We start from the raw sequence: 456,117 nt of genomic DNA, 5'->3' as shown, positions 1-456,117 counted from the left end.
TGGGTGATGCCGTTGCCGAGCAGGGCGATCACCGCGATGGCGAAGAGCAGGAACGGCAGGGCGACCAGGGTGTCGGCGATGCGCAGGGTGAACCACTCGAAGGCCCGGCCCAGGTAGACCGAGAGGATGCCGGGGACCGCGCCGACGACGAGGGCCACCAGGGCGACCTCCAGCGAGCCGAGCACACTGACGCGGGAGCCGTCGAGCAGTCGGCTGAGGACGTCGCGGCCCAGGTAGTCCGTACCCAGCCAGTGGCTGCCGGAGTAGGTCGCCAGCGCGTTGTCGCTGGTGGCCAGGGGGTCCTGGGGCGCGAGCCAGGGTCCGAGGAGCGCGAGGAGCGCGATCACGGCGAGGATGACGACGGCGATCCGTCCGGACGTGAGCGCGAGAACACGGCGCGGCATGGTCACACCCCCCGCTGGGAGGCCGGCATCACACGGGCCAGCACCAGGTTGATGACGAGGTTGAAGGAGACGACCAGCGCGATCGACACCACCAGGACGCCCTGCACGGCGGGTACGTCGCCGGCCTGGGCCGAGTCGTTGGCGAACCGGCCGAACCCCTGGAGGCCGAAGATCCACTCGGTGACGACGGACGCGCCGACCAGGGCGGGGAACTTCTGCCCGAGGGTGGCGAGCGTCGGCCCCAGGGCGTTGCGCAGGACGTGCCCGAAGAAGATCCGGCGCGGGCTCAGTCCTCGTACGACCGCGCCGGTCACGTAGTTCTCCTGATACGCGCCGATGAGGCTGGAGCGCAGTTGGCGTGCCACATCGGCGATGACGTCGAAGCTGAGCGCCAGCGCCGGCAGGGTGATGTGGGCGAGCCAGGGGCCGAAGCCCTGCTCCGCCGGGATGTATCCGGCGGAGGGGAACAGCCCGAACCCGACGGCGAGGACCGCGACCAGCACGATGCCGACGACGAACGCGGGCATCACCGAGATCACGGTGACGAAGCCGGTGATGGCCCGGTCGATCGCGGTGGTCCGCCTCAGCGCCGCGACCGTACCGAGGGAGAAGCCGGCCAGCACACCGATGACCAGGGCGAACGTGGCGACCGAGAGGCTCACTCCCAGGCCGAGGCCGATGAGGGTGGAGATGTCGGCCCCGTTGACCCAGCTGCTGCCGAGCTCACCGTGCAGGACCCCGGTGATCCAGTCCCAGTACTGGGCGATGAAGGGCTTGTCGAGCCCCCACTGGGCCTCGATCCGCGCGATGGCCTCGGGGGTTGCCTGCTCCCCCAGCTGGATGCGCGCGGGGCTGAGCCCGCTCAGCGAGCGCAGGGCGAAGGTCACGAAGGTCGCGACCAGGAAGACCGGGACGAAGATGGCCGCCGACCGGGCGAGGACGGCCAGGACACGGCCCGCCGCGTGCCTGGCCCTGGCCGCGGCGACCCCGCGTCGGCGGACGGACGTGGTGACCGGAGGCTCGGTCGTCGTCATGGCGCTACCTCCTCTCTGTGCGAGGGGCGATGGGTGGTGGGTGGTGGTGAAGCCGGCGGTGACGGTGACGGGTCAGCCGGTGGCGGAGATGGTCACTCCGGTCCAGTCGATGTGCCCGGGGTTCTTCGGAAGGCCGGACACGGACTTGGTCTTGGCGAAGAGGTTCGGCGAGACGTACGTGAACACCAGGGCCTTGCTCCGCAGCCCCGCCCGGGTCGCGGCCTGGAGGGTCTCGGCGTAGTCGGGCGCCTCCAGCGGGGTCTGGCGGACCTTGGCCACCGCCTCCTCGAAGCCGTCCGGCTCGTAGGGGGTGGAGAGGTTGAGCGGGCCGTTGGGGCCGAAGTGCGCGGTGAGGGTCTGGGCGGCGGAGTCGCGGCCGGTGGTCCCGTACAGCGAGAAGGTGAGGTCCTTGGCGAAGAACGGGGTGGCCCAGTTCTTGTCGATCTTGATCGTCACGGTGATGCCGACGGCGGCCAGCTGCGACTGGACGATCTCCGCCTGGGGGTCGTCCGACGGGATGACGAGGTTCAGCTTGATGTCGCCCGGCTTGTGGCCCGCCTCGGCCAGCAGCTTCTTCGCCTTCGCCGGGTCATAGGGGTAGGCGTTCTCGGACTTGGGGTCGTAGGCCACGTACCCCTTCGGGAACGGCTGGTCGGTCGGCTCGCCGTAGCCGAAGGTCAGCTTGTCGACGAACTCCTTGCGGTTGACCGCGTATCGGACGGCGTCGACCACCTTGTCGTCGTCGAAGGGCGCCTTGTTGATGTTGAGGCTGAGGTTGGCGGCGTTGAAGCCGGGCTGGACGAAGACGTCGAGGCCGGCCTTCTTCGCGGCGTCCGCCTGGCTGGGGTCGATGTCGGCGAAGTTGTAGACGCCGGTGCGCAGACCCGAGACGACCGTGGAGGCGTCGGGGGCGGAGACCACGTCGACGTCGTCGATGTGGATGTGGGCCGCGTCCCAGTAGTCGGGGTTCTTGGTCAGGACCGCCTTGGTGCCCGGGATCAGCTGCTTGACGACGAACGGCCCGGCCCCGACCGGGTTCTGGTCGAGCTTCGCGGGGTCCTTCGCCGCCTTGGGACTGGCGATCTGGAGCACCCGCTGACCGAGCAACTGAGGTATCTGGTAGTCGACCTGAGTGAGGTTCAGGGTCGCTTCGAGGCCCTTCGCCTCGACCTTTCCGATCGACGTCAGGTCGCCGAAGAGCGCGGAGTTCTTCTGCTTCTGGGCGCGTTCGATGGCGGCCTTCACGGCGGCGGCGTCGACCGGCTCGCCGTCGCTGAACTTCTGCCCGGCGCGCAGCTTGAAGGTGATGCGATCGCCCTTGTCGTTGTACTCCCAGCTCTCGGCGAGGTCGGGGACCGCCTTGCCGTTCTCGTCGGTACGGGTCAAGGAGGCGTACACCAGGGCCAGTTGACGGAACTGCGCACCGCTGCCCGAGACCACGGGGTCCCAGTGCGCCGGGAAGGAGGAGGTGGCCCACTTCAGCGTGGCGCTGCCGGTGGCGGAGGCGGCGTCGCCCCCGCAGGCGCTGAGGGCGGGGACCGCGAGGGCGGCGAGGACGGCTCCCAGCGCGGTCGTGCGCAGGGCGGCGGGCCGTGGACGGGAACCCGGGTCGAAGTGCGTCAGTCGTGCGGACATGTCGGTGTTCTCTCTGTGAGGGATCCCGGCCCGGGGCAGGACGCAGGGCGGCACGGACCGGGGCGGCCGGTGTCCGGTCCGGAGCCGTGCGCGGGCACCGGGGCAGGACGACGGGAGCCTCGGTGTGCCCGGGGGCAGGGAGCGTTCGGGACCGTCGGCGTCGACGGGGCGGCGAACGGGATCGGCGAGGGCCGTTGAGGGCGCGCGACAGGGCTCGGGAAAGACGCGCGGCAAGGGACGCGGAGCGAGCGGCGGGCGGTCAGCGGCGGCGGCGCTGCCGCCGGCCGGGAAACGCCGGTGGACCGTGGTGGCGGTCGGTCAGCGACAGAGGGCGCTGGAGGTGCGCCGCAGGTCCACGTAGCGGCACATCACGCCGGGGTGCGTCGTGAGCATGCGGCACATCCTGGCGGCAGTCGGCACCGGATGTCAATGGACACCTTTTGGTGTCTCATTCGCTGGAACGGCGCTCGGCCGCAGCTCAGGGCGTTGCGGGGCCGTCCGGCCGTACGGCGGGGTGGAGTTGGGCCTCGTCGGGGTGCAGCCACAGCGGACCCTGGCCGGTGTCCACGCGCACCGCGTCCGGCGGCGGCCAGGCGCCGTCGGCGAGCACCAGCCGCTCGGGCTCGGTCAGGCTCCGGTAGCGCTCCAGCGCCCCGGCCGGATCGAGCGGCGCGGGCTCGTCCAGCAGCCCCGGGCACAGCTCGTCGACGGCGGCCGCGTACGCCTCGAACGGCCGCCAGCCCGGCACCACCCGGTATCCGGCCGAGGTGCGGAACAGCAAGGTCGGCAGCGCATAACGGAGTTCGCCGCCGGGGGTCTCCTTGGCCGCACCGGGATGCGGCGACTCCTCGCGTACGGAGAGCACCTCGGGGACCGGCCGGCGCGCCTCAGCGCGGTCGGCGGCGACCCGTTCCCGCACGTCGCGGGAGGCGGCGTCCCGGGCCAGCCGGTCGGGGTCGAGACCGGGCACGCCCAGGGCGCACCGCAGGGCCAGTTCGGCGGTGTCCGCCGGCTCCCCGAGGACGAAGACGCTCTCGCGCAGGCGGCGCAGCACCCGCTCGGCGACCTCCGGGCCCTGGAGCTCGGCGGCCTTGGCGGTCAGCGAGGCGGGCCACGAACCGGCCGCCACCCGGTGCAGCGAGCGGGCCCGCGGGGCGAGCGTGTGGGTGCCGATGTCCGCCAGGTGGCGGGCGTACCACGCGGTCTCGGCCGCCGGGTCGGGCGGCGGGTCGTCGTCGTGGTCGAAGAGGATCGCGTACACCCGCCGCCAGCGGGCGCGCCCCGACAGTGCCGCGCGGAGCCTGCGGAAGGACGGCTCGGAGCCCCAGGCCCAGGGGCACAACGGATCGGTGTACTCGACCACTTCGAGCGGGGCCGGGCCGGCCGGCCGGTGCGGCGCGCCGGTCACGCGGCGCCGACCTCGGAGGGCTGTTCACGCGCGCCCGCAGGCAGCAGCGCGGCCAGTGTCAGGCCCCCCAGGACCGCGGCCGCGCCCGTCTCGATCTGCCGCCAGACCCCGGGCAGGGGCGCGGCGGGGCCGGGGTAGCCGAGGGCGTCGAGCGGCGCGCCGCGCAGGGTGAGCACGTCGCCGTCGACGGCGCGCACCACGTCCAGGAGGGTGACCTCGTCGGCCGGCCTGCCGAGCCAGTAGCCGCCCTCGCAGCCGCGCTGGCTGCGGACGAGTCCGGCTCTGCGCAACTCGCCCACCACGGACTTCAGGAACCGGAACGGAATCCCCTGGGAGGAGGCGATGACTTCGCAGGTGAGCGGACGGCCAGGTTCATGGGCGAGCTCCAGGAGGGCCCGCGTGGCGTAGTCCGCTTTCGCGGAGATATACATGCGCTCATCATGCCCGAACGCCCGCGCCGGGACCCGGCCTCCGCGAGCTTCCGTTCCCACATGTCAGCAGCATTGCCGCAGATGAAACGTAAAGGACACCTCTTGACATCCTTTCTGGCGCCGCTCTAGCGTCCTGGCCATGAGTGAACCCCTGACCACTGCCGGCGAGGGTTTCCACCCGCACCTGCACACCACCCCGCAGGACGGCCCGACCGCACCCCTGCACACCCGCCTGCACCACATCCGCGCGGACGCGCTGGACGGGGACACGGCGCAGACCGGGGGGATGCGCCGGTTCGCGGCCATCAGCGGGAAGACCACCGGCTCCGAGAAGCTGTGGATGGGCCAGACCCATGTGGCGCCCTCCACCGCCTCCTCCGACCACCACCACGGGGCGTCGGAGACCGCCATCCATGTGGTCAGCGGACACCCGGAGTTCGTCTTCCTGGACGACTCGGGCGACGAGCCGCAGGAGGTACGGCTGCGCACCTCGCCCGGCGACTACATCTTCGTGCCGCCGTTCGTGCCGCACCGCGAGGAGAACCCGGACCCCACCGAGGAGGCCGTGGTCGTCATCGCCCGGTCGACCCAGGAGGCGATCGTGGTGAACCTCCCCCGCCTGTACGCCCTTTCACCCACGGAGGGCTGACCGGGCCGGGTCCCCGTCCGCCCTCGGCGGGCCGCCCCCTGAAGCAGCGGGGCGGCCGTCACTCAAGAGGCGTTCCGGGGAACCGCCCTCGGGCGGTCGCCCTCCGGGAGGGCGGCGCGCACCAGTTCCGCCGAGCGGATCGTGCGGGTGGCGGGTGAGACCTTCAGCCGTACCTGCGCGCCGGTCGCGATGTCGCGGGAGGCCGCCGGGAGGGCCCAGGCCGTCGTCCGGTCCGTCCCGCCCTCGTCCAGGGCCAGGAAGCGGGCTGTCTGCCTGCCCCGGCGGGACTCCATCCGCAGCACCTCGCCGGTGACCGCGGCGGGTTCGCGCCGCTCCAGGCAGGCGAGCACCAGGTAGTACACGGCCAGCGCGCCGAAGAGCGCGACCGCCGCCAACTCGCCGGGCAGCGGGCCCTCGTGGGCCGCCGCGTCGTGGAAGAAGCCGTGGCTGCCGTCGGCGAAGTTGCCCGGCATCATCGCCAGGAACGCCACCAGCAGCGTCCAGCGGCTGAACTTGCCGGCCACCACCAGGCCGAGCAGCGCGCTGAGCACCCAGCCGGCGCTCAGGATCAGCCCCGGGCGGCGCAGCGAGCCGTCGCTCCCGGCGTCGACCGCCACCGACCAGTCGGGCTGGCGCAGGACCGCGAAGGCGCAGAGCCCCGCCGCCACGGCACCGGCTGCGGCCGCCCACCACAGCAGTTGGGGCGTCGTGCCGCCGAAGCCGGGGCGCAGGCGCGGGTAGCGGATCCGGACCGCGCGCCAGGTTCCTCCGTACAGGGACCAGACGCGCCGGCGGTCGCCGGCGTCGAAGCCGAGGAGCCGGCCGCTCAGGACGGTGACGCCGAGGGCGGTCCCGTACGCGAGATAGCGGTCCCAGACCGTGACGGCCGCGGGCGGCAGCTGGGCGAAGTCCTCGTGGGCGGTCAGCCAGGCGCGCAGTCCGGCCCAGTGCCCGGCGCGTTCGAGGCCCTTCGGGGTCGCCCGCTCGCGCATCGCCTTGCCGAGCAGGTAGGCCAGCGCGGCCCCCGGGGCCACCCCGACGAAGAGCGCGGCGCGGATGTTGTGCCCGCCCATGACCGCGGCCACGGTGAACAGCGAGCCCGGCACGAAGGCGCTGAACAGCAGAGCGCTGCCGAGCAGTGGGCCGAACCGGAAGCGGGACAGGCCGCGCAGCCGGGCCTCCGCGATGATCTCCCGGCGCAGCGCCGTGTTCCAGGCGGCGGCCCGCTTGTCCTCGCGGAAGGCGATGGCCCCGATGGGGGTCCCGCCGTTCACCGCGCGGGCGATGACGCGGTCCAGCACCCGCCGCTCATACGGCTTCAGCTCCCGCGCCGCCCGGCCGGCCTCGGTGATGTGCACCGTGGTGCGGATCGGGTCGTCGCCCGGCTGCCGCAGCTCGACGAGGCCGCGGGCCGCGAGGTCCAGCAGGGTGGCCGCGGCGGCGTGCTCCACGCCCCGCCACTGGTTGCCGAGAAGCGCGACGACGCCCGGCGGTTCGGGGTCGTCCCCGAGTTCCTGGGTCGCGGGCGCCGGGGTGACCACACCGTTGCGGGTGGCGGCCAGCGCGAGCACGAAGACGACGAGCCAGAGCACGATCAGGGCGGCGCCGCCCCAGTAGAGCTGTTCGGTGTGCGTCACGCGAATCTCACCTGGACCGGCTCCTGCGCCGCGCCGGCCGCCTCGAAGTACTCCCGCCGCGCGTGCGCGCCGCCCAGGCCCGCCACGACGTTGCCCGGGAAGCTCTCCAGAGCGGTGTGATAGCTCTGCACGGCGCTGTTGTAGAACTGCCGCGCGTACGCGATCTTGTCCTCCGCCGTCCTCAGCTCGGCCTGCACCGTGCTGAAGTGCTGGTCCGCCTTGAGGTCCGGGTAGTTCTCCGCGAGCGCGAACAGCTTCCCCAGCGTGGCGGTCAGCGCCTCCTCGGCGGCCGCCCGCTCCGTGACACCCAGCTCGCCGCTCACGGCCGCCCCGCGTGCGGCGGTGACCGCCTCGAAGGTGGAGCGCTCATGAGCGGCGTAGCCGCGCGCCCCCTCGACGAGATTCGGAATCAGCTCATGGCGCCGCTTCAACTGCACATCGATCTGCGCCCACGAGGCCTGCGTCTGATTCCGCAGCCGGACGAGCCGGTTGTAGGTCCGGACGACCCACCATCCTGCCGCGATGACACATACCGCAACAACTGCACCCACGATGACACCCACGGCGTCGCCCCCAGAGGCCCTAGAAAGATCCGCCCCCCTGGCCGATCGACGTGATCATATTCCGGTCGTCAAGGGCTTTTGCCGCACGGGGAGCGTTCACTCACCGCCTGCTTCCAGGGACGTTCGCGGGACGTTCCTGAAGAACAGCACGGGAGTGGCCGCCGTCACCACCGCGAAGACCCCGAACGCCAGCTGCATACCGCCCAGTTCGGCGATCAGCCCCGCCAACGCCGCCCCCAGCGGCAGGGCGCCGAAGTTGAAGAGGCGGGCCGCGGCGCCGTAGCGGCCGAGCATGGCGTCCGGCACCCTGCGCTGGGTCAGCGTGCGGGCGTTGACCGACCAGAGCGTGCCGCCCATGCCGCCGAGGAAGGCGCCGGCGGCCACCGCCCAGAGGCTGGTGGTCACGGCGGGCAGCGCCACCATCGCGGTCGTGCCGACCAGGTCGGCGAACATCGCCCGCCGCGCGCCGAGCACCCGGTTGACCCAGGTCACGGTCAGCGCGCCGGCCAGCCCGCCGACCCCGAGGGCGCTGAGCAGGATGCCGTACTCCCGCGAGCCGAGCTCCATGGTCCGCTGGGCGTAGAGCGGCATGAGCGCCAGCCAGGCGCCCCAGACGGCGGAGAGGACGGCGACGATCACCGACAGTGTGCGCAGCAGCCGGTCGTGCCAGAGGAAGCTCACGCCTTCGGCGATGCGGCTGTTGACCGAGACCGGTGCGGCGCCCGGTGCGGCGCCCGGTGCGGCGCCCGCCGGCCGGAAGCGGCCCACCAGCAGGAGCAGCGCGAGGGCGGCGACCGCGTAGGAGGCGCCGATCAGACCGAGCGCCAGGCTCGTGCCCGTGGCCAGCAGCAGCCCGCCGACGAACGGCCCGGCGAACTCCTGCCCCACCGTCTCGGCCCCCACCATCCAGGCGTTGGCGCGCTCCCGTCCCGCCGGCGGCACCGCGGCCGGGACCAGGGCGGAGGCCGAGGTCGAGGCCAGCACGTCGGCGACGCCGAGGACCGCCCCGGCGGTGAACAGCTCACCGAGCGCGATCCCGCCGGCCAGTGCGGAGGAGGTGAGCCAGCCCATCGCGGCCAGCCGCATCCCGTTCGCCACCCAGAGCAGCCCGCGCCGGTCGAAGCGGTCGACGAGCACACCGATGTGCAGGGCGACGAGCAGCCAGGGCAGCGTGAGCGTCAGCGAGACGGCCGTGACCAGCGCGGGCGAGCCGGTGAGCCGGGCGGCGAGCAGCGGGAGGGCCATCTTCATCACGCCGTCGGCGAGGTTGGTCGCGGCGGTGAAGCCGACCAGGACCGCGGTGTTGCGCCGCCCGGGGTCCCGTCGCGGGCCGCCCTCCGCCTTCGCCGTGCCCGGGTCCGTACCGGGTTCCGCCCGTTCGGGCACCGCTGTGGCCATGACCATCCCCTGACTGGCTCGGCGTCTCACCACCTAATGCCTTAGGCGGTGAGATCACTCTGCCGCACCCCCGCACCGCCACGCAACCGGTAAAACGGTTAGGCGGTAGAATCGCGGTGAAGGGGAGGTGCCGCGCATGCTGGAGCCGCCGGCCTCCGCCGTCCTGGTGGAGGCGTTCGTCAACACGGTCGACGTGGAGGAGGCGAGCGACGAGATCGCCACCCCGGCCGGGCTGTCCGCCTGGATGGGGAAGCGCGGTCTGCCCGGCGCCCCCGGTGGGATCACCGCCGGGGTCCACGCGGACTATCTGGCCCTGCGCGCGGGACTCCGCGAGGAGTTGGGCGCCCATGTCGGCGACACCCCCGACCCGGAGCTGCTCGCCGCGGCCGACCGGGTGCTGGCCGGGCACCCGCTGCTGGTCACGGCGCGCGGCACGCTGACGCCCGCGCCCGGACTGCCCCCGGAGCGCGCGTACCTGGCCGCGCTGGCCGTCGCCTGGAACGAGCTGGTCACCACCGGGGACGCCGCCCGGCTCAAGCGCTGCGCGGAGCACACCTGTGCCTGGGCGTTCTGGGACGTGTCGAAGAACCGCAGCCGCCGCTGGTGTTCGATGAAGGTGTGCGGCAACCGCAACAAGTCCCGCTCCTATGCCTCACGGAAGCGGCAGGCGGTCTAGGGCGTGTCGGCGGGCACCAGGCGTGTCGGCGGGCACCAAAGGAGCAGGCCCCGGGCGTCGCGCCCGGGGCCTGCTCCCGTACCACCGTCCCGCTGTGCCGCGCCCTGCTGTCAGGCGTCGGCTCCGGTGCCGCCGAAGCGTTCGCGGTAGGACTCCAGGTCCTCTTCCGTGATCTTCGCGAAGAGGACCGGTGGCACGGTGAAGGCCGTGCCGGCCGGGACCGCGTCCAGGGACGCGGCCTGCTCGGGGGTCACCCAGGTCGCGGTGTCGCCGTCCAGGGCGAACGCACCGCGCATGGCGGCGGCCGAGGCCGGGATGAAGGGCTCGGACACGATCGCGTAGAGGTGGATGAGGTTCATCGCCGTACGCAGGGTGAGGGCCGCACCCTCGGGGTCGGTCTTGATCTCCAGCCAGGGGGCCTTCTCCTCCAGGTAGGAGTTGCCCGCCGACCACAGGGCCCGCAGCGCCGCACCCGCCTTGCGGTACTGGAGGGCGTCCATGTGCTCCTCGTACTCGGCCAGCAGCCGTGCGATCTCCGCGCCGAGCTTCGTCTCGGCCTCGCCCGCCGCCGCGCCGGCCGGGACCTCGTCGCCGAAGCGCTTGCGGGAGAAGGACAGGACCCGGTTGACGAAGTTGCCGAGGGTGTCGGCCAGGTCCTTGTTGACCGTGGCGGCGAAGTGCTCCCAGGTGAACGAGGAGTCGTCCGACTCGGGGGCGTTGGCGATCAGGAAGTAGCGCCAGTAGTCGGCGGGCAGCAGCTCCAGCGCGGCGTCCGTGAAGATGCCGCGCCGCTGCGAGGTGGAGAACTTGCCCCCGTAGTACGTCAGCCAGTTGAAGCCCTTGACGACGTCGACCTTCTTCCACGGCTCGCGGACACCGAGCTCGGTGGCCGGGAACATCACCGTGTGGAAGGGGACGTTGTCCTTCGCCATGAACTGCGTGTAGCGGACGGTGTCGTCGGCCTCGTACCACCAGGACTTCCAGTCGCGGGACTCGCCGTCCGGGGCGGCGTCCGCCCACTCCTTCGTCGCGCCGATGTACTCGATCGGGGCGTCGAACCAGACGTAGAAGACCTTGCCCTCGGCCGCCAGCTCCGGCCAGGTGTCGGCCGGCACCGGCACACCCCAGTCCAGGTCACGGGTGATGGCCCGGTCGTGCAGGCCCTCGGTCAGCCACTTGCGGGCGATCGAGGACGACAGCTGCGGCCACTGCTCCTCGTGACGCCCGACCCACTCCTCGACCTCGTGCTGGAGCCGGGACTGGAGCAGGAACAGGTGCTTGGTCTCACGGACTTCGAGCTCGGTGGAGCCGCTGATCGCCGAGCGCGGGTCGATCAGGTCGGTCGGGTCCAGCACCCGGGTGCAGTTCTCGCACTGGTCGCCGCGGGCCTTGTCGTAGCCGCAGTGCGGGCAGGTCCCCTCGACATACCGGTCGGGCAGGAAGCGGCCGTCGGCCGGCGAGTACACCTGGCGGATCGCCCGCTCCTCGATGAAGCCGTTCTCGTACAGCTTCCGCGCGAAGTGCTGGGTGATCTCGACGTTCTGCCGCGAGGAGCTGCGGCCGAAGTAGTCGAAGGCCAGCCGGAAACCGTCGTACACGGCCTTCTGCGCCTCGTGCGCCTGCGCGCAGAACTCCGCGACCTCCAGCCCGGCCGCCTTGGCCGCCAGCTCGGCCGGCGTCCCGTGCTCGTCCGTCGCGCAGACGTAGAGGACGTCGTGACCGCGCCGGCGGAGGTACCGGGAGTACACATCCGCCGGAAGCATCGACCCGATCATGTTGCCCAGGTGCTTGATCCCGTTGATGTAGGGAAGCGCGCTGGTTACCAGGTGTCGAGCCATCCTCGGATGCTCCATTTCGTACGTACGGCGCCGGTGGCGTGCCACGGCGGACCCGGGTCGGGAGGGTGCAGGGGGAAACGACCTTGGGTCGCCCGGCCGCGTCACACGCGGTGACGGGCAGATCTGCAGACCTCGCAATCGTAGGCCACCGGGGTACCGACGCCGCGAGCCGTTTTGCCCTGCCCGGCCGCTCGTACGCACGGGCGGGCCGGGCCGGGACGGATGTGCACAGGGGGGCGCGGGAGGCAGACCGGACGGCTCAGGCCGGGGTGATCTCGGCCATCTCGAAGTCCGCCTTGGCCGCTCCGCAGTCGGGGCACGACCAGTCGTCGGGGATGTCCTCCCAGCGGGTGCCGGGTGCGAACCCCTCCTCCGGCCAGCCCTTCTCCTCCTCGTAGATCCAGCCGCACACCAGGCACTGCCACGTCTTCATCCGTGCTCCTCGGGCTCGAAGTCGATCTTTTCGCGTACACCGCAGTCGGGGCAGCACCAGTCGTCCGGTACCGCGCTCCAGGGGGTGCCGGCCGGGAAGCCCTCGCGGGGCGCCCCGGTCCGCTCGTCGTAGACATAGGCGCAGACCGGGCAGACGTACCGGCGCGCCGCCGCCCCGGCGGCCGGCTCCGCGGCGCTCATACGGCGCGTCCGTAGCGGGCGAGGAGGGCCTCGCGCTTGGACGGCTGGATGTTCGCCAGCGTGACGTCGCCGTCGTAGTGGGCGATCACCCGGTGGTCCATGACGCGGCGCCACAGGGGCGGGAAGTACGCCAGCACGATCATGCCCGCGTAGCCGGCGGGCAGTTCGGGGGCCTCCTCGAAATGCCGGAGCGCCTGGTAGCGACGGGTGGGGTTGGCGTGGTGGTCGCTGTGGCGCTGGAGGTGGTAGAGGAAGACGTTGGTGGTGACGTTGTCGCTGTTCCAGCTGTGCCGGGGCGCGCAGCGCTCGTACCGCCCCGACGCCGTGCGCCCGCGCAACAGCCCGTAGTGCTCGGTGTAGTTGATGACTTCGAGCAGACAGAATCCGAACACGGCCTGGAAGACGAGGTACGGCAGGATGCCGGGGCCGAAGGCGGCGGTGAGGGCGGCGAAGAGGACGAGCGACATCGCCCAGGCGCTGAGTACGTCGTTGCGCGGCGTCCACGGGCCCTTGCCGAGCCGGGCCAGCCGGGTCTTCTCCAGCCGCCAGGCCGAGGCCAGGCTGCCGGAGACGGTGCGGGGCAGGAAGCGCCAGAAGCTCTCGCCGAGGCGGGCGCTCGCCGGGTCCTCCGGGGTGGCCACCCGGACGTGGTGGCCGCGGTTGTGCTCGATGAAGAAGTGTCCGTACCAGGTCTGCGCGAGGGCGATCCTGGAGAGCCAGCGCTCGACGGACTCCTTCTTGTGGCCCAGCTCGTGCGCGGTGTTGATCCCGATGCCGGCCACACCGCCGAGCGTGAGCGTCAGGCCCAGCCGGTCGGCCACGGACAGGTCGCCCCGGGTGATCAGCCAGCAGCCGAGGACGAGCCCGGCGTACTGCGCGGGCAGGTACAGGAAGATGCACCAGCGGTAGTAGCGGTCCTGCTCCAGCCAGGCCAGCGCGCCGTCCGGCGGGTTCCCGGTGTCCTTGCCGAAGAGCTGGTCGACGACCGGAATGATCCCGTACAGCAGGACGAAACCGGTCCACCAGAAGGCACCGGACCCGGTCCCCGCCACGAGCCCCCAGCTGGCGAACGGGAGCAGGGGCACCACCAGTCCGATGAGCCACAGACAGCGCTTCGGGTCGTGCCAGGTCACCGCAGGCCGCGCGGCGTCGGATGTTGCTGCCATGTGCACACTCCTGACGCGGAGACAGTTATCGACCAAACGTCGAGCATTTAGACAGTTGGCCATCAGAGTGTCAACACTTTGGACAGGATGAAGGTGCGTGGATAGGGTGAAGCCACGATGACGAGGTTCCGCGAGAATGTCCGATCGCTGCTCAGGGACCAGGTCCTGGACGCGGCCTACGAACTCGTCGCCGCCGAGGGCTGGGGCAGGCTGCGGCTGGCAGCGGTCGCACGGATCGCGGGCATCAGCCGGCAGACCCTCTACAACGAGTTCGGTTCCAAGGACGTCATCGGGCAGGCCCTGATCGAACGCGAGGCGGAGCGCTTCCTGACCGGCATCCAGCAGGAGCTGGACGCCCACCGCGACGACCTGGAGGCGGCAGCGGCGGCCGGTGTCGGCTACACCCTGCGCCAGGCGACCGACAACGCGCTGATCAAGTCGGTCCTGACCAGCGCGCGCGGCGGCGAGGACGACCTCCTCGCCTATCTGACCACCCGGCCCGAGCCGGTCTTCAACACCGCCACCGCGATGCTCGACGCCTATGCCGCCGACGCCTGGCCGGAGGTGGACGCGGAGTCGCGCTCCCTGGCCGTGGAGACCATCGTCCGGCTGACGGTGAGCCATATCGTCCAGCCCGGGGCCTCCCCGGAGGAGTCCGCCCGCCGCATCGCCCTCATCACGGTCCGCACCGCCGGGTACCCGCGCCACTGACCCGCCGGGGCGTCCGGGGATACTGCGGACACGGCCCAGGCCCCGCGTCCCGTACCCGTGGCGGCCGTCCCCGACGAAGAGACGACGAGAGCGACAGCACTGTGCACCAGTACGAGAAGGACGGACCGGCCATCTATCGCCAGTCCTTCGCCACCATCCGGGCCGAGGCGGACCTGTCGGGCCTGCCCGCCGATGTCAGCCGGGTGGCGGTCCGGATGATCCACGCCTGCGGCATGGTCGACCTCGTACACGATCTCGCCTTCACCCCGGACGTGGTGAGCCGCGCCCGGGCGGCGCTGCGGGACGGCGCGCCCGTCCTGTGCGACGTGGCGATGGTAGCCAGCGGTATCACCCGGCGGCGGCTGCCCGCGGACAACGAGGTGGTGTGCACCCTGTCCGATCCGGCGGTGCCCGGACTCGCGGCGGAACTCGGTACGACCCGCAGCGCGGCGGCCGTGGAACTGTGGCGCGACCGGCTGGACGGAGCGGTCGTGGCCGTGGGAAACGCGCCCACCGCGCTGTTCCGGCTGCTCGAACTGATCGAGGAGGGGGCCCCGCGACCCGCCGCCGTGATCGGTGTGCCGGTCGGGTTCGTCGGCGCGGCCGAGTCCAAGGACGCGCTGGCCGCGCATCCGTCCGGGCTGCCCCACCTCATCGTGCGCGGGCGGCGCGGCGGCAGCGCGCTGGCCGCGTCCGCCGTCAACGCGCTGGCCAGCGAGGAGGAATGAACCGCACCCCGGGCCCGTGATCAGCGCATGGGGCCGAGGCGGGCGCGCAGCAGGGTGACGGCCTCTTCCGGTGTCCCGGCCACCGCCACCCCGTCCGGGACCGGCGGGCGGCGCACGACGACCACCGGGATCCGCGCCTCGCGGGCCGCGGCGAGCTTGGGCGCGGTGGCCGCCCCGCCGCTGTCCTTCGTGACGAGGACATCGAGGCGGTGCCGGCGGATCAGCGCGCGCTCCCCCTCAAGGGTGAACGGGCCCCGGTCGATGAGCACCTCCATCCTTACGGGGGACGGCGGCTGCGGTGGCTCCACCGACCGCACCAGGAACCACAGCGCGTCCAGCCCCGCGAACGCGGCGAGCCCCGTCCGGCCCGTGGTGAGGAAGACCCGGCCGCCGAGGCCGGAAAGCATCGCCGCCGCCTCCTCCAGCGAGGCCGCCGGATGCCAGTCGTCGCCCTCGCCGGGCACCCAGCCGGGGCGGCGCAGCGCGAGGAGGGGAACATGGGCGGCAGCGGCAGCGGCGGCCGCGTGGAAACTGATCGTCCCGGCGAAAGGATGGGTGGCGTCGATGAGCGCGTCCACCTGGTGCGTACGCAGCCATGCGGCCAGGCCGTCGGCTCCGCCGAACCCGCCGACGCGCACCTCACCGGGCAGCGGCGCGGGCCCGGCCACCCGGCCGGCCAGCGAACTCGTCACCCGGGCCCCCTCGGGCAGCTCCGCGACCAGCAGCCCGGCCAGCCGGCGGGCCTCGGCCGTCCCGCCGAGTACGAGCACATGCATCGGGGCGGCCCTCCATGGGTGAGGCGACGGGCGGACGCGGCGCCCAACTCAAGCACACCGGTCTGCGGCCGGGCTGGACCACCGGCGCCTGTGCCACCGCGGCCGCCACCGCCGCGTACACGGCCCTGCTGACCGGCGACTTCCCCGACCCGGTGACGATCACCCTGCCCGGGGACCGCACGCCCGCCTTCGCGCTCGCCGTGGAGGAGCTGGCCGGGGACCTGGCCACGGCCGGGATCGTCAAGGACGCGGGCGACGACCCCGACGTCACCCACGGCGCTCTCGTACGGGCCACCGTGCGGACGCTGCCGCCGGGCGCGGGCGTGGTCTTCCGGGCCGGTCCCGGCGTGGGGACGGTGACCCTGCCGGGGCTGCCGCTCGACGTCGGCGAGCCCGCGGTCAACCCCGTCCCGCGCCGCATGATGCGCGAGCACATCGGCCGGGTCGCGGCGGAGCACGGGGGCGCGGGGGACGTGGAGATCACGCTCTCGGTGGACGACGGCGAGGAGATCGCCCGCTCCACCTGGAACCCCCGGCTGGGCATCCTCGGCGGCCTCTCGATCCTCGGGACGACCGGGGTGGTCGTGCCGTACTCCTGCTCGGCCTGGATCGACTCGATCCGCCGGGGCGTGGACGTGGCCCTGGCCGCCGGCCGGACCCATGTGGCGGGCTGCACGGGGTCCACCTCCGAGAAGACCGTCGTCGCCGCGTACGGTCTTCCGGAGATCGCGCTCCTGGACATGGGCGACTTCGCGGGCGCGGTGCTCAAGTACATCCGCCGCCATCCGGTCGAACGGCTCACCGTCTGCGGCGGTTTCGCCAAGCTGTCCAAGCTCGCCGCCGGCCATCTCGACCTGCACTCCGGGCGCTCCCAGGTCGATCCCGGCTTCCTCGCCGAGCTGGCCCGGCGGGGCGGCGCCGACGAGGCGCTGGCCGCCGAGGTCGCCGCCGCGAACACCGGTCTCGCGGCGCTCCGCTCCTGTCTCGCGCGGGGTGTGCCGCTCGGCGATCTGGTGGCCGTGGCGGCGCGGGACGAGGCGCTGTCGGTCCTGCGGGGGGCGCCGGTCGCCGTCGACGTCATCTGCGTCGACCGGGCGGGCACGATCGTCGGACGCAGCGACGTCCGCTGAGGTCCGGCCTCTCCCCCACCCCCCTCCATTGGCTCAAAAAGCATGCTTTCCCCCTCGTACGGCCCTCGTTCGGCTTTCGTTCCGCTTCCTGTGAAGTGATGACCCGGTCGTCGTAAAAACCTTTGTTTCAGGGGGAGTTCAAGGTTTATCTACGCGCGGAGCTACGAGTCCCGAACGATCATTCGGGCAAATCCGACGGGTTCCCGCCTGGCTATTACCGACTGGTACCGGAAGCTGCTAGAACAGGTGACGCTCACTCAACCCCCCACCCACCCCCACACTTCGGAGGGCTGACAGCTATGTCAGTACGGAGATTCTGGGCGTCCGCATCCACTCTGATCCTCGCCGCCACGGCTGCTCTGGGCCTGGCCCAGCCCGCCTCGGCAACCTCGGCCGCCGCCGGCGGGTACGTCGCCCTCGGCGACTCGTACTCGTCCGGTGTCGGCGCGGGGAGCTATCTCTCCGACAGCGGTGACTGCCGCCGCAGCACCAACGCCTATCCCTACCTCTGGGCGGCGGCGAACTCCCCGTCCTCGTTCACCTTCGTCGCCTGTTCGGGCGCCACCACGAGCTCCGTGGCGAGCACCCAGCTCAGTGCGCTGAGCGCGTCCACCGCGCTGGTGAGCGTGACCGCCGGCGGCAATGACGTCGGCTTCGCCGATGTCATGCAGGACTGCGTGCTCTCCGGCGAGTCGGCCTGCCTCGCCGCCGTGGACACCGCCGTCGGGAAGATGAACAGCTCGCTTCCCTCCGGTCTGAGTTCGCTCTACTCCTCCATCCACTCCAAGGCCCCGCAGGCGCATGTCGTCGTCCTGGGCTACCCGCGCTTCTACAAGATCTCCGGCAGCTGCATCGCCGGTCTCTCGGAGGCCGAGCGCTCGGCGATCAACAACGCGTCCGACGTGATGAACGGCGTCATCGCCAAGCAGGCGGCCGATGCCGGATTCACCTTCTCCAGCGTCGTCGACGAATTCACCGGGCACGAGCTGTGCTCGGGCGACCCGTGGCTCCACAGCGTGTCGATCCCCGTCTACAACTCGTACCACCCGAAGGCCGAGGGCCAGTCGGGCGGCTATCTGCCCGCCTTCCGCTCGGTCGCGTAGCACGCCCGTACCGAGGCCGCCTGCACGGCGCCGCTCCGGAGTCCCCGCTCCTGGGCGTCGCCGCGCCGGCCGTCCTCAGTACCGCTCGACCAGGTGCTCCCGGCCGGCCGGGGGCTCGTACGGCTCGGGCCAGAAGTCGGTTATCGCGCTGATCAGCCCCTGCGCGTCGAACGTGAAGAAGTGCACCGCGGGCAGCTCCTGGTCGCCGGTCGTGAACAGCGTCCGGACGGCGGCCTGCCGCCCGTCCGGATCGGCCACGACCCGCTCGACGCGCACCCGCCAGTCCCCCGGATACTCCCGGTTGAACGTCAGATACCGCTCCTTGCCGCGGATGCGCTCGCGGGTCTGCGGCAGGTCGTACACCACCTCGTCGGCGAGGGTCGTCGCGAAGGTGGCCCAGTCGCGGTGGTCGGCCGCGGTCCAGTAGCGCTCGACCGCGATTCTCGGATCGGCATGCGTGGTCATGGGTCCGAGTCTGGACCCCGCCACTGACAATCGCCCCGGCACCCGCCCCGGCCTGCGACGACGCCCCGGCACACCGCCTGACCGGACTCCGGCTAACGGGACTCCGGCCGGGTCGCCTTGAGCGAGTACATCAGCGGGATGCGCGGCCGGTCCGCCGGGAAGCGGAAGAAGCCGTCCGCCCGGCGCTCCAGCACCGGGAAGCGGGCGAAGAGCGAGGCGTCGTGCTCGTGCAGGAACTCGATCCGCAGACCGGCCGCAGCCAGCGCGGAGACCACGCTGCCCACCGGGTGCTGCCACTCGACGCTGCGGTTGTGGACGGTCGGCGCGTCGAAGTCCGCGTACGTGCCCGGCGTCTCGTCCACCCACGCGTCGCGGCTGAAGTAGTCGTGCACGATCCGCGAACCCGTCGCGTCGTCGAGGCAGTCGGTGAGCGGGTGGAACTCCGCCAGGTAGAGGAAGCCCCCGGGCGCGACCAGCGAGGCCGCGGTCTCGGCCCAGCGGTCGATGTCGGGCAGCCAGTTCAGCGCGCCGACGCCGGTGTAGACGATGTCGTACGAGGAGTCCGGGACCGTCTGCGCCGCGTCGTAGACGTCCCCGGCGACGAAGGCCGCCCGGTCGGGGCCGAATCCCAGGTCGTGGGCGAGCGACCGGGCGGTCTCGACGGCGGGCTCGGAGAAGTCGAGGCCGACGACCTGGGCGGCGCCGTGCCGGGCCCAGGACAGGGTGTCGAGACCGATGTGGCACTGGAGGTGCAGCAGCGACCGCCCCTTCACGTCACCGACCTCGGCCAGCTCGAAGGGCCGCAGCGGGTCCTTGCCCGCGCGGAAGGAGTCGAGGTCGTAGAAATCGCTGCCTGCGTGAATGGGCACACGTTCATCCCACATCGCGCGGTTGGCATCGCGCCAGTCGGCGGGTATCGGAGCAGGCATGTCAGCGAGGTTATCCACAGGCTGCGGACGAAGCGAACGGTTTGCCGGCCGTCCGGCGCAGAATGGGGGCATGACTGAGACCACTGGTGCGACGCCCGGTTCAACACCCGGATCGCCGGCCGATCCTGCGGCCGATTCCGTCCCGGATTGGGAGCGACGGTTCCGCGCTCCCCGGGTGTCGCTGCCCGACTGGGCGGAGGACGCCCCCGACCGCTCGCTGTTCGTGTCCAACGCGACGGGGACCTACGAGCTGTACGCCTGGGACCGGGCGACGGGGAAGCAGCGCCAGGTCACCGACCGGCCGAACGGGACGACGGACGGGGTGCTGACGCCGGACGGCGAGGCCGTGTGGTGGTTCAGCGACACCGACGGCGACGAGTTCGGGGTGTGGATGCGCCAGCCGTTCCACGGCGGCGCGGACCCGGCGGACGAGCCCGCGGCCCCCGGGCTCGAACCCTCCTATCCGGCCGGACTCGCGATCGGCCGGGACGGCACGGCGGTGATCGGCCGTTCGACGGACGAGGACGGCACGACGGTCCATGTCGTGCGGCCCGGCGAGGCGCCCGTGGAGATCTACCGCCACCGCGAGTCGGCCGGGGTCGGCGACCTGTCCCACGACGGGACGCTGATCGCGCTGGAGCACACGGAGCACGGCGACGCGATGCACTCCGCGCTCCGGGTGGTGCGGCCCGACGGCACCGCGGTCGCGGAGCTGGACGACACCGAGGGGGGCACGAAGGAGCTGGGGCTCGCCGTCCTCGGCTTCGCGCCGGTGGCCGGGGACTCCCGGCTGCTGGTCGGGCACCAGCGGCGCGGCCGGTGGGAGCCGATGATCTGGGACCCGGTGGCGGGCACCGAGACCGACCTCGCCATCGACCTGCCGGGCGACGTGGGCGCCGAGTGGTATCCGGACGGCTCCGCGCTGCTGGTCGAGCACGGCTTCGAGGCCCGCAGCGAGCTGTGGCGGTACGAGCCGGCGGCGGCCGGCGGAGCCCTGGTGCGGGTGGAGACACCCGCAGGTTCGGTCTCGGGCGCCACGGCCCGGCCGGACGGCACGGTGGAGTACCTCTGGTCGTCGGCCGCCGAGCCGCCCGTCGTCCGCTCCACGACCGGTGCGGTGGTGCTCGACCCGCCGGGCGCGAAGGCCCCGGTGTCGGTCCCGGTCGAGGACGTGTGGGTGGAGGGGCCGGGCGGCCGTGTCCACGCACTCGTCCAGCGCCCCGCCGCCCCGGCCGACGGCCCCTTCCCGACCGTCTTCGAGATCCACGGCGGCCCCACCTGGCACGACAGCGACGCCTTCGCGGCCGGACCCGCCGCCTGGGTGGACCACGGCTACGCGGTCGTGAGGGTCAACTACCGCGGCTCGACCGGCTACGGGCGGGCCTGGACGGACGCGCTCAAGCACCGGGTCGGGCTGATCGAGCTGGAGGACATCGCGGCGGTGCGGGAGTGGGCCGTGAAGTCCGGCCTCGCGGACCCGGAGAAGCTGGTGCTCGCCGGCGGCTCCTGGGGCGGCTATCTCACCCTGCTCGGCCTCGGCACCCAGCCCGGTGACTGGGCCCTCGGCCTGGCCGCCGTCCCCGTCGCGGACTACGTCACGGCGTACCACGACGAGATGGAGGCCCTCAAGGCGATGGACCGCACCCTGCTGGGCGGGACCCCGGAGGAGGTGCCCGAGCGGTTCGAGGCCTCGTCGCCCCTGACCTACGTGGACGCCGTGCGGGCGCCGGTCTACATCTCGGCCGGCGTCAACGACCCCCGCTGCCCGATCCGACAGGTGGAGAACTACGTGGACCGGCTGAAGGCCCGCGACGCCGTGCACGAGGTCTACCGGTACGACGCGGGTCACGGCTCGCTCGTCGTGGAGGAGCGGATCAAGCAGGTCCGGCTGGAGCTGGACTTCGCCCGGCGCCATCTGGGAGCGGACGCGCCGGCGTAGGGCCCGGATAAAGGGCGGCTTTCCGGGTGCCCCCGCTCCGGCCGGGCGGAGCGGGGACCGTACCGTGGAGGGGTGTACCGGTTCCTGCTGACCCCGCGCTGGTGGGGGATCAACCTCTTCGTCGTACTGGCCATCCCGTTCTGCGTGTTCATGGGCACCTGGCAGCTCGGCCGCTTCGAGGACCGCGTGCAGTCGCACGAGGCCGCCGAGAAGCAGCCCGCGCCGGGCACGCTGGCGGCCGAGCCGCTCGACGAGCTGCTGCCCGTGGACACGGTGACCTCCGGCCGCCCGGCCACCGCGAGCGGCAGGTACGCGGACCAGTTCCTGGTGCCCGGCCGCGAGCTGGACGACAAGACCGGCTTCTACGTCCTCGGCATGCTGCGCACCGACAGCGGCAAGGCCCTGCCGGTGGTGCGCGGCTGGCTGCCGGGGAAGGCCGGGCACACCCCCGTGCCCGCCGCGCCGACGGGCCGGGTCACGGTGACCGGCGACCTCCAGGCCTCGGAGAACGCGGGAACCGCCGGGGCCGACACGGCGGGCGGGCTGCCCGCCGGCCAGGTGGGCATGATCAGCGCCGCGTCGCTGGTCAACCTCGTGCCGTACGACGTCTACGACGCCTGGGTGACGCTCCGCAAGAGCGACACGGCGGCGGCCTCAGGTGCAGGCGCCGAGGCCTCCGGTGGCGCCGCCCTGCGCCCCGTGCCCGCCGCCGCGCCGCAGGGCAGCGGGCTCGACCTGAAGGCGTTCCAGAACCTCGGCTACACGGGCGAGTGGTTCGTCTTCGCCGCGTTCGTGGTCTTCATGTGGTTCCGGCTGATCCGCCGCGAGGCCGAGGCCGCCCGGGACGTGGCGCTGGGCCTGGTCCCCGACGCCCCCGACAAGCACGCCCCCGACGAGCACGTCCCGGCGCGCACCTGACCCGGCAGGCCGCGCCGCCCTACGAGGTGGGTTCGAGGACGCCCGTGCGGTAGATGGTGCCCGCGCAGGCGTTGGAGATCTTCGTCGCGGCGACCGGCGCCCCCGGCTCCGGCGTGTGCTGGACGGAGATGCTGCCCTGGGCCGCCCCGTCCGAGGTGCCGAGCTGCGGCTCCGTACCCGCCTCGCTGTCGCCCGTACCGCCCGTGTTGGAACCGGCCGCGGCCCCGGTGGTGCTGCCCGTGGTGCCGTCCGTCGGCGTCGGGGAGGGGGAACCGCCGGTCGACGGACAGGTGTCCTTGGGTACCCAGGCGAACTGCACCTCGTAGACCATGTCCGGCTTCAGCAGGACCGTGGCCTCCTCCGTGGCGGGATCGGGCAGTCCGGACGCCGGGTCACCCTCGGTGTGCCGGACGACCACGATCTTGTCCGGGTCGGCCGCGCCCATCGCCTCGAAGCCCACCGTGCCGCTGCTGCTCACCGAGCAGTCCGTGCTGGACACGTTGGCGATGCGGAAGGTCCCGTACACCGTGCCGTCCGCACCGGCGGCGCCGGTCGTGGCCGACTCGACGCCGAGCTGGGCGGGGTCGCACGCGGGCATGGCGATCTCCGCGCTGATCGCCGGGTCGGCGGACGCGCCGGTCGCGTCGCCCTCCGTGCCCGTGCCGCTGCTGTCGGAGGGGCTGGCGCTGGTCTGCGGGAGCCCCTGGCCGGCGGTCTGCTGCCCGTCGCCGCCGCTGCCGCCGCTCCCGTTGCCCGAATCGGCGCCGGGCTCGTCGCCGTTGCCGCCCTGCGCCTGTTCGCCGTGGCCGGCGATGGCGGGGCTGGCGGTGCTCGAACCCTCCGAGTTGGCGACATGGACGAAGGCGGGGACCGCGGTGCCGATGAGCAGGGCCGCGGCGGCCGCGCCCACGAGGGCCTGGCGGCGCCGGGCGCGCCGGGCGGGCACCGCGCGGTACAGCTGGTCGAGGCTGCCCTCGCTGGGTTCGAGGCCCTGGACGGCGCCCCGCATCATCCGGCGCAGCGCGTCCTCGTCCACCGACGCACCGTCGAGGGAGTCCGCGCTCGTGCCGAACAGGTCCATGTGCGGGGTGTTCTCCGGCCCGTGGTTCACAGTTCCGTTTCCCTGGTCGTGTCCGTGGTCGTGGTCGTCGCGCCGGCTCATGCCTGCGCCTCCATCACTACGCGCAGCGCCGCGATGCCGCGGGAACCGTACGCCTTCACCGAACCCAGGGATATGCCCAGCGTCTCGGCGACCTGTGCCTCGGTCATGTCCGCGAAGTAGCGCAGCACCAGCACCTCGCGCTGGCGCCTCTGGAGCCCCCGCATGGCCTTGATCAGCGCGTCCCGCTCCAGCTGGTCGTACGCGCCCTCCTCCGCGCTCGCCATGTCCGGCATGGGCTTGGAGAGCAGCTTCAGCCCGAGGATGCGCCGGCGCAGGGCGGAGCGGGAGAGGTTGACGACGGTCTGGCGCAGATAGGCGAGCGTCTTCTCGGGCTCGCGCACCCGGTTGCGTGCCGAGTGGACGCGGATGAACGCCTCCTGCACGACGTCCTCGCAGGACGCCGTGTCGTCCAGCAGCAGGGCCGCGAGGCCGAGCAGCGAACGGTAGTGGGCGCGGTAGGTCTCGGTGAGATGGTCGACGGTGGTTCCGGCTGCCACGCTCTCCTCAGCGCCCCCGCGCTGGGACGGCAGCCCTGTCTGGCGTGCAGCGGGCATGGGCGCGATCACCGGCATGCCGCCGGACGCGCGGGGCCGTCTGAGCGGTCGCACCGAAGCGCCGCGCAAGGGGCCCACCACTGTGATATCGAGAACCTCTGCCACGCCAGTTGGACACGTTTCCCCCCATCAGGGTTGTACGCATCCGGCACCGCGTTTGAGTCCATGCGATATGCCTGCATACGTACCCGCTCTTCCCCGAATGCCCCGAACATGCGCCCCGCCGCGCAAGAAGTGACCGCTTAGACGCCTGCCGCCCGCCCGGCGGTTGCGACAGACCGAAAGGTCATCGTCGGACACCGTGACGTCCCAGCTCAAGAGGTTCAGACCAGCAACTTGCTCACAGGGTGTTCACAGAGCACACAAATCAGGTTCGATCAGGACCGGGGGATCTCGGCCGCGACCGATTCGGCGATCTGTGCCACATTGAGCGCCGCTCCCTTGCGGAGATTGTCGCCGCAGACGAAGAGTTCCAGCGCCCTCGGGTCGTCCAGCGCGCGCCGGACGCGGCCGACCCAGGTCGGATCCGTGCCCACGACGTCGGACGGGGTCGGGAAGTCCCCGGCGCCCGGGCTGTCGTACAGCACCACGCCGGGCGCGGTCGCCAGGATCTCGTGGGCCCGGTCGACCGCGACCTCGTTCTCGAAGCGGGCGTGCACGGACATCGAGTGGGTGGCGATCACGGGTACGTAGACGCAGGTCGCGGAGACCCGCAGGCCGGGCAGGTCGAGGATCTTGCGGCACTCCTCGCGGATCGCCAGTTCCTCGGACGACCAGCCGTCGCCGGCGTCCGTCCCGGCCCACGGCACGACGTTCAGGGCGACCGGGGCGGCGAACGGGCCGCCGTCGGTGTCCCCCACCACGCGGCGCACGTCGCCCGGCTTCGTACCGAGCTCGGTGCCGGCCACCATCGACAGCTGCTCGCGCAGCGCGGCGACGCCGTCGCGGCCGGCGCCGCTCACGGCCTGGTAGGACGAGACGACCAGCTCCCGCAGCCCGAACTCGGCGTGCAGGGCGCCGACCGCGACGATCAGCGACAGCGTGGTGCAGTTCGGGCTCGCGACGATGCCGCGCGGTCTGATCCGTACGGCATGGGGGTTGATCTCGGGCACGACCAGCGGGACGTCGCCGTCCCGGCGGAAGGCGTCGGAGTCGTCGATGACGACGGCGCCCTTGGACGCGGCGAGCGGCGCCCAGCGCGCGGAGACCTCGTCGGGCACCAGGAAGAGCGCCACGTCGACGCCGTCGAAGACGTCCTCGGTGAGTTCGAGGACCTCGCTCTCCTCGCCGCGCACGACCAGCTTGCGGCCGGCCGAGCGCGGCGAGGCGATCAGTCTCACCTCGCCCCAGACATCCGCGTGCTGGGAGAGGATCTGGAGCATGACGCCACCGATCGCCCCGGTCGCGCCGACGACCGCGAGCGAAGGGCGGCGTGCGGTCATCGGCCGGTGCCCCCGTACACGACTGCCTCGTCGGAGTCGCTGTCGAGGCCGAAGGCGGTGTGCACGGCGCGCACGGCCTCGATGACGTCGTCCGCGCGGGTGACCACCGAGATGCGGATCTCGGACGTCGAGATCAGCTCGATGTTCACACCCGCGTCGGAGAGCGCCTCGAAGAAGCCGGCGGTGACCCCGGGGTTGGTCTTCATACCCGCGCCGACCAGGGAGATCTTGGCGATCTGGTCGTCGTAGCGCAGCGACTCGAAGCCGATCGCGCCGCGGTTGCGCTCCAGCGCGTCGATGGCCTTGCGGCCCTCGGACTTCGGGAGCGTGAACGAGATGTCGGTCAGACCGGTCGACGCGGCGGAGACGTTCTGCACCACCATGTCGATGTTGACCTCGGCGTTCGCGATCGTACGGAAGATCGCGGCGGCCTCGCCCGGCTTGTCGGGCACGCCGACGACGGTGACCTTGGCCTCGGAGACGTCATGGGCGACTCCGGAGATGATCGCGTGCTCCACCTGCTGGTCCCCTTGCGGCTCGTTGCTGACCCAGGTCCCGCGCAGTCCGGAGAAGGACGAGCGGACGTGGATCGGGATGTTGTAACGGCGTGCGTACTCGACGCACCGGTGCAGCAGCACCTTGGAGCCGGACGCGGCCAGCTCCAGCATGTCCTCGAAGGAGATCCAGTCGATCTTCCGGGCCTTCTTCACGACCCTCGGGTCGGCGGTGAAGACACCGTCCACATCGGTGTAGATCTCACAGACCTCGGCGTCCAGCGCGGCCGCGAGCGCGACGGCGGTGGTGTCGGACCCGCCCCGGCCGAGGGTGGTGATGTCCTTCTTGTCCTGGGACACACCCTGGAACCCCGCGACGATCGCGATGTTCCCCTCGTCCAGCGCCGTACGGATACGGCCCGGCGTCACATCGATGATGCGCGCTTTGTTGTGGACCGAGTCGGTGATGACGCCTGCCTGGCTGCCGGTGAACGACTGGGCCTCGTGGCCCAGGTTCTTGATCGCCATGGCCAGCAGCGCCATGGAGATCCGCTCTCCCGCGGTCAGCAGCATGTCGAACTCACGCCCGGCCGGTATCGGGGATACCTGCTCGGCGAGATCGATCAGCTCGTCCGTCGTGTCGCCCATCGCTGACACCACGACAACCACCTGGTTGCCGTTCTTCTTGGCATCGACGATTCGCTTGGCGACGCGCTTGATGCCCTCGGCATCGGCTACGGAGGAGCCTCCGTACTTCTGCACGACAAGGCCCACGTGCGCTCCTCGCTCAATCCATTACTGCGGTCGGCTCAGTTTAACGAGCAGCCCGGAAACGCCTCGCCGATACCACATGCTGAGATGTCCCGCTCACCACGTGATCATCGACGAGCCGCTCCGAACTGCTCGTGAACCGCTGCTGCCCGCCGAACGCGCCCACACTCCCGTTTGTGTCCCAGCCCACACGAGGAGGGCCGGGCTCGGGGCCGGCGTCGGTGCGCCTACCTGACCGGCCGCACGCCCAGCGGACCCGCGATCTCCTCCGCCATCACGCGGCCCGCTTCCTCGGCGAGGTCGTCGTCGCCGGCGTCCTGGTCGGTGTCCAGGCCGTCGAGCTCCTGGAGCGGCTGGTTCAGCCGGATGTGGGCGATCAGGGACTGCAGGGCGCGCAGGGTGGCGGACGCGGTCGAGCCCCAGTTGGAGAAGTAGGAGAACTGCCACCACCACAGGGCCTCGGTGGTGCGGTCCTCCTCGTAGTGGGCCAGGCCGTGGCGCAGGTCCGTGACCAGGTCGGCGAGGTCGTCGGAGATGCGCGCGGGGACCGGGGCCTTGCGGGGCTCGTACGGGTCGAAGACCTCGGAGTAGACGTCGATCGGCTCCAGCAGCGCCGCGAAGCGCTCGCGCAGGCCGTCGGCGTCCGGCTCGGGGCCCAGGTCCGGTTCGTAGCGCTCGTCGGGGAGGATGTCCTCGTAGGCGCCGAGCCGGCCGCCGGCCAGCAGCAGCTGGGAGACCTGGAGCAGCAGGACGGGGACGGCCTCCTCCGGCTCCTCGACCTTGGACACCTCGGTGACCGCGACGATGAACGTCTTGATCTGGTCCGCGATCTGGACCGCGAAGTCGTCGGGGTCCTGCGTGACGGTGTTCAGCGTGGCGTCAGACATCGAGGAGACCTCCCGTGTGCACGGTCGGAGACGGTGAGTAGAACATAGCGTCGCTGAACATAAAGCCGCCGTGAGACCCCGGAAGTGGAACCGGAAGAGGCGCCGGGAGAGAGAGCCGGACCCGCTGCGGATCAGACATCGAGCAGGCGCCTCCCCTCGAAGGCGCGGCCGAGCGTGACCTCGTCCGCGTACTCCAGGTCGCCGCCCACCGGCAGGCCGCTGGCGAGGCGGGTGACGCGCAGGCCCATCGGCTTCACCATCCGCGCGAGGTACGTCGCGGTGGCCTCGCCCTCCAGGTTGGGGTCGGTCGCCAGGATCAGCTCGGTGATGGAGCCGTCGGCGAGGCGGGCCAGCAGCTCGCGGATGCGCAGATCGTCCGGGCCGACGCCCTCGATGGGGCTGATCGCCCCGCCCAGGACGTGGTAACGGCCCCGGAACTCGCGCGTCCGCTCGATCGCGACGACGTCCTTCGGCTCCTCGACCACGCAGATGACCGTCCGGTCGCGGCGCGGGTCGCGGCAGATGCCGCACTCCTCCTGCTGGGCCACGTTGCCGCAGACCGCGCAGAAGCGGACCTTGTCCTTGACCTCCAGCAGGGCATGGGCGAGCCGGCGCACGTCCGTGGGCTCGGCCTGCAGGATGTGGAAGGCAATCCGCTGCGCGCTCTTGGGACCGACGCCGGGCAGCCTGCCCAGTTCGTCGATGAGGTCCTGAACCACGCCTTCGTACAACGGAACGCCTTTCGTGCCGGGCCGGCCGGATCGTGGTACGTACCGTAGGGCGTACGTACGGTCTTGGGTATGCGCGCGGTCAGAAGGGCAGACCGGGCATGCCGCCCAGGCCCTGGGTGAGCGGTCCCAGCTTCTGCTGCTGGAGCTGCTGCGCGTTCTCGTTCGCCGCCTGGACGGCTGCGACGACGAGGTCCGCGAGCGTCTCGGTGTCCTCCGGGTCCACCGCCTTCGGGTCGATCACCAGGGCGCGCAGCTCCCCCGAGCCGTTGACCGTCGCCTTGACCAGGCCGCCGCCCGCCTGGCCGTCCACCTCGGTCCTCGCCAGCTCCTCCTGGGCCTCGGCGAGGTCCTGCTGCATCTTCTGGGCCTGCTGCAGCAGCTGCTGCATATTGGGCTGACCACCACCGGGAATCACGGTCACTCCAGGCATTTCGACGACAAAAGTTTCGGTATGCCGAGCCTACGTGGTCCCCGCGCGGCGCGCCCCACCCGCCGGCGAGCAACTCTTTCGAGTGAGACCGGGTCAGCGGTGCCGGGACTCCTATACCTGACCAGAGGCCGTAGGCACCCGGGAATACCGCGATTTCGACCCCACGGCCCACCATTCGGCGGTAGGAAGGGCATGCGTCCCGGTACACCCACGCACCTCCTCCGTCACGCAAGGTTACGTACGGGGCACTGCCGGTTGCGTCCCGGGGCGTCGGACAGCCAGAGCACGGAAAGCAGAGTCCCGCCCATCGTCGAGTACGCGGTCGAGCAACACGCGTCGCTATGCAGCATGCAGAGGAGTACCCCGGTGAGTCAGCCGGAGATGCAGCCCGAAGTGCCGCCCCGCAACGAATCCGGTGCGCCGGGTCCGGCCGGTGCGGCCGCTCCTTCCGGTAAGGGCTCCGGCGCCGCGGGCCGTGACGGGCGGGGCCGGGACCTGACCGGGACGCCCTTCCCGCTCGGCGACTGGGGCGAGCCCGCCCAGCGGCTCGACGAGCTGTACCGCTGGGTCGAGGCGGACGCGCTGCGCACCGCCGACTGGTATCTGAACGACCGGGTGTGGAAGCGGCTCGGGGCCCGGGTGCTGCGGATCGGGACCGCGGTCGGCGCGGTCGCGGGCGCCGCGCTGCCGCTGCTCGATCTGACGGGCGCGCTGCACGGCGCGGCCGGCTGGGGGTATCTCTCGCTGCTGCTGGGCGCCGCGTGCATGGCGTGCGACCGGTACTTCGGTCTGACCTCGGGCTGGATAAGGAATCTCGCCACGGCCCAGGCGGTGCAGCGGCGGCTCCAGGTGCTCCAGTTCGACTGGGCCTCGGAGTGCGTGCGCGAGGTGCTCGGCCCGGCCGAGGGGACGGCGAGCGAGGCGGCCGAGCGGTGTCTGGGGGTGCTGCGGCGCTTCTCGGAGGACATCACCGAGCTCGTACGGTCGGAGACCGCGGACTGGATGGTGGAGTTCCGGGCCGGGCCCGCGCCGATGGGGATGCAGGCGCTGGTCTCCGGCGGTTCGGGCGGCGGGCGCCCCGAGCCCGGGGCGGTGCCGGGGCGGTTCCCGCTGCAGTCGATGGGCCGGCCGAACATGCCGCGGCAGCGGCCCCCGGAGTCCCCGCGGTGACCTGCCGCGGGCGGGGGCGCCGGGCCGGCGTCAGCTGAAGATGATCATTGAGCCCTGGGCGAGGCTGCGGGTGACCGCGGCGTGCAGGCCGAGCCAGACGTGGCGCTCCCGGGCGAACGGGTTGTCGTCGTAGGGGATCGGGCTCGCCGGCTCCTCCAGCGAGGTGGGCGCGGCGGGCGGCAGCGGGGCGGCCGGCGGGTTGGCCGGGTCGATGCCGATGGACGGGGCGACGAACTCCAGCTCCCGCAGCAGTCCGTGCGCCGAGCCGAGCGGGCCGCCGCCCTCCAGGAGGTCGTCGGTGGCGAGCGGGTGCGGGAAGTCCAGGGGGACGTACGCGCCCGCGTGGTCGTAGTGCCAGACCAGATGGGACTGCCGGGCGGTCGGCTCGAACATCTCCAGCAGCTGTTCGTAGTCCCCGCCCAGGGCGTCGACCGGGGTGACGGCGAGACCGCTGAGCTGGAGCAGATAGGCGCGGCGCAGGAAGTGCAGCGCGTCGTAGTCGAAGCCCGCGACCGGGGCGACGTCGCCGGTCAGGCCCGGCATGTAGGCGTAGACGGGGACGGGCGGCAGGCCCGCCTCGCCCAGTGCCTTGTCGTAGACGGCTATCTCTTCGGCGAAGGGGTTGTCGGGGCTGTGGCACAGCACATCGACGAGGGGGACCAGCCACAGGTCACAGGCCACGAAGTCTCGCTCTCCAACGGGTTCGTGCGATGGTCGGGACAGCGTAATGCGGTCGGCCCGTCGCGGACAGTGCCCGGGGCGCGCCATCCGGCGCGGGCCCCCGCGCGGTCAGGCGTCCGGGGCTTCGGACGCGGCGGAATCCGCGTCCGCCAGCCGGTCCGCCCAGCTCAGCGCGTGGCGGTTGTAGTCGTCCAGCACCGCGCGCAGCGCCTCGCGGTCCCGGTGGGTGATCGCGGCGACGAGTTCGGCGTGCCCGTTCCAGAGCCAGTCCCGTACGTCGGCGTCGCCGCGCAGGTACGGCACGGCGAAGACCCACGCCTGGACGCGCAGCCGGTGGAGGAAGTCGCTGATGTAGCTGTTGCCGACGAGCCCGCCCAGTTCGCGCCAGAAGCGCAGGTCGTAGCCGATCAGTATGTCGAGGTCGCCGCCCCGGGCCGCGCGGGCGGCCTCGTCGGCCCGCCGGCGCACGGAGACGAGCGCGTCCCGGTAGGCCGCCTGCCGGGCGGGGGACGGGGAGGGGCCGCGGAAGACGTCCCGGACGACCCCGTCCATGACCAGGGTGCGGGCCTCCACCATCGCCCGGTAGTCCGCGACGGTGAACTCGTGGACCCGGAAGCCCCGGTGCTGGTCGGATTCGAGGAGGCCCTGCGCGGAGAGGTCGAAGAGGGCTTCGCGGACGGGCGTCGCGGAGACGCCGTACTGCTCGGCGATCTGCTTGACGGTGAACTCCCGGCCCGGCTGCAGCCGTCCGGCCAGCACCTCGTCACGCAGCGCGTCCGCGATCTGCTGCCGCAGCGTACTGCGGGTGACAGCTCCGCTCGCGCGCATGGCGCCCCTCCCCATCTCGGCCTCGGGTCACCTTAGACGAGGGGGGCGGAGAGGGGCGCGCCGCGCGGTTACACGGTGTGCTCGTCGGCCACCGAGAGCGCGGCGTCTAGGGCGGCCAGGCCCTCCTTGGCCTCGGCCTCTGTGACGTTGCAGGCGGGCACGGCGTGGGTGCGGTTCATGTTGACGAAGGGCCACAGGCCGTTCTTCTTCGCCGCCGCCGCGAACGCCGCCATCGGGGCGTTGGCCTCGCCCGTCGCGTTGTACGGGACCAGCGGCTCGCGGGTCTCCCTGTTGCGGACCAGGTCCAGTGCCCAGAAGGCGCCGAGGCCGCGGACCTCGCCGACCGACGGGTGGTTCTCGGCGAGCTCGCGCAGCCCGGGGCCGAGGACCGTCTCGCCGATGTGGGCGGCGTTCTCGATGACCTTCTCGTCCTCCATGACCCGGATGGTGGCGACGGCGGCGGCGCAGGCCAGCGGGTGACCGGAGTAGGTGAGTCCGCCCGGGTAGGGGCGGGTCTCGAAGGTCGCGGCGATCTCGGCGTTGATGGCGACGCCGCCGAGCGGTACGTAACCGGAGTTGACGCCCTTGGCGAAGGTCATCAGGTCCGGTGTGACGTCGAAGTGGTCGGCGGCGAACCACTTGCCGGTGCGCCCGAAGCCGGCCATGACCTCGTCGAGCACGAAGACGATCCCGTACCGGTCGCAGATCTCGCGGACCCCGGCGAGGTAGCCGGGCGGCGGCGTCATGATGCCGGCCGTGCCCGGGACGGTCTCCAGGATGATCGCGGCGATGGTCGAGGGGCCCTCGAAGGCGAGGGTGTCCTCCAGGTGCTGGAGCGCGCGGGCGCACTCCTCCGCCTCGGTCTCGGCGTAGAAGGGGGAGCGGTAGAGGAACGGCGCCCAGAACCGCACGACCCCGGCCGAGCCGTTGTCGGACGGCCAGCGGCGCGGGTCGCCGGTGAGGTTGATCGCGGTGGAGGTGGCACCGTGGTACGAGCGGTAGGCGGAGAGCACCTTCGTGCGGCCGGTGTGCAGCCGGGCCATCCGGACGGCGTTCTCGACGGCCTCGGCACCGCCGTTGGTGAAGAAGATCTTGTCCAGGGCGCCGGGGGTGCGCTCGGCGATGAGGCGTGCGGCCTCGGAGCGCGACTCGATGGCGAAGGCGGGCGCGAAGGTCGTCATCTTCGCCGCCTGCTCCTGGATCGCGGCGACGACGGCGGGGTGCTGGTAGCCGATGTTCGTGTAGACGAGGCCACTGGTGAAGTCGAGGTAGCGGTTGCCGTCGTAGTCCCAGAAGTACGCCCCCTCGGCGCCGGCGACGGCGAGCGGGTCGATCAGGCCCTGGGCGGACCAGGAGTGGAACACATGCGCACGGTCGGCGGCCTTCACGGCCGCCCCGGCGGCGGAGTCGACAGGGGGATGAGGGGTCATGCGGGGAGCGTAGGCGGCGGGAGGCGCCGCCCGGTATGGCCACCTTGTACGGCGTGGGCCGCCTGGTTCGGCAGGGTGTCGGGTCGGCACGGGACCCGAACGACATTGACAGCATGTTGTCGAAGTGACAACATGTTGCCATAAGCGTTCTTCCGTCGAGGAGGCCCGTCATGACCCGCAGGACCGCATACCTGGCCGTGTACGACACCTACGCCGACTGGGAGACCGGGCACACCACCGCGCACCTCGCCCAGAACGGCTTCACCGTTCGCTCGGTGGGCCCCACCACCGACCCCGTCACCAGCATGGGCGGGCTGACCGTCCGGCCCGATCTGGCCCTCCACGGTCTGCGTCCCGAGGACGCCGAGCTGCTGATCCTGCCGGGCGCCGCGCTCTGGGACTCCGGTGACGCGCTCGCCCCCTTCGCCCGCACCGCGCGCGCCTTCCTCGACGCGGGCGTGCCGGTCGCCGCGATCTGCGGGGCGACGGCGGGACTGGCCCGCGAGGGGCTGCTCGACGGGCGGAAGCACACGAGCGCGGTCTCCTTCTATCTGGCGGCGACCGGCTACGCGGGCGGCGAGCACTACGTCGACGCCGACGCCGTGACCGACGGCGACCTGATCACCGCCGGACCGACCGAACCCGTCGCGTTCGCCCGCGAGGTCTTCGCCCGGCTCGGGGTGTACGAGGGGAAGAAGCTCGACGCCTGGTACCAGCTCTTCCACGACTCGGACCCGAGCGCCTACGAGGTGCTGAACGGATGAGCCACGAGGAACAGGACCGGCTGAGCCGGACCGCCCTCACGGTCTTCCGGCTCAACGGCCAGTTCCTCTCCGTGGCGGAGGGGCTGGCCCGCCCGGCCGGGCTGACCGCCGCCTGGTGGCAGGTGCTCGGTGCCGTGGTGGGCGATCCGCTGCCGGTCTCCGGGATCGCCCGGGCCATGGGCATCTCCCGGCAGGCCGTGCAGCGCATCGCCGATCTACTGGTGGACAAGGGCCTCGCGGAGTACGCCGCCAACCCGGCGCACCGCCGCGCGAAACTGCTCCGGCCCACCCCGCGGGGGCGCGCGGCGATGGCCCGGATCAACCCGGGGCACGCGGAGTTCGCCGCCCGGCTGGCCTCGGAGCTGGGCCCGGAGGAGTCCGCCGAGACGGTCCGTGTCCTGGAACGCCTGTCCCGGGTACTGGATGCGATGGACCCACCCCGCGACCCCGGCGCCCCCACGCCGTCCGGCGGCTGAGGACGGAGCCCCGGCCCCGCACCGGCGGGCCGGGCCGCGCCGCTATTCTCGTCCCCGTCCGGCGTGTCGCCGTACGGGGGAGGACTGCACACCATGGAGAAGCTCGGGTCCGCCGATCCGCAGCGCATCGGCGCCTACCGTCTGCTGGGCCGGCTCGGCGCGGGCGGCATGGGCCAGGTGTATCTGGCCCGCTCCGACCGGGGACGCACGGTCGCGCTGAAGCTCGTACGGGAAGAGCTCGCCGTCCGGCAGGAGTTCCGCGACCGGTTCCGGCAGGAGGTGCGGGCCGCCCGCCGGGTCGGCTCCACCTGGACCGCCCCCGTGCTGGACGCCGACACCGAGGCCGATGTGCCCTGGGTCGCCACCGGGTACGTCGCGGGGCCCTCCCTCCACGCCACCGTCACGGGCCACGCGAGCGCCTCGGCCGAAGCGGCTCCGGGAGCGTACGGCCCCCTGCCTGAACGATCCGTCCGCATCCTGGGTGCCGGTCTCGCCCACGCCCTGAAGGCCATTCACACCGCCGGGCTGATCCACCGCGACCTCAAGCCGTCCAACATCCTGCTCACGATCGACGGCCCGCGCGTCATCGACTTCGGGATAGCCCGGGCCCTCGACACCGTCGCCGACAGCGGTCTCACCCGCACCGGCGCGCTGATCGGCTCGCCCGGCTTCATGGCGCCCGAGCAGGTGCGGGGCGAGCGGGTGACCGCCGCGTGCGACGTGTTCTGTCTGGGCGCGGTGCTGGCGTACGCCTCGACCGGACGGCTCCCGTTCGGCGCGGCGGCCAACGAGGTGCACGCCCTGCTGTTCCGGATCGCGCAGGAGGACCCCGACCTGTCCGGGGTGCCGACCGGGCTCGTCGATCTGGTCAGGACCTGCCTCCACAAGGAGCCGGCGGCCCGCCCGACGACGGACGACATCCTGGCCCTGCTGGACCGGGGCGACAGCGCCGAACCCTGGCTGCCGGGCGCGCTCCTCGCCCAGCTCGGCCGGCACGCGGTGGAACTGCTGGACTCCGAGGACCCGGAGGACGCGCCCCCGCCGGCGGAGCCCCAGGACGCGGTGCCGTCCGACGCCGTGCCCGAGGACGCGGTGCCGTCCGACGCGCCGCAGGACGCGGTGCCGGGCGGCGCGGCCCCGGGTGCGCCGGTCCCGAATGCCGAGGCCGCCGCGCCGACCACGCCCCTCGTCCCGCTGAAGAAGCCCGCGCCCGCCCTCCCGGCGCCCGGGCCGACGGTGGTCGGCCCGCCCCCGGCCGTGGCGGCGTCCCCGGCGACTCCGCCCCCGGCGACTCCGCCCCCCGCGACCCCGGCCCCTGCGACTCCGCCCCCCGCAGCCCCCACTCCCACGGCGCCCGCCCCCGGGTACGGCTACCCGCAGCAGCCCGCCCAGCCGTACCCGGTGCAGGGCTACGGCTACCCGCAGCAGCAGAACACCGCTCCCGGTTACGGCCATCCGCAGCAGCAGAACACTGCCCCCGGTTACGGCTATCCGCAGCAGCCCGGCCCCAACGCGGGCTATCCGTCCGGGTATTCGCAGCAGCCGGGTGCCAACCAGGGCGGGCCGTACGGCTATCCGCAGCCCGGTTTCGGGCCCACGCCCCCGTACGGCCCCGTCCCGCCGGGCGGCGCCCCGCAGCCCGCCCCCGCTCCCGCCCGCCGGAGCACGGGGTCGACCGTCGCGCTCGTAGTGATCGCCGTGCTGGTCGCCATCGGGGCCGGCGGCTCGGTCTACGCGCTGATGAACGAACACGGCGGCAAGCCCACGGCGTCCCCGACCCGTTCGAGCGGCCCGTCCCCCTCGGACGACGCCTCCGACTCGCCCTCCCCCGACGGCAGCCAGGACCCCTCGCCCAGCGACGACGCACAGAACGGCGACGAGAAGGGCGCGATCCCCAAGGACTACCTCGGCACCTGGTCCGGCAGCATCGACAACGCCAACGGCCACTCCACCCGCGAACTGGTCATCCGGCAGGGCCAGGTCGGTGACCCCGTCCTCACCCTGACCGCCGAAGGCCCGCTGGCCACGGGCGGCACCTACCGCTGCGTCTTCGAGGCGGACCTCGCCACCGAGCCGTCCGACGGAGGCCCGGTCAGCCTCGGGCCGTCCTCGGTGACGCTCGGCGAGCCCATGGCGTCCTGCACGCCCGGCAGTTCCACCTTGCTCACCCTTCTCCCGGACGGCACCCTCAGCCGCGAGAACACCACCACCGGCGAGAAGCTCACGTACACGAAGTCCGGCTGAGCGGGCCGGGCCGCCCGCCCCCCGTATATGTGCGCAACCTGTGAAGGACATGCCATACGCTGCACCCCTGGGCCGCGCCCCGGTGCTTCACTCCGGACGCCGTGCGGCCCTCTTTCACTGTGGGGGTAGACAGCACATGCGTACGCGCAGAATCTCCACCGCGACCTCGGTCGCGGTCCTGTTCAGCTCGGTCGTCCTGGTCGGCGGCGCGGCGAATCCCGCCGCCGCCGACTCCAGCAAAATCCTTTCCGCGAAGTCCGTCGGCGACGTCGTCGCGGACGGGGTGCACCAGCACGTCTTCATCAGCGACCCGGAGGGCGGCAAGGTCCTCGTCGCCGACTACAGCGGTGCGGTCGTCGCGACGCTGCCGTCGCTGCCCGGGGTGACCGGCCTCGATCTGTCCGCCGACTCCGGCACGCTCTACGCCGCCGTCCCGGGCGCCGACGCCATCGTCACGATCGACACGGCGGCGCTCAAGGAGTCCGCCCGGTACGCCACCGGCGAGGGCACCGACCCCAAGTACCCGGCCCTGGCGGGCGGCAAGCTCTGGTTCGGCTACGGCTCGGCCGGCGCGGGCCAGATAGGTTCGCTCGACCTGACCGGCCCGGAGCCGGTCGTGGCCCTCGGCCAGGAGACGGACGGCACCTGGTACGCGGCGCCGACGCTGGCCTCCACGCCCGGCGCACCCGATGTGCTGGCCGCCGGGATCCAGGGCCAGAGCCCGGTGCAGCTGGCGGTGTACGACGTCGGCTCGGGCACGGCCGACCGGACCGCCGCGACCAGCACGGACGGGAGCAACCTGTCCGACCTCGCGCTCAGCCCGGACGGCACCCAGCTGGTGGTGGCCAGCGGCTACCCGTACCACCACCAGTCCTACGGCACATCGGACCTGAAGCCCGGGATCGCCTATCCCTCCGACGCGTACCCCAACGCCGTCGCCATCGCGCCGAACGGCACGGTCGCCGCCGGCATCTCCGGCTGGTACGAGCCCGATGTCTACGTCTACAAGCAGGGCTCCACCGCGAAGCCGGTGCGGACCTACGACTTCCCCAACACCGGGAACAGCAGCGGCTCGGACACCCTCGACCCCGGCGGGCTGGCCTGGGCGCCGGACACCAGCCGGCTGTTCGCCGTGACGGTGAACAGCAACGGCGTCCGCTCGCTGCGGGTGCTCACCGACCCCGTCAGGTCCGTGACCTCGGTGACCGTCACCGCCCCGGCGAAGGCGACGCGCGGCAAGAAGCTCACGGTCACCGGCAAGGCGGCGTCCAACGCGGCGTTCCCGGCCGGGGCCAAGGCGACCGTGACACGGACCGACGTCGAGTCGCCCAAGGGCAGGGCGCTGCCCGCCGTGGCGCTGAAGTCCAACGGCACGTTCTCCTTCACCGACACCCCGCCCGCCGGCGGCACGGTCACCTACAAGGTGTCGTACGCCGGGGACGCCCTCCACTCCCCGGGCGCGGGCTCCGCCAAGGTCGCCGTCTCCCGCGCGACCCCCTCGCTGACCCTGAACCGCAACAAGGCGGTGTACGCGTACGGCACCGACGTGTCGTTCACCGCGCACCTCGGCTCGACGTACAAGAACCGCACCGTCGAGCTGTGGGCGGACCCGTACGGCACGGACAAGCCCAAGAAGCTGGTGAAGACCGGCAAGGTCAACTCCAAGGGCAATCTGTCCGCCACGGTCGACATGACCCGGGACACCACCGTCACCGCCGTCTTCAAGGGCGACGCCCGCTACGCGTCCCGGACGGTCAAGTCCACGGCCTACGCCAAGGTCAAGGTCTCGACCACCGTCGCCAAGCAGTACCGCACGGCCAAGATCGGCTCGCGGTCGTACGCGTACTTCCACAAGAAGACCAACCCCGTCTTCACCACGAAGATGAGCTACCACAAAAACCGCTCGTTCCGCCTGGCGATGCAGTTCTACTACCAGGGGACCTGGTACGACGCGGGCTCGCAGTACTTCAAGCTCGGCACCGGCGGCAAGACCGATGTGACGCTGACGGGCACCCATGACACCGGCTACCGCATGCGGATCCGCGCCTCCTATCTGGACGGCTCCTCCGGCGACAACGTGAACACGACCACGCACGGCGCCTGGAAGTACTTCATCTTCACCAAGTGACCCCTCTCCGGAGCTAGTAGACGAGCGGCTTCACCGACATCAGCAGGTGCTGGTGCGCCGGCTGTGCGGTGACGCCGCTCGTCCCCGCCAGCGCGTCCCCGTGGTCGGCGTGTCCGGTCACCATGGCGCGCTGCCCCGGTCCCATCAGCTGGAACCGGACGACCGGCGAGTCGAACGAGGCCAGCGCGTCCATCAGGTACGCCGGGTTGAAGGCGACCGTCATCCCGTCGGTCCCCGCCAGCACGGCGGGCAGGCGCTGCGACGCCACGTCGTCCTCGTAACCCGCCTGCAGCAGCACGGAGTCCGGGCCGAAGGCGAACTGCAGCGGGCTGTTGTTGTCCGCCACCACCGAGACCCGCTTCACCGCCTCGACCAGCGGCTCGCGGTCGGTCACCGCCGTCACCGGGTCGGCCAGCGCGAACAGCTTGTCGTGCCGGGGCAGCCGGCCGTCGAGCAGCCGGACCGTGGTGCGCATGCCCTCCCGCTCGAACCCCGCCGAACCGCCGTCGAGCGCGAGGCGCACACTGCCCGCGCCGCCGAAGGAGCGGGCGATCTCGGAGAGTCTGCGGGCGGCGACGACGACATCGGCCGAGACGCCCGCCGTCCCGGGCTTCCAGCCCAGGGTGCGCACGGCGAAGCGGTAGCGGTCGGTGGCCGCCAGGGTCATCCGGTCACCGTCGAGCCCCAGCCGGATCCCGGTCAGCGTCGGCAGGGTGTCGTCCCGGCCGGCCGCCACTGTCACATCGGCCACGGCCGCCGCGAACTCCTGCGCGTCCACCGACCCGAGCACGTCCGGCAGCGGTGGCAGGGACGGGTAGTCGTCGAGCGGGAGCACCGACAGGCCGAAGCCCGCGCCGCCGCCCGTCACCGTGAACCGGGAGCCCTCCACCGCGCACTCCACCGGCCCCTCGGGCAGCACCCGGCACACATCCAGCAGCCGCCGGCCCATGACCAGCACCCTGCCCGGCCGGACGGCCGTGGCCGCCACCTCGATGCGGGCGGACGCCTCGTAGTCGAGACCGGAGACGGCGAGCCGGCCGTCCGCCGCCTCCAGCAGCAGACCGCCCAGCACGGGGACGGGGGAGCGGGTCGGCAGCACACGGGCCGCCCAGGCCACGGCGTCCGCCAGTGCGCCGCGCTCGATACGGAACTCCATGGGGGTGACCTCTCCTTGTGCGCCGACGATCCCTACGGATACGACGCTAAGGGTCACCACTGACAACGCGCGGAGGGTGCGGTTGCGGCCGACGACAGCGGCCACCCCCGTGGGCCGATGCCGTCGTCCCCCGTGCCTCTCCCCCGAAAGGCCCGCAACCGCGTTCGGACTCTAGAGGGCTGGGTAGGCGCCGGGAAAGATTCGGTCCGCACGGTGTGGACCGCCTCGGGTATCAGTTCGCACAGCCGGGGCCGTTACGCTGCACTCCGGTCAGGGCGGGAGCGGGGGAGATGTGCACGCGCGGAGGCGGGCCGACGACGTCATCCGGATGAACGGACTGGCCAGGACCGGCGGTTCGAAGGAGCTGCTGCGCTGGGTGTCCGGCCGCGCCGAGGGCTGGGCGGGCCTGGTCGACGGCGACGGCTCGGTGCTGCACGGCGTCGCCCGGGTGCCGGAACGGACGAGCGCCGCCGCAGCCGCCCTCGCGTCCTCGGGGGCCAGGGAACTGACGGCGCTCGGCGCCCGTTCCCTCTCCGTAGACCAAGGACCGCACACCGCGCTGATGTTCTCCCTGGACGGACCGGCGGACGTCCCCCCGCCGGTCCTCGCGGTGGTCGCCCGGCGCCCGCTGCCGGCCGGGCTGGCCACCCTCCTCGCCGACGCGGCCCTGCCCCTGACGATGTGCTGGGCGGCCGAGAGCGTCGAGCGCAAGCGCCGCCGCGTCGATCTGGCGGAGTCGCGCGGCCGGGAGGCGGTCCTGCATCTGCTCATGACGGGCCAGTTGTCGATCGCGCACCAGGTGGCCGGGGCGCTCAGGCCCAGCCTGCCCGACCCCGTCCGGGTCTGCGTCGTCGAGTGCCCGGGCCGAGGCCGCGACGAGGTGGCCCGGGTCTGCGCGGACCTGTCCGGCGGCCGGTCCTGGATCGTGCGCTGCCCGGTCTACGCCCGCCATCTGATCCTCGTCGTACCGGCGGGCCCCGACCCGGCCGACGAGCGGCTGGGGCCCGAGGTCGCCTCGGTGGTGGACGACTGCGTCGTCGGGATCAGCGAGGACGTGCCGCTGGCCGACACCGCGACCGCGTACCGCCAGGCCTTCCACGCGCTGGCCGTGGCCCGGGGTCTCGCGGAGCGGCACGCCCGCTTCGGCGCCGCCCCGGAACCGGCGCTGGTGGCCGGTGCCGAGGGCGCCCGGTGGGCCGACGCGCTGCTGGCCCCGCTGCTGACGCATCTGCCGCGCCGCAGCCAGGACCCGGGGAGCCAGGAGCTCGCGGCCACCCTCGCCTCCTGGCTGGCCTTCTCCTCGCACGCCACCGAGCATCTGAAGATCCACCGCAACACCCTGGCCGCCCGGCTGCGGCTGATCGGCGAGGTGCTGGGCCTGGATCTGCACCGGGTCGCCGACCAGGCGGCGCTGGACCTCGCCCTGCGCGTCCGCGCCACGCCCGCCCTGCCCCGGCGGGCGGAGACGGCAGCGGCGGCCTCGCCCGCGCTGTCGCCGGACGCGCTCCTGCGGCTGCCGGCGATGCGTTCCTGGGCGGTCCAGCAACTGCGCCCGCTCGATCTCGCGGCGGCGGGCGGCGGCGGGGCCGACCCGCACACCACCCTGCGTACCTGGCTGGCGCACGAGGCGCAGATCGGGCCCGCCGCCGAGGCGCTGGACATTTCCGTGCCGGGGCTGCGCAAGCGGCTGACCCGGCTGGAGACGGTGCTCGGGCGCTCGCTGCTGCGGCCGCCGAGCGCGCGCTACGACCTGTGGCTGGCCTTCCGGTCACTGGACCTCACGGAGGGCGGACAGCCGTACGGGGGGCGCCCCCGGCCGTGAGGCCGGACGCACCCCCCGTACGACGGGAGTCCAGCCGGTCAGCAGCTGAGGTTGGAGCCGGGCGTGGTGCCGAGGATCGACACGAACGCCTGGTACTTGTCGATACGGCTCTGCACCTGGGCGGGGTTGCCGCCGTTGCACTCGATCGAGCCGTTGATGGAGCGGATCGTCTCACCGAATCCGGCGCCGTTCACGATGGCGTTGTGCGCGGTCATGGTGCCGGGGCCGTTCTGGGTGTTCCAGTACCAGAGGCCGGTCTTCCAGGCCACGGCCGCGTCCTGCTCGACCAGGTAGGGGTTGCCCAGCAGGTCGATGCCGAGCGCGTCGCCCGCGGCCTTGTAGTTGAAGTTCCAGCTGAGCTGGATCGGACCGCGTCCGTAGTACGCGGCCTGGCCGGCGGGGCAGCCGTAGGGCTGGCTGCTGTCGCAGTAGTGCGGGTAGTTGGCGGTGTTCTGCTCGACGATGTAGACCAGTCCGCCGGTCTCGTGGCTGACGTTGGCGAGGAAGGCGGCGGCCTCCTGCTTCTTCACCGTGTCGCTGCCGGTGTTGGCGAAGCCCGGGTAGGCGTCCAGGGCGGCGACGAGACCGCTGTAGGTGTAGAAGGAGTTCCGGCCCGGGAACATCTGGTTGAACTGCGCCTCGCTGACCACGAAGTCGGAGGACGAACCGGGGTCACCCGGGTCCGTGCCGCCGCCGCCACAACTGCCCTGATCGGCCCAGACGTCGGAGCTGCCGGGCGTCTCGTTCTGGGTCCACCACTTGGCGGTCCAGTTGTGCCCGTTGTACGAGGCGGCGCCGCCGCCCGTGTAGACGGACGAGGAGTTCCAGGGGGCCGCGCACTCGGCGGCCGATGCGGTGCTCGGGAGAATGACGACCATTGCGACGACCGCGCCCAGCGCGGCGAGCAGGCCCAGAATGCGTCGGATCATCTGAACACTCCTTCGGCGCGGCGCACCGACATGTCGGTGCGCCGCCATGGGGGGTGGACGTCACTCAAGCGGTGTTGGTCTGGACCTGTCAAGGTCTAGACCATCGCAAAAATACGGCCCCGCCGGACCGTTCCCGGCCGCCCCCGCACAGGGATGCGCGGCCGAGAGCGCTCTCAACAGCGGCAATTGCGGACGCCGGCAGTCCGGATCACCCCGGAACGCACGACGGGCCCGAAGGTAAAACCTTCGGGCCCGTCCAGCATGCGGGACGGCGGACTGTCCGGCCGTTCAGTCCCGTCGTTCCCGACTTGTCGTCAACAGGTCAGCCCCGAACCCGGGTCGACCCCGACGACTCCCGTGATCCGTTCGTACTTGGCCACGCGCGCCGCCACCGACTCCGGGTTGCCGCCGTCGCACTCCAGCGAGCCGTTGAGCGAGCGGATCGTCTCGCCGAAGCCCGCGCCGCCCACCATCGCGTCGTGCGAGGTCATCGTCCCGGGCCCGTTCTGGGTGTTCCAGTACCAGAGCGCGGTCTGCCAGGCGACCGACGGATCCCGCTCGACCAGCCAGGGATCGTTCAACAGGTCCAGGCCCAGCGCGTCCCCCGCCGCCTTGTAGTTGAAGTTCCAGCTGAACATGATCGGCCCGCGCCCGTAGTACGCGGACCGACCGGCCGGGCAGCCGAAGGGCTGGCTGTAGTCGCACTTGATCCAGTAGTTGGCCTCGTTGATCTCCTTCACGTACCGCAGACCGACCGACTCGAAGTCGGCGTGCGTCAGGAAGGCCGCCGCCTCCCGGCTCCGCGTCGCCTCGGTCCCGGTGTTCGCGAAGCGCGGATAGGCGTGCAGGGCGTCGATCAGGCCCTGGTACGTGTAGAAGGGGGCGCGCTCCGGGAAGATCTCGTCGAACTCCGCCTCGCTGATCACGAAGTCGGAGACGCCGCCGGTACAGGCGCCCCGGTCCTCCCAGACGGTGGTGGCGCCCGGATTCTCGTTCCGCGTCCACCACTTGGCCGTCCAGTTGCGGCCGTGGTGCGAGACGCTGCCACCGGCCGTGTAGGTGGTGGACGCGCTCCACAGGGGCGCGCACCGCTCTGCGGCGGCGGACACGGGGGCCGCGTGCGCGGCTCCGGGGAGGAAGGCCGCCATCGCGATGACGGCACTCAGGACGGTCGACATGCTCTTGAAGCGGTTCAGCGCTGCTCACTCCTTCGGCAGGACGGGGCATGGCGCGCCGCACCCCTCGGCGGGCGGGCCGTCCGGGCATCCCGACACCCAACCCCGATTGGTCTGGACCTGTCAAGGCGCGACCAACTGCGGTCTGAACGAAGCCCGTTGGCCACCCCGCAGCCATCTGCCCGCCCGCCGGCACCCCTACGGTGACCCGCACGCGAACCCGTACAGGTGTCCGACAGTCAGGGGGACCGGGCCATGGAATGGTTCAGCGCCGAGAACGTCGTGGCCGTGGCGACCGCCGTCCTGGGCGTCCTCGCCTCCATCGGTGTCCTCTGGTACGAACGCCGCGTACCCCGCCGCAAGCGCATCGGCTACCGGGTGCAGATGGACACCCCGATCGGCGGCGATGCCGGCCAGGGGCGGGCCAATGTGCGGCTCGGGCTCTTCGACGAGACCCCGGGCATGGCGGATGCCACCCTCGTCCTGCTCCGCGTCGAGAACGACGGCTCGCAGTCCATCGCACGCGGCGACTACACCGGCCCCGACGAGCAGCTGCACGGTCTGGTAGTCGAGTTCACCGACCGCCGGGTGCGCGGCATCGCCGTCACCCACTCCCCCGGCGCCGACCACCTCATGGACCACTTCACCCCGTCCGCCGGGCTGCGCGAGAGCGGCTCCCTCATCCGGCTGCCGCGCGTCCCGCTCAACCGGGGCGAGCACTTCAAACTCCTGGTCCTGCTCACCGGTTCGCGCGTGGGCAGCCCCATCCGGATCACCGGCGGCATCCGGGACGGCGAGGTGCGGACCAACACCGCGGCCCGCCCGGACGAGAAGCCCCCGCTGTTCGGCCGGGCCGCCCGGTTCATCACCGTGGCCCTGACCGTCTGCGTGATCACCCTGGCCACGATCATCCTGGTACGGGACGAGACCCGGCCCCCGATCGGCTGCGCCCGGGGCGAGCTGACCGTCACCGGCTCCACCTCCTTCAAGCCCGTCCTGGACGAACTGGCGCAGAAGTACGCGGCGGCGTGCGAGGGGGCCACCGTCACCGTGGACGCGCACGGCAGCACCGCCGGGATACGCGAACTGGCGGAACGGGGCGCCGCAGCCGGGAAGTCCGGCTCCCCCGCGCTGGTCGCCCTCTCCGACGGCCCGAAGCCGAGCGGCTTCCCGCAGCTGCGCGAGAGCCGCGTCGCCGTCTCGCTCTTCCGCCTCGTCGTCAACGACCGGGTGCCGCTGAGGAATCTGACCCTCGACACCGTCCGGGGCATCTACCGGGGCGACATCAGCAACTGGCGGCAGCTCGGCGGCCCCGACCTGCCCGTGCTGCTGGTCAGCAGGGACGCCAACTCCGGCACCCGCGAGGTCTTCCAGCGCCGGGTCCTGGGCCGCAACGAACCCGCCCAGTCCTCCCGCGACTGCACCACGAAGGACGACCCGCGGGCCCCGGTGATCCGCTGCGAACTCGACTCCACCGACCAGGTCCTGACCGAGGTCGGCCGGCTCCCCGGCGCGATCGGCTACAGCGAAATGCGCTCCGGCACCAAGCCGACCGGTGCGCACCAGCTCGCGATCGACGGGGCCACCCCGTCCGCCGACACGATCGCGACCAGCAGCTATCCGTACCGGGAGATCGAGTACGCGTACACCTACGGCAGCCCGCCCGCCGACTCGCTGGCCTCCAGCTTTCTCGCCTATCTCGGCCGGGGCAGCGGCCAGGACGTCGTACGGACCCACGGCCACCTGCCGTGCGCGACACCGGAGGGGCTGCGGATCTGCGGGGAGAACTGAGTCCGGGCAGTCCGGGCACAGGGAAGGGCCGGGGCGCACGCGCCCCGGCCCTTCCGGCTGCTCTTCGCTCTTCCCGGCCGCTCGCAGGCGGCTGCCCGCAAGCAGCGGCCTACAGGAAGGAGTTGATCTCGATGGTCTCGGTCCGGCCGGGGCCGACGCCGATAGCGGAGATCGGGGCGCCGGACATCTCCTCCAGCGCCTTCACGTACGCCTGCGCGTTCTTCGGCAGGTCGGAGAACGTCTTGGCCTTGGTGATGTCCTCGGACCAGCCCGGCAGGTTCTCGTAGATCGGCTTCGCGTGGTGGAAGTCGGTCTGGTTGTAGGGCAGCTCCTCGACGCGCTTCCCGTCGATCTCGTACGCCACGCAGACCGGGATCTGCTCCCAGCCGGTGAGGACGTCGAGCTTGGTGAGGAAGAAGTCGGTCAGGCCGTTGACCCGGGTCGCGTACCGCGCGATCGGGGCGTCGAACCAGCCGCAGCGGCGGTCACGGCCGGTGGTGACACCGCGCTCGCCACCGATCCGGCGCAGCGCCTCGCCGTCCTCGTCGAGCAGCTCCGTCGGGAACGGGCCGGCGCCGACGCGGGTGGTGTAGGCCTTGAGGATGCCGATGACCCGGCTGATCTTGGTCGGACCCACGCCGGCACCGGTGCAGGCGCCGCCCGCGGTCGGGTTCGACGAGGTGACGAAGGGGTACGTGCCGTGGTCGACGTCGAGCAGCGTGCCCTGACCGCCCTCGAAGAGGACGACCTTGCCCGCGTCGATGGCGTCGTTCAGGATCAGCGAGGTGTCGGCGACGAAGGGCTTGATCTGCTCCGCGTACTGGAGCATGTCCTCGACGACCTTGCCGGCCTCGATGGCCCGCCGGTTGAAGACCTTGGCCAGAAGCTGGTTCTTCTGCTCCAGGGCCGCCTCGACCTTCTGCTCCAGGATCGACTCGTCGTAGAGGTCCTGGACGCGGATGCCGACCCGGTTGATCTTGTCGGCGTACGTCGGGCCGATGCCGCGCCCGGTCGTGCCGATCTTGCGCTTCCCGAGGAAGCGTTCCGTCACCTTGTCGACGGTGACGTTGTACGGGGTGATCAAATGAGCGTTACCGCTGATCAGCAGCTTGGACGTGTCCACGCCGCGGTCGTTCAGCCCACTCAGCTCGGAGAGCAGGACCGCCGGGTCGACGACGACACCGTTACCGATGACCGGGGTACACCCCGGTGAAAGGATTCCGGAGGGGAGGAGATGCAGTGCGTACTTCTGGTCACCGACGACCACCGTGTGGCCGGCATTGTTGCCGCCCTGGTAGCGCACCACATAGTCCACGGATCCACCGAGGAGGTCGGTGGCCTTTCCCTTGCCCTCGTCACCCCACTGAGCACCGAGCAGCACAAGTGCGGGCACAGGCGTACACCCCTTCCGGGCGGGGCATGTCCAAGGTCAGGGGGCGTACGCAAACGTCGTACATGCCGTACGACGCTGTACGGCAAAGCCTGAACCGTCGAACCGGGTGCCCCGGAATAGACGAAGCCCCTGGCGCAATAGCGCAAGGGGCTCTTGCACCAAGATGCTACCCGAGGAAGGACCGAGGTGTCGGCTGCCCAGCCCCCCGGTAACGGTGCGCCCCATTTGCTGGTGGTGATCGATCCGGTCGCCCGCCGGACGGACGGCGAGTCCGTGCGGATCGCGAAAGACGTGCTCAGCGCTGGTTCGCACGCCAAAATCTGCCTCCCGGACAGCCCCGGGGAGTTCGCCCGCGCCCTGTCCCGGCGGGGCGGCCGGCGGCCGGTGGTGATCGGTGACGACCGGGCGCTGCGGCGCGCCGTGGCCCTGCTGCACCGGGAGCGGGAACCAGCCATGAGCGCGCTCTCGCTGATCCCGGTCGGCGCGGCGGCGGCCCTGGAGCTCGCCCACTCGTTCGGTGTGCCGGCGGGCGCGGTGGCGGCGGCGCGCACGGCCCTGGACGGTGCGGTGCGCCGGCTGGACCTGCTGGTGGACGACAGCGACGGCGTCGTCCTCGGCGCTCTGCGCATCCCGGCCCTGAGCGGCGCCCCGGGCACCCGTGCGGACCGCGCGGGCGTCACGGCGGTCTGGGACACCTGCCGCTCCCTGGTCCGCACCCTGGTCCGCCCGGCCCCCTCGGACCCGCCCGCCGCCCCGCACACCCACCGGCTGCGCGTCGAGGCCGACGGCATCGTCCTGAACGACCTGGACCGCCCGGTCGCCTCGGTGACGGTGACCTCCCGCTGCGGCGACGAGGGGCTGGCCGAGGTGACGATCCACGCCCCGGACGGCGCCCCGGTCACCACGGAGGCCAAGGCCGTCACGGTCTCCGGCGCTGACTTCCGCTACCGCGCGGACATACAGGTCGGCGGCCCGGTGCGGACCCGGACGTGGACGGTACGGGCGGGGGCGTGGGGGCTGGTGCTTCCGGTGACGGCCCAGGGGTAGCGCGGGCCGGGTCCGCCCGCACGCGGAGCGCCGCCGGGCGGAGCCGTCAGACCCCCCGCGACTCCTCGGCCACCGGCAGGTCGAGGGTCTTGCGGTGCTCCTCCCAGCGGCCCATCAGGGCGCCCAGCTCACTCTGCAGGAACTCGAAGAACGCCGCCGTCTCGGCCAGCCGGGCGCCGGCCGGGGTGTGTTCGCCCAGGGTGCGGGCGCCCTCCTTGAGGGTGCGCTCCCAGCGGGTGAGGACCTGGTCGCGGCTGGCGAAGGTGGTGTACCAGATCTCGTTGTGCAGGCGGTAGCGGTCCCGGCGCGAGCCCGGGTCCCGCTCGCGGCCGACCATGCTGACCTGCGTGAGGTAGTTGATCGCGCCGGACACGGCGGCCGGGCTGATCTGGAGGGCCAGGGCGAGCTCCGCCGAGGTCATCGAGGCGTCGTCGTCGGCGAGGAGCGCCGCGAAGACCCGGGACGCCATCCGCTGCATGCCCGCCTCGGTCATCTCGGACGCGAACCGCTCGACGAACCGCGAGACCGCCTCCGCGTCCCTTCCCGCGCTCCCCTGGACGGCGTCCTGCGGCTCGCGTGCGCCCTCTGCGGATTCGCTGCTCATCGGCCCCTCGTTCTTCCTGCGCACCTGGCCCGGGTCTGTCACTCATGCGAGTTTATACGCTTCCTTAATTTCACAAGTTTGTGAAAGTAGCGTACGTTCAGAATCATGACGAAGGCAATCACCGTGGCCGGACTGCACAAGTCGTTCGGCCGGACGCATGCGCTGGACGGGCTCGACCTGACCGTCGAGTCGGGTGAGGTCCACGGCTTTCTCGGGCCGAACGGATCGGGGAAGTCCACCACCATCCGGGTCCTGCTGGGCCTGCTGCGGGCCGACTCCGGCGCCGCCCAGCTACTCGGCCGCGACCCCTGGCGCGACGCGGTGGACCTGCACCGGCGCGTGGCCTACGTCCCCGGGGACGTCACGCTGTGGCGGAACCTCTCCGGCGGCGAGGTGATCGACCTGTACGGGCGGCTGCGCGGCGGCCTGGACGACACCCGCCGCGCCGACCTCGTGGAACGGTTCGAGCTCGACCCGACCAAGAAGGGGCGGACGTACTCGAAGGGCAACCGTCAGAAGGTGGCCCTGGTGGCCGCGTTCGCCTCCGATGTGGACCTGCTGATCCTCGACGAGCCGACCAGCGGGCTCGACCCGCTGATGGAGGAGGTCTTCCAGAGCTGCGTCGCCGAGGAGCGCGACCGGGGGCGCACGGTCCTGCTCTCCAGCCACATCCTCAGCGAGGTCGAGTCGCTCTGCGACCGCGTCAGCATCATCCGCCAGGGGCGGACCGTGGAGTCCGGCTCGCTCGCCGGCCTGCGCCATCTGACGCGGACGAACATCAGCGCCGAGCTGGTGGCCGATCCGGGCGGCCTGGCACAGCTGCCGGGGGTGCACGGCCTCGACATCCGGGGGCGGCGGGTCTCGCTCCAGGTCGACACGGACAAGCTGGACGCCGTCCTCAAGTCGCTCTCCGCGTCCGGGGTCCGGTCGCTGACCAGCACCCCGCCCACGCTGGAGGAGCTCTTCCTGCGGCACTACACGGCGGACGCCGGTCAGGAAGCGGGCCGGGACGCGGGGGTGGCGGCGCGATGACGGCCATGACGATGACGACCGCGGCCGGCGCGCGACGCAGGTCCGGGTCCGGGCAGCTGACGGGCACCTGGACCCTGCTGAGGCTCGCCCTGCGACGGGACCGGATCATCATGCCGGTCTGGGTGATCGTGCTCGGCGGATCCTTCTCCTCCGTCGGGAAGTCCATCTCCTCGCTGTACACGACGGCCGCGGACCGCGCCGAGCTCGCCGCGTCGATGAACGGCAACAGCTCGGTGCGCGCGATGTACGGCCCCGTGTTCGGCGACTCCGTCGGCGGACTCGTCAGCTGGCGCATGGTCGCCTTCGGCGCCGCACTGGCCGCGGTGATGAGCCTGATCGTCGTCGTGCGGCACACCAGGGAGGAAGAGGAGACGGGGCGTCAGGAGATGCTCTCCTCCGCCATGGTGGGGCGCCGCGCCCCGCTCACCGCCGCGCTGCTCGCCGCCCTCGTCGCCAACGCGGCGCTGGCCCTGGTGATCGTGGCCGGGATGACCGGGTCCGGTGCGGGCGGCGCCGGTGCCTGGGCGCTCGCGTCGGCCGTCGCCGGGGTCGGCGCGCTCTTCGCCTGCACCGCCGCGATCGCCGCGCAGTTCACCGAGAGCGCGCGGCTCGCGAAGGGGCTGACCTCGGCGGTGATCGGTGCCGCGTTCGTCCTGAAGGCGGCGGGCGACTCCGCGACGGACGACGGCTCGTCCGTCCTCACCTGGCTCTCCCCCCTCGGCTGGGCGGAGAACGTGCGGCCGTACGCCGCCGAGCGCTGGTGGGTGCTCCTCCTGGTCGCCGGCGCCGCGGCCGTGCAGTGCGCCGCGGCCTACGCGCTGGCCGGGCGCCGCGATGTCGGCATGAGCTTCCTGGCGACGCGGCCGGGGCCCGCCCGGGGCCGGATCTCCACCGCCTTCGGTCTCGCGGTGCGCCTCCAGCGCGGGGCGCTCCTGGGGTGGACGGTGTCGTTCGCCGTGGTCGGCTTCGTCTTCGGCGGACTGACCGGTGGGGCGGCCGATCTCGTCGGGGACAACGAGAAGACCAAGGAGATCTTCGAGCGGATGGGCGGGCAGTCCGGACTCACGGACGCGTTCCTCGCCTCGATGGTCTCCGTGCTCGGCACGGTGGCGGCGCTGTACATCGTCTCCTCGGTGCTGCGGCTGCACGGCGAGGAGACGGCCCAGCGCGCGGAGCCGGTGCTCGCGGCCGGAGTCGGCCGGACCGCCTGGGCGGCCGGCCATCTGCTCATGGCCTTCGGCGGCGCGACCCTGATCATGGCGGCCGGCGGCCTCGGCCTGGCGGCGGGGTACGGACACGGACTCCCCGCCGTGCTCGGCGCCTCCCTGGTGCAACTGCCCGCTGTCTGGCTCCTGGGCGGGACGACGGTCCTGCTGTACGGGGCACTGCCGAAGGCCGCCGCGGCCGGCTGGGGGCTGACCGGGCTCTGCCTGGCGCTCGGCTGGATCGGCCCCGTCCTGGATCTCCCGCAGCCCGTCATGGACCTGTCGCCGTTCACCCACCTCCCGAAGCTGCCGGGGGCGGGCATGGAGTGGGGGCCGGTGGTGCTCCTCACCGCGGTCGCGGCCGTACTGGTGGCAGGCGGCCTGGCGACGCTGCGGCGGCGCGACCTGCTGACCTGAGGGGGCCTCACGGGCTGAGGCCGTCCCGCAGGCCGAGGAGCGGGGCGGGCGGGCAGAGGGGGCCGCCCGCCCCGGTCCTCACACCTCCACGCGCAGCTCCTTCACGCCCCTGATGACATAGCCCGGCTTCCACTCCGGTTCGGCGGCCAGGCGCAGGGCGGGTGCCTTGCGCAGGAGTTCGCCGAAAGAGGTGGTCAGCTCGACCCGGGCCAGCGGCGCGCCCAGACAGAAGTGGATGCCGGCGCCGAAGGTGATGTGGGGGTTGTCCGCGCGGGCGAGGTCCAGGGTGTCCGGGGCGGTGAAGCGGGCCGGGTCGCGGTTGGCGGAGCCGAAGAGCAGGGCGACCTCCGAACCGCGCGGGATGACCGTGCCGTCGATCTCGATGTCGTCCAGGACCCAGCGCTCGAACATCTGGAGCGGGGTGTCGTAGCGCATCAGCTCCTCCACCGCGGTGGACAGCAGCCCGGGGTCGGCCCGCAGGGCGGCCAGCTGCTCGGGGTGGCGCAGCAGGGTCCACCAGCCGTTCGCGGTGGTGTTGACCGTCGCCTCGTGGCCCGCGTTCAGCAGCAGGACGCAGGTGGAGACCATCTCCTGCTCGGTCAGCCGCTCGCCCTCGTCGTGGGCGGCGACGAGCGCGGAGATCAGGTCCGTGCCCGGGTTCGCGCGCCGCTCGGCGATCAGTTCGCGCAGATAGGCGGAGAAGTCCAGGGAGGCGCGGACGGCGGCGCGGGCCGTCTCCTCGGACGGATTGAGCTCGAACATCCCGCAGATCGCGGCCGACCAGGGCCGCAGCGGGGCCCGGTCGGACTCCGGGATGCCGAGCATCTCGGCGATGACGGCGACGGGCAGCGGCTCGGCGACCGCCGTGAGCAGATCGCCGCCGCCCTCGGCGACGAAGTCGTCGACCAGTCCGGCGGCCAGCCGCCGCACGGCCGGGACGAGCTGCTCGACGGTGCGCGGGGTGAACGCCTTGGAGACCAGCCGTCGGATGCGGGTGTGGTCCGGCGGTTCGAGGTCCAGCAGCCCCTGCCCGTTGAGCGTCTCGAAGGGCTCGTGCTCGGGCGGCGGCGGCGTGCGGCCGAACTCCTCGTGTGTGAACCGGTGCAGATACGTCCGGCCCAGCCGCCGGTCGCGCAGCAGCGCCGAGACATCGGCGTAGTGCGGGACGAGCCACTGGCCGGTCGGCTCGAACCAGTGCGCCCGGCCGGTGGCCCGCAGCTCCTCGTAGGCGGGGTACGGATCGGCGACGAACGCCGCTGACCAGGGGTCGAACGGGGCGTCGGGTCCGGGGGCGGTACGCGTGGGCTGGTCCATGGAGCGACGCTAACCGGCCGCCCGCGCCCGGGCCAGCCCTGCCGGGGACCGGCCGTCTCAGGAGGGCGTGACCAGCCGGGCCTCGTAGGCGAACACCGCGGCCTGGGTGCGGTCGCGCAGACCGAGCTTGACCAGGATGCGGCTCACATGGGTCTTGATGGTCGACTCCGCGACCACCAGGTGCGAGGCGATCTCCGCGTTCGACAGGCCCTGGGCGATGAGGACCAGCACCTCCGTCTCGCGCTCGGTGAGGTCGCCGATCTGGGCGAGGGCGGGCGCGCGCGGGGCGGCCGCGAGCTTGGAGAACTCGGTGATCAGCCGTCTGGTGACGGTCGGGGCGAGCAGCGCCTCGCCGGAGGCCACCACCCGTACCCCGTCGGCCAGCTGGCGGGCCGACGCGTCCTTGAGGAGGAAGCCGGACGCCCCGGCGCGCAGCGCCTGGTACACGTACTCGTCGAGGTCGAAGGTGGTGAGCACGAGCACCTTGGCGTCCGCGTCGGCGGCCACGATCTCGCGGGTCGCCTCGATGCCGTTGAGCTCCGGCATGCGGATGTCCATCAGCACCACGTCGGGGCGGAGCGCGGCGACCTGCGCGATGGCCTGGCGGCCGTCGACGGCCTCGCCGACGACCTCGATGCCCGGCATCGCGTTGAGCAGCACCGAGAATCCCTCGCGGACCATCATCTGGTCGTCCACGATCAGGACCCGGATCGGTGCGGCGGCGGGGGTCGTCATACCTGCTCCACGGGGGTGCCGGAGGGGGCGTCGGAGGGGGGCGACTGGACGGGTATGAAGGCCGTGACCTCGTAGCCGCCCTCCGCCGTCGGCTCGGCGGTCATCTCGCCGTTCAGCATCGCGACCCGCTCCCGCATCCCCGTGATCCCGTGCCCGGCCCCGGGTGACGGCTTCACCGGACCGGTCGGCGGGCCGTTGACGACCCGCAGCCCGAGCCCGCCGAGCACATAGCCGATCTCGACCCTCGCGGTGGCGCCGGGCGCATGCCGCAGGGTGTTGCTCAGGGCCTCCTGGATGATCCGGTACGCCGACAGCTCGACGCCCTGCGGCAGCTCACGCACCGCACCGGTCACCGCCTTCTCCGCCGACAGGCCCGCCTCGCCGACGTTGGCGAGCAGCCCGTCCAGCTCGGCCAGCGTCGGCTGCGGGGCGTCCGGCGCCTCGTAGTCCTCGGCCCGTACGACGCCGAGCACCCGGCGCAGCTCGGTGAGGGCTGCAACAGCGTTCTCCCGGATCGTGACGAAGGCCTGCTCCAGCTCGGGCGGCGGGTTCTCCACCCGGTACGGGGCGGCCTCGGCCTGGATCGCGACGACCGACATGTGGTGGGCGACCACGTCGTGCAGCTCACGGGCGATGGTGGTGCGCTCCTCCAGCAGCGTGCGCCGGTCGCGCTCCACCGCCGTCACGGTGCGCTGCACGGTGACCTCGCGCTCCGCCTCCCGCCGGACCTGCACCAGGCTGACCAGGAGCAGGGCGAACGCGGAGGCCACCGCCATCGCCGCGGTGCTCCCCGCGCTGTCCCGGCCGGCGACGTTCTCCAGGAGCGTGCCGCCTACCAGGGTGAGCACCCACATCCAGGCGGCGGTACGGGGCCGGGTCCTGGCCGCGACGACCGACAGCACCACGAGATGCGCGAAGAAGGTGCTCGGTCCCCACGCCTCGTGGCCGTCGCCCAGGACCAGGCTCACCGGCATCAGCGCCATCGACATCCAGAACGCTCCGACCGGCCTGATCAGCGTCATCCCGACACAGGCGGCGGGGAGCAGCCCGGAGAGGAGCACCTCGGCGTTCCCGGTGGCGGCGAACCCCGTCATGAAGGTGATCAGCGCGGCCGCCAGCACCAGCGCGTGCGGAGTCCAGGCGGCCCGCCGCCGCAGCCGCGCCGGCAGCCGCCGGGTCAGCACCCCGTCGGTCCGCATCGGCCCCAGCGGGCGGTAGGCGAACGGGTCACGGAAGAGGTCCTGCCGCAGGTCGCCCATGGCCCCTGAGGCGAGCCGGAGCTCGGGGCTTCTCGTCTTGGTCTCGGTCACGCCTCCACGGTAGGCGGCGGCGCGCGCGGGGTCGTCAGCAGTGATACGGATCCTCGGCCGTCCGTCGCAAGTACTACGCGGGTCCGTCCGGCCCCCCGCGGTGGGGTTTCACCAGGCCAGCTGGGCGATCTCCTCGGCGACCACCGCGCACGCGCCGGCCGCCGGGTCGATCAGCGGGAAGTGCCCGACGTCCGGCAGCAGCGTCAGACCGACGGTCTCGCCCTCCTTGGCCGCCGCGTCCACGAACGCATCGGAGACGGCCTGCGGCACCGTGAGGTCGCTGGTCCCCTGCACCACGGCCGTCGCGATGCCGGTGGGCAGCAGCAGGGCCGGGTCGGCGTGCGCGCTGCGCCCGGCGAAGTCCTCCTCCCGCCCCAGGAACTGCCCGACCGCCCCGGAGCACACGTCCAGCGCGACCGCCGAGGCGAAGTCCGCGATCGGCGCGAGGGCCACCACGCCCCGCAGCGCGGGCGGCCGGGGCAGCCGCCACGGCGAGTCCTCCGGCAGGACGTGCCGGGCGGCGGCCCACAGCGCGAGCTGCCCGCCGGCGGAGTGCCCGGTGACGACGATCCGGCGGGCGTCCGCCGCGGGCAGCTCCCGGGCCAGCAGCTCCGGCAGCGCGTCCAGCGCGGCCGCGACGTCGTCGAAGGTCTCCGGCCAGCGGCCCGCGACCGGGCCCGAGCCGCGCTGCTGCGGGATCTCGCTGCCGCGCCGGTACTCGACGCTGGCGACGGCGAAGCCCCGCCGGGCCAGGAAGTCCGCGAACGGCGACACATGGGCCCGGTCGTAGGGCGCGCGCCACGCCCCGCCGTGCAGGACGACCACGACCGGGGCGCCGGCGCGCCCGTCGCGCGGGGCGTAGAAGTCGATCACCTGGTCGGGGTGGCTGCCGTAGGCCGCCGTCGCGTCGGGGGCGACGGCCGGATGCGAGAACGCCGACTCGGTCTCGGCGGCGTCCCGGTCACGCGCGGCAGAATCCGACATGCTGCTCCCGTCCTCCCCTGGCCCCAGGCCCCAACTGGCCTGACCTGCGGGGACGGTACCAGTACGGCGGCCCCGCGCGAACCGCCGCCGGCCGGCGGGGGCGCGCAGGGCGCACACGGGGCGCGCGACCCCGTCCGGCGACCGGGGCGAGCCGGTCGCCGGACGGATGCGGCAGCCTACGCCGCGGCGGAGGCCAGAACGTCCGCGAGCACCCGCGCCGCGCGTTCCGCGTCGGCGAACCCCACGTACAGCGGTGTGAATCCGAACCGCAGCACATCGGGCCGCCGCAGGTCCCCGACGACCCCGCGCGCGATCAGGGCGTCCATGACGGGCCCGGCGTCCGCGCACCGCAGCGCGACCTGGCTGCCGCGCTCCGCGTGCGCGGCCGGGGTGACCGAGGCGACCCGGCCCCCGGGGGCGTACGCCTCGACGCACTCCAGGAAGAAGTCCGTCAGCGCCAGCGACTTGGCCCGTACGTCCTCGACCGCGACCCCGTCCCAGACGTCGAGGGAGGCCTCCAGCGCCAGCATGGACAGGATGTCGGGCGTCCCGACCCGGCCCCGCACCGCGCCTTCGGCGGGGGTGTAGCCGGGGCTCATCGCGAACGGGTCGGCGTGCGACGTCCACCCCGGCAGGGGCGAGTCGAAGGCCGCCTGGTGCCGCTCGGCGACGTACAGGTACGCGGGCGAACCGGGGCCGCCGTTGAGGTACTTGTACGTGCAGCCGACCGCGAGGTCCACCCCGTGCGCGTCCAGGCCCACCGGCAGCGCGCCCGCGCTGTGGCAGAGGTCCCAGACGGCGAGCGCGCCCGCCGCGTGCACGGCGGCGGTGAGACCGGGCAGGTCGTGGAGCCGGCCCGAGCGGTAGTCGACGTGGTTGAGCAGAACGGCCGCGGTCCGGGGCCCGAGGGCGTCCGGTACGTCGGCGGGGGCGACCGGGACGATCCGGTGACCGGTCATCCGGGCCGCCGACGCGGCGATGTAGCCGTCGGTGGGGAACGTGGCGGCGTCGACCAGGATCTCGTCGCGCCCCTCGGGCGCCAGCCGGGTCGCGGCGACGACGGCCTTGAAGACGTTGACGCTGGTGGAGTCGCCGACGACGATCTGTCCGGCCGCCGCCCCCACGATCGGGGCGATGCGGTCGCCGATCCGCTCCGGCGCGGTCCACCAGCCGCTCTCGCCCCAGGACCGGATGCGCAGCTCGCCCCACTCGCGGGTGAGGACCTCCTGCACCCGGGCGGGCACATGGCGGGGCAGCGCGCCCAGCGAGTTGCCGTCCAGGTAGACGGTGTCGTCGAGGGTGAACAGCTCACGCAGCGGAGCCAGGGCGTCGGCGGTGTCGAGCGCCTGTGCGCGCTCCTGCAGATCAGACATGGCTGCGGGCCGTCCACAGCTCGGGGAAGACGTTCTTCGTGGCGCGCTTCTCCAGCCAGGCGACCCCGGCGGAGCCGCCGGTCCCGGTCTTGGAGCCCATGGCCCGCCGGGTGGCGACGAGATGGTCGTTGCGCCATCGCCACACGAGTTCACCGACATCGGTGAGCGCCTCGCCGAGGCGGACCAGTTCGTCGTTCTGGTCGGGGTTGGCGTAGATCTCCGCCCAGACGGCCTCGACCTCGGGCGACGGCTCGTACTTCTGGGTGAGGTCGCGGCCGAGCACCTCCTGGGGCACGGCGTGGCCGCGCCGGGCGAGCAGGGCGAGCGTCTCGTCGTACAGACCGGGCTCGCCGAGCGCCTTCTCCAGCTCGGCGTGGACGCGGGGCGCGCCCCGGTGCGGCACGAGCATGGACGCGGACTTGTCGCCGAGCAGGAACTCCATCCGCCGGTACATGGCCGACTGGAAGCCGGAGCCCTCGCCGAGCGCGGACCGGTAGGAGTTGAACTGGGCGGGGGTGAGCTGGGCGAGCGGCGTCCAGGACGCGTTCAGCGCCTCCAGCTCCCGCACGGACCGCTTCAGCGCGTCCCGCGCGACGGGGATCCGGTCCTCGCGCAGGGCGTGCGCGGCGGTCTCCCACTCATGGACGATGACGGTGAACCACAGCTCCATGACCTGGGTGGTGACCAGGAAGACCATCTCGCCGGGATCGTCCGAGCGCAGGTGCTGGAGGTGGGTCAGGACATCCGCCTGGACATAGTCCTCGTACGGAGTCGTTCCCGCGAAGTCGAGGTGCGGGGTCTGCGCACCGGTGGCTTCGGGGTCGGGGTGAATCGTCGACATCGCTGTCTCCTCGACACGAGCTTCCGGGTAGCGGTCCGCCCCTTCCGTGAGGTGGTGGAGCTCCGGTCCCCTGTCCGCATCCTAAACGGCACCCCGGGGAACGCGCAGGCCCCGCGGACGGGCATGCGTCCGCGGGGCCGGTGGGGCGGGTGTGCTCTAGCCGAGGGTCTCGGCGGCGGTCGGCGAGGAGTCGCGGAGGAAGGCCGAGCAGCGCTCGTACTCCTCCTGCTCACCGATCGACTGCGCGGCGCGCGCGAGGGCGTGCAGGGCGCGCAGGAAGCCGCGGTTCGGCTCGTGCTCGAACGGTACGGGGCCGTGGCCCTTCCAGCCGGCCCGGCGCAGCGCGTCCAGGCCGCGGTGGTAGCCGGTGCGGGCGTAGGCGTACGACTCGATGACCCGGCCGCCCTCGAACGCCTCGTCGGCGAGCTGTGCCCAGGCCAGCGAGGAGGTCGGGTACTTCGCGGCGACATCGGCGGGCGCGGTGCCCGCGGCGAGCAGCTCGCGCGGCTCCGGGTCGTCGGGCAGGTGGGTCGGGGGAGGGCCCCCGAGCAGGTTCTCGTGGATCGACATGGGTTCCAGTGTGCCTGGCGCCACACCCACCCGGACACCCGGCGGCCACAATGCCGCCCCGGGTTCAGCCCGGGTCCGCCGGGCGCGCGGCCTCCGGCGCGGGCTCCAGCGGCGGGCTGCTGACCCCGCAGTGCACCGCGCATTCGGGCCGCGCGGTCTCCTGCACGGCGGCCGACGGGGTGCGGACCGTCGCCCAGGCGATCAGGGCGCCCAGCACCAGCAGCCCGGCGCACATCGGCATGGCCCGCCGGAAGGTCGCGGCGAACTCACCGGCGTCCCGGTACGCCTCGGGGCCCATCCCCGCGAGCAGCGGCAGCGCGGCCACCGCGATCAGCCCGGCGGCGCGGGCGGCGGCGTTGTTGATCCCGCTGGCGAGCCCGGCCCTGCCGGTGTCCACGGAGGCCAGGACGGTCGCGGTGAGGGGCGCCACGACGGTCACCAGGCCGACGCCGAGAACGGCGACGGCGGGCAGCACCTCGGTCAGATACCCGGTGACGGAGTTCGAGCCCGGCCCCACGCGCAGCATCAGCAGCATGCCCGCAGCGGCGATCAGGGGCCCGGCGGTCAGCGGGATGCGAGGGCCGATGCGCTGGCCCAGTTCGCCCGACGAGGCCGAGAACAGCAGCATCAGGAGGGTCGTGGGCAGCAGCGCGGTGCCGGCGCCGAGCGCGGAGTACCCGGCCACGACCTGGAGCTGGATCGCGGAGAGGAAGAAGTAGCCGCCGAGCGCCGCGTACACGCAGAGGGTGACGACGTTGACGGCGGTGAACTGCCGGGACGCGAAGACCGAGGGCGGCAGCATCGGATCCGCCCGCCGCCGCTCCACCTGGACGAACACGGCACCCAGCACCACCCCGCCGACCGCCGACCCGATCACGGCCGGCGAGGCGCCCCGCCCCGGCGCCTCGATCAGCGCATACGTCACCAGCGCGAGGGAGAGGGCCCCGAGCACCGCCCCGAGGACGTCGAAACGGCCGTGCGCGTACGGGTCCCGGGACTCCGGTACGTGGCGCAGGGCGACGGGTACGCAGACGGCGGCGAGCGGCAGATTGAGCAGGAACACCCACCGCCAGCCGGGTCCGTCGACCAGCCAGCCGCCCACGAACGGTCCGACGGCGGCCCCGACCCCGCCGAACCCGGACCACAGCCCGACCGCACGGGCCCGGTCGTCCGGGTGGAAGCTCGCCTGGATCAGGGCCAGCGACCCGGGCGTGAGCAGGGCACCGCCGACACCCTGCAGCGCACGGGCGGCGATCAGCACCTCCGCGTTGGGCGCGATGCCGCAGACCAGCGAGGCGGCGGCGAACCACACGACCCCGACGACGAAGACCCGCCGCCGCCCGTAGCGGTCACCGAGCGCGCCCCCGAGCAGGATCAGCCCGGCGAGGGTCAGCATGTAGGCGTTGACGGTCCACTGGAGCGCGGCCAGATCGGTGCCGAGGTCCTCGCCGATACGGGGCAGGGCGACATTGATGACGGTGGAGTCCAGCATGGCCATGCTGGACCCGAGCACGGTGGTCAGCACCACCCAGCGCCCGGCGGACGAGGCGACACGGATGCCCCCGGGATCAGCAGCTCTCTCGGCCATGGCCCCAGCATCGACGCCACGGAACCGAAGGGCCACCCGGGCAGCACCCGGAAGAATCACACCGCCGCAGGCGCGTTCAAGCGGCGGCCGGCCACCCTCAAGCCCCTCCGGCGCTTGAGGAGCGGGGGCCCGGGGGCAGCGCTCCCGAACCCTCCCGTGCTCCGGAAACCTCCCGCATCCCCCGGATCAACGCCGACACCCCCGCCTCCACCTTGCTCCGCGCGCACCCCACATTCAGCCGCACGAACCCCTCCGCCCCGTACACCCCGCCCGGCATCACCGCGACCCGCTCCCGGTCGATCAGCACCCGCTGAAGCGCCTCGTCGTCCAGGACCCCCGCCCGCCGCACATCGATCCACGCCAGGTACCCCGCCTGGGGCGGCTCCCACCCCAGCTCCGGGAACGCCTCGTTCAGCCGTTCCGCGACCAGCTCCAGGTTCTCCGCGACATACGCCCGTACCGCGTCCAGCCACGCCGCGCCCTCCCGGTACGCCGCGATGTGCGCGGTCAGCGAGAGCACCGCCGGGGAGGCGAGCCCCTCCGCGGTCTCCATCCGGCGCAGGTACTCCGTCCGGTCCTCCGGCCGACCGATCAGCCCGTAGGACCCGGTCAGCGCGGGGAAGTTGAACGACTTCGAGGCCGAGGTGATGAGCGCCCAGCGCCCGTCCCCGCCGACCCGCGTCCACGGCACGTGCGGCCGCCCGCCGTGCACGAAGTCCGCGTGGATCTCGTCGCTGATCACGGCGACCCCGTGACGGGCGGCGAGCGCCGCCATCTCCGCGAGCTCGGCCTCCGTCCAGACCCTCCCGGACGGGTTGTGCGGCGAACACACCACGAGGACCGTGCTGTCCGGCCGCGCGAGCTCCCGCTCCAGCGCCGCCGTGTCCCCCAGCCCCACGCCCCGCAGCTCCCGCCCGAGCCCGGTGATCGCCTTGCGGAAACCGTCGTACGTCGGGGTGTGCAGGACGACTCCGTCGCCCTCGGCCGTCCACATCTGGAGCAGCTGGGAGAACTGGCTGAGCACGGACGGCCCGTACACCAGCCGGCCGGTGTCGATCGTCGTGTCGTACCGGCTCGCGAACCAGTGGGCGATCGCCGGGCCGAAGTCGTCGTTGCGCCAGTCCGTGTAGCCGAGCACGCCGTGGTCGAGCCGGGACCGCAGGGCGGCCAGCACCTCGGGGGCCGTCGCGAAGTCCATGTCGGAGATGGTGAACGGCAGCAGTCCGTCCACGCCGAAGCGGTCCGCGACCCCGTCCCACTGGACGCACCAGGTGCCGCGCCGGTCGATGACGGTGTCGAAGTCGTAGGACGTGCTCACAGCTGTTCCCTCACATCAGGCGTCGGGCACGGAGAGCAGGCATCGTGCTCAGGCGTGCCGGGCACGGACATGCCATGGGCCCGGCACCCCCAGGGGGACCGGGCCCACAAACGCATCCGTACGGAATTACTTCAGCTTGGTACCGGTGGACCGCAGGTTGGCGCAGGCCTCCGTGACGCGCTTGGCCATGCCGGCCTCGGCGGCCTTGCCCCAGGTGCGGGGGTCGTAGGTCTTCTTGTTGCCGACCTCGCCGTCGACCTTCAGGACACCGTCGTAGTTGCGGAACATGTGGTCCGCGACCGGGCGGGTGAAGGCGTACTGGGTGTCGGTGTCGAGGTTCATCTTCACGACGCCGTTCTCCAGCGCGGTGGCGATCTCCTCGGCGGTGGAGCCGGAGCCGCCGTGGAAGACGAAGTCGAAGGGCGACGCCTGGCCGAACTTGGCGGCGACACCCTCCTGGAGGTCCTTGAGCAGCTCGGGACGGAGCACGACGTTGCCCGGCTTGTAGACGCCGTGCACATTGCCGAAGGACGCGGCCAGCAGGTAACGGCCCTTCTCGCCCAGACCGAGCGCCTCGGCGGTACGCAGCGCGTCGTCGACGGTGGTGTAGAGCTCGTCGTTGATCTCGTGCGTGACGCCGTCCTCCTCGCCACCGGTCGGGGTGATCTCGACCTCAAGGATGATCTTGGCGGCGGCGGCCTTGGCCAGCAGCTCCTGGCCGATGGCCAGGTTGTCGGCCAGCGTCTCGGCCGAGCCGTCCCACATGTGCGACTGGAACAGCGGGTTACGGCCCTGGGCGACGCGCTCCGCGGAGATGTCGATCAGCGGACGCACATAGGTGTCCAGCTTGTCCTTGGGGCAGTGGTCCGTGTGCAGCGCGACGGTGACGTCGTACTTGGCGGCGACGATGTGCGCGAACTCGGCGAGGGCGACCGCGCCCGTGACCATGTCCTTGTTGTACTGGCCGCCCAGGAACTCCGCCCCGCCGGTCGAGATCTGGATGATGCCGTCGCTCTCGGCCTCCGCGAAGCCGCGCAGCGCGGCATGCAGGGTCTGGGTCGACGTCACATTGATGGCCGGGTAGGCGAACTTGCCTGCCTTCGCCCGGTCGAGCATCTCGGCGTAGACCTCGGGGGTTGCGATGGGCATCTGTCCGCTCCTTGGGATGTGCGGGTGTGCGTTGCTGGGTCCCTGACCTGGGGGCGACGTCATCGTCGCCCCCATCTTCCCAGACTCTCGCTCCGGCTCCACCCGGGCGTACGACAAAGGCGGCCGGTTTCACGTGAAACCGGCCGCCTCCGCAGAAAACCGCAGGTCAGGACAGGTCGAGGTCCGGGACCGAGTAGACGTGCACATACGGAAGGCCCGCCTCGGCGATGGCCGGGGCAGCGCCCCGCTCCACGATCACGGCGACGGCGACGACCTCACCGCCTGCCTCCCGCACGGCCTCGACGGCGGTCAGCGGCGATCCACCGGTCGTCGAGGTGTCCTCGACGACCAGGCAGCGACGGCCCTTGACGTCCGTGCCCTCGATCCGGCGCTGCATGCCGTGGGCCTTCTGCGCCTTGCGGACGACGAAGGCGTCCAGCTCCTGGCCCCGGGCGGCGGAGGCGTGCAGCATCGAGGTGGCCACCGGGTCGGCACCCAGGGTCAGACCGCCCACGCAGTCGTAGTCCAGCTCCGCCGTGGCGTCGAGCATGACCTGACCGACCATCGGAGCGGCCTTGCCGTCCAGCGTGATGCGGCGCAGATCGATGTACCAGTCGGCCTCCAGCCCGGAGGAGAGCGTCACCTTGCCGTGCACCACGGCCTTGTCCTTGATCTGCTGGAGCAGCTCAGCGCGTACGTCAGTCATGGCTAGAAGGATAGGCGCCCGTCGCGGGCCGGGGGCCGGCTCGCCCGCCGGACGGCCGCGCCCGGAGCTCAGAGCGTGCGCCAGCTCCAGGTCGTCGCGATCTCCAGCGGCTCGATCGGGGTGACGTAGCGGGGGTCGGTGTTCAGTCCGTTCGGCGGGCCCGACTGCGGCTCCACACAGACGGCCTCGGTCTGCTCGTCGTAGACCACGACCCACTCGGACCGGCTCTTCACGGTCAGCTCCAGCTGTCCGGGCCAGGTGAGCGTCACCTCCACGCCGTCGGGCATCCCGAAGCAGTCGTCCCACGGGCCGTCCTGCGGCGGGATGCGGCGGCCGGTCGGCAGATGGTCCTCGCCCCGCTCCTCCTGCCAGGCGGCGTCGAAGGCGACCCGGACGTCCTCGCCGCCGAGGTTGCGCCGGAACCACGGGTGCCAGCCCGCCTGCGCCGGGAAGGAGTCCCCGTACGTCTCGACGCCGAACGCCAACGTGAGGGATTCCTCGGCCAGTTCAAAGGTCTGGGTCACCCGGCCCGGGTACGGCCAGGGGTCCGCCAGGTCGTAGTAGAACGAGGCCTGGGTCCCGCTCTCCAGGGCGGTGTGCCAGGCCGTGTCACGGCCGGTGCCGTGAATGGCATGCGGCGGGGCGGTCAGAGGCAGCTGATGCAGCACACCGCCGTTGCGGAACTGCCCGTCCCCGGTCCGTCCGCACCACGGCACCATCGGGAAGCAGCCGTACCGCTCCCCCTGCCGCAGCAGTTCGTTCCCGCCGATCCGCAGGCTGCTGATACGGCAGCCGTTGGCGGGGTTCACGGTCACCTCTGTGTCGCCGACGGAGAGCCGGACGTCCTTCTCGCTGCTGCTCACGGAACGACCCTACTGGCGTCGCTACCTCCGGCGCCGCAAGGCCCGGCCCACCACCACGGCGGACGCGAGGGCGAGAGCGGCCGCCGGGGCCACCCAGCGCAGCGTCGCCCCGGCGCCGCCCGAATCGGGCGACGGCACGGGCGCGTACCGGCCGCGCGGCGGAGCGTGGTCGACCTCCTCGGCGCTGCGCCCGATCATGGTGCGCCGGGCATGGGCTGCCTCGGCGGGCGCGTCCGGGACCGTGAACTCGATCCCCGCCACCGGGTCCAGCGACGACGGCGGCACCGGGGCGTCGAAGAGGGAGTCCCCGTCCTGCTTCCGGTCCCCCGCCGGTGCCTCGTCGGCGGCGGCCTCGTGCGTGGGCGGGACCTCATCGCCGTCGGCCGGGGGCTCGGAGCCACTGACCGGGGAGCCGTTCGGCGGCCCGGTCTTGTCCGCCTCCTCGGCGGCCTCCTCCAGGGCCTTCTCCACCGCTTCCCCGACGGCCAGTTCGTCCGCGGCGATCCCGGTGACCGGCTCGACGGAACCGTCGTCCGCCCCGTGCTCCGCGAGCGTCTCGGTCACCAGCTGCTGGGCGAACCGGTCCAGCAGACGGTGGGCCGCCGACAGCGCGGCCGCCGGGTCGAGCTCCGCCAGCCGGCCGTCACCGCTCGCCGTGCCCTCGAACACGACCGCCGTACCCCCGTCGCGCTCCGTCAGCCGCAGGGTCAGGGCCAGCTTCGCCGACCCGCCGCCGCGGGCCTCGGTCCCCTCGCCCGCCACGGAGACCGCGTACACCGAGTCCACGTCCGGGTCGCCCGGCAGCGGGGTGAGGCGCAGCGCGCCCCGGTAGGTGATGGTGTGGCCGCCCGCCCGGAATCTCAGCCGGCCGGACAGCGGGCCCGCGGACGCGTCGGCGTCCTGCTGAAGCCCCGGCACGCAGCGCGCGACCCGGGCGGGGTCGCCCAGCGTCCGCCGAAGGGCCGGAACCGGAACCGGTACGCACACCTCATGCTCCATGGAAACCGAGCCTACTCAGCCCCGGCCACCACGTCAGCGCTTCGGCACCCCCGGAGCACCACCCGCCCCGGCCGCCGGCCGCCGCGCACCGCTCCTTCCGGCCCCGGCCGCCCCGGCCGTACGCCGTGCTCACCGCTCCTCCCAGTACCTCGGGTGCACCAGCGTGGACGGCTTCATCCCCCGCAGCCGCCCGGACTCCGCCCGCCGCCCCGCCTCCCGCAGGATCTCCCCCGACAGGGACCGCAGCTCCGGGGCCCCGGGTTCCAGCCCGAGCGCGGGACCGCCGCCGAGGGAGGCCAGCAGGAACCCCCAGCCGTGCGCCTCGGACTGCCGGGGCGGGGCCCGGTCGGGGCCCACCGCGAAGCCGGTGCGGCGGCCGGTGACCCGGTAGGCGCGCGGGTGCAGCCCCGCCGCCCGCATCGAGGCGTCCACCGTCCAGAACGTGCGCGGCCGGCCCACCGGCGGGCCGCCGTGCACCACCACCCGGCCGCCCGGGGCCAGGGCCTCGGTGATCAGCCCGTAGAACTCCGCCGAGTAGAGCTTGGTGCTCGCCGAGATCCCCGGGTCCGGAAGGTCGGAGATCACCACGTCGTAGGGGCCGCGCGGCGCCCGCAGCCAGGTGAACGCGTCGGCGGTCACGGCCGTCAGCCGAGGATCGCGGTAGGCGTGCGCGTTCAGTGCGGAGAGCGCGTGGTCGGTACGGGCCAACCGGGTGACGGCCGGGTCCAGCTCCACCAGCGTCACGCTGCGCACATCCGGATAGCGCAGCACCTCCCGGGCCGCCAGGCCGTCGCCGCCGCCCAGGATCAGCACCCGGCCGTGCGGCCCGTTCATCGCGGGGTGCACCAGCGCCTCGTGGTAGCGGTACTCGTCGCGCGAGCTGACCCGCAGCCGCCCGTCGAGGTAGAGGTCAAGGGAGCTGCGGCCCGCGCCGGTCAGCACGACCTCCTGGACGTCCGTCTGCACCGCGACCCGCACCTGGTCCCCGTACACCGCGCGCCGCGCCGCCCGTTCGAAGTCGTCGGCCAGCACCGCGGCCGAGGCCAGCACGGCGATCACCGTCACATTGGCGGCGATCAGCAGCCAGCGGGAGCGGGCCGTCAGATCGCGCCGGAACACCCACAGCACCAGCGCCCCGCCCGCCGCCGCGTTGACCGCGCCGGTCAGCAGCGCCCCGGTCAGCTGCCCGAGCATCGGCAGCAGCAGGAACGGGAAGGCCAGCCCGCCGACCAGCGCCCCCACGTAGTCCGCGGCGAACAGATCGGCCACGGCCCCGTCCGCGTCCTGCCGGTCCACCCGCTGGATCAGCGTCATCAGCAGGGGGATCTCGGCACCGATCAGGATGCCGATGGTCAGCGAGAACCCGACCAGCGCGTATCGCGACTCCCCGAACCAGGCGAACGTGGCGTACAGCACCAGCGCCGAGAAGCCCCCGACCAGGGCGAGCGCCGCCTCGATCAGTCCGAAGCCCACGGCTGCCCGGCTGCGTAAACGTTTCGCGAGAAGCGAGCCGATACCCATCGCGAACACCATCACGGAGAGCACCACGGACGCCTGGGTGACGGAGTCGCCGATCAGATAGGAGGCGAGCGCGACCAGTTCGAGTTCGTAGACCAGACCGCAGGCCGCGCAGACGAAGACAGCGGCCAGCACGAGATACCGACCGGTCCTCGGTCGCACGGGAAGCCGCGCCGCGCCCCCTCGCAGCGACACCTGCTGGTCGATCATGCCGCGAACGCTACGTCACAGACACGTCGCCGCTTGTCACCCACAAGGGTGTAACTGACGCACCCGCAACGGAGTTGACGCGCGTCACAGCACTGCGGCGGGCATCCGCACACCCACCCGGGTCCGGGTCACCACCAGCTGCCCCTCCTGCGGATACGCGTGCCAGGTGCGCCACTGCACCTGGCCCTCGGTGCGCTGGGCGAGCATCGCGGTGAAGGCGTGCGGGCTGCCGGGGAACGTCCCGGCCAGGCCGTGCGGATGGTCGGCGACGAGGGCCAGCAGCTCCTGGGCGCGCCCGGCGAAGGAGCCCGCGCCGAGCGTCTCCACGCGCGCCGCGAACTCGTACTCCCAGTCCCCGAGCCGCTTGGCGACACCGAGGGGAAGCGGCGTACTGCTGCCGGGCATACAGGCGACGGTCTCGGAACAGCTGCCGCGGTCCTCCTCCAGGAGCACCTGGTGGGAGGCGCCGAGCAGGCGCAACTGCAGTTGGGCACCCGCGAGACGGAGATCGAGGACGGCCAGCGCCGGGAGCGGTTCACGCCCCAGCGCCCAGGCCAGATCGGCGGCACGGGTGTCGGAATAGGACGTATGAAGGGTCGTGAGCATGGGTCGGCTCCGCAACACACACATGGACACATGGACAGGGGACGCCCCCGACGTCGTGCACGTGGGAGGTGGGAAGCGCCCGATCAGGTCCAACTGGGGTCCGAGGGCTGAATGTTCTCTCCACCGAGGGAATCACGAACTACGCCTCACTCACAGCGTTTTTGCCCAACTTGACGGGGTTTCCATCCCCTCGGGGGCCTTCCGCTCATCTGTTCACCGCAGACGCGCCGCAGAGCCCAACGAAAAGGTGCCCGGCGGGACTTGGAGTGTGCACTCGAAGCCCCTGCCGGGCACCTGTGGGCCGGACCAGCTGCCCCGTGTCAGCTGCCTCCGCCGCATCCGCCCCCGCCGCCGCACGACGAACCCCCGCCGCAGGAGGAGTGGCCCCCGCCGCACGAGTGGCCGCCCGAGTGGCCGCCGCCGCTGCCGCAGGACGAACCGCTGTCGCCGCCCCCGGCCCACCAGCTGCCGCCGGCCGCCGCCCCGCCGCCCGCGCGCCGCCGGGCCCGGGAGGACGACCTGCCCCGTCCGCCGGAGCCCGCGATCGCCGCCACGAGAAGCACGACCATCACCACCAGAACCACACCTACGAGCACAGCCTTCACGGACCTCACGTCCTTCCGTTCCCCCGAAGCGAGGCCCCCCGCTTCGCCACGATTCCTGCGTGGAGGGGGGATGCCCCCGCCGTCCCGGGGCCAAAGCAGACTTGAGCAACTCCAGAGCTTCCGCGCAGGATGGCCGTCATGACACAGGGACGACCGCTGCTCAACCGCCGCCTCGCCGAGTTCGGCACGACGATCTTCGCGGAGATGTCCGCGCTGGCCGTCCGCACCGGAGCCATCAACCTCGGCCAGGGCTTCCCGGACACCGACGGCCCCGAGGAGGTCCGTGAGGCCGCGGTCCGCGCGCTGCGCGCCGGGCACGGCAACCAGTACCCGCCCGGGCCCGGCGTCCCCGAGCTGCGCACCGCCGTCGCCGGGCACCAGCGGCGGCGCTACGGCCTCGGCTACGACCCCGACACCGACGTGCTGGTCACCGCCGGCGCCACCGAGGCCATCGCCGCCGCCCTGCTGGCGCTCCTGGAGCCCGGCGACGAGGTCATCGCGCTGGAGCCGTACTACGACTCGTACGCCGCCTGCATCGCCATGGCGGGCGCCGCCCGCGTCCCCGTCACCCTGCACCCGGAGCCCTCGGACGGCAGCTACCGGCTGGACCTCGACGAACTGCGCGCGGCCGTCACCCCGCGCACCCGGCTGCTGCTGCTCAACACCCCGCACAACCCCACCGGCACCGTCCTGACCCGCGAGGAACTCGCCGCGATCGCGGACCTGGCCTGCGAGCGGGATCTCCTCGTCGTCACGGACGAGGTCTACGAGCACCTGGTCTTCGAGGGGGAGCACGTACCGCTCGCCTCGTTCCCCGGGATGCGCGAGCGCACGGTCACCATCAGCTCGGCGGGCAAGACGTTCTCGTTCACCGGGTGGAAGGTCGGCTGGATCACCGCGAGCCCGGAGCTGGTGGCGGCGGTCCGCTCGGCCAAGCAGTTCCTGACCTACGTCTCCGCCGGACCGTTCCAGTACGCGGTCGCGGAGGCCCTGGCGCTGCCCGACAGCTACTTCGACACGCTGCGCGCGGAGCTGCGGGCCAAGCGGGACCTGCTGAGCAGCGGTCTCGCCGAGGCCGGCTTCGGGGTCTACCGCCCGGCCGGCACCTACTTCGTCACCACCGACATCCGGCCGCTGGGCGGCGACGGCGACGGCTTCGCGTTCTGCCGGGCGCTGCCGGAGCGCTGCGGTGTGGTGGCCGTCCCCAACGCGGTCTTCTACGACCACCGGGAGCAGGGGGCGCCCTTCGTGCGCTTCGCGTTCTGCAAGCGGAAGGGTGTATTGGAAGAGGCGGTTACCCGCCTCAAGCGATTGACAGTCTGACAGGGGGGCGCGAAAAGAGCGCCGCCGGTTCGCTTCGGGGTGCGGGACCTGCTCAAGCCCCGCTCCCGAAGCGATCACGGTTCACTCGGTGTCTTTGGGATGTCGCGGGGAGGCGTACACGAGGATCACGGTGGAAGTCTCCGCGCTGACCAGGTAGCGCACTCGACCACCGCTGGTGACCTCGTACTCCCACTGGTCCAGGTCGGAGCCCTTCCACACTTTGGTGGCATGCCTGCCGCGCAACTGATGCTGGCGATTCCAGTTGGAGCGGGTCAGGGGGTCACCTCGGAGAGCATCCAGGCAGCGGTGCGCGCTCGGCAGGGCCACACGACACAGTTCCTCCCAGCCCGTCACCGCCTCTGTGGTCCCGAAGACGACGTTCCACCCGTTGAGGGGCGGAACGCTCACTCGGTCTCCTTTCTTCGGACTCACCCACGCACCTCGACCTGACCGAGGTCATCACCGTCGAGCGGACGCAGCGACTCCGTGAGCTGCTCGGGATCGGCATTGATGCGTGCCGTGGCGCGCCAGGAGACGATCGCGCGGTGCACAGCCTCTCCCGCCCCCAGTTCTGCGGCGTCCGACAGCGCTTCAAGAAGCTCGACAGTGAAAGCCCGAACCTCTTCCGCGTTCAGGTGTCGCGCCCAGGGGAACACCTCGGGCAGTGCGAGGAGGAGCGCCCTGGCACCGTCGTCCTGCTTCATCAGTGCGAGGAAGAGCCGCGAAGCGGTGGTCAGGTTCTCCTCCGCGCCCTCCGCGCGTACAGCCGTGGTGAGCACCATGTCCGGCGCGTCCCGATGAGTGACCCGAAGCCGTCCCAGGGCAGCAGCTCTGGCGGCGACACCTTTGGGATTGCGGGAGAGATCGGTGAAGGAGACGGATTCCGGTTCTGCTTCCAGACGCACGGTAGACATAATCAGAGCTTACTCAGATCACGATCTGATTTCAAGGGGGACCGTCCGGCCTTCGATGCGCGCGCCTTCGCCTTCTGCAAGCGCACGGAGGTCCTCCAGGAGGCGGTCTCCCGGCTCAAGGGGCTGTGACATGAAACGGCCCGGCGCGGGGCGGTCCGAGGGGACCGCTCCCGCGCCGGGCCGTCACGGCCTGTCGCGGCTCAGGCGTCCGGGGCGGACTGCTCCGTGCCGTCGGTCCTCTCCTCGGCCGGCGCGAGGCCGAGGCGCTCCAGCAGCCACTTGTCGAACTCGATCGAGGCCCGCACCCAGCTGACCGTCGAGGAGACGAAGTGCTCCAGGCTGACGCCGGTGCCGATGAGCATCTGCGCCTCACCGATCAGGCGGACCGAGGTGGTGGTGTCCTCGGCGCCCTCCTCGGGCTCGTGGGTGTGCGTGTAGACCTTGGGCCACAGGGTGCGGCGGTTCCAGTCGTCGATCGCGTCGAGCAGGACCGGGCGCTGGTCCGTGTCGTGCGGGCGGTCGTAGAACGTGCGGACCGAGAAGACCTGCTGCTCGCCCTCGCCGCGGAACATGAAGTACGTGCGGAATTCCTCCCACGGCGCGGCGAGGTCGCCCTCGTCGTCGACGACGTACTTCAGCTCCATCTGCTCGAGCAGCTGCTTGACGAGGTCCTGGTCAGGGACGACGGGGCCCTCCGGTCCTGCCGCCTGCGGTTCGGGCTGGCCCCCGAAGTTAGGAATCGAGGACGGATCGATGCTCACCGTAATTTCCCTTCGTGCGGTTGGCTGCCATCCTCTCCCATGGCGGGCGGGGCATGGCAAGCGGGAACGGCCCCGATCCGCCACAAGCTGATATCCAGCCGGTGGGGACCGGGGCCGCGCGCGTTCCGGTTACGCCGTGCGGGCGCCGCTCAGGCCGCCGGGCCGACGATCAGGCCGTCGCCGACGCGGTCCACGCGGACCGTGTCGCCGTCGGTGATCCCGCCCGCGAGGATCTCCTTCGCGAGCCGGTCGCCGATCGCCGTCTGGATGAGGCGGCGCAGCGGCCGGGCACCGTAGGCCGGGTCGTTGCCCTCCTCGGCCAGCCAGGCCAGGGCGGCCGGGGTGACGTCGAGGGTGAGCTGCCGGTCGGCCAGGCGCCTGGCGAGCCGGCCGATCTGGAGCCCCGCGATATGGGCGAGCTCGTCGCCGGACAGCGCGGAGAAGACCACCAGGTCGTCGAGCCGGTTCAGGAACTCCGGCTTGAAGGAGGCCCGGACGACCTCCAGGACCTGGCGCCGCTTCTCCTCGGGCTTGGTCAGCGGGTCGGTCAGGTACTGGCTGCCGAGGTTGGACGTCAGGATCAGGATGGTGTTGCGGAAATCCACCGTCCGCCCCTGTCCGTCGGTGAGCCGGCCGTCGTCGAGGACCTGGAGCAGGATGTCGAAGACCTCGGGGTGGGCCTTCTCGACCTCGTCCAGCAGGACGACGCTGTACGGGCGGCGGCGGACCGCCTCCGTGAGCTGGCCGCCCTCCTCGTAGCCGACGTAGCCGGGCGGGGCGCCGACCAGCCGGGCGACGCTGTGCTTCTCGCTGTACTCGCTCATGTCGATGCGGACCATGGCCCGCTCGTCGTCGAAGAGGAAGTCCGCGAGGGCCTTGGCCAGCTCGGTCTTGCCGACACCGGTCGGGCCGAGGAACAGGAACGAGCCGGTGGGCCGGTCGGGGTCGGCGATCCCGGCCCGGGTGCGGCGTACCGCGTCCGAGACGGCCTGCACGGCCTCCGTCTGGCCGATCAGGCGCCGGCCGAGCTCCTCCTCCATGCGCAGCAGCTTCTGGGTCTCGCCCTCCAGCAGCCGTCCGGCCGGGATGCCGGTCCAGGCGCCCACCACATCGGCGATGTCGTCCGGCCCGACCTCCTCCTTGACCAGGGTCTCCTTGGGCTCGCGGGCGGCCTCCTGCTCGGCCTCGTCGGCCTCGGCCAGCTCGCGCTCCAGACCGGGGATCTCCCCGTACAGCAGCTTGGACGCGGTGTCGAAGTCGCCGTCTCGCTGGGCGCGTTCGGCCTGGCCGCGCAGGTCGTCGAGGCGCTCCTTGAGCTCACCGACGCGGTTGAGGCCCTGCTTCTCCTTCTCCCAGCGGGCGTTGAGGCCTCGCAGCTCCTCCTGCTTGTCGGCGAGGTCGCGGCGCAGCTTCTCCAGACGCTGCCGGGATGCGGGGTCGGTCTCGTTCTTGAGGGCCAGCTCCTCCATGAGCAACCGGTCGACGGAGCGCTGGAGTTCATCGATCTCGACGGGCGAGGAGTCGATCTCCATGCGCAGCCGGGAGGCCGCCTCGTCGACGAGGTCGATGGCCTTGTCGGGGAGGAAGCGGGAGGTGATGTAGCGGTCGGACAGGGTCGCGGCGGCGACCAGCGCGGAGTCCGCGATCTGCACCTTGTGGTGCGCCTCGTAGCGGCCCTTGAGCCCGCGCAGGATCGCGATGGTGTCCTCGACGGACGGCTCGGCCACCAGCACCTGCTGGAAGCGGCGCTCCAGGGCGGGGTCCTTCTCGATCCGCTCGCGGTACTCGTCGAGCGTGGTGGCACCGACCATCCGCAGCTCGCCGCGGGCCAGCATCGGCTTGAGCATGTTGCCCGCGTCCATGGCGGAGTCGCCGCCGGCGCCCGCGCCCACGACGGTGTGCAGCTCGTCGATGAAGGTGATGATCTGGCCGTCGCTCTCCTTGATCTCGGACAGGACGGTCTTCAGGCGCTCCTCGAACTCGCCGCGGTACTTCGCGCCCGCGACCATGGCGCCCAGGTCCAGCGAGACGAGCCGCTTGTTCTTCAGGGACTCCGGCACGTCGCCCTTGACGATGCGCTGGGCGAGCCCCTCGACGACGGCGGTCTTGCCGACGCCGGGCTCACCGATGAGCACCGGGTTGTTCTTGGTGCGCCGGGAGAGCACCTGGACGACGCGGCGGATCTCCTGGTCGCGCCCGATGACCGGGTCGAGCTTGCCCTCGCGTGCGGCTGCGGTGAAGTCCGTGCCGAATTTCTCCAGGGCCTTGTACTGGCCCTCCGGGTCTGCGGTGGTCACCCGGCGTCCTCCCCTGCTCTTCTCGAACGCGTCCAGCAGCTTCCTCGCACTCGCGCCCTGTCCGGCGAGGATCTCACCGGCGCGGCCGCCCTTGTCGGCGATGCCGATCAGCAGGTGCTCGGTGGAGATGTAGTCGTCGCCGAGGTCCTTGGCCCGCTGGGCGGCGTCGGCGATGACGGCGAGCAGCTCGCGGTTGGGCTGCGGCGGCGCGACGGTCGACCCGGTCACGCTCGGCTGGGAGCCCAGAAGCCGCTCGGTCTCGGTGCGTACGGCGATCTGGTCCGCGTCGACGGCGGCCAGCAGATCGACGAGGTTCTCGTTGTCCTCGCCCGAGAGCAGCGCCAGCAGCAGATGCCCCGGGGTCAGATCGGGGTGCCCGTCCTTCACGGCCCTGCTGGTGGCCGCGTTGATGGCGTCCCGGCTCCTGTTGGTCAGCTCGGCGTCCACGTGCGCTGTCTCCTCCTCGCGATGTCTGAATCCCTACCTCTGACACGAACAACGTGCACAAAGTTGAGTCTATTCCACTCAAGTCGAAAACGGGGCCACCGGAGCACCCGATTCTGGCCGGATCCCGCCCTTCCCCGTGCCCCGAGTGAACCGGCCGCCCCGCCCGCCCGCCACCGCGGCGCGCCGGCGCCTGCCTAGGCTGGCCCCATGGCAGTCGACGTACGCAACCCCGGGCCCGAGTACCTCGCGTTCTGGCGCGAACACCATCTGTGCACGCTCACCACGCACCGCCCCGACGGCACCCCGCACGTGGTACCGGTCTGCGTGACGTACGACCCCGGGGCGGGCCTCGCCCGCATCATCACCAACCGCCACAGCCGCAAGGTCGCCCACATCCTGGCGGCGGGCCCGGACGGCGCGCGCGTGGCGGCCTGCCAGGTGGACGGGCGCCGCTGGGCGACCCTGGAGGGCGTCGCGAGGATCCGCACGGAGCCGGACAGGGTCGAGGAGGCGGTGCGCCGCCACACGGAGCGCTACGGGCGCATGCCCGCGCCCAATCCGGACCGGGTCGCCGTCGAGATCACCCTGGACCGGGCGCTCGGCCGGGGCTGAACCCGGACAGCACAACGGCGCCACCGTGTTCAGGTCACGGTGGCGCCGTTGTGTGGGGGAGTGTCTGAGCGACGTGGAACGACGGGGGATCGCTCAGGCACTGCGGGGGGTGGCGGAGATGGCTTCAGGTTCGAACAGCTGGTGGTCACGCTGTGCGAGGTTCACAAAAATCATGTCGTACCGGATGGCGCAGCGCACGGGCTGCGGTGCTCCGCGCGGCTTGCGGAGGCAGCGGTAGGCGCGGACTTCGCCGTCGTCCTCCCGGGCGACGACGACCGGGTCGCCGAACAGAGTGACCATCAACGAGTCACCACGGTGGGGGAGTGCCGTGACGAGGTCGATGAAATGCCACCCTGAGCGGTAGGCGGTTGCCATCTCACGCCGGAAGGTCCGGTCGTCCGGCGGGGTGGTCATGGGGCCGCAACCCCACGCGCGGGCCGGATATCCCACGACACGTCACTGGTGTTGAGCTTGCCCGCCGATACGTTGGTCCAAGACACGTCCCCCCCGCCCGCGTTCGAGACGTCAGTCTGAACAGCCACGGCAAACGCCGCAGCGGCAAAGGCGACGGCAAGAACCGAGCGAAGCAATCTCTTGTGCATAGTCGGCTTCGTCCTCACTTGATAGGTCCTCTCCCCCGGCTCTCACAAGACCATGTCGCAACAGAGCACGTCGAAGCCACAGAAGCGATGCATCATGTTCCTGTACGTTCAGGACCCTGGGGGGCGGAGATTTGCTCACAACAAGCATCAAACCTACGCATCCTCACCTCATCACAGAGCTCTGCGACGAGGGAGCGCGGCTGTACGGCAGCGCCCTGGGCGCCGGCCGGATCGCCCGGTCGGAGATAGGCCCGGCGCCATGCCTACTGGAGTTCGGACTGCTGCATCCGGACCCGGACGACGCGAATTGGCTTCGCCCCGTCCCACCGTCGGCCGTACTCGCCCAGCGCCTGCACCCTCTGGAACGGGAGATCCGGGAGCGCCGACGCGTCACCATCGAATTGGCCGACGCATTCGAGCCGTTCATGGCCATCAGCGCGCAGCCTTCGGTGACCACCCACGCGATCACCGTTCTGGAGGGGCTGCAGACCATCAACGCGACATTGGACACCGCGACCGCCCAGTGCACCAAGGAAATACTCACGATCCAGCCCGGCGGTGTCCGGAATCTCGACGTCCTCACCCAGTCACTCGAACGCGTGGAAGGACCCCTCAGCCGCGGTGTCCGGCTGCGCACCCTCTACCAGCACACGGCCCGCCACGGAGCCGGCGTCTTCGCCTACCTGGAACGGCTCCACACGGGAAGCGTTGAGATCAGGACACTGGAAGAACTCATCGACCGCATGATCATCTTCGATCGGACCGTGGCCGTCATACCGGCGCGCCGCGACAGGCAGGTGGCGCTCGAACTGCGCCATCCCGGCCTCGTCGACTACCTGGTTTCCGTGTTCGACCAATTCTGGCAATTGGCGACCCCGCTCAGCGACGAGACCCCGTACACCCCGCCCAACGACGGCGTCACCGGCATTCAGCGTTCCATAGCAAAGCTCCTCATCGAGGGCTACGTCGACGAGGCTATCGCCCGCCGCCTCGGCATGAACGTACGGACCTGCCGCGCCCACGTCGCCAAGCTCAGCGCCGCGCTCGGCAGCAACAGCCGCGCCCAACTCGGCTATCTGATCGCCCGGTCAGGAATCCTGCAACAGGATTCCTGACCGGGCCGGCCCCGAACGGTTACCCGCCCCCCCGGGCCGGTCAGGCGCACCACGTGACGGGGGAGAAACATGGCCACGCCCTTGATCAGCCGGGGGAGTTCCCGGCTCCCCCAACACGTCCACAGTGGCCCGAGGACTACGCTTCCACCACCGTCATCTTGCTGCACTGCCAAAAGTGGGGGGTCACAAATGGGCAGGGACGAGGACATAGCACATCGCCCGCACGCCGATCTCGAACTGTGCGAGGCCGGCGTCAGGGTCTACACCGAGGCGCTCAGCGCGGGGCGAATACCCCGGACCGCCCTGGAACAGACCCCCTGCCTCACCGAGTTGGCGCTCGTCCACCCCGATCCCCAGGACAACGACTGGATTCGTCCGGTGCCGCCGTCCGCAGCCCTCTCCCATCTGCTGCAGCCCGTCATACGGGAGATCCACGAGCGCATCAGGCTCTCCGCCGCCCTCGCCGACTCCCTGGCCCCCCTGGCGTCCGTCGCCAGCACCGACCCCAATCTCGCGATCACCGTCCTCGAAGGCATCCCGCTGATAGACGCGGCCATCGAGAACGCCCTGGACAGCGCCCGGGAAGAGGTCCTGACCTTGCAACCCGGCGGCACCGGGCACGGGGAAAGGCTCAAGAAGGCGCTGGGACGCGCCCTGGTCATGGCCGAGCGGGGCGCGACGATGCGTCACATCTACCAGCACCCGGCCCGCTACAGCCCGGCCATCAAGGCCTATCTGGACGAGGTGCCGCCCGGCCACATCCAGGCCCGCACCATCGAGCAGACCGTCGAGCGGCTGATCGTCTTCGACCGCTCCGTCGCCTTCATCCCCGCCAGCGCGGACCGCGATGTCGCCCTGGAGATCCGCCACCCCGCGCTCGTGCGCTATCTGATCCAGGTGTACGAGGTGCTCTGGGCCCAGGCCACACCCCTCACAGAACCTCTCCAGGCGGCCCCGCCCAGCGCATCGGTCACCGCCGTCCAGCTGAGCATCGCCCGCCTCCTCGTCGACGGGAACGCCGACCAGGTGGTGGCCCGCAAGCTCGGCATCAGCGTCCGCACCTGCCGCGCCCACATCTCCAGACTCATGCAGACCCTCGGCGCCACCAGCCGCACCCACCTCGGCGCCCTGCTCGTCCAGTCCGACCTCGTGGAACCCGCCCGGTGATGTCTCTGCCACCCGCGCACGTCCACGGCGACCACGGTCTGTGCGACGAGGCCGTCAGCCTCTACACACAGGCCCTGTCCCAGGGCCGCATCGCCCGGTCCGCCACCGCCGGCGTGCCGTGCCTCGTCGACAACGCGCTGTTGATCACGGACCCCGGTGACGCCGGCTGGCTGCGGCCCGTACCGCCCTCCGCCGCCCTCGCACAGCTGCTCCACCCCCTGGCCCGGGGGATTCTGGACCAGGTTCGGACCGCCGACGTCCTGGCCAGGACCCTGGGTGCGCTCGGCGGGCTCACCGACGGGGCCCCGGATCTCGCCATCAGGGTCGTCGTCGGGCAGTCCGCCATCCAGGCAGCCATCAGTGCCGACCTGCGCGAGGCCAACGACGAGATCCTCACCGTCCAGCCCGGCAGCACCCGCCCGCCCGAGGTGCTGCGGGTGGCGTTGTCCAGCACCCTGCCGATGGTCGAGCGGAACGTCCGGCTGCGGCACATCTACCAGCACTCGGCGCGCTACGGCCCGGGGCTCAAGGCGTATGTGGGCCGACTGCCCAGCGACCTCCTCCAGGTCCGCACGATGGAGCAGGCGACCGACCGCCTCATGATCTTCGATCGCAAGGTCGCCTACCTCCCCGCCAACGCCGACCGCAGCGCCGCCCTGGAGATCCGCCACCCCGCGCTCGTCCACTACCTGGCGCAGATGTACGAGGTTCTCTGGGCCCGGGCCACCCCCTTCACACAACCGCTGCCCACCGCCGTACCCGGGACCCCCGTCACCGCGGTCCAGCAGAGCATCGCGCGACTCCTGATCGAAGGGAACCAGGACGAGGCGGTCGCCCGCACCCTCGGCATCAGCGTCCGCACCTGCCGCGCCCACATCTCCAGACTCATGCAGACCCTCGGCGCCACCAGCCGCACCCACCTCGGCGCCCTGCTCGTCCAGTCCGACCTCGTGGAACCCGCACAGCCCCGTACAACGAAGGAGCCCGTCACCCCGGAAGTTCCGGGGTGACGGGCTCCTCACACGGATGACCTGACCGGTCAGTCCTTGGGCCGCTTGGGCCGCCAGACCACCAGCGCGCTGGTCTGCTGGACGTCCTGGTACGGGACCAGGTCGCGGCGGTACGAGGCATGGACCTGCGCCTCGCGCTGCTGCATGGCCGCCGCCGCCCCGTCCACGGCCGCCGAGAGTTCGGCGACGCGCTGCTGAAGGGCCGCGACCTGGTTCTCCAGCTCGATGATGCGCTTGATGCCGGCGAGGTTGATGCCCTCGTCCTGCGACAGCTGCTGGACGGTGCGCAGCAGCTCGATGTCACGGGCCGAGTAGCGCCTGCCGCGGCCGGCCGTACGGTCGGGCGAGACCAGGCCGAGACGGTCGTACTGGCGCAGTGTCTGCGGATGCAGGCCCGAGAGCTGGGCCGCGATCGAGATCACGTACACCGGGGACTCATCGGTCAGTTCGTAAGGATTACGCCGTCGGCCGTCCACCTCAAGCTCCCTTCGCCGCCTGGAACAGCTCCGCCCGCGGGTCCTGGTCCGCGGTCGCCTTGCGGTAGGCCTCCAGTGCGTCCCTGGCCTCGGTGCCGAGGTCGGTGGGCACGGTCACCTCGACGGTGACCAGGAGGTCGCCCCGGGTGCCGTCCTTGCGGACCGCACCCTTGCCGCGGGCACGCATCGTACGCCCGTTCGGCGTGCCGGCCGGGAGTTTCAGCGTCACCGGCGGTCCGCCGAGCGTGGGTACCTTGACCTCGCCGCCGAGCGCCGCCTCCGTGAAGGTGACGGGCACCGTGACGGTGAGGTTGTCGCCCTTGCGGCCGAAGACCGGGTGGGCGTCGACATGGACGACGACATAGAGGTCGCCGGCCGGTCCGCCGCGCTCGCCCGGTGCGCCCTTGCCGCGCAGCCGGATCCGCTGGCCGTCCGAGACGCCCGCCGGGATCCGGACCTGCATGGTGCGCGAGGAGCGGGCCCGGCCGCTGCCCTTGCAGACGTCGCAGGGGTCCTGGGCGATCAGGCCCCGGCCCTTGCAGTCCACGCAGGGGTCGGTGAGCGAGAAGCCGCCGCCGCTGCCGCGCGAGACCTGTCCGGTGCCGACACAGGTCGGGCAGACCCTGGGGGTGCCGTTCTTGTCGCCGGTGCCGGAACACGCCTTGCAGGGCGCCTGGCTGGACATGCGCAACGGGACCGTGGCCCCGTCGACCGCCTCGGTGAAGCTGAGCGTCACCTCGGACTCGATGTCCTGGCCGCGGCGCGGCTGCACCCTCGTACCGGTGCCGCCGCCGCGGTTGAAGAGGCCGCCGAAGACATCGCTCAGGCCGCCGCCGCCGAACCCGCCGGCGCCGCCGCCCTGGCCCCCGCCCGGGGCACCTCCGAAGAGGTCCCCCAGGTCGAAGTTGAAGTTGCCCTGGGCCCCGCCGGGTCCGGCGCGGAAGCCGCCGTTGCCGAAGAGGGCGCGCGCCTCGTCGTACTCCTTGCGCTTCTTGGTGTCGCCGAGGACGTCATTCGCCTCGGAGATCTCCTTGAAGCGCTCCTCCGCCTTGTCGTCGCCCTTGTTGGCGTCCGGGTGGAACTCGCGGGCGAGCTTCCGGTACGCCTTCTTGATCTCGGCGTCCGTGGCGTCCTTGGGGACGCCGAGAACCTTGTAGTAGTCCTTCTCGACGAAGTCCTTCGTACTCATCGACGTCCCTCCTTCCGGACGACCGGCCGGGTGGCCGGGCGGTGTGCTGCCAGGTGGTCGGACAGAATGTCAGACCTCCTCGCCGCCACCGCTCTCCTCGTCGTCTGCCTTCTCTTCCTTCGCGGCCGCGGGGGCCGCACCCGGCTGGGGTTCGGCCACCGCCACCCGCGCGGGACGGATGGTGCGCTCGCCGATCCGGTACCCAGGCTGCAGGATCGCCACGCAGGTCGTCTCGGTGACGTCCGGCGCGTACGAGTGCATCAGGGCCTCGTGGATCGTCGGGTCGAAGGGCTCGCCCTCCTTGCCGAACTGCTGCAGACCGAGCTTGGCGACGACCGTCTCCAGCGATTCGGCCACCGACTTGAACCCGCCCACGAGCTCACCGTGCTCACGGGCCCGGCCGACGTCGTCGAGCACGGGCAGGAGCTCGGACAGCAGACCCGCGACAGCGATCTCCTTGACCGTGACCCGGTCCCGCTCCACACGGCGGCGGTAGTTCTGGTACTCGGCCTGGAGCCGCTGGAGGTCTGCCGTGCGCTCGGAGAGCGCGGTGCGGACCTGGTCCAGCTGGGCGGTCAGAGCCGTGATCTGGTTCGCGTCCCCCGCCGGGGCCGCCGCCTCCTCCGAAGAGGGGGTGGCGGCCTTCGGCTCGGCGTCCTCAGGGGTGGCGCCGGAGGGGACGTCGGGCTTCTCCTCGAAGCCCGGAGTCTCCTCGGTCACGCCGCACCGCCCTTGGTGTCCTTCTCGTCGTCGACGATCTCGGCGTCCACGACGTCGTCCTGGCCGTCGGCCTGGGCCTGCTCGGCGCCCGGCTGACCGTCGGCCTGCGGGCCGCCCTCGGCCTGGGCGTTGGCGTACATCGCCTGGCCCAGCTTCTGGGAGACGGCCGCGACCTTCTCGGTGGCCGTACGGATCTCGGCGGTGTCCTCGCCCTTGAGCTTCTCCTTCAGCTCGGTGAGCGCGGTCTCCACCTCCGTCTTGACGTCGCCGGGGACCTTGTCCTCGTTGTCCTTGAGGAACTTCTCCGTCTGGTAGACGAGCTGCTCGCCCTGGTTGCGCGACTCGGCGGCCTCGCGGCGGCGATGGTCCTCCTCCGCGTACTGCTCGGCCTCCTCACGCATCCGGTTGACCTCGTCCTTCGGCAGCGAGGAGCCGCCGGTGACGGTCATCTTCTGCTCCTTGCCGGTGCCGAGGTCCTTCGCGGCGACGTGCATGATGCCGTTGGCGTCGATGTCGAACGCGACCTCGATCTGCGGCACACCGCGCGGGGCCGGAGGCAGACCGGTCAGCTCGAACATCCCGAGCTTCTTGTTGTACGCCGCGATCTCGCGCTCGCCCTGGTAGACCTGGATCTGCACGGACGGCTGGTTGTCCTCGGCCGTCGTGAAGATCTCGGAGCGCTTGGTCGGGATCGTGGTGTTGCGCTCGATGAGCTTCGTCATGATGCCGCCCTTGGTCTCGATGCCAAGAGACAGCGGGGTGACGTCGAGGAGCAGGACGTCCTTGACCTCGCCCTTGAGGACACCGGCCTGGAGCGAGGCGCCGATGGCGACGACCTCGTCCGGGTTCACACCCTTGTTGGCCTCCTGGCCACCGGTCAGCTCCTTGACGAGCTCGGCGACGGCCGGCATACGGGTCGAGCCACCGACGAGAACGACGTGGTCGATCTCGGAGAGCTGGATGCCCGCGTCCTTGATGACGTTGTGGAACGGGTTCTTGCAGCGGTCCAGGAGGTCCGCGGTGAGCTGCTGGAACTGCGAGCGCGTGAGCTTCTCGTCCAGGTGCAGCGGGCCCTCGGCCGACGCCGTGATGTACGGCAGGTTGATCGAGGTCTCCGTCGAGGAGGACAGCTCGATCTTCGCCTTCTCCGCGGCCTCGCGCAGACGCTGGAGAGCCATCTTGTCCTTGGACAGGTCCACGCCGTGCCCGTTGGCGAACTGCTTCACCAGGTAGTCGACGACGCGCTGGTCCCAGTCGTCACCACCGAGGTGGTTGTCACCGTTGGTGGCCTTCACCTCGACGACGCCGTCACCGATCTCCAGGAGCGACACGTCGAAGGTGCCGCCACCGAGGTCGAAGACGAGGATCGTCTGATCGTCCTTGTCGAGCCCGTACGCCAGCGCGGCGGCGGTCGGCTCGTTGACGATGCGCAGGACGTTCAGGCCCGCGATCTCGCCGGCCTCCTTCGTCGCCTGACGCTCGGAGTCGTTGAAGTACGCCGGGACGGTGATCACCGCGTCGGTGACCTTCTCGCCCAGGTACGACTCGGCGTCGCGCTTCAGCTTCTGCAGGATGAAGGCGCTCATCTGCTGCGGGTTGAAGCTCTTGCCGTCCAGGTCGATCTTCCAGTCAGTGCCCATGTGGCGCTTGACGGAGCGGATGGTCCTGTCGACGTTGGTCACTGCCTGGCGCTTGGCGACCTCGCCGACCAGCACCTCGCCGTTCTTTGCGAAGGCGACGACGGACGGCGTGGTCCTGGCGCCCTCTGCGTTGGTGATGACGGTGGGCTCGCCGCCTTCGAGAACGCTGACGACGGAGTTAGTCGTGCCCAGGTCGATGCCGACCGCACGTGCCATTTCAATTCCTCCAACTGACTACTTGAGTGGATCTGACTCAAGGATGCATGACGTCCGTCCCAGAGTCAACAGACCTGAGTCGAGCAGACTCAACTATCGTGCACGCACCCTGCGCCACCGGCGACACCTGCCCACCCTGCGGCCGCGCAGCCCTCCCCCATCATCGTCGCGTGGGATCGTTCTGTCACAAAATGCCGTGAGACGCGCAAAACCGGCATCCGATCCGCCGACCCCAGGCAGCCGACCCAGGCAGGTGCGAACGATGCAGACGCAGAGAATGCAGTCGCAGAGGGTGCATACGCAGAGGCAGAGAAGGGGCGGACGCCCCTGGCAGCCGCCCCGCGAACCCCGCACCGCCGCCGCCCGGCGGACCCTGCGGGCGCTGCGGGAGGCGGCGCCGCGCCCCACCGCCAAGCGCGCCCTCGACCTCACCCTCGGCTCGGCCCTGCTGCTGCTCGCCTCGCCCCTGCTCGCCGGGGCCGCCCTGGCGCTCGCCGTACGGCGCCGCCCCGGAGGCGTCCTCACGCACTCGCCCCGCACCGGACTGCACGGCCGCCCCTTCGTCCTGCGGTCGCTGCGCACCCGCCGGCTGCGGCTCGATGTGATCTCCCGGCTGCACCACGTGGTCCGGGGCGACCTCTCCCTGGTCGGGCCCGTGCCGCTCGCGCCGGGGGACGTGCGGAGCAGTACGCCCGGTGCGAGAGACTGGCGGCAGGAACTGAAGCCCGGCCTGACCGGTCTGGCGCAGGTACGTCACCGCTCGACGATGCCCTGGGACGAGGCCGCGCTCCTCGACCAGTACTACGCCGAGCACCACGGGACACGGCTGGATCTCGCGATCCTCCTGGAGGCCGTCCGCACTCCCCTGTACGCGACAACCCGCGCCCTGACTCGTTTCGGCAAGGCAGACCTGAGCGACACAGATCACCGCCTGCCCGGCTACAGGACGGCGGAATAAGTGGATAGTGTCAGCACAGACTGATTAAGTTACTGCTTAGTAATCCCTCGTCAGTCATCCCAGTACTCATCAGCAGAGCTGGATCCCACCCCTCGCAGGCCCGAGGAGCCCCACATGCAACTCGCCGCGATCATCGTGTCGCTGGTGCTGACCGTGGTCGGCGTTGCGCTCGTCGCCCGAGCCGTCGCGCAGATCTACCGGTTCGTCACGCTCGGACAGCCGGTTCCGGCCGGCAGCCGCACCGACGCCGTGAAACAGCGCACGATCACCCTGGCCAAGGAGTTCGTCGGCCACACCAGGATGAACCGATGGGGCATCATCGGCATCGCCCACTGGTTCGTCGCCGTCGGCTTCCTGACTCTGGGCCTGACCATCGTCACGGCGTACGGTCAGCTGTTCAAGGCCGACTGGGTCCTCCCCGTCCTCGGCGGCTGGCTGCCGTACGAGGTGTACACGGAGTTCATCGCGCTCGCGACAACCGTGGGCATCCTGGTCCTCATCGCGATCCGCCAGCTCAGCCTTCCCTCCCGGGCCGGCCGCAAGTCGCGGTTCGCGGGATCGAAGATGGGCCAGGCGTACTTCGTCGAGGCCGTCATCCTCGTCATCGGTCTCGCGATCATGACGCTGAGGGGCCTTGAGGGCGCTCTGCACCACGTCGACGGCTACGAGGCCGCGTACTTCGCCTCGTACCCCCTGGTCGCGGCCTTCAAGGGGCTCGACCTCGGCACGCTCCAGAACCTCGTCTACCTCACCGCCATGATCAAGCTCGGCGTCACCATGACCTGGGCGATCACCGTCGGCCTCAACACCAACATGGGTGTCGCCTGGCACCGCTTCCTGGCCTTCCCGAACATCTGGTTCAAGCGGAACGCCGACGGCGAGGTCGCGCTCGGCGCGCTCCAGCCGATGACCTCCGGCGGCCAGGAGATCGACTGGGAGGACCCGGCCGAGGACGCCGTCTTCGGTGTCTCGCAGGTCGAGCAGTTCTCCTGGAAGGGCATCCTCGACTTCTCCACGTGCACCGAGTGCGGCCGCTGCCAGTCGCAGTGCCCCGCCTGGAACACGGGCAAGCCGCTCTCCCCGAAGCTCCTGATCATGTCCCTGCGCGACCACGCGCACGCCAAGGCCCCGTATCTGCTGGCCGGCGGCGGCAAGGACATGGAGGGCAACGAGAAGGCCACCGAGGAGCAGCTCAAGGACGTCCCGGCGGCCGCTCTCGCCGAGGCCGAGCGCCCGCTGATCGGCACGGTCGAGGAGAACGGCGTCATCGACCCGGACGTCCTCTGGTCCTGCACCACCTGCGGTGCGTGCGTCGAGCAGTGCCCGGTCGACATCGAGCACATCGACCACATCGTCGACATGCGCCGCTACCAGGTGATGATCGAGTCCGCGTTCCCGTCCGAGGCGGGCACGATGCTCAAGAACCTGGAGAAGAAGGGCAACCCCTGGGGGCTCGCCAAGAAGCAGCGCGTCGAGTGGACCAAGGAGGTCGACTTCGAGGTCCCGATCGTCGGCAAGGACGTCGAGGACCTCACCGAGGTCGACTACCTCTACTGGGTCGGCTGCGCCGGCGCCCTGGAGGACCGCGCCAAGAAGACCACCAAGGCCTTCGCGGAGCTGCTGCACATCGCGGGCGTCAAGTTCGCGATCATGGGCGGCGACGAGAAGTGCACGGGTGACTCGGCCCGCCGCCTGGGCAACGAGCCGCTGTTCCAGCAGCTCGGCCAGGAGAACGTGGCGATGCTGAACATGGCGTTCGGCGAGGACGACGAGGACGACTCGACCAAGAAGGCCAAGGCCTCCAAGAAGATCGTCGCGACCTGCCCGCACTGCTTCAACACGATCGCCAACGAGTACCCGCAGCTCGGCGGCGAGTACGAGGTCATCCACCACACGCAGCTGCTCCAGCACCTGGTGGACGAGGGCAAGCTGATCCCGGTGACGCCGGTCGAGGGTCTGATCACGTACCACGACCCCTGCTACCTGGGCCGGCACAACAAGATCTACACGCCCCCGCGCGAGATCATCGCCAAGGTCCCGGGCCTGCGGAACGAGGAGATGCACCGCCACAAGGAGCGCGGCTTCTGCTGCGGCGCCGGTGGTGCCCGGATGTGGATGGAGGAGCGGATCGGCAAGCGCATCAACAACGAGCGCGTCGACGAGGCCCTCTCCCTCAACCCGGACATCGTCTCCACGGCCTGCCCGTTCTGCCTGGTCATGCTGACCGACTCGGTCAACGGCAAGAAGAACGACGGCAAGGCGAAGGAGTCGGTCCAGGTGGTCGACGTGTCGCAGCTGCTGCTCGACTCCGTGAAGACCCCCGCCGACCCGGCGGGCGAGCCGGAACCGGCGGACGCACCCGAGCCGGAGCCGGTGAAGTAACCGGCAACGCCCCGCGGCGTTGCACAAGCGGCCGGACCTGCCTCGGGGGCAGGACCGGCCGCTTCTGCTTTCCCGCCCGGGTGACGCATCATGTGGGACGGCCGGGGGGACGCAAGCGACGGCCGGGACGGCCGAGACGTACGAGGTATTCCCGCAGGGATACACATCGGAGGAACCCGTGCGGATACGCACCAGCAGGGCACAGGCGGGAGCTCCGGCGCGCGCCGGCGCACCGGCCGCCGCGGCGGTGGCCGGCCTCTGCGCCCTGCTCCTGACGGCCTGCTCGGGCTCCCCCGCACCGGCCAAGAACGGCGACACCCCGCCCACCGCGCTCTCCGGCCTGGCGGGCGCGGAGCTCCGCCCCGTCCCGCGCGGCACCGGCAGCCGCGTCCCGGACGACTTCAACGGCGACGGCCACCGCGACCTGGTCATCGACGACCTGGTGAAGCCGGCCTCCGACCTGCACGGCGACGACCCCGGGATCGGCATCGTGTACGGCTCCGCGACCCGAGGTCTCGACCCGTCGGTACGCCAGCTGCTCAGCGCGCACGCGAACGCGGCCAAGATCGGGGACACCCTTCCGTCGGCGTTCGACGCCGAGACGTCGTGCGACCTGGACCGGGACGGCTTCACCGATCTGATCGTGGCCACCGACCCCCCGTACAACGGCATCGGCCGCCCGCCCGTGCCGCTGCAGATCCTGTTCGGCTCGCCCGAGGGCCTCACCGGCCGTGCGGTGGCGCTCCGCATCCCGGCCCCGGCCCGCTTCGGCAACGAGTGGCCCGACCACCCCGTCTGCGGCGACTTCGACGGCGACGGGAAGCCGGATCTGGCCGTGACGGCGAGCGAGGGCCGGTTCAGCTTCCTGCGGGGTCCGTTCACCCGCGACGGCCGCCCGCGTGCCGCCGGCGGCACGGTCCCGGGCGCTGGTCCCGCCCTGTCCGCGCCCGAGCCCCGGGCGGACACGAACGGCGACGGGTACGACGACCTCGTGTACACCGCCCGCCCCCACGCCCCGGGCACCGCTGCCAAGGGCGGGCTGCTGCTCGGGGGCCCCGGCGGACCGGGCCGGCCGGGCGGCACGTACCGCTTCGAGGCACCGGCGGCCCCGCTCCCGGCGGCGCCCCTGCGCAAGGGTCCGGGCGCCGCCCCGGCCCGCGCGGAAACGACTCTGCTCCAGCGGTACGCGGACTTCGACGGCGACAGGAAACCCGACACGGTGGTCCGTACGCACCGGGGCGAGACGGCGGACCTGATCGCGCTGTACCCGGCGGCGGCACCCGACCGTCCGCTGATCACGTTCACCAGCGCGCTGTTCCTGACGGGCGGGACGGCGGCTGAGGACGGCGGCTGAGGACAACCCCCCAGGGTTCCCTTAGGGGATGTCACAGCTGAGCGTCAAAGGCCGCCGAGTTCCCCCGCCCCTCCTGTCCGGCCCGTGCGGACCAGGTACGTTCGATGACGTGGCTGGATTCAGGATCGGACGCGGCCGGGACAACCGCACCCCGCAAGGGCAACAGCAACCGCGGCAGCAGCCGTACGGCAATCAGGCACCGCCGCCGCCGTACGGACAGCAGCCATGGCCGCCGACGGGAGGACACAGCGCCCCGCATGCCGCCCCGCAGCACGGCGGCGGATACCACCCCGGTTACCAGGGGGGCGGGCCCGACGAGCCGGAGTACTTCGCCGACCCGTACCCGTATCCGTACCCCCAGGGCCAGGGACCGCAGGGGCAGCAGGGTCCGCACCACGGTGATCCGTACGCGAACAACCCCGGCCACACGCAGGCCTTCAGCATCGACGAGGACGGGTACAACGACGGCAGCGCCTACCGCGCCGGCCAGGCACCCGCCCCTGCGGGCCCGCGCCTGCACTGGAAGCAGCTGCTGAGCGGCATCGTGACGCGCCCAGGACCGACGTTCTGGCAGATGCGCGACTACCCCGTCTGGGGCCCGGCGCTGATCGTCACGTTCCTGTACGGCCTGCTGGCGCTCTTCGGCTTCGACCAGGCCCGCGAGGACGCGATCCGCGCCCCCGTCTCCACCGCCGTGCCCTACGTCGTCCTCACGGCCGTCTGCTTCGTGATCGGCGGCCTGGTGCTCGGCGCGGTCACCCACACCCTGGCCCGCCAGCTCGGCGGCGACGGCGCCTGGCAGCCGACCGTGGGCCTCTCCATGCTGATCATGTCGCTGACGGACGCCCCGCGCCTGGTCTTCGCGCTCTTCCTCGGCGGCGAGAACTCCCTGGTGCAGATCCTCGGCTGGCTCACCTGGCTGGGAGCGGCGGCGCTGCTCACCTCGATGGTGAGCAAGTCCCACGACCTGCCGTGGCCGAAGGCGCTGGGCGCGTCGGCGATCCAGCTGCTGGCGCTGGTGTCGATCCTGAAGCTGGGCACGATCTGAGCCCACACGCAACGGCGAAACCCCCGGTCGGTCTCCGCCGAACCGGGGGTTTCGCCGTTCGCTCACGGCCTCAGGCGTCGAGAACCTGCCCGCTGCGCCGCACGACGGGCGGCTCCACGCTCCACGGGAAGTTGATCCAGTTGTCGGTCTTCTTCCACACGTACTCGCACTGCACGAGCGAGTGCGACTTCTCGTAGATGACCGCGGAACGCACCTCGGCGACATGGTCGATGCAGAAGTCGCGCACCAGCTTCAGGGTCTTGCCCGTATCGGCGACGTCGTCGGCGATGAGGACCTTCTTCTCGGTGAAGTCGATGGCGTTGGGGACGGGCGCCAGCATGACGGGCATCTCCAGCGTGGTGCCGACGCCCGTATAGAACTCCACATTGACCAGATGGATGTTCTTGCAGTCCAGCGCGTACGCCAGCCCGCCGGCGACGAAGACCCCGCCGCGGGCGATGCTCAGCACCACATCGGGCTCGTACCCGTCGTCGGCGACGGCCTGCGCCAGCTCCCGCACGGCCCGCCCGAACCCGTCGTACGTCAGGTTCTCCCGCACGTCACCGGTCACGTTCTCAGTCATCGCGCATCACACCTGGGTCCGGTGGAAATTCATGAACGAGCGGGAGGCGGTCGGTCCGCGCTGCCCCTGGTAGCGCGACCCGTACCGCTCGGAGCCGTACGGGAACTCCGACGGGGAGCTCAGCCGGAACATGCACAGCTGCCCGATCTTCATCCCGGGCCACAGCTTGATCGGCAGCGTCGCGAGGTTCGACAGCTCCAGGGTCACGTGCCCGGAGAACCCGGGGTCGATGAACCCGGCGGTCGAGTGCGTGACCAGCCCGAGCCGGCCGAGCGAGCTCTTGCCCTCCAGCCGCGAGGCGAGGTCGTCGGGCAGCGAGATGACCTCGTACGTCGAGGCGAGCACGAACTCACCGGGGTGCAGGATGAACGCCTCGTCCCCGTCCGGCTCGACAGTGCGGGTCAGGTCGACCTGCTCGACGGCGGGGTCGATATGGGGATAGCGGTGGTTCTCGAACACCCGGAAGTAGCGGTCGAGCCGCACATCGATGCTCGAGGGCTGCACCATCGACGCATCGAATGGATCAATACGTACGCGTCCGGCGTCGATCTCGGCCCGGATGTCCTTGTCTGAGAGAAGCACCCACCGAGGATACGCAGAACGCGCGGGCCCGCCCCCATCGGGCCGCCCGCGCGCCTGTCGCCTGCCGCTGCCTCCCGCCTACCGCTGCCCGGCCACGACGGGCACGGCATGCCGCAACCGCGCGCAACGAGGACAGCGGATGAGCCGCCCGGGGCCGATCCGCCCGGACCCGAGCTGCTGCATCGGGAACGAGGCGGTAGCGAAAACGTGCCCTTCGGCACAGCGGACGACGGTGCGCTCCATGGAGTCCATCAAGTCCCTTCCCCATCAAGCCGTGAACGAGAAAGCCACATTAGGGGATGAACGGGACGCCACTCGCCGCGGCACTCCGAGCCCCCACGCTACGCCCCAACTCCCGCCCCCGACACCCACATCCACACCCCGCCACCCCCACCCCCACCACGCCGCACATCCGGGCTCACGCCTCGGGGGGCCTGCGATGGGGTACAGTGTGGGACGATGCGTCGCTGGTCATCCAGCGCGTTGTGCGGGTGTAGTTTAATGGTAGAACATGAGCTTCCCAAGCTCAGAGCGCGAGTTCGATTCTCGTCACCCGCTCCATGCAATAGCCCCAGGTCGATGGCCTGGGGCTCTGTTGTTGTCCGGACCGGACTACTCGCGCCGCGCCCGCTGCGTGCCCGATCCTCTTCCCGCTGTGGCTGCTTTGTTCAGCGGACAGGCGTCAATGCCTCTCTCCCCCCATTACCTTTTTGGTGGTCCCGCAATGGGGCTCCCGGCCTTCGGGCCCGGCATGACTTCCCCCCCTTGTTAACCATGATCCGGGGGGTGGTGTCACCGGGCCCGGAGGCACTGACAGACCGCTGATTAGGGGCATGACCACCGACTCTTCGCAGGTCGGGAGGCTCTTCGTAATGTGGATGTGGCGATCGGTGCCGTGGGCGAGGCCGGGCGGAAGCACGACCGGAGGACGCACGTGATCGAAACCGGCGACATCGACGTCTTCCTCGGCCTGGACGTCGGCAAGAGCGAACACCACGCCACCGCCGTCACACCAGCCGGGAAGAAGGCGTCCGACAAGCGCCTGCCCAACACCGAACCCAAGCTCCGCGAGCTGTTCGCGAAACTCCAGGCCAAGCACGGGACGGTGCTGGTCGTGGTCGACCAGCCGGCCTCGATCGGAGCCCTGCCGCTCGCGGTCGCCAGAGACATGGGCTGCCCCGTCGCCTACCTGCCCGGCCTGACGATGCGGCGGATCGCCGACCTCTACCCCGGCGAGGCCAAGACCGACGCGAGGGACGCGTTCATCATCGCCGACGCCGCCCGCGCGATGCCCCACACCTTGCGCTCGGTCGACCTCGAAGACGAGACGATCGCCGAACTGGAGATGATCGTCGGCTTCGACGACGACCTGACCGGCGAGGCCACCCGCGTCGCGAACCGGCTCCACGGCCTGCTGACCCAGATCCACCCGTCCCTGGAACGGGTCCTGGGCCCGCGACCGCAGCACCCGGCCGTCCTGACCCTGCTGGAACGGTTCGGGTCCCCCACCCAGATCCGCAAGGCAGGCCGCCGACGGCTGATCACGCTGCTGCGGCCGAAGGCACCCCGTATGGCCGAGCGCCTGGTCGAGGACATCTTCACCGCGCTGGACGAACAGACCGTGGTGGTCCCCGGCACCGACGCGGCCGCGCTGATCATCCCGAGCCTGGCCGCCTCGCTCGCCGCCGTCCTCGACCAGCGCAAACTCCTCGCCGGCCGGATCGAGGAACTGCTGGAGACCCACCCTCTTTCCCAGGTCCTGATCTCGATACCGGGCATCGGGATCAGGACCGGAGCCAGGATCCTCATCGAGGTCGGCGACGGCAGCAGCTTCCCCTCCGCAGCCCACCTCGCCGCCTACGCCGGACTCGCCCCGGCGACCCGCAACTCAGGCTCCTCGATCCGAGGCGAACAACCATCCCGCAGAGGGAACAAGCAGCTCAAACGGGCCTTCTTCCTCTCCGCGTTCGCCGCCCTCGGCGACCCGGCATCCCGCGCCTACTACGACAAGAAGATCGCCCAGGGCAAACACCACACCCAAGCCCTCCTCTGCCTCGCAAGACGACGAGCCGACGTCCTCCTCGCGATGCTCCGCGACGGCACCTTCTACGAACCCCAACACGCCCAACCAGCTTGACCAAACCCATAGGAGCACCCCCCCGGACCGTTGTGACGGCAGACGCCGTGTCCCACGCAGGTCATGTCGCTTTACGCGAGGGTCGAGGGTCCTCGTCGTGTCGCGTTGCAGCGAGGCATGTTGTCTCTTTGTCCGGCACGGCTGCGTGACTGAGATCACGTTGGCGTGGGCGTGCTGTGTCAGCTGGAACGATAGGTGAAGGTATGGGTTCGACCACAGGGGTCTCTCGTGTAGGGGGCGTGGGTGGCCTCTCGCAGCGATTGAGCTTTGTCATCGGTTGAGAGGAGTCGGGTGGAGGCGGCATGCTGATCCGACATGCCGGGCCCGAGTCGCGGGCACGGCGGCAGGGCGGGGGAATCGCGTTGATCGTCTGGGTGAACGGTGCGTTCGGCAGCGGGAAGAGCACCCTGGTAGATGAGTTGCGTGCGTGCTGGCCCGAGGCACTGGTCTACGACCCGGAGATGGTCGGCTATGTGCTGCGAGAGATCGTGGAGGTGCCGACCGGCGACTTCCAGGACCTTCGGCTGTGGCGGCGTCAGGTCGCTGACCTGGCGGTGGGACTGATCGAGGAGTATCGCCGCACGGTCCTCATCCCGATGACCTTGGTTAATCCTGGTTATGTCGGTGAGATCTTCGGCGCGTTGAAGGATGCAGGCATCGAAGTCCACCACTTCTTCCTCAAGGTCTCCCGAGAGGTCCTGGAGCAGCGGATCGACGGCCGCAGTTTCACCCCGGACAGCCCTGAGCAGGATGAGAAGGTTCGGCGCTGGTGCAAGGAAAGGATCTCGCCGTGCATGGCCGCTGCCGATACCTTGCCCGGTGACACCGTGTTCCTGGATGGCGAGTTGACACCGCAGAAGTTGGCCAACCAGGTGCTGGTCCGGGTTCGAGCCGGTGGAACCTCCGAGGTGTGATCGCGGTGAAACGAGGGGGCACGGCGAGGGAGCACGCTAGGCGGTGTCGACGGGATCCCTCGCCGTGTCCGGGCTTGTGGGGAGACGCCAGCTCAGCTGCAAGATCCGTACGGGGCCGTTCCGGGGCGGGCGGTGGGCAGGCGGCGGACGTTGCCGGGTGTTGCGGCCACTTCCCGCAGACGGACGATCTCGTCGTGCTGTGCGGCCAGGCGCGAGACGGCGAGTTCCTTGAACGTGGTGAGCTCGGCTACGGTCTCGTCCCGCTGAGCCAGGCGTTCCTTGAGCTCGGCGACTTTGGTCTTGAGTCGTTCGATCTGCGCGATCCGCGGGTCGACGACGTCTCCGGCCTCTTGCAGGGTGCGAAGGCGTCGCTCGAATTCTTCGGCGAGGTGCTGGTAGGGGCCGGGGCGGGTGGTGCCGTCACGGTTCTTCTTGGGGTAGAACGCGGTGCGGGTCACGCCGGCTTCGGCGGCCAGTGTCTTCAAGTCGCAGCTGCCGCCGGGCGGGAGGTCGCCTTTGAGGAGCCGGTCCATCGCGGCCCGGACGGCCTGCTCGTTGCGGGCGCGGGTCTCTGCGCTGATGCGAGCCATGAGGTGGGGTTTCTCCTTACGCGGCGGCGTCGATCGAGGCCAGGACCTTCACGTCTCGGTCCAAGTCGGCTTGCAGTCGGGCCTTTTCGGCCTTGTGGTTGCGGCCGATCGATCCGATGAAGACCTGCTTGGTCCGCACACTCTCGGCCCACACCGGGCGGTGGCAGGGATGGTGGGTGGCCTGCGGACAGCGGGCGGAATCGCACATGCCAGCCAGCGGCTTCGTCGCGTTCGGGGTGCCGGCCAGCTTCAGGCACAACGCCTTGGAAGGGTCGATGAACCAGCAGTAGTTCGCCACACCCAGGTGCAGGACGCCGGCGATCTCGGCGAGGAGGGCTCGGACCTCCTGGTCGCTGCCGACGACCGTGGGGTCCTCGGCGGCGGCGCGGGCCAGCTTCCCGTCGACGCTGGCGAAGAAGCTGATCAGATCGCGGGCGCCGGGACCTGAGGGCATCTCGCCTTGCTGATAGCGCCGGTACTCGGCCTGCACGAGGTCCTTGTTACGCTCCGCCTCCTCGGCGTTGACCTCCGCGAGGAACTTAGCCTGGGCCCCGCCAGGACGGGCCGCATACCCTTCCGTGGTCACCACGGACAAGTGCTTGAGCTGCACCTTTGCGGCCAGCAGACCACCGGGACGATAGGCAATCTCCAAAGCGAGTGTGCGCCTGAGCATCCTCGTCGTCAGCTGTCCTTCCGGGATCGGAGCCAGCCCCAGGGCCTGCCCCGTGAGGCCGTTGACCCACTGACGGAACAGCTCGAAGCGGGCACCGTCGAGGGGCGAGGTGAGCAGGGGATCGCCGATCTCGGCGTCGGGGCCCAGGAGTTGCTCGGCGACCTCGGCTGCCTGGTACGCCTCCCAGATTACGACCCACTCATCGGGGACACCGCCGAGCGGTTTGCCCTTGATGACCCGGCTCGCCAGCTTGTACCTCTTCAGCCCCGGACCGGACTCGACGGGGGGAACGCGGCATCCCACGTTCATCTCCCGTAGTTCGCTCTGGCGCATGCCGGACAGGGCCACGATGACCACGTGCGCGGCGGTCTTCACCACGCCGGTGAGAGCCCGCAGGCCGCGCTCGGCCAGCGGACCCGACCAGGGCACCTCCCCTTGGCCGTCGGCTCGCTTCACCATGCTGGCGTCGCGGCAGAAGGGTTCCTCGATCCCCACGGCAGCTACCGCCGCTTCCAGCATGTCGCGCACCAACGACAGCTCGGAAGGGAGGATTTCCCTCCGCCCGGCTTCCGCGGCGAGCGCGTAGAGGTTGACCTGACTCAACGGGTCGTCGTTGCTCATCCACTTCCGGGCCTTGGCCCAGATGACGTTCCGGTCGAAGGGCCGCTGCTCTTCGATATGGCGGCGAATGACCGCCTCAAGGTCGCCCAGATCGACACGTGCTGCGGGCAGCGTTGCCCGATGGGCGGCATAGCGTCGCTTGGCGTCAAGTTCGCGGAGCAGGGGTGGGGCCAGGGTCTGGACGAGGTAGAGGGCTGCACTCAGGAGCGGCTGGAACGTCGGATCCGCAACCGGCGGCGTCTTGTTCGCGTTGCCACTGAGCTTGCTGTTGGCCTGTCCCGGGAACGGTCGCAAGTCGGGGTGGTAGCGGTCGGCGCTGAACAACTCGCCGTAGCGGGCCAGCCCGATGATCGTCAGCTCGACCGCTCTTCGGACGCTGGGGCGATCATGTGTCTTCTTGCCGTTGGGGCGGTGGGTGGCGCGGTACTGGGCGAAGGACGTGCAGTGGTGTTCGGTGACCTCGCCGAGTTCGGTGATCCCCTGGGCGGTCAGCCAGTTCAACCACCGGACCAGTTCGAGCAGTTCAGCGTAGAGACCGTTGACGACACGGGCCGTCCGGTTGGCGTACGGCAGCGTGCGGACCGCTTCGTGCCCGGGGGCCATCTGGGCGGCGATGTACTCCTTGGCGACCGTCTTCCACCGCTCGTTGATGATCCCCGAGAAGTCCAGGCGCCGTGCGCACTTCGCCACGTAGGCGGGAATCCCGATGACCTGGGTGAACACCCACACGTCGTCCTCGAAGACCGAGCGGGACGCCCCGATGGGCAGGACGAAGCCGGCCAGGCCGCAGATGTCCGCCCCGGCGAAGGGCGACGGTGCGGCTCCGTGCAGCGGTGCCTCGGTCAGGGATGTGGTGTTCACAGGGTGCTCTCCTCGGGCAGGAGCGGTATCTCGGCGTCAGTGTCGGTGACCTGAGTGGCAGCCGCGGCGAGCTGTGTGGGGTCGTACTTGATCAGGACGTCCTCGATGCGCTGGGCGTAGTGGCCGAAGACGGCCATGAACTGCGCGGCGGGCATCTGCTGCCACTGCCGGGCGAAGAACGCCTTCATGCGCAGGAGGTTCGCCGCGTGGCGCGGCGTGAACAGGGCGAGTGGACACAGCAGGCACACCCAGGGGCGGGCCGGGCACGGCTGTCCCTTCGGGCCGTGCACGCCGGCGGTCGGATCGGCGCAGGACGCCACGAACACATCGCGCTGGCCACCCACGAGTTCAGCGATCGCTCGATCGTCCAACTCCAGTTCGCTGACCAGCTGCGGGAACTGGCGTGCCAGGTCGGCGACCTGCTCGTCCGACAGCACCATGGGCGGTTGACCCCTGCGCAGTAGATCGCCCTGGGCCTGCTCGACAATGTCTTCCAGCGCGTTCTGCTGGGCCTCGGTCATGGAGGACAGGTAGTGGTCGCCTTCCACACCCGGGGTGTGGTTGGGGTCGATCGTCGAGCGCCGGCTGCCGATCCAGGAAGAGCGGTCCCGGTGTGACTCGAACGTCGTGCGGATCCGGTGACGGTGCACTGTCACCAGCGCCCCGTTGGCGTCGATCACTCCCGCATCCCGGGACCAGTCGACGACGGTGGACTTGTAGGGGCGCCCGTACCGCCACGGCCCAAGGTCCTCTTCGCCTGTGCGACGTGAGGTGTAGGCGAGCCATAGCCACAGCCCGTTGTGCAGCTGCGGTGGGCAGTGTGACCTCGCCAGTTCGGCATACTCGAGCCACCGTTCCAGCAGCCGTACCGCCTTGCTCGGCAGCGTGATGCTCTCCTCGGACGTACGGCCCTTGACGTAGCGGACCAGGACGGTGCTGTCGCCGGCCCAGTCAAGTCCGTCGACGCCCAGATCGGCGATGCCGTCCGGCACGATCCCGCTGTACACGCCGAACAGCACCTGGTAGGCGATGACGACGCGGGGGCTGGGGAAGAGCGCTTCGCGTGCTTCCACGAAGAAGCGCTGACGGTCACGGCCGATCCGAAAGCGCATCTGCTCGTGCGACACTCCGGCGCGCTCGCCCAACTCCCGTGTCGTCACCGGGCCGTGGTGCACCATCAACCAGAAGATGTTCTCCCGCGTCCAGCCATGCACGTAAGGATCCGCGCCGGACTCTGCCGTTGCTCTGGCCGCCCGGTATACGGCCCAGGACTCCTTGGCCATCATTCGGGCCGCACGGGTCAGCCCTGACCAGGCAACTTCGTCGTACGGCGGCAGCGGCTCACTGTTCGGGTGCCGGTTGTAAAGACGCCCCCGGACAAGCTCCCGCACATCCGGCGCCAGCACCGGCGCCTCGGCGTCCAGGGCGGCGAGCATGCGGCGGCTCTCCGACTCCCGCCGGTTTCCCGCCTCCCACCACAGGGCCGCGAGTCCCGTGCGGGTCAGCTCGGCGACCCCGCCCCGATGGCCCCGCTGGTCCAATTCGCCGACGAACCAGTCGATGGTCCCCTTGTACTTCTCCGCGGTCCGGTGCGAATCGCCCTGACCGTGGGGGTGCATGAGGTAGACCAGGCCCGCCAGCAACTCGCGGACCAGCACAGGGTTCACCGAGTCATCGACGTACAGGGTCGACGTGGTGCCGCGGGTGAACGTGCAGAACAGCCGCAGCGGGTTCTCCAGGATCTCCGCGGGCATCAGATATCGTCCTCATCGAAGCCGTCGAACTCGGCATCGACCTCGCGTTCGGCCTCGGCGAGCAGACCGTGGTCATGGCCCGCCCGCTCATATGCCTCGCGGTAGATCCGGGTCGTATCCAGGCGGCGGAGGTACACCTCCGTGGTAAGAGTGCTGGTATGACCGAGGAGGTCACGCAGGATCATCACCGGGTCGTTCTTGCGCAGGTAGAGCGCAAGGGCCGCGTCCGCGTCGGTGTCCTTGACGAGCTTCGCGAGCTGGGCGTAGTAGCCGCCGATCAACATCTCGAGCGTCCTGATCGCGAACGTATGACGGCACCGGTGCGGGGACGTATGCGGGAAACGCGGATCGAATCGATCCCTGATCCGCTCCGACGTTCGCTTGAAGACCGTCGGCCAGTCGCGAAACGGACTCCCGTCACTCTGCACGGCCAGCAGCATCGATCCGCCATCCGGCCGGACCAGACACCGACGTTCCCGCGGCGTCAACTCGGTCCACAGCACGCGCTCACCATCGACTCGGCCACCGATCTCGTCTGCCTCGGTCACCACCAGGGGCGACCCCCACTTGGCCGGCGGAATCCATGACGAGCGAGCCACCGCAACATCACGCTGCAACCGCAAGTACTGGTGCAGCCGGGCGAGCGGGTCGTATGTCGTCCACGTGGCGCGGAACTTCCGGCCCTTCGTGACCCCGGCCGGAACCGGCACCCAGATCGGCAGCTCGGTCCGGCGGGGCGGCAGCGGCGGAACCTCGCACTCCAACATGTACGTGAACTCCTGTCGCCGCAGCCCGCTGGACAACACATAGCCACCCACCGCCGCGTTGCGTGCCGTCGTCCGGCCCCGGTAGAGGGCGTCCTCAGCGCCGTCCGGGCGCAGACCGCCCAGCCCCTTCAGGAACGTGGCCTCGAAGTCCTTCTCGAAGTACTTGATCGTCACGTGCGGCTTCGGCGTCCGCAGCTTGGAGAGGTTCACCGACTGCAGGCGCACCTGGTCGCCGTACGCCGTGACGGCCTGCTTGTAGGTGAACGGCACCGCGGTTGTGAGCTCTTCGTCCTCGGCCCACCTATAGAACAGGGACAGGATGCTCATGTGCTGGTTCCAGGTGGATGCGGCGAACCGTTCCTTCAGTGGGCCGCACGCGCGGTGTACCGCGTATGCACTCAGACCGCGTCGCAACTCGCTTCGGTTGTCGAAGAGTTGGATGCCCCGGCTGGCCAGGAAGAGTGTCCAGTCCCGCACAACCCGAACGTAGGTCTCCCAGGAGTTCGAGGCCGGGCAGCCGTTTGCCGGGAGTTCCTGGGCCCACCGGTTGATCACGGTGGTGACGCGAGGGCCAGCCGAGTCTTCGAAGAGGAGGTCGTCGTCAAGCAGGATCGGCATCCGGTCCGGGATGACCGGTTGGCTCGATAGCCCCCAGGACTCCCAGGTGGCAGAGGAGAAGAACGTCATCAGCATGGCGGGGACCGTACCTATGCGACTCAAGCGACTGCAAAGCGCAAACGCACTGGTCACCAGGACGCGAGGCGGCAATGAGACGCTGCAGTTCTGCTCGCAGAAGCTTCCTGGAAAAGAACCTGGATAACAGGGAGTTGCGCGGCTAATCCCCGTCCGCCGCATGGTCGGCGCGGCCCGTCGCAGTGGCGGGCCCTACCCGCCTCGCAGGAGTGATGCCGCCGTGTCCGCGCTCTTCGACAACTTCCTGATTCCGATGGCAGTCGGTCTGGCTGTCACCTTCCTCGGCGCCGTGATCGGCCGGCTGTGCCGGCGCCGCTGGACCGCCCTGGCGCCTGCCCGTGTACTGCGCCGCTTCAGCCTGCTCGGAACCACCGGCGCCGACGGCTTCTTTCTTCACCACGAGACCACTCGGGCTCCCGGCAGCGTCGTCACCCTTCGGTTCGGCGACTCGTCTCAACGCTTCGAGCTCACCGATGCCCCGCTCGGCGACGGCACGTACGCGGCCGAACCCCTCGACCATCTGTGATACGCCCAGAACACGGAGTGTGTGGCCGCGAGCGCCCTCGGAATTGCGATGGGTACAGGTCAAGCGTGAGCAGGAACGGCTCGCCAGGGAATGTGGTTGACGACGGCTGCCGTACGGTGTCAGCGGGGCCTGATCAGGCACTGCCTGAGAGTGAAAGACGCGAAGCGTTTCTCGCCATCACCCGTCATGCGTACTTGTGTGCGCCCCTGTACCCGTTCCTACCGTCGTCCGGTCCGCGCGAACGGTACGCATCGACGAAGGGTCGCCGGTGAAAGAGGACGGAATCGAAGACGGGTCGAAGGCCACCACTCAGATCCTGGATGAGCTGGCTGTCGACGCTCATGTCCAGGTCCGCTCATCTCGCGAACTGACCGCGGAGGTGCACGGGGCAACGGCGGAGGAGGACGAGAAGCGCAGCGCCAAGAAGCACCGCCCGCTGCGCAGGCGCAGCGACTTCCGAACCGTCAGGAAGGCTCCGCGATCGCTGACCATCACCCCGTGGCAGCTTCTGCACGCCATGGGACTTGGCGCGGCGGTGTCGCGGCAGGGGGCCGGGCGAGGGCTCGCGGAGCACTGGGGAAGTCTGCGATACAGCCAGGCCCTGGAGCAGAACCACGGGCAGTACCTGAAACTGTCGTCCGAGGGCCGCGACCTTCTGCGCTTCTACAAGGCCACGCAGTCGGGGGAGATCGGTGCCGGATTCGCCTCGCTGTTGGCCGAGGCGATCGTCAGGTCCCGTTATCCCGGCCATCTCGTCTCCATCATCCCGGCGGACATAGCGCTGAAGGCCGGCTGGCCCAAGCTGGGGACCGGCGACGGGCCTCGCCCAGAAGCGCTGCAGCGTCGGCCGCATTTCTTCGTCGAAGCCTGGCGACCCGGGCAGCCGTCCAAGGTCCTCCTGCTGGCCTCCAAGGGCACCCACAGCAGTGTGCACCAGGTGTACAAACAGCTCAGCAACGCCAGTGCGCACGTCGAGTCGGTGCACATCGGGCCCTACGGGTCCGTGCCCTACCTGCTCATCGGCACGGAGATCCCCTCGAAGGAGAGCCTCGTCCTGCACGCTCTGGAGGCGCCCGGCACGACTGCGCTGAACCCGGCGGCGGGGAAACCGGGAGCCGACCTGGACCTCGTCCTGAACCGGGGAAACCTGATGGCCGACGCCGTCAGGTACGAGGATGGTTCTGCTGAGACCCTCCCGGGGTTTCATGTGGTCCCCGAAGACTTCACCTGGTTCAACATCGTTCTGGCGCGCACCGCAGCAGCGATGCTGACCGCTTTCACCGGCGGGGGAAAGCCGACCGGGCAGTACCTCACGACGGACCAGGGACGACGCCACTTCCATCACGACAGTCTTGCCCGCACGGGCAAGATACGAGATGCCGCTCACCGCATCCACGGCATTGACTTCGTCGGCACCGATCACATTTACCGCCTCAACGGCGTCCGGGTCGAAGCGTTCTCCGGGCTTCACGCCGGCCTCTACGACCACCTTCGCAAGGGGCACGTCAACGAGTACCGCCGTCACACGTACGACCTGCGAGACGAGTGGCCGCAGCACAGCACGGCGAAGGACTGGAACGCGGTCTCGATCCGGGCTGACGGAACCGCAATGGCCATCCGCCTCAGTGATACGTAGACGGCCGGCTGCCTCCTCCGCCACCTCCAGTGGGCGCGGGGCCATCGGCGTCAGGGCGGAGCCGATGAACGGCCTTCACGATCATCCAACTGGCTGGCCCGCAGGCCAGTGTGGGTTCGGCGTGCCGTCATCGCTCATGTGCGCCCGCTGCCAGATCCCGTTCCAGTTGAACGGGGTCTCCGGCACGCACCGGTGCCGCTGCCCGCACGGACATGGCGTCGGCACCCACGCGCACCCACGGCACAGCTCCACCCAGCCGTGCCCGGTCGAGTTCGACATCAGCGGTCTCGCGTCCCCGCAGGCTGGGCAGCCGGGGAGATCGGCGCCGTCCAGAATCGCGTTCTGTCGCCGGACGTACTCGGCCAGCCGCAGCGACGGATGGCGAAACGGGTCTTCGTACCAGGCTCGGTTCGGGGCCTCCCACCAGCTCCGCAGCCACCACGGTCGCGGGTTCGGTACAGCCCGCCGTCCCGCCTGCTTCTCCGCCCGGCGTTGCGCGGCGTACTCCTCCACTCGCGCGAGCCACAACACCCGGGCCTCATGCAGTTCCTCCACCGCCCGCAGCAGCGCGTCCGGGTCCGCCTCGAGCCGTCGGGGGATCGCGGCGCTGAGCGTGAGGTGGTGGTACGTCGCCCTGAAGCCGTACAGCGCAAAGAGGGTGAGGCAGGTCCGCAGCGCGCTGTGCCGGCGGCGGAGGGGGAGGTGGGTGTCGTGCACGTGCGCCCGGTGGGTCAGGAAGCTGGTCATTGTGCGGGCACCGTGTCCAGTGCCCGTGCCAGGGCGGCAGTGACGGCGGCGGCGTGTACCGGCAGGTGTTGTTCAGCCCACATTCCGGCAAGGCCGACGAAGTCCTGAACATCCTGCTGCGCGCCCGCGACGAGCCTGCGTACCTGGTCTACCGACAGCTCGATCACCGGGCTGCCGCCCGTCCCGTAGGCGTCGAATGTCAGCCGGACCATGTCGCCAACGCGTTCGGCCACCGACGACGGATCGTGGCCGAAGTAGGAGCAGCCGCTGCCGTCGAGCACCTCCAGCCAGTCCCGCCAGGTCTCCAGGCCGTTGCAGCAGCCCGGCTCGACGAAGACAGTTCCGGTAGTGGTGTCGGTCACCCGGAACCCTCCTGCGGCGAACAGATCAGGCATGGTGAGCAGCCCGTGCAGAAATGTGCCGAGCGGGTCGGTCGGGCACGGCCCGTGCTCCTCCTCCGGCTCGAAGCCGTTGCGGTCGGCGATCTGCATGCCCGCCGTGCCGACTTCCGCCGGAGTCAGCTCCTCGTTCAGCACGAGGTAGCCGTACGATTCCTGCTCGCCGACCGGCCAGAGCGCGAAGTCGTCGGCGGCGGAGATCTCCAGAACGGGTTGCATCACCATCACATGGGGATGGTGCCGAAGCCACTGCTACACCGCCACGGGCTTTCAGGTGCTGCGTCGGGCTCGATGCGTGCCTGTGCTCTGCGGCCGAGCAGGCCGTCGACACAAGATCCAAACGGCCGATGATTCCCACCACTGCGCCCAGCCGGCACCACAGGCCCCTCGGATCATGGAATCTAGACCGTTCGGGTCGGGCACAGAAACCCAGGCCATCCTGCGCATACTCCAGTATGCTTCCTGTATGTCCTCAACGACCCGCATCACCGTCACGCTGCCCAGCGACCAGGTGGCGGAGCTTCGCAAGCTCACGGACAACGTCTCCGGCTACGTGGCGGAAGCCGTGGCCCGCCAGATCCGGCACCAGCTATTGGGGGACGACCTCCGTCGGCACGAGGAGGAGAACGGCCCCTTCAGCGATGAGGAGCTCGCCGAGGCCCGCGCGAAGATCTTCGGCGCTGCCGGCCCGGCAAAGGACGCGGACGCCGCGTGAGCGAGCGCATCGAGACCGTCGTCCTGGACTCGGAAGGGCTCTCCGCATGGATCGCGCAGGATCGTAAGTTCCTCGCGATGCTTCAGGTCTTCCACGACATGGGAGCCGATCTGGTGATCGGGGCGAACACCATTGTGGAAGTCACCCACTCCCGCACCAACATGCCTCGCCTGAACTGGGCGCTCTCCCGTGTCAAAGTGGAGCCGGTCACCGAGCACGCGGCGAAAGCGGCAGCGGAGCTGCTCAAAGGCGCCGGACTGCACGGGCACAAGTACGCCATCGACGCCACGGTTGCCGAAGTCGCCCTACGCCAGCCGAAACCGGTCGCCCTCCTGACGTCCGACAGCGACGACATGACCAAGCTCTGCGGCAACCAGGTCCGCGTTGTTCCTCTCTGACCACCCGGCCGCCCGGAACATGCGCCCTCTCGGCGGGTTCGTGTTCGCGACCGATTGCGGTGACCGGTGGGCCTGGTGACGCCCCCGTACGAATGTCATGCGGATGCTCCCGCCACTGGCGGCCGGCTTCCGGGCCCGCCCCTTACTCCCAGGTCGCCGTGTCGGGGTCGACGCCGTGGGCGCGTGCGTTGGCGTCGATGATGTGACGGAGCCATGGGGCGAGGCCTGCGCGGATGGTGTCGTAGTGGGCGGCGAAGCCCGGGTCGGCTTCGAGCTTGCGGCCGAGGCAGACCTGCATCTGTCTGGTGAGGGGGAAGTACGGAGCGAAGACCTCGCGGTGGCGCTCGGCGAGCCGGTTCGCTTCGGGGCTGCCAGGGGTGACGCCGGCGTCCAGCGCATCCGCGAGGGTGCGGTCGAAGTCGTTGACGGCGTCGGCGATGTCCTGCCATGCCTCCGGGCTGCGAGAGGCCGAGCGTTCGGCGTACTGCAGCCATTGCTTCGTGGCTCCGTAGCGCTGACGGGCTTGGGCCGGCCAGTCCGGGTTCCACTGGGGGCCGAAGACCGTGGCCTGCTGCTCGATGGTCAGCAGCAGGCCGCGCTCGTGGGCGTCGATCATGCGGTCCAGTCCGGCGGTGAGCTGCTGGAGGCGGTCGATCCGTTCGGCAACCTGGGTGCGCTGTGCGCGCAAGGCGCCGGGCACGTCTGCGGTCGAGTCGTCCAGGAGGGCCCGAATCCTGTCCAGGCCGAGGCCGAGCTCGCAGTAGACGACGATGCGGTGCAGGCGTTCCAGATCGCCCGTGGTGTAGAGCCGATAGCCGGCAGCCGTGCGCAGCGACGGGCGCGCGAGGCCTTTCTCGTCCCAGTGGTGCAGCGCGCGGACTGTCACGTCCAGACGCGCCGAGACCTGCCCGACGGTCAGGCCGTCGGCGTCGATGGCATCAGGCATGCCCTCCATTGTCGCGGCCACCGTCGCCGGGTGGAGTGATCCCGATGGCTGCAAGGTTCCGCGCCTCCTGACTCGCCGGATCAAAGGGCTTCGCCGCGGTGAAGACGACCCGTGCGTTCTCGGGCGTGATCACCTCCACGTCGCGGGTGTTCCAAGGAGTGTCGTGCGGACCGTCGACCGAGTTCGGGCGCATCGCACGGCATGCCTCGGCAACGGGGGCGATCTGGCTGAGCACGCCCGAGAAGCTGAAGCTCATCGCCGGTGGCTGCTCCGGAACGCTCGCCGCCAAGACGAGGAGTACGTCCTGGAACGCCCACCGGCGCAGATGCACCAGCGTGCCGGGGACACTGAACAGCTCGAAGAAGCCGAGGCCTCGAATCCAGAAGTCCACCGACGCCGCCAGATCGCTCGTGGGGATCGTCACGAACGCGGGCATGCCATAGATGCCGCGGAACGGCTCCGGCGGAACCGCGTCCGGGCCGGGAGCAGGCACGGGACTCGTCTCGAACGCGTTGTAGTAGTCGCTCATGCACCCGACCCTCCGGCCTCACGCGGCGTGAGGGTCAAGTCCGGTCTCCGGGTCCCGCCCTGCCACCGTGCGACCAGCGATTGTCTGCGCGTCACATGCTGCGTAGTCGTCGTCCGGTTGCGCTGCGCGCAGCGTGATTCTCGTGATCTGCTTCCCGCTGGTGGCCGCAGGTGGTGATTTCGAGCGTCGCCAATGGGTGTCCGCCCGGCGCCATGGGCCTGCAGATGGTGCGTTACGGCGCCGACCCTGACCTCGCGCCGGAGACGTTCGTGTTCGCGGGGGCGTGCGGCTCATGCACCTCGCTCAGCTGCTCGCCACGATCACCTGCGCCGCCGCGAGCGGGTTCATGGCCGTCGCGGACCACGCCCGCGCATCGCTCGTGCTCGCCGACTCGGCCGAGGTGCGGGTCCCGCCGGCGACGCTGCCGTACCTCGCGACCCTCAAGCCGGCGGGCGCCCGCCGGTCTCGTCGTCGGGCTCCTCGGAGTTCCTCTGCTCGGACTGGCGGCAGGGGTGGGGCCGGCCGGCTTCTTCGCCGGAGCGGTCGTCGCCCACGTCCGTGTTCGCGTGCTCCACGACATCGCGTTTCCGGGCGTCTTCCTGCTGCTCGCTGTGGCCGCCACCGGCCTCTTCGCCGGCAGGATGTGGCCGACTCGGGGCGGGGACCGCCCGTCGGACGGTCCTCACCTGGGGGCCGTGTCCCCCAGGGTCTCCAGCACCTGGCGGAGTCCCTGGGCGGTCTTCTCGACCACGTCGCGGTCCACGTCGGCGAGCAGCTGTGCGTAGTTCGCCAGATGGTCGGCGAACGCGGCCCGGGTGACCTCGTGTCCGTGCTCGGTGAGGCGGATCTTGACCGTGCGCCGGTCGTCGCCTTCGCGTACCCGCTCGACCAGGCCCTTGGCCTCCATCCTGTCGATGCGGTTGGTGATCGCGCCGGAGGTCACCATGGACGCCTTGAGGAAGGCGCCGGCGGTGAGGGCGTAGGGCGGCCCGGAGCGCTGAAGCGTGGTGAGTACGTCGAACTCGCCGTGCTCCACCCCGTGCGCCGCGGCCGAGGCCCTGGCCGACTTGTCGACCACGCGCGCCAGCCGCTGGATCCGCGCGAAGAGCTCGACCGGCCAGAGGTCCTCCACCACGTCGGGGCGCTCCTTGGCCCACTGGCCGATGATCGCGTCCACGGTGTCGCCCATTGCCGCACTCCTCTCAACGGAGACCTTCTCAACGTTAAGAGACTTGACGCTGAAGAGGCCTGACTGCTTTTATCTCAACGTTAAGACTATCAAGGCTGAACTACATGGAGGCGACCACCATGTCCACGTCCAAGACCCCGCAGCCGGCGCTCCTGACCCGCCACGCGGACGCCGAGACCTGCGCCGATCCGAGCAGCGTGATGACGCTTCTGGCCGACTCGGACGGCACAGCAGGTGGCGTCACGAGCTACCGGTCCGCCTTCGCCAAGGACGCGCCAGGGGCACCGGCCCACTTCCACACCCGGGCGACGGAACTGTTCTTCGTGATCAGCGGGGCCCTCCAGGTCCTGGTGGGCGAGGAGGTCACCGTCCTCGAGGAGGGCGACTTCCTCGCGGTGCCTCCCCACACCCCGCACGCCTTCGCGGCCGCCCCGGGCTGCGAAGCGGATGTCCTCTTCGTCTTCACGCCCGGCATGGGCAGGTTCGACTACCTGCGCCTGCTCGGCCGGGTGATGCGCGGCGAGGCGGACCCGAAGGAGATCGCCGAGTCCTCGGAGCGCTTCGACAACCACTACGTCGACAGCCCCGTCTGGCGCGCGACACTGGAGCGTTCCGCGTGATCGACGCCGCGGCCGACGGCCCACGACCCCGGTCCGGCGGGCGGGACAAGGGCCTGGCGTGCGGGGCCGGCCGAACCGGGTAACGTCCTTGTGGTGTTCTTCCTGACGCCGATTTACGAGTGAGAGCGTGCCGGGCCCCGCTGACGTCCCCGACGCCGCCGCGCCCGTCCCCACCGGCGCATCCGTAGATCACTCCGCCTCATTCCATTCCGGGAGTCTCAATGACGAAGTCAAGCCGCCTGCGTGACCGGCGGGGCGGAGGTGAAGACTCGCCCGTCACGCAGCAGGGCCCACAGCACGCTCGCTCGTCGGCGGGCGAGAGCGATGACGGCCTGGACGTGCTTGCAGCCCTCGCCGCGCTTCTTGAGGTAGAAGTCCCGGTTCGGTCCCTCACGGATGATGCTGGTCTGCGCGGAGAGGTAGAACACCCGTCGCAGGCGTCGGCTGTAGCGCTTGGGCCGGTGAAGGTTGCCAGTGCGGCGTCCGGAGTCGCGGGGCACGGGCACCAGCCCCGCCGCCGAGGCCAGATGGCCGGCGTCGGCATAGGCTGCGAGGTCACCGGCGGCGACGACGAACTCGGCCCCGAGTATCGGGCCCATGCCGGGCATCGACTCGATGATCCCGGCTTGCGGATGGCTGCGGAAGGTGTCGCGGATCTGCCGGTCGATGTTCTTGAGCCGGTCGTCCAGGGCCAGGATCTGAGCGGCGAGATCGGCCACAATCTGGGCTGCGGCGTCCTCCCCGGGCAGCGCGGTCTGCTGGGCCTGGGCCGCCTCCAGAGCGGTGGCCGCGACCGCGTCGGCTCCACGAACACTGCGGTTGGCGAGCCAGGCCGTCAGCCGTGCCCGCCCACGTCGGCGGATCGCGGCCGGGGTCTGATATCCGGTCAGCAGCACCAGGGCACCCTTGTGGGCCGAGTAGTCGAAGGCCCGCTCCAGCGCGGGGAAGACGCCGGTCAGCACGTCGCGCAGGCGGTTGATCATCCGTACCCGGTCGGCAACCAGGTCCGAGCGGTGGGCAGTCAGCAGCGCGAGGTCGCCGGCAATCTGGGCGGGCACGTCGATCGTGGCGAAATCCCGGCGATGACGGGCGGTCTCGGCGATGACGTAGGCATCGCGGGCGTCCGTCTTCGCCTCGCCCCGGTAGGCGCCGGACATGCGGTTGACGGTGCGGCCGGGCACGTAGACGGCCCGCTGGCCCTGCGCCGCGAGCAGGGCCAGCAGCAGCGCGGAGGACGTGCCGGAGATATCCACCGCCCAGCGGACCTCATCCGCCAGGCCGAGGATCTCACCGAGCGCGGTCAGGATCGCCGACTCGTCGTTGTCGACCTTCTTCGACCACAGCGTCGCGCCGGTCTCGTCGACCACGGCCGCCCAGTGGTGGCCCTTGCCGGCATCGATACCGGCCCAGACCTGGGTCTTCCGCTCGCTCACGTGCCCCTCCTCGCATCCCACCACATGCCGTCGGCCCGAGGAACACCCCGCTGTCATCTCCGTAATCAGCGACCGCACACAGCGCGCACATCTCAATCAGCAGCCAGGGCGCCCCGGAGAGCCGGACGGCCACTCCAGGGAAGCCACTGACGGCAAGAACCCATAAGCCACATCCGGCCCTCCCGGGCCACCCAACAACTTACGGAGAACCCATGACCGACAGCAAGAACATCAACAACCCCGTGGGCATGGGCGGCGGCCAGCGCAAGAGGCTGTCCCGCGCCGAGCGCCAGAACAACGGCCCGCACCGCAACCTCGACCGCCGGAACGCCGCCGACCGCAAGGCCGAACTGGTACGCAAGATGCGCGAGAAGGCCGCCGCGGCGGCCGAGAACTCCGGACAGGCCGAGGACTCCGGACAGACGGATGCCGGACAGACTGACTCCGGACAGACGGATGCCGGCACCGCCCGGAACTGACACACCGCTGCGGCGGAGTGCCGGACACGGCCCACCCCGGCCTCGAGCCACACCCATACGCGTACCCCTTACCCACCGGAACCCCTGCGCCGCTCTACGTCACGGACCTAGGCTGTGGCGGGACACCGACTCGGGGAGTTCGGCATGGACGCGATCACAGCAGCGGCCCTCACAGCTCTCGCCGGCAGTGTCGGCAGTGATGCCGGCCGGCAGGCGTGGCAAGGTCTCACCGCGTTGGTGAGACGTCCGTTCCGGCGCGGTTCGGCGGAGGACGCGCGGCCCGAGGGGGAGCCCGTCATCAGCTCGGGCAAGCTGGAGGTCGCGGAGCTGGAGAACAACCCGGCCGACCCGCTGCGCGCCCAGGCGCTGGCGACAGCTCTCGGTGTACGGGCCGCCCTGGACGGGGAGTTCCGCGCACTGCTCGATGAGTGGTGGCAGGACGTGCGGAGCAGTGGGAGCAGCGAGGTGCACAACAGCATCAGCGGCGGCACCCAGAACAGCCCCGTGCTCCAGGGCCGGGACTTCTTCAGCCCTACCTTCAACTCGTCCTCGGAGAAGACCGCCGCGGACGGGCAGGGCGACACTCCGCCGGCATGACTCGGCGGCTGCCCGGCAGAACTCGGCAAGGTTCTCGCAAGGCTCCGTCGAGCCTTCCGTCCCCCCTGCCGGGCATCCCGGTGACACAAGCAGTTCGTGGCACTCGGAGAAGTCAACAGGGGGACGCCATGTCGGCGTTGAGTACGACCGAAACGAGTACAACCGGAACGGGTACAACCGGAACGGGTACGGCTGGAACGGGTACAGCCGGAACGCGTACGGCCGGAACGGGTACAGCCGGAACGCGTACGGCCGGAACGGGTACAGCCGGAACGGGTACGAACCCGGCGAGCAGGTTCGACACGCGCGCCGGAGAAGGAGACGTTGCCGAGTCACGGCAGTGGCTGACTCTGGTGGGCCGCAAGAAGGTGCTGGCGGTGATCCACACCGTGACGTACGGGAAGCGGCTGCTCGACGTCCTTTCCCTGCTGGAGGCCGACTTCCGGCTCCAGGTCGTCTTCACGGCGCCGCCGCACGCCTTCGGCGACGACGTGCCCGCCTTCCTCGCGCGGCTGGGAAGCGTGGTGCTGCCGTGGGAGCAGGCGACCCGCATGACCTTCGACCTAGCCCTCGCCGCCGGGCCGCGCGGCGTGGAGTACATAGACGCGCCGCTGATCACGTTGCCGCACGGGGCCAACTACCTGAAGCGGGTGGTCGAAGGAGCGGACGCGGGCGTGGCGGGGCTGCGCAGGCAGGATCTTGTGCCCGGTGGGAGGCTGCCGGCCGCCGTGGGCGTGCCGCACCACGCCGACCTGCGCGAGCTGGCGGACAACTGCCCGGAGGCGCTCCCGCTGGCCCACGTCATCGGCGATCCCGTGCACGACCGGATCACCGCCAGTCTGCCGCTGCGTGCCGCGTACCGCCGCGCGCTCGGGCTCACCGACGACCAGAAGCTCGTCGTCTCGGTCTCGACGTGGGGAGCCCAGTCCTCCTTCGGCCGGTTCGACGCGCTGCTGCCCCGGCTGATGGGCGAGCTGACGACGGACCGCTACCGTACGGCGCTGCTCGTCCACCCCAATGTGTGGGCCGGGCACGGCGCCTACCAGGTGAGGTCGTGGCTGGCCCGGTGCGAGCAGCGGGGCATCGGGATCGTGCCGCCGGAGGCGGACTGGCGCAGCACCCTGATCGCGGCGGACTGGATCATCGGTGACCACGGCTCGGTGACCCTCTACGGGACGCTCACCGGGGCGCCGATTGTGCTGGCCACCTCGCCGGAGCGGGAGATCAACCCCTCGTCGCCGGCCGCGACACTCGCCGCCCACGCGCCGACGCTGTCCCCCACCCACCCGCTGGTGGACCAACTCCATTACGTGGCAGGGGAGTACCGGCACGAGGAGTACGCGCCGATCCGGTCGCGCATCACATCGGAGCCCGGCCGGTTCAACCGGAACATGCGCCGGCTGATGTACGAGGTCCTGGGGATGGGCCAGCCCGCGCACGAACCGGTCACCGTCCCCCTGCCCGAGCCACCGCCCCCGGCCGCGTGGGCACCGGGGCGCGGGGAGGTGTCGGCGTGAAGCGCTTTGTCGTGGTGGAGGCGAGCCCCTTCCCGGACGTTCTGCACGCCCGTTGCGGCGACACGTCCCTGCGCGTGCTGCTGGGGCCGGTGGGGCGGGTGCACGGCTCGTCGGTCATCGACGAGCACCTCGTCGTGGACGTGGACACCTGCCGGGACGGCTCCCTGCTCGACTGCGCGGACGTGCTCCAGGGCAGCCGCGCCCACTCGGCCGCCGGCGCACTGCACCGGCTGGCCTCCCTCGTGGCGGCCCATCCGGCCTGCGGCATCGCTGCGGTGCCCCTGGCCGGCGCCGGAGGCTCGGGCGGCTGGGCCCTGGCCGACGGTTACGACCGGTCGGTGGTCCTCGTACCGCAGGACCACCGCCCGCCCCAGGCGGGCCCCGCCGAGCAGTCGTTGCTGCCGTCGTGTGTGCACGCCTGGCTGGTGGCGGGGCGCTCGCTGCGGGAATGGCCGTACGCCCGCGAGGCACCGGCCGGCTGAACCGCGCCGGGTCCCGTCAGCCGAAGGGCACCGGTCCCGTCACGGGGCGGGGCCGGGCCGTCGACCGCGGCTCGGCCCCGCTCGCCGGATCACCCGCTCCCGCCGAGCCGACGCGCGTCGGCGGGGCTCGTGGTCTCGAACAGGACGAGGGCCCGCGCGAGGAAGCCCTCCGCAGCCGTCTCGTCGCCCTGCTCCGCCGCGCTCTCCCCCAGCATCTCCAGGGTGCGCGCCTGCCAGAAGGCCGCACCGGAACCGGTGAAGACCTCCAGCGCTTCGTTCATCGTCGCCATGCCCTCGGCGTACGCCCCCGACCGGACGACGGCGCGCCCCAGGAAGGCGAGGGCCCGGGCGGCGTCGTGGGGGTCGTTCACCGCCACCATCGCGGCGTGCGCCCGGGTGAAGCAGTCCACCGCCTCGGCCGGGGCGTCCGCCGCGAGGGCGATCTCGCCGAGGGTGGTACGGGCGAGGGCCGCGCCCCGTGGATAGCCGCAGCCCTCCCACACGGCGATCGCGCGGTTCAGGTAGGTCACGGCATCGGCGGGCCGTCCGGCCTCGCGATGGCACGCGCCGAGGCCCAGCAGCGCCTGGCCCTCGTCCCGTAGGTCACCGGCTTCACGCGCGGCCCGCAGGGAGTCCTGGTACCAGGCGGTGGCCTCCTCGGTCTGGCCGGCGGCGCCCAGGCCGATGGCCCCGGAGTTGAGCATCTGGCGCTCGGCCTCCTTGTTCCCGGCCTGTCGGGCGGCCTTCAGCCCGATCTCGTGGGCCTCGATCCACTCGGTGTAGTGGCGCAGGCGCAGGAAGAGGGGCCAGAGGGCATCGACGAGCATCCAGCTCGTGTCGTACCACCCCTTGCCCGCCGCGAGCCGCACGGCATCCAGCAGTTGCGCCCGATGGGAGTCGAGCCAGCCGAGCGCCGCGACGTCGTCGGCGAAGGGCAGCGGAAGATCCGGCCGGTACGCATAGCTCCTGGGCAGCGTGAACTGAACCGGGGTCAACCGCTCCTGAGCCGCCGTCGCCGTGTACAGGCACCAGTCGCAGAAACGCCGCAGCGCCTCCTCACGGACGGCGCTCGGGTCGTCATCCATGGCGCGCTCCTGCGCGTGGATCCGTAAGAGGTCGTGGAAGCGACAGCTCTCCGGGCCGACGTCCTCCACGAGGTTGGCCTCCACCAGCTCGTCCAGCCGCCGCTCCGCCCATTCCAGCGACTCCCCGCAGGACGCCGCGGCGATCATCGCGTCGAACGTCCGCACAGGGAGCAGTCCGAGCGTCCTGTACAGGCGGGCGGTCCCGCTGCTCAGCACCGCGTACGACGCGTCCAGGGCCTTGCGCACCGAGGTCTCCCCCTCCACTTCGAGCGCGGCCAGCCGGCCGCCCCCCGTGTTCCGTGCCAGGGCGTCGGCCAACGCCCCGACCGACTGTCTCGGCCGTGTCGCGAGCCGCGCCGATGCCAGGCAGACCGCGAGCGGGAGGCCCGCGCAGAGCGCCACCAGGCGGTGGACCGACGAGAGTTCCCCCGCGACGCGTTCCGCGCCGATGCCACGGGTGAGCAGTTCGACACCGGCAGCCGTACCGAGTGCGTCGAGCTGGTGGAAACCCGCTCCCTGCATACGCAGGCCGGTCAGCCTGCGGCGGCTGGTGACGACGACGAGGCCACCCGCGCCGCCGAGCAGCAACGGCCGGACCTGGGCGGCCGTGAACGAGTTGTCGAGCATGATCGCGATCCGGCGGTCGGCGGTGAGGGACCGCCACAGAGAGGCCCGTTCGGCCGCGTCCGTGGGCGGTGGTCCGGCCCCCAGTGCCCGGAGGAACTGGCCGAGGACCTCGGCAGGCCGCACGGGCTCGTCCGCCGAGTGCCCGCGCAGGTCCGCGTACAGCTGCCCGTCGGGGAACTCGGTGCTCAGCGCACGCAGCCATTTGGACACCAGGGTCGTCTTGCCGATTCCGGCCGGCCCGCTGACGACGATCAGCGGAAGTCCCGTGGCGCGTAGATCGTTCAGCGCCGCCAGATCACTTTCCCGGTTGGTGAAGTGCGCCGGAACAGGCAGGAGTTGGCACGGGGGCGCAGGGCGGTCGGGCGCCGGCGCCGCGCGGTGGAAATGGATGCCGCCGTGCACCTCACGGGCCTGGATGGCGGGACCGTTGAGAGTCGCCTCGCCGCTGATCTCATTCCTATGAGGCCCTTGCGAAGCCGTGCTCGAATCACTCATCCATCCGCCCCCGGAGATCGATTGCCAATTGCCCGAACTCTTTCGCTTTCTACCCAGGTGCGACTTGGAATGACCGTCAGGAATGAGACGGATCGCGCCAGGTACGCCGGTGGTGTATGGCGGAATTCCCCGCGCGGTGTCATGCTCGTGCACTATCCGACGGACCAGCGGGGGCGCTGGTGGAATTCCAGATTCTCGGACCGGTGGGGCTGCGGCTGAACGGGCACTGGCTGACGCTCGGATCGGACAAGGAACGGGTGTTGCTGGCCGCGCTCGCTCTTGACGCCGGCCGCCCTGTCGCGATCAGCGAGCTGATCGAACGGCTCTGGGACGGCGACCCGCCCGCACGGGCCCGCGAGAACGCCCACACCTATGTCTCGCGCATCCGCCGACGGCTGCGGGCGGCCGGGGTGACGCCGGACGCGCCCACCATCGTGGGGCGGGCGCACACCTACACCCTGCGCACCCGGCGGGACTCCGTGGACCGCCAGCGCTTCCAGCACCTGGTCGACGCGGCGTTCGCCAGTGGCAGCGACGCCCGGGCGGCGGAACTGCTGTCCCAGGCCGAGGAGCTGTGGCAGGGCGAGGCGCTGGCGGGTCTGCCGGGGCTGTGGGCGGCGACGGTACGGCGGACACTCGCGGAGGCGCGACTGAGCGTCGGCACCTCACGCATCGCGGCCGGACTGCGACTGGGCCGCTTCGCCGAGCAGGTCGGCGAGCTGTCCGCGCTGGTCGAGCGGTATCCCGGTGACGAGACCCTGCTCGGGCAGCTGATGCTCGCGTACTACGGCAGTGGACGGTACGCGGATGCGCTCCGGGTCCATCAGCGCGCCCGGCAGTCGCTCATGGCGGAGTACGGAGCCCTGCCCGGCGTCGAGCTGAACCTGATCCACCAGGGCGTGCTGGCCCGCGTACCGGCGCGCGAACTGGCGCACGGGGGTGGTGCGGAACGAGCAGCCGCGCCCCTGGTGGCCGGTGCCGCCGCGCCCCCCGTACCGCCGTCCGAGCCCCCCGAGCCGCGCCGGCCCCCGGCCGAGGTCCCGCCGCGGAATCTTCCCCAGCAGCCGTCGCTCGTCGGGCGCCGCTCGGAGTTACAGGCCCTGACCTCGATGATCGCCGAGAAGGGCGCGCACGGCGCATCGGTCTTCACGGTGGAAGCGGTCAGCGGAATGGCGGGGGTCGGCAAGACGGCCCTGGTCATCGCCACCGCCCACCTTCTGTCCGAGAGGTACCCGGACGGCCAGCTCTACATTGATCTGCGCGGCCATTCGCCCACCCAGGAACCGCTCAGCGCGAGGGCGGCGCTCGCGACGCTGCTGAGGCTGCTCGGTGCGCCGGCCTTCTCCATTCCGGCGGAGCTGGAGGCGCGTACGGCCCTGTGGCGGACCATGCTGGCCGAGCGGCGCGTGGTCATCGTCCTGGACGACGCGACCGGCCCCGAACAGGTCGGCCCGCTGCTGCCGAGCGGATCACCGTCCCTGACGATCATCGCCAGCCGCCGGCATCTGACCGGTATCCCGCAGGCGCTGTCGGTCCCCCTCGACGCCATGCCGGAGGAGGACGCCGTCTCGCTCTTCCGCGGCTTCGCGGGGGAGGAGCGCACGCGCGACATCGCGGAGACCGCCCGGATCGTCGGTCTGTGCGGCTATCTGCCTCTTGCGATCGAATTGGTGGCGCATCGGTTCCGGGCACGTCCGTCCTGGACACTGACCGTCCTCGCCGACCGTCTCGCCCGAAGTCCCCGACGGCTGACGGAAATTCGCAGCGCCGATCAGGAACAGGAGATGGCGCGGGCGTTCGCGCTCTCCTATCGGACACTGAGCGCGCAGCAACGGACCGCCTTCCGGCGCCTCGGCCTGCACCCCGGGCCCGAATTCACCGCCGACGCGGCGGCTGCCCTGCTGGGGCTGCCGCAGGACACGACGGAGCGATTACTCGAAGGGCTGCTGGCGTGCCACCTGCTCAGCGAGCCCGTACCGGACCGCTACCGCTACCACGATCTGCTGCGCGAATACGCCTATGGCCTGTCCACGTCGGAGGACGACGAGCGGGAACACCGCCAGGCCATGGCCCGCCTCACGGACTTCTACGTCACGACGGCCGACCTCGCGGACCGGGCGGCCTACCCCCGGCGCGTACGGCTGGAGGCGCCGGCTCCGCTCCTCGCGTCGCCCGCACCGCCCTTCCCGGATCCCGCCGCCGCGCGGTCGTGGCTGGCGGCTGAACGCGGCAACCTGCTGGCCGTCGAGGACCACGCGCGCTGCAACGGCTCACCGGGGCCGGCCGCCCAACTCGCCTGCTCTCTGGCCGGTTTCCTCCATTCCGAGTGCTACTGGCAGGACGCGAAGACGCTCCTGCTGCACGCCGTCGCGCACTGGGACCGAACGAACGACAACGCGTCGGCGCTCTGCCTGGCCCTGATCGACCTCTGCGCGGCGCACGCGAGCCTCGGGGACTACGCGGAGGCAGCGGCCGCGGGAGAGCGGTCTCTCGAACTCGCCCGTGCGCTGGGCGACGGACCGGCCGAGGCGGAGGCACTGCGCGTTCTCGGCACGCTGAACTGGCATCTCGGCGAAAACCGCAGGGCCCTCACCCTGCTCCAGAAAAGCTTCGCCATAAAGTCGCTTTCCGGTGATATCTGGGACAAGGCCCGCAGCCGCAACAACATCGCGGTGACCATGTTGTTCCTCGGCGAACGCGAGCGGGCTCTCACACATTTTCGCGGGGCCCTCGAAGGGTTTCGGGAGGCGGCCGACGGAACGGCGGCAGCCCAGACGCTGAACAATATGGGGGAATTACAGGTCCAGGCGGGCGAGTTTTCCTCGGCCCGTCATTCGTTCGAGGAATCTCTGGCATTCCTGGAAGTCGACGGAAGCCGCTACGACCGTGCGACTGTCCGGAGAAACCTGGCCGAAGCCCTCACGGAATCGGGCGAGCCGGCGACAGCGCTTGTCATGTTCAGGGAAGCGCTCGCGGAATTCCGGGCCCTCGGGGACCGCAAGAGCCAGGCCGAAACCCTGGTCGGAATCGGCGACGCGTACTGGCGGCTGGGAAGCGTCGAGGAGTCCGGCCGGCATCTCCTCGATGCCCTGAAGATCGCACAGGACATAGGGGCGGCCCACCACGAGGTCCAGGCCCTGCGCCGTCTCGGGCGCGCGGACTTCGCCGGCGGCCGCCTGACCGTCGCGACGGACCGGCTCCGCGCCGCTGCGGCCGTCGCCGCCCGCACGTATGACATCAAGGAGGAGACCGCCGCGCGCACCCTCCTGGCGGAGGTCCGGCTCGCGGCCGGAGATGCCGATGATGCGCGCATGACATTGCATCAGGCATTCGAATTAGTGAGACATCGAGACCAGGTTGATGCGCGTAGAATCGGCCGCCGTCTGGTAGAAATCGAACGTGCATATGGTCGCGGACCCGGCACTCATTCCGCGGCGCATGAAGAATAAGCAGGAATATTGAGTTGGCATATGCCAGGTATGCCGCTTATTGGATGGTCTGCTAATCTCCGCACCCCATGATCAACACGGAAGGGATCTCGCACGTGCGGAAAGTCCTGGCGGTCGCCACCCTCGTTTGCCTGACCGCCCTGGTGGTAGGAGCGACAACAGGTGTCGCAGCAGCGTCCCCGCAATCCGTCTCGCGGAACGGCTGCATCATGATATGAAGCCCCAACTGTCCGTTCGGGGGATGACGTAGCGGCCGGACGCTCCCACCGCATACGGACAGATCAGCGGCAGACCCGCCCTCCACGACCTCCGGTGGCTTCATGCCACCGCGCGCCATTCAGGGCGGTGAGCCGGCGGTCACCACATGCCCTCGACGCCATCGACCCAGTCGCTTCCGTCGAGGGCATCACCACGATTCCCCCACCGTGCCACGGCCCAAGAACCGTCATTTTCGGCCCCGTTCACCGCTCCCCGGAATGTTCTCTGCCCCACCACCGCCCCCGGCGCGCACAGTGGTCCGTATGACGACTACACCTCCCGCAGAGCTGCTCCGCTCCCTCGCGCGTACCCGTGCCTCGCTCGACGGGGATGAGGTGACGTACTGGTGGTCCGGGGACGTGTACTCCTGGGGTCCCGACGAGCCCTACCAGCGGGTGTTCGGGTTCGAAGGGGTCAACGTGGCGCGCCTGGTGCAGGACGGGGACGCCGGGGCCGACGCGTACCAACTCCTCACCCGGGAAGCCGCCTTCTATCTGGATCCCGCGAGCCGCGAGATCCTGGAGACCTGGCAGGGGCTGCCGGTGGTGCACGTCTGGAACGACCCGGCCAACCAGAAGTGGCGGCCCTTCCCTGTCCCCACGACCGAGCTGGGCGGGCAGGTCTGCTTCAGCCTGGAGATTCCGCTGGCCTATCCCTCGCCGCTTCCCGTGGCGGAGTATCCCGTGCACTCGGCCGGGGACACCTACAAGGCCCTGGAGCTCTTCCAGTTCTTCGCCGACCGGGCGGACCTGGCGGGGACCGCGCCCAGTGTGCCGGCCACCATGTCGTGGTCCCGGATGTCGCCGTGGCTTCCGTGGATGGCCCGGGGGCAGGCGCCCGGTGGGCTCACCTTCCACTGCCGGGGCCGCAAACTCGCCTCGTACGAGGAGGTTCCCGGGCGCACCCGTGCCTACATCGCCGACCACCACCCGGAGTTCGCCCACGCCCCGGAGAAGTGGAGCGAGCCGAACGAGACCAGCTGGACGTACTTCCGCAAGCTCAACCCGCCTGCGTAGGCGCGAGCTGCGGCCGCTCCCGCCTCGGCGGGGGAAGACGGCGCGAGGCGAGAGCGGTGACCGCTCGACGGGGATCGGCGGTCGAGTGTTCGCTGCAGTCCCGTCAGGTGTCGAGTCCGACGGGACGACCACAGGGTTCGTCGGCGGAAGGAGCGCGCACACGCTCCCGCGCCGGCTCCACCTGCGGTCGGTCCACGAGCAGTCCGCTGTCCATCGTGAACGCCTCCATGAAGGCGATCACCTGGTCGGCATCGCGCTCGTGCCGAGGGTCCATCGCGGTTCCTCCCTTCTGTGTCCGGTCGCGTACGGGGCGGCTCCCCGTATGCCTCGTCCATCCGCCCGGCCGGTCTCCGTCACAGGAACGGCCGGTTGGAGTGTGTGCCCGCCTCCGAGCCGTCCGGCATCCCGCGTACGGGGCCGGGCCCGGCCGGGGGCGGAAGTCGGTCAGGAGCCCCGGGAGCCGCCGAAGTACCAGAGGAGGAGACCCACCGGGGCCGTGACGACCAGGGGAACCAGGGCTTCCGCCCATTCCCTCCAGTCGTACAGCCGGCGCCTGCTCCTCACCCTCAGGTCGCCGTGCGGGCCGCGGCGCACGGCCGGCGCGCACGAGCCGTTCCCGTCGGCCGGGCCTGCCTCGCCGGTGAACCGGGGGTACGGCGCCTCGCTCGCGTACCGATAGCGCGTCCTGTCATGGCTACGCATCGCTCCCGCCCTCCGGGTGCCGCTCGGCGGGGAGGCTGTGGCGGCTGTGAAGGACGAGGAACCGTCGCGTCAGATCGCTGAGGTCACGCATGTACGTGTACGCGGTGAACTGCGGGGTCTCGGCCGTGGGGCGGGCGTTCAGCTCCAGCAGGCGGTGGGCCTGCCGGTACATCTGCCGGGTGGCCGGGTCGGGAGCGAGCTCCGGGTCTCCGGCCACGAGCTGGTTGAGCGCGCGGCACAACTGCCGGGTGGTCCGGTCGATCTCGCTGCGTTCGGGCATGGCGAGCGTGATGGCCAGGGCGTGCGTCACGAGGTCGTCGACGGCCTCCGTATCGATCGCCGATGCCTCGGAACCTGCGGAGCCGACGTCGTTCGATCGGTCTTGGTCTTTCACGGTGGTCATCACGCGCTCCTCTCGTGTCCGCTTTTGATCGCGGCGCAGGACGAGCTAACTGCGGGAGGGGCCCATCCGGGTACCGTAAGAGGCAGGCGTGACCGTGAAAGCCGTGAAACCTACGGGAGTTGGCAATGGCCAAGGCACCCCAGGACGACCGCAATACGGGCCTCGAAACCCTCCTCGCCCAGGCGCAATGGTCGCGTACGCAGCTTGCCAACGCCGTGAATCGGACCGGTGGTCAGATCGGCATGGCGCTGAAGTACGACCACTCCGCGGTTTCGCACTGGCTGAGCGGCACGCAGCCGAGGGAGCAGGTCAGGCGGGTCGTCGTCGAGGTGCTCGCCCGCAGGATCGGCCGGCCGGTCACCTTCGCCGAAGCGGGTCTGCGGCCGCCGAAGGGCGGAAAGGACGGAGCGGGCTCGGACAGCGGAGACACTGTCGAGTCCCTTCTGGACCTGGGCAGGGCTGACATGGATCCTTCACGACGCGGCGTGCTCGCCGCAGGTTTGTACTCGGCGACGCTCGCCGTTCCCCTCTTCGCGGGTGAGGCGCACGCGGAGGAGCGGGAACGGGCGACGCGGCCCACGGGCCGCATCGGGCCGGGCGAGGTCGCGACCGTACGGACCATGACCGAACGGATCGCGGACATCCTCGACGAACTGGGCGGCGGCCATTCCCGCCCGATGGCGGCGGCCTTCCTCGTCAACACCGTCGCGCCGTACCTGCGGGCCGAGGCGAGCGAGCCGGTCCGCAACGACATGCTCTCCGCCGCCTCCGACCTGACGTACCTGACCGGGTGGATGGCGATGTACGAGCGCGAGCACGGGCTGGGGCAGCAGTACTACCTGAAGGCCCTGAAGCTCGCCAAGGCCGCCGACGACCACGTCACCTACTGCCGCACGCTGCGCGGGATGAGCCTCCAGGCGTCGAATCTGCGCCATGGACAGACGGCGTTGAAGCTCGCGGACTCGGCCGCCGAGGCGGCGCCGAAGGCCGGGCCCCGGCTGGTGGCGTTCCTGCGGGGGCAGCAGGCGCACGCGGCGGCCATGGTCGGCGACCGCGGTCAGGCGTTCACCCGGCTGCGCGAGGCGGAAGAGGCGCTGTCCAGGGCGGATTCCCGGCGGGACGCCGTGGGCGGCTACGACCAGGCCGCCTATCAGTTCCATGTGGCCCATGTGCTGTACGAGACACGGGACCTGGCCGGTTCCATCGCCGCGCTGAAGACCTCGGTCCGGGTGCAGCCCAAGCAGGAACGGCAGGGCCGGCTCCACGCCAACGGCGTGATGGCCCAACGGCAGTACGAGCTGGGCCACATCGAGGAGGCGTGCGGCACCTGGAACACGTTTCTGGACGACTACGTGGGCCTGTCGACCGCCCGTGGCGACGAGCACTTCGAAACGATGCGCAAGCGGATCGCCCCCTACCGCAAGGTCCGTGCGGTGCGGGAACTGGACGAACGCGCCCGCCAGGTCGCGACGTTGAAGGCGTAGCCCGACGGCATCCGTACGGCACCCGTACGGATGCCGTCGGGCGGGCGCCGGAGCTGCCGACTCGTACGGGTGATCTTTATTGACCGATCGTTCCAGTTGAGTCTAGGGTTTCCGTATGGCCAGGACCAAGGAATTCGATCCGGAGGCCGCGCTCCAGTCGGCCCTTGAGCTGTTCTGGCAGCGCGGGTACGAAGCGACGTCGATGGCCGACCTCGTCGAGCGCCTCGGCGTCGGCCGGGCCAGCATCTACGCCACGTTCGGCAACAAGCACGAGCTGTACCTCAAAGCCATGGACCGGTACACGGAGGGGCACGACCCGGTCCTCCTCGCCGAGCTGTCCCAGCCGGGGCCCGCCCTGCCGGCGGTGCGGGCCGTGGTGCGCCGCTTCGCCTCGGAGGCCGGCTCGGCGGAGGCCCGGCTGCAGGGCTGCCTCATCACCAACACCGCGACGGAGCTGGCCCCGCACGACCCCGAGGCCGCCCGCCGGGTCGAGATCAGCTGGGAGCACATCGAGACCCCGCTGCACTCCGCGCTCATACGGGCCCAGGCCCAGGGCGAGCTGCCCGAGGACCGTGACCCGCGAGCCCTGGCCCGCATGCTGCTCGTGCTCCTCCAGGGCGTACGGGTCGTGGGCAAGGCATCCAGCGACCCCGCGCGCGTCCGGGACGCGGCCGAGCAGGCACTGTCCTTGCTGGACTGACCGAGACCACGCCCTTCCCGCCCTTCCCGCCCTCTCCGCCCGCACCGCTCCCACCTCGCCACGCCCTCCCCGGCTCAGCCATGCCCAAATATTGGACCGATCGATCCAATATGAACAGACAGACCCAGGAGTTGTCGCCATGAATCGCTTCACCGGCAAGACCGTGCTCGTCACCGGAGCCGGATCCGGGCTCGGCCGGGCCATCGCGCTCGCCTTCGCCGCAGAGGGGGCCTCCGTGGTCGCCGCCGGGCGCACCGCCGCCTCGTTGGACGAGACGGTGCGGCTCATCGAGGCAGACGGAGGCAGCGCCGCCGCCGTGACCGCCGATGTCACCGACTCGGGCCAGGTCCGGGACCTCGTGCGCGAGAGCGTCAGCCGCTTCGGCGGTCTCGACATCGCGGTCAACAACGCGGGGATCCTGCGTGGCTCGGGTCCCGTCGCGGAGGTGAGCGAGGAGGACTGGGACGCGGTGCTGCGGACGAACGTCACCGGCGTCTGGCTGGCCATGAAGCACGAGATCGCGCACATGAGGGAGAACGGGGGCGGGGCCATCGTCAACATCGCCTCCAACCTGGGCGCCCACCTGCGCATACCGAACGCCGCCGCGTACATCACCTCGAAGGCGGCGGTCTCCGCGCTGACCCGGGCGGCTGCCCTCGACCACATCCACCAGGGCATCCGGATCAACGCGGTCAGCCCGGGCGCGTCCGACGCCCCCATGTCGCTGCACCCGGGAGAGACGGAGGCCGACCGGGCCGAGCGGGTGAAGTCGCAGAACCCCCTGGGCCGGGTCGCGGAGGCCGAGGAGGTGGCGGCGGCGGTGCTGTACCTCGCCTCGCCCGCAGCCGGTTCGGTGGTCGGGACGGACCTGGTCGTCGACAGCGGGTCATCGGCGTGAGACGGCGGTGGCGTGAGGGCGGGGTGCGCAGCCCCTAGCATCGGCAGCCAGTCGACCGAGGGAGTTTGCCGCCATGTCATTGCCGCGTATCGGGGTCGTCATCGTGACCATGGGCACGCGCCCTCGGGAGCTGGAGGACCTCCTCGCCTCGGTGGACAAGCAGGACGTTCCCGCGGCGCGGGTCGTGCTGGTGGGCAATGCGACCTCCCTCGACGATGTGGCGACCGACGCGACCAGGATCCCGCTCGACGAGAACCTCGGCTGCCCCGGTGGCCGCAACGTCGGCCTGGAGCTGCTGCGGGACTCGGGCGATGTCGATGTCGTCGTCGAGCTGGACGACGACGGGCTGCTCATCGCCGACGACGTGTTCCGCAGGGTGCAGCGGCTCTTCGCGGAGGACCCGAAGCTCGGGATCGTCGGGTTCCGGGTCGCCGACGAGGACGGCTGCACCGAGCGGCGCTGGGTGCCCAGGCTGCGGGCGGACGATCCGATGCGGGGCGGTCCGGTGACCGCGTTCCTCGGTGGCGGCCATGCCTTCTCGATGCCGATGCTCCGGCAGACCGGGCTGTGGCCGGCGGAGTTCTTCTTCGGGCACGAGGAGTCCGACCTCGCGTGGCGGGCGCTCGACGCGGGGTGGGAGATCCGCTACGTGCCCGAGCTGGTGCTCCAGCATCCGAGGACGTCACCGGCCAGGCACGCGGTGTACTACCGGTTCACCGCGCGCAATCGGGTGTGGCTGGCGCGGCGGCGGCTCCCGGTGCCTCTGATTCCGGTGTACCTCGGAGTCTGGATCACCCTCGCCATGCTGCGGATGCGGTCCCTGACGGGGCTGAAGGCATGGTGGGGCGGCTTCGCCGAAGGGGTGCGGACGTCGTGCGGGACGCGTGCGCCGATGAGCTGGCGCACGGTGTGGCGGATGACGCGGCTGGGGCGGCCGCCGGTTCTCTGAGCCGGTCCGCCGGCGGGTGGGGCGGCGGGCTCGGGGGCCGCCGCCCCACCGGGGGGGGAGGTGCGCTGAGGGGATCAGGGGGTCGGGGTTAGGGGGTCGGGGTCAGAGGGGCAGGGCCGGGGCGCAGGGGCTCAGCTTGCGTTGCAGGAGACCGTGGGCCAGGTCCAGTTGCCGTTGGCCTGGAGGGTGAGGCCGAAGTTGTTGCCGCTGCCGTTGGGTTTGGCGGTGAGGACCTGGGCGCTCGGGTAGCTTGCGCTGATGTTCCAGGTGGAGAGGATCTTCTCGGGGGACGGGACGTTCACGCTCACGGTCCAGTTGCTGGACCCGCTGACCGCCACGTTGAGGTTGTAGCGGTCGCTCCACTTCTCGCCGGCGGACAGAGTGGCGGTGCAGCCGCCGTTGCCACCGCCTCCGCCACTGCCGTTGTCGCCGCCGCCTCCGGACGTGCTGCCCAGGGTGATGGTGGAGCTGCCGCTGCTCTGGTAGCCCTCGGTGGCCATGATCATGTAGTTGAAGGTGCCGAGGTTCATGCCGTGCTGGGCCCAGGCGTCGAAGTGGTTGCCGGTGGTGATGGTGCCGCCGGTCCGCTTGGACTGGCGGACGCTCCAGTACTGGTTGAAGGTCCGGGTGCCCTCGATGGAGGGGGCTTTGGTCCGGGTCGTCTCGTAGATGTCGTACGTGCCGCCGTCGCTGGTGACGGTGCCCTTGAAGGTTCCGGTGGGGCGGTAGGTGCCCCAGTTGTCGACGATGTAGTACTCGACGAGGGGGTTGGTCGACCAGCCGTAGAGGGCCAGGTAGGCGTTGCCGGAGGGGTTGAAGGTGCCCGAGTAGCTCACGCTCCGGCGGCCGCCGGTGCTCCAGCCCTTGCCGGCGACGAAGTTGCCGGTGTTGCTCCACGACGTGCCGTAGGTGCCGCCGGAGCCCAGGTTCATCGACACCGTGCCGGGGCTGTCGGTCCAGAACGAGTAGTAGTAGCCGTTGTCGGTCCCGGTCCGGTTCGAGGTGACCGTCGTGTCGGCGCTGGCGGTCGCGGGCAGGGCGATCGCGGCGACGGCGGCCATCGCCAGGGCGAAGGCACTGCGGATGAACAGCCTGAGACGGTGCGGCGTTCCGGTGCGGTGCAGCGATCCGGAGCTGCTGCGGGAGCGGCTTGCCGGGCGTGCGGGTGCGTCGTACATGGGGCTCCTCCTCGTCCTCGTAAGGCCGTTGGAAGTTGAGGCCTATCGACGGCGATCAGTGTTGGACCGGCCCCAGGGGCTGTCAATGCTTTCGGCAATTATTTCGAAACTATCGACTGCCTTGAAAGGAGAGGGGGTTGAGCATTTTTGCAGATCAACACGCCTTGATGTCAGGTTGCAAACAAGGGAGTTGCGGGGTTCCGTGCGGAACCCCGCGACTCACCCTCGACCGCTTTCGAAAGTTTCGGTCACGCCAGGGAGCACCGTTTGAACGCGCCCTGGCCGAGCCACGGGCGGCGGCCCGGGCCCGTCGGGTGGGTTCCCGTCACGCCCATCACCACCGAGTAGAGACTCGTCTCCGCGGTGATGAAGAGGCGGTTGCGCTTCGCGCCGCCCCAGGAGATGTTGGCGACCGCCTCCGGGACGTTGAGGCGTCCGATGAGCGTGCCGTCCGGGTCGTAGCAGTGCACGCCGTCGTTCATCGCGGCGGCCCAGAGCCGGCCGCCGTCGTCGAAGCGGAGGTTGTCGAAGCGGGCCTCCTTGCGGGCGCCCGCCTCCGCGAAGACCTCGCCGTGCGAGAGCGTGCCGTCCTCCCGTACGCCGAAGACGCGGATGCATCCGGCGCGGGTGTCGGAGACGTACAGCCGCTGCTCGTCGGCCGAGAAGACCAGGCCGTTCGGGGCGCCGAAGCCGTCCGCGACGAGCCGTACCTCCCCGGTGGCCGGATCGATGCGGTAGACGTTGTTGGCGCCGATCTCGCTCTCCGCGCGGTAGCCCTCGTAGTCGCTGGTGATCCCGAAGTCCGGGTCGGAGAACCAGATCGAGCCGTCGGACTTGACCGCCGCGTCGTTCGGGCTGTTCAGCCGCTTGCCCTGCCAGCGGTCGGCCAGCACGGTGACCGTGCCGTCGTGCTCGGTGCGGGTGACGCGGCGGTTGCCCTGTTCGCAGGTGATGAGGCGCCCCTCGCGGTCGAGGGTGTTGCCGTTGGTGTGTCCCGCCGAGCGGCGGAAGACGCTGACCGCGCCCGTCTCCTCGTCCCAGCGCAGCATCCGGTCGTTGGGGATGTCGCTCCAGATCACCTGCCGCCAGGCGGGCAGATAGACCGGGCCCTCGGCCCACCGGCAGCCGGTGTACAGGACCTCCAGGCCGTCGTCGCCGTTCATGCACCGCCCCGTGCGGAACCGGTCGTCGAGAAGTTCGTACAGTCCCGCGTTCTCGCTGGTCATGCCTCTCCATCCCTTCGGGTACACCCCGCATGCCCGCCGGCACGCGGTTCGGTGGGAGAGATGAGATCACGGACGCGCCCGCAGGCCGCGAAATCCGTCCGCCGGGCGGAGCCCCGCCGGGCCGTAGGGTTGCCGGGTGGGTGTGAGCGGAGCGGTGCGGGCGGATGCGGGCGACAGGGACCAGCGGCGGGACCACCGGCCGCAGGAGCCGGACGGCCTTCGGCCCTGGTGGCACCGCCACCGCGTGCCGCTCGTCGCCGTCGCGGCCGTGGTCCCGCTGTACGCCGTGTGGGCCGCCCTCCTGGCCACCGGCGGGGGCGATCTCGCCGCCCAGCAGGCCTGGTCGGGCTTCACCGCGCGCCACCCGGGCTCGGCGTACAACCTCTCCTGGTACGGCGGGATGCACACCGCCAACTACAGCGTCTTCTCCTCGTACCTGATGGCCCTCCTCGGGGTCCGGACGGTGTCCGTCGTCGCCGGGATCGCGGCCACCTGGCTGATGGCCCGCCTCCTCGTCCGTACGGGCACGCGCCATGCGCTCGTCGCCTCGCTGCTGGCCGCGTTCGCGCTGTGGTGCAACGTCGCGTCGGGACGTACGACCTTCGCTCTCGGTGTCGCCATCGCCCTCGTCGCCTGCGTGTACGCGCACCGCGCCGTGACCGCCGTCGTCGCCGGGGCGCTGGCGACGATGGCCAGTCCGGTGGCGGGGCTGTTCCTCGTCGTGGTGGGGGCGGCCCGCCTTCTCGACCGGCAGTGGCGAAGGGGCGCCGTGCTGATGGCGCCGTTCTTCGCCGTCGTGGGTGCCACCACCGTGCTCTTCCCCTTCCAGGGCGAACAGCCCATGCACGCGAACCGGTTGTGGATGCCGCTCGTCGTCTGCGCCGCGCTGGCGGCCGCGGCGCCGCGGGGGCGGGAGTGGCGGGTGCCGCGTCACGGGGCCGTGGTGTACGCGGTCGGCGTCGTGCTGACGTTCCTCGTGGCCTCACCGATCGGGACGAACGTCGAGCGGCTGCTCGGTCTCGTCGCCCTGCCCGTGCTGTTCGTGGCCGTCATGGACGTCGTACGGGAGAAGGCGTGGGTCCGTACGGTCGTGCTGGCCGCCGCCCTCGCGCTGTCCGCCCAGTGGCTCGTCGACAAGACGGTCGACGACCTGCGGGTCTCCACCGAGGTGCCGTCCTGGGCGTCCGGCACCGAGGGCGTCGTCGGTGAACTGCGCCGCCTCGGCGCCGAGCGCACCCGGGTCGAGGTCGTCCCGGCCCGCAACCACCGGGAGGCGGCCGTCCTCTCCCCGTACGTCTCGCTGGCCCGGGGCTGGAACCGTCAGCTCGACGTCGAACGCGGGCGGCTCTTCTACGCGCACGGGGACGGCGGGGCGCTCTCGCCGGCCGACTACCGGGCCTGGCTGGACCACTGGGCCGTGGGCTTCGTGGTCCTGCCCCACGGCCGGCCCGACGGACCGGCCGAGTCCGAGGCGGCCCTGGTGCGCGCGGGCCGGCCCTGGCTGGAGCGCGTGTGGCAGGACGACGGCTGGACGGTCTACCGGGTGCGGGAGGCGACGCCGCTGGTGCCGGCGCCCGCGTCCGTCGTCGGCGGGGACGACGCCGAGCTGGTGGTACGGATGCCCCATGCGGGCTCGGTGACCGTACGCGTGGCCTACTCGCCCTGGCTGCGTGTGCAGGCCGTCGGCGACGGCGGTGGGAGCGGCGGGGCGTGCCTGCGGCAGAACGGCGAGTGGACCGAGCTGACCGTGCGGAAGGGCGGGACGTACCGGCTGCACTCCGCGTACGGGCTCGCCCGCTTCACCGGCGGCTGCTGACCCGGCCGCTCCGACCCGCCCGCTGCCGACCCGGCCCCTGCTCCGGCCGCTGGTGAAAGCACGCACGCCGCCCGCCTCCCGCCCCCGTGAGATTTCGGCAATGCCCGGGCAATGAAATACGGCGGAAACACCGGGGTCCCCTTGCCGAAACGCGGGACGGTCACGCTCGCAGTCGCCCCCACCGCACGCCGCCCCGAGGAGGGACTCCCCCCGTGACCCCCGTGACCGTGGCCGCGGCAGGCCTCGACACAGGTGATACCGCCTGGCTGCTCGCCGCCACCGCACTCGTCCTGCTGATGACTCCCGGGCTCGCGCTGTTCTACGGCGGCATGGTCCGCACGAAGAGCGTCCTCAACATGCTGATGATGAGCTTCGTGTCGATCGCGCTGGTCACCGTCGTCTGGCTGGTCGCGGGGTACTCGCTCGCCTTCGGCGACGACGCCTTCGGCGGGCTCGTCGGGAACCTCGGGCACCTGGGGCTGGCGGACATCGGCCCCGACGCGCTCACGGGCAGTGTCCCCACCCTGCTGTTCACCACCTTCCAGCTCACCTTCGCCATCATCACGGCGGCCCTGATCAGCGGTGCGGTCGCCGACCGTACGAAGTTCGCCGCCTGGCTGGTCTTCGTGCCGGTGTGGGCGCTGCTCGTATACGCTCCCGTCGCGCACTGGGTCTGGGGACCCGGCGGCTGGATCAAGGACTCGCTGGGCGCGCTGGACTTCGCCGGCGGGCTGGTGGTCGAGATCGCGTCCGGGGCCTCCGGTCTGGCGCTCGCCCTCGTGGTGGGCCCGCGCATCGGGTTCAAGAAGGACGCGATGCGCCCGCACAACCTGCCCATGGTGATGCTCGGCGCCGGGCTCCTCTGGTTCGGCTGGCTCGGCTTCAACGGCGGCTCCGCCCTCGGCGCCAACGGCCTCGCGGCGGCCTCCATGCTCAACACGCTCGTCGCCGGCTGCGCCGGGCTCCTCGGCTGGCTCTTCGTCGAGCAGCGCCGCGACGGCCACCCCACCACCTTCGGCGCGGCCTCGGGCGCGGTCGCCGGACTGGTCGCGATCACCCCGGCGTGCGGCACGGTCGGCATCGTGGGCGGGGCCGCAGTGGGACTCGCGGCGGGCGTCGTCTGCTCGTACGCCGTCGCCTGGAAGTTCCGCTTCGACTACGACGACTCGCTGGACGTGGTCGGTGTGCACCTCGTCGGCGGCGTCGTCGGCACCCTGCTCATCGGCCTGTTCGCGACCTCCGCGATGACCGGCGGCGCGGAGGGCCTGCTGTACGGGGGCGGCCTCGGGCAGCTCGGCCGGCAGGCGGTCGCCGTGCTCGCCGTCGCGGCGTACACGTTCCTGATGACGTACGCGATCGGCAAGGCGATCGACCGGCTGATGGGGCTGCGGGCCTCCTCCGACGACGAACTTACGGGACTCGACCAGACACTGCACGCGGAGAGCGCCTACGATCACGGCGCACTGGGCCACGGTGCGCTGGGTCATGGCGCGTTGGGCCACGGCGCACCGCAGCCCGGCACCCGGCCGGCGCAGCTCCCGAAGGACAGGAACCCCGCCCCGTGAAGATCGTCACCGCCGTCGTCAGACCGCACCGCCTCGACGAGGTGAAGGCAGCCCTCCAGGAGATCGGCGTGCACGGGCTCACCGTCACCGAGGCCGGCGGGTACGGCCGCCAGCACGGCCACACCGAGGTCTACCGGGGCGCCGAGTACCGCGTCGACCTGGTGCCCAAGGTCCGGATCGAGGTGGTCGTGGCCGACGCGGACGAGGAGGCGACCGTCGACGCCGTCGTCCGCGCCGCCCGCACGGACCGGATCGGCGACGGCAAGATCTGGGTGCAGCCCGTGGAGACGGTCGTACGGGTCCGCACGGGCGAGCGCGGGCCGGACGCGCTGTAGGACCCGGACCCGGCCCTGACGGCGTTGCAGCAGACCGCCGTTCATCGCGACCACCACCGCGCGGGTGCGGTCGCTGGCGTCGAGCTTGGCGAAGATCCGCAGCAGATGGGTCTTCACGGTGGCCTCGCCGATGAACAGCCGGCGGCCGATCTCCACGTTCGATGTCCACCGGTCGGTGGACACGGGCTCGCACGACGGTCCGTCAGAGCCGTTGCGACAGGCGGGCCTTGGCCTGCGGCCACTCCTCGGCGAGCAGTGAGAAATAGACCGTGTCGCGCCAGGTCCCGTCGGGGCGGCGGCGGTGGCGGCGCAGCACTCCCTCGTGGCGGGCGCCGAGACGGGCGATCGCCTCCCGGGAGCGTACGTTCAGATGGTCGGTCTTCAACTGGACGCGCCCCATGCCCAGTTCCTCGAAGGCGTGGGTGAGCAGGAGGAGCTTCGTCTCGGAGTTGACCGCCGTACGCCAGTGGGCGCGGCCGTACCACGTGGAGCCGATCTCCAGGCGTTCGTTGTCCACGTCGATGTCCATGTACGTGCTCCAGCCGATCGCCTGTCCGCTCGCCCGGTGGACGACGGCGAACGGGACACAGGCCCCCTGCCGGGCGCTGTCGAGGACGGCCGTGAGCTTGTGGCCGAGCTCCTCCCGGGTGCGCGGGGCCGGGCCGCCCTGCCAGCGCCAGACCTCCTCGTCGTTGCCGCCGGCCGCGAAGAGGCCGTCGAGATGGCCGGGGTCCAGGGGTTCGAGGCGGACATGGGTGCCGGTCAGGGTCACGGGGAGCGGGGTCGTCGCAGACATGGCGGCACCCTAGCCCATTTCGAACTAGGCATAACACATCTTTGATCTAGCGCAAAGAGTCGTGCGGGGTGCCGGCGTCCTCCGTGTCCGTACGGCCCGTGCGCAGGGCGGCCGCCGCGGACCGGATCGAGGGGAGCGCGGAGTACAGCGCCTCGCCGGGGCAGCTGGTCTGGTAGGTGTCGCGGTGGCCCGAGATGACGTTCAGCTCGGCGCTGGTGCCCTTGGGGTAGCGGCTCGCGTCGTTCGTCGAGACCAGCCGTACCGTGCCGCGCGGATCGACACCGGGCCGCAGCTTCCAGGCGGCCACCTCCGCGAGCGCCCGCAGCACGGCCGCGGGCACCTCCTCGCCGCGCCCGTAGTCGCCCAGTACGGCGATGCCCACGCTGTCGGCGTTGAAGCCCGTCGTGTGCGCCCCGCGCACCGACCGGTCGATGCCGCCCGCCCGGCCCTCGTAGATCGTTCCGCACCGGTCGACGAGGAAGTTGTAGCCGATGTCGTCCCAGCCGTTGCCCTTGATGTGGGCCTCCTCGACCGCCCGCAGCAGCGCGGGCACCTCGGCGCAGTCGTAGTCGTTCGTCTCCCCCGTGTGATGGATGAAGACCGCCCGCGCCGGGCCCGTGTAGACGGCCCGCTCCCGGACGATCTTCTCGTCCGCGTGCCACTGCGCGCGGGTGACGACCACCGGCCTCGGCACCGCGCGGGCCGCCTCATGGACCGGGGCGGCGGGCGGCGCGGGCCGCACGAAGGGCACCGGGGCGTCCCGCGGAATCAGGAGTACGAGCGGGAGGGCCGCGGCACCCAGACATATGCGTCGGAGCCACATGGGACCACCCTGCGGCCTCACCGCCCGGCCCGCAGAAGGGGTGGCCATTCGAGTGAACCGCACCCCTCTCACCTGCGGTTATTCCGCGCGGGCAGCGGCGTGCGGGAGAGCGGGTGCCGACCCGGGACGGCCGGGCCCGGCCTCCGCGATATCCTGGGGGCAGCGGAGACCGGAGACGGTCCTCGCGCGGCGGTGGGGCCCGCCGTACCCGAACCGCGGCCGATGTGCCGCCAACGGTCCCTACTTGCGCAGATGCGCGCCCGCGTCCGGCGGGCGCCCGGCAGGTAGGAGACGTGTGTCCACGAAGAGACTTCACCCGCAGGCCGCCGTCGTCGCGGTGGTGGCGCTCGGCGGCGCCATCGGGTCGTCCGCCCGCTACGGAGCAGGACTGCTGTGGCCCACCCCGGCCGGCGCGTTCCCGTGGACGACCCTCACGGTCAATGTGATCGGCTGCGCGGTCATCGGCGTCTTCATGGTGGTGATCAGCGACGTCTGGGCCGCCCACCGGCTGGTGCGGCCGTTCTTCGGTACGGGCGTGCTGGGCGGGTTCACCACCTTCTCCACCTACGCCGTGGACATCGAACGCCTCGTGGACGGGGGCCGGGCCCGCACCGGCCTCGCGTATCTGGGACTGACACTGCTCGCGGCCCTCGCGGCGGTGTGGAGCGCGGTGTGGCTGACCCGCCGCGCACTGGCGTGGAGGCAGGCATGACGACACCCCTGACCGAACCCGGCCTGCGGCTCACCGTGCTGGTCGGCGAGTCCGACACCTGGCACCACCGGCCGGCGTACACCGAGATCGTGCACCGGGCGCACGCGGCGGGACTGGCGGGCGCCAGCGTCTTCCGGGGCATCGAGGGCTTCGGCGCCTCCTCGATGATCCACACCCAGCGGCTGCTGTCGCTGAGCGAGGAGCTGCCGGTGGTCGTCGTGATCGTGGACACCGAGGCCCGGGTCCGCGCCTTCCTGCCGCAGGTCATGGAGCCGGCCGGCGACGGCACCGTCACCCTGGACGTCTGCGAGATCGCCCGCCGGGCGGACGCGGACCCGGACATAGACGGGGAGCGGCGGTGAACTGGCTGCTGGTGATCGCCGGTGCGGCGGCGGGCGCCCCGCTGCGCTATCTGACCGACCGGGCCGTGCAGGCCCGCCACGACACCGTCTTCCCCTGGGGCACGTTCGCGGTGAACGTGAGCGGCTGCCTGGTGCTGGGCCTGCTGACCGGCGCGGTCGCGGCCGGCGCCGCGTCCTCCCCCGTCCAGCTGCTGATCGGCACGGGGCTGTGCGGGGCGCTGACCACGTATTCGACGTTCAGCTACGAGACGCTGCGGCTGGCCGAGGACGGGGCGCGGTTCTACGCGGCGGCCAATGTGGTGGCGAGCGTGGTCGCGGGGCTCGGCTCGGTGTTCGTCGGGGTGACGCTCGCCGAGGCGCTCTGGGCCTGAGTCCCGGTCGGCGCCCGCACACGAAGGAGCCCGGCCTCCCCTCTCGGGAAGGCCGGGCTCCGGTGTGCCGTCGGCTCAGGCGTCCTGGCCCGGCGTCCCCAGCGCGGCCGAGGCCGCCTCCAGGGGGCTGAGCACCACGGGCGCGGCGGGCGCCGGGACCGACCGGCAGGTGAAGCCGAGGCGCGAGAGCGCCCGGGTCACCTCACCGGCCGAGAAGTCACGGCGGTCCTGCCGGGTGATGACCTCACCCACCTGCTTGACCGGGTAGACACGGCGGCTGATGATCACCGAGTCCCCGGTGACGGGTTCGGGCTTGATGCCCTTCATCGATTCCTCGACCTCGTGCTTGAACAGGTCGAACGGGAAACGGGCGATGACGCAGCGCATAGTGCCTCAACGGGGTCGGGGGACGGAACCGGGCGGGAACGCGGAGGTCGGTCAGGCGGCGCGGCCGGCGGCCGGACGGCGTTCGCCGCCGCCCCGCGAGCCCGAGGACGACGAGCCCGTCGCGGACGACGAGCGCCGCGCCTGCGCCGGACGGCTGCGCCGGCCGCGCGAGGACGAGCCGCTCTTGGCCCGCTCGGACGGCGGCGAGGTGATGGTGACGGGCACGCCCGAGGGCGCCTGCGCACCGGTGATCCGGCTGAGCTCGGCCTCGCCTGAGCGGACCTCGGCGATCTGCGGGGTGATGCCCGCGTCGGCCATCAGCCGCGTCATCTCGCGGCGCTGGTTGGGCAGCACCAGCGTGACGACGCTGCCGGACTCACCGGCCCGGGCGGTGCGGCCGCCGCGGTGCAGGTAGTCCTTGTGGTCGCTCGGCGGGTCGACGTTGACGACCAGGTCGAGGTTGTCGACGTGGATGCCGCGCGCCGCGACGTTGGTGGCGACCAGCACCGTGACGTGCCCGGTCTTGAACCGGGTCAGGGTGCGGGTGCGCTGCGGCTGGGACTTGCCGCCGTGCAGCGCGGCCGCCCGGACCCCGCTGCTGAGCAGGTGGTCGGTGAGCTTGTCCACGGCGTGCTTGGTGTCCAGGAACATGATCACGCGGCCGTCGCGGGCGGCGATCTCCGTCGTGGTGGCGTACTTGTCGGCGCCCCGGACGTAGAGCACGTGGTGCTCCATCGTCGTCACCGCACCGGCGGCCGGGTCGACCGAGTGGACGACCGGGTCGTGCAGGTAGCGGCGGACGAGCAGGTCGACGTTGCGGTCCAGGGTGGCCGAGAACAGCATCCGCTGGCCCTCCGCCTGCACCTGGTCGAGCAGCTCGGTGACCTGCGGCATGAAGCCCATGTCGGCCATCTGGTCGGCCTCGTCGAGGACGGTGATCGACACCCGGTCCAGGGTGCAGTCGCCGCGCTCGATGAGGTCCTTGAGCCGGCCCGGCGTGGCGACGACGACCTCGGAGCCGCCGCGCAGGGCGGCCGCCTGACGGCCGATCGACATACCGCCGACGACCGTGGCCAGCCGCAGCTTCAGCGAGCGGGCGTACGGGGTGAGCGCGTCGGTGACCTGCTGGGCCAGCTCCCGGGTGGGGACGAGGACCAGGGCCAGCGGGCGCCGGGAGTCGGCGCGGCGTCCGGCGGTGCGGGCCAGCAGCGCCAGCCCGAAGGCGAGCGTCTTGCCCGAGCCGGTACGGCCCCGGCCGAGCACATCGCGGCCGGCCAGCGAGTTGGGCAGGGTGGCCGCCTGGATCGGGAACGGCACGGTGACGCCCTCGTTGGCGAGCGCCGACAGCAGCGGCGCGGGCATGTCGAGGTCGGCGAAGGCCTCGACGGGCGGCAGCGCGGGGGTGATGGTCTTCGGCAGCGCGAATTCGCCCTGCTTCGCGGCGGGCCGGCGGCCGTATCCGCCACCGGAGCGCTGGGCCGGGGCGCCGAAACGGCCCTGGCCGCCCTGGCGGGGGGCTCCGGAGCGGAAGCCGCCACCCGAACGGGAGCCACCGGAAGGGGCACCGCCGCTGCGGGTACGGGAATAACGGTCGTTGGAACGGGCTGTGCGATCGCGGTTCATTCAGAACCTTCCTCGATATGGCGCGTATCGAGGAATTCATTGCGCGACGAACAGCGCAAGAATCGCAAGAACGGGCCGTTGGCATACAGGAACGAAGCCCGGCGGCGTTCTTGAGCCGATACGGGCCCGGCGAACCGGGTCCGGTGCTTCGCAATGACGGAACGGGCCGGCCTCGGAGAACGGGCCTGCTGCTCACGTCACGGGGCTCCGGCGGACCGGTGGTCCGGGAGCCATGGCGGATCGTCCGCCGCACGATGAAGAGCGTGGGTCCTGTGCGCTTCCCCGGCGGCTCGTGGCGATGGTACCGGCACGGCGGGCACGGGGGCGGACCCGGGAAAAGCAACGAGCTGGGGCCCGCACCCAAGGTGCGGGCCCCAGCTGTCGATGCACGTCTAGCGCTTGCGCGCCGGAGTGATCAGGTTCACGCGGGGGTGATGTTCTCCGCCTGCGGGCCCTTCTGGCCCTGCGTGACGTCGAAGTTCACCTTCTGGCCCTCCTGCAGCTCACGGAAGCCGCTGGCGGCGATGTTCGAGTAGTGGGCGAAGACGTCAGCGCCGCCGCCGTCCTGCTCGATGAAGCCGAAGCCCTTTTCCGCGTTGAACCACTTGACGGTGCCAGTAGCCATGTTTTATCTCCTTCTGGGGCAGAGCCCGGGGACTCGCACTGTGCCAGTCCCGCGTCGCCGCGATGATTACCCCATCCGGATAATGAACCGGAAAATACAAAAGCGCACCCACCGGCCCATTTAGCCGAGGAGAGCACTTGGAGTCTTTGGGAACCACAACTGCAACTGAGATCTACAGTAGCACAATGAATGCGAGTGGGCGCGGCAAGTAATTACACTCCGCCCGGCGTGCCATAAACCCTCACCGCACATTGCATAAAATTCTGTGCTTGCCGCAATAGATATTCACCCCCGTCCCCTCCCGGTCCTGGGCCGGACCGGGAGGGGACAAGGGCGCGGGCCCCGTCAGGCGCGGGCGATCCGCAGGGTCACCAGCTCGAAGGGACGCAGCGCCAGCCGCACGCCCTCGCCGTCCCGCTCGGGCGCCGGCGCGTCGGCCAGCGGCCGCTCCAGCAGGTCGCACGCCACCACCGCACCGGCCGGGAAGCCGGTGGACAGCAGGACCCTCGCCCGGCCGCCCGTGGACTCGTAGAGGCGCACCACCAGGTCGCCGCTCGCGTCGTCCGCCAGCTTGACCGCGCTCACCACGACCGCGTCGTTGTCGAGGGACACCAGCGGGGCCACCTCGCGCTCGCCGGTCACCCGGCGCTCCGGCAGGTTGACGCGGAAGCCCTCGCGGACCGCGTCGCCGATCGCCGCCCCGGGCACGAGCGCGTGCCGGAAGCGGTGCACACCCTGGTCGGTCTCCGGGTCGGGGAAGCGCGGGGCGCGCAGCAGGGAGACCCGCACGGTGGTGGTCGTGCCCGCGTCGGAGTCCCGGACGGTGCGGGTCACGTCGTGCCCGTACGTCGAGTCGTTGACCAGCGCCACGCCCCAGCCCGGCTCCTCCAGGTGGACGAAGCGGTGGTTGCAGGCCTCGAACTTGGCGGCCTCCCAGCTGGTGTTGGTGTGGGTGGCCCGGTAGAAGTGCCCGAACTGCGTCTCGGAGGCGTACCGCTCGGCGTGCACGTCCAGCGGGAACGCCGCCTTGAGGAACTTCTCCGTCTCGTGCCAGTCGACCTCGGTGTCGATGTCGAGCCGCTTGGCCCCGGGGGCGAGGGTCAGCAGCTGGGTGACCTTCGAGTCGCCGAAGCTGCGGACGATCCGCACGGTGGCGGCGCCCTCGCCCTCGACGGCGGTCAGCTCGTCGAGGTCCGTCAGGTCGGTGACGGTGTTGCGGTAGAACGCGTCGACGTCCCAGGCGTCCCACATGTTCGGGAAGTCGGGGTGGATCTGGAGCAGGTTGGCGGCCTGCCCCGGGGCCACCGTCTCGCGCTCGGCGCCGATGTCGTACGCGGAGACGACCAGCCCCCGGCCGTCGATCTCCACCCGGAGCAGCCCGTTGTCCAGCACATAGCCGCCGCCCTCGCGCGGGGCCGGGCTCTCGCCGCCGAGGACGGTGACGGCCGCCGCCGCGCCCGCGCCGACGCCGGCCCGGGCGTGCGGGGCGGAGTTGAAGGCGAGGACGCGTCCGGCGCCGGGGTCACCGGCCAGGGCGCGCTGCGCGGCGTCGACGATGCCGTTCAGCTCCTCGGCGACGGCCGCGTACGTCTTCTCGGCCTCGCGGTGCACCCAGGCGATCGAGGAGCCGGGCAGGATGTCGTGGAACTGGTGCAGCAGCACCGTCTTCCAGATCCGGTCCAGCTGCTCGTACGGGTAGATGAAGCCGGTCCGTACGGCGGCGGTGGCGGCCCACAGCTCGGCCTCGCGCAGCAGGTGCTCGCTGCGGCGGTTGCCCTGCTTGGTCTTCGCCTGGCTGGTGAGCGTCGCGCGGTGCAGCTCCAGGTAGAGCTCGCCGACCCAGACCGGGGCGTTGGGGTACTCCGCCTCCGCCTTGGTGAAGAAGTCGGTGGGGGTCTCCCAGATGACCGTCGCGGAGCCTTCGAGGCTGCGCATCCTGGCGGCCTTGGCGATCATCTCGCGGGTGGTGCCGCCGCCCCCGTCGCCCCAGCCGGTCGGTGCCAGGGAGTGCTGGGCGACGCCCTTGTCCTTGAAGTTCTTCGCCGCGTGGGCGATCTCGCTGCCCTTCATCGAGCAGTTGTAGGTGTCGACGGGCGGGAAGTGCGTGAAGATCCGGGTGCCGTCGATGCCCTCCCACTGGAAGGTGTGGTGCGGGAACTTGTTGGTCTGGCTCCACGAGATCTTCTGCGTGAGCAGCCACTTGGAGCCCGCCGCCTTGATGATCTGCGGCAGACCGGCGGCGAAGCCGAAGGTGTCGGGCAGCCACGCCTCGTCGTTCTCGATGCCGAACTCGTCGAGGAAGAAGCGCTTGCCGTGCACGAACTGACGGGCCATCGCCTCGGAGCCCGGCATGTTCGTGTCGGACTCGACCCACATCCCGCCGGACGGCACGAACCGTCCCTCCGCCACGGCCTTCTTGACCTTCGCGTAGACCTCGGGGCGGTGCTCCTTGATCCAGGCGAACTGCTGGGCCTGCGACATCGCGAAGACGAAGTCCGGCTCGTCCTCCAGGAGGGCGGTCATGTTGGACGTCGTACGGGCGACCTTGCGGACCGTCTCGCGCAGCGGCCACAGCCAGGCCGAGTCGATGTGCGCGTGGCCCACCGCGCTGATGCGGTGCGCGGAGGGCTGCGCCGGAGTCGCGAGGACCTCGGCCAGCTGCTCCCGGGCGGCGGCAGCGGTGCCGCCCACGTCCTGGAGGTCCACCGCGTCCAGCGCGCGGCCGACCGCCCGCAGGATGTCCCAGCGCCTGGCCCCCTCGACGGGCAGCTCCTGCATCAGCTCGCCCAGCACCTCCAGGTCCTGGACGAGGTTCCACACGTTCTCGTCGAAGACCGCGAGGTCCATCCGGGCCAGGACGTACTGCGGCTCGCTGCCCGCCGTCTCCTTGTCACCCAGCCGGGTCGGCAGGAAGGGGTGGTAGTCGAGGATCACCGGGTTGGACGCAGCCTCGATGTGCAGCAGCACCTCCTCGCCGCCGGCGGCGGGGGCGGCCACCCGCACCCACTGGTTGCGCGGGTTGAGCCCCTTCACCGGGGTGCCGTCCGGGCGGTAGACCAGGCCCTCGCACTGGAAGCCCGGCATGTTCTCGTCGAAGCCCAGGTCCAGGAGCGCTTCGACGGTCCGGCCCGCCCAGGCCTCCGGGACCGTACCGGAGACCCGGAACCAGCAGGTGCCCCACGGAGCGCCCCACCGGTCGCCGACCGCGATCGGCTCGGTGGCGCCGGCCAGCCCCTCGGCTACCGGGACGGGCTCGCCCGGCGCGTTCCAGACGGCGACGTCCAGCGGGACGGACTCCGGGTATACGGCGGGCCGGATGCGCTCGTCGAGGACGCGCTTGAGGCGGGCTTCGACCAGGCTGCGGTCGTCGTGCATGAGGGTGGCTCCGTTGTGAGAGGGGGTGCGGGTGGGGGTGGTTACCAGCGGTGCGCGGTGGAGGCGGCGCCCGATGTCGTATAGAGCTCTCCGACGGCCCTGACCTGGAAACGAGCCGCTTTCTCGCCCGGTTCCCCGCGCAGGCCCGGCACATGGAAGGCCGTGGACGCGGTGCCGCCGAGGAAGCGGCGGGTGCCGTCGGGGAGGATCCGGTGCAGCTCGTAGTGGCGCGGCCGGCCCGCCGCTCGCCGCCAGGAGAAACGCAGCCCGGTGCCGTCGGGCCCGGTGGCCGCGCCGGTGACGCGCAGCCCGGACGGTGCGGCGGGGGTCTCGGCCCCGTCGCGCACGGCGAGCGCGCCGAGCCGCCAGCGCACGGGCCCGGCCGCCGTGAGCCGTACCCCCAGCGCGCGGACGGTCCCGGACAGGGCGCGCGGCCGCACGACCGAGGTGGTCCAGCCGGTACCGCCGGACCGCAGCTCGCCCGCCGGGAGATACGTGTACGCGACCGGGTCGCCCGGCCGGTCCGGCTCGCGCAGCGCGACGGCGAGTTCGACGGTGACCGGGCCCGATCCGGGGTCGGTGCGGTGGGTCAGCTCGACGACCGTGCGCCGGGACAGCGGCAGCCGGGTGCCGTACAGCTCGACGGTGGCCGGGGCGTCGAGTTCCCCGTCGACCAGCAGGCTGCTGCCGCCGCGCCAGGCGTCGGCGAAGTCGAAGGCGACGGACGGGACACGGCCCTCGGTACGGACGACCCAGCGGCGGCCCGGCAGCCGGTCCTGGAGGCCGAGGTGGTTCCACTCGGTGTCCGAGGTGACCCGGCCCTCCTCGTACCAGCGCAGGCCGTGGCCGGTGTTGAAGGTGGTGGCGAACGGCAGCCGGTCCACGGTCGAGCGGTCGGCCACCGCGGTGGCGGGGGCACGCCAGCCGTCGTTCCGGTCCGGGCGGGCCGGGTCCAGGGACTGGCCGGTCCAGAACCGCTGGTCGGCGGCGTGGAACTGGGCCGGGGTGCGGTCCTCGGGTAGGTGGCCGCGGGTCCACTCCGGCCGGTAGAAGCCGTAGCTGACGGTGTGCGGGCGGTCGGCGGGGATGATCGCGTCCCAGTCGACGGCCCGGTTCCAGCCGGTGGACTCGACGTCGACGCCCGCCCACAGGTCGTAGCGGCTGCGGCCGACGGCCTCGGCGCTGTTCCCGGAGGCGGCGAGGGTCTCCGGGGTCCAGCGGAAGTCGACGAACATCGAGTCCGCCTCCTCGAACAGCGCCGTGTTCTCGGCGTTCAGGGCGCCCTGCCAGCCGACCTGTCCGCGCACGGTCATCGCGTCGTACCAGGTGACGCGCAGGCCGGCGGCCTTGCCGCGCCTGCGCAGGTCCGTGACGAAGGCGAGCATCTCGGCGCCGAGCGCGGCGTCCCCGCCCTCGGTCTCGGCGTTGAGGAACCAGCCGTCGAAGCCGTGCGCGACGGCCGCCTCCACGAGCTTCGCGGCGAGCGGGAAGCGCCCGGCCGCGTCGCGCTGCACGAGGTCGCGCGTCCACCGCAGATCGCCGCCGTGGTGGACGGGCGGCAGGAACACCGTGCCGAGGACGGGCACGCCGTTGCGGTGGGCCGCGTCCACGACCGGGGCGTTGGGCGCGAGGATCAGGCCCTCGCCCGCCGAGCCGCCCCAGAAGACGAGTTCGTCGATGTAGGCCCAGTGGTTCAGGGCGTAGTAGTCGGCGGTCGCGGAGCCCTGGGAGGGGTTGCCCGCGGTGTTCCCGAACGCCACCAGGGAGGAGATGCGTGCCTGGCCGGTGCGGGCCGTGGTGTTCACCGGGACCGGGGTGAAGCGGCCGGCGAGCGGCACGGACGCGGTGTTGAACGCCAGGTCGGGGTCGTCCTCGGGGCGCCAGGACTTCAGGCTGCGCCAGGTGATGCCGTCACCGGGGGTGCCGGACGGCAGCGAGTCGGGGAACCAGTAGGAGGCGTACGGCTGGAGGCCGGCCGGTGCGGACGGGGCGGCGGGGGCGGCCTGGGCGGTCGCGGCGGAGACCGGGGCCAGGAGGGCGGCGGCGGTGCCGGCGCCCGCGAGGACCACGGTGCGACGGGTGGGGGCTGCCGGGCGGTGCCGGGGCTCGTTCATGGTGTGCTCCGTATCGTGCGAGGTGCGATTCCGGTGCGGTGCGGGGTGGTTCGGGCGGACGGGCGCGTGGTCATCGGACCTGGTCGGGTGCGACGACCTCGGTGATGCCGCGCGCGGCCAGGTGCTCCCGGTCGCCGGCCCTGCTCGCGAGGACGGCGGTGGGGCGGACCCCGTCGGCGGTGAGCCGGGCGAACGCCTCGAAGACGGCTCCGCCGGGCGCGCAGACCGAGCGGCGCGGGGCGGTCAGCTCGTCCCCGGCGTCCACGACGACGGCCGTGGTGCGGGGGGCCGGGCGGCAGGTCCTGCCGCGCTGTTCCTCGACGATGCGGGCGATGGCCCGGCCGGCCGGCTTGACCTGCCGGTCGTTGGTCAACAGGCCGAGGCTGTATTCGAGTTCGGGGAAGTCGGCCAGCGAGCGGGACACGTCGTGGGAGCACCACCAGGTGACGCCCCAGACGTCCTCGCAGTCCAGCGCGTTCGCCACGGTCGCCTCGGTGAACGCGGCGGCGTGCTCGGCGGGGATCAGCGGGGCCGGCGCGCCGACCTCCTGGAGCCACACCGGCCGGTGCGGATCGAGGGCCCAGGCCTTGGAGAGCTCGATGAGATAGGCGGCGTGGTGCTCGGTGGCCGTGCCGGTGCGGCCGTGGCGCTGGGCGGTGCCGTTGAAGACCCAGGAGTGCACGGCGGTGACGGCGCCGGTGCGGGCCGCCTGCGCGGGGGTGAAGGCGTGGTCGTCCTGGTACCAGGCGGCGTCGTACTCCGCGTGCAGGTGGAGCTTCCCGGGCGCCCCCTCCTCGCAGGCGGCGAGCATCCGGGTCAGCCAGCTGTCCGCCTGCTCGGGGGTGATGCGGTCCGGGTCGGGGTGCGGGTCGCCGGAGAACTGGTTGATCTCGTTGCCGAGGGTCATCCCGATGAAGTGCGGCCGGTCGGCGAGGGCGGCGGCCAGGGTGCGCAGGTAGGCGGCCTGCCCGGCGAGCACATCGGGGTCGGTGAAGAGGTTGCGCCGGTGCCAGGTGCCGGTCCAGGCGGGCAGGAAGTCGAAGCTCGACAGATGGCCCTGGAGCCCGTCCACGCTGACGTCGAGGCCGCGTTCGGCGGCGGCGTCGGCGAGCTGGACGAGCTGCTCGACGGCGCGCGGGCGGATCAGGGTGCGGTTGGGCTGGAAGAGCGGCCAGAGCGGGAAGACCCGGATGTGGTCGAGGCCGAGGCCGGCGATGGAGTCCAGGTCGGCGCGCACGGCGTCGAGGTCGAAGTCCAGCCAGTGGTGGAACCAGCCCTGGCTGGGGGTGTAGTTGGCGCCGAAGCGCAGCGGGGAGTGGCTCATACGGAACAGGGGTCCTGGTTCTGTGGTGCGGGGCGGCGTGCGGTCGGTGGTCGGTCAGCCCTTGACGGCGCCTTCGCCGACACCCCGGAAGAAGAAGCGCTGCAGACCGGCGAAGAGCGCGATCAGCGGGAGCACGGCGATGATCGTGCCCGCCGCGACGAGCCGTTCGTCGTTGGCGAAGGTGCCGTGCAGATAGTTCAGGCCGATGGTGAGAGTGAAGTTCTCCGGGTCGCTGAGGACGATGAGCGGCCACAGGAAGTCGTCCCACGAGCCCATGAAGGCGAAGATCGCGACGACGGCGAGGGTGCCCTTGACCGAGGGCAGCGCGATCCGCAGGAACCGCTGCCAGACGTTGGCCCCGTCCACGAACGCCGCTTCCTCCACTTCCTGCGGGAGGTTCAGGAAGGCGTTGCGCATCAGCAGGACGTTCATCGCGCCGATCGAGCCGGGCAGCAGCACCCCGAGCAGGGTGTTGTTCAGGCCCAGGTCACGCATGGTGGTGAACTGGGCGATGATGATGCCCTCGACGGGGACGAGCATGGCGAGGATGAACGCCAGCGTGGCGGCCCTGCGCCCCCGGTAGCGGAGCCGGGCGAGCGCGTAGCCCGCCAGCGCGGAGCCGACGCAGTTGGTGACCACGTTGGCGGAGGCGACCTTGAGGGAATTCAGCGCGTAGTCCCACACCGGGATGGTGTCGGCGACCCTGCTGTAGTTGTCCAGGGTCGGGTCGCTGGGGAAGAACTTCGGCGGTGAGCTGAAGATGTCCTCGTTGGGGCCCTTCAGCGAGGTCGAGAGCTGCCACAGGAACGGCCCGACGGTCAGCGCCAGGACGGCGAGCAGCAGGACGTAGCGCAGGACGAGCTGCCAGAGCGGGATGCGGCGGCCCTCGGCGTCGGTGGTCTTCAGGAAGCTCACGCGTCCTCCTTGCGGTCGGCGCGGAGCACCAGCAGCATCAGGCCGACGGTGACCACGAAGATGACGACCGAGATGGCGGAGGCGTAGCCGACCCGTCCGGTCAGTCCGGTGCCGACCCGCTGGACGAGCATCACCAGGGTGGTGTCCTCGCCGGCCGGGCCGCCGGAGGGCCCGGCCATCAGATAGACCTCGGAGAAGACCTTGAAGGCGGAGACCGAGGAGAGCGCGGCGACCAGCACCATGGTGGAGCGGATGGCGGGGACGGTGACGGTGAAGAAGCGGCGTATCGCTCCGGCCCCGTCCACGGCGGCCGCCTCGTGCAGTTCCTTCGGTACGTTCGCCAGCGCGGCCAGGTAGATGATCATGTAGTAGCCGAGGCCCTTCCAGACCGTGACCGTCATCGCGCTGCCCAGCAGCAGCCACTGGTCGCTGAGGAAGCCGACCTTGCCGATCCCCACCGCCTCCAGCACCGCGTTGACCAGTCCCCGGTCGTCGAGCATCCAGACCCAGATGAGTCCGACGACGACGATGGAGGCGACGACCGGGGTGTAGAAGGCCGAGCGGAAGAAGGCGATGCCGGGGATGTGCCGCTGGACCAGCATCGCAAGCAGCAGCGGCAGGATGACGAGGGCCGGGACGACGCCGAGGACGTACAGCGCGCTGTTGCGCAGCCCGGTCCAGAACATCTCGTCGTGCAGCAGCTCCCGGAAGTTCGCGAGGCCGACGAACTTCCCCGGCTGCAGGGTCCGCCGGTCGGTGAAGGCGTTGACCAGCGTGCTGAAGAACGGGTAGAGGCTGAAGGCACCGACCACCAGCAGCCCCGGCGCCGCGAACAGCCAGGGGCTGAGCGGCAGATGGCGGCTGATCCGGCGGCCGGGTCCGGTGGTGCGGGCGGGGGCTGAGGTGGTCACGAGGGGGCTCAGCTCTGCTGGAGGAGCCGGTCGCACGCCTTGACAGCGTTGTCAAGAGCTTCCTTGGGGCTCTGCTTTCCTTGCAGCGCCTTGGCGATCTGGTTCCGCAGCTCGGTCTTCATCTGCTCGCTGAACAGCACCGGCGTGTAATTGACCGCCGTCTTCAGGGACTTGGCGGCGGCGACCCGGACCCGGGTCTCGTCCGTGCCGTCCTCCTTGGTGAAGTACGGGTCGTCGAGCGAGCCGGCGGTGCTCGGGAAGATGGCGACCTGCTTGGCGAACTCCATCTGCCGGGTCGCGTCGGTGACGTAGTGCGCGAAGGCCACGGCGGCGGGCTTCCGCTTGGTCTGCGCGTTGACCATGACGCCCATGACGTACATGTTGGCCTTGCCGGTGCTGCTGACCTGGTCGGTGATCCCGATGTTCTTGTAGAGGGTCGGGGCCTGCTTCTTGAAGTTGGCCAGGTCCAGCGCGCTGCCCGGGTTCATCGCCACGGACTCGGTGAGGAACTTGTGGCCGGAGGACTCCGGGGTCGCGGTCAGTGCCTGTGCGTCGAGCGCCTTGGCGTCGTACAACTCCTTGTAGTGCGTGAGGAGTTCGACGCCCTTGGCGTCGTTGAAGGCGAAGCCCGTGCCCTCCTTGTTCATCAGCTGTCCGCCGTAGCGGCCGAAGTCCTCGATGGTGGGCACGTTGGCCAGGGTGGCGACCTTGCCGTTGCTCTTCCCGGCCAGCCTCAGACCGTCCGCGAAGACCTGGTCGTAGGTGGTCGGCGGCTTCTCCGGGTCGAGTCCGGCGTCCTTGAACAGGCGCTTGTTGTAGAACATCGGCCCGGTGTTGAGGTACCAGGGGAAGGCGAACGTGCCCTCGGTGCCCGGTATCTGATGGCTCTTCCAGGCGCCGTCCAGATACTCCTTGCGGTACTGCGGGGCCGCCTTGTCGAGGTCGAGCGCGAGACCCGCCTTGGCGAGCGGGGCCACCAGGTCGGGCGAGACGTTGACGACGTCCGGGAGCGTGCCGCCGGCCGCGTCCGCGCTGATCTTGTCCGCGTAGCCCTCGCCGGGCCGGTCGACCCACTTGACCTCGGTGCCGGGGTACTTCTTCTCGAAGTCCGCGATCACGCCGTTGAAGTAGTCCTTGAAGTTCGCCTGAAGGTTCCAGGTCTGGAAGGTGATCTTGCCTTCGACCTTGCCGGAGGCGTCGGACGAGCTCGCGTCCGACCCTCCGCCGCAGGCACTCAACGGCAGGACAGTGGCGAGGACGGCGGCAGTGGCGACTGCCCTGCGGGAGATGCGCACGGTGAACGGCTCCTTTGCTCGGACCAGGCGTGCGGACGGCGAACCGGGGCTGTGGACCCGTCGGCTGCGTTCGCCCAGCAGACCCTGCAATGCACCTGGCCGAAAGTCAATACATTCCCCGAAACCAAGCCCGAACCGTTGACATAAGTGCAGCTCAGAGGCGTGCGCCGGCCCATTGTTGATCAATGACTAATGCGCTTTAGGTGCACATGACTCAAGCGCATTAGTTCGCGCCGCGCATCGCTCGACCAATGGACCGGGACGCTCTACGATGCCCACGGGGGCGAGCGGACCCGACGACCGGTCGGCGCCACAGGGAACGCACGGAAAGAGGCACCGGTGACACCGAAGAGGCCGCCGGCCGGGGAGACTTCGACGGCTCGGCGCACGCCGGCGCGACGGCCGACCATGAAGGACATCGCCCAGCGGGCCGGGGTGTCCGAGAGCGCCGTCTCCTTCGCGCTCAACAACCGCCCGGGCGTCTCGGAGATCACCCGTGACCGCGTCCGGCGCGTCGCCGAACAGCTGGGCTGGCATCCGAGCACCGCGGCCCGCGCGCTGTCGGGCGAGGGGGCGGCCACGGTGGGGCTCGTCGTCGCCCGCCCGGCGGCGAATCTGGGCGTGGACTCGTTCTTCCTCCAGCTGATCTCCGGCATCCAGGAGGTGCTGGCGGAGCGCCGGCTCGGGCTGCTCTTCCAGGTGGTGGAGGACGTGGCGGCGGAGTGCGCGGTCTACCGGCGCTGGTGGGCCGAGCGGCGGGTGGACGGGGTGCTCGTCGTCGACCCCCGCACCGACGACCCGCGCGTCGCCCTGCTGGACGAACTGGGCCTGCCCGGCGTCGTCATCGGCGCCCTCCCCGGCAGCGACACGGCCCCCCACCCGGGCCTCTCCCAGGTCCGCGCGGACGACGCGGGCGCCATGGCCGCGGTCGTCGGACGGCTACACGAGCTGGGCCACCGCCGCATCGTGCACATCGCCGGGCTGCCCTCGCTCGCGCACACCGACCGGCGCATCCGGTCCCTGCGCATCGAGGCCGACCGGCACGGGCTGACCGGGGCCCGCTCGGTGACCACGGACTACTCCGACACCGAGGGCGCGGCGGTGACCCGCCGGGTGCTGGAGCAGAAGGATCCGCCGACCGCGCTCGTCTACGACAACGACGTGATGGCGGCGGCCGGGGTGGCGGTCACGGCCGGGCTCGGACTGCGGGTCCCGGAAGACGTGTCGGTGGTGTCGTGGGAGGACTCCGCGCTGTGCCGGCTGACCGCCCCGTGGCTCACCGCGCTGTCCCGGGACACGGTCGCCTTCGGCCGGCTCGCCGCCCGGGAGCTGACCGCGCTGCTCGACGGCGGCACGGCGCACACGGTCCAGGTACCGCTGCCCCGGCTGATCGAACGGGGCAGCACGGGGCGGGCGAGCGACGGACCCTAGGCGTCGCGGCCGGGGGTGGGGCGGCGCAGTTCCTCGTTCAGCCGGAGCGCCTCTTCGAGCTGGTCCTCCAGGATCACGATCCGGCAGGCGGCCTCGATCGGGGTGCCGCCGTCGACCAGTTCTCGGGCGCGGGCGGCGATGCGCAGCTGGTAGCGGGAGTAGCGGCGGTGGCCGCCCTCCGAGCGCAGCGGTGTGATCAGGCGGGCCTCGCCGATCGCACGGAGGAATCCGGGCGTGGCGCCGATCATCTCCGCGGCGCGGCCCATGGTGTAGGCGGGGTAGTCGTCGTCGTCGAGACGGTCAGTGGCCTGCGGAGGGGTATCGGGGGGCATGTGCACCTGCCGCGTGTCGCTGACTTCGTTGACCGAACGAGAATCTCTCATTGTGCGAGCCATCGTCTCTAGCATAGCCGCGACAGATTTCCCTGGCCGGAGGGGGGAAATAATCTGATTCCGGCCGGTCCGCCGCCCCGGCAGCCCCTCGGTGCGGTTCCCCCCGGCTGCCGGGTCCCGGCAGCCGGGGGCCCGGAAGGGCAAGCACACTGACCCGCCGGTCAGTTGATGGCGGCCTGGCCAGGGGGCCATAATGCACGGGTAGCCCTTCACGCATCCCCCGTCGTGAAGGGCTACACCCCTGTGCGCACCCGGAAGGACGCGTCCGCGCCCGGGAAAGACCTCACGGGCAAGGGACTCCCCTCGTGGTCCCCTGCCCGTGTTTTTTCGAGTTAACAGTGACGTAGAGTGTTTGCGCAAGCCCGCTCCGGGCACCCGGACACGGATGTTCCGCTTCGTCCCGGTACGGTGTTCCGCCGCGGCTCCCGCGCCCGGCCGGCGCCGCCGCGTTGGTTACAGTACGAGCCCGTTGACCGAGTCGAGCACCGTACGGCACCGGACAGGGGCCCGGGCGGTGGACGTGGACGGGGGGGCCGGATGGACGACAACGGCGATGAGCGCGCGCCGGAGCTGCGGACGTTGCGGCAGAAGGTCGAGTACATGGTCGAGAAGACCTTCCCCGGCCGCAGGATCTCGGGACGGTTCTTCGCGGAGCTGGTCAAGGAGCGCGGCGGCTCCCTCTCCCACAGCTACTTCTCCAACATCCTGGCCGGCAAGGTCACCCAGCCGTCCGAGGAGATCCTGAAGGCGCTCGGACTCGGCTTCGGCGTGGACTGGCGCTTCTTCAAGGAGGAGTCCGAGGTCGTCGACGACGTCGTGGCGGGGCTGCAGTTCCTGGCCAAGCGGCGGACCGGTGAGATCAGCGGAATGGCCGGACGGGGGCTCGCGGAGGACGGACTGCCGCCCGAGCTGCTGCAGTTCGCGCTGGCCCTGCTCCGGGACGCGCAGGACCGGCAGCCGCCGGCCGAGGGCGAGCAGCGGGGTTAGCGGATGTCGATGCGTGCGCTGCGCAGGGAGTGCGAGGACGGGCTCGCCGGGCTTCCGCTGCCCGCCCCGTTCTCGGTCGCCGGTCTGGTGGCGAACATGGAGGCGGCGCGGGGCCGGACCATCGTGCTGCACGAGATGCCCGACCGGATCGCCCGCGTCAACACCGCGTGCGGGCTGCGGCTGAAGGCCGGGGACACCAGCTTCGTGCTCTACCGGCGCCGCCCCACCGCGTACCAGACCCAGCACGTCATCCTGCACGAGCTGTGCCACGAATGGTTCGACCACGGGACCTCGCTGGACGCGGAGCAGCTCCAGCGGCTGCTGCCCGTCTTCGACACCTCCCTGATCGCCCGGGTCGTCGGCGCCGACCCGCTGGTGAGCCCGGACGCCGTGCAGGCGCGGGCGCAGTACGACACCCACGACGAACGCATGGCCGAATTCGGTGCCTCGCTCATCCCCCGGATGGCCCGCGACGTGACGAGCGATGACATGGTGGGGCGGCTCGCCAACTCGCTCTCCCGCCCGGTCGCGCACCGCCGGCGGGGCCTGTTCCGCCGTACGTAGCACCGGACCGCCGTCCGTACCGCCCGACCGTGTTCCGCCCGCCCCCCCCACCCCGATTCCCCCACCCCGAGGACCTGCTGCCGTGACCCCCCTCGACCTCGCCGGCTATCTGATAGCCGGCCTGATGACAGCCGTCGCCCTGTGGCGCATGCCGGCCGCCCTGTGGGGCGACGAGGAGGACCGGCGGCGCCGGGCGCTGTGGGGCTGTTACGCGGGATTCGCCCTCGCCCTGTGGACCAAGACCCGGGTCGTGCGCGTCGGGCTCAACGACAGCCCGGTCACCGACCTTTCGGTACTGATCAAGCACTACACGGCGACCGTCGCGATTCTGGCCATTCTCAGCTACATCGTGGCGATCTACGGCCAGTACGCCGACACCGGTGACATCCCCCGGCACGTCCGGTTCGCCCGGCTGATCCAGCAGGTGGCGGCCAAGGCGTCCGTCGCCACGCTGGTCCTGCTGACCGTGCTGTTCTTCACCGTCGTCGACCGGTCGGTCCCCTCGGACCGGTTCGTCGCCGACCACGCCGGGCAGTGGGGCGCGACGCTGTACATGAGCGTGTTCTACCTCTACCTCGGCGCGGCCTCCGCCGTCTGCGCGTACCAGTGGGCCCTGGCCACCGCGAGCGCCGGGATGCGCCATCTGCGGGTGGGGCTGGGGATGATGACGTTCGCGATGTTCATCGGGGTCGGCTACACGGTCAGCCGGACGCTGTTCCTCTGGGCCAGCGTCGTCGACCACCCCAGCGAGTCCTTCGCGCTGGGCTTCGACGAGGTCACCGAGGCCGCCCAGGTCGTCCTGTTCGCCTTCTTCGCGGTCGGCGCCTCCATCCCCGCCCTGGCCAACGTCCGCCGCCGCAGCACGCTCTGGCGGGCCCAGGCGAAGCTGCACGCCCTCTGGTACGAGCTGATGACGGCCTTCCCCGACCAGCCCTTCGAGCGCCCGGCTCCGCTGCTGCGCGAGCTGACCCGCTTCGACACCCCCGCCGACCTGCGGATCGACCGCTGGGCGGCGGACATCGCCGACGCGGTGGAGAAGCTGCGCCACTACGTGCCCGACACCCTGCTCCCGGCGGCGCGGACCGCCGCCGCCGAGGACGCCCCCGGCGAAGAGCGGACCGGGCCGCTCGCCGACGCGTACTGGATCAAGGCCGCCCTGCTGGCCCACGGCGCGGGCGCGGCCGCCGGGGACGCGGCGGCCGTCGGCACCCAGCACGCGACCGACCAGGACGGCGAGGTCGCCCGGCTGGTCAAGGTGGCCGCCGCGTACCGCACGGTCACCCCAGAACGGGCCCGACAGATACTGCGATCCGCCGCGGCGGGCAAGGAGCAGCCGGCATGAGCACCACCGACACCACGGGACCCTCGGCGGACGCCGGTCCCGACAACGCCGCCGCGCGCCGGGTGACCGATGTCTTCCAGCCGCGCAACCTCCTGCTGGCCGGGATGCTCGGCATCGGTCTCGCGGCGTCCGGCCACTGGACCGGGCTGCTGTGGGGGCTGCTGGGCGCCCTGTGCGCCGGGATCGTGCCCGCCGGGTACATCGAGTGGGAGCGCGGGCGCGGCACCTGGGGCGACCGCCATGTCGTCGACCGGACCAAGCGGGCGCCGATCTTCTTCGTCATCCTCGGTTCCATCGGCACCGGTTCGGCTGTCATGGTGCTCGGCGGCGCCCCCACCGGCATCCTGGCCGCGATGCTCGCGCTCTGGGCGATGACCGTCGTCCTGCTGGCCGTCAACACGTTCTGGAAGATCTCGGTGGACGCCTCGGTCGCCTCGGCCGTGGTCGCGCTGCTCGCCTCGGTCCACTCGCCGTGGTGGCTGCTCGCGTACGCGATGACGGCCGCCGTCTGCTGGTCACGGGTGGCGCTCGGCTACCACACGGTCGGCCAGGTCACGGCGGGGACGGCGCTCGGCGCGGCGACGGCGGGCGCGTTCCTGTTCGTGTGAGCCGTGCGGGGTGTCGTTGAACGGACCGGGCCCGGAGGTCCATGGTGGGTCCGTGCAGACATTCGAGATCACCACAGCAAGCGCGGACGACATCAGGATGATGGCGGACTGGGCCCATGCCGAGGGCTGGAACCCGGGTCTGACCGACGGTCAGGCGTTCTTCGCCGCCGATCCGTGCGGTTTCCTGATCGGCCGGCTCGACGGAACGCCCGTCTCCTGTGTCTCCGTGGTCCGTTACGGCTCCCGCTTCGGCTTCCTCGGCTTCTACCTGACCCGCCCCGAGCTGCGCGGCCAGGGCTACGGGACCCGGCTCTGGGCGGCCGGGACGGCACGGCTGGCCGGACGCACCACCGGCCTCGACGGCGTGGTCGAGCAGCAGCCCAACTACCGCAGGTCCGGCTTCATTCCGGCCTGGACGAACATGCGGTACGAGGGGCTCGCCCCGGTGGACGTGACGCCGCCGGAGGGGGTCACCCTGGTCGACGTGCGGACGCTGCCCTTCGGTCAGGTGACCGCGTACGACCGGCGGTTCTTCCCGGAGGAGCGCGACAGCTTCCTGGCGGCCTGGACCACCACGCCCGGCCGTACCGCGTACGCCGCGCTGCGGGAGGGCGAGGTGCGGGGGCTCGGGGTGCTGCGGGCCTGCCGTACGTCCTCGCGCATCGGCCCGCTGTACGCGGCCACGCCGGAGATCGCCGCGTCCCTGGTGAGCGCGCTCGCGGCCACCGAACCCGCCACGCCCGTCGCCGTGGACGTGCCCGACGCCAACCCGGCGGCGGTGCGGCTGGCCGAGAAGCTGGGGCTCACCCCGACCTTCGAGACCGCCCGGATGTACGCCGGCCCGGTGCCGGAGACGGACCTCGGCGGGCTCTACGGCATCACCAGCCTCGAACTGGGCTGATCCGTCAGGGCGTCGCGCCGTCCGGTTCCGTCCGGGTGCGGGAGGCCATCACCGCGATGTCGTCCTCGGCACCCGGTCCGAAGCGGTCGAGGACCGCGTCCAGCAGCTCCTCCAGATCGCCGCTCTCCGGCAGGGTCAGGCCCGCCAGCCGGGCGACGGACACGTCGATGTCCTCGCCGCGCCGCTCCACCAGACCGTCGGTGTACATGAACAGCACGGTGCCGGGACCGCACTCCACCACCGTGGTCCGGTAGCCGCCGTACCCGGTGCCGAGCGGCGGGCCCGCCGACACGGCGGCGAGCCGGGTGCCGGCCGCGGGGTCGATGAACACCGGCGGCAGATGGCCCGCGCTCGCCACCTCGCACACCGCGCCCGAGCGGTCGACCACGGCGAGCAGACAGGTCGCCGCCCGGTCGAGCCCGGAGCGCTCCACCATCCGGTCCAGCTGCTCCAGGATGCGGTGCGGCGGCAGCTCCTCGTCGGCCAGCAGCCGCAGCAGCGAGCGGTAGTGGCTCATCGCGACGGCGGCCTCCACCCCGTGGCCCATGACATCGCCCATCGCCTTGAGGTGGCGGCCGTCGGGCAGCGGGATGACGTCGAACCAGTCGCCGCCCACCAGCACGCTGCGGTCGGCCGGCAGATAGCGGGTGGCGACCTCGATGTGCGGGTGCGGCGGACGCGGCTCGGAGAGCAGCGAGCGCTGGAGCTCCAGGGCGATGGTGTGCTCATGGGTGAAGCGGCGCGCGTGGTCGAGGTGGACGGCCGCCCGTACGGCCAGCTCGCGGGCGACCACCACGTCGTCGTCCGTGAAGACGGGCGAGCCGCCGGCCCTGAGCAGGCCGAGCACGCCGATCGGGGCCCCTCGTACGGCGATGGGCACGGCGATCGCCGAGTGCAGGCCGAGCTCCCGGTAGGCGGCGACCCGCTCCGGGTTGGGCGCGGCCCGGCTCAGCAGCTCGTCGCCGGTGAGGTTCTCCACGACCGGCTGGTTGGAGACCAGGCAGCGCGGCACGGCCGCGTCCTCCTGGTAGTCGATGTAGTCGCCGGCCACCCCGAACTGCTCGATCCCCCGGCTCAGCCCGCGCACCGACGAGATCGCCGCACGCCGCATCCGGACGACGTCGGGCGGTGCGGGGCGCACCGGCGGGGCGACGTCGGGCGGGAAGACCTCGACGGTGGCGACGTCGGCGAGGCCGGGGACGACGAGGTCGGTCAGCTCGGCGCAGGTGGTGTCCATGTCGAGCGTGGTGCCGATGCGGGTGTTCGCGCTGTCCAGGAGGCTCAGGTGGCGCTGGGCCTGGGCGAGCCGGTGCTGTTCGTCGTCGGACGCCATGACCTCCAGCACGATCCCGACGACGCCGACGATCCGGCCGCCCACCTCCAGCCGGTGGTAGGCCCCGTGCCAGTAGCAGCGGGCGGTGCCGGACTCGGCGGGCAGCCGGCCGCTGGAGGTGATCTCGCGCGCCCGGCCGTCGGTGAGGACGGCGCGCATGAGGTCCTCGCGGGCGTCGATGTCGGGCATGACCTCGCTGGGGCGGCGGCCCAGATGTGCGTCGGGCGGGAGGCCGTTGTGGCGCACCAGTGCCGGGTTCACGTAGATGTAGCGCAGGTCGGTGTCGAACACGGCCACGCCCGCAGTCGTGCCGTCGAGCGCGGCGGCGAGCGCCGTCTCGTCGATCGACCTCGGATGGTCGGCGTGGACCGGCAAGGCGAACCTCCTGGGGCAGGGCGCGGGCCGCCCGACTGCCCGGTCCTTCATCCTCGGCCGCCCGGCCCGCTCCCGCATCCCCAGCACCGCCGACCGCGTCGCTCAGTGGACCGGCATCGCGCCCCCGGTCTCCGGCCTCCCCCGGGGCACCAGCACCGCGGACACCGCCGCGCAGCCGCCCGCGGCCACCGCGCACACCAGGAACGCGTCCGCGAAGCCGGCCACCGAGCCCGGGGCGCCGCCGATGCCCGCGGCGGCCACCGCGGAGACCACGGCGACGCCGATCGCCCCGCCCACCTCGTGGAAGGTGTTGACCACGCCGGACGCGAGCCCCGCCTCCTCGTGCGCGACCATGCCCAGCGCCGTGGTGGTCGCGGTGACGAACACCGCCCCCAGCCCGAACGCGGCCGCGGCGAGGCCCGGCAGCAGCACCCCGTACACCCCGCTGTCCACGCCGAGCCGGGTCAGCGGGACGCAGCCGGCGGTGGCGACCACCATCCCGCCGACGGCGGTGGCCCGGCTGCCCGCCGTGGAGACGAGCCGCGAGCCCAGGTGGGCGCCGGCACCGACGGCGACCGCGACCGGCAGGAAGACGAGGCCGGTGCGCAGCGCCCCGTAGCCGCGTCCGTGCTGGAGGTAGACCGAGCCGAGGAAGAAGAACGCGATCAGCAGTCCGGTGGCGATCAGCATCAGGAACGCCCCGGCCACCACCGGCCTGCGGGTGAACATCCGCAGGTCCATCAGCGGCTCCCGGGCCACCCGTTCGACCGCCGCGAACCCGGCGTACAGCACCGCGGCGGCCAGCAGCGGAAGCAGCGTGCCGGGCGCGCCCCATCCGCCGTCCCCGGCCCGCACCAGTCCGTAGATCAGCGCGCCGGTGCCCCCGGTGACGAGGACCGCCCCGGGGACGTCGAGCCGGGCCGAGGGCCTCGGCGCCCGCGCGGGGACGTAGCGGGGGAGGACGGCCAGCAGGGCGAGGCCGACGGGCACGTTGACGTGGAAGACCCAGCTCCAGCCGGGCCCGCCTGCCAGCGCTCCGCCCACCAGCACGCCGAGCGCGGAGCCCGTGCCGCCGATCGCGGCCCACACGCCCAGGGCCCGGTTGCGGGCCGGGCCGTGGAAGGACGTGGTGACGAGCGCCAGGGCGGCCGGTGACAGCAGCGCGGCACCCACGCCCTGGGCGACCCGGCCGCCGATCAGCACCGCGGCGCTGCCCGCGAGACCGGAGGCCAGCGAGGCGGCGGTGAAGACGGCCAGCCCGGCGAGCAGGACGCGCCGGGCGCCGAGGGCGTCGGCGAGGCGCCCGCCGAGCAGCATCAGCCCTCCGAAGCAGAGGGCGTACGCGGTGACCACCCAGGTCAGCGCGGTGCGGTCGAGGTGCAGGTCGGCGGCCATGCCGGGCAGCGCGACGTTCACCACGGTGACGTCGAGCACCAGCATGAACTGGGCCGCGCACAGGAGCGCGAGCAGCACTCCGGAGGCGTTCCGGGCGGCCGTGTGCGGAACGGACGGATGCGGAGAGGCGGTGTCATGGGTCATGAACTGAACTGTACGGCCCAGTTCAGTTGAACTCAACTGTTCAGTTCAGGTCGCTGTTAGCATCGGCGCATGGACACCAAGCCCCGCCCCGCCGGACCCCGCGCCGAGGCCAAGCGGCAGGCCATCGTGAAGGCCGCCCGCGAGGCGTTTCTCCGGGACGGGTTCGGGGTCGGCATGGACGCCATCGCCGCCGGGGCGGGCGTCTCGAAGGTGACGGTCTACAACCACTTCGGCAGCAAGGAAGCGCTGTTCACCGCCGTCATCGCGGGCGCGCTGGACGAACCGCTCGGCGGCGCGTCCGCGACGGCGCTCGCCGGGCTCGCCGACGCCCCCGACCTGCGGACCGCCTTCGTCGACGCGGCCCGGGGCTGGGTGGCCGCCGTCCGGGGCAACGCCGAGGTGATCGCCCTGCGCACCCTCGTCGCCGCCGAACTGCACCGCTTCCCGGAACTCGCGCACGGCTGGCACGGCAGCGGCCCCGAGGGCCACCACCCCGCCGTGGCCGACGCCCTGCGCGCGCTCGCGGACCGGGGCCGGCTGGTCATCACCGACCTGGACACGGCGATCGTCCAGCTGTACGCGCTGCTGGTCTTCCCGCACCTGGTCCTCGGCTCGTACGGCACGACGATCGACGACGACGCCACCGAGCGGCTGATCACCCACGGCGTGGACATGTTCCTGGGCTACTACGCGCCGCCCGGTCCGGCCGCCGCGTAGGACGGTCCAGTTCGGCGGCCTCGTCGCCGTACCCGGCCCTGGTCGCGCCGCGGCTGACCCCGGGCACCTTCCTGCCGCTGCTGTGTGCGCGGTGCTGGCGGGCCTCGCGCTGAACATCCCCTTCGCGGTGCTGGTCAAGCTCGGCCAGGACTGTCTGCCGGGCCGCCCCGGCACCGCGGCCGGCGTCACGCTCGGACCGGCCGTCTCCGTCGGCGGCCTGATCGCCCCGGCGCTCGGCGCGGCGGCCCAGGCGTACGGCCCGCAGGGCGTGTTCACGATCCTGTGCGCGATCCCCGTACTCGCCCTGCTTCTCGGCCTGTTCCTGACGGAGCCCGGTCCGCGACCCGGTGCATGAGCGCCCCGGCGGCCGGAGCATGCTGTACGGAAACACGGGCAGCACCACCGCCACAGCGCCGGACCCCGAAGGACACGCCATGGGATCGTCACCGCAGCTCGGCAGCAAGGTCCAGGACTTCACCCTCGCGGGAGGCGCGCTCGAGGGGGACGCCTTCGAACGCCGCGACTACACGCTGTCCGCCGCGCGCGGACGGGCCCTCGTCCTCGCCTTCTACCCGGGCGACAACACCGCCGTGTGCACCAAGCAGCTGTGCTCGTACTCCTCCGGCATGGAGCGGTTCGAGGAGCTGGACGCGGAGGTCTGGGGCATCAGTCCCCAGGATGTGGACAGCCACGAGTCGTTCGCCCGCACCCACGGGCTGCGCATGCCGCTGCTGGCCGACCCCGGCCGGGAGACCGCCCGGGCCTTCGGGATCGCGGCGCCCGGCATCGGCGTACGGCGTGCGGTCTTCCTGATCGACGCCGAAGGGGTACTGCGGTGGAAGCACGTGGCGCTGCTCGGCGCCACGTTCCAGTCCCTGGACACCCTGGCGGATCACCTCACCGGCATCAAGAACAAGTAAAAGACTGCCGGAACCCGGCAGTGTCGCCGGTCCGGCAGGTATGGGATCATCCAGCCAGTTCGACGGAAATGTTCGGGGGATTCCGCAGACCGGGAGGGGTGATCACGTGACCTTGTTTCTCGGTCTCGGAATTGCGGGGGTCGTGCTGCTCGCGCTGTCCCTGGTCTTCGACGGCATCCTCGAAGGACTCTTCGGGGGTGTGCTGGACGGCCTCTTCGACGGCCTGCTCTCCCTTCCCGTGATCGCCGGCTTCATTTCGATGCTCGGTTTCGGCGGCGCCATCGTGCTCGGCACGACGGGTGTCGGCACGATCGCCGCCACCGGGGTGGGCGCGCTCGCCGGGCTGGTGGCCGCCGTACTGACCTGGAAGCTCAGCCGGGCCCTGATGCGGGACCAGACCGACGCCACCCCGCGCGACGAGGATCTCGTCGGCACCTCGGGATCCGTGGTCACGGCCATTCCGGCCGGCGGCTACGGGGAGGTGCTGCTGCGGCTCGGCGGGCAGCTCGTGAAGCTGTCGGCGCGCAGCGGGGTGCCGGTGGCACGCGGCACCGAGATCTGGGTCGAGGCCACGCTCTCCAGCACCTCGGTCTCGGTCCGTCCCGTCGAACGCTGACCCGGTAGACGCACGCCGTTCCATCACCGCTCGCCACAGAACTGCCGTCCCCGTCGGGAGGCAGAGGGGGACACCCTTATGAGTCCAGTAGTCATCGCCATCGTCGGAGTCGTCGTACTCCTCGTCCTGCTCGCCCTCGCGGTCATCACCCGCTACAAGGTCGCGGGCCCCAGCCAGGCGTTCATCATCACGGGCCGCCGCGGCAAGAAGTCCGTCGATCCGGTGACCGGCCGGGCCAGCATCGACAACAGCGGCCAGAAGGTCGTCGTCGGCGGCGGCGTCTTCGTCGTCCCCTTCGTCCAGCAGAAGTTCACCCTCGACCTCTCCAGCCGGCACATCCCGGTCGCGGTGCGCGGTGCCGTCACCCTGCGCGGGGTCAAGTCCAACCTCGAAGGCGTCGCGATCGTCAAGGTCGGCGGCAGCGAGGACGCGATCCGGGCCGCCGCCCAGCGCTTCCTCCAGCAGCAGGACGGCATCGTCGGCTTCACCCAGGAAGTGCTCTCCGGCGCGCTGCGCGCCATCGTCGGCCGGATGTCGGTCGAGGACATCATCCGCGACCGGGCCGCGTTCGCCGGCCAGGTGGCGGAGGAGGCCGAGGCGAGCCTGTCCGGCCAGGGCCTGATCCTGGACGCCTTCCAGATCCAGGACATCACCACCGAGGGCTCCTATCTGGAGGACCTCGGCCGCCCCGAGGCCGCCCGCGCCAAGCAGGAGGCGGACATCGCCGAGGCGATCGCCCGCCGCGCCTCGGAGCAGGCCCGGCTGAAGGCCGCCGAGGAAATCGCCATCGCCGAGCGGACCTTCTACCTCAAGCAGGCCGAGATCAAGGCCGAGACGGAAGCGGCCGCCGCCAAGGCCAACGCCGCCGGCCCGCTCGCCGAGGCCGCCCGCCAGCAGGAAGTCCTCCAGGAGCAGGAGAAGGTCGCCGAGCGCCAGGCCGCGCTGACCGACCGCGAGCTCGACACCAAGGTCCGCAAGCCCGCCGACGCCGCCCGCTACCAGGCCGAGCAGGAGGCCGAGGCCCGCCGCATCGCCCAGGTCAAGGAGGCCGAGGCGGACGCCGAGCGGTCCCGGCTGACCGGTCAGGGCGAGAAGCTGCACCGCTCGGCGCTCGCCGACGCCGTGCGCATCGAGGGCGAGTCCGAGGCCGCCGCCATCGCGGCCCGGGGTGCGGCCGAGGCCGAGGCCATGCAGAAGAAGGCCGACGCGTTCAAGCAGTACGGTGACGCGGCCGTCCTCCAGATGCTCGTCGAGGTCCTGCCGCAGGTCGTCGCCAAGGCGGCCGAGCCGCTGAGCGCGATCGACAAGATGACGGTCATCTCGACGGACGGCGCGAGCCAGCTGTCGCGCACGGTCACGGACAACGTCGCCCAGGGCATGGAACTCCTCAGCTCCACCACGGGCGTCGACCTCGCCGCCCTCCTGAAGAACCTGAAGTCCACATCCCCGAAGCCGGAGCCTGCCCCGTCCCCGGACACGACCACCCCGCCGAACGGCAAGATCGAAATCACGGACTGACACCCCTCCGTACGACCACCGTGTGCCCGGCCGGCTCCACAACCGGCCGGGCACACGTGTTCCTGGGGGGTCCCGCGTGCACGGGGAGCAGGCCGCACGACCTGCGGCTTCATGCAGTGAGCCGGCGGCATTCGAGCAGCTTCAGCGAGTCGGGCAACTCACCGCATGCCCTCACCGCCCACCGAACCGCCGCCGCTTCGCGGCCTTGCTCCAGCCTTTTGCCGGTGGTCCGCCTACTGCCGCTCGGGCATTCGGGCGGAAGATCAACGTGAGGCCTTCGTGGTCCACCGGGTGCCACTTGTGGTCGTGCGTCTCGAACGCGTAGCCCTGCTCGCTGTTGTCGCTGTACGCCAAGAGGGCCCGGCCCTGACCGGCGTACTGGCGGACCTCCGTCCACAGCGCCTGGCGCACCCGTGCGGACGGGCCGCCGATGAAGACACCCGGAGAGATCTCCAGAAGCCACCGGGTGAGAAATCCGCGCAAGGCCACCGGACAGTTGGTGAGGACGATGACCGTCACCAGATGATTCCCTCGTCGTAATTCCGCCCGGCGCCCAGCTCCGCGCCGCGATCCGACTGCACCATCACCCGGTCGCGAGAGTCCTCGTCGGCGCCACCGATCCCGCCGCCCGCCTTGAGCAGCTCCTTGATGTCGCTCACCACACGGTCCAACAGCCCGAGCCGGTTGACCGCGTCCCGCAGCGCCCGGCGGGTGCGGGAGCCGATGTCCTCAGGGCCCCCGGCCGCCGCGTCGAAGGCGACCGGGATCCCGATCTCGGTCTTGTAGAGGTCCGCGATGTCCAGCACGAACGACAGCTCGTGGCCGGAGTGGACGAAGCCGAGGCCCGGCGCGCAGCCGAGGGCGGCCACGACCGCGTGAGCGATGCCGTACATGCATTGGGCTGCCGCCGTGATCGCCTGATTCGGTGCGTCGCCGGACGCGAAGTCGCCCGGTGTGTAGTGCCGCCCGTGCCACGGGACACCCGTACGGGCCGCCTCCTTGCGATAACAAGCCTTGACACGCGTGCCCTCGCGTCCGAGCAGTTCATGGCGGGTCAGCCCTGCCGGGTCCTCGTCCGGGAACCGGAGCCGGTACATGTCCCGAGCCACCGCGAGACGGGTCCGTTGGTTCGCCCAGGCCGTGGCCTGGGCCTCGACCAGTGCGGAGGAGCGGGTCAACGCGCGCCCGCCCGCGTAGAAGCGCACGCCATGTTCGCCCACCCAGACCACACCCGCACCGCATTCACCGAGAACACTCATCGCCTGATGCGTGATACGCGTGCCAGGACCGAGAAGGAGGGTCCCGATGGTGGCCGACGGGATGTGCCGCGTACCCTCCGCGTCCTCGGCGGTGATTGCATGTGCGTCCCGGTGCACCACACACCGTTCCAGATAGACGAAGGACAGCCGGTCCCCGACCCTGCTGAGCTCACGGGGGCTGGAAAGCCTGCGCGCTCCGATCGACGGAGAAGTCATGGCCCGCACTCACCTCCCGGGAGCAAGCGTCATCAGCCCACACCCGTACGCCTTCGCCTTGCCCAGCCCGGACACCAGCTTCCGACGGAAGACGTCGGGGTCAGTCACCCGGAGTCGGCCCTGGTACGTCACCGCCGTGATGCGCACGGCGTTCCTGCTCTCCGACAGAGCGCGGCCCTTGTTGAACGACAGGCTCCGGGCCCCGCCCACGATCAGCTCGAGCTCGTCGCCTCGCTCCAGCCGTCGCTTCTCCACAGCCTTCTCCACGACAGCGAATCCGCCGGACTCCTGCTGCTTGAGCAGCCATTCGATCTGGTGGCGGGGCGTCACATGCGCCGTCCGCTTCGTCGGCTCCCCTTCCTTGCGTCGAATGCTGTGCACAGGATTGGCCGTCAACCGGAATGCCCAGGTGCTGTCGGCGGTGAGGCCGGCCAGAAAGCTGCCGTAGTCGTACGTCGACCAGCCCTGGACTTCCGACGTCGGCCAGCCCGCCTGTTCCACCAGGTGCGTCAGGTCCGGCCTGGCGGGGCCGGCGACGTACAGCACCACCTCGGCGGAGGAGTCCCGGTCGAGCCGCCACAGGACACGCGGGCCGCCATCGGGGCTGGGCGGCGTTTCGGGGAATGACGACATCACCGCCGCGTGGAGCCGCTGCGGCGAGGCCAGCAGCCGTCGGGCGCCGGTCCTCGCTGCGTTGAGACGAAAGCGCGTGAGATACATGTCAGGCACCGTCCCTGTTCAGCCGGGTGAGGTGTTGCACCGCATCGTGAGGCGGAAGGGCTGTCCGTCGCCCCGCCTGCGCGGCCAGCGGGTTCGGCAGCGTCACCGTCCGCGCCACCACTCCGCGCAGCCCGTACCTCCGGTGCCGGGGGTCGAAACTGAGCGGCTGGTCCCGCAGCGCGTCCGCGGGCTCCCCCGCTGAGTCGTCGCCCGGCACGGCTTCGAGAAGCAGCGTCAGATCGACTGTCGGGTCGTTGCGCCGCCGGTTCTGGTACCAGTCGGACGCCCGCCACTCCTGGCCCTCCAGGGTCTCCGCCAGAGCGGCTCCCTCGTGGAGGATCGGGTCGATGTCACGGCCGGGCGGGCAGGACCTCCTTCCCAGAAACGGCAGGAACACCGGGGCACGGACCGCGTCGCGCACCTGCGCGAGCAGGCCTCGGTCCCCCTCCAGCCCAGCGAGGAATACGGCATCCGCCACATAGAACCGCTCCGAAACCGGCATCGATTTGCCCGAATCATCATGGTGGGCGGTCTGAAAGTCCCGGATCCGCGTGCCTGGCTGGTCGATGCGCACGCCGAAGCGCAGCCCGGCCAGGTCGGAAACGTCCTCGTCCCGGCGCCGTCCGAGCGCTGCCGCCACAAGACCCACCACTCCGCTCTTGGTGGGCGCCGGCTCCGTCGTACGGCGGGCGAACCGGGCCGCCGACCCCCAGGCCTGAAGCGGTCCGGCAAGCTGGAGAGTCAGAACGCTCATTCACACGCCGCCCATACGGTCCCCGACGGCAGCGCCGACCGCCTCGACCAGTTGGGAGAGCGTGACCTCGAGACCGAGGCCGGACAACGCGTCGGTGGCCGGGCCGACACGTACCACCCAGGTACTCGTGTCCTTGTCCGCGCCGTACGCCCCCTCCACGCCGGGCACGAACGAGGCGAGCGCCCGGCAGGCCCCCTCCACATGACCGCCGGCACCCGTCGCGACAACGGGCGTCTCGAAGGCTCCTACGAAGCTGATCGGCCGGGACGTACGCAGCTTCACCACGACCGCGTCGGGAAGCGTGTGGTTCCCGAAGGTGTTGATCTTTCCGGTGGGCAGAGAGGTGATGAATCCCTCCAGGAATGCCTCGACCGCCCGCCTGACCGGAGTGGTTCCGGGCTTCTCGTCGTCCAGCCCTGAGCCCAGGTTGTCTCGCAGATGGTCCACGTCGAGCGCGGCGTAGCGGTACAGCGTGCTCGAGTTGAAGTCGACGACACCGATCATCCCCGCCCCGGACTCATCGGCGGCGTTCCGGTCGTCCACCGCGGTGAAGTAGTCCGATTCGGTCTCCACCGCGTGCACGCCGATTGCGTGGGCGACCTGAGCGGCGGCATCCACATTGATGTCGGCGGTGTCCGCGACCATCCTGCCGAAGAGCGCGATGTCCACGGAATGGGCACTGTTGGCCAGGGCCCGGGCCCGATCCTTCCTCGGCTTGGCCTTGAAGTACTCCTTGGCGTCGTCCCCCGACCGCAGTCCCTCCAGAGCCAGGGCGGCGAGGCTGTCGATCTGGCGGGCACTCAGGAACAGGAGATACGAGGACTCCGGGGCGGGCGCGGGCGCCTCCTCCCCGTTCCTGACGGCGTCCTTGGCTGCGGTCTCCTTCCGCTTGGGCGCCTCGATCTTCGATCCCGTCGCCGCGAAGACGGCCTGCGCGGCGAACGCGAGGACGTTCTCCCGCTGGTCCTTGAGCGTCCCGTCCTCGGCGACCATGCGCTCGGCCAGCGCCTCGGCGACCTTCCGTGTCCGCACTCCCAGCTCCTGGGGGTCCAGGAGCTCCCGGAAGGCCTGCCGAGTGGCCCGTTTCCACGCCTGGCTGGAGACGCGCGAGCGCCGTACGCCCCCGTACACGGCGGTCTTCGGTGATCCTGTGTCGTCCCGGTTCAAGTTGCTCGGCGGGACGGTCTGGAGGATGTGCACATCAAGGATGGTCCGGCTCACGAAAGGTCCTTGTCGGTGGATGCGGAGGCCCCGGCTCTGAGGCACTCGGACGGCGCGAGGGGCACTTCTACCCCTTCTCCTCGTCGGACTTGACCGGCCCGTACGAGTGGAAACTGCGGCCCCAGGCGCGGTGCACCTCGGCCCGGCCCCCAGGGCGCTGCCACTGGTGAAGCTGGGAGGCGAGCAACCCGTAGTCCAGGCCGATGTCGTCACGACGGAGCAGCAGCACCAGCTCCCGCAGCCGGGTGCCGAGCGCGTCGACGGAGGTCGCCATGCCCGCACGGACGAAGCGTTTGCGGATGGGTTCGTCGATCGCGGCGTCGGGCATCAGCCGCCGGACCGCGGCGCCCAGTCCGGGGCCGTTTCTGACGTGCATGTTCGCTGCGTGATGCCCCTGTTGGTGCAACGCCCACAGCGTGACGGCCATGTGGACCGCGTTCTCCGCGCGGCCGGCCTCCTCCTCATTCCACCCTCGCTCGTACAGTGCTTCGGCGCCGATGAGTCCCCAGAGATCCGGGTTCTCGCCGGCCGGCCTGCCCGCCCCTCGCCTGATGCGGGCCACCGAGGAGACGGCTTCGGAGCGGTCGGCGCGATAGCCGGCCTGGAGGTACGAAATACGGGAATCCACTGATCGGTTGACCAGTGCCATGGCCGCCAGGGGTGCTGCCGCGTCGCGCGCCGATGCCGGCGAGCCGCCCCCTTGCCGCACGACGCTCATGCCTTCTCCTTCACGACATCCCTCTCGTCCGTCGATGCGCCGTCGCGCGGAGCCGGCAAGGGGACTGCCCGGGGCAGCGCCTTCCTCAGCCGAATCCGGAACCACTTCTCGGCGCTTGTGTCGTCGAACCACTGCGGCCCCTGCCCCAGGTCGATCACCCGGCCCTCCCACGCGGTGGTGGTGACGGAATCCAGGAGTTCCCGGCCCAGCTCCCTGATGACGCGGTACGCCTGCGCCTGCCAGGCCCATCGCTCGCGCGCGGGGTCGTCGCTCTCACCCAGGTGCCGGAGCCAGAGCCGGTACGGGCCGTCCAGCTCGCCGTACGCCCGTTCGCGAGCGTCGAGCCGACGGGCCTCGGGATCGGAGCCGGCCGCGCGGGCGAGGTCGCCCGCGAGGTCGCCCAGGGCCCTTGCCGCGAGGTCCGCGTCCCCCACCGCGTCGATGGCCGCCCGGCCGTACCGCTCGTCTTGGGCGTGCAGAAGGACGACCGGCATCGTGACACCGTCGTCGATCAGCTCGTCGATCACCGACTGCTGGGTTCCGTATCGTGCGCCGACGATGCGCGTCCTGAGGAGAAAGCCCCGGGGAAGGGCTTGCTCGTAGACCAACCGCGCCATCCAGGACAGCAGGCCCGGCCTGAGAGTTGCCGCCGGTTTCCCGCTCTGTGCCCCGCCCCGCGCCGGCACGTCCTGCAGCAGACTGGCAAGGCCGCGCCAGGCCCCACGCGTGGGGTCGTGCTCGCGCGGCATGTAGACCTGCGGCAACCCGTGCTTCTTCTCCTGCGCCTCGCTGTGCCGCCAGCCCGTCATGGGCTCCACCGGCTGCTTGTTCCTGGGCACCAGAGGGTCTCCGTACCCCAGCGCGACGCCGTACACGCCCGTGTCGTCGTGGTGGAGAAGCACTCTCCGCGACTGCCAGGTGTAGAGATCCCGGGGTCCGGTCGGCCGTGCGGCGAGGTTCAGGGCCGAGTCCGCTCCCGGCCCGAGCGGTTCGCGCCGCCAGGCCGGGGTGTCGCCGTCCCTGAACCTGAGCGTGTTGTTGTCGGGTGCGACAAGATTCAGCAGCAGTGTTTCGCGAAGATTCGCGCCCTCTGCCACCACGCCGCCCAAGTTGCCTGCCCAGCCGACTCCTTGGGGATATACTCTGCCGCCCTTGACCCGGTCGTCGCCCACCATTCCGGACTTGATGCCCGACGTGTCGAATGCGTGCGTGTGGACGAGCCATCTGGCCGCCTCGGCGAAGCCGAGACGGCCGGCGCCGGGCACCCGCATGCTGAAGAAGGGAGCGCCATTGGGCACGTCGGCCACGATGCGGTTCAGCGAGGAGATCTCCTGCTTCTCCGTGTGCAATCCGGCGACCTGGAAGAAGGGCGTCTGCGGATGGAGGAGGTCGAATCGCGCACGATGCCGCTCCAGATAGGCCGGTACGGCCTCGAACGCGTCCTCGCTCTCCCACAACTCCGCCCAGTCATCCACGTCCTCCGGCCCGTCCACCGCATCGTGCAGGATCGCCAACAACAGTCTGAGCAGGGCGAATTCCTGTGTCGGTACATCGCCGACCAGACGGCGGACGGTCGTCGCCCGGGAGAAGACATCCAGCAGCGAGAGCTCATCAGCCGTACCGTCGGTCCTCTGCACCGGCAACCACGGTCGGGACACGAGATCGAATGACGGCACGTGTTCCACCAGCCTTACATCACGGGCACCGGGTCGTCCCACCCTGAGGCCCTCGGCCTTGCTGTACTCGATTTCATAGCCTGCCAGGTGGGTCTGACAGTGCTCGTCGAGAGCAAGAATCAGCTCCCCCGCAAGCCACGGGCACTCCTTCACCTGCCATGCGGGAATCAGCAATTCCTCAAGCTCCGCGATGGAACGGTCGAGGACCCACGGCTTCGAGAAATGGAAAGGCAGACGCATCGAACTTTCGGCAAGCGCCTTGGCCGCCCGGGAGGGAGGAATCGCGTCGGTGGGCAGGGCCAGCCCACCGCGCCCACGATCCAGCCATGGCACGGTCGTCAGCGAACCGTCCGGCTGCCGCTGTACGACGAGGACCTCCAGGCTCTCCTCACTGTCCCTGACCTGGGCGCGGCCCACCCGGGAGTCATCGGCGTCACCCACGCCCGCCTCGACCCAGCCGATCACCGGGCGCCCGGGCTTGCGGACCCGGTCCAGGCGATGGACCTCGGCTCCGGCCTGTTGCTCCGCTCGGTGCGTCCGGTGCGCCAGGTCGGCGGCGGCCATCGCGTCCGACCAGTTCTCGGGCCCGATCGGCTCGTCCCCGTACGCCGTCTGGACAAGTGCGTGGATGTCCTGCGGAAGACCCAGCGTGCGGCCTGAGCCGTCCAGGTAAGGGCGGAGCACGGCGAGCGACCGCAGCAGGTTGTGCAGGCCGTAGACCCGTTCCGACCCGCGGACAGGTTCAGGGACCGGCACGGCCTTCCAGTCGACGCCTGTGACCAGGCACCGTGCCCGACGGACCGCTGCCGGTCTGTTCCTCTGCCCCGGGCCCCGCTGGTGGCGGTGGAGGCGCCCCAGCCGCTGGAGCATCAGATCCACGGGACAGAGATCCGTGACCAGAAGATCGAAATCCACGTCCAGGGACTGCTCGGCGACCTGGCTCGCCACGACGATGTGCGGAACCGTGCCGCTCGGCCGGTCGCCGTCCGGCCCGAAGAGCCTCAGCAGCTCCGCGTCCCGCGCGGCTCGGTCGAGATCCATGAACCGGGAGTGCGCGACAGTGACGTTCTCCCTGCCGAAGCGCTCGCCCAGTCGTTCCGCCGTCTCCAGCACCCTGTCGACGGTGTTCCGTACGACAAGGGCGCAGCCACCGCCGGCCAGGGCGTCGGCCAGCGTGTCGCCGAGCAGGGACACATCGTCGTCGAGCGGTACGAGGTCGATGTCCGTACCGCGGTCGACGGCGGCGGGGGGTGCCTCGGTGCCCGGGACATGTCCAGGGCAGACCGCGGTCAGAAGTGGATAGTCCGTCAACTGGTCCGACGCCGCGCTCTCCTCCGCCGAGGTGCCCGCGTACGCCTGGATCAGTTCCCTGCGGGTGCCGGCCGGGAGGGTGGCGGAGAGCATGACCACCGGCACCCCGTAGCTGCCCAACCAGCTCAGCACCCGTTCGAGGTAGACGTTCATATAGGCGTCGTAGGCATGGACTTCGTCAATGACGACGACTTTTCCCGCCAGGGCGAGGTGGCGCAGCGCCAGGTGCCGGCTCTTGAGCCCGGCGAACAGCAGTTGGTCGATCGTCCCCACCGCGAAGGAGGAGAGCATGCCCTTCTTGCGGCCCCGGAGCCATTGGTGGGCGACGTACTCCGCGGAACCCGGCCTTCCGTCCTGCGACGGCTTTCGCACGTCATCGGGACCGTCCACATCCACGGACCGGACGACGCTTGCCCCGCCGGGACGTATCAGCCCTGCGTATTCGTCGTTCAGTGCCGCCTTGGCATGTGCGAGAAAGACTGAATGGCGCCCCGTGCCCGGCAGGTGTTCCAGCCACTTCAGAAGCCGGGGGAACATCGCATTGCCCGTCGCGCGCGTGGGCAGTGCGACAAAGCATCCACCGGCTCCGCTCCGGGCCGCGAAGATCTCCGCCACCGCGAGGGCGGCTTCGGTCTTGCCTTCACCCATCGGCGCCTCGATCACCATCAGCCCCGGCTCGGGCAAGGCCCGCGCCAGCCGCACGGCTGCTTCCTGCACGGGGCGCACCGCTGCCCCGGCCGGCAGATCGAACCGTGTCCGGTACAGATCGTCCACCGTCCCGTCCGGCTCCTCCGGCTCCCACGGACCCGGCAGGTCGAGCGCCGTCCACGCGGCACTGATCCGTTCGTCGGGCGTACGGGGGATGTCCTCGGGGAAGTACGGAAAGAGGTCCGAGCTGCTCGCGATCCAGTCGGCCGTGATGACGAGGGCCGTCAGCAGGACCTGCACGGTCTGTGGCAGCTTCACCGACTTCCAGTCGTGAAGCCGGCTCCGCGTGCCGTACGTCTCGGCACAGACATCGAGCAGTTCGGTCTGCACGCCGCGCCAGCGCTCCTCACTGACCCCCGGCGTGCGGAGCAACTCGGGGTGACGATCGAGGTCGTGGATCTGCGTGTACCCGGGCGGCACCCCATGGTGCCCACCGATGACCACGGCGAACTGCCCGGCGGATCTCCTCGGCCACCCGTGACGCTCCATGAGCCATTCCTCCATGAGGAGTTGGCCCGCGAGTCCGTGCGGCGCCATGCGCCGGTCCTCACCCCACTGATGCTGATGAGGCATGTCGAGCCCGGCCTCACGCATGCCCTGCGCAAGCCCGTCCACCTGGCACGCGAATGCGGGGGTCGCCTTGCCGATGTCATGAGTCGCCGCGAGCCAGACGACAAGCCGACGGGCGTCGTCCGGCCCGGGCAGCGCGTCCGCGATCTGCTGCCGGATGAGGCGAGGAACCCACTGATCCCAGAGCAGCCCGGCAACAGCCGCACTGTCGGACATGTGCTGCCAGAGCGGCACCCACCCCTCGGCCGCACGGTCGTGCTTGGCCCAGACCGCGAGAGCGGACGCCGTCAGCTTCGAGTGAGGAAGCGGTTGGGGGCAGCGGCGGGGATGGGTCATGTAGCTATTGAACCCAGGCGGCTTCTTCCGTGTGTCGACTCACCTGAATTCATGTCATGTAGGGGGGATTTCGGGTATGGGGCGAAGCCCGGAGGGGTGAAGGATCAGGGACTACAGGTCCTGCACCGGATGTCCGTAACCGCATGCGGGCCCCGCAACCGAGCCCTGCGGCAGTCTTGCCGGTCAGCATCGGTCAACGGCTACGACGTGGTCGGTAGAGATCCCTGGGCGCACCGCAGGAAGCCTATGGCGCGCTGATGTCAGCCGGTCAGGACTTCGTTGTGCACCAAGCGTGTGTGGCCGTCGATCGACGAAGCGGATATCGACGCACCAGAGCACCAGTTTGCGCATCTTGCCCCGTTTGGTCACCCTGTGCTGGCTCTGGATGCCGGCCAGCCCATGTCCATCGTAGGAATATTCGTAGCAGCGTATCGGTCTACCGGTCAGGCACAGCAAGGCCGAGCGCTGCCACTACACCGTGCTCGACATCCGGGCAGGCGCGGGGCGCGTTACCCCGAACGGCGAACCCGGCACTCCCGCGAGGGACCGGTTCGGCCTACGACGGAGCCTGTAGTCGCGCCTGGACACAGCACATCGAGTCTTCCCAACACGGCGCCTTCCAGCTTTCACCCGACGCTTCACATTGGCGCTGGTGAGCGCCCTGCTCATTCGAATCAACTGCAGCGGTGCCTGGTAAGTCGATCTTTCACAGCAACAAGGAGGCAGCACCTTGCCCACTCATCGATGCGATTCATGTGCGAGCCTCATCTGGCCTCCTCCACAAGGGGCTTGGCGGCGTCCTGAGTCGTATCCACTCGCCAGGAGCGTCACGTCGTCAAACAGCCTGCCTACCAGGCCCTAACGGAACGGATCTGTTCATGTCGATAACCCTTGCTCCAAGCGATGAGCGGCTGGATCTCGACTCAAGCTTCTGCGGCGCGACCTTAATGACAGCCGTCTGCGCCGGCGCCGGCTCGGCATCGGACCTGGACGCAGGCATCCGCGTCGTGGTCGTCATCATCGTGCTCGTCGCCATGGGACGAGCACTGTGGAATCGCCGTACGTCGCACTGACGCTCCGGGCTCTCACAAGGGGCGCGCGAAGAGGAGGAGAGACCGAAGAACCGGTCGCTCCTCCTCAAGATCGGCCCCATCGAGCCCGTGACCCAAAGCACGACCTGCGCCGGTTCCGGAGCATCCAAGGTGCCGCAACAGTGGCTCCACCGACTCCGAAAACGGCAGCACTATCAGCACCCCTCAACGGGTCATGCAGGTTCATCCCCGCATGCGCGGGGAGCAGAAGCGATGAAGCACGTCCCACGCACCTCTGCAGGGATCATCCCCGCACGCGCGGGGAGCAGGAGCACAGATACTGCATCACTATCCACGCCAGGGGCTCACCGTCGCGGGCGCGGGGAGCAGATTATCTGTTGTCGGCCCTCCATGTTGCCGACAGGTTCACCCCCTCACACGCGGGAAGCAGGCCTACGGGGCGACTTCGTACCTCACGACGGTGGGTTCACCCCCGCACGCGCGGGGAGCAGACCACCACGAAGGTCGACCTCACCGCCACATGGGGTTCACCCCCGCACGCGCGGGGAGCAGCTCGGTGGCGGTCGATGGCGCGGGCCAGGTCGGGGTTCACCCCCGCACGCGCGGGGAGCAGGTGGGTCAGCTCAGGGGCGGGAGACCCGAGTCGGGTTCACCCCCGCACGCGCGGGGAGCAGCTGTCCGTCCGGCGGCCCCGGTTGCGTCATTGGGGTTCACCCCCGCACGCGCGGGGAGCAGGAGACCAAGCAGGAGGACGACATGGCCACCCCGGGTTCACCCCCGCACGCGCGGGGAGCAGGGCCCGCGCGAATTGCCCGAGGCCCAGGGCGCGGGTTCACCCCCGCACGCGCGGGGAGCAGTCGGCCTGGTCCCAGTACCACCAGGCAGTGCCGGGTTCACCCCCGCACGCGCGGGGAGCAGCAGCCCACGGAGATCGGGCTGTACCTGCGGGCGGGTTCACCCCCGCACGCGCGGGGAGCAGACCCGGACTCGTCGTCCTTGAGAACGTGCCGGGGGTTCACCCCCGCACGCGCGGGGAGCAGGTACGTCTGCGCCGGCAACGCCCCAAGGTGCCGGGTTCACCCCCGCACGCGCGGGGAGCAGCAACGACCACCAAACACGTTCGCCGACGCTGCGGGTTCACCCCCGCACGCGCGGGGAGCAGGTGCCCTCCCCGGACCCGGTGCCGATGACGACGGGTTCACCCCCGCACGCGCGGGGAGCAGCGTGGTTCGGGGGTCCTTCAGGGCGACGCTCTCGGTTCACCCCCGCACGCGCGGGGAGCAGGGCGCCGCCCTTGGCGAACATCGCCGTGGACTTCTCGGCGGGTTCACCCCCGCACGCGCGGGGAGCAGGAACCCCCGGTCACCCCGCTCACCTTCGCTCGGGGTTCACCCCCGCACGCGCGGGGAGCAGTGACCGTGGAACACGCCGCCGCGGATGCCGTGGGGTTCACCCCCGCACGCGCGGGGAGCAGGAACCGTCTCACCGCCGGTGTTGAGACGGGCGGGGTTCACCCCCGCACGCGCGGGGAGCAGGATCTGGGTGGTTTCGCAGCGCAGGCACTCGTAGGTTCACCCCCGCACGCGCGGGGAGCAGGACGGGTCGACGCGCGATGTCGACGTGCCGCCGGGTTCACCCCCGCACGCGCGGGGAGCAGGAGACGATCCGCGAGCAGTCGCACCTGATCCAGGGTTCACCCCCGCACGCGCGGGGAGCAGACGGAGCGGATCACCGCCTACACGCAGCAGCTGGGTTCACCCCCGCACGCGCGGGGAGCAGCACCCGTACTCCACCAGCGTGTTTTCGCCGGTGGGTTCACCCCCGCACGCGCGGGGAGCAGTCAATTGACGGTCTAATTGTAGCTAATTGCGGGGGTTCACCCCCGCACGCGCGGGGAGCAGCCCGTGCCGTTTCCCTATTGCACGTGCAAGACGGGTTCACCCCCGCACGCGCGGGGAGCAGTCCTGCTCTGCGAGCCAGTACCGCTTCACCTGGGGTTCACCCCCGCACGCGCGGGGAGCAGACGCCTGGGACGAAGTGCCGTCGCGCCTTCTCGGGTTCACCCCCGCACGCGCGGGGAGCAGCGGGACAGGTTCCCATCAAGGGCAACCAGCAGGGGTTCACCCCCGCACGCGCGGGGAGCAGTCCTGGAGAACGTCAGCGAGACTGGCCGGGATCGGTTCACCCCCGCACGCGCGGGGAGCAGATCACCGGCCGTATCCGGCAGGCATCTGTGTACGGTTCACCCCCGCACGCGCGGGGAGCAGGACGTTGGCCGCGGTCGTGATGACCTTGAGCGGGGTTCACCCCCGCACGCGCGGGGAGCAGCGCCCTCGATGCCGGCCGCGAGCGCCTGCGCGGGGTTCACCCCCGCACGCGCGGGGAGCAGTCCCTGACGGACCGTCAGGGAGCGGGGTGGAATGGTTCACCCCCGCACGCGCGGGGAGCAGTCAACATCACCCGAGATTCAACAGGAAATACAGGGTTCACCCCCGCACGCGCGGGGAGCAGCTGCACCGCTCAGGCCACCCCACGGAATGCGGGGGTTCACCCCCGCACGCGCGGGGAGCAGACTGCGTGACCTGGGGTTTTATGTAGCCGTCTCGCAGTTCTCGAGCAACTTCATAGAATCCGACACATCCGGCAAACCGCACAAAACCTGCCCCCACCATCTCGCCCCGAACCCTCCGCAGGAGCATCCGGCTCGCTCCCCGGCAGCCCCCCGAGCACAAGCTACGCCCGACAGCGCCGCAACGCCTGGGCCTCGGTCAGCTCCAGGGGCCGGAGTCGGCGGCTGCAAGTCGCGAAAGGTCACCGCAGGGCCCAGGCCGCCGATGCGGATCGTTGGGTTCGGGGGGGGCGGCGGGAAAGTGGCGCGGGTTCCGGCGGGGGCCGTGTGTGGAGGCCCACCCGTCGTATCCCCGGGTTCGGGCGGAGCGTCCGGATAAGGTAATGCGGAGCTAAAGAGATCACCAAGCGTGTCCGCGCGCACCGCGCCCTCGGGAGGACGTCATGGGAACCCACCGCACCACGCTGCCCGGAGTAGGCGTGCAGTACGACTACACGACCGAGTCGGGGCAGCACATTTCCGTCGTCGTGCACCACGACGGCCGGCGGTTCATCGGGTTCTACGACCAGGACGATCCCGATTCGTGCCGGTTGTCCGTACCCCTGACTCCACAGGAGGCGACCGGGCTCGCGCATCTCATCGACGCGGCGCCCATCGACGCGGTGCGGACCGAGGGGATCGATCTGGTGACCGAGCACATACCGCTGGGGGCCCGGTCGCCGTACGGCGGGCGGCTGCTCGGGGACACGAAGGCGCGGACGCGGACGGGGGCCTCGATCGTGGCCGTGCTGCGGACCCACAGCGCGCATCCGTCGCCGGGGCCGGACTTCCGGCTGGCCATCGGGGACACGCTCGTCGCCGTCGGTACGCGGGAGGGCGTGGACACGCTCTCCGAGATCATTGCGGAGGGCTGACCGTGCACGACACGACCGCACTGCTGGTGGAGTTCGGCTCCGTCATTCTGGGACTCGGCATCATCGGCCGGTTCGCCGGCCGAATAGGCCTCTCGTCGATCCCGCTCTATCTGCTGGCCGGGCTCGCCTTCGGCGACGGCGGGCTGCTGCCGCTCGGTGCCAGTGAGGAGTTCACCGCCGTCGGCGCCGAGATCGGCGTCATCCTGCTGCTGCTCCTGCTCGGGCTCGAGTACAGCGCCTCCGAACTCGTCACCAGTCTCAAGACCCAGTACCCGTCCGGCGCCGTGGACTTCGTCCTCAACGCGACCCCGGGTGCCGTCGCCGCCCTGCTGCTGGGCTGGGGGCCCGTGGGGGCCGTCGCGCTGGCCGGGGTCACCTGGATCTCGTCGTCCGGCGTGATCGCCAAGGTCCTCGCGGACCTGGGCCGCCTCGGCAACCGGGAGACGCCCGTCATCCTCGGTGTCCTGGTCATCGAGGACCTCTCGATGGCCGTCTACCTGCCGCTGCTCACCGCGATGCTCGCGGGCGTCGGCCTCGCCGGAGGCAGCATCGCGCTGCTCGTCGCCCTCGGCACCGTCGGCCTGGTGCTCTATCTCGCGCTGCGGCACGGCCGGCTGATCAGCCGGGCCGTCTCCTCCGACAACCCCGAACTGCTGCTGCTCGTCGTGCTCGGGCTGACCGTCCTGGTCGCCGGGGTCGCCCAGCAGCTCCAGGTGTCGGCCGCCGTCGGCGCGTTCCTCGTCGGCATCGCGCTCTCCGGCGAGGTCGCGGAGGGCGCGCGCAAGCTGCTGACCCCGCTGCGGGACCTCTTCGCCGCGATCTTCTTCGTGTTCTTCGGGCTCTCCACCAACCCCGCGGACATCCCGCCGGTGCTGCTGCCGGCCGCGCTGCTGGCCGTCGTCACCGTCTTCACCAAGATCGCCACCGGCTGGTACGCGGCCCGGCGGGCCGGTATCGGACCGCGCGGGCGCTGGCGGGCGGGCGGCACGCTCGTGGCCCGCGGCGAGTTCTCCATCGTCATCGCCGGACTGGCCGTGGCGACCGAGCCCCGCATCGGCCCCATCGCCACTGCGTACGTCCTGATCCTGGTCATCGTCGGCCCGCTCACCGCGCGCTGGACCCAGCCGGCCGTGGCGCGGATCCAGAAGTGGCGCGGCGGCGGCGAGGGCCCGGCCGCCGGGGACGGTGCGGCGATCCCCGCCGCCCGGGTGCCTCAGGAGGCGGCCTCCTCCTCGGACTGACCCGGAGCCCGGGGCCCGGGGCCCAGGCGGGCGTACGCGGCTCAGGGGGTGGCGTCCGCGCCGCCCCCGGGCCCGCCCGGCGGCCCCCCGGCCGCGGCGGTGAACGCCGTCAGCGCCTCGATCAGCGCGGTGCGCTGCTCCGGGGCGAGGCGTTCCACGATGGTGGCCACCTCCCGGCGGCGGCCCGCCGTGACGTCCTCGACCAGCCGCAGCCCGGCCGGGGTCACCCGCAGCGAGGTCTCCCGGCGGTTGACCGGGTTGACCTGGCGCTCGGCCAGACCGGCCACGATCAGCCGGTCCAGCATCCGCATCGCGGTCGACGGGTTCACCCCGAGCCGCTCGGCGAGCGTGACCAGCTTGGCGTCGCCGTGCGTGGCGAGCACCGCGAGCAGCCGGAACTGCGGCAGCGTCACCCGGTCCTCGACCGCCGCCAGGCACCGGGCGGAGACGGCCGCCAGCAGCTTCGACGCGGTCAGCACCGCGTGCGTCACCGCCTCGACGTCGTCCCGGTCCGGGGCGGCGGAGCCTTCCCCGGCTGTTTGTCCGTGCGCGGTCATGCCTCTTTGTACCGCGCCCCGGGGCCGTACTCGAATCGGAGGGGAACCCGCCTAGGCCCGCACCGGTTCCGCTTCCTCCACCGGATGGGGGTGGGGGGCGCCCCGCCGGTACAGGAGCAGCGTGACCAGCAGTCCGAGGGCGAAGAAGCCCGCCGACCACCAGTACGCCGTGGAGTAGCTCTCCAGCTGGGCCTGGGCGACGGCGGACGGGGTCGGCCTGCGGCCCACCAGGTAGCTGGTGGCGGCGCTGGTGGCCAGGGTGTTCAGCAGCGCCGTACCGATGGAGCCGCCGACCTGCTGGCTGGTGTTGACCATCGCCGATGCCACCCCGGCGTCCCGTGCGCCCACCCCGGCGGTGGCCAGGTTCATCGCGGTGGCGAAGACCATGCCGAGGCCGAGGCCCAGGCAGAGCAGCGGTGGCAGCACATGGGCCGGGTAGCTGCTGTTCAGGTCCAGCGTGGTCAGCCACGCCATGGCGGCGGCCGCGATGCCCATGCCGAGCGGCACGATCGGTTTGGCGCCGAACCGGGGCACCAGCGCATTGGTCGTCGTCACGGACGTCACGATCATGACGGCGACCATCGGCAGGAAGGCCAGCCCGGTGGAGACCGGCGAGTAGAACAGGCTCTTCTGCAGGTAGTACGTGAGAAACAGGAAAACGCCGAACATCCCGCCGCCGGAGATGAACATCGCCAGGAACGACGCCGCGCGGTCCCGGTCCAGGACCACCCGCATCGGCAGCAGCGGATGCGCCGCCCGGGTCTGCCACCAGGCGAACGCCGCCAGGAGCACCGCGCCGGCCGCCAGGAATCCCCAGACGTCGGCCGAACTCCACGGATGCGTCTCGGCCCGGGAGAACCCGAACACGATGCAGAAGAGCCCGGCCGAGACCAGCACGGTCCCCGGGATGTCGAGCTTCGGGCGGTCGGCCGGCGCGCCTGCGGTGAGCAGCCGCCAGCCGCCGACGAAGGCGGCGAACGCGAACAGCAGGTTCACGTACAGGCACCAGCGCCAGTCCAGGTACTCCGTGAGCACCCCGCCCAGCAGCAGCCCCACCGCGCCGCCCGCGCCGGCGATGGCCCCGTAGATCCCGAAGGCCTCCGCCCGCTCCTTCGGGACGGTGAACGTCGTGGTGAGCAGGGAGAGCGCGGCCGGCGCCAGCAGCGCGCCGAACAGGCCCTGGAGCGCGCGGGCCAGCACCAGGATCTCGAAGCTCGGGGCGGCGCCGCCGATCGCGGAGGCGACCGCGAAGCCGACCAGGCCGATCAGAAACACCACCCGCCGGCCGACCAGGTCGGCGATACGGCCGCCGAGCAGCAGCAGCGAGCCGAAGGCGAGGGCGTACGCCGTCACGATCCACTGGCGGTTGCCGTCGCTGAAGCCGAGGTCCTGCTGGGCGGAGGGCAGCGCGATGTTCACGATCGTCGCGTCGAGCACCACCATCAGCTGGGCCAGCCCGATCACCCCGAGCACCCACCACCGGTGGGACGGGCCGCGCTCCTGTTCCGGCCGGTTCCGGGACGCCGTCCCGACGGCCCCACCGCTCTGTTGTCCGTCCTCGGCCGATTCCCCGGGCTGACGTGCATGACGGGCCATGGTGCGGATCTCCCTCGCTGCGCACACCACCGAAATCCCCCGGTTGATCACGCTAGGCGGAGGTCGGCATCCCCGCATGCGGAGAGCGTCGGGGATGGGCGGGAGGGGGGTGATCCTGCCGGAACCCGGCAGCATGCGCAGACGGCGGGCGGTCAGATCTCCTTGGCGGGCCAGTCCAGCAGCCTCGCCCCGATCACCGCGGTCTGGAGGGTGTAGCGGTGCATCGGGTCGGTCGGGTCGGATCCGGTGAGCTGGTGGATGCGCTCCAGGCGGTACGTCAGGGCGCGCACGCTCAGCGTCAGCCTGCGGGCCGTCTCGGCGGCGACACAGCCCGCGTCGAAGTAGACGGAGAGCGTCTTGAGCAGCGGCTCCGCGCCGCCCCTGGCCTCCTGGAGCGGGCCGAGCTCGCTGCGCACCAGATCGGCCATCGCCTGCCGGTCCCGGGTCAGTACGGGATAGACCAGCAGGTCGGAGGCGTACAGCACGGGGTCGTCCAGCCCCATCCGGTCCGCCAGGTCCAGCGCGTCCAGGGCCTCGTCGTAGGACTGGACCACCCCGCCGGGGCCCCGGTGGGCGCGGCCGACCGCCACCCGGCCGCCGTCCGTCGCCGCGTGCGCCTGCTTGGCGAAGTACCGCAGGACGTCGGGCTGGCTGCCGGGCGCGATGCAGACCAGCCGGCCGTCCTTCGTGGTGAGCAGGATCTTGCGGCCGCTGAACCGGGCCAGCAGCGCCGACTCCACCTGGCGCGGCACCGCGTCCGTCTCCGTGTACGCCTCCGGGCCCGCCGCCACCGCGACGGCGTGGGCGCGCGAGAGCCGCAGCCCGAACCGGGTGGCGCGCTCGGCGAGGCGGCCCAGATCGCTGCGCCCGTACAGCAGGTCGTCGATGAACTCCCGGCGGGCGGCCTCCTCGCGCCGGACGGTGAGGCGCTGCGCCCGCTCGAAGCCGTCGGCGAAGGCGTCGACCGCCTGCTCCATGGCGGCCAGCACGCTGTCCGCCGCCGCGGCGGTGGTGGCCGCCGTGGCGCCGGGGGCGGCGGCCGGCCAGGTGGCCCGGGTCTCGGCCAGATGCATGCGGACCAGGGCGCGCAGCTGGTGTCCGGCCTCGGCCGCCTGCCGGCCGAAGGCGCGGCGGGTGTCCAGTTCCTCCCGGGTGAGCCGGCGGCCCGTCCCGGCGGCGTCACGCAGGATGTCGGCGTACCCCTCCAGAAAGCTGTCGGGAATCTCCGGTTCCGCCACGTGCCGCCTCCACTCCTGATCCGCCTCGTCATGTGCACAACGCACAGGGGCCGGTGCCGGTGCCCGGCATGGTGTGCCGAAAAACGTTGCCGGAGTCCGGCAATGCGACGCTCCGTCTCCGGATGACACGATCCTGTCAGCACCGACCGGGGGACCACGGGGGAACCGCGGGGGTGCACGGGGGACGGGGGAAGGCCCGGCTGCCACGGCACCGCCCTGGGCGATGCCGTGGCACCGGGGTCATCAACCGGGCCGCGCGAGGCGCCGGCAGGGCTGTCGGCAGAACGGCAGGGGGGCGGACCGATGCGGGAATTCCTGGACGCGACACTGTCCTTCCCGGCCGTACTCTTCGCGGCGGCGCTGGTCGTCGTCATCGCCTTCTGGCTGCTCGTCCTGGTCGGCGCGGCCGACCACCACTCCTTCGACGCGGACCTCGACACCGATGTCGCCGGCATCGGCGGCGTCCCGGTCACCGTCTCGGTCTCCGTCATGATCGTCGTCGGCTGGTTCACCGCCCTGACCGGTTCGGTCCTGGTGCACCGCAGCGGCGTCACCGGCACCGCACGGGCCGCGCTCGCCTTCGGGGTCCTCGCGGGGGCCCTGCTGATCGCCTGGGCCGTGGTGCGACTGCTCGTCCACCACTTCCGCCGCTTCTTCCCGGACCAGCCTCCTCCATCGCGGCAGGACTTCCTGGGCCGGGTCTGCACGATCCGCACCGGTTCGGTCGGCACGGACTTCGGCCAGGCCGAGGTCACCGCGGCCGACGGGTCCAGCGCGATCGTCCAGGTGCGCCAGCTGCCGCCCGCCGACACGGAGTTCACCGCGGGGAGTTCGGCACTGCTGTACGCGTACGACGACACGGGTGAGTTCTTCTGGGTCGCGCCCTACGACAAGGCGCTCGACCCGGGCCCGGCCCCTGCCGCGCCGGCTCCGCGCCGCCGTCCGGCTCCCGGCCGCAGCGCCTGAGCGTCCGCCCGCTCCCGTACCCGCTTCCGCACCGGTCCGGGCCGCTTCACACCCGCTCCGGGTGTGCGCCGGTCCGCGCGCCGCCGCACCCTCACCTCTCCTTTTCCGTACCACCAGCCGCCAAGGACTGTCATGGATGCCATCTCCTTGGGCCTCGGCCTGCTCGTCGCCGTGGTCCTGCTCATCGCCGTCGCCCTGCTTCTGATCGTCACCCGGCTCTTCCGCAAGGTGGAACAGGGCAAGGCCCTGATCATCTCCAAGACCAAGAAGGTCGATGTCACCTTCACCGGTGCCGTCGTCCTGCCGGTGCTGCACAAGGCCGAGTCCATGGACATCTCGGTGAAGACCATCGAGATCCGCCGGACCGGGCGCGAGGGCCTGATCTGCCAGGACAACATCCGCGCCGACATCCACATCACGTTCTTCGTCCGGGTCAACAAGACCGTCGAGGACGTCATCAAGGTCGCCCAGGCGATCGGCACCGAGCGGGCCAGCGACAAGATCGCCATCCAGGAGTTCTTCGCCGCGAAGTTCTCCGAGGCGCTCAAGACCGTCGGAAAGCAGCTGGACTTCGTCGACCTGTACACCAAGCGCGAGGAGTTCCGGGACCGGATCATCCGGGTCATCGGGACCGACCTCAACGGCTACCACCTCGACGACGCCGCGATCGACTTCCTCGAGCAGACCCCGATGGTCCAGCTCGACGGCGCCAACATCCTCGACGCCCAGGGCATCCGCAAGATCACCGAGCTGACGGCGATCGAGCACGTGCGGACCAACGAGTTCCAGCGCACCGAGCAGAAGGAGATCACCCGGCAGGACGTCGACGCCCGGGAGACCATCCTGGAGCTGGAGCGCCGGCAGGCCGAGGCCGAGATCAAGCAGCGCCGCGAGGTCGAGACACTGCGGGCCCGCGAAGAGGCCGCGACCGCCCGGGTGCAGGAGGAGGAGCGGCTCGGGGCCCAGGCCGCGTTCATCAGGACGGAGGAGCAGCTGGGCATCCAGCGGGAGAACCAGGCCCGTGAGATCGCCGTAGCGCAGAAGAACCGCGAGCGGGTCATCGCCGTGGAGAACGAGCGCATCGAGAAGGACCGGATGCTGGAGGTCATCGGGCGCGAGCGGCAGACCGAGCTGGACCGGATCGCCGCGACGAAGGAGGTCGAGGCCGAGCGCCGCGAGGTCGCCGATGTGATCCGGGAGCGGATCGCGGTGGACCGTACGGTCGCCGAGCAGGAGGAGTCCATCAAGACGCTGCGGTCGGTCGAGGAGTCCGAGCGCACCCGCAAGTCGGTCATCATCGCGGCCGAGGCGGAGGCCCAGGAGCAGCTGGTCAAGGACATCAAGGCGGCGGAGGCGGCCGAGGCCGCGGCCACCCACCGGGCGGCCGAGCAGCTCACGCTCGCCGAGGCCCGGCTGAAGACCGCGGACCTCGACGCCAGGGCGAAGCTGCGGCTGGCCGAAGGCGTCCAGGCGGAGTCGGCGGCGCCCGGCCTCGCGGACGTGCAGGTACGGGACGCGGCGGCCGAGGTCATCGAGAAGACCGGTCTGGCCGAGGCGCAGGCGACGTCCGCGCGGCTGAAGGCGGAGGCGGAGGGCGCACGGCTCAAGGCCCTCGCCACGGCCGAGGGCACACAGGCCCAGGCGACGGCCGACGCGGCGGTGATCGGCGAGAAGCTGAAGGCCGAGGCGGCGGGGCTCACGGACAAGGCGGCCGCGATGGCCGCGCTGGACGACGCCTCGCGCGGACACGAGGAGTACCGGCTGCGGCTGGAGGCGGAGAAGGAGATCCGGCTCGCCGGGCTGGATGTGCAGCGCCAAGTCGCCGAGGCGCAGGCGACGGTGCTGGCCACGGGGCTGGAGAACGCCGACATCGACATCGTCGGCGGGGAGTCGGTCTTCTTCGACCGGCTGGTCTCGTCCATCTCGATGGGCAAGAGCCTGGACGGCTTCGTGGAGAACTCCGGCACGGCGAAGGCGCTGGCCGGGCCGTGGCTGGACGGGTCCTCGTCCTTCACCGACGACCTGACGCGGGTGCTGGGGTCGGTGTCGACGGGTGATGTGCAGAACCTGACGGTATCGGCGCTGCTGATGCGGATGATGGCTTCGCCGGGGGCGGGGGCGGACCAGGTCCGCCAGTTGCTGGACCACGCGCGGTCGCTGGGGCTCGCGGATGTGCCCGTGACCCAGCTCGCGGGGTCGGCGCCGTCATCGCCGGCGCCGTCGCGCAACGGTACGCCGGTGGCCTAGGGCGTGTCGTCGAACTGGTGCCGTTGCCCGAAGGGCGGCCGGGCGGCGTCAGGTGCTTCCCCAAGCTCCCGGATTCGCTCGACCAGGGGAGACCCCACTCCTCGGCGTGCCGGCCCCGGATCCCTGCACTGGACGTACCGGGGCCCGGGGGCGGTGCGGCGAGAGTGCGTGCATGGCGCCGCCCGGCAGACGCCAGTTCGACGACACGCCCTAGCCGCCACGCGGGGCCCCGCTCCCCCGGGAGCGGGGTTCCGGCGCCGGTTTCACGTGAAACCGACCGCTTTCGAAGCTCGCTCCCCCAGGAGCGGGGTTCCGTCCTCAGACGCCGGACGGGCCGGACATGTCGGCGCCGGCCCGTCGGACCAAGCCCGTCCGGCCAATCGACACCCTCGCAAGGAGCTCCGATGGACACCCAGACCCCGCCCGTGGGCGGGCCCGAGGCCGGGGCCTACGACGTGCTGCGGCGCCGGCTCGGCACCCACGCCGCCGAGCTCGCCCGCCGCGCCGAGACGCTCAACTCCCGCCGCACCGAGGAGTTCGGCTCCACCGGACTGCGGCTGCTCGGCAGCGAGCAGATCCGCACGGGGCGCCCCTCCGTCCCCCGCGACCTCGTCGCCGTCGGCGGGGAGCTGCTGTTCGGCTTCGAGCGCGGGCCCGGCCACCGCGAGGAGCCGGCCGTCGAGGACGTGCTCGCGCTGTACGCGGACGATCTCGGCGCCGGCACCCACGGCCTGCTCGCCGACGCCGCGTTCGTCCGCGAGTTCAACGGCCTGCACCGCTACTTCCGCGACGCCCGCCTGCTGCGGCTGCGCCGGACCGAGGGCCGGCTGCTGGCCGTGTTCCGTACCGGCGAGACCGCCGAGGACATCCGGGTCCTGCGCTGGGCGCTGAACGCCGACGGGTCCCCCGGCGACTTCCTCGACGCGCGCGGCGAGCGCGACCACGTGTTCCCGCCGTCGCACGACTTCACCTGGACCACCGCCGGACGCGAGGCCCACATTCCCGGCCGCCACCCGCACATCGCGATCGGCGGCGGGGCGCGGCTGTTCGTCGACACGCTCAACGGCACCCTCACGGTCAAGACCGCCGACGACACGGACGGCCCGGACGGGATCTACGAGGAGCCGGTCACCGAGCCGCTCCAGTCGCTCGCGGACGCCGAGGTCGAGTACGCGGAGCTCGGCCCGCTGGTCCTGCTGCGCATCCGCCCGTACAAGGAGGAGGCGCGGCGCCACCTCGTCTTCAACTCCCTGCTCGGCACGGTCGTGCGGCTGGACGGGATCGGCCCGGCCTGCCTGCGGCTGCCCGAGGACCAGGGGATCATCTTCCCCGGCGGCTTCTACCTGACCACCGGCGAGGCCCGCACCTTCGACATCGCACAGCCGCTCACCGACCCCGTCTTCGAGGGGGCCGTCCGCTCCCCCAACGGCGAGGACGTGCTCTACTCCTTCCGCTCCCGGGAGGACGGCCGCAGCCTGCTGCTGCCGTACAACGTGATCCGCCAGGAGGTCGCCACCCCGCTCCAGGGCCGGGGCCACGCGCTGCTCGACGACGGCACGCTGGTGGTCCTGCGGGACCCGGTGGAGGGCGGCGACGGCGGTCCGGCGCGGGTTCACCCGCTCCAGCGCTGGGAGACGCCGTATGTCTCCGACACCTGTGCCGCCTCCCGGCCCGCCGGGACCGGCCCGCTCGCCCGGGTGGGCAACGCCGATCTGGTGCGCGGCATCTCCGACTGCCTCGCGCTCGCGCACAGCGCCGCCGAGACCACCCCGACCGGTGCGGTGTACGAGCGGCTGGTCGCGGACTGCGCCCGCGCCGCCGACCGCTACCACTGGCTCGGTGACGCCGGACTCGACGACCTGGCCGAGCCGTTGGCCGCGCTGCGGGAGACCGCCCAGCAGGTGCTGGGGGAGTTCGGGGCCGTCCAGGAGCTGACCCGGCAGGCCGCCGACGCGCTGGAGGAGACCGCGGAGCGGATCACCACGCTGGTGCGCCGGGTACGCGGCGAGGCGCCGCGCTCGGCCGCCGAGTGGGTCGACCGGCTCACCGAACTCCGGGGCGCGCACGGTCATCTGGCCACCCTCTCCGAGATGCGCTATGCGGACGCCGAGCGGATCGCGGAGCTGACCGCCACCACCGCCGACGACCTCGAAGCGGCGGGCCGGCGCGCGGTCGCGTTCCTCGCCAGGGACGACGCCTTCGCCGGCTACCACGAGGACATCGCCCGGCTCACCGAGGAGGCGGCCGCGATCGGCTCCGTCTCCGACGCCGCCGCGCTCGGGGACCGGCTGGCCGCGATGACGGACGGGCTGAGCACGGTCACCGATGTGGTGGCCGGGCTGGACATCGGTGACGGCGTGGTCCGTACGTCGATCCTGGAGCGGATCGCGGAGGTGCTCGGCGGGGTCAACCGGGCCCGCGCCACGCTCGACGCCCGCCGCCGCACCCTGCTGGACCACGAGGGCCGGGCCGAGTTCGCCGCCGAGTTCGCGCTGCTGGGGCAGGCCGTCACGGCCGCGCTGGCCGCCGCGGACACCCCGGACGCGTGTGACGAGCAGTTGGCCAGGCTGCTGCTCCAGCTGGAGAACCTGGAGGCGCGGTTCGCGGAGTTCGACGACTTCCTGGCCGAGCTGGGCGAGCGGCGGACGGAGGTGTACGAGGCGTTCTCGGCCCGCAGGCAGACCCTTCAGGACGCCCTCGCCCGCCGTACGGAACGGCTCGCCGAGTCCGCCGCCCGGGTGCTGGAGACCGTCTCGCGCCGCAGCTCCGCGCTGCCGGACGCGGACGCCGTGCACACCTACTTCGCCTCCGACCCGATGGTCGCCAAGGTCCGCCGCACCGCCGAGGAGCTGCGCGCCCTCGGTGACACCGTGCGGGCCGAGGAGCTGGACGGGCAGCTGATCGCGGCCCGCCAGGAGGCCGGCCGGGCCCTGCGCGACCGGGGCGAGCTGTACGCGGACGGCGGATCGGTGATCCGGCTGGGCCGGCACCGGTTCGCGGTCAACACCCAGCCCTTCGAGCTGACCCTGGTCCCCCAGGACGGCCACCTCGCCTTCGCGGTCACCGGGACCGACTACCGGATGCCGGTCACCGACCCGGACTTCGCGGCCACCCGCCCGTACTGGGACCAGCTGCTGCCCTCCGAGTCCCCGGCCGTCTACCGGGGCGAGCACCTGGCCGCCCGGCTCCTGGCCGACCGGGGCGCGGACCGCCTCGCGGATCTGGACGAGACCGGGCTCGCGGCTCTCGTACGGGAGTCGGCAGCCGCCGCGTACGACGAGGGGTATCAGCGCGGGGTCCACGACGAGGACGCCACCGCGATCCTGGCCGCCCTGCTGCGGCTGCACGCGGGCGCGGGGCTGCTGCGCTGTCCGCCCGCCGTCCGGGCCGCCGCCCAGCTCTTCTGGGCGCACGGCACGGACGAGGCGCGCCGCACCTCCTGGACCCGCCGGGCCCGCTCGCTGGCCCGCGCCCGGGAGACCTTCGGCCTCGCGCCCGCCGTCGCCGCGCTCCAGGAGGAGTGGGCCGGACAGATCCCGGGCGAGGGCTCCCGGGCCGTCGCCGCGTATCTCTTCGAGGAGCTGACGAGCGGCCCCGAGGGGTTCGTGACCGGCGCCGCCGTCCGTACCTTCCTGGACAAGTTCCGCCGGGCCACCGGCACTTCGGCGTACGACGAGGACCTGGCCGCGCTCGCGGACGACCTGCCGGCCCGGCGCCAGCTCGTCGAGGGGTGGCTCACCTCGTACTCCGAGGCGAGCGGCACGGACCTGGACGCGGGCGACCTCGCGGAGGCCGTCGCCGTCGAGCTCTGCCCGGAGCCGCTGCTCGCCCGGTACGAGGCCGACGCGCCGCTGACCGAGACCGTGGACGGGCTGCTGGGCGTCCACCCCCGCATCGACCGGGGCCGGCTGACCGTACGGATCGACGAACTCCTCGCCCGTACCGACGCGTTCCGTACCGAGGTCGTGCCCGGCTTCCGCGCCTACCAGCGCCGGCGCACCGCCCTGGTCGCCGCCGAGCGCACCCGGCTGCGGCTGGACGACCACCGGCCGCGCGTCATGTCGGCGTTCGTCCGCAACCGGCTGCTCGACGAGGTGTATCTGCCGCTCATCGGCGACAGCCTCGCCAAGCAGCTCGGCACCGCCGACGCCGACCGGCGCACCGACTCGCAGGGCCTGCTGCTGCTCGTCTCGCCGCCCGGCTACGGCAAGACGACGCTCATGGAGTACGTCGCCGACCGGCTCGGCATGGTCCTCGTCAAGATCAGCGGCCCGAATCTGGGCCACGACGTGACCTCGCTGGACCCGGCGCAGGCGCGCGGCGCGACCGCCCGCCAGGAGGTCGAGAAGATCAACTTCGCGCTGGAGGCGGGCAACAACACGCTGCTCTACCTCGACGACATCCAGCACACCTCGCCCGAGCTGCTCCAGAAGTTCATCCCGCTCTGCGACGCCACCCGCCGGATCGAGGGGGTGCGCGACGGCGAGCCGCGCAGCTACGACCTGCGGGGCAAGCGGTTCGCGGTGTGCATGGCGGGCAATCCGTACACCGAGTCCGGGGAGCGGTTCCGGGTCCCGGACATGCTGGCGAACCGGGCGGACGTCTGGAACCTCGGCGAGGTGCTGAGCGGCCGCGAGGACGTCTTCGCGCTGAGCTTCGTCGAGAACGCGCTGACCGCCAACCCGGTGCTGGCCCCGCTCGCCGCGTGGTCGCGCGAGGACCTCGCGCTGCTGCTGCGGCTGGCCTCCGGCGTCCCGTCGGCGAGCGCGGACCGGCTGGAGCAGCGGTGCGCACCGGCCGAGGTGGAGCGGATCACCGCCGTGCTGCGGCATCTGCTGCGCGCCCGCGACACCGTGCTCGCGGTCAACTCCGCGTACATCGCCTCGGCCGCGCAGACGGACGCGACGCGCACCGAACCGCCCTTCCGGCTCCAGGGTTCGTACCGCAACATGAACCGGATCGCGGAGCGGATCGTGCCGGTGATGAACGACGCCGAGCTGTCCGCCGTCATCGACGACCACTACGCGGGCGAGGCCCAGACGCTCACCACCGGCGCCGAGGCCGCGCTGCTGAAGCTCGCCGCCCTGCGCGGCACCCTCGGCCCCGAGCAGGCCGAACGCTGGGCCGCGCTGTGCGCCTCGTACGTCCGCACCCAGGCGCTCGGCGGGCCGGAGGGTGATCCGCTGACCCGCGCGGTGGCGGCGCTCGGGCTGCTCGCGGACCGGATCGCGGCGGTGGAGACGGCGATCGGCCGCGCGGCCGACCCGCGCCGGCTGCTGGCCCGGCCGGCGGACCGGACTCCGGTGCCGCACACGGCACATGAGACACACGAGGACCGCTGACCCTACGGATCTTCAGAAGGGAGCAGGGCATGCTGGGTCATGTGTCTCCTCTTCCGCAGCAGCCCCAACGCTCCGCGTCCCCCGGCCACATGGTCGTCTGCGGCGACGACGCGCTCGCCCAGCGCCTCGCCGTGGAGTTGCGCTACGTCTACGGGGAACGGGTCACCCTCGTCCTCCCCCCGGACCCCGGCACGGCGCGGCCCGAACTGCCACTGACCGGCCGGGGCCGGGCGGCGGCGCTGTTCGGCCGGATGTCGTCCGCGATGAACCGCAACGGCGGCGGCCGGGACGGCGACACCAACGCCGGGGTGGAGGCCGTCCGCATCCTCCAGGCGGCGGAGCCCGCCGACGAGGCGTTCGAGGAGGCGGGCATCGAGACGGCGGCGGCGCTGGCCCTCGTCTACGACGACGACGAGCGCAACATCCGGGCCGCGCTGACCGCCCGCCGGCTCAACCCCCGTCTGCGGCTGGTGATCCGGCTCTACAACCGCAAGCTCGGCCAGCATCTGGAGACCCTGCTCGACCAGGCGGCGGTCGCCTCGCCCGGCCTCGACCAGCAGGCGCTGGACGCCTCCACCACGGTCCTGTCCGACGCCGACACCGCGGCCCCCGCCCTCGCCGCGACCGCGCTCGCCGGGTCCAGCAAGGTGATCCAGGCGGAGGGCCTGCTCCTGCGCGCGGCCGAGCGGACCCCGCCCCGGGACGGCCAGGTCGCCGATCCGGGCCTGTGCACGCTGGCCCTGCTCTCCTCCACCACCCATGACCCGGCCGGCACCGAGGGCTCCGACAGCAGCGGTGACGAGGGGCCCCGGCTGCTGCCCGACCAGGCCCAGGTGGCGGCCGCGACCGGGCGGGGCACGGTGGTCCTGGAGGCCGTGAGCCAGGCCGCTCCGGCCGGCCGCAAGCCCCGGATGGGCGGCAGGGGCGCGCCCCTGAGCCAGGTCTTCTCGCGCCGGCTGCGCTGGTCCGCGCTGGGCGTGGGCCTGGCGGTCCTCGGCCTGGCGGTGGCGTCCTCGATCACGACCGGCGACAACGCGCTGCACGCCGTCTATCTGACCCTGCTCGACCTGTTCGCGATGGGCGACCCGGCGATCGGGGACCCGACCGCCCGCCAGATCATCCAGATCCTCTCCGGTGTCGCCGGGCTGCTGCTGCTCCCCCTGCTGGTGGCCGGGGTTCTGGAGGCGTTCGGCTCGCTGCGGACCGCCTCGGCGCTGCGCCGTCCGCCGCGCGGCCTGTCCGGGCACGTGGTGCTGCTGGGCCTCGGCAAGATCGGCACCCGGGTCCTGGTCCAGCTCCGCGAACTCGGCATCCCCGTGGTGTGCGTGGAGGACGACCCGGACGCCCGGGGCATCCCGGTGGCCCGGCGGCTGCACGTCCCGGTGGTCCTCGGGGACGTCACCCAGGAGGGCGTCCTGGAGGCGGCGAAGATCCGCCGCTCCCGCGCGCTGCTGGCCCTGACCAGCATCGACACCACCAATCTGGAGGCCGCGCTGTACGCCCGCTCGGTCAAGCCGAATCTGCGGGTGACACTGCGGCTGTTCGACGACGAGTTCGCCACCGCCGTCTACCGCACCCTGCGCACGGCCCACCCGCAGGCCCTGACCCGCTCCCGCTCGGTCTCGCACCTGGCGGCGCCCTCGTTCGCGGTGGCCATGATGGGCCGGCAGATCCTGGGCGCGGTCCCGGTCGAGCGGAAGGTGATGCTGTTCGCCGCGGTCGAGGTGGCGGGCCATCCCCAGCTGGAGGGCCGCACGGTGGAGCAGGCGTTCCGGGCCGGCGCCTGGCGGGTGCTGGCGCTGGACGTGGCCCCGCCCGCCGACCGCCGCCCGGACCTGGCCGCACCCGTCCCGCCGCCGCAGGCCCCGGGCGCGGCCGCGGACCACCCGGGGGGTCTCGTCTGGAACCTCCACCCCGGCTATGTCCTCCAGCCCACGGACCGGGTGGTCATCGCGGCGACCCGCCGGGGCCTGGCCGAACTCCTGCGCAGACACAGCACGTTGAGCCGGCGCTGAGGCCGGGGGGCCGGGAAAATGGGGATGCCGGGCGCCCGCCGGGCTCCTAACCTGCCCCCATGGACACGGCACCGGAACCGGACCCGCTCCCCGACCTCCTCAACGTCGTGGACATCGAGGCGACCTGCTGGGACGGGCAGCCGCCCGCCGGCGCGGTGAGCGAAATCATCGAGATCGGGCTGACGGTCGTCGACCTGCGGGCCCGCCGGCGCCTCGCGCGCCACCGTGTCCTGGTCCGCCCGGCCCGGTCCCGGGTCAGCGCGTTCTGCACCGGGCTGACGGGCCTGACCCAGCAGGAGGTCGACACGGGCCTCTCCTTCCGCGAGGCCTGTGCCCTGCTCGCATCCGAGCACGCGGCGGGCGCCCGGCCGTGGGCGAGCTGGGGCGACTACGACCGCAACCAGTTCGTCCGGCAGTGCCGGGCGACCGCCACCCCGTACCCCTTCGGGCGCCGCCACACCAACGCGAAGATCCCCTTCACCCTCGCCCACGGCCTGCGCAAACGCCCCGGCATGGCCACGGCCCTGCGGATCGCGGGGCTCCCGCTGGAGGGCCGCCACCACAGCGGTGCGGACGACGCGTGGAACATCGCCGCCCTGATCCTGGACGTCGCCGGCCGGGGCGGGTGGCCGACGACGGACGCGCTCTAGACCGGCGCGCCCATCGCCTCCCGGACCTGTGCCAGCGTCGCGTCGGCGAGGGCGTTCGCGCGCTCGTTGCCTGCCCGGAGCACGGACCGTACGTACCCCATGTCCCGCGCGTACTCCGCGCGCCGGGCGCGCAGCGGTGCCAGCCGGGTGTTGACCGCATCGGTCACGGTCCGCTTGAGCGCCGCCGCGCCCCCGGAGCCGATCTCCTCGGCCACGGCACGCGGGTCGCGGTCGAGGCAGAGCCCGGCGAGGAGCAGCAGCGAGGACACCGGGCCGGCCCTCGGGGTCGTAGGTGATGTGCCGCTCGGCGTCGGTCGTCGCGCCCTTGATCAGCCGGGCCGTGGTGTCCTCGTCGGCGCTCAGCGCGACGGAGTTGCCCCGGCTCTTGCTCATCTTGGTGCCGTCGGTGCCGAGCAGCAGGGGTGCGGCGGAGAGCAGCGCCTCGGGTTCCGGGAAGAGCGTCCCGTAGCGCTCGTTGAACCGCCGGGCGACGGTCCTGGTCACTTCGAGATGGGGCAGCTGGTCCTGGCCGACCGGCACCAGATTGCCCTTGCAGAACAGGATGTCGGCCGCCTGGTGGACGGGATAGGTGAACATCAGCCCGCTGACGGCCGACTGCCGGGAGTGCGCGATCTCGTCCTTCACCGTGGGGTTGCGGCTCAGCTCCGCGACGGAGACGAGGCTGAGGAAGGGCAGCATCAGCTGGTTGAGCGCGGGGACGGCGCTGTGGTGGAAGATCACCGAGCGCTCGGGGTCGATGCCGGCGGCCAGGTAGTCCAGCAGCAGCCCCTCGGTCGTCGCGGTCAGCCGCTCGGCCGTGTCCCGGTCGGTGAGTACCTGGTAGTCGGCGATCAGGACGAAGACCTCGACCCCGAGGTCCTGGAGGCGCACCCGGTTGTGGAGGGTGCCGAAGTAGTGCCCGAGGTGGAGCGCCCCGGTGGGCCGGTCCCCGGTCATCACCCGGAAGCGGGCGGGGTCCCGGTGGATGCGCTCGTCGAGCGTGGCGGCGGTGGTGGCTGCGGTGGTCATGGCTGGTCTCTCCTCGCGGTGGTGTGTGCGTGGAGGACGGCCCCTGCCGGGCTCGTGACCCGTACCGGAAGAGGGCAGAGAAAAAGGGCCGTCCGCGGCGAACGGCCCTGGTCCCGCGCTGCAAGAGGTGGCCGCTCCTAGGAAGAGCGCCACCAGGTGCGGCACGGTACGGAGGTCATGGCGCGAGCGTAGCGCGCGCCGGGTCACGGGGCGCGGTCATTTCTTCGCGTGCTCGCCCACGTAGAAGAGGATCCAGATGAAGCCCGCGAACAGGTGCGTGGCGAAGACGTAGACGCCGACGCGCAGGGCGACGCCGCGTTCCTTCCAGCGTTCGCTGCCACCGCGCTGCGGCGCGGACTCATCGGCCTGTGACGTGCCGGTCCCGCTCATCCCTGCCTCCGTTCGCCCGGGGCTCGGGCGGCCTCCGTATCGCTCCAGGGTACGCGCGGTCCACAGCGGGCGGACGGGCGCGGAATAGGACGCCCGGGTGCCCCGTTGTAGGGTGTGTTCACATAGTTCAATGTTCAACCAAATGACGAACCACCTGGAGGCGGGCGCCATGCAGTTCGGGATCTTCACCGTCGGGGACGTCACGACCGACCCCACGACCGGCCGGACCCCCACCGAGAACGAGCGGATCAAGGCGACCCTGGCCATCGCGCAGAAGGCCGAGGAGGTCGGCCTCGACGTCTTCGCGACCGGGGAGCACCACAACCCGCCGTTCGTCCCCTCCTCGCCGACCACCACGCTCGGCTTCATCGCCGCCCGCACCGACCGCATCATCCTGTCCACCTCGACGACCCTGATCACCACCAACGACCCGGTGAAGATCGCCGAGGACTACGCCACCCTCCAGCACCTCGCGGACGGCCGCGTCGACCTGATGATGGGGCGCGGCAACACCGGACCGGTCTATCCGTGGTTCGGCAAGGACATCCGCGAGGGCATCCCGCTCGCCGTCGAGAACTACGCGCTGCTGCACCGGCTGTGGCGCGAGGACGTCGTCGACTGGGAGGGGAAGTTCCGTACGCCCCTGCAGTCCTTCACCGCGACCCCGCGCCCGCTGGACGGCGTGCCGCCGTTCGTCTGGCACGGCTCGATCCGCTCCCCGGAGATCGCCGAGCAGGCCGCGTACTACGGCGACGGCTTCTTCCACAACAACATCTTCTGGCCCATCGAGCACACGAAGAAGATGGTGAACCTCTACCGGCAGCGCTACGCCCACTACGGCCACGGCACCGCCGAGCAGGCCATCGTGGGACTCGGCGGCCAGGTGTTCATGCGGAAGAACTCGCAGGACGCGGTACGGGAGTTCCGTCCGTACTTCGACAACGCTCCGGTCTACGGGCACGGGCCCTCGATGGAGGACTTCACCCAGCAGACACCGCTGACCGTCGGCTCCCCGCAGGAGGTCATCGAGCGGACCCTGTCCTTCCGGGACGCCGTCGGCGACTACCAGCGCCAGCTGTTCCTGATGGACCACGCGGGACTGCCGCTGAAGACGGTCCTGGAGCAGCTCGACATCCTCGGCGAGGAGGTCGTCCCGGTGCTGCGCAAGGAATTCGCCGCCCTGCGGCCGGCCGGGGTGCCCGAGTCCGCGCCGGCGCACCCGGCCGTCGCCGCCGCCACCGCCGCCCCTGCCACCGTGAAGGAGAGCTGACACCGTGTTCGCCACCGAACCCCTGAGGATCGTCGCCGTCGCGGCGGGGCTGAGCAGCCCCTCCTCGACCCGGCTGCTCGCCGACCGGCTGGCCGCCGCCACCCGGGAACGGCTGGAGGCGGAACAGGACCGCGCCGTCGAGGTCCGGGTGATCGAGCTGCGCGATCTCGCCGCGGACATCGCGAGCCATCTGGTGACGGGCTTCCCGTCCGCCGCCCTGGACGAGGCGCTCGGCGCGGTGACGGGTGCGGACGGCCTGATCGCCGTCACCCCGGTCTTCACCGCGTCCTACAGCGGCCTGTTCAAGTCGTTCTTCGACCTGGTCGAGAACACCGCGCTGACCGGCAAGCCCGTCGTGGTCGCGGCCACCGGCGGCACCGCCCGGCACTCGCTGGTGCTGGAGCACGCGATGCGCCCGCTCTTCGCCTATCTGCGGGCCGTCACGCTGCCGACCTCGGTGTACGCGGCCTCGGAGGACTGGGGCGCGTCCGGCGACGCGTACACCGACGGGCTGCCGGCCCGCATCCGGCGCGCGGGCGGCGAGCTGGCGCACGCCGTCACCGGCGGCGGCGCCGTCTCCGGCGCGGCGCGGACCCCGGGGCTCGACGACGAGGTGGTCCCCTTCGCCGAGCAGCTGGCCGCGCTCCGGCCCGCCTGACCGGACCCGAGGCCGCACATGCGTCCGTTTTGAATAGAGTTGTACGGGAAGGCGTGTACGAAGCGGTACCGAGCGGAACCGAGCTGGAGGCAGAGATGGGCAGGATCGTGGTGGGCGTTGACGGCTCCGGGTCGTCGATCAAGGCACTGCACTGGGCCGTACGCCAGGCGCAGCTGACCGGGGACACGGTGGAGGCCGTCAACAGCTGGGAGTACCCCGCGACCAGCTGGGCGTCGATGATGCCGGGCCTGCCGGAGGACTTCGACCCGCAGGCCCTGGCCACGGTGTCGCTCACCGAGACGCTGGAGGAGGCGCTCGGTGCCGAGGGCGCCGCCGCCGTCAGCAAGGTCGTGGTGATCGGCAACCCCGCGCAGGCCCTGCTCGACCGGGCCGAGGGCGCGAACCTGCTGGTCGTGGGCGCCCGCGGCTACAGCGGCTTCAAGGCCACCCTGCTCGGCTCGGTCAGCCTGCACGTCACCCAGCACGCGCCGTGCCCGGTGACCGTCGTCCGCGACTGACACCGGCCACGACGGCACACCACGGGGCGGGCCCGCACATCGGATGCGCGGGCCCGCCCCGTGCCGTCACAGCGCCACGACGTCCGCCACCGCACAGGCCACGTTGTCGGGGGCGCCCGCCGCCCCGGCCAGGGCGACCAGCTCGCGCACGGCCGTACCCGGGCCGTCCGCCCCCGCGAGCACCCGCGCCAGCGCACCGGCCTCCACGACCGCCGAGAGCCCGTCCGAGCAGAGCAGATAGCGGTCGCCGGGCCGGGCGTCCCGCACCTCCAGGTCCGGCCCCGAACCCTGCGGACCGCCTCCCGCCAGCACCTTGAGCAGCATCGCCCGCTGCGGGTGCGAGGCCGCCTCCTCCTCGGTCAGCGCGCCGTCGTCGACCATCGACTGGACCAGGCTGTGGTCGTGCGTGATCCGGAACAGCTCCCCGTCCCGCAGCAGATACGCCCGCGAGTCCCCGATGTGCACCAGCCCCAGCTGCGAGCCCGTCCACACCATCGCGGTCAGCGTGGTCCCCGACTCCTGCGGTTCCACGTCCCCGCCGCTCCCCGCGACCGCGTCCCGCACCGCCCGGCCGGCCCGCTCCGCCGCGTCGTGCAGGCCGTTCAGCAGCTCCCCGGCCGGCACCGCGCCCAGGGCGAACGGCTTCAGCGCCTCGATGGCCGCCGCGCTCGCCCCCGCCCCGCCCGCGCCGAACCCGTCGGCGACCGCGAGCAGCCGGGCGCCGGCGTACGCCGCGTCCTGGTTGGTCTCCCGCACCGCGCCGATGTCGGTGCCCGCCGCGTACCGGATCCCGAGCGTTCCCACCTGTGTCATGGCTTCCTCCGTCGACAGCTGGTCGATGAGGAAGGCCGCGAGAGCGCGCCGGGCCGCCGTCTCGGCCTCGACCTGCGCCCAGTACCCCCGGATCGCGGCGGCAGCCGCGCCGTCCTCCAGCGCGATCACCTCCGTGATCCGGGCGAGCGGCATCCCGATCCGCCGGAGCCAGGCCACCAGCCGGGCCGTCCGCGCCTGCGCCGGGTCGTAGTACCGGTAGCCGTTCACCGGGTCGACCAGGGCGGGCCGCAGCAGGCCCAGCTCGTCGTAGCGGCGCAGCGCCTTCGCGGACAGCCGGGACAGCCGGGCGAACGCCCCGATCGTCACCAGTTCCGCGCCGGGGCACCGCCCCTGCCCGTCGTCCGTCACCTCACGCCTCCTCATACCGGGCGGGGTCCCGCCCGGCACGCCCGATCCTTGGCCTTCCCCCGTGGAGAAGGTCAAGGATCGCCTGCGCAGGGGCGTGCGGGGACGCCGGTTCGACGACAGGCCCTAGTCCTCCCGCGTGTAGAAGTAGTAGTACGCGGCCAGCAGCATGCCCGCCCCGGTCAGCAGGCCCAGCACCGAGGCCGAGAGCACGCTCTTGCCGGACAGGCTGTAGAGGAAGCCGATCGAGCCGCCGAACAGCGCGCCGTAGGCGACCGCCCTCAGCTCGCGCGGCAGGCTGTTCTGTATCCGGCCCAGCCCGAAGCAGAGCACCGCGAGCACGGCTCCGGAGACGAGTCCGAGGGCCAGCTGTGTGCCGGTGAGCACACCGCCGCCGCGGACGATGGAGGTCGCGTACCAGCCGAGGACGATGCCCAGCGTGACGGGGACGGCCCAGGCGCGCAGGGAGGGGCGCTGGGTGCGCGCCCGGGTTCCGCGGGCCGGGACCGAAGCGTGTGCGGCCATGGCAGAGAGCTCCTTCCGTCGCCCCCGCTTTCCCTCCAGAGCACACCTGGTCGCGCCGCCCGGCAACTCGGATGGCGTACGGCCCGGGGCGCACCGACGTCATCCGGGATTCCCTGAAGAGGTGCGGACCTCATTCTCGGTGGCTCTCTCGGCGGCACTGCTGGTGCTGCTCGCCGTCCTGGTGCCGCTGAGCGCGCTGTCCGCCTGGGTCGATCTGGAGATCGACGACACGGACCGCTACGTGGCCGCGGTGGCGCCGCTCTCCTCGGACTCCGCCGTGCAGAACACCGTCGCCGAGCTGATCACCGACAGCGCGATGAAACAGATCGACGTCGGCCCCCTCCAGGACACCGTCCGCGACTTCCTGCACCAGGCCGTGCTGTCCTTCACCACCACCGACGCCTTCCGGGCCGCGTGGACCGCCGCCAACCGCACGGCGCACGAAACCGTCACCGCCGCGCTGGACGGGAAGAGCGGCGAGAGCGTCACCATCGACCTGGCGCCCGTGACGGAGAAGGTCAAGGAGAACCTGGTGGACAACGGGGTGCCGTTCGCCGACCAGGTCCCCGTGCAGCACACCGACATCCAGATCATCTCCGCCGACCGCGCGGACCAGCTGCGCCAGAGCTTCCGGTGGCTGCGGGCCGCCAGTGTGTGGCCGGCCGTCGGCACGCTGGTGTTCGTGCTGCTCGCGGTCGTCCTGGCCTGGGTGCGCGGCGGGCCGGGCCGCCGGGGCTCGGCGCTCGCCGCACTGACGGCCACCGCCGTGGCCGGGGCCGGCTTCGCGCTCGGCGCGCTGCTGCTGCGGGGGGTGCTCGCCGCGGCCCGCGACCGGGTGCTGGACGAGGTGCCGGGCAGCGACACCGATGCGGCGGCCGCGGTGTACGACGCGCTGACGGGCTCGCTGCGCACCACGGTGTGGATCGTCTTCGGCCTGGGCCTCGCGCTCGCCGTCTGCGCGGTGGCGGCCCGGATCTGGGCCCAGCGGGTGCTGCCCGTCCCGGCCGTCCCCGCCGGGGAGTGACCGGGCGGGGTGCGGGAGCCGGGGCCCGGCGCACGACGTGCGGGGGCGCCCGGCCCGGGGAAGAGTGGAGGGCGAGGGGCTGCCGGGGGCGACTGGGAGGTCTTCACGTATGCGAGCCATCGCCGTCAGCGCGCTCGGGGCCGAACCCGCACTGACCGAGGTCCCCAAGCCGGAACCCGGCCCCGGCGAGGTCCGGGTGCGGGTCGAGTACGCCTCCCTCAACCCGTGCGACCGGCAGCTCACGGACGGCGCCCCCGACACCCCGCCGGACGGTCTCGCCCCGCAGGTCTTCCCGCTGGTCGTCGGCGTCGACTTCGCCGGCCGGGTGGACATGATCGGCAGCGGCGACAACCGGTTCCGGGTCGGCGACCACGTCTTCGGCCGGACCGGCGGGCCGGCGGCGGGCGCCGGGACGTACGGCGACTACGTCTGCGTACCGCAGGACTCCGCTCTCACCCTCGTCCCGCGCGGGCTCGACGCCCGGACTGCCGCCGCGCTGCCCTCCGCCGGGATGGCCGCCGCACAGATCCTGGAGGCGCTGGGGCCGCGCGGCCACGACACCCTGCTGGTCGTCGGGGCGGCGGGCGGGGTCGGCAGCTGTCTGACCCAGCTCGCCCGGGCCCGGGACGTGCGTGTGATCGCGGCGGTGCGCGGCGACGAGCGGTCCCGGATGGGGTCGTTGGGCGCCGCCGCCACCGTCGACGTCGGCGAGGGCCCGCCGCACGACGCGGTCCGGGCGGCCTGCCCGGACGGCATCGACGCGCTGGCCGACCTGGCGTCCGCGACCCCTGAGGCGTTCGCCGGCCACGCGGCGGCGGTGCGCCCGGGCGGCATCGCGCTCTCCACCCGGGGCGTCGCTGCCGGGGCCGCGCTCCCCGGCGGTGTGCGCGGCCTCGACTTCCGGCTCGACCCGACCCCCGTCCTGCTTGACGTGCTGGCCGCCGGCGCGGCGGACGGGGTGCTGCGGGTCCCCATCGACATCGAACTCCCCCTGGAGAAGGCCCCGCAGGCCCTGGACCGCAACCGGGCCGGCGGGGCACGCGGCAAGACCGTCATCGTGCTGTGCGAGCACGGACACTGTTGAGAGGAATCCCATGGACGACCACGAGCGGGACCAGGAACGGGACATCATCGGCGGGATCGACGGACTCGTCGCGGAGGAACGCGCCCTGCGCGACCGCAGCGGCCGCGAACCCGGCCTGACCGCCGACGAGAAGGCGCGACTGCGTACGGTGGAGGTCCGGCTCGACCAGTGCTGGGACCTGCTGCGGCAGCGCCGCGCGCTGAGCGAGTTCGGCGAGGACCCCTCGCGGGCCCGGGTCCGCCCGGCCGACGAGGTCGAGGGCTACCGAGGCTGACAGCCGAACAGGGGAGGGCGCGTTGACCGGCGGCGAGACACCCGTCACCACGGCGGCGCAACGGCGGTCCATGCCGCCGGTCTGGCTGCGCTACGGACTGCGCCCGCAGCCCACCCCCGTCCCGTGGGCGGCCGTCGCCCGCGCCTCCGTGGCCCTGGCCGCCCCGCTCGCCGTCGGCTTCGCCGCCGACCGGCCGGTGTACGGGGCCCTGGCCTCGATGGGCGCGCTCTCCGGTGTGATCGGCGACACCGCCGACGCGTACCGGATGCGCATCCTCAACATCGCCGTGCCGCAGCTGTTCGGCGCGCTCGGCATCATGCTCGGCACCCTGGTGTACGGCACCGGCTGGGCGGCCGTCGCCGTGCTCACGGCCGTCGGCCTCGTCTCCGGGATGATCTCCACCATCGGGGCCGTCGCCTCCGTTTCGGGCCTGCTGCTCCTGCTCAACTCCGTGGTGGGCGCCGGGCTCCCGATGCCGGACCCCTGGTGGGTGGCGCCCCTGCTGCTGACGGTCGGCGGCCTGTTCGTCCTCGTCCTGACGCTGCTGGCCTGGCCGTTGCGCGGGAAGCTGCCGGAGCGGGTGGCGGTCGCGCGCACCTATCTCGCGGTCGCCGATCTGCTCGCCGCCGCCGGCACCCCGGCGTACGAGGAGAGGCGCCAGGCCGTCACCGAGTCCCTCAACACCTCCTACGACCTGGTCCTCGCCCGCCGCGCCCGCTACCACGGCCGCAGCGGCACCATGGTGCGGATGCTCTCCCAGCTCAACGTGGTGATCCCGCTGGTCGAGGCCGCGCCCGCCGTGCATGTGCGCCGCCGGCCGCTGTCCGAGGAGATCCCGGCGGCGGTCCGGGCCCTGGCCGAGGACATCTCGGAGGCCCGCACCGGCGGCGGCACACTCCGCCTCCCCGAACCGGCCTCGCCCGCCACCCGTGCCGTGGACAGCGCCCTGCGCCACGCCGCCGCCGTCGTGCACAAGGCCGACCCCGACCCGTACAACGTCGACGACCGGCTCGGCCGGCCCGCCGCGCTGCGGGTACGCGTGCGGCGGGCCACCCGCAACGTCCTGTTCTCCGGCCCCTCCTGGCGCTACGGGCTGCGCCTCGCGCTCTGCATCGGGCTGGCCCAGGCGCTGACCTCGCTGATCGACGTCCCGCGCTCCTACTGGGTGGCGCTGACCGTCACCTTCGTCCTGAAGCCCGACTTCGGCTCGGTGTTCTCCCGCGCCGTGCTGCGCGCGGTGGGCACGGCCGCAGGACTGGTGATCGCGGCGCCGGTGCTGGCGGAGGTGCCCCTCGGCTGGTGGGACGTGCCGGTGATGGTGCTGCTCGCCGCGCTGATCCCGGCGCTGACGGCGAAGGGGTACGCCTTCCAGACGGCCGCCATCACCCCGGTCATCCTGCTGCTGTCGGATCTGCTCAACCACCAGGGCGTGCACCTGGTCTGGCCGCGCTTCCTGGACAGCCTGATCGGCTGCGCGATCGTGCTGGTGGCCGGATATCTGCTGTGGCCGGAGAGCTGGCACAGCAGGATCGGACACCGGCTGGCCGACGCGGTGACGGACATCGCGGACTACGTGGCGTATGCGTTCGAGCCGGGCGGCGAGGGCGACCGGGCGGAACGGGTCCGGGCCAGGCGCCGCATCTACCGCGATCTGTCGTCCGTACGCTCCGAGTTCCAGCGCGCCCTGACCGAACCCCCGCCCACCGGCACCCGGGCCGCCGCCTGGTGGCCGCTGGTCGTCGCGGTGGAGCGCATCGTGGACGCCACGACGGCGGCCCGGGTACGCGTCAACCACGGGGCACCCGAACCGGAACCGGCCGAGGTGGCCGCGGTCAGCCGGCAGCTGCGCGAACTCGCGGACGGCCTGCGGGCGAGCGAGGTGCTGGTCGAGGTACGCGCCGAACTCCCGGGCGACGAGGACGGTGTACTGGCCCCGCTCCGTCAGGAGGTGGCCGCCGCCCGGGCCATCGCCTCGCCCTCGCCGTGACGCCCCGCCGTCACTCCTCGGGGCCGGGCCCCAGACCCCGCAGCCGGTCCATCTCGCGCCGGTCCCGCTTGGTCGGACGGCCCGCGCCCCGGTCCCGTACCGGAACCTGGATCGCGGCCTCGCGCGGCGGCGGGGGCGGGCTGTTGTCGATGAAGCACTCCGCCGCCACCGGCGGCCCGACCCGCTTCTTCACGATCTTCGACACGACGACGACCCGGTCCCGGCCCGCGTGCCGCAGCCGTACCTCGTCGCCGACGCGCAACGCCTGCGCGGGCTTGGCGCGCTCGCCCGCGACCTTCACATGTCCCGCACGGCAGGCGGCAGCGGCCTGCGCCCGCGTCTTCGTGAGCCGGACCGACCAGATCCAGACATCGACCCGCACGCTGCCCGCCGCCTGAGGAGCCTCACCGGAAACCATGGGTCCGACTCTAGGGCGTGCCGGCCAACTCGGCGGTGTCGCGGAGGAGGTGGGGACCGGGCATTCCTCGGCCACCGCGCAGGTCCAGGACTCGGTCCGGGCTCGGTTGCGGCTCAGTTGTCCCACAGGCGGGCCGTGCCGCCGAAGGGCCGGATCCGGCCGCTAACCTTACGTATCCGCCCTGGCCAGGGATCAATTCCCGCAGTACGGACATTCATCGCACCCAACTCACGCGAAAGGCCTCGCCCATGGGCATTCGGAGCTTGCTGCGCAAGGTGTTCGGCCGTGACCGCACGGAACAGGACGAGCCGGCCACGGCCACGGTCCCGCCCCAGGGCACCCGGGCCACGGAGTCGGAGTCGGTGGCGGTGGACGAGCCGATCGCGGAGAACGAGCCGGCGCCCGAGCCCGCCAAGGCCACGGCCACGGCCGCGTCCACCGCGTCCCGGACCGCGACGTCCACGACGGACGGCGACGGTTCGGCCGCCGCCGACCTGGTGGCCGCGGCCTTCGACAAGGCCGCCGCGCCCGCCCCCAGGACCGCCCCCACCGTCCCGGCCCAGGGCTCCGGCCCCCGCACGAAGGCCGCGGACCCGGAGCCGGTGGCCGCCGAACCGGTCGCCACGCCGGAACCGGTCACGGAAACGGTCGCCGAGCCGGTCGCAGCGCCGGAGCCGGTCGCGGAGACCGTCGCCGAGCCCGTCGCGGAAGCGGAACCCGTCGTGGAGCCGGTCGCCGAGCCGGAGCCCGTCGCGGCGGCCGAGATCGTGGCCCCCGAGCCCGTCGCCGCCGAGGCGCCCGTCACGGCGGCCGAGCCCGAGCCGATCACCATCGACATGGACCCCGAGCCGGAGCCGGTCGCGGAACCGCTCGCGGTGGCCGCGCCCGTCGCCGCGCCGGAGGCCCCCGTGGCGGAGCCCGTCGCGGAACCGGAGCCCGAACCGGAAGCCGTGCCGACCGCCGGGGCGGCCGCCGCGCCCGCCGGGAAGCCCGCCACGACGCTCGCCAAGGTCAAGGCGCGGGCGCCCGAGCTCGTCGGCCCGTACAAGGCCGCCCAGACCGCGCTGAAGGCACACGGGCTGACCGGGCTGCGCGCCACCGTCTACCTGGTCCTGGACCGCTCCGGCTCCATGCGCCCGTTCTACAAGGACGGCAGCGCCCAGCACCTGGGCGACCGCACCCTCGCCCTCGCCGCGCACCTCGACGAGAGCGCCACCGTCCAGGTCGTGTTCTTCTCGACCGACATCGACGGCACCGGCACGGTGGAGCTGGACGGTCACGAGGGCCGCATCGACACCCTGCACGCGGGCCTGGGCCGGCTCGGCCGGACGCACTACCACCGCGCCGTCGAGGAGGTCGTCGCGCACTACGAGAAGTCCGAGGCCACCGGCCCCGCGCTGGTCGTCTTCCAGACGGACGGTCCGCCGGACGCCAAGCAGGCCGCCCGCCAGGCACTGGCCGAGGCCGCACGGCTGCCGCTGTTCTTCCAGTTCGTCGCGTTCGGCGACGAGGACGCGAAGGGCTTCGACTTCCTGCGGAAGCTGGACGCCCCGAACGCCGGCTTCTTCCACGCGGGCCCGGCCCCCCGCGAGATCGCGGACGCCGCGTTCTACCGCGAGGTGCTCGCCGCGCTGCCCGCCTGGGCCGCCGACCGCGGAACGGCCGTCGGCGCCTGACCGGCCGGCAGGCGTACGGTCACGGCGAGCCCGCCCTCCGGGCCCGGCACCGCCGTGACCGTACCCCCGTGCGCCAGCGCGATGGACCGCACGATCGACAGGCCGAGACCCGAGCCGGGCCCCATCCGGTCCCGCCCCTCGCCCCGGCGGAACGGCTCGAACAGGCCCGGTATGTCCGCCGCTTCCACCACCGGACCGGTGTTGCGCACCTCCAGCAGCGCCCCGCCGCCGGCCGCCGTCAGCGACACCTCCACCCGCCCGCCCGGCACGTTGTACGTCACCGCGTTGGCCAGCAGATTGGCCACCAGCCGGGCCAGCAGCAGCCGGTTCCCGAGCATCCGGCAGTGCGTGGTGTCCAGCCGCACCCCCGGGTGACGGGCCGCCTCCTCCGCCACCACATGGGCCAGGTCCACGTCCTCCTGCTCGCCCGTGGCAAGCCCGCGCTCGCTGCGCGCCAGCACCAGCAGCCCCTCGATGAGCCGTTCGCTGCGCCGGTTGTTGTCCAGGAGCGTCTGCCGCGTCCGTACGAGATCGTCCGGTGTCGGATCGTCCAGCCCGACCTGGATCGCCGCCCGCTGGGTCGCCAGCGGGGTCCGCAGCTCGTGCGAGGCGTTGGCGATGAACCGCCGCTGGCTGTCGAAGGCCTTCTCCAGCCGGGCGAGCAGCGCGTCGAGCGTGTCGCCCAGCTCCTTGAGCTCGTCGTCGGGACCGGAGGAGGCGATCCGTTCGTGCAGCGTGTGCTCGGAGAGCCGGCGCGCCTTGGCCGTCATGATGTGGACAGGACGCAGCACCCGCCCCGCCGTCCACCAGCCGACACCGACCGCGAAGGCCGTCATCACGAGCAGCGCGGCCGCCGACCAGATGAGCAGCTGGTGGCCCGCCGCGTCGCTGACATGGTCGGTGAGGTCGTACACGGTCGGCGGCCCGAGCCGGTGGCGCGTGACGAGCGGGCCGTTGACCACATAGCCGGGCTGGGCCACCACGGCGGTGGCGGCGATGGCGCGCGCCTGCGAGTCCGTACCGGCCCGGGAGGCCAGGTTGACGGTGGCGAGCAGGGCCGTACCGAGCACCAGGAACACCCCGCCGTAGACGAGGGCGATCCGGGTCCTGATCGTGGAGTGCGGCAGCCGGGCCGGCCTCTTCACAGCGCGTACCCCACGCCCTGCACGGTGCGGATCAGGGCCGGTTCACCGAGTTTCCCGCGCAGCTTGCTCATGCAGACCCGGACGGCTCCGGTGAAGGGATCGGCGTTGGCGTCCCAGGCCCGCTCCAGCAGCTCCTCCGCGCTGACCGTCCCGCCGTCGGCCTCCAGCAGCAGCTGGAGCACGGTGAACTCCTTGGGCGAGAGGTCCAGCTCGCGCCCGTCCCGGGTCGCGGTACGGCGCACGGTGTCGAGCCGGATGCCGTACCGCACCAGCTGCGGGGGTACGGGACGGGCGCTGCGCCGCCGCAGGGCGCGGACCCGCGAGACCAGTTCGGGGAATTCGAAGGGCTTGCTCAGATAGTCGTCCGCGCCCAGGTCGAGGCCGGAGACCCGGTCCTCCATGGACCCGGCGGCGGTCAGCATGAGGATCCTGGTGCGGGAGCCGGAGGCGACCAGACCGCGCGCCACGTCGTCGCCGTGCACCCGGGGCAGGTCGCGGTCCAGGACGACGACGTCGTAGTCGTGCAGCCCCAGATAGGCCTGGGCGGCATCACCGCTGTACACCGTGTCGACGGCGAACCCGGCCCGCCGCAGCCCGGTGGCGACCAGCTCCGCCAGGATCTCCTCGTCCTCGGCGACCAGTACCCGCATCGTGATGTCCCCTGCCTCGTGCATGCGCGTCCACTCCCTCCCAGGATGCGTCTTTGTTACCGGAAGGGATGTTTCGCAAAGCTCTCCGCGCCCCCGGCCCGCGCTCACCGGTGCGAACGGGCCCTCCGGGGGCCGTTAGGATTTCGACCATGGCGGCCACTGGATCCGAGAAGCAGGGGGGCGACGGCATGAAGAGTTTCTACGTGTCGACCCCCATCTATTACGTCAACGACGCTCCTCACCTGGGCCACGCCTACACGACCGTCGCAGGCGACGTGCTCACGCGCTGGCACCGCCAGCGCGGCGAGAAGGTGTGGTACCTCACCGGCACGGACGAGCACGGTCAGAAGATCATGCGCACGGCCGAGGCGAACGACGTCACACCCCAGGCGTGGTGCGACAAGCTCGTGGAGGAGGCCTGGAAGCCCCTCTGGGAGCACCTGAACATCGCCAACGACGACTTCATCCGTACGACGGAGAAGCGGCACACCGACCGTGTGCAGGAGTTCGTGCAGGACCTGTACGACAAGGGCGAGATCTACAAGGGCGGCTACGAGGGCCCGTACTGCGTGGGCTGCGAGGAGTACAAGCTCCCCGGCGACCTCATCGAGGACGAGGACGGCGTGAAGCTGTGCGCCGTCCACAAGAAGCCGGTGGAGATCCTCAAGGAGGAGAACTACTTCTTCAAGCTGAGCGACTACGGCCCGAAGCTGCTGGAGTTCTACGCGGCCAACCCCGGCTTCATCCAGCCCGAGTCGGCCCGCAACGAGGTCCTTAACTTCGTGAAGCAGGGGCTCCAGGACCTGTCGATCTCCCGCTCCACGTTCGACTGGGGCGTCCCGGTGCCGTGGGACGACAAGCACGTCATCTACGTATGGGTCGACGCCCTGCTCAACTACGCCACCGCGGTCGGCTACGGCGCCAACCAGGAGAAGTTCGACGGCACGTTCCCGGCGGACGTGCATCTGGTCGGCAAGGACATCCTGCGCTTCCACGCGGTGATCTGGCCCGCGATGCTGATGGCCCAGGGCCTGCCGCTGCCGGGCAAGGTCGCGGCCAACGGCTGGCTGATGGTCGGCGGCGAGAAGATGTCGAAGTCGAACCTGACGGGCATCAAGCCGCAGGACCTGACCTCGCACTTCGGCGTGGACGCCTACCGCTGGTACTTCCTGCGGGCGATCGCCTTCGGCAGCGACGGCTCGTTCTCCTGGGAGGACTTCACCGCCCGCTACACCTCCGAGCTGGCCAACGACTACGGCAACCTGGCCTCGCGGCTGGCGGCGATGGTCGGCAAGTACTACGGCGGCGCGCTGCCCGGGGCCACGGCGTCGGGCGAGGCGGAGGACGCGGTCCGCGCGGGTCTTGCCGAGGCCGTCGCCGAGGCCGATCTGAAGATCGGCGAGGAGCTGGACTTCCAGGCGGGCATCCTGGCGATCTTCGACTTCGTGAAGCAGGTCAACGGCTACATCACGGAGCAGGAGCCGTGGAAGGTCGCCAAGGACGAGTCGCCGGAGGGCCGGGCCCGTCTCGCGACGATCCTGTACACGGCCGCCGAGGCGCTGCGCGGGGTCGCGGTCCTGCTGAACCCGGTGATGCCGGAGACCTCGCAGAAGCTGTGGGAGTCGCTGGGCGCCGAGGAGTCGCTGGGCGCGCTGTCCGGCCAGCTCGTGCAGGAGGCCGCCGACTGGGGGCGGCTGCCGGCGGGCGCGACGGTGACGAAGGGCGCGGTGCTGTTCCCGCGCCTGGAGGAGAAGCCCGCGTAACGCGAGAGGTACGGGAAGGGGCCGGAACCGCAGGACGGGTTCCGGCCCCTTCGCCGTGCCCGGTCCTCAGCGGCTCAGATACGCGGCGTCGCCCATCACGATGACGGGCTCCTGGGCCGGATCGAGCAGGGTCAGCAACTGCTCCATCCGGTCCTCGGTGACCGAGACACAGCCCTGGGTGGGGCCGCCGTGGTCCACGTGGATCCAGATGCCGCCGCCGCGCTCCTCGCCGAGGGGGCGGGTGTGGTCCAGCGGGGAGGTGCCGGGGAGGCGGTTGTAGTCGATCGCGATGACGTAGTCGAAGGAGCCCTCCAGCGGCTCACCGTGGAAGCCCTCGCCCGTCACGGCGAAGTCCGGGCTCTGGTCGTACGGGAAGGCCGTGGCCGGAGGGTCGAGGCGGCCGCCCGCCGCGGTCAGCGTGAAGACCCCGACGGGTGAGCGCAGATCGCCCACCCAGTGCTCCTGGGTCCAGCCGTTCAGCGCGTTGTGGGCGGGCCAGGGCGCGAGGGCGGGCCGCCAGTCCCCGGTGGGGCCGTCCCGGGTTTAGAGGACGGCCGTCGACCGGTTGGAGTCGGCCGACTCACCGGTGACCACGAACGCCTGCCGGGCGCCGGGCGGGATCGCCGCCCTGGTCCCCGGACCCAGCCCCGGGATCTCCCGGGGCGGCGCGGGCGGCGGCGGGGTGGCCGGCGCGGCGGCGGCCCCGGGCGGGCCCGGCACGCCGGTGGCGCCGCCGCCCTTCGTGGTGACACGGCCGGCCCCCGAACCGGCGATGCCGCCCTCCCCGCACCCGGCCAGCAGCACGAGCAGGAGGAGGGCGCAGACGACGTACGGCGGGCGCAGCGGGACGCGCGGGGGTGGCACGGGCACGGGGTTGGCTCCTCAGCAGTCGGGGCGAAGCCGCAGGGCTTGTGCGGACCCGGCCGGTCCACCGCACCGATGTCGCCCAGCCAGTCTTTGCCGCTGCCGGGGCCGGCCAATCCGGCCCCGGGGCCACCCGGGTGTACCCGTTCAGGTGATTCGTGTACTTGTATGCGCGCAGCCATTTGTCTGCCCGGGACACGAAACAGCCCCCGGCCGGTGGCCGGGGGCTGTTTCACGTGAAACCCGATGAGCGCGCCCACCAGGCGCGTCGGGCTACTTCTCGGTGGCGTCCTTCGCGGGCGCGGCCGGCTTGCGGAGCTGGATGTTCAGCTCACGCAGGCGGGTCTCGTCCAGCACCGTGGGCGCGCCCATCATCAGGTCCTGGGCGTTGCCGTTGAGCGGGAAGGCGATGGTCTCGCGGATGTTGGGCTCGTCGGCCAGCAGCATCACGATGCGGTCGACGCCCGGGGCGATGCCACCGTGCGGCGGGGCGCCGAGGCGGAAGGCGCGGAGCATGCCCGCGAACTCGTGCTCGACGGTCTCGCGGTCGTAACCGGCGATCTCGAACGCCTTGAGCATCAGCTCGGGCTCGTGGTTACGGATGGCGCCGGAGGACAGCTCGATGCCGTTGCAGACGATGTCGTACTGCCAGGCGAGGATGTCCAGCGGGTCCTTCTCCTCCAGGTCCTTCAGGCCGCCCTGGGGCATCGAGAAGGGGTTGTGCGAGAAGTCGATCTTGCCGGTGTCCTCGTCCTTCTCGTACATCGGGAAGTCGACGATCCAGCAGAACCGGAAGACGCCCTCCTCGAAGTGGCCGGCCCGCTTGGCTGCCTCGACACGGACGACGGACATGATCTTGGAGACCTCGTCGAACTCCCCGGCGCCGAAGAACACGGCGTGGCCCGGGACGAGCGAGAGCCGCTCGGTGAGCGTCTTGATGTCGGTCTCGGTGAGGAACTTGGCGATCGGCCCTGCCAGCTTGCCGTCCTCGCCGACGCGGACCCAGGCGAGGCCCTTGGCGCCGTGCTCGACGGCGTACTCACCGAGGCCGTCGAAGAACTTGCGGGACTGGCCCGCGGTGTCCGGCACCGGAAGCGCGCGGACGTGCTTGCCGGCGAACGCCTTGAACTCCGAGTCCGCGAAGACGTCGGAGATGTCGACGAGCTCCAGCTTGGCGCGCAGGTCCGGCTTGTCGTTGCCGTACTTCAGCATCGACTCGCGGAACGGGATGCGCGGGAACGGCGAGGTGACGTGGCGGCCGTTGCCGAACTCCTCGAAGAGCTCGGTCATGAGCTTCTCGATCGGGCGGAAGACGTCCTCCTGCTCGACGAAGGACATCTCGACGTCGAGCTGGTAGAACTCGCCGGGCGAACGGTCGGCGCGGGCGTCCTCGTCGCGGAAACAGGGCGCGATCTGGAAGTAGCGGTCGAAGCCCGAGATCATCAGCAGCTGCTTGAACTGCTGCGGGGCCTGCGGCAGCGCGTAGAACTTGCCGGGGTTCAGCCGGGACGGGACGACGAAGTCACGGGCGCCCTCGGGGGAGGTCGCGGTGAGGATCGGCGTCGCCATCTCGTTGAAGCCGAGGGCCACCATCTTGGCGCGGATCGAGGCGATGACGGCGGAGCGCAGCATGATGTTGCGGTGCATGCGCTCGCGGCGCAGGTCCAGGAAGCGGTACTCCAGGCGCCGCTCCTCGTTGACCCCGTCCTCGGCGTTGATCGTGAAGGGCAGCGGGGCGGCCTCGCCCAGCACCTCGGCCTCGGTGACCTCGATCTCGATCTCGCCGGTCGGGAGCTCCGGGTTGACGTTGTCGGCGCCGCGGGCGGAGACCTTGCCGTCGATCCGTACGACGGTCTCCTTGGTCAGCTTCGCCAGGGCGTCGTTGCCGGGGGTGCCGGGGCGGGCGACGAGCTGCACCAGGCCGTAGTGGTCGCGCAGATCGATGAAGAGGATGCCACCCAGGTCTCGGCGATTGTGCAGCCAGCCGCTCAGCCGGACGTCGGTGCCGACGTCAGAGGCGCGGAGCTCGCCGCAGGTGTGGGACCTGTACCGATGCATCGTCGTTCATCCAGTCTTCGCGGTTGGGGTGGATTCAGCCACCCCAGGCTACCGCCCGCGACCGCACCGTTTCATTGCCATTGTCCGCGTCAAGATCGTCGGTGGCCCACCGGCCCTGCCCCGCACGCGCATGCCGGTTTAAAGTGGGGCAATGCGCACCGAGGATGTCCTGGCCGCGACCGCGACCGGACTTTGGCGCTGGGACAACAGAGCCGGCACCGTCACGCTCGACGCGGAAGCGGCCCGGCTGCTGGAGCTGCCCGCCGAGGCCGGTGTCCACCGCGAGTCGGAGGTCCGCTCCCGCTTCCACCCGGTCGACTGGAACGAGATCTACGCGGTGATCAGCCTCGCGGTCGCCGAGGACACGGTCGCGGAGACCAGGCTGCGGGTCGTGGACCGCGGGGGCCGGGTGCTGCGGACCGTGCGCAGTCGCTCCAAGCCGCTGCCGGCCGACGCGGAGAGCGGGGCGTACTGCATCGTCGGCACCCTCCAGGAGGTCACCAAGGCGCAGCCCGGCACCGGCGGGGCGCACACGACGGTCACCGGCGACTGGCGGCGTTCGCGCGAGGCGTTCCTGCTGGACGCGGGACGGGCCCTGGCCGAGGCCCGCTCGACCACGGAGGTGCTGCGCGTCGCCTACTCGCTGTCCATGCCCGGCTTCTCCCCGGACGGTCTCGCGGTCTTCGGGGTCGCGGGCGAGCGGCTGACCATGGTCGGCCAGCACGGGCACAACATGGGCGACGAGAGCCCCTTCACGGACATGCCGCTGGAGACGGACTACCCGGCCACCGAGGTCGTGCGGACGGGGCGGGCGATCTATCTGCCGACGCCCGACGACTACCGCGAGCGCTACCCCGCCACCTGGCCGCTGGCCCGCCGGTTCGGACGCCGCTCCTGGGCCTTTCTGCCGCTGATCGTGGCCGGGCGCACGATGGGCACCTGGATGGCCGGGTTCCGTCATCCGGTCTCGTTCTCGCCGGACGAGCGGTCCGTGCTGACCACCGTGGCCCGCATGCTCGCCCAGGCCCTGGCCAGGGCGGGGATCGCCGAGACCGAGCGGGAGCTCTCCCAGGGCCTCCAGCGTTCGATGATGCCGTCCCTGGGCCCGGACATCCCGGGGATGACGGTGGCCGCCCGCTATGTCCCGACCGGCGGCGGGCTCCAGGTCGGCGGCGACTGGTACGACATGATCCCGCTGCCCAACGGCCGCATCGCCCTCGTCATCGGCGACGTCCAGGGCCACGACGTGCGAGCGGCGGGGCTGATGGGCCAGCTGCGCATCGCCCTGCGCGCGTACGCCTCCGAGGGGCACCGCCCGGACGCGGTGCTCTCGCGCGCCTCGCGCTTCCTGTCCGGGCTCACCGACGCGTACGAGGACGACGAGGAGGCGGGGGCCCGCTTCGCGACCTGCCTGTACGCGGAGACGGACCCCGAGACCGGCGTCCTGGAGATCGCCCGCGCCGGGCACCCCGACCCCGTGCTGATGACCCCGGACGGGACCGCCGTCATCCGGCAGACCGCCGGCGGGCTGCCGCTCGGCATCGAGGCGGACACGGACTATCCGACGACCCGGGTCACGCTGGAGCCAGGCGAGACGATCATGCTGTGCACGGACGGGCTGATCGAGACCGGCGGCCACGACCTGGCGACGGGCTGGGTGCGGCTGCGGCCGGTCCTGGAGCGGCACACCGACGATCTGGAGAAGCTCGCGGACGCGCTCGTCCAGGCCGTGCACGGGCCCGCCTCGCACTACACGACCGGGCCGCTCGCCGACCGGCGCGAGGACGACGTCGCGGTGCTGCTGCTGCGCCGCGAGGGTCCCACCGCGCACCGGGCCGCGCCCCGGCGGACCGCGCTGACCATCGCCCAGGCCGAGCCCGAGCGGATCTCGGCGGCCCGCCGCCAGCTGCGGGAGCTGCTGCACGACTGGGCGGACCCGGAACAGGTGGACGCCGCCGAGCTGCTGCTCTCCGAGATGGCCACGAATGTCCTGGTGCACACCGACGGCGACGCGCTGATGGTCGCGCAGGCCACCGGGGAGCAGGGGGATCGGCGGCTGCGGGTGGAGGTGTCCGACGGCAGCGACGAGCTCCCGCACAAGCGGCGGCCCGGCGAGATGGCGTCCAGCGGGCGCGGCCTGGTGCTGATGGAGATGCTCGCCCACGCGTGGGGCGTGGACCCCCGGGGCGCGGGAAAGTCGATCTGGTTCGAGCTGCACGAGGCGGCGGGGACGGACCCGGACGGCCTCCGGGCCCCGGGCCTCTAGGGCGTGTCGTCAAACTGGTGTCGTTGCCCGAAGGGCGGCCGGGCGGCGTCAGGTGCGTGCTCTCGGCGTGCCGGCCCCAGGCCCCTGTACTGGACGTACCGGGGTCTGGGGCCGGTGCGGCGAGAGTGCGTGCATGGCGTCGCCCGGCAGACGCCAGTTTGACGACACGCCCTAGGGCGTGTCCGGCTCGGCGGGGGCTTGCGGCGCTCCCCGGCCGCGCAGCTCGCCCAGGATGCCGAAGGCCGCCGCGCACATCGGGACCGCGAGCAGCATCCCCAGCAGGCCCGCCACACTGGCACCCGCCGTCAGCGCGATCATGATCATGGCCGGGTGCATCTGGACCGTACGGCTCTGGATCATCGGCTGCAGGATGTGGCCCTCCAGCACCTGGACGGCCAGCACGACCCCGAGCGCCCAGAGCGCGATCACGAACCCCCGGTCGGCGAGCGCGACCAGGACGGCGACAGCGCCGGAGATGAAGGCCCCGAGATAGGGGATGTAGGCGCCGACGAGGACCAGCGCGCCGAGCCCGACCGCGCCGGGCACCCGCAGGATCAGCAGTCCGACCGTGATGCAGACGGCGTCGATGAGCGCGATGAACGTCGTCCCGCGCATGAAGCCCTCGACGGCCTCGAAGGCGCGCCGCCCCATCGCCTCGACAAGATCGCCGGTGCCGCGCGGGGCGACGGTGTGCGCGAGGTGCACGGCCCGGTCGGAGTCGCGCAGGAAGAAGAAGGTCAGCAGCAGCGCGAGGACGCTGGTGGCGATGAGCGAGCCGACCAGGCTGATGCCGGTGAGGAGCCCGCCCGCCGCGCTCGCGCCGAACTTCTCGACGAGCTTCTGGGCGTTGGCCGTGAGGTCGTCGACATTGGTGCCGTCGGCGATCCCGAAGTGGTCGATGACCCACTGTCCGGCGTCCTTGAGCGACTGGACGATCTGGTCGCCGGTGTCGACGAGCGCGGTGACGACGATGTAGCCCGCCCCGCCGACCACGGCGACGAGCAGGGCGCAGGTGAACCCGGCGGCGATGGAGCGGTTCACCCCGTGGGCGGTCATCCGGCGGTGGACGGGGCCGAGCAGCGCCGTACCGAGCAGGGCGAGCAGCACGGGGGTCAGGGCGGTCTTCAGGACGATGCACAGCCAGATCAGGACGGCGGCGACACCGGCGACCAGCAGGGCGACACCGCACCAGGCGGCTGTCCGCCGGGCGCCTTCGGGCAGGAGTGGCTCGCGGGTCTGCACCCCCTCAGCCGATCATGCCCGAGGGGGTGGTGTCCCGCCCGCGCCGCCGTACGAGTGACGCTCCGTCATACGGCGGCGGGGCTCACATGCCGTGGACGGCGGGCACGGTGCCGAGGCGGCCGGCCTGGAAGTCCTCGAAGGCCTGCTTCAGTTCGGCCTGGCTGTTCATCACGAACGGCCCGTAGTGCGCCATCGGCTCCCGGATGGGACGCCCGCCCAGGAGGACGACCTCGAGGTCGGGGGTGTGGCCGTCCTGCTGCTCGTCCGCGCGGACGGTCAGCGAGGAGCCGGTGCCGAAGACCGCGGTCTGGCCCATGTGGACGGGCCGGCGCTCCTGGCCGGCTGTGCCGCGCCCTGCGAGCACGTACGCGAGGCCGTTGAAGTCCTCGCGCCACGGCAGCGTCACCTCGGCGCCGGGGCGCACGGTGGCGTGGATCATCGTGATGGGGGTGTGGGTGATGCCCGGGCCCTCGTGGCCGTCGAGCTCGCCCGCGATCACCCGGAGCAGCGCGCCGCCGTCGGGGGAGGCGAGCAGCTGGACCTGGCCACCGCGGATGTCCTGGTAGCGGGGGGCCATCATCTTGTCGGCCTTGGGCAGGTTCACCCAGAGCTGGAGGCCGTGGAAGAGGCCGCCGGACATGACGAGGGACTCCGGCGGCGCCTCGATGTGGAGCAGGCCGGAGCCGGCCGTCATCCACTGGGTGTCGCCGTTGCCGATGGTGCCGCCGCCGCCGTTGGAGTCCTGGTGGACGAAGGTTCCGTCGATCAGGTACGTCACGGTCTCGAAGCCGCGGTGGGGGTGCCAGGGGGTGCCCTTCGGCTCCCCGGCGGCGTACTCCACCTCACCCATCTGGTCCATCATGATGAACGGGTCGAGGTACTTGTAGTTGATCCCCGCGAACGCGCGGCGGACGGGGAAGCCCTCCCCCTCGAACCCGCTCGGCGCCGTGGTCACGGCGAGCACGGGACGGGCGGCGGCGTCGCCGGAGGCGGCGACCTTGGGCAGGGTCAGCGGGTTTTCGACGGTCACTGCGGGCATGCGAGCCACCTCCGGGGGACTGTTCTTGAACCAATTTAGTTGAATGGTGAACATCCTGCAAGGCGGCTTCCATTCCCGCGCCGCTCCCCGGCAGCGCGAAGGGGCCCGTACCGAGAGCGGTACGGGCCCCTTCACGCAGGCCGGCGGGGTCGCGCTAGCCGTACATACGGCGCATCGCGAAGTCGACCATCTGCTCGACGGCCTTGGCGTCGAAGACCATCCGGTGCTCGCCCTCCATGTCCAGGACGAAGCCGTAGCCGGTGGGCAGCAGGTCGATCACCTCGGCGCCGGTGATCACGAAGTACTTGGACTCCTTGCCGGCGTAGAGCCGCAGCTCCTTGAGGGTGGTGAACATCGGGATCACCGGCTGCTGCGTGTTGTGCAGCGCCAGGAAGCCCGGGTTGTCACCGCGCGGGCAGTAGACCTTCGACGTCGCGAAGATCTGCTGGAAGTCCTCGGCGGACAGCGAGCCGGTCGTGAAGGCCCGTACCGCGTCGCCCAGCGAGGGCGGCGAGGGTTCGGGATACAGCGGCTGCTCGCCGTAGCCGCCACCCATCGGCTGCTGTGCGCCCTGGTTCTGGTCGTAGCCGTACATGGGGCAAAGAGTAATCGGACACATCTATGCCTTGAGGGGTTGCGTCTTATTACTGACGGGTAGCATCATCGTAGGGGTCAGGTGATACGTCCGGGCCACCCCTCCACGGGGCGCTGCGCGCCACTGCTATTGATTACGGAGCCTTCCCATGGGGCACTACAAGTCGAATCTCCGCGACATCGAGTTCAACCTCTTCGAGGTCCTCGGGCGCGACAAGGTGTACGGCACCGGACCGTTCGCGGAGATGGACGTCGAGACCGCGAAGAGCATCCTCGACGAGATCGCCCGCCTCGCGGAGAACGAGCTCGCCGACTCCTACGCCGACGCCGACCGCAACCCGCCGGTCTTCGACCCCGAGACCAACACCGCACCGGTCCCGGACACCTTCAAGAAGTCGTACCAGGCCTTCATGGACTCCGAGTACTGGCGCCTGGGCCTCCCCGAGGAGATCGGCGGCACCACCTCGCCGCGCTCCCTGATCTGGGGTTACGCGGAGCTGCTGCTCGGCGCCAACCCGGCCGTGTGGATGTACTCCTCGGGCCCGGCGTTCGCCGGCATCCTCTTCGAGGAGGGCAACGAGGCGCAGAAGAAGGTCGCCGAGATCGCCGTCGAGAAGCAGTGGGGCTCGACGATGGTGCTGACCGAGCCGGACGCCGGCTCCGACGTGGGCGCGGGACGGACGAAGGCCGTCGAGCAGGAGGACGGCTCCTGGCACATCGAGGGCGTGAAGCGCTTCATCACCTCGGGCGAGCACGACATGTCCGAGAACATCCTCCACTACGTGCTGGCCCGCCCCGAGGGCGCGGGACCCGGCACCAAGGGCCTCTCGCTCTTCCTCGTCCCGAAGTTCCACTTCGACTGGACCACCGGCGAGCTGGGCGAGCGCAACGGCGTGTACGCGACCAACGTCGAGCACAAGATGGGCCTCAAGGCGTCCAACACCTGCGAGATGACGTTCGGCGACCAGCACCCCGCCAAGGGCTGGCTGATCGGTGACAAGCACGACGGAATCCGCCAGATGTTCCGCATCATCGAGTTCGCCCGCATGATGGTCGGCACGAAGGCCATCGCCGCGCTCTCCACCGGCTACCTCAACGCGCTGGAGTACGCCAAGGAGCGCGTCCAGGGCACCGACCTGTCGCAGTTCATGGACAAGACGGCCCCCAAGGTCACCATCACGCACCACCCCGACGTGCGCCGCTCGCTGATGACGCAGAAGGCCTACGCCGAGGGCATGCGCTCCCTGGTGCTCTACACCGCCTCCGTCCAGGACGCGATCCAGGAGAAGGAGGCCGCCGGCGAGGACGCCAAGACGCTGCACGGCCTCAACGACCTGCTGCTCCCGATCGTGAAGGGCTACGGCTCCGAGAAGTCGTACGAGCAGCTGGCGCAGTCGCTCCAGACGTTCGGCGGCTCCGGGTACCTCCAGGAGTACCCGATCGAGCAGTACATCCGTGACGCCAAGATCGACACGCTGTACGAGGGCACCACGGCCATCCAGGGCCAGGACTTCTTCTTCCGGAAGATCGTCCGCGACCAGGGCGCCTCGCTCAACGCGCTCTCCGAGGAGATCAAGAAGTTCCTCGCGGGCGCCCAGGGCAACGAGGAGCTGGCCGGTTCGCTGGACCACCTCGCGAAGGCCGCCGTGGACCTGGAGGCGATCGTCGGCACGATGATCACCGACCTCACCGCGACCGGCGAGGACGTCAAGAACATTTACAAGGTGGGCCTCAACACCACGCGCCTGCTGCTGGCCTCCGGCGATGTCGTCGTCGGTTACCTGCTGCTCAAGGGCGCGGCCGTGGCCGCCGAGAAGCTGCCGACCGCCTCCGCCAAGGACGTCGCCTTCTACCAGGGCAAGATCGCCGCCGCGAAGTTCTTCGCCGCGAACGTCCTGCCGGGTGTCGGCGCCGAGCGCGCGCTCGCCGAGGCCGTCGACAACTCCCTGATGGAGCTGGACGAGGCCGCGTTCTAAGGGATTTCGGCCCCTCTGATCCACCCCGCACCGCCGTCCGGAGACGTCTTCGGGCGGCGGTGCTGTCGTACCCCCTCCCTATGATCGGAACCACCGACGAGGGGGAGGCCGGCATGAGCCGTCCGGGCAAGCGGTGGTACGTACGGGGCGTGGCGGCAGGGGCCGCGGCGCTGATGCTCGCGGGCTGCGGGGGCGGCGGGGACGGGGACGGGGGCGCCGCGAAGGCGCTCACGAAGGCGGAGGTCGCCTCGGTGCTGCCCGACGCGAAGGCCATGCCGGGCTGGCGGACCCAGCTGGCGCCCGAAGCCCGGAAGCCGGCCCCGGAGTATCCGCCGACGGTCTGCCTGGCGAAGGACAGCAAGAAGCGCGCGGCGGCCTGCGGGAAGATCACCTACTGGGGCGTCTCCGGCTATGTGCGCAAGCCCGACGGCACGTCGCTCAACTTCTGGGTGCTCGCCTACAAGGAGGCGAAGGAGGCCGGCACCGCCTACGACGCGCTCGCCGAGTACTACGGCGGCGACCGGGTCGGCCCGGACGCACAGCCGGTGGAGATCGGCGAGTTGGGCGACGAGCGCGAGTCCCACCGCGCCGCGACGGGCACGATGGGCGGCCCGGCCACCATCACCCAGCTCCGGGTCGGGACGACCGTGCTCGGGGTCAGCAGCGGCAACCAGGGCGCGAAGACCTTCACCGACCAGGAGGTCAAGGCGGTCGCCGGCCTGTTCGCCGAGCGGGCCCGTCAGGCGCAGAACGGCGAGAAACCGACCTCGGCACTGACCGGACAGTAGCCCTGCGTCACCGGTGGGCGACGGTGAATCCTGCGGGCCGGGTCTGGTTACAGTGAAGAACATGAGTTCCTCCCTCCGCTTCGACCGCGGGCACACCGACGATCTGATGGCCTTCCTGATGGCTGCCCCCTCCCCGTACCACGCCGTGGCGGCCGCCGCGGCGAGGCTGGAGAAGGCCGGCTTCCGGCAGGTCGAGGAGACGGCGGCCTGGGACGGGACCGCGGGCGGGAAATACGTGCTGCGCGGCGGCGCGATCGTCGCCTGGTACGTGCCGGAGGGCGCCGCGGCGCACACCCCGTTCCGGATCGTCGGCGCACACACCGACTCCCCGAACCTGCGGGTGAAGCCGCTGCCCGACACCGGTGCCCACGGCTGGCGCCAGATCGCCGTGGAGGTCTACGGCGGCACGCTCCTCAACACCTGGCTGGACCGTGACCTCGGGCTCGCCGGTCGCATCACCCTGCGTGACGGCACCCACCGGCTGGTGAACGTGGACCGGCCACTGCTGCGCGTCCCGCAGCTGGCCGTGCACCTGGACCGGTCGGCCAACACCGAGGGCCTCAAGCTCGACCGCCAGAAGCACATGCAGCCCATCTGGGGCCTCGGGGACGTCGAGGAGGGCGACCTCATCCGGTTCGTCGCCGAGGAGGCCGGGGTCGACGCCGAGGACGTCACCGGCTGGGACCTGATGCCGCACCCCGTCGAGGCGCCGTCCTATCTGGGCCGCGACCGCGAGCTGGTGGCGGGCCCGCGCATGGACAACCTGCTCTCGGTGCACGCGGCGACCGCCGCGCTGGCCGCCGTCGCCGCGCAGCCCGACGCCGAACTCCCGTACATCCCGGTGGTGGCCGCCTTCGACCACGAGGAGAACGGCTCGCAGTCCGACACCGGCGCGGACGGCCCGCTGCTCGGCACGGTCCTGGAGCGCTCGGTGTTCGCCCGCGGCGGTACGTACGAGGACCGGGCCCGCGCCTTCGCCGGGACCGTCTGCCTCTCCTCCGACACCGGCCACGCGATCCACCCCAACTACGGGGAGCGGCACGACCCGACGCACCACCCGGTCGTCAACGGCGGACCGATCCTCAAGGTCAACGTCAACATGCGGTACGCCACCGACGGCAGCGGCCGGTCCGTGTTCGCCGCGGCCTGCGAGAAGGCGGGCGTGCCGTGGCAGACGTTCGTCTCCAACAACGCGATGCCGTGCGGCACGACGATCGGCCCGATCACCGCGGCCCGGCACGGCATCCAGACGGTCGACATCGGGGTGGCCATCCTGTCGATGCACAGCGCCCGTGAGCTGTGCGGCGCCGACGACCCGTATCTGCTGGCCAACGCACTGGCCTCGTTCCTGGCCGGCTGACGGAGCTCTTGACGGTCCCCCGGCCGCCCGGCGGCCGGGGGACCGCTGTCATTCCGGGGCCGTGCGGAACCGGCGGCGGTACTCGGTCGGGGTCGTGTCCAGCCGGCGGCGGAACGCCCTGACCAGGGTGTCGGTGGTGCCGAACCCGCAGGCGGACGCAATCCGTTCGAGGGTGGCGTCGGTGGATTCGAGCTGGTTGCGGGCCCGTTCGACCCGGACCGACTCGATGTAGGCGTGCGGCGTCGTGCCGAGTTCGGTCTTGAAGATCCGGGTGAGCTGGCGGTCGCCGATGTGGCCGTACTCGGCGAGGTCCGCGACGGTGAGCGGTTCGGCGATGTGGCGCATGATGTAGTGCCGCAGGTCCTCGATGCGCCGCGTCGTGGAGACCTGCTCCAGCGGAACGCTGAACTGGCTCTGCCCGCTCGGCCGCTTCAGGTACATCACCAGCTGCCGGGCGACCCGCAGCGCGATGGCCTCGCCCAGGTCGTCGGCGATGAGGGCCAGCGACAGATCGAGGCAGGCGCTGATGCCCGCACCGGTCCACACGTCCCCCTCGCGGATGAAGATCGGATCGGCGTCGACCTCGACCAGCGGGTGGTCGGCGGCGAGTTGCTGGGCCGTCGACCAGTGGGTGGTGGCCCGCTTGCCGTCGAGGAGCCCGGCGGCGGCGAGGATGTGCGCCCCGACGCAGACGGAGGTCACCCGGCGCGTACGCGCGGCGAGTTGTTCCACCCGGCGCACCACGGCCGGGTCCGCGAGCGGGTGCACACGCCCCTGCCCGTCGACCTCCACGGCCCCGGGCACGAGAAGGGTGTCGATACTCCGTGCCGCCAGGTCGTCGAAGGTGAGGTCGGGCAGGATCCGGACCCCGGCGGCGGTGGTCACCGGATCCATCGTCTCGGCCGCGAGGACCACGTCGTACGCCGACGCCTCCTCGGTCTCGCGGCGCGCGAGCGAGAACACCTCGGGCGGCCCGGTGACATCGAGCAGGTCGACGCCTCCGAAGAGCACGATGACGATCAGTCGTTCGATGGCGCTCATGGCCCTCCCCGGCGGCGCTTCGGCCCTCGTATCGGCTTCCGCCATCCGGGATGTCATTTCCACGGTGTCGGTTTCTGCATGTTAGACGACATTGCCGACGTGCGGGGGTGGGTCATAGCGTCTTCAGTGCGGCCCGCCGGACGGGCGGGACCGCTCTCCCCGACATGAATCCGCAGGTGACACCGCCATGCCCCGAACCACGCTGCGCCGGCTCAACGGCTTCGACGACACCCCCGCGAAGCTCGCCGACTCCACCCTGATCCTGATCGACTACCAGAACACCTACACGACCGGCGTGATGGAGCTGGACGGCTGGCAGCCCGCACTCGAAGCCGCCGCCGAACTCCTCGCCCGCGCCCGCCGGGCCGGCACCAGGGTCATCCACGTCATCAACGACGGCGGCGAGGGCACCCCGTACGACATCCGGGCCGAGATCGGGCAGATCCACCCGAGCGTCGCACCGGCCGAGGGCGAGACCGTCGTCGTCAAGCAGGTCCCGAACTCCTTCCACGGCACCGACCTGGGCGACCATGTCGGGGCGGCGGGCAAGAACGACGTGATCATCGCCGGGTTCATGACCCACATGTGCGTCGCGTTCACCGCCCAGGGCGCCTTCCTGCGCGGCAACCGGCCCACCGTCGTGGCCGACGCCTCCGCCACCCGCGCCCTGCCCGTCGCCGGCACCGAACTGGACGCCCGCCAGGTGCACTACAGCGCGCTCGCCACCATCGCCGACCTGTACGGCGTCGTCGTCCCGACGCAGAAGGAGATCGTCTGATGACCCGGCTGCGTACCGCCGTCGCCCTGGGAGCCGTCGCCGTCCTCGCCGCCACCGCCACCGCGTGCGGTACGAACTCCGAGGCCGCGTCCCGCGAGGACAGGCCGGCCACGCCCGCCGCGGCGAAGAGCGCGCAGAAGAACGTCGCGAAGGAGACCACCACGCTGCGGGAGCTGAACAAGCTCGACGAGACCCCGGCCACGCTGGCCGACGCCACGCTGATCCTCGTCGACTACCAGAACACCTACACCAAGGGCGTGATGGAACTCAACGGCTGGAAGCCGGCGGTCAACAACGCCGAGGCGCTGCTGAAGCGGGCACGCGCGGCGGGCACCCCCGTCATCCACATCGTCGACAAGGGCTACGACCTCACGTCCGAGGCCGGACAGATCATTCCGGCGCTGAAGCCGGTCAAGGGCGAGCCCGTCGTCGAGAAGACCGTCCCCAACGGCTTCCACGGCACCGACCTCGCCGCACAGGTCAAGAAGGCCGGCCGCAAGAACGTCATCATCGCCGGGTTCATGACGAACATGTGCACCCTGTTCACCACCCAGGGCGCCTTCCTCAACGGCAACAAGCCGACCGTGGTCGCCGACGCCTCCGCGACCCGGCCGCTGCCGCTGAACGGCAAGCCGGACGGCATCCCGGCGCAGCAGGTCCACGAGGCCGCTCTCGCCACGGTCCAGGACCTCTACGGAGTCGTCGTCCCGACCCAGAAGTCCCTGGCCTAGAACCCACCTGCCCCCCACCCCGGTTCGACCCTCCCCCCAGAATCCCCCCACCCCTGAACTTCCCCCCACACCGCAAAGGAAGCACGCACTCTTCAAGGAAGACGGGGCATGACCACACGCAGAGGATTCCTGGGTACCGCGTCGGCCGTAGGGGCGGCCACGCTCCTCACCACACAGGCGGCCACCGGCGCGTCGGCCGCACCGGCCGCGGGCATCACCGCCACCGACGAGAAGTCGGCCAGGGACGCCATACGCAACGTCAACGCGGCGATGCGCACGAACTACGCGGCCCTGAAGTCGCAGCTGATCAAGGAGCTCAGTCCCGTCGTCGTCGTGCAGAACAACGCCGTCGGCGGGCGCTTCACCCTGATCCACGAGGGCAAGCAGATCGAGACGGTCGACCCGGTTCCGGAGTACTTCGAACTGGCCAAGTCCCTCGCCCACATACCCCTGGGCGTCTACTCCGTGATCGCCCCCTATCTCAGCGACCAGGTCCCCAACATCCCGAACGCGGAGCGCATCGACCCGCACGACCTGGACATGATCGTCTTCAAGGCCCCCGGCGACCAGGGCTGGATCACCCCGCTCAACGCCTACCGGGCCACGCTGAACACGGCGTTCACCAAGCTGGTCACGGCCAACCTCCCGGCCGACCTGGAGACGTCCTGCGGCACGATCCTGCGCGAGGCCATGGCGTTCATCGACGCCTCCGTCAAGGCCAGGACCTTCGACATGGTGTCGTTCAACAAGTTCGCCGCCACCGTCTACCCGGCCATCCGCGTCAACATGACGTTCGCGGCCACCGCCCAGATCAACGGGCTCGAAGCGCTGATGAAGCGGTGGCGCGCGCTGATCGGCGAGAAGGCCTGGAGCGACCTGTACGTCACCGTGCTGTCGATCTGGACCACGGCCGACCTCAACCAGGCCTCCATCATCATCCGCCGCACCATGAACCAGGCGAAGGTGGACACCCACCTGATCGACCTGCCGACGGTGGAGACCCCGTCGGACCCGATCTTCGTGGCGCTGGACAACCTGGCCCGGATCGTCCAGGACAACATCGCCGCCGAGATGGTCTTCAACACCGATCTGAAGGTCGCCGATGCCCTCAAGGGCGAGGAGGACCTGCTCTCGGACGAGATCCTCAAGCAGATCGGCGGCACGGCCCCCGCCGCCCGCACCGCGGCCTTCGGCAGGGCCCCGGCCGGCGCCTGCCCGATCACCGGGCACACCGCCGCCGTGTGACCACCGGGTGCCCCCGGCCGTCACGGCCGGGGGCACCCTCGGTCTCCAACCCTCCCGGCACGCATGGGTGTTACCGGGCCGGGTACGCGGTCCGTACACGGTCCGGATCTTCCGGGGCGTCGAGGAGGCGGAACTCATGGGACTCGGAGGATGCATCATCCTGATCGGTGTGGGGGCGGTACTGGCCTTCGCCACCGACTGGGAAATGGACAGCGTCAACGTCGACATGGTCGGCTGGATCATGATGATCGTCGGCGTGGTCGGTGTCTTCGTCTACGCGAGCGTCATGCGGCGCCGCCGCATGGTCGTCCCGCCCACCACCACGGTCGTGTCCGAGGACGAACGCCGTCTGTGAGCCGGACCCGTCCCGGGAACACCACCTGAGACACCACCGCGGAAGTGCCGATATTCTGGGCACTTGTCCGTGACCCGGCACCGGGCGCGTCACCCCCGGAAGGGAAGCCGCTCGTGGAGTTCCGGTTGCTCGGCACGGTCTGCGTCGACACGCTGACCGGGCCGCTGCCGCTCGGCCCCGCCAAGCGCCGCAGTCTGCTCGCCGCACTGCTGCTGCGCGTCAACACCCCCGTCTCCATGGCACGGCTCACCGACTGCCTGTGGGACGACGCCCCGCCGCTGCACGCCCGCACCGTCATCCAGGGCCATGTGTCGCGGCTGCGCGCCCTGCTGATGGGTGCGGACGCGGAGGCCTACGGGGTCGAGCTGGCCACCCTCGGCGACGCCTATGTGCTGCGGGTGCCGGAGACCCTGCTGGACTCCCAGCGGTTCGACGAGCTGCTGATGCTGGCCCGGGAGCAGCGCAGCCCGGCCGACACGGTCCTGATGCTCAAGGAGGCCCTGTCCCTGTGGCAGGGCCCCGCGCTCACCGGCACCTACGCCAGCGCCCCGCTCCAGGCGGCCGCACAGGCGCTGGAGGAGTCCCGGCTGACGACGGTCGAGCAGCTGGCCCAGGCCTATGCCGTGCTGGGGGAGCACCACCGGGCGGCGGCGGTCCTCCGGGCCGAGGCGGTCGCCCACCCGATGCGGGAGTCACTGGCGGCGGCCCTGATGACGGCGCTGTACCGGTCGGGCCGGCAGTCCGAGGCGCTGGACTGGTTCCACCGCACCCGGCGGCTGCTCGCCGACGAGCTGGGCATCGACCCGGGCCGCGAACTGGCCGACGCCTACGCGCAGATCCTGCGCGGCGACCCGGACCCCGCAGCGCCTCCGGCACCGGACGGCACGCCGGCCGGGACTCCGTCCGCCGCTCCGGCAGCCGTGGCACCGGCCGTACGCCCCACCGCCACCGGACCCGCCGAGGTACCGCCCCCGGCCGCTCCCCGCCCCGCCCGTGTCCCGGCCCCCGCCTACCCGGGCGCCGATCCGCACCCCGCCGCCGATCTGCTGCCCCGCGCTCCCCGCGGCTTCCACGGCCGGGGTGCCGAACTCACCGCGCTCTCCCGGGCGGCGGCGGGCGAGGCGCCCGTCTGCCTGGTCACGGGGCCGGCCGGGGTCGGCAAGACCGCGCTGGCCCTGCACTGGGCCCGCCGGTCCCCCGCGGCCTTCCCGGACGGACGGCTCTTCGCCGATCTGCGCGGGTTCGGCGACACGGGCGAACCGACGCCCCTGGAGATCCTGCGCGAGTTCCTGCTCGCGCTCGGTGTCGCGCCCCGCCGGGTGCCGGAGTCGGTCGCCGGCGCCGCCGCGCTGTTCCGCTCGCTGACCGACCGGCTCAGCCTGCTGGTCGTCCTCGACAACGCCCGGGACTCCGCCCAGGTCAGGCAGTTGCTGCCGGGCGGTACGGACTGCGTCACGCTGATCACCAGCAGGAACCGGCTGGAAGGACTCATCGCCTCGGACGCGGCCGTGCCCGTCCCGCTGGATGTGCTGGAGCCGCCGGACGGCACCGCGCTGCTGGCCGGGGTGCTCGGCGAGGAGCGGGTCCTCGCCGAACCCGTCGCGGCCCGGCGGCTCGCCGAACTCTGCGGCGGACTGCCGCTCGCCCTGCGGGTCACGGCGGCCCGGCTGGCGGGCCGCCCGCAGTGGACGCTGGCGCAGATGGCCGACGAACTGGCCGACGAGCGCAGCCGGCTGTCCTATCTGGACGTGGAGGACACCGGGGTCTCCGCCGCCCTGCGGCTGACCGTGCAGCAGCTGCCGCCGGACGCCGTCCACCACTTCACCCGGCTCGGCCACCACCCGGGCAGCCACTTCGACCCGTACACGGCCGCCGCCCTCGCCGGCAGCGACCCGGTCGTCGCAGCCGCCGCGCTGGAGCGCCTGGCCGCCGCCCATCTCGTGTCCGAGGCCGGGCCCGGGCGCTGGATACTGCACGATCTGGTGCGGCTGTACGCCCGGGGGCTCGACCCCTCGGCGGGCCCCGGCGCGCTCCTGGGGGTGCTCGACCACTACATCGCGACCGCGCTCGCCGCGGCGGACACGGCCGAGCCGGGCGGGGAGCCGTGCTTCGTGCTGCCCGACGACTTCCGTCGGCCCGCCGCCGTACGGGACTTCACCGACCGGGCCGCCGCGATGGGCTGGCTGGCCGACGAGCGGGAGGACCTGGCGCTGGCCGCTGCCGCCGCCCGGGCGGCGGGTCATGAGGACCGGGCCTGGCGGATCATCCTGCTCCAGTGGCCGCACGTGGTGTGGCGGGTGCGGGACGGCTGGACCCCGATCCTGGAACTGGCCCTGTCGGCCGCCGCCGCGAGGAACGATCCGTACGCCGAGTCCCGGGTGCGCAATCTGCTGGGCTGGGTGCTGTCGGAGGAGGGCAGGACCGCCGAGGCCGCGGCCCTCCTGGAACCCTCGCCCGGTCTCGCCCGGCGGGCCGGGGACCGGCTCGGGGAGGCGACGGCCCTGATCAACCTGGCCATCGTGCAGGCCGAGCAGGGCGGTCTCGACGTGGCGATGGAGGCCTGCGGGCAGGCCCTGGAGCTGGCCAGGAAGGAGCCCGACGCGCACACCGAGATGCTCGCCCTCCAGCACCTGGCCCGGATGCAGCTCTCCGCCGGGCGCCCGCAGGACGCGCTGGACTCGGCCCGGACCGCCTTCGATCTGGGCCCCGAGCACGAGGAGGCGGCCCGCCGGGTCCTGCTGCTGACCGTCAGCGGCGAGGCACGGCTCGCCCTGGGCACGGAGGACGAAGGCATCCGGCTGCTCGACGAGGCGGCCGGCGAGGCCGAGCGCGCGGGGTACGACGAGGGCGCGGTCCGGGCCCTGGAGGCGCTGCTGCGGGTGACCGCGCAGGCGGATTACGTGCGGCGTTACGAGGACGCAGTCCGACGGCTCGCGGACGACGGCTGAGCGGGGCGGGCCGGTGACCGGCCCGCCCCACCCCGCGTCGCTCAGGCCTGCTCGTCCATTCCGGCGAGCACCAGCGGCAGCCGGGCCGCGCCGTCGCCGGTGATCCGGACGGGGACGCCCCAGTCCTGCTGGTGGACATGGCAGGCGGGGTACTCGTTCGCGGGGTCGTCGTCGCAGGACGCGGCCATCGCCGAGACGTGCAGCACGCCCTCGGTCACCCCGTCCGCGAGGACCAGGTCGCGGAAGAGGTCGGTGCCCGCCCCCTCGCCCTTCGCCAGCAGCTCCGGCGGGGTCGAGGAGACCAGCAGCCGGGTCGAGGGCCCGTACCGGGTGTCCAGCTTCTGTCCGGCGGGCGCCTGGAAGACGACGTCCAGCCGGAGCGTGCCCGGGGCGATCTCGGTGGCGGTGCGCCGGGTGCGGTGTGCCTGGTCCGCGACGCGGACGGCCTCCTCGGGCAGCCGCAGCCGGGTCAGCCGGTGCCGGGCGGACTCCACGACCACGAGATCGCCGTCCACCAGCACCGCGTCGCTGGGCTCGCGCAGATCCGTGGCCAGCGTGGTGACCTCCCCGCTCGCCGGGTCGTAGCGCCGCAGGGCGTGGTTGTACGTGTCGCAGACGGCGACGGACCCGTCCGGCAGGGCGGTGACGCCCAGCGGGTGCTGGAACAGCGCCTGGGCGGCGTCCCCGTCGCGGTGGCCGAAGTCGAAGAGCCCGGTGCCGACGGCCGTGTGGACGGCACCCTCCAGGTCGATGTAGCGGACCGATGACGTCTCCGCGTCGGCGATCCAGAGCCGGTCCTCGGTGGCGGCGAGCCCGGACGGCTGGGCGAACCACGCCTCCGCGGCCGGCCCGTCGACGAGCCCCTCGTTGGTCGTCCCGGCCGCGACACGCACGGTGCCGCCCTCGGGGTCGTACGTCCACAGCTGGTGCACCCCGGCCATGGCGATCCAGAGCCTGCCGTCGAACCAGGCGACGTCCCACGGCGAGGAGAGGTCGACCTCGCGGGCGGCGCCGCTCGTGGGCGCCCCCTGCCACCACTGGCGGCCGGTGCCGGCGAGGGTGGTCGTCACCCCGGTGACCGGGTCGAGTGCGCGGATCGCGTGGTTGACCGTGTCGGCCACGGCGATCCGGCCGTCGGGCAGCAGCGCGAGCCCCTGGGGCTCGCTGAAGCGGACCTCGTCGGGCCCGCCGTCGGTGAAGCCGCGGTCGCCGGTGCCGAAGTGACGGCGGACGGTCTCGCCGTCCGCGTCCAGCTCGACCAGCCGGTGGCGGGTGGTGTCGGAGACCAGGAAGCCGCCGTCGGCCAGCAGCAGGGCCTTACCGGGGAAGCGCAGATGCGTGGCCACCGGCTCGGGCGCCACATAGGGCCCGTCGCCCCGGCGCAGCGTGCCCTTCGCCGCGTGCTCGCTCTCCAGCTCCTCGACCAGCTTCTCGATGGCGTGGGCGTGGCCCTCACCGGCGTGCTGGGCGACGACATAGCCCTCGGGGTCGATGACGACGAGCGTCGGCCAGGCGCGCACGGCGTACTGCTTCCACGTGGCGAGCTCGGGGTCGTCCAGCACCGGGTGGTGCACCTCGTACCGCTCGACGGCGTCCACGACGGCCCGGTGCTCCGCCTCGTGGACGAACTTCGGCGAGTGGACGCCGATGATCACCACGGTGTCGCGGTGCTTCTCCTCCAGCTCGCGCAGCTCATCCAGGACATGCAGACAGTTCACACAGCAGAACGTCCAGAAATCCAAGATCACAATGCGCCCTCGCAGGTCAGCGAGGGTGTACTGCCGGTCGCCTGTATTGAGCCAGCCGCCCTTGCCGATCAGTTCGGGGGCCCTGACGCGTGCACGTGTTGCCATGTGAACAGTCAACATCACCGTGGCGTCCACGCATTCCACAGGAAGCTCGGGGAACCTGTGAGCCATGAGACTTCTCGTGCGTGAGCGGCTGTTCGGCATCGGTGACGACTACTGGATCGAGGACGCGGACGGCCGCAAGGTCTTCCTCGTCGACGGCAAGGCCATGCGGGTGCGGGACACCTTCGAGCTGAAGGACGCCGAGGGCCGGATCGTCGTCGAGATCCGGCAGAAGCTGCTGAGCCTGCGGGACACGATGCTCATCGAGCGGGACGGCGAGCAGCTCGCCAAGGTCAAGCGGAAGCGGCTGTCGCTGCTGCGCAACCACTACCGGGTGACGCTGGTGGACGGCACCGAGCTGGACGTCAGCGGGAAGATCCTGGACCGCGAGTTCGCGGTGGACTACGACGGGGAGCTGCTGGCCCAGATCTCGCGCCGCTGGCTGACCGTCCGGGACACGTACGGGATCGACATCGTGCGGGACGACGCCGATGCGGGGCTGCTGATCGCGGTGGCGGTGTGCGTGATCGTGCTCGCGGAGAAGGAGCACGAGGACTGAGAAGGCGGGCGCGCCTGTTTCACGTGAAACAGGCGCCTCTCCTCGGTCAGGCCCGGATCGTCGGTGTGGCCAGCCCCAGTCGGCGGTCCTTGAGCGCCGGGAACTGATCGCGGGTGGCGGCGACCCGGCCCGGGTCGAACTCCACGGTCAGCACCTCCTCGTCCGCGCCCGCCTCGGCGAGCACCTCGCCCCAGGGGTCGACGACGATGCTGTGGCCGGCCTGCTGGATGTCGGCGTGAGTGCCGGCGGAGCCGACGGCCAGCACATAGGCCTGATTCTCGACCGCTCTGGCCTGGGCCAGGAGCGTCCAGTGGGCACGGCGGCGCTCCGGCCAGCCGGCCGCGACGACCAGGGTCTCGGCGCCGGAGTCGACCAGGCCACGGAACATCTCGGGGAAGCGCAGGTCGTAGCAGGTGGCGAGGCCGAGCGTGGTCTCCGGCAGGGCGACCGTCACCAGCGCGTCGCCGGCGCCCATCATGACCGCCTCGCCCTTGTCGAAGCCGAAACGGTGGATCTTGCGGTAGGCGGCGGCCCGCTCGCCCTCGGGCGTGAAGACCAGGGTGGTGTTGTAGAGGGTGGCGTCCTCGGCCCGCTCCACGAAGGAACCGGCATGCAGCCAGACCCCGGCCTCGGCGGCGGCCTTGGCCATCACCTCGTGCGTGGGGCCGTGCAGCGGCTCGGCCTCGTCCTCGAACGCCGTATAGGCGAAGGCCCCGACCGGCCAGAGCTCGGGCAGCACCACGAGGTCCGCGCCCCGCTGCGCCGCGACCAGCGAAGCCGCTCGTTCCCTACGGGAATTGACGGATTCGTCCGGGTCTACTGCGATCTGGATGAGGGAGGCGCGCACACTACCACCGTCCTGGCATTCGAGCCGTCAACACGGGCCTACGATCGTCACACGAAAGCACTGCCGGGGTGCCTGCTCGCAGCGTAACTTAGCGACCGAACCTCATCGCAGCTCGCTGCCCGCCGTCCGCGCCCAAGCTCGCCAGCCCATGCACCGCAGAACCGCACGAGGGGTCCCGTGACCGTCCATCCCAGCCTCCAGACCTACGCCGACGCCTGGACCCACTCCATCGAGTCGATAGCCGAGCTGGTGAGCCCGCTCACCGAGGGGGAGTGGAACGGCCGTACGCCCTGCCCCAACTGGTCGGTGCGCGACATCGTGTCGCACATCATCGGCATGGAGTGCGAGCAGCTCGGCGATCCTCGCCCGATCCACACGCTGCCGCGCGATCTTTACCATGTGCAGAGCGACTTCGCCCGCTACATGGAGATGCAGGTCGACGTCCGGCGCCACCACACCGCACCGGAGATGACCTCCGAGCTGGAGTACACGATCATCCGCCGTTCCCGGCAGCTGCGGAACGAGACGCGTGATCCGGAGACCATGACGCGGGCGCCGCTGGGCAAGGAGCAGACACTCGAACTGGCGCTGCGGATGCGCGCCTTCGATGTCTGGGTCCATGAGCAGGACCTGCGGACGACGCTGGGCAAGCCCGGCAATCTCGACTCCCCCGGCGCCCTCGTCGCCCGGGACATCCTGCTGGCCGGGCTGCCGAAGGTGGTCGCCAAGGACGCGGGCGCCCCGCCCAACTCGGCGGTCGTCCTGGATGTGCACGGGCCGGTGGAGTTCCTGCGCACGATCCGGGTCGACGCGGAGGGCAGGGGCTCGGTGGACGGCGCACCGTCGCTGGGCCCGGCCGTGACGCTGTCGATGGACTGGGAGACGTACGTACGCCTCGCCTGCGGCCGGGTGCGGCCGGGTGCCGTCGCGGACCGGATCAAGGCCGAGGGCGACCAGGATCTCGCCGACGCCATCCTGCAGAACTTCGCCGTCACCCCGTAGGCGGTCACGGCAGCCGGCGCGCCCGCCCCGCAGGGGGGACGGGCGCGCCGCCGTTTGTGGAGCCGGGGGTCACACGGGCACGTGCACGGCCTCCACGCGGCTGATCACATGGTGGTCCCGCTCGCGGTGCGCGGCGCTCCTGCGCAGCCGCAGGATCTGGACGACGCCGAGCGCCTCCAGGACGAAGACCGAGGCGAACGCGACGCGGTAGTTGTCCCCGGTCGCGTCCAGCAGCACACCGACGGCGAACAGCGTGGTCATCGAGGCGACGAAGCCCCCCATGTTGACGATGCCGGACGCGGTGCCCTGGCGCTCCGGCGGATTGGCCGGGCGGGCGAAGTCGAAGCCGATCATCGAGGCGGGCCCGCAGGCCCCCAGCACCACGCACAGGGTGGTCAGCAGCCACATCGGGGCGTGATCCCCGGGATGGAGGATGGCCGACGCCCACAGCGTGGCCGTCATCGCGACCGTGCCCAGCGCCAGCGGGATCCGGGCCGCGTGGTGGCGGGCGATGACCTGTCCGTAGACGAGGCCGAAGGCCATGTTCGAGAGCACCACCAGGGTGAGCAGCTCCCCCGCCGTCCCCCGGCTCAGCTCCTGGTCCTCGACCAGGAACGGCATGCCCCACAGCAGCAGGAACACCATCGCCGGGAACTGCGTCGTGAAGTGCACCCACATCCCGAGCCGGGTGCCGGGCTCCTGCCAGGCGGCCGCGATCTGCTTGCGTACGTACGCCCCGCCGGCGTGCTCCGCGGGCGGCGGCTCGTACCCCTCGGGGTGGTCCTTCAGGAAGAGCAGGAGCAGCACCAGCACCACGACCCCGGCCAGCGAGCTGCCGACGAAGGTGGTGGTCCAGCCGAAGCCGTGCAGGGCGCGGGCGATGACCAGCGTCGAGACGAGGTTGCCCGCCATTCCGAAGAGCGCGGCGACCTGTCCGATCAGCGGCCCCCGGCGGGCCGGGAACCAGCGCGCACCCAGTCGCAGCACGCTGATGAACGTCATCGCGTCGCCGCAGCCCAGCAGGGCGCGGGAGGCCAGCGCGGTGCCGTACGAGGGCGAGAGCGCGAAGCCGAGCTGGCCCAGGGTGAACAGGACGGCCCCGAGGGTGAGGACCTTCTTGGTGCCCAGCCGGTCCACCATCAGCCCGACGGGTATCTGCATGCCCGCGTAGACCAGCAGCTGGAGGATGGAGAAGGTGGACAGCGCCGAGGCGTTGACGTCGAAGCGGTCGGCGGCGTCGAGCCCGGCGACGCCCAGGCTGGTGCGGAAGATGATGGCGACGAAGTAGACGGCGACACCGATGCCCCAGACCCAGGCGGCACGCCGGCCGCCGGGCGGGTCACCGGGCAGGGACAGGGTGGGGGCGGCGGCCGAACTCACCGGTCCTCACCCCTGACCAGCACCTTGACCCGGCTGACATGGCGGCGCACGACCTGCGCGGCGCCGTCCGCGTCACCGGCTCTGATCGCCTCCAGCAGCTCGCTGTGCTCCGTGATGTTCGCGGCGATCCTGCCCGGGTGGGCCTCCATGACGGCGACGCCCATCCGCAGCTGGCGGTCGCGCAGCTGGTCGTAGAGGCGCGAGAGGATCTCGTTGCCCGCGTGGCGCACGATCTCCGCGTGGAAACAGCGGTCCTTCACGGACACGGCGGCCAGGTCACCGGCCTCCGACATCTGCCGCTGCTCCTCCAGAAGCTCCTCCAGCCGGGCGATCAGCTTCGCCGACGCCGGCACCGCCTTGCGGACGGCGAACTCCTCGACGAGCAGCCGGGTCTCCACCACGTCCGCGATCTCCTGCGCGGAGACGGCCAGCACCAGCGCGCCCTTCTTCGGATAGAGCTTGATCAGCCCTTCGACCTCCAGCCGCAGCAGCGCCTCGCGCACCGGCGTACGGGAGACCCCGACGGCCTCCGCGAGATCGCCCTCGGTCAGCAGCGTGCCGCCCTCGTAGCGGCGGTCCAGGACCGCGTCCTTGATGTGGGTGTAGACGCGCTCGGCGGCGGGGGGCTGCTTGACGGGCGGCCGGACGGGGGACGGGGCTGAGGCAGGCATGCGCACAGCATAGATACAACATGCACGCATAAAAGAACCGGTCCACGATCCGGACGCCCGCTCCAGCCGGAATCCAGCGACCCCGTCGCGTGGATGTCGTAAAAAATCACCCCCTCACGCGACACAACCATTCACCCCTCTCGCGAGTCTCATCAGCGCGCGGCACCCTCATGTGGCCGCATTCCAGGGGCATTTGGAGCGTTCAACTTGAATATCGGCATTAAGGGCATAAGGCGCGTATCGGCCACCGCCACGGTGGCCCTGACCGCAGGTGCCGTCATCGCGGGCGGCGCGTTCGCCTCCACGGCGCAGGCCGCCGCCGCACCGAAGGCGCCCTCGATCGTCGCCAAGGGCGGCTTCGTGATGAACAACGGCACGGGCAAGACGCTCTTCACCAAGGCCGCGGACACCCGTCGCTCCACCGGTTCCACCACGAAGATCATGACCGCCCGGGTGGTGCTGGCCCAGAAGGGCCTGAACCTGGACTCCAAGGTCACGGTCCAGAAGGCGTACAGCGACTACATCGTCTCCAAGGGCGCGTCCTCGGCCCGCCTCATCGTGGGCGACAAGGTCACGGTCCGCCAGCTGCTGTACGGCCTGATGCTGCCGTCCGGCTGCGACGCGGCGTACGCGCTGGCCGACAAGTTCGGCGCCGGCTCCACGCGTGCGGCGCGGGTGAAGTCGTTCATCGGCAAGATGAACTCGACCGCCAAGACGCTCGGCCTGAAGAACACGCACTTCGACTCGTTCGACGGCATAGGGAACGGGTCCAACTACTCGACCCCGCGCGACCTGACCAAGCTCGCCAGCAGCGCGATGAAGTACTCCACGTTCCGCACGGTCGTGAAGACGAAGTCGACGAAGCAGAAGGTCACGACGAAGAGCGGCGGCTACCGCTACATGTCGTGGACCAACACGAACAAGCTGCTGGGCACGTACAGCGGCGCGATCGGTGTGAAGACCGGCTCCGGCCCGGCGGCCAAGTACTGCCTGGTCTTCGCCGCCACCCGCAAGGGCAAGACGGTGATCGGTACGGTCCTGACCTCCACCTCGGAGGCGACCCGCACGGCGGACGCGAAGAAGCTGATGGACTACGGGTTCAAGAAGTAGCCCGCTCCGTCCGACGCGAGAGGGGCCCCGCAGCGTGGCTGCGGGGCCCCTCTTTGCGTGCGCCCGTCGGCCGCGCGGGTCAGCCGCCCTGGCCGGCGCTGCCGATCGGGCCGACCTTCACCGGGGAACCGGAGCCGTCCGTGGCGGGCAGCGTGGCGGCGCCCGGCCAGGCGAGGGTCACCGACGTCGTCTCGTCCGGCGGGGTCACCACGAGCCCGGTGACGCGTACGCCCGAGCCACCCGTCTCGTTGAGCGGGTAGTTGATGCCGAAGGCCACCTGCTTCCCGCTCCTGAGGACGTACGGCTCGGCGGGCGCGCCCGTGCGCGTGGCGGACAGGGAACCGGCGTTGGTCTTCAGGTCGACGCCCGCGAACCCGGAGATCACGCAGTCCTTGCCGCTGGTGTTCTTCAGCTCCACCGCGACGGTGCCGTCGGTGTCGCCGCCGATGGTGGCGTCGATCGCCGAGATCTTCAGCCCGTCGGTGCGGCACTTGCCGGCCTTGGCCTCGGTGCCGGACCCGCTCCCGCCGGTGCCGGAGCCCTTCTCGTCGCCGCCCCCGCTCCCGTCACCGCCGGTGGCCGGACCCCCGTCGGAGGAAGGCGTCGCGGACGCGGAGGAACCGGACGCACCGGAAGCCCCGGCCGGCGGGGCCGTCTGCCCCGCGCCGTCGTCGTCGTTCTGGCAGGCGGTGAGCGAGAGTCCGGCGACGACGGCCAGGGCGGCGAGGGTGAGCTTGTGAGCGCGCATCGTTTCATCCTCAGGATCGGTGGACTGTGCGGGCCGCTCCGTACGGGTCGGTACGAGCGAACGTCTCTGCCTCCCATGAGAGCCGTAGCCGGAAGGCTCGTTCCTCTCGACCACGCGCTAATACATTGCTGTTACACGCAGCTCGTCGAGGGCGCGCGTCCGCCGGACAGAAAACCGGTGGAGGCCGGCCCCCGTGTGCGGCTACTGTGCCGCCGAATCGTGTCGTCTGGGCAAGGGCGTTCCGTTGTACACCGTTTGAGACATCCCACCTGCTGATCTGTCGCGCGTCGCACCTGTGCGCCGTGCTGCTTCTCGCTGCGGACTTCTCACTGAAACCGGTGTACTTCGTGCTCAACACCTGGGTTGTCATGCCCACTTGCCTTCCCCTCGTCCTCCGCCGCTGCCACGGGTGCGCGTCCGAGAGCTTCCGGGCGAACGGCAAATTCCGCGTCAACGCCCACCACAAGCTGCTCGACGCCTGGCTCCTCGCGCTCTGCACCACCTGCGGGGACACCACCAAGCTCACGGTCTTCGAGCGGTCCCCTGTCCGCTCCGTCGACCCCGAGCTGCTGACCCGGATGCACGACAACGATCCGGGCCTGGCGGCCGAGCTGCTCCAGAACCCCGTCGTACAGCGCCGCAATCACATCGCCCTGGACTGGGGAAACGCCTGGCGCCTCGGCACGTCCGGCTCGGACCACCTCGACGGCGAGGTGGTCGACGTCGCGGTCCGCTTCGCGGCCCGGATCCCCGTCCGGCCGCTCCGTCTCATCGCCGACGGCTGCGGCCTCACCAGGTCCGGTGCCGAACGGCTGCTCACGGAGGGCAGGCTCATCTCGTCGGCCCGGCTGAGCGGCAGGCTCTCCGGCGACTTCACGTTCCTGCTGAAGCGCTGAGCACCCCTTGAGACCCGGGGCCCGACCGGCACACCCTGCCGACCGGGCCCCGGCCCTCACCCGTAGAGGGAGCGCGCCCCCGGACTGCCACCCCGGAAGCACTGCCCGGCGGCGATCTCCTCGCCGACCACCGACCAGACGGTCTCGTCGTCCCGGAAGGGCAGCGTTTCGTCGCCGCTCGTCTCCAGCCGGATGCGCTCGAAGTCCGCTTCCTCGTCCCCGTCGTCACCGCTGAACGAGAACTCCTCCAGCAACCGCTGAAACCGAAGGGCGACCCGCACCAGCGAGGAGACATCCGCGTGGAACTCGCCGCGGGTGACATCGAAAAGCACTGCCGGAACTCCTCGTTCGAGCGGGCCGGACGCGCCCGGGCAGGAACGGTCCCTCCGTCAGGAGTCACGATCCTGGGGTCACGGCCCGCAGATCCGCAACCTTCGCCAGCTCCTGGGCACCCGCCGTCCGTGGGTGGCGGGCGCAGACCTCCGCGGCGATACGACGGATGGAGGGCCGGTCCCTTATCTCGCCCGGCGAGACACGGTATGCGGACAGGAGCTCCGCGGCCGTCTGTTCAGGCTTGCCCCATTGCCACCACGCCCGGGCCAGATCGGTGTGCATCCTGCCTCTGCGCTCAGCCGTGGGGAACTGCCCTGCCCGCAGGCTCCGCCCCGCTTCGAGCGCGGCACCGGCATCGCCGAGGGCCCAGTGGACGCTGACGGCAAAGATGTCCACGGAGGCGGGGGTGAGCGGGAACAAGCGTCCCACCGGGGCCTCGCCCGGAAGAGCACGTGCTGCTCGCGACGCCTCCCGGATCATGGTCAGCGCCTGCTGCCGGTCACCGGAGACCGCTGCCGTGTACGAGGTCGTGCAGAGCATCTGCGCGTAGGCGGAGGCCTGGGCCTCCGTCTTGAGTCCGGTGGCCTCGACGCGGGAGACGGCCTCTGCCATCCGGACCCGAGCCGCATCGGGCCTGCCCTGGTGGCGCAGCACGATGCCGAGTTCACGAGCCGCGGCCGCGGCCACGAGCGGGGCGTCGGACAGTTCCGCGTAGAGGGCGGCCCGGTCGGCCGTCAGCCGGGCCTGGTCATACCTGCCGACCTTCACCAGAACCTGTGAGGCCAGGCTGTACACCGCGGACAGACGGGCACAGGCGAGATCGCCCCGGGTACGGCGAGCGCCTTCGTGACCGTCGGCGAGCAACCCGGGAAGCACACGCAGCAGCCGCTCGTTGTGGCCGGCGTCGAAGGAGGCACGGGCAGCCGCCACACGCTGATCGAACGGGAGGGGCGAGCCGGTGGGATCGGGCATGCTCGCCAGGGCGGAGTCCATCCCTGCGAGCAGTCCTGCCGGAGCAGCGAGGCCGGCAACGGCGAGCAGGGTACGGCGGCGCATGGAGTCCTCCTCGACGTCACGCAGAACATCCCGCGTCACTCTAGTGCGGCCCACCGCAGGGATCGTGATGAAGCCACAGGCTGCCGCAAGGAGGTGTGCTGGAAGGCCGACGGCAGCGGCGGCGGCACGCACCAGGTCCACGTCCGTCACCCGTTTGCTCTGTTCCAGCCGGCACACGGTCGAGGCCGAACAACCGACCCGGGCACCGAGATCGGCCTGTCTCCACCCGCGCTGTGTACGCCCAACCTTGATGAGGCCGCCGACGTCGTGGGCGGCGACCAGCGCACTGACCTTCGGAGAGTGCCACAGCGAGTCGATGAGTTGCACCGCACCTTCCACCGGCCGGGGGCCAACAGGCCCGCCCATCCACGGTAGGTCCCTGGTGACCCCGTGTATACGGCGCATGCAGAACGTGCAAACGGCCCCCACTGAATGCATTTTGACGGCCCGACAGACATGCCGGGACGTCTTCTTGGTGCAGCACCCCGACCGTGGGGTGGCAGACAAGGAGGCCACCATGAGCACAGCCCTTGCACCGTCCCCCGATCCGATCGCCGGTCCGTTTCGCGACCCTCGCGGCACGGTCTCCGCCGAGCTGTGGAACAAGCAGGTCGGGCTTCTCATGCGTGACTACCCGTTCGACACGGTAATGGCGCACCGTGTTCTCGGTCAGGCGTACGCCTACCTGATCACCGCCATGGAACACCGCGGCGAAGGCCTGGGCCTCGCGCCCGGGAAGATCGTGGACATCGGCGTGCACACCGTCATCCTGGACACCGTCGCCTACGCCGCCCTGTGCGAGAAGTACAACGCGGGGCACCTCCTGCACCACGTACCGCTCGTCGAGGCGAAGAACGACGGCTCCGTGATGCGTATCGCCCGCCTCATCGCCGCCGGCGGCTTCGATGTCGATCTGCCGCTGTGGGAGGCCGATGCCACCTGCGGGCCCTGCCACCCGGGCAGTGACAGTCACTGATGACATGAGCGGGGCCGGTTCCGCCGCCCGGCGGGGCCGGCCCGTGCGCCGCCGCCGTGACGCACACGGGTGAATTCGGCGACGCCACCACCGCGGCCCCGGCCGGAAGGCCAGGATGTGGGCCGTGACTGCGATCTCTCCCTCCTCCGAGGCAACGCCGGACCTCTGGCACCACTACGGAAGGAGTCCGGCCCCCCGCGCCCTGAGCCGGATGCACTGGGACTGGTACCAGCGCACCGGTCCGGGCGCCGAACTGCTCGGTGACCTGACCGGGCTCGTCGCGGCCGAACTGGGCTCCGGTGCCGGGCATCAGGCCGCCCACGTCACCACCGCTCTCGCCCCGTCCCGGCTGATCGCCCTGGACAGCTCACCCGCGCAGCACGCCAACAGCCGCCATCTGTACGGGGATGTCGACGGCCTGGACTTCGTTCACGCCGACGCCGCCCGCTACCTGCGCGAACGATCAGGGACCATCGACGTGGCCTACTCCCTGTTCGGGGCGCTCGACTTCTCGGATCCCCAGACCCTTCTGCCGGCCCTGGCCACCGCGTTGCGCCCGGGAGGAAGGCTGGTCTTCTCGACGCTCGGTCACTACAAGGGCGGCGCCCCGCCCGCGTCGGAGTGCCTTCCGGCCGAGGTTCCCGCCCGGCTGCCCGACGGCTCCGCCGCCACCGTGCGGCGCTGGGTCCTCGACGTACCCGTGTGGGAGAAACTGCTGGCCGGCCACGGCTTCGAACTGTCGGACACCGACACGATCCGCGACTCGGGCCCGGAGGGCTCCCCGTCCATGACGACCCTGGTCATCCGGGCCGGACGACAGAGGTGAGCGGGCCGGACATGCCAAGGGGCCCGCGCGACTTTCGCGCGGGCCCCTTGCACACACCTACGCCCAGGTGATCAGCCGCTTCGGCTGTTCCAGGATCGCGGCCACGTCCGCCAGGAACTTCGAGCCGAGTTCGCCGTCGATCAGGCGGTGGTCGAAGGACAGGGCCAGCGTGGTGACCTGACGGGGCTTCACCTTGCCCTTGTGCACCCAGGGCTGAGGCTTGATCGTGCCGACCGCGAGGATCGCGGACTCGCCCGGGTTGAGGATCGGGGTGCCCGTGTCGACGCCGAAGACGCCCACGTTGGTGATCGTCACCGTGCCGCCCGCCATCGCCGCGGGGGACGTCCTGCCCTCGCGGGCCGTGGCGACCAGGTCGCCCAGGGACGCGGCGAGCTGCGGGAGCGTCTGCTCCTGGGCGTCCTTGATGTTCGGGACGATCAGGCCGCGCGGGGTGGCGGCGGCGATGCCCAGGTTGACGTAGTGCTTCTGCACGATCTCCTGGTTCGCCTCGTCCCAGGCGGCGTTGACGCCGGGGTTGCGCTTGATCGCGACGAGGAGGGCCTTGGCGATGATCAGGAGCGGGTTGACCCGCACCCCGGCCATGTCCTTGTCCTCCTTGAGCTCCGCCACGAGCTTCATCGTGCGCGTCACGTCGACGGTCACGAACTCCGTGACGTGCGGCGCGGTGAACGCGCTGCCGACCATCGCCTGCGCGATCGCCTTGCGCACGCCCTTGACCGGGATGCGGGTCTCCCGCGCGCCCGCCGGAGCCTGCACCGGCACGGGCGCCGGAGTCTCGTACGCCGTCTCGGGCCGGTCCGGAACCGGCGCCGGGGCCTGCGTCGGAGCCTGTACCGGCACCGGAGCGGGCGTCGCCGCCGCGTGGACGTCCTCGCGGGTGATCACGCCGCCCTCGCCGGTCGGGGTGACCGTCGCCAGGTCGATGCCCAGGTCCTTGGCCAGCTTGCGCACCGGCGGCTTGGCCAGCGGGCGGGCCTCGGGGACCGCGGCCGGGCCGTGGCCGTTCATCTCGCCCTGGATCGCGGCGGACGCGGCCGCAGGGGCCGCCTCCGTGCTCTTGCGGGCGCGCCGCTTCGTGGAGGACTCGGCCACGCCGTAGCCGACCAGCACGGGCTGGCGGCCCTTGGGCGCCTCGGGTTCCGCCTCCGGCTCGGCGGCGGGGGCGGCGGCGGCCTCGGCCTCGGCCTCGGCCTCCGGCTCCGCGTCGCCGGAACCCGGCGCCACGTCCACCGCGATGATCACCTGGCCGACGTCGACGGTCGTGCCCTCGGGGAAGCGCAGCTCGTGCACCACCCCGTCGAACGGGATCGGCAGCTCCACGGCCGCCTTCGCCGTCTCGACCTCGCAGACGACCTGGCCGTCGGTGACGGTGTCGCCGGGCTGGACGAACCACTTGAGGATCTCGGCCTCGGTCAGTCCCTCGCCCACGTCGGGCATCTTGAACTCACGGAAGCGAGCAGCGTTGGAAGTGTCGGTCATCGTTGTCACGCCCCTGTCCTCAGTACGCCAGCGAGCGGTCGACGGCGTCGAGCACGCGGTCGAGACCCGGCAGGTACTCGTCCTCGAGCCGCGCCGGCGGGTACGGGACGTGGTAGCCGCCGACCCTCAGCACGGGTGCCTCCAGATGGTAGAAGCAGCGCTCGGTGATGCGGGCGGCGATCTCGGCCCCGGAGCCGTAGAAGACCGGTGCCTCGTGGACGACGACCAGCCGGCGGGTCTTCTCCACCGAGGTCTGGACGGCGTCGAAGTCGATCGGGGACATCGAGCGCAGGTCCAGGACCTCGATCGACTTGCCCTCCTCCTGGGCGGCCGCGGCGGCCTCCAGGCAGACCTTCACCATCGGGCCGTACGCGACGAGCGTGAGATCCGTCCCGGTGCGGGCGACCGAGGCCCGGTGCAGCTGGCCGGGGATGGACTCGGTGTCGACCTCGCCCTTGTCCCAGTACCGCCGCTTGGGCTCGAAGAAGATGATCGGGTCGTCGCTCTGGACGGCCTGCTGCATCATCCAGTAGGCGTCCGACGCATTGGACGGGGAGACCACCTTCAGGCCCGCGACGTGCGCGAACAGCGCCTCGGGCGACTCGCTGTGGTGCTCCACGGCACCGATGCCGCCGCCGTAGGGAATCCGTACGACGACGGGCAGCTTGATCTTGCCCAGCGCACGGGCGTGCATCTTCGCGAGCTGCGTGACGATCTGGTCGTACGCGGGGAAGACGAAGCCGTCGAACTGGATCTCGACGACGGGCCGGTAGCCGCGCAGGGCGAGGCCGATCGCCGTGCCGACGATGCCGGACTCGGCGAGCGGGGTGTCGATGACCCGGTCCTCGCCGAAGTCCTTCTGCAGTCCGTCGGTGATCCGGAAGACCCCGCCGAGCTTGCCGACGTCCTCACCCATGATGAGGACCTTGGGGTCGGTGTCGAGGGCCTTGCGCAGCGACTCGTTGAGCGCCTTCGCGATGGACATCTTCTCAACGGCCATGGCTACTTGCCCTCCTCGGCGAACGAAGCCTGGTAGGCGGCGAACTCGGCGCGCTCCTCGTCGACGAGAGGGTTCCCGTCGGCGTAGGCGTGGTCGAACAGCGCCATCCGGTCCGGGTCGGGCATGGCCCGTACCGCCTCGCGCACCCGCTTGCCGAGGGTCTCGCTCTCCTCGTCGAGGCCGGTGAAGAACGCCTCGTCGGCCGCGCCCTGCTTCTCCAGGTACGTCCGCAGCCGCAGGATCGGGTCCTTGGCCTCCCAGGAGGCGCGCTCCTCGTCGGCCCGGTACTTCGTCGGGTCGTCGGAGGTGGTGTGCGCGCCCATGCGGTAGGTGAAGGCCTCGACCAGCGTGGGACCCTCGCCGCGGCGGGCCCGCTCCAGGGCGGAGCGGGTGACGGCCAGGCAGGCCAGGACGTCGTTGCCGTCGACGCGGACGCCGGGGAAGCCGAAGCCCTGGGCGCGCTGGTAGAGCGGCACCCGGGTCTGCTTCTCGGTGGGCTCGGAGATCGCCCACTGGTTGTTCTGGCAGAAGAACACCACGGGGGCGTTGTAGACCGCGGAGAAGGTGAAGGCCTCCGCCACGTCGCCCTGGCTGGAGGCACCGTCGCCGAAGTACGCGATCACGGCCGAGTCCGCGCCGTCCTTGGCCACACCCATGGCGTAACCGGTGGCATGCAGGGTCTGCGAGCCGATGACGATCGTGTACAGGTGGAAGTTGTTGGTGTTCGGGTCCCAGCCGCCGTGGTTCACACCGCGGAACATCCCGAGCAGGTTGGTCGGGTCGACGCCCCGGCACCAGGCGACGCCGTGCTCCCGGTAGGTCGGGAAGACGTAGTCGTCGTCGCGCAGCGCCCGGCCGGAACCGATCTGGGCGGCCTCCTGGCCGAGCAGCGAGGCCCACAGGCCCAGCTCGCCCTGGCGCTGGAGCGCGGTGGCCTCGGCGTCGAAGCGGCGGGTGAGGACCATGTCCCGGTACAGACCGCGCAGCTCGTCCTCGGTCAGGTCGATCGAGTAGTCCGGGTGCTCGATCCGCTCGCCCTCGGGCGTCAGCAGCTGTACGAGCTCGGGGCCGGAACCCTCTGGTGTCTTCGCGGGCGTCTTCGCGGCGCTGGTCCGCTTGCTGCTGCGTCGCGGTTTGCGCGCGGCAGTGCTCTCCACGGTCACGTGCGTGCTCCTCCGTCGGTCCGGCCCCCGGGGTCTGCCGGGAGACCAGTGCGGCTCGCCTGTGTCCGTACCCGTGCACGGGGTGGGTGCCGCTCGGTCCGGGAACAGGCGTGACAGGTGCCCCGGCGAGCGCCCTGTCAAAGGCACGTTACCCAGTGCGTCGCATAACTGCGAAACCCTTCCTGACCTGCGATTTTGCTTGGATATCCAAGTAAATCCAGGAATTCGGGAACTCTCGCTGGTCACAGCACTGGTAACAGCCTTGCAGGCCGCCGGAACAACGGCACGTTATCCCGCCCGACAGCGGCAGGGAAGGGGGGAGTGTGTGAGACTGCGTTTGTGCGCAAAGAAGGAAAAATCACCGTTTTTCTGCTGGACGACCACGAAGTCGTCCGCCGCGGAGTCCATGAGCTGCTCTCGGTCGAGGACGACATCGAGGTGGTCGGCGAGGCCGGTACGGCGGCGGACGCGCTGGTACGGATCCCGGCGGTCCGGCCCGATGTCGCCGTCCTCGACGTACGGCTGCCGGACGGCAGCGGGGTGGAGGTCTGCCGCGAGATCCGCTCCCAGGACGAGTCCATCCACTGCCTGATGCTGACCTCGTACGCCGATGACGAGGCCCTTTTCGACGCGATCATGGCCGGCGCCTCCGGATATGTGCTCAAGGCGATCCGCGGAAATGAACTGCTGAACGCGGTACGGGACGTCGCCGCCGGAAAATCGCTGCTCGACCCGGTCGCCACCGCGCGGGTCCTGGAACGGCTGCGCGACGGGAAGAAGGCCGCCGGCGACGACCGGCTCTCGAATCTCACGGAACAGGAACGCAAAATCCTGGACCTGATCGGCGAGGGGCTGACCAACCGCGTGATCGGCGAGCGGCTCCACCTCGCCGAGAAGACGATCAAGAACTACGTCTCCAGCCTGCTGTCCAAGCTGGGCATGGAGCGCCGCTCGCAGGCCGCCGCCTACGTGGCCCGGCTCCAGGCCGAGAAGCGCTGAGCCGGGAAACGCCGAGAGGTACGCCCCCGGGGCCCGGTTCGGGACTTTGGTCCCGGCCGACCCGGGGCCCCGGCCTCTTATTCCGCCCACACAGGTGACGCACAGTGGAGGGCATGTCCTTCGAGGAACTCCACGCGATCGACCTGCTCGGCAAGGTCCCCTACGGCCGGCTGGCGACGAGCATGCGTGCCCTCCCGATCCTGACCGTGGCCCGGCACATCGTGGTCGACGGCCATGTCGTGCTGCGTATGCACCGCGGGCTGGGCTACCACGACGCCTGCGACGGCACCGTCGTGGCGTACGGGGCGGACAACTTCAACGCGGCCACCTCGGCGGGCAGCGACGACCTGTGGTCCGTGCAGTTCACCGGCCCCGCGCGGATCGTCGAGCCGACCTGTGCCCAGCGCGAGCGCCTCGGGCCCGCCCCCGTCGAGGTCGACGGGGAGCCCTTCGCACCGGCCTATCTCCGGCTCGACCCGCACTTCGTCACTGTGCACACTCTGGGCTTCCACGCAAGTCAGCAGATCCGCAACGCAGCGTGATCTAACATCTGGCGAGTGCCGCGCTCATCTGTAACCCTTCCGCCTGTTCCCCCGGTCGGCGAGGTGCTGCTCCGCTACCCGGACGCCGGTGAGCCGCTCACCTGCACGCCCCTCAGCCAAGGCCTGCTCAACCACGGTTACCGGGTCTCCACCACCCGGGGCTCGTACTTCCTCAAGCACCACCTCGACGACACCACCGGCGACCGCGCCACGATCGTCCGCCAGCACCGGGCCACCCGCCGGCTGCAGTCACTCGGAGTGCCCGTCGCCCCGCCCGTCGAGGACGTCGACGGCGACACCGTCACCGAGATCGGCGGCCGCTGCTACGCCCTGCACCCCTGGGTCGACGGACTGCACCGGGCGGGCGCCCAGCTCACACTCGCCCAGTCGCTGCGGCTCGGGACGCTCCTCGGAGCCGTACACACCGGTCTCGCGCGGGTGATGGAGCCCGGTACGCAAGCGGCGGCGGGTGCGGGGAGTCCGCCCGGGTACGCCAGTCCGGAGGCCGCCGACACCTTCGCGCTGATCGACGAGCTGCTGGCCTCCGCGCGCGGCCGCAGGACCCGGGACTCCTTCGACGAGCTGGCCGAGCACCGGCTGCGCGAGCGGCGCACCCTGCTGGAACGGCACGCGGACCGCCGCCCGCCCGACCCCGGGTTACCCGCGACCGGCTGGGTGCACGGCGACTTCCACCCGCTGAACGTGCTCTACCGGGGCGCCGACCCCGTGGCGATCCTGGACTGGGACCGGCTGGGCGTGCAGCCGCGCGCGGAGGAGGCGGTCCGGGCCGCGGTGATCTTCTTCGTGCTGCCGGCCGGCGAGCTGGACCTCGCGAAGGTACGGGCCTACGCCCGCGCGTACCGCCGGGCGGCCGGTGCCGGGCCCGCCGAGCTGGCCGCCGCCGTGCACCGGGTGTGGTGGGAGCGGCTCAACGACTTCTGGATACTGCGCTGGCGCTACTGCCTGGACGACCAAAGGGCCGACCCGCAGTTCCCCGCGGTGTCGGCCCTGGCGGTCTGGTGGACCCGTGAGTACGAGGCGGTGCGCGAGGCCTTCACGGGGTGACCCGGTGGGTGTCAGCCGGCGGTCGTGCCGGTGTTGCCCGCCGCGGCGCCGGCCGTGGAGCCTGCCGCCGCACCGCCGGGGGTGCCGTCCGCGCCGTCCGTGGCGCCCTCGCTGGCGCCGGTGTTGCCCTCGCTCGTGCCGGTGTTGCCCTCACTGGTACCCGTGTTGCCCTCGCTGGTACCGGTGTTGCCCTCGCTCGTACCCGTGTTGCCCTCGCTGGTACCGGTGTTGCCCTCGCTCGTACCCGTGTTGCCCTCGCTGGTACCCGTGCTTCCGTCGCCCGTGCCGTTCGTCGCCGTCTGGGGCGGGGAGCTGGACGGGGTCTCCGGGGTCTCGCTGGGTGTGAACGACGGCTGCTCCGGCGTCTCCTGCTGATTGCCCGAGGAGTTGCCCGGCTGCTCGGTCTCCTCGGTCTCCTCGTCGGTCGGCGAGGGCGAGCTCTTCGTCGGGGTGGGCGAGGTGGAGGTCTCGGTCGGCTGCTTCTCGTGCTTGCCGCCGTTGCCGTTCGCCGCGTTCAGGGCGATGGCGACGCCCGCGCCGATCGCGATCAGCGCCAGCACGATGAACAGCCAGAGCTTGCCCCGGCCGCCCCCGCCGCGCTGACCGCCGTCGTAACCGCCGTCGTCGGGGTTCATCGGCGGCAGGATCGGTCCCTGCGAGGTGTCCCCGTGCTGCCCGTATCCCCCCATGGCGCGGGTGGAGCCGGTCATGCCCCGGGGCGGGGTGGCGGCGCCGTCGTTCAGCACGACCGGGCCGGTGTTCCACGTGCCCGTGTGGCCGCCCTGCACCTGGAGCATCTGCAGGCTGTACTGGACGAGGCCGCGCATCTCCTCGGCGCTCTGGAACCGGTCGTCCGGGTCCTTCGCCAGCGAGCGCATCACGAGCCCGTCCAGCTCCGGCGGCACCACGTCCGAGATCTCCGACGGCGGGACCGGGATGTCCTGGACGTGCTGGTAGACGACGGAGAGCGGCGTCTCACCCGTGAAGGGGGGCCGCAGCGCGAGGAGTTCGTACAGCAGGCAGCCGGTGGCGTACAGGTCGGAGCGGTGGTCGACGGCCTTGCCGAGCGCCTGCTCGGGGGAGAGGTACTGCGGCGTGCCCATGACCATGCCGGTCTGGGTCATCGTCGACTGCGCGCCGTGCAGCGCGCGGGCGATGCCGAAGTCCATCACCTTGACGGCGCCGGAGTGCGTGATGATCACATTGGCGGGCTTGATGTCCCGGTGCACGATCCCGTGCTGGTGCGAGTAGGCGAGCGCCTCCAGCACACCGGAGACGATGATCAGCGCCTGCTCCGGAGGCGGGGCCTCCGCGTTGAGCAGCAGATCACGGATGGTGCGGCCCTCGACGAGCTCCATCACGATGTACGGGACGGTCTGGCCGGCGACGGTGTCCTCGCCGGAGTCGTACACCGCCACGACCGCGTGGTGGTTGAGCCCGGCGACCGACTGCGCCTCGCGCGTGAACCGGGCCTTGGAGACCGGGTCCTCGGCGAGGTCCGAGCGCAGCAGCTTCACCGCGACCGTGCGCCCGAGCCGGACGTCCTCGGCCGCGAAGACCTCGGCCATGCCGCCCCGGCCGAGCCGGTGGGTCAGCCGGTAGCGTCCGTCGCCGACGACACCGCCGATGCCCCAGGAGTCGGTGCCATCCGGAACTCCGCCGCCGTTTGCTTCGGGTTCGGGTGCCATCAGTCCTCGCCGTCGTTTCTGTCCGCGCGTCCGCGGGTTCTCACGGTGCCTTGCTGCATTGCCACGTCACGCTACAGCCTCCGTCGGACACGCCGATTCCGAGACGGACCGGCCATCCAATCGGCTGGCGTGCCGCGCACGCAAATTGCATGCGGTTCCTGTAACGCTTCCGAGACGCTTCTTGTGCGTAGGGTCACGGAACGGGCACCCGGCTTGACGTGTCGTACCCCTCGGGCAGACTTGGCCAGTAATACGGATCTTCGCGTGAGTCGCGCGCCGAGGGGGAAGCAAGTCATGAGCCAGGACGGCGCACACGGTGCCCAGGGTCGCTACGCGGGCGGTTCGGTCGCCGGCGGCCGCTACCAGCTGCGTGATCTGCTCGGCGAAGGCGGGATGGCGTCCGTATATCTGGCGTACGACTCCGCGCTGGACCGGCAGGTCGCGATCAAGACGCTGCACACGGAGCTGGGCCGCGAGCAGTCCTTCCGCGAGCGCTTCCGGCGTGAGGCGCAGGCCGTCGCCAAGCTCCAGCACACCAACATCGTCTCCGTCTTCGACACCGGCGAGGACGAACTCGGCGGCGCGCTGATGCCGTACATCGTCATGGAGTACGTCGAGGGGCAGCCGCTCGGCTCCGTGCTCCAGTCGGACATCCGCAGCTACGGCGCGATGCCCGCCGACAAGGCGCTCAAGGTCACGGCCGATGTGCTGGCCGCGCTGGACACCAGCCACGAAATGGGCCTGGTCCACCGCGACATCAAGCCGGGCAACGTGATGGTGACCAAGCGCGGTGTCGTGAAGGTCATGGACTTCGGCATCGCCCGCGCCATGCAGTCGGGCGTCACGTCGATGACGCAGACCGGCATGGTCGTCGGCACCCCGCAGTACCTCTCCCCCGAACAGGCCCTGGGCCGCGGGGTGGACGCGCGCTCCGACCTGTACTCGGTCGGGATCATGCTGTTCCAGCTGCTGACCGGCCGCATCCCGTTCGACGCGGACTCGCCGCTCGCCATCGCGTACGCGCATGTGCAGGAGGAGCCGGTCGCCCCGTCCACGATCAACCGCTCGCTCACCCCGGCGATCGACGCCCTCGTCGCCCGCGCGCTGAAGAAGAACCCGAACGAGCGCTTCCCGAGCGCCGCTGCCATGCAGGACGAGATCGCCCGCGTGCTGAGCGCGAGCGGCCAGACCGGCGCCCCGGTGATCATCGGTGACGGCGGCGCCCCCGCGAACAGCGGCTCGGGCGTCGGCTCGGCGGTCTTCCCGCCGGTCGACCAGAGCGCCCCCGCCCCGCAGAGCGTCCAGACGCCGTACCAGCCGGGCCCCTACCAGTCCCAGCAGCACAACCCCTACGGCCCGTCCACCCCGGCGCCCGCCACGGCCCCGTCGTACGGCTACCCGCAGGCGGCCCCGGCGTACCAGAACGCGTCGATGTCGCCGATGCAGCAGCAGACGCCGCCGCCCTACACGATCTCCCCGCAGACGACGTCCTCCCCCTCGGGCGGCGGCTCCAAGCGGAACATGCCGGTGATCGTGGGCTCGATCGTCGTCGCCCTGATCGCGATCGGCGGCCTGATCACCGTCATCGCCCTGAACGGCGACGACAAGAAGGGCGGCACGGAGGCCTCGTCGAGCGAGTCACCTGGGGCGGACCACAAGGATCCGGAGCGGAACCGGACGATGGACACCGAGGACTGCACGGACGCGATGGAGGACAACGACGACCCGAACAAGGTCGACGCGCCGAGCTTCCTCTACAAGGACATCCTCTCGGCGCGCGCCTGCGCGGACGCGGCTGGCTGGACCATCAAGCAGATCAAGGTGCCGGGGAACGCCTACGCGGAGGACCAGGTCATCGACCAGTTCCCCACCTCCGGGACCGCGGTGCCCAAGACGGGCGCCCACTTCGAGCTGCGGATCGCGACGGGGGACCCGGCGTAACCCTGGAGGGTCCGCGTGCGGGTGCTTGCATCCGTACGTATCACCTGAGATGCCGGACATACCGTCACATGTGACGCTTTCTTCATGGCTTCAGGACACCTCTCCTCGTGGCCCTCAAGAAGCGTGGCCTGCCTGGCCCTGACGGCAGCCGCGGTCCTGGGGGCCATGACGGGCGGTGAGACGCACGCCGACGGGCGGGCCGTCGCGGGTTCGCCGCCTTCCGCATCCGTCGACCCTTCCGCCTCCGCCGGCCCTTCCTCGTCCGCTTCCCCCTCCGCCTCGCCCTCGCCGGGTGCCCGGTCGCCGCGGCCCGAGGAGCTGCAGACGCCCATGGCCGGGCTGCCCGCCGGGGCCGGGCGGGAGCGGCCCGGGCGGTCGGTGACACCCTCCGAGCTCGCCCGGGAGGACGCCGTGGCCGCGCGCGAGGAGCGACCGCAGGCCGCGGAGACCGCCGCCGATGCCGCCAGCCCGGCGCCGAGCCTGGCCTCCGACGCCGAGCGGATGTCGCGCCAGGCCCTCGACGGAGCGGACCTGGAACGGGTCCGGCAGATGTCGCTCGGATCGGGGATCGCCCTGGTCGGGCTGGGTCTCGGCTTCCTCGCGTTCCGGATGCGCCGCACCGGCTGAGCACCCCGCCGCGACCGGCCCGGACGGGGTGGAAGGGGGCGGCCGGGCCTCATCGGAGACTTGCGTTCGGCAAAATACTCGGTATACATACTCAGTATGTCGATCCGCCACGGGCTGCTCGCCCTCCTGGAAAGGGGGCCGCGCTACGGCTCCCAGCTCCGCACCGAATTCGAGTCGCGCACCGGCTCCACCTGGCCGCTCAACGTCGGGCAGGTCTACACGACGCTGAGCCGGCTGGAGCGTGACGGCCTCGTCGTGCAGAACGGCGAGGACGACCAGGGCCACGCCCTCTACTCGATCAGCGACGAGGGGCGCGCCGAACTGCGCACCTGGTTCGAGACACCGGTCGACCGCAGCAACCCGCCCCGCGACGAGCTGGCCATCAAGCTCGCGATGGCCGTCGGCGCCCCCGGCGTCGACATCAGGGCCGTCATCCAGTCCCAGCGGCACCACACGGTGAAGGCCATGCAGGACTACACGCGCCTCAAGGCGCAGGCCCTCGTGGACATCCCGACCAACCGCGACGAGGTCGCCTGGCTGCTGGTGCTGGAACAGCTGATCTTCCAGGCGGAGGCCGAGGCCCGCTGGCTGGACCACTGCGAGTCGCGGCTGGTCCGCCTCGCCGAGGCCGCCGCCACCGAACCGGAGCAGAACCCGGCCGCGCGCGGCCCCGCCCGCGCCGCCGCCCGGCCGCGCGCCCGCCGCTGACATCACAGAACCGCTCCGAGGGGGAACCACCCGTCATGTCCTTGCACGTTCCGTCCACGTCCCCGGCCGATCCGGCCCAGCCGGGGGACGCACCGGTCCTCGAACTCCGCGCCCTGACCCGTACGCACGGCACCGGCATCGCCGAGGTGCACGCCCTGCGCGGGATCAACCTCGCGGTGCACGCCGGTGAACTCGTCGCCGTGATGGGGCCCTCCGGCTCCGGCAAGTCCACCCTGCTGACTCTGGCCGGCGGCCTCGACACCGCGACCGGCGGGCAGGTCGTCATCGAGGGCCAGGACATCGCCACGCTCGGCCGCAAGGGCGTCGCCGCCCTGCGCCGCCGCAGCGTCGGCTATGTCTTCCAGGACTACAACCTGATCCCGGCCCTGACCGCCGCCGAGAACATCGCGCTGCCGCGCGAGCTCGACGGGGTCTCGGTCCGCAAGGCCCGCAAGGAGGCGCGCGCCGCGCTGGAGGAGATGAACCTGCTCCAGATCGCCGACCGCTTCCCGGACGAGATGTCCGGCGGCCAGCAGCAGCGCGTCGCGATCGCCCGTGCGCTGGTGGGGGACCGGCGTCTGGTGCTCGCCGACGAACCGACCGGCGCCCTCGACTCCGAGACCGGCGAGGCCGTCCTCGCGCTGCTGCGCCACCGCTGCGACCAGGGTGCGGCCGGGGTGATGGTGACGCACGAACCCCGGTACGCCGCCTGGGCGGACCGGGTCGTCTTCCTGCGGGACGGTTCGATCGTCGATCAGACGCTGTCCGCCGGGGCCGACTCGCTGCTGGCCGCCGGGAGCCACGAGTGAGCGTCTTCACGGGGTGGCGTGCCGCCCTCCGGATAGCCCGCCGCGACGCCATGCGGTCCAAGGGCCGCAGCGCCCTGGTGGTCGCGATGATCGCCCTGCCGGTGCTGGGGGTGACGGCCGCGGACGTGACGTACCGCAGCGCGGAGTCCACCCCGGCCGAGAAGCTGACCGCCGAGATGGGCTCGGCCGACGCGCTGTTCAGCGACCCGGGCCTCGGCGAACTGCAGCAGATGCCCGACGGAATCATGTACAACGCCGTCGACGACGACTTCCCCGCCGAGGGCCTCCCGCCGGTCGACATGCGGGCCACCTTCCCCAAGGGGGCGCGGGCGATCTCCATCCGGTCCGTCCCCGCGAACGTCACCACCGCGTACGGGGTCGTCGACACCGACATCGTGGAGTTCCGCACCTCGGACCCGATGGCCCGGGGCAAGATCGACCTGATCAAGGGCGAGTTCCCGCAGGGCACCGGCGAGATGGTGGCCACCGAGGCGTTCCTGAAGTCGTCCGGGCTGCACATCGGCTCCCGCACCACCGTGAACGGCGCGGGGCGCACGTACACCATCACCGGCGCGGTCGAGCAGCCCGACGATCTCGGCTCCAAGAAGCTGTACGCCGACCCGGGCGCGGTCATCGGCCCGTGGCAGGCCCTGGCCGCCCGCGACAAGAAGGTGCTGCCGCCCAACGCGGGATCGACCGAATGGCTGGTCAAGGGCACGGGTGCGGCGGGCATCGGCTGGAGCGACGTCCTCGCCGCCAACAAGGCCGGCGCGCTCGTCGTCTCCCGCCAGGTGGTCCTGGACCCGCCGCCGGACTCCGAGGTCCCGATGGCGCGGTCCGTCAGCGGCTACGCCTCGGGCACCTCTGCCGAGACGAGCGCGGCGCTGATCACCGTGGTCGCCATGGCGATCCTGGAGATCGTGCTGCTCGCCGGACCGGCCTTCGCCGTCGGCGCGCGCCGCTCACGCCGTCAGCTCGGGCTCGTCGGCACCTGCGGCGGCGACCGGCGCCATGTCCGCGCCGTCGTGCTCTCCGGCGGACTGGTCCTCGGCGGCGTCGGAGCGGTGTCCGGCGTAGGCGCCGGACTGCTGCTCACGGCGGTGTTCCGCCCGATGATCGAGGAACGGGCCGGGCAGCGCTTCGGCTCCCTGGTCCTGCGGCCGACGGATCTGCTGATCGTGGCCGGGCTCGGCCTGGTCACCGGGCTGCTCGCCGCGTTCGTCCCCGCCCTCGTGGCCGCCCGGCAGTCCGTCCTGGAGTCGCTCACCGGCCGGCGCGGGGTGCGCCGCAGCTCCCGGGTGCTGCCGATCGCGGGCTCCGCCGTGCTGGCGCTCGGTATCGCGGTCGCGGTGTACGGCGGCGTCAGCGGCAGTTCCCTGCTGGTCTCCGGCGGATCGGTCGTCGCCGAGCTCGGGCTGCTCGCCTGCATCCCGGTCATCGTGGGCCTGCTGGGCCGGCTCGGCCGCAGGCTGCCGCTCTCCCCCCGAATGGCGCTGCGCGACGCGGCCCGCAACCGGGGCCGGACCGCCCCGGCGGTCGCCGCCGTGATGGCTGCCGTCGCGGGTTCGGTGGCCATCGCCACGTACATGTCCAGCAGCCTGGCCGAGTCCGACTACAACTACACGCCCATGCTGACCAAGGACACGCTGCTCGTCTCGGCCTATGACAGCAAGAACGCCGAGCGGCTGCCGCTGGCCCGGGCGGCCATCGAACGGAACATGGCGGTCACCGGCGGGCGCGCCGACTTCTCCCGGGTCTGGGCGGGCAGCGACTGCAATGTCTACTACGGCGAGAACGAGAGCTGCGGCAGCATCGAGCTGGTCAAGCCCACCGGCAAGGGCCACGACTGCCCGCTCAAGGGCAAGGGCGCCAAGGCGCTCGCCACCCGGCTCTCCGCCGAGGAACACCGCACGATGATGCACTCCCCGGCCTGCATGGACGAATACATCCACACGGGCGGCTTCAGCTCCGAGAGCAACATCGTCGTGGGCGACGCGGCCCTGCTCGACACCTATGTGAAGCTCGACGACCCGGCGGCCGCCGCGGCGCTGAAGGCCGGCACACCCGTCCTGCTCAACCGGGCGTACGCGAAGAACGGCGAGGTCACCCTCAAGGCCGTCCACACCTACAGCTCCAAGGACAAGAAGAACCGCAAGCTGCACCCCGGCCCGGCCCGGAAGTCCACCGACCGGCTGAAGGTGTACGTGGCGGACGCCGAGTACGCCGCCACCCCCGGCATCCGCATGATCCTGCCGCAGCGGACCGCCGCCGGGCTCGGCCTGCACACCGCCCCGGGCGGCAGTGTCTACGCCGTCAGCCACCCGCCCACGGACGCCGAGAACCAGCGTGTCTCGGCCGCCATCGACCAGTCCGGCGGCGGGCTCTGGGTGAACTCCGAATCCGGCGCCGAAAGCCGGGAGAGCACCGTGCTGCTGATCCTCACCCTGTTCGCCGGGGTGGTGACCCTGGGTGCGGCGGCGATCACCACCGGTCTGGCCAAGGCGGACGCGGAGGCCGACCTCACCACGCTCAGCGCGGTGGGCGCCCCGCCGAGGGTCCGCAGGTCCCTGTCCGGGTTCCAGTGCGTGGTGGTGGCCCTCACGGGTGTGCTGCTCGGGACCGGAGCGGGGCTGGTGCCCGCGGTGGCGCTGCGCCTGGTCGATCTGCGCGGCGCGATGGAAGCGATGCGGGACGAGCCCATGAGGTCCGCGTACACGCCGATCGTGCTGCCCTGGCCGACCATCGGGCTGCTCGCCCTGGTCGTCCCGCTGCTGGCGGGCGTCCTGGCGGCGGCGCTCACCCGCTCCCGGCTGACCCTGGCGCGGCGGGCCGGCTGAGCCGTTTCGGTGCCCTCGGGGACGGTGGATCATCCGTTCCCGGGGGCACCACAGTGGTGTACGCCGCGTGTGCGAGACAATGGGCGGCATGGAGATGCCGAGGAATGAACGATCGCAGGAGCACCCCCAGGTCCTCGTAGTGGGGCAGGACGGAATGGCGATCGGCGGCGGTGGCACTGACGACGAGTCGCGCGAGGTCCCGGTGACGGAGATGGTCGAACAGCCCGCGAAGGTCATGCGCATCGGCAGCATGATCAAGCAACTCCTGGAGGAGGTCAGGGCGGCTCCTCTCGACGAGGCGAGCCGTGTGCGCCTCAAGGAGATCCACGCCAGCTCGGTCAAGGAGCTGGAGGACGGCCTCGCGCCGGAGCTGGTGGAGGAGCTGGAACGGCTCTCCCTGCCGTTCACCGAGGAGTCCGTCCCCTCCGAGGCGGAACTCAGGATCGCGCAGGCCCAGTTGGTGGGCTGGCTGGAGGGCCTCTTCCACGGCATCCAGACCGCCCTGTTCGCGCAGCAGATGGCGGCGCGGGCCCAGCTGGAGCAGATGCGCCGAGCCCTGCCCCCGGGCAGCGGCCACGAGGAGGAGGACGGTGGCGGCGCCGCCGACCCGCACGGGGCGATCCGCTCCGGGCCGTACCTGTAACCCCCGACTCTCTTCAACCACCCGATCGAGCGCGAAGGGCCCGGCACACACCGTGTGCCGGGCCCTTCGCATGGACGGGGGCCGTGCGGTCAGGCCGCCGGGGGAACCCGCAGCAGCACCTTGCCGATGTGGGTGCTGGACTCCATCAGGCGGTGTCCCTCGGCCGCGTCCGGCATCGGCAGGGTGCGGTCCACCACCGGCTTCACGACGCCGTCGGCGATGAGCGGCCAGACGTGCTCGCGTACGGCCGCGACGATTGCCGCCTTCTCGGCGAGCGGGCGTCCGCGCAGCGAGGTCGCGGTGACCGCGGCCCGCTTGGTCAGCAGGGCGCCGAGATTCAGCTCGCCCTTGGCGCCGCCCTGGAGCCCGATGACCGCCAGCCGGCCGTTGACGGCGAGCGCCTGCACATTCCGGTCCAGGTACTTCGCGCCGATGATGTCGAGGATGACGTCCGCGCCCGCCCCGTCCGTCGCCTTGCGGAGCTCCTCGACGAAGTCCTGCTCGCGGTAGTCGATCAGGATGTCGGCGCCGAGCTCCGCGCAGCGCGCCAGCTTCTCGGGGCCGCCCGCGGTCACCGCGACCCGGGCGCCGACCGCCTTGGCCAGCTGGATCGCCATCGTGCCGATCCCGCTGGAACCGCCGTGCACCAACAGCGTCTCGGCGGGCCGCAGATGGGCCACCATGAACACGTTGGACCACACGGTCGCCGTCACCTCGGGCAGGGCCGCGGCGAGCTCCAGGTCCAGTCCCTCCGGTACGGGGAGCAGCTGGCCCGCCGGGACGGCGACCTTCTCCGCGTAACCGCCGCCGGCCAGCAGCGCGCACACCTCGTCGCCGACGGACCAGCCGGTGACACCGGGACCGAGGGCCGCGATACGGCCGGCGCACTCCAGGCCCGGGTAGGGCGAGGCACCGGGCGGCGGGTTGTAGAAGCCCTGCCGTTGCAGCACATCGGCCCGGTTGACCGCGCCGGCCACGACATCGACGAGGACCTCGCCGTCGCCGGGAACGGGATCGGGCACCTCGGCCCACACGAGCGCCTCGGGGCCACCGGGTTCGGGGATCGTGATCGCATGCATGGCCGCGAGGCTACTCCGTGGCGGCCGGGCGGCCGGGAAGCCCCGGGGATGCCGCGCCGCGCGGATGGCGACGCCGCCCTCAGAAGCGCGGCACGCTCTGCGTCGGCGGCAGGTTGTGAGGCGGTTCGTTCGAGGCGCGCACGATGGTGATCACCCGGTCCGTCAGCTGCAGCGGGCTGGCCGCCGGGTCGTCGTAGCCGAGGAGCCGGTGGCCCCGCAGGACGCTGACCACGAGGTCCTCGGTCTCCCGCACGCTCTTGCCCACCTCGGCCTTTATCACCGGCCGTTCGACCAGATCGAGCCCGCTGCCCTGCTGGATGAGATCCTCCATCACCGTGCCCGCGCTGGGGCTGAGGACGGAGAGGCCGAGCAGTCGGCCCGCAGCACTCGCACTGGTGATGACGGCGTCGGCCCCGGACTGCCGCAGCAGCGGGGCGTTCTCCTCCTCGCGCACCGCGGCGACGATCTTCGCGCCCCGGTTGAGCTGACGCGCGGTCAGTGCGACCAGCACCGCCGTGTCGTCGCGCTGGGTGGCGATGATGATCTGGCGCGCCTTCTGCAACTCGGCCCGCAGCAGCACCTCGCTGCGTGTCGCATCACCGAGCACCCCGGTGAACCCCTCTGCATTGGCGATCTCTATCACCTTCGACGCCGGGTCGACGATGACGATCTGTTCCTTCTTCAGGCCGGTGGCACAGAGGGTCTGAATGGCCGAGCGGCCCTTCGTACCGAAGCCGACGACAACGGTGTGGTCACGCAAGTTGGTTCTCCAACGCTTCAGCCGGAAGTCCTCCCGGGTCCGCTCCGTGAGGACCTCAAGGGTGGTGCCGACCAGGATGATGAGGAAGAGCACGCGCAGCGGTGTCACCAACAGCACGTTCACGAGCCGGGCGCCGTCGCCGTACGGGGTGATGTCGCCGTATCCGGTGGTGGAGAGGGTGACCGTCGCGTAGTACACCGAGTCCAGGAAGTCGACCTTGCCGTCGGCGGCGTCGTGGTACCCGCCCCGGTCGACCCAGACGATCAAGACCGTGATGGCCATCACCATCAGAGCCATCGTCAGCCGCTTGGCCACCTGACGGGCCGGGCCGTCCACGACCCGGCGCGGGAGCATCACCCGGGTGGGGACGACCTGCTCGTCGGCGCGCCTGGCCATCGCGTCATGGCCGGGAAGTTTCACGTGAAACACCCTTCAGTCCACGGCATCGCCGAGAACCACGGTAGATCGAGGATCTCCACCTCGGTGCCGGACCGTACCCCGCCCGGCTCCACGACGGCCAACCCGTCCGCGGCGGCGATCCCGCGCAGCATGGCGGGACCGTTGTAATGCAGTGGTACGACGTGATCGGCCCCGGCTCCGGTTCCGGTCCCGTCGCTCCGGCCGGAGGTTCCCGGGCCCGCGGCCGTCCCATGGACCACGGGCACGAGCCGGGTGTCGTGCCGATGGCCGTGCACGTCGTCGCGTACGGCCACGTGGTAGGGATCGTCGTGGACCCGGCCGGCCAGCCCGCACAGCAGCGGCCCCGCCAGCGTGAGAAGACCGGAGGCCGCCGCCAGGGGGTTGCCGGGCAGCCCGACGAGATACGGCCCTCGGGCCCCGAGCCGGGCCAGCAGCATGGGATGGCCGGGGCGCACGGCGACTCCGTCGACGAGCAGTTCGGCGCCGATCCGGTCCAGGACGGGGTGCACATGGTCGACGGGTCCCGAGGCGGTGCCGCCGGTCGTGACGATCAGATCGGCGTCGGAGCCGGTGAGCGCCTGCCGCAGGGCCTCCGCGTCGTCCCCGAGGCGTCGTGGCTCGGAGACATCGGCGCCCAGGGCGCGCAGCCAGGGGCCGATCATGGGCCCGAGCGCGTCACGGATGAGCCCGTCGCGCGGGAGCCCGGCGGTCAGCAGTTCGTCGCCGAGGACCAGGACGTCGACGCGGGGCCGGGGGCGGGCGAGCAGTTCGTCGTACCCGGCGGCCGCGGCCAGGCCGAGGACAGCCGGGGTCACCACGGCACCGGTGGGGAGGAGTTGGTCGCCCGACCGGCACTCCTGGCCGCGCGGCCGGATGTCCTGTCCCGGACTCACCTGCCGTTGCGCGTGGAGCAGTCCCTTGGTCTCGTCCGCGTGGGCGTGTTCGCTGCGGATGACGGCGTTGACGTCCGCCGGAACGCGGGCGCCGGTGGCGATGCGGACGGCGTCGCCGTCGGGGAGCGGGGCGGGGGCGCCATGACCGGCGAGGATGCCCTCCTTCGCGCGGATGTGCCACGGTCCGGGACCCGCGACGGCCCAGCCGTCCATGGCGGAGGTGTCGAAGGACGGCAGGTCGGTGAGCGCGGCAAGGGGCTCGGCGAGCACATGGCCGAGTGCCCGGTCGAGGGGGAGACGGACCGTACGTACGGGGGCCGCGCGTCCCGCCCGTGCGGCAAGGGCGCGGGCCTCGGCCCAGGGGATCGCACGGCTGGTCGCCTCGCCGTGCGATGAGGCGGACCGGCCGGCAAATCCCGGCCCGGCGGGGTGCGGTGCCTGCCGTGCGACGAGGGCCAGGGCCTGCGCGACGGCCCGCTCCTCCTCGGCCTCGGCAGCGGCCCGCTTCCGGGCGGTGTCGGTGTCGGTGGCGTTCTCGCCGTCGTCGGACTCCGGGGTGTCGGCCTCGGCGGAACCGGCGGCGGAACGGCTCCGGGGTGGCGGGGCGGGGTTCTCGCCGCTGCGCCTGGTCATGGTGTCCCGGTCCCGTCCGGTGTCCCGGTCCCGTCCGGTGTCCCGGTCCCGTCCGGTGTCCCGGTCCCGTCCGGCGTCTTGGTTTCGCCCGGCGTCTTGGTTTCGCCCGGTGCGCCGGTCTCGTCCGCCCACCGGAGGGCGAGCGCGGCGGCCTTGCGGGCCGCCTCGGCCACCGCTTCGGGCCCTCCGCCCTCACCGCCGGCCTGCGCCGCCGCGTATCCGACCAGGAAGGTCGTCAGGGGCGCGGCGGGCCGGGCGACGCCGTGGGCGGCATCACGGGCGAGGTCGAGCAGGACGCCGGTGTCGACGTCGAGGTCGATGCCCAGTTCGTTCTTGACTGCGGTGATCCATTCGTCCAGCACGGTCCCATGTTCTCTGATCCGGGCCCGGGCCGAAGCGATGTCCTCCCAGGTGTCGCAGTCGAACGAGGCAAGCGGGTCCGCCGCGACCCGGGAGAGCGTCAGTTCGCGGGTGAGCAGGCGCAGGGGCAGCCCGGCAAGCCCGCCGTGCTCGGCGGCGAGCAGCGCCAGTTCGCGGCGCAGCGGCTCCGCGCGGTAGACGGCGACCAGCGGCTGGTCCCGGCCGTCCGCGTCGGTGCAGAGCGCGCCCTCGGTCTCCCCGGCCCCGGCGGCGGCCAGCAGCGAGGCGACCGTGTCCGCCCCCAGGAACGGCAGATCGGCGGAGAGCACGAGCACCCGCTCCGCCGCCGTGTGCCGCACTCCCGCTCCGAGCGCCGCCAACGGCCCGCCACCCTGCGGTTCTTCACGCGTCCAGGTCACCGGGCGCACGGTGGGCCGACGGCCGCCCACCACCACGGTGGTCCCGGCACCGGCACAGGCCGCGAGCACCCGGTCGAGCAGCGGGCGGCCACCGACCCGCAGCCCGGGCTTGTCGGCGCCGCCGAGCCGCTTGGCGGCACCTCCTGCGAGAACGATGGCGTCATACGCGGTCATGCCCCGAGTATGCGGGGCATGACCGCGACCGCCTCCACGGCCTCCGGCTTCTCCGCGAAACCACCGACCGCCGACCGCCGACCGCTAACCGCTAACCGCTAACCGCTAACCGCTCTACAGCGTCCGCAGCAGCACCGCCGGCTGCTCCACGCAGTCGGCGACATAGCGCAGGAAGCCGCCGGCCGTGCCACCGTCGCAGACCCGGTGGTCGAAGGTCAGCGAGAGCTGGACGACCCGGCGCACGGCCAACTCGCCCTCGTGCACCCACGGCTTGGGGACGATGCGGCCGACGCCGAGCATCGCCGCCTCCGGGTGGTTGATGATCGGCGTCGATCCGTCGACCCCGAACACCCCGTAGTTGTTGAGCGTGAAGGTGCCGCCGGTCAGCTCCGCCGGCTTCAGCGTCCCCGCTCTGGCCGCCTCGGTGAGGCGGCCGATCTCCTCGCCGATCGACTCGGCGTTGCGCGTGTGCGCGTCCCGCACGACGGGGACGACCAGACCCCGGTCGGTCTGGGCCGCGAACCCGAGGTGCACACCGGGCAGCCGCACGATCTCGCGCGCCTCCTGGTCCACCGTGGAGTTGAGCTCGGGATACCGGGCCAGGGCCGCCGTGCAGATACGGGCGAGCAGCGCGAGCACGGACACCTTGGGGCCCGCGCTGTTCATCGCCGCCCGGGCAGCCATCAGCTCGGTCGCGTCGGCGTCCACCCAGCAGGTGGCGTCGGGGATCTCGCGCCTGCTGCGGGACAGCTTGTCGGCGACCGCGCCCCGGACCCCGCGCAACGGAACGCGCTCACCGGCCGGACGCGCGGACGGCTCGGCCGACGCGACGGGCGCGACAGGCGCTGCGGCTGACGCCCCGGCCTCCGTGGTGGACCGGATCGCCGACTCGACATCGGCCCGCAGGATCAGCCCGTCGGGCCCCGAGCCGACCAGCAGACGCAGATCGAGGTCGTGCTGCCGCGCGAGTTTGCGCACCAGCGGGGAGACCACGGCGACCGGCCCCGACGCACGGTCCGAAGCGGCGGCGGAGGCGGAGGGAGCCGCGTCGGCAGCGGTAGCGGCAGGCACGACAGGAGCGGCAGGCTCCTCCGCACGGGCTGCGGGGGCGGCCAGCCCCTGGGGCCGGACCCGGCGACGGCGCACCGGCGGCGCGCCCGTCCCGTACCCCACCAGGACATTCCCGGACCCGGAGGACTCGGCCCCCGCGTCCGCCCCGGACCCGGCCCCCGTCCCGGAAGCCGCACCCGGGCCCGTACCGGAACCGGCGACCGCCGTCCCGGAGGAGTCCCCGGAAGAATCTCCGGAGGTGGCCGCAGACGAGTCCACGGAGCCGACCGCCACGGTCAGCAGCGGCGCCCCGACCGGAAGCTCCGAGCCCTCGTCCCCGAAGCGGGCGGTCACCACGCCCCCGTACGGGCACGGCACCTCCACCATCGCCTTGGCCGTCTCGACCTCGACGACCGGCTGATCGATGGCGACGACGTCCCCGACCTCCACCAGCCAGCGCACGATCTCGGCCTCGGTCAGTCCCTCGCCGAGGTCCGGCAGCTTGAATTCGATTACCTGGGCCATCAGCTGTCCGCCTCCCACTGCAGTCGTGCGACGGCGTCGAGCACCCGGTCCACGCCGGGAAGGTGGTGCCGCTCCTGCATGGGCGGCGGATACGGGATGTCGAAACCGGCGACCCGCAGCACCGGCGCCTCCAGGTGGTGGAAGCAGCGCTCGGTGATCCGGGCCGCGATCTCGCCGCCGGGACCGCCGAAGCCGGTGGACTCGTGGACGACGACCGCGCGGCCGGTGCGGCGCACGGAGGCGGCGACGGTCTCGTCGTCGAAGGGCACCAGGGAGCGCAGGTCGACGACCTCCAGGTCCCAGCCCTCCTCGACGGCGGCCTCCGCGGCCTCCATGCAGACGGGCAGGGACGGCCCGTACGTGATCAGCGTGGCGCTGCGGCCCGGGCGCCGGACGACGGCCCGTCCGATGGGCTCCACGGCGGAGGGCGCCTGCGGTGACCAGTCCGCCTTCGACCAGTAGAGGCGCTTGGGCTCCAGGAAGACCACCGGGTCGTCGGAGGCGATCGAGGCCCTCAGCAGCCCGTACGCGTCCTCGACCGTGGCGGGGGTGACGACATGGAGACCCGGGGTCGCCATGTAGTACGCCTCCGAGGAGTCGCTGTGGTGCTCGACGCCGCCGATGCCGCCGCCGTAGGGCACCCGGACCGTGATCGGCAGCGGCATGGCGCCACCGGTGCGGTTCCGCATCTTGGCGACATGGCTGATGAGCTGTTCGAACGCCGGATAGGCGAAGGCGTCGAACTGCATCTCCACCACGGGCCGCAGCCCGTACATCGCCATGCCGACCGCCGCGCCGAGAATGCCCGCCTCGGCCAGCGGAGTGTCCGTGCACCGCGCGTCGCCGAACTCCTTCGCCAGGCCGTCGGTGATCCGGAAGACCCCGCCCAGCGTCCCGACGTCCTCACCGAGGACGTGCACCGAGGGGTCCTCGGCCATCGAGTCGCGCAGCGCGCGTCCGAGTGCCTGCGCCATGGTGGCGGGTTTCGCCTTGGCCGTCCGCTCTCCGGCCGTGGCCGCTGCCGTCGTCATCGCCGCGCTCCCCCGTCGTCCGTGCTGAGCCCGTCGGGCTGGTCGTGCTCCGCGTCCAGCTCGACGCGCAGCCGGGCCGCCTGCTCCCGCAGCTGCGTGGTCTGCTCCGCGTAGACATGGGCGAAGAGGTCCATCGGGTCGAGCACCGGGTCGGCGTTCATCCGCTCGCGCAGTCCGGCCGCCATCCGCTCCGCGGCCATCCGCGCCTCCTCGATCCCCTCGTCGTCGAGCAGTCTGCGACCGGTCAGCTCGCGCTCCAGGATCCGGACCGGGTCGTGCGCCCGCCAGGCCTCGACCTCGCTGTCGCCTCGGTAGCGGGTCGCGTCGTCGGCGTTCGTGTGCGCGTCCATGCGGTAGGTGACGGCCTCCACGAGCGTCGGGCCCTCGCCGCGCCTGGCCCGGCTCACCGCCTCGGAGAGCACCTGGTGCACGGCCGCCGCGTCGTTGCCGTCGACCAGCCGGCCGGGCATGCCGTACCCCACGGCCTTGTGGGCCAAGGACGGGGCCGCGGTCTGCTTCGCCAGGGGCACGGAGATGGCGAAGCCGTTGTTCTGTACGAGGAAGACGACAGGGGCCCGCCAGACGGCCGCGAAGTTCAGCGCCTCGTGGAAGTCGCCCTCGCTGGTGCCGCCGTCACCGACCATGGCGAGCGCGACGACGTCGTCGCCCTTGAGCCGCGCCGCGTGGGCCAGGCCCACGGCATGCGGCAACTGGGTGGCGAGCGGGGTGCAGAGCGGGGCGATGCGGTGCTCGCGCGGGTCGTAGCCGGTGTGCCGGTCGCCGCGCAGCAGGGTCAGCGCCTCGACCGGGTCCAGGCCCCGGGCCACGGCCGCGAGCGTGTCGCGGTAGCTGGGGAAGAGCCAGTCCCGCTCCTCCAGCACCAGGGCAGCCGCGATCTCGCAGGCCTCCTGCCCCGTGCTCGACGGATAGACGGCGAGCCTGCCCTGCTTGGTGAGGGCGGTCGCCTGGGCGTTGTACCGCCGGCCGCGCACCAGCTCGGCGTAGAGCCGCAGCAGCAGCTCGGGGTCCGTGTCGGCCACGGCGTCCGTACCGAGCACGCGGTACGGCTCGGGGTCCGGGAGCAGCGGGGCGGGGTCGGTGAGCGGCTTCCAGGCCGGGGGCGGCGTGGGCCGGTAGGCAGCCGCGCCGGGCAGCTCTTGGACCGTCATGTCAAGCACCTCCTGGCATCGAGGGGTATCGAGCGGCAACGGACGGTATCGGGGGTGCCCCGATACCGAGGGGTGTCGAAATGTGTCGAAATATCGAAAGCCGTGCGAGGTGCGAGTGTGGTGCGCCTCACCTACCGATTGTTCGGTCGCGAGCGCATTTTGGCTACAGGCACCGCCAGCCTGTGGACAAACGGTTCTCCACAGCCTGGGATGGGAACAGGTCGTCCAGGACGGGGAGGCACGGGAACATGGCAGCTGAACAAATGGCCGACGGGGCCGAGGAGCCCGGCCCGATCGCTCCCGCACGCCCGCTCGACTCCATCGACCGCGCCATCCTCCGACTGCTCCAGACGGACGGCCGCGCCTCGATACGGTCGGTGGCCGACCGGGTCCATGTGTCGCGGGCCAACGCCTACGCGCGAATCAACCGGCTCATCGACGACGGCGTGATCCGCGGCTTCAGCGCACGGGTGAACCACGAGCGGGCGGGCCAGGGTGCCTCCGCGTACATCACGCTCAAGATCGTCCAGAATTCCTGGCGCACGGTCCGCGAACAGCTCCAGGCGCTGCCGGGCGCCACGCACATCGCACTGGTCAGCGGCGACTTCGACGTCCTTCTGCTGGTGCACAGCGCCGACAACCGGGCCCTGCGCGAACTGGTCCTGACCAGAATCCAGGCCATCCCGGAGGTGCTGTCGACCCGCACCCTGCTGGTGTTCGAGGAGACGGACCTGGCGCCGGGCCCGGACCGCCCCACCGAGCTCACCTGAGCCGGCACCGCCTCCGGCACCGGCCGGGGCTCAGCGGCTGGACTTCATGCCCTCGAAGGCCAGCTGCACGACCGTGTCCGCGAGCCGCTCACCCTCCGCGCCGCCGTCCGGCAGCGGGCGGTACCACTCCACCAGGGAGTTGACCATCCCGAACAGCAGCCGGGTCGCCAGGCGTATGTCCACGTCGGAGCGGAGATCGCCGTCCGCGACCGCCGCCTTGAGCAGCTCGGCCACCCGCTGGTCGAACTCGCGGCGCCGCTCCAGCGCCCAGCGCTCGGTCTTCGTGTTGCCCCGCACGCGCAGCAGCAGCGTGACGTAGGGCAGTTCGGCTATCAGCACCTCGACCGTACGGCGCGTGACGTACTCGACCTGCTCGATCGCCCGGCCCCGCGTCGCGCCGGACTCGTCGAGGATGCCGAACAGCCCGTCCAGGGCCCGGGTGACCGCGCGCCGCAGCAGCTCTTCCTTGCCGGCGACATGGTGGTAGATGGACGACTTGGAGATGCCCGCCGCCTTCGACAGGTGCTCCATGGACGTGCCGTCGTAACCGCGCTCGTTGAAGACACGGACGGCGACGGTGAGCAGAGTCTCCGGGGTGTACGTGTCCCGCTTGGCCGTGGTCATGCCCGCGATCCTCCCCTACGAGTTGTCCACAGGTTTCGTGGGCCCCCTTGTCCCGACCGATCGTTCGGTTACTCTAACTCTGTCCGCCCGTCCCTGCCCAGCTCGATGAGGAGTTGGTCCGTCATGGCCGCCGAGCTCTCCCCGCACCTGCTGTCCGAGAGGCACCGCCCCACGCTGGACCGGACTCTCGAGGCGATCCGCACGCGGGACTACTGGTCCCCGCACCCCGAGCACCCGAAGGCGTACGGCGAAGGCGGCGCCCCCGGCAGCCTCGGCGCCGCCGAGGGCAAGGCCGCCTTCGACGCGGTGCTGTCGGCCCGCCTCGACCTGGACCAGCCGGGCACCGACGGGTGGACGGGCGCGGAGACCTCTCCGTACGGCCCCGAGCTGGCGGTCGAGTATCCGCACGCGGACCTGGACGTGCTGCTTCCGGCGATGCGTGCGGCCATGCCGGCCTGGCGCGACGCGGGCCCGGAGACCAGGGCCCTGGTCTGTCTGGAGATCCTGGCGCGGATCAGCGCCCGCACCCATGAGTTCGCCCACGCGGTGATGCACACCAGCGGCCAGGCCTTCATGATGGCGTTCCAGGCCGGCGGCCCGCACGCCCAGGACAGGGGCCTGGAGGCGGTGGCGTACGCATACGAGGAGCAGATCCGCGCTCCCCGCACCGCCGACTGGTCCAAGCCGCAGGGCAGGCGCGACCCGATCGCCCTGCACAAGACGTTCACCGCGGCGGGCCGGGGCATCTCCCTGCTGATCGGCTGCAACACCTTCCCCACGTGGAACGGCTACCCCGGCCTCTTCGCCTCCCTCGCCACCTGCAACCCGGTCCTGGTCAAGCCGCACCCCCGCGCGGTGCTCCCGCTGGCCCTCACCGTCCGGCTGGCCCGCGAGGTGCTCACCGAAGCGGGCTTCGACCCGAACCTCGTCGCCCTGGCCGCCGAACGGCCGGGCGAGGGCATCGCCAAGACCCTGGCGGTGCGCCCCGAGATCAGGATCATCGACTACACGGGATCCACGGAGTTCGGCGACTGGCTGGAGGCCAACGCCCGCCAGGCCCAGGTCTACACGGAAAAGGCCGGGGTCAACACGATCGTCATCGACTCGACGGACGACTATCGGGGCATGCTCGCCAACCTGGCCTTCTCGCTCTCCCTCTACAGCGGCCAGATGTGCACCACCCCGCAGAATCTGCTGATCCCCCGGGACGGCATCGAGACGGACGCCGGCCCCAAGTCGTACGACGACGTGGTCGCCGACATCGCCGCCGCGGTCACCGGCCTCCTGGGCGACGACGCCCGGGCGAACGGACTGCTCGGCGCCCTGGTCAACGCCGATGTGAAGGCCCGTCTGGAGGCGGCGGCCCAGCTGGGCGAAGTGGCCCTGCCCTCACGCGAGGTGACCAACCCCGACTTCCCCGAGGCGGTCGTCCGCACCCCGCTGATCATCAAGCTCGACGCGGCCAAACCGGACGACGACGCCCCCTACCTCTCGGAGTGCTTCGGCCCGGTCGCCTTCGCGGTCGCGGTCGACTCCACGGCGGATGCGCTGAAGCTGCTGCGCCGCACGATCCGCGACAAGGGGGCGATGACGGTAGGCGCGTACACCACGTCCCCGGATGTGGAGCGCGCGGTGGAGGACGTCTGCCTGGACGAGTCGGCCCAGCTCTCCCTGAACCTGACGGGCGGCGTCTACGTCAACCAGACGGCGGCGTTCTCCGACTTCCACGGCTCGGGAGGCAACCCGGCGGCCAACGCGGCCCTGTGCGACGGAGCCTTCGTCTCCAACCGCTTCCGCACGGTAGAGGTCCGCCGCCAACGCTGACCCGTTCCTCCAACTGCCGGACGGCTGCCTGCTTTCAGCCCGTCCGGCGCCTGTTCAGCCTGCCCGGCGCCTGTCCAGCCCGTCCGGCGTTCGAGGACCGGGGGCCCGGGGGCGGAGCCCCCGGTTTCGGGAAGGGGCGGGTAGGGGACAGCGCCGCAGGCCCCCACCCGCACCACCCCGACCGAGCGTCCTACGCCCCCGCCTCCGCCTCCGGAATCACCGCGTACCGCTGCACCCACGCATGCATCGCGATCGCCGCCGCCGCCCCCGCATTGATCGACCGCGTCGACCCGAACTGCGCGATCGAGCACACCATCGAGGCGTGCTTACGGGCCTCCTCCGTCAGCCCGGGCCCCTCCTGCCCGAACAACAGCACACACCGCCGAGGCAGCTCCGTCCGCTCCAGCGGCACCGTCCCCGGCAAGTTGTCGATCCCGATGATCGGCAGGTCCTCGGCCGCCGCCCAGGCGGTCAGATCCGCGGTGTCGGGGTGGTGCCGGACATGCTGGTAGCGGTCGGTGACCATCGCCCCGCGCCGGTTCCAGCGTCGCCGCCCCACGATGTGCACCTCCTTGGCGAGAAACGCGTTCGCGGTGCGCACCACGGAACCGATGTTGAAGTCGTGGCCCCAGTTCTCCACCGCCACATGGAAGTCGTGCCGCCGCAGATCCAGATCGGCGACGATCGCCTCCCGGGTCCAGTAGCGGTACGCGTCGCCGACGTTGCGACGGTCGCCGCCGGCCAGCAGCTCGGGGTCGTACCGCTCGCCCTCGGGCCAGGGCAGCGGATGGGGACCGACGCCGATCTCCGTCCCGAACCCCTCGTCGTACTGCGCGGCCTCGTCGCCACCGCTCACGCTGCCGCCACCACCGGTACTGCCGCTCTCACTGCTCACCCGACGAGCGTATGGCCCCCGTCGCCGCTGCGCGCCGCTGCCTCCCCCTCGCCGACGGCGCCCCGTGGCTCCGGGACCCCGCCGCGCCGCCGGAACACCAGATCGCGCCCGAGCGCGACCCGTCCGCCCAGCCACACGAGGAACGCGGTCGGCAGGAACACGGCGTCCGCCGCGATCATGGCCATCGAGAAGAAGGGCAGCCCCAGCAGCAGGGCGATCCCGGCGTGCTCGCAGATCATCGCGACGAGCAGCACGTTCTTGACGCGCCGGTTGAACAGGGTGAACGGGAAGGCGACCTGCACGATGACCGTCGCGTACGACAGCACCATGACCATCACCCCGCTGGAGGCGAGGATGTCCGAGAGGGCGGGCCAGGGCGTGAAGTAGTCGAGCTTGAGCGGGTAGTACAGCGCGGTGCCGTCCTGCCACCGCGACCCCTGGATCTTGTACCAGCCGGCCGTCGCGTAGATCAGACAGACCTCGGCCATGATCACGCCGAGCGTGACGTTGTGGGCGAGATTGGCGATGACGTCGAGCAGGGTGCGCATCTCGCTGCGCGGCGCGTAGCGGTTCACGGCCCACCACACGCCCTGTGCGGTCCACAGGACCCACAGGAGGGCCGGCAGCCACAGGGTTCCGCCGAGGCCGTCGGTCGCCGTGGCCCCGAGGAGTACGGCACCGAGCACCGCCCACAGCAGCGGCCCGGCAACGTCCGCCCGCCCGGAGGGCCGCTCGGCCTTCTCCGCCCCAGCGGCCCCGGCCGCCTCCACCACCTCGGCCGCCTCAGCCGCACGCTCTCGGCGCCGCGCCCGCCGGGCGTCCAGCGACCAGACCTGCCCGCACCGGGTCAGCATCAGATAGATCGCCATCAGATGGATGACGTTGTCGCCGCCGTCGCCCATGAAGATGCTGCGGTTCTGCAGCGAGAGCACCCCGGCCATGAACAGAACGGAGGTCGCTCGGGTGTGCCAGCCGGCCATGAGCAGGGCTGCGGAGAGCAGCGCCAGCGCGTACACGATCTCGAACCAGAGGCTGCTGTCCGACCACATGAGCGCGGTGAAGGCCCGGTTGCCCGCTATGAGCTGCTGCGCCATGTCCCAGCGCCACGGGGCGTCGGGCCCGTACATCTCGTGGCGGTGCGGCACCTCGCGCAGCAGGAACAGCAGATACGTGGCGGAGAAGCCGATCCGGATGACGGCGCTCTGGTACGGCCCCAGGGCCGAGGCCGTGACGCGCTGGATCCCGCGGGCGAGCCTGCGGTCGGGTCCTGGCGTGCTCACTGGTCCGCCTTTTCGGAGTCGGCCGTGCCCTCGGGGAGGTCGGCCCCGGTGACGGTCCACCAGGGCAGCACCCGGTAGGACGGCGCGGTGCTGATCTTCTCGTCGCTCCACGCGGGTGCCGCGACGGCCCGCACCTCGGACCTGACCTGGATTCTCAGGATGCTGTCGCCGTGGTCGTGCTCGCCGAGACGCAGCATGACGATGCGGCGGATGTACTGCTCGGAGAGGGTGCCGCGCAGGCCGTTGGCCCGGTTCTGGGCGTCGTGCGAGCCGACGTAGAAGTCCCAGGCGCGGCGCAGTTCGTTCTGCTGGACGTGGCTGGGCAGCAGATTGCCGCGTATCGCCTGTCCGTCCTGGCCCGAGAGGTTGGTCCAGGACGTCGTGCGGCGGCCGTCGGGCCCGGCTATCTCCGCCCGTGCCTGTACGGCGACGTTCTGCTGCAGCGGGTTCGGGGCGAAGAGCTTCCAGTTCTGCTCGAACTCGGGATAGACCCACTCGTCGACGGCCTCGCCGTGCTGCTTGGTCAGTGTGTTGGAGGGGGCCACGTGCAGAAACACCATGGCCAGCTGCACACAGCCGATCACTCCGATCACGGAGAGCGCCACGGCGGCGGCGATCTGGTACGGGAACGAGAGCCCGGCCATCCCGGCCCGCAGGGCCTCCGGGCGGTCCGTACCGCCCGGCCCGGCGGAGCCTTCACGGGGCTCCGGCCCGCTGCGGGGACCCGGTCCCGTACGCGGCCCGGGAACGGTACGCGGATCGGGGTCGGCCACACGCTCGCCCCCGCCGCCGACGCCCCTGTCGTCGTACGAATCCATCCCGCCCCGATCCCCGTCGATCCCGGTCAGTTATCCACAGGGTTGACACCCTACGGGCCGCAGACTCACCATTGAAGTCATTGAACCGAACGATCGGTCGGTAGGGAGTCCGGGATGGCGGCAGTGACTGCGGGCCAGACAGCGCAGGCGACAGCGGGCAGCACCGAAGGGGCGGACGTGGCCCTCGAGGCGGCCTTCGACGCCGCAGTGGCGGCCGACGAGCGCATCGAGCCGCGCGACTGGATGCCCGACGCCTACCGGGCGTCGCTGGTCAGGCAAATGGCCCAGCACGCCCACTCGGAAATCATCGGCATGCAGCCGGAGGCCAACTGGATCACCCGCGCCCCCTCGCTCCGCCGCAAGGCCATCCTCATGGCCAAGGTGCAGGACGAGGCGGGCCACGGGCTGTATCTCTACAGCGCGGCCGAGACCCTGGGCACCGGCCGCGAGGAGCTGCTCGACAAGCTCCACGCGGGCCGCCAGCGCTATTCGTCGATCTTCAACTACCCCACGCTGACCTGGGCGGACGTCGGCGCCATCGGCTGGCTGGTGGACGGCGCGGCGATCACCAACCAGGTGCCCCTGTGCCGCTGCTCCTACGGCCCCTACGCCCGCGCGATGGTCCGCATCTGCAAGGAGGAGTCCTTCCACCAGCGCCAGGGCTTCGAGCTGCTGCTGGCCCTCAGCCGGGGGACCGCCGCACAGCACGAGATGGCCCAGGACGCGGTGAACCGCTGGTGGTGGCCGTCCCTGATGATGTTCGGCCCGCCGGACGACGCCTCCTCGCATTCGGCCCAGTCGATGACGTGGAAGATCAAGCGCCACTCCAACGACGAGCTGCGCCAGCGCTTCGTGGACATCTGTGTCCCCCAGGCCGAGGCTCTGGGCCTCGCCCTCCCCGACCCGGACATCCGGTGGAACGAGGAGCGCGGTCAGCACGATTTCGGGGCGATCGACTGGGCGGAGTTCCAGGAGGTCCTGAAGGGCAACGGCCCGTGCAACGAGGAGCGCCTCGGCCGGCGCCGCCGCGCACACGAGGAAGGCGCCTGGGTCCGGGACGCAGCCGCCGCATACGCACAGAAGCACACGGTTGTACCGAACGGGGAGGCGACAGCATGAGCAGCTCGACCGACTGGCCGCTGTGGGAGGTGTTCGTCCGCTCGCGCCGCGGGCTCTCCCACACCCACGCCGGCAGCCTGCACGCCCCGGACGCCGAGATGGCCCTGCGCAACGCCCGCGACCTCTACACCCGCCGGTCCGAGGGGGTGTCCCTCTGGGTGGTCCCCTCCAGCCAGATCACGGCGTCCTCGCCCGACGAGAAGGACACGTTCTTCGAGCCGGCCGGCGACAAGCCCTACCGGCACCCGACGTTCTACGAGATCCCGGACGGGGTGAAGCACCTGTGACCGCGGCCCTCGCCCTCGGCGACGACGCGCTGGTGCTGTCGCACCGCCTGGGGGAGTGGGCGGGCCACGCCCCCGTGCTGGAGGAGGAAGTGGCCCTCGCCAACATCGCCCTGGACCTGCTGGGCCAGGCCCGTCTGCTGCTCTCCCTCGCGGGCGACGAGGACGAGCTCGCGTATCTGCGCGAGGAGCGGGCCTTCCGCAACGTCCAGCTGGTCGAGCAGCCGAACGGCGACTTCGCCCACACCATCGCCCGCCAGCTCTACTTCTCCGTCCACCAGCACGGGCTGTACGAGCAGCTCGCCGCCGGTGACGGCGAGTTCGCCGGTCTGGCCGCCAAGGCGGTCAAGGAGGTCGCCTACCACCGGGACCACGCCGAGCAGTGGACGCTGCGCCTCGGCGACGGCACGGCGGAGAGCCACGAGCGGATGCAGCGGGCGGTGGACGCCCTGTGGCGGTTCACCGGCGAGCTGTTCCAGCCCGTCGAGGGCGTGGACGTGGACTGGCAGGCGCTGCACAACCGCTGGCTGGAGTCCGTCACCACCGTCCTGGAGCGGGCCACCCTGACCGTGCCGACGGGCCCGCAGTCCGGCGCGTGGACGGCGGGGGCCGGCCGGCAGGGCATCCACACGGAGTCCTTCGGCCGGATGATCGCCGAGATGCAGCACCTGCACCGCAGCCACCCGGGGGCGTCATGGTGACCTGGACTCCGCTGGAGGAGGAGCTGCTCAGCCTCGCGGGATCGGTGCCCGATCCGGAGCTTCCCGTGCTGACGCTGGAGGACCTGGGCGTGGTCCGGGGTGTGGAGGTCGAGGCTCCGGGCCGCGTCACGGTCCGGCTCACCCCCACGTACACCGGCTGCCCGGCGATCGAGACCATGGCGACGGACATCGAGCGCGTGCTGCACGGCCGGGGGATGACCGAGGTCTCCGTGGTGACCGTGCTCTCCCCGGCCTGGTCCACGGACGACATCAGCGCGGAAGGCCGCCGCAAGCTGGCCGAGTTCGGCATAGCGCCCCCTCGGCCGCACGACGCCGCCTCCCCCTCCGGCGGCCCCGTGCCGCTGACGCTGTCCGTGCGCTGCCCGCACTGCGGCTCCACCGAGACGGAGCTGCTCAGCCGGTTCTCGTCCACCGCCTGCAAGGCGCTCCGACGCTGCGTCGCCTGCCGTGAACCCTTCGATCACTTCAAGGAGTTGTAGATGTTCCATCCGCTCCGGGTCAGCGGGATCGAGCGGCTCACGGACGATTCGGTGGCCGTCACCCTCGCCGTGCCGCCGGATCTGCACGAGACCTTCCGCCACCGACCGGGCCAGCATCTCAATGTCCGCTACACCGTGGACGGCCAGGAGATCCGCCGCTCGTACTCGATCTGCGCCCCGGCCACCGAGCAGCCGGCCGCCCCCGCGCTGCGGGTGGGCATCCGCCTGGTCGACGGCGGCGCCTTCTCCACTTACGCCCTCAAGGAGCTGGTGGTCGGCGACGCGATCGAGGCGATGCCCCCGATGGGCCGCTTCGTCCTGACGCCGCGCCCCGGGCAGTTCGCCGCGGTGGTCGGCGGCAGCGGCATCACACCGGTGCTGTCCATCGCCTCGACCCTGCTCGCCCGCGAGCCGGACGCCTCGTTCTGCCTGATCCGGAGCGACCGGACGGCCGCGTCGACGATGTTCCTGGACGAGGTGGCGGACCTGAAGGACCGCTACCCGGACCGGTTCCAGCTGGTCACCGCACTGTCCCGGGAGGAGCAGCAGGCCGGTCTCCCGTCGGGCCGGCTCGACCGTGAGCGGCTGACCGCGCTGCTGCCGGCGCTGCTCCCGGTGGCGGAGACCGACGGCTGGTTCCTGTGCGGCCCCCTCGGTCTGGTCCGGGGTGCCGAGCTCGCTCTGCACGGACTGGGCGTGGACCGCTCCCGGATCCACCAGGAGATCTTCCACGTCGAGGACGGACCGGACGCACCCGCCGGACCCCGTATCGAGACGCCCGCCGCCGGCACGCTCACGGCGACTCTGGACGGGCGCTCGGGCAAGTGGCCGGTGCAGGACGGCGAATCGCTGCTGGAGACGGTGCTGCGCAGCCGTGCGGACGCGCCGTACGCCTGCAAGGGCGGGGTGTGCGGGACGTGCCGGGCCTTCCTGGTCTCGGGCGAGGTGCGGATGGACCGCAACTTCGCCCTGGAGCCGGAGGAGACGGACGCGGGATATGTGCTGGCCTGCCAGTCCCACCCGGTGACCGGAGAGGTGGAACTCGACTTCGACCGCTGACGCCTACCGCCCCGCCGACTCCGAGCCGCTGACCCCGAACAGCCCCGCGCCGGACGCACCGGCATCCGCGCTGTTCCCTTCTCGTAGAACCTGTTCTATTTTGACGCTCCGTCAGGTCCGGGTACGGGCACAGCGGTTCGCGGGAGGCCAGGACAGTGGACTTCACCTTCACCGAGGAACAGCAGGCAGCCACCGAGGCGGCGCGAGCGGTCTTCTCCGGCGTCGCACCCGATGCGGTGCCGAGCCCCGCGCTGGTGCCGGGCTCGGTGGCCGAGGACATCGACCGGCCGCTGTGGGCCGCGCTCGCCACCGGTGACCTGCTGAGCCTGACGCTGAGGCCGGAGCACGGCGGGGCAGGGCTCGACCTGATCGCGCTCTGCCTGGTGCTGCGCGAGTCGGCGAAGGTGCTCGCGCGGGTACCGCTGCTGGAGACGTGCGCCGTCGCGATGACGCTCCAGCGTTACGGCGAGCAGGGGCTCGCCGCCGAGCTGCTGCCCCGCGTCGGCCGGGGCGAGCTGGTCCTCACCGTCGGCGCCAACGGCCGCACCGGCCACGACCCGGCCGAACTGGCCGTCACCGCACGCCTGGACGCCACTGGGAGCACGGGCGAGGGCCGGCCAGAGGACGGGCCCGGGAGCGGACCGGTGTGGGTGCTGGACGGGGTGCAGTCGGGCGTCCCCTGGGCTCAGGCCGCGGACTGGATCGCGGTGCCGGCCCACACGGTGGAGGGCCGGACCGTTCTGGCGCTCGTCCGCCGCGACCACGACGGCGTCTCCATCGCCGAGCAGGTCTCCACCAGCGGCGAACTCTTCGGCGAGGTAAGGCTCGACGCCGTACGGATCGAGCCGCGCGAGCTGATCGAGACCGACGGCGCCTGGCCTTGGCTGCACGGCCTGCTCGTCACCGGAACATGTGCGCTCGCCCTGGGCCTCGGCGAGAAAGTGCTCGCCATGACGAGCCAGTACACCGGCAGGCGCGAGCAGTTCGGCTTCCCGGTGGCGACCTTCCAGTCCGTCGCCGTACAGGCGGCGGACCGGTACATCGATCTGCGGGCCATGGAGGTGACCCTCTGGCAGGCGGCCTGGCGGATCACCACCGGAGGGGGCGGACCGCTGCCCCCGGCCGGCGATATCGCGGTGGCGAAGATCTGGGCGTCGGACGGAGTCCGCCGGGTCGTGCAGACGGCACAGCATCTGCACGGCGGCTTCGGCGCGGACACCGATTACCCTCTGCACCGCTTCCACGCCTGGGCCAAGCAGATCGAGCTGTCTCTCGGCCCCGCGGCGGCGCACGAAGAGGCCCTCGGCGACCTGCTCGCCGCCCACCCCCTCGCCTGAACACGACACGCCGCCGCCCTCGGCGGCACGCGTAGGCCCGTCGCCCTTACGGCCCGGAGCCCCGCCCGACGCGAGGCCCCAGGTCCCGGTCGCGTCAGGCGACGAAGGCTCAGGCGGCGAAGACTCAGACGACGAAGGCCGGGTTTCCGTTGTCCGCGACCATCGGACGCCCCGCGCCGTCCCAGGCGAGCATCCCGCCGTCGATGTTGACCGCGTCGATGCCCTGCTGCAGCAGGTACTGGGTGACCTGCGCGGACCGGCCGCCGACCCGGCACATCACATGCACGCGCCGGCCGTCCTCCACCGCTTCGGTCAGCTCACCGAAGCGGCCCACGAAGTCGCTCATCGGAATGTGCAGGGCGCCGTCGACATGACCGGCCGCCCATTCGTCGTTCTCCCGGACGTCCAGCACGAAGCCGTCCTCCGGTACCGCCGTGACATCGACCGTGGGAAGCGGGCCGAAATTCATGGGTCATGCCTTCTCTCGTCAATACGCTCCGGAGTCCCCGAAAACGCTACTGCACCAGAGCAGCGAGCTCCGCCTCGCGCTGCGAGACCTCGCCCAGAAGCTGCTCGGCGATCTCCTCGAGCAGATGGTCCGGGTCGTCCGGGGCCATCCGCAGCATGGCGCCGATCGCGCTCTCCTCCAGCTCCTGAGCCAGCTCGGTCAGCAGCTCCTTGCGCTGGGTGAGCCAGTTCAGCCGGGCGTAGAGCTCATCGGCCTCGCCGAGCCGGGCCTCCGGTGCGACCGGCCCGGCCGCCCACTCCTCGGCCAGCTCCTTGAGGAGCGCCTCGTCCCCGCGCCCGTACGCGGCGTTGACCCGGGTGATGAACTCGTCACGCCGCGTCCGCTCCTCCTCGTCCTGGGCCAGGTCCGGATGAGCCTTGCGGACCAGCTCGCGGTAGAGCTTGCGCGCCTCCTCGGTCGGCCGGACCCGCTTCGGCGGCCGGACCGGCTGCTCGGTGAGCATGGCCGCCGCCTCGGGCGACAGTCCGTCGGAGTCCATCCAGTCGTGGAACAGCTCGTCCACGCCCGGCATGGGCATCACGATCGCCCGCGCGTCCGCCGCCTTGCGCAGATCCTCGGGATCGCCGGTCCTGGCGGCCCGCGCCTCCGCGATCTGCGCGTCCAGCTCGTCGAGCCGTGCGTACATCGGGCCGAGCCGCTGGTGGTGCAGCCGCGAGAAGTTCTCGACCTCGACCCGGAACGTCTCGACCGCGATCTCGAACTCGATCAGCGCCTGCTCGGCCACCCGCACAGCCTGCGCGAGCCGGGCCTCGGGACGCTCCTGTCCCTCGGCCGCGCCTGCGCCGGTCCCGGCACCCTCGTCGGCGGAGGCGCCGGAAGCCGACGCGGCACCGTCCCCGGAGTCCCCTTCGGGGGAGTCCGCTTCCGAGGCTCCGGGCGCCGTCCGCGCGTGCGCGTCGGCCGGGGAGCCGGACTGCGCGTCCTGACAGTCGTCGTCCGGCCGGTCATCGTCGTTCCGGGTGGTCGGCACCCCGGCGGCTTCGTGGGTCACCCGTCCAGCGTATGGCCACGGCCCGCCCGCCGGGGACACACGGTCCGCGGAACGGACCTCACACCCCCAGCTCGGCGGCTATCCGGCCCGCCCCCACGGCCCGCACCAGATCCGCGTGATCGGCCTCGGTGCGGTCCGCGTACGTCACGGCGAACGATGCCATCGCCTCGTCCAGCTCGTCGTTCTTCCCGCAGTAGCCCGCGATCAGCCGGGGATCGGCGCTGTGTGCGTGGGCCCGCGCCAGCAGCGCCCCCGTCATCCGGCCGTAGTCGTCGACCTGGTCGGCCGCCAGGGCCGCCGGATCCACGCTGCCCTTGCGATTCCTGAACTGCCGGACCTGGAACGGCCGCCCGTCCACCGTGGTCCACCCCAGCAGGATGTCGCTGACGACCTGCATCCTCTTCTGTCCGAACACCACCCGGCGCCCCTCGTGCGCCACCTCCGGCACATCGAACCCCGCGGCGGCCAGATGCGGCCCCAGCACGGAGGGCCTGGCCTCCTTCACCTGGAGCACCAGCGGCTCGCCCCGGTGGTCCAGCAGCAGCACCACGTACGAGCGGGTGCCCACGCTCCCCGTGCCGACCACCCGGAACGCCACATCGTGGATCGCGTACCGGGCCAGCAACGGGACCCGGTCCTCCGAGACCGTCCCCAGGTAGTCGCCGAGCCCCGCCGCCACGGCCGCAGCCTCCGCGTCCGGCACCCGGCGCAGCACCGGCGGCGCATCGACGAACCGGCGCCCGCCGTCCTCGCAGTCCTCCGTGGACTTCGCCGCGAACCGGGCGCTGGTATTGTTGCGGGCCTTCTCCGAGACCCGCTCCAGGGTCCCGAGCAGATCCCGGGCGTCGGTGTGCGAGACGAGTTCCTCGTCCGCGATGGCGTTCCACGCGTCGAGCGCGGGCATTCTGGCCAGCAGCCGCATCGTCCGCCGGTAGGCCCCCACCGTGTCGTACGCACCCCGGCGGCAGGTGGCCTCGTCCGCACCGGCCTCGCGGCCCGCGAGCACGATCGAGGTGGCCAGCCGCTTGAGGTCCCACTCCCACGGGCCGACGACGGTCTCGTCGAAGTCGTTCAGATCGATGACCAGGCTGCCCCGCGCATCGCCGTACAGCCCGAAGTTGGCCGCGTGCGCGTCACCGCAGAGCTGGGCGGTGACCCCGGTGACGGGCGTCCCCACCAGATCGTGGGCCATCAGCCCGGCCGAGCCCCGCAGAAAGGCGAACGGGGTGGCGGCCATCCGGCCCACCCGTATCGGGGTGAGCCCCGGCACCCGGCCCCGGTTGGACTCCTCGACCGCCCGCACCGCGTCGGGCCGGCCGGCGGGCTCCACCAGGCTGTCGTGCGAGGACCTGGGGACACGGTCGCGCAGCGCCTTGCCCGCGTCCTTCGGGGACTGCGGACCGCGTCCGTCCGCCGGGTCCTCCCGGCGGACGAACCCGGGCACCACCGGGATACGCACACCGTCCCGCCCGGCCCGCTGTACCGGCACTGTCGCTTCGATTCCGTCCATGGCGCGCAGCCTCCCCCGCCCTCACCCGGCGCAGCCGCGCGGCGCCCCGGCCCAACATCAACTGCCGATGACGTTACCGCCGTTCGCCGAAAGACGTCTGCCCCTGTGGACAACTGGACCGCACCCCTGTGGAAAACCCGGTCCGGCGCATCCTCGGCGCTGGTCAGACGCCCACGGCCTCCTCCAGCTCCTCCTCCAGCTCTTCCCTCGCCTCCGGTCCGGCGACTGTCTCCGGTGCCTTCTCCGGCACGGCCGCGACCCGGCGCCGGCGCTCGGCCAGACCCGCCAGGGCCGTCACCGCCAGGCCGGCCGCGAACCAGAGGGTGAGCACCAGCAGATGTCCGCCGAGCGCGTGCCCGCCGAAGTACACGTGGGCGCGTACCCCCTCGACGAAGCCCGCTCCGTTCCAGAAGGAGTGCAGCGCGCCGAAGAAGCCGGGCTGCAGCTCGGGCCGGAAGATCCCGCCGGAGCTGGTGAAGTTGAGCATGACGAACAACACCATGACGCCGAGCGTGGTCCACCGCTTGAGGAAGGTGTGCAGCCCGACTCCGATCAGCAGGATGCCCGCCGAGTAGAGCCATGCCATCGCCCAGAGGCCGCCGAGCCCGTGGTCCACGAGCCCGAACAGCGGCCCGGCGAACGCCGCGCCGATCAGGCTCACCACGAACGACGCACCGAGGGCAAGGGCCGCGCGGACCCGCAGCGCCAGCACCGCACCGGCTCCGCCGATCACGGCGACGGAGGCGTACGAACCGATGCTCACCGCGACCAGCAGGAAGAAGATGCCCTGCCCGGTCGGGTCGCCGCCCGCCGTGGGGGCCGTGTCCGTGACCTTCAGCGGGTCGCCCTGCCCGGCCGCCACCTGTGTGAAGACCTTCTCCACCACCGTCGCGCTGGTGTCCGACGAGGCGGTGGCGACCAGCAGCTCGGGGGCCTTGCCCGGAAGGTAGGCGCCGTAGCTCGCCTGCGTCCGCAGATGATCGACGGCCGTGGCGCGGTCGGGGACCGTACGCACGCTCAGCGCCCCGTCCCCCTTGTCCTGGAGCGTCTGCGCGAGCACCTGCGCACTCGGCCCCGAGCCGACCACGTCCACCCGCAGCTCGTGCGGCTGGGGGGCGTGGAACGCCCCGAGGTAGGCGAGCCCCATACCGACGCACATCAGCAGCGGCGTGACGAGGTGGCTCAGCACATGGCGCAGCGCGCCCGCGGTCGATGCGGATGCGCCGCTCGGGCCTGTGGACATGGGAGGACTCCAGATACTCGAGCAATATTCGACTCGATAGTTGGCTTTTACAACTCACATTCCGTTGTACTATACAACTGAACTTTCGAGGAAGGCGAGCCCGTGTCAGGCACCCCCGGAGAACGCGAGGAGTCGCTGGACGTCATCCAGCGCGAACTGACCGCCTTCGCACGCCGTGCGCGTGCCGCCGCGGCCCGGCTCCACCCGGAGCTTCCCCTGGTCTCGTACACCCTGCTGTCCCATATCGAGGACCAGCAGGGTTGCCGCGCGACGGACCTGGCCGCGCACTACATGCTCGACAAGTCCACGGTCAGCCGTCAGGTCAGCACGCTGGAGAAACTCGGCCTGGTCGAGCGCCACCCGGACCCGGACGACCACCGCATCCAGGTGCTGCACCCCACCGAGGCGGGCACCCGGGCCCTCGCCTCGACCCAGGCCAGCCGTCGCGCCGCCTATCAGGAACGGCTCGCGGAGTGGACGGCGGAAGACCTCGCCCGGTTCGCCGCCTACCTGCTGCGCTACAACACGACGGGCGACCCGGACACCCCCGGCCCGCCGGCCACCTGAGCCGCACGGCTAACAGTCGCCGAGGTCGTCCTTGAGGTGCGCCTCGGCCCAGCGCCCCAGCTCCTTGAGCGCGGGCTCCATCGCGGCACCGGCCTGCGTCAGGCGGTACGAGACCCTCAGCGGCGGCCCCTCGTCGACCTCACGGACCACCAGGCCCGCCGCCCCCAGTTCGGACAGCCGGTCGGAGAGCATGCGCTCACTGATGCCCGGGATCGCCCGCCGCAGATCGGCGAAGTGCACCGGCTGCTGCAGCAGCACGGAGACGATCGGCCCCGTCCAGCGCTTGCCGAACAGCCCGAAGACGCGGCTGATGCCCACATCGACCTGCCGGCACGCCTTCTCGCTGTGATCCGCCATACGCCCAGGGTACTGCGTCGGCGTGATGGACTTACGAAAAGTAAGGCCCTATGTTATTACTAGGTACATACGAAACTTCGGGTCTTTCGACCGGCCCGTCACCGCTCCGAAATTTGTGGAGATCCCCATGGCCACACTCCTGCACCTCGACTCCGCCGTCTCCCCCGAGGGCTCCTCGTCGCGCGAGGTCACCGCCGCATTCGTCCGGACCTGGCGCGAGCAGCACCCCGACGGCAAGGTCGTCTACCGCGACCTCGCGGCCGAGCCGCTGCCGCACCTGGACGCCGCGGCCTTCACCGCCGGCGTGGAGCACCCGCTGCGCGGCGAGCTCGCCGCCGAGCTGGCCGCCGCGGACGCCGTCCTGATCGGCGCCCCGATGTACAACTTCACGATTCCGTCGACGCTGAAGGCCTGGCTCGACCACGTGATCATCGTCGGCCACAACATCGGGCCCGACAGCCCGATCGCCGGCACCCCGTTCACCGTCGTCGCCAGCCGCGGCGGCTCCTACGCCCCGGGCACCCCGCGCGAGGGCGCCGAGTTCGTCCAGAACTACCTGGCGACGCTGCTGACGTCGATGTTCGGCGCCGAGGTCGACTTCATCGTCCCGGAGCTGACCCTCGCCCGCACCAACGCACAGATGGCCGAGCTGATCCCGCTCGCCGACGCCTCCCGCGCCAAGGCGTTCGAGGACGCCACCGAGAAGGCCAAGGCGCTGGCCGCCCGGCTCGCCGCCTGACACCGGCCCACCCTCCCCGGGCACGAACCGGGCGTTTCACGTGAAACCAAGCTGTCCCCGCTCCGGGCCCGGAGCGGGGACAGCTGCCGTGTCCGCACGGACAGACATGCCCGGAACCGGGAACAGACCGAGGACACCTCGGGGGAAACTGAAGAAGCCCCACAGGCCAAGGCCTGCGGGGCTTCCTTCTTGTGCGCGAGGGGGGATTTGAACCCCCACGTCCCTAAGGACACTGGCACCTGAAGCCAGCGCGTCTGCCGTTCCGCCACTCGCGCATGAGTGGTGTTTCCAGACTCTCTCACTTGTTGGTGCGAGCGCCTGGCGACATCCGGAAGATTAGCACGCTGGACAGGGTGGATTCACATCCGTTGTTTTGGCGAAGACCTGAGGGGAACCGGGAACCCGCAGCGGTCGCCCCCCACTCCTCCTGAGTGCACCCAAGGTGCGGGACACTGTCAGGAAGCCCCCTCTACGATCCGTGTGAGGGGGGACACTCGTCCACAGTGCAGACAAGGGGAACCAGCCGATTTCCCGACGCGTGGATACGATCAGTAAGCAGTACAGGGACGACGACACCGGAGGAGGTGCCCCATGGGAGTCATGAAGCGTTTCGAGCAGCGTCTCGAAGGTCTGGTCAATGGCACTTTCGCCAAGGTCTTCAAGTCCGAGGTCCAGCCGGTCGAGATCGCGGGTGCCCTCCAGCGGGAGTGCGACAACAACGCCACCATCTGGAACCGCGAGCGGACCGTCGTCCCCAACGACTTCATCGTCGAGCTCAGCGCCCCCGACTACGAGCGCCTCAGCCCGTACTCCGGTCAGCTGGGCGACGAGCTCTCCGGACTCGTCCGGGACTACGCCAAGCAGCAGCGCTACACCTTCATGGGCCCCATCAAGGTCCATCTCGAAAAGGCCGAGGACCTCGACACCGGTCTGTACCGGGTACGCAGCCGCACCCTGGCGTCGAGTTCGTCACAGGCCCAGGGCGGCCAGCAGGCGTTCCAGAACCACCCGGGAGAGGCCCCTCCGGCCCGCCCCGGCCATGGACGCCCCAGCGCCCCGCAGGCCCCGGGTGGCTACGGCTACCCGCCGGCCTCCGCTCCGCCCATGCCCGCGGCACCGCCGCCGGGCGGCGGCCGTCCCGGACCCGACCGGCGCCCGCCGGCCACCCCCAGCCCCCTGCCGAGCACGCAGGTGCGACGCTGGATCGAGATCAACGGCACCCGCCATCAGATCTCCCGCCCGACGCTGGTGATGGGACGCAGCACCGACGCCGACGTGCGGATCGACGACCCCGGCGTATCCCGCCGGCACTGTGAGATTCGGACCGGAACGCCCTCGACGATCCAGGATCTCGGGTCTACCAACGGCATCGTGGTAGACGGGCAGCACACAACCCGCGCTACGCTCCGCGACGGCTCGCGGATCGTCGTGGGCAGCACCACCATCGTTTACCGGCAAGCCGAAGGGTGAAGCGGGGGCAATGTCAGAGCTGACCCTGACGGTCATGCGGCTAGGTTTCCTGGCTGTTCTGTGGCTGTTCGTGATCGTGGCCGTCCAGGTCATTCGCAGTGACCTGTTCGGAACGCGCGTCACGCAGCGCGGCTCACGCCGCACTGCGACCGACGCACGGCCTCCACAGGCACGCCAAGCCGCTGCGGCACCGCCGCAGCAACGCCAGCAGCCCGGGCGCCAGCGCCGGGGGGCACCGACCAAGCTGGTCGTTTCCGAGGGCACGCTCACCGGAACCACGGTGGCGCTCCAGGGGCAGACCATCACGCTGGGCCGGGCCCATGATTCAACGATCGTGCTGGACGACGACTACGCGTCCAGCAGGCATGCCAGGATCTACCCCGACCGTGACGGCCAGTGGATCGTCGAGGATCTCGGGTCCACCAACGGCACGTATCTGGACCGGACCCGTCTCACCACCCCGACGCCTGTTCCGCTGGGCGCGCCGATCCGGATCGGCAAGACCGTCATCGAGCTGCGGAAGTAGTACGACAATGAGCGAGCGGAGCGAGCGAGCCGCGGCGGCCCGGGCATCGGACCCGGCCGGGCTCCCGACCGGAGGGTGGGCAGTGTGGCTCGAGACCGGCTGTACCCCGAACCGACGGGCGAGGTGCGCATGAGTCTTTCCCTGCGCTTCGCCGCCGGATCGCACAAGGGCATGATCCGCGAGGGCAACGAGGACTCCGGCTACGCCGGTCCCCGCCTTCTCGCGATCGCCGACGGCATGGGCGGCCAGGCGGCCGGTGAGGTCGCCAGCTCCGAGGTGATCTCCACGCTCGTCCAGCTCGACGACGACGTGCCGGGCTCCGACATCCTCACCTCGCTCGGTACGGCGGTCCAGCGGGCCAACGACCAGCTGCGGATGATGGTCGAGGAGGACCCCCAGCTCGAGGGCATGGGCACCACGCTCACCGCCCTGCTGTGGACCGGTCAGCGCCTCGGCCTCGTCCACGTCGGCGACTCACGTGCGTACCTGCTGCGCGACGGTGTGCTGACCCAGATCACGCAGGACCACACGTGGGTCCAGCGCCTGGTCGACGAGGGCCGGATCACCGAGGAGGAGGCCACCACCCATCCGCAGCGCTCCCTGCTGATGCGCGCGCTGGGCAGTGGCGACCATGTCGAACCCGACCTCTCCATCCGTGAGGTCCGGGCCGGCGACCGCTATCTGATCTGCTCCGACGGGCTCTCCGGAGTCGTCTCCCACCAGACGATGGAGGAGACGCTCGCCAGCTACCAGGGCCCCCAGGAGACCATCCAGGACCTGATCCAGCTCGCCCTGCGCGGCGGCGGACCGGACAACATCACCTGCATCGTCGCGGACGTCCTCGACGTCGACAACAGCAACGACACCCTGGCCGGGCAGCTCAACGACACCCCGGTCATCGTCGGCGCGGTCGCGGAGAACCAGGCCGCCCAGCTGAACGACGGCGGCGCGATGGAGACCCCCGCCGGACGCGCGGCCGGTCTCGGCCGCCCCGTCCCGCCGCCCTCCGGCGGCTTCGGCCCGCCCGGCAGCGGTGACGACATCGGCTTCGGCGGAACGCCGGACGGGTCCTTCGGGTCCTACTCCGACGACGACTTCGTGAAGCCCGGCGGCGGCCGCAAGTGGCTCAAGCGGTCCCTGTACATCGTGCTCGCGCTGGCCGTCATCGGCGGCGGTCTGTACGGCGGTTACCGCTGGACCCAGACCCAGTTCTACGTCGGCGCGAAGAACGACAACGTCGCGCTGTACCGGGGCATCAGCCAGGACCTCGCCTGGGTCTCGCTCTCGAAGGTCGAGAAGGACCACCCCGAGATCGAACTCAAGTACCTCCCGCCCTACCAGCGCAAGCGGGTCGAGGCGACGATCGCCGAGGGCAGCCTCGCCGACGCCCGCGAGAAGATCACCGAGCTCTCCACCCAGGCATCCGCCTGCAAGAAGGACGCGCAGCGCCGCGCGGCCGAGGAGAACGCCCGGAGCGACGAGGGCCAGGCGGCCGGCACGGACACCGATGCCACCAAGACGTCGAAGACGTCCAAGAAGTCCGGCGACACCAAGACCGAGCAGACTTCCGCGACTCCCACTCCTGGTCCCAGCCTCTCGGAGGAAGAGAAAAAGCTGGTCCCGCAGTGCGGTAAGCAGTAAAGCCGTAGGGGGCCTTCAGCACCATGAGCGTTGTCACCAACACGACCACGATCGGCGCGATCGACGCACCGAGCCGGCGCAACACCGAACTGATGATGATGGTCTTCGCCATCGCCGTCTCGGTGTTCGCCTACGCCAACGTGGGCCTGGCCATCGACGGCACACTGCCCTCGGGCATGTTCGGATACGGCCTCGGCCTGGTCCTGCTCGGCGGCGTGGCCCATCTCGTGGTGCGCAAGTTCGCGCCGTACGCGGATCCGCTGCTGCTGCCGCTGGCCACCCTGCTCAACGGACTGGGCCTGGTGCTGATCTGGCGGCTCGACCAGTCGCCGAAGCTGATCAGGGACGCGAAGAACCTCTACGGGGTGTTCACGCCGTCCGCGCCCCGGCAGCTGATGTACTCCGCGATCGGGGTGGCGCTCTTCGTCGGCGTGCTGATGCTGCTCAAGGACCACCGCATCCTGCAGCGCTACACGTACATCTCCATGGTGGGCGCGCTGATCCTGCTGATCCTGCCGATGTTCTTCCCGGCCAAGTTCGGCGCCAAGATCTGGATCAACATCGCCGGTTTCTCCATCCAGCCCGGAGAGTTCGCGAAGATCATCATCGCGATCTTCTTCGCGGGCTATCTCATGGTCAAACGCGATGCGCTGGCCCTCGCCAGCCGCCGGTTCATGGGGCTTTACCTTCCGCGCGGCCGTGACCTGGGACCGATCCTCGTCATCTGGGTCCTGTCGATCCTGATCCTCGTCTTCGAGACCGACCTCGGAACGTCCCTGCTCTTCTTCGGCCTCTTCGTGATCATGCTGTACGTCGCGACGGAGCGGACCAGCTGGATCGTCTTCGGTCTGCTGATGTCCGCCGCCGGCGCGGTGGGCGTCTCCACCTTCGAGTCCCACGTCCAGCAGCGTGTGACCGCGTGGATGGACCCCTTCGCCTGCTACCAGACGGACGGCGCCTGCGAGCAGATCGGCAACGCCATCATGTCCTTCGGGTCGGGCGGCACGCTCGGCACCGGCTGGGGCCAGGGCCACTCCGACCTCATCGGCTTCGCCGCCAACGCCGACTTCATCCTCTCCACCGTCGGTGAGGAGCTCGGACTCGCCGGAATGATGGCCGTCCTGCTGATCTACGGCCTCATCGTCGAGCGCGGCGTCCGTACGGCGCTCGCCGCCCGCGACCCGTTCGGCAAGCTGCTCGCGATCGGCCTCTCCGGCGCCTTCGCCATCCAGGTGTTCGTGGTCGCCGGCGGTGTCATGGGCCTCATCCCGCTGACCGGTATGACGATGCCGTTCCTCGCCGCCGGTGGTTCGTCCGTGATCGCCAACTGGGCCCTGATCGGGATCCTGATCAGGATCAGTGACACGGCACGCCGCCCGGCACCCGCCCCCGCACCCACTTCCGACGCCGAAATGACCCAGGTGGTCCGACCGTGAACAAGCCTCTGCGCCGGATCGCGATCTTCTGCGGCGTGCTCATCTTCGCCCTGCTCGTACGGACCAACTATCTCCAGTACGTGAAGGCCGACGAGCTCAACACCCGGGACGAGAACCGCCGTGTCCGTATCGAGCGGTACGCGCACGAGCGGGGCAACATCATCGTGGACGGCGGCAAGTCCGTCACCGGGTCGGCCGAGACCAAGGACAGCGACTTCAAGTACAAGCGGGTCTGGAAGGACGGCCCCATGTGGGCGCCCGTCACCGGCTACTCCTCGCAGGCCTTCGGCGCCACCCAGCTGGAGAGCATCGAGGACGGCATCCTCACCGGCAACGACGACCAGCTCTTCTTCAACCGCACGATGTCGATGTTCACCGGCAAGGAGAAGCAGGGCGGCAACATCGTCACCACCCTGAACAGCGCCGCCCAGAAGGCCGCGTTCGACGGGCTCGGCAACCGGAAGGGCGCCGTCGCCGCCCTCGACCCGGAGACCGGTGCCATCCTGGCGCTCGCCAGCACGCCCTCGTACGACCCCTCCACCTTCGCGGGCAACAACAAGGCCGACACCAAGGCCTGGCAGTCGCTGCTGAAGGACAAGGACAAGCCGATGCTCAACCGGGCGTTGCGCGAGACCTACCCGCCCGGCTCGACCTTCAAGGTCGTCACCGCGGCCGCCGCCCTGGAGAACGGGCTCTACACGGACATCGACGAGGACACGAAGTCGCCGCTGCCCTGGCGCCTGCCGCAGACGAGCCAGAATCTGGACAACGAGGGCAACATCCCCTGCAAGGACGCCTCGCTCCGCAAGGCGCTGCGCTACTCCTGCAACAGCGTCTTCGGCAAGATCAGCGACGACCTGGGCAACCAGAAGATGATCGACGAGGCCAACAAGTTCGGCTTCAACGAGGAGATCTTCACCCCCGTCCGTACCGACGCCAGCGTGTACCCCAAGGACAACCGGCCGCAGAACGCCATGGCGGGCATCGGCCAGGCGTCCAACCGCGCCACCCCGCTCCAGATGGCCATGGTCGCCGCCGCCGTCGCCAACGACGGGAAGCTGATGCAGCCGTACATGGTGGCCCAGCGGCAGGCGCCCAGCCTGGACGTCATCTACTCGCACGAGAAGGAGGAGCTCAGCCGGCCGCTCTCCCCGGAGAACGCCCAGAAGCTCCAGGAGATGATGAAGACCGTCGTCGAGTCCGGCACGGGACAGAACGCGAAGATCGACGGCGTCACCGTCGGCGGCAAGACCGGTACCGCGCAGCACGGCCTCAACAACAGCGAGAAGCCGTACGCGTGGTTCATCTCCTACGCCAAGACCGACAGCGGCTCCCCGGTCGCCGTCGCCGTGGTGGTCGAGGACGGCGAGGCCAACCGTGACGACATCTCCGGTGGCGGCCTGGCCGCGCCCATCGCCAAGGCGGTCATGAAAGCGGTCATCGACAGCAAGAAGTGACGCATGAGGTGACGCCGCTCACACCGGACTCCAAATCTGCACATGGGGATACCGGTCGGATATCAGGTATTGCCTGCGGGCCGATCAGGTAGTGCGCGGCCGGTAGCGTATGCGCGAACAGCACACCGCCGGACCGCACACCGGTGCGGTCAGGACTGACGGAGAGGGCTGGAACAGTTATGGAAGAGCCGCGTCGCCTCGGCGGCCGGTACGAGCTGGGCTCGGTGCTCGGCCGTGGTGGCATGGCCGAGGTCTACCTCGCCCACGACACCCGGCTCGGACGCACCGTCGCTGTGAAGACGCTGCGGGCGGATCTCGCCCGCGACCCGTCCTTCCAGGCCCGGTTCCGCCGTGAGGCCCAGTCCGCCGCCTCGCTCAACCATCCGGCGATCGTCGCGGTGTACGACACCGGCGAGGACTACGTGGACGGGGTCTCGATCCCGTACATCGTCATGGAGTACGTCGACGGCTCGACGCTCAGGGAGCTGCTGCACTCGGGGCGCAGACTGCTTCCCGAGCGCACGCTCGAAATGACCGTCGGCATCCTCCAGGCGCTGGAGTACTCGCACCGCGCGGGCATCGTCCACCGTGACATCAAGCCGGCCAACGTCATGCTGACGCGCACCGGCCAGGTCAAGGTCATGGACTTCGGCATCGCGCGCGCCATGGGCGACTCCGGCATGACGATGACGCAGACCGCGGCGGTCATCGGCACCGCCCAGTACCTCTCCCCGGAGCAGGCCAAGGGCGAGCAGGTCGACGCACGGTCCGACCTGTACTCGACCGGCTGCCTGCTCTACGAGCTGCTGACGGTCCGGCCCCCGTTCATCGGTGACTCCCCTGTCGCCGTGGCCTACCAGCACGTCCGGGAAGAGCCTCAGCCGCCCAGCAACTTCGACCCCGAGATCACGCCCGAGATGGACGCGATCGTGCTGAAGGCCCTCACCAAGGACCCCGACTACCGCTACCAGTCGGCCGACGAGATGCGGGCCGACATCGAGGCCTGCCTCGACGGCCAGCCGGTCGCCGCCACGGCGGCGATGGGCGCGGCCGGTTACGGCGGCTACGACGGATACGGCAACGACCAGCCGACCACCGCCCTGCGCGCCGCGGACCAGAACGGCGAGCGCACCTCGATGCTGCCGCCGGTCAACCCGGACGACGGCGGCTACGGCTACGGCCAGGACGACCGTCCCGGCCGCCGGCGCCAGAACCAGAAGAAGAGCAACACCTCGACGATCCTGCTGGTCGTCGCCGGCGTCCTGGTGCTGATCGGCGCGATCCTCATCGGCAAGGCGGTCTTCGGCGGCGACGGCGGCGACAACAGCGCCTTCGACGTGCCCAACATGGTCGGCTCCACCGTCAAGGAGGCGCAGCGGCTCGCCGACAACGCGGACGTCGTGCTCAAGGTCGGTCCGAAGGAAGAGTGCAAGGACCAGCCCAAGGACAAGATCTGCCGCCAGACACCGACGGCGGAGGAGCAGATGAAGGAGCAGGAGACCGTCACAGTCTTCGTCTCCAGCGGCGCTCCGAAGGTCGACGTCCCGGACGTCACGGAGAAGTCCGAGGACAACGCCCGCAAGATCCTTGAGAAGAAGGGCTTCACGGTCTCCGTCACCTCGGTCGAGTCCGACGAGGCCGAGCCGAACACCGTCCTGGAGCAGACCCCGAAGGGCGACACCAAGGCCGAGGAGAACTCCGAGGTCAAGCTCAAGGTCGCCACGGAGAAGCTGCTCACCGTGCCTCCGGTGACCGGCCGGTCGTACGACGACGCGGTGGCCCAGCTGAAGGCGCTCGGCTTCACCAACATCGGCAGGTCCGACGTCGACAACGACAAGCCGGCGAACGAGGTGATCGGGCAGACCCCCGACGCGAACCAGAAGGTCGGCAAGGACTCCGCGATCATCCTCAAGGTGTCCAAGGGGCCCGCTCAGCCCGAGCAGGTCACCATCCCGGGCGACATCCTCAACAAGTCCTACCAGGACGTGAAGGCGCAGCTGGAGGGCATGGGCCTGGTGGTCGCGCTCGGTCCCGGCTCGGTCGACAAGCCGGACGCCAAGGTGGTCATGAGCAATCCGACGCCCAACACCCCGGTGGACAAGGGCAGCACGGTCACTCTGAACACCATCGAGGGCGGCGGCAACCTGTTCGGCGGTCTGAACGGACAGGACAGAGGCCACTGAGCACCCGCCACAGGCAGAGGGCCCTGGTCACCGCAGCGCGCGGCGGCCAGGGCCCTCTGCTCGTCCCGTCGTCTCAGCGCAGCTCGGCCGGCTTCGTACGGTCCCGGTCGACCTTCTCCGTACGGACGAGCTCGCCCCACACGATGTAGCGGTACTTCGACGTGAAGACCGGGGTGCAGGTCGTCAGCGTGATGTAGCGGCCGCCCTTCTTCGCGCCTGAGCCCTTCGGGACGGCCTTGAGGACGTCGACGTTGTACTTCGAGGTCTCCGGAAGCTCCTTGAAGACCTTGTAGACGTACCAGGTGTCCTTGGTCTCGAAGACGATCGCGTCCCCGGTCCGCACCTTGTCGATGTTGTGGAACTTCGCCCCGTGCCCGTCCCGGTGGGCGGCCAGCGTGAAGTTGCCCTCCTTGTCGGAGGGGAGCGCGGATTTCACCGGATCGGTGTAGTAGCCGGCGATGCCGTCGTTGAGGTTCTCGGTGTCGGTGCCCTTCTTGACGAGCACCTCGCCGTTCTTCATCGACGGGACGTGGAGGAAGCCGATGCCGTCCTTGGTGTCCAGCGCGCCCGGGCCGTCGGCCCAGCGGTCGCGGACGGTGTTGCCCTGTTTGCTCGCCTCCCGGTCGGCGAGCACGTTCGTCCACCACAGCGAGTAGACGACGAACAGGCCGAGCACCAGGCCTGCGGTGATGAGGAGTTCACCGAAGAAGCTGACCGCGGTGGCGAAGGGATGGCGCCCTCGGGGGCGCACCGGGGGCACGGACTCCTCGGTCTGCTCTTGGTCCTCGGTCGTCGCTGCCACCGCACCGTCCCTGTCGTGATGATGTCCAGCCCGTTCAGCCGACGAGCACGTCGGGCTTCCCCTTGCTGCGCGGCCGTTCGTCGACCATCTTGCCCCAGACGATCAAACGGTACGTACTCGTGAATTCCGGCGTACACGTCGTCAAGGTGATGTACCGGCCGGGCTTGGTGAAGCCGGACTGCGGCGGCACAGGGCCGATGACGGACACATTGGACGGCGAGGTCTGGGGCAGCACGCTCACCATCTCGTACGTGTAGTACGCCTCCCGCGTCTCGACGACGATCGGGTCGCCGGGGCGCAGCCGGTTGATGTAGCGGAACGGCTCGCCGTGCGTGTTGCGGTGGCCGGCCAGGGCGAAGTTGCCCTGCTTGGCGGACGGCATCGCCGTGCGCAGCGGCTCCTCGCCGTAGTGGCCGACCATGCCGCGGTCGAGGACCTTCTCCTTGCTGGTCCCCTCGGCGATCGGGGTGACCACGTCGAGCTTCGGGATGTGGATGATGGCGAAGCCCTCGCCGGGCTGGAAGGCCTCCGGCTTGCGGCCGCCCTTGGCCCAGTCGTCCTGGATCTTGTGGGTCTCCCGGCCGGCGATCTGGTCGGCGCGCACGTTCGTCCACCACAGCTGGTAGGTGACGAACAGCAGCATCAGGACGCCCAGCGAGATGAACAGCTCGCCGACCACCCGGCTGATGACGACCGCCGGGCTGTCCTTGGCGGCCTTGGCCGCCCGCCGCGCCTCGACGCGGGACATCGGCTTCGCCGGGGCCTCGCCCCCGGCGCCCGGCCGGGCCGCCGGTTCGCCGCGCCGCCGGCCCCGGCCCTTCGCCGCGCGGCGGCGTTCGGCCCGGCCGCCGGTGACGGGCTCGTCCTCCGCGCCGGCGGCACCGCTGTGGCCCTCCCCGGCCGGCTCGTCGCCTCCGGACACGGGCAAGGGCTCCGGCTCCGGGCGCGGCGCGGGCACCACCGGGCCGTCCGCGACCGTGCGCCGCAGATCCGCCGTGCGCAGCGCGACGGTCTCCTCGGTGCGCGGAGCGAGCGGCGGCTCGGCGGCGGGCGCCGGCACGGAGGCGCGCGGGGGCGTCGGCGCGGGTGTCGGGACGGGCGGCTGCCCGGAGGCAGGTGCGGGCGGCAGTACGGGCCCCTGGCGGCCGTACCAGTCCCGTTCGTAGCCCTCGGGGTCGTACCACTCGGGCGGGGGCTCCTGGGGCGCCTGTGGGCCCTGTGGGGCCTGCCCTCGGGGATCCTGTGCGGTGGGCTGCGGCGGCGGGGAGGCGTGCCGCCCCGGCAGCGGGTCGTTCAGCGGGTCCACCAACTGGTCGACCGCCGCCTCGAACGCGCCTGCGGCCTCGTACGCCCCCGGATCGTACGGGCCGTCCTGGCCGGTCTCGCGTCCGTGGCGGGGTGGGGTCACGCGACGGCCTTGCCCACCACCGGCGCGAGTCCCGCCGACCTCTCGACGGCTCCGGCGTCACCGCACTGCGCCAGCCAGTTGGCCAGCATCAGATGGCCGTGCTCGGTGAGCACCGACTCCGGGTGGAACTGCACCCCCTCGACAGCCAGCTCCCGGTGGCGCAGCCCCATGATGATGCCGTCGGCCGTCCGCGCGGTGACCTCCAGCTCATCGGGAACGGTGTCCGGTTCGGCGGCGAGCGAGTGGTAGCGGGTCGCGGTGAACGGGGAGGGCAGACCGGCGAAGACGCCCTTGCCCTCGTGGGTCACCGGGGAGGTCTTGCCGTGCAGCAGCTCGGGGGCGCGGTCCACGACACCGCCGTAGGCCACCGCCATCGACTGCATCCCCAGGCAGACGCCGAAGACCGGGACGCCGGTGGCCGCGCAGTGCCGCACCATGTCGACGCAGACACCCGCGTGCTCGGGCGTGCCGGGGCCGGGGGAGAGCAGGACGCCGTCGAAGCCGTCCTGGGCGTGGGCCGTGGTCACCTCGTCGTTGCGCAGCACCTCGCACTCGGCGCCGAGCTGGTAGAGGTACTGGACGAGGTTGAAGACGAAGCTGTCGTAGTTGTCGACGACGAGGATGCGGGCGCTCATCGGCCGGCCCCCGCCCCGCTCGCGCCGTCGACCGTCACATCGCCGAACGGAAGCAGCGGCTCCGCCCACGGGAAGACGTACTGGAACAGCGCATAGACGACCGCCAGGGCGAGCACGAGCGAAATGAACCCACGCACCCACACGTTGCCCGGCAGATGCCGCCAGATCCAGCCGTACATGCTGACCCCTCCATTCGGTACGGGACCAGACTAAAGGCCCGGGGCGGGCACGGGGGTCAGCTGTGGAAAGCTTCCGGTCTGCCGCCGGCCGCGGGGGCGGTCGCGTCTAGGTGTGCCCAGACGATCAGCCGGTGGCTGCTGCCCCATTCCGGATCACAGGTGGTCAGCGTCAGATAGCGGCCCGGCCCGTCGAAACCGGACTTGCGCGGCACCGGGTCGATGACACCGACATCGCCCGGCACCGTGCGGTACGGCCTCCGGTCGATCCGGTACGTGAACCAGGTAGTCCCGTCCGTCACCAGCACCGCGTCGCCGGGGCGCAGCTTCGGGAAGTCCTTGAACGGGTCGCCGTAGGTGCGGCGGTGCCCGGCCACCGCGAAATTGCCCGTCGCGCCGGGCGCGGCGGTGCCCCGGTAGTGGCCGAGCCCCTTCTGCAAGGTCCTGACCTCGGTGTTCTCCAGGACGGGCCACTCCCATCCCTTCCCGAAGCGGGGGATGTAGAGCATCGCGAACGGCTTTCCGTCCGGGTACGCCTTCGGGGCGGGAGGGTCGGCAGGGGCGGGCGACGCGGAGGGGGCGGGGACCGCGGGCGTGGACACCGGCTCGCGCGCCCACTGGCTCTGCAGGGTGTCGATCTGGCTCTCGGTCGCGCCGGCGGCCTTCACCCCGGTCCAGAACAGGACGTACACCACGAAGAGGATGATCAGCACCCCGGCCGTGATGCACAGCTCGCTGAACGTCCGCACGACCAGTCGCACCGACACCGGGCGGCCTCCCCGCAGCTGCTCGCTACTTCACCGGCTCCGCATAGTGGAGATCCACTGTGCCCGAGTAGCCGGGAAGAGTCACCGCCTCGTGCTCGTCGACTTTCCAGCCGAGCCCGTACGCCTTCACGTACAGCAGGTAGTTCTGGATCGCCGGGGAGGCGTTCAGCGCCCGCTGGAGCCTGCCGGGGTCGCCGACCGCGGTGATCTTGTACGGCGGCGAGTAGACCCGGCCCTGGAGGATCAGGGTGTTGCCGACGCAGCGCACCGCGCTGGTCGAGATCAGCCGCTGGTCCATGACCTTGATCCCCTTGGCGCCGCCCTGCCACAGCGCGTTGACGACGGCCTGGAGGTCCTGCTGGTGGATGACCAGGTCGTTGGGCTGCGGATCGGGGTAGCCGGGGCTCGCGGTGGCGTTCGGCGGGGCGTCGTTGAGGGTGACCGCCACGGCCCTGCCGGAGAGCTTGGTGGTGCCGGCGGCCCGCTCCAGCGCCCTGAGCCTGGCGTTCTCCGCCTTGCTGCTGCCGTTGTCGCGCTGGGCGAGGGTGTCGATGTCCTCGCGCACGGAAGCGGCGGACTCCTCGAGGGCCGCGTTCTTCTCGCTGCGCTGCTGGACGAGGTCGGAGAGCTTCAGCAGTGAGGAGTCGGTACGGATGTTGGTGCCCTTGGCCGTGTTCGCGCTCGTGACGAAGATGAGGCCGGCGAGGGCGAAAACGGCAGCGGTGAGCACTCTGACCGGATGCCGGAAGGTGCGCCGGACCGGCCCGGGGGGAGAGTCGGCAGAATTGCTCAACGTACCCTTATCTCCTTCGGCGCCACGGAAGCACTACGCTAACGGACGCCCGGGGGAGGCAGCATTCCCCCTCGCGCCCCGCCCCGGCGCCAGCCACAGTTCCCTGCGCGGTCACGCAGCGCATCGACAGGAGAGTTCCTCGTGCCGAAGTCACGTATCCGCAAGAAGGCCGACTTCACGCCGCCCCCGGCGAAGCAGGCAACCAACATAAAGCTGACCAACCGCAGTTGGGTCGCGCCGGTGATGCTGGCGCTGTTCCTGATCGGTCTGGCCTGGATCGTCGTCTTCTACGTCACCGACGGCGATCTGCCGATCAAGTCGCTCGGGAACTGGAACATCGTGGTCGGCTTCGGCTTCATCGCCGGCGGCTTCGGCGTCTCCACCCAGTGGAAGTAGCCCGCAGGGCCGCGTAGCACCACAGCGGGTACCGGTCCCGCAACCCTTGCCCTGAGTTACCCACAGCGTTATCCACAGGCGGGGGAAAAGGTCAGACGATCTGTGGATAACTCCTCGGATGTTGACGCCGGTGTGACTGCAGCCACCCCCGTCCGGGGGTGGAACGCCCCTTGTCCCTGCTGGAAAAACCCAGCTCAGCGACAAGGGGCACAGTTGTACCCACAGAATGCACAAGATCGGCTGCACGCTGTGGACAACTTCGATCACAAACGGTCCGGAGCGACCTGAGGACCCTGCCCCGGGCCCCGCCGACGGCCGGCCCGGGCCGGCGCCCGTCCTACGTCAGCGCCGCGGTTCTCGCCGCCACGATCAGGAGCACCACGGCCAGGGTCACGGCACAGGTGCCGAACTGCACGAGGTTCCGCCGCTCACGCGGGGCGTGCACCATGCCGATCCCGATCAGCACCCCGGCCACCAGACCGCCCACGTGCGCCTGCCAGGCGATCCCGCCCCAGGGGTTGAAGGTGATGATCAGGTTGAGCACCAGCAGCGTGAAGACCGGGCGCATGTCGTAGTTCAGCCGGCGCATCAGCACGACGGTGGCGCCCAGCAGTCCGAAGATGGCGCCCGAGGCGCCCAGCGAGGGCTGGTTCTCCGGGGCGAGCCAGTAGGTCAGGGCACCGCCCGCCAGCCCGGAGATCAGATAGAGCGCGAGATAGCGCACCCGGCCGAGCACCGCTTCGAGCGGCCCGCCGAGCCACCAGAGCCCCAGCATGTTGAAGGCGATGTGCCACACCTCCTGGTGCAGGAACATCGACGTCACCAGCCGGTACCACTGGCCCTCCGCGATGCCCTCGGGCGGACCGCCGTAGTAGAAGTTCGCCCGGCCCAGCAGCACCAGGTCGTCGACCAGGGCGCTCTTGGACAGCACCGCGACGAACACCGCGACATTGATCCCGAGCAGGATCTTGGTGACCAGCCGGGGGTCGGCCGCCACCGTGCCGCCGGCGAGCGTACGCGGGCGGCTCGCGGTGGCGCTGTGACCCGTACCGGACCCCTGGCGCACACAGTCCGGGCACTGGAAGCCGACCGACGCGCTGACCATGCACTCCGGGCAGATGGGGCGGTCGCAGCGGGTGCAGCGGACCGCCGTCTCACGGTCCGGGTGGCGGTAGCAGACGGCCGGGCCGTCGACGGGCGGGGTCGGCCCAGGGGCGCCCGGCGGCTGCTGGTCCATCGGTCCCATGGCTTACCGGTCCCCTCGGTCCTCGTCGCGGCGGCGGCGCGCACGGCACCGCCCCGCACATCCGCTCTCTCAACAGATACGGACGGGCGGGGCGGTTGGTTCCCGGAGGCGCGATCCGGAGAGTGACCGGCCGGTGACGGCGGGCGATCAGCGCTTCTGGATGTCGACCGACTCGATGACCACGTCCTGCACCGGGCGGTCGGTGCGCGCGTTGGTCGGCGTGGCCGCGATGGCGTCGACGACCTGCTGGCTCTTCGGGTCCACCACCTCGCCGAAGATGGTGTGCTTGCCGGTCAGCCAGGCGGTCGGCGAGACCGTCACGAAGAACTGCGAGCCGTTGGTGCCCGGTCCGGCGTTGGCCATGGCCAGCAGATACGGCTTGGTGAACGCGAGGTCGGGGTGGAACTCGTCGCCGAACTCGTACCCGGGGCCACCGGTGCCGTTGCCCAGCGGGTCGCCGCCCTGGATCATGAACCCGCTGATCACGCGGTGGAAGACGGTGCCGTCGTAGAGCCGGTCCGTGCTCTTGGCACCGGTCGCGGGGTGGGTCCACTCGCGCTCGCCGGTGGCGAGCTCGACGAAGTTCCTGACCGTCTTGGGCGCGTGGTTCGGCAGGAGCCGGATCTCGATGTCGCCCTGGTTGGTCTTCAAGGTGGCGTAAAGCTCCTCAGCCACGATCTGCCTTCCGTAAGTCTGCTCCGAACGTCCACCGATCCTCGCACGGACCACCCCCGGCGACGCCCGTCCCGGCCGACGCCACCCGTCCCTTCCGGGGCTTCCGCGCCCCTCACCGCGCGAACCGATGCGGCCAAGTGTGTGACGAACCGGAGCGGGCGGAGCCGAACCGTGGCATTGTCGACGGCAGGCTCCCCTTGCACCGCATTGCCCGCGGGTGTCCTTCATCAACCGAATGACCCGGATGCCCGCCCCGCATGCCACACAGGCCCCATGCAGGCATGATCTCGAATTGGGTGGAAAGGCGGAGTACCAACCCGCCACCAAGGAGGAGGATCCCGTGACCCGCATCGACAGCGTGCGCGCCGCAACCGACTCGGCGAAGGACAGCGTGCAGCACGCCGCGGTAGTGGTGGCGCCCTACGCCGACTCGGCCAAGGAACAGGCCGTTCACTATGCGCACGAGGCCCGCACACTGCTCGCGCCGAAGGTGTCGAAGGCAGCACAGCAGGCCCGTGTCCAGTACGGCGCGCATCTCGCACCCCGTATCGAACTCGCCCGCACACACGTACCCCCCAAGGTCGACGAGGCCGCGCAGCGCGCCGCGCTGCGTACCCGTAAGGCGGCCCGGAGCGCGGCGGACTACACCGTTCCGCGCTTCGAGAGCGCCGTGGCCGCTGCCCAGCCCGTGGCCGAGGAGGCCTCGGCCCGCAGCGCCGCCGCACTGGCCGCACTGCGCGGACAGGTCACCGCGAAGGAGATCCGCAAGCTGACCCGGAAGCACGAGCGCCGGGCCAGGGCGGGCAAGGCCTTCAAGGGCCTGGCCGTGGCCGGTCTCCTCGCGGGCGGCGCCTACGCCGTCTGGCGGTGGTGGGACAAGCAGGCCAACCCGGACTGGCTGGTCGAGCCCCCCGCCCCCACCGAGGTGGACGACCGTGCCCCGCTGACCTCCGTCGACGGCAGCCGCGGCAGCGGCAGCCACACGGTTCTGGACCCCGAGGTCCAGGCCAAGCAGGCCGACGCCGAGATCAACGAGGACGGTCCGGACGCCGTGGACGGCACGGACCTGGACGACCGCCCCTGACCGGCGCGTCCAGCAAGAAGGGCGCCTGCCCGGAAGACCGCGAGGTTCTTCGGGGCAGGCGCCCTTCGTGCGGTCGGGCGCCGGAGCTCAGCGCCGCCCCCGGGCGCAGGCCCCGGCCTCGGTGAGATAGCGCTCCACGGGCCCGAGCGTGAACATGCCGCTCGCGGCGCCCGCGTGTTCGTCCCGCGCGTCCCGCAGCACCGCCGCCGCACGCGCGGCGAGACCGGGTTCGTCCAGGGCCACCGCGGCACGGGCGGTGAGCGCCCAGAGCGCCTCCTGCACGTGGTCAGCGGGCGGTTCGGGCAGCTCCCGGAGGGCGGTACGGGCCTCATCGGCCCGGTCCTGAGCCAGCAGGACCAGCGGCGCGGCCCAGGGCAGATACGGCCCCCAGTCGAGAGCGGGATCGGTGGGGGCGGGGCGCCCGTGCAGCAGCCGGAGGCCGAGCAGCGCGAGCGGGAGCAGGCCCCGGTGGAGCCCCGGCATGCCGGCTCCGGCCAGCTCCCGGTCGGCGGCGCGGTAGGCGGCCGCGGCCGACGCGGCGGTGGGCCCGCCGGGTTCGGCGCTGCGGGCGGCTGTGACCCTGGCCCTGAACCACGCGGTGAGGACGGGGACGAGCGGGGACTCATGTGCGGCGGCGAGGCGTTCCGCGGCCTCGGCGTGCCCGGCCGCCGCCGTGAGGTCACCGCGCGCCGACGCGGACTGCATACGGACGAGACGGCCCAGGATCTCGAAGGCGGGCAGCGCGTGCCGGCCGGCCGGCGCGAGGAGTTCGGCTCCGACGGCATCGCGCCGTGCGGCGAGCCCGAGGCGGGTGAAGGACTGCTGGAACACGCCGTTGAGCGCGAAGGCGAGCACGGCGGGCTCGCCCAGCTCCCGCGCCAGGGCCTCGGCCGCGCGGGCGGCGGCGCGCGCGGTGTCACGGGCGGGCCCGGTGGTGTCGGCGCTGCGGCTCTCGTTGGCGACGGTGGCCAGCAGCCGGGCGCGCAGCTCGGCGGGGCCGTCCGGGCCGAGCCGGTGGAGGGTGCGCTCGGCCGCCTCCACCACGGCACGTGCCTGGGCGGGGTCGTCGGCGCGGCTCCAGATGGCGGGGACGTCGTAGGCGCCGATGACGCGCGCGGTCAGGGTGACGTCTCCGGTGCGTTCGGCGGCCGTGACGGCGGCCAGCCGGTCGCGGCGCGAGCCTACGAGCGCGTCACCCCCGGCCAGGGCGAGGGTGCGGGCCAGCTCGACGGTCGTACGCGGACCCAGCCGGGGGCGTACCGCGCTCTGCTCGCCGGACGGTTCGAGGCCGGGCGCTCCGGTGAGGATCTCGGTCTCCAGGCGCCGCAGGCTCGGGCCCGGGTCCAGGCCGAGCTGTTCCACCAGCATGGTGCGGGCCCGGCGCAGGGTGTCCAGGGCCTCGGCCCGGCGGCCGTCGCGGTGGAGCGCCCGGGCCAGCAGGCCCCAGGCGGGCTCGCGCCAGGGGTGTTCGGCGACGTGTCCGCCCAGCTCGGCCACCAGTCCCGCGCCCTCCCCGGACGTGAGGAGAGCGTCCGCCCGCAGTTCCACGGCGTGCAGGCGCAGCTCTTCGAGCCGGGTGCGTTCCTGCCGGACCCAGCGGGAGTCGGGCAGGTCTGCGTAGGCCGGGCCGCGCCACAGGGCGAGCACCTCGCCCAGCTCCGCCGCCCTCCCGGGCGAGCGCCCGGCCTCGGCCAGGGCGTCCTGGAAGCGGTGGACGTCCACCGCCGCGCGCGGCGGCCGCAGCAGGTAGCCGGTGCCCTGCGTCACCAGCACGCGCGAGGGCGTGCGGGGCGCCCGGTCCGGTTCGAGGGCCCGGCGCAGCGCGGCGACGAAGGTGCGCAGGGCGCCCACCGCGCCGGCCGGCGGGTCGTCCCACAGGTCGTCGACCAGGCGGTCCGTGGTGACCACGCGCCCCTCGGCCGCGACGAGACGCCCCAGCACCTCACGGTGACGCGGCCCGCCCAGGGGGATAGGCCGGCCGTCGTCGTGCCATGCCTGTACGGGGCCGAGCACATCGATCCGCATGGTGCCGCGTCTCCTTCCGGGGGTTCGGGGACACAGGGTGTTCCGTGCCCAGTCTCGACCGCGCCGCACGCATCGCCGCACCTCGCACGGCCCGTGTCAGCGGGCCAGCAGTTCCCGGAGCGCCGCCGTGATCTCGTCCGGGGCCTCCTCGGCCATGAAGTGCCCCGCCCGTGTCAGACGGTGGTCGAGGTCGGGCGCCCACGCCCGCCACACCCCGGCCGCGTCGTAGCCGAGCCGCGCGCCCCAGTCCTGCTGGATCACGGTGACGGGCATCGCGAACTGCGAGCCGGCGTCGAAGTCCGCCCGGTCCTGCGCCACATCGATGCCGGCCGAGGCACGGTAGTCGGCGACGATCGAGTCCACCGCACCCGCGCTCGCCCGCAGGTACTCGGCGCGCACCTCGTCCGGGATCGCCGCCGGGTCCTTCGCCCAGGCGTCGAGGAACGAGCCGAAGAACGCGTCCGCGCTGTTGGCGATCATGATCTCCGGCAGTCCCGGGGGCTGCGCCATCAGGAACAGGTGGTAGCCCACCGCGGCGGAGACCCCGCGCAGCACGTTCCACATGTCCAGGGTCGGCACGACGTCGAGGATGCCCAGGTGCGTGACGGTCTCCGGGTGGTCGAGCCCCGCCCGGAAGGCGACCAGCGCACCCCGGTCGTGACCGGCCAGCGCGAAGTGCCCGTGGCCCAGCCGGGAGGCGACCGCGACGATGTCGGCGGCCATGGCGCGCTTGGAGTACACGTCCTCGCCGACGGCCGGCGGCTTGTCGCTCGCCCCGTATCCCCGCAGGTCGGGAACGATCACCGTGTGCTCGGCAGCCAGGTTCCGGGCGACGTGCCGCCACATCAGATGGGTCTCTGGAAAGCCGTGCAGCAGCACGACCGGGCTGCCGCTCCCGCTCACCGCGACGTTCAGTTCGACACCGTCCGCGCCCGGCAGCCGGCCGTAGTCGAAGCCTGGAATCCCCAGTGTCATGACAGGCCCTTCCCTCTCGCTCGCCGCCGGTCCGGTGACCGGCACGGACCACGGTGCCCGTCCCGGATCAGCAGCGAATCAGCGCCGGCGCACGACGGAGAATGGGCGGATGGATGATGATCGTGTCTTCATACGCAGCCGCTGGGGCACCAACCGCTACGTCTACAACCCGAACAATCCGATCGGGCGGGCCCTGATCGTCGGCTCGCTGCTGTTCGCGGCGGGCGGCATGTACTGGCTGTACCACCCGGACCTGTTCAAGGGCGGCTGGGACGAGGGCGAGCTGCGGTCGGCCGTGCGCGGCGCCTCGGCGGAGCTGTCCCGGGGCGCGCAGTCCGGACCGGGCAGCTTCATGTTCGAGGACATCCTCGAGCGGCGGATAGCGGCGCAGCCGGACGGCCCGTCGGACGGCGTCTCCGTGGACACCGCTTCGTCGGTCCCGGTCTCGGACCCGTGGGCCGGAGGAGCCGAGAAGGCCGACTACACGGTCACCGCCCGGGGCACCGACGCCGCGTTCTGCGTCCATGTGGACGCCTGGCACCGGGCGAAGGCGGCGGGCTACGCGGCCGTCACGGTCACCGCCGACGAGGGGGCCTGCGCCACCGCCGGCTGAACCCCGGCAAGAGCGAGAAAAGAGGGCTCCCGACCCGCGTTTCCGCCGGTCGGGAGCCCTCTCGCGCTGTGGAGCCTAGGAGATTCGAACTCCTGACATCTGCCTTGCAAAGGCAGCGCTCTACCAACTGAGCTAAGGCCCCGAAAAACAGCCGGCACCGGACACCTCGGTGTCCTGGCCACTGCCGGGGACCAGAGTAGCGGGTAACCCCCTGAATCCTCCAAAAATATGGGTCTCCCGGTGGGCGACCACGCTCCGTAAGATGCTGATCGTGGTTCGCAGCAGCGAAGCCAGAGCGAAGGGGAGACGCAATGGATGCAGCTCAGCAAGAGGCGACGGCCAGAGCCAGAGATCTTCAGCGCAGTTGGTACGGGGAGCCGTTGGGGGCGCTCTTCCGCCGTCTGATCGATGATCTCGGCCTGAACCAGGCGCGGCTCGCCGCGGCACTCGGACTCTCCGCTCCCATGCTCTCCCAGCTCATGAGCGGCCAGCGCGCGAAGATCGGCAACCCGGCTGTCGTCCAGCGCGTCCAGGCACTCCAGGAACTGGCCAGCCAGGTCGCCGACGGCAGCGTCAGCGCGGGAGAGGCCACGGACCGCATGGAGGAGATCAAGAAGTCCCAGGGCGGCTCCGTGCTCTCCGGCACCGGCCAGACCACCACGAGCGGCGGAGCGCCCACCGTGCGCCGGGTGGTCCGGGAGATCCAGTCACTGCTGCGGTCCGTCGCGGCGGCCGGTGACATCATCGATGCCGCGGACTCCCTCGCCCCGACCCACCCGGAACTGGCAGAGTTCCTCAGGGTGTACGGCGCAGGGCGCACCGCGGACGCGGTGGCGCACTACGAGGGCCACCAGAGCTAGGCCGGCCGCCCGGGACCGGGCACGCCGAAACAGGAACGGGGAGCGAGCGCAGCACCATGGGTGAGGTCTTCGCCGGTCGGTACGAACTGGTCGATCCGATCGGACGCGGTGGGGTCGGTGCCGTCTGGCGCGCCTGGGACCACCGGCGCCGCCGCTATGTGGCGGCCAAGGTCCTCCAGCAGAGCGACGCGCACACGTTGCTCCGCTTCGTCCGCGAACAGGCGCTGCGGATCGAGCATCCGCATGTGCTCGCCCCCGCCAGCTGGGCCGCCGACGACGACAAGGTCCTGTTCACCATGGACCTGGTCAGCGGCGGTTCGCTGGCCCATGTCATAGGCGACTACGGCCCATTGCCCCCTCGGTTCGTCTGCACGCTGCTCGACCAGCTGCTGTCCGGTCTTTCGACGGTGCACGCGGAGGGGGTCGTGCACCGGGACATCAAGCCGGCGAACATCCTGATGGAGGCCACCGGCACGGGCCGGCCGCACCTGCGGCTGTCCGACTTCGGGATCTCCATGCGCAAGGGCGAACCGCGCCTCACCGAGACGAACTACGTGGTCGGAACGCTGGGTTACTTCGCGCCCGAGCAGATGATGGGCGCGGAGCCGGACTTTCCCGCCGACCTCTTCGCCGTCGGGCTCGTCGCCCTGTATCTGCTCCAGGGCACCAAGCCCGACTCCCAGGCGCTCATCGAGCACTTCGCGGCGCACGGCACCCCCGGCGCCCCGGAGGGCATCCCCGAGCCGCTGTGGCAGGTCATCGCCGGCCTGCTGCAGCCGGACCCGCAGGACCGCTTCCGTACGGCCACGGGCGCGCGCAAGGCCCTGACGGCGGCGGCCGAGATGCTGCCCGAGCCCGAGGACCACGAGGAGCCGGTCGAGGTCTTCGACCAGATCGGCCCGCTGCCCGAGGGGTTCGGCCCCGAGGGCCCCCTGCCCGCCCCGAAGGCCGAGGACCCGCAGATCACGGGCCAGGTCACCGGGCGGCAGCTTCCCGGACAGCAGACCCCGCCCCCGGCGTCGATGTCGGAGACGGGCAGCTTCCACCTCCCGCCACCGCCCGAGCGCCCCGCGCCCGCGCCCACTTCCACGCACGCGACCCAGGCGCTCCGCCCCGCCGCCCCGGCGCCGCACCCGGCTGCGGCGCCCCAGGCGGCTTCCTACCCCGGCCCCGTACCGGATCCCTCACAGCCCGCGCCCGCCGCCGTGCAGCACGAGCAGGCCTACACGCGCCCCTACACCGCGCCGCAGCACCAGGGTTCCGGCCCCGCGCCGGGTGGACCGCAGCACTTCGCGCCGGTACCCGCCCCGCGTACGCGGCCGGGACCGTCCCCGAAGGTGGCGGTCCCGGTCCTGCTGGTGGCGCTGATCTGCTTCGCCGTCGGGATCTGGGCCCTGACCCAGGCCTGAGCCCGGCCGGCTACCAGGCCTGCGGCGGCCCTCCGTACGGATACTGCTGGGCACCCGCCACGGGCCCGCTCGGTACGGCGGCCGCGCGGCGCCGGGCGATCAGCGTCCACACGCCGAGCCAGAGCACCAGCACGGTGCCCGCGCCGATGCCGGCGGCCGCGACCAGCTTCATCGTGCTGCTCTCGTCGGCCGCCGCCTGCGGGCCGCTCTGCCCGTTCCTGGCCATGTCCTTGTCGTGCTGCGTGACGCCGAAGATCCCGGCGCCGCCCGCGTACGGCGACTTCCCGGCCGTCCCGTCGACCTTGACCGCGAGGGTCAGCGGCATCGGCTTCGTCCCGTACGCCTTGCCGATCTCCGGGTTCAGCGTGACCGACAGGTAGTACCAGCCCGCGAAGCGCATGGCGCTGACACTGCTGTCGGAGTCGAACCTGTTCTCGTACGCCACCGGGGGCAGCGGATCCAGCGAGACGGAGGCGGGCTTGCCCGAGTACGACAGGGGGGACACGCTGTCCACGTGGCCCTGTGCCGGGTTGTCCAGCGCCATGGCCAGCGCGCTGCTGACGTAGGTGTCCGCACCGGGAACGGTGGTGTTGCTCATGCGGGCGGTGGCGAAGATCTGCTGTCCCCAGTCCACCGGGACCCGGTAGAAGAGGGTCTGACCGGGCGCGATCTCGTCCCTCCACTCACCGGTCTCCAGGCTCGTGGCGTCGTAGTAACTCGTGCCGCCGTGCCTGCGGTTGTCCGCGGCCGGCGAGGGCGGGGCCGGGGAGGCCGATGGCCAGTCCTCCGGCGCCCCGGTCGGCAGCGAGCCGGCCTTGGCGACCTGCGGCTCCGACAGGTAGCGCAGCTCCAGGTCCCAGTCCCCCTTGCCGGAGGTCTCCTTGCTCGTGCGCTCGACCAGGAAGTAGTACGTACCGGCGTCCTGGCAGCTGGTGTTGTCCTCGTTGATGAGCCGGGAGGCGTAGGCGGCGATCGGCCGCGGGTACTCCGCCGACCCGAACCGGGCGTCCCGCGAACTGCACTGCTGGTCCGAACTGCTCCGGATGCTGACCTCGACGCCGTCCCCGTAGGCCACCTTGCCGCCGTCCTCGGGCACGACGACGGCCGAGACGTACGCGTTCGTCTTCGCGTCCAGGTTCAGCCGGTAGTAGAGCTTCTCGCCGGCCTTGATCGAGCTCTTGTGGACCGAGCCCGCCCTCAGCTCCGGCGCATCGGTGTTGAGCTCCGCGCCGCTGACCTCCGAGGCCTTCGGATCGAAGGTGTACGGGACGGCGCCGTCCGCCGCCAGCGCCTGCCCCGGCAGCGCCGCCACCGCGAACATCGCCGCCGCCGCGGCCAGCGTCACCCGGCCCCTGCTGCGCTGCCTCATCACGCGCTTCCCCTCGTCATCCGTGCGGCCGCCCCGCGACGGCCGCGTACATATACGAACACGGCCAGTACCGCGGCCATGACGGCGGCCCCGGCACCGGCGGCGGCAATGACGGTCCATCCTGCCCCTCCCGCACCACCGCTGTCTGCGGCCGCGAGCGAATCGTCCTTGTCGCCCGCCTTGTCGTCCGCGTTGTCGTCCGCGCCTCCGTGCGCGCTCCCGCCCGGCTTTCCCGCCGCCGGCGCGCCGTACTGCGGACCGGCGCGTTCCTCACCGAGCACCGAGACCCGCAGGACCACACCGATCTGCGGATTCTCCGCGATCTCGGCGGCGTGCGCGCCGAGCGTGACCGAAATGTAGAACGCGCCCCCGGCGTGCACCGGCTGGACATCGGACCGGTTCTCGTAGCGGTTGGTCCAGGAGACCGGGACGGCGCCCATCCTCAGCGCCGAAGGGCTGCCGTCGTACAGCGTGCGCGGGTGGAACTCGCCGCCCCCGCCGAGCGGATGGCGGGCCGGGGTGTAGAGCCGGCTCGCCCCGTAGGAGTACGTCCGGTGGGTGCGGTCCACCGTGGGTTCGTTCGCGAACTCCACCCCGTAGGAGACCTGCTGGCCCCAGCCGGCCGGGACCTTGTACCAGAGCGTCTGGGACGGCAGGATCCGGTCGCGCCAGACACCCCGGCCGATCTCCCGGGCGTCGTTGAACCCGGTGCCGCCCCGGACCTCGCGCGGATCGCCCGTCGGCAGCGCGGCGTCCTTGCCGCCGTCGCCGTACTCCACCTGCGAGGCGGCGGGCCGCACGCCCGCGTCCAGCGGCTTCTCGGCCCCGTACACGAGCTCCAGGGGCCAACGGGCTGCATCGGAGCCCTTCTTGCTGTCGCGCTCCACCACCAGCAGGTAGCGGTCCGCCCGGTCGCAGGTGCGGGTGCCCTGCTGCGAAGGGATGCGGGCGACCGCCGCCGTCAGCGGGACCGCGCCCTCCCGCTGCGAGAAGCGCTCGGTGTCCGTGGCGCAGAAGCCGTCGTCGGCGCGCTCGATCCTGGTGGTCAGCGCGTCGAACGAGTCGACGGCGGCGCCGGGTTGGGGGACCGCCGTCGCCGCGAAGTCCACCGTGGAGGCGTCGTCCAGATCGGCCGCGTAGTACCGCTTCTCACCCGGGCCGATGGTGTCCAGGTACTGGCCGGGCGCGATCACGGGCGCCCGGTCGGACGTGGCCGCGCCCGTCACCCGCTCGCCCCGCAGCCGGTAGCCGTCGGCGGACAGCTGGGCGGCGCGCTGGAGCTGGCGGGCGAGCGCCTCGGCGTCGGGGGCGTCGTAGTAACGTCCGTTGCCCGCGTTCGCGATGCATGCGAGCTGTTCGCGGGCCGCGCCCTTCACCTGGAAGCCGACGGTGTCGATCCGCAGCCCGACCCCCTCCTTGCCGAGCTGCTCGGCGACCTCGCAGGGCGGCGGCGTACCGCAGTTGTCCTCGCCGTCGGAGATCAGCAGGATCGTGCGCGTCCCGATGGCGCCGCCCTCGGGCTTCGGCAGGTCCTGCGCCGCCTTTCGCAGCGACAGCCCGATGGGGGTGTCCCCCTTGGGCTCCACGCCCGCGACGGCCTCCTTCAGCGCGGCCCGGTCCAGCGGCCGCACCGGACGGACGAGCCGGGTGTCCGTGCATCCCCGGGGACGGTCGGCGCCGTACACGCGCAGGCCGGTCGGATGGCCGTCGGGGAGCGCGTCCACCACGGTGCCGACGGCCGTACGGGCGCTCTCCATCCGGGTCCGCCCGGTGCCGTCGTCGTCCCCCATGGAGCCCGAGGAGTCCAGCACCATGACCAGGCTGCTGTGTCCGTCACCCCGGACGGCCTCTTGTGCCGCCGCACCCCCGGGCGGCTCCGCCACGGCCGGCAGCACCCCCGCCACCAGGGCGCAGAGCGCCCCGCCGATCAACATCCCCGCCCGCACACCGCGCCGGCGCATGCCTGCCCTCACCCGTGCCCCCTCGACCGAAACCCCGGCTCCTTTGCTCAAGCAACGTATTGATTTGCTTGAGTGAACTCAAGAGCACAGGTGTCACGGTCCCGCAACAGCACGGAGCCCCGGCCGCATCCGCGACCGGGGCTCCGACAGGCTGTTACGTCTCACACACCCGAACCTGCGGGCACGGAGTCGGTCGCCTCCGTCCACAGATCCTGCTCGGCGCGATCCGCCTGGATCTGGCGGTACACGAGGAGCCCGCCGATGGCGGCCAGTGCGACCAGGAGAAGCTTCTTCACCGCGCGACCTCGTCTTTCGTTGGCGTAGGGGACTTCTGCCGCCCGACTATACACACCGGCCGATATCGACCGGTGACCTCCCCGCAACCCAACTGGCGCCTCCCGAAAAGCGATCGTCGGAGAAATGTGCATGCCCGGCGACCCTCCCGCGAAGGGCCCTTCGCGGCACCCCGCACACCACCCGTCGAGGCCGGTTGCACCATACGAGTGGTGTTCATCTGAAGATCGGCGCATCGGTGGCGTCGCTCCCCGAAATCGCGGCCCGGATCCACATCATCGGAAAGGTAAGCAAACCGGACCACCCGAAAGTGAGGGGCCATGAGCACCTTCAGGGCCAAGAGCATCTGGACCGCCTTCATCACCGCGTTCTTCGCACTTCTCGCGTCGCTGGGCCTCGCGGCCTCCACCGCCGCCGCCACGGAATCCGCGGTCACGGAGCCGGCGGCCACGAACCAGAAGCACACGGGTGCGACCGCGGCAACCGCGACCACCCCGTCGGTGCGATGGACCCTTCCGCGTGACCGGTCGCTGCCACCCACGATGAAGCAGCGCATCCGCGCCGAGGCACACGGCTCCTCACCCGCCACCCGCCATCTGTCCGCCGACACCACGGACACCGCGAACACCACCAGCACCGCCCGCGCCTCGCACGGAGCCCCGGCGGGGGACGCGTCCCTCCTCCCACCCTGAGAGCGCCGCACCTGACACCCAGAGCCCCCGGGCCGGTTCACACCGGACGGGGGCTTTTCCGTGCGCCTCCCGTGCGAAGTGAGTACCGGTACTCACGCCGGAGCCACCGCCGCGCCCGCAGCATGGGCGCACCACTACTTCGGCTCCTCGGGGGGAATCGATGAACGCGCGCACCCTGCTGCGTCTGACCGTCACCAATACCGCTTCCGCCGTCTATCTCGGACTCGTCGGTGCGTCCGTCGTGTTCGAGGTGGCCGCCGCGCTGCTCTCGGACCCCGGCATCGTCGGGATCTGGCCGTTCCTTCTCACCGCCCCGGTCTCCCTGCTGGCGGCGGGGGCCACCGGCGCCGTGTGGGGCATGGACGCGCCCCTGTGGCCCCTGGTCTGCGGGATCGTCATCAGCGCACTGATCCAGTCGTTCGCCCTCGGAGCGCTCCTGGAGGCCCTGCGCGGCCGGCGCCGGGGCATCGCCCGCCCGAGCCGGGGCTGACACGACGAAGGCCCCCCACCGTCTCCGGTGAGGGGCCTTCATCTTCATGCTGTGGGGCTAACAGGATTTGAACCTGTGGCCTCATCCTTATCAGGGATGCGCTCTAACCAACTGAGCTATAGCCCCGCCGCGCTGTGCGCTGACTTCTGAAGATTAGCGCACGTCGTGGCCAGTCCCAAAATCGATACCCGCGTCGCTACTCGTCCTCGGCCAGCGTGAGCTCGACACCGCCCACGAAGCCCGCCGACAGGTTGTAGATGAACGCGCCCAGCGTCGCCAGCGCGGTGGCCAGCACCACGTCGATCACCGCGATGACCGAGGTGAAGACGAGGACCCTCGGCAGCGACAGGAACGACTGCAGATCGAAGCCGTTGCCCTCGTTGGAACCGGTCGCCTCGCTGATGGTGCCGCCCACGGTGGAGAAGACGCCCATCGCGTCCATCACCATCCACAGGACCGCCGACGCCACCACCGTGCAGATGCCGAGCGCGATGGACAGCAGGAAGCTGACCTTCATCACCGACCACGGATCGGCCTTGGCGACGCGCAGACGCGCCTTCCGCGTACGCGGAGTGGTCCGCGCACCCGTCCGGGGCTTGCGGGTCGCCTGCGCCGGGCCCACGCCCGGCACACCGCCCTGCTGCGGCCCGCGGGGCCGCCCGCCGCCCTGTGTCCCGCCCGGGGGCGAGGGGTAGGCCTGCGGCGGGTGGTACGGCCCCGCCTGGCCCGGTGCGGGTTCCCGCTCACCGGGCAACGGCCCGGTCGCGTAACCCTCGTACTGGGGCTGAGGGCCCCGGGTATCCGTCACAGTGCCCCCTTGGGAGTCCGTGGCAGGGCCACGGGCGCCGTTCGCGCCGGCTCCGGAAGCGGCCGAACCGGCGCCCGTGGCTCCACTCACGCTCTACTCCTCGTGCTCCCCGGTCGAGGACGTGGTGCCCTCGCCGGCGTTCCCGGCAGCGGCGTCGGCCGTGGTGGCCTCCGCGTTCACTGCCCCGGTCGTCTCGCCTTCGGCGTCGGCGTCGACGGGACCGTCGACCTCCTCGGCCTCGCGACCAGCCTCGGCGTTGCGAGCGATACCGACAACGGCGTCGCGCTTGCCCAGGTTGATCAGTTGGACGCCCATGGTGTCACGGCCCGTCTCCCTGACTTCGTTGACTCGCGTACGAATCACACCACCGCCGAGCGTGATGGCGAGAATCTCGTCCGTCTCCTCGACCACCAGCGCACCGACCAGCGAGCCCCGGTCCTCCACGATCTTGGCGGCCTTGATGCCCAGACCGCCGCGGCCCTGGACGCGGTACTCGTCGACCGGGGTCCGCTTCGCGTACCCGCCGTCAGTCGCAGTGAACACGAAAGTACCGGGCCTGACGACATTCATCGAGAGCAGTTCGTCTCCCTCGCGGAAACTCATGCCCTTGACGCCCGAGGTGGCACGGCCCATCGGCCGCAGCGCGTCGTCCGTCGCGGTGAACCTGATCGACTGGGCCTTCTTGCTGATGAGCAGCAGATCGTCCTCGGACGACACCAGCTCCGCGCCGATCAGCTCGTCGTCGGACCCGTCGGCCGTCTCGCGCAGGTTGATCGCGATGACACCGCCCGAGCGGGGCGAGTCGTAGTCCTTCAGCGCGGTCTTCTTCACCAGACCGCCCTTGGTGGCCAGGATCAGATAGGGCGCGGCGTCGTAGTCGCGGATCGCCAGGATCTGCGCGATCTGCTCGTCCGGCTGGAAGGCCAGCAGGTTGGCGACGTGCTGACCGCGCGCGTCCCGGCCGGCGTCCGGCAGCTCGTACGCCTTGGCCCGGTAGACGCGGCCCTTGTTGGTGAAGAACAGCAGCCAGTGGTGCGTCGTCGAGACGAAGAAGTGGTCGACGATGTCGTCTTCCTTCAGCTTCGTACCGCGCACGCCCTTGCCGCCGCGCTTCTGCGAGCGGTAGTCGTCCGTCTTGGTGCGCTTCACATAGCCGCCGCGGGAGATCGTGACGACGATGTCCTCCTCGGCGATCAGGTCCTCGATGGACATGTCGCCGTCGAAGGGCACCAGCTTGGAGCGCCGGTCGTCGCCGAACTTGTCGACGATCGCGGCCAGCTCCTCGCTGACGATCTGCCGCTGGCGCTCCGTCGACGCCAGGATCGCGTTGTACTCGTTGATCTTCGCCTGGAGCTCGTCGTGCTCGGCGGTGATCTTCTGGTGCTCCAGCGCGGCCAGCCGGCGCAGCTGCATCTCCAGGATCGCGTTGGCCTGGATCTCGTCGATCTCCAGCAGGCCCATCAGGCCCTCGCGCGCGACCTCGACGGTCTGGCTGCGCCGGATGAGGGCGATGACCTCGTCGATGGCGTCCAGGGCCTTCAGCAGGCCGCGCAGGATGTGCGCCCGCTCCTCGGCCTTGCGCAGCCGGAACCGCGTACGCCGGACGATGACCTCGATCTGGTGCGTCACCCAGTGCCGGATGAAGGCGTCGATCGACAGGGTGCGCGGCACCCCGTCCACCAGCGCCAGCATGTTGGCGCCGAAGTTGGTCTGCAGGTCGGTGTGCTTGTACAGGTTGTTCAGGACGACCTTGGCGACCGCGTCCCGCTTCAGCACGACGACCAGGCGCTGGCCGGTCCGCGAGGAGGTCTCGTCGCGGACGTCGGCGATGCCGCCGACCTTGCCGTCCTTGACCAGGTCGGCGATCTTCTGCGCGAGGTTGTCGGGGTTGGTCTGGTACGGAAGCTCCGTGACCACCAGGCACTGGCGGTTCTGGATCTCCTCGACCGCCACGACCGCGCGCATCGTGATCGAGCCGCGGCCCGTGCGGTACGCCTCCTCGATGCCCTTGCGGCCCACGACGAGCGCGCCGGTCGGGAAGTCCGGACCCTTGATCCGCTCGATCAGGGCGTCCAGGAGCTCCTCCTGCGAGGCCTCCGGGTGCTCCAGGTACCACTGCGCACCGGCCGCGACCTCGCGGAGGTTGTGCGGCGGGATGTTGGTCGCCATACCGACCGCGATGCCCGCGGAACCGTTGACCAGGAGGTTCGGGAAGCGCGCCGGCAGGACCGTCGGCTCCTGGTTGCGGCCGTCGTAGTTGTCCTGGAAGTCGACGGTCTCCTCGTCGATGTCCCGGACCATCTCCATGGACAGCGGCATCATCTTGCACTCGGTGTACCGCATGGCGGCGGCCGGGTCGTTGCCCGGGGAACCGAAGTTGCCGTTGGAGTCCACCAGCGGCATGCGCATCGACCAGTGCTGCGCCAGGCGGACCAGGGCATCGTAGATCGAGGAGTCGCCGTGCGGGTGGTACGTACCCATGACGTCACCGACGACGCGGGCGCACTTGTAGAAGCCCTTCTCGGGCCGGTAGCCGCCGTCGTACATCGCGTACAGCACCCGGCGGTGGACGGGCTTGAGGCCGTCCCGCACGTCGGGCAGGGCACGCGAGACGATGACGGACATCGCGTAGTCGAGGTAGGAGCGCTGCATCTCCGTCTCGAGCCCGACGGGCTCGACACGCATGCCCACGCCCTCGACGGGCGGGACCTCTTCGGGCGTCACGGGGACAGGGGTGTTCTCGTCGGCCATTGCTGGTCAAAGTCCTTTCGCGCTGCGGCTGCGGCTTGCTTGTACGGCCGACTCAGATGTCGAGGAAGCGGACGTCCTTGGCGTTGCGCTGGATGAACGAGCGCCGCGCCTCGACGTCCTCACCCATCAGCACCGAGAACAGGTCGTCGGCCTGCGCCGCGTCGTCGAGCGTGACCTGGCCGAGCACCCGGTGGTCGACGTCCATCGTGGTGACCCGCAGCTCCTCGGCGTTCATCTCGCCGAGACCCTTGAAGCGCTGGATCGAGTCTTCCTTGATCCGCTTGCCGCTCTGCTTGCCGAGCTCGACCAGGGCGTCGCGCTCGCGGTCCGAGTACGCGTACTCGAAGTCGTCCCGGCCCCACTTGATCTTGTAGAGCGGCGGGCGCGAGAGGTACACGTGCCCGGCCTCGACCAGCGGCCGCATGAAGCGGAAGAGGAAGGTCAGCAGCAGGGTGTTGATGTGCTGGCCGTCGACGTCGGCGTCCGCCATCAGAATGATCTTGTGATAGCGGAGCTTCTCGATGTCGAAGTCCTCGTGGACCCCGGTGCCGAAGGCCGAGATCAGCGCCTGGACCTCGGTGTTCTGCAGGATCTTGTCGATCCGGGCCTTCTCGACGTTCAGGATCTTGCCGCGGATCGGCAGGATGGCCTGGTACATCGGGTTGCGGCCGGACTTCGCCGAACCACCGGCGGAGTCACCCTCGACGATGAAGATCTCGCACTTCGTCGGGTCGTTGGACTGGCAGTCGCTCAGCTTGCCCGGCAGCGAGGCGCTCTCCAGGAGCCCCTTGCGGCGGGTCAGGTCACGCGCCTTGCGGGCCGCCACGCGGGCGGTCGAGGCGGCGATGCCCTTGCGGATGATGTCGGCGGCCTCGTTGGGATTCCGGTCGAACCAGTCCGTGAGCTGCTCGTGGACGACCTTCTGCACGAAGGTCTTGGCCTCCGTGTTGCCCAGCTTGGTCTTCGTCTGGCCCTCGAACTGCGGCTCGCCCAGCTTCACCGAGATGATCGCCGTCAGACCCTCGCGGACGTCCTCACCGGTGAGGTTGTCGTCCTTCTCGCGCAGCAGCTTCTTGTCGCGCGCGTACCGGTTGACCAGCGAGGTCAGCGCCGCACGGAAGCCCTCCTCGTGCGCACCGCCCTCGTGCGTGTGGATCGCGTTGGCGAAGGAGTAGACACCCTCGCTGTACTGCGTGTTCCACTGCATCGCGATCTCGGCCGAGAGGAGGCGGTCCTTGTCCTCGGCCTCGATGTCGATCACCGACTGGTGGATGACATCGCCCTTGCGGGAGTTGAGGTACTTGACGAAGTCGACGATGCCGTTCTCGTAGTGGTACGTGACCGAGCGCGTCGTCTCCTCCTCGGGGACGTCCACCGCCTCGGCGCTGTCCGCACCGGCCGTCGCCTTCGCCGACTCGCGCTCGTCCGTCAGCTTGAGGGTGAGGCCCTTGTTGAGGAAGGCCATCTCCTGGAAGCGCCGCGCGAGGGTCTCGAAGGAGTACTCGGTCGTCTCGAAGATGTCGCCGTCGGCCCAGAAGGTGACCGACGTACCCGTCTCGTCGGTGGCCTCGTTACGGGCCAGCGGGGCGGTCGGGACGCCGAACTTGTAGTCCTGGGTCCAGCGGTAGCCGTCCGTCTTGACCTCGACGGCGACCCGCGTGGACAGGGCGTTGACCACGGAGACACCGACGCCGTGCAGACCGCCGGAGACCGCGTAGCCACCTCCTCCGAACTTGCCGCCGGCGTGCAGCACGGTGAGGACGACCTCGACGGCCGGCTTGCCCTCGGACGGCACGATGCCGACCGGGATGCCACGGCCGTTGTCGATCACACGCACCCCGCCGTCGGCGAGGATCGTGACGTCGATGGTGTCCGCGTGCCCGGCCATGGCCTCGTCGACCGAGTTGTCGACAACCTCTTGCACGAGGTGGTGGAGACCGCGCTCACCGGTCGAGCCGATGTACATGCCAGGTCGCTTGCGGACCGCGTCCAGTCCCTCGAGCACGGTGATCGCACTGGCGTCGTAGGACGCGGTCACCTCGCCCGGGGCGGGAGCAGCGCTGCTCTCACCCGGGGTGGACGGAATGTTCTCGTTGGGGTTGCCGGAATCGGCCACGAAGCGCCCTTTCTGGCACAGCACAGGCCGTTCTCCGGACAGGCGGGAGCGGCTGCGTCGTTCGGCTTGTATCGACGAATCCCGCACGGACGCGGGATTGTCCACCAGTCTACCGGTAGCGCCGACCCGAATGGGGGTTTGCCGGTACCTGAGTCCGCATGTGCCGCCCTGAATGAGCGCCTGACGACTCCCCATATTCGGGAAGGGGCCTCAAGAGGCTCACGCGGGCATTGAGCGCTTCGGCCTGTCAGCCTCCCGCTACGGTGAGGGACGCCCGTACCCCGGCCGATGGTTTCCACCACCACGCACCTGCGCCCCACGGGTTCCCGGGCGCACCACCGGACCGCGCCGCGCGCGGTGAAAGCCCAGGTCAGAGCAGGTCAGCCATAGGTGTCGCCGGGGCCCGTACTCCCCGGGGCCCGCAGCGGCCCGAACCTGCGCTGCGGGCCGCCCGGCCCCAGCACCTTGATCAGCCGTACGGTGCCGTGCCCCAGATCCGCGTTGAGCCGGGCCACCAGCTGCGGAGCCAGCAGCCTCAGCTGCGTCGCCCACGCCGTCGAATCGCACTGCACGGTCAGAACCCGCTCGTCCGGATCCTCGTCGTAACGCAGCGGCACACAGTGATTGGCGAGATCGTCACCCACGATCTGCGGCCAGCGGCCCATCACCCCGCCCACCGCAGCCGGCGTCTCCCAGCCGCGCTCGGTGATCAGACGGTTGATCGCCGCCCCCAGCGGCAGCGGATCGCGGCCGTCGGCGCGGGCCCCGGAGCGCAGCCCGCCGCCCCTTCTGGCCTGTTTCTTCTGCTGCGCCGCAGCGCCGCGCGCCCGGGCCTGCTCCTTCGCCGCGCGCAGGGCCACCCGCGCCAGGTCCACGCCCGAGGGCTCCGGCGGCTTCGCCCGGTCCCCGGACGGCTCCGCACCGGCCGCGTCGCCGCTCACAGCCGCGTCACCTCGCCCGCCGACACCGCATACCGCGTCCCCGCCAGCACCCCGGGCACATCGTCGTCCACCGCCGCCGTCACGAGCACCTGCTCGCCCGGCGCCACCAGCTCGGCCAGCCGCTCCCGGCGCCGCGCGTCCAGCTCCGCGAAGACGTCGTCGAGCACCAGCACGGGTTCGTTGCCCTCGCTGCGCAGCAGGTCGTACGAGGCCAGCCGCAGCGCCAGCGCGTACGACCAGGACTCGCCGTGGCTCGCGTACCCCTTCGCGGGCATCCCGCGCAGGCCCAGCACCAGGTCGTCGCGGTGCGGGCCGACCAGCGTCACGCCGCGCTCGATCTCCTGCTTGCGCACCTCGGCCAGCGCCTCGATCAGCTGCGCGTACAGCTCCCCGCGGGTCCGCGCGGGCTCCACCCCCGCACCGACCGAGCTGCGGTACTCCAGCGTCACCGGACCGCCGCCCGGCGCCACGTCGGCGTACGCCTTGTCGGCCAGCGGCTGAAGCGTCGCGATCAGATCCAGCCGCTGCGCCAGCAGCTCGGCGCCCACCCGGCCCAGATGCTGGTCCCAGACGTCGAGCGTCGACAGGTCCATGGAGCGGCCGCCGTGCCGGCGCGCCATCGCGGCCGACTTCAGCAGTGTGTTCCGCTGCTTGAGCACCCGCTCGTAGTCGGACCGCACCCCGGCCATCCGCGGCGAGCGCGCCGTGACCAGCTCGTCCAGGAAGCGCCGGCGCTCGCCGGGATCGCCCTTCACCAGGGCCAGGTCCTCCGGCGCGAACAGCACCGTCCGGACGATGCCCAGCACGTCACGCGGTCTGACCTGCGACGATCGGTTGATGCGGGCACGGTTGGCCTTGCCCGGGTTGAGTTCGAGCTCGATCAGCTGCGAGCGCTCGCCCTGGGTGACCGCGGCCCTGATGACGGCCCGCTCGGCGCCCATGCGCACCAGCGGCGCGTCCGAGGAGACGCGGTGGCTGCCCAGCGTCGAGAGATAGCCGACGGCCTCGACCAGATTGGTCTTGCCCTGGCCGTTGGCCCCCACGAACGCGGTGACGCCCGGGTCGAGAGGCACCTCGACCCGGGCGTACGAGCGGAAGTCGGCCAGCGACAGATGCGTGACGTGCATGATGTGCGCCGACCTTCCCGGCTTCCTGCTCCGTGCTCCGTAGGGCGGGACGGACAGCCTGTGCCGTCCCGCGCCTCGTTGCGGTTACTTCTTGTTCTCGACCGCGTGACCGCCGAACTGGTTGCGCAGCGCGGCGATCATCTTCATCTGCGGGGAGTCGTCCTGGCGCGAGGCGAAGCGCGCGAAGAGCGACGCGGTGATGGCGGGCAGCGGCACCGCGTTGTCGATCGCGGCCTCCACCGTCCAGCGGCCCTCGCCCGAGTCGGCGGCGAAGCCGCGGAGCTTGTCGAGGTGCTCGTCGTCGTCCAGCGCGTTGACCGCCAGGTCCAGCAGCCAGGAACGGATGACCGTGCCCTCCTGCCAGGAGCGGAAGACCTCGCGCACGTCCGTGACGGAGTCGACCTTCTCCAGGAGCTCCCAGCCCTCGGCGTAGGCCTGCATCATGGCGTACTCGATGCCGTTGTGGACCATCTTCGCGAAGTGGCCGGCGCCGACCTTGCCCGCGTGGACGGAGCCGAAGTCGCCCTCGGGCTTCAGGGCGTCGAAGACCGGCTGGACCTTCGCGACGTGCTCGGGGTCGCCGCCGTACATCAGCGCGTAGCCGTTCTCCAGGCCCCAGACACCGCCGGAGACGCCGCAGTCGACGAAGCCGATGCCCTTGATGCCCAGCTCGACCGCGTGCTTCTCGTCGTCGGTCCAGCGGGAGTTCCCGCCGTCCACGACGATGTCGCCGGGCGAGAGCAGCTCGGCCAGCTCGTCGATCGTCGACTGGGTCGCGGCACCCGCCGGGACCATCACCCAGACGACCCGGGGGCCCTTCAGCTTGCCCACAAGCTCTTCGAGGCTGTGGACATCGGCGACATCCGGGTTGCGGTCGTAACCGATGACGGTGTGGCCTGCGCGGCGGATGCGCTCGCGCATGTTGCCGCCCATCTTGCCGAGGCCGACGAGACCGAGCTCCATCAGAGATTCCTTTAGCGTTGTGCCGATTCGTACCCAGGACCGAGCCTACGCCCGGCCGGGGACAGGACGACGGGCATGCTCGGCGCTGAACGTGCCCGACGGGCCCTGCCGGGGCAGGGCCGGTGGCCGGATCAGCCCGAGAGGCGGACCGGCATGATCAGGTACTTGTACGCGTCGTCCGCCTCGGCGTCCACGGCCGGCCGGCCGCTGAGCAGCGCGGGCTTGGTGGACGTCGTGAACGAGAGCTGGGCGACCGGCGAGTCGATGGCGCTCAGGCCGTCGAGCAGGAAGGTCGGGTTGAAGGCGATCGAGATGTCGTCGCCCTCCAGCACGGCGTCGACGCGCTCCACAGCCTGTGCGTCGTCGCTGGAGCCGGCCTCCAGGATCAGCACGCCCTGCTCGAAGGTCAGCCGGACCGGGGTGTTGCGCTCGGCCACCAGGGCGACGCGCTTGACGGCCTCGACGAAGGGGGCCGTCTCGATGACCGCGACCGAGTTGAACTCGGTGGGGAACAGCGTCCGGTACTTCGGCAGGTCGCCTTCGAGCAGTCGGGTGGTCGTGCGGCGGCCCGCGCCCTCGAAGCCGATGAGGCCTTCACCGGCGCCGGAGCCCGACAGCGCCAGGGTGACCGTGTCACCGCTGGTCAGCGCCTTGGCGGTGTCCAGCAGCGTCTTGGCTGGCACCAGCGCGACGGCGGATGCGTCGGCGTTCTCCGGCTTCCAGAGGAACTCGCGGACCGCGAAGCGGTAGCGGTCGGTGGAGGCGAGGGTGACGGTGTCGCCCTCGATCTCGATGCGCACACCGGTCAGCACGGGCAGCGTGTCGTCGCGGCCGGCGGCGATGGCGACCTGGGCGGCGGCCGAGGCGAAGACCTCCCCGGGGACCGTGCCGGTCGCGGTCGGCATCTGCGGGAGTGCGGGGTACTCCTCCACAGGCAGGGTGTGGAGTGTGAATCGCGAGGAGCCGCAGGCCACGGTCGCCCGTACACCGTCTGTGGAAATCTCCACCGGACGGTTGGGCAGGGCGCGGCAGATGTCGGCGAGCAGCCGCCCGGAGACGAGGACCGTGCCGTCCTCCTCGATCTCGGCGTCCACCGAGACACGGGCCGAGACCTCGTAGTCGAAGCTCGAGAAGCTGAGGGCCCCGTCCTCAGCCTTCAGCAGAAGGCCCGCGAGAACGGGCGCCGGCGGACGGGCCGGGAGGCTACGGGCCACCCAGGCCACAGCCTCCGCGAGTACATCGCGCTCCACCCGGATCTTCACCGGAAACCGCCTCCTGCTTTTGCTCGCTCGCCCTGCTGGCCTTCGTCGTCTGGTCGGGTCGCTCCGCCGATGACGGGGGGAGGACGCCGGGGACCAGTCTGACGTACGGCACCGACACTCGGTGCTGCTCGGGGTCAAGTCGCGACAAGAGGCTCGGAGAGCTCCGGCGCCGAGTTGTGCACAGGCCCCACTTCGAAGCGGATTCCGGGCTAACTATAGGTGGCAGTAGTAGTAGGGCCTGTGGAAACCGTGGATAACGTCGTTTTCCCAGGTCAGGCCCTGTTTTTTATCCACCGGCCCTGTGGGCGGCACCGGTGGACAACCCGGGGTTTCTGTGGACACCCGAAAGTTCTGCACAACCGATGCACAGGGGAGGGCGGTTTCTCCCCAGGTCTGTCCCCAGCTTTACCCACCTTCCCCACAGCCCAACCGACCCTCTTGGTGTGACGCCTTTCACTCGGGGCGGTGAACGCGGGTGTTGTGTTGCCGAACAGTGGACAGCGGTGTGGAGAAGCCTGCTCCTTCTGGGGAAAACAGCCGTCGGCCTGTGGGCCGCCGGTGGACAACCGGGAGCGCGCCCTGTGGACGGAAAACTTGTCCACAGCCTGTGGATCATTCTTGACCACAAATCCCCAGGCCCCTGAGCTGGCCTGATGGAGTATCGGCGGGCGTGCCTGTGGAAGCAGTATGGACAACTTTTGGATCCCCAGGCTGTGGAGGGAAAATTCTTCCCGGATCTGTGGAGAACGCCCCATCTGCGGCACCGATTCGAACAGCGCGGCAGGCCAGGAGCCTCGCGGCGGCGCGCGGGAACCGCCTCGGAGACGCCTCGGAGCTGCCCCGGAGACGCCCAAGGGCATGGAAAAGGGCGCTGTGCGGACTCCTGAGGAGTCCGCACAGCGCCCTCGACGCAGCCGGCGACGCGTGCGGTCAGCCGTTCTTGATGCGGTTGGTGAGCTCGGTGACCTGGTTGTAGATGGAGCGGCGCTCCGCCATCAGCGCCCGGATCTTGCGGTCGGCGTGCATCACCGTCGTGTGGTCCCGGCCGCCGAACTGCGCGCCGATCTTGGGCAGCGAGAGATCCGTCAGCTCGCGGCACAGATACATCGCGATCTGGCGGGCCGTCACCAGGACCCGGCTGCGCGAGGATCCGCAGAGGTCCTCCACCGTCAGCCCGAAGTAGTCCGCGGTCGCCGCCATGATGGCCGTCGCCGTGATCTCCGGGGCCGAGTCCTCGCCGCCCGGGATCAGGTCCTTCAGCACGATCTCGGTCAGACCCAGGTCCACCGGCTGGCGGTTGAGGCTGGCGAAGGCCGTCACCCGGATGAGGGCGCCCTCCAGCTCACGGATGTTGCGCGAGATACGGGAGGCGATGAACTCCAGGACCTCCGGCGGCGCGTTGAGCTGCTCCTGCACCGCCTTCTTGCGCAGGATCGCGATACGCGTCTCGAGCTCCGGAGGCTGCACATCGGTGGTCAGCCCCCACTCGAAACGATTCCGCAGGCGGTCCTCCAGCGTCACCAGCTGCTTGGGCGGGCGGTCCGAGGACAGCACGATCTGCTTGTTGGCGTTGTGGAGCGTATTGAAGGTGTGGAAGAACTCCTCCTGCGTCGACTCCTTGCTCGCCAGGAACTGGATGTCGTCGACGAGAAGGATGTCGACATCGCGGTACCGCTTGCGGAAGGTGTCGCCCTTGCCGTCGCGGATCGAGTTGATGAACTCGTTGGTGAACTCCTCGGAGCTCACGTACCGCACCCGGGTACCCGGGTAGAGGCTGCGGGCGTAGTGCCCGATGGCGTGCAGCAGGTGGGTCTTGCCGAGCCCCGACTCCCCGTAGATGAAGAGCGGGTTGTACGCCTTGGCGGGCGCTTCGGCGACCGCGACGGCCGCAGCGTGCGCGAACCGGTTCGAGGCCCCGATCACGAAGGTGTCGAAGAGGTACTTCGGGTTCAGCCGGGCGTGCGGCTCACCGGGCCCGGGTGCCGGAGCCGGCTGCGCGCCCATCGGACCGGTGGAGCCGCCGGGCCGGCCGGTGCCGCCGCCCTGCCGGTGCTGCGGCTCCTGCATCTCGTGGCGCTCGGGGCGCTGGGGCTCGTAGCCGCCCTGGCCCTGGCGCTCGGGGGGCTGCTGCCGGTAGTCGTGCTGCTGGGGGCGGCCGCCCCCGTACGGCTCGCGCCACTGCTCGGCGGACGTGTCGCGGTCCTGGAAACCGCCGAGCCGGGGCTGCTGCCAGGAGAGGTCCTCCTGCGTGCGCGGCCAGGCGCCGGGCTCGGGGCGCTGCTGCTGGTAGTCGGGGTAGGCGGGCCGGGCGGTCGGCATGCCGTCGTCCGAGGGCCGGTGTCCGTAGCCGTCGTACCCGTCGTTGCCGCCGTGCTGCCGCTCGTCGTGCTGCGGGCCCTGGTAGCGGTGCTGCGGGGACTGCTGCTGCTGGTGCTGCTGCGGCTGCTGGGACTGGTGCATCGGGGGCGCCGGCGGGTTCGGCGGCTCACCGGCGGAGTCGTCCACCGTGATCGCGATCCGGATGGTCCGGCCGCACTCGCGGCTCAGCGTCTCGCTGATGAGCGGTGCGAGACGGCCTTCGAGGACGCGCTTGCCCCATTCGTTGGGGACGGCCAGGAGCGCGGTGTCGGCTACCAGGGCGAGCGGCTGACAGCGCTCGATCCACTGTTTGTCCTTCGGCTCGATGCCCTGCTGGCCCTCCCCGAGGAGTTGCTCCAGCACTCGTGGCCACACTGCGGCAAGATCGGCAGGTACATCAGCCACAAGGCACGCTCTCTCGCTGGTCCCACGAATGTGTGGTTCTCGGGACGGTATGGGTCGGGATGGGTGAGGACCGGCAGGCGGGAAGAAAAAGAACCGGAGTTCAGCCACGGTAGTCAGGCCGACCCGCGCGGTTCAAGTCGTTGTCCACAGGCTGTGCACAATGGGGGGTCCGACGAGGTCGGTTTGACCGGATGGCGTAGCCGCGCGTACCGTGACCAGGTCGAGTTGTCGATGGCTGCTGCCGCCTGCCTCCGATGGGCAAAGATCACGATCTGTGATTGTGAAGCGGTGCAACTAGGGCGTTTACGCGAGTCTCTCGTGGGCGCACGGTGACAGCCAGGCGATGTCCCGCCAATAAACGATCATTACTGGAGCCCCCGAGTGAGCAAGCGCACCTTCCAGCCGAACAACCGTCGTCGCGCGAAGACCCACGGTTTCCGTCTGCGGATGCGGACCCGTGCCGGCCGCGCGATCCTCGCGTCCCGCCGTGGCAAGGGCCGCGCCAGCCTGTCCGCCTGATCGCGTACAGGTCGTCATGACGTGCTGCCTACCGAGAATCGGCTGAGGCGGCGCGAGGACTTCGCGACCGCAGTACGGCGAGGACGCAGGGCCGGCCGCCCGCTACTCGTCGTCCATCTACGCAGCGGTGCAACGGACCCGCACGTGACTGGGGAGACTGCTCCCCCGCCGCGTGCGGGTTTCGTTGTCAGCAAAGCAGTGGGTGGTGCGGTCGTCCGCACAGCGGTGAAGCGGAAGCTCCGTCATCTGGTCCGAGAGCGGCTTGCCCTGCTGCCCCCCGGTAGCCTGGTTGTCGTACGCGCGTTGCCCGGTGCGGGCGACGCCGACCATGAACAGCTGGCCCGAGACCTGGATGCCGCTCTTCAGCGGCTGCTGGGAGGGGGCGCGCGATGAAGTACCCGCTGCTGGCTCTCATCAAGCTGTACCAGTGGACGATCAGCCCACTTCTCGGGCCTGTATGCCGCTACTACCCGTCGTGTTCCCACTATGGATATACGGCGATCGACCGGCACGGAGCGATCAAGGGAACGGCGCTGACAGCCTGGCGCATCCTGCGATGCAATCCGTGGTCACCCGGCGGCGTGGATCACGTTCCACCACGCAAACGTCCGCGTTGGCACGAACTGCTGCGCAGTGCCATGCGCGGCAACAAGGGCGGGGACTCCGCCGCTGATGTGCCTCCCGGGGGATCGGCCACCGATCTTCCGAGCTCGGCCGCAGAGACTTCGCCCAATGCTCAAGGAGCCTGATTAGTGGACACGATTGCCAGTCTGTTCAGCTTCATCACATGGCCCGTTTCCTGGGTCATCGTCCAGTTCCACAAGTTGTACGGGGCGATCTTCGGCCCCGACACGGGATGGGCCTGGGGTCTGTCCATCGTGTCCCTCGTGGTCCTGATCCGCATCTGCCTGATCCCGCTGTTCGTCAAGCAGATCAAGTCGACGCGGAACATGCAGGTGCTCCAGCCGAAGATGAAGGCGATCCAAGAGCGCTACAAGAGCGACAAGCAGCGACAGTCCGAAGAGATGATGAAGCTGTACAAGGAGACGGGCACCAACCCGCTCTCCTCGTGCCTTCCGATCATCGCCCAGTCGCCGTTCTTCTTCGCTCTGTACCACGTGCTCTCGGCCATCGCGTCGAACAAGAAGATCGGCGTCATCGACCAGTCGCTGCTGGACAGCGCCCGTCAGGCCCACATCTTCGGTGCCCCGCTGGCCGCCAAGTTCATGGACAGCGCGGAGAAGGTCGACGCGCTCGGCGCCTCGCTGACCGATGTCCGGGTCGTCACCGCGGTCATGATCGTGATGATGTCGGCCTCGCAGTTCTTCACGCAGCGCCAGCTGATGACGAAGAACGTCGACCTGACGGTCAAGACGCCGTACATGCAGCAGCAGAAGATGCTGATGTACATCTTCCCGCTGATCTTCGCCGTCATGGGCATCAACTTCCCCGTCGGTGTCCTCGTCTACTGGCTGACCACCAACGTCTGGACCATGGGTCAGCAGATGTACGTGATCAACCAGAACCCGACGCCGGGCAGCAAGGCGCAGGAGCAGTACCTCGGCCGCCTGCTGAAGAGCGTGACCACGCACGGCGAGGTCCGCGGCCGGACCCGGCGCAACACGGTCAAGCGGATCGTGGCCAAGGGCCCGGACCGCAACGACATCGAGCGCAAGTTCGTCACCGGACTGGCCAAGCTCGGCCTCGCTCCGCAGGAGGACGGCTCGGTGGTCAAGAGTGACACCGCCGTCGCCGAGGCCGAGGGCGGAGCGCCGCAGCGGCGCCAGCAGCCCAAGCGTCAGACCAAGGCGAAGCGGCAGACCGGTGCCGGCCACCAGGGCACGGCCAAGGACGGCGAGGCCGACGAATCCACGGCAAAGACCTCCCTGGACAAGGGCGCCGCGCAGACCGAAAAGCCCAAGCCGGCGGGTAAGCCCGCGTCCGGCTCCTCACGCCAAGCCAAGTCCGGACAGCGCAAGGGCCCGCAGCGGCCCAAGCACCCGTCCAAGAAGTAAGAAGGAGTCCATCCGTGACGGAAGGCACCACCTCCACGGCCGCTGAGGGCAGCGACACCTTGACCCGCCTCGAGCAGGAAGGGGAGATCGCAGCGGACTACCTCGAGGGCCTGCTCGACATCGCCGACCTGGACGGCGACATCGACATGGATGTCGAGGCGGACCGGGCCGCGGTCTCGATCATCAGTGAATCGGCACGTGAACTGCAGAAGCTCGTGGGCCGCGACGGTGAGGTGCTGGAGGCACTCCAGGAGCTGACGCGGCTGGCCGTGCACCGGGAGACCGGTGACCGGAGCCGTCTGATGCTGGACATCGCCGGGTTCCGGGCCAAGAAGCGCACGGAGCTCGCCGAGCTGGGTGCCAAGGCCGCGGACGAGGTCAAGAGCACCGGTGCCCCGGTGAAGCTGGACCCGATGACGCCGTTCGAGCGCAAGGTTGTGCACGACGCGGTCGCGGCCGCAGGCCTGCGCAGCGAATCGGAGGGCGAGGAGCCGCAGCGCTTCGTCGTCGTCCTGCCGGCCTGACCGGCCTCTCTTCTGTCGGCCCCGTCTGTTCGCAGACGGGGCCGATCCTTGTCAGCCTGATAGTCAGCCACCCATGGTGCGGTAATGCGGTATGGAAGGACGGTTCCCGTGACGGAGGAAGTAGCGCTTCCCCAGGCGCCCGACGAGGCCCGGGAGGTGTTCGGGGAGTGCTTTCCCGAGGCCGGCCGGTACGCGGAACTGCTGGCGGACGCGGGGGTCAAACGAGGACTGATCGGTCCGCGTGAGGTGCCGCGGCTCTGGGAGAGGCACCTGCTGAACTGTGCGGTGCTCTCCGAGGTCGTCCCCGACGGTGTCACGGTCTGCGATGTGGGGTCGGGCGCCGGGCTGCCGGGGATCCCGCTGGCCCTGGTGCGTCCTGACCTGAAGATCACCCTGCTGGAGCCGCTGCTGCGGCGGACGAACTTCCTCCAGGAGGTCGTCGAGCTGCTGGGGCTCGACCATGTGACGGTCGTCCGCGGCCGGGCCGAAGAGGTTTTGGGGACGCTTCAGCCGGTGCATGTGGTGACGGCCCGGGCCGTGGCCCCGCTGGACCGGCTGGCCGGCTGGGGTGTGCCCCTGCTGCGTCCCTACGGAGAGATGCTCGCGCTCAAGGGCGATACCGCCGAGGAGGAGATCAACGGCGCTCGGGCGGCCCTCAGCAAGCTGGGAGTGGTGGAGACCGAGGTGCTCCACGTGGGCGAGGGCGTGGTGGAGCCGATGTCCACGGTGGTGCGTGTGGTGGTCGGCGAGAGCCCGGGCGGTGTGAGGTTCGCCGCAAAGCGGGCCAAGGCCGCGAGGACCAGCCGGACCCGTCGCCGCCGCTGAGCTCACGATCACGCCATGCGCGCGCGGAGTGTCGTGCCCCTGTAGCTACGCTGCAGGGGCATCGTGTTTCACGTGAAACGTCGTTCTCTGCTGCATGGAATCATCGGCCGTGGTCGTGCGGCTGCCACCCCTCGCCATCGCAGGCCCGTTAGGGCTACGGAGTTGTCCACAGAGGTGGATTCATCCACAGAAGAGCGGGCCTCGCTGGTTCACGACCCCGAAACCATGGCAGGCTCTGCTCATTGCGAGCCTGAAGCCGAGGAGAGTGAATCCTTGCGGTCCGACGCCAACATCGCGGGACCGATGACCGACCCGGTCCCCGGTCCCCGAACCGAATCGGTGGGAGACGGTGTTTCACGTGAAACACCGCCGCCGATGGATGACACACCTATCGGTCGTGCGGCCCAGCTGGCGGTGGAGGCCCTCGGCCGAGCCGGCGAGGGGCTGCCGCGACCTGACCAGACACGCGTCATGGTGGTGGCCAACCAGAAGGGTGGGGTGGGAAAGACCACCTCGACGGTCAACCTTGCCGCGTCGCTTGCACTTCACGGTGCACGCGTTCTCGTGGTCGACCTCGATCCACAGGGCAACGCCTCTACGGCTCTGGGCATCGATCACCATGCCGAAGTTCCCTCGATCTATGACGTCCTGGTGGAGAGCAAGCCGCTCTCCGACGTGGTGCAGCCCGTCCCGGACGTCGAAGGTCTCTTCTGCGCCCCGGCCACCATCGATCTCGCCGGTGCGGAGATCGAGCTGGTGTCGCTGGTGGCGCGGGAGAGTCGACTGCAGCGGGCGATCCAGGCCTATGAGCAGCCGCTGGACTACATCCTGATCGACTGCCCGCCCTCGCTGGGTCTGCTGACGGTCAACGCTCTGGTGGCCGGTGCGGAGGTGCTCATCCCCATTCAGTGCGAGTACTACGCACTGGAGGGGCTGGGCCAGCTGCTGCGCAACGTCGACCTGGTACGGGGCCACCTCAACCCGGACCTCCATGTGTCGACGATCCTGCTCACCATGTACGACGGCCGGACCAGGCTTGCGTCGCAGGTCGCCGAGGAGGTGCGCAGCCACTTCGGCAAGGAGGTCCTGCGCACCAGCATTCCCCGGTCGGTACGGATCTCCGAGGCGCCGAGTTATGGGCAGACCGTACTGACCTATGACCCCGGTTCGAGCGGGTCGCTGTCGTACCTCGAAGCCGCCCGTGAGATCGCGCTGCGGGGGGTCGGGGTGCAGTACGAGGCCCAGCATGCCCACCCGGGCAGTCGGAACAGCCAGCAGAATACTTCGGAGGGGATCCAGTGAGTGAGCGTCGTAGAGGGTTGGGGCGTGGGCTCGGAGCCCTGATCCCAGCCGCTCCGCAGGAGAAGCAGGTGCCGTCCTCCGGGATCGGGTCCTCCTCGTCCGGGAGCGCTTCGGTCCTGACCTCGGAGCGCGGGGTGGCGGCCGCGAAGGTGACCACGCTGGGGGCTGCTCCGGTGGTGCCCGAGCCGAGCTCGCCCGTGTCGGGAGCCGACCTGGCCGGGCCGGGGGACGTGGCCGGTGCGTACTTCGCCGAGGTCCCGCTCGACTCCATCACGCCGAACCCCCGTCAGCCCCGTGAAGTGTTCGACGAGGACGCGCTGGCCGAGCTGGTCACCTCCATCAAGGAGGTCGGTCTTCTCCAGCCCGTCGTCGTACGGAAGACGGGGAACGAGCGCTTTGAGCTCATCATGGGTGAGCGGCGCTGGAGGGCCTGCCGTGAGGCGGGTCTGGAGCGGATTCCGGCGATCGTCCGGGACACGGATGACGAGAAGCTGCTCCTGGACGCGCTCCTGGAGAACCTCCACCGGGCTCAGCTGAACCCACTGGAGGAGGCGGCTGCTTACGACCAGCTGCTCAAGGACTTCAAGTGCACGCATGACCAGCTGGCCGACCGGATCGGTCGTTCCCGTCCGCAGGTGTCCAACACGCTGCGTCTGCTGCGGCTGTCGCCGCCCGTGCAGCGCAGGGTCGCGGCCGGAGTGCTGTCGGCGGGACATGCGCGGGCCCTGCTGTCGGTGGACGATTCCGAGGAGCAGGACCGCCTGGCCCATCGCATCGTGGCCGAGGGGCTCTCGGTGCGTGCGGTCGAGGAGATCGTGACCCTCATGGGTTCGCGGCCCACGAGCGCCTCGAAGGCCAAGGGCCCCCGGGCCGGTGCCCGGCTGTCGCCGGCCCTGTCCGATCTGGCGTCCCGGCTCTCCGACCGGTTCGAGACCCGGGTGAAGGTCGACCTGGGCCAGAAGAAGGGAAAGATCGTCGTCGAGTTCGCCTCGATGGAGGATCTGGACCGCATCCTGGGCAGCCTCGCCCCCGGCGAGGGCCGGGTGCTGGACCGTAGCCCGTCGGAGGGGACGGACGAGGACGGCGAGGGCTGACGCTCCGAGCAACCAGGGCGGGCTGTTTTCCGGTGGGTTACGGAAGACGGCCCGCCCTTTGCTTTCTCTCGGTGTCGGCTTGATCCGGCGGTGGATACGATGCGTTCTGGCAGGGCATTTCACTTGATCCACCTCCGCGAACGGAGAGCACGGACCGCCGCAGTTGATGCGGCGGGTGAGAGAAGTGAGGAACAGCCTTCATGGGGCGTCGGCTCGTACCGCTCACGCTGGACAACCTTCCCGACCTCCCCCGGCGCTGCCGCTCCTGTGTCTTCTGGGAGCTCGATCCGGTCAGTGGGGAAGCCGCGGTCAAGGGCGGGAAGCCTGAGCTGGAGAAGGAAGCCTGGATCTCCGCGGTTCTGCTGGAGTGGGGATCCTGCGGACGCGTGGTCTACGTCGACGATGTGCCGGTGGGCTTCGTCATGTACGCACCGCCCGCCTATGTGCCGCGTGCGACGGCCTTTCCAACGAGCCCTGTCTCCCCCGACGCCGTCCAGTTGATGACCGCGTTGATCACGCCGGGGTACCAGGGGCAGGGGCTGGGCCGGGTCATGGTGCAGACCGTCGCCAAGGATCTGCTCCGTCGGGGCTTCAAGGCCATCGAGGCGTTCGGGGACGCGCGCTGGAAGGAGCCCGCCTGCGTGCTGCCGGCGGACCATCTGCTCTCGGTGGGGTTCAAGACCGTGCGACCGCACCCGGTGCACCCGCGGCTGAGGCTGGAGCTGCGTACGACGCTCTCCTGGAAGGAAGACGTCGAGATGGCCCTGGACCGACTGCTCGGGGCCGTACAGAAGGAACCTGCGCTGCGGCCGTTGTGATGCGCCGTGGCAGGAGAACGTGAAACGGACCCGTCCTCAAGGACGGGCCCGTTTCACGTGAAACAACGGAACTGCGGTTTTGCTGTTCCGGCCTGTTCGGCCGGTACCGCTTACTCGGAGATGAAGGCTTCGAGGTCGCGGAGGATCGCGGCCTTCGGCTTGGCGCCGACGATGGTCTTGGCCACCTCGCCGCCCTGGTAGACGTTCAGCGTCGGGATGGACATGACGCCGTACTTGGCAGCGGTGGCCGGGTTCTCGTCGATGTTGAGCTTGACGATCTCGATCTCGCCGTGCTCCGCCGCGATGGCCTCCAGGGAGGGCGCGATCTGACGGCACGGACCGCACCAGGCGGCCCAGAAGTCCACCAGCACGGGCTTGTCGCTCTTGAGGACGACCTCGTCGAAGGTGTCGTCGGTCACGTTCTTCAGGGCGCCGGCCACGGCGGCCTCCTTAACTTCGCGGGGTGTGGGTGGGGCGGGGATCAGACGGTGGCTGCGGCGGCCTTCTCACCGTCGGCGAGCGCGGCAAGGAAGCGCTCGGCGTCGAGTGCGGCGGAGCAGCCGGTGCCGGCAGCGGTGATGGCCTGCCGGTAGGTGTGGTCGACGACATCGCCGGCGCCGAAGACACCGGTCAGGTTGGTACGCGTCGAGGGAGCGTCGACCTTGAGGTAGCCCTCGTCGTCGAGGTCGAGCTGGCCCTTGAAGAGCTCGGTGCGCGGGTCGTGGCCGACGGCGATGAACAGGCCGGTCACGGGCAGCTCGGACGTCTCGCCGGTCTTGGTGTTGCGCAGGGTCAGACCGGAGAGCTTCTGCTCGCCGTGGACTCCGGCGACCTCGCTGTCCCAGGCGAACTTGATCTTCGGGTCGGCGAACGCGCGCTCCTGCATGGCCTTGGAGGCACGCAGCGAGTCACGGCGGTGGACGATGGTGACCGACTTGGCGAAGCGCGAGAGGAACGTCGCCTCCTCCATCGCGGTGTCGCCGCCGCCGACCACGGCGATGTCCTGGTCCTTGAAGAAGAAGCCGTCGCACGTTGCACACCAGGAGACGCCACGTCCGGAGAGGGCGTCCTCGTTGGGCAGGCCGAGCTTGCGGTGCTGCGAGCCGGTGGTCACGATGACCGCCTTGGCACGGTGGACGGTGCCGGCGGTGTCGGTGACCGTCTTGATCTCACCGGTGAGGTCGACGGAGACCACGTCGTCGGGGATGAGCTCGGCACCGAAACGCTCGGCCTGAGCGCGCATGTTGTCCATGAGCTCCGGGCCCATGATGCCGTCCTGGAAACCGGGGAAGTTCTCCACGTCGGTGGTGTTCATCAGTGCGCCACCAGCGGTGACGGCCCCTTCGAAGACCAGCGGCTTCAGCGAGGCGCGCGCGGTGTAAAGGGCGGCTGTGTAGCCGGCCGGGCCGGAGCCGATGATGATCACATTACGCACGTCGCTCACGGGTTTCTTCCTCGTCTCTGCAGACTGCCTACTGTCCACGCCTACTGGGGCCGGTTCAACGACTCTCACCCCACCCAACGGATCCTACGGGGGATGCATTCCCGACGTGCCGGAGCGGCATCCGCCGCGATTTTCAGGGGCGGGCGTAGGCGTGCGTCAGCAGGAGCTTCCCCTTGGCGGGAGGCTCGGCGTCGACGCAGGTCGCGTCGACGACATAGGCCTGGACGCGGCTCGCGTCGGTGGGGTGCGGCAGTACGACGAGGAAGGCGGCGGTGCCTTCGTAGGTGCCCTTGTCGATGGCGAGGGCGGCGGTGTTCCGCCCTATGCCCTGCGCCACACAGGAGGGGACACTCACGGCGGGAGCGCGGAGCGGGTTCTCCGACTGCGCGTTCGGCGAGGACTTGGTGTCGGCGGACGGAGCCTGTTCCTTGGCGCCAGAGCTCTCTCCGTTGGAGTACTGCGGGCTCGCGGAGTCCTCGGATGAGCCCAGCAGACCGTAGACCCGGTCCTCGAGCGTGGACTGCGTAAAGACACGCGAGGCGCTGGCGCCCGTGTCTGCGGCGGAGGTGGCGTCGTCATGGCTGCCGGGCAGCTGGACGTTCTGCATCAGGAGGACGCTCACACCGACTACGGCAGCGGCGCCGATGGCGGCAAGCGCCTTGGTGCGGCGACGGCGGCGTACGGGGCGACGGCCGGGGCCCATAGCGGCGCGCGCATGGCCGGTAGGACGGTCCGCGACGTCCGGGGCTATGACGGCGGAGCCTGTTTCACGTGAAACATCGGGAGCAGGACCGGCTTCCGTGCGCCGGGAGAGGGCTTCGTCTGCCAGTGCGGCGTCGATGCGGTCCGCGATATCGGTGGGCATCGGCTCCGGCGCGGGCAGGGTGCCGAGCAGTTCGCGAATCTCTTCCAACGAGGCGTGGACATCGGCGCAGGGCTCGCAGCCGTCCAGATGGCTGCGGACGTCGGCGGCACGGGAGGACGACAGCAGGCCCTCGGTCAGATCGGAGATCTCCGCGATGTCCGGGTGCCGGGTCGCGTCGGTTGCCGATGTCATGTGTGCCCACCTCCACCCTTCACCGCAGCTGGATCGCTCGTTTCCACATCTCTTGGCCCCGCTGCCGGTGGGACGGATGCTCTCGGCGTCCGGTTCCCTTCCGCGTCGGCCTCCTCATGGTCACCGTGTCCGCGGCGTTCAGTACGGAGATGGGTGAGGAGCGGGGCCAGCCGGGCGCGGCCTCGCGCGCAGCGGCTCTTCACCGTGCCAACGGGTACGTCGAGCATGTCGGCCGCTTCAGCCACCGGGTACCCCTGCATATCGACGAGGACGAGTGCCGCGCGCTGCTCGGCGGGGAGGGTGCCGAGCGCCGCGAACAGCTCGCGGTGGAGATCCTGACGCTCGGCCGGGGCCTCCGCGGACTCGTGCGGTTCCAGGAGCTGGTCGAGCCGCTCCGGGTCGTCGACGGGCGAGGTCTTGCGCGAGGCGGCCTTCCGGACCCGGTCCAGGCAGGCGTTGACCGTGATGCGGTGCAGCCAGGTGGTGACGGCGGACTGACCGCGGAAGGTGTGCGCGGCGCGGAATGCGGAGACCAGGGCGTCCTGCACGGCGTCGGCCGCTTCCTCACGGTCGCCCAGGGTCCGCAGCGCCACGGCCCACAGCCGGTCACGATGACGTCGTACGAGCTCACCGAAGGCGTCCGGTTCACCGGCTACATGGCCGGCCAGAAGATCCTGGTCCGTGGTGCCGGCGAATCTGGTGTCGTCCAACAGTGAGCCCCCTCCCCTGATGCCGTCAGCTGGTGACCTTGATGTCCGAGATCTTGCCCCGGAAGTTCCCCTCGCTGCTGGGTGGCAGTTCGGTGAGCCAGACCAGAAGGTACCGCGCCCGGACGGTCTCGCCAGGCTTGAGGGACACCTTTGTTCCGGAACCTTCGGCGACCTTGGTGAAGCCCTCGGGCCTCTTCGGAACTTCGGAGCCGTCGCTGGTCCGCAGTTCGACCGAGGTGGTGCCGCCCAGGAAGGTCACATCGACCGCGCCGACCCGCTGCGTTTTGCCGAGGTCGAGCACGACACCGACGCCTTCCTTCAGCTTGCCGAAGTCGGCGCTGTAGTAGCCGTCCGTGTGCCAGTACGTGTTCGGGTCCCCGTCGTAGACATGGTCTATGTCCTGGGGCTTCTCGGACCCGTCGCCGAGCGGGTCGTAGTCCCTGGCACTCACGATCGGGACGGGCTCGGTCTTCTCGACCGGGGGCTTGTCGCCGTTCTCCGGGTTGGTCTGGGTGGTGCCGGGGTCGTTCGACTTGTTGTCGCGGTCGAGGAGCGTCTCGGCGAGCTGCCAGCTGCCGAGGCCCAGGGCCGCGATGAGCAGCGCGGAGACGGCCCATTTGAGGGCCTTGCCGGTGCGGCTCTGGAGCGGGGCGGGAGGCGCGGGGATGACGGGCTGGGTGACACCGGCGCCGGGGCCGCCCGGCCGCCCGTAAGTGCCCTGCTGGTACGTGGTGCGCTGGTACTCAGGCGGTGCGGTGAACGTGGGCTCGGGCGGACGGATGCGCGGCATGGCCAGGACGGCCTTGGCGAGCTCGTCAGGGGTGGTGCACGGCTGCTCCTGGCGGGAGGCCGTGGCTCCGTCGTTGGCGAGGGCCCGCATGGCGATTTCGGAGAGGCCGCGGTGGACGCCGGCCCGCACCTGATCGGGCGCGATCAATCCCACGCCCTTGGGCAGCCCGGCCAGGCCGTACGCGTCGCTCTCGTACGGCCAGCGCTGGGTCAGCGCGGCGTACAGCAGGGCGCCGATCGCCTCGGTGTCGGCGCGCTGCGGCCCGTCGGAGGTGATGCCCCGCAGCGCGGCGTTCACCGCGAGGCCGCGGATCCGGTATTGGCCGGACGAGCTGCGCAGCACCGCTCCGGGCGTGAGCCTCAGATGAGCCAGGCCCTCGCGGTGTGCGGCCGCCATGGCCTGGGAGATCTGACTGACGAGCTGGTAGGCGTCGTGCGCGTCCATGGGCCCGGCGCCGAGCAGCGCCGTGAGCTCCGTGGCGTCCGGGAGCCATTCGTGGACGACGTAGACGAGGTCGTTCTCCTCCACGGCGTCGAGGACCTGCACGAAGCGGGGGTCGCCGAGCAGCGCGGAGGAACGGGCGGCGGCCAGCACGGAGCGCGCCCGGGGGTGGTCGGCGGGAAGGAGATGGACCCCCACGGCGCGACGCAGTTTCTCGTCGACGGCACGCCAGCTGCTGAATCCGTCCAGCCGGGTGACGCACTCCTCGAGCCGGTAGCGGCCGGCCAGTTTGTGGCCGCTGTGCAGATCGGGGGGCGACACGGTGGGTTCCGAGCCGTCCGGCTCGTTGTCCGCTTCCTGAGGGCCTTCGCCCGTTGAGTCCTGGGCTTCTGCCGTACCGTCGGTCGTGGCCTCGTCCGCCTTGGCGGCCAGCGGTTCGTCCCCGCTGTTGTCGGCCACGTCGACGGCAGCCGTGCTACGTTCCGCCACCGTCGTTCCTGCCTCCCCATCCGTTGCGCGATGCCAGCCAGCCAGCTCTGCACAGTCACGCCAATTGTGCCCACACTCCGGCGCTATGCACGACACGCGGAGGCAGGCGATGGTTGTGCGGGCCGGCGTTCCTCAGCGGCCGAGCCGTCCCCGGATCATGCCGACCATGCCGTTGATCTCTTCGATCCGCATCCGCTTGGCCGCGACGACGAAGACTCCCAGCAGCACGATCCCACCCGCGATCAGCGCGAGGAGCGAGCCCGAGGCGCCGTCGCCGAGCGCGTGGAGCAGGGCGAATCCGATGCCGCCGCCGATCACGGCCGCCGGGATGGCGGCGAGGCACAGCCGGGCGTAGGTGCGCAGGACGTGGGCGCCGTCCAGATCGCCGCCCAGGCGGTTGCGCAGCCGGCGCCAGGCGATCCCGACCCCGACGGCGTAGGCGAGGCCGTAGGAGGCCGCCATGCCGACCACGGCCCAGCGGGAGGGCAGCACGACGTAGCAGAGGGCCGAGGCCGCCGCGTTGACGAGGGCGACGATGACCGTGTTGTAGAAGGGGGTGCGGGTGTCCTCGTACGCGTAGAACCCTCGCAGCACCACGTACTGCACGGAGTAGGGGATCAGGCCGAGGCCGAAGGCCATCAGGATGAAGCCCATGGACCGGGCGGCCTCGGGGCCGCTGGACGCGTAGAGCAGGGTGCACATCGGAACGCCGAGCGCGAGGAACGCGAAGGCGACCGGCACGATGGCCACCGCGGAGTTGCGCAGCCCCTGCGAGATGTCGTCGCGGACCGCACCGGGGTCGTCGTCGTGGGCGGCACGGGAGATGCGGGGCAGCAGGGCGGCCATCACGGAGACGGTGATGATCGCCTGCGGCATGCCCCAGATCAGCTGCGCGTTCGAGTAGGCGAGGAAGCCCGCCCCGTTCTGCCCGGACTCCTTGCCGGCCGAGGTCGCGAGCTGGGTGACGACCAGCACACCGGCCTGGTTGGCGAAGACGAACAGCACCGTCCACTTGGCCAGCTTGACCGTCTTGCCGAGCCCGTGGCCCTTCCAGTCGAACCGCGGGCGGAACCGGAAACCTGCCTCGCGCAGGTAGGGGATCATCGCCAGCGCCTGGACGATCAGCCCGAGGAGGGTGCCGATGCCCAGCAGCCGCACGCCCTCCGGCGGGATCGTCTGGACGCCCATGTGGGACTCGTGCGAGGTGCCGTAGACCCAGATGAACATGCCGAAGGTGAAGATCATGACGATGTTGTTGAGGACCGGGGTCCACATCATCGCGCCGAACTTCCCGCGGGCGTTGAGGATCTGGCCCATCACGACGTGCACACCCATGAAGAAGATGGTGGGCAGGCAGTACCGGGCGAACGTGGTGGCCACGTTGTTGGCCGCCGGATCGTTCGCGATCGTCGACGACATCAGACGGATGAGCCAGGGTGCCGCGAAGACGGCGAGGCCGACGATCACCCCGAGGGCGACCATCACCAGGGTCAGCAGCCGGTTCGCATAGGCCTCGCCGCCGTCCTCGTCGTCCTTCATGGAACGGACGAGCTGGGGGACGAACACCGAGTTGAGGCCGCCGCCCACGGTGAGGATGTAGATCATCGTCGGCAGGGTGTAGGCGATGGTGAAGCTGTCACCGAGCAGGGCCGCACCGAGCGCCGCGGTGATCACCAGGCTGCGTACGAAGCCGGTCAGCCGGGAGACGAGCGTGCCGGCGGCCATGACGGCGCTGGACTTCAGCAGACCGGAGGCCCGGCCGCCGCCGGACTTCGGAGGTGCGGGCACGGGAGCGGGCTCTGGCTCGGCCGGGGTCGGCGATCCCGCAGGCCCGGCAGGCCCCTCCTGGTCCCGGAAGAGATGGGCGAACGCGTCGGGCTCCTCGCGGTTCACCGACGCCTGGGTGACGAGCGCGTCCACGCCGACGAACTGGGTGGTCGCCGCGTCGTCCCCGTACGGGAGGTGGCGCGAGGGGCCGTCCGGCTCGGGCGGTGGGGTCTGCGCCCAGATCCGGGGGTCGGGGGCGTAGGGCGCGGCCGGCGGCTGCTGGTAGAGCGGCTGCGGCTGCTGGTAGGTGCCGGGGGGCGGCGGCGGGTGCGCGGCGCGGTCGTACAGCGCCTCGCTCACCGGGTCCTGGGCGGAGAGGTCCTGCGAGCGGTAGGGGTCGTAGTCGTAGGCCGACTGCAGATACGGGTCCGGTGCCGGTTCCTGCCCCGGAGGAGGCACCGGAGGCCCTCCGGAGGAACCTGCCCCGCCCGTACCCTGACCGCGGTCACCGTCGTACGGCGCGTTCATCGAAACCCCACCTCATCGTCCCCGGCCGACCGGCCACGACAGACATCGCTCAACGGTCCACTTTCTCACCCGTGCCCGACGGCTCCGTGCTTCCGGGACCGGTGTCCGGCGTCGGGTCACTCGGCTGCTCGGGTTCACCGCCGTCGTCGCCCGTCGCGCCGCCCGCGTTGGCGCGCTTGCGATGTACATACATCCTGATGCCGGCGAGCACCAGCAGCAGCAGACCGCCGGCGATCACGAGGAGCACGGTCGGGGTGAGCTCCGACACCTTCACGGTGAAGGCCATCTCCGCACCGTACGGAGTTCCGTCCTCCGTGTAGAGCTGTGCGGTCATCTGGACCTGGCCGTTGATGTTGGCCGCCGCGTCGAACTTCACCGACTGGCTGTGTCCGGCGCCGATCCGGATCGGCTGTTCCGCCACCCCGCCGCCGTCGTTCAGCTTGAGCCGGGTCGCGTTCTCCGACTTCAGCCGGAGCACCAGATGATCGACGTCCTGGAGCAGTCTGTTCTGCACCGTGACGGGGATCGTGGCGCTGCGGCCGGACAGCGTGACATCCGACTTCGAGATCAGCTGGACCTCGTTGATGAGCCCCTGCAGATAGGTGCGCACCGAGTCCCGGTACTGCTGGGCCTCCAGCGGCCTGCCCCGCCACGAGGTGGACATGGACCGGTTGACCGCGTTGCCGAAGGGGGTCACCACCCGCTCGGGGTGGGTCAGGATGACCTGGAAGTTGTTCAGGGACCCCTGGATGGCCTTGATGTCCTGGAAGGCCTGCGTGGGCAGCTCCTGGCTGCGCAGCCGCTTCGGGTACTGGGAGGCCCGGGGCACCTGGGTAGTCGCGTCCGCGTCGGGCTTGGCGGCGGCCGCCTGGATCAGCCCCTTGGACTGCGTCCAGCGGTCGTCGTCCAGCGCGTGCAGGGCGCGGGCCATCGACTGGGCCTGGGCGACCGTCGGCATGCGCTGTGGCGCGACGACGACGGTCCGGTCCTTGTCCGTGTCCTGCTCGGTCAGAGCGAGGGTGAGAGCGAGGAACTTCTGTACGGCGAGCGTGGAGTCCCCCGCCTTGTCCATGTCGCCCTGGAAGGCCGTGGAGAGCCTGGCGTCCGAGACCACCGCCGTGGTGCCGCCGCCGATCGGGCGGGCGGCACCGGGCGTGTAGAGCAGGCCACCGGTCTCCTGGAGGCTGTCGCTGCGGGCGATCACATGGTGGGCGCCGGCCGAGGTGGCGACATCCACGATGGACGGGTCGATCGCACCGTCGACCGGCCAGGCGAAGTCGGTCGACGGCTTCAGGTGCAGGATGGTCTCCACCGTCATCCCCGCGACCTCACTGGCGGTCTGGAGATGACTGAGGGTGCCCGAGACGTTCTTGCCGCGGTGGGCGATCGATGCCAGATCGGGATCACCGAAGGGCAGGGCCACGATCTTGCCCTTGGTCACCGCCGCTTCCAGCGAGGTGAGCCACTTCTTGGCCACGGCCTGGTTGGTGCCCGCGACCGTGGTGTCGCCGGACCTGACCCGGTAGCTCCCGGTCATCGCGTCGACGCTGGCGAGCAGATCCGGGTCGACGACCCAGGTCACGGGGAGCTGGCTGCCCAGCGACACCATCTGTTCGAGGCGGCCGCCGGGGGCGATCTCCGCCGCCAGGTCGTCGTCGGCGAACACCGGGGTCTGCTCCTCGTCGGAGCCGGTCTCCGCGGTGAGGTGCGCCGGCGCGATCAGCGGCCAGAGGTAGCTGATCCCGGCCTTGGACTCGCTGTCCTCGCTCTGCCAGGGGAGGAAGGTCCGCTTGATTCCGAGGACCTGGTCGTACGAGGTGTGCGGCGTGCGTCCCGACAGCGAGACGCCCAGCTGGTAGACCCCGTCGTCGCCGAGGCCCAGCTTGCCGACGGGGACCGACAGCGTGAAGTCCTGGCTGATCCCCGCCGCGAGCTTGGGGACCTTGACCGTGTACTTGCCGCCGATCGGGTAGGGATCGGTCCCGGGCAGATAGCCGGTCCGCCGAGCGGCCGCGTCGATCGAGGTCCGGCCGAAGAGCCGCGGGCCCACGCGCAGATCGACCTGCCCGTCGGTGACGGTCTCCTTGCTCCGGTTGGTCAGCGTGCCGGAGACGGTGAGCGTGTCCCCTTTCACAGGGGCGCTCGGCGTCAGGGTGTCCAGGGACACCGAGACGGTGCTGGACCCCGTGGGGGCCTTCGTCGGGGCCTTGCCCGTCTCGCCGGCCTGCGCCTGCGGGGCGGTCGCCCCGGCCAGCAGAGCGGCGACGAGCGGAGCCCCGGCCAGCACGGCGGCTGTGCGCCGCAGCCACCGGCGGGCAGGAGAGGGACTCATCCCCTGGATGTCTGCCGCCTCGGCCACGCGTACCCGTCCCTCGTCATCGTCAGCTGCTGTCGATCGTTGTCCGTTGCTGCGTCCCCGCATGGTAACGATGTGCGCCGGGCCCAAGTGCCGGGGTGTGCGCCGCATGATCGGGAGAGTCTCGCAGGGCAGCAGGAAACCATGACGCCCGGACCGGTCCGGGCACGTACCCTTTTCTGTTGTGCCGAACGCCAATGAAGACAACCCCAGCGCCCTGACCCAGGTGCAGCTCCGCGCAGTCAGCGAACTGCTGCGGGTGTCCCCGGTCGCCGACGATCTCGCCCGCCGATTCAAGGATGCTGGATTCAGTCTGGCCCTCGTCGGCGGATCGGTCCGGGACGCACTCCTCGGCAGGCTTGGGAACGACCTGGACTTCACGACCGACGCCCGTCCCGAGGACGTGCTGAAGATCGTCAGGCCCTGGGCCGACTCCGTGTGGGAGGTCGGGATCGCCTTCGGCACGGTGGGCGTGCAGAAGAACGGCTACCAGATCGAAGTCACCACATATCGGTCCGAGGCGTACGACAGGACCTCGCGCAAGCCCGAGGTTTCCTACGGCGAGTGCATCGAGGACGACCTCGTCCGCCGCGATTTCACCGTCAACGCCATGGCCGTCGCGCTGCCGGAGAAGGACTTCATCGACCCGTACGGCGGTCTCGAGGACCTGGCGGAGCGGGTGCTGCGTACCCCCGGAACGGCCGAGGCCTCGTTCTCCGACGACCCTCTGCGCATGCTGCGCGCCGCGCGATTCGCCGCGCAGCTCGACTTCGAGGTCGCTCCCGATGTCGTCGCGGCCATGACGGAGATGGCGGGCCGGATCGAGATCGTCTCCGCCGAGAGGGTCCGGGAGGAGCTCAACAAGCTTCTCCTCTCCTCGCACCCGCGGAAGGGCCTGGCACTCCTCGTCGACACGGGTCTGGCTCAGCAGGTCCTTCCGGAGCTGCCCGCCCTCCGGCTGGAAAGTGACGAGCATCACCGGCACAAGGATGTCTACGAGCACTCGCTGACCGTCCTGGAGCAGGCGATCGACCTGGAGGAGGACGGCCCGGACCTCGTGCTGCGCCTTGCCGCGCTCCTCCATGACATCGGCAAGCCCCGGACCCGGCGGTTCGAGAAGGACGGGCGGGTCTCCTTCCACCACCACGAGGTGGTGGGCGCCAAGATGGTCAAGAAGCGCATGACCGAGCTCAAGTACTCCAACGACATGGTCAAGGACGTCGCGAAGCTGGTGGAGCTGCATCTGCGCTTCCACGGGTACGGCGACGGCGAGTGGACCGACTCCGCCGTGCGTCGCTATGTGCGGGACGCCGGGCCTCTCCTGGAGCGCCTGCACAAGCTGACCCGCTCGGACTGCACCACCCGGAACAAGCGCAAGGCCGCCGCCCTCTCGCGGACCTATGACGCGCTGGAGGAGCGGATCGCCCAGCTGAAGGACCAGGAGGAGTTGGACGCGATCCGGCCGGACCTGGACGGGAACGCGATCATGAAGATCCTGGGCGTCGGACCGGGGCCCGTCATCGGCAAGGCGTACGCATTCCTGCTCGAACTCCGCCTGGAGAATGGGCCGATGGAACACGACGCGGCCGTTGGGGAGCTCAGGAAGTGGTGGGAAACGCAGGACTGATACCCGTCGGCCTCAGGCCGGCCGGGGGAGTCGCCGGTCATGTTTCACGTGAAACATGACCGGCGCGCTCAACACCGAGGGCGCTGTTTCACGTGAAACAGCGCCCTCGGTTCTGTCCTGGCAGGCCAGGTGATGCAGTGATCAGCTACCCGGCTTGACCGGCGTCAGGCAGAGCACCACGCTGCTCCGGCTCTTACGACTGCCCGAGGTCTCCATATAGGCGATGTACTTCTCCGCGTCGCAGAGATCCGTGTTGGACGTGTTGTCGTGCACCTCGGCGACCTTGAACTCGGCGGCGGACGAACCGCAGTCCGCGGACTTCATCTCCGGCTTGAAGTTGGTCCCCTTGTTCTCCAGGCAGTCCCCGACCGACGCTGCCTTGGCATCGGACTCGAATATCTTGTCCCAGCCGAACTTCAGGCCGACGAGCACGGCGAGCGCCACCACGATGAGGATGATGTTGCGCGTGGCGAGGAAGGCCTTCTTGCCACCGGACATGTTCTGCGGCGGGCCCTGAGGCGGCATCCCCTGCGGCGGACCGCCGGGCTGGCCACCGTAAGGCTGCTGTCCCTGGTGCGGAGGGTAGGGCTGCTGCTGCGGGTAGCCGTACCCCGGCTGCTGCTGGGGCGGGTAGGGCTGAGGCTGCTGCCCGTACGGGCCGGCGCCTTGTTGCGGCGGATAGGTCATGCGAATGCCCCCGTGGATCGTGCGACGTCTGTCTTTGACGCGGGCACGCTATAGGACTTCGCCGCGTCGATTCCAATGGGCCAAGGTCACGGCAACGGCCGCGTACAGCACGGCCACTCCGGTCACGAGAGCGGCCGACTTTCCGTCAGAAGGCAGGAGCAGAGCGGCTGCTGCTGCGGCGGCCACGAAGGCGACGTTGAACAGCACGTCGTAGAGCGAGAAGGCCCTGCCCCGGAAGGAGTCGTCGACCGACATCTGCACCACCGTGTCCGTGGCGATCTTCGCTCCCTGGGTGACCAGGCCGAGCACGAATGCCGCGACGAGCATCGGGGTGGGAGCGAACCAGAGCCCCAGCGCCGGTACGAGAACCGCGGCGGTCCCGGCGCACACCACCATCCAGCGGAACCGGCCGAGCCGTTGTGCGGCCCATGGGGTCAGGACGGCCGCGGCGAAGAAGCCCGCACCGGACACCCCCACCGCCAGCCCCAGCAGGGCCAGCCCGTCGGACTCGCTGTCCGTCCAGGCGTACCGGCAGAGCATCAGGACCATGACGGTCAGCGCCCCGTAACAGAAGCGCAGGACCGTCATCGCTGCCAGCGCCCGGGAGGCGGTCCGGCGCTCCGCCAGATGGCGCAGTCCTTCCATGAGCCCGCCCGCAGTGGCCGCGAGCGCCTTGCCCAGAGGAAGGCGCTCGCCGTCCGGGTCGGGCCCGAGGAGTGCGGAGGCGAGGCTCAGGGACGCCACCGCCGAGGCCAGGTAGAGCGCGGCGCCCAGGAGGACCACGGCGGCATCGGAGTCCGCCAGCAGGATCCGTACGACGAAGGCGAGTCCGCCGCCCGCCGTCGCGGCGAGCGTGCCGGCGGTCGGGGACAGGGAGTTCGCCAGCACCAGCCGCTCCCGGTCGACGACGCGCGGCAGCACGGCGGACAGGCCGGCCAGGACGAAGCGGTTCACGGCGGTGACGCAGAGGGCCGAGGCGTAGAAGAGCCAGTCGGGAGCGGAGCCGATGATCAGGAGCGCGGTGCAGCAGGCGAGCGCGGAACGCAGCAGGTTGCCGTAGAGGAAGACCTGGCGGCGCGGCCAGCGGTCCAGCAGCACCCCGGCGAACGGGCCGATGAGCGAGTAGGGCAGCAGCAGCACGGCCATCGCGGAGGCGATGGCGCCTGCGGATGCCTGTTTCTCCGGGGAGAAGACGACATGGGCGGCGAGGGCCACCTGATAGACGCCGTCGGCCGACTGGGACAGGATCCGCACGGCCAGCAGGCGGCGGAAGTTCCGAAGGCGCAGGAGTACGCGCAGGTCACGCACGACGGGCATGGGAGCAAGGGTCACATACGTTGAGGGTCCCCGGGCTGATTGCCCGGGGACCCTCAACGGTGCGGCAGCCGAGGACCGTTGTCGCTCCTCACGCTGCCGCGCCGACGCACCGTGTCAGGTGAGTCAGTGGGAGACCTCACCGCGGATGAACTTCTCGACGTTCTCGCGGGCCTCGTCGTCGAAGTACTGGACCGGCGGGGACTTCATGAAGTACGAGGACGCGGAGAGGATCGGACCGCCGATGCCGCGGTCCTTGGCGATCTTCGCGGCGCGGACGGCGTCGATGATGACACCGGCCGAGTTCGGGGAGTCCCACACCTCGAGCTTGTACTCCAGGTTCAGCGGAACGTCACCGAAGGCGCGGCCCTCGAGGCGCACGTACGCCCACTTGCGGTCGTCCAGCCAGGCCACGTAGTCCGACGGGCCGATGTGGACGTTGTCCGCACCGAGCTCGCGGTCACGGATCTGCGAGGTGACGGCCTGCGTCTTCGAGATCTTCTTGGACTCCAGGCGCTCCCGCTCGAGCATGTTCTTGAAGTCCATGTTGCCGCCGACGTTCAGCTGCATCGTGCGGTCCAGGACAACGCCCCGGTCCTCGAAGAGCTTCGCCATCACGCGGTGCGTGATGGTGGCGCCGACCTGCGACTTGATGTCGTCGCCGACGATCGGGACACCGGCCTCGGTGAACTTGTCCGCCCACTCCTTGGTGCCGGCGATGAAGACCGGGAGGGCGTTGACGAACGCGACCTTGGCGTCGATGGCGCACTGCGCGTAGAACTTCGCAGCGACCTCGGAACCGACGGGCAGGTAGCAGACCAGCACGTCGACCTTGCGGTCCTTGAGGACCTGCACGATGTCGACCGGGGCCTCGGCCGACTCCTCGATGGTCTGGCGGTAGTACTTGCCCAGGCCGTCGTGGGTGTGGCCGCGCTGGACGGTGACGCCGGCGTTCGGCACGTCGCAGAGCTTGATGGTGTTGTTCTCGCTGGCGCCGATGGCGTCCGAGAGGTCGAGGCCGACCTTCTTCGCGTCGACGTCGAAGGCGGCGACGAACTCGACGTCCCGCACGTGGTAGTCGCCGAACTGGACGTGCATCAGACCGGGCACCTTGCCGGCCGGATCGGCGTCCTTGTAGTACTCGACGCCCTGGACCAGCGAGGCGGCGCAGTTGCCCACGCCGACGATGGCTACGCGAACCGAACCCATTCCGGTTGCTCCCTGTGTGTAATGGATGTTTCTGATGAGTCCCCCGCGGATCTGCGGGGAGCTCACTTGGCGGTGTCGCCGGACGGATCCGACGGGTCGTTACCCCGCCGGGGCAGGCCGTCCGGCTCTCCTGCGGTGTTCTGCTGAGCTGAGCCCTCGGGCGAGGATCGTCGCTGATCCCGTCCCGACCGCTCGCTCTCGATGAGCTCGTTCAGCCAGCGCACTTCGCGCTCCACGGACTCCATGCCGTGTCGCTGCAGCTCAAGTGTGTAGTCGTCGAGGCGCTCGCGGGTGCGGGCCAGAGAGGCGCTCATCTTCTCGAGGCGCTCCTCCAGTCGGCTGCGACGGCCTTCCAGCACCCGCATCCGTACCTCGTGCTCCGTCTGCCCGAAGAAGGCGAAACGAGCAGCGAAGTGCTCGTCCTCCCAGGCGTCGGGCCCGGTGTGCGAGAGCAGCTCCTCGAAGTGCTCCTTACCTTCCGCCGTCAACCGATAGACGATCTTGGCGCGGCGCCCTGCCAGGGACGAGGCAGGAGCGACGGCACGGCCGGAGCCGGGCTGCACTTCTGCCGGAGGGTTCCCCGGCTCCTCGATCAACCAGCCGCTGGCGACCAGCGTCTTGAGGCAGGGGTAGAGGGTTCCGTAACTGAAGGCACGGAAGATCCCCAACGAGGTGTTGAGGCGTTTGCGCAGCTCATAGCCGTGCATCGGGGATTCACGGAGCAGTCCGAGGACGGCGAACTCAAGGATGCCGGAGCGTCTGCTCAACCTCGCCTCCTCCTTCTCCGAGTGCTCTCGCGTGGCCCTGTGCCGAGCCGATGTACCGAGCTGATGTATCGACTCGATACATCAGCACGATAGATCGGTCTGCTCGTCGCGACAAGGGGGGCCTTAGTGAACGGCGTCACATCGCTAATTCGTAGCAACCGACTTGCGTGATTTGGGGTGAAGTTCGGCCCTAGGAGGGTTTTGACCGTGCGTAGTCTGTGCGGCATGCAGACCACCGGGAACCGTGTGACGTGCGAGCGCGTCAGTCTTCGCGGACTGGCCGGATGCACTGCGGATGAGCCTGACGCAGGGCTGGTCCGTAATTCGGGGGGACCGGATCTCAACTGCCGCTTCCAGGCGTTCTCGCCTGCCCGAGGAGTAGTCGTTCGATGAGCGAGCACCGTCGCAAAACGCCGCAGTCACAGAGTGGCGGGCGGGCCGCGGCCAGACGAGCCGCCCAGCAGTCCTCAGGACGCCCCGCAGCATCGTCACGCGGAGTAACATCAGAATCACCTTCCGGTTCGTACGGCGAGGAGAGCCCGTACGCCGGGCGTGCCGCCGCTCGACGGGCCGCCCAGCGCGGCGGTGGCCGGCGTCGTGGCGGTGGGGACGGTGGCCAGGAGGGCCCCGGCCGGGGCCGCGGCCGCGCAGGCCAGCGCCCGGCCAAGAAGCGCTTCATCGACTACCCGCGCGCCGGCAAGCAGGGCGTGCGCCGCTGGATGCCGTCGTGGAAGCTGGTCTCCGGCCTGTGCATCGGCTTCCTGGGCCTTCTGATGGGCGTCGCCGGCCTCGCGTACGCGATGGTGGCCAAGCCCGAGGTCAAGGCGGCCGCCAGGGCGCAGAACAACGTCTTCTACTGGAAAGACGGCACCCAGATGGTGGCCACCGGTGGTGAGGTCAACCGCCAGATCATCGGCTACGAGCAAATCCCCGAAGCGATGCGCAACGCCGTCATCTCCGCAGAGAACAAGTCCTTCGAGCACGACCACGGCATCGACCCCATGGGCATCGCCCGCGCCCTGTTCAACATGGCCAAGGGCGGCCAGACCCAGGGTGGCTCGACCATCACGCAGCAGTACGTGAAGAACTCGCGGCTCTCCCAGGAACAGACCCTGAGCCGCAAGTTCGAGGAGCTCTTCATCACCTTGAAGGTCGGCAGGGAGGAGAGCAAGAAGTCGGTCATGGCCGGGTACCTCAACGTCTCGTACTACGGGCGCGGGGCGTCAGGTCTGCAGGCGGCGGCCCGTACGTACTACGGCAAGGACGCCAAGGAGCTGAATCCGAGCCAGTGCGCCTTCCTCGCCACACTGCTCAAGGGCGCCAGCTACTACGACCCCGCGGGAGCTCCGGAGGTCGACCCGGTGCAGGCGACCCCGGAGAAGAACAGGGCACGGGCGGTGAAGCGCTGGCGCTGGATCCTCGACGAGGAGGTGAAGGACGGCCGGATGACGCAGAAGGAACGCCTCACCTACCAGGACTTCCCGACGCCCAACAAGCCGAAGAAGGACGCGCAGCTGGGCGGCCAGATCGGCTACATGGTCGACATGGCCAGGTCCAACTACCTGAACAACAACAAGGGTGTCACCCGCGAGATGCTCGACCAGGGTGGCTACGAGATCCACACGACCTTCGACCGGAAGAAGGTCGAGCAGCTCAACAAGGCCGTCAAGAAGGTCTACGACGAGAAGATCGACCCCAAGAAGCGCCCGGGCACCGACACGCACGTGCAGTTCGGCGGCTCCTCGGTGGACCCGAAGACCGGTGCCATCGAGGCGATCTACGGTGGTGAGGACGCGACCAAGCACTACACCAACAACGCGGATCCCACCGGTGCCGCCGTCGGTTCGACGTTCAAGCCGTTCGTGCTGGCGGCCGCGATGGAGTACGGCAAGCGCGACCCCTCGGGCGGTCCCGACCAGGACGAGTCGCAGACCACGAAGGTCTCGCCGAAGAGCATCTACAACGCCAACGACAAGTTGAAGATCAAGAAGTACAACGGCGAGATCTGGACCGACAAGGCGGGCAAGGAGTGGCTGCAGACCAACGACGGCCACGAGTCGAGGGGCAACATCACCCTTCGTGAGGCCATGCAGTGGTCCGCCAACTCCCCCTATGTGCAGCTGGGCATGGACGTCGGCACCGACAAGGTGAAGAAGGCGGCCATGGCGGCCGGCCTCAAGGACGACGAGTACATGGCCGACTCGAGCGTTCCGTCGTTCTCCATCGGCACCTCCTCGCCCAGTACGACCCGCATGGCCGGCGCGTACGCCACCTTCGCGGCGAGCGGACAGCAGCGCGAGCCGTACTCGGTCAGCGAGGTCAAGAAGGGCGGCACCACCGTCTACCGGCACAAGACGGTGACCAAGAGCGCCTTCGACAACGTGATCGCCGACAACGTGACGGACGTGCTCAAGAACGTCGTCGAGAAGGGCACGGGTACGCCCGCCCGGATCCCGGGCCGCGACGTCGCCGGCAAGACGGGTACGACGGACGACAACCTGTCCGCCTGGTTCGTCGGCTACACCCCGCAGCTGTCGACCGCGATCAGCATGTACCGGCTGGACGACAACGACAAACACAAGAACCGCAAGTTCGAGAAGATGTACGGCACCGGTGGCGAGGAGAAGATCCACGGCGCCTCCTTCCCCGCCAGGATCTGGCACGACTACATGGCCGAGGCCATGGACGGCCAGCCGGCCGTGGACTTCCCGAAGCCTCAGCCGATCGGTCAGACGGTCTACGGGGGCGGCGCGCACAGCCCCACCCCGACGCCCACGCCGACGCCGACCCCCACGCCGTCCGACACCCCGTCCGACACGCCCTCGCCCACGCCCGACGTCCCGACGCCCGATCCGTCCGACACTTGCGACACCTGGGGCTGGAACTGCCAGGACAACGGTGGTGGCAACGCGACCGGCGGGAACGACGGCGGCGCCGACACCGGCACCACCGACGGCGCCAACAGCGGTGCGGACGCCGGGACCACCACCGGAACGACGGCGGGTGACGGGGGCACCACCCCGGACCCCGACACCGGTGGCGGAAACGGCAACGGAGCGAACGGCAACGGAGGGAACGGGACCATCTTCGGTGGCCCGGCTGGGTAGCGCCCGGCGGACAGAGCACCCATGACGAGGGCCGCGGCACCACGGGTGCCGCGGCCCTCGTCGCTTCCACAGCCCCGTACGGCAGGATGTGCGGCATGCCAAGCGCAGAGGACACGAGCGTGTACGAGGAACAGTCCGTCGTACGGCCCACGCACCAGGACGAGATCGCGGCGGCCGGCAGCGAGCTGATCGGCGGAAGGTCGGGCCGCTGGACGCGGATCGGCAGCGCCGCGCTCGCGCCCGTGGGCGCGGTCGCCCTGGTGGCTCTCGGGATGTTCGCGCTCGGCATGGTGCAGAAGCTGCCCTGCTACAACTGGGCGTGGTTCAGAGGCGCCGGCTCCCAGTACACCCACGCCTGTTACTCGGACATCCCCCATCTGTACGTGGGACGTGGCTTCTCCGAGGGCCTGGTGCCGTACTTCGACCGGCTGCCCGGGGACATGCAGTTCCTGGAGTACCCCGTCCTCACGGGCGTGTTCATGCAGATCGCGGCCTGGCTGACGCCGGGCGGCTCCATCCAGCACCAGGAGCAGACCTACTGGCTGGTCAACGCGGGCATGCTGATGATCTGCACCGCCGTGATCGCCGTCTGTGTCGCCCGTACGCACCGGCGCCGCCCCTGGGACGGCCTCCTGATGGCCCTGGCCCCCGCCTTCGCGCTCACCGCCACGATCAACTGGGACCTGCTGGCCGTCGCCCTCACGGCCGCGGCGATGCTCATGTGGTCCCGGAGCAGGCCGCTGGCGTTCGGCATCCTCATCGGGCTGGCCACGGCCGCCAAGCTCTATCCCGTGCTGCTGCTGGGGCCCGCGTTCGTGCTGTGCTGGCGCGCCGGGAAATGGCGGGAGTTCGGGGTGGCCGCGCTCGGGGCGGCGGGATCCTGGCTGGTGGTCAACCTGCCGGTGATGGTGTTCGCCCCCGAGGGGTGGAAGAAGTTCTACACCTTCAGCGAGGAGCGCTCGATCGACTTCGGGTCGTTCTGGCTGGTCATCACGCAGCGCACGGGCTCCTCCATCGAGGTCAGCACGGTCAACACCGTCTCGACGCTGGCGACGGTCGGGCTGTGCGCCGCCGTCGGCCTGCTGACGCTGACGGCCCCGCGCAGGCCGCGCTTCGCCCAGCTCGCCTTCCTCGTCGTCGCGGTGTTCATCCTCGTCAACAAGGTCTACTCACCGCAGTACGTGCTGTGGCTGATCCCCCTCGCCGCCCTGGCCAGGCCCCGCTGGCGCGACTTCCTGATCTGGCAGGCGTGCGAGGTCATGTACTTCCTGGGGATCTGGCTGTACCTCGCCTACACGACGAGCGGCGACAAGCACCAGGGACTGCCCACGGAGGGCTACCAGCTGGCGATCGTCCTGCATCTGCTCGGCACGCTGTACCTGTGCGCCGTCGTCGTACGGGACATCCTGCTGCCGGAGCGCGACGGGGTGCGCGGCGACGGTTCGGACGATCCCTCGGGCGGGGTGCTCGACGGGGCCCCGGACGTCTTCGTGCTGGGGCGCGCCGCGGCCCGCCGGCCGCGTCACAGCGCGTTCGCCGTGACGGGGCCGCGGATGGAGTGGGGTACGACGGGAACGCCCGCCGACGGCTGAGCGCCGGGGCGGGCCCGTTCCCTAGCGGTCGACGAGGCGGTCGAACTGGGTGGTCGTGTGGCGCAGGTGGGCCACCAGTTCGTCGCCCACGCGCGGCTCCTCGGCGTCCGAGGGCACGAACAGGATCGACACCTGCATGTGCGGCGGTTCGGCGAACCAGCGCTGCTTTCCGGCCCAGACGAACGGCGACAGATTGCGGTTCACGGTGGCCAGACCCGCGCGCGCGACGCCCTTCGCCCGCGGCATCACGCCGTGCAGGGCCTTCGGCGCCTCCAGGCCCACCCCGTGCGACGTACCGCCGGCGACGACGACCAGCCAGCCGTCGGAGGCGGCCTTCTGCTGCCGGTAGCCGAACCGGTCGCCCTTGACGACGGGCGTGACGTCGAGGACGGCGCCCCGGTACTCCGTCGCCTCGTGGTCGCCGAGCCAGAGCCGGGTGCCGATACGGGCGCGGAAACGGGTCTGCGGGAACTGCTGCTGGAGCCGGGCCAGCTCCTCGGCCCGCAGATGGCTGACGAACATGGTGTGCAGCGGCAGCCGGGCCGCCCGGAGGCGGTCCATCCAGGCAATGACCTCTTCGACGGCGTCCGAGCCGTCCGTGCGGTCCAGCGGCAGGTGGAGGGCGAAGCCTTCGAGGCGTACGTCCTCGATGGCGGCGTGCAGCTGCCCGAGCTCCTCCTCCTTGACGCCGTGGCGCTTCATCGAGCTCATGCACTCGATGACGACCCGGGCGCCCACCAGGGCGTGCACACCGTCCACGGAGGACACGGACCGCACGACGCGGTCGGGCAGCGGCACCGGCTCCTCGCCCCGCCGGAACGGCGTGAGCACCAGCAGATCGCCGCTGAACCAGTCCTTGATGCGGGCCGCCTCGTAGGTGGTGCCCACCGCGAGGATGTCGGAGCCGAAACGGATCGCCTCGTCGGCCAGGCGTTCGTGCCCGAAGCCGTACCCGTTGCCCTTGCAGACCGGTACGAGGCCGGGGAACTGGTCAAGAACGGATTTCTGGTGCGCCCGCCAGCGCGCGGTGTCGACGTACAGGGAGAGCGCCATGGCCGGTCCGGAACCTTTCTGGTGGCTGCGGTGTATCAGAGGTGTGAGGAGCTGTTCGACGAGCCCATTGAAACGAATGAAGGCGGTTTCGTCAGCCTTGTGCCGCTGATTCCTCTGTCGTGGATCAGCGGCCCGGCATGGATCAGCGGCGCGACATGTAGATGTCGAGCGCCTTGTGCAGCAGCTTGTTGAGCGGGAAGTCCCACTCCCCGAGGTATTCGGCCGCCTGGCCACCGGTGCCGACCTTGAACTGGATCAGGCCGAAGAGGTGGTCGGTCTCGTCCAGCGAGTCCGAGATGCCCCGCAGGTCGTAGACGGTGGCGCCCATGGCGTACGCGTCGCGCAGCATCCGCCACTGCATCGCGTTCGAGGGCCGGACCTCGCGCTTGTGGTTGGCCGAGGCGCCGTAGGAGTACCAGACGTGGCCGCCGACGATCAGCATGGTCGCGGCGGCGACGTTCTCGCCCTCGTGCCGGGCGAAGTACAGCCGCATCCGGTTGGGGTCCTCGTTGTTGAGGGCCGTCCACATGCGCTGGAAGTAGCCGAGCGGGCGCGGTCGGAAGTGGTCCCGCTCCGCCGTGATCTCGTACAGCCGCTGCCATTCGGCGAGCTCTCCGTAGCCGCCCTGCACGACCTCGACGCCGGCCTTCTCGGCCTTCTTGATGTTGCGCCGCCACAGCTGGTTGAAGCCCTTGTGCACGTCTTCGAGGGAGCGGTTGGCCAGCGGCACCTGGAAGATGTAGCGGGGCTGTACGTCACCGAATCCGGCGCCGCCGTCCTCGCCCTGCTGCCAGCCCATCTTCCGCAGCCGGTCCGCGACTTCGAAGGCACGCGGCTCGATGTGGGTGGCCTCGACATCGCGCAGACGCTTCACGTCCGGGTCCTGGATGCCGGCCTTGATGGCGGCGGCGTCCCAGCGGCGGATGACGACCGGCGGGCCCATCTTCACGGAGAAGGCGCCCTGCTGCTTGAGGTGGGCCAGCATCGGCTCCAGCCAGTCGTTCAGGTTCGGGGCGTACCAGTTGATGACCGGGCCCTCGGGCAGATAGGCGAGGTACCGCTTGATCTTGGGCAGCTGCCGGTAGAGCACCAGACCGGCGCCGACGAGCTGCCCGGTCTTGTCGAACCAGCCCAGGCTCTCCGAGCGCCACTCGGCCTTCACATCCGCCCAGGCCGGGACCTGCATGTGACTGGCCGCGGGCAGGCTCTGGATGTAGGCCAGATGCTGCTCACGGCTGATGGTCCTCAGGGTCAGGCTCATGCGGGGCGCTCCTCGGCAGGTGTGTCCCCATCGGTCAGGGGCTCCGGCTCTCGCGCCGAAGCCTACTGTGACTGGGGAGCGCGCGGTCTGGCCCCTTCGCACCCGGACCTTTCCGGTACGCGTACGGGGCGGCCCCGCGACGACGGGGCGGGGCCGCCCCGTACGCGTCAGCCGATCACGCCGCCGAAGAGACCGCCGTGGGCCATCCCCAGGAAGAACCCGATCGCGGCCGCGCCCATACCGAGGATCAGCGGGAACCTCTCCCGTGTGGTCACGGAGATGTACTGCCCGTAGGCACCCGTGATGATGCCGATGAGCCCTGCCCACGAGCTGATCAGATGCAGGTTGTGGAACATCGCCGTCACGAACGCGAGGGCGCCCAGGACCACCGTGACCACGACCAGGGTGTCCTGAAGCGGATGGGGCCTGCCGTCCGTCGCGAAGAGGGAGACGGAGGGGCGGGTCCGCAGTGTCTGTGCCATGGAGTACCTCCTGGCCGAAAGGCGGCGCCTCGTGGCGCCGCTCACACCCGATGTGTACAGATTGCGTCTCCTGACCACCGGATTTCAACCGGAAGCCGGTCTGCAGGTACTCTGTACGGTCTGCACCGGTGTCTGCCCTGGCCAGCACAGTCGGCCCCTCCTCGACGGAGGGCGTTGTCAGTGGCGGCTGTTTTATTCGGAGACACTGTTGCTTACGCATCACGACCCTCCTGCCACGGAACGACCGTGGCCGCTGAGTCCAAAGGAGGTGGGTTCCACATGCGTCACTACGAGGTGATGGTCATCCTCGACCCCGATCTCGAGGAGCGAGCAGTCTCCCCGCTGATCGAGAACTTCCTCTCCGTCGTCCGTGAGGGCGAAGGAAAGGTTGAGAAGGTCGACACCTGGGGCCGTCGTCGGCTCGCTTACGAGATCAAGAAGAAGCCCGAGGGCATCTACTCGGTCATCGACCTGCAGGCCGAGCCTGCGGTCGTCAAGGAGCTCGACCGCCAGATGAACCTGAACGAGTCGGTCCTCCGGACCAAGGTCCTCCGTCCCGAGATCCACTGAGCTTCTAGCTCAGCGGTCATCGGGTTCGAGTAGCAGCAAGCAGCCAGAAGCAATCCCCGCCGAGAGGTTCATCCATGGCAGGCGAGACCGTCATCACGGTCGTCGGCAATCTCGTCGACGACCCCGAGCTGCGCTTCACCCCGTCCGGTGCGGCGGTCGCGAAGTTCCGTGTCGCGTCCACTCCCCGCATCTTCGACCGGCAGACCAATGAGTGGAAGGACGGCGAAGGCCTGTTCCTCACCTGCTCGGTCTGGCGGCAGGCGGCGGAGAACGTCGCCGAGTCGCTCACGCGAGGCATGCGCGTTGTCGTGCAGGGCCGGCTGAAGCAGCGGTCGTACGAAGACCGCGAGGGCGTCAAGCGCACGGTCTACGAGCTGGACGTCGAGGAAGTCGGCCCCAGTCTCAAGAGCGCCACCGCCAAGGTCACCAAGACCACCGGTCGTGGTGGCCAGGGCGGCCAGGGTGGATACGGCGGCGGTCAGCAGGGTGGCGGTAACTGGGGCGGCGGTCCCGGTGCTGGTGGCCAGCAGGGTGGTGGCGGCGCTCCCGCCGACGACCCGTGGGCCACGAGCGCGCCGGCCGGCGGCCAGCAGGGCGGGGGTCAGCAGGGCGGCGGAGGCGGCTGGGGCGGAAGCTCCGGCGGTTCCGGCGGCTCTGGCGGCGGCTACTCGGACGAGCCTCCCTTCTAGGGCAGCTCGTACCCCCACTTCTTGATCACACAGGAGAAACACCATGGCGAAGCCGCCTGTGCGCAAGCCTAAGAAGAAGGTCTGCGCGTTCTGCAAGGACAAGACCCAGTACGTGGACTACAAGGACACGAACATGCTGCGGAAGTTCATTTCCGACCGCGGCAAGATCCGTGCCCGCCGCGTCACCGGCAACTGCACGCAGCACCAGCGTGACGTCGCCACGGCTGTGAAGAACAGCCGTGAGATGGCGCTGCTGCCCTACACGTCCACCGCGCGATAAGGGAAGGGTGACCGAATCATGAAGATCATCCTCACCCACGAGGTCTCCGGCCTCGGTGCCGCTGGCGACGTCGTTGACGTCAAGGACGGGTACGCCCGTAACTACCTGGTTCCGCGTGGCTTCGCCATTCGCTGGACCAAGGGTGGCGAGAAGGACGTGGCGCAGATCCGCCGCGCCCGCAAGATCCACGAGATCGCCACGATCGAGCAGGCCAACGAGATCAAGACCAAGCTCGAGGCCGTGAAGGTCCGGCTGGCCGTTCGCTCCGGCGACGCCGGTCGTCTCTTCGGCTCCGTCACCCCGGCCGACATCGCCTCGGCGATCAAGGCTGCCGGTGGTCCGGATGTCGACAAGCGTCGCGTCGAGCTCGGCTCGCCGATCAAGACGCTCGGCGGACACCAGGTGTCCGTGCGTCTGCACCCCGAGGTCGCTGCGAAGCTCGGCGTCGAGGTTGTTGCTGCCTGATTGGGCTGCACATCAGCAGAACAGTGAAGGGCCGCACCGTGAGGTGCGGCCCTTCACCGTTTCCGGATGCCTCTGCCCCGCGCACCTGTGCCCCTGTTTCACGTGAAACAGGGGCACAGGTGCGCAGCTTCCGTAAGGGTTCAGCGGGTCGCGCCGGTGACCAGCCACTTGCCCGAGCGGGTGCGCAGCCAGAGCGTCGCCATCCGGACCACCATCATCAGCGCCATCGCGCACCACAGCGCGGTCAGTCCGCCGCCGAGGGCGGGAACGAGCAGGGCCGCCGGAGCGAAGACGGCGAGCGTGACGATCATCGCCCAGGCCAGGTAGGGGCCGTCCCCTGCACCCATCAGGACGCCGTCCAGGACGAAGACGACCCCGGCGACGGGCTGGGTCAGGGCCACCACCAGCAGGGCCGGGAACAGGGTGTCCTGCACGGAGTGGTCGCCGGTGAACAGCGGGACGAACAAGGGGCGGGCGAGCACGATCAGAGCGCCGAAGACCACGCCCGAGGCGATGCCCCACTGCACCATGCGGCGGCAGGCTTCGCGGGCGCCCTTGGTGTCGTCGGCGCCCAGGAAGCGCCCGATGATGGCCTGTCCGGCGATGGCGATGGCATCGAGGGCGAAGGCCATCAGGCTCCAGAGGGACAGGATGATCTGGTGCGCGGCGATGTCGGTGTCACCCAGCCGGGCGGCGACAGCGGTGGCGATGAGGAGCACGGCGCGGAGCGACAGCGTGCGGACCAGGAGGGGGACGCCCGCCTGGGCGCTGGCCCGGATGCCCGCGGCGTCGGGGCGCAGCGAGGCACCGTGCCTCCGGGCGCCTCGGACCACGACGACGAGATAGGCGACGGCCATCGCGACCTGTGCGATGACGGTGCCCCAGGCAGATCCGGCGATGCCGAGGCCGGCGCCGTAGACGAGGGCGGCGTTGAGGGCTCCGTTGGCCGCGAAGCCGCCGATGGCGACGTAGAGCGGGGTGCGGGTGTTCTGGAGGCCGCGGAGCACGCCGGTGGCGGCCATCACCACGAGCATGGCGGGGATGCCGAGACTGGAGATCCGCAGATAGGTGGTGGCGTAGGGGGCCGCTGTGTGGGAGGCGCCGAACACCTCCACGAGCCAGGGGGCCAGGGGGAGCGTCAGGGCGATGACGGCGACGCCGAGCAGGATCGCCAGCCAGATGCCGTCCATGCCCTGCCGGATCGCGGAGGCCAGATCGCCGGCGCCGACCCGGCGGGCGACTGCTGCGGTGGTGGCGTAGGCGAGGAAGACGAAGATGCTGACGGCGGTGGTCAGCAGGGCGGCCGCGACGGCGAGACCGGCCAGCTGCGGGGTCCCGAGATGGCCGACGATCGCGCTGTCCACCATCACGAAAAGGGGCTCGGCGACGAGGGCGCCGAAGGCGGGGACGGCGAGTGCGATGATCTCGCGGTCTTGCCGTCGGCGACTGGACGGCGGGGTTGCCGATGCCTGGATCATGGCAGTCAATCTAGTCTTCCACAGGTAATAGATGCAACCGCCAGGTGATCCTTACATTTGCTCGGGTGGGGCGTTCTTCTGTGTGCGGCTTGCCATGATCTTGGGCCGACTCCGAAACTTTTTCTCCCCCCACAGCCCGTGGATGGAGAAGGGGCAGGTCAGGCCTGTGATGGCGGCAGGGCTATGAGTTTGTCCACAGTGCTGTCCCCCGGTCCGTGCACAGGTTCTGCGGAGTTCTCCACAGCATCTGGTCCGTAGTCCACATGCCCTGTGGATAACCAGATTGGCTGACGGTGTCGGGCCGCCTACCGTGGTGCGGCGCCCCCACCTTGTTTCGGCCCTGGAAACACACAGAACCCGACACACCGGAACCGGAGTCGGGCGTCTTGTTTGTCGGTGCCGTGCCGTAAGAAAGAGTGGCACGGCTAGGTCCGCGGAGCGGACGGGAGGAGGTGGCCGGATGAGCATTCCCGAGCCTTTGGACGATCCCTGGGCCGAGGCCGGCCCCAGTGACCGGCTGCCCGTATCCCGTCAGCGCCGGGGCGAGGGCCGCGACCGAGGAGAACAGCACGACCGCGGTCGCGAGAGCCATGACTGGGAGGGCGGCTCCTCGGGGTTCGAGCGCGTCCCGCCCCAGGATCTCGACGCGGAACAGTCCGTGCTCGGCGGCATGCTCCTCTCCAAGGACGCCATCGCCGACGTCGTGGAGATCATCAAGGGCCACGACTTCTACCGTCCGGCCCACGAGACCGTCTACCAGGCGATCCTCGACCTCTATGCCAAGGGCGAGCCGGCCGACCCGATCACGGTGGCGGCCGAGCTGGTCAAGCGCGGTGAGATCACCAAGGTGGGCGGGGCGCCGTATCTGCACACCCTCGTCCAGTCGGTGCCGACCGCGGCCAACGCCTCGTACTACGCCGAGATCGTCCATGAACGGGCGGTCCTGCGGCGGCTCGTCGAGGCCGGTACGAAGATCACGCAGATGGGATATGCCGCCGACGGTGACGTCGACGACATCGTCAACTCCGCACAGGCCGAGATCTACGCCGTCACCGAGCAGCGGACCAGTGAGGACTACCTCCCCCTCGGCGACATCATGGAGGGCGCGCTCGACGAGATCGAGGCGATCGGCTCCCGCAGCGGCGAGATGACCGGTGTGCCCACCGGATTCACCGACCTCGACGCGCTGACCAACGGCCTCCACCCCGGCCAGATGGTCGTCATCGCGGCCCGCCCCGCCATGGGTAAGTCCACCCTCGCCCTGGACTTCGCGCGGGCCTGCTCGATCAAGAGCAATCTGCCCAGCGTGATCTTCTCCCTCGAAATGGGGCGGAACGAGATCGCGATGCGCCTTCTCTCCGCCGAGGCGAGAGTCGCCCTGCACCACATGCGGTCCGGCACGATGACCGACGAGGACTGGACCCGGCTGGCGCGGCGCATGCCCGATGTCTCGGCGGCGCCGCTCTACATCGATGACTCCCCGAACCTCTCCATGATGGAGATCCGGGCGAAGTGCCGCCGCCTCAAGCAGCGCAACGACCTCAAGCTGGTGGTCATCGACTACCTGCAGCTGATGCAGTCCGGCGGTTCGAAGCGGGCCGAGAGCCGCCAGCAGGAGGTCTCGGACATGTCCCGTAACCTCAAGCTCCTCGCCAAGGAGCTGCAGCTGCCGGTCATCGCGCTCTCCCAGCTGAACCGTGGCCCCGAGCAGCGCACGGACAAGAAGCCGATGGTCTCCGACCTCCGTGAGTCCGGCTCCATCGAGCAGGACGCCGACATGGTGATCCTGCTGCACCGCGAGGACGCCTACGAGAAGGAGTCACCGCGCGCGGGCGAGGCCGACCTGATCGTGGCCAAGCACCGTAACGGCCCGACGGCCACGATCACGGTGGCCTTCCAGGGCCACTACTCGCGCTTCGTGGACATGGCACAGACCTGATCGAACGCGCTGTGGGATCTCACGTCCGGCTGCACAGTCTTACCGCCCGCTTCATACCGCCTGCACGCCGCCCCACCCGTCTCGCTCTCCGCGCGCGGACCATGGGTGAGCTAACCTGCCCGCATGCACGGACAGTTCACCGGCTGGCCGGAGCAGGCCATGGACGTGCTGTGGCAGCTCCAGGGCGAACCGGCCCGCGCGACCCGCGAGCGCTGTCGCGCGGACCGCGAACGCCTGGTCCGGCAGCCGATGATCGACCTGCTCAACGAGGTCGCGGACACCGACTCCCGGTACGAGGACTTCTCCGTCTGGCACTACCGCACCAACTCTTGGTGGTGGCAGCACCAGGGCGCGGTGATCCGGCTCGGCCGCAAGATCGAGATCAATCTGCGGTTCTCCCTGGACGGCCTGCGGATCCAGGGCGCTTGGTGGTACCCCGACCCCGGCCAGGTGGACATGTTCCGCAAAGCCGTGGCCTCCGAGGGGAGCGGCCGCGAACTGTCCGCGCTGGTCGATGAGGTGCGGAGCAAGGGTTACGACCTCTCCGGGGACGTGATGAAACGCCCGCCGCGCGGCTTTCCGGCGGACCACCCCCGTGCGGAGCTGCTGCGTCACCGTTCGCTGATCGCGGCACGTTCCCTCGGCTGCGAGGAGTGGGTGCACACTCCCGAGGCGGTCGACCGGGTCCTTTCGGCCGCCGCCGATCTGGACGCCCTGCTGATGTGGCTGGTCCGCCACGTGAAGCGCGCCGTCTGACGTCACGAGGGCGCCGCGCGGCACGGAGGAACCGCACCCGTGTCGCCCCAAACCTGGCGGGGACGCACCGCGAGCCGAGACAACCGCAGATGAGGCAGCGCGAGATACCGCCCCGCGCCCCTCGGCGGCGAAGTGGCCGCTGCCGCCGCGAGGTTCATCGTCCGAGGCCGGCGGCCTTGGTCGCGCGTCGGGCGAAAACGTCCTCACGGCGGTCCTCCATCTGCCGCAGGGCGTCCTTGCGGTCCCGCTTGGAGAGCCGGTCGAGATACGTGTGGCCGATCAGGTGATCGGTCTCATGCTGCAGACACCGGGCGAAGTAGCCCCATCCCTCGATGACGAGAGGGCGGCCGTCCTTGTCGAACCCGCGCACGACGGCACGATCGGTGCGGGGCACCGCCATGGTGGCGCCCGGCACGGACAGGCAGCCCTCGACATCGTCGACGAGCCGCCGGCTTCCCGGATCCGGCAGCTCCAGCACCGGGTTGATGAGGTGACCGACATGCCGGATCCCCTCCTCGTCCGGGCAGTCGTACACGAACAGCCGCAGGTCGACGCCCACTTGGTTGGCGGCCAGGCCGGCTCCGTCGGCGACGTGCATGGTCAGGAACATGTCGTCGATCAGCGCCGACAGCTCCGAGGTCCCGAACTCGGTCACCTCCCGGCACGGACGGCTCAGGACCTCCTCACCCACCACCGTGATCCGGCGCACCGAACCCCGTTCCGCCTCCGGTGGCGGAGCCGGACAGCTGTCCACCGGGCTGCCCTGCACGCGGACTCGCCGGTCGGCGGAGCGGGACCGCTCCTGATGAACAGACATGGCTGTCTCCCCTTTTGCGCATGCCGCAGATGCCGCAGAGGCCACCGCGGCTGATGCCCGCAGCAGGACTGCTGCTTGCCAACTCCTTTGCAAAGTAGCAGACTTTGCAAAGTGACTGAAGATGACGTCAACACCCCGGGCGAGCACGCAGCCGGCACCGGTGAGGAACTGCGTGAGCACGACGTGCGCACAGCCCTGCTGGAGCTGCTCGCCGAAGTCGGCACGGTCACGGCGACCGAAGCCGCGACCCGGCTGGGGTACAGCTCCGGCCTCTGCTCATTCCACCTGCGCCAGCTCGCGCGTCACGGATACATCGAAGAGGCCCCGCACCACGGGGGCCGCGCCCGGCCATGGCGGCTGAGGCAGCGCACTCCCGCTGCCGACGCGCCCATGGAGGAACGGTTCGGCGATCTGGCCCGCGGCCTGGAGGACGAGAGCTGGCAGCGCTGGCTGACCCAGCGCGACGAAGCGCCGTCCGCATGGCGCCACGACGAGGCCTTCAGCGCCGTCGCCTATCTGACACCCGACGAGATGAGCCGGGTAGCGCACGTGATCCGACAGGCGCTCGCGCCCTATCAGGACCGTGAACAACGCCCCCTGGCCCGGCCCGAGGGCGCTCGGCCGGTGGCCCTCATCACCCGGCTGTTCCCGCTGCTTCCCCACCCGGCGGACGGCACGGACCAGCAGTGACGGGCCGCCGGCCGTGGGGCACTCGCTCAAGGACGCGAGGGAGATGACGGCCCGGGTGAAACATTCCGCCACCCCCACCGCATCTAAAGGGTGTTGATGATGAGGCGAGGGGGAAGGGCGGCGGATGAGACGGTCCCAGGAGAGCGCCTTCCGGGAGTTCGCAGCGGCCCGCATGGGGCATCTGTTCCGTTCGGCGTGCCTGCTGACCAGCGGCGACACGTATCTCGCCGAGGATCTGGTCCAGGAGACGCTGGGGCGGATGTACGTGGTGTGGGGCAGGACGTCGAAGCTCGGCAACCCGGCGGCGTACGCGCAGACCGTTCTCGTACGGGTCTTTCTGGCTCACCAGCGGCGGCGTTCGGCGGGCGAGCGGCCGAGCGACGAGATACCGGAGGTCTCGGAGAAGGCCGCGCAGGGCGATGCCCCGCTGCGGCTCATGCTCCTGGACGCGCTGCGGGAGCTGCCGGCCAAGGACCGGGCGGTGGTCGTGCTGCGGTACTGGGAGGACCGGTCCATCACGGAGACCGCTGACGCCCTCAACGTCAGCTCCGCGGCCGTACGCACCCGCAGTACCCGTGCACTCGCCCGGCTGAGGGCGCATCTGGGCGGCAGCATCGCGGAGTTCGCCGCGCGCTGATCGGCCCGACCGACTATGACGAGCAAGGGTGGGGGTTTGGCATGTCTGGAACGCAGAAGGACCTGGACGGGTTCGAAGGCGGGCTCGGTGACGCGCTGCGTCGCACGGGGGAAGGTTTCTCCGCGGAGGGGCGCCCGCTGGTGGACGGTGGCGTCGTGCGCGGCCGGCGGGGGTTGCGGCGCAGGAGGATCGCGGCCGTGACCGGCAGCGTCGCGGCACTCGCCGTCGTGGGGTTCGGGGCGTCGTACACCGCAGGGGCATTCGGCGGCGGCTCGGGGCACGACAGTGCGGGCGTGGCCGCGCAGCCGAAGGCGCGGAAGGGCGGTCCCTCGACGGAGTCGGCGTCCGTCAAAGGGCCGCAGCTCTCGGCGCAGCGGGTGATCGGCACGCTGGAGGGGCTGCTGCCGAAGGGGAAGGTCAGCGAGCGCCAGGGGCGCGGTACGGCCGACCGGCTCGGTCCGCTGGCGCAGCTCGTCTTCGACGACGGCGGGGGCAAAGCCGCGATCGCTGTGAGCGTCGGCGCCATCGACCCGAAGGGCACGGAGGCGGAGCAGCAGCTCGAATGCCCCGACAAGACGTTCATTCCGTACGACTCCTGCCGCAACGAGACGCTTGCCGACGGCTCGCGCCTGATGGTGCTGCGCGGGTACGAGTACCCCGACAAGCGCGTGGACACCAAGCGGTGGCAGGCCTTTCTCGTGACCGCCGACGGATACACGGTCGACGCCAGCGAGTGGAACGCGCCCTCGGAGAAGGACGCCGCCGTTTCGAGGGCGGAGCCGCCGCTCAGCGTCGGGCAGTTGAAGGGGCTCGTCACCTCCGCCAAGTGGCGGCCCGTGATGAACGCCCTGGAGAAGGCCGCCCCGGAGCCGGTGCGGCAGCCGGCGGCGCAGGGTCAGGACGGCAAGGCGATCCTGAAGAAGCTCAGGCTGCTGCTTCCCCCGTCCGTGAGCGCGGTCTCCGGTCACGGCGACGACGGATACGCGTACGTCGTCGTCAATGACGGCAAGGGTGCGAGCCTGGTGCAGATCAACGTGCAGCCGCACATGTCGGACGTCGCGGGGGAGCTGTTCGGCTCCGGGGCGGAGGTGCTGCCGGACGGGACCAAGGTCGTCACGCAGCAGGGCCCGGGCGAGAAGGGCGGCGCGGGCGTGGTGATGTGGACCGCCGACACCATCCGCAAGGACGGCCTGCGGGTCGTGGTGTCCGAGTTCAACTCCGGTTCCCAGAACGCGAAGGCCACACGGGAGACACCCGCGCTGACCATGCAGCAGCTGAAGGCGATCGCCATGAGCGGGAAGTGGGCCGAGAAGTAGGGGCGTAGGCGGCTCATCCGCTTCTTGCGCCGTTGGGGAGGCGGTCCCTTCGGGGGGCCGCCTCCTGCCGCGTAGCGGGCAGGAACATGTCGTCGGCCGGTGCCGGTACGCCCTATCAAAGTGAGGCTCCCTCGACTTATGATTCCGAGGATCCCTCACCTTGGACGAAGGGCTTCACATGATCCTGGTCACCGGCGCAACCGGATCCATCGGCAGCCATCTGGTCCGGAAACTCCAGGAACTCCAGGTGCCGTTCAAGGCTCTCGTCCGCGATCCCGGCAAGGGGCGCGCGCTCGGCTGCCCGTACGTCGTCGGGGACTTCGACGACCCCGGCTCGGTCGCGGCGGCGCTCGTCGGCGTCGACCAGGTCCTGCTCAACGGCGGGGGTGCGGTCCCCACCGCCGACGGGATGCCGCAGCCCATGGTCGCTCAGCAGAAGACCGTCATCGACCTGGCGGTACGGGCCGGTGTGGGCAGCATCGTGAAAGTCTCGGTCTGGCATGCTCACCGGGGCGGCAAGCTCGCGGAGGGTGCGCACTGGGAGATCGAGCAGCACCTCAAGGCGGCCGGGCTCGAGTGGACGCTTCTCCAGCCCAGCGGCTTCATGCAGAACTTCATCACCGGTGCGGGCACGTTCAGCGATGACGGAAGCCTCATCGCCCCGGCGACCGACGCCCCGGTCTCGTACATCGACTGCTACGACATCGCCGCCTGCGCGGCTGCCCTGCTGGCCGAACCCCGGGGTGCGGGGCGGACGTTCGTCCTGACGGGTCCGGAAGCCCTCACGATGTCCGAGGTCGCCGGACATCTCTCCACCGCGCTCGGCAGGCCCGTGGACGTCATCGGTCTGGACGGCGACGACATGGCCGCACGGCTCAGGGCCCAGGGCGTCCCCGCGCGGTTCGCCGCCGATGTTGCCGTCCTCTGGGCCGAGGTCGGGGCCGGTTCACTGGCGGCGACGACCCACGAGGTCAAGCATCTGACCGGACGCGAACCACGCACCTTCACCGAGTTCCTGACGGCTAACCGCTCCGCATTCGGCTGAGGTGTGAGGTGTGAGGTGTGAGTCCACGGGGCGGGGGTTGCTCGCTTCTCCGGGCAGCGATGGACGAGGTGCGGGCGCATCCGTACGGACCGGGAAATGAAGTCGCCCCGCACCGGTCCGGGCGGTACTTGTTGTCGATGACCTCTTCTGCTGAACAACTGCTTCCCAGTACGCAGCGCGCCCTGCTGCATCGCATCGCCACCGCCCAGGCCGAAGGGCGCACCCCCTCTCTCGTCGCTGCGGTGCAACGGCAGGGACGGGTCGTGTGGGACGGGGCCCGCAGCTGTGTCGACGGCCATGCCCCCGACGCCGATACGCAGTTCAGGATCGGCTCGCTCACCAAGACGTTCACGGCCGTACTGGTTCTGCGACTGCGGGACGAGGGGCTCCTCGACCTGGCGGACCCGCTGGAGAAGCATCTGCCGGGAACGGGCACGGGTGACGTCACCGTTCATCAGCTGCTGGGCCACAGCGCGGGGCTCGCCGCGGAGTCACCGGCACCGTGGTGGGAGCGGACGCCGGGGACCCTGCGGCCCGGGCTCGCGGATGTGCTCGGCGAGCAGACGGCGCTGCATGCGCCCGGCCGCCGCCACCATTACTCGAACCCTGGCTACACCCTGCTCGGATCGCTGATCGAGGCGGCACGCGGTGCTTCCTGGGCCGATGTGCTGCGACGCGAAATCCTGGAGCCCCTGGGCATGCACCGCACCGGTCCGCAGCCGCAGGCCCCGCATGCCGGCGGCTGGGCGGTCCATCCCTGGGCCGACGCGATGCTGCCGGAGCCGGCCGAGGACCTCGGCCTGATGGCTCCCGCAGGTCAGCTCTGGTCGACCACCGCGGACCTGCTCCGCTTCGCCGCCTTCCTGGCCGAGGGGGACGAGCGGGTGCTCGGTGCCGCGTCGGTGGCGGAGATGAAGGAGCCTTCCGCGCCGCCCGAGCCGGGGGACTGGGACGGGCACTACGGTCTGGGGCTGCAGGTGGTCCGTCGCAAGGGCCGCACCCTCATCGGGCACACGGGCTCGCTGCCCGGCTTCCTCGCCGCACTCTGGGTCAGCACGGAGGACGATGTGGCGGCTGTGGTGTTCGCCAACGCTACCTCGGGGCCGCTGATCGGAGAGGTGGCCGCCGGACTGGTGGACATCGTCGCGGAGGCCGAGCCCCGCATCCCCGAACCGTGGCGCCCGCTGCCGGACGTGGACAAGGAACTTCTCGCGCTGACCGGTCCCTGGTACTGGGGTACACGTGCGAACATCCTGCGGCTCACCCCCGATCGCGGGCTGGAGCTGCGGACGCTGAACGGTCAGGGGCGCGGCGCGCGCTTCACCGCCCGCGAGGACGGCACCTGGGTCGGGCTGGACGGCTACTACGCGGGGGAGACCCTGCGGATCGTCCGCGATGACGACGGCAGCGTGAACCATCTGGACCTGGGCTCGTTCGTCTTCACGCGTGAGCCCTATGACCCCGCAGCCGCTGTTCCCGGAGGTGTGGACGCGGAGGGCTGGCGCGGGCTCGGGGACTGACTGCTCCGTTTCACGTGAAACGGAGGGCCCGGCCGCTCAGGCCGTCAACTCCCGCTCCAGCGGGGTACGGAAGCGCGGTGTGATCCGCGCGTCCCCCACCCAGGCAGACAGCCGGGACGCCTCCGCCTCGATCGCGGCGGAGGCGTCCCGGCCGGGGTCGGTGAGCAGACGCCAGACCGGTTCACCATCGGCCCGCTGTGCCCAGCCGCCCACGATCCGGCCGTCCCACCACACGGTGGGGCCGATGTTGCCCGAGCGGTCGAAGAGCGCCGCCCGGTGTTCGGCCGGTAGATGGAAGTCGCGGTCGGCCCAGCCCATTGCCGTCGGGTCGAGCGCCGGCAGCAAGGCAGCCCAGGGCGCGACAGCGGGTTCGGGCCCGGTGTCCTGCGGCGCGACCCAGGCGGCGGCTCCGCTGTCGAGCCGTACCTCCTCGGCTCCGACGGCCGCCAGCGCCTTGCGGACCTCGCCGAGCCCCCAACCGGTCCACCATTTGAGGTCGGCTTCCGTCGCGGGGCCGTACGAACGCAGCCAGCGCAGGGCCAGCTCCGCCTGCGCCCGTGCGGTGGCTTCCACGGGCCGGGGAACGGCGGGGACCCAGCGGAACTGGCTGGAGGTCCAGGACCCCCGTGGCCGGTCCCGTCGGATTCTCCCCTCGGCGGCGAGCACACGGATCACGCGGGACGCCACTCCCTGCACCGTCTCCTGCTTCTTGCCGGGGAACACCGTGATCTTGGTGCGCAGGGCGGTCACACCGGCGGAGAGTTCGCTGCCTGAGGCAGGCTCCCGGCCGTCGAGGTACGCGAGGGTTGCCCTCTCCGTTTCCTCCAGCCAGCGCTCGTCCAGACCCTTGCCGTCCTCCAGCAGGTGCTTGAGCAGGGTCCGGCGCTCCTTGGCCGCGACCGCCCGTGCATTCGATGCCTCGACCCAGGGGGCCATCTCGTCCGACACGACGAAGAGCGTGTTGCGCATGGACAGCAGCCTGACCAGCGCGACGTCCTCGTACAGAGGCCGCTCCACCGCCGTGACGCTCGGCTCGGACAGCCGGGCGCACGCGGCCAGGAAGACGGTAGCCGCGTCGGTGGCGTGCAGTCCGACGAGGGCGTCGGCCACAGCGACGGGCGACTCCGCCCGTGCTGTGGGAGTCAGGAGGTGGCGCCGGCCGATCCTGGCCCGGCGCTGTTCGTCGCTGATGTGCTGCACGGTCGACTCCTTGGGGGCCGGGCGCCGGTTCAGAGAGCGAGTTTGAAGCCCACGTGGCTGGCCACGAAGCCCAGCCGCTCGTAGAAACGGTGTGCGTCGGTCCGGGTCACGTCCGAGGTGAGCTGGACCAACTGGCATTCCTGGCGCCGTGATTCATCCACGGCCCACTGGATCAGCCGGGTGCCCAGACCGCTGCCGCGCTCGTCCGCGTGGACCCGTACACCCTCGATCACGGAGCGGGTCGAACCGCGCCGGGAGAGCCCGGGGATCACGGTCAGCTGAAGCGTCCCGACGACGCGGTCCGCGCGCACGGCCACCATCACGTGCTGGTTCGGGTCGTCGGCCAGCCGCCGGAACGCCGCCCGGTAGGGCGCGAGGTCGTCGGGGGACTCGCGCCGGGCGCCCAGCGGATCGTCCGCGAGCATGGCCACGATCTCGGCGAGGTCGTCGGCGGTCGCGGGACGTATTTCCAGATCGCTCATGATCGGCAGCCTACGCAGCGGGGAGCGCTGGTGCGCCCGAGCCCGTGTCTACGCCGGGATCTTCAGCTCCTCGACCGTCCGGACGAGCGGGGCCAGTTCGGGATTCTTGGCGGCCTCGTCGAGCGCGGCCCGCAGGGCGCTGTCATTCGTGGGACGGGCCTCGGAGAGCAGTGTGAGCCCGGTGTCGGTGACATCGGTGTAGATGCCCCTGCGGTCCGTGTCGCAGAGGTACCGGGTCAGCAGACCGCGGTCCTCGAGGCGGGTGACCAGGCGTGTGGTGGCGCTCTGGCTGAGTCCGACGGCGTCGGCCACCTGCTTCATCTGCAGATGGCCGCCGGGGCCGTTGTGCTGCCGGCTCAGGACGTCCAGCAGGGAGTACTCCCGCACGCTGAGGTCGTGCCCGCTCTGCAGGGCCCGTTCGATATGGGTCTCGATCTTGCCGTGGAGCAGGGAGAGCGCAATCCAGCCCTGGGAAAGGGCGGTCAGGGCCGGGTCCGTCGCTGTCATGGTCTCTCCTCCGTGCCGGAGCTGCTTGCGTCCAGGATAGTCGACGGCCGCAATAGCCAGCGTTTGCAATTAACCCGCGTCTGCAATTATTGTGAACGCTCGTAAGGCGCAGTCGCAATCTTCAGGGAAGGTGAAACCCATGCCGCTCGCGCTCCTCGCCCTCGCCATCGGGGCATTCGGTATCGGAACCACCGAGTTCGTGATCATGGGGCTGCTCCCCGAGGTGGCTGCGGACTTCCAGGTCTCGATCCCCACCGCCGGCTTCCTCGTCACCGGATACGCGCTCGGCGTCGTCCTCGGCGCCCCGCTGATGACCGTGCTGGGGACCAAGGTGACCCGCAAGCGCATGCTGATGCTCCTGATGGGGCTCTTCGTCATCGGCAACGTGGTGTCCGCGACCGCTCCCGTCTTCGGCGTGATGCTCGCCGGCCGGGTGATCGCCTCACTTGCCCACGGCGCCTTCTTCGGCATCGGTTCGGTCGTGGCGGCCGACCTGGTCGCCCCGCACAAGAAGGCCGGCGCCATCGCGATGATGTTCACGGGCCTCACCGTCGCCAACGTCGTCGGTGTGCCGCTGGGCACCTACATCGGGCAGAGCGTCGGCTGGCGGGCCACGTTCTTCGCCGTCGCCGCACTCGGCGTCATCGGCCTGCTCGGTGTGGCCAAGCTCGTCCCCGAGCAGCCCCGGGCCCAGGGCGTCAGGCTCCGCCACGAGCTCGCCGCGTTCCGCAATGTGCAGGTCCTGCTCGCCATGGCGATGACGGTCCTCGGCTTCGGCGGAGTCTTCGCCGCCATCACCTACATCACGCCGATGATGACCGAGATCGCCGGCTACTCGACGTCCTCCGTCACCTGGCTGCTGGTCCTCTTCGGTCTGGGGATGGTCGGCGGCAACCTGCTCGGCGGAAAGTTCGCCGACCGCCACCTGATGCCCCTGCTCTATGTGTCGCTGGGCGCTCTCGCGGTGGTTCTGTCGCTCTTCACCCTGACCGCGCACGACAAGATCGCGGCGGCCGTCACCGTCTTCCTGATCGGCGCGCTCGGTTTCGCCACCGTGCCTCCGCTGCAGAAGCGGGTGCTCGACCAGGCGGCCGGTGCCCCGACCCTCGCCTCCGCCGTGAACATCGGCGCCTTCAACCTCGGCAACGCGCTCTCGGCGTGGCTCGGCGGCATCGTCATCGCCGCCGGCCTCGGCTACACCGCGCCCAACTGGGTCGGTGCCGTACTCGCCGCCTCCGCCCTGGTGCTCGCCGTGGTCTCCAGCACCCTGGAGCGCCGCACGGCCGCCGGGAGCCGGCCCCTCACGACCCCCGCCCCGGAGCCGGCAGCCGTCCCCGCAGCCCGGTCCTGACCCCCACGATCCCCACACCCTCCACCCCACCGCACGCACCGCATCAAGGAGCACTTCCCCATGAGCACCACCCCCACCGCCGCTGTCGCCCCGCTGACCACGCAGGACGCCGAAGCCCTCGTCGAGGCGGCCCGTAGGGCAGCCGAGGCCGCAGGCGTCGCCACCGCCGTCACCGTCCTGGACGCGGGCGGCCACCTGCTGGCCTTCCGCCGCGACGACCGGGCCGTCCTCATCGCCGGCGAGACCAGCACCCGCAAGGCCTACACCGCCCTCCAGCTCAACGCCCCCACGGCCGACCTCGTCGACGCCGTACAGCCGGGCGGGCTGTTCCACACCCTGCCGACCGCCCTGGACCGGCCGCTGCTCTTCATCGCCGGCGGTGTCCCGGTCCAGCGGGACGGCCGGCTGATCGGCGCCATCGGCGTCGGCGGCGGTGCGCCCGAGCAGGACCACGGATTCGCGACGACGGCCGTGGCCGGCCTCGCGTAGCCGACGGCACAGCCGGAGGCCCCCTGCGGTATTCGCAGGGGGCCTCCGGCATGGGTTCAGCCCGTGGCCACGCTCAGCGGTGCGAAGTGCCGGGTCCAGTCCCCCTGCTCGCCGCCGCCGAGCCGCATCACCGTCGTCGCCGAGCCGGACCGCAGCCCGCACGCCTTGAACCAGTCGAGGAGTTCGGTGTGGCGGGCGTCCACGTCCACCCGCAGCGGCCGGTCCGTCGCCCCGGCCAGCGAGGTCACGAGCAGCTTCGCCGTGGCGGTGTCCCCGGCGACCAGCGGCCCGACGACATGGCTCTCGGCGCTGGGCCAGAGCGCTGCGTACCCGACGAGTTCCCCGCCCTCCTCGGCGACCCGCAGATGATCGGCGAAGGCCGGGAGGCGGGCCAGCAGCGCGGTCCGGTCGAGACCGAGGGCCTCCGCGTCCAGCCGGAGCATGGCCTGCAGATCCCCGGCCGAGGCGGGACGCACAGTGAGGCCCGGACGGTCGGCAGCGCCGGGGCCACCGGGCCCGGCGGTGGCCCGGAAGGGCCCGCCCACCCGCTCCGTCGCCCCCACTGCGGTGAATCCGAGCTTTTCGTACAGCGGCCGTCCCGCCGCCGTCGCGTAGAGGCCGAGCGGGACGCCCCCGGTCGACTCGATCACCCGGTCCATCAGATGCCGGGCGATCCCGCGCCCGCTGTGCCGTTCGGCGACCAGCAGCATGCCGATGGCCGCCATGCGTGAGCCGTACGAGGTCACCACACAGGTCGCCATCAGGCCCTTGCCCTCGGGATCGTCGATCCCATAAGCCCTGCTCGCGGTGAGCAGGAGCCCCCATCGGTGCTCGTCGCGCGGCCAGCCGCGGTCCTCGCTGAGATCGGCGCACGGGACCAGATCGTCCCGGGTGAGGCGCCGCACGGGTAGATCGACGAGCGGGCGGGGCTGCGAGCTGGGCATAGGGGTCAGGCTCTCCGACGCGGTGATCGCTCGTCCACCGCTTTAACGGATCTGGCCGAGACCTGCGGTCCGACCGGTTTCACGTGAAACAGAGGAGCGGCCCACGGACCGGCCCTGGCGTCGGTCCCCGGCCGGGGACGGCCCGGCTCCGGGCCTCAGCCGAGGTCGGGTGCGTGCATGGCCCTTACGCCCTCGATGTTGCCGTCCAGGTAGTGCCGGAGCGACAGCGGCACGAGGTGCACCGCGGCGATCCCGACCCGGCTGAACGGCACCCGGACGACGTCGTACTCCCCGCAGGGTTCCTCGATCTCGGGGCCGTGGCGCAGGGACAGGTCCATCGAGTCGAGACGGCAGACGAAGAAGTGCTGGACCTTGACCCCCTTCACCCCGCCGCCCTCGATGTGCTCCACGGTGTCGACGAAGCAGGGCACCACATCGGTGATCTTGGCGCCGAGCTCCTCGTCCACCTCGCGGTGCAGGGCGTCGACGACGGTGGCGTCCTCGGGCTCGACTCCGCCGCCCGGCGTGACCCAGTACGGATCCACCCCCGGCTTGGAGCGCTTGATGAGGATGAGGTCGTCGCCGTCGAGCAGGACGGCGCGTGCGGTGCGCTTGACCACAGGACGTTCGGTCATGGCAAGAGAGTGGCCCGCTGAACCGGTTCTGAAACACCGGACGGCCGCTGGACCGTTCTGCGGTCACCAGTCGGCCGCGGCACGCAGCAGCCATTCGTTCGCGCGGGCGAGATGCGGCAGCGCGAGCGTGCCGGTCCGCGCAGCCAGGAAGTAGGTGCGCAAGGGCGGTACCGGCGGATCCAGCAGGGCCACCACCTCGCCCCGGTCGAGTGCGTCCTCGCACAGATAGCGCGGCAGCACCGCGAGCCCGGCACCCGCTGCGGCGCACTCCAGGACGGCCCGGAGATCCGGCACGACGACGGCAGCGGCCGCCGCGGGCCGGCTGTCGAAGACGGCTGCCCAGTACCGGGAGACGAGCGGCAGGCTTTCGTGGACCTCCACCACGGGCAGCTGGTCCAGGACCACGGGCCCGTTGCGCCGCAGCGTCCCCGGCCCGAGGCGCCCGGCCCAGCGTGGGGCGGCGATCAGGACGTGCTCCTCGTCGCAGAGCGGCGTCGCGGTCAGCAGCTCGCCGCGCGGCCGGGCCGTCACGATGGCCAGATCATGATGACCGGCGGCCAGGCCCTCCAGCGTCTCGTCGGTATCGGCGGAGAACGAGCTGCGCAGCGCGAGGCCCTGGGCGATGAGCGGGGTGAGCGCCGGCAGGGCCCGGAGCGAGACGAATTCCGGTGGGCCCGCGAGATGCAGCGTCCGTACGCCCGACTCCTCGTCGAGTTCTGTCTCGGTGATCTCCACGAGCGCGTCCAGATGGGGAGCGGCCCGGTGCGCGAGTTCGTCGCCGATGGTGGTCGGGGTGACCCCGCGGGCTCTGCGCAGGAAGAGGGGGCGGCCGAGCTGCCGTTCCAGGGTGCGGATCTGCGAGGTCACGGCGGGCTGGGAGAGGCCGAGCAGAGCCGCGGCGCGGGTGAAGGAGCCGGCCCGGTGCACGGTCACGAAGGTGCGCAGCAGGGCCAGGTCCATGTCCCGTCCCCTCCCAGTCCTCGCGAAGCATCGGACCCGGACAAGTATAAATATGTCGATAGGTCGCTGTCGCTCCTGTGATTGGACACTGACGCAGAGTCAACTAGCCTTGTCGAGGCGGTTCTTCGCGCGGAGAACGCGGAGGACCGGGACGGTCCGAGCCACGAGGGGGGAGGCTCGGACCGTCCGTACCGCACCGGATGCACCGGTGCGGAAGGCCGCTTCAGTTTCCGTCGGCCGCCTTGGCCAGCGCCTGCTCGACGTCGGCCACCAGGTCGTCCGCGTTCTCGGCGCCGACCGAGAAGCGGATGAAGCCTTCCGGCACGGCGTCGCCGCCCCAGCGGGCCCGCCGCTCGGCGGTGGACCGTACCCCGCCGAAGCTGGTGGCGTCCTCGGCCAGGTCCAGCGCGCAGAGGAAGCGCTCGGCGGTCTCCCGGTCGGCGAGGACGAACGAGACCACGGAGCCGAAGCGCCGCATCTGCCGCACGGCATTCGGGTACGAGGGGTCGGTGGGCAGCCCGGGGTAGCGCAGCCCGCTCACCGCCTGATGCTTGGCGAGCGCCTCGGCGAGTACGAGGGCGTTGGCACACTGCCGCTCGATCCGCAGTTCGAGGGTGGCCAGTGAGCGGTGCGCGAGCCAGGCCTCCATCGGCCCGGGGATCGCCCCGACGACCTTGCGCCAGCGCCGTACCCCCGCCGCCAGCTCGGGATCGAGACAGGCGACATGGCCGAGCAGGATGTCACCGTGACCCGTCATCCCCTTGGTGTCACTGGCCACCGAGAAGTCGGCGCCCAGCTCCAGCGGGCGCTGGCCGAGCGGGGTGGCGAGCGTGTTGTCGACGGCGACCAGCGCGCCGCGGACGTGGGCCGCCTCGACGAGCCGCCGTACGTCGCAGACGTCGAGACCCGGGTTGGACGGGGTCTCGATCCACAGGAGCTTCGCTCCCTCCAAGTGCGCCAGCTGGGCATCGCCGCCGGTCGGGGCGGTCCGCACCTCGACTCCGTACGCCTCCAGCTGTGCGCGTACCAGAGGAAGCGCCTGGTAGCCGTCGTCGGGGAGGACCACGACATCGCCGGTGCGCACCTGGGAGAACAGGACGGCCGAGATCGCGGCCATGCCGGAGGCGAAGACCGTCGTCTCGACGCTCTCCCCCGGCGCTTCGAGCTCACCGATGGCCCGTTCCAGATGGGTCCAGGTGGGATTGGTGTCGCGGCCGTAGGTGTACGGGCCGGTCGGCTCACCGGACAGATGGAAGTGCGCGGCGAAGACCGGACCGGGGAGGGTGGGCTCGTACTGCTGCGGTTCCGGCAGACCCGCGCGTACCGCCCGGGTTCCGTCGCCCATGGTGCTCATCCTGCGTCCTCACTTCTCTCCCCGGCCGGTCACCGGTCCTGCCTGCACTGTTTCAGGTGGCTCCGGATCAGTCCTCGTCGGGCAGGACCACATTCAGCGCCCAGGACACGATCGAGATGATCAGGCCGCCGAGGACGGCGGTCCAGAAGCCGTGGACATGGAAGCTCAGATTCAGCACATCGGCCAGCCATGAGGTCAGCAGCAGCATCAGGGCGTTGACCACCAGGGTGATCAGGCCCAGCGTGAGGATGAAGAGCGGCAGCGTGAGCAGCTTCACGACCGGCTTGACCAGGAAATTGACCAGACCGAAGATCAGCGCGACCAGGATCAGGGTCAGTACCTTGCGGCCGGTGCTGCCGCCGGTGAGCGTGATGTCCTGGAGCAGCCAGATGGCCACGGCCAGCGCACCCGCGTTGGCGATCGTCTTGACTACGAAATTCTTCATGTGTCTGATCGTGGCAGACATGATCGGTGGCGGACACCGGCTGGGCAGAGGCAAGGGGCGGACGGGCCATGAAGGCATTCAGACTGGACGAACTGGAGGCGGAACGGGCCGCCAACGACGGCGCGTACCTGCAGTTCGTCCGCGAACGGAACATGTCTGTCGGCCTGTACGCCCTGGACGCGGGTGAACTCGACCCGCAGCAGCCGCACCAGCAGGACGAGGTCTACTTCGTGGTCAGCGGCCGTGCGTCGATCACGGTCGGCATGGAAACCACACAGGTGGGCAGAGGAAGTGTCGTGTATGTCCCCGCCGGCACGGCCCACAAGTTCCACCACATCACCGAGGATCTGCGGGTGATGGTCGTCTTCTCCCCGCCCGAGGGCTGAGCCGCCTCTCAGGGATCCCTAGGGGATCGATCAGGGGAGTCCAAGGGCTCCGGGGGCCCCGCAGGCCGCCCCCTCCCCTCTAGCATCGAAGCAGGAACTCACAGAGACGAGGTTGGGACGATGGCCGTGCGGGAGATATTCGCGGGAATGCCCTGGTGGGTGAAGTGGATCGCGGTGCCCGTCATCGCGATCGTCGTGTTCGGTGGTCTGATCGCCAGCGTGGTCGCCTTCGTGGTCGGCCTGCTCTTCAAGATCCTGATCTTCGTGATCCTGGTCGGCGGGCTCGTCTTCGTCGTACGGAAGTTCCTGTCCTCCTCCTCGGGGAGCGACTGGTAAGGGCACGGGCGGCCGGACGATTAGCCCAGCAGAGCTAAGCGGAAGACGATTCGGTGCTCCCTCCGGGCGCTCCCGATAGGGTTGCAGTCCGCTGCCGCCCCCTGGGAATGCACCGCCAGTCGCCACCCTGACCAGTGGTTTGTACGGGTTCCGGCCTTCCGGCCCCAGGCCTGCGGCAGACCGTGGGGGCGGCCCCCACAGGCGGGCTGACCGCCCGTCACCACGCCTGGGGGTGACCGTTGACCACGGCATCGAGTCCGGCTGTTCCGACGCTGATCGGATCGGTGCAACGGGCGCTGAGACTGCTGGAGGCCGTGGGCACCCATCGCGACGGGGCCCCGGCCAAACAGCTCGCGAGGGAAGCGGGCCTTCCCCTTCCCACCGCCTACCACCTGCTGCGCACCCTGACCCACGAGGGATATCTGCGCCGTGAGAACGGCGTCTTCCTGTTCGGCGACGCCGCCGAACGGCTCGCGGGGGACGGCGGTGTGCGGAACCGGCCCCGCACCATGGCCCAGTCGCTGGGCCGCTGGCGGGACATCGTCGGCGCCCCGGTCTACTGCGCGGTCTACCGCGACGGCGAGATCGAGCTCGTGGCCGTCGCCGACACCCCCGCGGCCCCCGCAGTGGCCGAGTGGGCCGCCTTCCGCGAGACCGGGCACGCGCACGCGATCGGCCAGTGCCTGCTGAGCCGGCTCGACGAGAAGGCCCGAGAGGACCATCTCGACCGGCATCCGGTGCGCCCGCTGACCCGCTACTCCGTGCGCGACCGCCCGGCGCTGCTGGAGCGGCTGCGCTCACTGGAACGTACGGAACCCGTCATCGAGCGCCAGGAGTACGCCCTCGGTACGGTCTGCGCCGCCATCCCGATCACGGCCGGATTCCCGGCTGCGGCGATGGCCATTTCGGTACCCCTCGACCAAGAAGAACGGTTGCTCCCCGCAGTCGAACGACTACGTGGCGAAGTGGCCAGCCTCTTGCGTTCGTTCGTGTTCTCTATCAGTATCTGAAAAATCACTCCTTGTGATCTGCTATCGCGTGCACCACGATGGCGTCAATAGGGCCATGGGGGATCATTCCTGGCCAGATTCATCTACTGCGGGGTTGAACGATGCGCGAGTCGGTTCAAGCTGAGGTCATGATGAGCTTCCTCGTCTCCGAGGAGCTCTCCTTCCGTATCCCGGTGGAGCTCCGTTACGAGGTGAGCGATCCGTATGCGATCCGGATGACCTTCCATCTGCCCGGCGACGCCCCCGTCACCTGGGCTTTCGGCCGTGAGCTGCTGCTCGACGGCCTCAACAGCCCCAGTGGTGACGGCGATGTGCACATCGGGCCGACCGAGCCCGAGGGGCTGTCCGATGTCCACATCCGGCTGCAGGTGGGAGCCGACCGTGCTCTCTTCCGGGCCGGTACGGCGCCGCTCGTGGCCTTCCTCGACCGGACGGACAAGCTCGTCCCGCTCGGCCAGGAGTGCACGCTGGGTGACTTCGAGGGCAACTTGGAAGAGGCGTTGGGGCGAATTCTGGCCGAGGAGCAGAACGCCGGCTGAGGAAGCCCGTGTCCACGGGCCTCCCGGCCGGTCGAACACAACACCTGCCGAACGGGTGAATCACTCTCCGTGTCCTGGTCGGGCCGGTGCCGGTCACTACGTCGTCCGCCGGCGGCGTCCCCTGCCGCTCCGCACGGGTGCCGAAGCTCCGGCTTCCGCGCCGAGCCCCGTGCGGTCCGCGGAGACGACCAGCGCCGCGAGTGCCGTGGTCACCGGAACCGAGGCGACCAGCCCGATGGAACCGACCAGGGTGCGCACGATCTCCTCCGCCACCAGTTCGCTGTTGGCCACCGTTCCCACACTGCTCTGGGCGATCGAGAACAGCAGCAGGAGCGGGAGCGCGGCGCCCGCATAGGCGAGCACCAGGGTGTTGACCACGGAGGCGATGTGATCGCGTCCGATTCTGATCCCTGCCCGGTAGAGCTTCTTCGCATTCATCGTCGGGTCCGCCTGATGAAGTTCCCAGACCGCCGACGTCTGGGTGACCGTCACGTCGTCGAGCACCCCCAGGGAACCGATGATGACGCCGGCCAGCAGCAGGCCGCTCATGTCGAGGTGCGGATACAGGCCGTGGATGAGGCCGGTGTTGTCGTCGGTGTTCCCGCTCAGGCTCGCCCAGCCGATGAAGAGCGAGCCGAGCAGCCCGATCAGCAGCAGGGAGATCAGGGTGCCGATGACGGCGACCGAGGTGCGGGCCGTCAGCCCGTGGCAGATGTAGAGCGCGATCAGCATGATGGCGCCGGCCCCGACGACCGCCACGAGCAGCGGATTCGAGCCCTGCAGGATGGCCGGGAGGATGAACAGGGTCAGCACGGCGAACGACAGGGCGAGCGCCACCAGCGCCATGACCCCGCGCATCCTGCCCACGAGCACCACCGCCAGCGCGAAGATCCCGGCCAGCAGCACCAGGGGGAACTTCCGGTTCACGTCCGTCACGGAGTACTGCAGGTCATGGGGCGCGTCGGGGGCGTACGCGACGACCACCCCCTGCCCTTCCCGTAGTTGACGGGGCGCGTCCGGCTGCACGACCTCGACGAACCTGCGCCCCTTGTCCTCGCCGGTCGTGACCTCGACGGTGGCCTTCTCGCAGAGGGCGGCGCCGTCGGACGGTTCACCCGTGGGCGGTGTGCTCTCGCCGCTGACCGGCACCTGGGAGGCGTTCACGTCCTTGCAGTCGACCTTGTCGATGTTCACCACCCTGCCCTGCTGGGTCTGCCGGTCGAAGCCGACACCTGTGCGCTCGTGCGCCGGCGCACCACCGGGCCAGAGCACCACGAGCCCGACCACGACGGCGGCGGCGAACGGGATCAGGACCGCGGCGATCACCTTGCGCAGCCGGGAGGAGACGGGCGCGGCCGGGCCATGGCTGTGCGCGTGGCTGTGCTGATGGCCCTGCGGTTCGGGGGAGAGATGAGGTGACGTCACCGGCCGATCATCGCAAGAAGACAAGGGCCCTCTGTTCAGCCGGCCGACCGGGACGCTAGCGTGGTGGCACCTTTGCACACGCGGGAGCTCGGAGCACCGGGCTGAGAGGGCGCTGATCTCCGTACGTCCGTACGGGACAGGCTGCGCCGACCGCCGAACCTGTTACCGGGTAATGCCGGCGTAGGGAGTAGGTCTCATGACCACATCGGACACACGCACGCCTGCCTCCGATCAGAACGACGAGGCCGGGAAGTCCATCGGATGGCACAAGGGATACGTCCAGGGGTCGCGCCCCGACCTCCGGGTGCCGGTCCGTCAGGTGCACCTCACCAACGGCAAGGACGTGACGCTGTACGACACCTCGGGGCCGTACACCGATCCCGGGGTCGACACCGACGTCCGCCGCGGTCTCGCGCCCCTGCGGGAGAACTGGATCATCGCCCGCGGTGACACCGAGGAGTACGCGGGCCGCCCCGCCCGGCCCGAGGACGACGGGCTGAAGCACACCTCGCCGCGCGGCGGACTGCGCAATCTGGACGCCGTCTTCCCCGGCCGCCCGCGCCGGCCCAGGCGCAGCCGGGACGGCCGGCCCGTCACTCAGCTCGCGTACGCCCGACGGGGTGATATCACCCGGGAGATGGAGTACGTCGCCCTGCGGGAGAACGTCGCGCCCGAGGTGGTGCGCGAGGAGATCGCCGCCGGCCGGGCCGTGCTCCCGGCCAACGTCAACCACCCCGAGATCGAGCCGATGATCATCGGCAAGCGGTTCCTGGTGAAGGTGAACGCCAACATCGGCAACTCCGCGGTCACGTCCTCGATCGAGGAGGAGGTGGACAAGATGACGTGGGCGACCCGGTGGGGCGCCGACACCGTCATGGACCTGTCCACCGGCCGCAACATCCACACCACCCGTGAGTGGGTCCTTCGCAACTCCCCCGTGCCGATCGGCACCGTCCCCCTCTACCAGGCCCTGGAGAAGGTCGACGGCAGGGCGGAGGAGCTGACCTGGGAGATCTACCAGGACACCGTCATCGAGCAGGCCGAGCAGGGCGTCGACTACATGACGGTCCACGCCGGCGTGCGCCTGCCGTACGTGCCGCTGACGGCCCGCCGCAAGACCGGCATCGTCTCCCGGGGCGGCTCGATCATGGCGGCGTGGTGCCTCGCGCACCACAAGGAGTCTTTCCTGTACGAGCACTTCGAGGAGCTCTGCGAGATCCTCGCCGCGTACGACGTGACGTACTCGCTCGGCGACGGGCTGCGCCCCGGCTCGATCGCGGACGCCAACGACGAGGCCCAGTTCGCCGAACTGCGCACGCTCGGCGAACTGAACACGGTCGCCAAGCGGTTCGGGGTGCAGACGATGATCGAGGGCCCGGGCCATGTCCCGATGCACAAGATCAAGGAGAACATCGATCTCCAGCAGGAGATCTGCGAGGAGGCGCCGTTCTACACGCTCGGTCCGCTGACCACGGATGTCGCGCCGGCGTACGACCACATCACCTCGGGCATCGGGGCCGCGATGATCGCCTGGTGGGGGACGGCGATGCTCTGCTACGTCACGCCCAAGGAGCACCTCGGCCTGCCCAACCGGGACGATGTGAAGACCGGGGTCATCACGTACAAGATCGCCGCCCATGCCGCCGACCTCGCCAAGGGGCATCCGGGAGCGCAGGAATGGGACGACGCGCTGTCGGACGCCCGCTTCGAGTTCCGCTGGGAGGACCAGTTCAACCTGGCCCTCGACCCGGACACGGCACGGGAGTTCCACGACGAGACGCTTCCCGCCGAGCCGGCGAAGACGGCGCACTTCTGCTCGATGTGCGGGCCGAAGTTCTGCTCGATGAAGATCAGCAGGAGCATCACCGAGCAGTTCGCCCCTGACCTGGTTCCTTCCGCATCGGACGAGGAGATCGAGGCGGGGATGCTGGAGAAGTCCAAGGAGTTCGCGGCGAGCGGGAAGCGGGTGTACCTGCCGCTGGCCGACTGAACCCGGCAGTGCCGAGGGCCCCGGCAGCCGCTGCCGGGGCCCTACCCTGCCGGACATGAGCGGGAACGAAGTGATCAGTGGAGTCGTCGGCGCGGTTCTCGGGATGCTGGCCGCACAGCCCTTACGGAGAGGCTGGAGCGGACTGCGGACCCGCTTCCCCGGTGCGGCGCTCCGGGGCGGGCCGCAGGAGGAGGAGTCCGGGTCCGCGTGGACGACGTTCTCGCTCGGCCCCCTGCGCACCCCCGCGCTGATCGTCGAAGGGGACGGCGAGGCGTCCATACCCGCCGAGGCCGTCCGCGTCGAGGTGCTCGACGAGGCGGTCGAACTGCCCGAGGAGATGGCCCGCTGGCGCACCGAGACCGAGGAGGACGCTGCCAGGGCCCGTGCGGAGGGCCGCACACCGCCGTGGAACGGGCCCCGGTACGCCGTCGCGTCGCTCGACGTCTCGCGTACCGCGCTCGACGAGCGGCCCGAGGTCCGTCTGCGGCTGCGCCCGACGGACTACTACACCTTTCTCGCGGCCCAGCAGCTCGACCGGCGCCTGGACGACGGGACCACGCCCCGCTCGCGCTATCTCGACCCGGACGGTCCGCTCGGGGCGCCCGCGTTCCTGCAGTGCAGTTTCGGCGTCAACGTCGCCGTGGTGACCGCCGACGACCAGCTGGTCGTGACCCGGCGCAGCGACCGGGTCCGGATGGCGCCGGGCGCCTGGAACTCCTCCGTCAACGAGGGACTGGCCGGCCCCATGGACTCCGCCGGCGGGAGCGCCCCCGACCTCTACGACGTGGCCCGCCGGGGCATGCGCGAGGAGTTGTCCGTCGAGCCCGGCGAGTACACGCTCGAACTGCTCGCCTTCGTGCTGGACGTCGGTAGACAGCAGTGGGGCGCCCACTTCTGCGCCCGGCTGACGGAGCTGACCCGCGACGAGCTGCGGGCGCGGATGAGCCGGGGGGTCGCGGACCGCTGGGAGGCGCAGACCATCGACTACGTGCCCTTCCGCCCTGCAGACGTGATCAGGTACCTGCTGAGTCCCGGCCGCGTGGAGCGCTGGGCCCCGGTCGCGCCGTCGCTCTTCCATCTCGCGCTGGTGCGTGTGCACGGGCGTGCGCCGGTCGAGAGAGCGGTGGCGCGGATCGTGCGGAGCGGATGACGGCGGCGCGGGCCCGGACGGCGGCCCCAATCAGTCCAGTTCGTGTTCGGGGCCGCCGAAGTCGGGGCTGGAGAAGTCCGGGCTGCTGAAGCTCGGCCGGGGCGCGGCCGCCGGGCCCTCGTCGGGACCGGCGAAGTCCGGCCTGCTGTAGCCGATCTTCGGCATGCGGTTGGCCGGACGGTACGGCGGCCGCACGGCGGGGGCGGTGCCGGGGTCGGCCAGCGCGTCCCGCAGGAAGGGCAGGATGCCCCGTTCCAGCAGGGCGTCCTCCCAGGCGTCCCTGGCCCGGGCCACGTCGTCGGGCAGCTCCTCGCCGGAGTCCCGGGCCGCCAGCGAGGTCGAGCCGTTGCGCAGGGCGGCGAGCAGGAGGCCGACGGCGGCGACGAGGATGGCCGCTGCGGTGGCCGCCGCGAAGAACCAGCCCGCGCCGATCATCGTCCTCGCGAACGCCGGGGGCGGGTCGAGCATCTTCAGGATGTAGCCGACCAGCAGGAAGATGACCGCCGCGGTGCCGGCCAGCACCGGTGCCAGGACCGTGACCACGGCTCCTATGCCGGCGCCGGATTCGGGCAGTTCGTCCGCCCCGGTCGCCCGGGCGCCGCGGTCCTGGACGGTGGCGCGCAGCTCGTCGCGGGCCTTCACGTAGTGCTCGTACTCGACGGCGGCCGCGGCGGTGATCAGCGCGACGGCGGCCATGGCCATGGTGCGCAGCTGGACCGGGTTGAGCCGTTCGCCGATGGCGGCCAGGTCCGGTCGTTCGTGGGCGTGACGCAGTGCGTCGTCGAGGATCCGCTCGTATGCGGGCCGGTCCTCGGTCAGCAGGTGCGGAGCGCTGTTCATGTGCATCCCCCGATGCTCCGTAGGGCCTGTATGCCCGCTGGGACCGGGCAGTTGGGCGGAAACGGAGGAGAGCCTGCTACTGATACGCCGATGGTAGAGCGCCCACGGCACGGGGTGACAGGGGGTTTCCGGAAATAGGCCCAGTGGTCGGCGTGGTCAGGTCAGGATGCGTCTTCCCCGGCGAACGTCAGACATGCAGCGGAAGTTGGACGACCAGTAGCTTTCCGGCCATGGTCACTCCGCCGTCCATGGCGATCGCGAGCCCGTCCGCGTACACATGGGGACCGTCGACCACGGGCCCGGCGCTGTCCTCGCCGTCCTCGGATCCGACCTCGCCGAGCAGATACGGAATGGGGCTGTGACCATGGACGACGCGCCGGCCGCCGTAGGCCGCCATCAGCTCCTGGACGGCCTGCGGACCCGACTCGTCGCGGAAGGCGAACCGCTTGGTGAGCTTGCGGAACAGGTCCCAGCACTCGTCGGCGTCGTTCCGCGTGAGAATGGCGTGCACCGTGTCGTTGACGTCCTCGATGGTGGAGCCGTAGTCGAGGTAGGCCGTCGTGTCCGAGTGCATCAGCAGATGCCCGTCCTCCTCGACGACCGCGTCGAGGCGGGACATCCACTGGAGGTGGACGTCCTGGAGGCGCTCCATGTCCGTCTTCTGGCCGCCGTTGAGCAGCCAGGCGGCCTGGAAGGTGGCGGTGCCTGCGCCGGAGTTCACCGGGGTGTCGCCGAACCGCTTGGCGCCGATGAGCAGCAGCTCGTGGTTGCCCATCAGGGCCTTGCAGTAGCCGCCGGCGGCTGCGGCCTCGGCGGACAGCCGCATCACGAGGTCGATGACGCCGATGCCGTCGGGGCCCCGGTCGGTGAAGTCGCCGAGGAACCAGAGGCGCGCGTTGCCCGCGGACCAGTTGCCCTCGGCGTCGATCAGGCCCTGTTCGGCGAGGGCGGCTACGAGCTCGTCCAGATAGCCGTGGACATCGCCGACGACGTACAGCGGGCCGGGGCCCGAGCCCGGGTCGGGCCGCGGCTCGGGCGCGGTCTGCGGCCGGTCGGGGCCGTCGATGGTGATGACGGGAAGATCGCGGGCCGTCGGGGTGTACCCCTCCAGCACCTCGCCCGCCGGGAAGGTGCTTCCCGGCAGCGGTGAAGCGGGCGGCGCAGGGGACTGCGCATAGGGCGGTACGCGGAAGTCGCGCAACGTCGCCGTCCGCACCACGGGTTCCTGACCGGCCCCCTGTGTCATCGACCCCTCCACCACCGTCGCGCCGTCGTACACCTGACGGGCCCTGCTGGTCGGGGTGGTCCGCGGTGTCGTGCGCCCATCATAGGAATGCGGATCGTGCTCTGTGACGCACCAGGGGTCGTGAATCCGTACGCATCCCAGGTTCATCGGTCGATTGGTCCCAATTGGGCTGATCAATCCCCTGCCGGAGAGCGCGGCGCGCTGACCGTGGTGCGGGGCGGACGGCGTTGCGAGGACGTCCGGACGATGAGTTCCGTCGGTATCACCTGTTCCACCGGGCCGTCCTGGTCGACGCCTTCGATGGCGTCGATGAGCAGTTGGACGACTGCCGTGCCGATTCTGCGCGGCTTGAGCGAGAGCGTGGTGATGGGTGGCTCGGTCGTCGCGTAGACGGTGGATTCGCTGCAGCAGACCAGTAAGAGGTCCTCGGGGACGCGCAGACCGTACCGGCGGGCGGCCGCGAGCAGATCCGTGCCGTTGGGGTCGAAGAGCCCGTAGACGGCGTCCGGGCGGTCCGGGCGGGCCAGCAGCCGGTCGGCGGCCACCGCGCCCGCGCACGGGTCGTGGGCGGGGTAGGACTCGTACACCGGGTCCTGGCCCACGCGCTCGCACCAGTGGAGGTAGGCGGTGGTGGAGAGCCGGGTGTACGTGTCGGTGGTGGTGCCGGTCAGCAGCCCGATACGGCGGGCCCCGGCGGCGGCGAGATGGTCGAGGAGGTCGAGCACGGCGGCCCGGTGGTCGTTGTCGACCCAGGCGGTGACCGGAAGGGTTCCGGCCGGCCGGCCGTCGGAGACGACGGGCAGGCCCTGGCGTACGAGTTCCGTGACGACCGGGTCCTGGTCGGAGGGGTCGATGACGACGGTGCCGTCGAGCGCGACATTCGACCAGACGTCGTGGCGTGAGGTGGCGGGCAGGATGACGAGGGCATAGCCGCGGGCGAGCGCGGCGGAGGTGGCCGCTCTGGCCATCTCGGCGAAGTACGCGAATTCTGTGAAGGTGAAAGGTTCATCCCCGTACGTCGTCACGGTCAGGCCGATCAGGCCGGACTTGCCGGTACGGAGCGTTCGGGCCGCGGCGGAAGGGCGGTAGCCCAGGCGCTCTGCGACCTCGCGGACATGGCGGCGAGTGGCGTCCGGGAGCCTGCCCTTGCCGTTGAGCGCGTCGGAGACGGTCGTGATGGAGACCCCGGCGGCGGCGGCCACATCCCGGATTCCTGCTCGTCCCTGCCTGCCGCCGCGCCGGGGGGTCTCCGTCCGGCTCACCTGGTGCTTCCCTGCTGCTGTCATGGCGAGCCGATAGTAGGGCTCGGGCAGGTACTTGGGCCGGTCGCATATGCACCCATTGACAGGCACGTTTCTGCATGATCATTAAGCCTCAAATGCCTTGTGAAGCAAGGGGGTTAGGGGCCAGAACCGTCATGTGTCATGCGCCGGGCCGGATGGGCCTGGCGTAAGGGCCATGTCTCGAAGAGGTCTCAACTCACCTCTTCGAGGGACGCGCGCCACGGCGCGTGCCACCGGCGCGCGCCAGAGCGGTGAGCGCTCCCCCTCATTCCGGGGCCCACCGGACGAATCATCGGTCCGGCCATTCGCAGTGGCGGCCAATCCTCATAAGGTGAGCAGTATTGATGTGTACGGACGGTCGAGGAGGACCTGCGGTGAGCGAGACGAGCCCCAAGCTGCGCGCCGAGCTGGACGGCGTTCCCGCCTATGTGCCGGGCAGGCCGGCCGCGGCGGCGGACGGACCGGCCGCGTTCAAGCTGTCCTCCAACGAGAATCCGTATCCCCCGCTGCCGGGGGTGATGGACTCCGCGCTGGCTGCGGCGGCGCACTTCAACCGCTACCCGGACATGGCCTGCACCGGCCTGATGAACGAGCTGTCCGAGCGTTTCGGTGTGCCCGTCTCGCATCTGGCCACCGGCACCGGCTCGGTCGGGGTGGCGCAGCAGCTGCTGCAGGCCACCTCGGGCCCGGGCGACGAGGTGATCTATGCCTGGCGCTCCTTCGAGGCGTACCCGATCATCACGCAGGTCAGCGGCGCGACCTCGGTGAAGGTGCCGCTGACCGACGGCGAGGTGCACGACCTGGACGCGATGGCGGACGCGATCACCGACCGCACCCGGCTGATCTTCGTCTGCAACCCGAACAACCCGACCGGCACCGTGGTGCGCCGGGCGGAGCTGGAACGGTTCCTCGACCGGGTGCCGGGGGACGTCCTCGTGGTGCTCGACGAGGCGTACAAGGAGTTCATCCGTGACACCGAGGTGCCCGACGGCATCGAGATCTACCGGGACCGGCCCAATGTGGCGGTGCTGCGGACCTTCTCCAAGGCCTACGGGCTCGCGGGGCTGCGGGTCGGCTTCGCGGTGGCCCACGAGCCGGTGGCGGCGGCGCTGCGCAAGACGGCGGTGCCGTTCGGTGTGAGCCAGCTCGCCCAGGACGCGGCCGTGGCCTCGCTCCGTGCCGAGGACGAACTCCTGGGCCGGGTGGGGTCCCTGGTGTGCGAGCGGCAGCGGGTGCAGGAGACGCTGCTGCGCCAGGGCTGGACGGTGCCGGAGTCCCAGGCCAACTTCGTCTGGCTGCGGCTGGGGGACCGTACCGCCGACTTCGCCGCGGTCTGCGAGAAGGCCGGTGTGGTGGTCAGGCCGTTCGCGGGCGAGGGCGTGCGGGTCACGATCGGTGAGGACGAGGCGAACGACCTGTTCCTGAAGGTGACGGAGTCCTACCGCAGGGAGCTGTAGCCCCCGGGAAGGCCTGCCGGGCCCCGTACCTCGTCCGCGAGGTACGGGGCCCGTTCGCATGCCCGCGCCGGGAGGGGTACCCCGCCGTGGATCCCGAAAGTCTGTGCGCCATAATTGCTTGTGAATGTGAACGCGTTCACAAGCGTGTCCTGCTTCATCCCGTGATCCGTCGGATTTAAAGGACAAACTGCCGGTGCAACGACGGCGACGTAAGGAGAAGACGACGTGGAGCTAGCTCTGGCGCCGGAGACCCTGGCGCGATGGCAGTTCGGAACGACCACCGTCTACCACTTCCTCTTCGTTCCCCTGACGATCTCTCTCGCCGCGCTCACCGCCGGCCTGCAGACCGCCTGGGTGCGGACGGACAACGAGAAGTACCTCAGGGCCACCAAGTTCTGGGGAAAACTCTTCCTGATCAACATCGCCATGGGTGTCGTCACCGGCATCGTGCAGGAGTTCCAGTTCGGCATGAACTGGTCCGACTACTCGCGGTTCGTCGGTGACATCTTCGGCGCACCCCTCGCGTTCGAGGCGCTGATTGCCTTCTTCTTCGAGTCCACCTTCATCGGGCTGTGGATCTTCGGCTGGGACAAGCTGCCGAAGAAGATCCACCTCGCCTGCATCTGGATGGTCTCGATCGGCACCATCCTCTCCGCCTACTTCATCCTGGCGGCCAACTCCTGGATGCAGCACCCGGTCGGCTACCGGATCAACAAGGACCGCGGGCGCGCCGAGCTCACCGACTTCTGGCATGTGCTGACCCAGAACACCGCGCTCACCCAGTTCTTCCACACCATCACGGCGGCCTTCCTGGTCGGCGGCGCGTTCATGGTCGGCATCGCTGCCTTCCACCTGGCCCGCAAGAAGCACATCCCGGTGATGCGGACCTCGCTGCGGCTGGGGCTGATCACCGTGGTGGTCGCCGGTCTGCTCACGGCCATCAGCGGGGACCAGCTCGGCAAGGTCATGTTCAAGCAGCAGCCGATGAAGATGGCGGCGGCCGAGGCGCTGTGGGACGGACAGAACTCCGCACCCTTCTCGATCTTCGCGTACGGCGATGTCAGCAAGGGCCACAACTCCGTCGAGATCTCGATCCCCGGGATACTGTCCTTCCTCGCCGACGACGACTTCCACTCGTACGTCCCCGGCATCAACGACATCAACAAGGCCGAGCAGGAGCGCTTCGGGCCCGGCGACTACCGCCCCAACATCCCCGTGGCCTTCTGGAGCTTCCGGTGGATGATCGGCTTCGGCATGGCGTCCTTCGCCCTCGGAATCCTCGGACTGTGGCTCACCCGGAAGAAGTTCATGCTGCCACCGGGGATGCGCACCGGTGAGGACGAAGTGCCGCACCTGGTCCTGTTCAAGAACAAGGCGCTGAGCCCCAGGATCGCCCGGTGGTACTGGATCGTCGCCCTGTGGACCCTGCTCTTCCCGCTGATCGCCAACTCCTGGGGCTGGATCTTCACCGAGATGGGCCGCCAGCCCTGGGTCGTGTACGGGGTGCTGCAGACCCGCGACGCGGTCTCCCCCGGCGTCTCGCAGGGCGAGGTGCTCACCTCGCTGATCCTGTTCACGCTGCTCTACGCGGCGCTCGCCGTGATCGAGGTCAAGCTGCTCGTGAAGTACATCAAGGCCGGGCCTCCGGAGCTCACGGACGACGACCTGAACCCGCCCACCCGGATCGGCGGCGACCGTGACGACGCCGACCGGCCCATGGCCTTCTCCTACTGAGAGCACAGGAGCCGAGAGATGGAACTTCACGACGTCTGGTTCGTGCTCATCGCCGTCCTCTGGGCCGGCTACTTCTTCCTGGAGGGATTCGACTTCGGCATCGGGGTCCTCACCAAGCTGCTGGCCCGTGACCGCACGGAACGGCGGGTCCTGATCAATACGATCGGGCCCGTCTGGGACGGCAACGAGGTCTGGCTGCTCACCGCCGGCGGAGCGACCTTCGCCGCGTTCCCCGAGTGGTACGCCACGCTGTTCTCCGGCTTCTATCTGCCGCTGCTGATCATCCTGCTCTGCCTGATCGTGCGGGGGGTTGCCTTCGAGTACCGGGCGAAGCGGCCCGAGGAGAAGTGGCAGACCAACTGGGAGAACGCGATCTTCTGGACCTCGCTGATCCCCGCCCTGCTCTGGGGCGTGGCCTTCGGGAACATCGTGCGCGGCGTGAAGATCGACGCCGACATGGAGTACGTGGGGAACTTCTGGGACCTGCTCAACCCGTACGCGATCCTCGGCGGGCTGGTCACGCTCTCCCTGTTCACCTTCCACGGTGCGGTGTTCGCCGGTCTGAAAACGGCCGGGGACATCCGGGTCAGGGCGCGCAGGCTCGCCCTGAAGCTGGGCGCGGCCGGTGCGGTGCTCGCGCTCGGCTTCCTGATCTGGACCCAGGTGGCCCACGGCGACGGCTGGAGCCTGATCGCGATGATCATCGCCGCGGTGGCGCTGGTCGCCGCGATCGGTGCCATCGCGGCGGGGCGCGAGGGCTGGTCCTTCGCCTTCTCCGGCGTGACGATCGCGGCCGCGGTCGCCATGTTGTTCCTGACGCTCTTCCCGAACGTCATGCCGTCGTCGCTGAACGACGACTGGAGCCTCACGGTCACCAACGCCTCGTCCAGCCCGTACACGCTGAAGATCATGACCTGGTGTGCCGGGATCGCCACTCCGGTCGTGCTGCTCTACCAGGGCTGGACGTACTGGGTGTTCCGCAAGCGCATCGGTACCCAGCACATCGCCGACGCGCACTGAACGCAGTGAGTGCCTTGACCGAGCCGAGCCCCCTGGGGTGTTTCACGTGAAACCGATCGATCCGCGTCTGCTCCGCCACGCCCGTGCCACCCGCCTCTTCCTGGTCGCCGTGGTGGTACTCGGACTGGCCGGGGCGGCGCTGGTCATCGCCCAGGCCATGCTCGTGGCCGAGGTGGTGGTGGGCGGTTTCGAGGACGGGCTCACCGCATCGGGGCTGCGCACCCCGCTCCTGCTGCTCGCCGGGGTCGCGCTCGGCCGGGCCCTGGTGTCCTGGCTCACCGAGCTGGCCGCCTACCGGGCCGGCGCGGCCGTCAAGTCCGAGCTGCGCCGACGGCTGCTCGACCGGGCGGCGGCGCTGGGCCCCGACTGGCTGAGCGGACAGCGCACCGGCTCGCTGGTCACCCTGGCCACCCGGGGGATCGACGCACTCGACGACTACTTCGCGCGCTACCTGCCACAGCTCGGCCTCGCGGTGGTGGTGCCGGTGGCCGTCCTCGCCAGGGTCGTCACCGAGGACTGGATCTCCGCGGCGATCATCGTCGTGACCCTGCCCCTCATCCCTCTCTTCATGATCCTGATCGGCTGGGCGACCCAGTCACGGATGGACCGTCAGTGGCTGCTGCTCTCACGGCTCTCGGGGCACTTCCTGGACGTCGTCGCCGGACTGCCGACGCTGAAGGTCTTCGGCCGGGCCAAGGCCCAGGCCGAGTCCATCCGCACCATCACCTCGCAGTACCGGCGCGCCACCCTGCGCACCCTGCGTATCGCCTTCCTGTCGTCGTTCGCTCTGGAACTCCTGGCGACGCTCTCGGTGGCGCTGGTCGCCGTCACCATCGGCATGCGGCTGGTGCACGGCGAACTCGACCTCTACACCGGACTGGTGGTGCTGATCCTCGCGCCCGAGGCCTATCTGCCGATCCGGCAGGTGGGGGCGCAGTACCACGCCGCCGCCGAAGGGATCGCGGCGGCGGAGGAGATCTTCGCCGTCCTGGAGACCGAGCCGCGCACGGCCGGTACGCGGGAGGTGCCCGCGTCGCTGCGGCTGGAGCTGGACGGGGTGACCGTCCGGCACACGGGGCGCGCCGAGCCCTCGCTCGCGGCGGCCTCGCTCGTGGTGGACGAGGGGGAGACCGTGGCCCTCGTCGGCCCGAGCGGCGTCGGCAAGTCCACCCTGCTGAACGTGGTGCTCGGCTTCGCCGCACCCGACGAGGGGCGGGTGAGCGTCGGCGGGACCGACCTGGCCGACCTCTCCCCCGCACGCTGGCGCGAGCAGATCGCCTGGGTGCCGCAGCACCCCCATCTCTTCGCGGGCACCATCGCGGAGAACGTCCGGCTGGCCCGGCCCGCCGCGGACGACAGCGCCGTGACGGCGGCGCTGCGGGACGCGGGGGCGTACGACTTCGTGGCACAACTGCCGGACCGCGAGCGCACTCACCTCGGTGAGGACGGCGCCGGGCTCTCCGCCGGGCAGCGCCAGCGCCTCGCGCTCGCCCGCGCCTTCCTCGCCGACCGGCCTCTGCTGCTGCTCGACGAACCGACCGCGAGCCTGGACGGCGAGACGGAGGCGGGCATCGTCGAGGCGGTACGGAGACTGGCCGCAGGCCGGACCGTGCTGCTCGTGGTGCACCGGCCGGCGCTGCTGGCGGTCGCCGACCGGGTGGTGACCCTGGCCCCGGCGGACGGACCCGCCGGGGAGGCGGCGGCCGTCATGGTGCCGCGCCCGGCCGTCGCACCCGACGACACCCCCCGCACCGAGGAGGTGCACGAGCCGGAGGTGCTGCGGGACACCCCGGCCCGGACCGGCCATGTGCTCGCCCGGGTCAGGGAGGCGGCAGGGGCCCAGCGCGGCCGGCTGGCGCTCGCCCTGCTGCTGGGCAGCCTCGCGCTGGGCTCGGCCGTCGGGCTGATGGCGGTCTCCGGCTGGCTGATCTCCCGGGCGTCCGAGCAGCCCCCGGTGCTCTATCTGATGGTCGCGGTCACGGCGACCCGCGCCTTCGGCATCGGACGGGCGGTCTTCCGCTATGCCGAGCGCCTCGTCTCGCACGACGCGGTACTCAGGATGCTCGCCGAGCTGCGGGTGGCCGTCTACCGCAGCCTGGAGCGCATCGCGCCGGCCGGGCTGCGCCGGACCCGGCGGGGGGATCTGCTCTCGCGGCTGGTCGCGGATGTGGACGCGTTGCAGGACTACTGGCTGCGGTGGCTGCTGCCCGCCGGAACCGCGCTCGTCGTGGGGGCCGCCACCATCGGGTTCACCGCCTGGCTGCTGCCCGGGGCGGGCCTGGTGCTGGCCGCCGGGCTGCTGCTGGCCGGAGTGGGCGTTCCGCTCGTCAGCGGCGCCGGCGCCCGGCACACGGAACAGCGGCTGGCGCCCGCACGGGCCGAGCTGGCTACCCGGATCACCGATCTGCTCGGCGGGACCGCCGAACTGACCGTCGCTGGCGCCCTGCCGGGGCGCTCGGCACGGACCCGCGAGGCCGACGGCGTGCTGACCAAGATCGCCGCCCACGCGGCCACCGCGACCGCGCTCGGCGGCGGCCTCACCGCCCTGATCGGCGGTCTCACCGTGGTCGCCGCCGCACTCGTCGCCCTGCCCGCCGTGGCCGACGGCCGGCTGGCCGGCGTGGAACTCGCCGTCGTCGTCCTCACCCCGCTGGCCGCCTTCGAAGCGGTGACCGGCCTGCCGCTCGCCGTCCAGTACCGCGGGCGGGTCAAGCGGAGCGCCGAGCGCGTGTACGAGGTGCTGGACGCCCCGGTGCCGGTCCAGGAGCCCGCCGCCCCGGCCGAGGCGCCCGCGACTGCCTTCCCGCTGGAGGTGAGGGGGCTCTCGGCCCGATACGCGGGAGCCGCGCACGACGCGCTGGACTCCGTGGACCTCGCACTGGAGGCGGGGCGCCGGATCGCGGTGGTGGGCCCGTCCGGTTCCGGGAAGACCACCCTCGCCCAGGTCCTGCTCCGCTTCCTGGACGCGCGGGCGGGGACGTACCGCATCGGCGGGGTCGAGGCGGCCGCGCTGGAGAGCGACACGGTCCGCCGGTTCGTCGGGCTGTGCGCCCAGGACGCCCACATCTTCGACAGCTCCATCCGGGAGAACCTGCGGCTGGCCCGGACCGGCGCGAGCGACGCCGATCTGCGTGACGCCCTCGCCAGGGCCCGGCTGCTCGACTGGGCCGAGGGGCTGCCGGACGGCCTGGACACGCTGGTCGGCGAGCACGGCGCCCGCCTCTCGGGCGGTCAGCGCCAACGGCTCGCGCTGGCCCGGGCGCTGCTCGCGGACTTTCCCGTCCTCGTGCTGGACGAGCCGGCCGAGCACCTCGACCTCCCGACCGCCGACGCCCTGACCACGGACCTGCTGGCGGCCACCCGGGGGCGTGCGACGGTACTGATCACCCATCGGCTCGCCGGGCTGGAAGCCGTCGACGAGGTGGTGGTCCTGGAGGCCGGCCGGGTCGTGCAGCGCGGTCCGTACGCCGCGCTCGCCTCGGTGGACGGGCCGCTGAGCCGGATGCTCGCGCGGGAACGGGAGAGTGCGGGGGCCCCGGCCCTGGGCGCACAGGTCTGAGGCGGTCCGTCGCTCCCGGCCCACCAATCTCGACTTTCCGCAACAAAAGGTACTTACTACTCTCTGGGTATGTCAGAGCCTGCCCGGAAGCATCCGAAGGACGAGACTCCGAAGGACGAGCCGCGGCGCCCGACGACGTCCCCCGGCACCCCGGCGGACGCGCTCGACGCGGCGACGGAGGCGACGCGCAGCCTGCGGGGCCTGTCCACCGAACTCACCGCCAGGGTGCCGCGGCTGCTGGAGGCCATGCGCTCCGTCGGCACAGGGCTCGAACTGCACTCCACGCTCGACCGGATCTGCGAGACGGCCGCCGAACTGGCCCACTCCCGGTATGCCGCGATCGGTGTCGTGGACGCGGAGGGCAAGGGGCTCTCCGACTTCGTCACCTACGGCGTCCCGGACTCCGTGGCGCGCGAGATCGGCCGCCGCCCGGACGGCCACCGGGGACTGCTCGGCGCCCTCATCCACGACCCGCGCCCCGTGCGGCTCGCCGATCTCACGGCCGATCCCAGATTCGCCGGATTCCCGCCGGGCCACCCCCCGATGCGCACGTTCCTCGGGGTACCGATCAGGGTCCAGGGCGAGATCTTCGGCAATCTGTATCTGGCCGGGAAGGACGGCGGGGGCGAGTTCAACGACTACGACCTGCACCTGGTGCGGGTGCTGGCCACCGAGGCCGGGATCGCGATCGGCAACGCCCGGCTGTACGAGGCGGCCCGGCAGCGCGAACGGTGGATCGACGGCTCGGTCGCCGTCACCACCGCACTGCTCTCCGGCGGGGACGCCGACGACGCGCTCTCGGTCGTCGCCGAGCAGGCCCGCAGGCTCGCCGGTTCCGCAGCCGGGATCGTGCTGCTGCCGGCCGAGGGCGGCGGCCTGGAGATCGTCGCCGTGTCCGCCGACGACCCGACGGCCTCGCTGGGGGTGATCATCCCGGCACAGAGCCCGGTGGTGGGGATGCTGCTGGGCGGTGAGGCGGTCTTCGTCGACGACTCGGCCACCGACTCCCGCATGATCACGAGGCTGGCGGACCGGTTCGGCCCGAGCATGCTGCTCCCGCTGCACAGCGGGGGCCGGGTGCTCGGCGCGCTCGCCACCCCGCGGGCCCGGGGCGGCAGGCCGTTCACGGAGACGGAGCGGACCCTGGCCACGCAGTTCGCCTCGCAGGCCGCGCTGGCGCTGATGATGGCCGAGGCGCAGCGGGACCGGGAACGGCTGGCGGTGTACGAGGACCGCGACCGGATCGCCCGGGACCTGCACGACCTGGTCATCCAACGGCTGTTCGCCACCGGAATGATGCTGGAGAGCGCCCAGCGCCGCTCGGAGGTGCCGGAGGTGCAGACCGGGGTGGGCCGGGCGGTCGACGAGCTGGACGTGACGATCCAGGAGATCCGTACCGCGATCTTCGCGCTCCAGCAGGAGCCGGCCGAGGCTCCGTCCGGTCTGCGCACCCGGGTCCTGCGCGAGATCAACATGGTGGCGGTCCCGCTGGGCTTCAAACCGTCCCACCGCTTCGTCGGTGCGATCGACTCGCTGGTCGGGGAGCTGACGGGCAAGAACCTGATCGCGGCGCTGCGGGAGGCGTTGTCCAACGCCTTCCGGCACGCGGGCGCGGCCCGTATCGAGGTGGTCGTGGACGCGACGGCCACGCTCCCCGACGGGCGGGACGCGGTACGCCTCTCGGTCGCCGACGACGGGGTGGGCATCCCGGCGGGCGGCCGGCGCAGCGGGCTGCGGAACCTGGCCCGCCGGGCGGAGTCGCTCGGCGGGGCCAGCTGGTTCGGTCCCGGCATCGGGGAGGACGGAGGCGGAACGACGGTGGTGTGGCAGGCGCCGCTCTGACCGCCCGGTGCCCGGGGTCCGCCGGCTCAGTACCCGGCGAGGGGCCGGGCGCGCTCGGCGAGGATCCGTTCGATGACGACGGCGACCCCGTCCTCGTTGTTCGTGACCGTACGTCCGGAGGCAGCCGCGAAGGCGGCCGGGTGGGCGTTGCCCATCGCGTACGAGGTGCCCGCCCAGCTCAGCATCTCCACGTCGTTCGGCATGTCACCGAAGGCGACCACCTCGGCGGCGGTGATGCCGCGCTCGGCGCAGCACAGCTCCAGCGTGCTGGCCTTGGAGACGCCCGCGCCGCTGACCTCCAGGAGGGCGGTGGGGCTGGAGCGGGTGATGCAGGCTCGGTCACCGGCGGCCGTGCGGGCCAGGGTGAGGAAGTCGTCCGGGTCGAGCGCGCCGTGGCGGGCGAGGAGCTTCAGCACCGGCGCACCGGCGCCCGCCGTCTCCTCGTGGAGCAGCTTCTCCGCGACGGCCACGGTGGCACCCGGGTCGAGGTGGAAGGGCGGATAGGCGGGCTCGTAGTGGATGCCGGTGGCCAGTTCGACGGCGAACGAGGTGCCGGGGGCGGCGGCGCGCAGCGTGCGCACGACGTCGACGGCGGTCGGCCGCTCCAGGGCCCGGATCTTCAGCAGGGCGCCGCCGGCGTGCAGATCGGCGACGGCGGCCCCGTTGGCGCAGATCGCCAGCCCGTGGCCGTGGACGTGGTCGCTGACGACGTCCATCCAGCGGGCCGGGCGGCCGGTGACGAAGAAGACCTCGATGCCCGCCTCCTCGGCGGCGGCGAGCGCGGCGACCGTACGGTCCGACACGGTCTTGTCGTCGCGCAGGAGGGTGCCGTCCAGATCGGTGGCGATCAGCCGGGGAGCGACAGGAACGGGCGGTTCGTTAGACGAGGTCACGGCCCCATTCTCCCGTACAGGGGTGCACGGGCGTGCGCAGGGGCGCACATCTGAGTGCGCGCGCCGCTGAGCTGGGGAACATTCCTCCGGCATATGCCGACGGATTCGGGGTCGCCCCGCGGTCCCCGCCCGGCCCGCCGGCCGCCGGGCCGCCCCCGTCACGGCCCCCTCGACGCCCCCGCCCGGCTCCTGTGACGCACCTCTTCAACTCTGCTGCCGTCCGGGATATTTGGGGGGAAAGGTGTGGTGCATCCATACCGCCGTAAACTCTGGTCCATGAGCACCACGCCGCGCCTCAGTACCGTGATCCTGCCCGTCCGCCCCTGGAACGAGGGCGGGCGCTCCGCCTGGCAGCGCGCCGAGGAGCTGGGGCTGCACGCCGCGTACACCTACGACCACCTCGCCTGGCGGGCGTTCCGCGACGGGCCGTGGTTCGGGGCGCTGCCCACGCTGACGGCGGCCGCCTGCGTCACCTCGCGGCTGCGCCTGGGCACGCTGGTGACCTCGCCGAACTTCCGGCACCCGGTCACCCTCGCCAAGGAGCTGATCTCACTCGACGACATCTCCGGCGGCCGCGTCACGCTGGGGATCGGGGCCGGTGGGAACGGCTTCGACGCCTCGACCCTCCTGCGGAGCGACGAGGAGCCGTGGACCCCGCGTCTGCGTGCCGACCACTTCGGCGAGTTCGTCCCGCTGCTGGACGGGCTGCTGCGTGAGCCGGCGGGAATGACGTACGAGGGCACGTTCTACTCGGCCACCGAGGCGCGGAACCTTCCGGGGTGCGTCCAGCGGCCGCGTCTGCCGTTCGCCGTCGCCGCCACCGGGCCGCGCGGGTTCGGGGTCGCCGCCCGGTACGGGCAGGCCTGGGTGACCACGGGGGACCCGAAGCTGTACGAGGCGGGTAGCCCGGCGGAGTCGCTCGAAGCGCTCCGGGGGCAGATGGCCAGGCTGGGCCGGGCCTGCGCCGAGAACGACCGGGACGTGGACGAGCTGGACAAGATCCTGCTCACCGGCTTCACGCCCGACTTCAACCCGGACCTCGCCGGGGGCCGGAGCCGTCCGTTCGACTCCGTGGACGCGTTCGTGGACTTCGTGGGCCGGCATGCGGAGCTGGGATTCACGGAGATCGTGATCCATGCCCCGGTGCCCGCCGACGGTCCGGAGTTCGCCGCCGCGGTGGCGGACGAGAAGCTCTTCGAGGAGATCGTGACACAGGCTCCCGCGCAGCTCGCCGGCTAGCGGGCAGCCCTGTGGAGGGGTGCTGAGCCGCGCCTTCCCGGGTCAGCCGGGCAGTCGCAGGAACGCGGGGGGTACGGCCGCGGTGAGCCAGACCCCGTTGGCGCTGACGCAGAACGTGTGGCCCGCGCGGTGCATCGCCCCGGCGTCCACGGACAGGACGACGGGCCGGCCGCGCCGGGCCCCGACACGGGTCGCCGTCTCACGGTCGGTCGAGAGATGGACATGGGTCCGGTTCATCGGACGCAGCCCCTCGGCGCGGATCGCTTCCAGGGACCGGCCCACCGTGCCGTGGTAGAGGTACGCAGGCGGCTCGGCCGGGGGCAGGTCCAGATCCACGTCGACGGAGTGTCCCTGGCTCGCCCGGATGCGGTCGCCGTCGATCGCGAAGCGCTGCTTGTCGTTGGAGGCGACGACCTGATCGAGCTCGGCGCGGGTGAGCGGGAAATGATGGCGGGCCGTCGCCTCAAGGAGCTCGGCGATCGGCACCCAGCCGTGGGCGTCGAGCGCGAGCCCGATCCGCTCGGGCTGATGCCGCAGGTGTTTCGAGAGGTACTTGGACACCTTGACGGTGCGTCTTTCGTCCATCCGTCCAGCGTGCTCCGGGTGCTCCGTCGGCGCATCCGGATTTTGCTCAGGATTCATCCGGGCATTTTTCGCTCACAGGTTTGATCCACAGCCAACTCCAGTTATCCACAGGCAATTTGATGATTCTGTGGACAACGAGCTTGTGAATTAACCCTTTTGATCAAGTTCTTTACGATAACGGTCTGATGAGGCAAGTGTGTCCAATGTCCTTGTCTGCACCTCGCGTTCGGCGGCAGCCGCGATGAACGCGCCCGTGTTCTCGCGGCCAACCAGCCGTTGCACCGCCGCGATTGTGCCGAACGGCAGGGCGACCGAGACCGGAGGCGGGGTGGCCGACTCCGGTGTGAACGGGCCTTCGGTCGCGAGATGGTGCTCCAGATGGCGAGTGGCGAACGTCCGCATCGCCCGCGCCAGTTCGGCATCGACCGTCTGCTGGGCGAGCGGCCGGAGCCGCCGCACCATTGAGGCCGCCTCGGCCGCGTCCGCGTCGGTGGGCGGCCGATGCCCCAGATAGCGCGCGAAGACGTGCTCGGTGGTGAACTCCAGGAACCGGGAAGCTATCTGCTCGACCTGACCGCGAAGTTCCCTGAGATGACCGGAGATTGCGGACAGGGGCACGCCCGCCGCGTACAACTCGACCGCCACCGCCAGCTCTTGCGGGCTCGGCACCAGGAATTCGTCCGTGCTCCCGGGGATCCGTTCGAGCACACCGAGGTCCACCGCCTCGGCAACAGCCTGCTCGTCGGAGGTGCCGCCGAACTTCTGGTTCAGCTCGGCTCGGGTGATCCGGTCGGCACGCTCGTCGGTCCACGGCCCGTGCACCTCCGCGACCAGTCCGAGGACCCCGCCGAGCCCGCGTCCCGTGTCCCACGCCTCCAGCAACTCCTTGATGCTGGCCAGGGTGTAGCCCCGGTCGAGCAGGTCCGCGATCTGCCGGAGCCGGGCGAGATGGGTGTCCCGGTACACATTGGCGCGGCCCCGGCGCTCCGGGGTCGGCAGCAGTCCGCGGTCCTGGTAGGCGCGGATCGTCCGGACCGTGGCCCCGCTGGCGTGCGCCAGGTCCTCGATCCGGTACTCCGCCGCCGCCCGCCCGGCTACGGGTGACGGCCCCGTACCGCTCACAGCGGCGGCTTCAGCCGGGCGACCCCGCGCAGCACGCCCGGACTGAGCCGGGACAGGAAGCGCGCCGCATGGGACTCCGGCGTCACCGGGACCACGGCCTGGTTGCGCACCACCGCCCTGAGGATCGCCTCGGCGACCTTCTCCGGCGGATAGTTGCGGACGCCGTACAGCTTGCTGGTCCTCTTCTGGAGCCGCTTCTCCTCCGCCGCGTCCGCCCCGGCGAAACGCGTGGTCGCGGTGATGTTCGTGTTGACGATGCCGGGGCAGATCGCGCTGACCCCGATCGACTTCTCGGCCAGCTCGGCACGCAGGCATTCGCTGAGCATCAGCACGGCGGCCTTCGACGTGCTGTACGCGGGCAGTGCACGGGACGGCTGATAGGCGGCGGCGGAGGCGGTGTTGACGATATGGCCGCCCTGGCCGCGCTCGGCCATCTGCTTGCCGAAGAGCCGGCAGCCGTGGATGACCCCCCAGAGATTGACGTCGAGGACGTTCTTCCAGTCCTCGGAGCTGGTCTCCAGGAACGAGCCGGAGAGCCCGATACCGGCGTTGTTGACCAGCACGTCGACCACGCCGTACTCGGTGGCGACCTTCTCGGCGAGCTTCTCCATGGCCTGCTCGTCGCTGACGTCGACCGTCTCCGCCCAGGCGGCGGGGGCACCGATCAGCCGGGCCAGTTCCGCCGTCCTCGCGGCCCCCTCCGCATCCCGGTCGACGGCCACCACACGCGCCCCCGCCTCGGCGAAGGCGAACACCGTGGCCCGGCCGATGCCCCCGGCGGCGCCCGTCACCAGGACCAGCTGTCCGCCGAACCGCTCGGCATGGGCCCCCTTCGGCGCGGTGTCGTGCACCGGGACGCCGCCCTGCCGTGCCGACTCGGCCGAAGCGGCGAACTCGGCTATCCAGGAAGCCAGCTGGTCCGGCCTGGTGCGCGGCACCCAGTGCTTGGCCGGCAGCGAGCGCCGGGTCAGCTGGGGGACCCAGGCGTCGAGTTCGTCGTAGAGCTGTTCCGAGAGGAAGATGTCGCCGGTCGGTGTGATCAGCTGGACCGGCACATGCGCGAAGGCGTCGGCGCGCGGCCTGCGCAGCCGGGAGCGGACGTTGTCACGGTAGAGCCAGGCGCCGCGCGCCGCGTCGTCGGGCAGTGACGGCGTCGGGTAGTCGCCCCGGGGCACCTTCTCCAGACGCTCCAGGATTCCCGGCCACCGCTTGCCGAGCGGGCCGCGCCAGGCGAGCTCCGGCAGCACCGGGGTGTGCAGCATGTAGACGTACCAGGACTTGGCGCCCTGGCCCAGGAGCTGGCCCACCCGGCGCGGAGTGGGCCGGGACATCCGCCGCTTGATCCAGTGGCCGAAGTGGTCCAGGGACGGGCCGGACATCGACGTGAACGAGGCGATCCGGCCCTCGGTGCGGCTGACCGTCGCGAACTCCCAGGACTGCACCGAACCCCAGTCGTGACCGACCAGGTGCACCGGACGGTCCGGGCTCACGGCGTCGGCGACCGCGAGGAAGTCGTCGGTCAGCTTCTCCAGCGTGAAGCCGCCGCGCAGCGGCACGGGCGCCGTCGACCTGCCGTGCCCGCGCACGTCGTACAGCACGACATGCCACTCCTCGGCGAGCTGCTCCGCGACCTCGGTCCAGACCTCCTTGCTGTCCGGATACCCGTGGACGAGCAGGATGGTCGGGCGCGTCACGTCCCCCAGCTCGACGACGCACAGGTCGATACCGCCCGTGGACACCCGGCGCTCGCGCGCCCCCGGCAGATTCAGCAGACTCACGCCGCCACCCTTTCCTCGGCCCAGCGCCGCACATGCGGCAGATCGTCGTCCAGCCAGAAGGCACTCTGCTCGGGGTCCCGGGAGTCGGTGACCACCAGGATCTCCTCGAACTTGGCGCCCGTGCCCCGGAATCCGAGATGGGGCTCGACCGCCCACAGGCCCGGCTGCGGGGGGTGGTCGGAGAAGCGGTACGGACTCCACAGCGGCGACCAGCCCTCCCGGTGGCCGTGCACCGCGTCGCTCAGGAGGCCCTTGAGCGACTGCGTACCGAAGCCGAACACGTGGGGCGACCAACGCCGTTCGGCGACGCGGTCGACCTTGTGGGCGATGACGCCGAAGGGGTAGGCGCGGTGCCGGTTGGCGTAGCCCTGCCTGATCATCAGGCGTTCGACGTCCTCGTAGATCTCGCGCAGCGGGCGCCGCTCGCGCACCTCGCTCAGGATCAGGGCCCGGTGGGCCTCCAGATCGGCGAGCAGCCGGTCGTGCAGCGGATTGAGCCCGAGGCAGCCCGAGTATCCGATGTCCGCGGTGAATCCCTTGTACACCGGGGCCATGTCGAGGATGAACGGCATCCCCGGCTCCAGCCTGCGGTCCGTCGGGAAGAACTGCAGCGGCACCTTGAACCCGGTGAACGCCGTGCGGTCCCCGAACCAGGCGAACGGGAGATGAAACCAGTCCCGCACCCCGCGCTCGCGCAGCCACTCGCGCTGCATCCGGGCGGCCTCCCGCTCCGTCACACCCGGCTTCAGCCGGGCGGCGACCGCCTCCGCGCAGGCGTAGGCGAGGCGTTGCACCTCTCTGAACCCCTTGAGCTCAGAGGCCCGTTCGTCCTTCACTCGCGAGGCCATGCCACCGTCCGTTCCCTGCCGTGTGCGGTACGTGCCCGTAACGTGACACTGATGAATGTGACAATGTCCGGCGGCTACGTCAAGGGGTGTGCGTGACCTGTGGAAAACGGAGCGCCCCGTCTGTGGAGAACTCCGGGACGGCTGCGGCACCGCGCCGCCCGGGCCGCGGTACTCCTCGGTGGGGGCCCCTTACGGGTCCCGTACATCTGGAGTCTGACGTGAATCCAGCCGCCAGGTCTGACGACCGGTGTGGCCCGCGCCACTACCGTCGTTGTTGTGACAGTCATCGCGACCGAAAGCCTGAGCAAGCGGTTCCCCAGGGTGACCGCGCTTGACCGGCTCTCCTTGGACATCGGCCCCGGCGTGACCGGGCTCGTTGGCTCCAACGGGGCCGGCAAGTCCACGTTGATCAAGATCCTGCTGGGTCTGTCTCCCGCGACCGAGGGCCGGGCAGCGGTGCTCGGGCTCGACGTCGCGACGAGCGGCGCCGCCATCCGGGAACGGGTCGGCTACATGCCCGAGCACGACTGCCTGCCGCCCGACGTCTCGGCCACCGAGTTCGTCGTCCACATGGCGCGGATGTCCGGGCTGCCCCCGACCGCCGCACGCGAGCGCACCGCGGACACACTGCGCCACGTCGGCCTGTACGAGGAGCGCTACCGCCCCATCGGCGGCTACTCCACGGGCATGAAGCAGCGCGTGAAGCTGGCCCAGGCACTCGTCCACGACCCGCAGCTGGTGCTGCTCGACGAGCCGACCAACGGCCTCGACCCGGTCGGCCGCGACGAGATGCTCGGACTGATCCGGCGCGTCCACACCGACTTCGGGATCTCGGTCCTGGTCACCTCGCACCTGCTGGGCGAACTGGAACGCACCTGCGACCACGTCGTCGTCATCGACGGCGGATCGCTGCTGCGCTCCAGCTCCACCAGCGACTTCACCCAGACCACCACGACCCTCGCGGTCGAGGTCACCGACAGCGACTCCCACCCCGACGGCACCGACGCCCTGCGCAAGGTGCTCACCGGCGCGGGGGTCAAGCTGGTCGGCCTCGACGGGCTGGACACGCAGGGGCTGCCCGGCGCCGGACACATCCTGCTGGTCGAGGCGGCCGGCGAGGAGACGTACGACCTCGTCCGCGACAGCGTCGCCGGGCTGGGCCTCGGCCTCGTCCGGATGGAACAGCGCCGCCACCACATCGCCGAGGTCTTCCGTACGGAAGAGGCACAGCCGGTGTCCGTACCGGCCGGAGCCGCAGAGCAGAAGGAGAGCGGTCGCGATGAGCACTGAGACCGGCGCCGCGCCCGGGAGCGAGACCTCCCGGATCCACAACATCGGCTACCGCGCCTACGACGGCCCGCGCCTCGGCCGCGCCTACGCGCGCCGCTCGCTCTACTCCCAGTCGCTGCGCGGCTCCTTCGGACTCGGCCGCTCGGTCAAGTCCAAGGTGCTGCCGATGCTCCTGTTCGGTGTGATGTGCCTGGTGGCGGCGATCCTGGTGGCGGTGGCCATCGCCACCCCGAACACGACGAAACTGCCCATCAAGTACACGTCGTTCGCGATCTACCTCCAGGCCGTCATCGCCCTGTTCATCGCCGCGCAGGCGCCGCAGTCGGTCTCCAGGGACCTGCGGTTCAAGAGCGTGCCGCTGTACTTCTCGCGGCCGATCGAGCGGACCGACTACGTCCTGGCCAAGTTCGCCGCGATGGCCTCCGCGCTCTTCGTCCTCACCGGTGCGCCGCTCCTGGTCCTCTATGTGGGCGCGCTGCTGGGGAAGTTCGACTTCGGGGACCAGACCAAGTGGTTCGCCCAGGGGATGGTGTCGGTGGCACTGCTGTCCGTGCTCTTCGCCGGTCTCGGCCTGGTGATGGCCGCACTCACTCCGCGCCGGGGCTTCGGTGTCGCCGCGGTCATCGCCGTACTGACCATCACCTACGGGGCGGTCACCACGGTCCAGGGCATCGCCTGGTCGACGGGGTCCACCGGCGCGGTGCCGTGGCTCGGGCTCTTCTCCCCGATCACGCTGATCGACGGGGTGCAGACCGCGTTCCTCGGCGCGACCTCCGCCTTCCCCGGAGGGGAAGGCCCGGGGGCCGGTACCGGCGTGGTCTACCTGATCGTTGTCCTCGCGCTCGTCGCCGGCTCGTACGCCGTACTGATGCGCCGCTACCGGAGGGTCGGCCTGTGACCACCATCGAGATCGACCACACCTCCCGCTGGTTCGGCAATGTGGTCGCCGTCAACGACGTGAGCATGACCGTGGGACCGGGCGTCACCGGTCTGCTCGGTCCCAACGGCGCCGGCAAGTCCACGCTGATCAACATGATGGCCGGATTCCTCGCCCCGTCGACGGGCACGGTCACGCTCGACGGCAAGCCGATCTGGCGCAACGAGGACGTCTACCGGCAGATCGGCATCGTGCCGGAGCGGGAGGGGATGTACGACTTCCTGACCGGCCGCGAATTCGTGGTGGCCAACGCCGAACTCCATGGACTCGGCGACGCCCAGGCCGCCGCCGCGCTGGCCACGGTCCAGATGGAGTACGCGCAGGACCGCAAGATCTCCACGTACAGCAAGGGCATGCGCCAGCGCGTGAAGATGGCGTCCGCGCTGGTCCACAACCCGTCGGTGCTGCTGCTCGACGAGCCGTTCAACGGAATGGACCCGCGGCAGCGGATGCAGCTCATGGAGCTGCTGCGACGGATGGGGGCAGAGGGGCGCACGGTGCTCTTCTCCTCCCACATCCTCGAAGAGGTCGAGCAGTTGGCCTCGCACATCGAGGTGATCGTGGCCGGTCGGCATGCCGCGTCCGGGGACTTCCGCAAGATCCGCCGGCTGATGACGGACCGCCCGCACCGCTATCTCGTACGGTCCAGCGACGACCGCGCCCTGGCTGCCGCGCTCATCGCCGACCCGTCGACGGCCGGCATCGAGGTGGACGTGACGGAGAACGCCCTGCGCATTCAGGCTGTCGATTTCGGTCGTTTCACCACGCTGCTGCCCGAGGTGGCGCGGGAGCAGGGCATTCGGCTTCTGACCGTTTCGCCGTCCGACGAGTCCCTCGAATCGGTCTTTTCCTATCTCGTAGCGGCCTGAGTAGTGGCCTGAAAGGAGCTGTGACGTCATGTACGACCCCACAGTCGCCCGGCTCACCTACCGGGCCCTGCTCGGCCGGCGCCGGGCCGCCATCCTCTTCGTCCTGCCCGCGCTCCTGATCGTCATCGCGGTGGCGGTACGGATGTTCGCCGGGGCGGACGACCAGGTCGCCTCCGACGTGCTCGGCGGGTTCGCCATCGCCACGATGGTGCCGCTGATCGGCGTGATCGCCGGTACGGGAGCCATCGGACCGGAGATCGACGACGGCTCGATCGTCTACCTGCTGGCCAAGCCGGTCGGCCGGCCGACGATCATCTTCACCAAGCTGATCGTGGCGATCGCGGTGACGATGGTGTTCTCGGCGGTGCCGACCCTGATCGCCGGCCTGATCCTCAACGGCAACGGCCAGCAGATCGCGGTGGCGTACACGATCGCGGCGCTGGTCGCCTCGATCGCCTACAGCGCGCTGTTCCTGCTGCTGGGCACGGTCAGCCGGCACGCGGTGGTCCTCGGACTCGTCTACGCGCTGGTCTGGGAGGCCCTCTTCGGCAGCCTGGTGCCCGGCGCGCGCACGCTGAGCGTGCAGCAGTGGTCCCTCGCGCTGGCGGAGAAGACCGGCGGGGGCGGGGCGATCACCTCCGACGTCGGACTGCCGCTCGCGACGGTCCTGCTGGCGCTCGTGACCGTGGCGGCGACCTGGTACGCGGGTCAGAAGCTGCGCACCCTGAAGCTCGCCGGCGAGGAGTGAGGACGGCTCACATCCCCGCCTGATCGACATGCGACAACCCCCGCCCATCGGGCGGGGGTTGTCGCATGTCGGACAGTATTAGGCGTAACTGTACGGTTATCGGTTCGTTGTCCACGATGCGTGGAGGCAACTGGAATCTGTGGCGTCACAGCTTTCGTGAAATCCGGGTGGCCGATGCGGCGAGGAATCACCCGCCGGCCGGTTCTTGAGTGAGTGGCAACCGTGCGCGTCCTACGCCCTCGAAGCCCGGGGTGAGGGCTGTCTGTCCAGCCGGAGCCGTCCGGCACCGGAACTCACGAACGGAAGACATGCCCATGCCCACGGAAGTCGCCCTGCTCGAATCGCGCGCGCTGCGCGTCGAACAGATGGGGCGCGTCGATGCCCTGGACAAGGTGAAGAGCCTTGCCATGCTCCCGGACGGGATTCACGTCCGCACCGAGGACGTGGCCCGGTACTTCGAAGTATGTGAGCCGGGCGTGGGCCTGTGGATAACTTTTCCCCTGCCCTCCCTCCCATAGGGACACCATGTCCCTATTGAAACCCGCAGGTCAGATCCCCGGAGCAGCCTGAGCCCGTTCTCCTCCAGCTCGCTCCGATGGCGCTGCACCACCTTTTTGACGACCTCTGTGGCTGCTCGACGCCGAGCAGGACCTGCGCGCCGGGTACGCCTCGCTCGAACACCGCGTCGCCCGGGTCGAAAGCCACCTGGCCGGCGTCGGCACCGTGCTGCGGGAGCTCGGGCCGGTCCTCGGCCGGATGCCGCACCGGCTCGACAGCCTCGACCGGAGGCTGACGCGGGCCCGTTGTCCGGCGCCGTCGTAAATCGGTGGCGCCGGACAGCGGGTGCCCGGCACAGTAGGCGGTACGGCACCCGCCGGGAACCACATCGCAGACCGGGAGAGGAGCGCGGCGATGACCGAGAGTCCGAGTCCGTCGAGCTCCCAGCAGGGCGTGCCCGAGCCGGCACCGGAGTAGTCAGCGACTGCTCCGCCGAGCCGCTCCGCGCAGACGCCCGGGCGGCCGTTCCCGCGCGCAGCGCGCGGCCGCCCTCCCGGAGGATTGGCCGAGTGGTAAGGCAGCGGCTTGCTAAGCCGTCGTCGGGGCCCGAAACCCCGCGCGCGTTCGATCCGCGCATCCTCCGCCTCGCACAGCAGGGTCACCCGGTGAGCCCGCCTCGCACCGCAGGGTCACCCGGTGACGAGGGGGCTACTGCCCGAGCAGCTGCTCCAGCACCACGGCGATGCCGTCGTCCTCGTTCGACGCGGTGATCTCCTGCGCGACGGCCTTCAGGTTCTCGTGCGCGTTGGCCATGGCCACACCGTGCCGGGCCCAGGCGAACATCGGGATGTCGTTGGGCATGTCCCCGAAGGCGATCGTGTCCGCCGCCTTCACGCCCAGCCGGCGTGCGGCCAGCGAGAGGCCGGTGGCCTTGCTGAGTCCCAGCGGCAGGATCTCCACGACCCCCTCGCCCGCCATGACCACGTCCACCAGGTTGCCGACCGCCGCCCGGGCGGCCTTCGCGAGGGCGTCGTCGTCCAGCTCGGGATGCTGTATGTACACCTTGTTCAGCGGAGCGGCCCACAGCTCGGCCGGGTCCTTGATGTGGACGGCCGGAAGCCGGCCTTCCTGCACGCGGTAGCCCGGACCGATCAGCACATCGCCTTCGAGCCCGTCGCGGCTCGCGGCCAGGGCCAGCGGGCCGACCTCGGCCTCGACCTTGGACAGCGCGAGGCCGGCGAGCTGCCGGTCCAGCGTCAGCGACGTCAGCAGCTTGTGCTCGCCCGCGTGGTAGACCTGCGCACCCTGCCCGCAGACCGCGAGTCCCTCGTAGCCGAGGTCGTCCAGGATGTGCCGGGTCCACGGGACGGCGCGGCCGGTGACGATGATGTGCGCCGCGCCGGCCTCGGTGGCCGCGGCCAGGGCCTCGCGGGTACGCGCCGAGACGGTGTCGTCGTCGCGCAGCAGTGTGCCGTCGAGGTCGGTGGCGACGAGCTTGTAGGGGAAGGTCACTTGGCGACCGGTTCCAGCAGCTCGCGCCCGCCGAGATACGGCCGGAGCACCTCGGGCACCCGTACCGAACCGTCGGCCAGCTGGTGGTTCTCCAGGATGGCCACGATGGTGCGCGGTACGGCGCAGAGCGTGCCGTTCAGCGTGGCCAGGGGCTGCTGGACCTTCTTGCCGTCGCGGGTGTCCCGCATCCGGACGGAGAGCCTCCGCGCCTGGAACTCATTGCAGTTGGACGCGGAGGTGAGCTCGCGGTACTTGCCCTGGGTCGGGATCCACGCCTCGCAGTCGAACTTCCGAGAGGCCGAGGCCCCCAGGTCGCCGGTGGCGACGTCGATCACCTGGAACGGCAGCTCCAGGCCGGTGAGCCACTGCTTCTCCCAGTCCAGGAGCCGCTGGTGCTCGGCCTCGGCGTCCGCCGGGTCGACGTACGAGAACATCTCGACCTTGTCGAACTGGTGGACCCGGAAGATGCCGCGGGTGTCCTTGCCGTACGTCCCGGCCTCGCGGCGGAAGCACGGCGAGAAGCCGGCGTAGCGCAGCGGCAGCTTGTCCGCGTCGATGATCTCGTCCATGTGGTACGCGGCGAGCGGGACCTCGGAGGTGCCGACCAGGTAGTAGTCGTCCTTCTCAAGGTGGTACACGTTCTCGGCGGCCTGGCCGAGGAAGCCGGTGCCCTCCATGGCGCGGGGGCGGACCAGCGCCGGGGTGAGCATCGGGATGAACCCGGCCTCGGTGGCCTGGGCGATCGCCGCGTTGACGAGCGCGAGCTCCAGCAGGGCGCCGACGCCGGTCAGGTAGTAGAAGCGGGAGCCGGACACCTTGGCGCCGCGCTCCATGTCGATCGCGCCGAGCGCCTCGCCGAGCTCCAGGTGGTCCTTGGGCTCGAAGCCCTCGGCGCCGAAGTCACGGATGGTGCCGTGCGTCTCCAGGACGACGAAGTCCTCCTCGCCGCCGACCGGCACGTCCGGGTGGACGAGGTTGCCGAGCTGGAGGAGCAGGCGCTTGGTCTCCGCGTCGGCCTCGTCCTGGGCCGCGTCGGCGGCCTTCACGTCGGCCTTGAGCTGCTCGGCCTTCTTCAGGAGTTCGGCGCGCTCCTCGGGAGAGGCCTTGGGGATGAGCTTGCCGAGCGTCTTCTGCTCGGAACGGAGTTCGTCGAACCTGACCCCGGACGACCTGCGCCGTTCGTCGGCGGAGAGCAGGGCGTCGACGAGGCCGACGTCCTCTCCACGGTTGCGCTGGGAGGCGCGAACACGGTCGGGGTCCTCACGAAGCAGGCGAAGGTCGATCACCCCTCCAGGCTACCGGTGTCGGCTTCCCCCACTCGAACCGATATCACCAAGCGTGTCACTTTGCCCGAATTGCCGGTATTGGTAATGCTGAACGGAAATTGATGATCTTCTCTGCCTCGACGGGCTTCCCGTCGTCAAGAAAGAGCCTCTATTCCCCTAAATGGGGCATAAGGGGCTGGGTTCTTTGACGTACCGGCCTTGTCTGGAGGGGGAGTTGACCGGTGCTTGTCCACAGGAATGCAGGGTCCGTCAAAGTTATCCACAGGCTGTGGGGGAACTCTGTGGACATGGAAGAGATCATTCCGAAAGCCGCACGGAGGAGGGTGGATTCGTCGTTCAAACCCGTTTCAGACGCTCGTTCGGGTGGGAATTGATCGCTCTGGAGAGTTGATCAGTGGAATTGAGCTGACAGGGGGTGCCCTGGCGGCCTGTGGACGGATCCGAGCGGACTGAGCAGATTTGTCGACCATGTCGTATTGCTGTGTCGACTTGTCCCCAGGTCGAGCGGTGAGCCTGTGGATAACTTTGCCGGGGGGGGGCAATCTGCTGATCGCACCGGCCGCCGAGGCATACGTCCGACCGGCCCGGAGCCGGTCGGGCCGGGAGCGCGGAGCCGTCAGGCCCGGCCGTCCTGGTTGCGGGCCAGCCAGTCGGAGGCCTCGGTGAACTCCGCGTCGGAGGTGCCCGGCCGCAGCGGGCGTACGTCCGCCGGTGACACACCGGCCCGCGGATAGGAGCCGAGGAACCGCACCTTCGGACAGATCCGCTTCAGCCCCATCAGCGCCTCACCGACCCGGCGGTCGGAGATATGGCCCTCGGCGTCCACCGCGAAGCAGTAGTTCCCGATCCCCGCGCCCGTCGGCCGGGACTGGATCAGCATCAGGTTCACCCCGCGCACCGCGAACTCCTGGAGGAGTTCGAGCAGGGCACCGGGGTGGTCGTCGCCCAGCCAGATGACGACGGAGGTCTTGTCCGCCCCGGTCGGCGCGGCCGGTCGCGCCGGGCGGCCCACCAGCACGAATCGGGTCTGGGCGTTCTCCGCGTCATGGATCTCGGTCACCAGCGGTTCGAGACCGTAGGTCGCCGCCGCGAACTCCCCGGCGAACGCGGCGTCGTACCGCCCCTCCTGCACGAGCCGCGCGCCGTCCGCGTTGGACGCCGCCGACTCCCACACCGCCTGCGGCAGATGGGCGGCCATCCAGTTGCGCACCTGCGGCTGGGCCGCCGGGTGCGCGGTGACCGTCTTGACGTCGGACAGCTTGGTGCCGGGCCGCACGAGCAGCGCGAAGGTGATGGAGAGCAGCACCTCGCGGTAGATCATCAGCGGTTCCCCGCTGGTGAGCTGGTCGAGGGTGGTGGTGATGCCGCCCTCGACGGAGTTCTCGATCGGTACGAGAGCCGCGGCGGCCGTACCGCTGCGCACCGCGTCCAGCGCCGCCGGCACGGAGACCATCGGAACGAGTTCTCGGGTGGCGGCTTCCGGGAGCGTACGGAGGGCGACCTCGGTGAAGGTGCCCTCGGGGCCGAGATAGGCGTAGCGCGTGGCGGACATACCGTCACCCTAATGCGCCGTGGTGGCCCAGGAGTCCAGGACGGTGGAGCCGCTGCGGAGCCGTGACGGCTCAGGACTCCAGGAGCCGCTGGCCCACGTACTCCCCGTCCGCCGCACCGCCCGGCACCGCGAACAGGCCGCTCGCCTCATGGCGGACGAACGGGGAGAGGGCGTCTCCCCGGTCGAGTTTGCGCTGCACCGGCACGAAGCCGCGCAGCGGATCGGCCTGCCAGCAGATGAACAGCAGCCCGGCGTCCGGAGTGCCGTCCGCGTCGATCCCGTCGTGGTACGAGAAGGGGCGCCGCAGCATGGCCGCCCCGCCGTTGCGCTCGGGGGAGGAGATCCGGGCGTGCGCGTTGTCCGGGATCAGGAGCTTGCCGTCGGACCCTCTCTTGTCGAGGTCCATCGCGGTCTCCTCGGTGCCGCCGCTGAGCGGGGCACCGTCCGCCTTGCGCCGGCCGATGACCCGTTCCTGACGCTCCACCGGGAGCTTCTCCCAGTCGTCGAGCAGCATCCTGATGCGTCGGACGACCGCGTAGGAACCCCCGGTCAGCCAGTCGTACGCGGGCTCGCCGGCCGGGACGAAGACGCGCCGGACGAAGTCGTCGTCCGCGGGCTTCGGGTTTCCGGTGCCGTCGATCTGCCCCATCAGGTTGCGGGCGGTCCTCGGCTCGGCGGTGGCGCCGGGGGTGCGGTTGAAGCCGTTCATCTGCCAGCGCACGGTGGCCGTGGACGCGGCCTCCTTCTGTACGGCCCGCAGGGCGTGGAAGGCCACGAGCGCGTCGTCGGCGCCGATCTGCACCCAGAGATCGCCGTGGGACCGGCGGGCGTCGAGGTGGTCGGACGAGAACGACGGCAGGGGATCGAGCCCCGGCGGCCGGTGGGCCGTCAGGCCCGTGCGTTCGAAGAAGGTGGCGCCGAAGCCGAAGGTGACGGTCAGCGAGGACGGGCCCGCGTCCAGCGCGATGCCGGTGTCGTGCCCGGTGCCGTCCGCCGCGCCTCCGGTGGTGGGTTCGCCGGCCATCAGCCGCCCGGCCGCCGTCGACCAGCGGCGCATCAGGGCGGCTGCTTCCTTCCGCCCGGCGCCGGGCACCAGGTCGAAGGCGATGAGATGGCCGCGCGCCTGAAGCGGAGTGGTGATCCCCGGTTGATGTTTCCCGTGAAACATCACCTCGGTGGAGCCCACCGACGTCAGCGCGGCCGGTGCCTCGTCCCGGGTGGCGGCATAGCCGGTGGCGCCACCGGCCGCACCGAGCACCAGGCCGGTCGCCCCGGCCGCACCGGCGGTGCCGAGCAGCCGCCGCCGGGAGAGCGCACCGGTCGTGCCGCTCTCCCGGCCCTCGCGGCTCCGGTCGCTGCGGGGCTCGACGCTGCGGCTCCCGCCTCTGCGGTTCTCGCTGTTCTTGCTCACGGTCCTGCTCAGCCGATCTTCACGTTCTTGTCGACCGTCGTCTGGTCGATGTCCGAGGTCCGCACCGTCACGGCGACGTTCCAGTTGCCAGGAATCGGGATCTGGACGCCGGTCGAGGTCCAGTGGCCCTCGGTCAGCCGGACGGGCACGGCCGGGAGGGGGCCGATGTCCTTGGCCTTGAGAGTGAAGGCGAGCTTCACCTCGGGGACGTCCATGGCCTTGCCGTCGATACCGTCGATCCAGAGGTGGACCACATTGGCTCCGGTCCGTCCCGGGTCGAGGTCCATCCTGACCGTGCCCTTGCCGTTCTTGCCGCCCGTGTCGAAGGGCAGGGTCAGATTGAGGGGGCCGCTCGCCACCGGGGCGGCGGTCGCGGGGGACGAGGCGCGGGCCTCCTCCTCCGTACGGCCGGGCTCGGTCGAGGTCAGCACGGTGGTCACCGCCAGCAGTGCCACCGCGACCCCGACCTCGGCCAGCACGGAGCGGCGCAGGCCGGACCGCTCGGGGTCCGCGTCACGTATCCGCTTCTTCTCGGCGGTGGCCACGGCGGCCTGCTGCCGGGCGAGCTGGGCGGCCCGCTCGGGGTCGTCGGACGGGGCGGCCTGAGGGGTCTCGGCGGTCGCGACCACATCCGCGGCGGGCTCCGCCTCGGCCTCGGTCGCGGTCTCTTCCGGTACCCCGGCTCCGGTCGCCAGCCGGCCCGTCCAGCGGCGCGAGGTCCAGGCGACCCCGACCAGGACCGCGACGAGCCCCACCTTCACCAGCAGCAGCTGCCCGTACCCGGTGCCGGTCAGCGCGGACCAGGAGCCGAGCTGACGCCACGACTGGTAGATCCCCGTCGCGGCGACGACGACCACGCTGACGAACGCGATCCGCGAGAAGCGGCGTACGGCGTCCGAGGTGATGTCGGGGGTCCGGTACAGCGCGACCAGCAGCGCCGCGAGCCCGCCCAGCCAGGTCGCGACGGCCAGCAGGTGGAGGACGTCGACCGGCATGGCGATCCCCGGCTGGATGCCGGTCGAGGCGTGTTCGGCGAGGGCCCAGGTCCCGGCGATCCCGGCGGCGATGACCGCGCCGCCGAGGGAGAGGCCGAAGGTGAGGTCCTTCTTCTCGCGGGCGTCCTCGCGCTTGGCATACGCCCCGAACAGCACCGCGACGAACAGGGCGCTCGCGCCGAGCAGCAGCAGCCGTGAGACGAGCGCGGCGCCCGGCTTGGTGTCGAGGACGGCCTTTAGACCGTCGAGGTCGAAGACGTCGCCGAGCTTCCCGGAACCGGTGTACGAGCTGCGCAGCAGGAGCATCGCGAGGGTGGCCGCGGTGAGCGTCATCCAGCCGCGCACGACGAGACGCTGGAGCGGGCGGGCGCCCGCGCCGCGCTGCCAGCAGGCCAGGACGAAGGCGGCGCCGCCCGCGAGCACGATGAATCCGGCGTAGGCGGCGTAGCGCGCGATGCCGTAGAGGGTGCCGACGAGGCCGCCGCCCGCCTCGTTGTCGGGGAGGGCGACCGAGGTCTTCGAGGGGGCACCGATGGAGAAGGTGAAGGCGCCGGAGACCGGGTGGCTGTCGGCGGAGACCGCCTGCCAGGCGACGGTGTACGTCCCGTCGGGCAGACCGGTGTGCAGAAGGACGCCGTACTTCACGGTGGAGCCGCTGTGCAGATCGCGCGGGGCGGCTTCGGTGTCGGCGCGCTTGCCGTCGGGGTCCAGGACCCGGATGGAGCCCTTGCCCACGGCGACCTGCTCGGAAAAGGTGAGCGTGACCTCCTTGGGGGCGGTGGCGACCACCGCCCCGTCCTGCGGATCGCTCCCGGTGAGTGCGGCGTGGGCCGATGCGGGGCCCGCGAGGGCCAGCAGCAGACCGAACACCGTGCCGACCAGGGCGGCGAGGAGTCCGGCCGCGGCGAGCGGCCGTCGTGCGGCGGACGGGGACGGCCCGAAGTGCGGGGCGGTGGCTGTCATGGTCTGTCAGTCCCTCACTGCTTCTTCGGGTTGTGGGTGGTCTCCTTCACGGGAAGGTCGACCTTGATGGGGCCGGCCTTCTCGAAGTGCAGTTCCACGGACACCTTCTCGCCCTGCTTGGGCTGCTGCTTGAGCTTCATGAACATGATGTGGTTGCCACCGCGTTCGAGATCCAGCTCACCGCCTGCGGGGACGTCGAAGGACGTCACCATGCGCATCGCCTGGTTCTTCGTCTCGTGGATCGAGACGTCGTCGGAGAGCGGGCTGGTGACCGAGGTGAGGCGGTCGGCGCTGCCGCCGTGGTTCTGCACGACGAGGAACGCCGCCGCCATGTCGTTGACGGGCTGCGGCATGAACGCGCCGATGACCTTCAGCTCGGGCCCGCTGTCCGAGGACGAGCAACCCGCCAGCGTCAGACCCGTGGAGAGGGCCAGGACGCCGGCGAGGGTGGTGCGGCGGATCACGGGTTCTCCCCCTTGACGATCTTGGGGAGGTCCTTGGTGTAGTCCTCGGTCGTCGTGTCCTCGCTGTAGAGCACGTACCCCTTGTCGGTCTTCGGGGAGAACGCGATGACCTGCGAGCCGTGCATCGAGACGACGGTGCCGTCCTTCTCCTTCTTCGGCGCGTCGATCCCGATGCCGATCTGCCGGGCGCCCGCCTGGATGGTCGGGAAGTCGCCGGTGAGGCCGGTGAACGCGGGGTCCTGGGCCTTGAGCCAGCTGCCCAGCGAGGACGGGGTGTCCCGCTCCGGGTCGGTGGTGACGAAGACGACCTGGAGCTTGTCCTGATCGGCCTTGGACAGGGACTTCTTGGCGATCGCGATGTTGCTCATGATGAGCGGGCAGACGTCGGGGCAGTTGGTGTAGCCGAAGTAGATGAGCGTCGGCTTGCCCTTGGTCTTCTCGCGCAGGTCGTACTTCTTGCCGTGGGTGTCGGTCAGGACGAGATTCGGCTTGGTGAACGGCTGGTCGAGCACCGTCGCCGCCTTGGTCTTCGCCTCCACCGAGACATCGGCGACGGGCTTCTTGCTGTCGTTGTCACTGCCGCCGCAGGCGGACAGGGTGAGTGCGGCCGCGACGACGAGCGCCGCGGCCGACACAGACTTCTTAACCATGGAGCACTGATTCCTGATGGGTCGGTGGAGCGGGTGGGTCCGAGAGAGGGTCAGGCGGTACGACGACGGCCGGCGAGGACGCCGAAGGCGACGCCCGCGACGCCGATGACGATGCCGACGATGCCGAGCACCCGGGCGGTGTTGTCGTTCGAGGAGCCGGCCGAGGCGGTCGTCTGCTCGTCCTTCGCGTGGTCGGCGTCCTTCTTGTCGCCCGCGTCGGAGCCGGAGGCCGGGGCTGCCCCGTGGGCGTCCTCGGTGGCGGCCGTCAGCTTGAGGACCGGAGCCGGGCTCTCGGGCTCGTCGGCCCCCTCCTTCTGCTCCTCGATCCAGCGGACGACCTCCTTGTCGTCGTACGTCTGGATCGCCTTGAACACCAGCTGGTCGGCGTCCTCGGGGAGCTGGCCGACCGAGAGCGGGAACTGCTGGAAGCGGCCGGACTCGATCTTGCCACCGGTCCAGGTGACCTTGGAGACGGCCTCGTTGATCGTCTTGCCGTGCATCTCCAGCGGCTTGGCCAGCTTGCTCTTGGTGACCTTGATGTCCCAGCCGGGCACGGGCTGCGGCATGACGGACGCCAGCGGGTGGTCGGTCGGGAAGTTGACCTCGAGCTTGGTCGTCGAGGCGTCGTCGCGCTCGTTGGGGACCTTGAAGTTGATGACGGCGTACCCGCCCTTGGCGGCCTCGCCCTGCGGCTGGACGCTGACGTGGGCGGAGGCCGTACCGGCGAGCAGCAGCACGGTGGACGCGGCGACGCCGCCGGCGAGGGCGATGCGGGAAACGTTCATGGCAGGAATCACTCCACAGAGGCACGAAGGAAAGGTGCTCCGGCGCGCGGGTGCGCACCGGCATCGCGACACATCCCCCGCGCGAGCGGTGTGCGTACGCCGGCCAGCACCGGCACCCGTGGGGTGCGTGGCAGGGTCGGCGCGGACATCGCGTGGAGGGTGTCGCGTCAGGCTGCGAGGGTGAATACGGGGGGCGGGCCGCGCCTGATCACCATGTGCTGCAACGGATCCCCGGTGGCCGGTCGCGGTGCGTCCACTGCGGTACGGGGGGTGCGCGGCCCGGTCGACGGCCCGCCGGGAAGTCCCGCGCGCAGGGCGGCCACGAGGACGAGCGCGGCCCGAAGCGCCCGCAGCCGGGCCCCGGCCGCGACCTGCTGGGCGCCGTGCGCCGACAGCCGGGCGAGCCGGAACAGGGCGATCTCGCCGCGCCGCAGCAGCCAGCCGGTGGCCAGGGCGGCCAGCAGATGGCCGAGCAGCATGGGCAGGCTCGGCAGCCCGGCGGCGAGTGCGGCCGTACCGGCGCCGGAGACACCGCCGGAGGCGGCGGCCATGTGCTGGTGGGTCTGTTCGGTCACCATCGACGGGTCGATGCCCGCCGTGCTGACGATGCGATGGGCGTCGGCGGCGTTCAGCCGGTCGGGACCGGCGCCGCAGACGAGGCTCGCCGCGAAGCGGATCAGCGCGTCCTGGCCGGCGGCCGGGACGCGGGGGGCCGCGGTGTGCGTGCCCACGCCGAAGAGGGTGTGCAGGGCGATCTGTCCGCCGGCCAGCGCCGCGGCGATCGACGGCAGCGAGCGTTCGCGTCCGGCGAGGGGTACGGCGACCGCGAGGATGCCGAGGAATCCGGCGAGCAGGGTCCACCAGGGGACGAGCGCACAGGCGGCCAGCGCGTGCCCCGCCGCGGACAACGCGACGCAGACCGCGGCGAACACCGCGGCCCTCAGCAGCCGCAAACCGGCTCCGGCGCGTCCCACAGACCTAGACATGGCCGGGACATCATCGCACTGCGCCCCCCGCCCCCGTACGGCAGGTCCGGAAGGTCGACTTCCGCCCGAATGGAGTGGGGCGGTCTGTTCGGACCGGTTATGAACGGGCAGAAGGGGGTGTGTGGGCCGGAGGTACACGGGTGTGGCGAATCCGGGTATCCGCCGAATGAGCGGTCTCACACCCCGTCCGTGCTTACGAACGGCGCGGGGCGGCAATACGTATCGGTATGTCGAGCCGCAGCCAGGAGGCTGGAGCATGAGCATCTGGTGGTCACTCCATTTGCGGCGCGAGGCTGCGAGCGTTCCGCTCGCCCGTCGGTTCCTGCTCGGCACGATGGAATCCGCCGGCGTCGACCCGGACATCTCGTTCGACCTGTCGCTCGCACTCAGCGAGGCCTGTGCGAACGCGGTCGAGCACGGCGGCGACGCGGGATTCCCGGATGCCTGGGAAGAACCCTCCGCCACGGCCGGCGGCCAGTACCGGGTCACCGCCTACCTGGACGGCGAGAAGTGCCGTATCGAGGTGGCCGACTCGGGCCCCGGCTTCCCCGCCCGCCGTGTGCTGCACGACGCCGCTCAGCAGGAGCACGCGGCCAAGCGGCAGCACGACACACAGCTTCCGGAGCCGCAGTACGCACAGCACCCGCCGCTCACCGCCGAGGACGGGCGGGGCCTGTGCCTGATCGAGCAGCTCGCCGACCACGTCCACTTCGGCAACAGACCGGGGCACGGCGGCGCGGTGGTGAGCTTCGACAAGGTTCTGAAATGGCGGGAGGGCGCCCTGCTCATGGTCTCGTGAGCAGGGCGCCCTCCGGCGCGGGTGGGACGGACGGTCAGCCCTTGAGCTGAGCCATCCACGCCTCGACCTCGTCGGCCCGGCGCGGCAGCTTGTCGGAGAGGTTCCGGTTGCCGTCCTCGGTGACCAGGATGTCGTCCTCGATCCGGATGCCGATGCCGCGGTACTCCTCCGGCACGGTCAGGTCGTCGGCCTGGAAGTAGAGACCCGGCTCGACGGTGAGGCAGACGCCCGGCTCCAGCGTCCCGTTGACGTACGTCTCGGTCCGCGCGGCGGCGCAGTCGTGGACGTCCATGCCGAGCATGTGGCCGGTGCCGTGCAGCGTCCAGCGGCGCTGGAGGCCCAGCTCCAGGACCTTGTCCACGGACAGGTCGCCGAGCAGGCCCCACTCGACGAGCTTCTCGGCGAGCACACGCTGCGCGGCGTCGTGGAAGTCACGGAAGTCGGCGCCCGGCTTCACGGCGGCGATCCCGGCCTCCTGCGCCTCGTACACCGCGTCGTAGATCTTCCGCTGGAACGGCGTGAACGTGCCGCTGATGGGAAGGGTGCGGGTCACATCGGCGGTGTAGAGGTCGTTGGTCTCCACCCCGGCGTCCAGCAGCAGCAGCTCGCCCTCACGCACCGCGCCGTCGTTGCGCACCCAGTGCAGGGTGGTGGCGTGCGGGCCCGCGGCGCAGATCGAGCCGTAGCCGATGTCGTTGCCCTCGACGCGGGCGCGGAGGAAGAACGTTCCCTCGATGTAGCGCTCGCTGGTGGCCTCGGCCTTGTCGAGGACCTTCACGACGTCCTCGAAGCCGCGCGCGGTGATGTCGCAGGCCTTCTCCAGCTCGGCGATCTCGAACGCGTCCTTCACGAGGCGTGCCTCGGAGAGGTGGACCCGCAGCTCCTCGTCGCGCTCGGCGGTCACCTTGTCCGTGAGCGCGGCGTCGATGCCGGCGTCGTGGCCGCGGACGTTGCGGACCGGGCCGGTGGCCTCGGTCAGCGCGGCGGGCAGCTCGCGCACGTCCTTCGCCGGGATGCCGAGCAGCTGCTCGGCCTCGGTGAGGGAGTGGCGGCGGCCGACCCACAGCTCGCCCTGGCCGTCGAGCCAGAACTCGCCGTTCTCGCGGTTGGAGCGCGGCAGCAGGTACAGCGTCGCCTCGTGGCCGTCGCCCTTCGGCTCCAGGACGAGGACGCCGTCCTGCGTCCGGTCGCCGGTGAGGTACGCGTACTCGGTGGAGGGGCGGAAGGCGTACTCGGTGTCATTGGAACGGGTCTTCAGCCGGCCCGCCGGAATGACCAGCCGCTCGCCGGGGAAGCGCGCGGAGAGCGCGGCGCGGCGGTCGGCGGTGTGACCGGCCTGGGCGATCGGCTCCAGGCCGCGCAGCTCGGTGTCGGCCCAGCCGGACTTCATGTTCTCGGCGAGCTCATCGGAGACGCCCGGGTACAGGCCGTTCTTCCGCTGCTTGACCGGCTCTGCCTCTTCGGTCTCCGGGGTCTCCGGGATGAACTCCTCAGACACGACTTGTCTCTCCTTGATACGACACTGGACCCCCTCCATCGTACGGGCGTACGGAAGGGGGCCCAGGGCCGGAAGACCTCTTACACGAATTACACGAAAGGCGTGCGGGCGAAGGGGAGCGGGCGGCTCAGTCGAAGCGGGCCGCGAGCACGACCACGTCCTCGGTGGCGTCCGCGCGGCCGTTTCCCTCGGGCAGCACGGTGCGCACCACGTGGTCGGCCACGGACCCGGCGTCGTGGCGCAGCGCCCTCGGGACGCTCGCCGCGGCCGAGTGCAGCCGGGCGAAGGCCCGGTCCATCGAGTCACCGGCCCGGCGCAGCAGACCGTCGGTGTAGAGCAGTACGGTCTCGCCGGGCGCGGGGGCGATCTCCACGCTGGGCGCCTCCCAGCAGGCCAGCATGTTCAGCGGGGCGGACAGCGAGGTCTCGACGTATTCGGTGCGCCGGTCGCCGATGACCAGCGGCGGGGTGTGCCCCGCCCCGGCCAGCAGGATCTTGCGGGCAGCGGGCTCGCAGTAGGCGAAGAGCGCGGTCGCGGACCGGGCGGGCTCGGTCAGCCGCAGCAGCAGTTCGAGGTCGGAGAGCACGGCGACCGGGTCCTCGCCCTCCATCACCGCGTAGGCGCGCAGACCGGCGCGCAGCCGCCCCATGGCGGCCAGAGCGCTGGGGCCGGAGCCGCTCACCGAGCCGACGGCGAGACCGAGCGCGCCCTCCGGAAGGGCCAGCGCGTCGTACCAGTCGCTGCCGCCCTGCGGGGCGGGCTGATGGCGTACGGCCAGCTGGACGCCGGGAATCCGGGGCAGCCGGGTGGGCAGCAGCTCCTCGGTGACGGTGGCGACGTCCGTTCTGGCCCGTTCCAGCTCCAGCAGCCGGGCCAGGTGCTCGGCGGCGTATCCGGCGTACAGGCCGACGAGATGGCGCTGGCGCTCCAGCGGCTCGGCGGGTTCGTCGTAGAACCAGACGGCGGCGGCGAGCCGTCCGGTGCGCTCGGTGGTGATCGGCAGGGCGTAGCTGGCGGCGTAGCCGAGGCGGGCGGCGACCTCGCGGCTGCGGGGGTCCACACCGGGGTCGCCGAGCAGATCGGGGGTGGTCAGCGAGCCCTCGGGGGTGGGCAGGCCTTCCAGGATGCGGCCGTAGGAGGTGGCGCTGCGCGGCACCGTCTCGATCTGGCCGAGCTCCGCGTGGGCCAGCCCGAGGCCGATCGTGCTGACGGGGCCGCGGCGGTCGGAGGGTTCGAAGACGATCAGTCCGCGGCGGGCCCCGACCAGGGCGGCCCCGGCGTCGAGCAGCTCGTGCAGGGCGTCGTCGAGGGTGCTGGTTCCGGCCAGCCGCTCGGTGAGCTCATGGAGGGTGGTGAGGTCGGAGACCCAGCCCGCGAGGCGGTCCTGGATGAAGGCGCCGGGGGCGGCGGGCACCTCGCAGAGAGGTTCGGCAGTGTGCGCCGAAACCGGAACTGTGGGGTCGATTCCAGCCACTTTCGGCAGGTGTGGGGCGCTCATGGTCGTCGGCTTTCCGACTGGTGTGTTCCGTCGAATAGCATCGCAAACCCCCATGTCATTCTGCGCCGCTACCAGTGCATCCACATGTACACGCACAAGTAAGGCGATGTCCAGCATTGTCCCCACGGGATTTGTGGTGTCCACGTGATAACAAACTTGGCCAAAAAATGCACCCCGTGGCCTCTATTTGCGGTCGACTGGGTGCGCCCGGCAGGGGTTTGCCTTGGGAGGAAGTCCCAGGGCGAGCGTCATTGTGGGCCTGCTGGGTACGTAAATCGATGGATGGCCAGGGGTGGTTCCGACCGCCTCCGGAACCTGGCAGCGAGCCCGGACGTCCTCACTTGTGACGGCCACGCCCCACCCCCGAGTGGCGAGGCCCGACGCACGGACGGCAGGCGCGGTACGCGCCCTGCACTCGCCATGATTTCGACTGTAAGCAGCTCGATCCGGCTCAGCACAGCTCACGCTCGGTACCGACGAACGACCCGTACCGCAGGCTCGACGAGCATGTACACACAGTGAAGCTCCGCACGCATGATGTGACACGTGCATGGTGTGATGCGGTTCCTCGGCGTTCAACGGAAAGGAACGAGCGCTTATGCGCGAGATCCTCGGAAGGCGACGCAAGCTCCGGTTCGGCCGCAGGGGCGGGCCCGCCCGGCTCGACGCGGCCCTCACCTGCGCCACCGCATGGCAGTGGCCCGTCCTCCCCGGAGTGGGGCTCCAGCCGGCCGGCGGCCGCGACGACCGCGGCCGCGGCTGCGCCTGCCCCGACCCCGAATGCGCGGTACCCGGCGCGCACCCCTTCGATCCCGGACTGCTCGCCGCGACCACCGACGCCAGAATGGTGCGCTGGTGGTGGACCAACCGGCCCACCGCGCCGGTGCTGCTCGCCACGGGCGGGCATGCGCCCTGCGCGCTGAGCCTGCCCGCCGTGGCCGGCGCCCGCGCCCTGGCCGTGCTCGACGGGACGGGCATGCGGCTGGGCCCCGTGGTGGCGACGCCGACCCGCTGGTCGCTGCTGGTCGCCCCGTACACCCTCGAACGGCTCGGGGAGCTGCTGCACGCCCAGGACTGGGTGCCCAGCTCCCTGCGGTTCCACGGCGAGGGCGGCTATCTCGTGCTGCCGCCGTCGGAGATCGGTACGGGGCAGGTGTGGTGGGAGCGGGCTCCGGAGCGGGTTTCCCGCCCGGGGCGCGACGGCGGGGGCCCGGTGGTGGCCGCCTCGCCGTGGCTGCCGGACGTGGGGGCGGTGCTGGACGCGCTGGTCGAGGCAAGTACGGGTGCCCCGGACGGCGGCAGCAGACTGACCCACTGAACGGATGCCCGGCGAAGACCGGGTCCGTTCTTGGCCTCTATCTGTTCTTCTTGGCCACTTTCCTTATGGAGTTCTGTCGGGTCCCTGCTGGATCTCCGGCATATCTTTTCCGCTTAAGCACGTCATCCGTGTTTGTTGATCCGTCATGCAAAGCCTGCCGATGCAAAGCCGTTCATTGGACGGCTTTCTGATGAACCTTCCGGCAGGCCTTCCGCGGGCATCTTGATCCGGCGGGTGAAGATCTCATCGGGATGTGTTTCCGGGGCATTCGGTAAACGGCTCGGCCGAGGACTTCTGTCCGATATCGGATGCCCCGCGCTCCCGTCGGCGACGGCGCGAAAGCATCCAACCGGGGTTCCCTCGCGCCGGGTTGACGCCGGGCCAGCACCGCAGTCGCCGAGGACCGCCGGTGCGGGGAGGGTCGAGAGGCAGGCTCACCCGGGGACCTGCGGCAGGTCTGTGCGCGGCCTGTGCGCCGCCTGGCGCGCCGCGCGCGCCGTACCCGGAAATGAGGATGCCCGGTCGCTGGCGACGGGGGATGCACCAGCGACCGGGCTTCTAGAACGGTAACAAGAGATCTGCCGTTCGCAAATTCGATCTCGCGTATTCGGACAGCGACTTACCTGTCAGTACGGTAAGTTGTGACGCGGGTCACCGTACGGGGCGGCCGATGGTCACTGTCAGCTGAGGGTCACTTGGCGGTTGGTGAGCCCGCCCCGTGCCCGCCGCTCCTCGGCGGTGAGCGGCGCGTCCGACGCGAGCGCCGTCGCGAGCCGCTCGGCGAACGCGGCGGCGGGCTTCTCGCACTCCTCCGCCCCCATCGCGCTCGGCAGGTCCCAGACCGGGACCATCAGTCCGTGCGCACGGAAGGAGCCGACCAGCCGGGTCCCCTCGCCGAGCGACGAGGCGCCGGCGGCGTGCAGCCGGGCGAGCGCGTCCAGGAGCCGCTCCTCGGGGTGCGGCATGACCCAGCGCAGGTGGTTCTTCTCCGGCGTCTCGCACCAGTACGCGGCATCCACCCCGGAGAGCAGGGCGGTCGGGATCGCCGCGTCGTTCGCGCGCTCCAGGGACGCGGACACCTCGGTGGTGGCGTTCTCCGCGTCCGGAACCCAGAACTCGAAGCCGGAGTGCACCACGGGCGCGAAGGGCGCCTCGGGGTCCAGGAGGTCCTGCAGCCGAGGACCGTCGGCCGGCACGCGCCGGGCGGCGACGGGCGAGCCCGGCTCGGCCTCCAGCGCCCGCTGCAGGGTGTCCGCGAGGTCGCGGCTGAGGTCACCGGAGGAGGTGTCGTTCTGCAGGGCGAGCAGCACGGAGCCGTCGTCGCGGCGCAGCGCGGGCCACGCCATCGGGAGGACGGTCGCCAGCGTCACCGACGGCACGCCCTCGGGCAGTCCGTCCTTCAGCGTCAGCTCGACCGTGGCGGCGGGCACCAGCTCGCGCAGCGCGACCCAGTCGCACTCGCCGGCCAGTCCCTCGAAGGGGCGCTGGACCAGCTCGGTCACGGCCTGGACGGCGGCCCGGCCGTGACAGGCCTTGTAGCGGCGGCCCGAACCGCACGGGCAGGGCTCACGAGCCCCGACCACCGGGATCTCGCCGTCCTTGAGCTGCTGCTTCCCGGCCTTGGTCTGAGGGCGCTTCTTCGCCATGGTGGGCTTTCTCCCGATTGCGACAGTGCGGTCTGGGCCGCGAGCCTAGCCGCCCTCGTGCCCTGCGGCGCACAGCCGCCCTGCGCCCGTGGACCGCGGGCACGGGCGCACCCCCGGCCTGCCGCGCGCGTCAGCCCGCGTCGTCGAAGGCGTCGGCGAAGTCCAGGCCGTCCAGCCCGGGGACGGCGGCCGCTCCGGGGACGCCCGGCAGCCCGGTCACCCCGGCTGTCCGTCCGTTGCCGTTGCCCCGTCCGCCGCCCGGCCGCTCGCCGGTGTGTCCGTGCCCCTCGTTGAGCAGCACCCACACCGTGACCTCGCCGGACGAGTCGTCACGTACGCCCCACCTCTCGGCGAGGGCGCTGATGATGTTGAGACCCCGGCCGCCCCGGGCGGTCACCGACGGAGTGGCCGGAACCGGACGGGTCGGGCCGCCGCCGTCCGTCACCTCGACGGTCAGCCCGCCCGTTCTGTCCACGCGCCAGGCGGCACGGACGTCGCCGTCCCCCACTTCGCTCTGCCGGCCCAGCGGCCTGCCGTGCCGGCAGGCATTGCTGAGCAGTTCGGAAAGAATCAGTACAGCGTCGTCGACGACCGAATCCGGCACCCCGTAGCTGCGCAATTGCTCGCGCATCCGGTGCCGCGCCTGCCCCACGCCCGCAGGGCCATGGGGAACGGCCATGCTCGACGACGTGGGCACTTCCTGTGCCACCACCAACGCCACCCCCGAGACCTCCTTTGCCCCACGCCACGGAGTGGATGCCCCCCTGGGCTGCGCCGGAAACCGGCCAACGCTCTGCCAGTGACGCACTCGTCACGATCGAATACAGCCCGAATGCGCCGGTGTACACCCCGTAACCGATGTTACGAGCGTCCCAGTTGCGCCAGGACCTGCTTGGGGCGGTTGGTGATGATGGCCTCGACACCGAGCCGCACACAGAGGTCGACGTCCTCCGGCTCGTTGACCGTCCAGACGTGCGCCCGGTGTCCGGCGCGGTGCAGACGGTCGATGTAGCCCGGGTGGCTGCGGACGATCCGCATGCCCGGACCGGCGATCCGGGCACCGGCCGGCAGCCGTCCGTCGCGCAGCCGGGGCGAGACGAACTGCATCAGGTAGACGGTGGGCAGATCCGGCACGGCGTCCTTGATGCGGTGCAGGGAGCGGGCCGAGAAGCTCATGACGCGGACCGGCGAGGGGCCGTCGCCCGGCGGAGCGTCGAGCTCGAAGCGCTTCAGCAGATGGAGCAGCCGTTCCTCCACCTGGCCCGCCCAGCGGGTGGGGTGCTTGGTCTCGATGGCCAGCTGGAGCGGCCGCCCGGCGGCTCTCGTCTCGACGAGGAGTTCGAGGAGCCGTTCCAGGGTGAGTACGGAGGTCAGCTCGCCCGGCACCGGATCCCAGTCCGGGGACTCCGTCTCCTCCCGGTCCTTCCAGGAGCCGAAGTCGAGGGCGGCGAGCTCGTTGAGTTCGAGCGCGGACACCGCGCCGCGGCCGTTGGAGGTGCGGTTCACCCGGCGGTCGTGCACGCAGACGAGGTGGCCGTCGGCCGTGAGCCGCACGTCGCACTCCAGGGCGTCCGCACCGTCCTCGATCGCCTTGCGGTAGGCGGCCAGGGTGTGCTCGGGGGCGTCGTCGGACGCGCCCCGGTGCGCGATGACCTGAATGGGATGCTGACTGGGGCGCTGCTGCCGTGCTTGGGTCACCCGCGCCATGGTGTCACCGCGAGACCATGGGTGCGTACACCTGAAGGCGTGGGACCGTTTTGTCCGATGTAAGGGCCCGTGCGCGGATGCACAGGTCCTGCTTACAGTGGCCTGACGTGCCGTGGGAAAAGCTGACTGCGGACACGTACACAGCGGATCTCTTGCCGAATCATGATGTGGAACCGAGGAGTAAAGAGCTGTGAGCACAGAGAACGAGGGCAACGAGGGCACCGCGGCCGAGGCCGCCCCGTCCGTTCCGTCCGCACCTCCAGTGCCGGCCGACGCTCCGCAGGGGCACCCCGAGGGCGCTCCCGCCGCCCCGCCGCACCCGGACACGACGGCCACGCAGCAGCAGCCGGCCTCCCCCGCACCGGACCCGGCAACCACCCCCCTGCCCCCGGCCCCGCCGTACGGACCCCCGGCCGCGCCGCAGTCCGCCGCCGACGCCGGCTGGCCCCCGCCTCCCCCGGCGGTCCCGGCGTACGCCCACCACGGGCAGGGCGGCGGTCCCACCTGGGGCGCGCCCGGCGGACCGCACTCCCCGGACGCGCCGCGCAAGCGGGGCGCGGGCGGTCTGGTGGTCGCGGTCGTCGTCGCGGCGCTGGTCGCGGGCGGAGTCGGCGGCGCGCTGGGCTACTGGGCGGCCGACCGCAACGACGGCTCCGGCTCGTCCGACTCGACCACGATCGCCGCCTCGGCCAACCCGCAGGACCTCAAGCGCGACCCGGGCACGGTCGCGGGCGTCGCCGCCAAGGCGCTGCCCAGCGTGGTCACGATCGACGCCCAGGGCGGCGACGGCGAGGGCGGCACGGGCACCGGCTTCGTGTACGACAAGGAGGGCCACATCCTCACGAACAACCACGTGGTGGCCTCCGCGGCGGACAGCGGACAGCTGACGGCGACGTTCTCCAACGGCAAGAAGTACGACGCCGAGGTGGTCGGCCGGGCCCAGGGCTACGACGTGGCCGTCCTCAAGCTGAAGAACCCGCCGCAGACCCTCACCCCGCTGCCCCTGGGCAACTCCGACCAGGTGGCGGTGGGCGATTCGACGATCGCGATCGGCGCTCCGTTCGGCCTGTCCAACACGGTCACCACGGGCATCATCAGCGCGAAGAACCGACCGGTGGCATCCGGTGACGGCGCCGGCGGCAGCAACTCGTACATGAGCGCCCTGCAGACCGACGCCTCGATCAACCCGGGCAACTCCGGCGGCCCGCTGCTGAGCGCCGGCGGTGCGGTCATCGGGATCAACTCGGCGATCCAGTCGACCGGCAGCTCCGGCCAGAGCCAGGCGGGCTCGATCGGCCTCGGCTTCGCGATCCCGATCAACCAGGCGCAGAACGTCGCCCGGCAGCTGATCAAGACCGGCCAGCCGGTCTACCCGGTCATCGGTGCCACGGTGACGATGGACGAGAAGACCGGCGGCGCGGTCATCTCGGACCAGGGCGCGGGCGGCACGGAGGCGGTCACCAAGGACGGCCCCGCAGCCCGGGCGGGCCTCCGGGCGGGCGACGTCATCACCAAGTTCAACGACACCGTCGTGGACAGCGGCCCGACCCTCATCGGCGAGATCTGGACCCACAAGCCGGGCGACAAGGTCACGCTGACCTACAAGCGCGACGGCAAGACGGCGACGGCCGAAGTCACCCTGGGGGAGCGCAAGGGCGACAGCTGACCGGCTAGGCTGTCCTCCGCGTCGCAGCCGGCCCCGTCCGGCCGCCGACGCGGGGTGGGTTGCCCGAGCGGCCTAAGGGAACGGTCTTGAAAACCGTCGTGGCGCGAGTCACCGTGGGTTCAAATCCCACACCCACCGCCACAGGTCAGAGAATGAGCAGGTCAGAGGGCGGGTCTCCACTCCGGAGACCCGCCCTCTGCGTTCACCTTGTCTCACCCCGGGCGCCTGTTTCCCGGTGTCGGCCAGGCCGTGTGGGCCATACGTGGGCCAGAACCGCGCCCTACTCCTCCGCGCGAAGCCCCTGCTCAACGAGCAGATTGGCCGCCGCCGACCCGCCCTTGAGCAGCTTGGCGTAGAACCGGTAGAGCACCGCGAGGCTGTGGCCGGCGCGGGACGCGGCTTCGACCGGGTCCATGCCGGACTTGATCCACAGAGAAATGGCCGCGTGCCGCAGGACGTAGGGAACATCGGCGAGCGGGGTGCCCTGCTCCCGCTCGCTGAGTACGGCCTTCCGGGCCTCGCTCCAGACCTCGGAGTACTCGTTCGACGTGAGGCGGCCACCGCGCACCGCCCGGAACAGCCGGCCGTCCGGGGCGACGCCGAAGCGCGCGATGTGAGCGCGGACCATGCGGACGTACGCCGGCGGGACAGGGACTGCGCGTACGGCCTTCCGGGCGCGGTGCTTGAGGCCCCGCTCGTCGTGGGACTTCCCGCTGTCCGTCCAGCCGCTTCCCACCTCGGGGTGGCTCTCCGAGACCAGGACTTCGCCCCATGCGTCCGGCTCGCTCTCCGGCGGCAGGTCGAAGTCCGACTCCCGCAGGGCCACGGCCTCACCGGGGCGCGTCGCCACGTAGTACACGGCCCCGTAGAACGCCTCCAAGTGCTGGCCCCGTGCCCCCTGGGCGGCCACGGCGGCGAGCAAGGCGCGCGCGAGGCGTGGGCCGGGCACCCAGCGGAAGTCGACCTCATCAGAGGTCTGGGGTGCGGTCCAGTCGACGGACAGGAACGGGTGGCGGGTGAGGAGCGCCCGCTCCTCAACGGCGTACCGGAAGGCGTTGCTCAGCACCATGCGCTTCCGATTCGCAGTGTTCTCTGCCGCCTGCTTCCCGTTCAGGAGCTTGGAGAGGGCGGACAGCGCCGCGCGTACGTGCTCGGGCTTTGCCGCCTCATCCACCCGCATGGAGTGCTGGGCGACCCAGTCCAGGGCTTCGCGGATGTTGTCCGGGAGCTCTTGGCTGTCAGCGCGCGAGACCAACTGGTCCTGCGGACCATCCACGGCCCGGAACGCCCACTGATAGAGGGCGGCCCGCAGCACGCGTGCGTCAGGGTGGGCGCCCCGACCGCTCGTGAAGACGGGCGTCACGACGGCAAGGGACTCCGCAATGCTCGCTCGATGCTTGGCCGCCGCTCCAGGCCACTTCATCAGCGCGTACGCCTTGGCGTGCTCGTACCACGTCGGCATGGAGAGAGCGGCGAGTTCCTTCTCGGGTAGGCCGGTCTCCTCGTCAAAGCGCTGCCCGCCTTGTAGGGCGGCCATGAGCTGAGTACGGCGCCCGTCGGCCTGCGGCTTCAGCATGTAGCTCTTGGAATGGCCCTCGCCGCCGACCCGCCAGCGGAGTTCCCAGGGCTTTGGCCGGCCCTTGCGTTGCCGGATGGACCAGATGACGACTTCGAAGGTGAGCATGTCTCTCCAAAGAGAGAGGGCCCGCCGTGGCGGGCCCTCTCGGAACTGGTTGGTACGGCGGACTCAGGCGGCTTCCTCGTACTTGCTGAGCCACGCGTCAAGGTCGGCGCGGCGCACGCGGACCTGATGGTTGGGGAGCTTGATGAGCTTGGGAGCGAGGCCCCGGGCGCGCATGCGGTAGAAGGCGGCGCGGGACATGTTCAGTTCGGCGAGGACTTCGGGGAGCTTGAGCATCTGGGGGCGGGCCATGTGCGACTCCTTCGAGGCGTGGAGAGTTGCAGCGACATTGCTCTGAGTCGCGACTCATCGCGACTCAGAGCGGGATGCGGCGGTGTTGAGCCGCGATGAGTCACGACTCAGGCAGATGTGATTCGGCCGTCCTGAGCCCGATGCCGGCGTACGTGGCGACCTGGCGGCCGTAGGCGTCGCGGGGGCGGGTGCGGTTGAGCTGGGGGACGACAGAGAGCAGGTTGCGGCCGAAGAGTTGCTTCGTGCCGATGGCGCGGACGCCGTTGTCTTCGGCCCACTCGCGCCAGGCAGTCCACAGGACGTCGACAGGAACATCCCGGGTGGGGCCGGTGGTGCAACGTTCGCGGACGAAGGCGCTGGTGGGTGAGGCGGTGTCCTGCATCATCGTGATGGCGTCCTGGGAGGACGCGGGTTCCGTGATGCGGCCGTTGCGTTCGAGGCGGGCCAGGCCGTCCAAAGCCCAGTTGATGATGCCCGGCATCTCCGCGGCGAGCTTGGTGGTGAGTGCGGTGTCCTCGCGACCGAGCCAGGACACGGTCATGTTGAGGACGACGAACCGTCGGGCGATGACGCCGCTGCTGTCGCCGAAGTTGGGCAGCTCGTTGGTCAGGACCATGAGCCGGGTGGGGAGCTTCCCGGTCCAGACCTCGCGGTATTTGCGGTCGATGTCGATGGTGTCCTCACCGGAGATGGTCAGCAGCCGTTCGACTACCTGTCCGCCGTCGCCGGACAACCGCGCGTCGGAGATGACCGCCAGCGGCTTCCCGACCAGCGTCGACAGCCCGAAGTTGGTCCCCAGCCCGGCGAGGGTGGGACCGGCTAGGTTCTCCTTGCCGACCAGCTCCTTCAGGATGCGGGCAATGGTCCCCTTCCCGGACCGCGAGGGCCCTTTCATGAGCAGGATCTTCTGCTGGTCGGTGCGGCCGGACAGGACGTACCCGAACCACTCCTGAAGCGCCTTGATCGAATCGGGGTCATCGGGCCAGATCCCCTTCAGGAAGTTCTCCCAGGTGGGGGCCGTGGCGTCGGGGTCGAAGTCGTAGGGGACAGACACGAGGTTGAAGAACCCCGGCCCGTGGGGAAGAAGTGCCCGGTCGCGGATGCGTAGGAGCCCGTTGCGGCACGCGACGATCGGGCTGTCGTCGTGCCGGCCGTGCTCGTGGTCGATCCAGGACGGGGCGTCGGTGTCGGCGGGCAGCAGGGTGATCGCGGACATGGCGTCGAGAAGATTGCTGATCTTCGTCTTCGTCGGCGCCCACGCGTGTTCCTCGGGCTCACCCTTCTTGTCCAGGACGACGTGCACGCAGTGCTCAAGGCGCTTGTAGAGCCCGGCGCGCATCTGCTGTTCGTCGTACTCGCGCCAGCAGGTCCCGGTCCAGTGCATCCACGAACCGCGCCAGCGGCGAAGCCGCAGATGCCCGTCCTCGGTGGCCCAGTCCGGCACGATCCGCCTGGCCACCGCGAGCGGGTTGGAGGGCGGGGGCAGCTCTTCCGTGGCGCTCATGCTGCGCTCCTGTTCGCTGCGGGGCCGGTGTGGGGGCACTTGCCGACCCCGGTGCGGCTGGTCAGTTCGATGACGGCGCGGCGCCCCCTCGCCCGCTCGTGCCGGCCGCAGGTGCACAGCCAGTCCGCCACGGGGACCTCGTTGCGGCCCAGTCCGCGCACGGTGAGGCCGGGTTGGATGCCGGTCACGGTGATCGTGTGCGGGTCAGGGCGAACAGCAACGGGGGCGGCCGGTGCCGGTCCGGCGAGGCCGGGGCCGGTGGGGGTGGCGGGCAGGCTCTTAAGGCGTTGGTTTCTGGCCGTGCTCATGCGGTCCGCCGGGTGGGGTTGTGGGCGATGGACCAGTTCAGGGCGCTGGTGATCGCGGCCCTGCACTCGTATTCGCGGAGTCCGGCCCGCATCCCCGCCTCATTAAGAGCCTGCTCCACCTCGTGACGGGCGAGGTCGCCGGACGGGATGAAGCGGCCCAGGGCGCGGGCGGCCCTCACCAGCGTCCAGTTCCGTACCCCTTCACCGGCCCCGGCGACAGCCGCCGTTTCGGCCCTGAGAGCCGCTGAGGCGTACTGAGAGGCCCTGGACGGCGACGGCGCGGCCATCAGCACCCGCGATGGCTGACGGGGCGTCAGGAGCGTGTGGAGCCATTCCGGGAGCGGGGTGGGGCCGGTGGGGTCGGTCACCTCGTAGGTGCCGTGGGGGAGGGTGCTGCCGGCGGCGAGGACGTAGCCGCCGTGGGCGCGGGTGTCGATGTGCTTGCCGAGTTTGCCCGCCGTGTTGCGGAGTTGGGCGCCGGGCGGGGCGGTGAAGTAGAGGTGGTGTCCGCCGCTCGCGGTCCGGGTCCGGTAGGTGGCGGGGACGGGCTGTCCGGCGCGCTCGCAGAGCGCTTGCAGGGAAGTGACGCCGTCAGGCGTTCCTTTCGGGTCCTTGGCCTTGACCGTGTCGAGGTCGATGACGACCAGCCCGGACGGGCCCGTGGCAATGCCGACGTTGAACGCTCCCGTCGACCAGGCGGCGCGGATGCGGTCGGGGTCGGTGGTGGCCCGCTCTTCAGGCTTGCGGTGCCCGTCGGCGCAGGCTCCGGTGGTGGGGCATGACTGCTTGCTGTGGAGGGCGGGGCGCTTGGTGTCGGGGCGGAGGGGGAAGACGTGCCAGCCGTGCTCGGCGGCGGCCAGCGCGGCGTTCAGGAGACCTGTGCTCATGCGACCACCTCCAACGAAGCGGGAGTGTTCCAGGCGGAAGGGACGACTCCGAGGAGCCAGGCGTAGGCGTAGGTGGCCTGTTGGGGGACGACACCGTTGCCGATGATGCGGAGCTGTTCCTTGCGGGGGATGTCGGGGACGTCGGTGACCCAGCCGGCCGGGAGTCCCATGAGCCATTCCGCGAACGCGGGGGACAGGCGGCGGTTGCCGCGGGTGCCGGGTTCGGTCGGGCACGGTGCGGGCCGGCCGGTGCGGTGTTCCCAGCGGCGGATGGCGGGGCTGTAGTCGGTGCCGTCGGACGCGACCCACATGGGGTCGAGGCGGACGGCCTGGCCGGGCAGGTAGTAGCGGCCCGAGGTGTCGCGCTGGTTGGGTCCGCCGTGGGGCCCGTCGGACGCCTTCGGGGTCGGGAGCAGGTTGACGACCACCTCGTTCAGCGGTCGGGAGTTGCGGCCCAGAAGGTTGGAGGCGCCGGACTTCCAGTCGCGGGCGGCCGGCGTCGGCAGCAGGCTCACTCCCCCGGCGGTGCGGGCAGTCGGGTCACTGCGGTGCGCAGGTTCAGCCCACCCTTGCGCTTCGGAGAAGTGCCGGGCCCGCCAGTGCCGTCCGAGGTGGTGGGGGTCGGCATCAGCGGGATGGGCAACTGCGAACCACCGGTCACGCGGGTGCGAGGCGCCGACTTCGGGGTCACCAGCTCGTAGACATGTCCACCGGATGCCATACCCGATCGCGGCCAGGTCCTGGGCGACGACGTCCAGCCCCCGCGAGCGGAGCGCCGCCACGTTCTCCAGGAAGACGTAGCGGGGTCGAACGACGCCCACAGCTTCAGCCACGTTCTTCCAGACCTTCGACCACTGGCCACTGATCCCGTCCCTTCGTCCGGCGTTGCTGATGTTGCGGCAGGGGAAACCGGCACCGATCACGTCCGGCGCGTACAGGTCCCGCACCCGCTCCCAGTCCGTGCGGGTGATGTCACCGAGGTTCGGCACCCCGGGGTGATGCGCGGCGAACACCCGCGCGGCGTAGGGGTCGTTCTCGGCGTAGGCGACCGGCACCGCGCCGATACCGGCACCGAGGGCCGATTCGAGGCCGCCGTATCCGGCGCACAGGGCAACAGCCCGCATGGTCTGGTCCGGCACTCGCCGGATGGGGATGGGTTGGGTCATGCTGGGTGTCTCCAGTTCTGTGAGAAGTGCTGGCAGACGACGGCGGCCCCGATTCATTGGCGTGAGGGGGCCGCCGTCGGCGTCTGCGGAACGGGATGCGGAATCTGTTCGTGCGGGCGCGGGGTGGTCCCGGTGGGTTACTTGACGATCAGGTGGCCGGGGTGGCGTCCGCGCATGTGGCTGACGCACTCGGCGCAGTCGGTGCGCCGGTCCTGAGCGGCGTGGATGCTGCGGTCGTGGGCGTGGGCCCAGCACTGGCGGCACTCGCCGCGCGGCGGGCGATACGGGTCGGCCATACGTCCCTTCCTTAACTCTGCGTAGCTGGCAGCTGGCTTAGGGGGTGGGTGTGGAGTGGCTGTTTCCGGGGGTTCCCGGGGTGCGGAGAGGGATGCTTCCCCAGCCTCCCCATGGTCCCCAACTGGGGTGTTGTCGCTGATCAGGATGGGTGGGGCGAGTTGGGGAGGCGGTTGGGGAGAACTCCCCAGGATGTGCGCGACTCCCCAACTGCTTCCCCGTCACCGTGTGTCGCCTTATCCGGCGTTCTCGGTGCCTTCGGTGTCGTCGGTGCGGGCTTCGATGGCGGCGAAGAGGCGGGCGCGGGAGATCATCTGGTTGCCGTTGTACTTCCGGGGCTCGGCACCGAACGGCTTGAGGGCCTGCACCAGGTCGGAGGCGGACCACGACTTGTAGACCTCGGGCCACCGCTGCGCGAGGTGCTGGCGGACCTCGTCGGACTTCATCCGCTCCTCGCTGCCGAGGACCGCGGCCACGTCGGCGAGGTGGTCGACCTCCCGCACCGGCGCCTGTGAGCCGCGGGCGGTGCCCACGCCGGCGCGCAGGGCCTTGGCCCGCTCCGCGATGGCTTCGGCGTCCTCGGGGCCGATGTAGTGGGTCCGGGCCGTGACGGAGGGCTGGCCGGGGGCGAGCTTGACCCCGTCGCCGGCCACCACGAGGGTGCCCTTGTCCAGCCCCTGGCGCAGCTTGTGCGGGGCGGCGCCGGCGTCGACCGCGGAGTCACCCACGGCCATGCGGGCCTGCGACTCGGTGCCCAGCACGAGGGAGGCGCGGATGTGGTTGCCCTCGCGGGAGCGCTTGGGCAGGTTCTCGTTGGTCGGGTCCTGGGTGCCCTCCCAGGTGGTGACGTTCACCGCGCGTCCCTGGTCGTGGATCTTCTTCACGGCCTGGAAGTAGCGGCTGTCCGCCTTCGACCCCCCGAACGGGGCGCCCTTGCGGACCGTGCCCTTCTCGGTGACGAACGTCTCCTGAGCACCGGAGCCGTAGGCCACCTGCGCCTCATCGACCACGAGGACCAGGGGGTTGAAGCGCGGGTCGGCCAGGATCTTGTCCTGACTCCAGCCCTTCGCGGTCAGCGACCGCATCACGGCGATCCGGTCGGCCATCTCCGCTACGCCTTCCTCGATCATCTCCGTGGTCTGGATGACGTGGTCGTCGGTGGGGCCCTGGATGAGGACGGTGGCGATGCCGTCGAACATCTGCCAGTCGCCCACGCCCTTGAGGTCAGCGATCCGGAACTCCACCCGAGGGTCCAGCGCGAGCCACAGGGCCAGCGCCCGCAGCGAGGCGGTCTTGCCCTGGTTGGACAGGCCGGTGATGAGCATGTGCTTCTGCCACAGCGAGACCAGCACCGCATCCCCGCGCAGATCGACACCCCACGGGGCCCGCCCGCGGTGCATGTCCGCGGTCGCGTCCGGGTCGGTGACCAGCGGCGAGGGCCCGATGGGCTGGTCCAGCGCACCGGAGTCCGCAATCCACATCCGAACCGTGCGCGGGGCCGGGGGGAGCGTCATGTGCAGTTCGTGTTCGTGGCGGGACAGGTTCTCCGCGAGCTTGCGCCGCTTGCCCAGCACCTCTTCGGTGCTGACTCCGGAGGGGAGGGTGACGTCGACTTCGACGCCGCACCCGGCCAGGGTGATGGGGCCGAGCATGCCGGCCGCACCGTCGGCCATCTCCTTGATGGCCTTGCGCAGCGAGGAAATCCCCAGATCAGCAAGGGCCTTGACGACCACCGACGGGGTCACCGGAACATCGTCCACGGTGCCGGTTGTGGGGCGGGCCCAGGCGGGTGCGGTCTGCTGCTGCTGACCGGCCCGCCACAGGTGCGACAGTCCGGCCAGCAGTGCGAGCGCGAGCGCGGGCCCCCAGGCGATGGAGACGAACCAGCACAGGGCCCGGACCGCGTCGACCGCGGCCAGCGTCGGCGCGACCAGGTCGTGCGCGTCGTGGTTGTGGATGGCCATGCAGGCACCGAGCAGCAGTAACGCACCCTCCGTGCAGGCGGTGCCGATCGCCGCGGACTTGGCCATCTGCGGAACACCGCTGATCAGGTCCATCCGCCGTCGGTGGCGGTCGGTGCGGAAGCGGTCCGCTTTCTCCTGCCACTCCGCGGCGAGTTCCTGGTTTCCCGCAGCGACCGCGGCGGCCCTCATCTGGTGATGGACCGCCACCGTCCGGCCCTGCCACGTCCGCCGCGCCACCACACCCGCCCCACCGACCACGTACATGGAGTGGCGGACCGCGGCACGGGCCCCGGCCCGGGTCCGCTCGTGCGTGACAGCGCCCCGCATAACGCGGCCGGAGCGCACCCACAGCGGCACCGGCACCACCGGCACGGGGTCGGGCACCACCCTGAGAACGGGCGGAACGGGCTCGGTGTTGGGGGCGTTCTTGTGGAGGCTGATGACGTTGTCGGACATGATGAAACGTGCTCCTGTCTGCCCCCGGTGGGGCGAGAAGGGGTGAGGGATGGGGGCGGCCGGTGCCGGCCAAGGAATCCGGCCGCCCCCGGTCAGTTCTCCGCCCGCAGAACGGCACGCTCGGCGCGACGAACCGCGTCCTCCGCAGCCCGGCGGGCCTGACGGGCCGCGGCCCGGTCGGCCCGGGGTGCGGTGCGCTCGGCGGCCTTGGCGTTGGCGAGGGCCTGGCGGGCGTCGGCCTGCACCTGGTGCAGGGCCCGCAGTTCCTGTGCGCCGCGCTCGGCGGCCCGCTGGTCGATCTTCTCCATGCGGGTGATGAGGGCGGGGTCGACGCAGTCGGCGAGGGCCTGGCGGAAGCCCTTGCGGAACAGCCGGTTGCGTTCGCGCTTCTCAGCCGGGGTGTAGCTGTGCATGGGTGCCTCCGAGGGTGGGGGCCGGGCTGTCCGGCCCTCCGCCCGCCCGGCATGGTGTCCGGGCGGACAGAGGGCCGTCAGCGGCGGCGACGGCCCCGGGACACCGCCTTGGCCGCGGCCTTGCCCTCACTGCCGCCCACGGAGCGGACGACGGTGACGACGCCCCAGGCCATGACCGCGGCGAGGAACGCGAGCAGGGCGAGGTTCGCGGCGATCGCGGTGAGGACGCCGACCAGCAAGGGGCCGAAGTACACCCCGGCGGCGACGGTGCCGGCGCCGATGCCGGAACCGAGGGCGAGGCGCTGAACGGTGCGGTCCGGCGGGGCGTGGTGGATGTGCTGGACGATGTTCTGCGGCCCCGTCTGCGGGGCGGGCAGGTCCGCCGGGTCGGCGTAGGTGTAGGTGCCGTCCGGGAGCTGGACGACGGTCAACGCCCGGGGTGCGGGCAGGTTGGGGTCCATGCGGTTCCTTCCACGGGCAGAGCGGGGGTGTGCGGGAGTGCCCCGGGCCGGATTCGATCCGGCACCCTCACGGCTGCGATGCCGGGGCTGACGTGCGTGTATGGGTCAGTCGTCGTCGCGGTCGATGTGGACGGTGCCGTGGAATACGCCGCCGGTGATGCCGTGGTTCTGGCCGCCGAAGTGGCCGCCGGTCACGGCGCCGCCCGCGTCCTGCGCGGCCTGCTGGATGTCGGACAGGCTGTCGGTGTCGGTGTCGACGGTGACGTTCCCGAAACGGATCTTCACTGGGTTTCCTGCTCTCTCGTTGCCGTGGTGACGGGGACGGGGCGGGGCGCGGGTGGTTAGCGGCCGGTGACGGGCTTGCCGGACTTCAGGTACGCCTGGGCGCGGCGCATCTCGTCGCGGGTCAGGGTCACGTTCATGGCGGTCTTGGTGCCGCCAAGGTTCTTGCCGACGATCGCGGCGGCGAGAGCGGCCTGAGCGCACTGCTTGTCGGTCTTGCGGGCCATGTCCAACTCCTCATCGAGTGGTTGGAGCCCCGGGGCCGGGGCCTCCCCGCCGCCCCCAGCCCGGCGAGGGACTGGGGGTGACAGGCAGGTACCGGGTTCAGGCAGCGGCCAGGGCGAGCGCGGCGAGCACGAGGGCGAGGACGTGGGCGGTCTGGTCGACGTGCGCCGCCCCACCGTGCGCGGCCCACGAGGTCTGGCCGGTGTGGGTCATCCACCACTGCACCGGCCACCGCCGGTCGATGAACGCATGCGTTCCACCGATCCAGACCAGCGTCGCCACGACGACCGGGACGGACAGGGCCACGCCGTCCAGGACAGCCGCACCGAGCGCCAGAGCCACCGCGCAGGTGAGGACGTGCGTACCGGCGTGGCGGAGGTTCGCGGCCCATCCGGCGGCGCACCGGTCGGCCTTGTGAGCGGCTTGGTGGTCAGTCTGGAAGGGGTAGTCGGCCAGCAAGTGACCGAGGTAGAGCAGGACGAAGAGGGAAGCGAACACGGCAGTGTCCTTCCAGGTCAGGAAGTCAGCGAAGGAGAGTCGGCGCAGGGCACGCAGGTGCCGAGCGAGCGCGGGATGCAGTACCCGGCATCCCGCCGGCACGCGGGGCAGGTACGCCGAGCCCGCATCGCCTTGGCGAGGGCGGCGGTACGGCCCGGGGTCATGGGCCGTACCGGGCGGGCGAGGTCGATGCGGTAGAGGTAGGCGATCAGCGGTTCGCGGCGGCGCCGCGGCCGGCAGACGACAGCGGCGACGTCCTGACCACCGGGCCGCAGCCCCATCGCGCGAAGCTGCCGACGGGTGGCCAGACCGTCCGGGGCGAGGCGCCACCGGTACTCCGGCAGCGCGCCCATCACGCCACCCGCTTCCAGGCCGCCCGCAGACGGACCTCGGATGCCGAGTGCCCAGCGGCGCGGAAGCGGGTGGCCATCTCCCGGTACGACAGGGCGGGCGTCTCGCTGGTGCGGATGTCGTCCACCAGCGCGTCCAGCGCCCCATCCGTGAGCGCCGGTGCGGGCTCCAGGGCGGGGACCGGGTCGGTGGGGCCCCAGACGGGGAGTTCCCAGCGGGGCGTGACGCCGGGCGTGACGGGCCGCGTCACGCTGGTCAGCGCCGTTGCGGTGCCCTCGCCGTTGCGGGCGGTCTCCAGCGTCGACCAGGCCCGGGAGAGGGTCTTGGCGGTGTCTGCCTGGACGTGTGCGACGCGGGCACCGGCCTGCGTCACGGCCGTCAGCCGGGTCTCCTCCGTGGCGGCTTCGGCCCGGAGGCGGGCGCGGGCGACGGCGGCTTCGTCGCGGGCTTCCTGCTGGATACCCCGGATCGAGCCCAGCGCGGACGGGGTGAGCGCGGTCCGCTCCCAGAGCCCGTGCACCAGCCACAAGGCTTTCGCGGCGATCGGGAGCCAGGCGACGGCCAGCCACGCGCCGGCCGACTCCTCGGCGAGGGCGTGGGCGACCAGTACGCCGGTGGCGATGAGGCCGAAGCCCCACCCGACCGCGGCCACGGTCCGGCTGTGGTCGCCCTGGGCGGCGAGGCGGCGTTCGTAGGCGAGGGTGGCCAGCCACCCGCCGTCGATCCCCAGACCGACGACCAGGGCGACCAACCACGGCATCACCGGGCTGAGCCACATCACGACCACAGCCAGCGTGAGGACCATGGACACCGCCGTCATCGCGACAGCGGGAAGAACTGTCTTCACCCTCATGCCGCACCGCCCTTTCCGTAGAGGAACCGGAAGAGAGCAAGCTGCAACTCCACCCAGTCCAAGCCGTTGGCAAGCTCGGGGTAGCCGTGCCGAACGAGCACATCGGCCACGTCGATGGACAGGCCCCGGGTGAACCGGGCGTCGTCGTCGGGCTGCGGGTTGAGGGGGTAGGCGCGGTCACTCATGCCGCACCGCCCGGCTGCACCGTGGCGGTGCGGTTGCTCAGGTCGCGACGGGCGGCCATGACCCGGTTGCGGGCCCGGCGGATGCGCCGCTCGTCCAGCTCGCTGGCCGGGCGGTCGATGGTCATGATCTGGGCGTCGAGCAGCTCGACCTCCGCCCGGATGAGCGGCATCTCGTGCTCGATCGCGTCCAGCTCGGCGGCCGGCGGCTCGAAGTCGAGCGACGCGGCCGTAACAAGGTCCTGAAGTGCAGCGATAGTCTTCATGGGTCGTTGTCTCCCTGGCAGGTGAGACGGCCCGAACAGCGGCTCCGGTGTTCCAGCACCGGAGCCGCCCGCCGTCGAAGTCGGTAATCCGGCTCCCCTCAGCGCCGCACGTACGAGACGTGCGGCGGAGGCAACCGGCCGCAGCTCGAACGCTGCGGATAAAGCAAATCGCGCTGTACTCACACGGAGAGCCCGTGTGGCCGCCTACTTGGCCGAGGAGAGGCGGCGTTATCCCATTCAGTTGTCAAAGAGCCGGCGCTTCCTTGGAGCCCGTTTCACGGAGCCCTCCGGGCGGCGGACACAGGTGTGTCGGGCGCCCTCCGCTCAAGCGATCCGACCGGCGGGCACATCCCTAAGGTTCCCTAGGGTTCCCTGTGGTGTCAAGCAGTAAGGTAGGGAACCTCAGGGATGTTCACGCGAAGGAGCAAGCGAAATGGCAGGCCAGGCCGACAATCGGGCGCCTTACGCAAAGATTGCCGCTCACTACTCAGAGCTGATCTCGTCCGGCGAGTTGCGGCCGGGGACGCTCCTGCCGAGCATCAAGAACCTCGCCGAAGAGTGGAAGGTCAGCACCGCCACGGCGGAGAAGGCCCTGCGGAAGCTGCGTAGCGAGGGCCTAGTCCGAGGTATCCACGGAATCGGCACCGAAGTCCTGGATCAGCCGGCCCCGATGTCCTCGGGGGCCCAGCGACAGGACCGGGGACGCCGTACCGGCTCCAGCTGGGGGACGGGCGAACGGTCCGACTCGCACCAGGCAGCGGTTGTGCCGGCACCCGCCGACGTGGCGCAGGCCCTGGACATCAAGCCCGGCTCGAAGGTCGTACGGCGTAGCCGCGTGTACCGGGACCGGCACGGCATCGTCGCTCACAGCACGTCGTGGATTCCCGCTCGGTACGGGAAGCTTGTGCCGCAGCTGGCTGAGAGCGAGCGCTTGACGGGTGGCACGTCACTCCAGCTCATTGCACACGCGACCGGCCACCCGATCACTCGCCGCATCGATACGGCGTCGTCCCGCCGCCTCACGCCAGAGCACGCGCGGCTTTTGGAACTGGACCCGGAGAACCCGCCGACCGACCCGGTGGTCGTGATGACCGCGAAGTTCCTCGACAGCGAGGACACTGTCGTGGAGTACGGCGTCGACCTCGGTGCCCCAGGTCGTACGTGGCGCACCGAAACGGAGGTCACCCTGTGACCAGCGCGAACACCACACCTGCGAAGGAGCCAGAAGGGCGAGAGGGTGCCGCCTACGCGGCCAGGCCCAGTGGTGCCACAGCGCCAGGAACCGAAACCAAGGCAGCAGTCATTTCACGAGCCATGACGCAACCGCCGCCCACACGTCGCCCGTTCTGCGTGCTGATGGCCGGACTCCCCGGCTCCGGGAAGACCACGCTGTCCCGCGCCCTGACGGATCGAGGATTCGTCCGCTTGTGCCCGGACGAGGAGATGTTCCGACGACACGGCGTCTACGGGGTCGACTTCCCCCGTGGCGTCTTCCCCACTCTGGAACGGCCCGTGCTCGAAGACGTTGCGCTCGACCTTCAAGCAAAGCTCAAGGCGGGGCACGACGTCGTAGTCGATCACGGTTTCTGGACCCCAGAGGACCGGGCCAAATGGCAAGCCATCGCCACCGATGCCGGCGCGATCCCCCTGCTCGTCTACCTTGCTGCGAGCCATGAAGAACTGTGGGCGAGGGTCAGCAAGCGAAACGAGTTTCACGCGAACGACCCGAATTCGATCTATTTCGCGGAAAGCGACCTTCAGCGTTACCGCACCCGGTTCGTCCCGCCCACTTCAGATGAGCCGCACTTGCTGTGCAAGGGAAACCCCCTCGTGGTCCTCCGGGCCCTGCAAGGGTCTGACCATTAGTATGTCTGAGGTGACGTACTGGTAAGTGGGACGCCCGCACCGCTTCGCGTTGCTTGCTTCCCTCGGGTGGATTATACCGAAGTCGTATCCATGGCGGGCCGGTGTCATTCCCGAGTGCGTCGCCAAAGGGGCTCATCCGGACGGGTTCGAGTATTTCACTTGCAGTTCTCGTTGAACCATTCATCCATGGCTGAGGAAATGACGTCCCCTGTGTAGCACTGACGGCCGTAATCGTAATTGAGCAGCTTCTTATTGTGGTCGTTTAGGTTCTCGTAAAAAGCAGACGACGTCACGAGGGCGGGCACGTTCCAGCTGCTGTTACCGTGGTTGGCGAGCTTGGCTGCGTGATTCACGACGTCCCCCATGTAGACCACATCGTTAATCCCGCTCCCGTTGTAGCCCGCCTTGATCATCAGGGCTCGCCCCCAGGACATACCGATGCCCACCTTGATCGGTGTTGCATATTGCGCTCTTTGCATTTCATAGTTCAGGATCTTTGCCATGGAGTTCGCCTGGGCCGCCATGGAGAATACCCCGTCGATGTCGCGTGTGTATGGGGTATTCACCACCGCCCAAGTGGCGTCACCTGCGATATTGACCTCGCGAGTGTTTACGTCGCTGTTGAAGATGGCAACAAGCTCGGAAAGGTAGGCGCGATAAATTCGCGCCAGCCGGGGTCGCTTGTAGTGCTTAGGGAGTTGGGATGACTCTCGAATGTCTACAAAGATGGCTGAGCAGTTAGCGTAGAACCCGTTTGAAAAGGTCAGCTTGCTTCGGTCTGGAAGTGAGTCTGCTTCTTCGAAGCTTTGTGATCCGGTCAGATACTCTCGAATTCGCGCAGCGCTCGCAGTGTGGCTGTACGGCTTGTAGTTGCTGTCCATTTGGCACCACCGTTCTAGTTGATTACACGAAGCGCTGCCGTGATAGCTAGCAGGGGGAGCGCGACGAGAAGGAATCGAATTGATCGTCCTCCCCATATGTACTTCTTGTGTGCCACCTTCGCGTTGGCCCACCCTTGTCCTGCGATCTCGGTGACGAGAGCTTCGGCGTCTTGTGTGAGAGCGATCAGGGACTCGGCGTAGGTTCCGCTAGCTGCATGCCCTCGGGCAATATGGTGGAAATAGAGCAGGCTGGTGGGTTCTTCCGACATCTTGAGGCGAGGCCAGAGAACCAGACCGGCGCACGCCCCCGCCCCGACAACCGCGAGCCCGCAGAACATAGAACTGAAGATCAGCCAACTGGACGGCGAGCTGACGTCCTTGACGATGTTGAAGAGCACTCCGCCGGTGAGGCCAGCAGCAGCCAATGCAGCGGCGGCTTTGGTCTCGGCGTGCTTGATCCAATCTATGACCAACCCCAACGCCTTCCAGGCGTGGTCGGCGTTGGGGGCAGGCTTGGGAGCAGGAGGCGGTTCCGTCACGCCACCATCATCCATCGCACCACCGACAATCGGGGCGGGGTGAGCGCAACCAGTCTTCATGCATGACTCATCGAGCTCGCCAGCCCTGCGGCAGGCCAAGCCCACGAGCACGGACTTCAGTTGCCGTTGCCCGTTTGAACGGGCCCCTGTCGAGTCGAGCTAGCGCCGTGAGGACGCTCGTTGGTGTCAGGCATCCTGAGGGCTTCGGGACGAAGAGACTGCCCCGGAGGGGATGACTAGAGCCAACCGGTGCCGCCGTGGGCCATTCACGGGCCGGGTGTTAGCTCAAGGGGCTTGTGCACGCCGGAGGTGCACGTCAGAGAGGTTCCGTCTGGGTAGGCGGCACGGTCTTGAAAACCGTCGTCGCAGCGATGTGACCGTGGGTTCAAATCCCACACCCACCGCAGGTGCACGGCCCCGACCAGGTCAATCGGTCGGGGGCCGTTCGCATGCCCGGAGCCGGGGAGGCCGGTCAGCGTGGGGGTTCGCAGCGGGTGGCCGTGAGGCGGGAGGCGGAGGCGATCGTGGCGCGGGCCTCGTGTTCGGGGAGGCCGGTGCGGACGGCGGCCCGGGTGAGGGCGTCGGCCAGGGCTTCGCCGAAGCCGTGTTCGTAGGCGCGGCAGGCGGCCCAGAAGAGCCGGGTGTTGCGCTGTCCCTCGTCCGCCGCGAGCACGAAACGGATCAGGCCCTGGCCCTGGTCGGGACGGCCCGGGCGGTCGGGGTGGTCCGGGTGCCGGCGGCGGGGCGGTGGGGTCAGCAGGTCCAGGAGCGCGGGCGGGCAGGGCGCCGGAGGGAGGCTGTCGGTGCCGGGGACCAGGCGGTAGGTGCCGTGGGCGGTGACCGAGCCGGGGCCGACCAGGTAGCCGCCCGTGCCGCGGATGTCGATCCCGGGGGCGAGGCGGCCGGCGGAGTTGGGCACGGTAGTGCCGGGCGGGCCGGACAGCCAGATGTGCCGGCCGCCGCTCGGGGTGAGCACGGTCACCGTCGGCGGGATAGTGAACAGATGCTGGAGGGCCAGCTGTTGCAGGGCCGCCCCGGAGTCGTTCCGGCCGGTGGTGTCGATGTCGAGGTCGACACCGATGAGGTGGTGCGGGGCCCGGCCGCAGGCGATGCCGTAGCCGGTGGCCCAGGGGGCGGCGGCGAAGAGGGCGCGTACGGCGGCGGGGTCGGTGGTGGCGTCGTGGACGCCGTGGCCGGGCCGGCCGCAGGCGCCCCGGCAGCCGGACGGGCGGTCCTCGTCGTGGTGGGGGGAGCGCAGGGCGGGGAGCTTGGTGGCGGACAGCGGGATGACGGGGAGCCCGTGCTCGGCGGCGGAGAGCGCGTGGGCCAGGGCCAGGGTGGCGGTTCGCCGGTCGGTGGTGGCCATGATTCTATGTTCGTACGAACGTTCGAATAAGGGAAGGGGGAGGCGGTGTGAGGTGGGGCGCGGCGTGCGGTGCTGGAACGCTTCTTCTCCCGTGGGACACGGGCTCCGGCCGCGTACCCGGCTGACCTGGGAGTCTGTGGGGTCTGAGGGTTTATCTGCTCTTCCTCATGCTTGCGGGGGAATCGGAAGGCATGGGCGGTTCGCCGGGGTGGCCCTGGGCAGCTTTGGTCTCGCGACGTCGTGACTATCACCGGGGCGGTCGGTCAATCGGCCCGGGTTCAGCTCTACTTCCGGTTCCTGGAGGAATTGACATGGCAAGCATCCGTACCGCTCGTGCCCTCGCCGTTGTTGCCGCACTGCCTCTCGCCGTCGCTCTCCTCGGCGGCGTGGCCCAGGCCGACAACGGATCGTTCGCGAACGACGGATCCAACGCGGGTGTGGCCACGATCAGCGGCAGCGGAGTCGGCGGGAACAACTCCGGAAACTCGTCGACCTCGCAGCAGCAGGCCGCGGGTTCCGGGGCGTCGAACCAGAGCAACTCCGCCCAGGTGAACGGATCCGCGTTCACGGACATCGACCAGTCCACCCACAATCTGGCGGTGAATTTCACCAACCTCTGGTGAGCGGGCGCCTGTCGCGGCCCGGTCGGGGGGTCGGGTCGCGACGGGGGAGGGACGGCCTGTGCGGCGCCGCTTCGGTGGCGGCGCACAGGCCGTTCGGCGTTCTCCGCCTTGACAGCCGGATGTTTTCTGACGGACAGTCAGAAAGCTTGATTCCCACGCCGTCCCCCCGGGAGGCAGTCGCCGTGCATCTGGCCCCTACCGCGCGCCAGCACCAGCTGCGTGCCGAACTGCGCGCCTACTTCAGCGAGGTGATGTCCGGGGGTGCCCGGGCACCCGCCCAGGCGGACCAGGACCCCGGTGAACAGCGTCGGCTCCTGCGGCGCATCGGCGCCGACGGCATGCTCGGTCTCGGCTGGCCCGTCGAGTACGGCGGTCAGGGCCGGGGAGCCGACGAGCAGTTCGTGTTCTTCGACGAGGCCTACCGGGCGGGTGCCCCCGTCTCCATGGTCACTCTCAACACGGTCGGCCCCACCCTGATGAAGTACGGGACGCGGGAGCAGAAGGAGTACTTCCTGCCCCGGATCCTGGCCGGTGAGACCGTCTTCGCCATCGGCTACAGCGAACCGGAGGCCGGCACCGATCTCGCCGCCCTGCGCACCCGGGCCGTCCGGGACGGCGACGCCTGGGTGATCGACGGGCAGAAGATCTTCACCAGCAACGCGCAGAACGCGGACTGGATCTGGCTCGCCTGCCGTACGGATCCGGACGCGCCCAGGCACCGGGGCATCTCGATCGTGCTCGTGCCGACGGACGCGCCCGGCTTCTCCTGGACCCCCATCGGGACCGTGGGCGGACTGACCACGACCGCCACCTACTACGACGGCGTACGGGTGCCCGCCACCGCGCTGGTCGGCGCCGAGAACGACGGCTGGGGGCTGATCACCAACCAGCTGAACCACGAACGGGTGGCGCTCGCGGCGATCGGCATGCAGGCCGAGGACTTCTACGAGGCGGCGCTCACCTTCGCCCGCACCCCCGACCCCGTGACCGGGCGGCGGCCGGCTGACGAGCCGTGGGTTCGTTCCGGGCTGGCCGAGGCGTACGCCCGGCTCGCGGCGACGCGCCTGCTCAACTGGCGGCTGGTGGGGGACGTCGGAGCCGGTGCGCTGGCACCCGGAGAGGCGAGCGGCGTGAAATTCGTGGGCACCGAAAGCGCCGTGGAGGTCTACCGGATGTGCCAGGAGATCACGGGCGACGCCGGGCTGATCCGAGGCGGCTCACCGGGCGCGTTCGGAGACGGGGAGCTGGAGCGGATGAACAGGGCGGCGCAGATCAACACCTTCGGGGGCGGGGTGAGCGAGGTGCAGCGCGAGATCGTCGCCACGATGCGGCTCGGCATGAAGAGGGGGAAGCGGTGACGGACGCAGGGGACGCGCACCGGGCCGTCCAGCACGCCGACGACGAGCTGTACGAGCGGCTCAGGGCGTACGAGGGCCGGCCCGCCGCCACCGGGGGCGTCGGCAAGGACCTCGTCAACGAGGCGATGATCAGGCACTGGTGCGAGGCGATGGGGGACACGAATCCGGCCTACGCGGGTCCCGGCGCCATCGCCCCGCCCACGATGCTCCAGGCCTGGACGATGGGCGGCCTGTCGGGGCACACGGACCGGAGCGGGGCGTACGACGAGCTGTCCGACCTGCTCGACGGCGCCGGGTACACCTCCGTGGTCGCGACCGACTGCGAGCAGGAGTATCTGCGCCCGCTGCGGCCCGGCGACCGGATCACCTTCGACGCCGTCGTCGAGACGGTGTCGGCGCGGAAGACCACCAGGCTCGGCACGGGCTACTTCGTCACCACCCGCATGGACGTCCGCGCACAGGGCGAGCCGGCGGGCACGCACCGCTTCCGCATCCTCAAGTACCGCCCGGCGAAGGCGGGAAGGCGCGGATCCGCGCGGCCCCGGCCGGTGGTCAACCGGGACAACGCCGGGTTCTGGGAGGGCGTGGCGGCGCACCGGCTGCTGATCCAGCGCTGCGGGGCATGCGCCACGCCGCGCTTCCCGTGGCTGCCCGGGTGCAACGCCTGCGGCTCGCCCGAGTGGGACACCGTCGAGGCCTCGGGCGAGGGCACGGTCTTCAGTTACGTCGTCATGCATCATCCGCCCTTTCCCGCCTTCGGCGAATCCGGTGAGGGCGGACCGTACGCGGTGGCGCTGATCGAGCTCGCGGAGGGCGTCCGGATGGTCAGCAATGTGATCGGGCTGCCCTACGACAAGGTGCGGGTGGGCCTGCCGGTGCGGCTGGAATTCCTGCGTACGGACTCCGGTTCGCAGCTTCCGGTGTTCCGGGCGGGTGAGGGCTGACATGGACTTCACCCCCAGCGAGGAACAGAGCGCGGCCCAGGGTCTCGCCGCCCGGATCTTCTGTGACCTGTCGACGCACGACCGCCTGGTCGCGGCCGGCACCGGCTCGGACGCCGGGCTCTGGAAGGAGCTCTGTGCCGCCGGGCTGCCCGGCGCCGCCGAGGAGACGGGACTGCTCGGACTGGTGCTCCTGCTGGAGGAGCAGGGGCGCACGACCGCGCAGGTGCCGTTCGCGGCGACCTGTGTGTACGGGCTCCTGGCCGTCGGCGAGCACGGGACGGACGAACAGCGCGAGCGGCTGCTGCCCCGGCTGCGGGAGGGCACGGCGGTGGCGACGGGGGCGTTCCCGGCCCGCGGCGCCGTGCACCCGCAGGCCGACGGCCGGCTGAGCGGCAGTGTGCCGCTGGTGCCGTGGCTGCGGGATGCCACGCATGTGGTGGTCGCCGCCGCGGACCGGACGCTGTGGATCGTGCCGGCCGCCGGCCCCGGGGTGCTGACGGAGCCCGTCGAGACCACGGCCGCGTGGTCGGCCGGCCGGCTCGTGCTGACCGGGGCGCCCGCCGAACGCCTCGGCGGTTCGGGGGCGTACGCGGACGTGCTCGCCACCGCCCGTACGGCGTTCGCCGGGGTGCAGGCGGGGGTGTGCGCCGGCTCGGTGGCGCGCGCGGTCGAGCACACCGGGAGGCGCGAGCAGTTCGGGCGCCCCCTCTCGACCAAGCAGGCGGTCCTGCTGCGGGCGGCCGACGCCCACATGGACACCGAGGCCATCCGGGTCACGGCGTACGAGGCGGCCTGGCGCCGCGACGAGGGTCTGCCGTACGCCGCACAGGCCCTGACCGCCGCCTGGTGGGCGGCCGAGGCCGGACCGCGCGTGGTGCACGCGGGCCAGCATCTGCACGGCGGCACGGGGGCCGACCTCGACCATCCCGTGCACCGCCACTTCCTCTGGGGGCGCCAGCTCGCCGCCCATCTCGGCTGCGGCGGCGCGGTACTTCAGGAGCTCGGCACACTGCTGACGAAGGAGGGCCCGGCATGAGGGGCGGCGAGGACGTGAGGGTCGGTGAGGAGCTGGCACCCCTGGAGATCGCGGTGACCCGCACCCTGATCGTGGCGGGAGCCATCGCCTCCCGCGACTACCAGGACGTGCACCACGACGCGGAGCTGGCACGGGAGAAGGGCTCCCCGGACATCTTCATGAACATCCTGACCACCAACGGCCTGGTCGGGCGGTACGTCACCGATCACTTCGGGCCCTCGACGGTGATCCGGCGGGTGGCGATCAGGCTCGGCGCCCCCAACCATCCCGGCGACACGATGGTGTTGACCGGCACGGTCACCGCGCTCGGTGAGGACGGGACGGCCGAGGTGTCGGTCGTCGGCGCCAACGGACTCGGCAGACATGTCACCGGCACGGTGACCATCGCCGTTCCGCCCGCGACCGGGGCCCCTGGGGAGGCGGCATGAGTGTGCGGAGGGCCGACTCGCTCGGCGGCAGGGCCGCGGTGGCCGGGATCGGGGCGACCGAGTTCTCCAAGGACTCCGGGCGCAGCGAGCTCAAGCTGGCCGTCGAGGCGGTGCGCGCGGCCCTCGACGACGCGGGACTCACCCCTGCCGACGTCGACGGCCTTGTCACCTTCACGATGGACACCAGCCCCGAGATCACCGTGGCCCAGGCGGCCGGCATCGGTGAGCTGTCCTTCTTCTCGCGCGTCCACTACGGCGGCGGCGCGGCCTGTGCGACGGTCCAGCAGGCGGCCCTCGCCGTTGCCTGCGGGGTGGCCGATGTCGTCGTCTGCTACCGCGCGTTCAACGAGCGGTCGGGGCGTCGCTTCGGCTCCGGGGTGCAGCAGCGCGAGCCCACGGCCGAGGGCGCGGCGCTCGGCTGGAACCTGCCGTTCGGGCTGCTCACGCCCGCCTCCTGGGTGGCCATGGCGGCGCAGCGGTATCTGCACACGTACGGGCTGACGCCGGAGGCCTTCGGTCATGTCGCGGTCACCGACCGGCGCCACGCCGCCCGCAACCCGGCCGCGTACTTCCACGGCAAGCCGATCACCCTCGCCGACCATGCCGCGTCCCGGTGGATCGTCGAGCCCCTGCGGCTGCTGGACTGCTGCCAGGAGACGGACGGCGGGCAGGCGGTCGTCGTCACCAGCGCCGAGCGGGCGCGGGACCTGCGGCAGCCCCCGGCCGTCGTCGTCGCGGCGGCCCAGGGTGCCGGGCGGGCCCAGGAGCAGATGACGAGCTTCTACCGGGACGATCTGACCGGGCTGCCGGAGATGGGCGTCGTCGCCCGCCAGCTGTGGCGCACCTCAGGGCTGGCCCCCGCCGATGTCGATGTGGCGATCCTGTACGACCACTTCACCCCGTTCGTCCTGATGCAGCTGGAGGAGTTCGGTTTCTGCGCTCCTGGCGAGGCCGCGGACTTCGTGGCGGCCGACGCCCTCCCCCTGAACACCCACGGCGGGCAGCTGGGGGAGGCGTATCTGCACGGGATGAACGGCATAGCGGAGGCCGTCCGCCAGATCCGGGGGACCTCGGTCAACCAGATACCCGGCGCCTCCACCTCGCTGGTCACGGCCGGTACGGGGGTGCCGACCTCGGGCCTCGTCCTGGGCCGGGACCGGTGAGCGGAGGGCCCGGACGCGCGGCAGGGGCCCCGGGGGCGACCCTGAGTCCTCAAGGACGGCCCCTCCACCTACAGGAGGTGGACGCGGCGCCGGGCCTACACCCTGAGGCGGACGCGGTTTCGGGACCTGGGGGCGATCCCCGGCGAGGCGCCCGCTCCTAGCGTGGAGGCATGACCACGCCAGTCTGCACGGACGCCTCCAGGGGAGCCGCTGCCACCACCTCAGACGCGCCGCGCCTCCCGCAGGCGCCGCACACCGGGCACGTACCGCACACCGGGCACGCGCCGCGTGTGACGCACGGGACGGGCGCCGTGACACACGGAGCGGCGGCTGCCGGGCGGGCGCCCTACGGCGCGCGTGCGCCGTACGTCCCGTATCCGTCGTTCACGTCCTTCGTGAAGGCGCGGGGGCCGGTGCTGCTGCGGGCCGCCCGCTCGCTCACCGCGAATCCGAGCGACGCCGAGGACCTGCTCCAGACCGCGCTGACCAAGACCTATGTCGCCTGGGAGCGGATCGAGGACCACCGGGCGCTCGACGGCTATGTCCGCCGGGCCCTGCTGAACACCCGGACCTCGCAGTGGCGCAAGCGCAAGGTCGACGAGTTCGCCTGCGACGACGTGCCCGAGCAGGAGGCCGTCCCGGGGCCCGATCCGGCCGAGCAGCAGGTGCTGCACGACGCGATGTGGCGGGCCGTGCTGAAGCTGCCCGACCGCCAGCGGGCGATGGTCGTCCTGCGCTACTACGAGGACCTCAGCGAGGCCCAGACCGCCGAGGTGCTGGGGGTGTCCATCGGTACGGTGAAGAGCGCGGTGTCCCGGGCGCTCGGCAAGCTGCGCCAGGACCCGGAGCTGTCCCCGGTCCGCTGAGCCGCCGGTGGCCGTCGGCCCGTCCGCCTGCCCACCATCTGGCTGTCCGGCTGGTGTGAATGTGACCGGCGACACCGATTCGCACTCCCGGGAGTAGTGACATACCGATCGGTATGTGCGCAGAATCAGCGGAAACCTACTGCCGCGTAGCGCCCACCGGGAGGACGCCGTGCTCAGCACCATGCAGGACGTACCGCTGACTGTCACCCGCATCCTGAGCCATGGGATGACCATCCACGGGAAGTCGCAGGTCACGACCTGGACCGGAGAGCCGGAGCCGCACCGGCGAAGCTTCGCCGAGATCGGCCGACGGGCCACCCAGCTCGCCCACGCCCTGCACGACGAACTCGGCATCGACGGCGACCAGCGGGTCGCCACCCTGATGTGGAACAACGCGGAGCACGTGGAGGCGTACCTCGCCATCCCGTCGATGGGTGCCGTGCTCCACACGCTGAACCTCCGGCTGCCCGCCGAGCAGCTGGTCTGGATCGTCAAGCACGCCGACGACAAGGTCGTCATCGTCAACGGCTCGCTGCTGCCGCTCCTCGCGCCGCTGCTCCCCCAGCTGACCTCCCTCGAACATGTCGTCGTCTCGGGCCCCGGCGACCGCTCCGTGCTGGACGGCGCGGCGGTGCGGGTGCACGAGTACGAGGAGCTGATCGCCGGCCGGCCGACCACGTACGACTGGCCCGAGCTGGACGAACGCCAGGCCGCCGCCATGTGCTACACCTCCGGCACCACCGGGGACCCCAAGGGCGTGGTGTACTCCCACCGCTCGATCTACCTGCACTCCATGCAGGTCAACATGTGCGAGTCGATGGGGCTGACGGACAAGGACACCACGCTGGTCGTGGTCCCCCAGTTCCACGTCAACGCCTGGGGGCTGCCGCACGCGACCTTCATGTCCGGCGTCAGCATGCTGATGCCGGACCGTTTCCTCCAGCCCGCGCCGCTCGCCGAGATGATCGAGCGCGAGCGGCCGACGCACGCCGCGGCCGTCCCCACCATCTGGCAGGGACTGCTCGCCGAGGTCACCGCCCACCCGCGCGACCTCACCTCCATGGCCAACGTCACGATCGGCGGCGCCGCCTGTCCGCCCTCCCTCATGGAGGCGTACGACAAGCTCGGCGTCCGCCTCTGCCACGCCTGGGGGATGACGGAGACCTCGCCGCTCGGCACCATGGCCCACCCGCCCGCCGGGCTGACCGAGGAGCAGGAGTGGTCCTACCGCATCACCCAGGGCCGTTTCCCGGCCGGCGTCGAGGCGCGGCTCGTCGGCCCCGGCGGCGAACACCTTCCGTGGGACGGCGAGTCGGCCGGTGAGCTGGAGGTGCGGGGCGCCTGGATCGCGGGCGCGTACTACGGCGGCGCGGACGGCGAGGCGCTGCGGCCCGAGGACAAGTTCAGCGAGGACGGCTGGCTGAAGACCGGTGACGTCGGGGTCATCAGCGCGGACGGCTTCCTCACGCTCACCGACCGCGCGAAGGACGTCATCAAGTCCGGCGGCGAGTGGATCTCCAGCGTCGAGCTGGAGAACGCCCTGATGGCGCACCCGGATGTCGCCGAGGCGGCCGTCGTGGCCGTCCCGGACGAGAAGTGGGGCGAGCGTCCGCTCGCGACGGTCGTCCTCAAGGAGGGCGCCACCGCCGACTACGAGGCGCTGAAGGCGTTCCTCGCCGAGTCGGGCATCGCCAAGTGGCAGCTGCCGGAGCGCTGGTCGGTCATCCCGTCCGTGCCGAAGACGAGCGTCGGGAAGTTCGACAAGAAGGTGATCCGCAAGCAGTACGCACAGGGCGAGCTGGACATCACACAGCTCTGAGGCGGGCGCGGGCGCGGTACGAAGACGGCGAGGGCGGTACGGGAGTGATCCCGTACCGCCCTCGTCGCGCTGTCCGTGACCCCGGCGCGGGTCAGTTCGTCCCGATCTTCGCGAGCAGGTCGACGATGCGCGACTGGACCTCGTCGCTCGTCGAGCGCTCGGCGAGGAAGAGCACGGTCTCGCCGGAGCTGAGCTTGCCCAGCTCCGACTGGTTGATGTCGGCCGAGGTGTAGACGACCAGCGGAGTGCGGTTCAGCTGGCCGTTGGCGCGCAGCCAGTCGACGATTCCGGCCCGGCGGCGGCGTACCTGCATCAGGTCCATCACCACCAGGTTCGGACGCATCCGGGTCGCAAGCGAGACGGCCTCGCTGTCCGTCGCGGCGCACGCGACCTGCATGCCCCGGCGTTCCAGCGTCTGCGTCAGCGCGAGCGCGATGTCCTCGTGCTCCTCGATCAGCAGGACGCGGGGCGGGTGCTGTTCGCTGTCGCGCGGGGCGAGCGCCTTCAGGAGCACGGCGGGGTCGGCGCCGTACGCGGCCTCCCGCGAGGCCTGGCCCAGACCGGCCGTCACCAGGACCGGCACCTCGGCCGCCACCGCCGCCTGGCGCAGCGACTGGAGCGCCTTGCGGGTGATGGGGCCGGTGAGCGGGTCGACGAAGAGCGCGGCGGGGAACGCCGCGATCTGCGCGTCCACCTCCTCGCGCGAGTGCACGATCACCGGCCGGTAGCCGCGGTCGCTCAGGGCCTGCTGGGTGGAGACGTCGGGCGCCGGCCAGACGAGCAGCCGGCGCGGGTTGTCCAGCGGCTCCGGGGGCAGCTCGTCGTCGACGGGCTGCGGCGAGGGCCGGTTGGCGACCTCGACCGCGCCGCCGGGACCATCCAGCGGTTCGGGACCCTCGGCGCCCTCGTCGGGTGCGCCTATCGCGTACGCGCGGCCTTCGGCCGCCGGGGCGGCGAGCAACTGGCCGGAGTCCTGGCCCTGGACGGTGCCGCCTGGGCCGGTGCCACCGGGGCCCGTGGCTGCGGGGCCGGGCTGCGGGGGCTGCGGTTCGGCGGGTGCCGGGGGCGGCGCCGGGGCGCGCTCGTCGGGGTCGGTCTCGGGCGGTGCGGCGAGCTTGCGGCGCCGCCCGGCGGAGCCGCCGCTGAGCGTCTGGTTCTGCTGGTGGGCGATGTGCTGGGCGAAGGGCACGCCCTGGCCGAGCGTCCGCACGCTGAACGCACGCCCCTGCGTCGAGTCCGCCCCGGGCATGGGCGCCTCGGCGGGCAGCGGCTGCCTTCGCGCATCGGGCGCGCGCACCGGCGTACGCGGGCGGACGGCGTCGGGCGCGGACGGGTCCCCCGCGCCGACCGGGCCTGCGGGGCCCTCGGGCCCGGCGCCCCGGACGTCACCGGCGGCGGTACCGGTGGTGTGCGTGGTACGCCCCGCCCCCGGCAGCTCGGGCTCCACGCCGGACGCGGCCGGTCCCTGCCCGGACGCGTCGTCCTGCCCCCAGCCGCCGGGCTGCGCGGGCGGGACGGGGAGGTCGGAGGGTGCGGGCTGCGGGAAGGGGGCGCCCGGGGGCGTGGCGGGGTGCCCCGAGGGGTCGGGGAGGGCGAACGGCGCCGGCCGGTCGGCCGACGGGGCGGGCTGCGGAGCGGTCTGCGCCGCCGGCCCGAGGCTCTGGCCGGGGGCGGGAGGAGCGAGGGGCGCGTCCTGCTCGGGGCCGGCGAACGGGGCGTCCTGGCCGGGCGGGGCGAAGGGCGCGTCCTGGTCCGGGAGCGAGAAGGGCCCGTCCTGCTCCGGAACGGCGAACGGCGCCTGCTGACCGTCCTGCCGGGCGGCGTCGCCACCGTGCCGGGCGCGGCGACGGCCGGTCGGGGCCTGCGAGGGCTGCCCGGTCTGCTGGGCCTGCGGAGGCACAGGGGCGTGCTCCGGCGCGGGGAATCCGGGGGCGTGGGCCCCCGGCAGCGACGCGTCCGGGTGCCCGGGGGCGTGCTCCGGCGCGGTGAATCCTGCGGGCAGCGCCGCCTCCGCATCACCCGTAGTGGGCGGTACGCGGTCGGCGTCGGCCGGCGGGAGAGCGAAGGGGACGCGCGGACCGCTCTGCTCGGCCTGGGCCGCCCGGTCCTGCGCGGCGGACAGCGCCCGCCGGGCCCGGCGCCCGGTCGGCTGCCGTTCCGGGCCGTGCGCCGGCGCACCGGCCGGAGCGTGCTCCCGCGCCCCGGCGCTGTCGTCGAGGTTCGAGTACGCGGCGGGGGCCGTGGATTCCACGGCGTTCGCGACGGCCGGAAGGGCGAGGCGGCTCTCCGCGCGCCGGTGCGCGCGATGCCCGCCGCCCTGACCCGGCTGGCCCGGCGCCTCGGCCGGAACGCCCTGCGGCGGCACGGTCTGGCCGCGCTGCGGGCGGCCACCGGCCCCCTGGGCGCCCTCGGCCGCCGTCACCACGGACCCCTCCGAGGGTGCGCCGGACGTCAGGGCCAGGGCCTGCCCGGGCGCCTGCGCCGCAGCGGCGGTCTCGGCGGGGCTGGGCCGGCCGCGCCTGCGCCCGGAACCCTCGCCCTGCTGGGCCGGGATCAGCTCGTGCGGACCGGCCGCTTCGTGCGCGGCGGCGGTCTCGGGTGCGGGAGAGGGCGTGGCCTCCCGGCGTGCGCGCCGGCGCCCCGTCGGTTCGGCCGCTCCGGTGTCGCCGGGGGCCGCCCCGGGCTCGCCGCCGCCGTCGGAACCGCCCACCGGGCTGTCCAGGAAGGCATCGGTGGAGGACCTGCGCGCCCGGCGCCGCCCCCTGCCGCCCTCGGGCGCCGCAGTCTGCGCGAGGCCCGTCTCCGGGACCATTCCCGCTTCGGGCACCACGGGATCGGGCTCAGGCGGCACAGCAACCGGCGGCATCACGGTCCCGGCCCCCGCGCCCAGCGGCACTTCGAGGACGTACGCGCTGCCGCTCATGCCCGGCATCTCATGGGTCTGGAGCACGCCGCCGTGCGCCCGGACGATCCCGCGCACGATCGGCTCGTGCACCGGGTCTCCCCCGGCGAACGGCCCGCGCACCTCGATCCGTACGACATCACCGCGCTGTGCGGCGGCGACGACGACCGTGGAGTCGACATAGCCGCCGCCCGGCACGAGCCGGGCCTTGCCGGTGGAATCGACGCCTGCGACGTCCGCGACCAGGTGGGCGAGCGCGGTCACCAGACGTCCGGCATCGACCTCGGCCTCGATCGGCGGGGCGTGCACCGCGAACTGGGCGCGGCCCGGACCGATCAGCTCGACCGCGGCGTCGATACCGGCCGTCACCACTCCGTCGAGCAGCACGTTCGTCTTGATCAGCGCCTCGGCGCCGGCGTCCAGGCGCTGGTAGCTCAGCACGTTGTCGACGAGCGTCGTCATCCGCGCGTAGCCGGCGGCCAGGTGGTGCAGGATCTGGTTGGCCTCCGGCCACAGCTGGCCCGCCGGGTCGGCGGCGAGCGTGGACAGCTCGCCGCGCAGCTCCTCCAGCGGCCCGCGCAGCGACTCGCCGAGCACGGCGGTCAGCTGGCCGTGCCGGGCGGTCAGGTCCGTCAGCCGCTCGGCCTGCTCCTCCAGCTCGGAGGCGTACCGCTCCGTGCGGTCGGCCAGTTCGGCGGCGTGCTGTTCGGTCAGCGCGGCGACCTCGGCGGCGTGCCGTTCGGTGAGGCCGGTGATCTCGGCGGTGTGGCTCTCGGTCAGCTCGGCGACCTCGGTCCTGCGCTGCGCGTCGAGCTCCTCGTACGGCCGGCGGTCGGTGAAGGTCATGACGGCGCCGACCAGCTGGTCGCCGTCCCGCACGGGGGCGGTGGTCAGATCGACGGGGACCGGCTTGCCGCTCTTGGACCAGAGGACCTGCCCGCGCACCCGGTGCTTGCGCCCCGACTTGAGGGTGTCGGCGAGCGGCGACTCCTCGTACGGGAACGGCTCGCCCTCGCCGCGCGTGTGCAGGATCAGGGGGTGCAGCTCCTGGCCGCCCAGGTCGCTGGCGCGGAACCCGAGGATCTGCGCGGCGGCGGGGTTGACCAGGACGACGCGGCCGTCCGTGTCCGTCCCGACGACGCCCTCGGCCGCGGCCCGCAGGATCATCTCGGTCTGGCGCTGCGAACGGGCCAGCTCGGCCTCGGTGTCCACGGTGCCCGAGAGGTCGCGCACGACGAGCATCAGCAGTTCGTCGCCCGTATAGCTGCCGTTGTAGGAGCTCTGGACGTCGTTGTACGCCGCCTGCCCGTCCTCCAGGCTGGCGCTCGTCACCTCGACGGGATACTCGTTGCCGTCGGTACGCCGCGCGGTCATCCGCGTGGGCTTGGTCCGGCCCCGCTCGTCCGCAGCCTCCGGCCTCCGCATCGACCCCGGGATCAGCTTGGAGTCGAACTCCGGCAGCAGATCGAGCAGTCCTCGGCCCACGAGCGCGGTGCCCGGGGTCTCGAACATTTCGAGGGCGATGGTGTTGGCGTTGACGACCGTACCGTTGCAGTTGACGAGCAGGAGCCCGTCCGGAAGGGCGTCGAGTATGGCTGCGAGGCGAGCAGCGCCTCGAGATGGCCTGCTGCTCACGACGACGCTTCCTCCCTGATTACTGCACCTTGCCGACAGCGGCCCCATCTTGCCCCTCGGGCCTCAGGCTGTCACTGAAGGAGTCTAAAGGCAGGGGAGGGGCCTGGGGCTGCGGATGAGGGGGAGCTCTCACCAAGGTTCTGTGCATACGGTGTACGACTTCGGCCCGCGAGGTGCCCGGCGGGCCGCCCGTGAGGGGTGCCGCCGCAGCTCACCGTACGTTCGGCAGGACCGGGCGCAGGCTGTTCCAGCGCCCGATCTCGCACCCGTTGGACCGGTCGAACGCGGAGTCGATCCTTCGCCCCTGCAAGGTCCCGGTGATCCGGGCGGTGGCCGGTCCCCCGTACTGCTGGGTGCACATCGCGTCCGCCGGGACCGGCGCGAACGGGTCGGCGTCCTCCCCCTCCAGCTGCGCCAGCCGCTCACAGGCCTGCCGCGCCACCGGGTGGGTGCCGCCGGCGGGCTCGCACTCCAGCTCGTACCGTCCGTCGGCCTCCGGGTTACCCGAGCCGGTGATCACCACGGTCAGATGCGTCCCGCCGTCCTCCTCCTGGAACAGGGACAGGGGCAGCGGGAGCGGAAGGGGACCGGCCGCGGCCGTCGCGGCGGGGGCGGCGGCGGACAGTGCGGCCAGGGACACGACAGCGGTGAGGGCGAGACGGCGCATCATGCGGACTCCTGTGGTCGTGCACGCCGCCGGCGCGGGTCCGGCGGCGGAGGACGTACGGCGGAAGCGGGCGCCTCCGGCATGACTAACGCTCCGCACGCCACGGCGTTGCGCAACCGCGGACGCTTTGCCCTCGTGGCCGACTGCCTAGTACCGTAGGCGGCGATTGGTGACAGGGCGAGCAGCTGTGTCATCATCTGCACGCACCACTCGCGCTCGCGCGAGGTGTGCTGGAGGCGTCGCCTAGTCCGGTCTATGGCGCCGCACTGCTAATGCGGTTTGGGTCTTAAAGCCCATCGAGGGTTCAAATCCCTCCGCCTCCGCGCGATCGCCGAAGCCCCGGGCCACTGGCCCGGGGCTTCGGCCGTTCCAGGGCGCGCCCCCGGGTCGCTCCCTAGCCCGTTCGAGGGTGCGTTCCCGGTGTTTTCGCAGGTCAGGCCGGGTGCGCCTAATGGATTTCGCGTCACGCCGCAGGTCATGTAATGTTGTTCTCGCAACGCCGACGGGGCAGAAAAAAGCCCAGGACGCACAAGCACTCGTAGCTTAACGGATAGAGCATCTGACTACGGATCAGAAGGTTGCAGGTTCGAATCCTGCCGAGTGCACAGCAGACCAGAGGCCCCCAGGAGAAATCCTGGGGGCCTCTGGCGTATGTCCCTACGCGATCCGCTCCCGGATCAGGGCGATGACCTCCGGCGCGTGGTCGTTCAGGTAGAAGTGGCCGCCCTCGTACGTGTGGAAGGTGCAGGGGGCGGTGGTGTGGGTGGTCCAGGCGGTGGCTTCCGGGGGGCTTACCTCGGGGTCCTTGTCTCCGTTGAGGATGGTGATGGGGCAGGTCAGGGGTGGGCCGGGGGTGTAGCGGTAGGTTTCTGCGGCCTCGTAGTCGGCGCGGATGGCCGGGAGGATCGAGCGGAGGAGTTCCTCGTCGGCCAGGACAGCCGGGTCCGTGCCGCTCATGCGGCGGATGGTGGACAGGAGTTGGGCGTCGGGGGCCCGGTGGACCTGTTCGTTCTCGCGGTGGCGGGACGGGGCACGGCGGCCCGAGGCGAAGAGGGTGTGGGGGGTGGTGCCGGCCGCCTCCAGGCGGAGGGCCACCTCGAAGGCGAGGGTCGCGCCCAGGCTGTGGCCGAAGAGGGCCACCGGGCGGTCGCACCACGGGAGGAGTTCGGCGGTCAGGAGGTCGGCCAGGCGGCGGACGTCGGGGACGCAGGGTTCGGCTCGGCGGTCCTGGCGGCCCGGGTACTGGACCGCCACCACGTCCACGGCGGGGGACAGGGCGCGCGAGACCGGGAAGTAGTAGCTCGCCGAGCCGCCCGCGTGCGGCAGGCAGAACAGGCGTACCGGGGCCCCGTCGGAGGGGTGGAAGCGGCGCAGCCAGGCCGTCGCGGGTGCGGAGCGCGTTGTGGTGGTCATCTGGGGGTGTTCCTTCTGCCGTTGGGTCATGGGGCAGGCCAGGTGCCCGGGGGGCGCCAGGCTCGGGCGGGGCCCCAGGTGGCCCGGTGGGGTGCGGAGGGTGCGGGCGGCTCCTGGTTCCTCGTCGCCGCGAGCAGGACCAGGAGGACCGCGGCCAGTTCCGTGGGGGTCGGGGCGCCTCGGTCGATGCGCAGGCGTGGTGGCTCGGTCATGTCAGAACGGTGGGTTGCCGTGCTTGCGTTCGGGCAGAGGCACGTGTTTGGCGCGCAGGACGTCGAGCGCGTCGATCAGCACCTGGCGGGTCGTGGCCGGGTCGATGACGTCGTCGACGAGACCCCGCTCGGCGGCGTAGTACGGGTGCATCAGCTCCTGGCGGTACTGCTTGACCCGCTGGGCGCGCGCCGCGTCCGGGTCGTCGGCGGCGGCGATCTCGCGGCGGAAGACCACGTTGGCCGCGCCTTCCGCGCCCATCACCGCGATCTCGTTGGTGGGCCAGGCGAAGGACAGGTCCGCGCCGATCGAGCGTGAGTCCATGACGATGTACGCGCCGCCGTACGCCTTGCGCAGGATGACCTGGACCCGGGGGACGGTGGCCGCGCAGTACGCGTACAGGAGTTTCGCGCCGTGACGGATGACCCCGTTGTGCTCCTGGTCGCTGCCCGGCAGGAAGCCCGGGACATCGACCAGCGTGACGAGCGGGATGCTGAACGCGTCGCAGGTCTGCACGAAGCGCGCGGCCTTCTCGGAGGCGTGGATGTCGAGGACGCCGGCGAGGGACGCGGGCTGGTTGGCGACGATGCCGACCACATGGCCGTCCAGGCGGGCCAGGGCGCAGATGATGTTGGTCGCCCAGTTGGCGTGGACCTCGAAGAGATCCGCGTCGTCGACGATCTCCTCGATCACCGCCCGCATGTCGTACGCGCGGTTGGGGTCGGCCGGCACCAGGCGGGACAGGGCGTCGCCGCGCCGGTCCACCGGGTCGTCGCACGGGACGGCGGGCGGCAGTTCGCGGTTGTTGGACGGCAGGAGCGAGAGCAGGTGGCGCACCTCCTCCAGGCACTCCTCCTCGGTGTCGTACAGGAACGCGCTCGCGCCGGAGACCGTGGAGTGCACCTCGGCGCCGCCGAGGCCGTTGTGCGTGATCTTCTCGCCGGTGACGGCCTGCACGACGTCGGGGCCGGTGATGTACATCTGCGCGATGTCGCGGACCATGAACACGTAGTCGGTGAGCGCCGGGGAGTACGTGGCGCCGCCGGCGCACGGGCCGAGCATCACGCTGATCTGCGGGATCACCCCGGACGCGGCCACGTTGCGGCGGAAGATGCCGCCGTACCCGGCGAGCGCGGTGACGCCCTCCTGGATACGGGCGCCGGCGCCGTCGCTGAGCGACACGAGCGGGGCGCCCGCCGCCAGTGCGAGGTCCATCACCTTGTGGATCTTCTGCGCGTGAGCCTCCCCGAGCGAGCCGCCGAAGATCCGGAAGTCGTGTGCGTACACGAACACCCTGCGGCCCTCGACCCGGCCCCAGCCGGTGACCACACCGTCGGTGTGCGGCCTGCGGTCCTCCAGGCCGAACCCCGCCGCGCGGTGGCGGCGCAGCTGTTCGATCTCCCGGAAGGTCCCCGGGTCGAACAGCAGGTCCAGCCGCTCGCGCACGGTCAGCTTGCCCCGTGCGTGCTGCGCCTCGGACGCGCTCGGGGAAGGACCCAGCTCCACGGCCTCCTTGATCGCTTCTCGTTCGGCCACTCGGACACTGACATCGGCAACGGTCATGCTCCACCCGTCTCTTCGGCCATCGGGCCCGCCGATGGCGGCGCCCTGGGCAGTGCGTGCCATTGAAGGGGCCGGGGGCGTGCGCGGAGAACACCGACCACCCCCCTGACCGCTCCCGGCCCTTCCGGCACCCCGGCCCAGCAGGCATCTCGCCCCACGCGGCGGCGGTGCGTGGCCGATTCGGCCGGGCCCGTGCGGACGGGCGGCAGGGTCAACACCTGGGGGGATAGGGGTGTCGCGGCCGTTCGGAGCCGACCTAGCGTGCGGTCACCCCGTGGCTGGAATGACTCGGGGCATTCGATACGAGCTGGGAGCGTGCAGATGTCCGCGGGCTTCGATCCTGTCGCTGATGACATGTCCGGCGCGGAGGTCCGCCCGGGGGGACGCTCGGAGGTCCTGCCGGGGGAGAACCCCGGGGCCGCCCTGGCCGGCCGGCTGTCCGGACTTCCCGGGAGCGAGCAGACCCGGCTCCTGGCCGATCTGGTCTGCGAGCAGACCGCCGCGTGCCTGCGCAAGGTCCGGCCCGACACCGAACCGGTGGTCGTCGCCCACACCTCCTTCCGGGAACTCGGGCTCGACTCCATCGCCCTGGTCGACCTGCACGCGCGGATCAACGCGGCGACCGGGCTCGCCCTGCCCGTGACCGCCGCCTTCGACCACCCGAGCCCGGAGCTGCTGGCCGCCTGCGTCCGCACCGAGCTGCTCGGCGCGCCCGCCGGACCGGCCGTCGCCGCGGACCCCGCCCCGGTGCCCGCCCCCGCCTTCGCCGACGAGCCCATCGCGGTCGTCGGCATCAGCGGCCGCTTCCCGGGCGGCATCCGCTCGGCCGAGGACCTGTGGAAGCTGGTCGACGACGGCGAGAGCGCCGTCGGCCCCTTCCCGGAGGATCGGGGCTGGGACCTCGACGCCCTCTTCGACGACGACCCCACCGTTCCCGGCACCTGCTACACGCGTACCGGCGGATTCCTGCACGACGCCGCCGAGTTCGACGCCGCGTTCTTCGGGATCAGCCCGCGCGAGGCGCTGGCCATGGACCCGCAGCAGCGGCTGCTGCTGGAGACGGCCTGGGAGGCACTGGAGCGCACCGGGATCGATCCGACCTCGCTGCGCGGCAGCCGGACCGGTGTGTTCATCGGCGCCGGTCCCTCCGAGTACGGGCCCCGGGTGCAGGACGCCCCCGAGAGCCTGACCGGCTACCTCGTCACGGGCGGCGCGCTGAGCGTCACCTCCGGCCGTGTCGCGTACGCGCTGGGCCTGGAGGGTCCGGCGCTCACCGTCGACACCGCCTGCTCCGGTTCGCTGGTCTCGCTGCACCTCGCCGTCCAGTCGCTGCGGCGCGGCGAGTGCTCGATGGCGCTCGCGGGCGGCGTGACCGTCCTGAGCACCCCCGGTCTCTTCACCGAGTTCAGCCGGCAGCGCGGGCTCGCCCCGGACGGACAGATCAAGGCGTTCGCGGCGGGCGCCGACGGGACCTCCTTCGCCGAGGGCGTCGGCCTGCTCGTGGTGGAGCGGCTCTCCGACGCCCGGCGCCACGGCCACCAGGTGCTCGCCGTCGTCCGGGGCTCCGCCGTGAACCAGGACGGCGCGAGCAACGGCCTCACCGCCCCGAGCGGCACCGCCCAGCAGCGCGTCATCGCGCAGGCCCTCGCCGACGCCGGGCTCACCGCCGCCGAGGTGGACGCGGTCGAGGCGCACGGCACCGGCACGACCCTGGGCGACCCGATCGAGGCCCGGGCGCTGATCGAGACCTATGGCAGGGACCGCCCCGAGGACCGGCCGCTGTGGCTCGGCTCGGTGAAGTCCAACCTCGGGCACACCCAGGCCGCCGCCGGTGTGGCCGGGCTGATGAAGATGATCATGGCGATGCGGAACGGGGTGCTCCCCCGCACGCTGCACGTCGACGCCCCCAGCGGCAACGTCGACTGGTCGGCGGGGACCGTACGGCTGCTCACCGAGCCCGTCCCGTGGCCGGGGACGGCGGACCGGCCGCGCCGTGCGGGCGTCTCCGGATTCGGGATCAGCGGCACCAACGCCCATGTGATCGTGGAGGAGCCGCCGGCCGACGACTCGGTGGCGGCGGACGGCGAGCCGGTGCCCGCCGCCGACCCCGGGCCGGTGCCCGTGCCCGTCGGGGCGCGGTCCGACGAGGGGCTGCGGGCCCAGGCCGCGCGGCTGGCGGAGTTCATGGACGAGCGGGACGGCCTCTCCCCCGCCGACCTCGGGCATGCGCTCGGCACCGGCCGCGCCGCGCTCGAACACCGGGCCGCTGTCGTGGCCGCAGACCGCGGCGAACTGCTCGCCGGGCTGCGGGCGCTGGCGGCGGGGGACGACGCCCCCGGCACCCGTACGGGCACCCTGCCCGCCGGACGGCTCGCCTTCCTCTTCACCGGCCAGGGCAGCCAGCGCCTCGCCATGGGACGCCGGCTGTACGACGCCTACCCGGTCTTCGCGGACGCCCTCGCCGACGCCATCGGCTGGCTCGACCTCCAGCTCGACACCTCCGTGTGGGACGTCCTGTTCGCCGAGGAGGGGTCCGCGCACGCTGCCCTGCTCGACGAGACCCGGTACGCGCAGACCGCGCTGTTCGCCGTCGAGGTCGCCCTCTTCCGCCTCGTCGAATCCTGGGGCATCCGGCCCGACTTCGTGGCAGGCCACTCCATCGGGGAGATCGCGGCCGCGCATGTCGCCGGTGTCCTCAACCTGGAGGACGCGGCCACCCTCGTCGCCGCACGCGGCCGGCTGATGCAGGAACTCCCCGCGGGCGGCGCCATGATCGCCGTTCAGGCCACCGAGGAGGAGGTGCTGCCCCTCCTCGGTGAACGGGTCGCGGTCGCCGCCCTCAACGGGCCCGAGTCGCTGGTGCTCTCCGGCGAGGAGGACGCCACCGTCGCGCTCGCCGAGCGCTTCGCCGCCCAGGGGCGCAAGACCAAGCGGCTCCAGGTCAGCCACGCCTTCCACTCGCCGCTCATGGAACCGATGCTGGAGGAGTTCCGCCGCATCGCCGGCATCCTCGCCTACTCCGCGCCGCGCATCCCCGTCGTCTCCACCGTCACCGGACGCCTCGCGACCTCGCAGGAGCTCTGCTCGCCTGACTACTGGACCGGCCACGTCCGCAACGCCGTCCGCTTCTGTGACGCCATGGACTGGCTCGTCGGCCAGGGAGGCGCCCGCACCTTCCTGGAACTCGGCCCCGACGGCGTCCTCAGCGCCCTCGGCCAGACCGGCCTGCCCGAGGAGCGCGCGGCCGACACCGTCCTCGCCCCGCTGCTGCGCGCCGGCAAGGACGAGGTCCGTGAGGTGCTCGGGGCCGCCGCGCTCGCCCATGTGCGCGGTGCGCGCCTCGACTGGCAGGCCGTCTACGCCGGCCACCCCACCCGCCGCGTCGACCTGCCCACCCACGCCTTCCGGACCCGCCGCTACTGGCTCGACCCCGAGCGGGCCACCGGGCCCGGCGCCCTCGCCACCCGCCACCCCGTCCTGAGCTCGGTCGTCCACCTCGCGGGCGCCGGCACCACCGTGCTGTCCGGCCGCCTGTCGGCGCGCACCCACCCCTGGGTCGCCGACCACACCATCGCCGGCGTCACCCTCCTCCCGGGTACCGCCTTCGTCGAACTCGCCCTGCGCGCCGGGGAGGAGACCGGCTGCGGCCTCGTCGATGAGCTGACCCTCCAGGCCCCCCTGGTGCTGCCCGAGGCGGGCGCGGTCGCCCTCCAGGTCGTCGTCGCCCCCGCCGACGCCTCCGGCCGCCGCACCGTCGAGTGCTACGCCCGCCCCGACACCGTGGAGGCGGCCGGGGACGACTGGGTGCGGCACGCCACCGGCGTCCTGGCCCCGGCCGTCCCGGACCCGCACACCGCCGCCCTCGCCGGGACCTGGCCGCCCGCCGGCGCCGTCCCGCTCGACGTCAGCACCCTGTACGCGGACATGGCCGACGAGGGCTACGGCTACGGGCCCGCCTTCCACGGGGTCCGCGCCGCCTGGCTGCGCGACGGAGAGGTCTTCGCCGACGTCGAACTCCCGCAGCAGGCCCGCGCCGGCGCGGCGGGCCACGCACTGCACCCGGCCCTGCTGGACGCCGCCCTGCACCCCGCCGACCACGCCCTCTCGGCGGCCGGCAACCGCCCCGAGGGGACCTGGATCCCCTTCTCCTGGAACCGCGTCGCGCTGTACGCGGCCGAGGCGACCGCCGTCCGCGTCCGCATCGCCGCGCGCGGCCGGGACGAACTCGATGTGACGGTCTCCGACGCGTCCGGCGCCCCCGTCGCCCGGGTCGAGTCCCTGCTGCTGCGGGCCGTCACCGGGGACCAGCTCGCCGCCGACCGCTCCGACCCGCTGCTCGCCGTCCGGTGGAACACGGTCGAACTGCCTCAGGAAGAAGTGGAGTTCGCGGAGCTGGCGGACGTGACCGGCGCGGAGGTGCCGCCCGTCGTCGTGTACCGCACCCCGCCCACCCCGGCGGGCGATGTTCCCGCAGCCGTCCGTGCCGTCACCGCCGACGCGCTCGCCGCCGTGCGGACCTGGCTGGCCGACGAGCGGTACGCCGGGTCCCGGCTCGCCGTCGTCACCCGCAACGGGGCCTCCGTACCGGGCACCGACGTCGACCTCGCCCAGGCACCCGTCTGGGGTCTCGTCCGGTCGGCCGAGGCGGAGAACCCGGGCCGCTTCGTGCTCGTCGACACCGACGAGCCGGGATCGGTCCTTCTCGGGCGTGCGGCGGCCGCCTCCGCCGAACCCGAAATCGCCCTGCGCGGCACGGAGTCGTACGTCCCCCGGCTCGCCGCCGTGCCCGCCGCCGACGAGGAGCGCCCGGCGCCCTGGGACGGGACCGGCACCGTACTCCTGACCGGCGGCACCGGCGGTGTGGGCGCCGAACTCGCCCGCCACCTGGTCCGCGAGCACGGTGTACGGCACCTGCTGCTCACCAGCCGGCGCGGCGCGGACGCCCCCGGGGCGCGCGAACTCCTCGCGGACCTCGCGGCCGAGGGCGCCGAGGTCACCGTCAGCGCCACCGATGTCGCCGACCGGGACGCCCTGGCCGCCCTGCTCGCCGCCGTCCCCTCCGCGCACCCGCTGCGCGCCGTGGTGCACGCGGCGGGCGTGATCGACGACGGCCTCGTGGGCCACCTCACCGCCGAACGGCTCGACACCGTGCTGCGGCCCAAGGTGGACGCCGCCTGGCATCTGCACGAGCTGACGGCCGGCCTCGACCTCGCCGCCTTCGTCCTCTTCTCCTCCGCCTCGACCGTCCTGGACGGCGCCGGGCAGGGCAACTACGCCGCCGCCAACCTCTTCCTCGACGCGCTGGCCGCCCGCCGCGCCGCCGCCGGGCAGGTCGTCACCTCCCTGGCCTGGGGGCTGTGGGCCGGAGGCGGCGGGATGGGAGCGGGCCTCGACGCGGCCGCCCTCACCCGTATCGAGCGCCTCGGCCTGGACTCGCTGTCCTTCGAGGAGAACCTCGCCCAGCTGGACAAGGCCCTGGGCACC

At 71.0% G+C, this 456,117-nt stretch carries 409 protein-coding genes, 8 tRNA genes, 5 pseudogenes, 1 CRISPR repeat array and 1 riboswitch (2 of these 424 cut by a window edge); of the genes and pseudogenes, 187 read left to right on the top strand and 235 right to left on the bottom strand.

All coding sequences use genetic code 11. The features are described 5' to 3' along the window. The 5 genes from RLT58_RS19445 to RLT58_RS19425 form a co-directional block, all read right to left on the bottom strand. Window positions 1–404: the 5' portion of an ABC transporter permease gene (locus RLT58_RS19445; RefSeq protein WP_311311650.1), read on the bottom strand. 487 nt of this gene lie to the left of the window's left edge; the window shows 404 of its 891 coding nt (coding positions 1–404); the start codon lies at window positions 402–404; its stop codon lies off the left edge, out of view. A 2-nt stretch (window positions 405–406) separates the two neighbouring features. Next, window positions 407–1,438 (bottom strand): ABC transporter permease, encoded by a 1,032-nt coding sequence (locus tag RLT58_RS19440; protein ID WP_311311649.1) that lies wholly within the window; start codon window positions 1,436–1,438, stop codon window positions 407–409. 72 nt (window positions 1,439–1,510) lie between these two features. Further along, the gene (locus RLT58_RS19435) at window positions 1,511–3,073 is read right to left on the bottom strand and encodes an ABC transporter substrate-binding protein (RefSeq protein WP_311311648.1); all 1,563 of its coding nucleotides are present in this window, start codon (window positions 3,071–3,073) and stop codon (window positions 1,511–1,513) included. Window positions 3,074–3,551: 478 nt separating this feature from the next. Further along, the gene (locus tag RLT58_RS19430) at window positions 3,552–4,481 is read right to left on the bottom strand and encodes a DsbA family oxidoreductase (protein WP_311311647.1); all 930 of its coding nucleotides are present in this window, start codon (window positions 4,479–4,481) and stop codon (window positions 3,552–3,554) included. Next, window positions 4,478–4,912: an RrF2 family transcriptional regulator gene (locus RLT58_RS19425; protein WP_311311646.1), complete on the bottom strand. Its 435-nt coding sequence runs from the start codon at window positions 4,910–4,912 to the stop codon at window positions 4,478–4,480. The genes RLT58_RS19430 and RLT58_RS19425 overlap by 4 nt, the downstream gene beginning before the upstream one ends. Before the next feature lie 139 nt (window positions 4,913–5,051). On the opposite strand from RLT58_RS19425, the gene RLT58_RS19420 reads away from it, so the two are divergent. Further along, entirely contained in the window at window positions 5,052–5,561 is a 510-nt protein-coding gene (locus tag RLT58_RS19420; RefSeq protein WP_311311645.1) for a cupin domain-containing protein, read from the top strand. Window positions 5,562–5,623: 62 nt separating this feature from the next. On the opposite strand, the gene RLT58_RS19415 is transcribed toward RLT58_RS19420, so the two are convergent. From RLT58_RS19415 to RLT58_RS19405, 3 genes are all read right to left on the bottom strand, one after another. After that, window positions 5,624–7,198 carry a DUF2207 family protein gene (locus RLT58_RS19415; RefSeq protein WP_311311644.1) on the bottom strand — a complete coding sequence of 525 codons (1,575 nt, stop codon included), beginning with the start codon at window positions 7,196–7,198 and terminating at the stop codon, window positions 5,624–5,626. After that, a complete protein-coding gene (locus tag RLT58_RS19410) occupies window positions 7,195–7,749 on the bottom strand; it encodes a LemA family protein (protein WP_311311643.1) in 555 nt (184 codons plus the stop codon). Before RLT58_RS19410 ends, RLT58_RS19415 begins: the two co-directional genes overlap by 4 nt. 108 nt (window positions 7,750–7,857) lie before the next feature. Continuing rightward, a complete protein-coding gene (locus RLT58_RS19405) occupies window positions 7,858–9,159 on the bottom strand; it encodes an MFS transporter (protein WP_399131652.1) in 1,302 nt (433 codons plus the stop codon). 136 nt (window positions 9,160–9,295) lie between these two features. Here RLT58_RS19405 and RLT58_RS19400 point away from each other — a divergent pair, with 136 nt between their 5' ends. Continuing rightward, window positions 9,296–9,835 (top strand): CGNR zinc finger domain-containing protein, encoded by a 540-nt coding sequence (locus RLT58_RS19400; RefSeq protein ID WP_311311641.1) that lies wholly within the window; start codon window positions 9,296–9,298, stop codon window positions 9,833–9,835. A gap of 110 nt (window positions 9,836–9,945) precedes the next feature. On the opposite strand, the gene metG (RLT58_RS19395) is transcribed toward RLT58_RS19400, so the two are convergent. The 4 genes from metG (RLT58_RS19395) to RLT58_RS19380 all read right to left on the bottom strand — a co-directional run bounded on the left by metG (RLT58_RS19395) (window position 9,946) and on the right by RLT58_RS19380 (window position 13,472). Next, a complete protein-coding gene (gene metG / locus RLT58_RS19395) occupies window positions 9,946–11,673 on the bottom strand; it encodes a methionine--tRNA ligase (RefSeq protein ID WP_311311640.1) in 1,728 nt (575 codons plus the stop codon). A gap of 259 nt (window positions 11,674–11,932) precedes the next feature. After that, window positions 11,933–12,106 (bottom strand): rubredoxin, encoded by a 174-nt coding sequence (locus RLT58_RS19390; protein WP_311311639.1) that lies wholly within the window; start codon window positions 12,104–12,106, stop codon window positions 11,933–11,935. Next, complete coding sequence (locus tag RLT58_RS19385; RefSeq protein ID WP_311311638.1) at window positions 12,103–12,306, bottom strand: rubredoxin; 204 nt, start codon at window positions 12,304–12,306, stop codon at window positions 12,103–12,105. The genes RLT58_RS19390 and RLT58_RS19385 overlap by 4 nt, the downstream gene beginning before the upstream one ends. After that, window positions 12,303–13,472 (bottom strand): alkane 1-monooxygenase, encoded by a 1,170-nt coding sequence (locus tag RLT58_RS19380; RefSeq protein WP_311311637.1) that lies wholly within the window; start codon window positions 13,470–13,472, stop codon window positions 12,303–12,305. The genes RLT58_RS19385 and RLT58_RS19380 overlap by 4 nt, the downstream gene beginning before the upstream one ends. A 117-nt stretch (window positions 13,473–13,589) precedes the next feature. Here RLT58_RS19380 and RLT58_RS19375 point away from each other — a divergent pair, with 117 nt between their 5' ends. After that, window positions 13,590–14,183, top strand: a complete 594-nt coding sequence (locus RLT58_RS19375; RefSeq protein WP_311311636.1) for a TetR/AcrR family transcriptional regulator — start codon at window positions 13,590–13,592, stop codon at window positions 14,181–14,183. A gap of 101 nt (window positions 14,184–14,284) precedes the next feature. Continuing rightward, complete coding sequence (locus RLT58_RS19370; protein WP_311311635.1) at window positions 14,285–14,911, top strand: precorrin-8X methylmutase; 627 nt, start codon at window positions 14,285–14,287, stop codon at window positions 14,909–14,911. Window positions 14,912–14,931: 20 nt separating this feature from the next. Here RLT58_RS19370 and RLT58_RS19365 read toward each other — a convergent pair whose 3' ends face one another. Next, window positions 14,932–15,687 (bottom strand): cobalt-precorrin-6A reductase, encoded by a 756-nt coding sequence (locus RLT58_RS19365; protein ID WP_311311634.1) that lies wholly within the window; start codon window positions 15,685–15,687, stop codon window positions 14,932–14,934. A gap of 14 nt (window positions 15,688–15,701) precedes the next feature. On the opposite strand from RLT58_RS19365, the gene RLT58_RS19360 reads away from it, so the two are divergent. Together RLT58_RS19360 and RLT58_RS19355 are read left to right on the top strand one after the other, a co-directional pair. Next, window positions 15,702–16,817, top strand: a complete 1,116-nt coding sequence (locus tag RLT58_RS19360) for a cobalt-precorrin-5B (C(1))-methyltransferase (protein ID WP_311311633.1) — start codon at window positions 15,702–15,704, stop codon at window positions 16,815–16,817. A 299-nt stretch (window positions 16,818–17,116) separates the two neighbouring features. Then, entirely contained in the window at window positions 17,117–17,920 is an 804-nt protein-coding gene (locus RLT58_RS19355) for an SGNH/GDSL hydrolase family protein (protein WP_311311632.1), read from the top strand. Window positions 17,921–17,995: 75 nt separating this feature from the next. Here the strand turns inward: RLT58_RS19355 and RLT58_RS19350 are convergent, their stop codons facing one another. Both RLT58_RS19350 and RLT58_RS19345 read right to left on the bottom strand, forming a co-directional pair. Next, window positions 17,996–18,385: a nuclear transport factor 2 family protein gene (locus RLT58_RS19350; RefSeq protein WP_311311631.1), complete on the bottom strand. Its 390-nt coding sequence runs from the start codon at window positions 18,383–18,385 to the stop codon at window positions 17,996–17,998. Window positions 18,386–18,477: 92 nt separating this feature from the next. After that, window positions 18,478–19,314 (bottom strand): class I SAM-dependent methyltransferase, encoded by an 837-nt coding sequence (locus tag RLT58_RS19345; RefSeq protein ID WP_311311630.1) that lies wholly within the window; start codon window positions 19,312–19,314, stop codon window positions 18,478–18,480. Between the two features lie 70 nt (window positions 19,315–19,384). Here RLT58_RS19345 and RLT58_RS19340 point away from each other — a divergent pair, with 70 nt between their 5' ends. Together RLT58_RS19340 and RLT58_RS19335 are read left to right on the top strand one after the other, a co-directional pair. Then, the gene (locus tag RLT58_RS19340; RefSeq protein WP_311311629.1) at window positions 19,385–21,253 is read left to right on the top strand and encodes a S9 family peptidase; all 1,869 of its coding nucleotides are present in this window, start codon (window positions 19,385–19,387) and stop codon (window positions 21,251–21,253) included. A 72-nt stretch (window positions 21,254–21,325) separates the two neighbouring features. After that, complete coding sequence (locus RLT58_RS19335) at window positions 21,326–22,171, top strand: SURF1 family protein (protein ID WP_311311628.1); 846 nt, start codon at window positions 21,326–21,328, stop codon at window positions 22,169–22,171. 19 nt (window positions 22,172–22,190) lie between these two features. Here the strand turns inward: RLT58_RS19335 and RLT58_RS19330 are convergent, their stop codons facing one another. The 7 genes from RLT58_RS19330 to RLT58_RS19300 all read right to left on the bottom strand — a co-directional run bounded on the left by RLT58_RS19330 (window position 22,191) and on the right by RLT58_RS19300 (window position 28,627). Further along, the gene (locus RLT58_RS19330) at window positions 22,191–23,333 is read right to left on the bottom strand and encodes a hypothetical protein (protein ID WP_311311627.1); all 1,143 of its coding nucleotides are present in this window, start codon (window positions 23,331–23,333) and stop codon (window positions 22,191–22,193) included. Beyond that, window positions 23,330–23,905, bottom strand: a complete 576-nt coding sequence (locus RLT58_RS19325) for a SigE family RNA polymerase sigma factor (RefSeq protein WP_311314570.1) — start codon at window positions 23,903–23,905, stop codon at window positions 23,330–23,332. The genes RLT58_RS19330 and RLT58_RS19325 overlap by 4 nt, the downstream gene beginning before the upstream one ends. 359 nt (window positions 23,906–24,264) lie before the next feature. Beyond that, window positions 24,265–25,329, bottom strand: coding sequence for an aspartate-semialdehyde dehydrogenase (locus RLT58_RS19320; RefSeq protein WP_311311626.1), 1,065 nt, complete (start codon window positions 25,327–25,329; stop codon window positions 24,265–24,267). Continuing rightward, complete coding sequence (locus RLT58_RS19315; protein WP_311311625.1) at window positions 25,326–26,597, bottom strand: aspartate kinase; 1,272 nt, start codon at window positions 26,595–26,597, stop codon at window positions 25,326–25,328. The genes RLT58_RS19320 and RLT58_RS19315 overlap by 4 nt, the downstream gene beginning before the upstream one ends. Window positions 26,598–26,821: 224 nt before the next feature. Continuing rightward, a complete protein-coding gene (locus RLT58_RS19310; RefSeq protein WP_311311624.1) occupies window positions 26,822–27,481 on the bottom strand; it encodes a DUF5063 domain-containing protein in 660 nt (219 codons plus the stop codon). 131 nt (window positions 27,482–27,612) lie between these two features. Further along, window positions 27,613–28,212: a recombination mediator RecR gene (recR, locus tag RLT58_RS19305; protein WP_266780167.1), complete on the bottom strand. Its 600-nt coding sequence runs from the start codon at window positions 28,210–28,212 to the stop codon at window positions 27,613–27,615. 79 nt (window positions 28,213–28,291) lie between these two features. Next, the gene (locus RLT58_RS19300; protein ID WP_311314569.1) at window positions 28,292–28,627 is read right to left on the bottom strand and encodes a YbaB/EbfC family nucleoid-associated protein; all 336 of its coding nucleotides are present in this window, start codon (window positions 28,625–28,627) and stop codon (window positions 28,292–28,294) included. Between the two features lie 396 nt (window positions 28,628–29,023). On the opposite strand from RLT58_RS19300, the gene RLT58_RS19295 reads away from it, so the two are divergent. Further along, window positions 29,024–29,812, top strand: a complete 789-nt coding sequence (locus tag RLT58_RS19295) for an SLATT domain-containing protein (protein ID WP_311314568.1) — start codon at window positions 29,024–29,026, stop codon at window positions 29,810–29,812. Window positions 29,813–29,842: 30 nt separating this feature from the next. Here RLT58_RS19295 and RLT58_RS19290 read toward each other — a convergent pair whose 3' ends face one another. The 3 genes from RLT58_RS19290 to RLT58_RS19280 all read right to left on the bottom strand — a co-directional run bounded on the left by RLT58_RS19290 (window position 29,843) and on the right by RLT58_RS19280 (window position 32,751). After that, window positions 29,843–30,493: a putative DNA-mimic protein gene (locus tag RLT58_RS19290; protein ID WP_311311623.1), complete on the bottom strand. Its 651-nt coding sequence runs from the start codon at window positions 30,491–30,493 to the stop codon at window positions 29,843–29,845. 108 nt (window positions 30,494–30,601) lie between these two features. Then, window positions 30,602–31,321, bottom strand: coding sequence for a GntR family transcriptional regulator (locus RLT58_RS19285; protein ID WP_311311622.1), 720 nt, complete (start codon window positions 31,319–31,321; stop codon window positions 30,602–30,604). Window positions 31,322–31,389: 68 nt separating this feature from the next. Beyond that, on the bottom strand, window positions 31,390–32,751 hold the full coding sequence (locus tag RLT58_RS19280) for an aspartate aminotransferase family protein (RefSeq protein WP_311311621.1): 1,362 nt from the start codon (window positions 32,749–32,751) through the stop codon (window positions 31,390–31,392). Window positions 32,752–32,921: 170 nt separating this feature from the next. On the opposite strand from RLT58_RS19280, the gene RLT58_RS19275 reads away from it, so the two are divergent. The 4 genes from RLT58_RS19275 to RLT58_RS19260 all read left to right on the top strand — a co-directional run bounded on the left by RLT58_RS19275 (window position 32,922) and on the right by RLT58_RS19260 (window position 38,363). Continuing rightward, the gene (locus RLT58_RS19275) at window positions 32,922–33,515 is read left to right on the top strand and encodes a type 1 glutamine amidotransferase family protein (RefSeq protein ID WP_311311620.1); all 594 of its coding nucleotides are present in this window, start codon (window positions 32,922–32,924) and stop codon (window positions 33,513–33,515) included. Continuing rightward, window positions 33,512–33,991 carry a MarR family winged helix-turn-helix transcriptional regulator gene (locus RLT58_RS19270; RefSeq protein WP_311311619.1) on the top strand — a complete coding sequence of 160 codons (480 nt, stop codon included), beginning with the start codon at window positions 33,512–33,514 and terminating at the stop codon, window positions 33,989–33,991. Before RLT58_RS19275 ends, RLT58_RS19270 begins: the two co-directional genes overlap by 4 nt. A gap of 93 nt (window positions 33,992–34,084) precedes the next feature. Continuing rightward, window positions 34,085–36,235 (top strand): serine/threonine-protein kinase, encoded by a 2,151-nt coding sequence (locus tag RLT58_RS19265; protein ID WP_311311618.1) that lies wholly within the window; start codon window positions 34,085–34,087, stop codon window positions 36,233–36,235. A 136-nt stretch (window positions 36,236–36,371) separates the two neighbouring features. After that, a complete protein-coding gene (locus RLT58_RS19260; protein WP_311311617.1) occupies window positions 36,372–38,363 on the top strand; it encodes an Ig-like domain repeat protein in 1,992 nt (663 codons plus the stop codon). 13 nt (window positions 38,364–38,376) lie between these two features. On the opposite strand, the gene dnaN (RLT58_RS19255) is transcribed toward RLT58_RS19260, so the two are convergent. Beyond that, window positions 38,377–39,519: a DNA polymerase III subunit beta gene (gene dnaN, locus RLT58_RS19255; protein ID WP_311311616.1), complete on the bottom strand. Its 1,143-nt coding sequence runs from the start codon at window positions 39,517–39,519 to the stop codon at window positions 38,377–38,379. A 328-nt stretch (window positions 39,520–39,847) separates the two neighbouring features. Here dnaN (RLT58_RS19255) and RLT58_RS19250 point away from each other — a divergent pair, with 328 nt between their 5' ends. Beyond that, window positions 39,848–41,341: a helix-turn-helix domain-containing protein gene (locus RLT58_RS19250; protein WP_311314567.1), complete on the top strand. Its 1,494-nt coding sequence runs from the start codon at window positions 39,848–39,850 to the stop codon at window positions 41,339–41,341. A gap of 38 nt (window positions 41,342–41,379) precedes the next feature. Here the strand turns inward: RLT58_RS19250 and RLT58_RS19245 are convergent, their stop codons facing one another. Further along, window positions 41,380–42,270 carry a glycoside hydrolase family 19 protein gene (locus tag RLT58_RS19245; RefSeq protein WP_311311615.1) on the bottom strand — a complete coding sequence of 297 codons (891 nt, stop codon included), beginning with the start codon at window positions 42,268–42,270 and terminating at the stop codon, window positions 41,380–41,382. Between the two features lie 314 nt (window positions 42,271–42,584). After that, complete coding sequence (locus RLT58_RS19240; protein WP_311311614.1) at window positions 42,585–43,448, bottom strand: glycoside hydrolase family 19 protein; 864 nt, start codon at window positions 43,446–43,448, stop codon at window positions 42,585–42,587. 252 nt (window positions 43,449–43,700) lie between these two features. Here RLT58_RS19240 and RLT58_RS19235 point away from each other — a divergent pair, with 252 nt between their 5' ends. Next, a complete protein-coding gene (locus RLT58_RS19235; protein WP_311311613.1) occupies window positions 43,701–45,236 on the top strand; it encodes a substrate-binding domain-containing protein in 1,536 nt (511 codons plus the stop codon). 109 nt (window positions 45,237–45,345) lie between these two features. Here RLT58_RS19235 and RLT58_RS19230 read toward each other — a convergent pair whose 3' ends face one another. Then, window positions 45,346–46,629 (bottom strand): adenylosuccinate synthase, encoded by a 1,284-nt coding sequence (locus RLT58_RS19230; protein ID WP_311311612.1) that lies wholly within the window; start codon window positions 46,627–46,629, stop codon window positions 45,346–45,348. Between the two features lie 186 nt (window positions 46,630–46,815). Here RLT58_RS19230 and RLT58_RS19225 point away from each other — a divergent pair, with 186 nt between their 5' ends. After that, window positions 46,816–47,676, top strand: coding sequence for a diacylglycerol kinase (locus RLT58_RS19225; protein ID WP_311311611.1), 861 nt, complete (start codon window positions 46,816–46,818; stop codon window positions 47,674–47,676). Between the two features lie 46 nt (window positions 47,677–47,722). On the opposite strand, the gene RLT58_RS19220 is transcribed toward RLT58_RS19225, so the two are convergent. Beyond that, entirely contained in the window at window positions 47,723–48,280 is a 558-nt protein-coding gene (locus RLT58_RS19220) for a GbsR/MarR family transcriptional regulator (protein WP_311314566.1), read from the bottom strand. Between the two features lie 105 nt (window positions 48,281–48,385). Here RLT58_RS19220 and RLT58_RS19215 point away from each other — a divergent pair, with 105 nt between their 5' ends. Together RLT58_RS19215 and RLT58_RS19210 are read left to right on the top strand one after the other, a co-directional pair. Next, a complete protein-coding gene (locus tag RLT58_RS19215) occupies window positions 48,386–49,312 on the top strand; it encodes an ABC transporter ATP-binding protein (protein ID WP_311311610.1) in 927 nt (308 codons plus the stop codon). Next, window positions 49,309–50,934 (top strand): ABC transporter permease, encoded by a 1,626-nt coding sequence (locus RLT58_RS19210; RefSeq protein WP_311311609.1) that lies wholly within the window; start codon window positions 49,309–49,311, stop codon window positions 50,932–50,934. Before RLT58_RS19215 ends, RLT58_RS19210 begins: the two co-directional genes overlap by 4 nt. A gap of 78 nt (window positions 50,935–51,012) precedes the next feature. Here the strand turns inward: RLT58_RS19210 and RLT58_RS19205 are convergent, their stop codons facing one another. The 16 genes from RLT58_RS19205 to RLT58_RS19130 form a co-directional block, all read right to left on the bottom strand. Then, the gene (locus RLT58_RS19205) at window positions 51,013–52,248 is read right to left on the bottom strand and encodes a cytochrome P450 (RefSeq protein WP_311311608.1); all 1,236 of its coding nucleotides are present in this window, start codon (window positions 52,246–52,248) and stop codon (window positions 51,013–51,015) included. A gap of 57 nt (window positions 52,249–52,305) precedes the next feature. After that, entirely contained in the window at window positions 52,306–52,983 is a 678-nt protein-coding gene (locus tag RLT58_RS19200) for a response regulator (RefSeq protein WP_311311607.1), read from the bottom strand. Continuing rightward, a complete protein-coding gene (locus RLT58_RS19195) occupies window positions 52,980–54,242 on the bottom strand; it encodes a sensor histidine kinase (protein WP_399131911.1) in 1,263 nt (420 codons plus the stop codon). Before RLT58_RS19195 ends, RLT58_RS19200 begins: the two co-directional genes overlap by 4 nt. A gap of 159 nt (window positions 54,243–54,401) precedes the next feature. Continuing rightward, on the bottom strand, window positions 54,402–55,277 hold the full coding sequence (locus RLT58_RS19190; RefSeq protein WP_311311605.1) for an alpha/beta hydrolase family protein: 876 nt from the start codon (window positions 55,275–55,277) through the stop codon (window positions 54,402–54,404). A gap of 176 nt (window positions 55,278–55,453) precedes the next feature. After that, the gene (gene kynU, locus RLT58_RS19185) at window positions 55,454–56,650 is read right to left on the bottom strand and encodes a kynureninase (RefSeq protein WP_311311604.1); all 1,197 of its coding nucleotides are present in this window, start codon (window positions 56,648–56,650) and stop codon (window positions 55,454–55,456) included. Then, window positions 56,643–57,491, bottom strand: a complete 849-nt coding sequence (locus RLT58_RS19180) for a tryptophan 2,3-dioxygenase family protein (protein ID WP_311311603.1) — start codon at window positions 57,489–57,491, stop codon at window positions 56,643–56,645. Before RLT58_RS19180 ends, kynU begins: the two co-directional genes overlap by 8 nt. Before the next feature lie 156 nt (window positions 57,492–57,647). Next, window positions 57,648–58,061, bottom strand: coding sequence for a DUF3151 domain-containing protein (locus RLT58_RS19175; protein ID WP_311311602.1), 414 nt, complete (start codon window positions 58,059–58,061; stop codon window positions 57,648–57,650). A gap of 64 nt (window positions 58,062–58,125) precedes the next feature. Then, window positions 58,126–59,649: a DHA2 family efflux MFS transporter permease subunit gene (locus RLT58_RS19170; protein ID WP_311311601.1), complete on the bottom strand. Its 1,524-nt coding sequence runs from the start codon at window positions 59,647–59,649 to the stop codon at window positions 58,126–58,128. Between the two features lie 97 nt (window positions 59,650–59,746). Continuing rightward, on the bottom strand, window positions 59,747–60,967 hold the full coding sequence (locus RLT58_RS19165; RefSeq protein WP_311311600.1) for a MalY/PatB family protein: 1,221 nt from the start codon (window positions 60,965–60,967) through the stop codon (window positions 59,747–59,749). Window positions 60,968–61,093: 126 nt separating this feature from the next. Continuing rightward, window positions 61,094–62,116, bottom strand: a complete 1,023-nt coding sequence (fbaA, locus tag RLT58_RS19160; protein ID WP_311311599.1) for a class II fructose-bisphosphate aldolase — start codon at window positions 62,114–62,116, stop codon at window positions 61,094–61,096. 166 nt (window positions 62,117–62,282) lie between these two features. Then, window positions 62,283–62,822, bottom strand: a complete 540-nt coding sequence (gene pyrE / locus RLT58_RS19155; protein ID WP_311311598.1) for an orotate phosphoribosyltransferase — start codon at window positions 62,820–62,822, stop codon at window positions 62,283–62,285. Window positions 62,823–62,890: 68 nt separating this feature from the next. Further along, window positions 62,891–63,685 carry an aldose epimerase family protein gene (locus tag RLT58_RS19150; protein WP_311311597.1) on the bottom strand — a complete coding sequence of 265 codons (795 nt, stop codon included), beginning with the start codon at window positions 63,683–63,685 and terminating at the stop codon, window positions 62,891–62,893. A 21-nt stretch (window positions 63,686–63,706) separates the two neighbouring features. Then, window positions 63,707–64,684 carry an SRPBCC domain-containing protein gene (locus RLT58_RS19145; RefSeq protein ID WP_311311596.1) on the bottom strand — a complete coding sequence of 326 codons (978 nt, stop codon included), beginning with the start codon at window positions 64,682–64,684 and terminating at the stop codon, window positions 63,707–63,709. Window positions 64,685–64,813: 129 nt separating this feature from the next. Further along, window positions 64,814–66,412, bottom strand: coding sequence for a polyamine aminopropyltransferase (locus RLT58_RS19140; RefSeq protein WP_311311595.1), 1,599 nt, complete (start codon window positions 66,410–66,412; stop codon window positions 64,814–64,816). A gap of 84 nt (window positions 66,413–66,496) precedes the next feature. Beyond that, window positions 66,497–67,018, bottom strand: coding sequence for a DUF2617 family protein (locus tag RLT58_RS19135; protein WP_311311594.1), 522 nt, complete (start codon window positions 67,016–67,018; stop codon window positions 66,497–66,499). 320 nt (window positions 67,019–67,338) lie between these two features. Further along, window positions 67,339–67,623, bottom strand: coding sequence for a hypothetical protein (locus RLT58_RS19130; protein ID WP_311311593.1), 285 nt, complete (start codon window positions 67,621–67,623; stop codon window positions 67,339–67,341). 138 nt (window positions 67,624–67,761) lie between these two features. Here RLT58_RS19130 and RLT58_RS19125 point away from each other — a divergent pair, with 138 nt between their 5' ends. Next, the gene (locus tag RLT58_RS19125) at window positions 67,762–68,946 is read left to right on the top strand and encodes a pyridoxal phosphate-dependent aminotransferase (RefSeq protein ID WP_311311592.1); all 1,185 of its coding nucleotides are present in this window, start codon (window positions 67,762–67,764) and stop codon (window positions 68,944–68,946) included. 81 nt (window positions 68,947–69,027) lie between these two features. Here the strand turns inward: RLT58_RS19125 and RLT58_RS19120 are convergent, their stop codons facing one another. The 4 genes from RLT58_RS19120 to clpB all read right to left on the bottom strand — a co-directional run bounded on the left by RLT58_RS19120 (window position 69,028) and on the right by clpB (window position 73,365). Further along, window positions 69,028–69,354: a hypothetical protein gene (locus tag RLT58_RS19120; protein ID WP_225022969.1), complete on the bottom strand. Its 327-nt coding sequence runs from the start codon at window positions 69,352–69,354 to the stop codon at window positions 69,028–69,030. A gap of 20 nt (window positions 69,355–69,374) precedes the next feature. Further along, entirely contained in the window at window positions 69,375–69,860 is a 486-nt protein-coding gene (locus RLT58_RS19115; RefSeq protein ID WP_311311591.1) for a prevent-host-death family protein, read from the bottom strand. Window positions 69,861–70,060: 200 nt separating this feature from the next. Then, the gene (locus RLT58_RS19110) at window positions 70,061–70,621 is read right to left on the bottom strand and encodes a YbjN domain-containing protein (protein WP_311311590.1); all 561 of its coding nucleotides are present in this window, start codon (window positions 70,619–70,621) and stop codon (window positions 70,061–70,063) included. Window positions 70,622–70,770: 149 nt separating this feature from the next. Continuing rightward, a complete protein-coding gene (gene clpB, locus RLT58_RS19105) occupies window positions 70,771–73,365 on the bottom strand; it encodes an ATP-dependent chaperone ClpB (protein ID WP_311311589.1) in 2,595 nt (864 codons plus the stop codon). Between the two features lie 207 nt (window positions 73,366–73,572). On the opposite strand from clpB, the gene RLT58_RS19100 reads away from it, so the two are divergent. Continuing rightward, window positions 73,573–73,977, top strand: a complete 405-nt coding sequence (locus tag RLT58_RS19100; protein WP_311311588.1) for a pyridoxamine 5'-phosphate oxidase family protein — start codon at window positions 73,573–73,575, stop codon at window positions 73,975–73,977. A gap of 93 nt (window positions 73,978–74,070) precedes the next feature. Here the strand turns inward: RLT58_RS19100 and RLT58_RS19095 are convergent, their stop codons facing one another. Continuing rightward, on the bottom strand, window positions 74,071–74,391 hold the full coding sequence (locus tag RLT58_RS19095) for a Rieske (2Fe-2S) protein (RefSeq protein ID WP_018522262.1): 321 nt from the start codon (window positions 74,389–74,391) through the stop codon (window positions 74,071–74,073). A 319-nt stretch (window positions 74,392–74,710) separates the two neighbouring features. On the opposite strand from RLT58_RS19095, the gene RLT58_RS19090 reads away from it, so the two are divergent. From RLT58_RS19090 to RLT58_RS19080, 3 genes are all read left to right on the top strand, one after another. Beyond that, window positions 74,711–75,694: a helix-turn-helix transcriptional regulator gene (locus tag RLT58_RS19090; protein ID WP_311311587.1), complete on the top strand. Its 984-nt coding sequence runs from the start codon at window positions 74,711–74,713 to the stop codon at window positions 75,692–75,694. A gap of 189 nt (window positions 75,695–75,883) precedes the next feature. Continuing rightward, window positions 75,884–76,861, top strand: coding sequence for a LuxR C-terminal-related transcriptional regulator (locus RLT58_RS19085; RefSeq protein ID WP_311311586.1), 978 nt, complete (start codon window positions 75,884–75,886; stop codon window positions 76,859–76,861). Then, complete coding sequence (locus RLT58_RS19080) at window positions 76,861–77,871, top strand: helix-turn-helix transcriptional regulator (RefSeq protein ID WP_311311585.1); 1,011 nt, start codon at window positions 76,861–76,863, stop codon at window positions 77,869–77,871. The genes RLT58_RS19085 and RLT58_RS19080 overlap by 1 nt, the downstream gene beginning before the upstream one ends. 29 nt (window positions 77,872–77,900) lie before the next feature. On the opposite strand, the gene RLT58_RS19075 is transcribed toward RLT58_RS19080, so the two are convergent. The 4 genes from RLT58_RS19075 to dnaK all read right to left on the bottom strand — a co-directional run bounded on the left by RLT58_RS19075 (window position 77,901) and on the right by dnaK (window position 82,112). Further along, the gene (locus tag RLT58_RS19075) at window positions 77,901–78,347 is read right to left on the bottom strand and encodes a heat shock protein transcriptional repressor HspR (RefSeq protein WP_018522258.1); all 447 of its coding nucleotides are present in this window, start codon (window positions 78,345–78,347) and stop codon (window positions 77,901–77,903) included. A gap of 1 nt (window position 78,348) precedes the next feature. Further along, window positions 78,349–79,536: a molecular chaperone DnaJ gene (gene dnaJ, locus RLT58_RS19070; protein ID WP_311311584.1), complete on the bottom strand. Its 1,188-nt coding sequence runs from the start codon at window positions 79,534–79,536 to the stop codon at window positions 78,349–78,351. A gap of 69 nt (window positions 79,537–79,605) precedes the next feature. After that, window positions 79,606–80,256, bottom strand: coding sequence for a nucleotide exchange factor GrpE (grpE, locus tag RLT58_RS19065; protein ID WP_311311583.1), 651 nt, complete (start codon window positions 80,254–80,256; stop codon window positions 79,606–79,608). After that, window positions 80,253–82,112, bottom strand: coding sequence for a molecular chaperone DnaK (gene dnaK, locus RLT58_RS19060; protein WP_311311582.1), 1,860 nt, complete (start codon window positions 82,110–82,112; stop codon window positions 80,253–80,255). The genes grpE and dnaK overlap by 4 nt, the downstream gene beginning before the upstream one ends. A 262-nt stretch (window positions 82,113–82,374) precedes the next feature. Here dnaK and RLT58_RS19055 point away from each other — a divergent pair, with 262 nt between their 5' ends. From RLT58_RS19055 to RLT58_RS19040, 4 genes are all read left to right on the top strand, one after another. Beyond that, a complete protein-coding gene (locus tag RLT58_RS19055; protein WP_311311581.1) occupies window positions 82,375–83,070 on the top strand; it encodes a sugar transferase in 696 nt (231 codons plus the stop codon). Between the two features lie 114 nt (window positions 83,071–83,184). Next, window positions 83,185–85,452 carry a (Fe-S)-binding protein gene (locus RLT58_RS19050; protein ID WP_311311580.1) on the top strand — a complete coding sequence of 756 codons (2,268 nt, stop codon included), beginning with the start codon at window positions 83,185–83,187 and terminating at the stop codon, window positions 85,450–85,452. A 178-nt stretch (window positions 85,453–85,630) separates the two neighbouring features. Then, the gene (locus RLT58_RS19045) at window positions 85,631–86,806 is read left to right on the top strand and encodes an FG-GAP repeat domain-containing protein (protein ID WP_399131651.1); all 1,176 of its coding nucleotides are present in this window, start codon (window positions 85,631–85,633) and stop codon (window positions 86,804–86,806) included. A gap of 109 nt (window positions 86,807–86,915) precedes the next feature. Further along, window positions 86,916–87,854: a Yip1 family protein gene (locus RLT58_RS19040; RefSeq protein ID WP_311311579.1), complete on the top strand. Its 939-nt coding sequence runs from the start codon at window positions 86,916–86,918 to the stop codon at window positions 87,852–87,854. A 70-nt stretch (window positions 87,855–87,924) separates the two neighbouring features. Here RLT58_RS19040 and RLT58_RS19035 read toward each other — a convergent pair whose 3' ends face one another. Both RLT58_RS19035 and dcd read right to left on the bottom strand, forming a co-directional pair. Further along, entirely contained in the window at window positions 87,925–88,425 is a 501-nt protein-coding gene (locus RLT58_RS19035; RefSeq protein WP_311314564.1) for a phosphoribosyltransferase, read from the bottom strand. 18 nt (window positions 88,426–88,443) lie between these two features. Next, a complete protein-coding gene (gene dcd, locus RLT58_RS19030; protein WP_147970172.1) occupies window positions 88,444–89,019 on the bottom strand; it encodes a dCTP deaminase in 576 nt (191 codons plus the stop codon). 487 nt (window positions 89,020–89,506) lie between these two features. Here dcd and RLT58_RS19025 point away from each other — a divergent pair. The 3 genes from RLT58_RS19025 (at window position 89,507) to RLT58_RS19015 (ending at window position 92,070) form a co-directional block, all read left to right on the top strand. Beyond that, window positions 89,507–89,580: transfer RNA gene (locus RLT58_RS19025), tRNA-Gly, on the top strand. Window positions 89,581–89,953: 373 nt separating this feature from the next. Then, the gene (locus tag RLT58_RS19020; RefSeq protein ID WP_311311578.1) at window positions 89,954–91,156 is read left to right on the top strand and encodes an IS110 family RNA-guided transposase; all 1,203 of its coding nucleotides are present in this window, start codon (window positions 89,954–89,956) and stop codon (window positions 91,154–91,156) included. 362 nt (window positions 91,157–91,518) lie between these two features. After that, entirely contained in the window at window positions 91,519–92,070 is a 552-nt protein-coding gene (locus RLT58_RS19015) for an AAA family ATPase (RefSeq protein ID WP_311314563.1), read from the top strand. Between the two features lie 92 nt (window positions 92,071–92,162). Here the strand turns inward: RLT58_RS19015 and RLT58_RS19010 are convergent, their stop codons facing one another. Genes RLT58_RS19010 through RLT58_RS18995 form a run of 4 tightly spaced genes read right to left on the bottom strand, consistent with a single transcriptional unit; the run spans window position 92,163 to window position 98,029 of the window. After that, window positions 92,163–92,660, bottom strand: a complete 498-nt coding sequence (locus tag RLT58_RS19010; protein WP_311311577.1) for a hypothetical protein — start codon at window positions 92,658–92,660, stop codon at window positions 92,163–92,165. A gap of 16 nt (window positions 92,661–92,676) precedes the next feature. After that, entirely contained in the window at window positions 92,677–94,815 is a 2,139-nt protein-coding gene (locus RLT58_RS19005) for a site-specific integrase (protein WP_311311576.1), read from the bottom strand. Beyond that, complete coding sequence (locus RLT58_RS19000; RefSeq protein WP_311311575.1) at window positions 94,812–96,569, bottom strand: hypothetical protein; 1,758 nt, start codon at window positions 96,567–96,569, stop codon at window positions 94,812–94,814. Before RLT58_RS19000 ends, RLT58_RS19005 begins: the two co-directional genes overlap by 4 nt. Next, window positions 96,569–98,029 (bottom strand): site-specific integrase, encoded by a 1,461-nt coding sequence (locus RLT58_RS18995; RefSeq protein ID WP_311311574.1) that lies wholly within the window; start codon window positions 98,027–98,029, stop codon window positions 96,569–96,571. Before RLT58_RS18995 ends, RLT58_RS19000 begins: the two co-directional genes overlap by 1 nt. A gap of 220 nt (window positions 98,030–98,249) precedes the next feature. Between RLT58_RS18995 and RLT58_RS18990 the strand changes: the two genes are divergently transcribed. Further along, window positions 98,250–98,555, top strand: a complete 306-nt coding sequence (locus tag RLT58_RS18990; RefSeq protein WP_311311573.1) for a hypothetical protein — start codon at window positions 98,250–98,252, stop codon at window positions 98,553–98,555. Window positions 98,556–98,823: 268 nt separating this feature from the next. Further along, a complete protein-coding gene (locus RLT58_RS18985; protein ID WP_311311572.1) occupies window positions 98,824–100,191 on the top strand; it encodes a hypothetical protein in 1,368 nt (455 codons plus the stop codon). 81 nt (window positions 100,192–100,272) lie between these two features. Here RLT58_RS18985 and RLT58_RS18980 read toward each other — a convergent pair whose 3' ends face one another. Together RLT58_RS18980 and RLT58_RS18975 are read right to left on the bottom strand one after the other, a co-directional pair. Then, window positions 100,273–100,938 (bottom strand): hypothetical protein, encoded by a 666-nt coding sequence (locus RLT58_RS18980; RefSeq protein ID WP_311311571.1) that lies wholly within the window; start codon window positions 100,936–100,938, stop codon window positions 100,273–100,275. Beyond that, window positions 100,935–101,561, bottom strand: a complete 627-nt coding sequence (locus RLT58_RS18975; RefSeq protein ID WP_311314562.1) for a hypothetical protein — start codon at window positions 101,559–101,561, stop codon at window positions 100,935–100,937. The genes RLT58_RS18980 and RLT58_RS18975 overlap by 4 nt, the downstream gene beginning before the upstream one ends. 241 nt (window positions 101,562–101,802) lie before the next feature. Here RLT58_RS18975 and RLT58_RS18970 point away from each other — a divergent pair, with 241 nt between their 5' ends. Continuing rightward, a complete protein-coding gene (locus RLT58_RS18970; protein WP_311311570.1) occupies window positions 101,803–102,051 on the top strand; it encodes a type II toxin-antitoxin system CcdA family antitoxin in 249 nt (82 codons plus the stop codon). Then, window positions 102,048–102,449, top strand: coding sequence for a PIN domain-containing protein (locus tag RLT58_RS18965; protein ID WP_311311569.1), 402 nt, complete (start codon window positions 102,048–102,050; stop codon window positions 102,447–102,449). Before RLT58_RS18970 ends, RLT58_RS18965 begins: the two co-directional genes overlap by 4 nt. 142 nt (window positions 102,450–102,591) lie before the next feature. On the opposite strand, the gene RLT58_RS18960 is transcribed toward RLT58_RS18965, so the two are convergent. The 3 genes from RLT58_RS18960 to RLT58_RS36120 all read right to left on the bottom strand — a co-directional run bounded on the left by RLT58_RS18960 (window position 102,592) and on the right by RLT58_RS36120 (window position 104,368). Next, window positions 102,592–103,395: a MerR family transcriptional regulator gene (locus RLT58_RS18960; RefSeq protein ID WP_311311568.1), complete on the bottom strand. Its 804-nt coding sequence runs from the start codon at window positions 103,393–103,395 to the stop codon at window positions 102,592–102,594. Further along, entirely contained in the window at window positions 103,388–103,924 is a 537-nt protein-coding gene (locus RLT58_RS18955) for a VOC family protein (RefSeq protein WP_311311567.1), read from the bottom strand. The genes RLT58_RS18960 and RLT58_RS18955 overlap by 8 nt, the downstream gene beginning before the upstream one ends. Window positions 103,925–104,227: 303 nt before the next feature. After that, on the bottom strand, window positions 104,228–104,368 hold the full coding sequence (locus RLT58_RS36120) for a hypothetical protein (RefSeq protein ID WP_399131650.1): 141 nt from the start codon (window positions 104,366–104,368) through the stop codon (window positions 104,228–104,230). A gap of 68 nt (window positions 104,369–104,436) precedes the next feature. Between RLT58_RS36120 and RLT58_RS36115 the strand changes: the two genes are divergently transcribed. After that, window positions 104,437–104,709, top strand: coding sequence for a hypothetical protein (locus RLT58_RS36115; RefSeq protein WP_399131649.1), 273 nt, complete (start codon window positions 104,437–104,439; stop codon window positions 104,707–104,709). On the opposite strand, the gene RLT58_RS18945 is transcribed toward RLT58_RS36115, so the two are convergent. Further along, window positions 104,607–105,113, bottom strand: a complete 507-nt coding sequence (locus RLT58_RS18945; RefSeq protein WP_311311566.1) for a MarR family winged helix-turn-helix transcriptional regulator — start codon at window positions 105,111–105,113, stop codon at window positions 104,607–104,609. The two genes, RLT58_RS36115 and RLT58_RS18945, sit on opposite strands and share 103 nt — an antisense overlap. A 119-nt stretch (window positions 105,114–105,232) precedes the next feature. Here RLT58_RS18945 and RLT58_RS18940 point away from each other — a divergent pair, with 119 nt between their 5' ends. Continuing rightward, window positions 105,233–105,733: a cupin domain-containing protein gene (locus tag RLT58_RS18940; RefSeq protein ID WP_311311565.1), complete on the top strand. Its 501-nt coding sequence runs from the start codon at window positions 105,233–105,235 to the stop codon at window positions 105,731–105,733. A gap of 230 nt (window positions 105,734–105,963) precedes the next feature. Here the strand turns inward: RLT58_RS18940 and RLT58_RS18935 are convergent, their stop codons facing one another. After that, window positions 105,964–107,166, bottom strand: a complete 1,203-nt coding sequence (locus RLT58_RS18935; RefSeq protein ID WP_311311564.1) for an IS110 family RNA-guided transposase — start codon at window positions 107,164–107,166, stop codon at window positions 105,964–105,966. 212 nt (window positions 107,167–107,378) lie between these two features. Here RLT58_RS18935 and RLT58_RS18930 point away from each other — a divergent pair, with 212 nt between their 5' ends. The 4 genes from RLT58_RS18930 to RLT58_RS18915 all read left to right on the top strand — a co-directional run bounded on the left by RLT58_RS18930 (window position 107,379) and on the right by RLT58_RS18915 (window position 110,241). After that, a complete protein-coding gene (locus RLT58_RS18930; RefSeq protein WP_311311563.1) occupies window positions 107,379–107,645 on the top strand; it encodes a DUF6243 family protein in 267 nt (88 codons plus the stop codon). A 237-nt stretch (window positions 107,646–107,882) separates the two neighbouring features. Then, complete coding sequence (locus RLT58_RS18925; protein WP_311311562.1) at window positions 107,883–108,242, top strand: hypothetical protein; 360 nt, start codon at window positions 107,883–107,885, stop codon at window positions 108,240–108,242. A 353-nt stretch (window positions 108,243–108,595) separates the two neighbouring features. Continuing rightward, window positions 108,596–109,759 (top strand): hypothetical protein, encoded by a 1,164-nt coding sequence (locus RLT58_RS18920; protein ID WP_311311561.1) that lies wholly within the window; start codon window positions 108,596–108,598, stop codon window positions 109,757–109,759. Next, entirely contained in the window at window positions 109,756–110,241 is a 486-nt protein-coding gene (locus tag RLT58_RS18915; protein WP_311311560.1) for a hypothetical protein, read from the top strand. The genes RLT58_RS18920 and RLT58_RS18915 overlap by 4 nt, the downstream gene beginning before the upstream one ends. A gap of 89 nt (window positions 110,242–110,330) precedes the next feature. Here the strand turns inward: RLT58_RS18915 and RLT58_RS18910 are convergent, their stop codons facing one another. Continuing rightward, window positions 110,331–112,448, bottom strand: coding sequence for a tetratricopeptide repeat protein (locus RLT58_RS18910; protein ID WP_311311559.1), 2,118 nt, complete (start codon window positions 112,446–112,448; stop codon window positions 110,331–110,333). A gap of 179 nt (window positions 112,449–112,627) precedes the next feature. Between RLT58_RS18910 and RLT58_RS18905 the strand changes: the two genes are divergently transcribed. Both RLT58_RS18905 and RLT58_RS18900 read left to right on the top strand, forming a co-directional pair. Next, window positions 112,628–115,897 (top strand): AfsR/SARP family transcriptional regulator, encoded by a 3,270-nt coding sequence (locus tag RLT58_RS18905; RefSeq protein WP_311311558.1) that lies wholly within the window; start codon window positions 112,628–112,630, stop codon window positions 115,895–115,897. A 521-nt stretch (window positions 115,898–116,418) separates the two neighbouring features. Further along, a complete protein-coding gene (locus RLT58_RS18900; RefSeq protein ID WP_311311557.1) occupies window positions 116,419–117,171 on the top strand; it encodes a DUF1838 family protein in 753 nt (250 codons plus the stop codon). Between the two features lie 103 nt (window positions 117,172–117,274). On the opposite strand, the gene RLT58_RS18895 is transcribed toward RLT58_RS18900, so the two are convergent. The 3 genes from RLT58_RS18895 to RLT58_RS18885 form a co-directional block, all read right to left on the bottom strand. Continuing rightward, on the bottom strand, window positions 117,275–117,445 hold the full coding sequence (locus RLT58_RS18895; RefSeq protein WP_311311556.1) for a hypothetical protein: 171 nt from the start codon (window positions 117,443–117,445) through the stop codon (window positions 117,275–117,277). Window positions 117,446–117,615: 170 nt separating this feature from the next. Further along, on the bottom strand, window positions 117,616–117,873 hold the full coding sequence (locus RLT58_RS18890; RefSeq protein WP_311311555.1) for a hypothetical protein: 258 nt from the start codon (window positions 117,871–117,873) through the stop codon (window positions 117,616–117,618). After that, window positions 117,866–118,276, bottom strand: a complete 411-nt coding sequence (locus RLT58_RS18885) for a hypothetical protein (protein ID WP_311311554.1) — start codon at window positions 118,274–118,276, stop codon at window positions 117,866–117,868. The genes RLT58_RS18890 and RLT58_RS18885 overlap by 8 nt, the downstream gene beginning before the upstream one ends. A 125-nt stretch (window positions 118,277–118,401) precedes the next feature. On the opposite strand from RLT58_RS18885, the gene RLT58_RS18880 reads away from it, so the two are divergent. From RLT58_RS18880 to RLT58_RS18865, 4 genes are all read left to right on the top strand, one after another. Continuing rightward, window positions 118,402–119,760 carry an NsdA family TPR-like regulatory protein gene (locus RLT58_RS18880; protein WP_311311553.1) on the top strand — a complete coding sequence of 453 codons (1,359 nt, stop codon included), beginning with the start codon at window positions 118,402–118,404 and terminating at the stop codon, window positions 119,758–119,760. A gap of 115 nt (window positions 119,761–119,875) precedes the next feature. Beyond that, entirely contained in the window at window positions 119,876–120,460 is a 585-nt protein-coding gene (locus RLT58_RS18875) for a TetR/AcrR family transcriptional regulator (RefSeq protein ID WP_311311552.1), read from the top strand. A gap of 139 nt (window positions 120,461–120,599) precedes the next feature. Next, on the top strand, window positions 120,600–121,358 hold the full coding sequence (locus tag RLT58_RS18870) for an SDR family NAD(P)-dependent oxidoreductase (RefSeq protein WP_311311551.1): 759 nt from the start codon (window positions 120,600–120,602) through the stop codon (window positions 121,356–121,358). A gap of 73 nt (window positions 121,359–121,431) precedes the next feature. After that, window positions 121,432–122,307: a glycosyltransferase family 2 protein gene (locus RLT58_RS18865; protein WP_311311550.1), complete on the top strand. Its 876-nt coding sequence runs from the start codon at window positions 121,432–121,434 to the stop codon at window positions 122,305–122,307. 131 nt (window positions 122,308–122,438) lie between these two features. Here RLT58_RS18865 and RLT58_RS18860 read toward each other — a convergent pair whose 3' ends face one another. Together RLT58_RS18860 and RLT58_RS18855 are read right to left on the bottom strand one after the other, a co-directional pair. Next, window positions 122,439–123,368: a glycoside hydrolase family 11 protein gene (locus RLT58_RS18860; RefSeq protein WP_311314561.1), complete on the bottom strand. Its 930-nt coding sequence runs from the start codon at window positions 123,366–123,368 to the stop codon at window positions 122,439–122,441. 365 nt (window positions 123,369–123,733) lie between these two features. Then, entirely contained in the window at window positions 123,734–124,711 is a 978-nt protein-coding gene (locus RLT58_RS18855; protein ID WP_311311549.1) for an SMP-30/gluconolactonase/LRE family protein, read from the bottom strand. A 244-nt stretch (window positions 124,712–124,955) separates the two neighbouring features. On the opposite strand from RLT58_RS18855, the gene RLT58_RS18850 reads away from it, so the two are divergent. From RLT58_RS18850 to RLT58_RS18840, 3 genes are all read left to right on the top strand, one after another. Then, a complete protein-coding gene (locus tag RLT58_RS18850; protein WP_311314560.1) occupies window positions 124,956–126,527 on the top strand; it encodes a DUF8823 domain-containing protein in 1,572 nt (523 codons plus the stop codon). A 212-nt stretch (window positions 126,528–126,739) separates the two neighbouring features. Continuing rightward, on the top strand, window positions 126,740–128,092 hold the full coding sequence (locus RLT58_RS18845) for an ammonium transporter (protein ID WP_311311548.1): 1,353 nt from the start codon (window positions 126,740–126,742) through the stop codon (window positions 128,090–128,092). Further along, window positions 128,089–128,427 (top strand): P-II family nitrogen regulator, encoded by a 339-nt coding sequence (locus RLT58_RS18840; protein ID WP_311311547.1) that lies wholly within the window; start codon window positions 128,089–128,091, stop codon window positions 128,425–128,427. The genes RLT58_RS18845 and RLT58_RS18840 overlap by 4 nt, the downstream gene beginning before the upstream one ends. A gap of 18 nt (window positions 128,428–128,445) precedes the next feature. On the opposite strand, the pseudogene RLT58_RS18835 reads toward RLT58_RS18840, so the two are convergent. The 3 genes and pseudogenes from RLT58_RS18835 to RLT58_RS18825 all read right to left on the bottom strand — a co-directional run. Then, window positions 128,446–128,589, bottom strand: a pseudogene (locus RLT58_RS18835) (response regulator transcription factor); the annotation flags it as partial. A 40-nt stretch (window positions 128,590–128,629) separates the two neighbouring features. Further along, window positions 128,630–129,223 (bottom strand): GNAT family N-acetyltransferase, encoded by a 594-nt coding sequence (locus RLT58_RS18830; protein ID WP_311311546.1) that lies wholly within the window; start codon window positions 129,221–129,223, stop codon window positions 128,630–128,632. A 46-nt stretch (window positions 129,224–129,269) separates the two neighbouring features. Then, the gene (locus RLT58_RS18825) at window positions 129,270–130,046 is read right to left on the bottom strand and encodes a peptidoglycan recognition protein family protein (RefSeq protein WP_311311545.1); all 777 of its coding nucleotides are present in this window, start codon (window positions 130,044–130,046) and stop codon (window positions 129,270–129,272) included. A 295-nt stretch (window positions 130,047–130,341) separates the two neighbouring features. On the opposite strand from RLT58_RS18825, the gene crcB (RLT58_RS18820) reads away from it, so the two are divergent. Genes crcB (RLT58_RS18820) through crcB (RLT58_RS18810) form a run of 3 tightly spaced genes read left to right on the top strand, consistent with a single transcriptional unit; the run spans window position 130,342 to window position 131,491 of the window. Beyond that, a complete protein-coding gene (gene crcB / locus RLT58_RS18820; protein ID WP_311311544.1) occupies window positions 130,342–130,758 on the top strand; it encodes a fluoride efflux transporter CrcB in 417 nt (138 codons plus the stop codon). Beyond that, entirely contained in the window at window positions 130,755–131,120 is a 366-nt protein-coding gene (locus RLT58_RS18815) for a putative PII-like signaling protein (RefSeq protein ID WP_311311543.1), read from the top strand. The genes crcB (RLT58_RS18820) and RLT58_RS18815 overlap by 4 nt, the downstream gene beginning before the upstream one ends. Continuing rightward, entirely contained in the window at window positions 131,117–131,491 is a 375-nt protein-coding gene (gene crcB / locus RLT58_RS18810; RefSeq protein ID WP_311311542.1) for a fluoride efflux transporter CrcB, read from the top strand. The genes RLT58_RS18815 and crcB (RLT58_RS18810) overlap by 4 nt, the downstream gene beginning before the upstream one ends. Before the next feature lie 75 nt (window positions 131,492–131,566). On the opposite strand, the gene RLT58_RS18805 is transcribed toward crcB (RLT58_RS18810), so the two are convergent. From RLT58_RS18805 to RLT58_RS18765, 9 genes are all read right to left on the bottom strand, one after another. Beyond that, window positions 131,567–131,878, bottom strand: coding sequence for an SCO5918 family protein (locus RLT58_RS18805; protein WP_311311541.1), 312 nt, complete (start codon window positions 131,876–131,878; stop codon window positions 131,567–131,569). A 51-nt stretch (window positions 131,879–131,929) separates the two neighbouring features. Then, window positions 131,930–133,501 carry a DEAD/DEAH box helicase gene (locus tag RLT58_RS18800; protein WP_311311540.1) on the bottom strand — a complete coding sequence of 524 codons (1,572 nt, stop codon included), beginning with the start codon at window positions 133,499–133,501 and terminating at the stop codon, window positions 131,930–131,932. A 421-nt stretch (window positions 133,502–133,922) separates the two neighbouring features. Next, on the bottom strand, window positions 133,923–134,126 hold the full coding sequence (locus RLT58_RS18795; protein ID WP_015609674.1) for a cold-shock protein: 204 nt from the start codon (window positions 134,124–134,126) through the stop codon (window positions 133,923–133,925). Window positions 134,127–134,471: 345 nt separating this feature from the next. Then, a complete protein-coding gene (locus RLT58_RS18790; RefSeq protein WP_311311539.1) occupies window positions 134,472–137,501 on the bottom strand; it encodes an alpha-mannosidase in 3,030 nt (1,009 codons plus the stop codon). 41 nt (window positions 137,502–137,542) lie between these two features. Then, window positions 137,543–139,615 carry an endo-beta-N-acetylglucosaminidase gene (locus tag RLT58_RS18785; protein WP_311311538.1) on the bottom strand — a complete coding sequence of 691 codons (2,073 nt, stop codon included), beginning with the start codon at window positions 139,613–139,615 and terminating at the stop codon, window positions 137,543–137,545. 70 nt (window positions 139,616–139,685) lie between these two features. Further along, complete coding sequence (locus RLT58_RS18780) at window positions 139,686–140,939, bottom strand: glycoside hydrolase 5 family protein (protein ID WP_311311537.1); 1,254 nt, start codon at window positions 140,937–140,939, stop codon at window positions 139,686–139,688. Between the two features lie 54 nt (window positions 140,940–140,993). Then, on the bottom strand, window positions 140,994–141,854 hold the full coding sequence (locus tag RLT58_RS18775) for a carbohydrate ABC transporter permease (RefSeq protein WP_311311536.1): 861 nt from the start codon (window positions 141,852–141,854) through the stop codon (window positions 140,994–140,996). Then, complete coding sequence (locus tag RLT58_RS18770; RefSeq protein WP_311311535.1) at window positions 141,851–142,765, bottom strand: carbohydrate ABC transporter permease; 915 nt, start codon at window positions 142,763–142,765, stop codon at window positions 141,851–141,853. The genes RLT58_RS18775 and RLT58_RS18770 overlap by 4 nt, the downstream gene beginning before the upstream one ends. 8 nt (window positions 142,766–142,773) lie before the next feature. Beyond that, window positions 142,774–144,060: an ABC transporter substrate-binding protein gene (locus RLT58_RS18765; protein WP_311311534.1), complete on the bottom strand. Its 1,287-nt coding sequence runs from the start codon at window positions 144,058–144,060 to the stop codon at window positions 142,774–142,776. 408 nt (window positions 144,061–144,468) lie between these two features. On the opposite strand from RLT58_RS18765, the gene RLT58_RS18760 reads away from it, so the two are divergent. Then, on the top strand, window positions 144,469–145,491 hold the full coding sequence (locus RLT58_RS18760) for a LacI family DNA-binding transcriptional regulator (protein ID WP_311311533.1): 1,023 nt from the start codon (window positions 144,469–144,471) through the stop codon (window positions 145,489–145,491). On the opposite strand, the gene RLT58_RS18755 is transcribed toward RLT58_RS18760, so the two are convergent. Then, window positions 145,488–145,823 (bottom strand): MerR family transcriptional regulator, encoded by a 336-nt coding sequence (locus tag RLT58_RS18755; protein WP_311311532.1) that lies wholly within the window; start codon window positions 145,821–145,823, stop codon window positions 145,488–145,490. The genes RLT58_RS18760 and RLT58_RS18755 overlap by 4 nt on opposite strands. 597 nt (window positions 145,824–146,420) lie before the next feature. Here RLT58_RS18755 and RLT58_RS18750 point away from each other — a divergent pair. The 5 genes from RLT58_RS18750 (at window position 146,421) to RLT58_RS18730 (ending at window position 150,285) form a co-directional block, all read left to right on the top strand. Then, window positions 146,421–146,870, top strand: a complete 450-nt coding sequence (locus tag RLT58_RS18750; RefSeq protein WP_311311531.1) for a hypothetical protein — start codon at window positions 146,421–146,423, stop codon at window positions 146,868–146,870. Between the two features lie 3 nt (window positions 146,871–146,873). Next, window positions 146,874–147,434 carry a toxin gene (locus RLT58_RS18745; protein ID WP_311311530.1) on the top strand — a complete coding sequence of 187 codons (561 nt, stop codon included), beginning with the start codon at window positions 146,874–146,876 and terminating at the stop codon, window positions 147,432–147,434. 82 nt (window positions 147,435–147,516) lie between these two features. Further along, window positions 147,517–148,776 carry an MAB_1171c family putative transporter gene (locus RLT58_RS18740; protein ID WP_311311529.1) on the top strand — a complete coding sequence of 420 codons (1,260 nt, stop codon included), beginning with the start codon at window positions 147,517–147,519 and terminating at the stop codon, window positions 148,774–148,776. Further along, complete coding sequence (locus tag RLT58_RS18735; RefSeq protein WP_311311528.1) at window positions 148,773–149,384, top strand: hypothetical protein; 612 nt, start codon at window positions 148,773–148,775, stop codon at window positions 149,382–149,384. The genes RLT58_RS18740 and RLT58_RS18735 overlap by 4 nt, the downstream gene beginning before the upstream one ends. 52 nt (window positions 149,385–149,436) lie before the next feature. Next, on the top strand, window positions 149,437–150,285 hold the full coding sequence (locus RLT58_RS18730; protein WP_311311527.1) for a GNAT family N-acetyltransferase: 849 nt from the start codon (window positions 149,437–149,439) through the stop codon (window positions 150,283–150,285). A 4-nt stretch (window positions 150,286–150,289) separates the two neighbouring features. On the opposite strand, the gene RLT58_RS18725 is transcribed toward RLT58_RS18730, so the two are convergent. Both RLT58_RS18725 and RLT58_RS18720 read right to left on the bottom strand, forming a co-directional pair. Beyond that, window positions 150,290–151,993 (bottom strand): SpoIIE family protein phosphatase, encoded by a 1,704-nt coding sequence (locus tag RLT58_RS18725; protein WP_311311526.1) that lies wholly within the window; start codon window positions 151,991–151,993, stop codon window positions 150,290–150,292. A 102-nt stretch (window positions 151,994–152,095) separates the two neighbouring features. Further along, complete coding sequence (locus tag RLT58_RS18720; RefSeq protein WP_311311525.1) at window positions 152,096–153,532, bottom strand: MFS transporter; 1,437 nt, start codon at window positions 153,530–153,532, stop codon at window positions 152,096–152,098. Window positions 153,533–153,601: 69 nt separating this feature from the next. Here RLT58_RS18720 and RLT58_RS18715 point away from each other — a divergent pair, with 69 nt between their 5' ends. The 5 genes from RLT58_RS18715 (at window position 153,602) to RLT58_RS18695 (ending at window position 157,303) form a co-directional block, all read left to right on the top strand. Continuing rightward, a complete protein-coding gene (locus RLT58_RS18715; RefSeq protein ID WP_311311524.1) occupies window positions 153,602–154,249 on the top strand; it encodes a TetR/AcrR family transcriptional regulator in 648 nt (215 codons plus the stop codon). Between the two features lie 91 nt (window positions 154,250–154,340). Further along, a complete protein-coding gene (locus RLT58_RS18710; RefSeq protein ID WP_399131648.1) occupies window positions 154,341–154,604 on the top strand; it encodes a hypothetical protein in 264 nt (87 codons plus the stop codon). Window positions 154,605–154,683: 79 nt separating this feature from the next. Next, window positions 154,684–155,169, top strand: a complete 486-nt coding sequence (locus RLT58_RS18705) for a peroxiredoxin family protein (protein ID WP_311311523.1) — start codon at window positions 154,684–154,686, stop codon at window positions 155,167–155,169. 106 nt (window positions 155,170–155,275) lie between these two features. After that, window positions 155,276–155,785, top strand: a complete 510-nt coding sequence (locus RLT58_RS18700; RefSeq protein WP_311311522.1) for an NfeD C-terminal domain-containing protein — start codon at window positions 155,276–155,278, stop codon at window positions 155,783–155,785. Between the two features lie 78 nt (window positions 155,786–155,863). Further along, window positions 155,864–157,303 (top strand): flotillin family protein, encoded by a 1,440-nt coding sequence (locus RLT58_RS18695; RefSeq protein WP_311311521.1) that lies wholly within the window; start codon window positions 155,864–155,866, stop codon window positions 157,301–157,303. A gap of 171 nt (window positions 157,304–157,474) precedes the next feature. Here RLT58_RS18695 and cas2e read toward each other — a convergent pair whose 3' ends face one another. From cas2e to casA, 7 genes are all read right to left on the bottom strand, one after another. Beyond that, entirely contained in the window at window positions 157,475–157,822 is a 348-nt protein-coding gene (gene cas2e, locus RLT58_RS18690; protein WP_311311520.1) for a type I-E CRISPR-associated endoribonuclease Cas2e, read from the bottom strand. Next, window positions 157,819–158,778 carry a type I-E CRISPR-associated endonuclease Cas1e gene (gene cas1e, locus RLT58_RS18685; RefSeq protein ID WP_311311519.1) on the bottom strand — a complete coding sequence of 320 codons (960 nt, stop codon included), beginning with the start codon at window positions 158,776–158,778 and terminating at the stop codon, window positions 157,819–157,821. The genes cas2e and cas1e overlap by 4 nt, the downstream gene beginning before the upstream one ends. 9 nt (window positions 158,779–158,787) lie before the next feature. Beyond that, window positions 158,788–159,498 carry a type I-E CRISPR-associated protein Cas6/Cse3/CasE gene (gene cas6e / locus RLT58_RS18680; RefSeq protein ID WP_311311518.1) on the bottom strand — a complete coding sequence of 237 codons (711 nt, stop codon included), beginning with the start codon at window positions 159,496–159,498 and terminating at the stop codon, window positions 158,788–158,790. A 1-nt stretch (window position 159,499) separates the two neighbouring features. Next, window positions 159,500–160,252 carry a type I-E CRISPR-associated protein Cas5/CasD gene (gene cas5e, locus RLT58_RS18675; RefSeq protein WP_311311517.1) on the bottom strand — a complete coding sequence of 251 codons (753 nt, stop codon included), beginning with the start codon at window positions 160,250–160,252 and terminating at the stop codon, window positions 159,500–159,502. Further along, window positions 160,253–161,473, bottom strand: a complete 1,221-nt coding sequence (gene cas7e / locus RLT58_RS18670) for a type I-E CRISPR-associated protein Cas7/Cse4/CasC (RefSeq protein ID WP_311311516.1) — start codon at window positions 161,471–161,473, stop codon at window positions 160,253–160,255. A gap of 67 nt (window positions 161,474–161,540) precedes the next feature. Then, entirely contained in the window at window positions 161,541–162,191 is a 651-nt protein-coding gene (gene casB, locus RLT58_RS18665; protein WP_311311515.1) for a type I-E CRISPR-associated protein Cse2/CasB, read from the bottom strand. Next, window positions 162,188–166,792, bottom strand: coding sequence for a type I-E CRISPR-associated protein Cse1/CasA (casA, locus tag RLT58_RS18660; RefSeq protein ID WP_311311514.1), 4,605 nt, complete (start codon window positions 166,790–166,792; stop codon window positions 162,188–162,190). Before casA ends, casB begins: the two co-directional genes overlap by 4 nt. 878 nt (window positions 166,793–167,670) lie before the next feature. Here casA and RLT58_RS18655 point away from each other — a divergent pair. The 3 genes from RLT58_RS18655 to RLT58_RS18645 all read left to right on the top strand — a co-directional run bounded on the left by RLT58_RS18655 (window position 167,671) and on the right by RLT58_RS18645 (window position 172,568). Continuing rightward, entirely contained in the window at window positions 167,671–167,865 is a 195-nt protein-coding gene (locus tag RLT58_RS18655; protein WP_311311513.1) for a hypothetical protein, read from the top strand. A 380-nt stretch (window positions 167,866–168,245) separates the two neighbouring features. Continuing rightward, window positions 168,246–170,416: a CRISPR direct-repeat array (repeat unit 28 nt; unit sequence GGTTCACCCCCGCACGCGCGGGGAGCAG). A 440-nt stretch (window positions 170,417–170,856) separates the two neighbouring features. After that, on the top strand, window positions 170,857–171,327 hold the full coding sequence (locus RLT58_RS18650) for a cation:proton antiporter regulatory subunit (protein WP_311311512.1): 471 nt from the start codon (window positions 170,857–170,859) through the stop codon (window positions 171,325–171,327). A gap of 2 nt (window positions 171,328–171,329) precedes the next feature. Beyond that, the gene (locus RLT58_RS18645; RefSeq protein ID WP_311311511.1) at window positions 171,330–172,568 is read left to right on the top strand and encodes a cation:proton antiporter; all 1,239 of its coding nucleotides are present in this window, start codon (window positions 171,330–171,332) and stop codon (window positions 172,566–172,568) included. A gap of 41 nt (window positions 172,569–172,609) precedes the next feature. Here RLT58_RS18645 and RLT58_RS18640 read toward each other — a convergent pair whose 3' ends face one another. From RLT58_RS18640 to RLT58_RS18630, 3 genes are all read right to left on the bottom strand, one after another. Next, entirely contained in the window at window positions 172,610–173,125 is a 516-nt protein-coding gene (locus tag RLT58_RS18640) for a MarR family winged helix-turn-helix transcriptional regulator (protein ID WP_311311510.1), read from the bottom strand. Window positions 173,126–173,176: 51 nt separating this feature from the next. Then, a complete protein-coding gene (locus tag RLT58_RS18635) occupies window positions 173,177–174,721 on the bottom strand; it encodes an MFS transporter (RefSeq protein WP_311311509.1) in 1,545 nt (514 codons plus the stop codon). A gap of 152 nt (window positions 174,722–174,873) precedes the next feature. After that, on the bottom strand, window positions 174,874–175,959 hold the full coding sequence (locus RLT58_RS18630) for a PucR family transcriptional regulator (RefSeq protein WP_311311508.1): 1,086 nt from the start codon (window positions 175,957–175,959) through the stop codon (window positions 174,874–174,876). 303 nt (window positions 175,960–176,262) lie between these two features. Between RLT58_RS18630 and RLT58_RS18625 the strand changes: the two genes are divergently transcribed. The 5 genes from RLT58_RS18625 (at window position 176,263) to RLT58_RS18605 (ending at window position 187,179) form a co-directional block, all read left to right on the top strand. After that, the gene (locus RLT58_RS18625; RefSeq protein ID WP_311311507.1) at window positions 176,263–176,925 is read left to right on the top strand and encodes a hypothetical protein; all 663 of its coding nucleotides are present in this window, start codon (window positions 176,263–176,265) and stop codon (window positions 176,923–176,925) included. Window positions 176,926–177,057: 132 nt separating this feature from the next. Beyond that, a complete protein-coding gene (locus tag RLT58_RS18620; protein WP_311311506.1) occupies window positions 177,058–179,172 on the top strand; it encodes a flotillin family protein in 2,115 nt (704 codons plus the stop codon). 404 nt (window positions 179,173–179,576) lie between these two features. Beyond that, complete coding sequence (locus RLT58_RS18615) at window positions 179,577–184,514, top strand: DNA repair ATPase (RefSeq protein ID WP_311311505.1); 4,938 nt, start codon at window positions 179,577–179,579, stop codon at window positions 184,512–184,514. Between the two features lie 29 nt (window positions 184,515–184,543). After that, window positions 184,544–186,529, top strand: a complete 1,986-nt coding sequence (locus RLT58_RS18610; protein ID WP_311311504.1) for an NAD-binding protein — start codon at window positions 184,544–184,546, stop codon at window positions 186,527–186,529. Window positions 186,530–186,588: 59 nt separating this feature from the next. Continuing rightward, entirely contained in the window at window positions 186,589–187,179 is a 591-nt protein-coding gene (locus RLT58_RS18605) for a 3'-5' exonuclease (RefSeq protein WP_311311503.1), read from the top strand. Here RLT58_RS18605 and trpS read toward each other — a convergent pair. Both trpS and RLT58_RS18595 read right to left on the bottom strand, forming a co-directional pair. Beyond that, window positions 187,176–188,208: pseudogene (trpS, locus tag RLT58_RS18600) on the bottom strand (tryptophan--tRNA ligase). The gene RLT58_RS18605 and the pseudogene trpS sit on opposite strands and share 4 nt — an antisense overlap. Window positions 188,209–188,424: 216 nt before the next feature. Then, window positions 188,425–188,598, bottom strand: coding sequence for a DUF6126 family protein (locus RLT58_RS18595; protein ID WP_311311502.1), 174 nt, complete (start codon window positions 188,596–188,598; stop codon window positions 188,425–188,427). A 169-nt stretch (window positions 188,599–188,767) separates the two neighbouring features. On the opposite strand from RLT58_RS18595, the gene RLT58_RS18590 reads away from it, so the two are divergent. The 3 genes from RLT58_RS18590 (at window position 188,768) to RLT58_RS18580 (ending at window position 191,044) form a co-directional block, all read left to right on the top strand. Next, the gene (locus RLT58_RS18590; RefSeq protein ID WP_311314559.1) at window positions 188,768–189,868 is read left to right on the top strand and encodes an LLM class flavin-dependent oxidoreductase; all 1,101 of its coding nucleotides are present in this window, start codon (window positions 188,768–188,770) and stop codon (window positions 189,866–189,868) included. A 4-nt stretch (window positions 189,869–189,872) separates the two neighbouring features. After that, window positions 189,873–190,526 (top strand): FMN reductase, encoded by a 654-nt coding sequence (locus RLT58_RS18585; RefSeq protein ID WP_311311501.1) that lies wholly within the window; start codon window positions 189,873–189,875, stop codon window positions 190,524–190,526. Window positions 190,527–190,621: 95 nt separating this feature from the next. Continuing rightward, complete coding sequence (locus RLT58_RS18580; RefSeq protein ID WP_311314558.1) at window positions 190,622–191,044, top strand: universal stress protein; 423 nt, start codon at window positions 190,622–190,624, stop codon at window positions 191,042–191,044. A 66-nt stretch (window positions 191,045–191,110) separates the two neighbouring features. Here RLT58_RS18580 and RLT58_RS18575 read toward each other — a convergent pair whose 3' ends face one another. Further along, the gene (locus tag RLT58_RS18575) at window positions 191,111–192,241 is read right to left on the bottom strand and encodes a MerR family transcriptional regulator (RefSeq protein ID WP_311311500.1); all 1,131 of its coding nucleotides are present in this window, start codon (window positions 192,239–192,241) and stop codon (window positions 191,111–191,113) included. 108 nt (window positions 192,242–192,349) lie between these two features. Then, the gene (locus RLT58_RS18570; protein ID WP_311311499.1) at window positions 192,350–192,748 is read right to left on the bottom strand and encodes a hypothetical protein; all 399 of its coding nucleotides are present in this window, start codon (window positions 192,746–192,748) and stop codon (window positions 192,350–192,352) included. A gap of 121 nt (window positions 192,749–192,869) precedes the next feature. On the opposite strand from RLT58_RS18570, the gene RLT58_RS18565 reads away from it, so the two are divergent. The 4 genes from RLT58_RS18565 to RLT58_RS18550 all read left to right on the top strand — a co-directional run bounded on the left by RLT58_RS18565 (window position 192,870) and on the right by RLT58_RS18550 (window position 197,117). Continuing rightward, on the top strand, window positions 192,870–193,772 hold the full coding sequence (locus RLT58_RS18565) for a hypothetical protein (RefSeq protein ID WP_311311498.1): 903 nt from the start codon (window positions 192,870–192,872) through the stop codon (window positions 193,770–193,772). A gap of 109 nt (window positions 193,773–193,881) precedes the next feature. After that, entirely contained in the window at window positions 193,882–194,856 is a 975-nt protein-coding gene (locus tag RLT58_RS18560; protein WP_311311497.1) for an NADP-dependent oxidoreductase, read from the top strand. 10 nt (window positions 194,857–194,866) lie between these two features. Then, window positions 194,867–195,130: a DUF2630 family protein gene (locus RLT58_RS18555; RefSeq protein WP_311311496.1), complete on the top strand. Its 264-nt coding sequence runs from the start codon at window positions 194,867–194,869 to the stop codon at window positions 195,128–195,130. A 70-nt stretch (window positions 195,131–195,200) separates the two neighbouring features. Then, window positions 195,201–197,117 (top strand): FUSC family protein, encoded by a 1,917-nt coding sequence (locus RLT58_RS18550; protein ID WP_311314557.1) that lies wholly within the window; start codon window positions 195,201–195,203, stop codon window positions 197,115–197,117. A gap of 10 nt (window positions 197,118–197,127) precedes the next feature. On the opposite strand, the gene RLT58_RS18545 is transcribed toward RLT58_RS18550, so the two are convergent. Further along, on the bottom strand, window positions 197,128–197,535 hold the full coding sequence (locus RLT58_RS18545) for an Hsp15 family ribosome-associated heat shock protein (RefSeq protein ID WP_311311495.1): 408 nt from the start codon (window positions 197,533–197,535) through the stop codon (window positions 197,128–197,130). Between the two features lie 248 nt (window positions 197,536–197,783). On the opposite strand from RLT58_RS18545, the gene RLT58_RS18540 reads away from it, so the two are divergent. After that, the gene (locus RLT58_RS18540; RefSeq protein ID WP_311311494.1) at window positions 197,784–199,211 is read left to right on the top strand and encodes a VWA domain-containing protein; all 1,428 of its coding nucleotides are present in this window, start codon (window positions 197,784–197,786) and stop codon (window positions 199,209–199,211) included. On the opposite strand, the gene RLT58_RS18535 is transcribed toward RLT58_RS18540, so the two are convergent. Beyond that, window positions 199,145–200,356 carry a sensor histidine kinase gene (locus RLT58_RS18535; protein ID WP_311311493.1) on the bottom strand — a complete coding sequence of 404 codons (1,212 nt, stop codon included), beginning with the start codon at window positions 200,354–200,356 and terminating at the stop codon, window positions 199,145–199,147. The two genes, RLT58_RS18540 and RLT58_RS18535, sit on opposite strands and share 67 nt — an antisense overlap. Beyond that, a complete protein-coding gene (locus RLT58_RS18530) occupies window positions 200,353–201,006 on the bottom strand; it encodes a response regulator transcription factor (RefSeq protein WP_311314556.1) in 654 nt (217 codons plus the stop codon). Before RLT58_RS18530 ends, RLT58_RS18535 begins: the two co-directional genes overlap by 4 nt. A gap of 149 nt (window positions 201,007–201,155) precedes the next feature. Here RLT58_RS18530 and metG (RLT58_RS18525) point away from each other — a divergent pair, with 149 nt between their 5' ends. Then, window positions 201,156–202,769: a methionine--tRNA ligase gene (gene metG / locus RLT58_RS18525; protein ID WP_311311492.1), complete on the top strand. Its 1,614-nt coding sequence runs from the start codon at window positions 201,156–201,158 to the stop codon at window positions 202,767–202,769. A 66-nt stretch (window positions 202,770–202,835) separates the two neighbouring features. On the opposite strand, the pseudogene RLT58_RS18520 reads toward metG (RLT58_RS18525), so the two are convergent. Both RLT58_RS18520 and aspS read right to left on the bottom strand, forming a co-directional pair. After that, window positions 202,836–203,639: pseudogene (locus tag RLT58_RS18520) on the bottom strand (L,D-transpeptidase family protein). Between the two features lie 267 nt (window positions 203,640–203,906). Continuing rightward, window positions 203,907–205,691, bottom strand: coding sequence for an aspartate--tRNA ligase (aspS, locus tag RLT58_RS18515; RefSeq protein ID WP_311311491.1), 1,785 nt, complete (start codon window positions 205,689–205,691; stop codon window positions 203,907–203,909). A gap of 151 nt (window positions 205,692–205,842) precedes the next feature. Here aspS and RLT58_RS18510 point away from each other — a divergent pair, with 151 nt between their 5' ends. Then, window positions 205,843–207,957: an ATP-binding SpoIIE family protein phosphatase gene (locus RLT58_RS18510; protein ID WP_311311490.1), complete on the top strand. Its 2,115-nt coding sequence runs from the start codon at window positions 205,843–205,845 to the stop codon at window positions 207,955–207,957. 171 nt (window positions 207,958–208,128) lie between these two features. Here the strand turns inward: RLT58_RS18510 and RLT58_RS18505 are convergent, their stop codons facing one another. The 3 genes from RLT58_RS18505 to RLT58_RS18495 form a co-directional block, all read right to left on the bottom strand. Then, window positions 208,129–209,199: an AI-2E family transporter gene (locus RLT58_RS18505; RefSeq protein WP_311311489.1), complete on the bottom strand. Its 1,071-nt coding sequence runs from the start codon at window positions 209,197–209,199 to the stop codon at window positions 208,129–208,131. Window positions 209,200–209,281: 82 nt separating this feature from the next. Then, window positions 209,282–210,238 (bottom strand): pirin family protein, encoded by a 957-nt coding sequence (locus RLT58_RS18500; protein WP_311311488.1) that lies wholly within the window; start codon window positions 210,236–210,238, stop codon window positions 209,282–209,284. 154 nt (window positions 210,239–210,392) lie between these two features. Further along, window positions 210,393–210,833, bottom strand: coding sequence for an SseB family protein (locus RLT58_RS18495; RefSeq protein WP_136207169.1), 441 nt, complete (start codon window positions 210,831–210,833; stop codon window positions 210,393–210,395). Window positions 210,834–210,981: 148 nt separating this feature from the next. Here RLT58_RS18495 and RLT58_RS18490 point away from each other — a divergent pair, with 148 nt between their 5' ends. From RLT58_RS18490 to RLT58_RS18480, 3 genes are all read left to right on the top strand, one after another. Further along, on the top strand, window positions 210,982–212,808 hold the full coding sequence (locus RLT58_RS18490) for an acyl-CoA dehydrogenase (protein ID WP_311311487.1): 1,827 nt from the start codon (window positions 210,982–210,984) through the stop codon (window positions 212,806–212,808). Between the two features lie 80 nt (window positions 212,809–212,888). Then, on the top strand, window positions 212,889–213,596 hold the full coding sequence (locus RLT58_RS18485) for a hypothetical protein (protein ID WP_311311486.1): 708 nt from the start codon (window positions 212,889–212,891) through the stop codon (window positions 213,594–213,596). Between the two features lie 61 nt (window positions 213,597–213,657). Then, window positions 213,658–214,956, top strand: coding sequence for a M18 family aminopeptidase (locus RLT58_RS18480; RefSeq protein WP_311311485.1), 1,299 nt, complete (start codon window positions 213,658–213,660; stop codon window positions 214,954–214,956). A 48-nt stretch (window positions 214,957–215,004) separates the two neighbouring features. Here RLT58_RS18480 and RLT58_RS18475 read toward each other — a convergent pair whose 3' ends face one another. Beyond that, window positions 215,005–215,997, bottom strand: coding sequence for a GlxA family transcriptional regulator (locus tag RLT58_RS18475; protein WP_311311484.1), 993 nt, complete (start codon window positions 215,995–215,997; stop codon window positions 215,005–215,007). Window positions 215,998–216,184: 187 nt separating this feature from the next. Between RLT58_RS18475 and RLT58_RS18470 the strand changes: the two genes are divergently transcribed. The 5 genes from RLT58_RS18470 (at window position 216,185) to RLT58_RS18450 (ending at window position 222,054) form a co-directional block, all read left to right on the top strand. Beyond that, the gene (locus RLT58_RS18470; RefSeq protein WP_311311483.1) at window positions 216,185–216,775 is read left to right on the top strand and encodes an isochorismatase family protein; all 591 of its coding nucleotides are present in this window, start codon (window positions 216,185–216,187) and stop codon (window positions 216,773–216,775) included. Next, window positions 216,775–217,506 (top strand): cysteine hydrolase family protein, encoded by a 732-nt coding sequence (locus RLT58_RS18465; RefSeq protein ID WP_311311482.1) that lies wholly within the window; start codon window positions 216,775–216,777, stop codon window positions 217,504–217,506. Before RLT58_RS18470 ends, RLT58_RS18465 begins: the two co-directional genes overlap by 1 nt. A 108-nt stretch (window positions 217,507–217,614) precedes the next feature. Further along, window positions 217,615–218,751 carry a hypothetical protein gene (locus tag RLT58_RS18460; RefSeq protein ID WP_311311481.1) on the top strand — a complete coding sequence of 379 codons (1,137 nt, stop codon included), beginning with the start codon at window positions 217,615–217,617 and terminating at the stop codon, window positions 218,749–218,751. A gap of 136 nt (window positions 218,752–218,887) precedes the next feature. Continuing rightward, a complete protein-coding gene (locus tag RLT58_RS18455) occupies window positions 218,888–219,106 on the top strand; it encodes a DUF6458 family protein (protein ID WP_311311480.1) in 219 nt (72 codons plus the stop codon). Between the two features lie 113 nt (window positions 219,107–219,219). Then, window positions 219,220–222,054, top strand: a complete 2,835-nt coding sequence (locus RLT58_RS18450) for an AfsR/SARP family transcriptional regulator (protein WP_311311479.1) — start codon at window positions 219,220–219,222, stop codon at window positions 222,052–222,054. A 41-nt stretch (window positions 222,055–222,095) separates the two neighbouring features. Here the strand turns inward: RLT58_RS18450 and RLT58_RS18445 are convergent, their stop codons facing one another. Further along, window positions 222,096–223,907, bottom strand: a complete 1,812-nt coding sequence (locus RLT58_RS18445) for an NHL domain-containing thioredoxin family protein (protein ID WP_311311478.1) — start codon at window positions 223,905–223,907, stop codon at window positions 222,096–222,098. Window positions 223,908–223,971: 64 nt separating this feature from the next. Between RLT58_RS18445 and RLT58_RS18440 the strand changes: the two genes are divergently transcribed. Beyond that, window positions 223,972–224,463, top strand: a complete 492-nt coding sequence (locus RLT58_RS18440; protein ID WP_311311477.1) for an LURP-one-related/scramblase family protein — start codon at window positions 223,972–223,974, stop codon at window positions 224,461–224,463. A 46-nt stretch (window positions 224,464–224,509) separates the two neighbouring features. Here RLT58_RS18440 and RLT58_RS18435 read toward each other — a convergent pair whose 3' ends face one another. Then, the gene (locus RLT58_RS18435) at window positions 224,510–225,310 is read right to left on the bottom strand and encodes a carbon-nitrogen family hydrolase (RefSeq protein WP_311311476.1); all 801 of its coding nucleotides are present in this window, start codon (window positions 225,308–225,310) and stop codon (window positions 224,510–224,512) included. Window positions 225,311–225,487: 177 nt separating this feature from the next. Here RLT58_RS18435 and RLT58_RS18430 point away from each other — a divergent pair, with 177 nt between their 5' ends. Continuing rightward, the gene (locus tag RLT58_RS18430) at window positions 225,488–226,312 is read left to right on the top strand and encodes a maleylpyruvate isomerase family mycothiol-dependent enzyme (RefSeq protein WP_311311475.1); all 825 of its coding nucleotides are present in this window, start codon (window positions 225,488–225,490) and stop codon (window positions 226,310–226,312) included. Window positions 226,313–226,381: 69 nt separating this feature from the next. Here RLT58_RS18430 and RLT58_RS18425 read toward each other — a convergent pair whose 3' ends face one another. Then, window positions 226,382–227,692, bottom strand: a complete 1,311-nt coding sequence (locus RLT58_RS18425; RefSeq protein ID WP_311311474.1) for an MFS transporter — start codon at window positions 227,690–227,692, stop codon at window positions 226,382–226,384. Further along, window positions 227,689–228,363, bottom strand: a complete 675-nt coding sequence (locus RLT58_RS18420; RefSeq protein ID WP_311311473.1) for a GntR family transcriptional regulator — start codon at window positions 228,361–228,363, stop codon at window positions 227,689–227,691. The genes RLT58_RS18425 and RLT58_RS18420 overlap by 4 nt, the downstream gene beginning before the upstream one ends. Window positions 228,364–228,570: 207 nt before the next feature. Here RLT58_RS18420 and RLT58_RS18415 point away from each other — a divergent pair, with 207 nt between their 5' ends. After that, complete coding sequence (locus RLT58_RS18415; RefSeq protein ID WP_311311472.1) at window positions 228,571–229,473, top strand: D-alanyl-D-alanine carboxypeptidase family protein; 903 nt, start codon at window positions 228,571–228,573, stop codon at window positions 229,471–229,473. Between the two features lie 79 nt (window positions 229,474–229,552). Here the strand turns inward: RLT58_RS18415 and RLT58_RS18410 are convergent, their stop codons facing one another. Continuing rightward, a complete protein-coding gene (locus tag RLT58_RS18410; protein WP_311311471.1) occupies window positions 229,553–230,221 on the bottom strand; it encodes a DUF4232 domain-containing protein in 669 nt (222 codons plus the stop codon). 347 nt (window positions 230,222–230,568) lie between these two features. On the opposite strand from RLT58_RS18410, the gene RLT58_RS18405 reads away from it, so the two are divergent. After that, on the top strand, window positions 230,569–231,117 hold the full coding sequence (locus RLT58_RS18405; RefSeq protein ID WP_311314555.1) for a DUF1062 domain-containing protein: 549 nt from the start codon (window positions 230,569–230,571) through the stop codon (window positions 231,115–231,117). A 56-nt stretch (window positions 231,118–231,173) separates the two neighbouring features. On the opposite strand, the pseudogene RLT58_RS18400 reads toward RLT58_RS18405, so the two are convergent. Together RLT58_RS18400 and RLT58_RS18395 are read right to left on the bottom strand one after the other, a co-directional pair. Beyond that, window positions 231,174–231,425, bottom strand: a pseudogene (locus RLT58_RS18400) (hypothetical protein); the annotation flags it as partial. 88 nt (window positions 231,426–231,513) lie between these two features. Next, entirely contained in the window at window positions 231,514–232,872 is a 1,359-nt protein-coding gene (locus RLT58_RS18395) for a helix-turn-helix domain-containing protein (RefSeq protein ID WP_399131647.1), read from the bottom strand. Between the two features lie 151 nt (window positions 232,873–233,023). Here RLT58_RS18395 and RLT58_RS18390 point away from each other — a divergent pair, with 151 nt between their 5' ends. Beyond that, window positions 233,024–233,482 carry a hypothetical protein gene (locus RLT58_RS18390; protein WP_311311470.1) on the top strand — a complete coding sequence of 153 codons (459 nt, stop codon included), beginning with the start codon at window positions 233,024–233,026 and terminating at the stop codon, window positions 233,480–233,482. 124 nt (window positions 233,483–233,606) lie between these two features. Further along, a complete protein-coding gene (locus RLT58_RS18385) occupies window positions 233,607–234,308 on the top strand; it encodes a class I SAM-dependent methyltransferase (RefSeq protein ID WP_311311469.1) in 702 nt (233 codons plus the stop codon). 57 nt (window positions 234,309–234,365) lie between these two features. Here RLT58_RS18385 and RLT58_RS18380 read toward each other — a convergent pair whose 3' ends face one another. The 3 genes from RLT58_RS18380 to pdhA (RLT58_RS18370) are packed head-to-tail and all read right to left on the bottom strand — an operon-like array spanning window position 234,366 to window position 237,971. Next, the gene (locus RLT58_RS18380; RefSeq protein ID WP_311311468.1) at window positions 234,366–235,817 is read right to left on the bottom strand and encodes a dihydrolipoamide acetyltransferase family protein; all 1,452 of its coding nucleotides are present in this window, start codon (window positions 235,815–235,817) and stop codon (window positions 234,366–234,368) included. 10 nt (window positions 235,818–235,827) lie between these two features. Beyond that, window positions 235,828–236,808: an alpha-ketoacid dehydrogenase subunit beta gene (locus tag RLT58_RS18375; RefSeq protein WP_311311467.1), complete on the bottom strand. Its 981-nt coding sequence runs from the start codon at window positions 236,806–236,808 to the stop codon at window positions 235,828–235,830. Window positions 236,809–236,810: 2 nt separating this feature from the next. Beyond that, on the bottom strand, window positions 236,811–237,971 hold the full coding sequence (pdhA, locus tag RLT58_RS18370; protein ID WP_311311466.1) for a pyruvate dehydrogenase (acetyl-transferring) E1 component subunit alpha: 1,161 nt from the start codon (window positions 237,969–237,971) through the stop codon (window positions 236,811–236,813). A 339-nt stretch (window positions 237,972–238,310) separates the two neighbouring features. Between pdhA (RLT58_RS18370) and RLT58_RS18365 the strand changes: the two genes are divergently transcribed. The 3 genes from RLT58_RS18365 (at window position 238,311) to RLT58_RS18355 (ending at window position 240,577) form a co-directional block, all read left to right on the top strand. After that, window positions 238,311–238,970 (top strand): response regulator, encoded by a 660-nt coding sequence (locus RLT58_RS18365; protein ID WP_311311465.1) that lies wholly within the window; start codon window positions 238,311–238,313, stop codon window positions 238,968–238,970. Window positions 238,971–239,083: 113 nt separating this feature from the next. After that, window positions 239,084–239,512: a pyridoxamine 5'-phosphate oxidase family protein gene (locus tag RLT58_RS18360; RefSeq protein ID WP_311311464.1), complete on the top strand. Its 429-nt coding sequence runs from the start codon at window positions 239,084–239,086 to the stop codon at window positions 239,510–239,512. 63 nt (window positions 239,513–239,575) lie between these two features. Continuing rightward, complete coding sequence (locus RLT58_RS18355; protein WP_311314553.1) at window positions 239,576–240,577, top strand: phosphotransferase; 1,002 nt, start codon at window positions 239,576–239,578, stop codon at window positions 240,575–240,577. A gap of 11 nt (window positions 240,578–240,588) precedes the next feature. Here RLT58_RS18355 and RLT58_RS18350 read toward each other — a convergent pair whose 3' ends face one another. Next, entirely contained in the window at window positions 240,589–242,265 is a 1,677-nt protein-coding gene (locus tag RLT58_RS18350; RefSeq protein WP_311311463.1) for a protein kinase domain-containing protein, read from the bottom strand. 294 nt (window positions 242,266–242,559) lie between these two features. Here RLT58_RS18350 and RLT58_RS18345 point away from each other — a divergent pair, with 294 nt between their 5' ends. From RLT58_RS18345 to RLT58_RS18320, 6 genes are all read left to right on the top strand, one after another. Further along, window positions 242,560–244,206: a protein kinase domain-containing protein gene (locus RLT58_RS18345; RefSeq protein ID WP_311311462.1), complete on the top strand. Its 1,647-nt coding sequence runs from the start codon at window positions 242,560–242,562 to the stop codon at window positions 244,204–244,206. A gap of 84 nt (window positions 244,207–244,290) precedes the next feature. Further along, on the top strand, window positions 244,291–244,833 hold the full coding sequence (locus tag RLT58_RS18340) for a hypothetical protein (protein ID WP_311311461.1): 543 nt from the start codon (window positions 244,291–244,293) through the stop codon (window positions 244,831–244,833). A 96-nt stretch (window positions 244,834–244,929) separates the two neighbouring features. After that, window positions 244,930–245,541: a PadR family transcriptional regulator gene (locus tag RLT58_RS18335; RefSeq protein ID WP_311311460.1), complete on the top strand. Its 612-nt coding sequence runs from the start codon at window positions 244,930–244,932 to the stop codon at window positions 245,539–245,541. Window positions 245,542–245,576: 35 nt separating this feature from the next. Then, a complete protein-coding gene (locus tag RLT58_RS18330) occupies window positions 245,577–246,350 on the top strand; it encodes an ABC transporter ATP-binding protein (protein ID WP_311311459.1) in 774 nt (257 codons plus the stop codon). After that, window positions 246,347–249,187 (top strand): FtsX-like permease family protein, encoded by a 2,841-nt coding sequence (locus RLT58_RS18325; protein WP_311311458.1) that lies wholly within the window; start codon window positions 246,347–246,349, stop codon window positions 249,185–249,187. The genes RLT58_RS18330 and RLT58_RS18325 overlap by 4 nt, the downstream gene beginning before the upstream one ends. Before the next feature lie 88 nt (window positions 249,188–249,275). After that, entirely contained in the window at window positions 249,276–249,830 is a 555-nt protein-coding gene (locus RLT58_RS18320) for a bacterial proteasome activator family protein (protein WP_311311457.1), read from the top strand. Window positions 249,831–249,919: 89 nt separating this feature from the next. On the opposite strand, the gene RLT58_RS18315 is transcribed toward RLT58_RS18320, so the two are convergent. The 7 genes from RLT58_RS18315 to pdhA (RLT58_RS18285) all read right to left on the bottom strand — a co-directional run bounded on the left by RLT58_RS18315 (window position 249,920) and on the right by pdhA (RLT58_RS18285) (window position 258,343). Next, window positions 249,920–250,909: an NAD(P)H-quinone oxidoreductase gene (locus RLT58_RS18315; protein ID WP_311311456.1), complete on the bottom strand. Its 990-nt coding sequence runs from the start codon at window positions 250,907–250,909 to the stop codon at window positions 249,920–249,922. A gap of 79 nt (window positions 250,910–250,988) precedes the next feature. Beyond that, on the bottom strand, window positions 250,989–252,065 hold the full coding sequence (locus tag RLT58_RS18310) for a potassium channel family protein (protein WP_311314552.1): 1,077 nt from the start codon (window positions 252,063–252,065) through the stop codon (window positions 250,989–250,991). Window positions 252,066–252,085: 20 nt separating this feature from the next. Further along, a complete protein-coding gene (locus tag RLT58_RS18305; RefSeq protein ID WP_311311455.1) occupies window positions 252,086–253,615 on the bottom strand; it encodes a molybdopterin molybdotransferase MoeA in 1,530 nt (509 codons plus the stop codon). Continuing rightward, a complete protein-coding gene (locus tag RLT58_RS18300) occupies window positions 253,612–254,568 on the bottom strand; it encodes an NTP transferase domain-containing protein (RefSeq protein ID WP_311311454.1) in 957 nt (318 codons plus the stop codon). The genes RLT58_RS18305 and RLT58_RS18300 overlap by 4 nt, the downstream gene beginning before the upstream one ends. Window positions 254,569–254,682: 114 nt before the next feature. Beyond that, complete coding sequence (locus RLT58_RS18295) at window positions 254,683–256,143, bottom strand: dihydrolipoamide acetyltransferase family protein (RefSeq protein ID WP_311311453.1); 1,461 nt, start codon at window positions 256,141–256,143, stop codon at window positions 254,683–254,685. Then, window positions 256,143–257,174: an alpha-ketoacid dehydrogenase subunit beta gene (locus RLT58_RS18290; protein ID WP_311311452.1), complete on the bottom strand. Its 1,032-nt coding sequence runs from the start codon at window positions 257,172–257,174 to the stop codon at window positions 256,143–256,145. Before RLT58_RS18290 ends, RLT58_RS18295 begins: the two co-directional genes overlap by 1 nt. After that, window positions 257,171–258,343, bottom strand: a complete 1,173-nt coding sequence (pdhA, locus tag RLT58_RS18285) for a pyruvate dehydrogenase (acetyl-transferring) E1 component subunit alpha (RefSeq protein ID WP_311311451.1) — start codon at window positions 258,341–258,343, stop codon at window positions 257,171–257,173. The genes RLT58_RS18290 and pdhA (RLT58_RS18285) overlap by 4 nt, the downstream gene beginning before the upstream one ends. 263 nt (window positions 258,344–258,606) lie before the next feature. On the opposite strand from pdhA (RLT58_RS18285), the gene RLT58_RS18280 reads away from it, so the two are divergent. Next, a complete protein-coding gene (locus RLT58_RS18280) occupies window positions 258,607–259,113 on the top strand; it encodes an Lrp/AsnC family transcriptional regulator (RefSeq protein WP_311314551.1) in 507 nt (168 codons plus the stop codon). 30 nt (window positions 259,114–259,143) lie between these two features. On the opposite strand, the gene RLT58_RS18275 is transcribed toward RLT58_RS18280, so the two are convergent. After that, complete coding sequence (locus tag RLT58_RS18275; RefSeq protein ID WP_311311450.1) at window positions 259,144–259,737, bottom strand: TetR/AcrR family transcriptional regulator; 594 nt, start codon at window positions 259,735–259,737, stop codon at window positions 259,144–259,146. Between the two features lie 123 nt (window positions 259,738–259,860). On the opposite strand from RLT58_RS18275, the gene paaN reads away from it, so the two are divergent. Beyond that, window positions 259,861–261,561 carry a phenylacetic acid degradation protein PaaN gene (gene paaN, locus RLT58_RS18270; RefSeq protein ID WP_311311449.1) on the top strand — a complete coding sequence of 567 codons (1,701 nt, stop codon included), beginning with the start codon at window positions 259,861–259,863 and terminating at the stop codon, window positions 261,559–261,561. 190 nt (window positions 261,562–261,751) lie between these two features. Here paaN and RLT58_RS18265 read toward each other — a convergent pair whose 3' ends face one another. From RLT58_RS18265 to RLT58_RS18255, 3 genes are read right to left on the bottom strand one after another with little or no spacing between them, the layout of a single operon-like run. Further along, window positions 261,752–262,456 carry a TrmH family RNA methyltransferase gene (locus RLT58_RS18265; RefSeq protein ID WP_399131646.1) on the bottom strand — a complete coding sequence of 235 codons (705 nt, stop codon included), beginning with the start codon at window positions 262,454–262,456 and terminating at the stop codon, window positions 261,752–261,754. Then, a complete protein-coding gene (locus tag RLT58_RS18260; RefSeq protein WP_311311448.1) occupies window positions 262,453–263,736 on the bottom strand; it encodes an HTTM domain-containing protein in 1,284 nt (427 codons plus the stop codon). Before RLT58_RS18260 ends, RLT58_RS18265 begins: the two co-directional genes overlap by 4 nt. Further along, window positions 263,733–264,554, bottom strand: coding sequence for a DUF5819 family protein (locus tag RLT58_RS18255; RefSeq protein ID WP_311311447.1), 822 nt, complete (start codon window positions 264,552–264,554; stop codon window positions 263,733–263,735). Before RLT58_RS18255 ends, RLT58_RS18260 begins: the two co-directional genes overlap by 4 nt. A 114-nt stretch (window positions 264,555–264,668) precedes the next feature. On the opposite strand from RLT58_RS18255, the gene paaA reads away from it, so the two are divergent. The 6 genes from paaA to RLT58_RS18225 all read left to right on the top strand — a co-directional run bounded on the left by paaA (window position 264,669) and on the right by RLT58_RS18225 (window position 269,554). Then, entirely contained in the window at window positions 264,669–265,673 is a 1,005-nt protein-coding gene (paaA, locus tag RLT58_RS18250) for a 1,2-phenylacetyl-CoA epoxidase subunit PaaA (RefSeq protein ID WP_311311446.1), read from the top strand. Further along, the gene (gene paaB / locus RLT58_RS18245) at window positions 265,670–265,960 is read left to right on the top strand and encodes a 1,2-phenylacetyl-CoA epoxidase subunit PaaB (RefSeq protein WP_311311445.1); all 291 of its coding nucleotides are present in this window, start codon (window positions 265,670–265,672) and stop codon (window positions 265,958–265,960) included. The genes paaA and paaB overlap by 4 nt, the downstream gene beginning before the upstream one ends. Next, on the top strand, window positions 265,957–266,658 hold the full coding sequence (paaC, locus tag RLT58_RS18240; protein WP_311311444.1) for a 1,2-phenylacetyl-CoA epoxidase subunit PaaC: 702 nt from the start codon (window positions 265,957–265,959) through the stop codon (window positions 266,656–266,658). The genes paaB and paaC overlap by 4 nt, the downstream gene beginning before the upstream one ends. Further along, on the top strand, window positions 266,652–267,158 hold the full coding sequence (gene paaD / locus RLT58_RS18235) for a 1,2-phenylacetyl-CoA epoxidase subunit PaaD (RefSeq protein WP_311311443.1): 507 nt from the start codon (window positions 266,652–266,654) through the stop codon (window positions 267,156–267,158). The genes paaC and paaD overlap by 7 nt, the downstream gene beginning before the upstream one ends. After that, window positions 267,159–268,217, top strand: a complete 1,059-nt coding sequence (locus RLT58_RS18230) for a 2Fe-2S iron-sulfur cluster-binding protein (protein WP_311311442.1) — start codon at window positions 267,159–267,161, stop codon at window positions 268,215–268,217. A gap of 155 nt (window positions 268,218–268,372) precedes the next feature. Further along, window positions 268,373–269,554 (top strand): acyl-CoA dehydrogenase family protein, encoded by a 1,182-nt coding sequence (locus RLT58_RS18225; protein ID WP_311311441.1) that lies wholly within the window; start codon window positions 268,373–268,375, stop codon window positions 269,552–269,554. Window positions 269,555–269,678: 124 nt separating this feature from the next. Here RLT58_RS18225 and RLT58_RS18220 read toward each other — a convergent pair whose 3' ends face one another. From RLT58_RS18220 to RLT58_RS18205, 4 genes are all read right to left on the bottom strand, one after another. Then, window positions 269,679–270,023, bottom strand: coding sequence for a rhodanese-like domain-containing protein (locus RLT58_RS18220; RefSeq protein WP_311311440.1), 345 nt, complete (start codon window positions 270,021–270,023; stop codon window positions 269,679–269,681). Window positions 270,024–270,069: 46 nt separating this feature from the next. Next, the gene (locus tag RLT58_RS18215) at window positions 270,070–271,074 is read right to left on the bottom strand and encodes a hypothetical protein (protein ID WP_311311439.1); all 1,005 of its coding nucleotides are present in this window, start codon (window positions 271,072–271,074) and stop codon (window positions 270,070–270,072) included. A 58-nt stretch (window positions 271,075–271,132) separates the two neighbouring features. Then, window positions 271,133–272,584, bottom strand: a complete 1,452-nt coding sequence (locus tag RLT58_RS18210) for a DUF2252 domain-containing protein (protein ID WP_311311438.1) — start codon at window positions 272,582–272,584, stop codon at window positions 271,133–271,135. 163 nt (window positions 272,585–272,747) lie between these two features. Beyond that, the gene (locus RLT58_RS18205) at window positions 272,748–273,827 is read right to left on the bottom strand and encodes an ABC-2 transporter permease (RefSeq protein WP_311311437.1); all 1,080 of its coding nucleotides are present in this window, start codon (window positions 273,825–273,827) and stop codon (window positions 272,748–272,750) included. A gap of 102 nt (window positions 273,828–273,929) precedes the next feature. Here RLT58_RS18205 and RLT58_RS18200 point away from each other — a divergent pair, with 102 nt between their 5' ends. Then, complete coding sequence (locus RLT58_RS18200; RefSeq protein ID WP_311311436.1) at window positions 273,930–274,394, top strand: MarR family winged helix-turn-helix transcriptional regulator; 465 nt, start codon at window positions 273,930–273,932, stop codon at window positions 274,392–274,394. 9 nt (window positions 274,395–274,403) lie between these two features. Here RLT58_RS18200 and RLT58_RS18195 read toward each other — a convergent pair whose 3' ends face one another. Beyond that, the gene (locus tag RLT58_RS18195; RefSeq protein WP_311311435.1) at window positions 274,404–274,751 is read right to left on the bottom strand and encodes a winged helix-turn-helix transcriptional regulator; all 348 of its coding nucleotides are present in this window, start codon (window positions 274,749–274,751) and stop codon (window positions 274,404–274,406) included. A gap of 127 nt (window positions 274,752–274,878) precedes the next feature. Between RLT58_RS18195 and RLT58_RS18190 the strand changes: the two genes are divergently transcribed. Next, window positions 274,879–275,490 carry an FMN-dependent NADH-azoreductase gene (locus RLT58_RS18190; RefSeq protein WP_311311434.1) on the top strand — a complete coding sequence of 204 codons (612 nt, stop codon included), beginning with the start codon at window positions 274,879–274,881 and terminating at the stop codon, window positions 275,488–275,490. A 192-nt stretch (window positions 275,491–275,682) separates the two neighbouring features. On the opposite strand, the gene RLT58_RS18185 is transcribed toward RLT58_RS18190, so the two are convergent. After that, window positions 275,683–275,765 (bottom strand) — tRNA-Leu (locus RLT58_RS18185). A 316-nt stretch (window positions 275,766–276,081) separates the two neighbouring features. Between RLT58_RS18185 and RLT58_RS18180 the strand changes: the two genes are divergently transcribed. The 6 genes from RLT58_RS18180 to pknB all read left to right on the top strand — a co-directional run bounded on the left by RLT58_RS18180 (window position 276,082) and on the right by pknB (window position 284,203). Then, window positions 276,082–276,960, top strand: coding sequence for an FHA domain-containing protein (locus RLT58_RS18180; protein ID WP_311311433.1), 879 nt, complete (start codon window positions 276,082–276,084; stop codon window positions 276,958–276,960). 10 nt (window positions 276,961–276,970) lie between these two features. Then, entirely contained in the window at window positions 276,971–277,486 is a 516-nt protein-coding gene (locus RLT58_RS18175; protein ID WP_311311432.1) for an FHA domain-containing protein FhaB/FipA, read from the top strand. A gap of 129 nt (window positions 277,487–277,615) precedes the next feature. After that, the gene (locus RLT58_RS18170) at window positions 277,616–279,127 is read left to right on the top strand and encodes a Stp1/IreP family PP2C-type Ser/Thr phosphatase (protein WP_311311431.1); all 1,512 of its coding nucleotides are present in this window, start codon (window positions 277,616–277,618) and stop codon (window positions 279,125–279,127) included. Window positions 279,128–279,150: 23 nt separating this feature from the next. After that, window positions 279,151–280,563, top strand: a complete 1,413-nt coding sequence (locus RLT58_RS18165; protein WP_311311430.1) for an FtsW/RodA/SpoVE family cell cycle protein — start codon at window positions 279,151–279,153, stop codon at window positions 280,561–280,563. Further along, window positions 280,560–282,020: a penicillin-binding transpeptidase domain-containing protein gene (locus tag RLT58_RS18160; protein WP_311311429.1), complete on the top strand. Its 1,461-nt coding sequence runs from the start codon at window positions 280,560–280,562 to the stop codon at window positions 282,018–282,020. The genes RLT58_RS18165 and RLT58_RS18160 overlap by 4 nt, the downstream gene beginning before the upstream one ends. A gap of 179 nt (window positions 282,021–282,199) precedes the next feature. Beyond that, window positions 282,200–284,203: a Stk1 family PASTA domain-containing Ser/Thr kinase gene (pknB, locus tag RLT58_RS18155; RefSeq protein ID WP_311311428.1), complete on the top strand. Its 2,004-nt coding sequence runs from the start codon at window positions 282,200–282,202 to the stop codon at window positions 284,201–284,203. Between the two features lie 73 nt (window positions 284,204–284,276). Here pknB and RLT58_RS18150 read toward each other — a convergent pair whose 3' ends face one another. The 6 genes from RLT58_RS18150 to RLT58_RS18125 are packed head-to-tail and all read right to left on the bottom strand — an operon-like array spanning window position 284,277 to window position 288,784. Continuing rightward, on the bottom strand, window positions 284,277–285,005 hold the full coding sequence (locus RLT58_RS18150; RefSeq protein WP_311311427.1) for a class E sortase: 729 nt from the start codon (window positions 285,003–285,005) through the stop codon (window positions 284,277–284,279). A 34-nt stretch (window positions 285,006–285,039) separates the two neighbouring features. Further along, complete coding sequence (locus RLT58_RS18145) at window positions 285,040–286,413, bottom strand: class E sortase (RefSeq protein WP_311311426.1); 1,374 nt, start codon at window positions 286,411–286,413, stop codon at window positions 285,040–285,042. Continuing rightward, window positions 286,410–287,048 (bottom strand): aminodeoxychorismate/anthranilate synthase component II, encoded by a 639-nt coding sequence (locus tag RLT58_RS18140; protein WP_311311425.1) that lies wholly within the window; start codon window positions 287,046–287,048, stop codon window positions 286,410–286,412. Before RLT58_RS18140 ends, RLT58_RS18145 begins: the two co-directional genes overlap by 4 nt. After that, window positions 287,045–287,227 (bottom strand): hypothetical protein, encoded by a 183-nt coding sequence (locus RLT58_RS18135; RefSeq protein WP_311311424.1) that lies wholly within the window; start codon window positions 287,225–287,227, stop codon window positions 287,045–287,047. Before RLT58_RS18135 ends, RLT58_RS18140 begins: the two co-directional genes overlap by 4 nt. A 56-nt stretch (window positions 287,228–287,283) precedes the next feature. Next, a complete protein-coding gene (locus RLT58_RS18130; RefSeq protein ID WP_311311423.1) occupies window positions 287,284–287,991 on the bottom strand; it encodes a class E sortase in 708 nt (235 codons plus the stop codon). 25 nt (window positions 287,992–288,016) lie between these two features. Further along, entirely contained in the window at window positions 288,017–288,784 is a 768-nt protein-coding gene (locus RLT58_RS18125; RefSeq protein ID WP_311311422.1) for a DUF881 domain-containing protein, read from the bottom strand. A 141-nt stretch (window positions 288,785–288,925) separates the two neighbouring features. On the opposite strand from RLT58_RS18125, the gene crgA reads away from it, so the two are divergent. Next, window positions 288,926–289,180: a cell division protein CrgA gene (gene crgA, locus RLT58_RS18120; protein ID WP_018522107.1), complete on the top strand. Its 255-nt coding sequence runs from the start codon at window positions 288,926–288,928 to the stop codon at window positions 289,178–289,180. Window positions 289,181–289,517: 337 nt separating this feature from the next. Here the strand turns inward: crgA and RLT58_RS18115 are convergent, their stop codons facing one another. Continuing rightward, window positions 289,518–290,417, bottom strand: coding sequence for a rhomboid family intramembrane serine protease (locus tag RLT58_RS18115; RefSeq protein WP_311314549.1), 900 nt, complete (start codon window positions 290,415–290,417; stop codon window positions 289,518–289,520). A gap of 156 nt (window positions 290,418–290,573) precedes the next feature. Continuing rightward, complete coding sequence (locus tag RLT58_RS18110; protein WP_311311421.1) at window positions 290,574–291,101, bottom strand: peptidylprolyl isomerase; 528 nt, start codon at window positions 291,099–291,101, stop codon at window positions 290,574–290,576. Between the two features lie 340 nt (window positions 291,102–291,441). Between RLT58_RS18110 and RLT58_RS18105 the strand changes: the two genes are divergently transcribed. Then, window positions 291,442–292,185, top strand: a complete 744-nt coding sequence (locus RLT58_RS18105; protein WP_311311420.1) for a DUF5324 family protein — start codon at window positions 291,442–291,444, stop codon at window positions 292,183–292,185. A gap of 87 nt (window positions 292,186–292,272) precedes the next feature. Here the strand turns inward: RLT58_RS18105 and RLT58_RS18100 are convergent, their stop codons facing one another. Both RLT58_RS18100 and RLT58_RS18095 read right to left on the bottom strand, forming a co-directional pair. Beyond that, window positions 292,273–294,210, bottom strand: coding sequence for an AfsR/SARP family transcriptional regulator (locus RLT58_RS18100; RefSeq protein WP_311311419.1), 1,938 nt, complete (start codon window positions 294,208–294,210; stop codon window positions 292,273–292,275). Window positions 294,211–294,306: 96 nt separating this feature from the next. Further along, the gene (locus tag RLT58_RS18095; RefSeq protein ID WP_311311418.1) at window positions 294,307–295,185 is read right to left on the bottom strand and encodes an alpha/beta fold hydrolase; all 879 of its coding nucleotides are present in this window, start codon (window positions 295,183–295,185) and stop codon (window positions 294,307–294,309) included. Window positions 295,186–295,294: 109 nt separating this feature from the next. Between RLT58_RS18095 and RLT58_RS18090 the strand changes: the two genes are divergently transcribed. Further along, entirely contained in the window at window positions 295,295–295,798 is a 504-nt protein-coding gene (locus RLT58_RS18090) for a hypothetical protein (protein ID WP_311311417.1), read from the top strand. A 69-nt stretch (window positions 295,799–295,867) separates the two neighbouring features. On the opposite strand, the gene RLT58_RS18085 is transcribed toward RLT58_RS18090, so the two are convergent. Beyond that, window positions 295,868–295,940, bottom strand: a tRNA-Ala gene (locus RLT58_RS18085). A gap of 169 nt (window positions 295,941–296,109) precedes the next feature. On the opposite strand from RLT58_RS18085, the gene RLT58_RS18080 reads away from it, so the two are divergent. Together RLT58_RS18080 and RLT58_RS18075 are read left to right on the top strand one after the other, a co-directional pair. Then, window positions 296,110–296,658, top strand: coding sequence for a helix-turn-helix transcriptional regulator (locus RLT58_RS18080; protein WP_311311416.1), 549 nt, complete (start codon window positions 296,110–296,112; stop codon window positions 296,656–296,658). Window positions 296,659–296,714: 56 nt separating this feature from the next. Further along, window positions 296,715–298,067 carry a serine/threonine protein kinase gene (locus tag RLT58_RS18075; protein WP_311311415.1) on the top strand — a complete coding sequence of 451 codons (1,353 nt, stop codon included), beginning with the start codon at window positions 296,715–296,717 and terminating at the stop codon, window positions 298,065–298,067. Window positions 298,068–298,077: 10 nt separating this feature from the next. Here the strand turns inward: RLT58_RS18075 and RLT58_RS18070 are convergent, their stop codons facing one another. From RLT58_RS18070 to RLT58_RS18060, 3 genes are all read right to left on the bottom strand, one after another. Then, a complete protein-coding gene (locus RLT58_RS18070; protein ID WP_311311414.1) occupies window positions 298,078–299,436 on the bottom strand; it encodes a hypothetical protein in 1,359 nt (452 codons plus the stop codon). Beyond that, window positions 299,436–301,370 (bottom strand): vWA domain-containing protein, encoded by a 1,935-nt coding sequence (locus tag RLT58_RS18065; RefSeq protein ID WP_311314548.1) that lies wholly within the window; start codon window positions 301,368–301,370, stop codon window positions 299,436–299,438. Before RLT58_RS18065 ends, RLT58_RS18070 begins: the two co-directional genes overlap by 1 nt. Before the next feature lie 188 nt (window positions 301,371–301,558). Further along, on the bottom strand, window positions 301,559–301,693 hold the full coding sequence (locus tag RLT58_RS18060; RefSeq protein WP_003958712.1) for a DLW-39 family protein: 135 nt from the start codon (window positions 301,691–301,693) through the stop codon (window positions 301,559–301,561). 318 nt (window positions 301,694–302,011) lie between these two features. On the opposite strand from RLT58_RS18060, the gene RLT58_RS18055 reads away from it, so the two are divergent. Beyond that, window positions 302,012–302,383, top strand: a complete 372-nt coding sequence (locus RLT58_RS18055) for a DUF6344 domain-containing protein (RefSeq protein WP_311311413.1) — start codon at window positions 302,012–302,014, stop codon at window positions 302,381–302,383. Window positions 302,384–302,543: 160 nt separating this feature from the next. Then, the gene (locus tag RLT58_RS18050) at window positions 302,544–302,873 is read left to right on the top strand and encodes an SCO4225 family membrane protein (RefSeq protein WP_311311412.1); all 330 of its coding nucleotides are present in this window, start codon (window positions 302,544–302,546) and stop codon (window positions 302,871–302,873) included. 52 nt (window positions 302,874–302,925) lie between these two features. On the opposite strand, the gene RLT58_RS18045 is transcribed toward RLT58_RS18050, so the two are convergent. From RLT58_RS18045 to dnaA, 9 genes are all read right to left on the bottom strand, one after another. After that, a tRNA-Ile gene (locus tag RLT58_RS18045) sits at window positions 302,926–302,999 on the bottom strand. Window positions 303,000–303,069: 70 nt separating this feature from the next. Then, on the bottom strand, window positions 303,070–303,681 hold the full coding sequence (locus tag RLT58_RS18040) for a DUF3566 domain-containing protein (RefSeq protein WP_311311411.1): 612 nt from the start codon (window positions 303,679–303,681) through the stop codon (window positions 303,070–303,072). Between the two features lie 93 nt (window positions 303,682–303,774). Beyond that, the gene (gene gyrA / locus RLT58_RS18035) at window positions 303,775–306,432 is read right to left on the bottom strand and encodes a DNA gyrase subunit A (protein WP_311311410.1); all 2,658 of its coding nucleotides are present in this window, start codon (window positions 306,430–306,432) and stop codon (window positions 303,775–303,777) included. A gap of 52 nt (window positions 306,433–306,484) precedes the next feature. Continuing rightward, on the bottom strand, window positions 306,485–308,572 hold the full coding sequence (gyrB, locus tag RLT58_RS18030) for a DNA topoisomerase (ATP-hydrolyzing) subunit B (RefSeq protein WP_311311409.1): 2,088 nt from the start codon (window positions 308,570–308,572) through the stop codon (window positions 306,485–306,487). Window positions 308,573–308,928: 356 nt separating this feature from the next. Continuing rightward, complete coding sequence (locus tag RLT58_RS18025) at window positions 308,929–309,489, bottom strand: DciA family protein (RefSeq protein WP_311311408.1); 561 nt, start codon at window positions 309,487–309,489, stop codon at window positions 308,929–308,931. Further along, entirely contained in the window at window positions 309,486–310,616 is a 1,131-nt protein-coding gene (gene recF, locus RLT58_RS18020) for a DNA replication/repair protein RecF (RefSeq protein WP_311311407.1), read from the bottom strand. Before recF ends, RLT58_RS18025 begins: the two co-directional genes overlap by 4 nt. An 84-nt stretch (window positions 310,617–310,700) precedes the next feature. After that, the gene (gene gnd, locus RLT58_RS18015; RefSeq protein WP_311311406.1) at window positions 310,701–311,579 is read right to left on the bottom strand and encodes a phosphogluconate dehydrogenase (NAD(+)-dependent, decarboxylating); all 879 of its coding nucleotides are present in this window, start codon (window positions 311,577–311,579) and stop codon (window positions 310,701–310,703) included. A 131-nt stretch (window positions 311,580–311,710) separates the two neighbouring features. Further along, entirely contained in the window at window positions 311,711–312,841 is a 1,131-nt protein-coding gene (gene dnaN / locus RLT58_RS18010) for a DNA polymerase III subunit beta (protein ID WP_266786289.1), read from the bottom strand. Window positions 312,842–313,771: 930 nt separating this feature from the next. Then, window positions 313,772–315,604 carry a chromosomal replication initiator protein DnaA gene (gene dnaA, locus RLT58_RS18005; protein WP_311311405.1) on the bottom strand — a complete coding sequence of 611 codons (1,833 nt, stop codon included), beginning with the start codon at window positions 315,602–315,604 and terminating at the stop codon, window positions 313,772–313,774. A gap of 381 nt (window positions 315,605–315,985) precedes the next feature. On the opposite strand from dnaA, the gene rpmH reads away from it, so the two are divergent. The 9 genes from rpmH (at window position 315,986) to RLT58_RS17960 (ending at window position 322,701) form a co-directional block, all read left to right on the top strand. Continuing rightward, window positions 315,986–316,123, top strand: a complete 138-nt coding sequence (rpmH, locus tag RLT58_RS18000) for a 50S ribosomal protein L34 (RefSeq protein ID WP_010985740.1) — start codon at window positions 315,986–315,988, stop codon at window positions 316,121–316,123. Window positions 316,124–316,144: 21 nt separating this feature from the next. Beyond that, on the top strand, window positions 316,145–316,516 hold the full coding sequence (gene rnpA, locus RLT58_RS17995) for a ribonuclease P protein component (RefSeq protein WP_311311404.1): 372 nt from the start codon (window positions 316,145–316,147) through the stop codon (window positions 316,514–316,516). Then, complete coding sequence (yidD, locus tag RLT58_RS17990) at window positions 316,513–316,872, top strand: membrane protein insertion efficiency factor YidD (protein ID WP_311311403.1); 360 nt, start codon at window positions 316,513–316,515, stop codon at window positions 316,870–316,872. The genes rnpA and yidD overlap by 4 nt, the downstream gene beginning before the upstream one ends. A 3-nt stretch (window positions 316,873–316,875) precedes the next feature. Next, the gene (gene yidC / locus RLT58_RS17985; protein ID WP_311311402.1) at window positions 316,876–318,138 is read left to right on the top strand and encodes a membrane protein insertase YidC; all 1,263 of its coding nucleotides are present in this window, start codon (window positions 316,876–316,878) and stop codon (window positions 318,136–318,138) included. Between the two features lie 14 nt (window positions 318,139–318,152). Beyond that, a complete protein-coding gene (locus RLT58_RS17980) occupies window positions 318,153–318,662 on the top strand; it encodes a Jag family protein (RefSeq protein WP_136202213.1) in 510 nt (169 codons plus the stop codon). An 84-nt stretch (window positions 318,663–318,746) separates the two neighbouring features. Further along, window positions 318,747–319,487 (top strand): 16S rRNA (guanine(527)-N(7))-methyltransferase RsmG, encoded by a 741-nt coding sequence (gene rsmG / locus RLT58_RS17975; RefSeq protein WP_399131645.1) that lies wholly within the window; start codon window positions 318,747–318,749, stop codon window positions 319,485–319,487. Window positions 319,488–319,712: 225 nt separating this feature from the next. After that, window positions 319,713–320,789, top strand: a complete 1,077-nt coding sequence (locus RLT58_RS17970; protein WP_311314547.1) for a ParA family protein — start codon at window positions 319,713–319,715, stop codon at window positions 320,787–320,789. Further along, on the top strand, window positions 320,786–321,883 hold the full coding sequence (locus tag RLT58_RS17965; RefSeq protein WP_311311400.1) for a ParB/RepB/Spo0J family partition protein: 1,098 nt from the start codon (window positions 320,786–320,788) through the stop codon (window positions 321,881–321,883). Before RLT58_RS17970 ends, RLT58_RS17965 begins: the two co-directional genes overlap by 4 nt. Window positions 321,884–322,083: 200 nt before the next feature. Continuing rightward, the gene (locus RLT58_RS17960; RefSeq protein ID WP_311311399.1) at window positions 322,084–322,701 is read left to right on the top strand and encodes a GNAT family N-acetyltransferase; all 618 of its coding nucleotides are present in this window, start codon (window positions 322,084–322,086) and stop codon (window positions 322,699–322,701) included. A 110-nt stretch (window positions 322,702–322,811) separates the two neighbouring features. On the opposite strand, the gene trxA is transcribed toward RLT58_RS17960, so the two are convergent. The 7 genes from trxA to RLT58_RS17925 form a co-directional block, all read right to left on the bottom strand. Next, window positions 322,812–323,141: a thioredoxin gene (gene trxA / locus RLT58_RS17955; protein ID WP_311311398.1), complete on the bottom strand. Its 330-nt coding sequence runs from the start codon at window positions 323,139–323,141 to the stop codon at window positions 322,812–322,814. 41 nt (window positions 323,142–323,182) lie between these two features. Beyond that, on the bottom strand, window positions 323,183–324,145 hold the full coding sequence (gene trxB, locus RLT58_RS17950; protein ID WP_311311397.1) for a thioredoxin-disulfide reductase: 963 nt from the start codon (window positions 324,143–324,145) through the stop codon (window positions 323,183–323,185). 133 nt (window positions 324,146–324,278) lie between these two features. Next, entirely contained in the window at window positions 324,279–325,202 is a 924-nt protein-coding gene (locus RLT58_RS17945) for an anti-sigma factor family protein (RefSeq protein WP_311311396.1), read from the bottom strand. Next, window positions 325,199–325,912: an RNA polymerase sigma factor SigM gene (gene sigM, locus RLT58_RS17940; protein ID WP_311311395.1), complete on the bottom strand. Its 714-nt coding sequence runs from the start codon at window positions 325,910–325,912 to the stop codon at window positions 325,199–325,201. Before sigM ends, RLT58_RS17945 begins: the two co-directional genes overlap by 4 nt. A 25-nt stretch (window positions 325,913–325,937) precedes the next feature. Then, complete coding sequence (locus tag RLT58_RS17935) at window positions 325,938–327,632, bottom strand: protein kinase family protein (RefSeq protein ID WP_311311394.1); 1,695 nt, start codon at window positions 327,630–327,632, stop codon at window positions 325,938–325,940. Window positions 327,633–327,764: 132 nt separating this feature from the next. After that, the gene (murJ, locus tag RLT58_RS17930) at window positions 327,765–329,927 is read right to left on the bottom strand and encodes a murein biosynthesis integral membrane protein MurJ (protein WP_311311393.1); all 2,163 of its coding nucleotides are present in this window, start codon (window positions 329,925–329,927) and stop codon (window positions 327,765–327,767) included. A 49-nt stretch (window positions 329,928–329,976) separates the two neighbouring features. Then, window positions 329,977–332,286 carry a DUF6049 family protein gene (locus RLT58_RS17925; protein ID WP_311311392.1) on the bottom strand — a complete coding sequence of 770 codons (2,310 nt, stop codon included), beginning with the start codon at window positions 332,284–332,286 and terminating at the stop codon, window positions 329,977–329,979. A 181-nt stretch (window positions 332,287–332,467) separates the two neighbouring features. Between RLT58_RS17925 and RLT58_RS17920 the strand changes: the two genes are divergently transcribed. Continuing rightward, the gene (locus RLT58_RS17920) at window positions 332,468–333,910 is read left to right on the top strand and encodes a CCA tRNA nucleotidyltransferase (protein WP_311311391.1); all 1,443 of its coding nucleotides are present in this window, start codon (window positions 332,468–332,470) and stop codon (window positions 333,908–333,910) included. Between the two features lie 141 nt (window positions 333,911–334,051). On the opposite strand, the gene RLT58_RS17915 is transcribed toward RLT58_RS17920, so the two are convergent. The 4 genes from RLT58_RS17915 to RLT58_RS17900 form a co-directional block, all read right to left on the bottom strand. Next, on the bottom strand, window positions 334,052–334,597 hold the full coding sequence (locus tag RLT58_RS17915) for an LppU/SCO3897 family protein (RefSeq protein WP_311311390.1): 546 nt from the start codon (window positions 334,595–334,597) through the stop codon (window positions 334,052–334,054). A gap of 48 nt (window positions 334,598–334,645) precedes the next feature. Next, window positions 334,646–335,914: an MFS transporter gene (locus RLT58_RS17910; protein WP_311311389.1), complete on the bottom strand. Its 1,269-nt coding sequence runs from the start codon at window positions 335,912–335,914 to the stop codon at window positions 334,646–334,648. Between the two features lie 123 nt (window positions 335,915–336,037). Continuing rightward, complete coding sequence (locus RLT58_RS17905) at window positions 336,038–337,120, bottom strand: inositol-3-phosphate synthase (protein ID WP_311311388.1); 1,083 nt, start codon at window positions 337,118–337,120, stop codon at window positions 336,038–336,040. 62 nt (window positions 337,121–337,182) lie between these two features. Beyond that, entirely contained in the window at window positions 337,183–337,887 is a 705-nt protein-coding gene (locus RLT58_RS17900) for a PadR family transcriptional regulator (protein WP_311311387.1), read from the bottom strand. Between the two features lie 389 nt (window positions 337,888–338,276). Here RLT58_RS17900 and RLT58_RS17895 point away from each other — a divergent pair, with 389 nt between their 5' ends. Both RLT58_RS17895 and RLT58_RS17890 read left to right on the top strand, forming a co-directional pair. Further along, window positions 338,277–340,994 (top strand): transglycosylase domain-containing protein, encoded by a 2,718-nt coding sequence (locus RLT58_RS17895; RefSeq protein ID WP_311311386.1) that lies wholly within the window; start codon window positions 338,277–338,279, stop codon window positions 340,992–340,994. 95 nt (window positions 340,995–341,089) lie between these two features. Beyond that, window positions 341,090–342,586 (top strand): glycosyltransferase family 87 protein, encoded by a 1,497-nt coding sequence (locus tag RLT58_RS17890; protein WP_311311385.1) that lies wholly within the window; start codon window positions 341,090–341,092, stop codon window positions 342,584–342,586. 21 nt (window positions 342,587–342,607) lie between these two features. Here the strand turns inward: RLT58_RS17890 and RLT58_RS17885 are convergent, their stop codons facing one another. The 3 genes from RLT58_RS17885 to RLT58_RS17875 form a co-directional block, all read right to left on the bottom strand. Continuing rightward, window positions 342,608–343,639: an alanine racemase gene (locus tag RLT58_RS17885; RefSeq protein WP_311311384.1), complete on the bottom strand. Its 1,032-nt coding sequence runs from the start codon at window positions 343,637–343,639 to the stop codon at window positions 342,608–342,610. Window positions 343,640–343,781: 142 nt separating this feature from the next. Next, on the bottom strand, window positions 343,782–344,900 hold the full coding sequence (locus RLT58_RS17880; protein ID WP_311311383.1) for a lipid II:glycine glycyltransferase FemX: 1,119 nt from the start codon (window positions 344,898–344,900) through the stop codon (window positions 343,782–343,784). 167 nt (window positions 344,901–345,067) lie between these two features. Then, window positions 345,068–345,382 carry a hypothetical protein gene (locus tag RLT58_RS17875; RefSeq protein WP_311311382.1) on the bottom strand — a complete coding sequence of 105 codons (315 nt, stop codon included), beginning with the start codon at window positions 345,380–345,382 and terminating at the stop codon, window positions 345,068–345,070. A gap of 279 nt (window positions 345,383–345,661) precedes the next feature. Between RLT58_RS17875 and rpsF the strand changes: the two genes are divergently transcribed. The 4 genes from rpsF to rplI all read left to right on the top strand — a co-directional run bounded on the left by rpsF (window position 345,662) and on the right by rplI (window position 347,386). After that, window positions 345,662–345,952, top strand: a complete 291-nt coding sequence (gene rpsF, locus RLT58_RS17870) for a 30S ribosomal protein S6 (RefSeq protein ID WP_018101872.1) — start codon at window positions 345,662–345,664, stop codon at window positions 345,950–345,952. Window positions 345,953–346,026: 74 nt separating this feature from the next. Further along, the gene (locus RLT58_RS17865; RefSeq protein WP_311311381.1) at window positions 346,027–346,641 is read left to right on the top strand and encodes a single-stranded DNA-binding protein; all 615 of its coding nucleotides are present in this window, start codon (window positions 346,027–346,029) and stop codon (window positions 346,639–346,641) included. A gap of 43 nt (window positions 346,642–346,684) precedes the next feature. Further along, window positions 346,685–346,921: a 30S ribosomal protein S18 gene (gene rpsR, locus RLT58_RS17860; protein WP_003967857.1), complete on the top strand. Its 237-nt coding sequence runs from the start codon at window positions 346,685–346,687 to the stop codon at window positions 346,919–346,921. A gap of 18 nt (window positions 346,922–346,939) precedes the next feature. After that, window positions 346,940–347,386 (top strand): 50S ribosomal protein L9, encoded by a 447-nt coding sequence (gene rplI, locus RLT58_RS17855; protein ID WP_311311380.1) that lies wholly within the window; start codon window positions 346,940–346,942, stop codon window positions 347,384–347,386. A 140-nt stretch (window positions 347,387–347,526) separates the two neighbouring features. On the opposite strand, the gene RLT58_RS17850 is transcribed toward rplI, so the two are convergent. Beyond that, window positions 347,527–348,864 carry an MATE family efflux transporter gene (locus RLT58_RS17850; protein ID WP_311311379.1) on the bottom strand — a complete coding sequence of 446 codons (1,338 nt, stop codon included), beginning with the start codon at window positions 348,862–348,864 and terminating at the stop codon, window positions 347,527–347,529. 460 nt (window positions 348,865–349,324) lie between these two features. Here RLT58_RS17850 and dnaB point away from each other — a divergent pair, with 460 nt between their 5' ends. Continuing rightward, a complete protein-coding gene (gene dnaB / locus RLT58_RS17845; protein ID WP_311311378.1) occupies window positions 349,325–350,803 on the top strand; it encodes a replicative DNA helicase in 1,479 nt (492 codons plus the stop codon). Between the two features lie 123 nt (window positions 350,804–350,926). Next, complete coding sequence (locus RLT58_RS17840; protein ID WP_311311377.1) at window positions 350,927–351,559, top strand: DUF2461 family protein; 633 nt, start codon at window positions 350,927–350,929, stop codon at window positions 351,557–351,559. 154 nt (window positions 351,560–351,713) lie between these two features. Here the strand turns inward: RLT58_RS17840 and def are convergent, their stop codons facing one another. Beyond that, window positions 351,714–352,376 (bottom strand): peptide deformylase, encoded by a 663-nt coding sequence (def, locus tag RLT58_RS17835; RefSeq protein WP_311311376.1) that lies wholly within the window; start codon window positions 352,374–352,376, stop codon window positions 351,714–351,716. A gap of 111 nt (window positions 352,377–352,487) precedes the next feature. On the opposite strand from def, the gene RLT58_RS17830 reads away from it, so the two are divergent. The 5 genes from RLT58_RS17830 (at window position 352,488) to RLT58_RS17810 (ending at window position 357,584) form a co-directional block, all read left to right on the top strand. Beyond that, window positions 352,488–353,066, top strand: a complete 579-nt coding sequence (locus RLT58_RS17830) for a winged helix-turn-helix transcriptional regulator (RefSeq protein WP_311311375.1) — start codon at window positions 352,488–352,490, stop codon at window positions 353,064–353,066. Between the two features lie 124 nt (window positions 353,067–353,190). Next, window positions 353,191–353,703, top strand: coding sequence for a SigE family RNA polymerase sigma factor (locus RLT58_RS17825; RefSeq protein ID WP_311311374.1), 513 nt, complete (start codon window positions 353,191–353,193; stop codon window positions 353,701–353,703). Window positions 353,704–353,744: 41 nt separating this feature from the next. Next, window positions 353,745–355,019 carry a hypothetical protein gene (locus RLT58_RS17820; protein WP_311311373.1) on the top strand — a complete coding sequence of 425 codons (1,275 nt, stop codon included), beginning with the start codon at window positions 353,745–353,747 and terminating at the stop codon, window positions 355,017–355,019. A gap of 160 nt (window positions 355,020–355,179) precedes the next feature. After that, window positions 355,180–356,064 carry an NmrA family NAD(P)-binding protein gene (locus tag RLT58_RS17815; protein WP_311311372.1) on the top strand — a complete coding sequence of 295 codons (885 nt, stop codon included), beginning with the start codon at window positions 355,180–355,182 and terminating at the stop codon, window positions 356,062–356,064. Between the two features lie 137 nt (window positions 356,065–356,201). After that, a complete protein-coding gene (locus tag RLT58_RS17810) occupies window positions 356,202–357,584 on the top strand; it encodes a serine hydrolase domain-containing protein (protein ID WP_311311371.1) in 1,383 nt (460 codons plus the stop codon). A gap of 36 nt (window positions 357,585–357,620) precedes the next feature. Here RLT58_RS17810 and RLT58_RS17805 read toward each other — a convergent pair whose 3' ends face one another. Genes RLT58_RS17805 through RLT58_RS17795 form a run of 3 tightly spaced genes read right to left on the bottom strand, consistent with a single transcriptional unit; the run spans window position 357,621 to window position 359,773 of the window. Then, on the bottom strand, window positions 357,621–358,784 hold the full coding sequence (locus RLT58_RS17805) for a winged helix DNA-binding domain-containing protein (protein WP_311311370.1): 1,164 nt from the start codon (window positions 358,782–358,784) through the stop codon (window positions 357,621–357,623). Window positions 358,785–358,813: 29 nt separating this feature from the next. Next, window positions 358,814–359,266, bottom strand: a complete 453-nt coding sequence (locus tag RLT58_RS17800; RefSeq protein ID WP_311311369.1) for a GNAT family N-acetyltransferase — start codon at window positions 359,264–359,266, stop codon at window positions 358,814–358,816. A gap of 48 nt (window positions 359,267–359,314) precedes the next feature. Further along, window positions 359,315–359,773: a MarR family winged helix-turn-helix transcriptional regulator gene (locus RLT58_RS17795; protein ID WP_311311368.1), complete on the bottom strand. Its 459-nt coding sequence runs from the start codon at window positions 359,771–359,773 to the stop codon at window positions 359,315–359,317. Between the two features lie 139 nt (window positions 359,774–359,912). Here RLT58_RS17795 and RLT58_RS17790 point away from each other — a divergent pair, with 139 nt between their 5' ends. After that, on the top strand, window positions 359,913–361,124 hold the full coding sequence (locus RLT58_RS17790; RefSeq protein WP_311311367.1) for an MFS transporter: 1,212 nt from the start codon (window positions 359,913–359,915) through the stop codon (window positions 361,122–361,124). A 60-nt stretch (window positions 361,125–361,184) separates the two neighbouring features. Further along, window positions 361,185–361,613, top strand: coding sequence for a GlcG/HbpS family heme-binding protein (locus tag RLT58_RS17785; RefSeq protein ID WP_311311366.1), 429 nt, complete (start codon window positions 361,185–361,187; stop codon window positions 361,611–361,613). A 56-nt stretch (window positions 361,614–361,669) separates the two neighbouring features. On the opposite strand, the gene RLT58_RS17780 is transcribed toward RLT58_RS17785, so the two are convergent. The 5 genes from RLT58_RS17780 to RLT58_RS17760 all read right to left on the bottom strand — a co-directional run bounded on the left by RLT58_RS17780 (window position 361,670) and on the right by RLT58_RS17760 (window position 365,951). Beyond that, entirely contained in the window at window positions 361,670–362,557 is an 888-nt protein-coding gene (locus tag RLT58_RS17780; RefSeq protein WP_311311365.1) for a GNAT family N-acetyltransferase, read from the bottom strand. A 155-nt stretch (window positions 362,558–362,712) separates the two neighbouring features. Then, window positions 362,713–363,192 (bottom strand): NUDIX domain-containing protein, encoded by a 480-nt coding sequence (locus RLT58_RS17775; RefSeq protein ID WP_311311364.1) that lies wholly within the window; start codon window positions 363,190–363,192, stop codon window positions 362,713–362,715. Window positions 363,193–363,255: 63 nt separating this feature from the next. Beyond that, complete coding sequence (locus RLT58_RS17770; RefSeq protein WP_311311363.1) at window positions 363,256–364,152, bottom strand: LysR family transcriptional regulator; 897 nt, start codon at window positions 364,150–364,152, stop codon at window positions 363,256–363,258. Window positions 364,153–364,375: 223 nt separating this feature from the next. Continuing rightward, the gene (locus RLT58_RS17765; RefSeq protein WP_311311362.1) at window positions 364,376–365,506 is read right to left on the bottom strand and encodes a cystathionine gamma-lyase; all 1,131 of its coding nucleotides are present in this window, start codon (window positions 365,504–365,506) and stop codon (window positions 364,376–364,378) included. A gap of 67 nt (window positions 365,507–365,573) precedes the next feature. Next, entirely contained in the window at window positions 365,574–365,951 is a 378-nt protein-coding gene (locus RLT58_RS17760) for a phage holin family protein (RefSeq protein ID WP_311311361.1), read from the bottom strand. A gap of 68 nt (window positions 365,952–366,019) precedes the next feature. Here RLT58_RS17760 and RLT58_RS17755 point away from each other — a divergent pair, with 68 nt between their 5' ends. The 4 genes from RLT58_RS17755 (at window position 366,020) to RLT58_RS17740 (ending at window position 368,222) form a co-directional block, all read left to right on the top strand. Then, window positions 366,020–366,337: a cupin domain-containing protein gene (locus tag RLT58_RS17755; RefSeq protein ID WP_311311360.1), complete on the top strand. Its 318-nt coding sequence runs from the start codon at window positions 366,020–366,022 to the stop codon at window positions 366,335–366,337. A 126-nt stretch (window positions 366,338–366,463) separates the two neighbouring features. Beyond that, window positions 366,464–366,673: a DUF5326 family protein gene (locus RLT58_RS17750; RefSeq protein ID WP_311314546.1), complete on the top strand. Its 210-nt coding sequence runs from the start codon at window positions 366,464–366,466 to the stop codon at window positions 366,671–366,673. A gap of 239 nt (window positions 366,674–366,912) precedes the next feature. After that, complete coding sequence (locus RLT58_RS17745; protein ID WP_311311359.1) at window positions 366,913–367,683, top strand: IclR family transcriptional regulator; 771 nt, start codon at window positions 366,913–366,915, stop codon at window positions 367,681–367,683. Window positions 367,684–367,784: 101 nt separating this feature from the next. Beyond that, window positions 367,785–368,222 carry an SsgA family sporulation/cell division regulator gene (locus tag RLT58_RS17740; RefSeq protein WP_311311358.1) on the top strand — a complete coding sequence of 146 codons (438 nt, stop codon included), beginning with the start codon at window positions 367,785–367,787 and terminating at the stop codon, window positions 368,220–368,222. Window positions 368,223–368,318: 96 nt separating this feature from the next. Here RLT58_RS17740 and RLT58_RS17735 read toward each other — a convergent pair whose 3' ends face one another. Beyond that, the gene (locus tag RLT58_RS17735; RefSeq protein WP_311311357.1) at window positions 368,319–369,647 is read right to left on the bottom strand and encodes a YibE/F family protein; all 1,329 of its coding nucleotides are present in this window, start codon (window positions 369,645–369,647) and stop codon (window positions 368,319–368,321) included. A gap of 70 nt (window positions 369,648–369,717) precedes the next feature. Continuing rightward, a riboswitch (TPP riboswitch) is annotated at window positions 369,718–369,851 on the top strand. On the opposite strand from RLT58_RS17735, the gene thiC reads away from it, so the two are divergent. Both thiC and RLT58_RS17725 read left to right on the top strand, forming a co-directional pair. After that, the gene (thiC, locus tag RLT58_RS17730; protein WP_311311356.1) at window positions 369,844–371,637 is read left to right on the top strand and encodes a phosphomethylpyrimidine synthase ThiC; all 1,794 of its coding nucleotides are present in this window, start codon (window positions 369,844–369,846) and stop codon (window positions 371,635–371,637) included. It overlaps the preceding riboswitch by 8 nt. 55 nt (window positions 371,638–371,692) lie before the next feature. Then, complete coding sequence (locus RLT58_RS17725; RefSeq protein ID WP_311311355.1) at window positions 371,693–372,787, top strand: hypothetical protein; 1,095 nt, start codon at window positions 371,693–371,695, stop codon at window positions 372,785–372,787. A 30-nt stretch (window positions 372,788–372,817) separates the two neighbouring features. Here RLT58_RS17725 and RLT58_RS17720 read toward each other — a convergent pair whose 3' ends face one another. From RLT58_RS17720 to RLT58_RS17710, 3 genes are all read right to left on the bottom strand, one after another. Then, on the bottom strand, window positions 372,818–373,633 hold the full coding sequence (locus RLT58_RS17720; RefSeq protein ID WP_311311354.1) for a hypothetical protein: 816 nt from the start codon (window positions 373,631–373,633) through the stop codon (window positions 372,818–372,820). 181 nt (window positions 373,634–373,814) lie between these two features. Then, window positions 373,815–374,873, bottom strand: coding sequence for a metallophosphoesterase (locus RLT58_RS17715; RefSeq protein ID WP_311311353.1), 1,059 nt, complete (start codon window positions 374,871–374,873; stop codon window positions 373,815–373,817). A 173-nt stretch (window positions 374,874–375,046) separates the two neighbouring features. Continuing rightward, window positions 375,047–376,159, bottom strand: coding sequence for a LacI family DNA-binding transcriptional regulator (locus RLT58_RS17710; protein ID WP_219567042.1), 1,113 nt, complete (start codon window positions 376,157–376,159; stop codon window positions 375,047–375,049). Window positions 376,160–376,530: 371 nt separating this feature from the next. On the opposite strand from RLT58_RS17710, the gene hisC reads away from it, so the two are divergent. The 5 genes from hisC to RLT58_RS17685 all read left to right on the top strand — a co-directional run bounded on the left by hisC (window position 376,531) and on the right by RLT58_RS17685 (window position 385,768). After that, entirely contained in the window at window positions 376,531–377,613 is a 1,083-nt protein-coding gene (gene hisC, locus RLT58_RS17705) for a histidinol-phosphate transaminase (RefSeq protein ID WP_311311352.1), read from the top strand. Between the two features lie 225 nt (window positions 377,614–377,838). Then, entirely contained in the window at window positions 377,839–379,347 is a 1,509-nt protein-coding gene (locus RLT58_RS17700) for a cytochrome ubiquinol oxidase subunit I (protein WP_311311351.1), read from the top strand. 18 nt (window positions 379,348–379,365) lie between these two features. After that, entirely contained in the window at window positions 379,366–380,367 is a 1,002-nt protein-coding gene (gene cydB, locus RLT58_RS17695) for a cytochrome d ubiquinol oxidase subunit II (RefSeq protein WP_311311350.1), read from the top strand. A gap of 46 nt (window positions 380,368–380,413) precedes the next feature. After that, a complete protein-coding gene (gene cydD / locus RLT58_RS17690; protein WP_311311349.1) occupies window positions 380,414–383,926 on the top strand; it encodes a thiol reductant ABC exporter subunit CydD in 3,513 nt (1,170 codons plus the stop codon). Window positions 383,927–383,995: 69 nt separating this feature from the next. Further along, complete coding sequence (locus RLT58_RS17685) at window positions 383,996–385,768, top strand: GAF domain-containing sensor histidine kinase (RefSeq protein WP_311311348.1); 1,773 nt, start codon at window positions 383,996–383,998, stop codon at window positions 385,766–385,768. Window positions 385,769–385,794: 26 nt separating this feature from the next. Here RLT58_RS17685 and RLT58_RS17680 read toward each other — a convergent pair whose 3' ends face one another. Beyond that, complete coding sequence (locus tag RLT58_RS17680; RefSeq protein ID WP_311311347.1) at window positions 385,795–386,661, bottom strand: HAD hydrolase family protein; 867 nt, start codon at window positions 386,659–386,661, stop codon at window positions 385,795–385,797. Between the two features lie 276 nt (window positions 386,662–386,937). Between RLT58_RS17680 and RLT58_RS17675 the strand changes: the two genes are divergently transcribed. Further along, complete coding sequence (locus RLT58_RS17675; RefSeq protein ID WP_311311346.1) at window positions 386,938–387,900, top strand: LLM class flavin-dependent oxidoreductase; 963 nt, start codon at window positions 386,938–386,940, stop codon at window positions 387,898–387,900. 42 nt (window positions 387,901–387,942) lie between these two features. Here the strand turns inward: RLT58_RS17675 and RLT58_RS17670 are convergent, their stop codons facing one another. The 4 genes from RLT58_RS17670 to RLT58_RS17655 form a co-directional block, all read right to left on the bottom strand. Beyond that, window positions 387,943–388,485, bottom strand: coding sequence for an RNA 2'-phosphotransferase (locus tag RLT58_RS17670; RefSeq protein WP_311311345.1), 543 nt, complete (start codon window positions 388,483–388,485; stop codon window positions 387,943–387,945). Between the two features lie 147 nt (window positions 388,486–388,632). After that, window positions 388,633–389,607: a MerR family transcriptional regulator gene (locus RLT58_RS17665; protein ID WP_311311344.1), complete on the bottom strand. Its 975-nt coding sequence runs from the start codon at window positions 389,605–389,607 to the stop codon at window positions 388,633–388,635. Continuing rightward, complete coding sequence (locus RLT58_RS17660) at window positions 389,604–391,376, bottom strand: SDR family oxidoreductase (protein ID WP_311314545.1); 1,773 nt, start codon at window positions 391,374–391,376, stop codon at window positions 389,604–389,606. The genes RLT58_RS17665 and RLT58_RS17660 overlap by 4 nt, the downstream gene beginning before the upstream one ends. A gap of 5 nt (window positions 391,377–391,381) precedes the next feature. Beyond that, window positions 391,382–392,233, bottom strand: coding sequence for a M24 family metallopeptidase (locus RLT58_RS17655; protein WP_311311343.1), 852 nt, complete (start codon window positions 392,231–392,233; stop codon window positions 391,382–391,384). Window positions 392,234–392,509: 276 nt separating this feature from the next. Here RLT58_RS17655 and RLT58_RS17650 point away from each other — a divergent pair, with 276 nt between their 5' ends. The 6 genes and pseudogenes from RLT58_RS17650 to RLT58_RS17625 all read left to right on the top strand — a co-directional run bounded on the left by RLT58_RS17650 (window position 392,510) and on the right by RLT58_RS17625 (window position 397,218). Continuing rightward, on the top strand, window positions 392,510–393,523 hold the full coding sequence (locus tag RLT58_RS17650; protein WP_311311342.1) for an ABC transporter ATP-binding protein: 1,014 nt from the start codon (window positions 392,510–392,512) through the stop codon (window positions 393,521–393,523). Beyond that, window positions 393,513–394,421 carry an ABC transporter permease gene (locus tag RLT58_RS17645; protein ID WP_311311341.1) on the top strand — a complete coding sequence of 303 codons (909 nt, stop codon included), beginning with the start codon at window positions 393,513–393,515 and terminating at the stop codon, window positions 394,419–394,421. Before RLT58_RS17650 ends, RLT58_RS17645 begins: the two co-directional genes overlap by 11 nt. After that, window positions 394,418–395,329, top strand: coding sequence for an ABC transporter ATP-binding protein (locus RLT58_RS17640; protein ID WP_311311340.1), 912 nt, complete (start codon window positions 394,418–394,420; stop codon window positions 395,327–395,329). Before RLT58_RS17645 ends, RLT58_RS17640 begins: the two co-directional genes overlap by 4 nt. Before the next feature lie 28 nt (window positions 395,330–395,357). Then, window positions 395,358–396,077: an ABC transporter permease gene (locus tag RLT58_RS17635; protein WP_311311339.1), complete on the top strand. Its 720-nt coding sequence runs from the start codon at window positions 395,358–395,360 to the stop codon at window positions 396,075–396,077. 314 nt (window positions 396,078–396,391) lie between these two features. Continuing rightward, window positions 396,392–396,869 (top strand): annotated as a pseudogene (locus RLT58_RS36110) (hypothetical protein); the annotation flags it as partial. Window positions 396,870–397,130: 261 nt separating this feature from the next. Further along, window positions 397,131–397,218 (top strand) — tRNA-Ser (locus tag RLT58_RS17625). 65 nt (window positions 397,219–397,283) lie between these two features. Here the strand turns inward: RLT58_RS17625 and RLT58_RS17620 are convergent. The 9 genes from RLT58_RS17620 to RLT58_RS17580 form a co-directional block, all read right to left on the bottom strand. Next, the gene (locus RLT58_RS17620) at window positions 397,284–398,087 is read right to left on the bottom strand and encodes an HAD family hydrolase (RefSeq protein ID WP_311311338.1); all 804 of its coding nucleotides are present in this window, start codon (window positions 398,085–398,087) and stop codon (window positions 397,284–397,286) included. Further along, a complete protein-coding gene (gene serS / locus RLT58_RS17615; protein ID WP_311311337.1) occupies window positions 398,084–399,373 on the bottom strand; it encodes a serine--tRNA ligase in 1,290 nt (429 codons plus the stop codon). The genes RLT58_RS17620 and serS overlap by 4 nt, the downstream gene beginning before the upstream one ends. Before the next feature lie 616 nt (window positions 399,374–399,989). After that, the gene (gene pheA, locus RLT58_RS17610; protein ID WP_311311336.1) at window positions 399,990–400,925 is read right to left on the bottom strand and encodes a prephenate dehydratase; all 936 of its coding nucleotides are present in this window, start codon (window positions 400,923–400,925) and stop codon (window positions 399,990–399,992) included. A gap of 70 nt (window positions 400,926–400,995) precedes the next feature. Continuing rightward, complete coding sequence (efeB, locus tag RLT58_RS17605) at window positions 400,996–402,336, bottom strand: iron uptake transporter deferrochelatase/peroxidase subunit (protein ID WP_399131644.1); 1,341 nt, start codon at window positions 402,334–402,336, stop codon at window positions 400,996–400,998. Between the two features lie 8 nt (window positions 402,337–402,344). Beyond that, the gene (locus tag RLT58_RS17600) at window positions 402,345–404,294 is read right to left on the bottom strand and encodes a copper resistance CopC/CopD family protein (protein ID WP_311311335.1); all 1,950 of its coding nucleotides are present in this window, start codon (window positions 404,292–404,294) and stop codon (window positions 402,345–402,347) included. Between the two features lie 14 nt (window positions 404,295–404,308). Then, entirely contained in the window at window positions 404,309–404,758 is a 450-nt protein-coding gene (locus tag RLT58_RS17595) for a copper chaperone PCu(A)C (RefSeq protein ID WP_311311334.1), read from the bottom strand. Next, entirely contained in the window at window positions 404,755–405,408 is a 654-nt protein-coding gene (locus RLT58_RS17590; RefSeq protein WP_311311333.1) for an SCO family protein, read from the bottom strand. The genes RLT58_RS17595 and RLT58_RS17590 overlap by 4 nt, the downstream gene beginning before the upstream one ends. 50 nt (window positions 405,409–405,458) lie before the next feature. Next, a complete protein-coding gene (locus RLT58_RS17585) occupies window positions 405,459–406,193 on the bottom strand; it encodes a YcnI family copper-binding membrane protein (protein WP_311311332.1) in 735 nt (244 codons plus the stop codon). A gap of 167 nt (window positions 406,194–406,360) precedes the next feature. Beyond that, window positions 406,361–407,179 carry a hypothetical protein gene (locus tag RLT58_RS17580; RefSeq protein WP_311311331.1) on the bottom strand — a complete coding sequence of 273 codons (819 nt, stop codon included), beginning with the start codon at window positions 407,177–407,179 and terminating at the stop codon, window positions 406,361–406,363. Between the two features lie 256 nt (window positions 407,180–407,435). Here RLT58_RS17580 and RLT58_RS17575 point away from each other — a divergent pair, with 256 nt between their 5' ends. Continuing rightward, window positions 407,436–407,978, top strand: a complete 543-nt coding sequence (locus RLT58_RS17575; protein WP_311311330.1) for an ATP-binding protein — start codon at window positions 407,436–407,438, stop codon at window positions 407,976–407,978. A 34-nt stretch (window positions 407,979–408,012) separates the two neighbouring features. Here RLT58_RS17575 and RLT58_RS17570 read toward each other — a convergent pair whose 3' ends face one another. Together RLT58_RS17570 and RLT58_RS17565 are read right to left on the bottom strand one after the other, a co-directional pair. Then, the gene (locus RLT58_RS17570) at window positions 408,013–409,476 is read right to left on the bottom strand and encodes an aminopeptidase P family protein (RefSeq protein ID WP_311311329.1); all 1,464 of its coding nucleotides are present in this window, start codon (window positions 409,474–409,476) and stop codon (window positions 408,013–408,015) included. A gap of 127 nt (window positions 409,477–409,603) precedes the next feature. After that, window positions 409,604–411,091, bottom strand: a complete 1,488-nt coding sequence (locus RLT58_RS17565; RefSeq protein WP_311311328.1) for a PP2C family protein-serine/threonine phosphatase — start codon at window positions 411,089–411,091, stop codon at window positions 409,604–409,606. Between the two features lie 481 nt (window positions 411,092–411,572). Here RLT58_RS17565 and RLT58_RS17560 point away from each other — a divergent pair, with 481 nt between their 5' ends. Beyond that, window positions 411,573–412,292, top strand: coding sequence for a bifunctional DNA primase/polymerase (locus RLT58_RS17560; RefSeq protein WP_311311327.1), 720 nt, complete (start codon window positions 411,573–411,575; stop codon window positions 412,290–412,292). 680 nt (window positions 412,293–412,972) lie between these two features. Here the strand turns inward: RLT58_RS17560 and RLT58_RS17555 are convergent. The 3 genes from RLT58_RS17555 to RLT58_RS17545 form a co-directional block, all read right to left on the bottom strand. Beyond that, window positions 412,973–413,938, bottom strand: coding sequence for a DUF5926 family protein (locus RLT58_RS17555; RefSeq protein ID WP_311311326.1), 966 nt, complete (start codon window positions 413,936–413,938; stop codon window positions 412,973–412,975). A gap of 130 nt (window positions 413,939–414,068) precedes the next feature. Beyond that, a complete protein-coding gene (locus tag RLT58_RS17550) occupies window positions 414,069–414,617 on the bottom strand; it encodes an ATP-binding protein (protein ID WP_399131643.1) in 549 nt (182 codons plus the stop codon). A gap of 182 nt (window positions 414,618–414,799) precedes the next feature. Next, window positions 414,800–415,645, bottom strand: coding sequence for a glycerophosphodiester phosphodiesterase (locus RLT58_RS17545; protein WP_311311324.1), 846 nt, complete (start codon window positions 415,643–415,645; stop codon window positions 414,800–414,802). 190 nt (window positions 415,646–415,835) lie between these two features. Here RLT58_RS17545 and RLT58_RS17540 point away from each other — a divergent pair, with 190 nt between their 5' ends. Beyond that, window positions 415,836–417,311 carry a S1C family serine protease gene (locus RLT58_RS17540; protein ID WP_311311323.1) on the top strand — a complete coding sequence of 492 codons (1,476 nt, stop codon included), beginning with the start codon at window positions 415,836–415,838 and terminating at the stop codon, window positions 417,309–417,311. A 53-nt stretch (window positions 417,312–417,364) separates the two neighbouring features. Further along, window positions 417,365–417,452: transfer RNA gene (locus RLT58_RS17535), tRNA-Ser, on the top strand. A 139-nt stretch (window positions 417,453–417,591) separates the two neighbouring features. Here the strand turns inward: RLT58_RS17535 and RLT58_RS17530 are convergent. The 17 genes from RLT58_RS17530 to RLT58_RS17450 all read right to left on the bottom strand — a co-directional run bounded on the left by RLT58_RS17530 (window position 417,592) and on the right by RLT58_RS17450 (window position 429,354). Continuing rightward, window positions 417,592–418,995 (bottom strand): tyrosine-type recombinase/integrase, encoded by a 1,404-nt coding sequence (locus RLT58_RS17530; RefSeq protein WP_311311322.1) that lies wholly within the window; start codon window positions 418,993–418,995, stop codon window positions 417,592–417,594. Window positions 418,996–419,058: 63 nt separating this feature from the next. After that, on the bottom strand, window positions 419,059–419,244 hold the full coding sequence (locus RLT58_RS17525) for a helix-turn-helix transcriptional regulator (RefSeq protein ID WP_018553983.1): 186 nt from the start codon (window positions 419,242–419,244) through the stop codon (window positions 419,059–419,061). A gap of 100 nt (window positions 419,245–419,344) precedes the next feature. Next, window positions 419,345–420,748, bottom strand: coding sequence for a DNA primase family protein (locus RLT58_RS17520; protein WP_311311321.1), 1,404 nt, complete (start codon window positions 420,746–420,748; stop codon window positions 419,345–419,347). Continuing rightward, a complete protein-coding gene (locus RLT58_RS17515; RefSeq protein WP_311311320.1) occupies window positions 420,745–421,056 on the bottom strand; it encodes a hypothetical protein in 312 nt (103 codons plus the stop codon). Before RLT58_RS17515 ends, RLT58_RS17520 begins: the two co-directional genes overlap by 4 nt. After that, on the bottom strand, window positions 421,053–421,943 hold the full coding sequence (locus RLT58_RS17510) for a bifunctional DNA primase/polymerase (protein ID WP_311311319.1): 891 nt from the start codon (window positions 421,941–421,943) through the stop codon (window positions 421,053–421,055). The genes RLT58_RS17515 and RLT58_RS17510 overlap by 4 nt, the downstream gene beginning before the upstream one ends. Then, entirely contained in the window at window positions 421,940–423,109 is a 1,170-nt protein-coding gene (locus RLT58_RS17505; RefSeq protein WP_311311318.1) for a DNA cytosine methyltransferase, read from the bottom strand. The genes RLT58_RS17510 and RLT58_RS17505 overlap by 4 nt, the downstream gene beginning before the upstream one ends. Window positions 423,110–423,246: 137 nt before the next feature. Then, on the bottom strand, window positions 423,247–423,405 hold the full coding sequence (locus tag RLT58_RS17500) for a pRL2-8 (RefSeq protein WP_311311317.1): 159 nt from the start codon (window positions 423,403–423,405) through the stop codon (window positions 423,247–423,249). 234 nt (window positions 423,406–423,639) lie between these two features. Further along, the gene (locus tag RLT58_RS17495) at window positions 423,640–425,823 is read right to left on the bottom strand and encodes an FtsK/SpoIIIE domain-containing protein (protein WP_311311316.1); all 2,184 of its coding nucleotides are present in this window, start codon (window positions 425,821–425,823) and stop codon (window positions 423,640–423,642) included. A 92-nt stretch (window positions 425,824–425,915) separates the two neighbouring features. Next, window positions 425,916–426,236: a hypothetical protein gene (locus RLT58_RS17490; RefSeq protein ID WP_311311315.1), complete on the bottom strand. Its 321-nt coding sequence runs from the start codon at window positions 426,234–426,236 to the stop codon at window positions 425,916–425,918. Between the two features lie 77 nt (window positions 426,237–426,313). Further along, window positions 426,314–426,697 (bottom strand): DUF6251 family protein, encoded by a 384-nt coding sequence (locus RLT58_RS17485; protein WP_311311314.1) that lies wholly within the window; start codon window positions 426,695–426,697, stop codon window positions 426,314–426,316. 105 nt (window positions 426,698–426,802) lie between these two features. Next, on the bottom strand, window positions 426,803–426,982 hold the full coding sequence (locus RLT58_RS17480) for a hypothetical protein (protein ID WP_311311313.1): 180 nt from the start codon (window positions 426,980–426,982) through the stop codon (window positions 426,803–426,805). A 56-nt stretch (window positions 426,983–427,038) separates the two neighbouring features. Then, window positions 427,039–427,206: a hypothetical protein gene (locus RLT58_RS17475; RefSeq protein WP_164636516.1), complete on the bottom strand. Its 168-nt coding sequence runs from the start codon at window positions 427,204–427,206 to the stop codon at window positions 427,039–427,041. A gap of 97 nt (window positions 427,207–427,303) precedes the next feature. Beyond that, on the bottom strand, window positions 427,304–427,702 hold the full coding sequence (locus tag RLT58_RS17470; RefSeq protein ID WP_311311312.1) for a DUF3307 domain-containing protein: 399 nt from the start codon (window positions 427,700–427,702) through the stop codon (window positions 427,304–427,306). 17 nt (window positions 427,703–427,719) lie between these two features. After that, window positions 427,720–428,055 carry an RRQRL motif-containing zinc-binding protein gene (locus RLT58_RS17465; RefSeq protein WP_311311311.1) on the bottom strand — a complete coding sequence of 112 codons (336 nt, stop codon included), beginning with the start codon at window positions 428,053–428,055 and terminating at the stop codon, window positions 427,720–427,722. After that, on the bottom strand, window positions 428,055–428,906 hold the full coding sequence (locus tag RLT58_RS17460; protein ID WP_311311310.1) for a protein spdB: 852 nt from the start codon (window positions 428,904–428,906) through the stop codon (window positions 428,055–428,057). The genes RLT58_RS17465 and RLT58_RS17460 overlap by 1 nt, the downstream gene beginning before the upstream one ends. Then, window positions 428,903–429,091 (bottom strand): hypothetical protein, encoded by a 189-nt coding sequence (locus RLT58_RS17455; RefSeq protein WP_311311309.1) that lies wholly within the window; start codon window positions 429,089–429,091, stop codon window positions 428,903–428,905. The genes RLT58_RS17460 and RLT58_RS17455 overlap by 4 nt, the downstream gene beginning before the upstream one ends. Next, complete coding sequence (locus tag RLT58_RS17450) at window positions 429,088–429,354, bottom strand: DUF6284 family protein (protein ID WP_311311308.1); 267 nt, start codon at window positions 429,352–429,354, stop codon at window positions 429,088–429,090. Before RLT58_RS17450 ends, RLT58_RS17455 begins: the two co-directional genes overlap by 4 nt. A gap of 433 nt (window positions 429,355–429,787) precedes the next feature. Here RLT58_RS17450 and RLT58_RS17445 point away from each other — a divergent pair, with 433 nt between their 5' ends. Together RLT58_RS17445 and RLT58_RS17440 are read left to right on the top strand one after the other, a co-directional pair. Next, entirely contained in the window at window positions 429,788–430,546 is a 759-nt protein-coding gene (locus RLT58_RS17445) for a GntR family transcriptional regulator (protein ID WP_311311307.1), read from the top strand. Continuing rightward, window positions 430,543–431,220, top strand: coding sequence for a P-loop nucleotide/nucleoside kinase family protein (locus RLT58_RS17440; RefSeq protein WP_311311306.1), 678 nt, complete (start codon window positions 430,543–430,545; stop codon window positions 431,218–431,220). Before RLT58_RS17445 ends, RLT58_RS17440 begins: the two co-directional genes overlap by 4 nt. Window positions 431,221–431,375: 155 nt before the next feature. Here the strand turns inward: RLT58_RS17440 and RLT58_RS17435 are convergent, their stop codons facing one another. From RLT58_RS17435 to RLT58_RS17425, 3 genes are all read right to left on the bottom strand, one after another. Continuing rightward, window positions 431,376–432,101, bottom strand: a complete 726-nt coding sequence (locus tag RLT58_RS17435; protein WP_311311305.1) for an adenylate/guanylate cyclase domain-containing protein — start codon at window positions 432,099–432,101, stop codon at window positions 431,376–431,378. A gap of 14 nt (window positions 432,102–432,115) precedes the next feature. Continuing rightward, the gene (locus tag RLT58_RS17430; protein WP_311311304.1) at window positions 432,116–432,640 is read right to left on the bottom strand and encodes a Pycsar system effector family protein; all 525 of its coding nucleotides are present in this window, start codon (window positions 432,638–432,640) and stop codon (window positions 432,116–432,118) included. 472 nt (window positions 432,641–433,112) lie between these two features. After that, complete coding sequence (locus RLT58_RS17425) at window positions 433,113–434,006, bottom strand: bifunctional DNA primase/polymerase (RefSeq protein ID WP_311311303.1); 894 nt, start codon at window positions 434,004–434,006, stop codon at window positions 433,113–433,115. Window positions 434,007–434,317: 311 nt separating this feature from the next. Here RLT58_RS17425 and RLT58_RS17420 point away from each other — a divergent pair, with 311 nt between their 5' ends. From RLT58_RS17420 to RLT58_RS17385, 8 genes are all read left to right on the top strand, one after another. Beyond that, on the top strand, window positions 434,318–434,629 hold the full coding sequence (locus tag RLT58_RS17420) for a hypothetical protein (RefSeq protein ID WP_311311302.1): 312 nt from the start codon (window positions 434,318–434,320) through the stop codon (window positions 434,627–434,629). Window positions 434,630–434,811: 182 nt separating this feature from the next. Then, the gene (locus RLT58_RS17415; RefSeq protein WP_311311301.1) at window positions 434,812–435,987 is read left to right on the top strand and encodes an acyl-CoA dehydrogenase family protein; all 1,176 of its coding nucleotides are present in this window, start codon (window positions 434,812–434,814) and stop codon (window positions 435,985–435,987) included. Further along, window positions 435,984–436,931: a bifunctional MaoC family dehydratase N-terminal/OB-fold nucleic acid binding domain-containing protein gene (locus RLT58_RS17410; protein WP_311311300.1), complete on the top strand. Its 948-nt coding sequence runs from the start codon at window positions 435,984–435,986 to the stop codon at window positions 436,929–436,931. The genes RLT58_RS17415 and RLT58_RS17410 overlap by 4 nt, the downstream gene beginning before the upstream one ends. A gap of 1 nt (window position 436,932) precedes the next feature. Continuing rightward, complete coding sequence (locus RLT58_RS17405; protein WP_311311299.1) at window positions 436,933–437,967, top strand: acyl-CoA dehydrogenase family protein; 1,035 nt, start codon at window positions 436,933–436,935, stop codon at window positions 437,965–437,967. Then, on the top strand, window positions 437,964–438,395 hold the full coding sequence (locus RLT58_RS17400; RefSeq protein WP_311311298.1) for a MaoC family dehydratase: 432 nt from the start codon (window positions 437,964–437,966) through the stop codon (window positions 438,393–438,395). The genes RLT58_RS17405 and RLT58_RS17400 overlap by 4 nt, the downstream gene beginning before the upstream one ends. Further along, window positions 438,392–439,558: a lipid-transfer protein gene (locus tag RLT58_RS17395; protein ID WP_311311297.1), complete on the top strand. Its 1,167-nt coding sequence runs from the start codon at window positions 438,392–438,394 to the stop codon at window positions 439,556–439,558. The genes RLT58_RS17400 and RLT58_RS17395 overlap by 4 nt, the downstream gene beginning before the upstream one ends. A gap of 170 nt (window positions 439,559–439,728) precedes the next feature. Continuing rightward, window positions 439,729–440,424, top strand: coding sequence for a SigE family RNA polymerase sigma factor (locus RLT58_RS17390; RefSeq protein ID WP_311311296.1), 696 nt, complete (start codon window positions 439,729–439,731; stop codon window positions 440,422–440,424). A gap of 169 nt (window positions 440,425–440,593) precedes the next feature. Beyond that, a complete protein-coding gene (locus tag RLT58_RS17385; RefSeq protein ID WP_311311295.1) occupies window positions 440,594–442,243 on the top strand; it encodes a long-chain fatty acid--CoA ligase in 1,650 nt (549 codons plus the stop codon). A gap of 91 nt (window positions 442,244–442,334) precedes the next feature. Here RLT58_RS17385 and RLT58_RS17380 read toward each other — a convergent pair whose 3' ends face one another. Beyond that, the gene (locus RLT58_RS17380) at window positions 442,335–446,780 is read right to left on the bottom strand and encodes a response regulator (RefSeq protein ID WP_311311294.1); all 4,446 of its coding nucleotides are present in this window, start codon (window positions 446,778–446,780) and stop codon (window positions 442,335–442,337) included. 211 nt (window positions 446,781–446,991) lie between these two features. Beyond that, on the bottom strand, window positions 446,992–447,450 hold the full coding sequence (locus RLT58_RS17375) for an SSI family serine proteinase inhibitor (RefSeq protein ID WP_311311293.1): 459 nt from the start codon (window positions 447,448–447,450) through the stop codon (window positions 446,992–446,994). Window positions 447,451–447,679: 229 nt separating this feature from the next. Between RLT58_RS17375 and RLT58_RS17370 the strand changes: the two genes are divergently transcribed. Together RLT58_RS17370 and RLT58_RS17365 are read left to right on the top strand one after the other, a co-directional pair. Next, window positions 447,680–447,770, top strand: a tRNA-Ser gene (locus RLT58_RS17370). 209 nt (window positions 447,771–447,979) lie between these two features. Next, window positions 447,980–448,052, top strand: a tRNA-Arg gene (locus RLT58_RS17365). Between the two features lie 52 nt (window positions 448,053–448,104). On the opposite strand, the gene RLT58_RS17360 is transcribed toward RLT58_RS17365, so the two are convergent. From RLT58_RS17360 to RLT58_RS17350, 3 genes are read right to left on the bottom strand one after another with little or no spacing between them, the layout of a single operon-like run. After that, window positions 448,105–448,860, bottom strand: coding sequence for a thioesterase II family protein (locus tag RLT58_RS17360; RefSeq protein WP_311311292.1), 756 nt, complete (start codon window positions 448,858–448,860; stop codon window positions 448,105–448,107). 26 nt (window positions 448,861–448,886) lie between these two features. Beyond that, entirely contained in the window at window positions 448,887–449,072 is a 186-nt protein-coding gene (locus tag RLT58_RS17355) for an acyl-CoA carboxylase epsilon subunit (protein WP_311311291.1), read from the bottom strand. A gap of 1 nt (window position 449,073) precedes the next feature. After that, window positions 449,074–450,633 carry an acyl-CoA carboxylase subunit beta gene (locus RLT58_RS17350; protein WP_311311290.1) on the bottom strand — a complete coding sequence of 520 codons (1,560 nt, stop codon included), beginning with the start codon at window positions 450,631–450,633 and terminating at the stop codon, window positions 449,074–449,076. A gap of 354 nt (window positions 450,634–450,987) precedes the next feature. Between RLT58_RS17350 and RLT58_RS17345 the strand changes: the two genes are divergently transcribed. After that, window positions 450,988–456,117, top strand: the beginning of a protein-coding gene (locus RLT58_RS17345; RefSeq protein WP_311311289.1) for an SDR family NAD(P)-dependent oxidoreductase. The gene runs 11,109 nt beyond the window's last position; the window shows 5,130 of its 16,239 coding nt (coding positions 1–5,130); the start codon lies at window positions 450,988–450,990; the stop codon falls past the right edge of the window.

The sequence above is a fragment of the Streptomyces sp. ITFR-16 genome (assembly GCF_031844705.1).
Lineage (GTDB): Bacteria > Actinomycetota > Actinomycetes > Streptomycetales > Streptomycetaceae > Streptomyces.
The sequence above is the reverse complement of the archived record's forward strand: the minus strand, read 5'-3'. Positions and strand labels throughout refer to the sequence as shown.

Excerpts from the sequence above, each read along its gene's own strand:
- RLT58_RS19440 (WP_311311649.1), bottom strand. The coding sequence starts at position 1,438 with ATGACGACGACCGAGCCTCCGGTCACCACGTCCGTCCGCCGACGCGGG.
- RLT58_RS19435 (WP_311311648.1), bottom strand. The coding sequence starts at position 3,073 with ATGTCCGCACGACTGACGCACTTCGACCCGGGTTCCCGTCCACGGCCC.
- RLT58_RS19425 (WP_311311646.1), bottom strand. The coding sequence starts at position 4,912 with ATGTATATCTCCGCGAAAGCGGACTACGCCACGCGGGCCCTCCTGGAG.
- RLT58_RS19420 (WP_311311645.1), top strand. The coding sequence starts at position 5,052 with ATGAGTGAACCCCTGACCACTGCCGGCGAGGGTTTCCACCCGCACCTG.
- RLT58_RS19405 (WP_399131652.1), bottom strand. The coding sequence starts at position 9,159 with ATGGCCACAGCGGTGCCCGAACGGGCGGAACCCGGTACGGACCCGGGC.
- RLT58_RS19400 (WP_311311641.1), top strand. The coding sequence starts at position 9,296 with ATGCTGGAGCCGCCGGCCTCCGCCGTCCTGGTGGAGGCGTTCGTCAAC.
- metG (WP_311311640.1), bottom strand. The coding sequence starts at position 11,673 with ATGGCTCGACACCTGGTAACCAGCGCGCTTCCCTACATCAACGGGATC.
- RLT58_RS19390 (WP_311311639.1), bottom strand. The coding sequence starts at position 12,106 with ATGAAGACGTGGCAGTGCCTGGTGTGCGGCTGGATCTACGAGGAGGAG.
- RLT58_RS19385 (WP_311311638.1), bottom strand. The coding sequence starts at position 12,306 with ATGAGCGCCGCGGAGCCGGCCGCCGGGGCGGCGGCGCGCCGGTACGTC.
- RLT58_RS19380 (WP_311311637.1), bottom strand. The coding sequence starts at position 13,472 with ATGGCAGCAACATCCGACGCCGCGCGGCCTGCGGTGACCTGGCACGAC.
- RLT58_RS19375 (WP_311311636.1), top strand. The coding sequence starts at position 13,590 with ATGACGAGGTTCCGCGAGAATGTCCGATCGCTGCTCAGGGACCAGGTC.
- RLT58_RS19365 (WP_311311634.1), bottom strand. The coding sequence starts at position 15,687 with ATGCATGTGCTCGTACTCGGCGGGACGGCCGAGGCCCGCCGGCTGGCC.
- RLT58_RS19360 (WP_311311633.1), top strand. The coding sequence starts at position 15,702 with ATGGGTGAGGCGACGGGCGGACGCGGCGCCCAACTCAAGCACACCGGT.
- RLT58_RS19355 (WP_311311632.1), top strand. The coding sequence starts at position 17,117 with ATGTCAGTACGGAGATTCTGGGCGTCCGCATCCACTCTGATCCTCGCC.
- RLT58_RS19350 (WP_311311631.1), bottom strand. The coding sequence starts at position 18,385 with ATGACCACGCATGCCGATCCGAGAATCGCGGTCGAGCGCTACTGGACC.
- RLT58_RS19345 (WP_311311630.1), bottom strand. The coding sequence starts at position 19,314 with ATGCCTGCTCCGATACCCGCCGACTGGCGCGATGCCAACCGCGCGATG.
- RLT58_RS19340 (WP_311311629.1), top strand. The coding sequence starts at position 19,385 with ATGACTGAGACCACTGGTGCGACGCCCGGTTCAACACCCGGATCGCCG.
- RLT58_RS19330 (WP_311311627.1), bottom strand. The coding sequence starts at position 23,333 with ATGAGCCGGCGCGACGACCACGACCACGGACACGACCAGGGAAACGGA.
- RLT58_RS19325 (WP_311314570.1), bottom strand. The coding sequence starts at position 23,905 with ATGCCGGTGATCGCGCCCATGCCCGCTGCACGCCAGACAGGGCTGCCG.
- RLT58_RS19320 (WP_311311626.1), bottom strand. The coding sequence starts at position 25,329 with ATGACCGCACGCCGCCCTTCGCTCGCGGTCGTCGGCGCGACCGGGGCG.
- RLT58_RS19310 (WP_311311624.1), bottom strand. The coding sequence starts at position 27,481 with ATGTCTGACGCCACGCTGAACACCGTCACGCAGGACCCCGACGACTTC.
- RLT58_RS19295 (WP_311314568.1), top strand. The coding sequence starts at position 29,024 with ATGCAGCCCGAAGTGCCGCCCCGCAACGAATCCGGTGCGCCGGGTCCG.
- RLT58_RS19285 (WP_311311622.1), bottom strand. The coding sequence starts at position 31,321 with ATGCGCGCGAGCGGAGCTGTCACCCGCAGTACGCTGCGGCAGCAGATC.
- RLT58_RS19280 (WP_311311621.1), bottom strand. The coding sequence starts at position 32,751 with ATGACCCCTCATCCCCCTGTCGACTCCGCCGCCGGGGCGGCCGTGAAG.
- RLT58_RS19275 (WP_311311620.1), top strand. The coding sequence starts at position 32,922 with ATGACCCGCAGGACCGCATACCTGGCCGTGTACGACACCTACGCCGAC.
- RLT58_RS19270 (WP_311311619.1), top strand. The coding sequence starts at position 33,512 with ATGAGCCACGAGGAACAGGACCGGCTGAGCCGGACCGCCCTCACGGTC.
- RLT58_RS19265 (WP_311311618.1), top strand. The coding sequence starts at position 34,085 with ATGGAGAAGCTCGGGTCCGCCGATCCGCAGCGCATCGGCGCCTACCGT.
- RLT58_RS19260 (WP_311311617.1), top strand. The coding sequence starts at position 36,372 with ATGCGTACGCGCAGAATCTCCACCGCGACCTCGGTCGCGGTCCTGTTC.
- dnaN (WP_311311616.1), bottom strand. The coding sequence starts at position 39,519 with ATGGAGTTCCGTATCGAGCGCGGCGCACTGGCGGACGCCGTGGCCTGG.
- RLT58_RS19250 (WP_311314567.1), top strand. The coding sequence starts at position 39,848 with ATGAACGGACTGGCCAGGACCGGCGGTTCGAAGGAGCTGCTGCGCTGG.
- RLT58_RS19245 (WP_311311615.1), bottom strand. The coding sequence starts at position 42,270 with ATGATCCGACGCATTCTGGGCCTGCTCGCCGCGCTGGGCGCGGTCGTC.
- RLT58_RS19240 (WP_311311614.1), bottom strand. The coding sequence starts at position 43,448 with ATGTCGACCGTCCTGAGTGCCGTCATCGCGATGGCGGCCTTCCTCCCC.
- RLT58_RS19235 (WP_311311613.1), top strand. The coding sequence starts at position 43,701 with ATGGAATGGTTCAGCGCCGAGAACGTCGTGGCCGTGGCGACCGCCGTC.
- RLT58_RS19220 (WP_311314566.1), bottom strand. The coding sequence starts at position 48,280 with ATGAGCAGCGAATCCGCAGAGGGCGCACGCGAGCCGCAGGACGCCGTC.
- RLT58_RS19215 (WP_311311610.1), top strand. The coding sequence starts at position 48,386 with ATGACGAAGGCAATCACCGTGGCCGGACTGCACAAGTCGTTCGGCCGG.
- RLT58_RS19210 (WP_311311609.1), top strand. The coding sequence starts at position 49,309 with ATGACGGCCATGACGATGACGACCGCGGCCGGCGCGCGACGCAGGTCC.
- RLT58_RS19205 (WP_311311608.1), bottom strand. The coding sequence starts at position 52,248 with ATGGACCAGCCCACGCGTACCGCCCCCGGACCCGACGCCCCGTTCGAC.
- RLT58_RS19200 (WP_311311607.1), bottom strand. The coding sequence starts at position 52,983 with ATGACGACCCCCGCCGCCGCACCGATCCGGGTCCTGATCGTGGACGAC.
- RLT58_RS19195 (WP_399131911.1), bottom strand. The coding sequence starts at position 54,242 with ATGGGCGACCTGCGGCAGGACCTCTTCCGTGACCCGTTCGCCTACCGC.
- RLT58_RS19190 (WP_311311605.1), bottom strand. The coding sequence starts at position 55,277 with ATGTCGGATTCTGCCGCGCGTGACCGGGACGCCGCCGAGACCGAGTCG.
- kynU (WP_311311604.1), bottom strand. The coding sequence starts at position 56,650 with ATGTCTGATCTGCAGGAGCGCGCACAGGCGCTCGACACCGCCGACGCC.
- RLT58_RS19180 (WP_311311603.1), bottom strand. The coding sequence starts at position 57,491 with ATGTCGACGATTCACCCCGACCCCGAAGCCACCGGTGCGCAGACCCCG.
- RLT58_RS19175 (WP_311311602.1), bottom strand. The coding sequence starts at position 58,061 with ATGTCGATCCACGAGAACCTGCTCGGGGGCCCTCCCCCGACCCACCTG.
- RLT58_RS19170 (WP_311311601.1), bottom strand. The coding sequence starts at position 59,649 with ATGGCCGAGAGAGCTGCTGATCCCGGGGGCATCCGTGTCGCCTCGTCC.
- fbaA (WP_311311599.1), bottom strand. The coding sequence starts at position 62,116 with ATGCCCATCGCAACCCCCGAGGTCTACGCCGAGATGCTCGACCGGGCG.
- pyrE (WP_311311598.1), bottom strand. The coding sequence starts at position 62,822 with ATGACTGACGTACGCGCTGAGCTGCTCCAGCAGATCAAGGACAAGGCC.
- RLT58_RS19145 (WP_311311596.1), bottom strand. The coding sequence starts at position 64,684 with ATGGAGCATGAGGTGTGCGTACCGGTTCCGGTTCCGGCCCTTCGGCGG.
- RLT58_RS19140 (WP_311311595.1), bottom strand. The coding sequence starts at position 66,412 with ATGATCGACCAGCAGGTGTCGCTGCGAGGGGGCGCGGCGCGGCTTCCC.
- RLT58_RS19135 (WP_311311594.1), bottom strand. The coding sequence starts at position 67,018 with ATGCTCACGACCCTTCATACGTCCTATTCCGACACCCGTGCCGCCGAT.
- RLT58_RS19125 (WP_311311592.1), top strand. The coding sequence starts at position 67,762 with ATGACACAGGGACGACCGCTGCTCAACCGCCGCCTCGCCGAGTTCGGC.
- RLT58_RS19115 (WP_311311591.1), bottom strand. The coding sequence starts at position 69,860 with ATGTCTACCGTGCGTCTGGAAGCAGAACCGGAATCCGTCTCCTTCACC.
- RLT58_RS19100 (WP_311311588.1), top strand. The coding sequence starts at position 73,573 with ATGGCAGTCGACGTACGCAACCCCGGGCCCGAGTACCTCGCGTTCTGG.
- RLT58_RS19095 (WP_018522262.1), bottom strand. The coding sequence starts at position 74,391 with ATGACCACCCCGCCGGACGACCGGACCTTCCGGCGTGAGATGGCAACC.
- RLT58_RS19085 (WP_311311586.1), top strand. The coding sequence starts at position 75,884 with ATGGGCAGGGACGAGGACATAGCACATCGCCCGCACGCCGATCTCGAA.
- RLT58_RS19080 (WP_311311585.1), top strand. The coding sequence starts at position 76,861 with ATGTCTCTGCCACCCGCGCACGTCCACGGCGACCACGGTCTGTGCGAC.
- dnaJ (WP_311311584.1), bottom strand. The coding sequence starts at position 79,536 with ATGAGTACGAAGGACTTCGTCGAGAAGGACTACTACAAGGTTCTCGGC.
- dnaK (WP_311311582.1), bottom strand. The coding sequence starts at position 82,112 with ATGGCACGTGCGGTCGGCATCGACCTGGGCACGACTAACTCCGTCGTC.
- RLT58_RS19055 (WP_311311581.1), top strand. The coding sequence starts at position 82,375 with ATGCAGACGCAGAGAATGCAGTCGCAGAGGGTGCATACGCAGAGGCAG.
- RLT58_RS19050 (WP_311311580.1), top strand. The coding sequence starts at position 83,185 with ATGCAACTCGCCGCGATCATCGTGTCGCTGGTGCTGACCGTGGTCGGC.
- RLT58_RS19010 (WP_311311577.1), bottom strand. The coding sequence starts at position 92,660 with ATGGCTCGCATCAGCGCAGAGACCCGCGCCCGCAACGAGCAGGCCGTC.
- RLT58_RS19000 (WP_311311575.1), bottom strand. The coding sequence starts at position 96,569 with ATGCCCGCGGAGATCCTGGAGAACCCGCTGCGGCTGTTCTGCACGTTC.
- RLT58_RS18995 (WP_311311574.1), bottom strand. The coding sequence starts at position 98,029 with ATGCTGATGACGTTCTTCTCCTCTGCCACCTGGGAGTCCTGGGGGCTA.
- RLT58_RS18980 (WP_311311571.1), bottom strand. The coding sequence starts at position 100,938 with ATGACCAGCTTCCTGACCCACCGGGCGCACGTGCACGACACCCACCTC.
- RLT58_RS18975 (WP_311314562.1), bottom strand. The coding sequence starts at position 101,561 with ATGGTGATGCAACCCGTTCTGGAGATCTCCGCCGCCGACGACTTCGCG.
- RLT58_RS18970 (WP_311311570.1), top strand. The coding sequence starts at position 101,803 with ATGTCCTCAACGACCCGCATCACCGTCACGCTGCCCAGCGACCAGGTG.
- RLT58_RS18960 (WP_311311568.1), bottom strand. The coding sequence starts at position 103,395 with ATGCCTGATGCCATCGACGCCGACGGCCTGACCGTCGGGCAGGTCTCG.
- RLT58_RS18955 (WP_311311567.1), bottom strand. The coding sequence starts at position 103,924 with ATGAGCGACTACTACAACGCGTTCGAGACGAGTCCCGTGCCTGCTCCC.
- RLT58_RS18945 (WP_311311566.1), bottom strand. The coding sequence starts at position 105,113 with ATGGGCGACACCGTGGACGCGATCATCGGCCAGTGGGCCAAGGAGCGC.
- RLT58_RS18940 (WP_311311565.1), top strand. The coding sequence starts at position 105,233 with ATGTCCACGTCCAAGACCCCGCAGCCGGCGCTCCTGACCCGCCACGCG.
- RLT58_RS18930 (WP_311311563.1), top strand. The coding sequence starts at position 107,379 with ATGACCGACAGCAAGAACATCAACAACCCCGTGGGCATGGGCGGCGGC.
- RLT58_RS18910 (WP_311311559.1), bottom strand. The coding sequence starts at position 112,448 with ATGAGTGATTCGAGCACGGCTTCGCAAGGGCCTCATAGGAATGAGATC.
- RLT58_RS18900 (WP_311311557.1), top strand. The coding sequence starts at position 116,419 with ATGACGACTACACCTCCCGCAGAGCTGCTCCGCTCCCTCGCGCGTACC.
- RLT58_RS18895 (WP_311311556.1), bottom strand. The coding sequence starts at position 117,445 with ATGGACCCTCGGCACGAGCGCGATGCCGACCAGGTGATCGCCTTCATG.
- RLT58_RS18890 (WP_311311555.1), bottom strand. The coding sequence starts at position 117,873 with ATGCGTAGCCATGACAGGACGCGCTATCGGTACGCGAGCGAGGCGCCG.
- RLT58_RS18885 (WP_311311554.1), bottom strand. The coding sequence starts at position 118,276 with ATGACCACCGTGAAAGACCAAGACCGATCGAACGACGTCGGCTCCGCA.
- RLT58_RS18880 (WP_311311553.1), top strand. The coding sequence starts at position 118,402 with ATGGCCAAGGCACCCCAGGACGACCGCAATACGGGCCTCGAAACCCTC.
- RLT58_RS18875 (WP_311311552.1), top strand. The coding sequence starts at position 119,876 with ATGGCCAGGACCAAGGAATTCGATCCGGAGGCCGCGCTCCAGTCGGCC.
- RLT58_RS18870 (WP_311311551.1), top strand. The coding sequence starts at position 120,600 with ATGAATCGCTTCACCGGCAAGACCGTGCTCGTCACCGGAGCCGGATCC.
- RLT58_RS18865 (WP_311311550.1), top strand. The coding sequence starts at position 121,432 with ATGTCATTGCCGCGTATCGGGGTCGTCATCGTGACCATGGGCACGCGC.
- RLT58_RS18860 (WP_311314561.1), bottom strand. The coding sequence starts at position 123,368 with ATGGCCGCCGTCGCCGCGATCGCCCTGCCCGCGACCGCCAGCGCCGAC.
- RLT58_RS18855 (WP_311311549.1), bottom strand. The coding sequence starts at position 124,711 with ATGACCAGCGAGAACGCGGGACTGTACGAACTTCTCGACGACCGGTTC.
- RLT58_RS18830 (WP_311311546.1), bottom strand. The coding sequence starts at position 129,223 with ATGTCTGCGACGACCCCGCTCCCCGTGACCCTGACCGGCACCCATGTC.
- RLT58_RS18825 (WP_311311545.1), bottom strand. The coding sequence starts at position 130,046 with ATGTGGCTCCGACGCATATGTCTGGGTGCCGCGGCCCTCCCGCTCGTA.
- RLT58_RS18815 (WP_311311543.1), top strand. The coding sequence starts at position 130,755 with ATGACGACACCCCTGACCGAACCCGGCCTGCGGCTCACCGTGCTGGTC.
- RLT58_RS18805 (WP_311311541.1), bottom strand. The coding sequence starts at position 131,878 with ATGCGCTGCGTCATCGCCCGTTTCCCGTTCGACCTGTTCAAGCACGAG.
- RLT58_RS18800 (WP_311311540.1), bottom strand. The coding sequence starts at position 133,501 with ATGAACCGCGATCGCACAGCCCGTTCCAACGACCGTTATTCCCGTACC.
- RLT58_RS18795 (WP_015609674.1), bottom strand. The coding sequence starts at position 134,126 with ATGGCTACTGGCACCGTCAAGTGGTTCAACGCGGAAAAGGGCTTCGGC.
- RLT58_RS18790 (WP_311311539.1), bottom strand. The coding sequence starts at position 137,501 with ATGCACGACGACCGCAGCCTGGTCGAAGCCCGCCTCAAGCGCGTCCTC.
- RLT58_RS18785 (WP_311311538.1), bottom strand. The coding sequence starts at position 139,615 with ATGAACGAGCCCCGGCACCGCCCGGCAGCCCCCACCCGTCGCACCGTG.
- RLT58_RS18780 (WP_311311537.1), bottom strand. The coding sequence starts at position 140,939 with ATGAGCCACTCCCCGCTGCGCTTCGGCGCCAACTACACCCCCAGCCAG.
- RLT58_RS18760 (WP_311311533.1), top strand. The coding sequence starts at position 144,469 with ATGAAGGACATCGCCCAGCGGGCCGGGGTGTCCGAGAGCGCCGTCTCC.
- RLT58_RS18755 (WP_311311532.1), bottom strand. The coding sequence starts at position 145,823 with ATGCCCCCCGATACCCCTCCGCAGGCCACTGACCGTCTCGACGACGAC.
- RLT58_RS18750 (WP_311311531.1), top strand. The coding sequence starts at position 146,421 with ATGGACGACAACGGCGATGAGCGCGCGCCGGAGCTGCGGACGTTGCGG.
- RLT58_RS18745 (WP_311311530.1), top strand. The coding sequence starts at position 146,874 with ATGTCGATGCGTGCGCTGCGCAGGGAGTGCGAGGACGGGCTCGCCGGG.
- RLT58_RS18735 (WP_311311528.1), top strand. The coding sequence starts at position 148,773 with ATGAGCACCACCGACACCACGGGACCCTCGGCGGACGCCGGTCCCGAC.
- RLT58_RS18720 (WP_311311525.1), bottom strand. The coding sequence starts at position 153,532 with ATGACCCATGACACCGCCTCTCCGCATCCGTCCGTTCCGCACACGGCC.
- RLT58_RS18715 (WP_311311524.1), top strand. The coding sequence starts at position 153,602 with ATGGACACCAAGCCCCGCCCCGCCGGACCCCGCGCCGAGGCCAAGCGG.
- RLT58_RS18705 (WP_311311523.1), top strand. The coding sequence starts at position 154,684 with ATGGGATCGTCACCGCAGCTCGGCAGCAAGGTCCAGGACTTCACCCTC.
- RLT58_RS18695 (WP_311311521.1), top strand. The coding sequence starts at position 155,864 with ATGAGTCCAGTAGTCATCGCCATCGTCGGAGTCGTCGTACTCCTCGTC.
- cas1e (WP_311311519.1), bottom strand. The coding sequence starts at position 158,778 with ATGACTTCTCCGTCGATCGGAGCGCGCAGGCTTTCCAGCCCCCGTGAG.
- cas6e (WP_311311518.1), bottom strand. The coding sequence starts at position 159,498 with ATGTATCTCACGCGCTTTCGTCTCAACGCAGCGAGGACCGGCGCCCGA.
- cas5e (WP_311311517.1), bottom strand. The coding sequence starts at position 160,252 with ATGAGCGTTCTGACTCTCCAGCTTGCCGGACCGCTTCAGGCCTGGGGG.
- casB (WP_311311515.1), bottom strand. The coding sequence starts at position 162,191 with ATGAGCGTCGTGCGGCAAGGGGGCGGCTCGCCGGCATCGGCGCGCGAC.
- casA (WP_311311514.1), bottom strand. The coding sequence starts at position 166,792 with ATGACCCATCCCCGCCGCTGCCCCCAACCGCTTCCTCACTCGAAGCTG.
- RLT58_RS18655 (WP_311311513.1), top strand. The coding sequence starts at position 167,671 with ATGTCGATAACCCTTGCTCCAAGCGATGAGCGGCTGGATCTCGACTCA.
- RLT58_RS18650 (WP_311311512.1), top strand. The coding sequence starts at position 170,857 with ATGGGAACCCACCGCACCACGCTGCCCGGAGTAGGCGTGCAGTACGAC.
- RLT58_RS18640 (WP_311311510.1), bottom strand. The coding sequence starts at position 173,125 with ATGACCGCGCACGGACAAACAGCCGGGGAAGGCTCCGCCGCCCCGGAC.
- RLT58_RS18635 (WP_311311509.1), bottom strand. The coding sequence starts at position 174,721 with ATGGCCCGTCATGCACGTCAGCCCGGGGAATCGGCCGAGGACGGACAA.
- RLT58_RS18625 (WP_311311507.1), top strand. The coding sequence starts at position 176,263 with ATGCGGGAATTCCTGGACGCGACACTGTCCTTCCCGGCCGTACTCTTC.
- RLT58_RS18620 (WP_311311506.1), top strand. The coding sequence starts at position 177,058 with ATGGATGCCATCTCCTTGGGCCTCGGCCTGCTCGTCGCCGTGGTCCTG.
- RLT58_RS18615 (WP_311311505.1), top strand. The coding sequence starts at position 179,577 with ATGGACACCCAGACCCCGCCCGTGGGCGGGCCCGAGGCCGGGGCCTAC.
- RLT58_RS18610 (WP_311311504.1), top strand. The coding sequence starts at position 184,544 with ATGCTGGGTCATGTGTCTCCTCTTCCGCAGCAGCCCCAACGCTCCGCG.
- RLT58_RS18605 (WP_311311503.1), top strand. The coding sequence starts at position 186,589 with ATGGACACGGCACCGGAACCGGACCCGCTCCCCGACCTCCTCAACGTC.
- RLT58_RS18595 (WP_311311502.1), bottom strand. The coding sequence starts at position 188,598 with ATGAGCGGGACCGGCACGTCACAGGCCGATGAGTCCGCGCCGCAGCGC.
- RLT58_RS18590 (WP_311314559.1), top strand. The coding sequence starts at position 188,768 with ATGCAGTTCGGGATCTTCACCGTCGGGGACGTCACGACCGACCCCACG.
- RLT58_RS18580 (WP_311314558.1), top strand. The coding sequence starts at position 190,622 with ATGGGCAGGATCGTGGTGGGCGTTGACGGCTCCGGGTCGTCGATCAAG.
- RLT58_RS18575 (WP_311311500.1), bottom strand. The coding sequence starts at position 192,241 with ATGAGGAGGCGTGAGGTGACGGACGACGGGCAGGGGCGGTGCCCCGGC.
- RLT58_RS18570 (WP_311311499.1), bottom strand. The coding sequence starts at position 192,748 with ATGGCCGCACACGCTTCGGTCCCGGCCCGCGGAACCCGGGCGCGCACC.
- RLT58_RS18560 (WP_311311497.1), top strand. The coding sequence starts at position 193,882 with ATGCGAGCCATCGCCGTCAGCGCGCTCGGGGCCGAACCCGCACTGACC.
- RLT58_RS18555 (WP_311311496.1), top strand. The coding sequence starts at position 194,867 with ATGGACGACCACGAGCGGGACCAGGAACGGGACATCATCGGCGGGATC.
- RLT58_RS18550 (WP_311314557.1), top strand. The coding sequence starts at position 195,201 with ATGCCGCCGGTCTGGCTGCGCTACGGACTGCGCCCGCAGCCCACCCCC.
- RLT58_RS18545 (WP_311311495.1), bottom strand. The coding sequence starts at position 197,535 with ATGGTTTCCGGTGAGGCTCCTCAGGCGGCGGGCAGCGTGCGGGTCGAT.
- RLT58_RS18540 (WP_311311494.1), top strand. The coding sequence starts at position 197,784 with ATGGGCATTCGGAGCTTGCTGCGCAAGGTGTTCGGCCGTGACCGCACG.
- RLT58_RS18530 (WP_311314556.1), bottom strand. The coding sequence starts at position 201,006 with ATGCGGGTACTGGTCGCCGAGGACGAGGAGATCCTGGCGGAGCTGGTC.
- metG (WP_311311492.1), top strand. The coding sequence starts at position 201,156 with ATGGCGGCCACTGGATCCGAGAAGCAGGGGGGCGACGGCATGAAGAGT.
- aspS (WP_311311491.1), bottom strand. The coding sequence starts at position 205,691 with ATGCATCGGTACAGGTCCCACACCTGCGGCGAGCTCCGCGCCTCTGAC.
- RLT58_RS18510 (WP_311311490.1), top strand. The coding sequence starts at position 205,843 with ATGCGCACCGAGGATGTCCTGGCCGCGACCGCGACCGGACTTTGGCGC.
- RLT58_RS18500 (WP_311311488.1), bottom strand. The coding sequence starts at position 210,238 with ATGCCCGCAGTGACCGTCGAAAACCCGCTGACCCTGCCCAAGGTCGCC.
- RLT58_RS18495 (WP_136207169.1), bottom strand. The coding sequence starts at position 210,833 with ATGTACGGCTACGACCAGAACCAGGGCGCACAGCAGCCGATGGGTGGC.
- RLT58_RS18490 (WP_311311487.1), top strand. The coding sequence starts at position 210,982 with ATGGGGCACTACAAGTCGAATCTCCGCGACATCGAGTTCAACCTCTTC.
- RLT58_RS18485 (WP_311311486.1), top strand. The coding sequence starts at position 212,889 with ATGATCGGAACCACCGACGAGGGGGAGGCCGGCATGAGCCGTCCGGGC.
- RLT58_RS18480 (WP_311311485.1), top strand. The coding sequence starts at position 213,658 with ATGAGTTCCTCCCTCCGCTTCGACCGCGGGCACACCGACGATCTGATG.
- RLT58_RS18475 (WP_311311484.1), bottom strand. The coding sequence starts at position 215,997 with ATGAGCGCCATCGAACGACTGATCGTCATCGTGCTCTTCGGAGGCGTC.
- RLT58_RS18470 (WP_311311483.1), top strand. The coding sequence starts at position 216,185 with ATGCCCCGAACCACGCTGCGCCGGCTCAACGGCTTCGACGACACCCCC.
- RLT58_RS18465 (WP_311311482.1), top strand. The coding sequence starts at position 216,775 with ATGACCCGGCTGCGTACCGCCGTCGCCCTGGGAGCCGTCGCCGTCCTC.
- RLT58_RS18460 (WP_311311481.1), top strand. The coding sequence starts at position 217,615 with ATGACCACACGCAGAGGATTCCTGGGTACCGCGTCGGCCGTAGGGGCG.
- RLT58_RS18455 (WP_311311480.1), top strand. The coding sequence starts at position 218,888 with ATGGGACTCGGAGGATGCATCATCCTGATCGGTGTGGGGGCGGTACTG.
- RLT58_RS18445 (WP_311311478.1), bottom strand. The coding sequence starts at position 223,907 with ATGGCAACACGTGCACGCGTCAGGGCCCCCGAACTGATCGGCAAGGGC.
- RLT58_RS18440 (WP_311311477.1), top strand. The coding sequence starts at position 223,972 with ATGAGACTTCTCGTGCGTGAGCGGCTGTTCGGCATCGGTGACGACTAC.
- RLT58_RS18420 (WP_311311473.1), bottom strand. The coding sequence starts at position 228,363 with ATGCCTGCCTCAGCCCCGTCCCCCGTCCGGCCGCCCGTCAAGCAGCCC.
- RLT58_RS18410 (WP_311311471.1), bottom strand. The coding sequence starts at position 230,221 with ATGCGCGCTCACAAGCTCACCCTCGCCGCCCTGGCCGTCGTCGCCGGA.
- RLT58_RS18395 (WP_399131647.1), bottom strand. The coding sequence starts at position 232,872 with ATGGGCGGGCCTGTTGGCCCCCGGCCGGTGGAAGGTGCGGTGCAACTC.
- RLT58_RS18390 (WP_311311470.1), top strand. The coding sequence starts at position 233,024 with ATGAGCACAGCCCTTGCACCGTCCCCCGATCCGATCGCCGGTCCGTTT.
- RLT58_RS18375 (WP_311311467.1), bottom strand. The coding sequence starts at position 236,808 with ATGGCCGTTGAGAAGATGTCCATCGCGAAGGCGCTCAACGAGTCGCTG.
- RLT58_RS18360 (WP_311311464.1), top strand. The coding sequence starts at position 239,084 with ATGTCCTTCGAGGAACTCCACGCGATCGACCTGCTCGGCAAGGTCCCC.
- RLT58_RS18350 (WP_311311463.1), bottom strand. The coding sequence starts at position 242,265 with ATGGCACCCGAACCCGAAGCAAACGGCGGCGGAGTTCCGGATGGCACC.
- RLT58_RS18345 (WP_311311462.1), top strand. The coding sequence starts at position 242,560 with ATGAGCCAGGACGGCGCACACGGTGCCCAGGGTCGCTACGCGGGCGGT.
- RLT58_RS18340 (WP_311311461.1), top strand. The coding sequence starts at position 244,291 with ATGGCTTCAGGACACCTCTCCTCGTGGCCCTCAAGAAGCGTGGCCTGC.
- RLT58_RS18335 (WP_311311460.1), top strand. The coding sequence starts at position 244,930 with ATGTCGATCCGCCACGGGCTGCTCGCCCTCCTGGAAAGGGGGCCGCGC.
- RLT58_RS18330 (WP_311311459.1), top strand. The coding sequence starts at position 245,577 with ATGTCCTTGCACGTTCCGTCCACGTCCCCGGCCGATCCGGCCCAGCCG.
- RLT58_RS18320 (WP_311311457.1), top strand. The coding sequence starts at position 249,276 with ATGGAGATGCCGAGGAATGAACGATCGCAGGAGCACCCCCAGGTCCTC.
- RLT58_RS18315 (WP_311311456.1), bottom strand. The coding sequence starts at position 250,909 with ATGCATGCGATCACGATCCCCGAACCCGGTGGCCCCGAGGCGCTCGTG.
- RLT58_RS18310 (WP_311314552.1), bottom strand. The coding sequence starts at position 252,065 with ATGGCCAGGCGCGCCGACGAGCAGGTCGTCCCCACCCGGGTGATGCTC.
- RLT58_RS18305 (WP_311311455.1), bottom strand. The coding sequence starts at position 253,615 with ATGACCAGGCGCAGCGGCGAGAACCCCGCCCCGCCACCCCGGAGCCGT.
- RLT58_RS18300 (WP_311311454.1), bottom strand. The coding sequence starts at position 254,568 with ATGACCGCGTATGACGCCATCGTTCTCGCAGGAGGTGCCGCCAAGCGG.
- RLT58_RS18295 (WP_311311453.1), bottom strand. The coding sequence starts at position 256,143 with ATGGCCCAGGTAATCGAATTCAAGCTGCCGGACCTCGGCGAGGGACTG.
- RLT58_RS18290 (WP_311311452.1), bottom strand. The coding sequence starts at position 257,174 with ATGACGACGGCAGCGGCCACGGCCGGAGAGCGGACGGCCAAGGCGAAA.
- pdhA (WP_311311451.1), bottom strand. The coding sequence starts at position 258,343 with ATGACGGTCCAAGAGCTGCCCGGCGCGGCTGCCTACCGGCCCACGCCG.
- RLT58_RS18280 (WP_311314551.1), top strand. The coding sequence starts at position 258,607 with ATGGCCGACGGGGCCGAGGAGCCCGGCCCGATCGCTCCCGCACGCCCG.
- RLT58_RS18275 (WP_311311450.1), bottom strand. The coding sequence starts at position 259,737 with ATGACCACGGCCAAGCGGGACACGTACACCCCGGAGACTCTGCTCACC.
- paaN (WP_311311449.1), top strand. The coding sequence starts at position 259,861 with ATGGCCGCCGAGCTCTCCCCGCACCTGCTGTCCGAGAGGCACCGCCCC.
- RLT58_RS18255 (WP_311311447.1), bottom strand. The coding sequence starts at position 264,554 with ATGGATTCGTACGACGACAGGGGCGTCGGCGGCGGGGGCGAGCGTGTG.
- paaA (WP_311311446.1), top strand. The coding sequence starts at position 264,669 with ATGGCGGCAGTGACTGCGGGCCAGACAGCGCAGGCGACAGCGGGCAGC.
- paaB (WP_311311445.1), top strand. The coding sequence starts at position 265,670 with ATGAGCAGCTCGACCGACTGGCCGCTGTGGGAGGTGTTCGTCCGCTCG.
- paaD (WP_311311443.1), top strand. The coding sequence starts at position 266,652 with ATGGTGACCTGGACTCCGCTGGAGGAGGAGCTGCTCAGCCTCGCGGGA.
- RLT58_RS18230 (WP_311311442.1), top strand. The coding sequence starts at position 267,159 with ATGTTCCATCCGCTCCGGGTCAGCGGGATCGAGCGGCTCACGGACGAT.
- RLT58_RS18220 (WP_311311440.1), bottom strand. The coding sequence starts at position 270,023 with ATGAATTTCGGCCCGCTTCCCACGGTCGATGTCACGGCGGTACCGGAG.
- RLT58_RS18210 (WP_311311438.1), bottom strand. The coding sequence starts at position 272,584 with ATGGACGGAATCGAAGCGACAGTGCCGGTACAGCGGGCCGGGCGGGAC.
- RLT58_RS18205 (WP_311311437.1), bottom strand. The coding sequence starts at position 273,827 with ATGTCCACAGGCCCGAGCGGCGCATCCGCATCGACCGCGGGCGCGCTG.
- RLT58_RS18195 (WP_311311435.1), bottom strand. The coding sequence starts at position 274,751 with ATGGCGGATCACAGCGAGAAGGCGTGCCGGCAGGTCGATGTGGGCATC.
- RLT58_RS18190 (WP_311311434.1), top strand. The coding sequence starts at position 274,879 with ATGGCCACACTCCTGCACCTCGACTCCGCCGTCTCCCCCGAGGGCTCC.
- RLT58_RS18180 (WP_311311433.1), top strand. The coding sequence starts at position 276,082 with ATGGGAGTCATGAAGCGTTTCGAGCAGCGTCTCGAAGGTCTGGTCAAT.
- RLT58_RS18175 (WP_311311432.1), top strand. The coding sequence starts at position 276,971 with ATGTCAGAGCTGACCCTGACGGTCATGCGGCTAGGTTTCCTGGCTGTT.
- RLT58_RS18170 (WP_311311431.1), top strand. The coding sequence starts at position 277,616 with ATGAGTCTTTCCCTGCGCTTCGCCGCCGGATCGCACAAGGGCATGATC.
- RLT58_RS18165 (WP_311311430.1), top strand. The coding sequence starts at position 279,151 with ATGAGCGTTGTCACCAACACGACCACGATCGGCGCGATCGACGCACCG.
- pknB (WP_311311428.1), top strand. The coding sequence starts at position 282,200 with ATGGAAGAGCCGCGTCGCCTCGGCGGCCGGTACGAGCTGGGCTCGGTG.
- RLT58_RS18140 (WP_311311425.1), bottom strand. The coding sequence starts at position 287,048 with ATGAGCGCCCGCATCCTCGTCGTCGACAACTACGACAGCTTCGTCTTC.
- RLT58_RS18135 (WP_311311424.1), bottom strand. The coding sequence starts at position 287,227 with ATGTACGGCTGGATCTGGCGGCATCTGCCGGGCAACGTGTGGGTGCGT.
- RLT58_RS18115 (WP_311314549.1), bottom strand. The coding sequence starts at position 290,417 with ATGGACCAGCAGCCGCCGGGCGCCCCTGGGCCGACCCCGCCCGTCGAC.
- RLT58_RS18100 (WP_311311419.1), bottom strand. The coding sequence starts at position 294,210 with ATGCGGATCGATGTGCTCGGCCCCGTACAGGCATGGCACGACGACGGC.
- RLT58_RS18095 (WP_311311418.1), bottom strand. The coding sequence starts at position 295,185 with ATGACACTGGGGATTCCAGGCTTCGACTACGGCCGGCTGCCGGGCGCG.
- RLT58_RS18090 (WP_311311417.1), top strand. The coding sequence starts at position 295,295 with ATGGATGATGATCGTGTCTTCATACGCAGCCGCTGGGGCACCAACCGC.
- RLT58_RS18080 (WP_311311416.1), top strand. The coding sequence starts at position 296,110 with ATGGATGCAGCTCAGCAAGAGGCGACGGCCAGAGCCAGAGATCTTCAG.
- RLT58_RS18075 (WP_311311415.1), top strand. The coding sequence starts at position 296,715 with ATGGGTGAGGTCTTCGCCGGTCGGTACGAACTGGTCGATCCGATCGGA.
- RLT58_RS18070 (WP_311311414.1), bottom strand. The coding sequence starts at position 299,436 with ATGAGGCAGCGCAGCAGGGGCCGGGTGACGCTGGCCGCGGCGGCGGCG.
- RLT58_RS18065 (WP_311314548.1), bottom strand. The coding sequence starts at position 301,370 with ATGTTGATCGGCGGGGCGCTCTGCGCCCTGGTGGCGGGGGTGCTGCCG.
- RLT58_RS18055 (WP_311311413.1), top strand. The coding sequence starts at position 302,012 with ATGAGCACCTTCAGGGCCAAGAGCATCTGGACCGCCTTCATCACCGCG.
- RLT58_RS18050 (WP_311311412.1), top strand. The coding sequence starts at position 302,544 with ATGAACGCGCGCACCCTGCTGCGTCTGACCGTCACCAATACCGCTTCC.
- gyrA (WP_311311410.1), bottom strand. The coding sequence starts at position 306,432 with ATGGCCGACGAGAACACCCCTGTCCCCGTGACGCCCGAAGAGGTCCCG.
- recF (WP_311311407.1), bottom strand. The coding sequence starts at position 310,616 with ATGCACGTCACGCATCTGTCGCTGGCCGACTTCCGCTCGTACGCCCGG.
- gnd (WP_311311406.1), bottom strand. The coding sequence starts at position 311,579 with ATGGAGCTCGGTCTCGTCGGCCTCGGCAAGATGGGCGGCAACATGCGC.
- yidD (WP_311311403.1), top strand. The coding sequence starts at position 316,513 with ATGAAGTACCCGCTGCTGGCTCTCATCAAGCTGTACCAGTGGACGATC.
- rsmG (WP_399131645.1), top strand. The coding sequence starts at position 318,747 with ATGCGGTATGGAAGGACGGTTCCCGTGACGGAGGAAGTAGCGCTTCCC.
- RLT58_RS17970 (WP_311314547.1), top strand. The coding sequence starts at position 319,713 with ATGGCAGGCTCTGCTCATTGCGAGCCTGAAGCCGAGGAGAGTGAATCC.
- RLT58_RS17960 (WP_311311399.1), top strand. The coding sequence starts at position 322,084 with ATGGGGCGTCGGCTCGTACCGCTCACGCTGGACAACCTTCCCGACCTC.
- RLT58_RS17945 (WP_311311396.1), bottom strand. The coding sequence starts at position 325,202 with ATGACATCGGCAACCGACGCGACCCGGCACCCGGACATCGCGGAGATC.
- murJ (WP_311311393.1), bottom strand. The coding sequence starts at position 329,927 with ATGAACGCGCCGTACGACGGTGACCGCGGTCAGGGTACGGGCGGGGCA.
- RLT58_RS17915 (WP_311311390.1), bottom strand. The coding sequence starts at position 334,597 with ATGACCTATCCGCCGCAACAAGGCGCCGGCCCGTACGGGCAGCAGCCT.
- RLT58_RS17910 (WP_311311389.1), bottom strand. The coding sequence starts at position 335,914 with ATGCCCGTCGTGCGTGACCTGCGCGTACTCCTGCGCCTTCGGAACTTC.
- RLT58_RS17905 (WP_311311388.1), bottom strand. The coding sequence starts at position 337,120 with ATGGGTTCGGTTCGCGTAGCCATCGTCGGCGTGGGCAACTGCGCCGCC.
- RLT58_RS17895 (WP_311311386.1), top strand. The coding sequence starts at position 338,277 with ATGAGCGAGCACCGTCGCAAAACGCCGCAGTCACAGAGTGGCGGGCGG.
- RLT58_RS17890 (WP_311311385.1), top strand. The coding sequence starts at position 341,090 with ATGCCAAGCGCAGAGGACACGAGCGTGTACGAGGAACAGTCCGTCGTA.
- RLT58_RS17885 (WP_311311384.1), bottom strand. The coding sequence starts at position 343,639 with ATGGCGCTCTCCCTGTACGTCGACACCGCGCGCTGGCGGGCGCACCAG.
- RLT58_RS17880 (WP_311311383.1), bottom strand. The coding sequence starts at position 344,900 with ATGAGCCTGACCCTGAGGACCATCAGCCGTGAGCAGCATCTGGCCTAC.
- RLT58_RS17875 (WP_311311382.1), bottom strand. The coding sequence starts at position 345,382 with ATGGCACAGACACTGCGGACCCGCCCCTCCGTCTCCCTCTTCGCGACG.
- rpsF (WP_018101872.1), top strand. The coding sequence starts at position 345,662 with ATGCGTCACTACGAGGTGATGGTCATCCTCGACCCCGATCTCGAGGAG.
- RLT58_RS17865 (WP_311311381.1), top strand. The coding sequence starts at position 346,027 with ATGGCAGGCGAGACCGTCATCACGGTCGTCGGCAATCTCGTCGACGAC.
- rpsR (WP_003967857.1), top strand. The coding sequence starts at position 346,685 with ATGGCGAAGCCGCCTGTGCGCAAGCCTAAGAAGAAGGTCTGCGCGTTC.
- rplI (WP_311311380.1), top strand. The coding sequence starts at position 346,940 with ATGAAGATCATCCTCACCCACGAGGTCTCCGGCCTCGGTGCCGCTGGC.
- RLT58_RS17850 (WP_311311379.1), bottom strand. The coding sequence starts at position 348,864 with ATGATCCAGGCATCGGCAACCCCGCCGTCCAGTCGCCGACGGCAAGAC.
- dnaB (WP_311311378.1), top strand. The coding sequence starts at position 349,325 with ATGAGCATTCCCGAGCCTTTGGACGATCCCTGGGCCGAGGCCGGCCCC.
- RLT58_RS17840 (WP_311311377.1), top strand. The coding sequence starts at position 350,927 with ATGCACGGACAGTTCACCGGCTGGCCGGAGCAGGCCATGGACGTGCTG.
- def (WP_311311376.1), bottom strand. The coding sequence starts at position 352,376 with ATGTCTGTTCATCAGGAGCGGTCCCGCTCCGCCGACCGGCGAGTCCGC.
- RLT58_RS17825 (WP_311311374.1), top strand. The coding sequence starts at position 353,191 with ATGAGACGGTCCCAGGAGAGCGCCTTCCGGGAGTTCGCAGCGGCCCGC.
- RLT58_RS17820 (WP_311311373.1), top strand. The coding sequence starts at position 353,745 with ATGTCTGGAACGCAGAAGGACCTGGACGGGTTCGAAGGCGGGCTCGGT.
- RLT58_RS17810 (WP_311311371.1), top strand. The coding sequence starts at position 356,202 with ATGACCTCTTCTGCTGAACAACTGCTTCCCAGTACGCAGCGCGCCCTG.
- RLT58_RS17800 (WP_311311369.1), bottom strand. The coding sequence starts at position 359,266 with ATGAGCGATCTGGAAATACGTCCCGCGACCGCCGACGACCTCGCCGAG.
- RLT58_RS17795 (WP_311311368.1), bottom strand. The coding sequence starts at position 359,773 with ATGACAGCGACGGACCCGGCCCTGACCGCCCTTTCCCAGGGCTGGATT.
- RLT58_RS17790 (WP_311311367.1), top strand. The coding sequence starts at position 359,913 with ATGCCGCTCGCGCTCCTCGCCCTCGCCATCGGGGCATTCGGTATCGGA.
- RLT58_RS17785 (WP_311311366.1), top strand. The coding sequence starts at position 361,185 with ATGAGCACCACCCCCACCGCCGCTGTCGCCCCGCTGACCACGCAGGAC.
- RLT58_RS17780 (WP_311311365.1), bottom strand. The coding sequence starts at position 362,557 with ATGCCCAGCTCGCAGCCCCGCCCGCTCGTCGATCTACCCGTGCGGCGC.
- RLT58_RS17775 (WP_311311364.1), bottom strand. The coding sequence starts at position 363,192 with ATGACCGAACGTCCTGTGGTCAAGCGCACCGCACGCGCCGTCCTGCTC.
- RLT58_RS17770 (WP_311311363.1), bottom strand. The coding sequence starts at position 364,152 with ATGGACCTGGCCCTGCTGCGCACCTTCGTGACCGTGCACCGGGCCGGC.
- RLT58_RS17765 (WP_311311362.1), bottom strand. The coding sequence starts at position 365,506 with ATGAGCACCATGGGCGACGGAACCCGGGCGGTACGCGCGGGTCTGCCG.
- RLT58_RS17760 (WP_311311361.1), bottom strand. The coding sequence starts at position 365,951 with ATGAAGAATTTCGTAGTCAAGACGATCGCCAACGCGGGTGCGCTGGCC.
- RLT58_RS17755 (WP_311311360.1), top strand. The coding sequence starts at position 366,020 with ATGAAGGCATTCAGACTGGACGAACTGGAGGCGGAACGGGCCGCCAAC.
- RLT58_RS17740 (WP_311311358.1), top strand. The coding sequence starts at position 367,785 with ATGCGCGAGTCGGTTCAAGCTGAGGTCATGATGAGCTTCCTCGTCTCC.
- thiC (WP_311311356.1), top strand. The coding sequence starts at position 369,844 with ATGACCACATCGGACACACGCACGCCTGCCTCCGATCAGAACGACGAG.
- RLT58_RS17725 (WP_311311355.1), top strand. The coding sequence starts at position 371,693 with ATGAGCGGGAACGAAGTGATCAGTGGAGTCGTCGGCGCGGTTCTCGGG.
- RLT58_RS17720 (WP_311311354.1), bottom strand. The coding sequence starts at position 373,633 with ATGCACATGAACAGCGCTCCGCACCTGCTGACCGAGGACCGGCCCGCA.
- RLT58_RS17715 (WP_311311353.1), bottom strand. The coding sequence starts at position 374,873 with ATGACACAGGGGGCCGGTCAGGAACCCGTGGTGCGGACGGCGACGTTG.
- RLT58_RS17710 (WP_219567042.1), bottom strand. The coding sequence starts at position 376,159 with ATGACAGCAGCAGGGAAGCACCAGGTGAGCCGGACGGAGACCCCCCGG.
- cydB (WP_311311350.1), top strand. The coding sequence starts at position 379,366 with ATGGAACTTCACGACGTCTGGTTCGTGCTCATCGCCGTCCTCTGGGCC.
- RLT58_RS17685 (WP_311311348.1), top strand. The coding sequence starts at position 383,996 with ATGTCAGAGCCTGCCCGGAAGCATCCGAAGGACGAGACTCCGAAGGAC.
- RLT58_RS17675 (WP_311311346.1), top strand. The coding sequence starts at position 386,938 with ATGAGCACCACGCCGCGCCTCAGTACCGTGATCCTGCCCGTCCGCCCC.
- RLT58_RS17670 (WP_311311345.1), bottom strand. The coding sequence starts at position 388,485 with ATGGACGAAAGACGCACCGTCAAGGTGTCCAAGTACCTCTCGAAACAC.
- RLT58_RS17655 (WP_311311343.1), bottom strand. The coding sequence starts at position 392,233 with ATGGCCTCGCGAGTGAAGGACGAACGGGCCTCTGAGCTCAAGGGGTTC.
- RLT58_RS17645 (WP_311311341.1), top strand. The coding sequence starts at position 393,513 with ATGAGCACTGAGACCGGCGCCGCGCCCGGGAGCGAGACCTCCCGGATC.
- RLT58_RS17635 (WP_311311339.1), top strand. The coding sequence starts at position 395,358 with ATGTACGACCCCACAGTCGCCCGGCTCACCTACCGGGCCCTGCTCGGC.
- pheA (WP_311311336.1), bottom strand. The coding sequence starts at position 400,925 with ATGTCCGCCACGCGCTACGCCTATCTCGGCCCCGAGGGCACCTTCACC.
- RLT58_RS17600 (WP_311311335.1), bottom strand. The coding sequence starts at position 404,294 with ATGACAGCCACCGCCCCGCACTTCGGGCCGTCCCCGTCCGCCGCACGA.
- RLT58_RS17590 (WP_311311333.1), bottom strand. The coding sequence starts at position 405,408 with ATGGTTAAGAAGTCTGTGTCGGCCGCGGCGCTCGTCGTCGCGGCCGCA.
- RLT58_RS17585 (WP_311311332.1), bottom strand. The coding sequence starts at position 406,193 with ATGAACGTTTCCCGCATCGCCCTCGCCGGCGGCGTCGCCGCGTCCACC.
- RLT58_RS17580 (WP_311311331.1), bottom strand. The coding sequence starts at position 407,179 with ATGTCTAGGTCTGTGGGACGCGCCGGAGCCGGTTTGCGGCTGCTGAGG.
- RLT58_RS17575 (WP_311311330.1), top strand. The coding sequence starts at position 407,436 with ATGAGCATCTGGTGGTCACTCCATTTGCGGCGCGAGGCTGCGAGCGTT.
- RLT58_RS17565 (WP_311311328.1), bottom strand. The coding sequence starts at position 411,091 with ATGCTGGACATCGCCTTACTTGTGCGTGTACATGTGGATGCACTGGTA.
- RLT58_RS17560 (WP_311311327.1), top strand. The coding sequence starts at position 411,573 with ATGCGCGAGATCCTCGGAAGGCGACGCAAGCTCCGGTTCGGCCGCAGG.
- RLT58_RS17555 (WP_311311326.1), bottom strand. The coding sequence starts at position 413,938 with ATGGCGAAGAAGCGCCCTCAGACCAAGGCCGGGAAGCAGCAGCTCAAG.
- RLT58_RS17550 (WP_399131643.1), bottom strand. The coding sequence starts at position 414,617 with ATGGCCGTTCCCCATGGCCCTGCGGGCGTGGGGCAGGCGCGGCACCGG.
- RLT58_RS17545 (WP_311311324.1), bottom strand. The coding sequence starts at position 415,645 with ATGGCGCGGGTGACCCAAGCACGGCAGCAGCGCCCCAGTCAGCATCCC.
- RLT58_RS17530 (WP_311311322.1), bottom strand. The coding sequence starts at position 418,995 with ATGCTCACCTTCGAAGTCGTCATCTGGTCCATCCGGCAACGCAAGGGC.
- RLT58_RS17525 (WP_018553983.1), bottom strand. The coding sequence starts at position 419,244 with ATGGCCCGCCCCCAGATGCTCAAGCTCCCCGAAGTCCTCGCCGAACTG.
- RLT58_RS17520 (WP_311311321.1), bottom strand. The coding sequence starts at position 420,748 with ATGAGCGCCACGGAAGAGCTGCCCCCGCCCTCCAACCCGCTCGCGGTG.
- RLT58_RS17515 (WP_311311320.1), bottom strand. The coding sequence starts at position 421,056 with ATGAGCACGGCCAGAAACCAACGCCTTAAGAGCCTGCCCGCCACCCCC.
- RLT58_RS17510 (WP_311311319.1), bottom strand. The coding sequence starts at position 421,943 with ATGAGCACAGGTCTCCTGAACGCCGCGCTGGCCGCCGCCGAGCACGGC.
- RLT58_RS17505 (WP_311311318.1), bottom strand. The coding sequence starts at position 423,109 with ATGACCCAACCCATCCCCATCCGGCGAGTGCCGGACCAGACCATGCGG.
- RLT58_RS17500 (WP_311311317.1), bottom strand. The coding sequence starts at position 423,405 with ATGGCCGACCCGTATCGCCCGCCGCGCGGCGAGTGCCGCCAGTGCTGG.
- RLT58_RS17495 (WP_311311316.1), bottom strand. The coding sequence starts at position 425,823 with ATGTCCGACAACGTCATCAGCCTCCACAAGAACGCCCCCAACACCGAG.
- RLT58_RS17490 (WP_311311315.1), bottom strand. The coding sequence starts at position 426,236 with ATGCACAGCTACACCCCGGCTGAGAAGCGCGAACGCAACCGGCTGTTC.
- RLT58_RS17485 (WP_311311314.1), bottom strand. The coding sequence starts at position 426,697 with ATGGACCCCAACCTGCCCGCACCCCGGGCGTTGACCGTCGTCCAGCTC.
- RLT58_RS17475 (WP_164636516.1), bottom strand. The coding sequence starts at position 427,206 with ATGGCCCGCAAGACCGACAAGCAGTGCGCTCAGGCCGCTCTCGCCGCC.
- RLT58_RS17465 (WP_311311311.1), bottom strand. The coding sequence starts at position 428,055 with ATGGGCGCGCTGCCGGAGTACCGGTGGCGCCTCGCCCCGGACGGTCTG.
- RLT58_RS17460 (WP_311311310.1), bottom strand. The coding sequence starts at position 428,906 with ATGAGGGTGAAGACAGTTCTTCCCGCTGTCGCGATGACGGCGGTGTCC.
- RLT58_RS17455 (WP_311311309.1), bottom strand. The coding sequence starts at position 429,091 with ATGAGTGACCGCGCCTACCCCCTCAACCCGCAGCCCGACGACGACGCC.
- RLT58_RS17450 (WP_311311308.1), bottom strand. The coding sequence starts at position 429,354 with ATGAAGACTATCGCTGCACTTCAGGACCTTGTTACGGCCGCGTCGCTC.
- RLT58_RS17445 (WP_311311307.1), top strand. The coding sequence starts at position 429,788 with ATGGCAGGCCAGGCCGACAATCGGGCGCCTTACGCAAAGATTGCCGCT.
- RLT58_RS17435 (WP_311311305.1), bottom strand. The coding sequence starts at position 432,101 with ATGGACAGCAACTACAAGCCGTACAGCCACACTGCGAGCGCTGCGCGA.
- RLT58_RS17425 (WP_311311303.1), bottom strand. The coding sequence starts at position 434,006 with ATGGCCACCACCGACCGGCGAACCGCCACCCTGGCCCTGGCCCACGCG.
- RLT58_RS17420 (WP_311311302.1), top strand. The coding sequence starts at position 434,318 with ATGGCAAGCATCCGTACCGCTCGTGCCCTCGCCGTTGTTGCCGCACTG.
- RLT58_RS17405 (WP_311311299.1), top strand. The coding sequence starts at position 436,933 with ATGGACTTCACCCCCAGCGAGGAACAGAGCGCGGCCCAGGGTCTCGCC.
- RLT58_RS17400 (WP_311311298.1), top strand. The coding sequence starts at position 437,964 with ATGAGGGGCGGCGAGGACGTGAGGGTCGGTGAGGAGCTGGCACCCCTG.
- RLT58_RS17395 (WP_311311297.1), top strand. The coding sequence starts at position 438,392 with ATGAGTGTGCGGAGGGCCGACTCGCTCGGCGGCAGGGCCGCGGTGGCC.
- RLT58_RS17390 (WP_311311296.1), top strand. The coding sequence starts at position 439,729 with ATGACCACGCCAGTCTGCACGGACGCCTCCAGGGGAGCCGCTGCCACC.
- RLT58_RS17375 (WP_311311293.1), bottom strand. The coding sequence starts at position 447,450 with ATGATGCGCCGTCTCGCCCTCACCGCTGTCGTGTCCCTGGCCGCACTG.
- RLT58_RS17360 (WP_311311292.1), bottom strand. The coding sequence starts at position 448,860 with ATGACCACCACAACGCGCTCCGCACCCGCGACGGCCTGGCTGCGCCGC.
- RLT58_RS17355 (WP_311311291.1), bottom strand. The coding sequence starts at position 449,072 with ATGACCGAGCCACCACGCCTGCGCATCGACCGAGGCGCCCCGACCCCC.
- RLT58_RS17350 (WP_311311290.1), bottom strand. The coding sequence starts at position 450,633 with ATGACCGTTGCCGATGTCAGTGTCCGAGTGGCCGAACGAGAAGCGATC.